Annotated in this window: 423 protein-coding genes, 27 tRNA genes, 4 pseudogenes, 6 riboswitches and 5 other annotated features (1 of these 465 running past the window's edge); of the genes and pseudogenes, 397 read left to right on the top strand and 57 right to left on the bottom strand. The window is 28.8% G+C overall.

Annotated elements, in window-relative coordinates; genetic code table 11:
- Nucleotides 1-1,363 carry the 3' portion of an elongation factor G gene (fusA, locus tag CKV72_RS11350; protein ID WP_089866492.1) on the top strand. The gene continues 722 nt to the left of window position 1, outside the view, so the window shows 1,363 of its 2,085 coding nt (coding positions 723-2,085); its start codon lies beyond the left edge, outside the window; its stop codon occupies nucleotides 1,361-1,363.
- 55 nt (nucleotides 1,364-1,418) lie between these two features.
- On the opposite strand, the gene rbr is transcribed toward fusA (CKV72_RS11350), so the two are convergent.
- A complete protein-coding gene (gene rbr, locus CKV72_RS11345) occupies nucleotides 1,419-2,006 on the bottom strand; it encodes a rubrerythrin (RefSeq protein ID WP_089866489.1) in 588 nt (195 codons plus the stop codon).
- Between the two features lie 181 nt (nucleotides 2,007-2,187).
- Here rbr and CKV72_RS11340 point away from each other — a divergent pair, with 181 nt between their 5' ends.
- The 9 genes from CKV72_RS11340 to disA all read left to right on the top strand — a co-directional run bounded on the left by CKV72_RS11340 (nucleotide 2,188) and on the right by disA (nucleotide 11,279).
- Entirely contained in the window at nucleotides 2,188-2,412 is a 225-nt protein-coding gene (locus CKV72_RS11340) for a hypothetical protein (RefSeq protein ID WP_095178303.1), read from the top strand.
- 59 nt (nucleotides 2,413-2,471) lie between these two features.
- Nucleotides 2,472-3,092 carry a histidine phosphatase family protein gene (locus CKV72_RS11335; protein ID WP_238021546.1) on the top strand — a complete coding sequence of 207 codons (621 nt, stop codon included), beginning with the start codon at nucleotides 2,472-2,474 and terminating at the stop codon, nucleotides 3,090-3,092.
- Between the two features lie 178 nt (nucleotides 3,093-3,270).
- Nucleotides 3,271-3,729 (top strand): CtsR family transcriptional regulator, encoded by a 459-nt coding sequence (locus CKV72_RS11330; protein WP_089866482.1) that lies wholly within the window; start codon nucleotides 3,271-3,273, stop codon nucleotides 3,727-3,729.
- Between the two features lie 56 nt (nucleotides 3,730-3,785).
- Nucleotides 3,786-4,304 (top strand): UvrB/UvrC motif-containing protein, encoded by a 519-nt coding sequence (locus CKV72_RS11325; RefSeq protein ID WP_089866479.1) that lies wholly within the window; start codon nucleotides 3,786-3,788, stop codon nucleotides 4,302-4,304.
- Nucleotides 4,305-4,322: 18 nt separating this feature from the next.
- Nucleotides 4,323-5,345, top strand: a complete 1,023-nt coding sequence (locus CKV72_RS11320; protein WP_089866476.1) for a protein arginine kinase — start codon at nucleotides 4,323-4,325, stop codon at nucleotides 5,343-5,345.
- Between the two features lie 28 nt (nucleotides 5,346-5,373).
- Nucleotides 5,374-7,806 carry an ATP-dependent Clp protease ATP-binding subunit gene (locus CKV72_RS11315; RefSeq protein ID WP_095178302.1) on the top strand — a complete coding sequence of 811 codons (2,433 nt, stop codon included), beginning with the start codon at nucleotides 5,374-5,376 and terminating at the stop codon, nucleotides 7,804-7,806.
- 157 nt (nucleotides 7,807-7,963) lie between these two features.
- On the top strand, nucleotides 7,964-8,689 hold the full coding sequence (nagB, locus tag CKV72_RS11310) for a glucosamine-6-phosphate deaminase (RefSeq protein WP_089866470.1): 726 nt from the start codon (nucleotides 7,964-7,966) through the stop codon (nucleotides 8,687-8,689).
- Between the two features lie 133 nt (nucleotides 8,690-8,822).
- Complete coding sequence (gene radA, locus CKV72_RS11305) at nucleotides 8,823-10,190, top strand: DNA repair protein RadA (protein ID WP_089866468.1); 1,368 nt, start codon at nucleotides 8,823-8,825, stop codon at nucleotides 10,188-10,190.
- Nucleotides 10,191-10,205: 15 nt separating this feature from the next.
- Nucleotides 10,206-11,279: a DNA integrity scanning diadenylate cyclase DisA gene (gene disA / locus CKV72_RS11300; RefSeq protein WP_089866465.1), complete on the top strand. Its 1,074-nt coding sequence runs from the start codon at nucleotides 10,206-10,208 to the stop codon at nucleotides 11,277-11,279.
- Nucleotides 11,280-11,319: 40 nt separating this feature from the next.
- Here disA and CKV72_RS11295 read toward each other — a convergent pair whose 3' ends face one another.
- Entirely contained in the window at nucleotides 11,320-11,718 is a 399-nt protein-coding gene (locus CKV72_RS11295) for a nucleoside triphosphate pyrophosphohydrolase family protein (protein ID WP_089866462.1), read from the bottom strand.
- Between the two features lie 272 nt (nucleotides 11,719-11,990).
- Here CKV72_RS11295 and CKV72_RS11290 point away from each other — a divergent pair, with 272 nt between their 5' ends.
- The 81 genes and pseudogenes from CKV72_RS11290 to CKV72_RS10890 all read left to right on the top strand — a co-directional run bounded on the left by CKV72_RS11290 (nucleotide 11,991) and on the right by CKV72_RS10890 (nucleotide 75,782).
- Nucleotides 11,991-13,094 (top strand): PIN/TRAM domain-containing protein, encoded by a 1,104-nt coding sequence (locus tag CKV72_RS11290; RefSeq protein ID WP_089866458.1) that lies wholly within the window; start codon nucleotides 11,991-11,993, stop codon nucleotides 13,092-13,094.
- Nucleotides 13,095-13,167: 73 nt separating this feature from the next.
- Nucleotides 13,168-13,826: pseudogene (ispD, locus tag CKV72_RS12625) on the top strand (2-C-methyl-D-erythritol 4-phosphate cytidylyltransferase).
- A gap of 293 nt (nucleotides 13,827-14,119) precedes the next feature.
- A complete protein-coding gene (locus CKV72_RS11280) occupies nucleotides 14,120-15,832 on the top strand; it encodes a proline--tRNA ligase (protein ID WP_089866452.1) in 1,713 nt (570 codons plus the stop codon).
- Between the two features lie 49 nt (nucleotides 15,833-15,881).
- Nucleotides 15,882-17,093, top strand: a complete 1,212-nt coding sequence (ilvA, locus tag CKV72_RS11275) for a threonine ammonia-lyase (RefSeq protein WP_095178400.1) — start codon at nucleotides 15,882-15,884, stop codon at nucleotides 17,091-17,093.
- 15 nt (nucleotides 17,094-17,108) lie between these two features.
- Nucleotides 17,109-18,506: a cysteine--tRNA ligase gene (gene cysS / locus CKV72_RS11270; RefSeq protein ID WP_089866449.1), complete on the top strand. Its 1,398-nt coding sequence runs from the start codon at nucleotides 17,109-17,111 to the stop codon at nucleotides 18,504-18,506.
- A 27-nt stretch (nucleotides 18,507-18,533) separates the two neighbouring features.
- Nucleotides 18,534-18,989, top strand: coding sequence for a Mini-ribonuclease 3 (locus tag CKV72_RS11265; protein WP_089866446.1), 456 nt, complete (start codon nucleotides 18,534-18,536; stop codon nucleotides 18,987-18,989).
- Nucleotides 18,973-19,707: an FAD-dependent thymidylate synthase gene (gene thyX / locus CKV72_RS11260; protein WP_089866443.1), complete on the top strand. Its 735-nt coding sequence runs from the start codon at nucleotides 18,973-18,975 to the stop codon at nucleotides 19,705-19,707. Before CKV72_RS11265 ends, thyX begins: the two co-directional genes overlap by 17 nt.
- Nucleotides 19,708-19,721: 14 nt before the next feature.
- Nucleotides 19,722-20,459, top strand: coding sequence for a 23S rRNA (guanosine(2251)-2'-O)-methyltransferase RlmB (gene rlmB, locus CKV72_RS11255; RefSeq protein WP_089866441.1), 738 nt, complete (start codon nucleotides 19,722-19,724; stop codon nucleotides 20,457-20,459).
- A 2-nt stretch (nucleotides 20,460-20,461) separates the two neighbouring features.
- Nucleotides 20,462-20,974: an NYN domain-containing protein gene (locus tag CKV72_RS11250; RefSeq protein ID WP_089866439.1), complete on the top strand. Its 513-nt coding sequence runs from the start codon at nucleotides 20,462-20,464 to the stop codon at nucleotides 20,972-20,974.
- 116 nt (nucleotides 20,975-21,090) lie between these two features.
- A complete protein-coding gene (gene sigH, locus CKV72_RS11245) occupies nucleotides 21,091-21,684 on the top strand; it encodes an RNA polymerase sporulation sigma factor SigH (protein ID WP_089866496.1) in 594 nt (197 codons plus the stop codon).
- A 95-nt stretch (nucleotides 21,685-21,779) separates the two neighbouring features.
- Nucleotides 21,780-21,855 (top strand) — tRNA-Thr (locus CKV72_RS11240).
- A gap of 72 nt (nucleotides 21,856-21,927) precedes the next feature.
- Complete coding sequence (tuf, locus tag CKV72_RS11235) at nucleotides 21,928-23,121, top strand: elongation factor Tu (protein WP_089866438.1); 1,194 nt, start codon at nucleotides 21,928-21,930, stop codon at nucleotides 23,119-23,121.
- 207 nt (nucleotides 23,122-23,328) lie between these two features.
- A complete protein-coding gene (gene rpmG / locus CKV72_RS11230; RefSeq protein WP_089866435.1) occupies nucleotides 23,329-23,478 on the top strand; it encodes a 50S ribosomal protein L33 in 150 nt (49 codons plus the stop codon).
- A gap of 41 nt (nucleotides 23,479-23,519) precedes the next feature.
- The gene (gene secE, locus CKV72_RS11225) at nucleotides 23,520-23,756 is read left to right on the top strand and encodes a preprotein translocase subunit SecE (RefSeq protein WP_095178301.1); all 237 of its coding nucleotides are present in this window, start codon (nucleotides 23,520-23,522) and stop codon (nucleotides 23,754-23,756) included.
- Nucleotides 23,757-23,831: 75 nt separating this feature from the next.
- Complete coding sequence (nusG, locus tag CKV72_RS11220; protein ID WP_089866430.1) at nucleotides 23,832-24,353, top strand: transcription termination/antitermination protein NusG; 522 nt, start codon at nucleotides 23,832-23,834, stop codon at nucleotides 24,351-24,353.
- Nucleotides 24,354-24,428: 75 nt separating this feature from the next.
- A complete protein-coding gene (rplK, locus tag CKV72_RS11215; protein ID WP_089866428.1) occupies nucleotides 24,429-24,854 on the top strand; it encodes a 50S ribosomal protein L11 in 426 nt (141 codons plus the stop codon).
- Nucleotides 24,855-24,906: 52 nt separating this feature from the next.
- Entirely contained in the window at nucleotides 24,907-25,596 is a 690-nt protein-coding gene (gene rplA / locus CKV72_RS11210; protein WP_095178300.1) for a 50S ribosomal protein L1, read from the top strand.
- 36 nt (nucleotides 25,597-25,632) lie between these two features.
- Nucleotides 25,633-25,770 (top strand) — a sequence feature (ribosomal protein L10 leader region).
- 33 nt (nucleotides 25,771-25,803) lie between these two features.
- Nucleotides 25,804-26,304, top strand: coding sequence for a 50S ribosomal protein L10 (gene rplJ, locus CKV72_RS11205; protein WP_089866423.1), 501 nt, complete (start codon nucleotides 25,804-25,806; stop codon nucleotides 26,302-26,304).
- 36 nt (nucleotides 26,305-26,340) lie between these two features.
- The gene (rplL, locus tag CKV72_RS11200; protein ID WP_089866420.1) at nucleotides 26,341-26,709 is read left to right on the top strand and encodes a 50S ribosomal protein L7/L12; all 369 of its coding nucleotides are present in this window, start codon (nucleotides 26,341-26,343) and stop codon (nucleotides 26,707-26,709) included.
- 264 nt (nucleotides 26,710-26,973) lie between these two features.
- On the top strand, nucleotides 26,974-30,681 hold the full coding sequence (rpoB, locus tag CKV72_RS11195; protein WP_095178299.1) for a DNA-directed RNA polymerase subunit beta: 3,708 nt from the start codon (nucleotides 26,974-26,976) through the stop codon (nucleotides 30,679-30,681).
- 22 nt (nucleotides 30,682-30,703) lie between these two features.
- Complete coding sequence (rpoC, locus tag CKV72_RS11190; RefSeq protein ID WP_095178298.1) at nucleotides 30,704-34,231, top strand: DNA-directed RNA polymerase subunit beta'; 3,528 nt, start codon at nucleotides 30,704-30,706, stop codon at nucleotides 34,229-34,231.
- Nucleotides 34,232-34,364: 133 nt separating this feature from the next.
- On the top strand, nucleotides 34,365-34,616 hold the full coding sequence (locus CKV72_RS11185; RefSeq protein ID WP_089866413.1) for a ribosomal L7Ae/L30e/S12e/Gadd45 family protein: 252 nt from the start codon (nucleotides 34,365-34,367) through the stop codon (nucleotides 34,614-34,616).
- A 49-nt stretch (nucleotides 34,617-34,665) separates the two neighbouring features.
- Complete coding sequence (gene rpsL, locus CKV72_RS11180; RefSeq protein ID WP_089866410.1) at nucleotides 34,666-35,043, top strand: 30S ribosomal protein S12; 378 nt, start codon at nucleotides 34,666-34,668, stop codon at nucleotides 35,041-35,043.
- A gap of 168 nt (nucleotides 35,044-35,211) precedes the next feature.
- Nucleotides 35,212-35,682 carry a 30S ribosomal protein S7 gene (gene rpsG, locus CKV72_RS11175; RefSeq protein WP_089866407.1) on the top strand — a complete coding sequence of 157 codons (471 nt, stop codon included), beginning with the start codon at nucleotides 35,212-35,214 and terminating at the stop codon, nucleotides 35,680-35,682.
- Nucleotides 35,683-35,779: 97 nt separating this feature from the next.
- Nucleotides 35,780-37,849 carry an elongation factor G gene (fusA, locus tag CKV72_RS11170; protein WP_095178297.1) on the top strand — a complete coding sequence of 690 codons (2,070 nt, stop codon included), beginning with the start codon at nucleotides 35,780-35,782 and terminating at the stop codon, nucleotides 37,847-37,849.
- A 48-nt stretch (nucleotides 37,850-37,897) separates the two neighbouring features.
- Nucleotides 37,898-39,091, top strand: a complete 1,194-nt coding sequence (tuf, locus tag CKV72_RS11165) for an elongation factor Tu (protein ID WP_089866438.1) — start codon at nucleotides 37,898-37,900, stop codon at nucleotides 39,089-39,091.
- A 355-nt stretch (nucleotides 39,092-39,446) separates the two neighbouring features.
- The gene (gene rpsJ / locus CKV72_RS11160; protein ID WP_023439604.1) at nucleotides 39,447-39,755 is read left to right on the top strand and encodes a 30S ribosomal protein S10; all 309 of its coding nucleotides are present in this window, start codon (nucleotides 39,447-39,449) and stop codon (nucleotides 39,753-39,755) included.
- 90 nt (nucleotides 39,756-39,845) lie between these two features.
- Nucleotides 39,846-40,475: a 50S ribosomal protein L3 gene (rplC, locus tag CKV72_RS11155; protein ID WP_095178296.1), complete on the top strand. Its 630-nt coding sequence runs from the start codon at nucleotides 39,846-39,848 to the stop codon at nucleotides 40,473-40,475.
- 25 nt (nucleotides 40,476-40,500) lie between these two features.
- Nucleotides 40,501-41,121, top strand: coding sequence for a 50S ribosomal protein L4 (gene rplD / locus CKV72_RS11150; RefSeq protein ID WP_089866397.1), 621 nt, complete (start codon nucleotides 40,501-40,503; stop codon nucleotides 41,119-41,121).
- On the top strand, nucleotides 41,121-41,414 hold the full coding sequence (gene rplW / locus CKV72_RS11145) for a 50S ribosomal protein L23 (RefSeq protein ID WP_089866394.1): 294 nt from the start codon (nucleotides 41,121-41,123) through the stop codon (nucleotides 41,412-41,414). The genes rplD and rplW overlap by 1 nt, the downstream gene beginning before the upstream one ends.
- An 81-nt stretch (nucleotides 41,415-41,495) precedes the next feature.
- On the top strand, nucleotides 41,496-42,326 hold the full coding sequence (rplB, locus tag CKV72_RS11140) for a 50S ribosomal protein L2 (RefSeq protein WP_095178295.1): 831 nt from the start codon (nucleotides 41,496-41,498) through the stop codon (nucleotides 42,324-42,326).
- 66 nt (nucleotides 42,327-42,392) lie between these two features.
- Nucleotides 42,393-42,677, top strand: a complete 285-nt coding sequence (gene rpsS, locus CKV72_RS11135; RefSeq protein ID WP_089866387.1) for a 30S ribosomal protein S19 — start codon at nucleotides 42,393-42,395, stop codon at nucleotides 42,675-42,677.
- Between the two features lie 22 nt (nucleotides 42,678-42,699).
- Entirely contained in the window at nucleotides 42,700-43,035 is a 336-nt protein-coding gene (gene rplV / locus CKV72_RS11130) for a 50S ribosomal protein L22 (RefSeq protein ID WP_089866383.1), read from the top strand.
- Nucleotides 43,036-43,051: 16 nt separating this feature from the next.
- Entirely contained in the window at nucleotides 43,052-43,720 is a 669-nt protein-coding gene (gene rpsC, locus CKV72_RS11125; protein ID WP_095178294.1) for a 30S ribosomal protein S3, read from the top strand.
- A gap of 17 nt (nucleotides 43,721-43,737) precedes the next feature.
- Complete coding sequence (gene rplP / locus CKV72_RS11120; RefSeq protein WP_089866376.1) at nucleotides 43,738-44,181, top strand: 50S ribosomal protein L16; 444 nt, start codon at nucleotides 43,738-43,740, stop codon at nucleotides 44,179-44,181.
- The gene (gene rpmC, locus CKV72_RS11115; protein WP_095178293.1) at nucleotides 44,171-44,383 is read left to right on the top strand and encodes a 50S ribosomal protein L29; all 213 of its coding nucleotides are present in this window, start codon (nucleotides 44,171-44,173) and stop codon (nucleotides 44,381-44,383) included. Before rplP ends, rpmC begins: the two co-directional genes overlap by 11 nt.
- Nucleotides 44,384-44,406: 23 nt before the next feature.
- Entirely contained in the window at nucleotides 44,407-44,661 is a 255-nt protein-coding gene (gene rpsQ / locus CKV72_RS11110) for a 30S ribosomal protein S17 (protein WP_095178292.1), read from the top strand.
- A gap of 30 nt (nucleotides 44,662-44,691) precedes the next feature.
- A complete protein-coding gene (gene rplN, locus CKV72_RS11105; RefSeq protein ID WP_095178291.1) occupies nucleotides 44,692-45,060 on the top strand; it encodes a 50S ribosomal protein L14 in 369 nt (122 codons plus the stop codon).
- 18 nt (nucleotides 45,061-45,078) lie between these two features.
- Nucleotides 45,079-45,399 (top strand): 50S ribosomal protein L24, encoded by a 321-nt coding sequence (rplX, locus tag CKV72_RS11100; protein ID WP_095178290.1) that lies wholly within the window; start codon nucleotides 45,079-45,081, stop codon nucleotides 45,397-45,399.
- Between the two features lie 21 nt (nucleotides 45,400-45,420).
- Nucleotides 45,421-45,963, top strand: coding sequence for a 50S ribosomal protein L5 (gene rplE, locus CKV72_RS11095; protein WP_095178289.1), 543 nt, complete (start codon nucleotides 45,421-45,423; stop codon nucleotides 45,961-45,963).
- A 15-nt stretch (nucleotides 45,964-45,978) separates the two neighbouring features.
- The gene (locus tag CKV72_RS11090) at nucleotides 45,979-46,164 is read left to right on the top strand and encodes a type Z 30S ribosomal protein S14 (protein ID WP_023439594.1); all 186 of its coding nucleotides are present in this window, start codon (nucleotides 45,979-45,981) and stop codon (nucleotides 46,162-46,164) included.
- 30 nt (nucleotides 46,165-46,194) lie between these two features.
- A complete protein-coding gene (rpsH, locus tag CKV72_RS11085) occupies nucleotides 46,195-46,593 on the top strand; it encodes a 30S ribosomal protein S8 (RefSeq protein WP_089866366.1) in 399 nt (132 codons plus the stop codon).
- 22 nt (nucleotides 46,594-46,615) lie between these two features.
- On the top strand, nucleotides 46,616-47,158 hold the full coding sequence (gene rplF / locus CKV72_RS11080) for a 50S ribosomal protein L6 (protein WP_095178288.1): 543 nt from the start codon (nucleotides 46,616-46,618) through the stop codon (nucleotides 47,156-47,158).
- Between the two features lie 20 nt (nucleotides 47,159-47,178).
- A complete protein-coding gene (gene rplR / locus CKV72_RS11075) occupies nucleotides 47,179-47,538 on the top strand; it encodes a 50S ribosomal protein L18 (protein ID WP_089866362.1) in 360 nt (119 codons plus the stop codon).
- Between the two features lie 18 nt (nucleotides 47,539-47,556).
- Nucleotides 47,557-48,054, top strand: a complete 498-nt coding sequence (gene rpsE / locus CKV72_RS11070) for a 30S ribosomal protein S5 (protein ID WP_095178287.1) — start codon at nucleotides 47,557-47,559, stop codon at nucleotides 48,052-48,054.
- 12 nt (nucleotides 48,055-48,066) lie between these two features.
- Entirely contained in the window at nucleotides 48,067-48,246 is a 180-nt protein-coding gene (rpmD, locus tag CKV72_RS11065) for a 50S ribosomal protein L30 (protein WP_089866356.1), read from the top strand.
- Between the two features lie 21 nt (nucleotides 48,247-48,267).
- Complete coding sequence (gene rplO / locus CKV72_RS11060; RefSeq protein WP_095178286.1) at nucleotides 48,268-48,708, top strand: 50S ribosomal protein L15; 441 nt, start codon at nucleotides 48,268-48,270, stop codon at nucleotides 48,706-48,708.
- Between the two features lies 1 nt (nucleotide 48,709).
- Nucleotides 48,710-49,987, top strand: coding sequence for a preprotein translocase subunit SecY (secY, locus tag CKV72_RS11055; RefSeq protein ID WP_089866352.1), 1,278 nt, complete (start codon nucleotides 48,710-48,712; stop codon nucleotides 49,985-49,987).
- A 14-nt stretch (nucleotides 49,988-50,001) separates the two neighbouring features.
- Nucleotides 50,002-50,652 (top strand): adenylate kinase, encoded by a 651-nt coding sequence (locus tag CKV72_RS11050; protein WP_089866349.1) that lies wholly within the window; start codon nucleotides 50,002-50,004, stop codon nucleotides 50,650-50,652.
- Nucleotides 50,652-51,401, top strand: coding sequence for a type I methionyl aminopeptidase (gene map, locus CKV72_RS11045; RefSeq protein WP_089866347.1), 750 nt, complete (start codon nucleotides 50,652-50,654; stop codon nucleotides 51,399-51,401). The genes CKV72_RS11050 and map overlap by 1 nt, the downstream gene beginning before the upstream one ends.
- 16 nt (nucleotides 51,402-51,417) lie before the next feature.
- Complete coding sequence (locus CKV72_RS11040; protein WP_169712373.1) at nucleotides 51,418-51,699, top strand: KOW domain-containing RNA-binding protein; 282 nt, start codon at nucleotides 51,418-51,420, stop codon at nucleotides 51,697-51,699.
- 6 nt (nucleotides 51,700-51,705) lie between these two features.
- Nucleotides 51,706-51,924 (top strand): translation initiation factor IF-1, encoded by a 219-nt coding sequence (gene infA / locus CKV72_RS11035; RefSeq protein ID WP_011098610.1) that lies wholly within the window; start codon nucleotides 51,706-51,708, stop codon nucleotides 51,922-51,924.
- A 15-nt stretch (nucleotides 51,925-51,939) separates the two neighbouring features.
- Nucleotides 51,940-52,053 carry a 50S ribosomal protein L36 gene (rpmJ, locus tag CKV72_RS11030; protein ID WP_003373491.1) on the top strand — a complete coding sequence of 38 codons (114 nt, stop codon included), beginning with the start codon at nucleotides 51,940-51,942 and terminating at the stop codon, nucleotides 52,051-52,053.
- A gap of 106 nt (nucleotides 52,054-52,159) precedes the next feature.
- On the top strand, nucleotides 52,160-52,531 hold the full coding sequence (gene rpsM / locus CKV72_RS11025; RefSeq protein WP_095178284.1) for a 30S ribosomal protein S13: 372 nt from the start codon (nucleotides 52,160-52,162) through the stop codon (nucleotides 52,529-52,531).
- Between the two features lie 23 nt (nucleotides 52,532-52,554).
- On the top strand, nucleotides 52,555-52,953 hold the full coding sequence (rpsK, locus tag CKV72_RS11020) for a 30S ribosomal protein S11 (RefSeq protein WP_089866338.1): 399 nt from the start codon (nucleotides 52,555-52,557) through the stop codon (nucleotides 52,951-52,953).
- A gap of 30 nt (nucleotides 52,954-52,983) precedes the next feature.
- Nucleotides 52,984-53,604, top strand: coding sequence for a 30S ribosomal protein S4 (gene rpsD, locus CKV72_RS11015; RefSeq protein WP_089866335.1), 621 nt, complete (start codon nucleotides 52,984-52,986; stop codon nucleotides 53,602-53,604).
- 74 nt (nucleotides 53,605-53,678) lie between these two features.
- Entirely contained in the window at nucleotides 53,679-54,626 is a 948-nt protein-coding gene (locus CKV72_RS11010; RefSeq protein WP_095178283.1) for a DNA-directed RNA polymerase subunit alpha, read from the top strand.
- Nucleotides 54,627-54,660: 34 nt separating this feature from the next.
- The gene (gene rplQ / locus CKV72_RS11005) at nucleotides 54,661-55,002 is read left to right on the top strand and encodes a 50S ribosomal protein L17 (RefSeq protein WP_089866330.1); all 342 of its coding nucleotides are present in this window, start codon (nucleotides 54,661-54,663) and stop codon (nucleotides 55,000-55,002) included.
- 76 nt (nucleotides 55,003-55,078) lie between these two features.
- Nucleotides 55,079-55,924, top strand: a complete 846-nt coding sequence (locus CKV72_RS11000; protein WP_089866327.1) for an energy-coupling factor transporter ATPase — start codon at nucleotides 55,079-55,081, stop codon at nucleotides 55,922-55,924.
- Nucleotides 55,909-56,775, top strand: a complete 867-nt coding sequence (locus CKV72_RS10995) for an energy-coupling factor transporter ATPase (protein WP_095178282.1) — start codon at nucleotides 55,909-55,911, stop codon at nucleotides 56,773-56,775. Before CKV72_RS11000 ends, CKV72_RS10995 begins: the two co-directional genes overlap by 16 nt.
- 12 nt (nucleotides 56,776-56,787) lie before the next feature.
- On the top strand, nucleotides 56,788-57,585 hold the full coding sequence (locus tag CKV72_RS10990) for an energy-coupling factor transporter transmembrane component T family protein (RefSeq protein ID WP_095178281.1): 798 nt from the start codon (nucleotides 56,788-56,790) through the stop codon (nucleotides 57,583-57,585).
- A 1-nt stretch (nucleotide 57,586) separates the two neighbouring features.
- Nucleotides 57,587-58,333, top strand: coding sequence for a tRNA pseudouridine(38-40) synthase TruA (gene truA / locus CKV72_RS10985; RefSeq protein ID WP_089866319.1), 747 nt, complete (start codon nucleotides 57,587-57,589; stop codon nucleotides 58,331-58,333).
- Nucleotides 58,334-58,468: 135 nt separating this feature from the next.
- On the top strand, nucleotides 58,469-58,903 hold the full coding sequence (rplM, locus tag CKV72_RS10980) for a 50S ribosomal protein L13 (protein WP_089866316.1): 435 nt from the start codon (nucleotides 58,469-58,471) through the stop codon (nucleotides 58,901-58,903).
- A gap of 30 nt (nucleotides 58,904-58,933) precedes the next feature.
- A complete protein-coding gene (rpsI, locus tag CKV72_RS10975; protein ID WP_089866313.1) occupies nucleotides 58,934-59,326 on the top strand; it encodes a 30S ribosomal protein S9 in 393 nt (130 codons plus the stop codon).
- 105 nt (nucleotides 59,327-59,431) lie between these two features.
- A complete protein-coding gene (gene cwlD / locus CKV72_RS10970) occupies nucleotides 59,432-60,124 on the top strand; it encodes an N-acetylmuramoyl-L-alanine amidase CwlD (protein ID WP_089866979.1) in 693 nt (230 codons plus the stop codon).
- A 195-nt stretch (nucleotides 60,125-60,319) separates the two neighbouring features.
- Nucleotides 60,320-61,294, top strand: coding sequence for a GntR family transcriptional regulator (locus CKV72_RS10965; RefSeq protein ID WP_089866981.1), 975 nt, complete (start codon nucleotides 60,320-60,322; stop codon nucleotides 61,292-61,294).
- A 61-nt stretch (nucleotides 61,295-61,355) separates the two neighbouring features.
- Complete coding sequence (gene mamA, locus CKV72_RS10960; RefSeq protein WP_089866983.1) at nucleotides 61,356-61,769, top strand: methylaspartate mutase subunit S; 414 nt, start codon at nucleotides 61,356-61,358, stop codon at nucleotides 61,767-61,769.
- 70 nt (nucleotides 61,770-61,839) lie between these two features.
- Complete coding sequence (gene glmL, locus CKV72_RS10955; RefSeq protein WP_095178280.1) at nucleotides 61,840-63,228, top strand: methylaspartate mutase accessory protein GlmL; 1,389 nt, start codon at nucleotides 61,840-61,842, stop codon at nucleotides 63,226-63,228.
- A 15-nt stretch (nucleotides 63,229-63,243) separates the two neighbouring features.
- Complete coding sequence (locus CKV72_RS10950; protein ID WP_095178279.1) at nucleotides 63,244-64,695, top strand: methylaspartate mutase subunit E; 1,452 nt, start codon at nucleotides 63,244-63,246, stop codon at nucleotides 64,693-64,695.
- A 139-nt stretch (nucleotides 64,696-64,834) separates the two neighbouring features.
- Nucleotides 64,835-66,082 carry a methylaspartate ammonia-lyase gene (locus CKV72_RS10945; protein ID WP_089866991.1) on the top strand — a complete coding sequence of 416 codons (1,248 nt, stop codon included), beginning with the start codon at nucleotides 64,835-64,837 and terminating at the stop codon, nucleotides 66,080-66,082.
- 116 nt (nucleotides 66,083-66,198) lie between these two features.
- Nucleotides 66,199-67,041, top strand: coding sequence for a fumarate hydratase (locus tag CKV72_RS10940; protein WP_089867082.1), 843 nt, complete (start codon nucleotides 66,199-66,201; stop codon nucleotides 67,039-67,041).
- 13 nt (nucleotides 67,042-67,054) lie between these two features.
- The gene (locus tag CKV72_RS10935) at nucleotides 67,055-67,612 is read left to right on the top strand and encodes a Fe-S-containing hydro-lyase (protein WP_089866994.1); all 558 of its coding nucleotides are present in this window, start codon (nucleotides 67,055-67,057) and stop codon (nucleotides 67,610-67,612) included.
- Nucleotides 67,613-67,688: 76 nt separating this feature from the next.
- Nucleotides 67,689-67,952: a citrate lyase acyl carrier protein gene (gene citD / locus CKV72_RS10930; protein ID WP_089866996.1), complete on the top strand. Its 264-nt coding sequence runs from the start codon at nucleotides 67,689-67,691 to the stop codon at nucleotides 67,950-67,952.
- A 37-nt stretch (nucleotides 67,953-67,989) separates the two neighbouring features.
- Nucleotides 67,990-68,865: an HpcH/HpaI aldolase/citrate lyase family protein gene (locus CKV72_RS10925; RefSeq protein ID WP_089867000.1), complete on the top strand. Its 876-nt coding sequence runs from the start codon at nucleotides 67,990-67,992 to the stop codon at nucleotides 68,863-68,865.
- Between the two features lie 49 nt (nucleotides 68,866-68,914).
- Complete coding sequence (gene citF / locus CKV72_RS10920; protein WP_095178278.1) at nucleotides 68,915-70,456, top strand: citrate lyase subunit alpha; 1,542 nt, start codon at nucleotides 68,915-68,917, stop codon at nucleotides 70,454-70,456.
- A 120-nt stretch (nucleotides 70,457-70,576) separates the two neighbouring features.
- Nucleotides 70,577-71,620 carry a [citrate (pro-3S)-lyase] ligase gene (gene citC, locus CKV72_RS10915; RefSeq protein WP_095178277.1) on the top strand — a complete coding sequence of 348 codons (1,044 nt, stop codon included), beginning with the start codon at nucleotides 70,577-70,579 and terminating at the stop codon, nucleotides 71,618-71,620.
- 1 nt (nucleotide 71,621) lies between these two features.
- Nucleotides 71,622-72,134, top strand: coding sequence for a citrate lyase holo-[acyl-carrier protein] synthase (gene citX, locus CKV72_RS10910; RefSeq protein WP_089867010.1), 513 nt, complete (start codon nucleotides 71,622-71,624; stop codon nucleotides 72,132-72,134).
- Between the two features lie 15 nt (nucleotides 72,135-72,149).
- Nucleotides 72,150-73,061, top strand: coding sequence for a triphosphoribosyl-dephospho-CoA synthase CitG (gene citG / locus CKV72_RS10905; RefSeq protein ID WP_181814553.1), 912 nt, complete (start codon nucleotides 72,150-72,152; stop codon nucleotides 73,059-73,061).
- Nucleotides 73,062-73,189: 128 nt separating this feature from the next.
- On the top strand, nucleotides 73,190-74,428 hold the full coding sequence (locus tag CKV72_RS10900) for a tetratricopeptide repeat protein (protein ID WP_095178275.1): 1,239 nt from the start codon (nucleotides 73,190-73,192) through the stop codon (nucleotides 74,426-74,428).
- A 96-nt stretch (nucleotides 74,429-74,524) separates the two neighbouring features.
- Nucleotides 74,525-74,842 carry a thioredoxin gene (trxA, locus tag CKV72_RS10895; protein ID WP_089867018.1) on the top strand — a complete coding sequence of 106 codons (318 nt, stop codon included), beginning with the start codon at nucleotides 74,525-74,527 and terminating at the stop codon, nucleotides 74,840-74,842.
- 79 nt (nucleotides 74,843-74,921) lie between these two features.
- Nucleotides 74,922-75,782, top strand: a complete 861-nt coding sequence (locus tag CKV72_RS10890; RefSeq protein WP_089867021.1) for an NAD(P)/FAD-dependent oxidoreductase — start codon at nucleotides 74,922-74,924, stop codon at nucleotides 75,780-75,782.
- A gap of 31 nt (nucleotides 75,783-75,813) precedes the next feature.
- Here CKV72_RS10890 and CKV72_RS10885 read toward each other — a convergent pair whose 3' ends face one another.
- Both CKV72_RS10885 and CKV72_RS10880 read right to left on the bottom strand, forming a co-directional pair.
- Nucleotides 75,814-76,341 (bottom strand): cell wall hydrolase, encoded by a 528-nt coding sequence (locus CKV72_RS10885; protein WP_238056662.1) that lies wholly within the window; start codon nucleotides 76,339-76,341, stop codon nucleotides 75,814-75,816.
- Nucleotide 76,342: 1 nt separating this feature from the next.
- Nucleotides 76,343-76,462: riboswitch (cyclic di-AMP (ydaO/yuaA leader) on the bottom strand.
- Nucleotides 76,463-76,500: 38 nt separating this feature from the next.
- Entirely contained in the window at nucleotides 76,501-77,490 is a 990-nt protein-coding gene (locus CKV72_RS10880) for a hypothetical protein (RefSeq protein ID WP_095178274.1), read from the bottom strand.
- Nucleotides 77,491-77,653: 163 nt separating this feature from the next.
- Between CKV72_RS10880 and cdaA the strand changes: the two genes are divergently transcribed.
- The 8 genes from cdaA to CKV72_RS10840 all read left to right on the top strand — a co-directional run bounded on the left by cdaA (nucleotide 77,654) and on the right by CKV72_RS10840 (nucleotide 88,117).
- Nucleotides 77,654-78,502, top strand: coding sequence for a diadenylate cyclase CdaA (gene cdaA, locus CKV72_RS10875; RefSeq protein ID WP_095178273.1), 849 nt, complete (start codon nucleotides 77,654-77,656; stop codon nucleotides 78,500-78,502).
- Nucleotides 78,472-79,713 carry a CdaR family protein gene (locus tag CKV72_RS10870; protein WP_095178272.1) on the top strand — a complete coding sequence of 414 codons (1,242 nt, stop codon included), beginning with the start codon at nucleotides 78,472-78,474 and terminating at the stop codon, nucleotides 79,711-79,713. Before cdaA ends, CKV72_RS10870 begins: the two co-directional genes overlap by 31 nt.
- Entirely contained in the window at nucleotides 79,703-81,304 is a 1,602-nt protein-coding gene (locus CKV72_RS10865; protein WP_095178271.1) for an NAD(P)/FAD-dependent oxidoreductase, read from the top strand. The genes CKV72_RS10870 and CKV72_RS10865 overlap by 11 nt, the downstream gene beginning before the upstream one ends.
- A 136-nt stretch (nucleotides 81,305-81,440) precedes the next feature.
- Nucleotides 81,441-82,349, top strand: a complete 909-nt coding sequence (gene ptb / locus CKV72_RS10860; protein ID WP_089867036.1) for a phosphate butyryltransferase — start codon at nucleotides 81,441-81,443, stop codon at nucleotides 82,347-82,349.
- A 25-nt stretch (nucleotides 82,350-82,374) separates the two neighbouring features.
- Nucleotides 82,375-83,445, top strand: a complete 1,071-nt coding sequence (gene buk / locus CKV72_RS10855; protein ID WP_095178270.1) for a butyrate kinase — start codon at nucleotides 82,375-82,377, stop codon at nucleotides 83,443-83,445.
- Nucleotides 83,446-83,575: 130 nt separating this feature from the next.
- Nucleotides 83,576-84,922: a phosphoglucosamine mutase gene (glmM, locus tag CKV72_RS10850; protein WP_095178269.1), complete on the top strand. Its 1,347-nt coding sequence runs from the start codon at nucleotides 83,576-83,578 to the stop codon at nucleotides 84,920-84,922.
- Nucleotides 84,923-85,285: 363 nt separating this feature from the next.
- Nucleotides 85,286-87,112: a glutamine--fructose-6-phosphate transaminase (isomerizing) gene (glmS, locus tag CKV72_RS10845; protein ID WP_095178268.1), complete on the top strand. Its 1,827-nt coding sequence runs from the start codon at nucleotides 85,286-85,288 to the stop codon at nucleotides 87,110-87,112.
- A 216-nt stretch (nucleotides 87,113-87,328) separates the two neighbouring features.
- Nucleotides 87,329-88,117: an SDR family NAD(P)-dependent oxidoreductase gene (locus tag CKV72_RS10840; protein ID WP_169712372.1), complete on the top strand. Its 789-nt coding sequence runs from the start codon at nucleotides 87,329-87,331 to the stop codon at nucleotides 88,115-88,117.
- Nucleotides 88,118-88,734: 617 nt separating this feature from the next.
- Here CKV72_RS10840 and CKV72_RS10835 read toward each other — a convergent pair.
- A complete protein-coding gene (locus CKV72_RS10835; protein WP_095178267.1) occupies nucleotides 88,735-89,520 on the bottom strand; it encodes an ABC transporter permease in 786 nt (261 codons plus the stop codon).
- Nucleotides 89,521-89,523: 3 nt separating this feature from the next.
- The gene (locus tag CKV72_RS10830) at nucleotides 89,524-90,159 is read right to left on the bottom strand and encodes an ABC transporter ATP-binding protein (RefSeq protein WP_095178266.1); all 636 of its coding nucleotides are present in this window, start codon (nucleotides 90,157-90,159) and stop codon (nucleotides 89,524-89,526) included.
- 214 nt (nucleotides 90,160-90,373) lie between these two features.
- Here CKV72_RS10830 and CKV72_RS10825 point away from each other — a divergent pair, with 214 nt between their 5' ends.
- The 10 genes from CKV72_RS10825 (at nucleotide 90,374) to arcC (ending at nucleotide 101,054) form a co-directional block, all read left to right on the top strand.
- Nucleotides 90,374-91,354: a diaminopimelate dehydrogenase gene (locus CKV72_RS10825; RefSeq protein WP_095178265.1), complete on the top strand. Its 981-nt coding sequence runs from the start codon at nucleotides 90,374-90,376 to the stop codon at nucleotides 91,352-91,354.
- A gap of 208 nt (nucleotides 91,355-91,562) precedes the next feature.
- Entirely contained in the window at nucleotides 91,563-93,113 is a 1,551-nt protein-coding gene (locus CKV72_RS10820) for a sigma 54-interacting transcriptional regulator (RefSeq protein WP_089867055.1), read from the top strand.
- Between the two features lie 204 nt (nucleotides 93,114-93,317).
- Complete coding sequence (gene megL, locus CKV72_RS10815) at nucleotides 93,318-94,514, top strand: methionine gamma-lyase (protein WP_089867058.1); 1,197 nt, start codon at nucleotides 93,318-93,320, stop codon at nucleotides 94,512-94,514.
- A gap of 72 nt (nucleotides 94,515-94,586) precedes the next feature.
- Nucleotides 94,587-95,945, top strand: coding sequence for a Na+/H+ antiporter NhaC family protein (locus CKV72_RS10810; protein ID WP_089867061.1), 1,359 nt, complete (start codon nucleotides 94,587-94,589; stop codon nucleotides 95,943-95,945).
- Nucleotides 95,946-95,969: 24 nt separating this feature from the next.
- On the top strand, nucleotides 95,970-96,554 hold the full coding sequence (locus tag CKV72_RS10805; RefSeq protein WP_095178264.1) for a 2-oxoacid:acceptor oxidoreductase family protein: 585 nt from the start codon (nucleotides 95,970-95,972) through the stop codon (nucleotides 96,552-96,554).
- Nucleotides 96,547-96,846 (top strand): 4Fe-4S binding protein, encoded by a 300-nt coding sequence (locus CKV72_RS10800; protein ID WP_089867066.1) that lies wholly within the window; start codon nucleotides 96,547-96,549, stop codon nucleotides 96,844-96,846. The genes CKV72_RS10805 and CKV72_RS10800 overlap by 8 nt, the downstream gene beginning before the upstream one ends.
- Nucleotides 96,847-96,861: 15 nt before the next feature.
- Nucleotides 96,862-98,052, top strand: coding sequence for a pyruvate ferredoxin oxidoreductase (gene porA / locus CKV72_RS10795; RefSeq protein WP_089867068.1), 1,191 nt, complete (start codon nucleotides 96,862-96,864; stop codon nucleotides 98,050-98,052).
- Between the two features lie 11 nt (nucleotides 98,053-98,063).
- Complete coding sequence (locus CKV72_RS10790) at nucleotides 98,064-99,014, top strand: thiamine pyrophosphate-dependent enzyme (RefSeq protein ID WP_095178263.1); 951 nt, start codon at nucleotides 98,064-98,066, stop codon at nucleotides 99,012-99,014.
- A 99-nt stretch (nucleotides 99,015-99,113) separates the two neighbouring features.
- On the top strand, nucleotides 99,114-99,953 hold the full coding sequence (locus tag CKV72_RS10785; protein WP_095178262.1) for an MBL fold metallo-hydrolase: 840 nt from the start codon (nucleotides 99,114-99,116) through the stop codon (nucleotides 99,951-99,953).
- 153 nt (nucleotides 99,954-100,106) lie between these two features.
- On the top strand, nucleotides 100,107-101,054 hold the full coding sequence (arcC, locus tag CKV72_RS10780; protein WP_095178261.1) for a carbamate kinase: 948 nt from the start codon (nucleotides 100,107-100,109) through the stop codon (nucleotides 101,052-101,054).
- A 40-nt stretch (nucleotides 101,055-101,094) separates the two neighbouring features.
- Here the strand turns inward: arcC and CKV72_RS10775 are convergent, their stop codons facing one another.
- The gene (locus CKV72_RS10775) at nucleotides 101,095-101,364 is read right to left on the bottom strand and encodes an ATP cone domain-containing protein (protein WP_089867080.1); all 270 of its coding nucleotides are present in this window, start codon (nucleotides 101,362-101,364) and stop codon (nucleotides 101,095-101,097) included.
- Nucleotides 101,365-102,265: 901 nt separating this feature from the next.
- On the opposite strand from CKV72_RS10775, the gene CKV72_RS12555 reads away from it, so the two are divergent.
- Together CKV72_RS12555 and CKV72_RS10770 are read left to right on the top strand one after the other, a co-directional pair.
- Entirely contained in the window at nucleotides 102,266-102,388 is a 123-nt protein-coding gene (locus CKV72_RS12555; protein WP_257451109.1) for a hypothetical protein, read from the top strand.
- Nucleotides 102,389-102,531: 143 nt separating this feature from the next.
- Nucleotides 102,532-103,323, top strand: coding sequence for a YihY/virulence factor BrkB family protein (locus CKV72_RS10770; RefSeq protein WP_238021360.1), 792 nt, complete (start codon nucleotides 102,532-102,534; stop codon nucleotides 103,321-103,323).
- An 11-nt stretch (nucleotides 103,324-103,334) separates the two neighbouring features.
- Here CKV72_RS10770 and CKV72_RS10765 read toward each other — a convergent pair whose 3' ends face one another.
- Complete coding sequence (locus CKV72_RS10765; RefSeq protein WP_095178260.1) at nucleotides 103,335-104,636, bottom strand: FAD-dependent oxidoreductase; 1,302 nt, start codon at nucleotides 104,634-104,636, stop codon at nucleotides 103,335-103,337.
- Nucleotides 104,637-104,799: 163 nt separating this feature from the next.
- Nucleotides 104,800-104,902, top strand: a riboswitch (SAM riboswitch).
- 72 nt (nucleotides 104,903-104,974) lie between these two features.
- On the opposite strand from CKV72_RS10765, the gene CKV72_RS10760 reads away from it, so the two are divergent.
- From CKV72_RS10760 to CKV72_RS10565, 40 genes are all read left to right on the top strand, one after another.
- Nucleotides 104,975-106,294: a Na+/H+ antiporter NhaC family protein gene (locus CKV72_RS10760; protein WP_089867949.1), complete on the top strand. Its 1,320-nt coding sequence runs from the start codon at nucleotides 104,975-104,977 to the stop codon at nucleotides 106,292-106,294.
- Nucleotides 106,295-106,348: 54 nt separating this feature from the next.
- Nucleotides 106,349-106,804, top strand: a complete 456-nt coding sequence (locus CKV72_RS10755) for a COG2426 family protein (protein WP_089867946.1) — start codon at nucleotides 106,349-106,351, stop codon at nucleotides 106,802-106,804.
- Between the two features lie 232 nt (nucleotides 106,805-107,036).
- A complete protein-coding gene (locus CKV72_RS10750; protein ID WP_089867943.1) occupies nucleotides 107,037-107,390 on the top strand; it encodes a DUF6514 family protein in 354 nt (117 codons plus the stop codon).
- Nucleotides 107,391-107,447: 57 nt separating this feature from the next.
- Entirely contained in the window at nucleotides 107,448-107,831 is a 384-nt protein-coding gene (gene acpS, locus CKV72_RS10745) for a holo-ACP synthase (RefSeq protein WP_089867940.1), read from the top strand.
- Nucleotides 107,828-109,321 (top strand): NAD(P)H-hydrate dehydratase, encoded by a 1,494-nt coding sequence (locus CKV72_RS10740; RefSeq protein WP_095178259.1) that lies wholly within the window; start codon nucleotides 107,828-107,830, stop codon nucleotides 109,319-109,321. Before acpS ends, CKV72_RS10740 begins: the two co-directional genes overlap by 4 nt.
- A gap of 91 nt (nucleotides 109,322-109,412) precedes the next feature.
- Entirely contained in the window at nucleotides 109,413-110,021 is a 609-nt protein-coding gene (locus CKV72_RS10735) for a germination lipoprotein GerS-related protein (protein WP_095178258.1), read from the top strand.
- 18 nt (nucleotides 110,022-110,039) lie between these two features.
- Nucleotides 110,040-111,203 (top strand): alanine racemase, encoded by a 1,164-nt coding sequence (gene alr / locus CKV72_RS10730; protein ID WP_095178257.1) that lies wholly within the window; start codon nucleotides 110,040-110,042, stop codon nucleotides 111,201-111,203.
- Between the two features lie 107 nt (nucleotides 111,204-111,310).
- Complete coding sequence (locus tag CKV72_RS10725) at nucleotides 111,311-111,631, top strand: CopG family ribbon-helix-helix protein (RefSeq protein WP_095178256.1); 321 nt, start codon at nucleotides 111,311-111,313, stop codon at nucleotides 111,629-111,631.
- Complete coding sequence (locus tag CKV72_RS10720; RefSeq protein ID WP_095178255.1) at nucleotides 111,591-111,947, top strand: type II toxin-antitoxin system PemK/MazF family toxin; 357 nt, start codon at nucleotides 111,591-111,593, stop codon at nucleotides 111,945-111,947. Before CKV72_RS10725 ends, CKV72_RS10720 begins: the two co-directional genes overlap by 41 nt.
- A gap of 51 nt (nucleotides 111,948-111,998) precedes the next feature.
- The gene (locus CKV72_RS10715) at nucleotides 111,999-112,853 is read left to right on the top strand and encodes a YitT family protein (RefSeq protein WP_095178254.1); all 855 of its coding nucleotides are present in this window, start codon (nucleotides 111,999-112,001) and stop codon (nucleotides 112,851-112,853) included.
- A 182-nt stretch (nucleotides 112,854-113,035) separates the two neighbouring features.
- Entirely contained in the window at nucleotides 113,036-113,722 is a 687-nt protein-coding gene (gene ftsE / locus CKV72_RS10710; RefSeq protein ID WP_095178253.1) for a cell division ATP-binding protein FtsE, read from the top strand.
- Nucleotides 113,712-114,602, top strand: a complete 891-nt coding sequence (gene ftsX, locus CKV72_RS10705) for a permease-like cell division protein FtsX (RefSeq protein ID WP_095178252.1) — start codon at nucleotides 113,712-113,714, stop codon at nucleotides 114,600-114,602. Before ftsE ends, ftsX begins: the two co-directional genes overlap by 11 nt.
- 152 nt (nucleotides 114,603-114,754) lie before the next feature.
- The gene (locus tag CKV72_RS10700; RefSeq protein WP_089863294.1) at nucleotides 114,755-115,954 is read left to right on the top strand and encodes a S41 family peptidase; all 1,200 of its coding nucleotides are present in this window, start codon (nucleotides 114,755-114,757) and stop codon (nucleotides 115,952-115,954) included.
- Nucleotides 115,955-115,972: 18 nt separating this feature from the next.
- Nucleotides 115,973-117,283, top strand: coding sequence for a PDZ domain-containing protein (locus CKV72_RS10695; protein WP_095178251.1), 1,311 nt, complete (start codon nucleotides 115,973-115,975; stop codon nucleotides 117,281-117,283).
- A 2-nt stretch (nucleotides 117,284-117,285) separates the two neighbouring features.
- Complete coding sequence (gene uvrB, locus CKV72_RS10690; protein WP_089863298.1) at nucleotides 117,286-119,271, top strand: excinuclease ABC subunit UvrB; 1,986 nt, start codon at nucleotides 117,286-117,288, stop codon at nucleotides 119,269-119,271.
- Nucleotides 119,272-119,447: 176 nt separating this feature from the next.
- Nucleotides 119,448-122,270, top strand: coding sequence for an excinuclease ABC subunit UvrA (gene uvrA / locus CKV72_RS10685; protein WP_095178250.1), 2,823 nt, complete (start codon nucleotides 119,448-119,450; stop codon nucleotides 122,268-122,270).
- Between the two features lie 95 nt (nucleotides 122,271-122,365).
- On the top strand, nucleotides 122,366-122,800 hold the full coding sequence (locus tag CKV72_RS10680) for an FHA domain-containing protein (RefSeq protein WP_095178249.1): 435 nt from the start codon (nucleotides 122,366-122,368) through the stop codon (nucleotides 122,798-122,800).
- A gap of 21 nt (nucleotides 122,801-122,821) precedes the next feature.
- Nucleotides 122,822-124,024 carry an FtsW/RodA/SpoVE family cell cycle protein gene (locus CKV72_RS10675; protein WP_089863304.1) on the top strand — a complete coding sequence of 401 codons (1,203 nt, stop codon included), beginning with the start codon at nucleotides 122,822-122,824 and terminating at the stop codon, nucleotides 124,022-124,024.
- A gap of 1 nt (nucleotide 124,025) precedes the next feature.
- Nucleotides 124,026-125,456, top strand: a complete 1,431-nt coding sequence (locus CKV72_RS10670) for a peptidoglycan D,D-transpeptidase FtsI family protein (protein WP_095178248.1) — start codon at nucleotides 124,026-124,028, stop codon at nucleotides 125,454-125,456.
- Between the two features lie 19 nt (nucleotides 125,457-125,475).
- Nucleotides 125,476-126,372, top strand: coding sequence for an HD domain-containing protein (locus CKV72_RS10665; RefSeq protein WP_095178247.1), 897 nt, complete (start codon nucleotides 125,476-125,478; stop codon nucleotides 126,370-126,372).
- Between the two features lie 10 nt (nucleotides 126,373-126,382).
- Entirely contained in the window at nucleotides 126,383-126,991 is a 609-nt protein-coding gene (locus tag CKV72_RS10660; protein ID WP_095178246.1) for a metal-dependent hydrolase, read from the top strand.
- A 24-nt stretch (nucleotides 126,992-127,015) separates the two neighbouring features.
- A complete protein-coding gene (uvrC, locus tag CKV72_RS10655; RefSeq protein WP_095178245.1) occupies nucleotides 127,016-128,887 on the top strand; it encodes an excinuclease ABC subunit UvrC in 1,872 nt (623 codons plus the stop codon).
- Between the two features lie 141 nt (nucleotides 128,888-129,028).
- Nucleotides 129,029-129,952 carry a UDP-N-acetylmuramate dehydrogenase gene (murB, locus tag CKV72_RS10650; protein WP_095178244.1) on the top strand — a complete coding sequence of 308 codons (924 nt, stop codon included), beginning with the start codon at nucleotides 129,029-129,031 and terminating at the stop codon, nucleotides 129,950-129,952.
- A 137-nt stretch (nucleotides 129,953-130,089) separates the two neighbouring features.
- A complete protein-coding gene (gene rapZ / locus CKV72_RS10645) occupies nucleotides 130,090-130,974 on the top strand; it encodes an RNase adapter RapZ (protein ID WP_095178243.1) in 885 nt (294 codons plus the stop codon).
- Nucleotides 130,971-132,302, top strand: a complete 1,332-nt coding sequence (locus CKV72_RS10640; protein WP_089863316.1) for a gluconeogenesis factor YvcK family protein — start codon at nucleotides 130,971-130,973, stop codon at nucleotides 132,300-132,302. Before rapZ ends, CKV72_RS10640 begins: the two co-directional genes overlap by 4 nt.
- A gap of 11 nt (nucleotides 132,303-132,313) precedes the next feature.
- On the top strand, nucleotides 132,314-133,270 hold the full coding sequence (gene whiA, locus CKV72_RS10635; RefSeq protein ID WP_095178242.1) for a DNA-binding protein WhiA: 957 nt from the start codon (nucleotides 132,314-132,316) through the stop codon (nucleotides 133,268-133,270).
- Nucleotides 133,271-133,272: 2 nt separating this feature from the next.
- The gene (locus CKV72_RS10630) at nucleotides 133,273-134,619 is read left to right on the top strand and encodes a DRTGG domain-containing protein (protein ID WP_089863319.1); all 1,347 of its coding nucleotides are present in this window, start codon (nucleotides 133,273-133,275) and stop codon (nucleotides 134,617-134,619) included.
- Between the two features lie 21 nt (nucleotides 134,620-134,640).
- Nucleotides 134,641-138,123, top strand: a complete 3,483-nt coding sequence (locus CKV72_RS10625; protein ID WP_095178241.1) for a DNA polymerase III subunit alpha — start codon at nucleotides 134,641-134,643, stop codon at nucleotides 138,121-138,123.
- Between the two features lie 201 nt (nucleotides 138,124-138,324).
- Nucleotides 138,325-139,284, top strand: a complete 960-nt coding sequence (pfkA, locus tag CKV72_RS10620) for a 6-phosphofructokinase (RefSeq protein ID WP_089863324.1) — start codon at nucleotides 138,325-138,327, stop codon at nucleotides 139,282-139,284.
- A gap of 22 nt (nucleotides 139,285-139,306) precedes the next feature.
- Nucleotides 139,307-141,061 (top strand): pyruvate kinase, encoded by a 1,755-nt coding sequence (pyk, locus tag CKV72_RS10615; RefSeq protein WP_095178240.1) that lies wholly within the window; start codon nucleotides 139,307-139,309, stop codon nucleotides 141,059-141,061.
- Nucleotides 141,042-141,743 carry a Crp/Fnr family transcriptional regulator gene (locus CKV72_RS10610; protein WP_089863328.1) on the top strand — a complete coding sequence of 234 codons (702 nt, stop codon included), beginning with the start codon at nucleotides 141,042-141,044 and terminating at the stop codon, nucleotides 141,741-141,743. Before pyk ends, CKV72_RS10610 begins: the two co-directional genes overlap by 20 nt.
- Nucleotides 141,744-141,822: 79 nt before the next feature.
- On the top strand, nucleotides 141,823-142,593 hold the full coding sequence (locus CKV72_RS10605) for a formate/nitrite transporter family protein (protein WP_089863329.1): 771 nt from the start codon (nucleotides 141,823-141,825) through the stop codon (nucleotides 142,591-142,593).
- Between the two features lie 15 nt (nucleotides 142,594-142,608).
- Nucleotides 142,609-143,610 carry an anaerobic sulfite reductase subunit AsrA gene (gene asrA, locus CKV72_RS10600; RefSeq protein ID WP_089863331.1) on the top strand — a complete coding sequence of 334 codons (1,002 nt, stop codon included), beginning with the start codon at nucleotides 142,609-142,611 and terminating at the stop codon, nucleotides 143,608-143,610.
- Entirely contained in the window at nucleotides 143,585-144,406 is an 822-nt protein-coding gene (asrB, locus tag CKV72_RS10595; RefSeq protein ID WP_089863333.1) for an anaerobic sulfite reductase subunit AsrB, read from the top strand. The genes asrA and asrB overlap by 26 nt, the downstream gene beginning before the upstream one ends.
- 13 nt (nucleotides 144,407-144,419) lie before the next feature.
- Nucleotides 144,420-145,367 carry a sulfite reductase subunit C gene (gene asrC, locus CKV72_RS10590; RefSeq protein WP_089863335.1) on the top strand — a complete coding sequence of 316 codons (948 nt, stop codon included), beginning with the start codon at nucleotides 144,420-144,422 and terminating at the stop codon, nucleotides 145,365-145,367.
- A gap of 172 nt (nucleotides 145,368-145,539) precedes the next feature.
- Nucleotides 145,540-146,907 (top strand): 23S rRNA (uracil(1939)-C(5))-methyltransferase RlmD, encoded by a 1,368-nt coding sequence (gene rlmD / locus CKV72_RS10585; RefSeq protein ID WP_095178239.1) that lies wholly within the window; start codon nucleotides 145,540-145,542, stop codon nucleotides 146,905-146,907.
- 25 nt (nucleotides 146,908-146,932) lie between these two features.
- Nucleotides 146,933-147,163, top strand: a complete 231-nt coding sequence (locus CKV72_RS10580) for a hypothetical protein (RefSeq protein WP_095178238.1) — start codon at nucleotides 146,933-146,935, stop codon at nucleotides 147,161-147,163.
- A 2-nt stretch (nucleotides 147,164-147,165) separates the two neighbouring features.
- The gene (locus CKV72_RS10575; RefSeq protein WP_157726568.1) at nucleotides 147,166-147,393 is read left to right on the top strand and encodes a diguanylate cyclase domain-containing protein; all 228 of its coding nucleotides are present in this window, start codon (nucleotides 147,166-147,168) and stop codon (nucleotides 147,391-147,393) included.
- Between the two features lie 228 nt (nucleotides 147,394-147,621).
- Nucleotides 147,622-149,109, top strand: a complete 1,488-nt coding sequence (locus CKV72_RS10570) for an MBOAT family O-acyltransferase (protein ID WP_095178236.1) — start codon at nucleotides 147,622-147,624, stop codon at nucleotides 149,107-149,109.
- 12 nt (nucleotides 149,110-149,121) lie between these two features.
- Nucleotides 149,122-150,159, top strand: coding sequence for a hypothetical protein (locus CKV72_RS10565; RefSeq protein WP_095178235.1), 1,038 nt, complete (start codon nucleotides 149,122-149,124; stop codon nucleotides 150,157-150,159).
- Between the two features lie 43 nt (nucleotides 150,160-150,202).
- Here the strand turns inward: CKV72_RS10565 and hsp18 are convergent, their stop codons facing one another.
- A complete protein-coding gene (gene hsp18, locus CKV72_RS10560) occupies nucleotides 150,203-150,643 on the bottom strand; it encodes a heat shock protein Hsp18 (protein WP_095178234.1) in 441 nt (146 codons plus the stop codon).
- A gap of 319 nt (nucleotides 150,644-150,962) precedes the next feature.
- Between hsp18 and CKV72_RS10555 the strand changes: the two genes are divergently transcribed.
- From CKV72_RS10555 to CKV72_RS10500, 12 genes are all read left to right on the top strand, one after another.
- On the top strand, nucleotides 150,963-151,628 hold the full coding sequence (locus CKV72_RS10555) for a GntR family transcriptional regulator (protein WP_095178233.1): 666 nt from the start codon (nucleotides 150,963-150,965) through the stop codon (nucleotides 151,626-151,628).
- A 221-nt stretch (nucleotides 151,629-151,849) separates the two neighbouring features.
- Complete coding sequence (gene citD / locus CKV72_RS10550) at nucleotides 151,850-152,134, top strand: citrate lyase acyl carrier protein (protein ID WP_095178232.1); 285 nt, start codon at nucleotides 151,850-151,852, stop codon at nucleotides 152,132-152,134.
- A 14-nt stretch (nucleotides 152,135-152,148) separates the two neighbouring features.
- Nucleotides 152,149-153,057: an aldolase/citrate lyase family protein gene (locus CKV72_RS10545; RefSeq protein ID WP_176760120.1), complete on the top strand. Its 909-nt coding sequence runs from the start codon at nucleotides 152,149-152,151 to the stop codon at nucleotides 153,055-153,057.
- The gene (gene citF / locus CKV72_RS10540) at nucleotides 153,047-154,600 is read left to right on the top strand and encodes a citrate lyase subunit alpha (protein WP_095178230.1); all 1,554 of its coding nucleotides are present in this window, start codon (nucleotides 153,047-153,049) and stop codon (nucleotides 154,598-154,600) included. The genes CKV72_RS10545 and citF (CKV72_RS10540) overlap by 11 nt, the downstream gene beginning before the upstream one ends.
- 78 nt (nucleotides 154,601-154,678) lie before the next feature.
- Nucleotides 154,679-156,037: a citrate/sodium symporter CitS gene (gene citS / locus CKV72_RS10535; protein ID WP_095178229.1), complete on the top strand. Its 1,359-nt coding sequence runs from the start codon at nucleotides 154,679-154,681 to the stop codon at nucleotides 156,035-156,037.
- A 45-nt stretch (nucleotides 156,038-156,082) separates the two neighbouring features.
- On the top strand, nucleotides 156,083-156,265 hold the full coding sequence (locus CKV72_RS10530; protein ID WP_089863358.1) for a hypothetical protein: 183 nt from the start codon (nucleotides 156,083-156,085) through the stop codon (nucleotides 156,263-156,265).
- Between the two features lie 55 nt (nucleotides 156,266-156,320).
- On the top strand, nucleotides 156,321-157,496 hold the full coding sequence (locus CKV72_RS10525) for an NAD(P)-dependent malic enzyme (RefSeq protein WP_095178228.1): 1,176 nt from the start codon (nucleotides 156,321-156,323) through the stop codon (nucleotides 157,494-157,496).
- Nucleotides 157,497-157,564: 68 nt separating this feature from the next.
- Nucleotides 157,565-157,647: riboswitch (ZMP/ZTP riboswitch) on the top strand.
- A 51-nt stretch (nucleotides 157,648-157,698) separates the two neighbouring features.
- On the top strand, nucleotides 157,699-159,924 hold the full coding sequence (pflB, locus tag CKV72_RS10520; protein WP_095178227.1) for a formate C-acetyltransferase: 2,226 nt from the start codon (nucleotides 157,699-157,701) through the stop codon (nucleotides 159,922-159,924).
- Nucleotides 159,925-159,942: 18 nt separating this feature from the next.
- Nucleotides 159,943-160,650: a pyruvate formate-lyase-activating protein gene (pflA, locus tag CKV72_RS10515; RefSeq protein WP_095178226.1), complete on the top strand. Its 708-nt coding sequence runs from the start codon at nucleotides 159,943-159,945 to the stop codon at nucleotides 160,648-160,650.
- A 271-nt stretch (nucleotides 160,651-160,921) separates the two neighbouring features.
- Nucleotides 160,922-162,403 (top strand): glycerol kinase GlpK, encoded by a 1,482-nt coding sequence (gene glpK / locus CKV72_RS10510; RefSeq protein ID WP_095178225.1) that lies wholly within the window; start codon nucleotides 160,922-160,924, stop codon nucleotides 162,401-162,403.
- 169 nt (nucleotides 162,404-162,572) lie between these two features.
- Nucleotides 162,573-164,447, top strand: a complete 1,875-nt coding sequence (gene ftsH, locus CKV72_RS10505) for an ATP-dependent zinc metalloprotease FtsH (RefSeq protein WP_089863368.1) — start codon at nucleotides 162,573-162,575, stop codon at nucleotides 164,445-164,447.
- A 37-nt stretch (nucleotides 164,448-164,484) separates the two neighbouring features.
- Complete coding sequence (locus CKV72_RS10500; RefSeq protein WP_095178224.1) at nucleotides 164,485-166,617, top strand: HelD family protein; 2,133 nt, start codon at nucleotides 164,485-164,487, stop codon at nucleotides 166,615-166,617.
- A 21-nt stretch (nucleotides 166,618-166,638) separates the two neighbouring features.
- On the opposite strand, the gene CKV72_RS10495 is transcribed toward CKV72_RS10500, so the two are convergent.
- Nucleotides 166,639-167,727: a PRK06851 family protein gene (locus tag CKV72_RS10495; protein ID WP_095178223.1), complete on the bottom strand. Its 1,089-nt coding sequence runs from the start codon at nucleotides 167,725-167,727 to the stop codon at nucleotides 166,639-166,641.
- Nucleotides 167,728-167,778: 51 nt separating this feature from the next.
- Nucleotides 167,779-168,963, bottom strand: a complete 1,185-nt coding sequence (locus CKV72_RS10490; protein ID WP_095178222.1) for a cation diffusion facilitator family transporter — start codon at nucleotides 168,961-168,963, stop codon at nucleotides 167,779-167,781.
- A 108-nt stretch (nucleotides 168,964-169,071) separates the two neighbouring features.
- Here CKV72_RS10490 and CKV72_RS10485 point away from each other — a divergent pair, with 108 nt between their 5' ends.
- The 3 genes from CKV72_RS10485 (at nucleotide 169,072) to CKV72_RS10475 (ending at nucleotide 180,577) form a co-directional block, all read left to right on the top strand.
- A complete protein-coding gene (locus CKV72_RS10485; protein WP_095178221.1) occupies nucleotides 169,072-170,364 on the top strand; it encodes a M18 family aminopeptidase in 1,293 nt (430 codons plus the stop codon).
- 66 nt (nucleotides 170,365-170,430) lie between these two features.
- A riboswitch (Lysine riboswitch) is annotated at nucleotides 170,431-170,598 on the top strand.
- 78 nt (nucleotides 170,599-170,676) lie between these two features.
- Complete coding sequence (gene lysA, locus CKV72_RS10480) at nucleotides 170,677-171,975, top strand: diaminopimelate decarboxylase (RefSeq protein WP_095178220.1); 1,299 nt, start codon at nucleotides 170,677-170,679, stop codon at nucleotides 171,973-171,975.
- A gap of 43 nt (nucleotides 171,976-172,018) precedes the next feature.
- Nucleotides 172,019-180,577, top strand: coding sequence for a glycoside hydrolase family 94 protein (locus tag CKV72_RS10475; protein ID WP_414437439.1), 8,559 nt, complete (start codon nucleotides 172,019-172,021; stop codon nucleotides 180,575-180,577).
- A 25-nt stretch (nucleotides 180,578-180,602) separates the two neighbouring features.
- On the opposite strand, the gene CKV72_RS10470 is transcribed toward CKV72_RS10475, so the two are convergent.
- Nucleotides 180,603-180,851, bottom strand: coding sequence for a hypothetical protein (locus CKV72_RS10470; protein WP_168943964.1), 249 nt, complete (start codon nucleotides 180,849-180,851; stop codon nucleotides 180,603-180,605).
- A 186-nt stretch (nucleotides 180,852-181,037) separates the two neighbouring features.
- On the opposite strand from CKV72_RS10470, the gene CKV72_RS10465 reads away from it, so the two are divergent.
- The 4 genes from CKV72_RS10465 (at nucleotide 181,038) to CKV72_RS12325 (ending at nucleotide 184,525) form a co-directional block, all read left to right on the top strand.
- Complete coding sequence (locus tag CKV72_RS10465; RefSeq protein WP_089863380.1) at nucleotides 181,038-181,412, top strand: desulfoferrodoxin; 375 nt, start codon at nucleotides 181,038-181,040, stop codon at nucleotides 181,410-181,412.
- A 142-nt stretch (nucleotides 181,413-181,554) separates the two neighbouring features.
- A complete protein-coding gene (gene trpS / locus CKV72_RS10460; protein ID WP_089863382.1) occupies nucleotides 181,555-182,556 on the top strand; it encodes a tryptophan--tRNA ligase in 1,002 nt (333 codons plus the stop codon).
- 124 nt (nucleotides 182,557-182,680) lie between these two features.
- Nucleotides 182,681-184,270, top strand: coding sequence for a peptide chain release factor 3 (locus CKV72_RS10455; protein WP_089863384.1), 1,590 nt, complete (start codon nucleotides 182,681-182,683; stop codon nucleotides 184,268-184,270).
- A gap of 42 nt (nucleotides 184,271-184,312) precedes the next feature.
- Nucleotides 184,313-184,525 carry a hypothetical protein gene (locus CKV72_RS12325; RefSeq protein ID WP_147269571.1) on the top strand — a complete coding sequence of 71 codons (213 nt, stop codon included), beginning with the start codon at nucleotides 184,313-184,315 and terminating at the stop codon, nucleotides 184,523-184,525.
- A 32-nt stretch (nucleotides 184,526-184,557) separates the two neighbouring features.
- On the opposite strand, the gene CKV72_RS10445 is transcribed toward CKV72_RS12325, so the two are convergent.
- Nucleotides 184,558-184,722, bottom strand: coding sequence for a zinc-ribbon domain-containing protein (locus tag CKV72_RS10445; RefSeq protein ID WP_095178218.1), 165 nt, complete (start codon nucleotides 184,720-184,722; stop codon nucleotides 184,558-184,560).
- 173 nt (nucleotides 184,723-184,895) lie between these two features.
- The gene (locus CKV72_RS10440; protein ID WP_095178217.1) at nucleotides 184,896-185,975 is read right to left on the bottom strand and encodes an endospore germination permease; all 1,080 of its coding nucleotides are present in this window, start codon (nucleotides 185,973-185,975) and stop codon (nucleotides 184,896-184,898) included.
- Between the two features lie 117 nt (nucleotides 185,976-186,092).
- Here CKV72_RS10440 and CKV72_RS10435 point away from each other — a divergent pair, with 117 nt between their 5' ends.
- The 5 genes from CKV72_RS10435 to tyrS all read left to right on the top strand — a co-directional run bounded on the left by CKV72_RS10435 (nucleotide 186,093) and on the right by tyrS (nucleotide 191,823).
- The gene (locus CKV72_RS10435) at nucleotides 186,093-187,505 is read left to right on the top strand and encodes a spore germination protein (protein ID WP_168943961.1); all 1,413 of its coding nucleotides are present in this window, start codon (nucleotides 186,093-186,095) and stop codon (nucleotides 187,503-187,505) included.
- On the top strand, nucleotides 187,486-188,595 hold the full coding sequence (locus tag CKV72_RS10430; protein ID WP_157726567.1) for a Ger(x)C family spore germination protein: 1,110 nt from the start codon (nucleotides 187,486-187,488) through the stop codon (nucleotides 188,593-188,595). Before CKV72_RS10435 ends, CKV72_RS10430 begins: the two co-directional genes overlap by 20 nt.
- 92 nt (nucleotides 188,596-188,687) lie before the next feature.
- On the top strand, nucleotides 188,688-189,836 hold the full coding sequence (locus CKV72_RS10425; protein ID WP_095178214.1) for an AlbA family DNA-binding domain-containing protein: 1,149 nt from the start codon (nucleotides 188,688-188,690) through the stop codon (nucleotides 189,834-189,836).
- Nucleotides 189,837-189,973: 137 nt separating this feature from the next.
- Nucleotides 189,974-190,396: a hypothetical protein gene (locus tag CKV72_RS10420; protein WP_089863402.1), complete on the top strand. Its 423-nt coding sequence runs from the start codon at nucleotides 189,974-189,976 to the stop codon at nucleotides 190,394-190,396.
- A 203-nt stretch (nucleotides 190,397-190,599) separates the two neighbouring features.
- Nucleotides 190,600-191,823, top strand: coding sequence for a tyrosine--tRNA ligase (gene tyrS / locus CKV72_RS10415; protein ID WP_095178213.1), 1,224 nt, complete (start codon nucleotides 190,600-190,602; stop codon nucleotides 191,821-191,823).
- Between the two features lie 33 nt (nucleotides 191,824-191,856).
- On the opposite strand, the gene rimI is transcribed toward tyrS, so the two are convergent.
- Genes rimI through CKV72_RS10395 form a run of 4 tightly spaced genes read right to left on the bottom strand, consistent with a single transcriptional unit; the run spans nucleotide 191,857 to nucleotide 194,743 of the window.
- The gene (rimI, locus tag CKV72_RS10410) at nucleotides 191,857-192,315 is read right to left on the bottom strand and encodes a ribosomal protein S18-alanine N-acetyltransferase (protein ID WP_089863405.1); all 459 of its coding nucleotides are present in this window, start codon (nucleotides 192,313-192,315) and stop codon (nucleotides 191,857-191,859) included.
- Nucleotides 192,308-193,021, bottom strand: a complete 714-nt coding sequence (tsaB, locus tag CKV72_RS10405; RefSeq protein ID WP_095178212.1) for a tRNA (adenosine(37)-N6)-threonylcarbamoyltransferase complex dimerization subunit type 1 TsaB — start codon at nucleotides 193,019-193,021, stop codon at nucleotides 192,308-192,310. The genes rimI and tsaB overlap by 8 nt, the downstream gene beginning before the upstream one ends.
- Entirely contained in the window at nucleotides 193,018-193,476 is a 459-nt protein-coding gene (gene tsaE / locus CKV72_RS10400; protein ID WP_089863693.1) for a tRNA (adenosine(37)-N6)-threonylcarbamoyltransferase complex ATPase subunit type 1 TsaE, read from the bottom strand. Before tsaE ends, tsaB begins: the two co-directional genes overlap by 4 nt.
- Before the next feature lie 19 nt (nucleotides 193,477-193,495).
- Complete coding sequence (locus tag CKV72_RS10395; protein ID WP_095178211.1) at nucleotides 193,496-194,743, bottom strand: HD-GYP domain-containing protein; 1,248 nt, start codon at nucleotides 194,741-194,743, stop codon at nucleotides 193,496-193,498.
- 152 nt (nucleotides 194,744-194,895) lie between these two features.
- On the opposite strand from CKV72_RS10395, the gene CKV72_RS10390 reads away from it, so the two are divergent.
- From CKV72_RS10390 to CKV72_RS10380, 3 genes are read left to right on the top strand one after another with little or no spacing between them, the layout of a single operon-like run.
- Nucleotides 194,896-195,792 carry a metal ABC transporter substrate-binding protein gene (locus tag CKV72_RS10390; RefSeq protein ID WP_095178210.1) on the top strand — a complete coding sequence of 299 codons (897 nt, stop codon included), beginning with the start codon at nucleotides 194,896-194,898 and terminating at the stop codon, nucleotides 195,790-195,792.
- A gap of 3 nt (nucleotides 195,793-195,795) precedes the next feature.
- Nucleotides 195,796-196,656 (top strand): hypothetical protein, encoded by an 861-nt coding sequence (locus tag CKV72_RS10385; protein ID WP_089863413.1) that lies wholly within the window; start codon nucleotides 195,796-195,798, stop codon nucleotides 196,654-196,656.
- Between the two features lie 17 nt (nucleotides 196,657-196,673).
- Nucleotides 196,674-197,054, top strand: a complete 381-nt coding sequence (locus CKV72_RS10380; protein ID WP_095178209.1) for a zinc ribbon domain-containing protein — start codon at nucleotides 196,674-196,676, stop codon at nucleotides 197,052-197,054.
- A 54-nt stretch (nucleotides 197,055-197,108) separates the two neighbouring features.
- Here the strand turns inward: CKV72_RS10380 and CKV72_RS10375 are convergent.
- A tRNA-Trp gene (locus tag CKV72_RS10375) sits at nucleotides 197,109-197,184 on the bottom strand.
- Between the two features lie 251 nt (nucleotides 197,185-197,435).
- On the opposite strand from CKV72_RS10375, the gene CKV72_RS10370 reads away from it, so the two are divergent.
- Genes CKV72_RS10370 through CKV72_RS10360 form a run of 3 tightly spaced genes read left to right on the top strand, consistent with a single transcriptional unit; the run spans nucleotide 197,436 to nucleotide 200,533 of the window.
- Complete coding sequence (locus CKV72_RS10370; RefSeq protein ID WP_095178208.1) at nucleotides 197,436-198,875, top strand: NAD(P)/FAD-dependent oxidoreductase; 1,440 nt, start codon at nucleotides 197,436-197,438, stop codon at nucleotides 198,873-198,875.
- A gap of 18 nt (nucleotides 198,876-198,893) precedes the next feature.
- Nucleotides 198,894-200,159 (top strand): NAD(P)/FAD-dependent oxidoreductase, encoded by a 1,266-nt coding sequence (locus CKV72_RS10365; RefSeq protein ID WP_089863419.1) that lies wholly within the window; start codon nucleotides 198,894-198,896, stop codon nucleotides 200,157-200,159.
- A 2-nt stretch (nucleotides 200,160-200,161) separates the two neighbouring features.
- Nucleotides 200,162-200,533, top strand: coding sequence for a DUF1667 domain-containing protein (locus CKV72_RS10360; protein ID WP_089863421.1), 372 nt, complete (start codon nucleotides 200,162-200,164; stop codon nucleotides 200,531-200,533).
- 47 nt (nucleotides 200,534-200,580) lie between these two features.
- On the opposite strand, the gene CKV72_RS10355 is transcribed toward CKV72_RS10360, so the two are convergent.
- Nucleotides 200,581-201,195: a RusA family crossover junction endodeoxyribonuclease gene (locus CKV72_RS10355; RefSeq protein ID WP_089863423.1), complete on the bottom strand. Its 615-nt coding sequence runs from the start codon at nucleotides 201,193-201,195 to the stop codon at nucleotides 200,581-200,583.
- A 152-nt stretch (nucleotides 201,196-201,347) separates the two neighbouring features.
- Here CKV72_RS10355 and tsaD point away from each other — a divergent pair, with 152 nt between their 5' ends.
- Entirely contained in the window at nucleotides 201,348-202,370 is a 1,023-nt protein-coding gene (gene tsaD, locus CKV72_RS10350) for a tRNA (adenosine(37)-N6)-threonylcarbamoyltransferase complex transferase subunit TsaD (protein ID WP_095178207.1), read from the top strand.
- Between the two features lie 16 nt (nucleotides 202,371-202,386).
- Nucleotides 202,387-203,199, top strand: coding sequence for a pyrroline-5-carboxylate reductase (proC, locus tag CKV72_RS10345; protein ID WP_095178206.1), 813 nt, complete (start codon nucleotides 202,387-202,389; stop codon nucleotides 203,197-203,199).
- A gap of 42 nt (nucleotides 203,200-203,241) precedes the next feature.
- On the opposite strand, the gene CKV72_RS10340 is transcribed toward proC, so the two are convergent.
- Nucleotides 203,242-203,421, bottom strand: coding sequence for a hypothetical protein (locus CKV72_RS10340; RefSeq protein WP_089863428.1), 180 nt, complete (start codon nucleotides 203,419-203,421; stop codon nucleotides 203,242-203,244).
- On the bottom strand, nucleotides 203,399-205,312 hold the full coding sequence (locus CKV72_RS10335; protein WP_095178205.1) for an ABC-F family ATP-binding cassette domain-containing protein: 1,914 nt from the start codon (nucleotides 205,310-205,312) through the stop codon (nucleotides 203,399-203,401). The genes CKV72_RS10340 and CKV72_RS10335 overlap by 23 nt, the downstream gene beginning before the upstream one ends.
- 166 nt (nucleotides 205,313-205,478) lie before the next feature.
- On the opposite strand from CKV72_RS10335, the gene CKV72_RS10330 reads away from it, so the two are divergent.
- The 12 genes from CKV72_RS10330 (at nucleotide 205,479) to CKV72_RS10275 (ending at nucleotide 218,399) form a co-directional block, all read left to right on the top strand.
- Nucleotides 205,479-206,114: a redox-sensing transcriptional repressor Rex gene (locus CKV72_RS10330; RefSeq protein ID WP_095178204.1), complete on the top strand. Its 636-nt coding sequence runs from the start codon at nucleotides 205,479-205,481 to the stop codon at nucleotides 206,112-206,114.
- A 239-nt stretch (nucleotides 206,115-206,353) separates the two neighbouring features.
- Nucleotides 206,354-207,136, top strand: coding sequence for a short-chain-enoyl-CoA hydratase (locus CKV72_RS10325; protein WP_089863435.1), 783 nt, complete (start codon nucleotides 206,354-206,356; stop codon nucleotides 207,134-207,136).
- 13 nt (nucleotides 207,137-207,149) lie between these two features.
- Nucleotides 207,150-208,289, top strand: a complete 1,140-nt coding sequence (locus CKV72_RS10320; protein WP_089863437.1) for an acyl-CoA dehydrogenase — start codon at nucleotides 207,150-207,152, stop codon at nucleotides 208,287-208,289.
- Between the two features lie 17 nt (nucleotides 208,290-208,306).
- Complete coding sequence (locus CKV72_RS10315) at nucleotides 208,307-209,086, top strand: electron transfer flavoprotein subunit beta/FixA family protein (protein ID WP_095178203.1); 780 nt, start codon at nucleotides 208,307-208,309, stop codon at nucleotides 209,084-209,086.
- A gap of 20 nt (nucleotides 209,087-209,106) precedes the next feature.
- The gene (locus tag CKV72_RS10310) at nucleotides 209,107-210,117 is read left to right on the top strand and encodes an electron transfer flavoprotein subunit alpha/FixB family protein (protein ID WP_089863441.1); all 1,011 of its coding nucleotides are present in this window, start codon (nucleotides 209,107-209,109) and stop codon (nucleotides 210,115-210,117) included.
- A gap of 61 nt (nucleotides 210,118-210,178) precedes the next feature.
- The gene (locus CKV72_RS10305; RefSeq protein WP_089863443.1) at nucleotides 210,179-211,027 is read left to right on the top strand and encodes a 3-hydroxybutyryl-CoA dehydrogenase; all 849 of its coding nucleotides are present in this window, start codon (nucleotides 210,179-210,181) and stop codon (nucleotides 211,025-211,027) included.
- Between the two features lie 169 nt (nucleotides 211,028-211,196).
- Nucleotides 211,197-212,366 carry an iron-containing alcohol dehydrogenase gene (locus CKV72_RS10300; protein ID WP_095178202.1) on the top strand — a complete coding sequence of 390 codons (1,170 nt, stop codon included), beginning with the start codon at nucleotides 211,197-211,199 and terminating at the stop codon, nucleotides 212,364-212,366.
- 216 nt (nucleotides 212,367-212,582) lie between these two features.
- Nucleotides 212,583-213,473, top strand: coding sequence for a sulfide/dihydroorotate dehydrogenase-like FAD/NAD-binding protein (locus CKV72_RS10295; RefSeq protein WP_095178201.1), 891 nt, complete (start codon nucleotides 212,583-212,585; stop codon nucleotides 213,471-213,473).
- On the top strand, nucleotides 213,473-214,867 hold the full coding sequence (gene gltA, locus CKV72_RS10290; RefSeq protein WP_095178200.1) for an NADPH-dependent glutamate synthase: 1,395 nt from the start codon (nucleotides 213,473-213,475) through the stop codon (nucleotides 214,865-214,867). Before CKV72_RS10295 ends, gltA begins: the two co-directional genes overlap by 1 nt.
- Before the next feature lie 65 nt (nucleotides 214,868-214,932).
- Nucleotides 214,933-215,853 carry a DNA-3-methyladenine glycosylase family protein gene (locus CKV72_RS10285; RefSeq protein WP_095178199.1) on the top strand — a complete coding sequence of 307 codons (921 nt, stop codon included), beginning with the start codon at nucleotides 214,933-214,935 and terminating at the stop codon, nucleotides 215,851-215,853.
- 204 nt (nucleotides 215,854-216,057) lie between these two features.
- Nucleotides 216,058-217,542: a 4Fe-4S dicluster domain-containing protein gene (locus tag CKV72_RS10280; protein WP_095178198.1), complete on the top strand. Its 1,485-nt coding sequence runs from the start codon at nucleotides 216,058-216,060 to the stop codon at nucleotides 217,540-217,542.
- A 131-nt stretch (nucleotides 217,543-217,673) separates the two neighbouring features.
- On the top strand, nucleotides 217,674-218,399 hold the full coding sequence (locus CKV72_RS10275; protein WP_095178197.1) for a TVP38/TMEM64 family protein: 726 nt from the start codon (nucleotides 217,674-217,676) through the stop codon (nucleotides 218,397-218,399).
- 3 nt (nucleotides 218,400-218,402) lie between these two features.
- Here the strand turns inward: CKV72_RS10275 and CKV72_RS10270 are convergent, their stop codons facing one another.
- On the bottom strand, nucleotides 218,403-219,038 hold the full coding sequence (locus CKV72_RS10270; protein ID WP_095178196.1) for a TIGR01906 family membrane protein: 636 nt from the start codon (nucleotides 219,036-219,038) through the stop codon (nucleotides 218,403-218,405).
- A 373-nt stretch (nucleotides 219,039-219,411) separates the two neighbouring features.
- On the opposite strand from CKV72_RS10270, the gene groES reads away from it, so the two are divergent.
- The 5 genes from groES to guaA all read left to right on the top strand — a co-directional run bounded on the left by groES (nucleotide 219,412) and on the right by guaA (nucleotide 225,580).
- Nucleotides 219,412-219,696 carry a co-chaperone GroES gene (groES, locus tag CKV72_RS10265; protein ID WP_089863458.1) on the top strand — a complete coding sequence of 95 codons (285 nt, stop codon included), beginning with the start codon at nucleotides 219,412-219,414 and terminating at the stop codon, nucleotides 219,694-219,696.
- 40 nt (nucleotides 219,697-219,736) lie between these two features.
- Entirely contained in the window at nucleotides 219,737-221,362 is a 1,626-nt protein-coding gene (gene groL / locus CKV72_RS10260; protein WP_095178195.1) for a chaperonin GroEL, read from the top strand.
- Between the two features lie 138 nt (nucleotides 221,363-221,500).
- The gene (locus CKV72_RS10255) at nucleotides 221,501-222,247 is read left to right on the top strand and encodes a prepilin peptidase (RefSeq protein ID WP_095178194.1); all 747 of its coding nucleotides are present in this window, start codon (nucleotides 221,501-221,503) and stop codon (nucleotides 222,245-222,247) included.
- Between the two features lie 131 nt (nucleotides 222,248-222,378).
- A riboswitch (purine riboswitch) is annotated at nucleotides 222,379-222,476 on the top strand.
- Nucleotides 222,477-222,564: 88 nt separating this feature from the next.
- Nucleotides 222,565-224,019: an IMP dehydrogenase gene (gene guaB, locus CKV72_RS10250; protein WP_095178193.1), complete on the top strand. Its 1,455-nt coding sequence runs from the start codon at nucleotides 222,565-222,567 to the stop codon at nucleotides 224,017-224,019.
- A 28-nt stretch (nucleotides 224,020-224,047) separates the two neighbouring features.
- Entirely contained in the window at nucleotides 224,048-225,580 is a 1,533-nt protein-coding gene (gene guaA, locus CKV72_RS10245; protein ID WP_095178192.1) for a glutamine-hydrolyzing GMP synthase, read from the top strand.
- Between the two features lie 125 nt (nucleotides 225,581-225,705).
- Here guaA and CKV72_RS12640 read toward each other — a convergent pair.
- The 3 genes and pseudogenes from CKV72_RS12640 to CKV72_RS10235 all read right to left on the bottom strand — a co-directional run.
- Nucleotides 225,706-225,759, bottom strand: a pseudogene (locus CKV72_RS12640) (hypothetical protein); the annotation flags it as partial.
- Nucleotides 225,760-225,866: 107 nt separating this feature from the next.
- Nucleotides 225,867-225,941, bottom strand: coding sequence for a hypothetical protein (locus CKV72_RS12175; protein WP_478280066.1), 75 nt, complete (start codon nucleotides 225,939-225,941; stop codon nucleotides 225,867-225,869).
- A gap of 209 nt (nucleotides 225,942-226,150) precedes the next feature.
- Complete coding sequence (locus CKV72_RS10235; RefSeq protein ID WP_095178191.1) at nucleotides 226,151-226,984, bottom strand: hypothetical protein; 834 nt, start codon at nucleotides 226,982-226,984, stop codon at nucleotides 226,151-226,153.
- A 169-nt stretch (nucleotides 226,985-227,153) separates the two neighbouring features.
- Between CKV72_RS10235 and CKV72_RS10230 the strand changes: the two are divergent.
- Nucleotides 227,154-228,328: pseudogene (locus tag CKV72_RS10230) on the top strand (IS3 family transposase).
- Nucleotides 228,329-228,405: 77 nt separating this feature from the next.
- On the opposite strand, the pseudogene CKV72_RS10225 reads toward CKV72_RS10230, so the two are convergent.
- Nucleotides 228,406-228,545: pseudogene (locus tag CKV72_RS10225) on the bottom strand (ATP-binding protein); the annotation flags it as partial.
- Between the two features lie 87 nt (nucleotides 228,546-228,632).
- On the opposite strand from CKV72_RS10225, the gene tnpA (CKV72_RS10220) reads away from it, so the two are divergent.
- The 3 genes from tnpA (CKV72_RS10220) to tnpC (CKV72_RS10210) all read left to right on the top strand — a co-directional run bounded on the left by tnpA (CKV72_RS10220) (nucleotide 228,633) and on the right by tnpC (CKV72_RS10210) (nucleotide 231,022).
- On the top strand, nucleotides 228,633-228,932 hold the full coding sequence (gene tnpA, locus CKV72_RS10220) for an IS66 family insertion sequence element accessory protein TnpA (RefSeq protein WP_095178190.1): 300 nt from the start codon (nucleotides 228,633-228,635) through the stop codon (nucleotides 228,930-228,932).
- Nucleotides 228,933-228,947: 15 nt separating this feature from the next.
- The gene (gene tnpB / locus CKV72_RS10215; protein ID WP_095178189.1) at nucleotides 228,948-229,298 is read left to right on the top strand and encodes an IS66 family insertion sequence element accessory protein TnpB; all 351 of its coding nucleotides are present in this window, start codon (nucleotides 228,948-228,950) and stop codon (nucleotides 229,296-229,298) included.
- An 89-nt stretch (nucleotides 229,299-229,387) separates the two neighbouring features.
- Nucleotides 229,388-231,022 carry an IS66 family transposase gene (gene tnpC / locus CKV72_RS10210; RefSeq protein ID WP_095178188.1) on the top strand — a complete coding sequence of 545 codons (1,635 nt, stop codon included), beginning with the start codon at nucleotides 229,388-229,390 and terminating at the stop codon, nucleotides 231,020-231,022.
- Nucleotides 231,023-231,337: 315 nt separating this feature from the next.
- On the opposite strand, the gene CKV72_RS12315 is transcribed toward tnpC (CKV72_RS10210), so the two are convergent.
- From CKV72_RS12315 to CKV72_RS10200, 3 genes are all read right to left on the bottom strand, one after another.
- Complete coding sequence (locus tag CKV72_RS12315) at nucleotides 231,338-231,535, bottom strand: hypothetical protein (RefSeq protein WP_197696943.1); 198 nt, start codon at nucleotides 231,533-231,535, stop codon at nucleotides 231,338-231,340.
- 233 nt (nucleotides 231,536-231,768) lie between these two features.
- Nucleotides 231,769-232,947: a hypothetical protein gene (locus CKV72_RS10205; RefSeq protein ID WP_197696942.1), complete on the bottom strand. Its 1,179-nt coding sequence runs from the start codon at nucleotides 232,945-232,947 to the stop codon at nucleotides 231,769-231,771.
- On the bottom strand, nucleotides 232,944-233,975 hold the full coding sequence (locus tag CKV72_RS10200; RefSeq protein ID WP_095178187.1) for a hypothetical protein: 1,032 nt from the start codon (nucleotides 233,973-233,975) through the stop codon (nucleotides 232,944-232,946). The genes CKV72_RS10205 and CKV72_RS10200 overlap by 4 nt, the downstream gene beginning before the upstream one ends.
- Nucleotides 233,976-234,898: 923 nt before the next feature.
- On the opposite strand from CKV72_RS10200, the gene CKV72_RS10195 reads away from it, so the two are divergent.
- The 25 genes from CKV72_RS10195 to gatB all read left to right on the top strand — a co-directional run bounded on the left by CKV72_RS10195 (nucleotide 234,899) and on the right by gatB (nucleotide 265,753).
- Nucleotides 234,899-236,950: a DUF262 domain-containing protein gene (locus tag CKV72_RS10195; protein ID WP_095178186.1), complete on the top strand. Its 2,052-nt coding sequence runs from the start codon at nucleotides 234,899-234,901 to the stop codon at nucleotides 236,948-236,950.
- Nucleotides 236,951-237,295: 345 nt separating this feature from the next.
- Complete coding sequence (locus tag CKV72_RS12620; protein WP_095178185.1) at nucleotides 237,296-237,412, top strand: IS3 family transposase; 117 nt, start codon at nucleotides 237,296-237,298, stop codon at nucleotides 237,410-237,412.
- Nucleotides 237,413-237,752: 340 nt separating this feature from the next.
- The gene (locus CKV72_RS10185) at nucleotides 237,753-241,061 is read left to right on the top strand and encodes a type I restriction endonuclease subunit R (RefSeq protein WP_095178184.1); all 3,309 of its coding nucleotides are present in this window, start codon (nucleotides 237,753-237,755) and stop codon (nucleotides 241,059-241,061) included.
- A gap of 20 nt (nucleotides 241,062-241,081) precedes the next feature.
- Complete coding sequence (locus CKV72_RS10180; protein ID WP_095178183.1) at nucleotides 241,082-242,581, top strand: type I restriction-modification system subunit M; 1,500 nt, start codon at nucleotides 241,082-241,084, stop codon at nucleotides 242,579-242,581.
- 1 nt (nucleotide 242,582) lies between these two features.
- Nucleotides 242,583-243,725: a restriction endonuclease subunit S gene (locus CKV72_RS10175; RefSeq protein WP_095178182.1), complete on the top strand. Its 1,143-nt coding sequence runs from the start codon at nucleotides 242,583-242,585 to the stop codon at nucleotides 243,723-243,725.
- Nucleotides 243,726-243,842: 117 nt separating this feature from the next.
- The gene (locus CKV72_RS10170; protein WP_095178181.1) at nucleotides 243,843-244,871 is read left to right on the top strand and encodes an AAA family ATPase; all 1,029 of its coding nucleotides are present in this window, start codon (nucleotides 243,843-243,845) and stop codon (nucleotides 244,869-244,871) included.
- Complete coding sequence (locus CKV72_RS12240) at nucleotides 244,871-245,383, top strand: hypothetical protein (RefSeq protein WP_169712328.1); 513 nt, start codon at nucleotides 244,871-244,873, stop codon at nucleotides 245,381-245,383. The genes CKV72_RS10170 and CKV72_RS12240 overlap by 1 nt, the downstream gene beginning before the upstream one ends.
- Before the next feature lie 205 nt (nucleotides 245,384-245,588).
- Entirely contained in the window at nucleotides 245,589-245,921 is a 333-nt protein-coding gene (gene tnpA / locus CKV72_RS10160; RefSeq protein ID WP_095177364.1) for an IS66 family insertion sequence element accessory protein TnpA, read from the top strand.
- Nucleotides 245,915-246,265: an IS66 family insertion sequence element accessory protein TnpB gene (gene tnpB / locus CKV72_RS10155; protein ID WP_095177365.1), complete on the top strand. Its 351-nt coding sequence runs from the start codon at nucleotides 245,915-245,917 to the stop codon at nucleotides 246,263-246,265. Before tnpA (CKV72_RS10160) ends, tnpB (CKV72_RS10155) begins: the two co-directional genes overlap by 7 nt.
- Before the next feature lie 89 nt (nucleotides 246,266-246,354).
- Entirely contained in the window at nucleotides 246,355-247,989 is a 1,635-nt protein-coding gene (gene tnpC, locus CKV72_RS10150; RefSeq protein ID WP_095178179.1) for an IS66 family transposase, read from the top strand.
- A 144-nt stretch (nucleotides 247,990-248,133) separates the two neighbouring features.
- Entirely contained in the window at nucleotides 248,134-249,120 is a 987-nt protein-coding gene (gene xerA, locus CKV72_RS10145) for a site-specific tyrosine recombinase/integron integrase (protein WP_181814557.1), read from the top strand.
- Between the two features lie 117 nt (nucleotides 249,121-249,237).
- Nucleotides 249,238-249,732 carry a restriction endonuclease subunit S gene (locus CKV72_RS10140; RefSeq protein ID WP_157726565.1) on the top strand — a complete coding sequence of 165 codons (495 nt, stop codon included), beginning with the start codon at nucleotides 249,238-249,240 and terminating at the stop codon, nucleotides 249,730-249,732.
- Between the two features lie 230 nt (nucleotides 249,733-249,962).
- On the top strand, nucleotides 249,963-251,312 hold the full coding sequence (locus CKV72_RS10135; protein ID WP_095178176.1) for a glucose-6-phosphate isomerase: 1,350 nt from the start codon (nucleotides 249,963-249,965) through the stop codon (nucleotides 251,310-251,312).
- A gap of 12 nt (nucleotides 251,313-251,324) precedes the next feature.
- Nucleotides 251,325-251,765 (top strand): YaiI/YqxD family protein, encoded by a 441-nt coding sequence (locus tag CKV72_RS10130; protein ID WP_089863490.1) that lies wholly within the window; start codon nucleotides 251,325-251,327, stop codon nucleotides 251,763-251,765.
- 220 nt (nucleotides 251,766-251,985) lie between these two features.
- Entirely contained in the window at nucleotides 251,986-253,989 is a 2,004-nt protein-coding gene (locus tag CKV72_RS10125; RefSeq protein WP_089863492.1) for a triple tyrosine motif-containing protein, read from the top strand.
- Nucleotides 253,990-254,061: 72 nt separating this feature from the next.
- Nucleotides 254,062-254,688 carry a lytic transglycosylase domain-containing protein gene (locus CKV72_RS10120; protein WP_089863493.1) on the top strand — a complete coding sequence of 209 codons (627 nt, stop codon included), beginning with the start codon at nucleotides 254,062-254,064 and terminating at the stop codon, nucleotides 254,686-254,688.
- A gap of 83 nt (nucleotides 254,689-254,771) precedes the next feature.
- Nucleotides 254,772-255,488, top strand: coding sequence for a pseudouridine synthase (locus CKV72_RS10115; protein ID WP_095178175.1), 717 nt, complete (start codon nucleotides 254,772-254,774; stop codon nucleotides 255,486-255,488).
- Nucleotides 255,489-255,768: 280 nt separating this feature from the next.
- A complete protein-coding gene (locus CKV72_RS10110) occupies nucleotides 255,769-256,071 on the top strand; it encodes a YerC/YecD family TrpR-related protein (protein ID WP_089863497.1) in 303 nt (100 codons plus the stop codon).
- 123 nt (nucleotides 256,072-256,194) lie between these two features.
- Entirely contained in the window at nucleotides 256,195-257,715 is a 1,521-nt protein-coding gene (locus CKV72_RS10105; protein ID WP_089863499.1) for an AbgT family transporter, read from the top strand.
- Between the two features lie 108 nt (nucleotides 257,716-257,823).
- Nucleotides 257,824-260,049: a DNA helicase PcrA gene (gene pcrA, locus CKV72_RS10100; protein ID WP_089863501.1), complete on the top strand. Its 2,226-nt coding sequence runs from the start codon at nucleotides 257,824-257,826 to the stop codon at nucleotides 260,047-260,049.
- Nucleotides 260,050-260,067: 18 nt separating this feature from the next.
- The gene (ligA, locus tag CKV72_RS10095; RefSeq protein ID WP_089863503.1) at nucleotides 260,068-262,074 is read left to right on the top strand and encodes an NAD-dependent DNA ligase LigA; all 2,007 of its coding nucleotides are present in this window, start codon (nucleotides 260,068-260,070) and stop codon (nucleotides 262,072-262,074) included.
- A gap of 25 nt (nucleotides 262,075-262,099) precedes the next feature.
- Nucleotides 262,100-262,369: a hypothetical protein gene (locus tag CKV72_RS10090; RefSeq protein ID WP_089863505.1), complete on the top strand. Its 270-nt coding sequence runs from the start codon at nucleotides 262,100-262,102 to the stop codon at nucleotides 262,367-262,369.
- Between the two features lie 149 nt (nucleotides 262,370-262,518).
- Entirely contained in the window at nucleotides 262,519-262,809 is a 291-nt protein-coding gene (gene gatC / locus CKV72_RS10085; protein ID WP_089863507.1) for an Asp-tRNA(Asn)/Glu-tRNA(Gln) amidotransferase subunit GatC, read from the top strand.
- A 22-nt stretch (nucleotides 262,810-262,831) separates the two neighbouring features.
- Entirely contained in the window at nucleotides 262,832-264,289 is a 1,458-nt protein-coding gene (gene gatA, locus CKV72_RS10080) for an Asp-tRNA(Asn)/Glu-tRNA(Gln) amidotransferase subunit GatA (protein WP_095178174.1), read from the top strand.
- Between the two features lie 30 nt (nucleotides 264,290-264,319).
- On the top strand, nucleotides 264,320-265,753 hold the full coding sequence (gatB, locus tag CKV72_RS10075) for an Asp-tRNA(Asn)/Glu-tRNA(Gln) amidotransferase subunit GatB (protein ID WP_089863510.1): 1,434 nt from the start codon (nucleotides 264,320-264,322) through the stop codon (nucleotides 265,751-265,753).
- Nucleotides 265,754-265,781: 28 nt separating this feature from the next.
- On the opposite strand, the gene CKV72_RS10070 is transcribed toward gatB, so the two are convergent.
- Nucleotides 265,782-265,979: a hypothetical protein gene (locus CKV72_RS10070; protein WP_089863512.1), complete on the bottom strand. Its 198-nt coding sequence runs from the start codon at nucleotides 265,977-265,979 to the stop codon at nucleotides 265,782-265,784.
- A 342-nt stretch (nucleotides 265,980-266,321) separates the two neighbouring features.
- The gene (locus CKV72_RS10060) at nucleotides 266,322-267,704 is read right to left on the bottom strand and encodes a hypothetical protein (protein ID WP_089863513.1); all 1,383 of its coding nucleotides are present in this window, start codon (nucleotides 267,702-267,704) and stop codon (nucleotides 266,322-266,324) included.
- A gap of 180 nt (nucleotides 267,705-267,884) precedes the next feature.
- On the opposite strand from CKV72_RS10060, the gene rdgB reads away from it, so the two are divergent.
- The 45 genes from rdgB to CKV72_RS09835 all read left to right on the top strand — a co-directional run bounded on the left by rdgB (nucleotide 267,885) and on the right by CKV72_RS09835 (nucleotide 292,378).
- Nucleotides 267,885-268,493: an RdgB/HAM1 family non-canonical purine NTP pyrophosphatase gene (rdgB, locus tag CKV72_RS10055; RefSeq protein WP_095178172.1), complete on the top strand. Its 609-nt coding sequence runs from the start codon at nucleotides 267,885-267,887 to the stop codon at nucleotides 268,491-268,493.
- A gap of 40 nt (nucleotides 268,494-268,533) precedes the next feature.
- Nucleotides 268,534-269,007, top strand: coding sequence for a metallophosphoesterase family protein (locus CKV72_RS10050; RefSeq protein WP_089863517.1), 474 nt, complete (start codon nucleotides 268,534-268,536; stop codon nucleotides 269,005-269,007).
- A 98-nt stretch (nucleotides 269,008-269,105) separates the two neighbouring features.
- Nucleotides 269,106-269,181 (top strand) — tRNA-Pro (locus CKV72_RS10045).
- Between the two features lie 13 nt (nucleotides 269,182-269,194).
- A tRNA-Gly gene (locus tag CKV72_RS10040) sits at nucleotides 269,195-269,268 on the top strand.
- 3 nt (nucleotides 269,269-269,271) lie between these two features.
- Nucleotides 269,272-269,348: transfer RNA gene (locus CKV72_RS10035), tRNA-Arg, on the top strand.
- Between the two features lie 4 nt (nucleotides 269,349-269,352).
- Nucleotides 269,353-269,428, top strand: a tRNA-His gene (locus CKV72_RS10030).
- A 5-nt stretch (nucleotides 269,429-269,433) separates the two neighbouring features.
- Nucleotides 269,434-269,508 (top strand) — tRNA-Gln (locus CKV72_RS10025).
- A gap of 3 nt (nucleotides 269,509-269,511) precedes the next feature.
- A tRNA-Lys gene (locus CKV72_RS10020) sits at nucleotides 269,512-269,587 on the top strand.
- 21 nt (nucleotides 269,588-269,608) lie between these two features.
- Nucleotides 269,609-269,692, top strand: a tRNA-Leu gene (locus CKV72_RS10015).
- A gap of 15 nt (nucleotides 269,693-269,707) precedes the next feature.
- Nucleotides 269,708-269,782: transfer RNA gene (locus CKV72_RS10010), tRNA-Gly, on the top strand.
- 9 nt (nucleotides 269,783-269,791) lie between these two features.
- Nucleotides 269,792-269,865, top strand: a tRNA-Gly gene (locus CKV72_RS10005).
- A gap of 4 nt (nucleotides 269,866-269,869) precedes the next feature.
- Nucleotides 269,870-269,946 (top strand) — tRNA-Arg (locus CKV72_RS10000).
- Nucleotides 269,947-269,953: 7 nt separating this feature from the next.
- Nucleotides 269,954-270,029, top strand: a tRNA-Lys gene (locus tag CKV72_RS09995).
- Nucleotides 270,030-270,093: 64 nt separating this feature from the next.
- Nucleotides 270,094-270,169 (top strand) — tRNA-Pro (locus CKV72_RS09990).
- Nucleotides 270,170-270,182: 13 nt separating this feature from the next.
- Nucleotides 270,183-270,256 (top strand) — tRNA-Gly (locus CKV72_RS09985).
- A 5-nt stretch (nucleotides 270,257-270,261) separates the two neighbouring features.
- Nucleotides 270,262-270,338: transfer RNA gene (locus tag CKV72_RS09980), tRNA-Arg, on the top strand.
- 8 nt (nucleotides 270,339-270,346) lie between these two features.
- Nucleotides 270,347-270,422, top strand: a tRNA-Lys gene (locus CKV72_RS09975).
- Nucleotides 270,423-270,433: 11 nt separating this feature from the next.
- Nucleotides 270,434-270,509 (top strand) — tRNA-His (locus CKV72_RS09970).
- A gap of 5 nt (nucleotides 270,510-270,514) precedes the next feature.
- A tRNA-Gln gene (locus CKV72_RS09965) sits at nucleotides 270,515-270,589 on the top strand.
- Nucleotides 270,590-270,592: 3 nt separating this feature from the next.
- A tRNA-Lys gene (locus CKV72_RS09960) sits at nucleotides 270,593-270,668 on the top strand.
- Between the two features lie 21 nt (nucleotides 270,669-270,689).
- A tRNA-Leu gene (locus tag CKV72_RS09955) sits at nucleotides 270,690-270,773 on the top strand.
- 15 nt (nucleotides 270,774-270,788) lie between these two features.
- Nucleotides 270,789-270,863 (top strand) — tRNA-Gly (locus CKV72_RS09950).
- A gap of 9 nt (nucleotides 270,864-270,872) precedes the next feature.
- Nucleotides 270,873-270,946 (top strand) — tRNA-Gly (locus tag CKV72_RS09945).
- 21 nt (nucleotides 270,947-270,967) lie between these two features.
- A tRNA-Arg gene (locus tag CKV72_RS09940) sits at nucleotides 270,968-271,044 on the top strand.
- A 124-nt stretch (nucleotides 271,045-271,168) separates the two neighbouring features.
- A complete protein-coding gene (locus tag CKV72_RS09935; RefSeq protein ID WP_095178171.1) occupies nucleotides 271,169-271,741 on the top strand; it encodes a xanthine phosphoribosyltransferase in 573 nt (190 codons plus the stop codon).
- Between the two features lie 206 nt (nucleotides 271,742-271,947).
- Nucleotides 271,948-272,871, top strand: coding sequence for an aspartate carbamoyltransferase (gene pyrB / locus CKV72_RS09930; protein WP_095178170.1), 924 nt, complete (start codon nucleotides 271,948-271,950; stop codon nucleotides 272,869-272,871).
- 1 nt (nucleotide 272,872) lies between these two features.
- A complete protein-coding gene (locus CKV72_RS09925) occupies nucleotides 272,873-273,307 on the top strand; it encodes an aspartate carbamoyltransferase regulatory subunit (protein ID WP_089863522.1) in 435 nt (144 codons plus the stop codon).
- A gap of 2 nt (nucleotides 273,308-273,309) precedes the next feature.
- Nucleotides 273,310-274,521, top strand: a complete 1,212-nt coding sequence (locus tag CKV72_RS09920; RefSeq protein ID WP_095178169.1) for a dihydroorotase — start codon at nucleotides 273,310-273,312, stop codon at nucleotides 274,519-274,521.
- Nucleotides 274,511-275,377, top strand: a complete 867-nt coding sequence (pyrF, locus tag CKV72_RS09915; protein WP_089863525.1) for an orotidine-5'-phosphate decarboxylase — start codon at nucleotides 274,511-274,513, stop codon at nucleotides 275,375-275,377. The genes CKV72_RS09920 and pyrF overlap by 11 nt, the downstream gene beginning before the upstream one ends.
- A 14-nt stretch (nucleotides 275,378-275,391) precedes the next feature.
- Complete coding sequence (locus CKV72_RS09910) at nucleotides 275,392-276,120, top strand: dihydroorotate dehydrogenase electron transfer subunit (protein ID WP_089863528.1); 729 nt, start codon at nucleotides 275,392-275,394, stop codon at nucleotides 276,118-276,120.
- 1 nt (nucleotide 276,121) lies between these two features.
- Entirely contained in the window at nucleotides 276,122-277,015 is an 894-nt protein-coding gene (locus CKV72_RS09905; RefSeq protein WP_095178168.1) for a dihydroorotate dehydrogenase, read from the top strand.
- Between the two features lie 24 nt (nucleotides 277,016-277,039).
- The gene (gene pyrE, locus CKV72_RS09900; RefSeq protein WP_089863532.1) at nucleotides 277,040-277,621 is read left to right on the top strand and encodes an orotate phosphoribosyltransferase; all 582 of its coding nucleotides are present in this window, start codon (nucleotides 277,040-277,042) and stop codon (nucleotides 277,619-277,621) included.
- A gap of 187 nt (nucleotides 277,622-277,808) precedes the next feature.
- Complete coding sequence (locus CKV72_RS09895; protein ID WP_089863535.1) at nucleotides 277,809-278,603, top strand: hypothetical protein; 795 nt, start codon at nucleotides 277,809-277,811, stop codon at nucleotides 278,601-278,603.
- 272 nt (nucleotides 278,604-278,875) lie between these two features.
- Complete coding sequence (gene tig, locus CKV72_RS09890; RefSeq protein ID WP_089863537.1) at nucleotides 278,876-280,168, top strand: trigger factor; 1,293 nt, start codon at nucleotides 278,876-278,878, stop codon at nucleotides 280,166-280,168.
- A 74-nt stretch (nucleotides 280,169-280,242) separates the two neighbouring features.
- Entirely contained in the window at nucleotides 280,243-280,827 is a 585-nt protein-coding gene (clpP, locus tag CKV72_RS09885; RefSeq protein ID WP_089863539.1) for an ATP-dependent Clp endopeptidase proteolytic subunit ClpP, read from the top strand.
- A 26-nt stretch (nucleotides 280,828-280,853) separates the two neighbouring features.
- The gene (gene clpX, locus CKV72_RS09880; protein WP_089863541.1) at nucleotides 280,854-282,143 is read left to right on the top strand and encodes an ATP-dependent Clp protease ATP-binding subunit ClpX; all 1,290 of its coding nucleotides are present in this window, start codon (nucleotides 280,854-280,856) and stop codon (nucleotides 282,141-282,143) included.
- Nucleotides 282,144-282,279: 136 nt separating this feature from the next.
- Nucleotides 282,280-283,968, top strand: coding sequence for an ATP-dependent protease LonB (lonB, locus tag CKV72_RS09875; protein WP_089863543.1), 1,689 nt, complete (start codon nucleotides 282,280-282,282; stop codon nucleotides 283,966-283,968).
- 181 nt (nucleotides 283,969-284,149) lie between these two features.
- The gene (lon, locus tag CKV72_RS09870; RefSeq protein WP_089863546.1) at nucleotides 284,150-286,465 is read left to right on the top strand and encodes an endopeptidase La; all 2,316 of its coding nucleotides are present in this window, start codon (nucleotides 284,150-284,152) and stop codon (nucleotides 286,463-286,465) included.
- 15 nt (nucleotides 286,466-286,480) lie between these two features.
- A complete protein-coding gene (gene yihA / locus CKV72_RS09865) occupies nucleotides 286,481-287,071 on the top strand; it encodes a ribosome biogenesis GTP-binding protein YihA/YsxC (protein ID WP_089863547.1) in 591 nt (196 codons plus the stop codon).
- A gap of 84 nt (nucleotides 287,072-287,155) precedes the next feature.
- Nucleotides 287,156-287,863 (top strand): CPBP family intramembrane glutamic endopeptidase, encoded by a 708-nt coding sequence (locus tag CKV72_RS09860; protein WP_095178167.1) that lies wholly within the window; start codon nucleotides 287,156-287,158, stop codon nucleotides 287,861-287,863.
- A 143-nt stretch (nucleotides 287,864-288,006) separates the two neighbouring features.
- Nucleotides 288,007-288,384 carry a hypothetical protein gene (locus tag CKV72_RS09855; RefSeq protein ID WP_089863551.1) on the top strand — a complete coding sequence of 126 codons (378 nt, stop codon included), beginning with the start codon at nucleotides 288,007-288,009 and terminating at the stop codon, nucleotides 288,382-288,384.
- Between the two features lie 42 nt (nucleotides 288,385-288,426).
- On the top strand, nucleotides 288,427-288,615 hold the full coding sequence (locus CKV72_RS09850; protein WP_089863553.1) for a hypothetical protein: 189 nt from the start codon (nucleotides 288,427-288,429) through the stop codon (nucleotides 288,613-288,615).
- Between the two features lie 225 nt (nucleotides 288,616-288,840).
- Entirely contained in the window at nucleotides 288,841-290,352 is a 1,512-nt protein-coding gene (locus CKV72_RS09845) for a transposase (protein WP_095177509.1), read from the top strand.
- A gap of 196 nt (nucleotides 290,353-290,548) precedes the next feature.
- Entirely contained in the window at nucleotides 290,549-290,848 is a 300-nt protein-coding gene (locus tag CKV72_RS09840) for a hypothetical protein (protein WP_089863555.1), read from the top strand.
- 318 nt (nucleotides 290,849-291,166) lie between these two features.
- Entirely contained in the window at nucleotides 291,167-292,378 is a 1,212-nt protein-coding gene (locus CKV72_RS09835; RefSeq protein WP_095178166.1) for an ABC transporter substrate-binding protein, read from the top strand.
- Nucleotides 292,379-292,419: 41 nt separating this feature from the next.
- Here the strand turns inward: CKV72_RS09835 and perR are convergent, their stop codons facing one another.
- From perR to CKV72_RS09820, 3 genes are all read right to left on the bottom strand, one after another.
- Entirely contained in the window at nucleotides 292,420-292,839 is a 420-nt protein-coding gene (gene perR, locus CKV72_RS09830) for a transcriptional regulator PerR (RefSeq protein WP_089863559.1), read from the bottom strand.
- A 97-nt stretch (nucleotides 292,840-292,936) separates the two neighbouring features.
- Nucleotides 292,937-293,725: a metal ABC transporter permease gene (locus CKV72_RS09825; RefSeq protein ID WP_089863563.1), complete on the bottom strand. Its 789-nt coding sequence runs from the start codon at nucleotides 293,723-293,725 to the stop codon at nucleotides 292,937-292,939.
- A 17-nt stretch (nucleotides 293,726-293,742) separates the two neighbouring features.
- Entirely contained in the window at nucleotides 293,743-294,402 is a 660-nt protein-coding gene (locus CKV72_RS09820; protein WP_089863565.1) for a metal ABC transporter ATP-binding protein, read from the bottom strand.
- 150 nt (nucleotides 294,403-294,552) lie between these two features.
- Between CKV72_RS09820 and CKV72_RS09815 the strand changes: the two genes are divergently transcribed.
- Both CKV72_RS09815 and CKV72_RS09810 read left to right on the top strand, forming a co-directional pair.
- On the top strand, nucleotides 294,553-295,461 hold the full coding sequence (locus tag CKV72_RS09815; RefSeq protein ID WP_095178165.1) for a metal ABC transporter solute-binding protein, Zn/Mn family: 909 nt from the start codon (nucleotides 294,553-294,555) through the stop codon (nucleotides 295,459-295,461).
- 170 nt (nucleotides 295,462-295,631) lie between these two features.
- Nucleotides 295,632-296,033, top strand: a complete 402-nt coding sequence (locus CKV72_RS09810; RefSeq protein ID WP_089863569.1) for an HNH endonuclease signature motif containing protein — start codon at nucleotides 295,632-295,634, stop codon at nucleotides 296,031-296,033.
- Between the two features lie 48 nt (nucleotides 296,034-296,081).
- Here the strand turns inward: CKV72_RS09810 and CKV72_RS09805 are convergent, their stop codons facing one another.
- On the bottom strand, nucleotides 296,082-296,495 hold the full coding sequence (locus CKV72_RS09805; protein WP_089863571.1) for a bacteriohemerythrin: 414 nt from the start codon (nucleotides 296,493-296,495) through the stop codon (nucleotides 296,082-296,084).
- Between the two features lie 154 nt (nucleotides 296,496-296,649).
- Here CKV72_RS09805 and thrC point away from each other — a divergent pair, with 154 nt between their 5' ends.
- The 5 genes from thrC to CKV72_RS09780 all read left to right on the top strand — a co-directional run bounded on the left by thrC (nucleotide 296,650) and on the right by CKV72_RS09780 (nucleotide 302,426).
- Nucleotides 296,650-298,128: a threonine synthase gene (thrC, locus tag CKV72_RS09800; RefSeq protein WP_095178397.1), complete on the top strand. Its 1,479-nt coding sequence runs from the start codon at nucleotides 296,650-296,652 to the stop codon at nucleotides 298,126-298,128.
- A gap of 9 nt (nucleotides 298,129-298,137) precedes the next feature.
- Entirely contained in the window at nucleotides 298,138-299,025 is an 888-nt protein-coding gene (gene thrB / locus CKV72_RS09795; protein WP_089863574.1) for a homoserine kinase, read from the top strand.
- 16 nt (nucleotides 299,026-299,041) lie between these two features.
- On the top strand, nucleotides 299,042-300,361 hold the full coding sequence (locus CKV72_RS09790) for an aspartate kinase (RefSeq protein ID WP_089863576.1): 1,320 nt from the start codon (nucleotides 299,042-299,044) through the stop codon (nucleotides 300,359-300,361).
- Nucleotides 300,362-300,384: 23 nt separating this feature from the next.
- A complete protein-coding gene (locus CKV72_RS09785; protein ID WP_089863578.1) occupies nucleotides 300,385-301,677 on the top strand; it encodes a homoserine dehydrogenase in 1,293 nt (430 codons plus the stop codon).
- Nucleotides 301,678-301,928: 251 nt separating this feature from the next.
- The gene (locus CKV72_RS09780) at nucleotides 301,929-302,426 is read left to right on the top strand and encodes a metallophosphoesterase family protein (RefSeq protein ID WP_089863580.1); all 498 of its coding nucleotides are present in this window, start codon (nucleotides 301,929-301,931) and stop codon (nucleotides 302,424-302,426) included.
- A 66-nt stretch (nucleotides 302,427-302,492) separates the two neighbouring features.
- Here the strand turns inward: CKV72_RS09780 and safA are convergent, their stop codons facing one another.
- A complete protein-coding gene (safA, locus tag CKV72_RS09775; RefSeq protein WP_095178164.1) occupies nucleotides 302,493-303,104 on the bottom strand; it encodes a SafA/ExsA family spore coat assembly protein in 612 nt (203 codons plus the stop codon).
- 242 nt (nucleotides 303,105-303,346) lie between these two features.
- On the opposite strand from safA, the gene rbsK reads away from it, so the two are divergent.
- The 4 genes from rbsK to rbsC are packed head-to-tail and all read left to right on the top strand — an operon-like array spanning nucleotide 303,347 to nucleotide 307,154.
- Nucleotides 303,347-304,276, top strand: a complete 930-nt coding sequence (gene rbsK, locus CKV72_RS09770; protein WP_089863584.1) for a ribokinase — start codon at nucleotides 303,347-303,349, stop codon at nucleotides 304,274-304,276.
- A gap of 2 nt (nucleotides 304,277-304,278) precedes the next feature.
- Nucleotides 304,279-304,674 carry a D-ribose pyranase gene (gene rbsD / locus CKV72_RS09765; RefSeq protein ID WP_089863586.1) on the top strand — a complete coding sequence of 132 codons (396 nt, stop codon included), beginning with the start codon at nucleotides 304,279-304,281 and terminating at the stop codon, nucleotides 304,672-304,674.
- Complete coding sequence (locus tag CKV72_RS09760; protein WP_089863588.1) at nucleotides 304,674-306,191, top strand: sugar ABC transporter ATP-binding protein; 1,518 nt, start codon at nucleotides 304,674-304,676, stop codon at nucleotides 306,189-306,191. Before rbsD ends, CKV72_RS09760 begins: the two co-directional genes overlap by 1 nt.
- Nucleotides 306,192-306,218: 27 nt before the next feature.
- Nucleotides 306,219-307,154 carry a ribose ABC transporter permease gene (rbsC, locus tag CKV72_RS09755; RefSeq protein ID WP_089863590.1) on the top strand — a complete coding sequence of 312 codons (936 nt, stop codon included), beginning with the start codon at nucleotides 306,219-306,221 and terminating at the stop codon, nucleotides 307,152-307,154.
- A gap of 190 nt (nucleotides 307,155-307,344) precedes the next feature.
- On the opposite strand, the gene CKV72_RS09750 is transcribed toward rbsC, so the two are convergent.
- Nucleotides 307,345-308,856, bottom strand: coding sequence for a transposase (locus tag CKV72_RS09750; protein ID WP_095177509.1), 1,512 nt, complete (start codon nucleotides 308,854-308,856; stop codon nucleotides 307,345-307,347).
- A gap of 217 nt (nucleotides 308,857-309,073) precedes the next feature.
- Here CKV72_RS09750 and rbsB point away from each other — a divergent pair, with 217 nt between their 5' ends.
- From rbsB to CKV72_RS09715, 7 genes are all read left to right on the top strand, one after another.
- Nucleotides 309,074-309,994, top strand: a complete 921-nt coding sequence (gene rbsB / locus CKV72_RS09745) for a ribose ABC transporter substrate-binding protein RbsB (protein WP_095178163.1) — start codon at nucleotides 309,074-309,076, stop codon at nucleotides 309,992-309,994.
- Between the two features lie 74 nt (nucleotides 309,995-310,068).
- Nucleotides 310,069-311,067, top strand: coding sequence for a LacI family DNA-binding transcriptional regulator (locus CKV72_RS09740; RefSeq protein ID WP_089863594.1), 999 nt, complete (start codon nucleotides 310,069-310,071; stop codon nucleotides 311,065-311,067).
- Nucleotides 311,068-311,185: 118 nt separating this feature from the next.
- On the top strand, nucleotides 311,186-314,653 hold the full coding sequence (locus CKV72_RS09735) for a S8 family peptidase (protein ID WP_242955725.1): 3,468 nt from the start codon (nucleotides 311,186-311,188) through the stop codon (nucleotides 314,651-314,653).
- 65 nt (nucleotides 314,654-314,718) lie between these two features.
- Nucleotides 314,719-316,083: a peptidoglycan-binding domain-containing protein gene (locus CKV72_RS09730; RefSeq protein ID WP_095178162.1), complete on the top strand. Its 1,365-nt coding sequence runs from the start codon at nucleotides 314,719-314,721 to the stop codon at nucleotides 316,081-316,083.
- A 257-nt stretch (nucleotides 316,084-316,340) separates the two neighbouring features.
- Nucleotides 316,341-317,525: a glycine betaine/L-proline ABC transporter ATP-binding protein ProV gene (gene proV / locus CKV72_RS09725; RefSeq protein WP_089863598.1), complete on the top strand. Its 1,185-nt coding sequence runs from the start codon at nucleotides 316,341-316,343 to the stop codon at nucleotides 317,523-317,525.
- 4 nt (nucleotides 317,526-317,529) lie between these two features.
- The gene (locus CKV72_RS09720; protein ID WP_089863599.1) at nucleotides 317,530-318,354 is read left to right on the top strand and encodes an ABC transporter permease; all 825 of its coding nucleotides are present in this window, start codon (nucleotides 317,530-317,532) and stop codon (nucleotides 318,352-318,354) included.
- Between the two features lie 14 nt (nucleotides 318,355-318,368).
- On the top strand, nucleotides 318,369-319,250 hold the full coding sequence (locus CKV72_RS09715; protein ID WP_089863601.1) for a glycine betaine ABC transporter substrate-binding protein: 882 nt from the start codon (nucleotides 318,369-318,371) through the stop codon (nucleotides 319,248-319,250).
- A 51-nt stretch (nucleotides 319,251-319,301) separates the two neighbouring features.
- Here the strand turns inward: CKV72_RS09715 and CKV72_RS09710 are convergent, their stop codons facing one another.
- The gene (locus CKV72_RS09710) at nucleotides 319,302-319,799 is read right to left on the bottom strand and encodes a QueT transporter family protein (RefSeq protein ID WP_089863603.1); all 498 of its coding nucleotides are present in this window, start codon (nucleotides 319,797-319,799) and stop codon (nucleotides 319,302-319,304) included.
- Nucleotides 319,800-319,939: 140 nt separating this feature from the next.
- Between CKV72_RS09710 and CKV72_RS09705 the strand changes: the two genes are divergently transcribed.
- Genes CKV72_RS09705 through CKV72_RS09695 form a run of 3 tightly spaced genes read left to right on the top strand, consistent with a single transcriptional unit; the run spans nucleotide 319,940 to nucleotide 323,036 of the window.
- Nucleotides 319,940-321,169, top strand: a complete 1,230-nt coding sequence (locus CKV72_RS09705; RefSeq protein ID WP_169712371.1) for a M16 family metallopeptidase — start codon at nucleotides 319,940-319,942, stop codon at nucleotides 321,167-321,169.
- A gap of 27 nt (nucleotides 321,170-321,196) precedes the next feature.
- Nucleotides 321,197-321,847 (top strand): recombination regulator RecX, encoded by a 651-nt coding sequence (recX, locus tag CKV72_RS09700; protein WP_089863606.1) that lies wholly within the window; start codon nucleotides 321,197-321,199, stop codon nucleotides 321,845-321,847.
- Between the two features lie 13 nt (nucleotides 321,848-321,860).
- The gene (locus tag CKV72_RS09695) at nucleotides 321,861-323,036 is read left to right on the top strand and encodes a transglutaminase-like domain-containing protein (RefSeq protein WP_089863608.1); all 1,176 of its coding nucleotides are present in this window, start codon (nucleotides 321,861-321,863) and stop codon (nucleotides 323,034-323,036) included.
- Nucleotides 323,037-323,064: 28 nt separating this feature from the next.
- On the opposite strand, the gene CKV72_RS09690 is transcribed toward CKV72_RS09695, so the two are convergent.
- Nucleotides 323,065-323,430: a tetratricopeptide repeat protein gene (locus CKV72_RS09690; RefSeq protein WP_089863610.1), complete on the bottom strand. Its 366-nt coding sequence runs from the start codon at nucleotides 323,428-323,430 to the stop codon at nucleotides 323,065-323,067.
- A 333-nt stretch (nucleotides 323,431-323,763) separates the two neighbouring features.
- Here CKV72_RS09690 and CKV72_RS09685 point away from each other — a divergent pair, with 333 nt between their 5' ends.
- The 8 genes from CKV72_RS09685 to CKV72_RS09650 all read left to right on the top strand — a co-directional run bounded on the left by CKV72_RS09685 (nucleotide 323,764) and on the right by CKV72_RS09650 (nucleotide 333,108).
- Nucleotides 323,764-324,087: a hypothetical protein gene (locus CKV72_RS09685; RefSeq protein ID WP_095178159.1), complete on the top strand. Its 324-nt coding sequence runs from the start codon at nucleotides 323,764-323,766 to the stop codon at nucleotides 324,085-324,087.
- A gap of 70 nt (nucleotides 324,088-324,157) precedes the next feature.
- Entirely contained in the window at nucleotides 324,158-324,334 is a 177-nt protein-coding gene (locus CKV72_RS12615; protein ID WP_095178395.1) for a V-type ATPase subunit, read from the top strand.
- Between the two features lie 44 nt (nucleotides 324,335-324,378).
- Nucleotides 324,379-324,561, top strand: a complete 183-nt coding sequence (locus CKV72_RS09675; RefSeq protein ID WP_089863614.1) for a V-type ATPase subunit — start codon at nucleotides 324,379-324,381, stop codon at nucleotides 324,559-324,561.
- An 11-nt stretch (nucleotides 324,562-324,572) separates the two neighbouring features.
- On the top strand, nucleotides 324,573-325,265 hold the full coding sequence (locus CKV72_RS09670) for a V-type ATP synthase subunit I (protein ID WP_095178158.1): 693 nt from the start codon (nucleotides 324,573-324,575) through the stop codon (nucleotides 325,263-325,265).
- The gene (locus CKV72_RS09665; RefSeq protein ID WP_242955766.1) at nucleotides 325,250-326,524 is read left to right on the top strand and encodes an ATP synthase beta subunit C-terminal domain-containing protein; all 1,275 of its coding nucleotides are present in this window, start codon (nucleotides 325,250-325,252) and stop codon (nucleotides 326,522-326,524) included. The genes CKV72_RS09670 and CKV72_RS09665 overlap by 16 nt, the downstream gene beginning before the upstream one ends.
- Before the next feature lie 18 nt (nucleotides 326,525-326,542).
- Nucleotides 326,543-327,925 (top strand): V-type ATP synthase subunit B, encoded by a 1,383-nt coding sequence (locus CKV72_RS09660; RefSeq protein ID WP_095178157.1) that lies wholly within the window; start codon nucleotides 326,543-326,545, stop codon nucleotides 327,923-327,925.
- On the top strand, nucleotides 327,925-328,536 hold the full coding sequence (locus CKV72_RS09655; protein WP_089863618.1) for a V-type ATP synthase subunit D: 612 nt from the start codon (nucleotides 327,925-327,927) through the stop codon (nucleotides 328,534-328,536). Before CKV72_RS09660 ends, CKV72_RS09655 begins: the two co-directional genes overlap by 1 nt.
- A gap of 276 nt (nucleotides 328,537-328,812) precedes the next feature.
- Complete coding sequence (locus CKV72_RS09650; protein WP_095178156.1) at nucleotides 328,813-333,108, top strand: 2-hydroxyacyl-CoA dehydratase; 4,296 nt, start codon at nucleotides 328,813-328,815, stop codon at nucleotides 333,106-333,108.
- Nucleotides 333,109-333,138: 30 nt separating this feature from the next.
- On the opposite strand, the gene gltS (CKV72_RS09645) is transcribed toward CKV72_RS09650, so the two are convergent.
- Together gltS (CKV72_RS09645) and gltS (CKV72_RS09640) are read right to left on the bottom strand one after the other, a co-directional pair.
- Entirely contained in the window at nucleotides 333,139-334,344 is a 1,206-nt protein-coding gene (gltS, locus tag CKV72_RS09645) for a sodium/glutamate symporter (RefSeq protein WP_095178155.1), read from the bottom strand.
- Between the two features lie 250 nt (nucleotides 334,345-334,594).
- Entirely contained in the window at nucleotides 334,595-335,788 is a 1,194-nt protein-coding gene (gene gltS / locus CKV72_RS09640; RefSeq protein WP_095178154.1) for a sodium/glutamate symporter, read from the bottom strand.
- Between the two features lie 529 nt (nucleotides 335,789-336,317).
- Here gltS (CKV72_RS09640) and CKV72_RS09635 point away from each other — a divergent pair.
- The 8 genes from CKV72_RS09635 to CKV72_RS09600 all read left to right on the top strand — a co-directional run bounded on the left by CKV72_RS09635 (nucleotide 336,318) and on the right by CKV72_RS09600 (nucleotide 351,635).
- On the top strand, nucleotides 336,318-338,318 hold the full coding sequence (locus CKV72_RS09635) for a transporter substrate-binding domain-containing protein (protein WP_095178153.1): 2,001 nt from the start codon (nucleotides 336,318-336,320) through the stop codon (nucleotides 338,316-338,318).
- On the top strand, nucleotides 338,306-339,661 hold the full coding sequence (locus CKV72_RS09630; RefSeq protein ID WP_095178152.1) for a sigma-54-dependent transcriptional regulator: 1,356 nt from the start codon (nucleotides 338,306-338,308) through the stop codon (nucleotides 339,659-339,661). Before CKV72_RS09635 ends, CKV72_RS09630 begins: the two co-directional genes overlap by 13 nt.
- A 193-nt stretch (nucleotides 339,662-339,854) precedes the next feature.
- Entirely contained in the window at nucleotides 339,855-341,879 is a 2,025-nt protein-coding gene (locus tag CKV72_RS09625; protein WP_089863629.1) for a urocanate hydratase, read from the top strand.
- 106 nt (nucleotides 341,880-341,985) lie between these two features.
- Nucleotides 341,986-343,245 carry an imidazolonepropionase gene (gene hutI, locus CKV72_RS09620; RefSeq protein WP_089863631.1) on the top strand — a complete coding sequence of 420 codons (1,260 nt, stop codon included), beginning with the start codon at nucleotides 341,986-341,988 and terminating at the stop codon, nucleotides 343,243-343,245.
- Between the two features lie 155 nt (nucleotides 343,246-343,400).
- Nucleotides 343,401-346,442, top strand: coding sequence for an ATP-binding protein (locus tag CKV72_RS09615; protein ID WP_095178151.1), 3,042 nt, complete (start codon nucleotides 343,401-343,403; stop codon nucleotides 346,440-346,442).
- A 348-nt stretch (nucleotides 346,443-346,790) separates the two neighbouring features.
- Nucleotides 346,791-348,335: a histidine ammonia-lyase gene (gene hutH / locus CKV72_RS09610; protein WP_089863635.1), complete on the top strand. Its 1,545-nt coding sequence runs from the start codon at nucleotides 346,791-346,793 to the stop codon at nucleotides 348,333-348,335.
- 107 nt (nucleotides 348,336-348,442) lie between these two features.
- Nucleotides 348,443-349,906, top strand: a complete 1,464-nt coding sequence (locus CKV72_RS09605) for an aminoacyl-histidine dipeptidase (RefSeq protein ID WP_095178150.1) — start codon at nucleotides 348,443-348,445, stop codon at nucleotides 349,904-349,906.
- Nucleotides 349,907-350,075: 169 nt separating this feature from the next.
- The gene (locus CKV72_RS09600; RefSeq protein ID WP_095178149.1) at nucleotides 350,076-351,635 is read left to right on the top strand and encodes an AbgT family transporter; all 1,560 of its coding nucleotides are present in this window, start codon (nucleotides 350,076-350,078) and stop codon (nucleotides 351,633-351,635) included.
- 61 nt (nucleotides 351,636-351,696) lie between these two features.
- On the opposite strand, the gene CKV72_RS09595 is transcribed toward CKV72_RS09600, so the two are convergent.
- Entirely contained in the window at nucleotides 351,697-352,170 is a 474-nt protein-coding gene (locus tag CKV72_RS09595) for a threonine/serine exporter family protein (RefSeq protein ID WP_095178148.1), read from the bottom strand.
- A 14-nt stretch (nucleotides 352,171-352,184) separates the two neighbouring features.
- Complete coding sequence (locus CKV72_RS09590; protein ID WP_095178147.1) at nucleotides 352,185-352,943, bottom strand: threonine/serine exporter family protein; 759 nt, start codon at nucleotides 352,941-352,943, stop codon at nucleotides 352,185-352,187.
- Between the two features lie 421 nt (nucleotides 352,944-353,364).
- Between CKV72_RS09590 and CKV72_RS09585 the strand changes: the two genes are divergently transcribed.
- The 10 genes from CKV72_RS09585 (at nucleotide 353,365) to CKV72_RS09540 (ending at nucleotide 367,906) form a co-directional block, all read left to right on the top strand.
- The gene (locus CKV72_RS09585) at nucleotides 353,365-354,156 is read left to right on the top strand and encodes a histidine racemase CntK family protein (protein WP_242955765.1); all 792 of its coding nucleotides are present in this window, start codon (nucleotides 353,365-353,367) and stop codon (nucleotides 354,154-354,156) included.
- A gap of 32 nt (nucleotides 354,157-354,188) precedes the next feature.
- Complete coding sequence (locus CKV72_RS09580) at nucleotides 354,189-355,487, top strand: Na+/H+ antiporter family protein (protein ID WP_095178145.1); 1,299 nt, start codon at nucleotides 354,189-354,191, stop codon at nucleotides 355,485-355,487.
- A 43-nt stretch (nucleotides 355,488-355,530) separates the two neighbouring features.
- The gene (hutH, locus tag CKV72_RS09575; RefSeq protein WP_095178144.1) at nucleotides 355,531-357,075 is read left to right on the top strand and encodes a histidine ammonia-lyase; all 1,545 of its coding nucleotides are present in this window, start codon (nucleotides 355,531-355,533) and stop codon (nucleotides 357,073-357,075) included.
- Nucleotides 357,076-357,372: 297 nt separating this feature from the next.
- Nucleotides 357,373-358,560 carry a dicarboxylate/amino acid:cation symporter gene (locus CKV72_RS09570; RefSeq protein ID WP_095178143.1) on the top strand — a complete coding sequence of 396 codons (1,188 nt, stop codon included), beginning with the start codon at nucleotides 357,373-357,375 and terminating at the stop codon, nucleotides 358,558-358,560.
- 228 nt (nucleotides 358,561-358,788) lie between these two features.
- Nucleotides 358,789-360,018, top strand: coding sequence for a sodium/glutamate symporter (gltS, locus tag CKV72_RS09565; RefSeq protein ID WP_095178142.1), 1,230 nt, complete (start codon nucleotides 358,789-358,791; stop codon nucleotides 360,016-360,018).
- A 162-nt stretch (nucleotides 360,019-360,180) separates the two neighbouring features.
- Nucleotides 360,181-361,074, top strand: coding sequence for a glutamate formimidoyltransferase (gene ftcD / locus CKV72_RS09560; protein WP_095178141.1), 894 nt, complete (start codon nucleotides 360,181-360,183; stop codon nucleotides 361,072-361,074).
- Nucleotides 361,075-361,133: 59 nt separating this feature from the next.
- Nucleotides 361,134-362,813, top strand: coding sequence for a formate--tetrahydrofolate ligase (locus CKV72_RS09555; protein WP_095178140.1), 1,680 nt, complete (start codon nucleotides 361,134-361,136; stop codon nucleotides 362,811-362,813).
- Between the two features lie 98 nt (nucleotides 362,814-362,911).
- Nucleotides 362,912-363,529, top strand: coding sequence for a cyclodeaminase/cyclohydrolase family protein (locus CKV72_RS09550; RefSeq protein ID WP_089863644.1), 618 nt, complete (start codon nucleotides 362,912-362,914; stop codon nucleotides 363,527-363,529).
- A 66-nt stretch (nucleotides 363,530-363,595) separates the two neighbouring features.
- Nucleotides 363,596-363,815, top strand: a binding site (T-box leader).
- A gap of 85 nt (nucleotides 363,816-363,900) precedes the next feature.
- Entirely contained in the window at nucleotides 363,901-366,543 is a 2,643-nt protein-coding gene (locus CKV72_RS09545) for a valine--tRNA ligase (RefSeq protein WP_089863646.1), read from the top strand.
- A 67-nt stretch (nucleotides 366,544-366,610) separates the two neighbouring features.
- On the top strand, nucleotides 366,611-367,906 hold the full coding sequence (locus CKV72_RS09540; RefSeq protein WP_089863649.1) for a bifunctional folylpolyglutamate synthase/dihydrofolate synthase: 1,296 nt from the start codon (nucleotides 366,611-366,613) through the stop codon (nucleotides 367,904-367,906).
- Nucleotides 367,907-367,950: 44 nt separating this feature from the next.
- Here CKV72_RS09540 and CKV72_RS09535 read toward each other — a convergent pair whose 3' ends face one another.
- A complete protein-coding gene (locus CKV72_RS09535; RefSeq protein WP_089863651.1) occupies nucleotides 367,951-368,193 on the bottom strand; it encodes a TIGR03905 family TSCPD domain-containing protein in 243 nt (80 codons plus the stop codon).
- A 275-nt stretch (nucleotides 368,194-368,468) separates the two neighbouring features.
- A complete protein-coding gene (locus CKV72_RS09530) occupies nucleotides 368,469-369,980 on the bottom strand; it encodes a transposase (RefSeq protein ID WP_095177509.1) in 1,512 nt (503 codons plus the stop codon).
- Nucleotides 369,981-370,195: 215 nt separating this feature from the next.
- On the opposite strand from CKV72_RS09530, the gene CKV72_RS09525 reads away from it, so the two are divergent.
- Nucleotides 370,196-371,077, top strand: a complete 882-nt coding sequence (locus tag CKV72_RS09525) for a YncE family protein (RefSeq protein WP_089863653.1) — start codon at nucleotides 370,196-370,198, stop codon at nucleotides 371,075-371,077.
- On the opposite strand, the gene CKV72_RS09520 is transcribed toward CKV72_RS09525, so the two are convergent.
- Nucleotides 371,069-371,593, bottom strand: a complete 525-nt coding sequence (locus CKV72_RS09520; RefSeq protein WP_089863655.1) for a DUF4364 family protein — start codon at nucleotides 371,591-371,593, stop codon at nucleotides 371,069-371,071. The genes CKV72_RS09525 and CKV72_RS09520 overlap by 9 nt on opposite strands.
- A gap of 160 nt (nucleotides 371,594-371,753) precedes the next feature.
- On the opposite strand from CKV72_RS09520, the gene pdaB reads away from it, so the two are divergent.
- From pdaB to CKV72_RS09505, 3 genes are all read left to right on the top strand, one after another.
- The gene (gene pdaB / locus CKV72_RS09515) at nucleotides 371,754-372,500 is read left to right on the top strand and encodes a polysaccharide deacetylase family sporulation protein PdaB (protein ID WP_168943327.1); all 747 of its coding nucleotides are present in this window, start codon (nucleotides 371,754-371,756) and stop codon (nucleotides 372,498-372,500) included.
- 68 nt (nucleotides 372,501-372,568) lie between these two features.
- On the top strand, nucleotides 372,569-373,057 hold the full coding sequence (locus CKV72_RS09510; protein ID WP_089863659.1) for a hypothetical protein: 489 nt from the start codon (nucleotides 372,569-372,571) through the stop codon (nucleotides 373,055-373,057).
- 84 nt (nucleotides 373,058-373,141) lie between these two features.
- Nucleotides 373,142-373,783, top strand: a complete 642-nt coding sequence (locus CKV72_RS09505) for a single-stranded DNA-binding protein (RefSeq protein WP_089863661.1) — start codon at nucleotides 373,142-373,144, stop codon at nucleotides 373,781-373,783.
- Nucleotides 373,784-373,833: 50 nt separating this feature from the next.
- Here CKV72_RS09505 and dapB read toward each other — a convergent pair whose 3' ends face one another.
- The 3 genes from dapB to CKV72_RS09490 are packed head-to-tail and all read right to left on the bottom strand — an operon-like array spanning nucleotide 373,834 to nucleotide 376,513.
- Nucleotides 373,834-374,586 (bottom strand): 4-hydroxy-tetrahydrodipicolinate reductase, encoded by a 753-nt coding sequence (dapB, locus tag CKV72_RS09500; protein WP_089863663.1) that lies wholly within the window; start codon nucleotides 374,584-374,586, stop codon nucleotides 373,834-373,836.
- A 30-nt stretch (nucleotides 374,587-374,616) separates the two neighbouring features.
- On the bottom strand, nucleotides 374,617-375,501 hold the full coding sequence (gene dapA / locus CKV72_RS09495; RefSeq protein ID WP_089863665.1) for a 4-hydroxy-tetrahydrodipicolinate synthase: 885 nt from the start codon (nucleotides 375,499-375,501) through the stop codon (nucleotides 374,617-374,619).
- 19 nt (nucleotides 375,502-375,520) lie between these two features.
- On the bottom strand, nucleotides 375,521-376,513 hold the full coding sequence (locus tag CKV72_RS09490; RefSeq protein WP_089863666.1) for an aspartate-semialdehyde dehydrogenase: 993 nt from the start codon (nucleotides 376,511-376,513) through the stop codon (nucleotides 375,521-375,523).
- A gap of 212 nt (nucleotides 376,514-376,725) precedes the next feature.
- On the opposite strand from CKV72_RS09490, the gene CKV72_RS09485 reads away from it, so the two are divergent.
- The 7 genes from CKV72_RS09485 to CKV72_RS09455 all read left to right on the top strand — a co-directional run bounded on the left by CKV72_RS09485 (nucleotide 376,726) and on the right by CKV72_RS09455 (nucleotide 380,447).
- Entirely contained in the window at nucleotides 376,726-376,980 is a 255-nt protein-coding gene (locus tag CKV72_RS09485; protein WP_089863668.1) for an alpha/beta-type small acid-soluble spore protein, read from the top strand.
- A gap of 38 nt (nucleotides 376,981-377,018) precedes the next feature.
- On the top strand, nucleotides 377,019-377,759 hold the full coding sequence (locus CKV72_RS09480; protein ID WP_089863670.1) for a class I SAM-dependent DNA methyltransferase: 741 nt from the start codon (nucleotides 377,019-377,021) through the stop codon (nucleotides 377,757-377,759).
- Between the two features lie 18 nt (nucleotides 377,760-377,777).
- Nucleotides 377,778-378,662 (top strand): Hsp33 family molecular chaperone HslO, encoded by an 885-nt coding sequence (hslO, locus tag CKV72_RS09475; RefSeq protein ID WP_089863672.1) that lies wholly within the window; start codon nucleotides 377,778-377,780, stop codon nucleotides 378,660-378,662.
- Nucleotides 378,663-378,732: 70 nt separating this feature from the next.
- Nucleotides 378,733-378,911, top strand: a riboswitch (cobalamin riboswitch).
- 116 nt (nucleotides 378,912-379,027) lie between these two features.
- A complete protein-coding gene (gene cobT / locus CKV72_RS09470; protein WP_089863674.1) occupies nucleotides 379,028-380,104 on the top strand; it encodes a nicotinate-nucleotide--dimethylbenzimidazole phosphoribosyltransferase in 1,077 nt (358 codons plus the stop codon).
- Between the two features lie 106 nt (nucleotides 380,105-380,210).
- Nucleotides 380,211-380,286, top strand: a tRNA-Phe gene (locus CKV72_RS09465).
- A 5-nt stretch (nucleotides 380,287-380,291) separates the two neighbouring features.
- A tRNA-Gly gene (locus CKV72_RS09460) sits at nucleotides 380,292-380,366 on the top strand.
- A gap of 6 nt (nucleotides 380,367-380,372) precedes the next feature.
- Nucleotides 380,373-380,447 (top strand) — tRNA-Cys (locus CKV72_RS09455).
- 217 nt (nucleotides 380,448-380,664) lie between these two features.
- Here the strand turns inward: CKV72_RS09455 and CKV72_RS09450 are convergent.
- Complete coding sequence (locus CKV72_RS09450; protein WP_095178139.1) at nucleotides 380,665-381,366, bottom strand: DUF6873 family GME fold protein; 702 nt, start codon at nucleotides 381,364-381,366, stop codon at nucleotides 380,665-380,667.
- 103 nt (nucleotides 381,367-381,469) lie between these two features.
- Between CKV72_RS09450 and ytxC the strand changes: the two genes are divergently transcribed.
- The 14 genes from ytxC (at nucleotide 381,470) to CKV72_RS09380 (ending at nucleotide 398,705) form a co-directional block, all read left to right on the top strand.
- The gene (ytxC, locus tag CKV72_RS09445) at nucleotides 381,470-382,360 is read left to right on the top strand and encodes a putative sporulation protein YtxC (RefSeq protein ID WP_095178138.1); all 891 of its coding nucleotides are present in this window, start codon (nucleotides 381,470-381,472) and stop codon (nucleotides 382,358-382,360) included.
- A 48-nt stretch (nucleotides 382,361-382,408) separates the two neighbouring features.
- Nucleotides 382,409-382,633, top strand: a binding site (T-box leader).
- 61 nt (nucleotides 382,634-382,694) lie between these two features.
- Complete coding sequence (thrS, locus tag CKV72_RS09440; RefSeq protein WP_095178137.1) at nucleotides 382,695-384,614, top strand: threonine--tRNA ligase; 1,920 nt, start codon at nucleotides 382,695-382,697, stop codon at nucleotides 384,612-384,614.
- Nucleotides 384,615-384,659: 45 nt separating this feature from the next.
- Nucleotides 384,660-384,771: a sequence feature (ribosomal protein L20 leader region), on the top strand.
- A 14-nt stretch (nucleotides 384,772-384,785) separates the two neighbouring features.
- Nucleotides 384,786-385,307, top strand: a complete 522-nt coding sequence (infC, locus tag CKV72_RS09435; protein ID WP_095178136.1) for a translation initiation factor IF-3 — start codon at nucleotides 384,786-384,788, stop codon at nucleotides 385,305-385,307.
- Nucleotides 385,308-385,345: 38 nt separating this feature from the next.
- Entirely contained in the window at nucleotides 385,346-385,543 is a 198-nt protein-coding gene (gene rpmI / locus CKV72_RS09430; protein WP_089865586.1) for a 50S ribosomal protein L35, read from the top strand.
- Between the two features lie 26 nt (nucleotides 385,544-385,569).
- On the top strand, nucleotides 385,570-385,929 hold the full coding sequence (gene rplT, locus CKV72_RS09425; protein WP_089865583.1) for a 50S ribosomal protein L20: 360 nt from the start codon (nucleotides 385,570-385,572) through the stop codon (nucleotides 385,927-385,929).
- Nucleotides 385,930-386,079: 150 nt separating this feature from the next.
- Entirely contained in the window at nucleotides 386,080-387,426 is a 1,347-nt protein-coding gene (locus tag CKV72_RS09420) for a TrkH family potassium uptake protein (protein WP_095178135.1), read from the top strand.
- A gap of 12 nt (nucleotides 387,427-387,438) precedes the next feature.
- Nucleotides 387,439-388,101, top strand: coding sequence for a potassium channel family protein (locus CKV72_RS09415; protein WP_095178134.1), 663 nt, complete (start codon nucleotides 387,439-387,441; stop codon nucleotides 388,099-388,101).
- A 14-nt stretch (nucleotides 388,102-388,115) separates the two neighbouring features.
- Nucleotides 388,116-388,898, top strand: a complete 783-nt coding sequence (locus tag CKV72_RS09410) for a TrmH family RNA methyltransferase (RefSeq protein ID WP_095178133.1) — start codon at nucleotides 388,116-388,118, stop codon at nucleotides 388,896-388,898.
- 60 nt (nucleotides 388,899-388,958) lie between these two features.
- Nucleotides 388,959-389,173, top strand: a binding site (T-box leader).
- Nucleotides 389,174-389,220: 47 nt separating this feature from the next.
- Nucleotides 389,221-390,240 (top strand): phenylalanine--tRNA ligase subunit alpha, encoded by a 1,020-nt coding sequence (gene pheS / locus CKV72_RS09405; RefSeq protein ID WP_095178132.1) that lies wholly within the window; start codon nucleotides 389,221-389,223, stop codon nucleotides 390,238-390,240.
- A 32-nt stretch (nucleotides 390,241-390,272) separates the two neighbouring features.
- Nucleotides 390,273-392,648 (top strand): phenylalanine--tRNA ligase subunit beta, encoded by a 2,376-nt coding sequence (pheT, locus tag CKV72_RS09400; protein ID WP_095178131.1) that lies wholly within the window; start codon nucleotides 390,273-390,275, stop codon nucleotides 392,646-392,648.
- A 64-nt stretch (nucleotides 392,649-392,712) separates the two neighbouring features.
- Nucleotides 392,713-393,420, top strand: a complete 708-nt coding sequence (locus CKV72_RS09395; protein ID WP_242955724.1) for a cell division protein ZapA — start codon at nucleotides 392,713-392,715, stop codon at nucleotides 393,418-393,420.
- Nucleotides 393,421-393,479: 59 nt separating this feature from the next.
- Nucleotides 393,480-395,843: a U32 family peptidase gene (locus tag CKV72_RS09390; RefSeq protein ID WP_095178130.1), complete on the top strand. Its 2,364-nt coding sequence runs from the start codon at nucleotides 393,480-393,482 to the stop codon at nucleotides 395,841-395,843.
- A 20-nt stretch (nucleotides 395,844-395,863) separates the two neighbouring features.
- Complete coding sequence (locus CKV72_RS09385) at nucleotides 395,864-398,224, top strand: endonuclease MutS2 (protein WP_095178129.1); 2,361 nt, start codon at nucleotides 395,864-395,866, stop codon at nucleotides 398,222-398,224.
- 19 nt (nucleotides 398,225-398,243) lie between these two features.
- Nucleotides 398,244-398,705 carry a 2-thiouracil desulfurase family protein gene (locus CKV72_RS09380; protein ID WP_169712394.1) on the top strand — a complete coding sequence of 154 codons (462 nt, stop codon included), beginning with the start codon at nucleotides 398,244-398,246 and terminating at the stop codon, nucleotides 398,703-398,705.
- A gap of 32 nt (nucleotides 398,706-398,737) precedes the next feature.
- On the opposite strand, the gene CKV72_RS09375 is transcribed toward CKV72_RS09380, so the two are convergent.
- Nucleotides 398,738-400,198 carry an aminotransferase class I/II-fold pyridoxal phosphate-dependent enzyme gene (locus CKV72_RS09375; protein ID WP_095178127.1) on the bottom strand — a complete coding sequence of 487 codons (1,461 nt, stop codon included), beginning with the start codon at nucleotides 400,196-400,198 and terminating at the stop codon, nucleotides 398,738-398,740.
- A gap of 102 nt (nucleotides 400,199-400,300) precedes the next feature.
- On the opposite strand from CKV72_RS09375, the gene CKV72_RS09370 reads away from it, so the two are divergent.
- From CKV72_RS09370 to CKV72_RS09290, 17 genes are all read left to right on the top strand, one after another.
- Nucleotides 400,301-401,440 (top strand): tetratricopeptide repeat protein, encoded by a 1,140-nt coding sequence (locus CKV72_RS09370; RefSeq protein WP_238056588.1) that lies wholly within the window; start codon nucleotides 400,301-400,303, stop codon nucleotides 401,438-401,440.
- Nucleotides 401,441-401,534: 94 nt separating this feature from the next.
- Nucleotides 401,535-402,413: a UTP--glucose-1-phosphate uridylyltransferase GalU gene (galU, locus tag CKV72_RS09365; RefSeq protein ID WP_089865551.1), complete on the top strand. Its 879-nt coding sequence runs from the start codon at nucleotides 401,535-401,537 to the stop codon at nucleotides 402,411-402,413.
- A 301-nt stretch (nucleotides 402,414-402,714) separates the two neighbouring features.
- Nucleotides 402,715-404,556, top strand: coding sequence for a polysaccharide biosynthesis protein (locus CKV72_RS09360; RefSeq protein WP_095178126.1), 1,842 nt, complete (start codon nucleotides 402,715-402,717; stop codon nucleotides 404,554-404,556).
- A gap of 19 nt (nucleotides 404,557-404,575) precedes the next feature.
- Complete coding sequence (locus CKV72_RS09355) at nucleotides 404,576-405,781, top strand: glycosyltransferase (RefSeq protein ID WP_095178125.1); 1,206 nt, start codon at nucleotides 404,576-404,578, stop codon at nucleotides 405,779-405,781.
- 92 nt (nucleotides 405,782-405,873) lie between these two features.
- Entirely contained in the window at nucleotides 405,874-407,190 is a 1,317-nt protein-coding gene (locus CKV72_RS09350; protein WP_095178124.1) for a nucleotide sugar dehydrogenase, read from the top strand.
- A gap of 57 nt (nucleotides 407,191-407,247) precedes the next feature.
- The gene (locus tag CKV72_RS09345) at nucleotides 407,248-408,354 is read left to right on the top strand and encodes a Gfo/Idh/MocA family protein (protein WP_095178123.1); all 1,107 of its coding nucleotides are present in this window, start codon (nucleotides 407,248-407,250) and stop codon (nucleotides 408,352-408,354) included.
- Between the two features lie 72 nt (nucleotides 408,355-408,426).
- On the top strand, nucleotides 408,427-409,167 hold the full coding sequence (locus tag CKV72_RS09340; RefSeq protein WP_095178122.1) for an acyltransferase: 741 nt from the start codon (nucleotides 408,427-408,429) through the stop codon (nucleotides 409,165-409,167).
- 28 nt (nucleotides 409,168-409,195) lie between these two features.
- A complete protein-coding gene (locus CKV72_RS09335; RefSeq protein WP_095178121.1) occupies nucleotides 409,196-410,302 on the top strand; it encodes a glycosyltransferase family 4 protein in 1,107 nt (368 codons plus the stop codon).
- A 17-nt stretch (nucleotides 410,303-410,319) separates the two neighbouring features.
- On the top strand, nucleotides 410,320-411,864 hold the full coding sequence (murJ, locus tag CKV72_RS09330; RefSeq protein ID WP_095178120.1) for a murein biosynthesis integral membrane protein MurJ: 1,545 nt from the start codon (nucleotides 410,320-410,322) through the stop codon (nucleotides 411,862-411,864).
- 15 nt (nucleotides 411,865-411,879) lie between these two features.
- Nucleotides 411,880-413,226 carry an ABC transporter substrate-binding protein gene (locus CKV72_RS09325; protein ID WP_095178119.1) on the top strand — a complete coding sequence of 449 codons (1,347 nt, stop codon included), beginning with the start codon at nucleotides 411,880-411,882 and terminating at the stop codon, nucleotides 413,224-413,226.
- A gap of 35 nt (nucleotides 413,227-413,261) precedes the next feature.
- Nucleotides 413,262-414,701 (top strand): O-antigen ligase family protein, encoded by a 1,440-nt coding sequence (locus CKV72_RS09320; RefSeq protein ID WP_238056590.1) that lies wholly within the window; start codon nucleotides 413,262-413,264, stop codon nucleotides 414,699-414,701.
- Complete coding sequence (locus tag CKV72_RS09315; protein WP_089865524.1) at nucleotides 414,698-415,729, top strand: glycosyltransferase family 2 protein; 1,032 nt, start codon at nucleotides 414,698-414,700, stop codon at nucleotides 415,727-415,729. Before CKV72_RS09320 ends, CKV72_RS09315 begins: the two co-directional genes overlap by 4 nt.
- 106 nt (nucleotides 415,730-415,835) lie before the next feature.
- Nucleotides 415,836-417,080 carry an O-antigen ligase family protein gene (locus CKV72_RS09310; RefSeq protein ID WP_095178118.1) on the top strand — a complete coding sequence of 415 codons (1,245 nt, stop codon included), beginning with the start codon at nucleotides 415,836-415,838 and terminating at the stop codon, nucleotides 417,078-417,080.
- Entirely contained in the window at nucleotides 417,067-418,179 is a 1,113-nt protein-coding gene (locus CKV72_RS09305) for a glycosyltransferase (protein WP_089865519.1), read from the top strand. The genes CKV72_RS09310 and CKV72_RS09305 overlap by 14 nt, the downstream gene beginning before the upstream one ends.
- 18 nt (nucleotides 418,180-418,197) lie before the next feature.
- Nucleotides 418,198-419,754 carry a murein biosynthesis integral membrane protein MurJ gene (gene murJ / locus CKV72_RS09300; protein ID WP_095178117.1) on the top strand — a complete coding sequence of 519 codons (1,557 nt, stop codon included), beginning with the start codon at nucleotides 418,198-418,200 and terminating at the stop codon, nucleotides 419,752-419,754.
- Between the two features lie 14 nt (nucleotides 419,755-419,768).
- On the top strand, nucleotides 419,769-420,422 hold the full coding sequence (locus CKV72_RS09295) for a sugar transferase (protein WP_095178116.1): 654 nt from the start codon (nucleotides 419,769-419,771) through the stop codon (nucleotides 420,420-420,422).
- A gap of 14 nt (nucleotides 420,423-420,436) precedes the next feature.
- Nucleotides 420,437-421,144 carry a WecB/TagA/CpsF family glycosyltransferase gene (locus CKV72_RS09290; RefSeq protein ID WP_089865510.1) on the top strand — a complete coding sequence of 236 codons (708 nt, stop codon included), beginning with the start codon at nucleotides 420,437-420,439 and terminating at the stop codon, nucleotides 421,142-421,144.
- Between the two features lie 50 nt (nucleotides 421,145-421,194).
- Here the strand turns inward: CKV72_RS09290 and pdaA are convergent, their stop codons facing one another.
- Nucleotides 421,195-422,172 (bottom strand): delta-lactam-biosynthetic de-N-acetylase, encoded by a 978-nt coding sequence (pdaA, locus tag CKV72_RS09285; protein ID WP_095178115.1) that lies wholly within the window; start codon nucleotides 422,170-422,172, stop codon nucleotides 421,195-421,197.
- 85 nt (nucleotides 422,173-422,257) lie between these two features.
- Here pdaA and CKV72_RS09280 point away from each other — a divergent pair, with 85 nt between their 5' ends.
- Entirely contained in the window at nucleotides 422,258-424,003 is a 1,746-nt protein-coding gene (locus CKV72_RS09280; RefSeq protein WP_095178392.1) for an Eco57I restriction-modification methylase domain-containing protein, read from the top strand.
- A gap of 160 nt (nucleotides 424,004-424,163) precedes the next feature.
- On the opposite strand, the gene speE is transcribed toward CKV72_RS09280, so the two are convergent.
- Complete coding sequence (gene speE, locus CKV72_RS09275; RefSeq protein WP_089865504.1) at nucleotides 424,164-425,009, bottom strand: polyamine aminopropyltransferase; 846 nt, start codon at nucleotides 425,007-425,009, stop codon at nucleotides 424,164-424,166.
- A gap of 241 nt (nucleotides 425,010-425,250) precedes the next feature.
- Here speE and spoIIAA point away from each other — a divergent pair, with 241 nt between their 5' ends.
- From spoIIAA to spoVAE, 6 genes are all read left to right on the top strand, one after another.
- On the top strand, nucleotides 425,251-425,586 hold the full coding sequence (spoIIAA, locus tag CKV72_RS09270) for an anti-sigma F factor antagonist (RefSeq protein WP_168943404.1): 336 nt from the start codon (nucleotides 425,251-425,253) through the stop codon (nucleotides 425,584-425,586).
- A gap of 15 nt (nucleotides 425,587-425,601) precedes the next feature.
- Entirely contained in the window at nucleotides 425,602-426,027 is a 426-nt protein-coding gene (spoIIAB, locus tag CKV72_RS09265; RefSeq protein ID WP_089865498.1) for an anti-sigma F factor, read from the top strand.
- A gap of 14 nt (nucleotides 426,028-426,041) precedes the next feature.
- Nucleotides 426,042-426,800, top strand: coding sequence for an RNA polymerase sporulation sigma factor SigF (sigF, locus tag CKV72_RS09260; RefSeq protein WP_095178114.1), 759 nt, complete (start codon nucleotides 426,042-426,044; stop codon nucleotides 426,798-426,800).
- A 112-nt stretch (nucleotides 426,801-426,912) separates the two neighbouring features.
- Nucleotides 426,913-427,371, top strand: a complete 459-nt coding sequence (gene spoVAC, locus CKV72_RS09255) for a stage V sporulation protein AC (protein WP_095178113.1) — start codon at nucleotides 426,913-426,915, stop codon at nucleotides 427,369-427,371.
- Between the two features lie 31 nt (nucleotides 427,372-427,402).
- Entirely contained in the window at nucleotides 427,403-428,425 is a 1,023-nt protein-coding gene (spoVAD, locus tag CKV72_RS09250; RefSeq protein ID WP_095178112.1) for a stage V sporulation protein AD, read from the top strand.
- A 3-nt stretch (nucleotides 428,426-428,428) separates the two neighbouring features.
- The gene (gene spoVAE / locus CKV72_RS09245) at nucleotides 428,429-428,791 is read left to right on the top strand and encodes a stage V sporulation protein AE (protein ID WP_089865487.1); all 363 of its coding nucleotides are present in this window, start codon (nucleotides 428,429-428,431) and stop codon (nucleotides 428,789-428,791) included.
- Nucleotides 428,792-428,822: 31 nt separating this feature from the next.
- On the opposite strand, the gene CKV72_RS09240 is transcribed toward spoVAE, so the two are convergent.
- Complete coding sequence (locus CKV72_RS09240; RefSeq protein WP_095178111.1) at nucleotides 428,823-431,192, bottom strand: transglycosylase domain-containing protein; 2,370 nt, start codon at nucleotides 431,190-431,192, stop codon at nucleotides 428,823-428,825.
- A gap of 208 nt (nucleotides 431,193-431,400) precedes the next feature.
- On the opposite strand from CKV72_RS09240, the gene yunB reads away from it, so the two are divergent.
- On the top strand, nucleotides 431,401-432,039 hold the full coding sequence (gene yunB / locus CKV72_RS09235; protein WP_238056624.1) for a sporulation protein YunB: 639 nt from the start codon (nucleotides 431,401-431,403) through the stop codon (nucleotides 432,037-432,039).
- A gap of 64 nt (nucleotides 432,040-432,103) precedes the next feature.
- Here yunB and hpt read toward each other — a convergent pair whose 3' ends face one another.
- Nucleotides 432,104-432,628 carry a hypoxanthine phosphoribosyltransferase gene (gene hpt / locus CKV72_RS09230; protein ID WP_095178391.1) on the bottom strand — a complete coding sequence of 175 codons (525 nt, stop codon included), beginning with the start codon at nucleotides 432,626-432,628 and terminating at the stop codon, nucleotides 432,104-432,106.
- A 204-nt stretch (nucleotides 432,629-432,832) separates the two neighbouring features.
- Here hpt and hflX point away from each other — a divergent pair, with 204 nt between their 5' ends.
- The 10 genes from hflX to CKV72_RS09180 all read left to right on the top strand — a co-directional run bounded on the left by hflX (nucleotide 432,833) and on the right by CKV72_RS09180 (nucleotide 445,463).
- Complete coding sequence (hflX, locus tag CKV72_RS09225; protein WP_089865476.1) at nucleotides 432,833-434,614, top strand: GTPase HflX; 1,782 nt, start codon at nucleotides 432,833-432,835, stop codon at nucleotides 434,612-434,614.
- Nucleotides 434,615-434,633: 19 nt separating this feature from the next.
- Nucleotides 434,634-435,926: an amidohydrolase gene (locus tag CKV72_RS09220; RefSeq protein WP_095178110.1), complete on the top strand. Its 1,293-nt coding sequence runs from the start codon at nucleotides 434,634-434,636 to the stop codon at nucleotides 435,924-435,926.
- Between the two features lie 100 nt (nucleotides 435,927-436,026).
- The gene (gene rd, locus CKV72_RS09215) at nucleotides 436,027-436,188 is read left to right on the top strand and encodes a rubredoxin (RefSeq protein ID WP_095178109.1); all 162 of its coding nucleotides are present in this window, start codon (nucleotides 436,027-436,029) and stop codon (nucleotides 436,186-436,188) included.
- A gap of 306 nt (nucleotides 436,189-436,494) precedes the next feature.
- Nucleotides 436,495-439,929, top strand: a complete 3,435-nt coding sequence (locus tag CKV72_RS09210; RefSeq protein WP_174209108.1) for a pyruvate carboxylase — start codon at nucleotides 436,495-436,497, stop codon at nucleotides 439,927-439,929.
- Nucleotides 439,930-440,039: 110 nt separating this feature from the next.
- Nucleotides 440,040-440,261: a hypothetical protein gene (locus tag CKV72_RS09205; protein WP_089865462.1), complete on the top strand. Its 222-nt coding sequence runs from the start codon at nucleotides 440,040-440,042 to the stop codon at nucleotides 440,259-440,261.
- Nucleotides 440,262-440,825: 564 nt separating this feature from the next.
- Nucleotides 440,826-441,722, top strand: a complete 897-nt coding sequence (locus CKV72_RS09200; protein ID WP_095178108.1) for a nucleotidyltransferase domain-containing protein — start codon at nucleotides 440,826-440,828, stop codon at nucleotides 441,720-441,722.
- Between the two features lie 142 nt (nucleotides 441,723-441,864).
- Nucleotides 441,865-443,271, top strand: coding sequence for a MocR-like pyridoxine biosynthesis transcription factor PdxR (pdxR, locus tag CKV72_RS09195; protein WP_095178107.1), 1,407 nt, complete (start codon nucleotides 441,865-441,867; stop codon nucleotides 443,269-443,271).
- An 11-nt stretch (nucleotides 443,272-443,282) separates the two neighbouring features.
- On the top strand, nucleotides 443,283-443,960 hold the full coding sequence (locus CKV72_RS09190; protein ID WP_089865453.1) for a HEAT repeat domain-containing protein: 678 nt from the start codon (nucleotides 443,283-443,285) through the stop codon (nucleotides 443,958-443,960).
- A gap of 4 nt (nucleotides 443,961-443,964) precedes the next feature.
- Nucleotides 443,965-444,612: a YigZ family protein gene (locus CKV72_RS09185; RefSeq protein ID WP_095178106.1), complete on the top strand. Its 648-nt coding sequence runs from the start codon at nucleotides 443,965-443,967 to the stop codon at nucleotides 444,610-444,612.
- Nucleotides 444,613-444,722: 110 nt separating this feature from the next.
- Nucleotides 444,723-445,463: a YebC/PmpR family DNA-binding transcriptional regulator gene (locus CKV72_RS09180; RefSeq protein WP_089865447.1), complete on the top strand. Its 741-nt coding sequence runs from the start codon at nucleotides 444,723-444,725 to the stop codon at nucleotides 445,461-445,463.
- A 77-nt stretch (nucleotides 445,464-445,540) separates the two neighbouring features.
- On the opposite strand, the gene CKV72_RS09175 is transcribed toward CKV72_RS09180, so the two are convergent.
- Nucleotides 445,541-446,161, bottom strand: coding sequence for a hypothetical protein (locus tag CKV72_RS09175; RefSeq protein ID WP_095178105.1), 621 nt, complete (start codon nucleotides 446,159-446,161; stop codon nucleotides 445,541-445,543).
- A 133-nt stretch (nucleotides 446,162-446,294) separates the two neighbouring features.
- On the opposite strand from CKV72_RS09175, the gene ruvA reads away from it, so the two are divergent.
- The 16 genes from ruvA (at nucleotide 446,295) to CKV72_RS09095 (ending at nucleotide 461,369) form a co-directional block, all read left to right on the top strand.
- Nucleotides 446,295-446,888: a Holliday junction branch migration protein RuvA gene (gene ruvA, locus CKV72_RS09170; RefSeq protein ID WP_095178104.1), complete on the top strand. Its 594-nt coding sequence runs from the start codon at nucleotides 446,295-446,297 to the stop codon at nucleotides 446,886-446,888.
- Nucleotides 446,889-446,900: 12 nt separating this feature from the next.
- A complete protein-coding gene (gene ruvB / locus CKV72_RS09165; RefSeq protein WP_420896634.1) occupies nucleotides 446,901-447,932 on the top strand; it encodes a Holliday junction branch migration DNA helicase RuvB in 1,032 nt (343 codons plus the stop codon).
- Between the two features lie 33 nt (nucleotides 447,933-447,965).
- Nucleotides 447,966-448,991 (top strand): tRNA preQ1(34) S-adenosylmethionine ribosyltransferase-isomerase QueA, encoded by a 1,026-nt coding sequence (queA, locus tag CKV72_RS09160; protein WP_095178102.1) that lies wholly within the window; start codon nucleotides 447,966-447,968, stop codon nucleotides 448,989-448,991.
- Between the two features lie 43 nt (nucleotides 448,992-449,034).
- Complete coding sequence (gene tgt, locus CKV72_RS09155; RefSeq protein ID WP_095178101.1) at nucleotides 449,035-450,165, top strand: tRNA guanosine(34) transglycosylase Tgt; 1,131 nt, start codon at nucleotides 449,035-449,037, stop codon at nucleotides 450,163-450,165.
- 124 nt (nucleotides 450,166-450,289) lie between these two features.
- Entirely contained in the window at nucleotides 450,290-450,625 is a 336-nt protein-coding gene (gene yajC / locus CKV72_RS09150) for a preprotein translocase subunit YajC (RefSeq protein WP_095178390.1), read from the top strand.
- A 60-nt stretch (nucleotides 450,626-450,685) separates the two neighbouring features.
- A complete protein-coding gene (locus CKV72_RS09145; RefSeq protein ID WP_089865426.1) occupies nucleotides 450,686-451,051 on the top strand; it encodes a TIGR04086 family membrane protein in 366 nt (121 codons plus the stop codon).
- A 94-nt stretch (nucleotides 451,052-451,145) separates the two neighbouring features.
- Nucleotides 451,146-451,283, top strand: a complete 138-nt coding sequence (gene scfA, locus CKV72_RS09140; protein ID WP_089865423.1) for a six-cysteine ranthipeptide SCIFF — start codon at nucleotides 451,146-451,148, stop codon at nucleotides 451,281-451,283.
- 93 nt (nucleotides 451,284-451,376) lie between these two features.
- A complete protein-coding gene (gene scfB, locus CKV72_RS09135) occupies nucleotides 451,377-452,738 on the top strand; it encodes a thioether cross-link-forming SCIFF peptide maturase (RefSeq protein WP_095178100.1) in 1,362 nt (453 codons plus the stop codon).
- Between the two features lie 48 nt (nucleotides 452,739-452,786).
- A complete protein-coding gene (gene secD, locus CKV72_RS09130) occupies nucleotides 452,787-454,052 on the top strand; it encodes a protein translocase subunit SecD (RefSeq protein ID WP_089865417.1) in 1,266 nt (421 codons plus the stop codon).
- Nucleotides 454,053-454,928, top strand: coding sequence for a protein translocase subunit SecF (gene secF, locus CKV72_RS09125; protein WP_095178099.1), 876 nt, complete (start codon nucleotides 454,053-454,055; stop codon nucleotides 454,926-454,928).
- Nucleotides 454,929-455,104: 176 nt separating this feature from the next.
- Nucleotides 455,105-455,929, top strand: a complete 825-nt coding sequence (locus CKV72_RS09120; RefSeq protein WP_238056630.1) for a DHH family phosphoesterase — start codon at nucleotides 455,105-455,107, stop codon at nucleotides 455,927-455,929.
- 79 nt (nucleotides 455,930-456,008) lie between these two features.
- Nucleotides 456,009-456,527 (top strand): adenine phosphoribosyltransferase, encoded by a 519-nt coding sequence (locus tag CKV72_RS09115; RefSeq protein ID WP_089865409.1) that lies wholly within the window; start codon nucleotides 456,009-456,011, stop codon nucleotides 456,525-456,527.
- Nucleotides 456,528-456,638: 111 nt separating this feature from the next.
- A complete protein-coding gene (locus CKV72_RS09110; RefSeq protein ID WP_089865406.1) occupies nucleotides 456,639-458,831 on the top strand; it encodes a RelA/SpoT family protein in 2,193 nt (730 codons plus the stop codon).
- 11 nt (nucleotides 458,832-458,842) lie between these two features.
- Nucleotides 458,843-459,292 (top strand): D-aminoacyl-tRNA deacylase, encoded by a 450-nt coding sequence (gene dtd, locus CKV72_RS09105; RefSeq protein ID WP_089865403.1) that lies wholly within the window; start codon nucleotides 458,843-458,845, stop codon nucleotides 459,290-459,292.
- Between the two features lie 10 nt (nucleotides 459,293-459,302).
- Nucleotides 459,303-459,908: an MBL fold metallo-hydrolase gene (locus CKV72_RS09100; protein ID WP_089865400.1), complete on the top strand. Its 606-nt coding sequence runs from the start codon at nucleotides 459,303-459,305 to the stop codon at nucleotides 459,906-459,908.
- A gap of 36 nt (nucleotides 459,909-459,944) precedes the next feature.
- Complete coding sequence (locus tag CKV72_RS09095) at nucleotides 459,945-461,369, top strand: coproporphyrinogen III oxidase (protein ID WP_169712391.1); 1,425 nt, start codon at nucleotides 459,945-459,947, stop codon at nucleotides 461,367-461,369.
- Nucleotides 461,370-461,373: the final 4 nt, after the last annotated feature.

The following is a 461,373-nucleotide window of genomic DNA, read 5'->3' as shown; positions in this document are numbered from 1 at the left end:
ACTAATAAATGGATGTGCTACTGCAGAAATTGCTCCCGTAATGTGTGGTTCGGCCATAACAGGTAAGGGAATAAAAACTTTAATAGATGGAATTATAGAATGCTTCCCTTCACCAAAAGATGTAAATCCTCAAATAGCTAAAGACATGAAAACAGAAGAAAATATAGAAATAAATATAGATAAAGAAAAGCCTTTTTCAGCTTTAGTATTTAAAACTATAGCAGATCCGTTTATAGGAAGATTGTCTATGTTTAAAGTTATAACTGGAAAAGCTGAAAGTGATATGAATGTTTATAATCCTAATAAAGATAAGCATGAAAAATTTGGGGCAATTTATTTCATGAAAGGAAAACAACAAATTAGTACAAAAGAAATAATAGCAGGAGATATAGGAGCGGTAAATAAACTTCAATATACAGTTACTGGAGATACATTATGTGATCCAGATTTAAATATTATGTATGAAGAAATAAATTTCCCAGAAGCATGTATCTCCATGGCTATATTACCTAAATCAAAGAATGATGAAGATAAAATTTCCTCTGGTCTTGCTAGATTATTAGAAGAAGATCCAGCATTTAAAGTATCAAGAGATATTGAAAATGCAGAAACTATAATATCTGGTATAGGAGAAACTCATCTAGAAGTTATAGCAAGCAAATTAAAAAACAAATTTGGTGTAGATGTGGAATTACAAGAACCTAAAATTCCTTATAGAGAAACAATTAGAAAGACATCTGATGCTCAAGGAAAACATAAAAAACAATCTGGTGGACATGGTCAATATGGAGATGTTGTAATAAAATTTGAACCAAGATATGATGGAGATGAATTAGAATTTATTGACAAGATAGTAGGTGGTGTTGTTCCAAGACAATATATACCAGCTGTTGAAAAAGGACTTTTAGAATGTATAAAAGAAGGAGTTTTAGCAGGATATCCTGTTATAAGATTAAAAGCTACTTTGCATGATGGATCATATCATACAGTAGATTCATCAGAAATGGCTTTTAAAATTGCAGCATCTTTAGCATATAAAAAAGGTATGATAGAAGCTGAGCCTATATTGTTAGAACCTATAGTAAAAGCATCAATAATGGTTACAGATGAATATATGGGAGATGTTATTGGAGATATTAATAAGAAAAGAGGAAGAGTTATAGGCATGGAGCAATCTGGTAAGTATCAGAGAATTATAGCAGAAGTTCCCCAATCTGAAATGATTAAATACGCTACAGATTTAAGATCATTAACACAAGGAAGAGGAAGCTTTACTATGGAATTTGATAGATATGAAGAGGTACCAGAATTTGAAGCACAAAAAATTATAGAAAAGAGAAAAGAAGAAAAAGAAATGGTATAAATATTTATAAGTAAAAAGATACTCAGAAATTTCTGAGTATCTTTTATATTTATAATTAAAAATTATCAGCTAATAATTCAAAGTAAGCCATTGGGTGAGCGCAGGCTGGACAAATTTCAGGAGCAGCTTGTCCTTCGTAAATATATCCACAATTTAAGCATTTCCATAAAGTAGAATCATCTTTTTTAAATACTTTATCATTATTTATATTTTCTAATAATTTTCTATATCTTTTTTCATGATGAAGTTCAACTTCAGCAATTTTTCTAAATACTGTTGCTATAGCTGGAAAACCTTCTTCATCAGCAACTTTTGCGAACTCAGGATATAGTTCACTCCATTCTTCTTTTTCCCCATCAGCTGCATATTTTAAATTCTCTTTAGTGTCACCTAGTCCTACAGGATAGCTTACGTTAGTAATTTCTATAGCTTCTCCTTTTAAATCTTCATTTAAAAATTTAAAAAACCTTTTAGCATGTTCCTTTTCATTGTCAGCAGTTTCTTGGAATATATTAGATATTTGAACATAACCATCTTTTTTAGCTCTAGAAGCGTAATAAGTATATCTGTTTCTAGCTTGAGATTCACCAGCAAAGGCTTTTAGTAAATTTTCAGCAGTTTTTGTCCCTTTTAAAGATTTCATTATACAATAACCTCCTCTAAATAATTGTACTTTTAAATTAATATATATAAATTATAACATTATTCTGTATATTATCAAATTATGTTATGAAAAAATTAACTAACAAGGTATATTTATATATGAATAATTTGTTCCTAAATACAAAAAATAATAAAATAAAAAGTATAAAGGGAGAGTTAATATGTCAGATTATAGATTAGATATAAATGAAAGTATAAATTTGTCGGACTATAGTTTAATAAATGATTATTTAGAAATACCAAGAAAAAATGATAAAGTTTCTATTAAATTAAATTATAGAGTAAAGGATGAAGTAAACATAATATGTAAAATTCTTAATAATAAGGGATTTAATATAATAGATAAAGATGGAAATGGATATATATATGCTAATAAGAGAAATTAGATTACATGGCATTTTATGTTATAATAAAAAATATAACTTAAACTTATTGGAGGATGGAAATGGGTACAATATTATATATAACTAGACATGGACAAACAATATGGAATACACAAAGGAAAATGCAAGGATGGAAGGATTCGCCTTTGACACAGTTAGGATTAAAACAAGCAAAAAGATTAGGAAAGCGATTAGAAGATGACAATATAGACATAATTTATTCTAGCCCCTTAGGAAGAGCTCTTAAAACAGCTAAAATAATTAGAGGACAAAGAGATATATCTATTTTATGTGATGAGAGACTAAAAGAGATAAAATTGGGAAAGTGGGAAGGTATAGAACATTATGTTATAGATAGCGATTATAAAGAAGAAATATATAATTTTTGGAATAATCCTAAATTATATAAATCTGTAGAAGGAGAAACTTTTTTACAACTTAGAAATAGAGTGAAGGATTTTTTAGATGAAATTATAAAAAAACATAAAAATAAAACTATTCTTATAGTAACTCATGCTATAACATTGAAAGCTATTATGAATTATATAGAAGATTTAACTATAGATAATTTTTGGGGAGAACCACATATAAACCCTACAAGTTTGACAAAAGTAGAAATAGAAGAATCAAATGTAAAAATACTATTAAATGCGGATATATCACATTTGGATGGAATAGAATAATGAACAATTATTGTTCATTATTCATTGTTGATTAGATAAATACAGAGCTATTACGAGATAATATTAAATAAATCAATATAATGATTAAATATGTTTTAAACTACCTATTGAATAATATACTAAAAAATATTATGATTATATTAAGGTCAAAGATAGACAAAGTCAGGAAGGTGTGCTTATGGCAAGGTTAAGTGATATAATAGAAGATTTTATAAAAGAAATGTTAATGAGCAATGAAGAAAAAGAATTACAAATTCAAAGAAATGAGTTAGCACAACAATTTAGATGTGCTCCTGCACAGATTAATTATGTTTTAAACACAAGATTTACAGCAGATAAAGGATATTATATAGAAAGTAGACGTGGCGGTGGAGGATATATAATAATTAGACATATTGGATTTGATGAGAACGAATCCTTATTTAACATGTTAAATAAGGAAATAAGCAACAGTATAACTTTCCATAATGCATGTAGCTTAGTAGAAAGTCTTTTAGAAGCAGATGTAATTGATGAGAAGGTTGCTAAGCTTATAAAAGTTGCTATAAATGATAGAACTTTAGATATTATACCTGAAGGAAAAAATGAAATAAGAGCAAACATATTAAAAAATATGTTATTTGTTTTATTATCATAAATAATTACATATATGGTATAATTATTTATATAGATGATATCTCAGGAGGGATACTTATGCTATGTGAAAGATGTAAAAAAAATAATGCAAATGTTCATATAACTAAAGTAATTAATGGTGAAAAACAAGAATTAAATGTATGTAATAAATGTGCAAGTGAAATGGGAGATATATATTCTAGTATAGGAGAAAGTGAATTTGTTTCTCCTTATACATTTCAAAATTTACTAAGTGGATTAATGGATTATATGAATGGAATATCAGAAAAGACAAGTGTAGATACAGAAACTTGTAAAAAGTGTGGTAATAGCTATTTACAGTTTAAGGAAAAAGGATTAGCTGGATGTAATGAATGCTACAAAAGCTTAATTAACACTTTTCAACCAGTAATAAAGAGAGTGCAGGGAAATGTAATTCATACTGGTAAAATTCCCAAAAGGGCTGGAAAACATATTATTAAAAGAAATAAGATTCAAGATTTGAAAGAAAAACTTAAAAAGGTTGTAGAAAAAGAAGAATATGAGAAAGCAGCAGAATTAAGAGATATGATAAAAGAATTAGAAAAAGATAATTGATAATTAGGAGGAGAATATATGAATAACTGGATTCATACATCAGTGGATAATTCTGATATTGTGTTAAGCAGTAGGATTAGACTTGCAAGGAATTTAAGTGATTTTCTTTATCCTCATAAAATATCTATTGAAGAAGGAAGAAAAATAGTAGAAACTATAGAACATGTTTTACAGAGTGAAGAATCAAATTGTAAAGTATATAGATTATGGGAAATGGACCCTTTAGATAGAATTACTTATTTAGAGAGATATTTAATTAGCAGTAAGCTTATTGTGAATAATGAAAAAGGAGCTTTTATAACCAATAAAGATGAGACAGCTAGTTTAATGATAAATGAAGAGGATCACATAAGGTTACAATGTATTACAGCTGGACTTAATTTAGAAGAAGGATATAAATATGCGGAATTTGTAGATGATTTGATAGAAAGTAAATTAGATTATGATTTTGATGAAAAATTAGGATACATGACAGCTTGCCCAACTAATATAGGTACAGGGTTAAGAGCATCAGTTATGATCCATTTACCGGTATTAACAATGAATGGAGAAATAAATAATATATTTAGCGGTCTTACTCAAATTGGTATGACTATAAGAGGCATATATGGGGAAGGATCTAAAGCAGTAGGGAACTTATTTCAAGTATCAAATCAAATCACATTAGGTTTAAGTGAAGAAGAAATAATAAATAACCTAAAGGCAGTTGTATATCAAATTATAAATCAAGAAAATTTAGCAAGAGAAAAAATGATGAAAATGTATAAATATAAAATTGAAGATAAGGTATATAGAGCATTGGGAATACTTAATTCGGCTGTTCTTCTTGATAGTGAAGAATGTTTGAAACTACTATCCTATGTAAGATTAGGAGTAGAAATGGATATAATTAAAGATGTAGATAAAAAATTACTAAATGAATTAATTGTATCTATACAACCGGCAATGCTTCAAAGTACATTTAATTCTAAACTTACCAAAGAAATGAGACAAATAAAAAGAGCTGAACTTGTTAAGAAAAAATTAAAAAATAATAATTAAAGATAATTTATAAGGTGGTGAATTAATAGTGATATTTGGAAGATTTAATGAAAGAGCTCAAAAGGTATTAGTTTTTGCACAAGAATTTGCTAGAAGTTATAGACATGGTTACGTAGGAACAGAACATATATTACTAGGTATATTAAAAGAAGATGGTATATCTAAAGATATATTGAATGATATGGGGGTAGAATTAGAAGACGTAGAAAACTTAATTGAAGAATATGAAGGAAAAGGTGAATTAGATTTATATAGTAATGAGATACCATTGACACCAAGAACAAAAAGATTGTTAGAAATAAGTTTACTAGAGGCCAGAAATTTAAATCATAATTTTATAACACCAGAGCATATTTTACTTGCTTTGATAAAGGAATCAGAAGGAATTGCCTTTACTATATTAAGTAATTTAGGAGTTGATTTTAATAGATTAAGAAAAGAGTTATTAGAGAATGTAGCAGGAGAACAAAATATTAATAGATCTAGTGATATGAATAAAAAGGATCAAGGTACTCCAACATTAAATGAGTTTGGAAGAGATTTAACGGAAATGGCAATGGAGGGCAAATTAGATCCTGTAATAGGTAGAGATAAAGAAACCCAAAGAGTATTACAAATATTGTGTAGACGAACAAAGAATAACCCTTGTTTAATTGGGGACCCGGGAGTAGGAAAAACAGCTATCGCAGAAGGATTAGCACAGAAAATAGTTGAAGGAAATATACCAGAAATTTTAAAAGATAAAAGAGTTGTAACTTTAGATTTATCTTCAATGATTGCAGGTGCGAAATATAGGGGTGAATTTGAAGATAGATTAAAAAAGGTTATGGAAGAGATTAGGAAATCTGGGAACGTTATTTTATTTATAGATGAAATTCATACAATTATAGGTGCCGGGGCTGCGGAAGGAGCCATAGATGCATCAAATATATTAAAACCTGCTTTAGCCAGAGGTGAAATACAATGTATAGGGGCTACTACTATAGATGAATATAGAAAACATATTGAGAAAGATGCGGCTCTAGAAAGAAGATTTCAACCTATTATGGTAGGAGAACCGACAAAAGAAGAAGCAATACTTATATTAAAAGGACTTAGAGATAAATATGAGGCACATCATAGAGCAAAGATAACAGATGAAGCTATTGAAGCAGCAGTAAATTTATCAGATAGATATATAACAGAAAGATATTTACCAGATAAGGCCATTGATTTGATGGATGAGGCAGCTTCTAAAGTAAGAATTGAGAATATGATAGCACCTCCAGATATGAAAGAATTAGAAGAAAATTTACAAAAGGTAACTAAAGAGAAAGAAGACGCTATAAGAGTACAGGATTTTGAAAAAGCTGCACAATTAAGAGATCATGAAAAAGATTTAAAAGATAAATTAGAAAACTTAAAATCAGATTGGAAAACTAAAAAGCAAGTATCTACATTAACTGTAGATGAGGCAGAAATAGCAGCTGTGGTTTCTAAGTGGACTAATATACCTGTTAGAAAACTTACTGAAAAGGAATCAGAAAGACTTTTAAAATTAGAAGAAATTTTACACAATAGAGTAATAGGACAAAATGAAGCAGTAAAGTCTATCTCTAGAGCTGTTAGAAGAGCAAGAGTTGGATTAAAAGATCCTAATAGGCCTATAGGTTCATTTATATTTTTAGGACCAACAGGAGTTGGAAAGACAGAACTATCTAAAGCTTTGGCAGAAGCTATGTTTGGTGATGAAAATAGCATGATAAGAATAGATATGTCAGAGTACATGGAAAAACATGCTGTTTCAAGATTAGTAGGGTCACCTCCAGGATATGTTGGATATGATGAAGGTGGTCAATTAACAGAGAAAGTGAGAAGAAATCCTTATTCAGTAGTATTATTTGATGAAATAGAAAAAGCTCATCCAGATGTATTTAATATATTATTACAGATATTAGAAGATGGAAGGCTTACAGATGGAAAGGGCAAAACTGTAAATTTTAAGAATACAATAATTATAATGACGTCAAATGTAGGGGCATCAACTATCAGAAAACAAAAGACATTAGGATTTGCTATAAATGATGATAAAAGTGAAAGTGAATATGAGCAAATGAAAGAAAATGTAATGGAAGAGCTAAAACGATCTTTTAGACCAGAGTTTTTAAACAGAATAGATGATATTATTGTATTCCATAAATTAAAAGAAGAAGATTTAGAGAAAATAGTCTCCTTAATGTTAGATTCTGTTACTGAAAGATTAAAGAGTCAAAATATAGATATATCTTTCGATAAAAAATCACAAAAGTTTTTGGCTAAAGAAGGATTTGATACAGTTTATGGAGCTAGACCTTTAAGAAGAACTATTACTAAAACTGTAGAAGACAAATTAGCAGAAGAAATATTAAAAGGAAGTATTGAAAAAGGGGATAAAGTTTTAGTGTCAGTAGATAAAGAACAATTAATATTTAATAGAATATAATTTCAATTGTAAATAAAAAGCTATCTCAATATTTACTATAGAGATAGCTTTTTATTTCTATGCTTAGTAGACATGTGTAAATTGATATATTATAATTTTCAATAAGAACCTATGAATTATTATATACTTAACTTTAAAGAGAAGAGAGGTAGTATTTATGAAAGTTTTAATAAAGGATAATTATAATGAATTAAGTAAAGCCGCTGCACTAGATATATTAGAATTGGTAAAAGAAAAACCTAATTGTGTACTGGGATTAGCAACAGGAAGCACGCCTGTTGGGACATATGAAAAACTTATAGAGTTTTATAAAGAAGGAAAAATTGATTTTTCTAAAGTAACGTCTTTTAACTTAGATGAGTATAGAGGTCTTCCTGAAGATCATCCACAAAGCTATAAGTTTTTTATGAATGATGTTTTTTTTAATCATATTAATATTAAAAAGGAAAATACATTTTTGTTAAATGGTATGGCAACTAATATAGAAAAAGAGTGTATGGAATATGATAAAAAGATAGATAATAAAGGTGGTATAGATTTACAAATATTAGGCATAGGAGGAAACGGACACATAGCATTTAATGAACCTTCAGAAGAGCTTATTTTGTTTACTCATTTAACAAAATTGAAAAGTAAGACTATAAAAGATAATTCAAGGTTTTTTAATTCACAAGAAGAAGTTCCTACAGAGGCTCTAACTATGGGAATTGGTTCAATTATGAAGGCAAAAAAAATAATACTTTTAATTAGTGGGGAATGCAAAGCAGAGATAGCAAAAAAATTAATTAAAGGACAATTAACTACTAAGTTACCAGCTTCATTATTACATTTACATCCTAATTGTACTGTTATTTTAGATAAAGAAGCAGCTAAATTTATATAAATGAAATTATTTTTTATATAGTACAAATAAGGAAGTTTTTAACATTAAAAACTTCCTTATTTGTACTAACAGAATTAAAGAAATTAATGTATAATTATACTTTATACATATATTTATTATAGGAGCGGATTGTATGGCTAAAGTAAAAAGTTGTTTTGTATGTCAAGAATGTGGATATGAATCCCCCAAGTGGTTAGGTAAGTGTCCAGATTGTAATACTTGGAATAGTATGGTTGAGGAGATAAAAAGTAGTAAACAAGCAGATAAAAAGTTTAGTTATAACTTGAATAGTAATGCTTCGGAAAGCATAGTAGATATAAAGTCAATTACATATGAAAGAATCAGTACGGGAATTAATGAGTTAAATAGAGTACTAGGAGGAGGAATAGTTAGAGGTTCCTTAACTCTTATATCAGGTGATCCGGGTATAGGAAAATCGACTTTATTATTACAAGCTGCCAATAATATAGCTAAAAATTATGGCAAGATATTATACATATCAGGAGAGGAATCTCAAGAGCAAATAAGACTAAGAGGAGAAAGATTACAGGCTTTATGTAAAGAAGTATATATATTGTCTGAAACAGATATTAATGTTATATTAGGCAATATTGATAAATTAAAACCTAAATTTATAATATTAGATTCAATTCAAACTTTATACAATCCAGAAATATCTTCAGCACCAGGAAGTGTTTCACAAGTTAGAGAATGTGCAAATACAATTATGAGGTTAGCTAAAACTAATAACATACCGTTTTTTATAGTAGCTCATGTCACGAAACAAGGGGCATTAGCAGGCCCTAAAGTTTTAGAACATATGGTAGATACAGTTCTATCTTTCGAAGGAGAAAGAACAGAAGAATTTAGAATACTTAGAACAATTAAGAATAGATTTGGGAACACTAGTGAAATTGGTGTGTTTGAAATGAGGGAAAATGGACTTAGTGAAATAACTAATCCATCAGAAGTTTTTTTGGAAGATATAAGTCTTAATAAAGAAGGTTCAACTATAATAGGAATAATGGAAGGAAGTAGACCTATATTAGTAGAGGTTCAAGCATTAGTAACAAAAACAAATGCACCTATGCCAAGAAGAACAGTAGTAGGAGTAGAAACATCTAGGATAAATTTAATTTTGGCAGTATTAGAAAAGAAATTAAAAATACCATTTTATCAATTCGATGTGTATATAAATGTTGTTGGTGGGCTCAATATAGAAGGAACTTTTGCAGATTTAGGTATAGCATTATCATTAATATCTAGTGTAAAGGGAATAGAGACTAAATTAGATAAGATGTTGGTTGTAGGCGAAATAGGATTAACTGGAGAAGTGAGACCAGTAATGTTTTGTGATAGAATAATAAATGAAGGCAAAAAGATGGGATTTAAAAATTTTATTATTCCTTCAAGAAATAAGGATAAAATCATACAGGATGATAGAAGCATAAATATTATAGGAACACAATATTTAAGGGAAACAATAAATAGAGTATTTTAGTATAGGGTGGTTAAAGTGAGGTTACAAAAAGATAATGAGTTAATGGATATATTGAGAATAATGGCTCCAGGAACACCTTTGAGAGATGGATTAGAAAATATATTAAGAGCAAAAACTGGAGGATTAATAGTAATTGGAGATAGTCAGGAAATATTAGATATAGTAGATGGTGGATTTAAAATTGATGCAGAATACAGCCCTTCTTATGTATATGAATTAGCAAAAATGGATGGAGCTATAATACTAAGTGGAGATGTAAAAAGAATAATAAGAGCTAATGCACAACTTATGCCAGATCCATCAGTACCAACTTTTGAAACAGGAACAAGACATAGAACTGCAGATAGAATAGCTAAGCAAACGGGAAATATAGTGATTGCAATATCACAAAGACGTAATATAATAACTATATATAAAAATAATATAAAATATGTTTTAAGAGATAGCAGTGTTATATTAGGAAAAGCAAATCAGGCATTACAGACTTTAGAAAAATATGTAGCTGTATTAGATGGAGTAGTCAATAATTTAAATGTATTAGAATTTAGAGATTTAGTAACATTATTTGATGTAATGACAGCTATACAAAGGACAGAAATGGTGATGAGAATTGTATGGGAAATGGAAAGATATATATGTGAGCTAGGAAATGAAGGAAGACTTATATCTATGCAGCTAAATGAACTTGTAAGGTATGTTGAAGAAGACGAGATATTATTAATAAGAGATTATTGTGAAACATATATGGATTATAATGAAGTTTATGATCAAATACAATCAATGTCATCAGAAGAGTTGATAAATCTTGATCAAATATCAAAAATATTAGGTTACACAGGAGTACCTCTAGTGGATACATTTATATCACCAAGGGGTTATAGAATGCTAAATAGAATACCGAGAATTCCTTCCAATGTAATAGACAATTTAGTTAAAAATTTTAAAGAATTAAAAGCTGTAATGGAAGCATCCTATGAACAACTAGACAAAGTTGAAGGTATAGGAGAGGCTAGAGCAAAAGCTATTAAAAATGGGTTAAGAAGATTAAAGGAACAGGTAAATATAGATAAGAATATAGTTACTAGATAGAGGAGTAAAATATTTTAATATTTTACTCCTCTATCTTTAATTATCTCAATCTATAAGTTCCCAATATATTTATTGCATTATATTCTTTTATAAAAATATCATATAAATTTAAATTTAAAGAATTGCAAAGAGAAGTTAAATAAAATAGGTTATTTCCTATTTCTCTATCTATAATTTCTTTACAATTAGGACATAATTCACCCTCTAAATGACTTTTAAACTCTGTGGTAAGATCATTTATACTATTAATTTCATAGGGAATTTCTTGCTTATGAGCATTAATTTTTATACAGCCACAAGATGTTACAGATTTTATTACTGCTCTATTTATTCTGCTTTCAGATTCTTGTAATTTGGAAATTATATCTAAAATACTTTTATGTCTTAATAAGGATTCATCAACAGCACTTTGAAAACTATCAAAAATTAAATCTTTCATTTGTTTCCACTCCTTAATTATAAAATAAATATATTCTTAATTGATAAATCTATAAATATTAAGTAAATCTAAAAAAAATGTTAAATATTTATGTTTATATGATAATAATAACTTAAAACGGGTTATAATTATAGGGGGTGAGTAATTTATTCCGTTTTAAATAATTAATAAAACATTAATTAAATGTAACACTTATTGAAAAAAATATGTGATTACTATATATTAATTATAATAATATACTAAAACGAACTAAATTAGGAGGTGAAGAAATATTGTTAAAGAAAGTATTAAGAGGATTATTTACTATAATAGGACTTATTATAGGAAATATACTAGGTAAGCTTGCTTTAAATTCAAGTATTTTTTCATATATAAACTATATCAAAGAAAGTCCAGTTAAAACAGCACTATTTCTTATTATGTCAACTTTATTTTTCGGATTCATACTATTTATAATATCCCCTTGGATGATTTTAGGAGTTACTAAGTTTATGGAGTATATTGAAAAAAGTATTCAGAAGGTCCCAACTAATGACGTATTAATAGGTGGATTTGGAGCTATTTTAGGACTTATATTATCAGCTCTATTTGTAAACTTATTATCTAAAATACCAGTAGTTGGAGTAATATTAGCTGTTGCTATGGCTTTGGTTATGGCCGCTTTAGGAGCTAATATTGCCTTAAAGAAAAAGGAAGATATTTTGTATCTTGTGAATAACATATTTAAAAAGTCAGCTAATACATCAAAAGATAAAAAAGTAAAAAATAATAAAGGAGATGCTAAGGTTTTAGACACATCTGTAATCATAGATGGAAGAATATTTGACATATGCCAAACAGGTTTCATAGAGGGAACTTTAGTAATACCAAATTTTGTACTACAAGAATTAAGGCATATAGCAGACTCATCAGATGGATTAAAAAGGAATAGAGGTAGAAGAGGTTTAGATGTATTAAATAAAATCCAAAAAGAGCTTAGTATAAAAGTTAAAATATACGAAAAGGATTTTCCAGATATACCTGAGGTTGATAGTAAATTATTGAAGTTAGCACAAAATCTTAATGGAAAAGTTATAACTAACGATTATAATTTAAATAAAGTAGCAGAATTTCAAGGTGTACCTGTATTAAATATAAATGAACTTGCTAATGCAGTAAAACCAGTAGTTTTACCAGGTGAAACTATGAAGTTATTTATAGTAAAGGATGGAAAAGAGTCTGGGCAAGGTGTGGCTTACTTAGATGATGGAACTATGATAGTAGTAGAAGGTGGTAAAAAGTTCATAGGAGAAGAAATAGAAGCTATTGTTACTTCAGTATTACAGACGGCTGCAGGCAGAATGATATTTGCAAGACAAAAGACTCAAGATGATTAGAATAAAATTTAAAGGAGCATAAAAGTTGAGTAGAAATGGAGCAATAATTGTAGCGGCGGGAAAAGGAAGAAGGATGGGATTAAAAACAAATAAGGTATTTATGGAAGTAGAAAAAAAGCCTATAATACAATATAGTATAGAGTGTTTTGAGAATCATCCAGATATACATGAAATAGTTATAGTAGCGGCTGAAAATGAAATTAAAAAAGTTGAGTATATTATAAAATCTAATAATATTAAAAAAGTAAAAAAAGTAGTAGCAGGTGGGAATACTAGAAAAAATCCGTATTAAATGGTTTAAAAGCCATAAAGAATTCAGATATAGTAGTTATTCACGATGGAGCTAGACCTTTTATAAATCACAATTTAATTTCTGAAGGAATAAAGTATGCCAATACATATGGTGCATGTACTTGTGCAGTACCTCCTAAGGATACTATAAAAGTTAAAGATGAATTAGGTTTTATAAAAGGAAGTTTAAATAGAGACTCTTTAATAAGTATTCAAACACCTCAAAGTTTTAAATATAAACTTATATGGGAAGGACATAATCAAAATATTGATAAAAATATAAATATTACAGATGATACATCTTTAATGGAATATTTAGGACATAAGGTATTTATATATGACGGTGAATACACCAATATAAAGATAACAACAAAAGAGGATCTAATATTTGCTAAAGAGATTGTAAAGAACCTCAATAATCTTAAAAACAACTTGACATAAATATATATAGTAATATAGTATATAATTGATTTTAAAAGATTATATATAAAGTGGCGATGACAAAGAATAGTAGAAACTGCCATACAGAGAGAAAATCCTTTGGCTGAGAGATTTTCATAAGTTTTGAACCTACTTTAGAGTCTGTAGTGAAAACTACCGGTGTAATAGCCGATATCAGATTAAGTAAAAATTAGGTGGTACCGCGATATTCTCGCCCTAAAATAAGGGCGAGTTTTTTATATTTAAAATTAGAATAATATATCATACATATAACACTAAGAGGAGGAAATTTTATGAGATTATCAAACATGCTTATAAGCACATTAAGAGAAGTACCAGCAGAAGCAGAAATTCCAAGTCATAAGCTTATGCTTAGAGCTGGAATGATGAGAAAAATGGCATCAGGGGTATATAATTTTATGCCATTTGGACTACGAGTTTTAAAAAAAATAGAAGATATTGTTAGAGAAGAAATGGATAAGACTGGAGCACAAGAGTTTTTAGCATCAGCTCTATTACCTTCAGAATTGTGGAAGGAATCAGGAAGATGGGATGTTTTTGGACCAGAAATGTTCCGTCTACAAGATAGAAATAATAGAGAATTTTGCCTTGGACCAACTCATGAAGAAGTTTTTACAGACATAGCTAGAAATGAAATAAATTCTTATAAGCAATTACCATTAAATTTATATCAAATACAAACTAAATACAGAGATGAAAGAAGACCTAGATTTGGAGTAATGAGGTCTAGAGAATTTATAATGAAAGATGCATATAGTTTTGATAAAGATTATGAATCATTAGATATATCTTATAAAAAGATGTATGAAGCATATCATAACATTTTCAAAAGATGTGGTCTTGAATGTAATTGTGTAGAAGCAGATTCAGGAGCTATGGGGGGATCAGGTTCTGCAGAATTTATGGTTAAATCAGAAATAGGAGAAGATGAAATAGCTTTTTGTGATTCTTGCGGGTATGGTGCAAATATAGAAAAAGCTCCAGCCATATCAGGTGAATTTGATGAAGAAGAATTATTGGAATTAACTAAAATAGAAACACCAAATGTAAAAACTATAGATCAACTTATTAATTTCTTAAATATAAGTCCAGCAAAGCTTGTAAAAACTCTTATTTACAAAGTAGATGATAAAGTAGTTGCTGTAATGATTAGAGGAGATAGAGAAGCAAATGAAGTAAAAGTAATAAATGCTTTAGGTGGAGTTGTAAATTTTGAAATGGCAGATGAAGAAACTATAAAAAAAGCTACCAGTTCTGAAGTTGGATTTGCAGGACCTATTGGGATAAATGTTGATTGCCTATTAGTAGATGAAGAAGTAACTCACATGTACAATTTTGTAATTGGTGCAAATGAAACAGGATATCATTATAAAAATGCAAATTACAAAAGAGATTTTGAAGGCACTGTAGGGGACTACAGAAAGGTAATTCAAGGAGATAAATGTCCTATTTGTGGCGGAAATATAGAAATAGCTAGAGGAATTGAAGTAGGCCATATATTTAAGTTAGGAACTAAATATTCTGAAGCTATGGGAGCTAATTTCTTAGATGAAAAAGGTGAAAATAAGCCTCTTGTTATGGGATGTTATGGTATAGGAGTAAGTAGAACTATGGCAGCAGCTATAGAACAAAACCATGATGAAAATGGAATAGTATGGCCGTTATCAATAGCCCCATATCATGTTATAGTAATACCAGTTATAACTAAAGATGAAGAACAAATGAAAGTTGCTGAAGAAATATACAATAAATTAAAAGACATGGGAGTAGAAGTATTACTTGACGATAGAAAAGAAAGACCTGGTGTTAAATTTAAGGATGCTGATTTAATAGGTATACCAATTAGAATAACTGTAGGTAAAAAGATTAAAGAAGGAAAAGTAGAATATAAACTTAGAAGAGAAGAAGATTTACAAATATTAGATATAGAAGAAGTTTATAATAAAATTAAAGAAGAATTTGAAAAGAGCAGCCTAAAATTGTAAAATATAGTTAACAGAATATTTTCAATTATTAGGAGGGGAAGCTATGACTATGAAATTAAGACTTGATGATGTAAAACAGGCACAAAATAATATTAAAGAGGTTGTAAGAAGGACACCACTAGTGTATTCATCAACTTTTACAAAATTGACTGGATATAATGTTTATATTAAGTGTGAAAATAAACAAAAGACAGGTGCTTTTAAATTAAGAGGAGCTTATAATAAAATAGTAAGTCTTAGTGAAGAAGAAAGAAAAAAAGGAGTTATAGCATCGTCAGCAGGTAATCATGCACAAGGTGTTGCCTATGCAGCATCTGCTTTTGGTATAAATTCTACTATAGTTATGCCAGCAACAGCACCATTAGCTAAAGTAAATGCTACAAAAGGATATGGTGCTAATGTAATTCAATGTGGAGAAGTATATGATGAATGCTATATAAAAGCATTGCAAACACAAAAAGAAAATGGATATACATTTATACATCCCTTTGATGATGAGCAGGTTATAGCAGGACAGGGAACTATAGGATTGGAAATACTAGAAGATATAGATAATGTAGATGCTATAGTAGTACCAGTAGGTGGAGGCGGTTTAATATCGGGAATAGCACTAGCGGCAAAGTCTATTAAACCAAGTGTTAAAATAATAGGAGTGCAACCATCTATTATAGCTTCCTCAAAAGAATCCTTAGATAAGGGGAAAATTGTAACATTACCTGGAGTTAAATCATTGGCAGATGGTATATCTGTTAGTACTCCAGGAAAAATAACATTTGAATATATGAGTAAATATGTAGATGACATAGTAACTGTTTCAGAAGATGAAATTGCATACAGTGTATTTTGTTTATTAGAAAGAGGAAAACTTTTAGCAGAAGGTGCTGGGGCAGCTGCTATGGCAGCTATACTAAGCGACAAAATAAATATAAAGGGTAAAAATATAGTCTCACTTATAAGTGGAGGAAATATTGATATAGCAACGGTTTCTAAGATAATAGATAGAGAACTTATAAGACTTAAAAGAAGATTAAGATTTTTAGTAGAAATTAAAGATAGGGTAGGGCAATTAAGCGGTATAATTAATGAGATAGTATCTATGGGAGGTAATGTAGTAAAATTAAGACAAGATACTAATTGGAATAAAAAAGGATTGGACTATGTAAATGTTATGTTTGAAATCGAACTTCAGACAGTAGAACAGTCAAAAGAACTTATAGATAATTTAACAAAAAAAGGATATAGATTAGAAATATTATCATAGTAGGAGGATTAAAAGATGAAATTATATAATACTTTAACCAGACAAAAAGAAGAATTTGTCCCTTTAAAACCTGGAGAAGTTAATATGTATGTTTGTGGTCCCACAGTATACAATTTTTTCCATATAGGAAACGGAAGAACTTTTATAGTTTTTGATACGGTAAGAAGATATTTAGAATATAGAGGATATAAAGTTAAATTTGTACAGAACTTTACAGATATAGACGATAAAATGATAAATAGAGCCAACGATGAAGGTATAACTGTTAAAGAATTAGGAGAAAGATTTATAAAAGAATATTATAAAGACGCGGATGCTTTAAATATAGAAAGAGCTACCGTAAATCCAAGAGCTACTGAATTTATGGAAGAAATAATACAGTTTGTTAAAGATTTAGTAGATAGGGGATATGCTTATGAAGTAGATGGAGATGTATATTTCCATACTAAAAAATTTAGCGAATATGGTAAACTATCAGGACAAAATTTAGAAGATTTGCAAGCAGGTGCTAGAATCAATGTAGATGAAAGAAAAAAAGACGCTATGGACTTTGCTATTTGGAAAAAGCAAAAACCGGGTGAACCTGCATGGGAAAGTCCATGGGGTATGGGAAGACCAGGATGGCATATAGAATGTTCTTGCATGGCTCACAATTTGTTAGGAGATACAATAGATATACATGCAGGAGGATACGATTTAATTTTTCCTCATCATGAAAATGAGATTGCTCAAAGTGAGTGTAGAACAGGAAAGCCATTTGCAAAATATTGGATGCATTCTGCTTTCTTAAATATAGATAATAAAAAGATGTCTAAATCATTAAATAACTTTTTTACTGCAAGAGAAATATTAGAAAAATATGATGCTGATGTAGTAAGATTATTTATGTTATCAGCCCATTATAGAGCACAACTAAATTTTAGTGAAGAATTGTTACAGTCTGCTAAATCAGCGCTAGAAAGATTATACAATGCTATTTATAATTTGGAAAACTTGTCCAATGAAGTAAAAAGAAATGAGTTAAATGAAGAGGAAAAAGAATACATCAAAAGACTAGATGAATACAGACAAAAATATATAGAAAAAATGGATGATGATTTTAATACTGCAGATGCTATTGCTGTAATATTTGACATGATAAAAGATATTAATATCAATATTAAATCTGATTCTTCTAAAGAAATAATTGATTATGCTTTATCAATTATAAGAGAATTAGGAGGACCTTTAGGTATACTTCAAAAGTCAACAGAAGAAGATGTTGAAGATGAAATTCAAGAATTAATAAATAAAAGAGAAGAAGCTAGAAAAGAAAAAAATTGGGCTTTAGCAGATGAAATAAGAGATAAATTAAAAGAAAGAGGAATTTTACTAGAGGATACACCACAAGGAGTAAGATGGAAAAGAATATAATTATGGTGGATTGGAGATAGGTTTTTAATGAGAGAATATTTTTTGGGAGAAGAATTCACAAAACAAGATGTAAAACAGATGAATCCCTTAGTTCTTGCATATATAGGAGATGCTGTATATGAAATATTTATACGAACTTATATTGTATCTAGAAATAAAGATACATGTGTAAATAAGCTCCACAAAAAAACCATACAATTTGTTAAAGCTAATGCACAGAGTTATTTTATAAAAGAGATTCAAGAATATTTAAATGAAGAAGAAATTAGAATATTTAAGAGGGGAAGAAATACAAAATCTAATACAGCAGCTAAAAATGCATGTATTCAGGATTATAGAATGGCTACAGGATTTGAAGCAGTTATAGGATATTTATATTTATTAAATGAAAATGAAAGATTAGAGGAAATAATGAAATTAGTAATAAATTTATATGAAGAAAGCTTACAAAATAAGGGGGAAAACAATGGAGTTAAAAGTTAAATTATTAGAATATACACCTAATCCAGAAAAAGTAGTAGCAGCAGCGGCTAAATTATGTTATAGTCCGGTAGGATTAGAAGAAATGTCAAAGGATTTAAATGAGGAAAAAGTAAGTAAGTTTTTAGATATGCTTATGTCTTATGGACATGAATCTCCCATAGAGCATGTTTCATTTACGTTTGCTGCAGAAGGTGTATCAAGAAGTTTAACACATCAACTAGTTAGACACAGAATAGCATCCTATTCACAACAAAGTCAGAGATATGTGAAATTGGATCAATTTCAATATATCATTCCTCCTGAAATTGATAAAGATGATAATACTAGAAGCATATTTATAGAAGCTATGGAAAACAGCCAAAAAGCATATGATAAGCTAGCTAATATTTTACAAGAAAAATACATTTTAGAAGGAATGAAGAAAAAGCAGGCGGAGAAAAAAGCCATAGAAGATGCAAGATATGTATTTCCTAATGCTTGTGAAACAAAAATAATATTTACAATGAATGCCAGAACATTAATGAACTTTTTTAGACATAGATGTTGTACACGAGCTCAATGGGAGATTAGAAATTTAGCCAATCAAATGCTATTGGAAGTTAGAAAAGTAGCTCCTAATTTATTTAAATATTCTGGTCCATCTTGTATAAATGGTAACTGTCCAGAGGGAGCTATGAGTTGTGGAAAAGTAACTGAAATGAAAAAAATATATTTATAAAAGAGGTTGAAGTTATGAGAGAAGATTTAATTATAGGAAGGAATGCAGTAATAGAAGCTTTAGAGTCAAATAAAACATTAGAAAGTATATTGATATCTAAAGGAAATAATAAAGGGATCATAAATAAAATTATTAGTTTAGCTAAAGAAAAAGGAATTCCTATAAAGAACGTAGATAAGAAAAAACTAGATGAAATATCTGAAGGTGAAAACCATCAAGGAGTAGCTGCATATACTACTCCTTATAAATATTATTCTGTTGAGGAAATATTAGAATCTTCGAAAGAAAAAGCTCCATTTATATTAATACTGGATGAAATTCAAGATCCACATAATTTTGGTGCAATAATTAGAACAGCAGAGGTTTTTGGGGTACATGGAATAATAATTCCTAAAAGAAGAAGTGTAGGAGTTACACCTATAGTTTACAAGTCCTCTGTTGGGGCAGTAGAACATGTTAAAATAGCAAAAGTAAACAATATAAATAATACTATAGACTTTTTGAAGGAAAATAATATATGGATATATGGTGCTGATATGGAGACAGATAGGTATATATATTCAGAAAATCTCAAAGGGCCTATAGCCTTGGTAATAGGTAGTGAAGGTAAAGGTATATCAAAACTTACAAAAGAAAAGTGCGATGTATTGATAAAAATACCTATGAGTGGACAAATAAATTCTCTTAATGCATCTGTGGCAGGGGGAATAGCAATGTATGAAATATCAAGACAAAGGCTTCAAGGGGATTAAATGTGAAGACGATATTTGTTGATGGATATAATGTTATAAACAGTTGGCCCGACTTAAAAGAAATAAAAGACTATAGTTTAGAATCTTCCAGAAAAAAGCTTGCAGAAATTTTACAAAATTATTCTACTTATAAAGGATATAAGATTGTATTGGTATTTGATGCTCATATGGTTGACAAAAGTATTGAAAAAAAGGAACGTCATGGTGAAAATTTAGTAATAGTTTTTACTAAAGAAGGTGAAACAGCAGATAGTTACATAGAGAAAAAGGTTAATAATATTGGTAGGAAGAGAGATGTATGTGTTGTTACTTCTGACTCTATGGAGCAACAAATAATTTTCCAAAGAGGAGCAATTCGTATGTCCTCTTTGGAATTTTATCATGAAATAAAAGCAGTAGAGAATAAAATAAAAAATAAAATAGAAATTAATACAATTATTAAGAAAGATTCCATAGAAGATAGAGTAGAAGGAGAAATTTTGGAAAAACTTCTAAAAATTCGGAAAAATAGCTAAAATCCCTTGACGTGTAAAAGAGATGTACGTTATAATTTAACTTGTAATGAGGGATTTTAGGGGGGGATACTGTGGGCAAAGGGGTTAATAAACAAAATAAAATAACCTTTAAAAATATGTTAGACGAAGAAGTAGTATTAGAAGCTAAAGAAGGAAATGTAAGAGCCCAAGAATATTTAATTAATAAATATAAAAATTTTGTAAAAGCTAAAGCAAAATCTTACTTTTTAATTGGTGCAGATAGAGAAGATATCTATCAGGAAGGAATGATAGGTTTATATAAAGCCATAAGAGATTTTAGAGCAGATAGATTAGCATCCTTTAAGGCTTTTGCTGAGTTATGTATAACAAGGCAAATTATTACTGCTATAAAAACAGCTACTAGACAAAAGCATATTCCATTAAATACATATATATCTCTTAATAAGCCAATATATGATGATGAATCAGACAGAACACTTATGGATGTATTGTCTGAAGCTAAAGTATCTGATCCAGAAGAGCTAGTTATAAGTAGAGAAGAAATAGGATGTATACAAAATGAAATGGAAGAGGTTTTATCTGCGCTAGAAATGGAAGTACTTATGTCATATATAGATGGTAAATCATACCAGGAAATAGCCTGTGATTTAGATAGGCATGCAAAGTCTATAGATAATGCACTTCAAAGAGTAAAAAGAAAACTTGAAAAATTTCTAAATTCACGATAAAATCATTGACAAATAAATATAAGTATATTAAAATTAATAATCGGTATAACAATATTTATGATTTATTTATAAATATTAGTACATTACGATTTATTGCCCATGTAGCTCAGTAGGTAGAGTGCCACCTTGGTAAGGTGGAGGTCACCGGTTCAATCCCGGTCATGGGCTCCAAATATTATTATGGGAATACAACACACCAGGGTAAGTTTACTTATTATTTTTAAATAAAGGGAGGAATAAAAAATGGCAAAAGAAAAATTTGAAAGAAGTAAACCACACGTAAATATAGGAACAATAGGTCACGTAGACCACGGAAAGACAACATTAACAGCAGCAATAACAACAATATTAGGACATAAGGGATTTGCGAAAGCATTCAAATATGACGAAATAGATAAGGCACCAGAAGAAAAAGAAAGAGGAATAACAATAAGCACATCCCACGTAGAATATGAAACAGAAAACAGACACTATGCTCACGTAGACTGTCCAGGACACGCTGACTATGTAAAGAACATGATAACAGGAGCAGCACAAATGGATGGAGCAATCCTAGTAGTAAGTGCAGCAGATGGTCCAATGCCACAAACAAGAGAACATATACTACTAGCATCCAGAGTTGGAGTTGAATATATAGTAGTATTCTTAAATAAAGCAGACCAAGTAGACGACGAAGAATTAATCGAATTAGTAGAAATGGAAGTAAGAGAATTAATGAACGAATACGGATTCCCAGGAGACGATGCACCAATCGTAGTAGGATCCGCATTAAAAGCATTAGAAAATCCAGATGATGATGAAGCAACAAAATGCATAATGGATTTAATGGCAGCAGTAGATGAATATATACCAACACCAGAAAGAGCAACAGATAAGCCATTCTTAATGCCAGTAGAAGATATCTTCACAATAACAGGAAGAGGAACAGTTGCAACAGGAAGAGTAGAAAGAGGAGTTTTAAAAGTAGGAGACGAAGTAGAAATCGTAGGATTAAGTGATGAAAACAAGAAGACAGTAATCACAGGAATAGAAATGTTTAGAAAATTATTAGATGAAGCACAAGCAGGAGATAACATTGGAGCACTATTAAGAGGTATCCAAAGAGATGATATCGAAAGAGGTCAAGTATTAGCAGCACCAGGAACAGTAAAACCACATAAGAGCTTTACAGGTCAAGTATACGTATTAAAGAAAGAAGAAGGAGGAAGACATACTCCATTCTTTAATGGATATAGACCACAATTCTACTTTAGAACAACAGATGTAACAGGTTCAATAGCACTACCAGAAGGAGTAGAAATGGTAATGCCAGGAGACCACATAGACATGAAGGTAGAATTAATAACAAGAGTAGCAATGGATGAAGGATTAAGATTTGCTATTAGAGAAGGTGGAAGAACAGTTGGTTCAGGAGTTGTTTCTGAAATAATTGATTAATAAATCCTTCAAGTTCATAAATATAACTTTTAAATAGGACTAGGTTTAAAAGACCGGTCCTATTTAATAAGTATAAAAAGCGTAATTAAAAATATTGACATATAAAATTAATTGTGTTAAATTATTTAGGTAATGCTCAAATGATATATGAATATCTCTGTGAGTTTTTATATATAAAGTTAGTGTAGGATCCAGGAGGTGTAGAGATTGAGAACAAAAATAACCTTAGCATGTACAGAATGCAAGCAAAGAAACTACAATTCAATGAAAAATAAAAAAAATGACCCAGATAGATTAGAAATGAAAAAATATTGTAAATTCTGCCAAAAACATACTATTCATAAAGAAACTAAATAGTTACATAATGAAACTGGAATATATTCAGGGATGTGAAATGTATGGATGATAGTTCAAAGAACAAGGGAAAAAACAATGTAACTCAAGAAAAAAAATCTGGTGGAATAGTTGAGTTTTTTAAGGGCTTAAGAGGAGAATTTAAGAGAATTACTTGGGCACCTAAAAATGAAGTTAAAAAATCTATTTTAATTACGTTAACCTTTTGTTTCATATATATGGTAGCTATAGGAGTTATAGATTTTGGATTTGCTAAATTAACAAAAATTATATATGGATAAAAAAGTTGTAATTTGATAAATAATAAATATATAAAGGAGGTAGGGGGTCGAGAGAAGATTCCCGTCCCTTAAAATATGTCAGATAAAGCAAGATGGTATGTAGTTCATACTTATTCAGGGTATGAAAATAAAGTTAAAGCTAATCTGGAAAAAACCATTGAAAATAGAAATTTACAAGATTGGATACATGATATAAGAGTTCCAATGGAAGAACAAGTTGAAATTAAAGATGGTAAAAAGAAGGTTGCGTTAAAAAAAGTATTCCCAGGATATGTTTTAATTAAAATGCTTATGACAGATGATTCGTGGTATGTGGTTAGAAATACAAGAGGAGTTACTGGTTTTGTTGGACCAGGCTCAAAACCAGTTCCATTAACTGAGGCAGAGGTTGAATCTATGGGAATAACAGATGAAGTAATAGAATTAGATATAGAAATTGGAGAAAGTGTTAAAGTAACCACAGGACCATTAGAAAACTTTCCAGCAGTTATACAAGAAATTTTTCCAGATAAGCATAAAGCTAAAGTACTTGTTAACATGTTTGGCAGGGAAACACCTGTTGAACTTGATTTTAATCAGATACAGAAACTAGATTGATCCACAATAAAGACCAATCTGTTATTAAGTGGGAGGATTTAATCCGATTACCACATTTATAGGAGGTGTAAATACATGGCTAAAAAAGTTACAGGAATGATCAAACTTCAACTCGCTGCAGGAAAAGCAAGTCCAGCACCACCAGTAGGTCCAGCTCTTGGTCAACATGGTGTTAATATTATGGCGTTTTGTAAGGAATTCAATGAAAAAACAGCTAAACAAGCTGGATTAATAATTCCAGTAGTAATTACAGTATATCAAGATAGATCCTTTAGTTTCATATTAAAAACACCACCAGCAGCAGTTCTTATTAAGAAAGCTGTTGGTATAGAAAGTGGTTCTGGTGTTCCAAATAAGACAAAGGTTGCTAAAATTACTAAAGATCAACTAAAAGAAATTGCTGAAATGAAGATGCCAGATTTGAATGCTGCTTCAATAGAAGCTGCTATGAGAATGGTAGCTGGTACAGCTAGAAGTATGGGTGTAACTGTCGAAGAATAGTTACTAAATAAGTGGGAGGTAATAACCGATAAAACCACAAAGGAGGTAAATTATGGGAAAAAATTATGCTGAAAGCGTAAAATTAATAGATAAAAGTACTTTATATACTCCAGCAGAAGCTATGGAACTTGTTGTTAAGACATCAAAAGCTAAATTTGATGAAACTATAGATTTGGCTGTTAGACTTGGAGTAGATCCAAGACATGCAGATCAACAAGTTAGAGGAGCAATAATTTTGCCACATGGTACTGGAAAAAAGGTTAAAGTACTAGTTTTTGCAAAAGGTGAAAAGGCAAAGGAAGCAGAAGAAGCAGGAGCAGATTACGTAGGTGCAGAAGAATTAGTAGAAAAGATTCAAAAAGAAAACTGGTTTGACTACGATGTAGTTGTGGCTACACCTGATATGATGGGAGTAGTAGGTAGACTAGGAAGAGTATTAGGACCTAAAGGATTAATGCCAAATCCAAAGTCAGGAACAGTTACTTTTGATGTATCTAAAGCTTTAAATGATATTAAAGCTGGTAAAGTTGAGTATAGAGTTGATAAAACTTCTATAGTTCACGTTGTAATAGGTAAAAAGTCTTTTGGAGCAGAAAAATTAAAGGATAACTTCCGTGTATTAATGGATGCTATCATAAAAGCAAAACCAGCTGCAGCTAAAGGACAATACTTAAAATCAGTATCTGTTTCCAGTACAATGGGACCAGGAGTAAAAATAAATCCAAGTAAAGTTTTAGATTAATATTGACATTAACATTAAAATTTGATATCCTTTTATAGAATTAAAGAAAATATACCGTAGACAGTAGGTGCATTTTGCATAACGGATTATCCAACCTACCGAGGGTTCCAATATATTACTTTTAAGAAGTATTGGTTTCTCCATGTCTACGGAGGAACCTTTAATTTTTTATCAGGGAATATATAAACTGTGAGGAGGTGGCACACAGTGAGTAAAAATAGACAATTAAAAGAAGCTAAAGTAGCAGAAATAAAAGAAAAAATGGAAAAAGCTGAATGTATTGTACTTGCTGATTATCAAGGTCTAACTGTGGAAGAAGCTACAGAATTAAGAAAGAAAATGAGAGAAGAAGGAGTAGAATACAAAGTATTTAAAAATACTTTAAGCATATTAGCAGCTAAAGAATTAGGATATGATGGTATAACTGATTTATTCCAAGGTCCTATTTCAGTAGCCTTTGGATATGAAGATCCAACTGCTCCAGCAAGAATCTTAAATGACTTTGCTAAAGAACATAAGAAACTTGAACTAAAAGGTGGAATGGTTCAAGGAGAAGTATATGATGAAAATAAAATTAAAGCATTAGCTGCAATTCCACCAAGAGACGTTCTTATTGCAAAACTTCTTGGAAGCTTCAAAGCTCCAGTATCAAATTTTGCATATTTAATAAATGCTATTAAAGAAAAGAAAGAATCTGAAGAAGCTTAAAATAATAAAGGAAAGAAATTTTGGAGGTGCTTAATAATGACAAAGGAAGATATAATCCAAGCGATAAAAGAAATGAGTGTATTAGAATTAAATGAATTAGTAGAAGCATGTGAAGAAGAATTTGGAGTAAGCGCAGCTGCACCAGTTGCTGTAGCAGGAGCTGCAGGGGCTGCAGGAGCAGGAGCTGAAGAAAAATCAGAATTTGAAGTTGTATTAGCAAGTGCAGGTTCACAAAAGATCAAAGTTATAAAAGCAGTTAGAGAAATTACTGGATTAGGATTAAAAGAAGCTAAGGAAATAGTTGATGGAGCTCCTAAGACATTAAAAGAAGGCGTTGCTAAAGAAGAAGCAGAAGAAATGAAAGCTAAACTTGAAGAAGTTGGAGCAACTGTAGAATTAAAGTAATAGAATAAATTACATAAAAGAGGTACTTAAAAATGAGTACCTCTTTTTTAATTAATAAAACAAGTCAAATTACATATTGACAAGGGTATATGATTATGATAAAATAATTAATTGCATTGATTATGATAAAATAAGTATGTATATAGCATAAATTATGAATTTATTATATATAAAAGGTTATAATAATGTAATAAAGTAGATAAAATCCCATAAACATCAAAATGTGTTTTGGGTATTTTTAGTTTATACAAGGGGTGAAGTTTAATGGTACATCCTGTCCAAGTAGGAAAAAGAACTAGAATGAGTTTTTCAAAAATCAAAGAAGTATGTGAAATGTCTAATTTAATTGAAGTACAATTAGATTCATATGAATGGTTTTTGAAAGAAGGACTTCAAGAAGTATTTGATGACATCAACCCTATTCAAGATTATACGGGTAACCTTAGTCTTGAATTTGTAGGGTATAAACTGGATATGGAAAATATAAAATATTCAGTTGAAGAGTGTAAAGAGAGAGATGCTACTTATGCGGCTCCGTTAAAAGTAAGTGTGAGGCTCATAAACAAAGAAACAGGAGAAATTAAAGAGCAAGATGTTTTTATGGGTGATTTTCCACTTATGACTGAACAAGGAACATTTATAATTAACGGTGCAGAAAGGGTAATAGTTAGCCAGTTGGTTAGATCTCCAGGAGTTTACTATGATGTATCTTTAGATAAATCAGGGAAACAGCTATTTTCAGCTACAGTTATCCCTAATAGAGGTGCATGGTTAGAGTATGAGACTGACTCAAATGATATAATTTATGTAAGAATAGATAAAACTAGAAAGTTACCTATTTCTATATTAATTAGAGCATTAGAGTATGGTTCAGACTTAGAGATTATAGACTATTTTGGAGAAGACGAAAGATTAAAAGCTTCAATAGAAAAAGATAATACAAAGACAAAAGAAGAGGCTTTGTTAGAAATATATAAAAGATTAAGGCCAGGGGAGCCTCCAACAGTAGATAGTGCTATGTCTCTTATAGAATCTTTGTTTTTCGATGCTAAAAGATATGACTTATCCAGAGTTGGAAGATATAAGTTCAATAAAAAATTAGCGCTACATTTAAGAATTGCAAATCAGATTTCAGCCCAAGATATAGTAAATCCATCCACAGGAGAAATAATAGTTCAACAGGGAGAAAAAATAGACCGAGATAAAGCAATAGAGATACAAAATTCTGGCATAAATTCTGTCGATATTCAATTGGATGACAAAGTAGTAAGAGCTATAGGAAACAATTTTGTTGATATAAAAAACTTTGTTAAATTTGATATAGATGATTTAAATATAAAGGAATATGTACACTATCCTACGTTAAAAGAAATACTTGATAATTATAGTGATGAAGAAACTATAAAAGAGCAAATAAAGAAGAACATAAATGTATTAATTCCAAAGCATATAATAAAAGATGATATTATGTCCACTATAAGTTATGAATTAGGATTACCTTATGGTATAGGATACACAGATGATATAGATCATTTAGGTAATAGAAGATTAAGATCTGTAGGAGAACTGTTACAAAACCAATTTAGAATAGGTCTTTCAAGAATGGAAAGAGTAGTTAAAGAAAGAATGACTATTCAAGATCAAGATTCTATAACACCACAAGCGTTAATAAATATAAGACCTGTAACAGCGTCTATAAAGGAATTTTTCGGAAGCTCACAACTTTCGCAATTTATGGATCAGACTAATCCACTATCAGAATTAACTCATAAGAGAAGATTATCTGCTTTAGGACCAGGTGGATTATCTAGAGAAAGAGCAGGATTTGAAGTAAGAGACGTTCACCATTCACACTATGGTAGAATGTGTCCTATAGAAACGCCAGAAGGACCTAATATAGGTCTTATTAACTCACTTGCTACCTATGCAAGAGTTAATGAGTATGGCTTTATAGAAACAGCTTACAGAAGAGTAGATAAAGCTACAGGTGTTGTAACAAATGAGATAGTTTATATGACAGCAGATGAAGAGGATCATTATTTGATAGCTAAGGCAAATGAAATGCTGAATGAAGATGGGACTTTTGTAGATGATAAAATTACAGTAAGAGACCAGGAAGATGTATTAGTCGTACCTAAAGAAGAAGTTGATTTTATGGATGTATCGCCTAGACAATTAGTTTCTGTTGCTACTGCGATGATTCCATTCCTAGAAAATGATGATGCTAGTAGAGCACTTATGGGATCTAACATGCAACGTCAAGCAGTTCCATTATTAAAACCAGAAGCACCAATTGTTGGTACAGGAATAGAATATAAAGCAGCTGTAGATTCTGCTGTTTTGCCAAAAGCAAAAAATCCAGGAGTAGTTACATACGTAAGCGCTAGTGAAATAAGAATTAGAAAAGATAATCCTGATAGTAATGGAGAGATAGATAAATATAAATTATTAAAGTTTAAAAGATCCAATCAAGGTACATGTATAAATCAAAAACCATTGGTTTCTAAAGGAGACAAAGTTGACACAAAAACTGTATTAGCAGATGGACCTTCAACAGATTTAGGAGAAATAGCATTAGGTAAGAATATAAGAATAGGGTTTATAACTTGGGAAGGTTATAACTATGAAGATGCTATGTTAATATCAGAAGAACTAGTAAGGGAAGATGTATTTACATCTATTCATATTGAAGAATATGAAGCTGAGGCTAGAGATACTAAACTAGGACCTGAAGAAATTACTAGAGATATACCAAATGTAGGTGAAGATGCTCTAAAAGACATAGATGAAAGAGGAATAATTAGAATAGGTGCAGAAGTTAGATCAGGAGATATTTTAGTAGGTAAAGTTACACCTAAAGGAGAGACAGAATTAACAGCAGAGGAAAGATTGCTTAGAGCTATATTTGGAGAAAAAGCAAGGGAAGTAAGAGATACTTCTTTAAGAGTTCCACATGGTGAAGCTGGAATAATTGTAGATGTTAAAGTGTTTACAAGAGAAAATGGAGATGAACTATCACCTGGTGTGAACAAATTAGTAAGATGTTATATAGCTCAAAAGAGAAAGATATCAGTTGGAGATAAAATGGCAGGAAGACACGGAAATAAAGGTGTTATATCAAGAGTATTGCCAGAAGAAGATATGCCATTTTTACCAGATGGAAGACCACTACAAATATGTTTAAATCCTCTTGGAGTTCCATCACGTATGAATATTGGTCAGGTATTAGAAGTACACCTAGGGTTAGCAGCTTCAAAATTAGGTTGGCATGTTGCTACACCAGTATTTGACGGTGCTACTGAACCGGAAATAGTAGAATGCTTGAAAAAAGCAGGTTATGAAGGTGACGGAAAAACTGTATTATATGATGGAAGAACAGGAGAACCTTTTGATAATAGAGTAACAGTTGGATATATGTATATATTAAAACTTGCCCATTTAGTAGATGACAAGATACATGCAAGATCCACTGGTCCATATTCATTAGTTACACAACAACCATTAGGTGGTAAGGCCCAATTTGGAGGTCAAAGATTTGGTGAGATGGAAGTTTGGGCTCTAGAAGCTTATGGAGCTGCTCATACACTTCAAGAAATACTTACAGTAAAATCAGATGATGTCGTGGGTAGAGTTAAAACTTATGAAGCTATTGTAAAAGGTGAAAATATACCAGAACCAGGAGTTCCTGAATCATTCAAAGTTTTAATTAAGGAACTACAAGCATTGTGTCTTGATGTAAAAGTACTTAATGATGATAAAGAAGAGATTGCTATAAAGGAATTATCAGATGACGATATGGTAGAATTAGAAGTTAATATAGAAGGATCTGAGGATTACATTGAGCCTAAACAACAAAATGATAACTATGTAGAAACTGAAGAGGAAGACAAAGAACCAGATTATGATGAGGATTTAAATTTTGATGACTTAACTAAGGGATTAGAGCTAGATGATTTCAATGATGAACATTAATTTTCGAAGGGAGGATATACCCTTGTTTGAATTAAATAATTTTGATGCACTTCAAATAGGATTAGCTTCACCAGAAATGATAAGGGAATGGTCAAGAGGTGAGGTGAAAAAGCCAGAAACTATAAATTATAGGACATTAAAGCCAGAAAGAGATGGATTATTCTGTGAGAGAATATTCGGACCTACAAAGGACTGGGAATGTCACTGTGGAAAATATAAAAGAGTAAGATACAAAGGTATAGTATGTGATAGATGTGGAGTAGAAGTAACAAAATCTAAAGTAAGACGTGAGAGAATGGGGCATATAGAGCTTGCTGCCCCTGTATCACATATATGGTATTTCAAAGGCATACCATCCCGTATGGGACTTATGTTAGATATGTCTCCAAGGTCACTAGAAAAAGTACTTTATTTTGCATCTTATATAGTAATTGATCCAAAAGAAACACCATTATTAAAAAAGCAATTGCTAAACGAAAAAGAATATAGAGAAGCTATTGAAAATTATGGAGAAGAAAGTTTCGAAGCTGGAATGGGAGCTGAATCTATAAAAAAACTTTTAGAAGAAATAGATCTAGATCAGCTTTCAAAAGAATTAAAGGAAGCTCTAAAAACAAGTACAGGACAAAAGAAAATAAGATTAATAAGAAGATTAGAAGCAGTAGAATCATTTAGAAAATCTAGTAATAAACCAGATTGGATGATTATAGATGTTATTCCAGTTATACCACCAGACCTAAGACCAATGGTTCAGCTAGATGGAGGAAGATTTGCTACTTCAGACTTAAATGATTTATATAGAAGAGTAATAAACAGAAATAATAGATTGAAAAAATTATTAGATTTAGGTGCCCCAGATATTATAGTGAGAAATGAAAAAAGGATGTTACAAGAGGCAGTAGATGCTCTTATAGATAATGGAAGAAGAGGTAGACCAGTCACAGGACCAGGAAATAGACCTTTAAAATCATTATCAGATATGTTAAAAGGAAAACAAGGAAGGTTTAGACAAAATTTACTTGGGAAGCGTGTAGATTATTCTGGGCGTTCAGTTATAGTTGTTGGACCAGAATTGAAAATGTATCAGTGTGGACTTCCTAAGGAAATGGCATTGGAGTTATTTAAGCCATTTGTTATGAAAAAATTGGTTCAAGGTGGATTATCACATAATATTAAAAGTGCAAAAAGAATGGTAGAAAGAGTTCAGCCGGAGGTATGGGATGTTCTAGAAGAGGTTATATCGGACCATCCGGTGTTACTAAACCGTGCTCCAACTCTACATAGATTGGGAATACAGGCATTTCAACCTGTATTGGTAGAAGGTAGAGCTATAAAATTACACCCATTAGCATGTACAGCATATAATGCAGACTTTGATGGAGACCAAATGGCTGTCCATGTACCATTATCAGTAGAAGCACAAGCAGAAGCAAGATTTTTGATGCTAGCAGCACATAATATATTAAAACCATCTGATGGTAAGCCAGTTTGTGTACCTACACAAGATATGGTACTAGGATCATATTATTTAACTTTAGATAAAGAAAATGCTAAAGGTGAAGGAAGAGTATTTTCATCACCAGAGGAAGCTATTATGGCCTATCAACTAGGAGAAGTTGATATACATGCATCTATTAAAGTAAAAATATCAAAGGAAATAGATGGGGAAGAGGTTTCTGGAATAATAGATTGTACACCAGGAAAATTAATATTTAATGAATCCATACCTCAGGATTTAGGATTTGTTGATAGATCTATACCTGAAAATAAAGTTAAATTAGAAGTAGACTTTTTAATTAACAAATCTTCTTTAGGAAAGTTAATAAATAAATGCTATATGAAACATGGACCAACTAAAACATCCATAATGTTAGATAAGATAAAAGAAAAAGGATATCATTATTCAACTATTGGTGCTATTACGGTATCTACATCAGATATGGTAGTTCCAGAATCTAAAAAAAGACTTTTGGATGAAACTGATGTAGAAGTTAGCAAAATAGATAAGATGTACAGAAGAGGATTTATATCAGAAGATGAAAGATATGAAAGAGTAATAGAAAAGTGGACTAAAACTACTGATTTAGTTGCAGATGAGTTAATGAAAGGTCTAGATAGATTTAATCCGATATTTATGATGGCTGATTCTGGAGCAAGAGGATCTAAAAGCCAAATTAAGCAGCTAGCAGGAATGAGAGGACTTATGGCCAATCCATCAGGTAAAATTATAGAATTACCTATAAGAGCCTCATTTAGAGAAGGATTGGATGTATCAGAATACTTTATTTCAACTCATGGAGCTAGAAAAGGAAATGCAGATACTGCTCTTAAAACAGCTGACTCTGGATATTTAACAAGAAGATTGGTAGATGTAAGTCAGGATGTTATTGTAAGAGAAGAAGATTGTGGAAGCAAAGAAGGATTCGAAATATCTGAAATTAGAGAAGGAAATGAAATTATAGAGCCGCTATCAGAAAGACTAACTGGTAGGTATTCAGCAGAAGACATAATCGATCCAAATACAGGAGAAATATTAGTTAAGAATGAAGAATATATAGATTGGGAAAAAGCTGATAAGGTTGAAAAAAGTGGCGTTAAAAGAGTAAAAATAAGGTCTGTATTTACATGTAAATCAAAACATGGAGTATGTGCTAAGTGTTATGGTATGAACATGGCTACAGCTGAAAAGATTAATATAGGAGAATCAGTAGGTATTATAGCAGCACAAAGTATAGGAGAACCAGGAACACAACTTACAATGAGAACTTTCCATACAGGTGGAGTTGCTGGATCAGATATAACACAAGGTCTTCCAAGAGTAGAAGAATTATTTGAAGCAAGAAAACCTAAAGGATTAGCAATAGTTTCTGAAATTAGTGGAACTATAAAAATAGATGAGACTAAGAAAAAGAGAACAGTTATAGTTGTTGGAGAAAATCAAGAATTAAGTTATGATATACCTTTTGGTTCTAGATTAAAAGTGTCAAATGGTGATGTTATAAGTGCTGGGGATGAAATAACAGAAGGGTCTGTTAACCCTCATGATGTTTTAAGAATTAAAGGGCCAAATGGTGTTAAAAATTACTTATTATCAGAAGTTCAAAAAGTTTATAGACTTCAAGGTGTTGATATAAATGATAAACATTTAGAGGTCGTAGTAAGACAAATGACAAGAAAAGTAAAAATAGAGGATTCAGGAGATACAGAATTTTTACCAGGAACAATGGTTGATATATTTGACTTTCAACAAGAAAATGCTAAGGCCCAAGAGGAAGGAAAAGAGCCAGCTAAAGGAAGAATTACATTATTGGGAATAACTAAAGCAGCATTAGCAACAGACTCATTCTTATCATCTGCATCATTCCAAGAAACTACTAGAGTTTTAACAGATGCTGCTATAAAGGGTAAGGTTGATCCATTATTAGGACTAAAAGAGAATGTAATAATTGGTAAATTAATACCAGCTGGAACTGGAATGACAAGATACAGATCAATAAAAATAAGTACAGAAAAAGATGATGCAAAAGATATTGAAATAGAAAATAATTAAGTAATATAAAAATTAATTTTATTGACAGGATTAGTATAAGGTGATAAAATACATCTGTATGTTTTGAATAGGGAGACAAAGCTGATTATAATGAGTTTTTGTCTTCCAAAAACCAATTTAAGGGGGAACCAGTATGACCGACAGACTTGAAGGTAAAAAAGTTGTGGGTTTAAAGCAATCTATAAAAGCTATAAGAAATAACATGGATAAAAAAATATATTTAGCTAAGGATTGTGACGGAAAAATCTTAAAACAGATAGAAGATGCAGCCGACGGAAGAACCCTAGAAAATATAGTTTATGTAGATACTATGAAAGAATTAGGAACACTTTGCGGAATAGATGTAGGAGCTACTATTGCTGTAGTTTTACATGAACAAGAATAGCTTACAACTAAAATTATATAAATTAAAAAAATATTGAGGAGGTGTAAATATGCCAACTATTAACCAATTAGTAAGGAAAAGCAGAAAAACAGTTAAAGCACAATCAGACTCACCAGCATTAAAGAATTGTCCACAAAGAAGAGGAGTGTGCACAGTAGTTAAAACTACTACACCTAAAAAACCTAACTCAGCACTAAGAAAAATTGCCAGAGTTAGATTAACTAATGGCTATGAAGTATCAGCATATATACCAGGTGTAGGACACAACTTACAAGAGCATAGTGTTGTTCTTATAAGAGGTGGAAGAGTTAAGGACTTACCAGGTGTTAGATATCACATAGTTAGAGGTGCACTAGATTCAGCTGGGGTTGCTAGTAGAATGCAATCAAGATCTAAATATGGTGCAAAAAAACCAAAACAAAAATAATTAGGTAATTATATTAAGTTGATTGAAAATAGTGCTGTGTCTTCGGCGTTTATATATAGATTATGTTTTTCATAGATAAATTAGCAGAAGTCAAAGCACTTTGCGGTTAACTATAGTTAATCGAGTACCGATGAACTTAAATCTTTAAATGTTAAGGAGGGAAGAAAAGTGCCAAGAAAAGGATATATAGGAAAAAGGGATGTATTACCAGATCCAATGTACAATAGCAAGGTTCTTACTAAATTAATAAATAACTTAATGTATGATGGTAAAAAAGGATTAGCTCAGAAAATTTGTTATGATGCATTTGATATAATCCAAGACAAAACAGGTAAGGAACCGATGGAAGTTTTTGAAGAAGCTATGAACAATGTAATGCCTTTACTTGAAGTAAAAGCTAGAAGAATAGGTGGAGCTACATACCAAGTTCCTTTAGAAGTTAGACCAGAAAGAAGACAGACTTTAGGAATTAGATGGATCCTTATTGCAGCTAGAAAAAGAGGAGAAAAATACATGAGTGAAAGACTAGCAGGCGAATTAATGGATGCAGCTAACAACCTAGGAGCAGCTGTTAAAAAGAGAGAAGAAACTCATAAAATGGCTGAAGCTAATAAGGCGTTTGCTCATTACAGATATTAATATTAAAACTGTTTTGGTATATACCAAAACAGTTTTCTCAAATTTTATAATTAAACTATTATATGTAATATATGTAGTTTGAGAGGAGGAATTGTCAGTGAAAAGGGAATACCCGTTAAAAATGTATCGTAATATAGGAATAATGGCTCATATAGATGCTGGAAAAACAACTACAACTGAGCGTATTTTATTTTATACAGGAAAAACTCACAAAATAGGTGAAACTCACGATGGTGCAGCTACTATGGACTGGATGGTTCAAGAACAAGAAAGAGGTATAACTATAACATCAGCGGCAACTACATGTATATGGAAAGGTCATGTTATAAACGTTATAGATACACCAGGGCACGTAGATTTTACAGTTGAAGTTGAAAGATCTTTAAGAGTACTTGATGGAGCAGTAACTGTATTAACAGCAAAAGGTGGAGTTGAACCACAAACTGAAACAGTTTGGAGACAGGCGGATAAATACAAAGTTCCAAGAATAGCTTATGTAAATAAGATGGATATAATGGGAGCAGATTTCTTCAGAGTTGTAAATATGATGAGAGAAAGATTACATACAAACGCTGTTCCAATTCAAATTCCAATAGGTGCAGAGGATACTTTTAAAGGATATGTAGATTTAATAAGAAATGAAGCTATTATATATGAAGATGACCTTGGAACAGTTATGGATACTGAAGAAATACCAGAAGATATGAAGGATATGGCAGAAGAATATAGAAATGCTATGATAGAAGCTATAGTTGAATTAGATGAAGAACTTATGATGAAATATCTTGAAGGTGAAGAAATTTCTATAGAAGAATTAGATGCAGCTTTAAGAAAAGGAGTTCTTGCTAACAAGATAGTTCCAGTTATGTGTGGATCCTCATATAAAAATAAAGGTGTTCAACCAATGATAGATGCAATAATAAAATATTTACCTTCACCATTGGATATACCACCAGTAAAGGGAACACATCCAGAAACTGGAGAAGAAATTGAAAGAAAAGCTTCTGATGATGAACCAATGTCAACATTAGCATTTAAAATAGCAACAGATCCATTTATAGGAAAACTAGCTTTTGTAAGAGTATATTCTGGAGTTATGAAAAATGGTACATATGTACTAAACCCTGTAAAAGGAAAAAGAGAAAGAATCGGAAGACTAGTAAAAATGCATGCTAATCACAGAGAAGAAGTGGAAGAACTTTATGCTGGAGATTTAGGTGCAGTTGTGGGATTAAAAGACACAATTACTGGCGATACTTTATGTGATGAAAAAGCGCCTATTATACTTGAAAAGATGGAATTCCCAGAACCAGTTATATCTATAGCTATAGAACCAAAAACTAAAGCTGGTCAAGAAAAAATGGGATTATCCTTAGCAAAACTTGCAGAAGAAGATCCAACATTTAGAACATTTACTAATCAAGAAACAGGTCAAACAATTATAGAAGGTATGGGAGAACTTCACTTAGAAGTAATAGTTGATAGACTTCAAAGAGAATTTAAAGTAGAATGTAATGTTGGTAAACCACAAGTTGCATACAAAGAAACTATTAAAAAAGCTGTTAAAGCAGAAGGTAAATTTGTCAGACAGTCTGGTGGACGTGGACAATACGGACATTGTTGGATTGAAATGACTCCTCATGAGGGTGAATATGAATTCCAAAATGCTATAGTTGGAGGAGCAATTCCAAAAGAGTACATTCCAGCTATTGATAATGGAATAAGAGAAGCATCTGATAGTGGGGTTATTGCTGGATATCCAGTTATAAACTTTAAGGTTAAATTATATGATGGTTCATACCATGATGTAGACTCATCTGAAATGGCTTTTAAAATAGCTGGATCTATGGCATTTAAAAATGCAATGACAAAAGCAGACCCAGTATTACTTGAACCAATGATGAAGGTTGAAGTAGTTGTTCCAGAAGAATACATGGGAGATGTAATGGGTGATATAAACTCAAGAAGAGGAAGAATCGAAGGTATGGAAGCTATAGCTGGAGCTCAAAATATAAGAGCCTTTGTGCCACTTTCAGAAATGTTTGGTTATGCAACTGTATTAAGATCTAGAACTCAAGGTAGAGGAACTTATTCAATGGAATTTGATCACTATGAAGAGGTACCTAAGAGTATTCAAGAACAAATAGTTGGAGAAAGAATAAAATAATTATTTTATTAATAGCTAATTATTCATAAAGTTGGGAGGAATAAAAAAATGGCAAAAGAAAAATTTGAAAGAAGTAAACCACACGTAAATATAGGAACAATAGGTCACGTAGACCACGGAAAGACAACATTAACAGCAGCAATAACAACAATATTAGGACATAAGGGATTTGCGAAAGCATTCAAATATGACGAAATAGATAAGGCACCAGAAGAAAAAGAAAGAGGAATAACAATAAGCACATCCCACGTAGAATATGAAACAGAAAACAGACACTATGCTCACGTAGACTGTCCAGGACACGCTGACTATGTAAAGAACATGATAACAGGAGCAGCACAAATGGATGGAGCAATCCTAGTAGTAAGTGCAGCAGATGGTCCAATGCCACAAACAAGAGAACATATACTACTAGCATCCAGAGTTGGAGTTGAATATATAGTAGTATTCTTAAATAAAGCAGACCAAGTAGACGACGAAGAATTAATCGAATTAGTAGAAATGGAAGTAAGAGAATTAATGAACGAATACGGATTCCCAGGAGACGATGCACCAATCGTAGTAGGATCCGCATTAAAAGCATTAGAAAATCCAGATGATGATGAAGCAACAAAATGCATAATGGATTTAATGGCAGCAGTAGATGAATATATACCAACACCAGAAAGAGCAACAGATAAGCCATTCTTAATGCCAGTAGAAGATATCTTCACAATAACAGGAAGAGGAACAGTTGCAACAGGAAGAGTAGAAAGAGGAGTTTTAAAAGTAGGAGACGAAGTAGAAATCGTAGGATTAAGTGATGAAAACAAGAAGACAGTAATCACAGGAATAGAAATGTTTAGAAAATTATTAGATGAAGCACAAGCAGGAGATAACATTGGAGCACTATTAAGAGGTATCCAAAGAGATGATATCGAAAGAGGTCAAGTATTAGCAGCACCAGGAACAGTAAAACCACATAAGAGCTTTACAGGTCAAGTATACGTATTAAAGAAAGAAGAAGGAGGAAGACATACTCCATTCTTTAATGGATATAGACCACAATTCTACTTTAGAACAACAGATGTAACAGGTTCAATAGCACTACCAGAAGGAGTAGAAATGGTAATGCCAGGAGACCACATAGACATGAAGGTAGAATTAATAACAAGAGTAGCAATGGATGAAGGATTAAGATTTGCTATTAGAGAAGGTGGAAGAACAGTTGGTTCAGGAGTTGTTTCTGAAATAATTGATTAATAAATCCTTCAAGTTCATAAATATACATGTATAATAAAGAAAAGAGTATGGTTAGACATACTCTTTCTTTTTATGATTAAATAAATTAATTAAGAATAAATAAAAAATACTTGTCAAACATATAAAAATATTGTATAATGTAGAAGTTGTAGAGTAATAACAGCGATGAGGCAAGAGGTTGCCGGACTTCCGGGTAATTCTTGACTGAGTATGTTTCGATCTTAGAATCGAGCGACGGTTATTCTGTAATTTCACGTTGTTGTGTTTTAAAATATGCAACACCTGGAGCAGTTTATAGAATACATCCGCTGTTGTACGTATGAAGTAAAGCGTGCAAGAAAAAGGAGGGAAACAAATGGCAAAGCAAAAAATAAGAATAAGATTAAAAGCGTTTGATCATACAATATTAGATCAATCCGCAGAAAAGATTGTTGAAACTGCTAAGTCATCAGGAGCAAAAGTAGCAGGTCCAGTACCACTACCAACTGAAAAAGATGTTGTAACAATCTTAAGATCACCACATAAACATAAAGATTCAAGAGAACAATTTGAAATAAGAACACACAAGAGATTAATAGACATAATGAGTCCATCACCAAAAACTGTAGATTCATTAATGAGACTAGATCTACCAGCTGGTGTTGATATTGAAATAAAATTATAATATAGTAATAGAACATTTGGCTATTACGAACTATTATGATTGCTTTAAATTTAAGGTGATCCGCTAATATGTTGAGGAGGTGTAAATCAAATGAAAAAAGCTATAATAGGTAGAAAGCTTGGTATGACACAAATATTTGATGAAAATAATAGAGTTATTCCTGTAACAGTAGTAGAAGCAGGACCATGTACAGTAGTTCAAAAGAAGACTATAGAAAAAGATGGTTATGAGGCTATACAGGTTGGATATGGGGAAATAAGAGAAAAATTAGTTAATAAGCCTCTTAAAGGACATTTTGAAAAGGCTGGAGTAGGTCTTAGAAGAATGTTAAGGGAGTTTAAACTAGAAAATGCAAGTGAATATCAAGTAGGTCAAGAAATAAAAGTTGATGCATTTGAAGCAGGAGAAAAAATTGATGTTACTGGAACTTCTAAAGGAAAGGGATATCAAGGTATAATCAAAAGATGGAATGCTCATAGAGGACCTATGTCTCATGGTTCTAAATTCCATAGAGCAGTAGGATCAATGGGAGCAGCTTCTTATCCAGCAAGAACTTTCAAAAACAAAAGAATGGCTGGACATATGGGAAATGTTAAATCTACAGTTCTAAATTTAGAAGTAGTGAAGACTATTCCTGAAAAAAACCTTATATTGATCAAAGGTGGAATACCAGGACCAAATAAAGGTTATGTAATAATAAGAAATTCAATAAAAGCGTAAATATTGTTAGAAAGGAGGATACAGAATGCCTACAGTAGGATTATTTAATAAAGAAGGTAAAAAAGTTGGAGATTTCCAATTATCAGATAAAGTATTCGGTGTTGAAGTTAATAAAGAAGTGCTACACCAAGTTATAGTTGCTCAATTAGCTAATAAAAGACAAGGAACTCAATCTGCTAAAACAAGAGCTGAAGTTACTGGTGGAGGAAAAAAACCTTGGAGACAAAAAGGAACTGGTAGAGCAAGACAAGGTTCAATAAGAGCTCCGCAATGGATTAAAGGAGGAATAGTTTTTGCTCCAAAGCCAAGAGATTATTCAATAACTATTCCAAAATCAATGAAGAGAGTTGCAATGAAATCAGCGCTTTCATCAAAAGTTGAAGAAAATGAAATAGTAGTATTAGAAAACTTAGAAATAGATGAGCCAAAAACAAAAGAAATAGTAAAAATATTAGATGCATTTAATGCTAAGAAAACTTTAATTGTTACTGCAGAATCAAATAAAAATGTATATAAGTCAGCGAGAAACATTGAAGGGGTAACTGTATTACCAGTTAACAACATAAATGTTTATGATATATTAAGATATGACAAATTTATAATAACTAAGGATGCTGTATCTAAAATTGAGGAGGTGTATGCATAATGAAGCTAACAAACTATGATATCATAAGAAGACCAATTATAACAGAAAAAACTATGGCTTCAATGGCTGATAAAAAATACACCTTTATAGTTGATAAGCATTCAAATAAAAGCCAAATAAAAAGAGCAATAGAAGAAGTATTTGGTGTTAAAGTTGCAGATGTTAAAACTGCCAATTATTTAGGAAAAAATAAGAGGGTTGGAGTTCACTTCGGAAAAAGAGCAGATTATAAGAAAGCTATAGTAAAATTAACTGAAGATAGCAAGTCAATTGAATTCTTTGAAGGAATGTAATTTATTATAGATTTAATGCTCAAATAAAAGCGTTATTGGGTGAGCTTTTCCCAGAGAAGCTTAGAATAAGGAGGTAAAGAAATGGGAATAAAATTATTTAAGCCTACCACACCAAGTAGAAGACATATGTCAGTATATACTTTTGAAGAAATTACTACAGATAAGCCAGAAAAATCACTTTTAGTTTCACTAAAAAGAACTGGCGGTAGAAATAGTCAAGGTAAAATGACTGTTCGTCATCGTGGTGGCGGTGCTAAGAGAAAATATAGAATAATTGATTTTAAGAGAAATAAAGATGGAATACCAGCAAAGGTTTCATCTATCGAATACGATCCAAATAGAACTGCATTTATAGCATTAGTAGTATATACTGATGGGGAAAAAAGATACATAATAGCTCCAGAAGGATTAAAAGTAGGAGATGTTATAGTTTCAGGTCCAGATGCAGATATAAAAACAGGAAACTGTCTTCCTATAAAAAATATACCAGTAGGTACTTTTATTCATAATATTGAATTAGCTAGTGGAAAAGGAGCACAACTTGTAAGATCTGCAGGAGCTTCTGCACAGTTAATGGCTAAGGAAGGAAATTATGCAACAATTAAATTACCAAGTGGTGAAACTAGATATGTAAGAGTTGAATGTAGAGCTACTATAGGTACAGTTTCTAATGTTAAGCATGAAATCATGTCTATAGGTAAAGCAGGTAGAAAAAGAAAAATGGGATTCAGACCTGCGGTTAGAGGTTCAGTTATGAATCCTTGTGATCACCCTCACGGTGGTGGAGAAGGAAGAACACCAATAGGAATGTCAAGTCCAGTTACTCCATGGGGTAAACCAGCACTTGGATATAAGACTAGAAAAACTAAGAAATATTCAGATAGACTTATTATCAAGAGAAAAAATGATTAGTTTTGAAGAGAATAATTATTCTCTTCAAAAATCAATTTAATAAGTAGCTGAAGGGAGGCAAAAAAGTTGAGTAGATCAGTAAAAAAAGGACCTTTTGTCCATGAGGGGCTTTTAAAGAAGATAAATGAGATGAATAAAAATGGTGAGAAAAAAGTTATTAAGACTTGGTCAAGAAGTTCAACTATTTTTCCACAAATGATAGGTCATACTATTGCTGTACATGATGGAAGAAAACATGTACCTGTATATATTTCTGAAGATATGGTAGGCCATAAATTAGGAGAATTCGTTCTAACTAGAACATTTAGAGGTCATACTGAGAAATCAGAAAAAACAACCGGTGCTAGATAATTCGGGAAGGAGGTAATAGACAATGGAAGCTAAGGCAATTGCAAAGTACGTAAGAATGTCCCCAAGAAAAGTAGGCGTTGTTCTTGATTTAGTAAGAGGAAAAGATGTAAATGAAGCTTTTGCAATATTAAACTATACACCAAGAGAGGCAGCTGTAGTTATAAATAAAGTTTTAAAATCAGCTGTAGCTAATGCTGAAAATAATTTAGAGTTAGATCCAAGCAGATTATATGTTGCTGAAGCATATGCATGCCAAGGACCGACTTTAAAGAGATATCAACCTCATGCACAAGGAAGAGCTTTTAGGATCAATAAAAGAACAAGTCATGTTACTTTAATTGTGAAGGAAAGAGAATAAAGAAGGAGGGAAATAGATGGGACAGAAAGTACATCCACACGGCTTAAGAGTAGGAGTCATTAAAGACTGGGATGCTAAGTGGTATGCGGACAAAAAGAATTTTTCAGACAATTTAGTTGAAGACAATAATATAAGAAATTTTGTGAAAAAGAAGGTTTATGCAGCTGGAATATCTAAAATTGAAATAGAAAGAGCTGCAAAAAGAGTTAAATTAAATATATATACTGCTAAACCAGGAATGGTTATTGGTAGAGGCGGTCAAGGAATCGAAGCCTTAAAAGGAGAATTAAAAAATATAGTTTCTAATGATAAAAATATATTAATAAATATAGTTGAAGTAAAATCAGCAGAAACTGATGCTCAATTAATGGCTGAAAATATTGCTCAACAATTAGAAAAAAGAATATCTTTTAGAAGAGCAATGAAGCAAACTATTCAAAGAGCAATGAAATCAGGTGTTAAAGGTGTAAAAACATCTTGTTCAGGAAGACTTGGAGGAACAGATATAGCTAGAACAGAATTTTACCATGAGGGAACAATTCCACTTCAAACACTTAGAGCTGATATAGATTATGGATTTGCGGAAGCTGACACTACATATGGAAAAATAGGTGTAAAAGTATGGGTGTATAAAGGAGAAGTTCTTCCAGCAAAGAAAGAAGTAAAAGAAGAAGTTAATGCATAAGGAAGGAGGAAAATGACATGTTAATGCCTAAAAGAGTTAAACGTCGTAAAGTACAACGTGGCAGAATGAAGGGTAAGGCTACTAGAGGTAACTTTATAGCATATGGTGATTACGGATTACAAGCTACTGAATGTGGTTGGATAACAAGCAATCAAATAGAATCTGCCAGAATAGCTATAAACAGATATATAAGAAGGGGAGGAAAACTTTGGATAAAGATTTTCCCAGATAAACCTGTTACTCAAAAGCCAGCTGAAACTCGTATGGGTTCTGGTAAAGGTACTCCAGAATATTGGGTTGCAGTTGTTAAACCAGGCAGAGTGTTATTCGAATTAACAGGTGTAAATGAAGAAACTGCAAGAGAAGCTATGAGACTTGCTGCACACAAACTACCAGTTAAAACTAAGTTTGTAAAGAAATCAGATTTTGAAGAAGTGGGTGGTGAAATCAATGAAGGCTAGAGAGTTGCAAGATTTAAAAGATAGCAGTCCACAAGAATTAGAAGTTAAGTTGAACGATCTTAAAGGAGAGCTTTTTAATTTAAGATTTCAGTTAGCTACTGGTCAATTAGAAAACCCAATGAGAATAAGAGAAGTGAAGAAATCTATAGCCCAGATTAAGACCATCCTTAGACAAAATGAACTAAGGAATTTGGAACAGTAATAGCTTGAAGGGAGGTTTGTCGTTTGGAAAGAGCAAATAGAAAAACAAGAATAGGCAGAGTTGTTTCTGATAAAATGGATAAAACAATAGTAGTAGCTGTTGAAACTAAAGTTCGTCATCCACTATATGGAAAGATAATGAATAAAACTACTAAATTTAAAGCTCATGATGAGAACAATGAAGCTAGAATTAATGATAGAGTATCAATAATGGAAACAAGACCATTGTCCAAAGATAAAAGATGGAGATTAGTAGAAATAGTAGAGAAGGCTAAATAATTGGATATAGGCTGAAAGGAGGGTTTATAAATGATTCAGCAACAATCAATATTAAAAGTTGCGGATAACTCTGGAGCTAGAGAAATTATGTGTGTAAAAGTACTTGGCGGTTCTAATAGAAGATATGCCAATATTGGAGATATAATAGTTGCTAGTGTTAAAAGTGCAACACCAGGCGGGGTTGTTAAAAAAGGTGAGGTAATAAAAGCTGTAGTTGTAAGATCTAAAAAGGGAGTTAGAAGACCAGATGGATCATATATAAAATTTGATGAAAATGCAGCAGTTGTAATAAAAGATGATAAACAACCAAAAGGAACTCGTATATTTGGACCAGTTGCAAGAGAATTAAGAGATAAAGAGTTTAATAAAATATTATCATTAGCACCTGAAGTTCTATAAGATAAGGAGGTGGACTGAATGCAAAATAAAGTACACGTAAGAAAACAAGATACAGTTATGGTTATATCCGGTAAAGATAAGGGTAAAATAGGTGAAGTTTTAAGAGTTCTACCTAAGAACGGTAAAGTAGTAGTTAAAGATGTTAATGTAGTTACTAAGCATCAAAAACCAAGCAGAGAAAATATGCAAGGTGGAATTATTCATGTTGAAGCACCTATATATAGTTCAAAAGTTATGCTATATTGTACAAAGTGCAAATCAGTTACTAGAATAAATCATAAAGTTTTAGATGATGGAACAAAAGTAAGGGTTTGTAAAAAGTGCGGAGAAACATTTTAGTTTTGAAAGGAGGTTTACTTAATGGTTCCAAGATTACAAGAAAAATATGAAAAAGAAGTAATACCAGCTTTAATTGAAAAGTTCGGATATAAAAATATAATGGAAGTTCCAAAACTTGAAAAGATAGTTATTAATATGGGTGTTGGTGAAGCTAAAGAAAATCAAAAAATGCTTGAATCAGCAGTTAATGATCTATCTATTATAACAGGACAAAAACCAATAGTTACAAAAGCCAAAAAATCAGTTGCTAACTTCAAAATAAGAGAAAATATGCCAATAGGATGCAAAACTACTTTAAGAAAAGTAAAAATGTATGAGTTTGCAGATAAATTAATGAATGTTGCGTTACCAAGAGTAAGAGATTTCAGAGGAGTTTCAAGTAAATCATTTGATGGTAGAGGAAACTATTCTTTAGGAATTAGAGAGCAACTTATATTCCCAGAAATAGAGTATGATAAGGTAGATAAAGTTAGAGGAATGGATATAGTATTTGTTACTACAGCAAAAACTGATGAGGAAGCAAGAGAATTACTTAGATTCCTAGGAATGCCATTTGCTCATTAATAAGGAGGGAAAATTGTGGCACGTAAAGCTTTAATAGAAAAATGGAAAAAAGAACCTAAATATAAAACTAGAGCTTATACAAGATGTAGAATTTGTGGAAGACCACATTCTGTTCTAAAGAAATTTGGAATATGTCGTATTTGTTTTAGAGAACTTGCATATAAAGGACAAATTCCTGGTTGCAGAAAAGCAAGTTGGTAATTTGTTTTTAAGAAAGGAGGCAGATTTAATATGGTAATGACTGATCCAATTGCTGATTTATTAACTCGTATAAGAAATGCAAATGTTGCAAGACATGAAGTAGTAGAAATACCAGCATCAAATATAAAAAAGGCTATTGCAAATATAATGCTTCAAGAAGGATACATAAAGGATCTTGAAGAATATAATGACGGCGCTGTGCCAATGTTAAAAATAACAATGAAATATGGTCAAAATAAAGAGAGAGTTATAACTGGTTTAAAGAGAATATCAAAACCAGGGTTAAGAGTATATTGTAGAAAAGATGAGGTACCAAAAGTTTTAAACGGATTAGGTACAGCAGTTATATCAACATCAAAAGGAATATTACCTGACAAGGAAGCAAGAAAGCTTTCAATTGGTGGAGAAGTACTTTGCTATATATGGTAATTAGCGAATAGGAGGTGTAATTATGTCAAGAATAGGAAGACTACCAATAGCTATACCAAATGGTGTAACAGTTACAGTTTCTCCTGAAAATGTTGTTACTGTTAAAGGACCTAAGGGAGAAATTACAAAGACTATGCACCCAAATATAGATATAGCTGTTGAAGAAAATTCAGTAATTGTTACAAGAAAAAATGATGAAAAACAAAATAGATCACTTCATGGTTTAACAAGAACTTTAGTTAATAATATGGTTGTAGGAGTAACTGAAGGATATGAAAAGAAATTAGAATTAGTTGGTGTAGGCTATAGAGCTCAATTACAAGGTAAAAAATTAGTTCTAAATCTTGGATTCTCTCATCCAGTTGAAATAGAAGCAAAAGAAGGCATTGAATTTCAATTAGATGGAGCAAATAAAATTACAGTAAAAGGAATTGACAAAGAATTAGTTGGAGCTGTGGCAGCAGACATAAGATCATGGAGAAAACCTGAACCTTATAAAGGAAAAGGAATCAAATATGAAAACGAAGCTATAAGACGTAAGGAAGGTAAAACAGGTAAGAAGTAATAGGAAAGGAGTGAATCTCTATGTTTAAAAAGCAATCAAGACAAAAGGGAAGAGAAAAGCGCCATCTTAGAATTCGTAAGAATATTTTTGGCACTCCTGAAATGCCAAGACTTTCAGTATATAGAAGCGAAAAGAATATATATGCTCAAATTATAGATGACTTAAATGGAGTTACATTAGTAGCTGCTTCAAGTTTGGATAAAGAATTTGATGCAAAGGGAAGCAATAAGGACGGAGCTAAAGCAGTTGGTGAACTTATAGCTAAAAGAGCTATTGAAAAAGGAGTAACAAAAGTTGTTTTCGATAGAGGCGGATATATTTATCACGGAAGAGTACAAAAACTTGCAGAAGGTGCAAGAGAAGCAGGACTGCAATTCTAAAAAGAAGGAGGGAAATAAATGAGAATAGATCCTAGCACTTTAGATTTAAAAGAAAAAGTAGTATTTATAAATAGAGTTGCTAAGGTTGTTAAAGGTGGTAGAAACTTTAGATTTAGTGCCCTTGTAGTTGTAGGGGATGAAAATGGCCATGTAGGTGTTGGAATGGGCAAATCAATAGAAATACCTGAAGCAATCAAAAAAGGAATAGAAGATGCTAAGAAAAACTTAGTTAGTGTACCAATGGTTGGAACAACAATTCCACATGACATAGAAGGAGAATTTGGAACAGGAAAAGTTCTTATTATGACAGCGAAAGAAGGTACTGGAGTTATCGCAGGAGGTCCAGTAAGAGCGGTTCTAGAATTAGCAGGGATAAAAGATGTTAGAGCTAAATCATTAGGTTCTAACAATCCAAGAAATATGGTTAACGCTACAATAAACGGTTTATCAAGATTAAAAACAGTAGAAGATATAGCTAAATTAAGAGGTAAAACTGTTGAAGAGATTTTAGGTTAGGAGGGAATGACCTTGGCTAAGCTTAGAATAACCTTAAAAAAGAGTTTAATAGGTAGAAAAAAGGATCAAATTGCTACCGTAGAGGCTCTTGGATTAAAAAAAGTGGGAGAATACGTTGAACAAAACGATAATCCTCAAATAAGAGGAATGATAAATAAAGTAAATTATCTTTTAGAAGTTGAAGAAATATAGTTAAGAGGAGGTGTAGCGAATATGAAACTTCATGAATTAAAACCAGCAGAAAGATCAAGAAAATCACCTAAAAGAGTAGGTAGAGGAACTGGATCTGGATTAGGTAAAACTTCAGCTAGAGGTCAAAACGGTCAAAACGCTAGATCAGGTGGAGGAGTAAGACCAGGATTTGAAGGCGGACAAATGCCTTTATACAGAAGATTACCTAAAAGAGGGTTTACTAATATATTTGCTAAAAAATATACAGCTATAAATGTAGATAGATTAAATATATTTGAAGATGATACAGTAGTGACTCCTGAATTATTAATAGAAAAAGGCGTTATCAGTAAACTTTATGATGGCGTTAAAATACTAGGTAATGGAGAACTAGATAAGAAATTAATAGTTAAAGCTACAAAGTTTTCTAAAGCAGCAGCTGAGAAAATTGAAGCAGCTGGAGGAAAAGTTGAGGTGATATAAGGTGCTATCAACCCTACGTAATGCTTGGAAGGTTCCGGACTTAAGAAAAAGGTTATTATTTACCTTTTTCATGTTGGTTCTTTTTAGAATGGGTAATTTTATTCTTGTTCCAGGTGTGAATCAAGAAAGATTAAAGGCACTTACTCAAGGTGGAAACTTGTTTGGGTTCTATGATTTAATATCCGGTGGTGCCTTCAGCAGTTTTAGCATATTTGCTATGGGTGTAGTGCCATATATTAACTCATCAATTATATTTCAGCTTTTGACAGTTGCACTTCCTTCGTTAGAACAATTATCTAAGGAAGGAGAAGAAGGTAGAAAGAAGATACAGCAATATACTAGATATGGAGCAGTAATTTTTGGTGTCTTGCAAGCATTTAGTACATATGCTATTATTTCAACAGCTGGAGCATTACAAGATCATTCTAAATTAAATATGTTCCTAGTAATATTAACGTTGACTACAGCTTCTACTTTTTTAATGTGGTTTGGAGATAAAATAACTGAAAATGGTATTGGAAATGGTATATCCTTAATTATATTTGTAAATATAATTTCAAGGTTCCCAGGAACAATATCCCAAGTGGCAGCACTTAGAAAAGCAGATCAAGTTAACTTTATACAAGTACTTATGTTTATTGTTATTGCAGCAGCATTATTTATATTTGTTGTAATAATGAGTCTTGCAGAGAGAAGAGTACCTATTCAGTATGCAGGTAAGAATGTAGGTGGAAAAGTATATAAAGGACAATCAACACATATTCCAATAAGTATAACAAGTTCATCAGTTATAGGTATTATATTTGCAATGTCTGTTATGAACTTTCCTGCAACTATAGGTCAATTTTGGCCTAACTCAAATTTTTATAAACATGTAATAGCAGGTAAATTTAGTCCATTTAAAAATGGAAGTTGGCAATATGCTGTAATGTATTTTATTTTAATAATATTTTTTACATGGTTTTATACAGAAGTTACATTTAAGCCAGATGAAATGGCAGAGAATATGCACAAATCTTCAGGATTTATACCTGGTATAAGACCAGGAGAACCTACTGCTGATTTTATAGAAAAAGTCCTAACAAGAGTAGCTATAATGGGTGGCCTATTTGCAGGTATTATTGCATTATTGCCTATAATAATAGCTTCTAACACTGCTTTTAAAGGAGTATATTTTGGAGGAACAAGTTTGTTAATAGTAGTAGGAGTTGCGCTCGAATCAGTAAGACAGATAGAGTCTCAACTAGTAATGAGGCATTACCAAGGATTTTTAAAGTAATGGAGATGGTGTAATTGAATATAATTTTGTTAGGTCCTCCAGGAGCTGGAAAAGGAACTCAAGCAAAACTTATAAGTGAAAAGTATTCTATACCTCATATATCCACTGGAGATATTTTTAGAAAAAATATTTCTAATAAAACTCCATTGGGAATGGAAGCTAAGAGCTATATGGATAAAGGTCAATTAGTTCCAGATGAATTGACTATTGAAATAGTTAAGGATAGATTAAGCGAAGAGGATTGTAAAAATGGTTTTTTATTAGATGGTTTTCCAAGAACTGTAAAGCAAGCAGAAGCACTAGATGAATTTTTGACAAACAAAAATTCAAAAACAGATGCAGCTTTATTAATAGATGTACCTCAAGGGCTTATTCTTGAAAGAATGACAGGAAGAAGAGTTTGTGGAGAATGTGGTGCTAGTTATCATATAAAGTTTGTTAAACCTAATACTGAAGGTGTATGTGATATTTGTGGCGGAGAATTAGTACAAAGAAAAGATGACACAAAAGAAACAGTCCTTGAAAGATTAGAAGTATATTCAAAACAAACTCAACCTCTTATAGAATATTATAAAAATAAGGACGTTCTTTTTGAATTAGATGGTACAAAAGAAAAGAATGAAGTATTTGAGAATATTTCCGATGTCCTGGGAGCGATTAACTAATGATAATTATAAAAAACAAACAAGAAATTGAATATATGAGATCAGCAGGTAAAGTTGTAGCAGAGACCCTTGCAAAGATAGAAGAGGCAGTAAAACCTGGAATAACTACTATGGAATTGGATAAAATAGCAGAAGACTATATAACAAAATGTGGAGCAAAACCTTCATTTAAAGGATATTATGGTTTCCCGGGGTCTGTATGTGCTTCTGTAAATAATGAAGTAGTACACGGCATTCCATCTGATAAAGTTGTTTTAGAAGAGGGAGATATAATAAGCATAGATTGCGGAGCCATTTTAAATGGATATCATGGAGATGCTGCAAGAACTTTACCGGTTGGAAAGATAAATAAAGAAACACAAAATCTAATAGATGTCACTAAAGAAAGTTTTTTTAAAGGTGTAGAGAAAGCTATTGTAGGAAATAGATTAACAGATATATCTTTTGCTGTTCAACAATATGTAGAACAATTTGGATATTCTGTGGTAAGGGATTATGTAGGTCATGGTATCGGAAGAGATATGCATGAAGATCCTGAGGTTCCTAATTTTGGGCGTCCAGGAAGAGGACCAAAATTAGTAGAAGGTATGGCATTGGCCATAGAACCTATGGTGAATATAGGCGGTTATCACGTTGATGTGGAAGAAAATCAATGGACAGTTGTAACTAGAGATAATAGTTTATCAGCACATTATGAAAACACAGTGGCTATTTTAGAAGGTGGGCCTGAAATATTAACATTAATTTAGTAGAGGTGAATTGGTATTGGAAGACAGTAGCCTAATTGGCAGGGTTGTATACTCTAAAGCAGGAAGAGATAAAGGAAGATTCTTTATAATAGTAGAACATACAGATGAAAATTATGTATATATATGTGATGGAGATACAAGAAAAATAGAAAATACTAAAAAAAAGAAAATTAAACATTTAGCCTTTACTAATTTAACGGCTGATAATATTAAAGAGTCTTTGCTTGTAAATGGTAATATAAGCAACTCTACTATTAGAAAGTTTTTGCAGTCTCATGACATGAACAAGGAGGTTTGAGACCTTATGGCAAAAGAAGATGTTATAGAAATGCAAGGTACTGTATTAGAGTCTTTACCTAATGCTGTATTTGAAGTAGAATTAGAAAGCGGACATAAAATATTGGCACATATATCTGGGAAACTTAGAATGAATTATATAAGGATTTTACCAGGTGATAAAGTTACCGTGGAATTATCTCCATATGACTTAACTCGTGGTAGAATAACTTGGAGAGCAAAGTAGTAAGGAGGGTTAGCAATGAAAGTAAGACCATCAGTAAAACCTATATGTGAAAAATGTAAGGTTATAAAAAGAAAAGGCAGAGTAATGGTTATATGTGAAAACCCTAAACATAAACAAAAACAAGGCTAATAAGAATTTTAGGAGCGGCTGACGTTAGTGGAACTAATGGCCTAAAATTTATTATATATATTTTAGTATAGTTTCATACCATTATTTAGGAGGTGTAAATTTTAATATGGCAAGAATAGCAGGTATTGACTTACCAAGGGAAAAGAGAATTGAAGTAGGTCTAACTTATATATTTGGTATTGGTGCACCAAGCGCTAAAAAAATATTAAAAGAAACTGGAGTAAATCCTGATATAAGAGTAAAAGACTTAAGCGAAGAAGAAGTTAATCTTCTTAGAGATTATATAAACCAAAACTGTAAAGTTGAAGGTGACTTAAGAAGAGACGTTGCACTTGATATAAAGAGATTAAAAGAAATAGGATCTTATAGAGGAATAAGACATAGAAGAGGATTGCCAGTTAGAGGACAAAAGACAAAAACAAATGCTAGAACAAGAAAAGGACCAAAGAAACTTGTTGTTTCTAGAAAGAAAAAATAATAGATAGTTAAGGAGGGAAAAAGATGGCAGCTGTATCAAAAGCTAGAAGATCAAGAAGAAGAAAAGAGAGAAAGAATATTGAACACGGTTGTGCACATATAAAGTCAACATTTAATAATTCTATTGTTACATTAACTGATACTGCTGGGAATGCTCTTTCATGGGCTAGTGCAGGTGGATTAGGATTTAGAGGTTCAAGAAAGAGTACTCCATTTGCAGCTCAGATGGCAGCAGAAACTGCAGCAAAAGCAGCTATGGAACATGGTTTAAAGAGTGTGGAGGTTTATGTAAAGGGACCTGGATCAGGTAGAGAAGCAGCTATAAGATCTCTACAAGCAGCAGGACTAGAAGTAACTTTAATAAAAGATGTTACTCCAATCCCTCATAATGGATGTAGACCACCAAAAAGAAGAAGAGTTTAATTAAAGTGTAATAGGAGGTGTGATTAATAAATGGCTAGATATACAGAAGCAAATTGTAGATTATGTAGAAGAGAAGGTTTAAAACTTTATCTTAAAGGAGATAGATGTTATACAGATAAATGTGCATTTTCAAGAAGAGGATATGCACCAGGACAACATGGTCAAAGTAGAAAGAAGATTTCTAACTACGGATTACAATTAAGAGAAAAACAAAAGGCTAAGAGAATATATGGAGTTCTTGAAAAACAATTTAGAACTTACTATAAGAGAGCTGATAAAGCAAGAGGTATTACAGGTGAAAACTTATTAATGCTTCTTGAAATGAGATTAGATAACGTAGTATATAGACTAGGTTATGGAGATTCAAGAAAAGAAGCTAGACAATTAGTAACTCACGGACATTTTCTAGTTAATGGTAAGAAGGTAAATATTCCATCATACAAAGTATCTATTAATGATGTTATTACTGTATCAGAAAAGAGTAGAGCAACAGAAAAGTTCAAAACTTTTGCAGAAAATCCAAGAACTTTACCAAATTGGTTAGAAGGTAATTTAGAAAATTTCGAAGGCAAAGTTGTAAGTGAACCAACTAGAGAAGATATAGATGTTCCAATAAATGAAACATTGATCGTTGAGTTATACAGTAAGTAATATATAAGAATTTAATTAGAATCAGTTGCCCTCAGTAAGAAATAATAATCTATAATGAGGAGGGTTGTAAATATATGTTAGAAATAGAAAAACCAAAAATTGAATGTGTAGAAATGACTGAAAATGGATCCTATGGGAAATTTATAGTGGAACCATTGGAAAGAGGTTATGGTATTACTCTAGGCAATGCATTAAGGAGAATACTCCTTTCTTCATTACCTGGAGTTGCTGTTAATTCTATTAAAATAGAAAATGTATTGCATGAATTTTCTACAGTTAAAGGTGTTAAAGAAGATGTAACAGAAATAATTTTAAATATAAAATTATTAGCACTAAAGATGACAGGAGAGGGACCAAAAACTATTTATATTGATGCTAAGGGACCAGGAGAGGTTACTGCAGCAGACATAAAAACAGATGGTGATGTAGAAGTAGTAAATAAAGATCTACATATAGCAACACTTGATGATGATGGAAAATTATATATAGAAATGACAGTAGACAGAGGAAGAGGTTATGTATCTCAAAATAGAAATAAAGTCGAAGGAATGCCTATAGGAACTATTCCTATAGATTCTATATATACTCCTGTTAAAAGAGTTAATTTTTCTGTAGCAAATACTAGAGTTGGTCAAATAACTGACTATGATAAGCTAACTCTTGAAATTTGGACTAATGGTACAATAATGCCAGATGATGCAATAAGCTTATCAGCTAAAATATTAATAGAGCATTTTAAATTATTTATGACTTTAACAGATCATGCTGATGATGTTGAAATAATGGTAGAAAAAGAAGAAGATAAAAAAGAAAAAGTTTTAGAAATGACAATAGAAGAATTAGATTTATCTGTTAGAAGTTATAATTGCTTAAAGAGAGCAGGTATTAATACAGTTCAAGAATTAACAGAAAGAACTGTAGAAGATATGATGAAGGTTAGAAATCTAGGGAAGAAATCTTTAGAAGAAGTTGAACAAAAACTGGAAGCTCTAGAATTAAGTTTAAAGCAAAGTGAAGAGTAGTTAATATAGAAGTATAGTGTAAGGAGGTATAGACATGGCATCACATCGTAAATTAGGTCGTCCAACTGACCAAAGAATGGCAATGCTTAGAAATCAAGTTACTAGTTTGTTAAAGAGTGGTAAAATAGAAACTACAGTAACAAGAGCTAAAGAAACTAGAAGCTTAGCTGAAAAGATGATAACTCTTGGAAAAAGAGGAGATCTTCAAGCAAGAAGACAGGCACTTTCATTTGTAACAGAAGAAGAAGTAGTAAAAAAATTATTTGATGATATAGCCCCTAAATATGCTGAAAGAAATGGTGGTTACACTAGAATGTATAAGATAGGTCCAAGAAGAGGGGACGGGGCAGAAATAGTAATACTTGAATTAGTATAGTAGCCTAGGGGATTAAGTAGTAGAAATAGCTTAGTCCCCGTTTTAATATAATTTAAAGCCATTATGAGGTGTTTAAATGAGTAATAAGATGATAGAGTGTAAAAATGTAGTTTATAAGTATGAAGATAGTAACGAAAATAAATTTATAATAGCTGTAGATGATGTTTCTTTTAATATAGGTAAAGGAGAATTTGTAGTTATACTAGGTAGAAACGGATCAGGCAAATCTACTATAGCTAAACATATGAATGCTCTGCTTGTCCCAACAGAAGGGAAAGTTTATGTTGATCAAATGGATACCTTAGATGAAGAAAATACTTGGAATATTAGAAATAAAGCAGGTATGGTTTTTCAAAATCCAGATAATCAAATTGTAGCTACTATAGTAGAAGAAGATGTAGCTTTTGGACCAGAAAATTTAGGAGTTGATCCTAAAGAAATAAGGGAAAGAGTAGAAGATTCTTTGAAAAGAGTAAGGATGTTTGAATATAAAAAACATGCACCACATTTATTATCCGGTGGACAGAAACAAAGAGTTGCAATTGCAGGGGTATTAGCTATGATGCCAGATTGCATAGTGTTTGATGAGCCTACGGCTATGCTTGATCCATCAGGAAGAAAAGAAGTAATCAATACTATAAAAGAGCTAAATAATGAATATGGAATAACTATAGTATTAATAACACACTATATGGAAGAAGCTGTTGAAGCAGATAGAATTATAGTTATGGATACAGGAAAATTAGTTATGGAAGGCAGTCCTAGAGAAATATTTAGCAATGTTAAAACTATGAAGAAAATAGGACTAGATGTTCCACAAGTAACTGAATTAGCTTATGAATTAAAAAAAGAAGGAATTAATATAAACTCAGATATATTAACAATAGATGAGATGGTGAATGAATTATGTCGATTAAAATAGAAAATTTAACTCATATATATATGCAAGGAACTCCATTTGAAAAGAAAGCTATAGATAATGTTAATTTAGAAATAAAAAATGGAGAGTTTATAGCTTTGATAGGGCATACAGGTTCAGGTAAGTCAACTCTTATTCAACATATAAATGGATTATTAAAACCTCATAGTGGTAGAATAGTAATTGATGATATTGACATTACAAAAAAAGAAGTTAAAATGAGTGAAATAAGGAAAAAGGTAGGATTGGTATTTCAGTATCCAGAATATCAGCTTTTTGAGGAAACTATAGAAAAAGATATAGCCTTTGGTCCTAAAAATCTCAACTTAAGTGAAGAAGAAATAAACAAAAGAATAAAAAGAGTAATGAATATAGTGGGATTAGACTACGAAAAAAATAAGGATAAATCTCCTTTTGAACTAAGTGGTGGACAAAAAAGAAGAGTTGCAATTGCAGGAGTAGTAGCAATGGAACCTGAAATTTTGATACTAGATGAACCTACTGCAGGGTTAGATCCAAAAGGAAGAGATGAGATATTAGGAGAAATTAAGGACTTGCATAAAGAGTATAATATGACAATAATTTTAGTATCCCATAGTATGGAAGATGTAGCTAAATTAGCCACAAGGGTATTAGTTATGCATAAAGGAAAGTGTATACTAGATGGAGCACCATCTAAAGTATTTAACGAAATAGATACCTTAGAAAGTGTAGGTTTAGCCGCACCTCAAGTAACGTATTTGATGAGAAACTTAAAAGAAAAAGGTTTTAATATATCTGAAAATATATTTACTATAGAACAAGCTAAAAAAGAATTATTAAAAATTCTTAATAATAAAGCAACTAATTGTTAGGGGAGCATACAAATGATTAAAGATATAACATTAGGGCAATATATACCTGGTGATTCCTTTATTCACAAATTAGACCCAAGAGTAAAAATAATAATATCTCTAATATATATAATTAATTTATTTATAATAAACAATTTTAAAGGATATGTATTAATTATAGCTTTTACAGCTATAGCTATATTAATATCAAGAGTTCCTTTTAAATTTATATATAGAGGACTAAAGCCAATATTTATAATGATTATAATCACAGCTTTATTGAATATATTTATGACCAGCGGCGGAGATATAGTATTTCAGTGGAGGTTTATAACTATATATGAAAAAGGCCTTCAATTAGCTATTTTTATGGTAATAAGATTGGTGTTATTAATCATAGGAACATCACTTCTTACACTAACTACTTCACCAATAGAGCTTACAGATGGTATAGAAAAGCTATTAAATCCTTTTAAAAAAGTAGGAGTACCTGCACATGAATTAGCTATGATGATGACTATTGCATTGAGATTCATACCTACTTTAATGGATGAAACAGATAAAATTATGAAAGCTCAAATGGCAAGAGGTGCAGATTTTGAGACAGGTAATATAGTAAAAAGAGCTAAAAGTTTAATTCCTATTTTAGTTCCACTATTTATTAGTTCTTTTAGAAGAGCTGAGGAATTAGCTATGGCTATGGAAGCTAGATGCTATAGAGGGGGAGAAGGTAGAACTAGAATGAAACAGCTGAAATTAGAAGGAAGGGACTTTGTAGCTTGTTTAACTATGCTAATATTAGTGGGTATATCAATATGGAGTAGAGTTTAAAATGGAAAGAAATATCAGGCTTAAAATCGAATATGATGGAACAAATTATTCAGGCTGGCAAAAACAAAAAGATAAAAGTATAAAAACTATACAAGGATCTATAGAGAAAGCAATAGAAGAAGCGACAAAAGAACAAGTAGAACTTATAGGAGCTAGTAGAACAGATGCAGGGGTTCATGCATTAGCCTATATAGCTAATTTTAAAACTTGTAGTAGTATACCAGGAGAAAGGTTTAAATATGCATTAAATAATTTTTTGCCAGAAGATATTGTAATATTAGAATCAGATGAGGTATCAATAGACTTTCATTCAAGATTTGATTGCATAGGGAAAACCTATGTTTATAAGATTTTAAATAGACCATTATTTTCACCAATACAAAGAAATTATATATACCATGTTAAATATGAATTAGATTTAAAATCCATGATAGAAGCTTCAAAATTTCTAATAGGAACCCATGATTTTAATGCCTTTAAAAAATCTGGTGGTAATTTAAAAACTACAGTTAGAACTATAACAGATATAAATATATTAAAAAATAATGATATAGTAGAAATATATGTTTCAGGAGATGGATTCTTATATAATATGGTAAGAATTATATCAGGAACATTAATAGAAGTAGGTTTATCTAAAAGAAAACCTGAAGATATATCTATTATATTACAGTCAAGAGATAGGTGTAAGGCTGGAATGTGTGCACCAGCTAAAGGATTATATTTAAAAGAGCTTTTTTATAATTAGTTGAGTTAATCTGATTGACACACTAGGCTGATTGTATTATAATATAAATGTTTTTATGTTTAGCAAATAAGATCCACTAGCCCCGGATCTTTATGATAGAACGAATTTTTTAGGAATAGTCAAGGAGGGAAAAAGATGAAATCATACATTGCAAAACCAGAAGAAGTTCAAAGAAAATGGTATGTTGTTGATGCAGAAGGAAAACCACTAGGAAGAGTGGCAAGTCAAGTTGCTCTAATTTTAAGAGGAAAGAATAAGCCTACATATACACCACATGTGGATACAGGAGATTATGTTGTTATTATAAATGCTGAAAAAGTAGTGTTAACAGGTAAAAAATTAGATCAAAAGATGTTAAGACATCACTCATTATATCCAGGTGGATTAAAAGAAGTACCTTATAAGGAAGCTTTAGCTAAAAAACCAGAATTTGTTTTTGAAGAAGCGGTTAGAAGAATGCTTCCAAAGGGACCATTAGGTAGAAAAATGCTTAAGAAATTAAAAGTTTATAGAGGTTCAGAACATAATCATGAAGCTCAAAATCCAGAAGTTTTAGAATTAAGATATTAATAAGACACCCGAGAGGAGGAGAAAAATAAAATGGCAAAAGTTCAATATTATGGAACTGGAAGAAGAAAGAAATCTATAGCGAGAGTAAGACTTGTACCAGGAGAAGGAAAAGTAATAATAAATAAGAGAGATATAGAAGAATATTTCGGATTAGAAACTTTAAGATTTATAGTTAATCAACCATTAGTATTAACTGGAACAAAAGAAAAATTTGATGTTTTAGTTAACGTATATGGTGGGGGACTTACAGGTCAAGCAGGTGCTATAAGACATGGTATCTCAAGAGCTTTATTGAAAGCTGATGAAAGCTTAAAACCAGAACTTAAGAAAGCTGGCTTCTTAACAAGAGACCCTAGAATGAAAGAAAGAAAGAAATATGGTCTTAAAAAGGCAAGAAGAGCTCCTCAATTTTCAAAGAGATAATTTGTATATATCAAAGAAGATGTGTTATCACATCTTCTTTTTTTATGCCTTTAAATAAAATTAAGATTATTGGAAATAATAAAATTGTCTATGGAGGTGTAGGAAATGAAAAAGAATAAAAAAATAATATTTTATCTTCTTATTTTAATAGGATTATCCTTAACCCTTACTACAGTATCTACTGCTTATACAAGAAAAAAGGACGACAAAAAGAAAATCGTACTAATAGATCCAGGACATGGAGGAATAGATGGAGGAGCTGTATCTCAAAATGGAACTATAGAAAAGCATATAAATTTAAGTATTGGAATAAAACTAAAAGATGAATTATCTAAATTAGGATATAAAGTAATAATGACAAGAGAAGAGGATAAAGGGTTATATAGCGATAGTGGAACTGTTAGGCAAAAAAAAGTAGAAGATTTAAATAAAAGGTGTGAAATGAGAGAAAAGAGTAAATGTGATATTTTTATAAGTATACATTTGAATACTTTTCCTCAAAGTAAATACTATGGAGCACAGGTTTGGTATTCAGATAATGAAGAAAGTCATAAATTAGCATCTATTTTACAAAATAATTTTAGAAAATATGTAGATGAAGAAAATAAAAGACAAGAAAAGCCAGCTAAAGGTCAATATAAAATATTAAGAGATGATAACAATATTCCGTCTGTAATTGTTGAGTGTGGATTCATATCAAATCCCAAAGAAGAAGAAAAGTTAAAAGATGAAGAATATCAAAAGCTAATAGCAAAAACAATAGGAAAATCAGTGGAGGATTACTTTAAAAATAAATAAAGTCACTTTTAAAATAATTCTAAATTGACATAAAAAATAATAAGTGTAAAATGATATATATAAGAATTTTTAATAAAATAAAAAAATATATATTTTTTATAAAAAAACATATTGATGTTATCCATTCGATGTGTTATCATTAATTTGGTTAATGGATTAGTCCATTAGTCAATTTGGAGTTGGTTAACTTTAGGAGTGATTGAAATACAAGTTAAAATAGATAAAGGAAATAAAATCCCTTTATATTTGCAACTTAAAAAACAAATAATGGATTTAGTAAAAGATGGATCTTTAAAAGTTGGATATAAAATGCCTACAGAACGGGAATTGTCAGAAGAATTAAAAATAAGCAGAAATACTGTGAGTATGGCATATAAAGAATTAGAAAAAGAAGATATATTAAAATCATACCAAGGAAGAGGAACCTTTGTATTAGAAGAAGTAAAACTTTGGAAAAATGAAAATATAAAAGAAAAAATAAAAAAATTTGTGGATTTAGCTTTTGAGGAGTCCATAGAGGCTGGAATAGATGCAGATGAATTTTTAGAAATCGTTACAGAAAGAATAGAAGAAAAAAGAAAACTTATGAATGACATAAAAGGTATATATATAGAGTGCAATATAGAACAATCAAAAGTATTCGCTGAACAGCTAAAAGATAGAACAGGCATAGATTTTTCTCCTATGACAGTAAACGATTTAAAATTTATGAATAGAGAAGCACAAGAATTTATAAAAAGTAGTCAGATTATAATAACTACATTTAATCATGTGTATGAGGTAAGAAGTCTTTTAAGAGAATATAATAAAAATGTTTTGGGAGTGGCTATAACACCTAATCTTGAGACTATAGTTAAAATTGCAAGATTTCCCTCAAATACAAGATTTTTATTTGTATGTATAACAAAAGAATTTAAGTTTAAGTCAATGTCTGCATTAGAAAACGCTGGTTTAGCTAATCTTGATATTACTTATACCAATTCATTTGATAAAAATATATTAAAAGAAGAGAGTAGTAAATGTGATGTAATTATTGCATCACCAGGTAGATACCATGATGTAGAGGAAGTATCTGAAGGTAAAGAAATTATAAATTTTGCCTATAATCTAGATGATGGATCTGTAAAAGCTCTTAAATCTAAGTTGTTAGAAGTAAAATATTTAAAATAGTCACAAAGAGTAGACAAAATTAAATATTTTTTTATATAAATTATTCTAGGAGGTTTTTAAAATGGAAAAAAAGACTATAGTGCTTGGAGTTATTGGCTCAGATTGTCATGCAGTTGGTAACAAAATTCTAGATCATGCATTTACAAATGCAGGATTTAATGTGGTTAATATTGGGGTATTATCTCCTCAAGAAGACTTTATAAAGGCGGCTATTGAAACAAAGGCGGATGCTATCTTAGTTTCATCTCTTTATGGACAAGGAGAAATTGACTGTAAAGGATTAAGACAAAAATGTGATGAAGCAGGATTAGAAGGAATACTTCTATATGTTGGTGGAAACATAGTTGTAGGAAAACAACATTGGCCAGATGTAGAAAAGAGATTTAAAGATATGGGATATGACAGAGTATACGCTCCTGGAACACCACCAGAAGTTGGTATAGCTGATTTGAAAAAAGATCTTAATATAGAGTAATTTTTTAAAAATCTATTGTTTTGCTACTAAGTTATTAAGTAGCACTACTCAATGAATTGGAGTGATAAGAGTGGATGCTTATTTACTATTGGATTTTGGTAGCACCTATACAAAATTAACAGCGGTAGATATTGAAAATGAAGAAATACTTGCTACAGCTAAAGATATAACTACTATAGAGGATGACATAATGACAGGTTTTAACAAAGCATATGAAAAGCTTTCTAAACAATTAGAAGGAAAAGAAGTAAATTTTGTTAAAAAGTTAGCATGTTCATCTGCTGCTGGTGGATTAAAAATGATAGCTATAGGATTAGTACCAGATCTTACAGCCGAAGCTGCTAAGAGAGCTGCTCTGGGAGCAGGAGCTAGGATACTTAATGTATATAGTTATGAATTATCATTAAAGGAAATAGAAGAAATAAAAAGTTCAAATTTAGATATAATATTATTAGCAGGTGGCACCGATGGTGGAAATAAAGAGTGCATAATACATAATGCTAAAATGCTAGCTAAGCACAATATAAATCTACCAATAGTTGTTGCTGGAAATAAGGCAGCAGCTGATACAGTTTCAGAGATATTAACAGAAGCTAATATTTTTCATAAGGTTACTGATAATGTAATGCCTAAGCTTAACATATTAAATGTTGAACCTGCAAGGGAAGAAATTAGGCAGATTTTTATGAAGAGAATAGTACAAGCTAAGGGAATGAGCAATGCTGAGAACTTTATAAATGGTATACTTATGCCAACACCAGCGGCTGTTCTTAAAGCAGCAAGAGTTTTATCACAAGGAACAGATACAGAAGATGGAATTGGAGATTTAATTGTTGTAGATATAGGAGGAGCTACCACTGATATACATTCAATTGCAGATGGTGAGCCTACTAAACCAGGTGTGACCATGAGAGGACTTCAAGAACCTTTAGCAAAAAGGACAGTTGAAGGTGACTTAGGAATGAGATATTCAGCAGTTTCTTTATTTGAAGCTGCAGGTACTAGAAAAATACAAAAATATTTATGTGATAAAAGTGTAGATATAAAACAAAATTGCCAATTTAGATCTGAAAATATAAAAATGGTCCCAGAGACAGAAGAAGAAATTAAATTTGATGAAGTTATGGCGAAAGTAGCTACAGACATTGCAATAGAAAGGCACTCAGGATATATAGAAAGTGCTTATACACCTATGGGAGTAGTGTATACTCAAATAGGAAAAGATTTATTACAGGTAAAAACTGTAATTGGAACTGGTGGAGTCTTGGTACATAGTAAAAATCCAGGAGAAATATTAAAGGCGGGAACCTTTGATACAGAAAATCCAGTATATTTAAAGCCGCAAGATCCAGACTTCTATATAGATAAAACATATATCTTATCTTCTATGGGACTTTTAGCAGAAGATCATCCAGAAAAGGCGATAAGAATAATGAAAAAGTATTTAGTTAGAGTTTGATAGGAGGGAAATACAATGGAACTTAAAAATAAAAAATGGACTGATGAAGAGTTTCATAAACAAAGAGAAGAGGTACTACAACAATGGCCAACTGGTAAAGAAGTAGATTTACAAGAGGCTGTTGATTATTTAAAGAAAATACCAGCAGAAAAGAATTTTGCTGAAAAATTAGTTTTAGCTAAGAAAAAAGGAATAACTATGGCTCAACCAAGAGCTGGAGTTGCTCTATTAGATGAACATATAGAATTATTAAGATATTTACAAGATGAAGGTGGAGCAGACTTTTTACCTTCAACAATTGATGCTTATACAAGACAAAATAGATATGACGAATGTGAAAATGGTATAAAAGAAAGTGAAAAAGCAGGAAGATCATTATTAAATGGTTTCCCAGGAGTTAATCATGGTGTTAAGGGATGTAGAAAAGTTTTAGAAGCAGTTAACTTACCACTACAAGCAAGACACGGTACACCAGACTCAAGATTATTAGCAGAAATAATTCACGCAGGTGGATGGACTTCAAATGAAGGAGGAGGTATCTCCTACAATGTTCCATATGCAAAGAATGTTACAATAGAAAAAAGCTTATTAGATTGGCAATATTGTGATAGACTTGTTGGTTTCTATGAAGAACAAGGTGTTCATATAAACAGAGAACCATTTGGTCCATTGACAGGAACACTTGTACCACCATCAATGTCAAATGCAGTTGGAATTACAGAAGCATTACTTGCAGCAGAACAAGGTGTTAAGAACATAACAGTTGGATACGGTGAATGTGGAAACATGATCCAAGATATAGCTGCATTAAGATGTCTAGAAGAACAAACAAATGAATATTTAAAAGCTTATGGATATAATGATGTATTTGTAACTACAGTATTCCACCAATGGATGGGAGGATTCCCACAAGATGAATCAAAGGCATTTGGTGTTATAGTTACAGCTACTACTATAGCAGCTTTAGCAGGAGCTACAAAAGTTATAGTTAAGACTCCTCATGAAGCAATTGGTATACCAACAAAAGAAGCAAATGCTGCAGGAATAAAAGCTACTAAGATGGCTTTAAATATGTTAGAAGGACAAAGAATGCCAATGTCCAAAGAATTAGAAACTGAAATGGCTGTAATCAAGGCTGAAACTAAATGTATCCTTGACAAAATGTTTGAATTAGGAAAGGGAGATTTAGCTATAGGTACAGTTAAAGCATTTGAAACAGGAGTTATGGATATTCCATTTGGACCAAGTAAATATAATGCAGGTAAGATGATGCCAGTAAGGGATAATCTTGGATGCGTTAGATACTTAGAATTTGGAAATGTTCCATTTACTGAAGAAATAAAGAATTACAACAGAGAAAGATTACAAGAAAGAGCCAAATTTGAAGGTAGAGATGTTAGCTTCCAAATGGTTATAGATGACATATTTGCAGTTGGAAAAGGAAGATTAATTGGAAGACCAGAATAATAAATATTAGTTCTTAGATAAATAAGTTTATATCATGTTTATTGCTGAATAGAAATATTCAGCAATAGACCTGTATAAAATAAAAACAAAATAATAAAATAAAAATTCAAAATTTTTAAAAAGGACAGGTGAATATAATATGAAAATTGTAGACGTTCTTTGTACTCCAGGATTCACTGGATTTTACTTTGATGACCAAAGAGCTATTAAGAAAGGTGCAGGACATGATGGCTTTACATATACAGGAGAGCCAGTTACAGAAGGATTTACTCAAGTAAGACAAAAGGGAGAATCAATTTCTGTATTATTAATTCTTGAAGACGGTCAAGTTGCACATGGTGATTGTGCTGCTGTTCAATATTCAGGAGCAGGTGGAAGAGATCCATTATTCCTAGCATCAGATTTCATACCTGTTATAGAAAAAGAAATAGCACCAAAGTTAATCGGAAGAGAAATTACTAACTTTAAAGATATGGCTGAAGAATTCGATAAACTACAAGTGGGCGGAAAGAGATTGCATACTGCAATTAGATATGGTATAACTCAAGCTATACTTGATGCAGTAGCAAAAACTAGAAAACTTACTATGGCAGAAGTTGTAAGAGATGAATACAATCCAGGTGGAGAAATAGCTCCAGTACCAGTATTTACTCAATCCGGTGATGACAGATATGACAATGCTGATAAGATGATAATCAAAGAAGCAGACGTATTACCACACGCATTAATAAACAACGTTGAAGAAAAATTAGGATTAAAAGGAGAAAAACTTCTTGCATACGTTGAATGGTTAAGAGATAGAATAATAAAATTAAGAGTTAGAGAAGACTATAATCCAATATTCCACATAGATGTATATGGAACAATAGGAGCGGCTTTCAATAACGATACTAAAGCAATGGCTGATTACATTGAAACATTAGAAAAGGCTGCAGCTCCATTCAAGTTAAGAATAGAAGGACCTATGGACGTTGAAGATAGACAAAAACAAATGGAAGCAATGAGAGACTTAAGAGCAGAATTAGACGGAAGAGGAATAAAAGTTGAATTAGTTGCTGATGAATGGTGTAATACTGTTGAAGATGTTAAATTCTTTACAGATAACAAAGCAGGACACATGGTTCAAATAAAGACTCCAGACTTAGGTGGAGTTAACAATGCTGCTGAAGCAATTATGTATTGTAAAGCTCATGGTATGGGAGCATACTGTGGAGGAACTTGTAACGAAACTAACAGATCCGCTGAAGTTACAACTAACATAGGTATTGCTTGTGGAGCATCTCAAGTTCTTGCAAAACCAGGAATGGGTGTTGACGAAGGATACATGATCGTTAAAAACGAAATGAACAGAGTAATAGCACTTGCAGCAAGAAGAAAAAACAAATAATAATTGACTTAAAATAAGGAAAAAGGCGGTTTAAATTTAAACTGCCTTTTCCAATATTAATGAAGTCATATTAATGAAAGGAGGCATTTACTGATTTATTCAGTAAATAAATGCTTATGAAAGAAGTAAATGTTTCAGATATAACAAAGGCAGTAAGAGAGTTATGTATAGAAGCTAACTATAGATTACCAAAAGATGTTAAAGAAAAATTAGAAGAGTATGCCAAAAAAGAAAATTGGGATATGGCTAAAGGAATACTAGAAAAAATATTAGTTAACGTAGATATAGCTGATAAAGAAGACATGCCAGCATGTCAAGATACAGGAATGGCGTGTGTATTTGTTGAAATAGGACAAGAGGTTCATATTACAGGCGGAAGCCTTGAAGATGCTATAAATGAAGGTGTAAGACAAGGATACATTGATGGATATTTAAGAAAATCCGTAGTTAATGATCCAATAGAAAGAATAAATACTAAGGATAATACTCCAGCAGTTATATACTATGACATAGTTCCAGGAGATAAATTAAAAATAACTGTAGCTCCTAAAGGATTTGGTTCAGAAAACATGAGCCAACAAAAAATGTTAAAACCAGCAGATGGATTACAAGGAGTAAAAGATTTTATAATAAAGGTTGTAAAGGATGCAGGGCCAAACCCATGTCCTCCAATAGTTGTAGGTGTTGGAATAGGTGGAACTTTTGATAGATCTGCAAACTTAGCTAAAAAAGCTTTAATGAGACCATTAGATCAAAGAAATTCTAAGCCTTTCTATGCTGATTTAGAAAAAGAACTATTAGAGACTATAAACTCATTGGGAATTGGACCTCAAGGTTTTGGTGGATTAACTACAGCACTAGCTGTTAATATAGAAACTTATCCTACTCATATAGCAGGACTTCCTGTAGCAGTAAATATTAACTGTCATGTAACAAGACATAAGAGCGTAGAATTTTAGGGGGGTACCAAATATGGAAAAGAGAATAACAACTCCACTAACAGCGGAGAAGGTTAAAGACTTAAAAGCAGGGGATTCAGTTCTTATCTCTGGTGTTATATATACTTCAAGAGATGCTGGACATAAAAGGTTAGTGGATTTATTAGATAAAGGAGAAGAACTTCCAATAGATGTTAAGGATCAAATTATATACTATGTTGGACCATCACCAGCAAAACCAGGTAATCCAATAGGTTCAGCAGGACCAACAACTAGCTATAGAATGGATCCATATGCTCCAAGACTTTTAGATATAGGTTTAAAGGGAATGATCGGAAAAGGTTTAAGATCTCCAGAAGTTATAGATGCAATAAAAAGAAATACAGGAGTGTATTTTGCAGCTATAGGTGGAGCAGCTGCCTTAATGGGTAAATCTGTTAAAAAGGCAGAAATAGTTTGTTATGAAGACCTAGGAGCAGAAGCATTAAGAAGATTAGAAGTAGAAGATTTACCAGTAGTAGTTGTTATAGATAGCGAAGGAAATAATTTATACGAAATAGGACAAAAAAATTATCTTGATAGTTTAAAGTAATACAGATTAGCAGAGAAAACTGAAGGGTAAAATCTTCAGTTTTCAATTGTTAATTTTAGAAAGGTAGGTTTATAAGATGAAAGTTAATAAAGTTGCAAAAGCTGGAACTTTGGAATCAAATGATATCCTTATAATGGTAATGCCAAATGATAAACCAGGAATTGAAATAGAACTTGAAAGTATAGTTATGAAACAATTTGGAGATCAAATTCATAAGGTTTTATCATCTAAAGCAAAAAAATTAGGATTAGATGGCGTGAAAATTCAAGCACAAGATAAGGGTGCTTTAGATTATACAATAGAAGCAAGATTGGAAACAGCTGTTAATAGAGCACAGTAAGAATTTTATTAAAAAGTAAATTGAGGTGAGAGAATCCATGAAAAAGTTAAGAAGAACAATGCTATTTATGCCTGGAAACAACCCAGGTATGTTACAAAATGCACCTATACTTGGAGCTGACTCTGTAATATTAGACTTAGAAGATGCTGTTAGCTTAACAGAAAAGGATGCTGCAAGAGCATTAGTTTGTGGTGCTATAAAAAATTTAGATTATTCTCAAGTTGAATTAGTTGTGAGAATAAATCCATTAGATACTGAATTTGGACTAACTGATTTAGAAGAAATTGCAAGAGTTAAACCAGATACTATATTAGTTCCAAAAGCTACAAAGGAACAATTACAAGATGTTGATAAAATAGTATCCAGAATAGAAGAAGAAGAAGGATTCGAAAAAGGAAGCATAAGACTATTTGGACTTATAGAAACTGCATATAGTCTTGAAACAGTATATGATGTAGCTACTGCTTCAGATAGATTAGAAGGATTGCTTTTAGGGGCAGAAGATTTAACATCAGACTTTGGAATTAAGAGAACAAAAGAAAGTAATGAAATTTACTATGCAAGATGCAGATTTTCAGCAGCTTGTAGAGCAGCAAAAATAGATGCTATAGATACACCATTTACAGATACAAATGACTATGAAGCTTTAAGATTAGATACAGAAAAAGCAAAGAATATAGCATTTACAGGAAAAGCTGCTATAAATCCAAGACAAATAGACACAATCCACTCAGTATTTAACCCAACAGAAGAAGAAATAAAACATGCAGTAAGAGTTTTAGAAGCAAGAGATGAAGCTTTTGCAAAAGGACTTGGAGTATTCTCATTAGATGGTAAGATGGTAGACGCACCAGTAATAAATAGAGCGACTACAACAGTAGAATTAGCAAAAACATTAGGAATAATAAAATAACCTTACCGTTTAAATTTTATGCAATATAAATAAAAAGTGAGGGATTAACATGAAAAATATACTTGGTAGAGAGTTACCAGATTTCATAGAAGGTTATGGAAAAGTAAAACCTTTTGAAGGTGCCTTTGAAAATTGTGGTGTTGTAGAAAAAAAATCAGTAAAAGTGAAAAGTGTAATACCAGGTGAAGAAAAGGTTTTAAAAAGCGTTGAAGAAGCAATAGAAAAAGTAGAATTAAAAGATGGAATGACTATATCCTTCCACCACCATTTAAGAAATGGTGACTATGTTTTAAATATGGTTATGGAAGCTATAGCTAAAAAAGGCATAAAGGATATAACTATAGCTGCAAGTTCAATATTCCCAATACATGAACCTCTTGTAGAATATATGAAACAAGGTATAGTTACAGGAGTATATGCAAACTATATGTCAGGACCAGTAGCAGAAGCTATATCAAAAGGATGCCTAAAGAACCCAGCTGTAATGATGACTCACGGTGGAAGACCAAGAGCTATAGAAAGTGGAGATTTACATATAGATGTAGCTTTCTTAGCAGCACCTACAGCAGATACTTATGGTAATGTAAATGGAACAGAAGGAAAATCTGCTTGTGGAGCATTAGGATATTCAATTTGTGACGCTGAATATGCAGACAAAGTTGTAGCTATAACTGATAATTTAGTGCCATATCCAGCATCTCCAATTGAAATTAGCCAAATATATGTTGACTACGTTGTAAATGTAGAATCAATTGGTGATCCAGCAGGAATAGTTTCAGGTACTACAAGAATAACAAAAGATCCAGTAGGATTAAAAATAGCTAAAATGGCTACAGAAGTTATAGAAGCTTCTGGATTAGTAAAGGATGGTATATCATTCCAAACAGGAGCAGGAGGAACTTCATTAGCAGTAGCAGCTGAATTAAAAGAAGTAATGAAGAAAAAAGGTGTTGTTGGAAGTTTCGCTGCAGGTGGTGTAACAGGATATATCGTTGAAATGTTTGAAGAAGGATTATTTAAAAGCATATTTGACGTACAATGCTTTGACTTAAAAGCAGCAGAATCTTATAAAAAGAATTCAGCACATATGCCAATGTCATCTTCAATGTACGGAAATCCACACAATAAAGGTGCAGTTGTAAATAACCTTGATGTAATGATTCTTGGTGCAACTGAAATAGATACAGACTTTAACGTTAACGTTACAACAGGATCTGATGGAGTAATAATGGGTGGTTCAGGTGGACACAGTGATACAGCTGCAGGTTCAAAATTATCTATAATAGTTACAAATCTTGTAAAAGCAAGATTACCTATTATCAAAGATAAAGTAACTACTATTACTACACCAGGAGAAAGTATAGATGTAATAGTTACTGAAAGAGGTATAGCTGTAAACCCAAGAAGAAAAGACTTAATAGAAAAGTTAAAAGAAACAAATCTTCCAGTTATGACTATAGAAGAATTAAAAGAATTAGCTGAAAAAATGACAGGAACTCCAAATCCAATAGAAACAACAGATGAAATAGTTGCTGTTATTGAATATAGAGATGGAACAGTAATCGACGTAGTTAAAAAACCATTAGAATAAAATCAATGAAAATATGGACTGTATAAGTACAGTCCATATTTTCATTAATAATCAAACTTATTTTATTAGAAAAAAATGATATAATATATACTTAGAGATAATGAAAAGTAGGTGTTAAAAATGTATGACTTATATATAAAAACTATAAATTTAAAAAGAGAAGAAGAAAGGGAAAGAGTACATAAATTTTTAGAGAAATTTGATTTAAAATTAGATAATGATGTAGATTATACTCTAATTATTGAACAAAATGAAAAAATAAAGGCTACTTGCTCAAAAGCTAAAAATGTATTTAAATGTTTTGCAGTATCTAAAGATCTTCAAGGAGAAAATGTTACATCAAAATTAATATCAGCATTAATAGATAAATCCTTTGAAGAGGGGATCTTTCATAACTTTATTTTTACAAAACCAGATAAAGAAAAAATATTTGCATCATTAAATTTTAAAACATTATATAAAACTGATCATGTAGCATTTTTAGAGTATGGAATATATGACATAGGAAAGGCATTAGATAAAATTGGTAAAGAATATAATATAAATAATTTAGAAGAAAAAACAGCATTAGTAATGAATTGTAATCCGTTTACACTTGGCCATAGATATCTTATAGAATATGCTTCTAAAAATTCCAAAGAGGTTATTGTATTTATAGTACAGGAAGATAAATCCTTATTTCCATTTAAAACTAGATACAATTTAGTAAAGGAAGGTACAAAAGATTTAGAAAATGTAAAAATAATACCTGGAGGAGAATATATAATTTCATCTGCAACTTTTCCTACATATTTTATAAGAGAGGAAGATATTTTAGTTAAAGCTCATGCAGAAATTGATGCAGGAATATTTGGAAAGTATTTTGGTGAAAAATTTAATATAAAGAAAAGATATGTAGGTGAAGAACCTTATTGTAAAGTAACTAATGCTTATAATCAAGTTTTAAAAAATACTTTACCTAAATTTGGAATAGAACTTGAAGAAATAAAAAGAAAAGAGTCTCAAGGAGAATTTATAAGTGCTTCTAAAGTAAGAACATTAATAAGAGAAGATAAATTAAATGAGGTGAAAAGTTTAGTCCCATCTGTAACTTGGGGATTTTTAAATAGTGATAGTGGAAAGGAGATAGTGGAGAAAATCAAAAAAAGTGTTTCTCCCCATTAATATGAAAGATTATACAGCAATGGATATATTATTAGCAAGAGAAGAAAGGGTAGAATTTCAAAATACCCTTTTAGAGAAATATAAATTGCCAATGTTATGTCTAAGAGTAAATTATCCAGGAGTTATAAAAGATAATGAAACATCAAGAGGCATAAGTAATATTTTAAAAGCAGAAATAGAAGATAAATTTGATACGCAAATTGTATATAAATGTTATAAAGTAACAGCAGAAGGACCTATATTAATTCTAATTATAGATAATATTGCCGAGGAAATAAAAAAATATAGCATATATGTAGAACAAAATCATTTACTCGGAAGATGTGTTGATATAGATGTATATAATGTAGATGGAACAGGTATTAGCAGAACTTACTTAGGATATAAACCAAGAAAATGTTTTATATGTGAGGATATGGCGCAAAACTGCGTAAGATCAAGAAAACACAGTATGGAACAGGTCATAAATTATATAGAGGAACAATATAAAAAATTTAATAATATAAATATTTAATATAGGAGAATTAATATGGAAAAATTTTATCAGGTATCAGATGTAGCTTTTGACATAAGCGGATTAGCTATTCAAGCTATGTTGTATGAAGTGGCTTGCAATCCATCACCAGGATTAGTATCTGTAGTTTCTACAGGATCACATACTGATATGGATCATTATACTTTTATAGATAGCACATCCTCATTTATAAAATATTTAGTTTTAAGTGTTCAAGCGGGATTTTCCGATGAAGATCCACAGGATATACTTAGAAAATCCAGGAAATTAGGAATAGAAGCAGAAAAAGGCATGTTTAAAAAAACTAAAGGAATCAATACACATAAGGGTATGTTATTTTTAATGGGCATATGTTGTATTGCCATAGGAAAAACTATATATGATAAAAAGCCATTTACCGAAATAAAAAATATAATAAAGCAAATGTGTAGAGGATTGGTTGAAAAAGAATTAGAACCTTTAAAGGAAAAGATGAACCAATACAACTCTATAGAAGAAATGGTTAAAAATGAGAAATTATCTTATGGAGAAAAACTTTTTGTGTTGTATGGAATGGAAGGAATAAGAGGAGAAGTAGAAAGAGGGATACCTATAGTATTTGATTTTGCATTGGACTTTTATAAAAGTTGTTCTGATTTAAATAAAAATGATAGATTAGTTAATACCCTAATAGGTATAATGCAATACTCAGAGGACTCTAATGTACTTCATAGACATTCTATGAAAGAACTGAAAAAAATGCAACAAGATGCAAAAAAGATAATACAAGAGGGTGGAATCAAAACCCTTAAAGGAAAAAATAAGATAATTGAAATGGAAAAGGAATTTGTAAAAAAAGGTATAAGTCCAGGAGGAAGTGCAGATCTCTTAGCTATAACAGTATTTCTGAGTTTAGTAGAAGAATATATAGATGAAATAAATAACTAAAAAGTATATGAATATTTTAATTCATATACTTTTTTTAAAAAATAATTTTCTATAAAATAGAAAAAACTAAAAATAAATTGTATAATTTATATAATTACAAATTATATTATAAAAAAGGAAGATATGTTATGCAAAGTTCAAAAAAACTATATCTAAAAGCTCTTAATGAATACAATAATGGATACATAAATAAGGCTCTAGAGTTATGTGAGGAAAGTATATCTATAAATATGAATAATTCTGCAGCTATAAATTTAAAAGGACTTTTACTTTATTTAAAAGGAAATCTTAAGGAAGCAAAAGCTTTATGGAAAATGAATATTCATATAAATAAAGATAGCGTTTCAGAAAAATATCTACAAGACAGTTTAGAAGATAGCATTAGAGATAATTTAATTAAAGATGCGTTAAAACTAATAGAAGAAGAAAAAATAGATAAAGCTATAATTTTATTGAATAAATGTGCAGAAAGTGATTTTAATTATATAAATGTAAATAATTATTTCTCACTTTGCTATATAAGTAAAGGAGAATATTCAAAAGCTAAAATATATATAGATAAAGTATTAAAATTAGATAAGAAAAACAAATTAGCTATTGAAAATAGCAAAAAATTATATTCATTAGGTAAAATAAAGAATAACAATAATAAATGGATATTATCATTGATTTCTATTATTTTTACAGTACTAATTGTTGTATCCATTAGTACTATAAAAAATAAAGAGTTTTTTAAAAGTAACAAATCAATTAGTGTTAATTTAAATAAGGAAAAGGATAAAAGTAATATTAAAGAAACAAAACAAGATAAGAAATTAAATAATTTAGATAAAAAAAATGAAAACAAAGAAATTATATTTAAATATAATGAACTAAAAGATTATATATCTAAAAAGGATTATGAAAAAATATATGGTGAATTAAATGAAGTTGATGTGAATAAAATTAGTGTAAATGAAAAATTTTTATACAATGAAGGAAAAGAATTATTGGAACAAGAAGGTGCAGAATATTTTTATAATAATGGCATAAATTATTTAGAAAAAAAAGAATACAAAAAAGCTAAAGAATATCTAACAAAATCCTATAATTTTGCAAACAAATCTTGGATATATCCTCATAATATATACATGCTTGGTTTGTGTAACCAAGAAGTTGGAAATATAGAAGAAGCTATAAAATATTATGAAATTTATGATAAGAATTTTAAAGATAACACATATAGTGATATAGTTTTGTATAATTTATCTATATTGTATAAGAATATAGATATAAATAAAAGTAAAAACTATGCTAAAAAGCTTGTAAATAATTATTCTAGTTCTATATATAATAATTCAAATATAAAAAATATACTAGATAAGTAATAATTATTATTAAAAACTATTGACTAAGTTTATAATATATATTATATTATAGATATAAGATATACCCTTGTAGGGTATAAATTTGGAGGGATATATATGATAAAAGAAATAAATGATTCAGTTTTTAATTCAGAGGTTTTAGATTCCGATAAAGTAACAGTTGTAGACTTTTGGGCACCATGGTGTGGACCTTGTAGAATGCTTGGACCAGTAATTGAAGAATTATCTGAAGAGATGTCAGATAAGGTTAAGTTTGTAAAAGTAAATGTAGATGAAAATCCAATGTCAGCAACTCAATATAGAGTAGCAAGTATACCAACAGTACTTGTATTTAAAGATGGTAAAATTCAAGAAACATTAGTAGGATTTAGACCAAAGCAAGCAATGCAATCTTCAATAGAAAAACACATATAAATAAATAATAGATGAATAAGTTAACACTAAGGTGTTAACTTATTATTTCTATAAAAGATAAAGGGGTGAAATTTCATAAATGAGATATGATATTGCAATAATAGGAAGTGGACCAGCAGGACTTTCATCAGCTATAAATGCAAAAATAAGAAATAAAAATATAATAGTATTTGGAAATAAGGACTTAAGTAATAAATTAGTTAAAGCTCCTTTAATAAATAATTATCTTGGATTACCAAATATAAAAGGAGAAAGTCTAAAAGAAGCTTTTCAAAATCATATAAATAATATGGGCATAGAAATAACTTATGAAAGAGTTAATGCTGTATATGCCATGGGAGAATATTTTTCTTTAATGGTAAATGATAAGATGTATGAATCAAGAAGTTTGATAATAGCCACAGGAATAGAATATACAAAACCATTAAAAGGTGAAGAAGAATTCTTAGGCAGAGGTGTAGGGTATTGTGCAACATGTGACGCACCTTTATATAAAAATAAAAATGTTATAATAATAGGACATAATAAAGAAGCAGAAGATGAAGCAAATTTTGTAAGTGAATTAACATCAAAAACTTATTATGTGCCAATGTATGAAGGAAATTACTTGTTAAATAATAATATTGAAATAATAAAAGATAGACCTTTAGAAATTACAGGACAAGACAAGGTGGAAAAATTAGTATTAAAAAATGGAGAGATAAATACAGACGGAATATTTGTGTTAAAAGACAGTATATCGCCAGGTCAATTAGTTCCAGGGTTAGAAATAGAAGGTGATCATATAAAAGTAGATAGAAGCATGAAAACTAATATAGAAGGCTGTTTTGCAGCAGGGGACTGTATAGGTAAACCATATCAATATATAAAAGCTGCTGGAGAAGGACAAGTGGCAGCATTAAGTGCTGTGTCTTATTTGGATAGTATGAAAAACAAGTAAAAAATGTCTCACTAATTAGTGAGACATTTTATTATTTTGCTATAAAAAAAACATGATTACCTATGGATTTTATATTAGATTTATTAATATTTGACATCCAATCACAGGTAGAAATTTTAGGATTATAAAAGAATAAAGCATTATTTGTAGGATCATAGCCTTTTAAAGCATCCCAAACCGCATTATAACAACTTTCATCTGGAGTTCCCTGTACTGTATTATTAATTACACAAGAAAAAGCAGAAGGTTGTAATATAACTTCTCTTATAGACTTTGGAAATCCTGGTGTATATACCCTATTTAATATAACAGAAGCCACTGCTACCTTACCCTCATAAGGTTCACCACGACTTTCACCAAAAACAACTTTGGCCATTAAGTCTATATCTGTACTATTTATATAAATATTGCCTTTTGAAGTATTAAAGATTTGGACAATTTCTCCTTCATCTCTAAATACGGTTGTATTAATGTAATCACTTGAAAAAGCCTTAACGTTATATGAAAACATTAAAAATATAGAATTTAAAATTATAAATAAAGTAAATTTTTTTTTCAACTTATTCACTCCTTTTACCGACGGGGTTAGCTGACGGGTTCGGCAAAGGCTAACCTACACAAAATGTGATTCACCCCAATTCATGGGTCCCCCGCGTTTAAAACTTAGGCCTATATTATTATTAACGTTATTTATAAAATTATACATTTAAAATATTTATTATTTTACTGTGTCTTTAAAGTTAGAATAATATTTTATAAATTCATTGTAAGTATCATTCATAATCTTATAACCTAGATCTGATTTAGAATAAATATTTGTTGATTTAGAATCATTAGCAATAACACTTTTGCTTATATCATCCTCAAAACTATGGATGTAAGAAGCATAATCATTTAAAGTTTTTGATAATAGAATATAACAATTTATTCCATCAGATGGTATAGATATTTTAGACATACTTAATTTAAGTTCTTGTAATTCCTTTTTATTTAAAGCTATTTCATTTAAAAGTTCATCTACGGAAACAGTTCTATTTTGTATTTTATCTTTATAATAAGAAAAATCTTTTCTAACTTCTAAAAATGAAGTTAAAATATAATCAACATTATAGAAATAGTCTTTATATTGACTCATTTTTATATCTTTATCTTTTTGTAAATTAACTAATTCTTGTATGTATTCAGTAGATATATTTAGACAGTCTAGAAAATCCTTACTTAAGTTTATTTTTAATTTTGGATTACTACTATTAAATAGTTCATAAAATTTTATACTATCATCCCTATATTTTTTGAAAGAATAAAAGGCTTTATCTACATCTTGGCTTTCTGGGCTATTCAATATAGCTAAAAGTTGTTCGTATGTATATATGTTATTAGTAATGCCTTTAATAAGATTAAGATGTATATCCTTATATTTTTCATTAGGTTTGTATTTTTCTAGATTAGTTTTTGAAGAATTTAAAAGTTTTATACTATTAGGTAAGTTATATCTATATTTTGATGCATTAAATATATTATTTGTGGTATAAGAAGAAACTTCTTTATTGACTTTATTTATGTTATTTATATTAGTACGTATAGATTTATTATATTGTAATAGGTGGCTGTTTTTGTTAAAGTAAATTAAAGTAAATATTGGTACAGAAATAGAAAATATTAAAAGTGTAAATAAGGCTATATATTTAATCCTTTTATTAATTTTCATAATATCCCTCCTTAAATTATAGATATTCCTAAAATAATAATAAAATTACTATATGAAAAATTAAGTTTTATAAAAAATTAAGATTTTAATATTTTTTAAATATTTTTATATAGTGTATAATTAAATATATATGCTGTATATAATCATAACAGGGGGTGAAACTATGGAAATGATAGATACAATGATAAATTCAATAAAAAATATGAATTTGTCATCCATTTTAGATATATTAGCTGTTTCATATATTTTTTATAAAGGTTACATGTTAATAAAAGAAACTAGAGCAGAACAGCTATTGAAAGGAATTATATTTTTAATAATACTCATTCCAATTAGTAAATTATTAAATTTAGAAGTGTTGTCTTGGATATTAAGTAATACTATAACTATAGGCGTTCTTTCATTTATTATTATATTTCAACCTGAAATAAGAAGAGCGTTAGAACATATAGGAAGAAGTGCTTTTAATGAGAGGCATTTAACGGAAGATGAACATACCATGGAAAAAATAATAAATGAAATAATTACTGCTGTAGATAATTTGTCAAAAACTAAAACAGGGGCATTAATAGTAATAGAAAGAGCAACAAGACTTGGAGAAACTATAAGTACAGGTGTTAAGATAGATGCCATAGTTTCATCTCAATTATTAGAAAATATATTTGTAGTAAATACACCTTTGCATGATGGTGCTACAATAATAAGAAGCGACAGAATAATTTCAGCAGGGTGTTTTTTACCATTGACAACTAATAAAAATGTGGATAAATCTTTGGGTACAAGGCATAGATCAGCTATAGGTATTTCAGAGAATTCTGATGCTATAGTTGTTGTGGTTTCTGAAGAAACAGGTACTATATCTTTAGCTGTAAATGGAAGCTTAACTAGAAATTATGATAAGGATAAATTAAGAGATATATTATTTAGAATTGTTAAGAAGGATAGTACTAGAAAAATTAATTTAAGAGAGCAGGTGACAACATGGATAAGAAAAACAAGAGAGAACAAATAATAATAAAGATATGTTGTGTCATTGCTGCTTTTGGAGCATGGTTATATATAACTAGTGTACTAAATCCAATAAAAACTTCTAAAAAAGATATACCAGTAATTATAGAAAATGAAGATGTTTTAAGAAGGTCTAATTTAGTATTAGTGTCAGATAAAGATTTACATGTAACACTTTTATTAAAGGGTCCTATAAATGACATATATTCAGTAAAAGAAAATCAATTTAAAATAGTATTAGATCTTCAATCTTATATTTTAAAAAAAGGAGAAAATAATGTACCTGTAAAATTAGAAAAGATTCCTAAAAATATAAAGGTAATGAATGAAGAAAATCTTTGGGTAAAAATAATGGTAGATGAGCTTACAGATAAGAAGTTACCATTAAGCATTAAAACTAAGGGAAAAGCAGGAGAAGGGTATTATAATTTACCCTATAGTTCAAACATAAAAGAAGTTGTTTTAAGAGGAGCTAGTAAACATATAAATTCAGTTGCAACAGCTGAAGCAGTAGTAGACTTAAACAATGCTGAAAAAGATATAGATGTATCAGTTCCAATAAAAGCTTTTGATTCAAATGGAAATGAAGTGAAATCTGTTTCCTTAGATCCAGGAGTAGCAAGAATAAAAATACCTGTAAAAAAGGTTAGTACAGTTAATGTTAATGTTAAATATGATTTAGATTCTAATAGAGAGTTAAAAGAAATAAAAAGTACACCAGATAAAGTAAAAATTATTGGAGATGAAGATGTAATAAATAACATAAGAAGCATAGATACAGAAACTATAAATTTAAATAATTTGAATAATGGAGATGAAATTCAGGCAAAATTAGTGTTACCTAAAAATATTTCTCTTGTAAAAGAACAAAGTATTTATGTTAAAGTAAAGGTATATTTTAATGGGGAAGAGGAAAATAATGAAATAAATAAACAAATTTCTATTGCAATTAAACCTATAAATTATGATGAAAATAAATATGATGTAAAATTAGACCAAGATAAAGTAACATTGAATTTATCAGGAAATTTAGAGAACATGAATTTACAGAATATAAGATGTTATATAGATTTAGCATCACTAAAAGAAGGAGATTATAATTTACCTATAAAGATAGAATTGCCTAATGGATTGAATTTAATTAGTAAATCTCCAGAAAATATTAAAGTTCAAATAAATTCTAAAGGAACATCGGAGGGAGAAAATGCCAGTTAGACTAAATAATATAATTTTAGATATAAATGAAGATATATCTATGGTAAAAGAAAGGGCATCTAAAAAAAGTAGAGTACCAGTAAAGGATATGAAAGAGTTTAAAATACTAAGAGAATCTGTAGATGCTAGAAAAAAAGATGCTATAAAATTTAATTATACAGTGGAATTCAGTTGTAACAATGAAGATAAAATAGTAAAAAGAGCTAGGAATAAAGATATTAGATTAGAAAAGAGTGTAGAAAAAAAAGAACTGTTATATGGAAATAAAACATTAAATCATAGACCAATAATAGTGGGAATGGGGCCAGCGGGATTATTTGCTGGTCTTATACTTGCTAAAAATGGATATGATCCAATAATAATAGAAAGAGGAGAAGATGTAGATAGTAGAACTTCATCTGTAAATAATTTTTGGAATACAGGTAAATTAAATTTAAACTCTAATGTACAGTTTGGAGAAGGTGGAGCAGGAACTTTTTCTGATGGAAAATTAACCACAAGAATAAAAGATTCTTGGTGTGATTTTATACTAGAAGAATTCGTAGAAAAAGGGGCACCAGAAGAAATAATTTATTCTGGTAAGCCGCATATAGGAACAGATGTATTAAAAACAGTAGTTAAGAATATAAGAAAACAAATAATAGAACTGGGTGGAGAAGTACATTTTAATAGCAAATTAGAAGATATAATAATTAAAGATAACAAATTAAAAGCTATAATAGTAAATGGTGATGAAATACCTTGTGAAGTACTTATTTTAAGTATAGGTCATAGTGCTAGGGACACTTATGAAATGCTTTTTAAAAGAGGTATTAGTGTTGAAAGTAAGGCTTTTGCTATGGGGGTTAGAGTAGAACACTCTCAAACATTGATAAATGAAAGACAATATGGAAAGTTTGCAGGTCATCCAAGATTAAAAGCTGCTGACTACAGGCTTGCACATAATGGAAAAGATAATAGAGGAATATATAGTTTTTGTATGTGTCCAGGGGGTTATGTTGTTGCAGCAGCATCAGAGGAAGGCAGAGTGGTTACAAATGGCATGAGTTATCATGATAGAAGTGGTAAGAATGCAAATTCAGCCATAGTTGTTTCTGTTACACCTAAGGACTTTTCAAGTAATAATCCTTTATCAGGTATGGAATTGCAAAGACATTATGAAGGATTAGCCTATAAATTAGGAGGAGAAAATTATTATGCACCTATTCAATTAGTTGAAGATTTTATAAAAGGGGAAAGAACTGTAAAGTTAGGAAATGTAGAACCTACATATAAGCCAGGATACAAGTTAGAGGATCTAAGAAAATGTTTGCCTTCTATAGTTGTAGATGGCCTTGTTGAAGGAATATATAATTTTGATAATAAAATAAAAGGTTTCATAAGCAGTAGATCAGTACTTACTGGAATAGAGACTAGGACTTCTGCACCTATAAGAATATTGAGAAATAAAGAATTACAAAGTATATCTACAAAAGGACTATATCCAACAGGGGAAGGAGCAGGTTATGCAGGTGGCATAATGTCAGCGGCTGTAGATGGATTAAAAGTAGGAAAAAAAATAATAGAAGAATTTAAGCCATTAAAAATATAAAAGGCAATCTTAATTTTCTGAAAAATAGCATTTTATTAAAATATTTGTTAGAATATAGAATAGGAATATTATTTCGTATAGATATATTAGTTAAAAAGATATCAAAGTTTTTTAAATAAATTTAAGAGGTGATAATATGATTAAAAATTTTGATGAAATATTAAAAAAAGTTCAAGAACAAGATACTAAAAAAGTAGCTGTGGCAGTTGCACAAGACAAACCAGTTTTAGAAGCAATAAGAGATGCTAAAAACAATAAAATAGCAGATGCAATATTAGTTGGAGACGAAGAGGAGATAAAATCCATAGCTAAAGAAATAGGCATGAATATAGAAGAATTTGAAATAATTCATGAACCAAATATGAAAAAGGCAGCTCTAAAGGCGGCAGAATTAGTTTCAACAGGAAAAGCTGACATGCTTATGAAAGGATTAGTAGATACAGCCAATTTCTTAAGAGCAGTTTTAAATAAGGAAGTAGGTTTAAGAACTGGAAAATTAATGTCCCACGTAGCAGTATTTGAAACAGATAAATTTGATAGACTTTTAATATTAACAGATGTAGCATTTAATATGTATCCTGACTTAAAAGAAAAGGCTCAAATGATAGAAAACGCAGCAGCAGTTGCACATTCAATGGGAAATGAATGTCCAAAAGTTGCAGCAGTATGTGCAGTAGAAGTTGTAAATCCAAATATGCCAGAAACTATAGATGCTTCACTTTTAGCAAAAATGAGTGATAGAGGACAAATAAAAGGTTGTATAGTTGATGGTCCATTTGCATTAGATAACGCATTATCAGAAGAAGCTGCAAAACATAAAAAAGTTACAGGACCAGTAGCAGGTAAAGCAGATATATTAGTACTTCCAGATATACAAGCAGGAAACATCATGTACAAAACATTAACATATACTACAGATGCTAAAAATGGATGTTTACTAGTTGGAACATCTGCTCCAGTAGTATTAACATCAAGAAATGATAGTCATGAAACAAAGATGTATTCAATTGCATTAGCTGCATTAGTTGCTGAGAATATGAAATAAAAAAATAAAAGGGAGGAAAATTAAAATGGCACATAAACTATTAATAATAAACCCAGGTTCTACATCAACTAAAATAGGGGTTTTTGAAGATGAAAAATTATTATTTGAAGAAACTTTAAGACATTCAGCAGAAGAAATAGGAAAATATTCTAATGTATATGAACAATTTCCATTTAGAAAAGAAGTTATCCTAAATGTATTAAAGGAAAAAGGATTTGACATAAATACTTTAGATGCAATAGTTGGAAGAGGAGGACTTCTAAAACCAGTAGAAGGTGGTACATACGAAGTTAATGATGCAATGCTTAAAGATTTAAAAGAAAGTGTTAGAGGAGAGCATGCATCTAATTTAGGTGGAATAATAGGAAATGAAATAGCTAAAAGCTTAAATATTCCTGCATTTATAGTAGATCCAGTAGTTGTGGACGAACTTCAAGATGTTGCAAGAATCTCTGGAATGCCAGAAATAGAAAGAACAAGTATATTCCATGCATTAAATCAAAAGGCAGTTGCTAGAAGATATGCAAAAGAAAACAATAAAAAATATGAAGATGTAAACATAGTTGTAGTACATATGGGTGGAGGAGCTTCTGTAGGTGCCCATAAGAATGGAAGAATTATAGATGTAAACAATGCATTAGATGGAGAAGGACCATTCTCACCAGAAAGATCTGGAGGAGTTCCAATAGGTGACTTAGTAAGATTATGCTACTCAGGTAAGTATACTTTAGATGAAATGATTAAAAAGATAAATGGAAAAGGTGGAACAGTAGCATATCTTGGTTCTAATGACTTTAGAGAGATAGAAGAAAAAGCATTAGCAGGAGATGAAAAATATAAATTAATATTAGATGCATTTATCTATCAAATAAGCAAAGAAATAGGAAAATGTGCTGTAGTTTTAGAAGGAAATGTAGATGCTATAGTTTTAACAGGTGGAATAGCATATAGTAAATATGTAACAAAAGAAATAGAAAACAAAGTTAAATTTATAGCTCCAGTAGTATTATATCCAGGAGAAGATGAACTTTTAGCATTGGCACAAGGTGGATTAAGAGTACTTAACGGTGAAGAAAAAGCAAAAGAATATAAATAAATTTTTAAGGTGACTGAGTATAAACTTAGTCACCTTAAAAATTTATTGTTACAAAAGCTAATTTATATTATAATTATTTTGTATGCTTTTAAATTAAACAATTAAGGATTAAAAAGAAAGAGGTATTAATATGAGTAGAATCTTTGGAACTGATGGTGTTAGAGGTATTGCTAATAAAGAATTAACAGCAGAAGTTGCCTATAAATTAGGTAAAGCAGGGGCCTATGTTCTAACAGAGGGAACCCACAAACCTAAAATAGTTGTGGGAATGGATACTAGAATATCTGGTCATATGCTTGAGAGTGCATTAGTATCAGGAATACTTTCTATGGGAGCAGAAGCCGTATGTGTGGGAGTAGTTCCAACTCCAGCAGTAGCATATCTAACTAGAAAATATGAAGCAGATGCAGGAGTTGTAATATCAGCTTCACATAATCCAGTAGAATACAATGGAATAAAGTTTTTTGATAAATATGGATATAAATTACCAGATGAATTAGAAGATAAAATACAATGCATTATAGAAAGTAATTTTAAAGAAGTTCCATGTCCTGTAGGTGAGGATATAGGACAAAAAATTCAAATAGATGATGCAATAAAAGATTATATAGAATTCGCTAAAGGAACTATAAAAGGAGATTTAAAGGGCTTAAAAGTGGCTCTAGATTGTGCAAATGGGGCAAGCTATAAGTCTTCAGTAGAAACTTTTAAGGAGTTAGGGGCAGAAGTTCATGTAATTAATAATGAACCTAATGGTAAGAATATAAACAAGGATTGTGGTTCAACCCATATGGAATGTTTAAGAAAATATGTAGTGGAACAAGGTTGCGATTTTGGATTAGCTTTTGATGGAGATGCTGATAGATGTTTAGCAGTAGATGAAAAAGGGAATATTGTTAATGGTGACTTTATGATGGCTATATGTGCTAAATATATGAAACAAAATGGTAATCTAGATAAGAATACCATGGTAGTTACTGTTATGAGTAATATGGGACTATTTATTGCTATGGAAAGAGAAGGAATAAACCTAATTAAGACAAAAGTTGGAGATAGATATGTATTAGAAGAAATGCTTAAAGAAGGATATAAAATAGGTGGAGAACAATCAGGACATATTATATTCTTAGATTATAATACTACAGGGGATGGTTTAGTTACTGCACTTCAACTTTCTTCTATTATAAAAAATAGCAATAAGAAACTATCAGAATTAGCTTCAATTATGAATGAATTACCTCAAGTACTTTTGAATGCTAAAGTACCTAATAACATGAAAAAAATATATATAGAAGATGAAGAAATAGCTGGAGAAATAAAGAAAATAGAAGAACAAATGAAAGGTACAGGTAGAGTACTTATAAGACCTTCAGGAACAGAACCTCTAGTAAGGGTTATGTTAGAAGGTGAAAATCAAGAGGAAATAGATAAAATAGCTCATGATTTAGTAAAATTAATTGAAAAGAAAACAAAATAATTATTAGCTTAATAATGGATAGAGATCCATAAAATTATGTTGATGTATTTCTATCCATTTTAAAAATATAATAAAGCGCCAGGGCTTAAGTTGTGAAACTTAGACTAAGGTCTGAGTAAGTTCGACTAACCAAATCAGAGATTTGGGGTAAAATTAAGGAAACTCAGACTAAAGTCTGAGTAAGTTCCACCAACCAAATCGGAGATTTGGGGTGTCACTTAAGTTGACGAGGATGGGGAGTATCGAATCTTCGGCGGGTGCCCCACGGTATCGCACTACCGTTAAAGATTGACAAAACCAAGGAGTGATTTTTGGTACAAATCAATCAGGTGTTAAAACCTTAAAAAAGAAAGGAAGATGAATATGTGCGGAATAGTTGGATACATTGGAAAAAAGGAAGCTGCACCAATTTTAGTTGAAGGATTATCAAAGTTAGAATACAGAGGATATGATTCAGCAGGAGTATCTATTATTGAAGACCAAGAAATTAGAACTAGAAAATGTAAAGGTAGATTAGTTAATCTTGAAGAAAAACTAAATGAGGAATCAATGAAAGGATATATTGGGATAGGACATACAAGATGGGCCACCCATGGAGAACCATCAGATAAAAATTCACATCCTCATAATAATGAAAAAGGAACTATAAGTGTTGTACACAATGGAATAATAGAAAATTACATGGAATTAAGAGAATGGTTAACTTCAGAAGGATATAAATTTGTATCAGAAACAGATACAGAAGTATTACCACATTTAATAGACTATTACTATGAAGGAGACTTATTAGAAGCTGTAATGACTGCTATATCTAAAGTAGAAGGAAGCTATGCAATAGGTGTAGTTTGCAGTGAAGAACCAGATAAAGTAGTTGCAGTAAGAAAGGATAGTCCTTTAATTGTAGGTCTTGGAAAAGAGGAATATTTTATTGCATCAGATATACCAGCTGTATTAAATCATACAAGGGATATATATTTATTAAAAGATAATGAATTTGTATTAATGACTAAAGATGGAGTTAAATTATTTGATAAAGAAAGAAAAGAAATAAAAAGAGAAATTTATCATGTAACTTGGAATGCAGATGCAGCTGAAAAAGGTGGATATGACCACTTTATGTTAAAAGAAATACATGAACAACCTAAAGTAATAAAGGATACAATGACTTCAAGAATAATGTTAGGAAAAGACATTAAACTAGATAATATAGAAATTTCTAAAGAACAAATGGGAAAAATAAATAAAATATATATAGTAGCTTGTGGAACAGCATATCATGCTGGAATAGTTGGAAAATATGCAATAGAAAAATTAGCTAGAATACCAGTTGAAGTGGATATAGCTTCAGAATTTAGATATAGAAATCCTATAATAGATGAAAATACTTTAATGATAATAGTAAGTCAATCTGGAGAAACTGCAGATACCCTAGCGGCTTTAAGAGAAGGAAAAGAAAAAGGTGCTAGAGTTATAGCAATAACAAATGTAGTTGGAAGTTCAATATCCAGAGAAGCAGATGATATATTATACACTTGGGCAGGACCAGAAATAGCTGTAGCATCAACTAAGGCTTATGAAACTCAATTAGTTGCAATGTATATATTAGCTCTTTACTTTGCTCAAGAAAAAGGAACACTTAATAAAGAAGAATTAGAAGAGTTAAAAGCAGAAATGTTATCTATACCTGATAAGGCAGAAAAATGTTTAGAAACTGATAAAGTAATGAAAGAATTGGCTTCAAAAACTCATATGAAGAAAGATATGTTCTTCTTAGGAAGAGGTCTTGATTATGCTGTAGCACTAGAAGGATCTTTAAAATTAAAAGAAATATCCTATATACATTCAGAAGCCTATGCAGCAGGAGAATTAAAACATGGACCTATTGCATTAATAGAAGAAGGTACTATAGTCATAACACTAGCAACTCAAGAAGAATTATTTGATAAAACTGTAAGTAATATAAAAGAAGTAACCACAAGGGGAGCAAAGGCAATAGGAATAGCTTTTGAAGGACAAAAGAATATGGAAAAAGCTGTAGAGGAAGCTATTTATATTCCAAAGACTAAATCAATTTTTGCACCTTTATTATCTGTTATACCACTACAATTATATTCTTACTATGTATCTTTAGAAAAGGGATGCGATGTGGATAAACCAAGGAATTTGGCTAAGTCAGTTACTGTGGAATAGATTATAAATTATTTAAGTTTTTTAGATTTACGACCTAAAGGTGTGTAATTACCTTTAGGTTGTTTTTCTTTATAATGTAATTTGTTAAAGATATCAAAGAATCCTTATTTAACTAAAAGGTAAATTAATATGTTAAAATAATAGTAAGATTGTGATTATTAATATAGTAAATATATATTTTTAAGGGGAGAAACATATAAGAATGGGGTGTAAATTTTGGAAAAAAATAAAAGAGAAACAGTTCTAATAACTGGTGCATCCTCTGGAATAGGCTATGAATTAGCTCATGTATTTGCACAAAATAATTATAATTTAATATTAGTGGCAAGAAGAATAGATAAATTAAATGAAATGAAAAAATATTTTAATGATAATTATAAAATATATGTAGAGGTAATAGAAAAGGATTTATCAAAACCAAGGGCAGCAGAAGATGTATTTTATAAAATAAAGGATTTGGGGTTTGATATAGATGTACTTGTAAATAATGCTGGAGTGGGACATTGTGGCCTATTCCATGAAATAGAGTTAGAAAAATATAGAGAGACAATACAACTTAATATAATAGCATTAACTGAACTTACTAAACTTGTAACTACAGATATGGTTACAAGAAGAAAGGGGAGCATATTAAATATAGCGTCCACTGGAGCTTACCAACCAGGACCTTTGATTTCTGTATATTATGCAACAAAAGCCTATGTTTTATCCTTTTCAGAAGCCATTTATAATGAATTTAAACCTTATAATATAAAAGTTACAGCACTATGCCCTGGAACTACAAACACAGAATTTGCTAAGAACTCAGGAAAAGGAGAGTTAAAAAACGCAATGAGTGCTAGAACTGTAGCTGAAATAGGATATAGGGCTTTAATGAAGGGAAAAAGAGTTGAAGTGCCTGGTATTTTAAATAAAGCTTTGGTATTTATATCTAAAATAACACCTAGAAGAATTTTAGCATCTATTGTAAGAAGTATACAAAGAAAAGCTATAGAAATTAAATAGTGCGACAGAGGACAATTGACATAGGACAATGAAGGAAGATTTAAAATAAATTAATCTTTATATAATAATTTATTTTAATTATTTGTTATTAATCTAGCGACTGTGTCGCAAGCCGATAGGCCGCCGTTAATTAATGAATAATGAACAACGAACAATGAATAATTATTGAGGATTTTTTCACTTTGTTACAAAAAATCTTTGATTATATGAATTTTTATAAAAACTAAAACTAAACTATTCAATAGAATTTTATAGCTTGAAAGATTTTAACACTATAGCCTGACTTAATTTTAATGTTCTTAAAAACTAAAGCGATGTTTAGCAAAGCTTAAACGAGCCATCAATAAAAATTTCAAAGGTTTAGCTTTAGCTAAACCCAAAGATCTTATAAAATTAGAAACTTTTCGTAACAACAGTGGAGAAAAGATGTCAATCATCTTCCACTTTCCATTCTCCATTTTCAATTATAACTAATAAGATTAAAGATTTTCTGACGTAAGGAAGAAAATCCTCCTAAATTGTTCATTATTCATTGTTAGTTGTTCATTAAAAATTGTCCTCTGTCCTCTGTCAATTGTCCTCTGTAAAAATTTTGCGTTACAAAATTTTTATATTGTCTATTCACTAATTATTAATTGGTTTTCTTCATTAAAGAAAGTTTTATATCCTAAATTAACAAATAAAATTACCGATAAGGAAACACTACCTAATACTCCTAGCATAATTGCTACTTGATATCCAATGGCTGTTACAGGAGAGGTTCCAGATAAAATTTGTCCAGTCATCATTCCAGGAAGAAAAACTATTCCCATTCCAACCATAGAATTTATAGTAGGTAAAATAGCAGCATCAAAAGCATTGTCAACTATTTGTTTTGATGCCATTTTAGGAGTAGCACCTAACATTAAAGCAGATTCAACAAGGTGCTTTTGTGAATTCATACCATCAATAAGTCTAGATACACCAAGAGAAATACCAGTCATAGAATTACCAATTAACATACCAGCTATAGGAATAAAATATCTAGGATTATACCAAGGTGATATACCTATTACTATAAATAAAAAATAAAAAAGACTAGTTAATGTACCAAATATCATAGAAATACATATTGCTTTTTTAAGGGATTTAGATAATTTTATTGTTGATCTATTAAAAATATTGTATATAGCGAAAGTTTCCATAATACATATAACTAAAATAGTAAATACAGGGCTTGCGTTATCAAAAATATAAATAAGTATATAGCCAGTTAGTATTAATTGAATTGTCATTCTAAAAGTTGAAATAAGAATTTCTTTTTCACGGGGAATACCTCGTTTTTTTACTATAAATAATAAAATAAGTATAAAAATATAGGCTGAAGCCATTTGCCACATTTGAAGATTTATTACACCATCCATAAACTATTCCTCCTTTATAAAAAGACTACCATTTTTTATTTCAATAATGTTATCAGAAAAATTCTTTGCAATTTTTTTAGAATGGGTAACCATAATAAGAGTTTTATTATTTTTTTTAGTGTATTCTACTAAAGAACTTATAATAAGATGTTCAGTATCTTCATCTAAGGCAGAAGAAGGCTCATCTAATAAAAAAACTTCTGGATTTAAAAGTAAAGCTCGTGCAAGACATAATTTTTGCTTTTCACCACCAGATAACTTTTCTACACTTTCAGATAGTTCTTTATCTAACTGAACAAACTCTAATATTTCATATAATATTTCATCTGGAACTAAAGGTTTTTCAGAAAATTTTATCCCTATAAGTAAATTTTCTTTAACATTACCATTGAACATAACAGGTATTTGAGGAAGCATAATTACCTCTCTCCTTAATTTAATAGAATCTATAGTTTTTAAGGATTTATCATTGTATAAAATTTCTCCCTCGTCATAACTTATAATTTTATTTAATAATCTTAAAAGAGTTGTTTTTCCACTGCCGCTTTGACCTACAATGCAAGTTACTTTATGTGATGGAATATTAAGCTCTCTAATATTAAGTATATTTTTATAACTAACATTTTTAAATAAAAACATGAAATTCAGCTCCTTTTAATAAACAGGATAAGATTTATATAGTAATTATATCAGAACATATAAAATAATTATAGCAATGCATATAACCTCTTATTATAGATATTATAATGAATACTAATTTCCATTCATGAAAAAATATATATAAAAAAGTTTAGTGAATAGGTATGATTTTGATATAATAATAATATAAACAATAAGCATAGGAGGGGCTAAAATGAATAGTAAAATCAGAATAGGAATTGTAGGATATGGAAATATAGGTAAAGGTGTAGAAAAGGCAATTAAGCAAAATGAAGATATGGAACTAGAAGCTATATTTACAAGAAGAGATGTAAACAAAGTAGATAGTAATAATTCTAAGTTAGTACATATTTCTAGATTAGAGTTATATAAAGATATAGTTGATGTAATGATTTTGTGTGGTGGTTCTGCTACAGATTTAGTAGAACAAGGACCTATGATTGCATCACAGTTTAATACTGTAGATAGTTTTGATAATCATGGCAGAATACCTCAATATTTTGAGAAGATGGATGAAGTGGCTAAAAAGTCAGGGAAACTAAGTTTAATATCTACAGGATGGGATCCAGGTTTATTTTCTCTAAATCGTCTTTTAGGTGAAGCTATTTTACCTAAGGGGAAAACACATACATTTTGGGGAAAAGGAGTAAGTCAAGGTCACTCAGACGCAATTAGAAGAGTACAGGGTGTAAAAAATGGAATACAATATACAATACCAATAAAAGAAGCTTTAAATAAAGCTAGAAGTGGAGAACAATGTGATTTTACTACAAGGGAAAAACATGAAAGAGTTTGCTATGTAGTTCCAGAAGAAAATGCAGATTTAAAAAAGATAGAACATGATATTAAAACTATGCCAGACTATTTTGCAGATTATAATACAACAATTCATTTTATTACAGAAGAAGAGCTTAAATTAAATCATGCGGGATTACCACATGGAGGGTTTGTAATAAGATCTGGAAATACTCAAGGTGGAGCTAAACAAGTAATGGAATTTAACTTAAAATTAGAAAGCAATGCAGAATTTACTTCTAGTGTTTTAGCAGCTTATTCTAGAGCTATATATAAGCTTTCTAAAGAAGGTAAAAAAGGAGCAGTTACAGTTCTTGATATTCCTTTTGCATATCTTTCACCTAAAACATCAGAACAATTAAGAAAAGAATTACTATAAGTTTAAATATGTTGTTTTAATTTATAAATAAAAAACTAAATTTAAAATGGAGATTGAATATTTTTTTATATTCAGTCTCCATTTTAAATTTACAAATAATATCATTAATATCAATATTTATAAAAAGGATAGCATATATATTGATATTAATATAAAACTTAATTATCATTTATAAAAGACATTAATTTAAAAAGGGGAATATTATTGTATGGATAAGTATATTAGATTAGAGATTACAGCTGTAGACAGAATGGGAATGACTTTGAAAATATTAGATAAAATTTATGAACTGAATATAAATCTTACATCTGTAGAAGTATTTCCTAATAAAGTATATGTAAAAATAAAAAACATACATAAAAATAAAATATCTCAATTAATAAAAAATATATATAGTATAGATGGTATATATAATATAAGAAAGATAGAACTTCTTGAACATGAAAAATATCACAGAAAATTATTAGCTATAATTGATTCTGTAGATGAGGGAATCATGTATATAAATAAGGAATTAAAGATAGAAGTATTTAATAAATATTGTGAAAGAATGTTTTGTTGCGAAAAAAATTATATTGAAGGAAAAGATATAACAGCATTAATAAAGGATGATTCAATAATTGATTTAATAGAAAGTGGAGAAAAAAAAGATAATATAAAAATAGGAAAAGGTGAAAATTATTATTTAACTACTATAACCCCAGTAAAAGATGATGAAGGTAAAAATATAGGTGTTGTTTTATCCATAAGAGATATGGAAAAGGCTTTGGAAATTGCAAATGTGGTTTCTTCTAGCAATGAAGGAGCTTTTAAAGAAATAATAGGAAATAGTGAAACTATAAAAAATGTAAAAGAAATTATAAAATCTGTAGCTAAGAATAACTCTACAATTATGTTGCGGGGAGAAAGTGGAACAGGAAAGGATTTATTTGCAAAAGCAATTCATAATTTAAGTAGGAGAAATGATAAAAAGTTAGTAACTATAAATTGTGCTGCAATACCTCATAATTTAATTGAAAGTGAATTATTTGGATATGAAAAAGGAAGTTTTACAGGAGCAGTATCTACTAGAGAGGGGCTATTTAAAGAAGCTCATGGAGGAACTTTATTCTTAGATGAAATAGGGGAATTACCTTTATTAGTACAAGCTAAACTTTTAAGAGTATTACAAGAAGGTACTATAAGAAAAATTGGTAGTAATAAAGAGGAAAAAATAGATGTGAGAATTATATGTGCTACTAATAGGAATTTAGAAGATATGGTTAAGAATAAAGAATTTAGGGAGGATTTATATTATAGATTAAATGTAATCCCCATAGTTATTCCTCCTTTAAGAGACAGAATAGAAGATATACCTATATTAACTGGATTTTTTATTGAGAAATTAAATAAAAAATTAAATAAACAAATCATGGGAGCAGAACTTGAATTTATAGAAGAACTTTTAGAATATCAATGGCCGGGGAATATAAGGCAGCTAGAAAATGTAATAGAAAGAGCCATGAATTTATGTAATTTGGAAATGCTAAAAAAAGAACATGTAATGATAAATTTAACTAAATCATCTCCTATTAGTAAAGATAAAAGTAAAAAAAATAATTTTAAATTAAAAGACATAATAGAAGCAGTGGAAAAAGAAGCCATAATGAAATCTTTAAAAGAAAACAAAAGTTTTAGAAAAACAGCTAAGGACTTAGGCGTATCACACACAACTATTATAAATAAGGTGAAGAAATATAACATAAAATGGAAAGAGTAGTTTACAAGTGTAAATTTTAATAACCAGACAATTCTGAAAAAGTGGTTTAATTATTTACAAATACAATATTAGTATACTTAATAATAAAATGTATACCCTTGTAGCTCTATGATTTGTATCTATAATTATAATTCTAAAAAAGAGTTGGAATGGTTATTGCTATATATATTAGTAAACAAATATATAATTAGGGGGATATGTTTTATGAATATGAATAATGTTGGTTTTGGTACTAAAGCAATACATGGAGGACACAAAAAAGATGAGCAATATGGATCACTTGCTACACCTATATTTCAAACTTCAACATTTATATTTGATTCAGCAGAACAAGGAGGAAAAAGATTTGCAGGACAAGAAGAGGGATATATATACTCAAGATTAGGAAATCCAACAGTTGCAGAAGCAGAAGATAAAATAGCTTTATTAGAAGGCGGAGAAGCAGCAGTAGCAGCAGCTTCAGGAATGGGAGCTATATCATCAGCTTTATGGACAGCATTAAAGGCAGGAGACCATGTAGTTGCATCAGACACACTTTATGGCTGTACATTTGCACTATTAAATCATGGACTTCCAAAGTTTGGAGTAGAAGTTACTTTTGTAGATATTGCTAATTTAGAAGAAGTTAAAAAAGCTATGAAACCTAATACAAGAGTAGTTTATTTAGAAACACCAGCAAATCCAACTTTAAAGGTTACAGATATTGAAGCTGTAGCAAAGATAGCTCATGAAGTTAAGGATTGTATGGTTTTCGTAGATAATACATTTAATACTCCATATATACAAAGACCACTAGAGCACGGAGCAGATGTAGTTGTACATTCAGCAACTAAGTACTTAAATGGACATGGTGACGTTGTAGCTGGTTTTGCAATAGGAAGTAAAGAATTTATAGGGGATATTAAAGTATCAGGATTAAAGGATATGACCGGTGCAGTTCTAAGTCCAATTAATGCTTTCCTAATTATAAGAGGAATGAAAACGCTAGAGATTAGAATGAATAAACATTGTGAAAATGCAATGAAAGTAGCAGAATTTTTAGAAAGCCATCCAGCAGTTGAGAAAGTGTACTATCCAGGATTAAAGAGCTTTGAATATCATGAATTAGCTAAAAAACAAATGGATTTACCAGGAGCTATGATATCCTTTGAAGTAAAAGGTGGAGTAGAAGAAGGAAGAACTATAATGAACAATGTTAAATTAGCAAGCTTAGCAGTAAGCTTAGGAGATACAGAAACATTAATTCAACATCCTGCATCTATGACTCACTCACCATACACTAAAGAAGAAAGAGAAGCAGCTGGAATTAGTGACGGTTTAGTTAGATTATCCGTTGGACTTGAAACAGCTGAAGATATAATTGCAGACTTAAAACAAGCTTTAGACTTAATTGTTAAATGATAGGGTTATAAAAATTGAATATATGGGGCGAATGGGGAGTAAGTATTCGCCCCCATTTTAAGGGGGATAAAAATGAATAGTAATTCAGTAAAAGCAAGTGGGAAGGCCTTAATTCCGTTTTTGGTGTTTGTTGCTATTTATCTTGGCAGTGGAGTTATATTACAAGCACAGGGTGTAGAAATGGCTTTTTATCAGTTACCCGCTCCAGTAGCTATATTTTGTGGAATAATTAGTGCATTTTTTATATTAAAAGGTAGCATAAACGAAAAGTTTGATTCTCTTATAGAAGGTTGTGGGAATAAAGACATAATAATAATGTGTACAATCTATCTATTAGCTGGTGGATTTGCTGCAGTATCTAAAGCTATGGGAGGAGTAGATTCTACTGTAAATCTAGGTTTAACTTTTATTCCACCTCAATATATAACCGTTGGATTGTTTGTAATAACAGCTTTTATTTCAATATCTACAGGAACTTCAGTAGGTTCAATAGTTGCTGTAGGACCAATAGCTGTAGGACTTGCGGAAAAATCTGGCCTTGCTATGCCCCTAGTATTAGCAGCTGTAATGGGAGGAGCTATGTTTGGTGATAACTTATCTGTAATATCTGATACAACTATTGCAGCAACTAGAACTCAAGGTTGTGAAATGAAAGATAAGTTTAGAATAAACATTTTTATAGCCGCTCCTGCTGCAATTATTACAATAATACTTTTACTGATATTAGGAAGACCTGAAGTGACACCATCTGCGCAAATCTATGATTACAATATAATAAAAGTTCTACCGTATTTATTTGTTTTAATATTAGCCATTATAGGAATAAATGTTTTTGTAGTTTTAACAGGTGGCATAATTTTATCTGGAGCTATAGGTATGATTTATAGAGAATTTACATTGATAGGTTTTACACAAGAAATATTTAATGGATTTTCAGGAATGATAGATATTTTCCTTTTATCCATGTTTACAGGTGGACTTGCTCATATGATAACTAAGGCAGGAGGAATAGAATTCTTATTACAAAAAATAAAAAAAATGGTTAAAAGTAAAAAATCTGCAGAGTTAGGTATAGGTATACTAGTTGGACTTACAGATGCTGCTGTTGCTAACAATACTGTTGCTATTATCATAAATGGACCTATAGCAAAAGAGATGTGTAATGAATATAGAGTAGATCCTAGAAGAAGTGCGGCTATGCTAGATATTTTTTCATGTATAATGCAGGGTATTATACCATATGGAGCTCAAATGTTGATATTATTAAGTTTCACTAAAGGTACAGTTACACCATTTCAAGTAATACCTTTATTATGGTATCAACAATTATTAGGTTTATCAGCTATAGTTTCTATGTTTATTCCATTTGCAGATGGATTAATAAAAAAAGAGCTATGGAATTGGGAAAATGAAGAAGGAATAGATGCTTAACTAATTACGAAGGGGAGATAATTAATGAATAAAAAACTAATGGAAATTAGATGGCATGGGAGAGGAGGACAAGGTGCCAAAACTGCATCGTTATTATTAGCTGAAGCAGCATTTAATGCTGGAATGTATATTCAAGGCTTTCCGGAATATGGTCCAGAAAGAATGGGAGCACCTATAACAGCTTATAATAGAATTGCCAATTTCCCTCTAAGGGTTCATAGCAATATTTATGAGCCAGATTATGTAGTTGTAGTAGATGAAACTCTACTTAAAACAGGAGTTTGTACAAAAGGTCTAAAAAAAGAAGGTGGTATTATTGTAAATACCAAAAAGAGTCCAGAAGATATAAGAAAAGAACTAGATGGATATGAAGGAAAAGTATATACAATAAATGCAAGAAAGATATCAGAAGAGGCTTTAGGAGCATATTTTCCTAATACTCCTATGTTGGGAGCAATAGTAAAGGTTACAAATATTATAGATGAGAATAAATTTTTTAATGATATGGAAGGATCTTTTAAACATAAATTTGAAAAAAAACCTCATTTTATACCTAAAAACATGGAAGCATTAAAAAGAGGTATGCAGGAGGTGTGCGGAATTGAGTAATAAAATGAATGTAAACCCCAATACACCATGGGATAAAGTTCCTAGGGGCGGTGCTATTTTAGCAGGAGGAAATGCTGTAGAATTTAATACTGGAGACTGGCGCGTAATGAAGCCAATTTGGCATGAGGATAAATGTAAACATTGTATGTTCTGTTGGGCAGTGTGTCCTGATATGTCAATTATAGTAGAGAACGAAAAAGTAATTGGTTTTGATTATGACCATTGCAAAGGTTGTGGAGTTTGTGTAGAACAATGTAACTTTGATGCATTAGAACTAGTAGAGGAAGAATAGGAGGTATTTGTAAACATGTTAAAGGATAATCAGATAAGAAAGAGTTTGAGTGGTAACGAAGCAGTATCTATAGCTATGAGACAAATAGAGCCTGATGTGGTAGCAGCTTTTCCAATAACTCCATCCACAGAAGTACCTCAATATTTTTCAACATTTGTAGCTGAAGGAAAGTGTAATACGGAGTTTGTACCTGTAGAGTCAGAACATAGTGCTATGAGTGCTTGTATAGGAGCATCATCTGCAGGTGCTAGGGTAATGACTGCAACATCTTCAAATGGATTAGGCTTAATGTGGGAAATGCTTCATATAGCTTCGGGAGATAGATGTCCTATAATACTTGCATTAGTTAATAGAGCTATGTCACCACCTCTTAATATACACAATGATCATTCAGATTCTATGGGTGCTAGAGATACTGGATGGATACAGGTATATTCCGAAAATACTCAGGAAGCTTATGATAATTTTATACAAATTGTTAAAGTTGCAGAAAATGAGAAAGTTATGGTACCAGCTATGGTCTGTTATGATGGATTTATAACTAGCCATGCTGTTGAAAATGTAACTTTGTTAGAGGACAATGTAGTTAAAAATTTTGTGGGAGAAAATAAAAGAGCCAATGATGGACTTTTAGGGAAAGATAGTATAGCGGTGGGCCCAATGGTTTTAACGGATTTTTATATGGAAATGAAAAGAAGTCAACTTCAAGGGTTATTAAATGCAAAAGAAGTTTTACTTGAAGTTAGTAAAGAATACGAAGAATTAACTGGAAGAAAGTATGGTTTATTTGAAGAATATAGACTTTCAGATGCTGATATAGCTATGGTTATTGCAGGATCATCAGCAGGAACGGGCAAGAAAGTTGTAGATGATCTTAGGGAAAAAGGTATTAAAGCGGGATTACTAAAAATAAGATTATTTAGACCTTTCCCAGGTAGAGAAATAGCTAAAGCATTAAAAAATGTAAAAGCCATAGCAGTAATGGATAAGTCAGAAGGTTTATCTGGAAATGGAGGGCCTATTTTTACAGATATATCAGCAGCAGTATATGGAGAGCTAAAAGATGCAATTCTAACTAGCTATATATATGGACTAGGTGGAAGAGATGTTAGAGTTGAGGATTTAGAAAAGGTATTTATGAATTTGAAGAAATCTATAGAAACAGGAAATTATGATAAATATAATTATTTATCAGTAAGAGAATAGGAGGGACACATATGGCAACATTAAAAGAATTAACACATATACCAGATAGAATAACAAGTGGACATAGAATGTGTGCAGGTTGTGGGGCGCCTATGGTAGTGAAGTGGGTTATGAAAGCTGTAAAACCAGAAGATAAAGTAGTAGTAGCTAATGCTACAGGATGTTTAGAAGTTTCAACTACTTTATATCCTTATTCTGCATGGAAAGATTCATTTATTCATACAGCCTTTGAGAGTGCAGCTGCAACAATAAGTGGAGTAGAAGCTGCTTACAAGAATTTAAAGGGTAAAGGTAAAATAAAGGATAATTATAAATTTATAGCTTTTGGTGGAGACGGAGGAACTTATGATATAGGATTTCAGTCTTTATCTGGTGCTATGGAGAGAGGACATGATATGCTTTATGTTTGTTATGATAATGGAGCATATATGAATACAGGTATACAAAGATCCTCAGCAACACCAGCAGGAGCAGATACTACTACAAGTCCAAAGGGCAAAAAAACCTCTGGTAAAGTACAGTTTAGTAAGGATTTAACTATGATAATGACATCACATAACTTACCATATGTGGCTCAGACAGTTCCTGCAATACCAGGAACTAAATATATATTAGATCTTTACAATAAAGCTAATAGAGCTATAAATGAATTTAAAGGAGCTAAATTTATAAATGTAATAGCACCATGTCCAAGAGGATGGAGATGTGATACAGCAACAGAATTAGATACAATAAAATTAGCTGTTGAAACTTGCTACTGGCCATTATATGAAGTTATCAATGGGGAATTTAAGTTGAATTATAAACCCAAAGATAAATTACCTATAGAAGAGTGGCTTAAGGTTCAAGGAAGATTTTCTCACTTACTTAAATCTGAAGAAGGAAGAAAGAAAGTAGAAGAAATTCAAAAAGAAATAGATAGAAGATGGGAAAAATTATTATTTCTTTGTGGAGAAAAGTAAATATAAGTAAAGAAGGTTGAATTTTCAGCCTTCTTTTATTTTTGCAAAGTTTTGTTATGTTATAATTATTTAAATAAAGTTTAAAAGTGGGGTGGAAAAATGAAAGTAGTTACATTGATTGAAAATACATCAAAAGATAATGACTTATTTAAAGAACATGGCTTAAGTTTATACATAGAAAAAGGCAACAAAAAGATATTAATGGATATTGGGAAATCTAACAAAGTTATAGAAAACGCTAAAAAATTAAATGTAGATATTGAGGACATAGATATGGTTATTTTATCCCATGGACATTATGATCATGGAGGAGGCCTTTTAGATTTTTTAAAAATAAATCGTAAAGCAAAAGTATATTTAAAGAAAGAAACAAAACAAGATATGTATTCTTGTTATGGAGAAAATAAAAGATATATAGGTTTAGATAAATCAATATTTGAAGATTATAACCATAGATTGATTTTTATAGATAAGTTTACAGAAATTTATAAAGATGTCTTTATTATAACGGATATAAAAAAAGAGGACACTATGCCACAGGAAAATCAGAGTTTATACATAAAAAATGGTGAAACCTATGAAAATGATAATTTTCAACATGAACTTATATTAGCTATAAGAGAAGAAGAGGGTATAGTAATTTTTACAGGTTGTGCTCATAGTGGAATATTAAATATGATAAAAACTGTAAAAAAGATTTTCCAAGAAGAAAAAATAAAAGCTATAGTAGGGGGATTTCATCTTATGATAATGTCATTAGATAGAAATGTTTCTTATGATAATCAACAAATAAAGCGCATAGCTGAAAAGATATTAGAAGAGGATATAGAAAAAGTATATACAGGTCATTGTACTGGAGAACAAGGGTATATATATTTAAAAACAATATTGGAAGATAAAATAGATTACATTTATACAGGTAAAAAAATATATTTATAGAACAAGTAGGATTCACCTAAAATTAAAAAAATTAGATGAATTTTAAAATATTAGTTGCAAAGTATCATAAGTATAATTAAAATAGAAAAAGAGAAAATTTAAGAAGCAGACTTAAAAGGTGGACCCGTTAATATTAATAAAAGGGGGAGAACTATGAATAAAAAAACCATAGTAGTAGCATTAGGAGGAAATGCTATATTACAACCAGGACAATTTGCATCTTATGAAAATCAATTAAATAATGTTAAAATTAGTTGTGAAGTATTAGCAAAACTTGTGAAACAGGGACATAGATTAATAATTACCCATGGCAATGGACCTCAAGTAGGTAATATAATAAGACAAAATGAAGAAGCTGCATCTGTAATACCGCCAATGCCTATGGATGTGTGTAGTGCTGAAAGTCAAGGATTTATTGGTTATATGATACAACAATCTATGATGAACGAACTTATAAACTTAGGAGTAGAAACACCAGTGGTTACATTTGTAACTAGAGTAGAAGTAGATGAAAAAGATAGTGCTTTTGAAAATCCAACTAAGCCAATAGGTATGTTTTATAGTGAAGACCAAGCTAAAGAATTAATGAGAGAAAAACAATGGATACTAAAATCAGATGCTAATAGAGGATGGAGAAGAGTAGTTCCTTCACCTAATCCTGTAAGTATAGTTGAAAAAAAATCTATAAAGAAGCTTATAGAAGAAGGAAATATAGTTATAGCTTGTGGTGGTGGGGGAATACCTGTTGTAAAATGTGAAGATGGTACATATAAAGGGGTAGAGGCAGTAATAGATAAAGACAGAAGTGGTTGTAAATTAGCTGAACAAGCAGAAGCAGATATGTTTATAATATTAACAGATGTAGAAAATGCATGTATAAATTATGGAAAAGAAGATCAAAAAGCTTTAGGAAAAGTCTCGGTAGAAGAATTAGAGGGATATATAGAAAATGGTGAATTCAGCAAAGGAAGTATGCTTCCAAAAGTTGAGTCTGCTGTAGAATTTGTTAAAAAAACAAATGGAATTTCAATTATATGTGCTTTAGATAAAGCAGAATTAGCTATAGAAGGAAAGGCAGGAACTATAGTAAAAAAATCCTGAAACAATAAGGTCTAAGATTTTAAAGTCTTAGACCTTATTATTATATTGCTATGGAATAATCTGTATATCTTCTTGCCACTTCTCTAAAGCCATTCTTTTTTAAACATTCTGTTGTAACACCAAATACTGTGTAGCTAGAGACAATTTCTTCATTAATAGATAAAAGTATATTTATTATGCATTTAGTTAATAAATTCAGATCAGATTCATTTAAAGGTGTATTTATTTCATTAGAAGCATTTATCATGCTATTTCTCAGTTTATTAATATCAAACTTTTCTTTACGTCCATCTTTTTTTAATATATACACTGAAAGCCCTCCTTTTTAAATATGTTTATATAGTATTCTATCATAAAATGTATGGATATTATATAGGTTTGCTTCGCAACATAAAAAAATTACGATGTAATTTTTTTAACAGAGGACAGAGGACAATTGACATAGGACAATGAAGGAAGATTTTCTTCCGCCTTGCTACAGAAAATCTTTAATTTTATAATATAATTGAAAATTGAAAGTTGAAAATTGAAAATGATAGATATTTTTTCTTCATTGTCATTACGAAAAAATTTTAATTTTATAAAACCTGATGAGATTTAAAATAAATTAATCTTTATATAATAATTTATTTTAATTATTTGCTATTAATCTAGCGACTGTGTCGTAAGCCGATAGGCTGCCGTTGATTAATGAATAATGAACAGGGAACAATGAATAATTATTGAGGATTTTTTTCACTTTGTTACAAAAAATCTTTGATTATATGAACTTTTATATGAGCTAAAGCGATGTTTAGCTTTGCTAAACGAGCCATCAATAAAAATGTCAATTTAGATATAATTGAAAATGGAAATTGGAGAATGGAGAATTACGGATATTTTAGATTTGTCTAATATAAAAAAGGTTTATCTTTAGCTAAACCTAAAGATCTTATAAAATTAAAAACTTTTCGTAATGTTAATGGAGAAAAGTTGTCAATCATTTTCCACTTTCCATTCTCCATTTTCAATTATAACTAATAAGATTAAAGATTTTCTGACGTAAGGAAGAAAATCATCCTTCATTGTCCTCTGTCAATTGTCCTCTATAAAAATTTTATGACGCAAAATTTTTATTTTAAGAATTTATTAAGATTAGATTTATATAATTGTAACTTTTATGTATTATTATATAAAATATAAACAATAATAATATGTAAAGGTGATGGGGTATGTTAAAGAAGCTTTCAAACATTGTTCTTTTGATAATATTAATAACTATGCTAGGTATGACAGTACCTAAAATAATAGAAAATAGTTTTTCTGCTATAAGTCAGCAAAGTATGATAAAATAATAATAGTTTTAGCTAGAGTCTAATCATAAGTAAAGTTTACTTATGATTTTTTATTTATTTAAATTGTTTAGGAAGTGAGGCTTTTGAAAGACAGAGTAAAAGATAGAGTAACTGTAGATAAAAAAAATATAATAAATAAGATTATGGAAGATGAGGTACCAGCTTTAGCATCACAGTTATCTTATAGTTTATTATTGTCATTTTTCCCATTTTTGATTTTTTTAATGACATTATTAGGATTTAGTTCTATAGATAATGAATATATTTTATTAGAATTAAAAAGTATATTGCCTAATAGCGCGTATGAATTAGTATATAATACGGTTATAGAAGTATTAAGTACAAGAGATAGTAACTTATTATCTTTTAGTATTATATTTACGGTTTGGACAGCATCTACTGGATTTAGAGCAGTTATAAAGGGAATAAACAAAGCTTATGATGAAAAAGAAAAGAGATCATTGCCTAAAGTATTTTTAATATCCATATTAAGCACTTTGAGTTTAGGCTTTCTAATAATAATTACTGTGCTTTTTCTAGTATTTGGTCAACTAATTGGATTATATTTATTGGAAAAATTTAAGATGGGTAGTTTATTTTATTTAACATGGAATATTATTAGATACATAATAATATTGATATCTTTAATAATAATTTTTGCTTTAATATATAAGTTTATTCCAAGTAGAAAATTAAAGTGGAAAGAAGTTATGCCTGGAGCTATATTTGCTACAGTTGGATGGCTTTTATCCTCATTTATTTTTTCATACTATGTAAATAATTTTGCAAATTATTCTAGAGTATATGGAAGTATTGGAGCAGTTATAGTTCTTATGGTATGGTTATATTTAACTTCTATTATTATAATTTTAGGTGGAGAATTAAATGCATTCATATCTATTCATGAAAGTATTAAAATAAGGGCTAGAAAGTAGCCCTTATATATTTATTTAATTATATTATCTATGGAAGTTTTATTTTTAATTTGTTCAACTAATTTACCTGATGAAGATATATCACCTAGCAAAGTAGCACCAACTAGTATGTCTTTTTCAAAAAATAATTTTTTATATGTGTTATTTTGAGGATTTTCATAGGTTATACTAACCATATTATCAGAACAATTACCACAAGCAAACATCTTAGTGTTCATAGCTCTGAAAATAACAGCAGAAACAAAGTCTTTAAATGTTAAGTTATCTCCAGCAGCATTAGCGCCAGCAACTTTACCCATTTGAACTGCAGCAGGCCAGTTCCCATAATTTCTACCATTAAATTCAGCTATATCACCGCAAGCGTAAATATCGTTGATATTTGTTTCCATTTTTTCATTTACTATTACAGCGTTATTAGTTGATAACCCGCAGTTTTCTGCTAATTCTTTATTAGCTCTTATGCCAACTGAAAATATAACCATATCAGTTTTTATTTCTTTACCGCTTTTTAATTTAATAGATTTTACAGAAGCATCTCCTAAAATTTCAACAAGAGAATCATCTAGAATCATATTCACATTAGATTTTTCAATAGATTTTTGAAAAATTTTACTGGCCTTTTCATCTAGCTGACGTGGAAGCAATCTGTTAAAGAACTCCACAACGGAAACATCTAGACCTATGTTTTTTAATTCCCAAGCAGCTTCTAGTCCTAGTAATCCCCCACCAATGACGGTAGCATGTTTAGCTTTTTTAGCATAGTTTTTAATATTTTCAGCATCTTTTAGATTTCTTAATGTAAATACTCCATCGTTATTTGTACCTTTAATAGGTGGAATAAAATTATGTCCACCGTTGGCTAATATTAATTTATCATAGTTTAATATTTTGCTATTAGATAATATTACTTTTTTATCAATAGGATTAATATCAGTAACAGCAGTATTCAAAATGAGATTTATATTTTTTTCTTTAAACCAATTTTCCTTAGATAAATAAAAGTTAGATGGCAAATTTTCTTTGCTTAAGTATTCTGATAGTAGTGGCCTGTAATAACTATTTGTATTTTCTTTAGATATTATAGTGATATTACAGTTCTCATTTCTATTTCTTATGGAATCTGCAGCATAAAATCCAGCTGCACCATTTCCTATAATTACAAAATTTAATTTTGAATCATCTGCAAAATTGTTTGAACTTACTATCACTTCTTCAAAGTCATCAGAAGATGCACCGCATACAGGACAAGGATTAGGTGGTGTATCGCCATCAAATATAACACCACAAACTAAGCATTTCCATTTTTTATACATAACAACACCTCGAATATGAAAAAAGTTATTAGTTAATGATAATTATATATTAATAATATGTGTATATCAATGTATATTGTTAATATATAAATAATTAAACAATAATTATATATTGCTTGTACAGCTATAATGTGATAAAATGAATTTTGAATTTAATAATGGATTCTTATCAAGAGAGGTGGAGGGACTGGCCCTATGAAACCCGGCAACCAAAAATAATTATTTTAAGGTGCCAATTCCAGCAGGTAAAACCTGATAGATAAGAGATGGAGAAATGTAAACTTCTTGCTTTTATCTGCAAGAAGTTTTTTTATAATTAAAGTTGGGAGGATTTATATATGAAAAATAAATTACAAGGTAACGCCATTGCTTTGTTACCGTTACTTATATTTATAGCATTATATGCAGGCATGGCAATAATTTCTAAGGACTTCTATTCTATATCCGTAATAGTACCATTTTTGATTTCAGCTATTGTAGCTATAGGAATGAATAGAAAAGAATCTTTAAATAAAAAAATAGAAATATTTTGCAAAGGTGCAGGCAATAGTGAAATAATTTTAATGTGTGTAATATTTATTTTAGCAGGAGCTTTTGCAGAGGTAGCTAAAGACATGGGAGCGGTGGAGTCAACTGTAAATCTAGGATTAAATATTTTACCTAGCAATATATTGATAGCTGGTGTATTTATAATATCTTGTTTTATAGCCTTATCTATAGGAACATCAGTGGGAACCATTGTCGCACTTTCACCAATGGCAGTAGGCATTGCAGAAAAGATAAATATACCTGTAGCTTTAGTAATTGGAGCAGTTGTAGGTGGAGCTATGTTTGGAGATAATCTTTCTATGATATCAGACACAACTATAGCAGCTACAAGAACTCAAGGATGTGAACTTAAAGATAAATTCAAAGCTAATTTTTTTATAGTTTTGCCAGCAGCTATAATAACAACAATTATTTTCGCGTTAGTTACATTAGGAACTCATGGTGTATTAAAAGAAACCTATGACTACAATATAATTAAAGTATTGCCATATTTATTAGTGTTAATTTCGGCACTATTAGGGGTAAACGTATTATTAATATTAGTAGCAGGATTATTTCTTTCTTCTATGATAGGCTTAGTTTATGGAGCATTTGATGTAGTAGGGTTATGCAAATCTATATCAAATGGAATTAGTGGAATGTCAGAATTAATTATAGTTTCGCTAATTATAGCAGGGATTGTAGAAATTATAAAATTTAATGGAGGAATAGAATTTTTATTAAATTTTATAAAAGGAAAGATTAAAAGTAGAAAAGGTGCAGAATTTAGCATAGCGTTATTAGTTACTTTAGTAGATATATGTACTGCTAATAATACTATAGCTATTGTAACAGCAGGACCGTTAGCAAAAGACATATCAAAAGAATATAATATAGAACCTCAAAAATCAGCTAGTTTACTTGATACATTTTCTTGTTTTTCTCAGGGTGTTATACCTTATGGTGCGCAACTTTTAGCAGCTTCTACTCTAGCTAATATATCACCATTTGCCATTATGAAATATTTATATTATCCTTATTTAATGGTTATATTTGCTTTATTGTCAATAATATTAGGATTACCTAGATTTAAAACTGTAGATAAAGCTAGTACTGTAAAAAGCTATTGATTATAATATAGGTTAGAGTATAATAAAAAATAAAACAAATGAAGGAGAAAATCAATGGAGTTATTAACAGTATTTTTAATGTCAGCGGTACCCATAGTAGAACAGAGAGGTGCTATACCTATGGGTATATTTGCTTATAATATGAATCCAATATTAGTGCTTATAGTAAGTTTCATAGGCAGTCTTTTACCGGTACCTTTTATATTATTGCTTTTTAATAGCATATTTAAATGGATGAAGAAATATAAAATATTTGAACCCTTAAATAATATTATTGAAAATAAAATTCAAAAAAACACCGGAAAATTAGAAAAGTATAAAGAAATTGGATTAATTATATTTGTTGGAATTCCATTACCGACAACAGGGTTATGGACAGGCAGTGCTGTAGCAGCTTTTATGGGATTGGATTTTAAAAAGTCATTTTTTTGTGCTATGATAGGGGGATTAATTTCTGCCATTGTAATTACAGCTGCATGTATAGTTTTTCCCGCATTTATTCCACATTAGGAATAATCTTTATATAACTTTTAACAAAGAAATTTTTAATTCGACAGTGAAATTGTAATTAAATACAAGTTATTTCCACAAGTAGTAAATACCATTAGCCTTTATAAAGTTTTTAAGTATTTCATGTCATAATATAAATATAAAATAAAAAGAATGATTATCATGAAGTGACAAGTTTTTTTAGAGTATAGTGTTAATATGATATTAAAGTTAGGATTTAGGGGGGTATAATATGGTAGTTGTGGAAGATTTAAAAAAGGTTTATAAAGAAGGTGAATTAGAGCACAATTACTTTTACAGAATGACAAAAGGCAATATATATTTAAGTGGCTATAAGAATCCTATAGAATTGCAATCATATGGCATAGAAATCGAAAGACAAGATATAATTAAAGGTAGTATAATAAATATAGAAAGAGATTATGTTAAAAATATAAGTTGTCAAAGATATAAGGTACATAAATTGTTAAAATTATTATACGACAATTTTGTATCACCAATCCATTTAATAGATATAATAGGAGAGTATATAGATAACTATATAGAAGACTTTGACAACGAATTAAAAGAAATTGCTATGAATTAAAAGAGGTGAGAACCTCTTTTTTATTTACATATTTAGATACTGGAAGAGGTGTAATAAGTGATAATAGGTATAGGAGTAGATATTATAGAGATAAATAGAGTTAAAAATGCCATAAAAAGAAATGAAAAATTTATAGAAAAAATATTTAGCGAAGAAGAAATTAAATATTTAAAGAAAAAAGATTTTAAATATGAATCTATAGCAGGAAAATTTGCAGCAAAAGAAGCAATAGTAAAAGCTTTAGGAACTGGATTTAGGAATATGAAAATAAAAGATATAGAAATTACAAATAACGAACTAGGAAAACCTTTAGTAGAATTAAAGGGAGGAGCATTGGAAATAATTAAAGATTATAAAAATATTAGAATTCATTTAAGTATATCTCATAGTAGAGATAATGCCATAGCTTATTCAATAATAGAGGGGGAAAGTGTAAGATGATAATAGGAGATTCACTTACAACAAAAAAAATAGATAAATATTCTATAAATAATCTTGGCATACCTGGAATTGTTTTGATGGAGAACGCTGCAGTAAAGATACTAAATCATTTAGATTTAAATAAAAATGAATCTTTCCTTATTGTAGCTGGAAAAGGAAATAATGGAGGAGATGCTTTTGCACTAGCAAGACATTTATTAACTTATGGGAAAAAAATAGAAGTGTTTTTAGTAGGCGGAGAAAAAGGATTGAGTAAAGACTGTTATATGAATTATAATATTTTGAAAAATTTAGATGTAAACATAAATTTAATTGAAACTATGGATGATATAGAAGAATTAAGAAGTAGTATAAAAAAAAGTGATATGGTTATAGAAGGTATATTTGGTACAGGACTTACAAGAAAAGTTGAAGGAATTTATGATAGTGTTATATCAATAATAAACGAAAATAGTGATTATACAGTATCTATAGATGTGCCATCAGGATTAAATTGTAATACTGGTGAAGTATTGGGAAACTGTATAATTGCTAGAAAAACTATAACTCTAATGACTTATAAAAGAGGTTTTTTAAATTATAATGCAGATAACTATATTGGAGAAATAATTGTAGAAAATATAGGGGTACCGTATAATTCAGTAAAAAATATGTCTAATAATGAATTTATTCTACAAGAAGAATATGTAAGAAAAAATTTAAAAATAAGAAATAAATATGGACATAAAGGTGATTATGGAAGAGCTTTAGTAGTTGCAGGTTCTCAAGGATTTACTGGAGCAGCTTATTTATGTACAGAAGCTACAGTAAAAAGTGGAGCTGGTCTTGTAACCTTAGCTACGCATGAGAATATTGGACATATATTAAGTTGCAAATTAAATGAAGCTATGACATCATCTGTAGAGGATAAAATTAGATTTTATGAATTACTTAAAAATAGTAATAGTGTAGCTATAGGACCAGGGTTAGGTAATAATGATGATACATTACAGTTATTAAAAGAGGTAATAGAAAGAAGTAATTGTCCAATAGTTATAGATGCAGATGGAATAAATTGTTTAAAGGGTAATTTACAGTTAATAAAAAATACTAAAAATCCTATAATATTAACACCTCATCCAGGAGAAATGTCTAGATTAACAGGAATGTCTATTAAAGATATAAATAAAAACAGAATTGATATTGCCAAAGGTTTTGCAAGGGAAAATCAAGTGATTATACTATTAAAGGGCTATAATACAGTAATAACAGATGGATATAAAACTTTTGTTAATTCAACTGGAAATAGTGCTATGGCATCAGGGGGAATGGGGGATATATTAACAGGAATAATAGCATCCTTTTTAGCCCAAGGTTATAACCCATTAGAATCAGCTTCAATAGCAGCTTTTTTGCATGGCTATTGTGGAGATAAACTTTCTCAAAATATGCACAGTGTAAGTGCTAGTGAAGTGCTAAGAATATTCCCTTATGTAATGAAAAACTTTTAAGTCAATTAATAAAAATTAATATATAAGAATATTAATAAGATAATAGTAATAATATTAATAGTGATTAACAATTATCATCTTGGAGGAATTTATGAGAAAATCATTAATAATATTTACTATTATCTTTTTTTATTCTACATCTTTTTTTTATGGCTGTAATATAAAAAAATATAATAGTGAAGATAGCTTGGATGTTATAAGAAATCTTAAAAGTTATAGTTGTGATTGTATTATAAAATTTAAAAATGAAAATGGTTTAATAGAGTATAATTTAAAACAACACTATAAAAAAGGTGTTGGAACTATTATAGAATTAGATAAAGATAGGATTTTTTTGTATAAAAATGATAAAATATATGTGAAAGATTTAAAAAATAAGTCAAAATATAAATTAGAAAAGGATTTTGATGAAGTTTTTAAATTAAGTATATTAGGTGATTTTATAGGTTTGATGTATACAAATGAAGATATTAATATAAATGAAAAAACAATAAGTGGAATAGATTATGATGTAGTATCTTTATTTATTCCTGGAGTAAATAGAAATATAAAAAAAGGACAGCTATATATAGATAAAAAAGGCAAATATCCAGAACAATTAAAAATATTTGATGAAAGGGGTAAGGAAAGAATAATAGTACAATATAGAAATTTTCAAGGAAATATAGAAATTGAAGATAAACTATTTAACATAGACTAATGAAGAAGGTGGAAATAGATGTTTAAACATTTAAGACCTGTATGGGCAGAAATAGATCTAGACAAATTAGCTTATAATATGCAACAAATTAAAAATCTGTGTAAAAGTAAAGAGATTATAGCGGTAGTGAAAGCTGATGCTTATGGTCATGGAGCATTAGATATTGCCCCAATTTTATTAGAAAGTGGAGCTACTAGATTAGCAGTTGCAGTATTAAATGAAGGAATAGAACTTAGAAGAGGTGGAATAGATGCACCTATAATGGTATTAGGATTTACTCCTGATAGTTTAATTGAAACTGCATTAAGATATAATATAGAACAAACTGTATATAGCTATGAAATAGCAAAACAGATATCTGATGTTGCTAGAAAGTCTAATATGTTAGCTAAAATTCATATAGCTTTAGATACAGGTATGGGTAGAATAGGTTTTTTGCCTAGTAAAGAAAGTATAGAAGAAATTAGTAGATTAAGTAAATTACCTAATATACAAATAGAAGGAATTTTTTCTCATTTTGCATCTGCAGATGAAAAAGATAAAACTTATACTAAACTACAATTTAATAAATTTCTTTGGGTTTGTAATAATTTACAAGAAAGGGGGATAGATATAAAAGTAAGACATATTGCAAATAGTGCTGCCATTATAGATATGCCAGAATTACATTTAGAAGGGGTAAGGCCTGGTATTATAATGTATGGATATTATCCATCTAGTGAAGTTAATAAGGAAAGACTAGATCTAAAACCAGTTATGTCTTTAAAAACTACTATAGTCCATATTAAAAATATGGAAAAGGGGAAGTATATAAGTTATGGAAGAGAATTTAAAACAGAAAAGGAAAGCATAATAGCAACTTTACCAGTAGGATATGCAGATGGATATAATAGATCCTTATATAATAAAGGGGGAAAAGTTATATTAAAAGAACAGTTAGCTCCATTAGCAGGAAGAGTATGTATGGATCAGTGCATGATAGATGTAAGTCACATAAAAGATGTGAAAATAGGAGATGAAGTAATCCTTATGGGAGAAGATAAGGGCATAAAAATGACAGCAGAAGAAATAGGAAATTTATTAGGAACAATTAATTATGAAGTAACCTGTATGATAAGTAAGAGGGTGCCTAGAGTATATATAAGGAATGGAAATATAGTTGGAATAAGAAATTATGTATAAATATTAATAATTCTACAAAATAATAAAATCCTTTTGACAAATTACTTGCATTGAGAGTATAATTGTTCTGTACATATTTTTGTATAGTTATAGGAGGTATTATTTAGATGGCAGGTTCAAAAAGGATAGGGTTAAACCTCTCAGAAACACTAAATAATGAATTTAATAAAACACTTAAAGAAGATTCTAAAAAAAGAAGTGAATTTATTCGAGAACTTATAATATTATATATAGAAGAGAAAAAAAAGCTAAGAGAAATAGAACAAATGAAAAAAGGTTACCTTGAAATGGGTAAATTAAATTTAGAAATTGCAGAGGTAGGCTTTGCAAGTGATATTAATAATTTAAAAGAATATGAAGCGAAGCTTTCGGAGAGTGATTGGTCCGATGACAACGATAGTGAAAAGAGGAGATATATATTATGCTAGTTTAAGCCCTGTTGTTGGTTCGGAACAAGGGGGCATACGTCCTGTCATTATAATACAAAATGATGTGGGAAACAGATATAGCCCTACAGTTATAGTAGCGGCCATAACATCGCAGATAAATAAAGCTAAGTTACCAACCCATGTTGAAATTTCTTCAGAGGAATATGGGTTAAATAAAGATTCAGTAGTTCTTTTAGAACAAATAAGAACTTTAGATAAACGAAGATTAAAAGAAAAAATTGGTCGTATGACCAATGGAGATATGCGGAAAGTGGATGAGGCACTTTTAATTAGTATAGGATTAAAAGAAAAGTAAGGGGTTCCCCTTACTTTTCTTTGTATAAAGAAAGAGCTGGAGGAACAATTTATGAAAAGAAAAAAAGAATATATTCTTATTACAATTGGAACTATATTTGTAGCTTTAGCCACTAAGTTTTTTTTAGCACCTAATAGAATTGCAGCGGGTGGTGTTATAGGATTAGCTATAATAATAAATAAATTTATACCATATCTTAATTTAGGGTTTTTATCTTTATTAATGAATATAATATTATTCATAGTAGCAATTATATGTATAGGTGGAAAATTTGGAGGTAAAACAATATATACTAGTTTGAGTTTATCGTTATTTATAGCCCTTTTAGATATTGTATTACCAGCTCAAAAAGCACTAACCAATGATTTATTTCTAGCTACGATTTTTGGAGTTGCAATATCTGGTGTAGGAATGGGAATAGTATTTAATCAAAATGCATCTACAGGTGGAACGGATATAATAGCAAAAATAATAAATAAATTCTTTCATTTGCCTATAGGAAAGTCTTTATTAATAGTAGATTTTTTAATTACTATCTTTTCTGCTCTTTCCTTTGGAATTGAAGTAGGTATGTATTCACTTTTTGGTGTAATATTAAATGGATTTGTAATAGATACAATAATAGATGGAATTGATGTATGCAAGCAAGTACTAATTATAAGTAATAAAAATGATTTAATTAGCCAGTACATAATAGAAAAATTAGAGAGAGGATGCACAATTATAGAAGGAAAAGGTGGATATACAAAAGAAAAAACATACATATTATATTCTGTTTTAAATAGAGGAGAGTTTATTAAACTTAAAGAGTATATAAAAACAATAGACAGCAGAGCTTTTATCACCGTAGGAGAAGTAAGAGAGGTTTTAGGAGAAGGATTTGGAGAGCTATTAAATGAAGATTAAATCATATCCAAAAAGATTGCAAATAAAGCAATCTTTTTTCATTTTCTTGTAAAAATTCATAAATTTAATAATAAGTTAATACAAATTAATTGTAAAATTGATTATTTATTATGCTATAATATCATTAGTGTTTAGAAAGTTAAAAAATTTTATCTAGTTATGTAAAAAGAAGGGAGATACAAATGATAGAATTTAAAAATGTTAGCAAAATATATAATAATAACGTATTTGCGCTATCGAATATTAATGTATCTATAGACAAAGGAGAATTTGTTTTCTTAGTTGGTCCAAGTGGAGCAGGAAAATCCACATTTATAAAAACTTTATTAAAAGAAGTTGAACCAACTAGTGGAACTGTAATAGTTAATAATATAGATGTAACTAATTTAAAAAGAAAAGATGTCCCTTATTATAGAAGAAAGATAGGAGTTGTATTTCAAGACTTTAGGCTTATACCTAGTTTAAATGTTTATGAAAATGTAGCTTTTGCTATGAGAGTCATTGAAACACCTGTCAGAGATATAAGGAAAAAGGTCCCAATGGTTTTATCTATGGTTGGTTTGTCTACAAAATATAAGGCTTTCCCTCATGAACTATCAGGAGGAGAACAACAAAGGGTATCTTTAGCAAGGGCTATAGTAAATAATCCAGCTTTATTAATAGCAGACGAGCCTACTGGAAACTTAGATCCAGATACTACATGGGAGATTATGGACATATTAAATGATATAAATCGTGCAGGTACCACAATATTAATGGCTACTCATGCTAAAGAAATTGTTAATAGTATGAGAAAAAGAGTTATAGCTTTAGAAAAGGGTGTTATTTCAAGGGACGAACAGAGAGGTGCATACGGGTATGAAGATTAGTAGTATAAAGTATTTTATATCAGATTCACTAAAAAGTATAAGAAGAAATAAAACTATAAGTCTTGCTTCAGCAGCTACAGTTGCAGCTACATTGTTTATACTTGGTGTATTTATGTTATCAGCATTAAATGTAAAGCAGGTAATAAAGAATGTGGAGTCTAAAGTAGAGATAACTGTATTTTTAAGAGATGATATAACCATTGGTCAACAAAAAGAATTAGAAACTAAAATAAATGCTATAGATAAAATCGTAGATGTTAGATATGAAAGTAAAGAAGAGGCAGTAAAAAAGTTTGAAGAGCAATTAGGTGAAGAGAATAAGGATTTAGTAAAAGGGCTAGAAAAAGAAAATCCTTTACCAAGTTCATTTATATTAAAAGTAAAAGATCCAGAAATGGTAACTGATGTGGTTGATGAAATAAAGGATTTAAATGGAATTGAAAAAATACGTGAGGGAAAGAAAACAGTTGAAAAAATTGTATCTGTTACAAAGACGATAAAATGGGTAGGTATGATATTGTTTATTATACTTATAGGTGTATCTTTATTTTTAATAGGAAATACAATAAAAATAACTGTATATTCAAGAAGAAGAGAAATAGGTATTATGAAATACATAGGAGCTACAGACTGGTTTATTAGATGGCCGTTTGTTATAGAAGGGGGATTAATTGGAATAACAGGAGCTATAATTGGATTTTTGGTTCTTTACTATTTATATAATGCTATATACCCTAAAATGGCTAAAGCATTATACTTAGTAGATTTTATAAATCCATCATATATATTAACATCAATATCATGGCAATTTATTTTAGCAGGTATTTTAATAGGGACCGTAGGAAGTATATTATCCATAAGAAAATTCTTAGCAGTTTAATTTGTTAATAACATTTAGATATTATAAAACACCTTACATGAAAGTAAGGTGTTTTATAAATATTTTATATGTACATATAAATATTTATAAAAAGTAAGAATATATTTATACTATATACAGAAGGTGTATGATATATAAGAAGGAGTGATAAAGTGAATAAGAAAAAATGGATAGGATGGACTATAGCATTATTATTAATTACAAATACTTTAACATATTTGGGAAGTAACATTATACCATTAGCTATGCCTAATGGTAATGTAGTAGTTAGTAAACAAGATTATAATAATCTAGTGCAATTTAATAAATTATTTCAAATTAAAGATATAATATATGAACGATATGATGGAGAAATAAACGAAAAAGACTTAGAAGAGGGTGCTATAAAAGGATTAGCTAATTCATTAAAAGATCCATATACTGTATTTATGACAAAAAAAGAATATGATGATTTTAATACTCAAACAGAAGGTAATTACAGTGGAGTAGGAATACAAGTTCAAGCAAAAAATGATAAAATAATTATAGTAGATATTTTTGAGGAATCACCTGCTAGAAAGGCAGGAGTACTTCCTAAGGATGAAATAGAGAAGGTAAATGATATACCAGTAAGTGGAAGTGAGTTAGATAAGGCCGTATCTCTTATGAAGGGAATAGAGGGAACAGAAGTAAAACTTACATTGTATAGGCAAGATAAAGGAAATTTTGATGTGACTTTAAAAAGAGCAAAGATAAACTTAAAAACTGTAGCTGGACAAATGATAGATGAAAATACAGCACTTATACAGGTAACAATGTTTGATGAAAACACAGCTAAAAATTTTAAAAGCGAATTAGATAAATTAAAGTCTCAAGGTATGAAGGGATTAATTTTAGATTTAAGAGGTAACCCAGGGGGAATATTAGATGAATGTGTAGATATGGTATCTAATTTTGTTCCTAGAGGAAAAACTATTGTTTCAACAATTGATAAATATAAATCAGAGCAAAAATATAAATCTAAAGGTGGAAATTATGTAGGATTACCATTGGTAGTTCTTACTAATGAAGGTAGTGCTAGTGCATCCGAAATATTTGTAGGAGCAATAAGAGATTATAAAATAGGAACCTTGGTTGGAGAAAAGACCTTTGGAAAAGGAGTGGTTCAAACTCTATATGAAACAGGTGAAGGAACAGCATTAAAAATAACAATTTCAAAATATTATACTCCGAATGGGGAAAATATACACAAAAAAGGAATAAAACCAGATGTTGAAGTAAAGTATCCTGAAGAACTACTTAAAAAACCTTATAGTAGAGAAGAAGATCCGCAATTTAAGAAAGCCTTGGAGATAGTAAAAGAAAAGATATAGAAGGGAATTTAAATTAATATGAATATTTTAATGTACACTTTAAGATCAATTGCTTATATGTTAACAGATATGTATTCATTATTACTTTTATTATTGCTAGGAGTGATACTTTATACTAAAAATATAAAAACTGTTTTAATGCAAAAGACTGTATTAGGGGATGAAGTAAACTCCCCTTTTGAACTTACTATATCTCAAATAGTAATTGGGATTTTTGGTGGAGTTTTAGCAAGTATAATTATGGCTTATTTTGGGGTTATATTTTATGAAACTTCAGGAATATATGTATTATTTTTAATATCTATACTTTTGATGAGTTGGAAGCCTAGAAAAATTTGTTTTTCATATTCTGCAGCTATATTAGGAATACTTAGTATGCTAAATTCTTATGCAGCATCATTTATGGGGATGAAAAAAATAAAATTTTTGGACATAAATATCCCCTCAATGATTGCTTTAGTTGCAATATTACATATAGTAGAAGGATTATTAGTTATGGTAGATGGAAGTAGGGGAGCTATACCTATTTTTTCAAAAAAAGGAGAAAACATAATTGGAGGATTTGCACTAAGAAGACTTTGGCCTTTACCTATAGCCTTTTTTATATTGTTAAATTCGATAGACATTTTAAGTATAGAAAATGGAAGCCCTATGCCAAATTGGTGGCCTATATTAAATACGTCTATACCAGAAAAAATACTTATGAATTCTGTTGTTGCATTGGTATCCTTTTATGGAGTTTTAGGCTATAATAGTATAACTTTCACAAAGAGTAAAGAAAAGAAAGCATTAAGTTCAGGAATATTTATTATGACATATGGATTAGCTATGCTTTTATTTGCGCAAATATCACATAAAAATATGTTAATTAAAATTATCTCCATAATATCTATGCCTATTTTTCATGAAATTATGCTAATAATACAGCAATATATGGAAGTAAAAAAAGAGCCTAAGTACATAAGTAATGGTGAAGGAATTATGGTTTTAGATGTGGCACCTAATTCTTTAGCAGAAAATATGGGAATAGAAAGTGGAGATTTATTATTAGAAATAAATAATGAATATATAAAAACTGAATTGGATATAAAAGAAATAATTAATAGAAAAATTATAGATACTATAAAAATAAAAGTTAAAAAAAATAATGGAAATGTAAAGGAACTTTTAAAAGAAAATGTATATGGAGTTAATAAATTAGGAGCAATTTTAATACCTAAGACTATAAATGAAGATAAGCAATTACTTGATTCTGTAGGACAGTCCTTTACAGAAATATTAGAAAAAATAAAAGAAAAGAAAGATGATTTTAAAGATGGTGATGAATAATTATGGATAAACTAAAAGTTCATTCAAAATTTCAACCTAAAGGTGATCAGCCTAAAGCTATTAAAAGTATTTCAAAGGGAATATTAAGAGGAGAACAATATCAAACTCTACTAGGAGTAACTGGATCTGGTAAAACTTTTACCATGGCAAAAATAATTGAAGAAGTTCAGAAACCAACGTTAGTATTAGCTCATAACAAAACATTAGCCGCTCAGCTTTGCTCTGAATTTAGAGAGTTCTTTCCAGAAAATGCTGTTGAGTATTTTGTTTCTTACTATGACTATTATCAACCAGAAGCTTATGTAGCGCAAACAGATACATATATTGAAAAAGATGCTTCTATAAATGATGAAATAGATAAATTGAGACACTCTGCTACCTCAGCATTATTAGAAAGAAGAGATGTTATTATAGTTTCTTCTGTATCCTGCATATATGGACTTGGTAATCCAGAGGAGTATAAGAATTTGACTATATCTTTAAGAGAGGGTATGGAAAAGGATAGAGATGAAGTATTAAAGAAACTTGTTGAAATACAGTATGAAAGAAATGAAATAAATTTTGTAAGGGGAACCTTTAGAGTTAGGGGAGATGTACTAGATATATTTCCAGCATCTTCATCTAATACTGCAATAAGGGTAGAATTTTTTGGTGATGAAATAGAAAAGATTAGAGAATTCGATTCTTTAACTGGGGAGATTATTGGAAAAAGAAATCATGTATCCATATTTCCAGCTTCTCACTTTGCTACCTCAAAGGAAAGGTTAGAAGTAGCAATTAAAAATATTGAAGAGGAACTAGAGGTTAGAGTAGAAGAATTCATAAAGGAAGACAAACTTTTAGAAGCACAGAGGATAAGACAAAGAACAAATTTTGACATAGAAATGATGAGAGAGTTAGGATATTGTAGTGGCATAGAAAATTATTCTAGAATATTGGATGGAAGAGCTCCTGGCACTCCACCGCAAACTCTTTTAGATTATTTTCCAGAAGATTTTTTGTTATTTGTAGATGAAAGCCATGTAACATTACCTCAAGTTAGGGGTATGTATGGTGGAGATAGATCTAGAAAAGATAATTTAGTAAACTATGGATTTAGACTTCCTTCTGCCTATGATAATAGGCCATTGAAATTTGATGAATTTCAATGTAAATTAAATCAGGTGGTTTTTGTAAGTGCCACTCCAGGGGACTTTGAATTAGAAAAGTCTTCTAATGTAGCGGAGCAAATAATAAGACCTACAGGACTTTTAGATCCAGAAATTATTGTTAAACCAATAAAAGGACAGATAGATGATTTATATACAAATATAATGGAAACAATAGAAAAAGGATTTAGAGTACTTGTAACTACATTAACTAAAAAAATGGCAGAAGATTTAACCGAGTACTTTAAAGAAATGAATATAAAAACAAGGTATTTACACTCAGATATAGATACAATTGAAAGAATGAAGATAATAAGAGAATTAAGATTAGGAGAATTTGATGTTTTAGTTGGAATAAATTTACTTAGAGAAGGATTGGATATACCCGAGGTTGCATTAGTAGCTATATTAGATGCAGATAAAGAAGGATTTTTAAGATCTGATAGATCATTAATTCAGATTATAGGAAGAGCTGCTAGAAACTCAGAAAGTAAAGTAATAATGTATGCAGATAATATAACTAAATCTATGGATAGGGCTATAAAAGAGACTAATAGAAGAAGAATTATTCAAATGGAATATAATAAAGAAAATAATGTAGTTCCCAAAACTATTATGAAAGATATAAGAGATGTTATAGAAGCTACAAAAGTAGTAGAAGAAGATGTAGAGTATAATAGTTTAGAAGAGGCAATTAATGCTGATAATGAGAATTTAGAAGAATTAATATCTAAATATGAAATTGATATGAAAAAAGCTGCATCGGATTTAGAATTTGAAAAGGCAGCTCATTATAGGGATATAATTCAAAAATTAAAAAAACAGCTATTAAAAAATTAAAATTAGGGGGTTATTTCTTCAATAATTATTTTGAGGTGATAGCTCCCTTATGATTTTTTATATAAAATTAAATTTACAAATATTTAGTTTGACAATGATTAATGCTAACTTTAAAATAGAGTTAAGCAAATGTATGTTTGCTTTTAGAGAATGTTTAACTATATAAGGAGATAATTATGAGAGATAAAATAGTTATAAAAGGAGCAAAAGTACACAATTTAAAAAATGTAGATTTAGAAATACCAAGAGATAAATTTGTAGTATTTACTGGTTTATCAGGATCTGGTAAATCGTCATTAGCTTTTGATACATTATATGCAGAAGGACAAAGAAGATATGTAGAATCTCTGTCGGCATATGCTAGACAATTTTTAGGGCAAATGGATAAGCCAAATGTAGAATATATAGAGGGACTTTCTCCAGCTATATCTATAGATCAAAAAACTACTAGTAAAAATCCACGTTCTACAGTGGGAACAGTAACAGAAATATATGACTACCTTAGATTACTTTATGCTAGAATAGGAAAACCTCATTGTCCTAAATGTGGTAAAAAAATACAACAACAAACAGTAGATCAAATGATAGATAAGATATTGCAGATGCCACAAAGAACCAAAATACAAGTTTTGGCACCTATCATAAAAGGAAGAAAAGGAGAGCATGTTAAAGTAATAGAAGACATTGTAAAAAACGGATATGTTAGAGCTAGAATAGATGGAAAAATTATAGATTTGCAAGAAGAGAATGTAAAATTAGAGAAGAATAAGAAACATACAATAGAAGCAGTTATAGATAGAATAATAATAAAGCCAGATATAAGAAGTAGGTTAGCGGATTCTATAGAAATAGCTTTAAAATTATCCGAAGGAGTAGTGATTATAAATGTTATTGATAAAGAAGATATTTTATTTAGTGAAAATTTTGCATGTATAGATTGTGGTATAAGTATAGATGAAATATCACCTAGGTTATTTTCTTTTAACTCACCTTTTGGTAAATGTGATTACTGTGATGGATTAGGTACATTATTAGAAATAGATGAAAAATTAGTAATACCAGATAAGAAAAAAAGTATATTGGAAGGTGGAATTTTACCTTGGGCTAATACTGTGCTAAATGAGGATTCATGGACCTTTAGCATATTAAAAGCTTTATCTAAGAAATATAACTTTTCATTAAGTGTTCCAATAGAAGAGCTAGATGATAAAATATACAATATGTTATTATACGGAACAAAAGAAGAACGAATTAGAGTAAGACATAAAAAGGATGGTAGAGTTGTAGATTTCAATCATACTTTTGAAGGATTAATGAATACGTTAAAAAGAAGATACATGGAGACAAATTCTAATTACATAAAAGATAATATAGAAAACTATATGAGTGATAATTTTTGCCCAAAATGTAAAGGGGCGAGATTAAAACCAGAGGCATTAGCGGTAACTGTTGGAGGAAAAAATATATTTGAGTTCTGTAAAATGTCTATAAAAGAGGAATTGAAATTCTTATCAGAATTAGCACTTTCAAATAAGGATAAAATAATTAGTGATCAGATATTAAAAGAAATAAAGAACCGATTGCAGTTTTTAATAGATGTAGGATTAGACTATTTAGATTTATCTAGAATGTCAGGGACTTTATCAGGTGGAGAGGCTCAAAGAATTAGATTAGCTACTCAGATAGGATCCAGTCTTGTAGGAGTTTTATATATTTTGGATGAACCTAGTATAGGACTGCATCAAAGGGATAATGATAGACTTATAGCGACTTTAAAGAAGTTGAGAGATTTAGGAAATACATTAATAGTTGTAGAACACGATGAAGATACAATGAGAGCTGCGGATTATATTGTAGACATAGGACCAGGAGCAGGAGAACATGGTGGAGAAATTGTAGCAGCTGGAGATTTAAAAACTATAATGGAAACCAAAAACTCTATAACTGGACAATATTTAGTAGGTAAGAAAAAAATAAATATACCAGAGAAAAGAAGAGAAGGAAACGGCAAATATATAACTGTAAAGGGAGCAAAGGAAAACAATTTAAAAGAAATAGACGTAGAATTTCCACTTGGAACTTTTACTTGTATTACAGGGGTATCAGGTTCTGGTAAGAGTACGTTAATAAATGAAATACTGTACAAAGGTGTAAATAAAAAATTGAATAATAGTAAAGAACATCCAGGAGCTCATAAAGAAATATTAGGAGTAGAGAATATAGATAAAATAATTAATATAGATCAAAGCCCTATAGGGAGAACACCAAGATCTAATCCTGCTACATATACTGGAGTTTTTGATGGAATTAGAGAAGTATTTTCAAATACAACGGAGTCAAAAATGAAAGGATATAAACCTGGAAGATTTAGCTTTAATGTAAAGGGTGGAAGATGTGAAGCATGTAAAGGTGATGGAATTATAAAGATAGAAATGCAATTTTTATCAGATGTTTATGTTCCTTGTGAAGTATGTAAAGGGAAAAGATATAATAGAGAGACTTTAGAAGTTAAGTATAAAAATAAGAATATAAGTGAAATATTAGATATGACAGTAGAAGAAGCTATAGATTTTTTTACTAATATACCTAAAATAAAAAATAAATTGCAGACATTAATGGATGTAGGATTAGGATACATAAAATTAGGTCAGCCTTCAACTCAACTATCAGGAGGAGAAGCTCAAAGAATAAAATTGGCTTCAGAGCTTTCAAAGAGAAGTACAGGAAAGACCTTGTATATATTAGATGAGCCAACTACAGGACTACATATAGATGATGTAAATAGGCTTATAGATATTCTTCAAAGACTTGTGGATGGAGGAAATACTGCTATAATAATAGAACACAATTTGGATGTTATAAAATCAGCAGATTATATAATAGATTTAGGACCAGAAGGAGGAGTAAAAGGAGGAGAAGTAATAGCAACAGGAACACCAGAAGAAATCAGCAGGAATATACATTCCTATACGGGACATTATTTAAAAAAAATGCTATAATTTATTTTAGACTAGCATAAATATTGAAGATGCTAGTCTTTTAATATAATATTTGTATATATTATTAAATATATAGTAAAAAAGAAGGTGAAACTATGCTTTTAAATAAAATTAATAGTATTATAACAATTATAATGATAGTAATTATTTACTTAATAATTTTTACGGCCCTTAGAATAATGAATAAAGATATAAAATCAGGAAATAAAGGTAAAAGAGATAGAAGGAAAGTGGTGGGACTTGAAATATTAGAACCAGGGTATAATTCAAGTTTTAAAAAAGGTGGAGTTATTCCACTTAGAAGAGAGTTAAGCATAGGAAGAAATGCACAAAACACATTTATAATAGATGATCCATATATATCCTCATTCCATGCAAGAATCTATCTTAGAAATAATAATTATATAATAGAGGATTTAGGAAGCACTAATGGTACAATTGTTAATAATACAAAGATAAATGGAAAAAAGTATTTAGAATCTGGAGATATAGTTAAATTAGGAAATACTGTACTAAAGTTTATTGATTAAGTAATTAGGTGGTGACACTATTTGAAATCCAGTAGAGATGAAAGAAAATTATTACTTTTAACTTATTTATTATGTATAGTGGGATTTTTGAATCTAGCTATGTTAAATAAGGACTTTGATAAGGGTGCTATTGCTATGGGAGCAGTTACCTGCCTATTAATAGGATATTCTTATTTCATAATAAGAAAGTTCTTTTCTGACGGAGATAAGTTTATATTTATTTTTTCTAGTATATTAGCAATAATAGGAATAATAATGTTGTATAGATTAGACAAAGCTACGTCTATAAAACAAATAATATGGTTTGCTGTAGGAGTTACAACATTTATACTAATAGTTGTAATACTACCAGATTTAAAAAGTTTTAGTAAATACAAGTATCTATATATGATATTAACTATAGTTTTTATGAGTATGGGTACACTTTTTGGAAAGGTATTATATGGAGCTAAAAATTGGGTAAACATAGGCGGCTTTGCTTTTCAACCTTCGGAGTTTGGTAAACTATTTTTAATAGCTTATTTGGCTTCATCCTTAAAAGATTATAAGAATTTCAAACATCTAATAGAACCAGCTATTATAGTTATGGTATCTTTAGGATTTATGGTGCTTCAAAGAGATCTAGGAAGTGCATTAATGTTCTTTGGAATATCAGTAACTATGCTTTATATGGCTACTTCTAAAATAAAATATGTAGCAACTTGTTTTGGACTTTTTGGTATAGGAGCTTTTATAAGTTATCATTTATTTGACCATGTAAAGTTAAGGTTTTTAATATGGAAAGATCCATGGCCTTATGCTACAGATAAAAGTTTTCAGGTTGTTCAATCGTTATTTGCAATTGCATCAGGAGGACTTTTAGGAGTAGGTTTGGGAAAGGGATTCCCAGAATATATACCTGTAATAACTACAGATTTTATTTTTTCTATAATATGTGAAGAGCTAGGCATGCTAACAGGTTTTTCTATAATTATATTGTATATTCTTTTATTTTATAGATGTATGAGAGCAGCATTATATGCAGATGATAAGTTTTCTAGACTTATGACAGTTGGATTTAGTTCTATGATAGCATGTCAAACATTAGTTATAGTAGGTGGAGTAATTAACATGATACCTCTTACAGGCATAACATTGCCTTTAGTAAGCTATGGAGGAAGTTCTATGTTAAGTACATTTATTAGTTTGGGAATAATTCAGAAAATATCAGAAGAGGGCAGATAAAATGAATGATATTTCAAATAATATAAAAAAAGTAATGATAGTATTTCTTATATGTTTTTTAGGATTATTTATGTATATAACGTATTTTGAAATATTTGTTGGACCTAAAATAGTATCTAGTCAATACAATAGAAGAATATGGGCTAAAAAGAATGAAGTTCTAAGAGGAACTATATATGATAGGAATAATAAAGAAATAACTAAAAGCATTAGAATAGATGCAAAAACTCAAAAAAGACAATACATAGGAGGAGAAGCTTTTGCTCATGTATTAGGATATATAAATCCTCAATATGGTATAACAGGTATAGAGAGAAGATATGATGAACAACTTTCCAGCACTGATTTTAAAGAAGATATAAAAAATATATTTAAAATAGAACAAGATGAAGTTAAAGAGAAATATGGAAACAACCTAAAGACAAGCTTGGATTTTAATTTACAGCAGAAGGCGTATGAATTATTAGGAGATAAAAAAGGAGCGATAGTAGCACTTAACCCTAAAACTGGAGAAGTGTTAGCATTGGTATCAAAACCTTCATATAATCCCAATAATCTTAAAGAGATATGGGAAGATGTAAATAAAAATGAAAACAGACCTCTTTTAAATAGAGCAACTTCTGGATTATATCCACCAGGATCTATATTTAAAGTAGTAACTTCTGCAAGTGCATTACAAAATATAGATGGATTGATGAGTAAAATTTTTGTGGATAATGGAAGTTTGGTTTTTAATGAAACACAATCATTAAAAAATTATGGAGGAGCTGCTTTGGGTAGCATAAATTTTAGAACAGCCTTTATAAGGTCTAGTAATGTAGTTTTTGGACAATTGGGATTAGATTTAGGAAATAAAAGTCTTAAAAAAACTGCAGAGGACTTTTACTTTAATAAGGATATACCTTCTCCAGATATAGCTATAGAAAATAGTAGATTCCCAGTTCTTAAAAGTTATGAAAAAGGAAATATAGCACAAAGTGCAATAGGGCAGGCCTCTTTATTGGCTACACCAATGGAGATGGCTCTAGTATCTAGTACTATAGCTAATGATGGAATAATGATGAAACCATATATAGTTAAAGAGGTAGTTAATAATAAAGGAATAACTATAGATAAAAAAGATCCAGAATCCTTAGGAGAAATTATAAGTAAAGATGTTGCAACTATAATTAAAGATCTTATGGAAGCAGTAGTTTCAGAAGGAACAGGAGGAAATGCAGCTGTTGAAGGTATAAGAGTTTGTGGAAAAACAGGAACAGCGGACCATAAGGAAGGAGGATATGGATATTTACCTCATTCATGGTTTATGGGATTTGCACCTTATGAGGACCCTCAAATTGCCATTGCAGTTATAGTAGAAGAAGGAGGTCAAGGAGGAGGAATAGCTTCTCAAATAGCTTCTCAAATAATAAGAACAGCACTATATAAATAAAAAGAAAGCGGGGATTGTATTGAAAATTCAAGAATTAGAAAACTTAAATAATGGAGAAAGAGTTGAATTTAATGCATTAATAAGCGACAAAAAAACTGGTTGGAAAAAAGATGGCAGTCCCTATTTAATGTTAGTTATGCAAGATAATACGGGAACCATAGCTTTTCCAGTATGGGATAATTATGAAAATTTGAATTCTCATATAAATATAAATTTAGTAGTTAATATTAAAGGAATAGTTACAAGATTTAATGGAAACATACAAATAAGGAATCCAATAATTAATATAGTTAACGAAGAAATAGACTATGGTCTTTATGTACCAGAATATGATATTCCAGAAAGTTTAATAGAATATTTTAATAATATAGTAAATAATTTAGAAGAAAAATATAAAAAAATAGCCATAGGTGCTACTGGAGCAAATGGATATAATGAAAAGAGATGGAAGGATTTCTTAAGCTGTGTAGCAGCTGAAAAATTTCATGGCAATAAACGGGGCGGACTTTTTCTTCACACTGTTGGAGTTATGAAGACTATAGAAAGTATATTAAAAGATTATGTTACTAATCCTTTTTATATGAATGCTGATAATGTTATAGATAAAGATAGACTTATGTTAAAAGCTATAGTACATGATATAATGAAAATAAAAGAATATGATTTTGATGGAATAATTAGAAGAAAAGATATAAAAATGGATCACTTAGTTTTAGGAGCAGCATATATAAGACAGATAAATGTAGAAATGGGTAATCCTTTAACAGAAGAAGATTTAGATGATATTTGTTACTCTATATTAGCTCACCATGGAGAATATGGAAATTTTGAGCCTAAAGGGATAGAGGATGTATTGTTGAATATGGCAGATATTGTAGATAGTCAAATTGTAAATGCCATCGAAAATAAAATATAGTAGGGAAGCTATGAAAGGTAAAACTCATTTAGGAGTAGGAATAGTCACATCTATAGCTCTATATGAAAAGTTATCTCTTGATTTTAATATAATATCATTAGGAGTAGTGGCTGTGGGGTCCTTATTGCCAGATATAGATCATCCTAAAAGCATGATAAACAAATATATTCTACCTTTTAAAAATAAATTTACTAAAGTTATAATGTACATTTGTATAGGTATAATTTTCTTATGGTATAGTATGACTAGTGGTGGCATACCCCATATAAAGGCTATAGGAATACTTTTTATTTTTATTGCCATATCTTCACATAGAAATGGTCTTACCCACAGTTTAACAGGTATGATTATGTTTTCTGTTATAGCAGGATACATTGGTAATATATATAATATACACAATATAATATACTATTTTATGATTGGATATGGTTCCCATCTATTATGTGATATGGCTACTCCACGAGGAGTGCCATTGTTTTATCCTTTTAAGGATGGAAATATAAAATTACCTATAACAGTTAGAACCAATTCTAAGGCAGGAAATATATTAGAAAATTTAATTGTAATATTAGGATACGGATACATAATATACAGATTACCTAATATTATAAAGTTATAAAGTTAAATAATAATGGAGGAATAGATGTTTGATTTTGAGTATCAGTTAAAGATGTTACCAGATAAACCTGGGGTTTATTTAATGAAAAACTCACTTGATGAAGTAATATATGTTGGAAAAGCAAAAATACTAAAAAATAGAGTAAGACAGTATTTTCAACAGTCTAAAAATCATTCAGAAAAAGTAAAGGCTATGGTAAGCAATATTTCTGAATTTGAATATATAATTACAGATTCAGAGATGGAAGCATTAATATTAGAGTGTAATTTAATAAAAAAATATAAACCTAAATATAATATATTATTGAAAGATGACAAAGGCTATCCATATATAAAAATAACAATAAATGAAGATTTCCCAAGAGTTTTTATTAGCAGGACTATAGCCAAAGATGGTAGCAAATATTTTGGACCTTATACAGATTATTCAGCGGTAAGGGAAACTATAGAGCTTATAAAAAAAATATTTCCCATAAGAAGTTGTAAAAGATACATAAAAGAGGGAGATAGGCCTACAAGACCATGTTTGAATTATCATATAAAATTATGTTCAGCGCCTTGTGGAGCACATATCTCAAAACAAAAGTATGCTTTAATAATAGAAGATATAATACAATTATTATCAGGAAAAGATAAAAATATAATAGATAAATTAGAAAGTGAAATGAAAGAAGCTTCTAATAGTCTTCAATTTGAAAAAGCCGCATCCCTTAGAGATAAAATTTTTGCAGTGAAAAAGATAACGGAAAAGCAAAAGATCATAATGGGAAACTTTCAAAATGATGACTATATAAACATAGTTAAAGATAAAGAAGATAGTTGCGTTCAGATATTTTTTGTTAGAGAGGGCAAAATAATGGGGAGGGAACATTTTATTTTAGAACATACTTCTGATGAAAGAGAAGACAAAATAATATGTGAATTTATAAAAAATTTCTATGGTGGGACCGCATTTGTTCCTAAGACTGTATATGTTCCACATATAGAGGATAAATTCCTATTAGAACAATGGCTTACCATAAGGAGAGGTTCAAAGGTGGAGATAAAAGTTCCCAAGAGAGGAGAAAAAAAAGAACTTCTAAATTTAGTTAAAAAAAATGCAAAACTTACCTTAGAACAATTTAAAATAAAATATCTTCAAGATAAAGCTTTGCATGAAGTAGCATTAGAAGAGTTAGCTAATGTATTAGGATTTGATGATATACCTAATAGAATAGAAGCCTATGATATATCAAATATTCAGGGAGTAGATTCTGTAGGGAGTATGGTAGTATTCGAAAATGGAAGAAGTAAAAATAGTGATTATAGGAGATTTAAAATAAAAACAGTAGAAGGTGCTAATGATTACGATAGCATGAGAGAAATACTAAGAAGAAGATTTAAAAGAGGCATAGAAGAAATTCAACAAATACAGCAGAAAAATTTAAAATTTAGTTCAGGTAAGTTTTCAGCTTTTCCAGATTTAATATTGATAGATGGTGGAAAAGGTCATGTGAATGTAGCCTTAGAGGTATTAAAAGAACTTAATATAGAAATACCAGTGGCTGGCATGGTTAAAGATGATAGTCACACCACTAGAGGTATTATATATAATAATACTGAGAAGATTATTTCATTAGATAGTAATGTGATGAAACTAATTACAAGAATACAGGATGAGGTACACAGGTTTGCAATTAGTTACCATAGAACTTTGAGAAATAAAAGGGTTTTAAAATCCATATTAGATGATATACCTAATATTGGAACTGTTAGGAAGAAGGAACTTTTGAAGAAATTTGGAAGTATAGAAAATATAAAAAAAGCTTCAGTAGAACAATTGTTAGAAACTCCATCTATGGATAAAAAATCTGCATTGAGTATTAAGGAATTTTTTACTCCAAATCAATTACAATAAATAAGGTAATAATTGAATAGTATTTCAATTATTTGATAAAAATGATAAATAAATATAAATTTTAATGTATTGCCTAAGAAGGACTTATACATTATACTTATTTATGATACAAAAAATTAAAGTTCAAGGAGATAAGGAAATATGAACCAATACAAGGATTTTATTTCGGATTTGATTAAAAACTTAAGTTGTGAAAATGTGAAAACCAATGAACTTATGAAAAACCACACTTCTTTCAAAGTAGGGGGCCCAGTAGATATATTAGTTACTCCCGAATCCTATGAACAGGTTCAATATACAATCAAGCATTCAAGAAAAAATAATGTGCCTTATTTTATAATGGGCAATGGATCAAATTTGCTTGTAAGAGATGGAGGAATTAGAGGTTTAGTAATAAAGTTTTGTAAACTAAATAAAGTTAGAGTAGAAGGAAATAGAATAATAGCTCAAAGTGGAGTGCTTCTTTCAAAAGTATCAAATATAGCAGCCAAAAATAATTTAGAGGGATTTGAATTTGCTAGTGGAATACCAGGAAGTATAGGTGGTGCACTTACCATGAATGCTGGAGCATATAATGGAGAAGTATCACAAGTTGTGGAAAGTGCATTAGTTTTAGATAAAGACGGAAATATACTAAATTTATCTAAAGATGAATTAGAGTTAGGCTATAGGGCCAGTGCTATATTAAAGAATGGGTATGTAGTTTTAGAAGCAGTTTTAAAACTTAGAGAAGGAAATTCTAAAAATATATATAATAGAATAAAGGAATTAACAGAGAAAAGAAAAACAAAACAGCCTTTAGAATATCCATCAGCGGGAAGTACTTTTAAAAGGCCTGAAGGATATTTTGCAGCTAAGCTTATAGAAGAAAGTGGATTGAAAGGGAAAAATGTAGGAGATGCAGAAGTATCTCAAAAGCACTCAGGATTTATAATAAATAAAGGTAATGCTAGTGCAAAAGACATACTAAATTTAATAAACATAGTACAAGATACGGTAAAAAGTAAATTTGATGTAGAATTACACACTGAAGTTTTGATTATAGGAGAAGACAAGTTAAATTAGTATATAAGTTAGGGATAAACAATATATCCTTAACTTTTCTTTTTATAATCTATATTAATAAATTCAATAATATTTTATAATGTATTTAAAGATTAATTTACATTGGCAGAAATAAATTAGCATAAGGAGGATAAAATATGAGATTTGTAATTGTAACAGGTCTATCAGGTGCAGGAAAGACACAAGCTATAAGGAGTTTAGAAGACTTAGGATATTTTTGTGTGGATAATTTACCACCAACATTAATACCTAAATTTGCAGAAGCTTGTTATAAAACTGATGGAAGAATAAATAAAATAGCTCTTGTTATAGATATAAGAGGTGGAGAATTTTTTGATGATTTATTTGAAAGTCTAAATTACATAAAAGATCAAAATTATAAGTATGAAATATTGTTTTTAGAGGCATCAGATGAAGTTTTAGTAAAAAGATTTAAGGAGGCTAGAAGAAATCATCCGTTATCTTTATCTGGAAGAATATTGAATGGCATAGCATTGGAGAGAGCTAGATTAAAAGAAGTTAAAGATGTAGCCAATAATATAATTGATACTTCTAAATTTACTAATATGGATCTTAGACGAGAGATTACAAGAATATATGGAGATGAAGATCAAGTAAAAGCTCAACTAACTATAACAGTGGTATCTTTTGGATTTAAATATGGTATACCATTGGATTCAGATTTATTGTTTGACGTAAGGTTTTTACCAAATCCTTATTACATTCCAGAATTAAGAGGTTTTTCAGGAAATGATAAACCTGTTTATGATTATGTATTAGAATTTGAGCAAACAAAAGAATTCATATCTAAATTAGGAGATATGTTGGAATTTTTAATTCCTCACTATACTAAAGAAGGAAAAAGACAACTAATTATATCCATAGGTTGCACAGGAGGAAGGCATAGATCAGTATCAATTGCAAACTCAATATATAAATTATTAGAAAAAAATGGCCATAAAGTTAATGTGGATCATAGAGACATATATGAGGATAATAATAAAGGCGGTAAAAAACTATGAAATTGATAGATTGGCTGAGACCTGGAATAAAGGTAAAACGATGGGTTTTACTTGCCATTATGGGAATACTTCTTATAGCTTTTGGTTTACTTGAATTTGTTAATCATCACTTATATAGTATTTATTATATAGCTTTTTATATATTTTTAATATTAATAGGAATATTTGTTATATACATTTCTGCATCTCAGGGAATGAGATCTATTATTGCACTTATAAATAAAGGATATATAAATGTTTCTCTTGATTCTAGAAAGTTAGAAAATTTAATATATGAAAAGAGATTATTAATAAAAGGACCTAAAATAGTAGTTATTGGTGGAGGTACTGGATTATCAACAATGCTAAGAGGGTTAAAATACTATACTTCCAATATAACAGCAATAGTTACTGTAGCAGATGATGGTGGAGGTTCAGGAGATTTAAGAGAAGATTTAGGCATACTTCCTCCAGGAGATATAAGAAATTGTATATTGGCATTATCAGATACAGAACCTTTAATGGAGGATCTTTTACAATATAGATTTAAAGATGGAAGACTAAAGAATCAAAGTTTTGGAAATTTATTTTTAGCTGCTATGGACGGAATATCAAATAATTTTGAAGAGGCTATAAAAAAGGTAAGTTCTGTATTGGCGGTAACTGGAAAGGTTGTTCCTGTTACTTTGGATAATATGGTACTCAAAGCAAAATTGAAAAATGGTAATATTGTAAAAGGTGAATCTAATATACCAGAGGAAGTTATAAAGCAAAAAAGCAGAATAGATAGAATGTTTATAGAACCAGAATATGCTAAAGCAGTTGATGATGCAGTAAGTGCCATAAGAGAAGCAGATGCTATAATATTAGGACCTGGTAGTTTATACACTAGTGTTATACCTAATTTACTTGTAAAAGATATTTCACGTGAATTAGAGAAAAGTCATGCTTTAAAGATATATGTATCCAATATAATGACACAGCCAGGAGAAACAGAAGGATATACTGTATCGGATCATATAAAGGCCATATTCAATCATAGTAGAAGTGGTATAATTGATTATGTAATTGTTAATGTAGGAAAGATAGAAAAAAATATAAAAAATAAGTATTGTGAAGAAACTTCTCATTTAGTAGAAATTGATGAGGAAAATATAAGAAATCTAAATGTGAATATAATTGGAGCAGATTTTGTGAATACTAAAAACGGTGTAGTCAGACACAATTCAGAGAAGTTGGCATCTATATTAATTGAAACTATAATGGATAAAAAACTATTATATGATAGAAAGAAGATAATAGAATATTTCTATTTATCTGAAAGATTAAAAGAAAAAAACAAGAAATAGGAGAAGGGAATATGTCGTTTTCATCAAAAGTAAAAAATGAAGTTTGTAGGTATGATGAATTAGAAGAAAAAGAAGCTATGGCTTTATTATCAGCAATTATGAGAGCAAGTGGAACTTTAACATTTGGAAAAAATAAAGGTATGGGATTTAAAATCACAACAGAAAATGCGGCAATAACTAGACTAGTATTTAAGATATTAAAAAACACACTAAATATACATACTAATATAATGATCAAAAAAAGTAATTCTTTTAAAAAGAATAATGTATACATAATTGTAGTAAATGAGAAACAAGGAGTTAAGAGATTACTAGAAAAAACAGAAGTTGTAAAAATAGAAGAAATAGGTTTTTTTATAAATTATAATATATCAGAAAATTTAGTTTATGATGATGCTACTAAAAAGGCCTATATAAGAGGAGCTTTTTTAGGTGGAGGCAGTGTAAGTAATCCAGAAAAAACGTATCATTTGGAGTTTGTAACCAATGATGAAATGTACGCTAATGAATTAAGTAAGCTTATAAATAGTTATGGTTTGAATTCTAAAGTAATCCAAAGAAAAAGTAATTTTATAATTTATATAAAAGAAGGAGAGCAAATATCTGATCTATTAAATATAATAGGAGCTCATTCCTCATTACTTCAACTAGAAAATATAAGAATAATGAAAGATATGAGAAATAATATAAATAGAATAGTAAATTGTGAGACAGCTAATCTAAGTAAAACTGTAAATGCAGCTGTAAGACAAATAGAAAGTATTAACCTTATAAATAAAGAGATAGGATTGAAACGCTTACCTAAAAATTTAAGAGATATGGCAGAATTAAGGTTAAAATATCCTGATGTGTCTTTAAAAGAATTAGGGGAAATGCTTAACCCTCCTGTAGGAAAGTCTGGAGTTAATCATAGGCTGAGAAGAATAGAAAAAATAGCAGAGGAACTTAGCAAGGAGGGAGATTTTTAGTTATGACAAAGCATGGGAAAGTTATTAGATATGTTTCACAATTGCCTATAGGCACAAAAATTTCTGTAAGAACTATAGCTAATTTACTAGATATAAGTGAAGGAACAGCTTATAAAGGCATAAAAGAGTGCAGTAAAATGGGAATTGTAACTACTATACCTAGAATTGGAACTATTAGAATAAGAAAACCAGATTATAATGGAGAAGAAAATATAACTTATGGAGAAATTGTAAATATAGTAGATGGAAATATAGCAGCAGGGAAAAAAAGCATACATAAAACTATAAATAAAATGATAATAGGTGCAATGACTTTGGAAAGAATAAAAGAATATATAACTCCAAATTCATTAATTATAGTAGGAAATAGAGAAAGAGTGCAAGAATTAGCTTTATTAAATGGTTGTGGGATAATAATTACAGGTGGATTTGAATGTAGCAATTATATAAAAGAGTTAGCAGATACAAGAGGTATGCCTGTTATATGTTCTTTGTATGATACTTTCACAGTGGCAAAGATGATAAACAGAGCTATATTTCATAATAAAGTAAAAAAGAAAATATTATTAGTAAAAGACATAATGAACAAAGAATTTTTTTACTTTAGAAATGATATTCAAATCGGTGAATGTGCCGATATGATAAGGGAAAATAGCAATAAATTTAAAGGTGTTAGTGTTATTCCAGTAGTTAATGAAAATATGAGATTTTTGGGATTAGTAAAGTTGCAAAATATTTTAGAGGAAAATCCATTAGAAAGTATAGAAACCATAATGAAAAAAAATGTAACTACATTAGAGGGAAAAACTTCTGTAGCTTATGCTAATTATATTATAGAAACAGAAGCAAATGACTTTTATCCAGTTATAAGAGGAAAGGAATTAATAGGCACTGTAAAGAGACAGGATATAATACAAGCATTAAAGTATATATCAAAAGAGAATAAGGATTATAGAAATTTAGATAGTGAAATTCTTAAAAATTTTAAAAGTGACATGAAACAAAAATCTATGCATTTTTATGGTACAATAACTCCTGAAATGCTAGATCCTTTAGGTATAGCATCATGGAATTCATTAAATATGCTGATATCATCTATGGCTACTTTTTATTTAAAACAAATGGATGTAACAAATTTATTTGTAGATAACATATCAACTTATTTTATGAAACCAGTACAAATTGATACAGAGATAGAAGCTAATGCTACTATTATGTCATCTAGTACAGCATTTTGTGAGTTTTTAGGTAAAGCCTTTTATAAAGTAGAAGTGAACTTATTTGATGATAAGAAAGATCTTATAGCAAAGTCTTTAATAACTATAAAAGCTATTGAAAACAAATTATAATTTTCAAGAAAGGAGGGCTTTATGGTACATAAAGAATACAATTGGGTTAGTTTACATCAGCATACTGAATACTCTCTTTTAGATAGTTCTGCTAAAATACCAGAATTAATAAAAAAAGCTAAAAAATTAGGTATGAAAAGCATTGCTATAACAGATCATGGAGTTATGTATGGATGTGTAGAATTTTATAAAGAAGCTGTAAAAGAAGGTATAAAACCTATAATAGGCTGTGAAATATATGTAGTTCCAAAGTCCATGTATATTAAAAGAGTAGATAATGATAATGATATATATCATCTAGTTCTTTTAGTTAAAAATGATATAGGGTATAGAAATTTAATGAGGATTGTCAGTAAAGCATCTATAGATGGATTTTATTATAAACCAAGAGTGGATCACGAATTTTTACGAGAACATAGTGAAGGACTAATTGCTTTAAGTGCTTGTTTAGGAGGAGAGATTCAATCCTATATATTAAGAGGAAATATAGAAAAAGCTGAAAAAGTTGCTTTAACCTATAAAGAAATATTTAAAGAAGGTTTTTATTTAGAACTGCAGGATCATGGACTTAAAGAACAAGTTAAGGTAAATAATGAACTTATAGCTATGTCTAAAAGATTATCAATTCCATTAGTGGTCACTAATGATGTGCATTATATAGAAAAAGAAGATTCTAGAGCACATGATATACTGCTTTGTGTACAGACTGGAAAAACTGTAGATGAAGAGGATAGAATGAAGTATCCTACAGGAGAATTTTATTTAAAATCTCCAAAAGAAATGTATGACTTATTTTCACATGTGCCTGATGCAATAGAAAATACAGTGAAAATAGCCGAACAATGTAATTTTAAATATAATTTTCATGAATCTAAGTTGCCTACCTTTCCTCTTCCGGAAAAAGTAAATAATTATGAATATTTAAGAGATCTGTGTTATAAAGGATTAAGAGCAAAATATGAGACTATAGATGAAAAATTAAAAAATAGACTTGAATATGAGCTAAATGTAATAAGAGAAATGGGATATGTGGATTATTTTCTTATAGTGTGGGATTTTATAAGATTTGCTACAGAAAAAGGTATAATGACAGGTCCAGGAAGAGGAAGTGGCGCAGGATCTATTGTAGCCTATACTTTGGGAATAACTAAAATAGATCCAATTAAATACGGGTTAATATTTGAAAGGTTTTTAAATCCTGAAAGAGTGTCCATGCCAGATATTGATAGTGATTTTTGTTATGAAAGAAGACAAGAAGTTATAGATTATGTAGTAGAAAAGTATGGAGAAGATAATGTATCTCAAATAATTACATTTGGAACTATGGCTGCTAGAGCTTGTATAAGGGATGTGGGAAGGGCAATGAATTATTCTTATGCAGAGGTAGACAAGGTAGCTAAAATGATTCCAACTATGTTAAATATAACTATTGATAAAGCATTAGAATTAAATCCAGAACTAAAGGATATATATGAAAATGATTATAGGATAAAGGATTTAATAAATGTGGCTATGAAATTAGAAGGATTACCAAGACATACTTCTACTCATGCAGCAGGAGTAGTAATAGCATCTCATCCATTAGTAAATTATGTACCTTTACAAAAAAATGAAGAAAATATAGTTACACAGTTTACTATGGGAACTCTAGAAGAACTTGGATTATTGAAGATGGATTTTTTAGGATTAAGAACTTTGACAGTAATGAGAGATGCTGTAGCTATGATAAAAGAAAACAGGGGAATAGACATAGATTTAGATAAATTAGATTTTGATGATAGAGAAGTATATAAAATGATAGGAGAGGGGAAAACTGTAGGTGTATTCCAATTGGAATCAGATGGAATGACAAGCTTTATGAAGGAATTAAAACCTGATTCCTTAGAAGATATAATAGCAGGAATAAGTCTTTATAGACCGGGGCCTATGGCAGAGATTCCTAAATACATTGCTAATAAAAAGAGTCCAGAGAAAATAGAATATGTAACACCAGAATTAAAAGATATTCTCTCTGTTACCTATGGATGTATGGTTTATCAAGAACAGGTAATGGAAATTGTTAGGAAATTAGCTGGATACTCTATGGGAAGAAGTGACTTAGTAAGACGTGCAATGTCTAAAAAGAAACACGATGTAATGGAAGAGGAAAGAAAAAATTTTGTATATGGAATTATAGATGAAAATGGAAATATAGAAGTACCTGGATGCATACGCAATGGTATAGATGAAAAAATAGGGAACAAAATATTTGATTCTATGCTGGATTTTGCATCTTATGCATTTAATAAATCCCATGCAGCAGCCTATGCGGTAATAGCTTTTCAAACAGGATATTTAATGAGATATTATCCTACGGAATGTATTGCAGCAATGTTAAATAGCATCATGGGTAATAGTGAAAAAGTAGCATACTATACAAGGTATGCTAAAGAAGAAGGCATGGAGGTACTACCGCCAGATATAAATGAAAGTTATGCTAAGTTTACTGTAAAAGGAAATAAGATAAGATTCGGATTAGCTGCTATTAAAAATGTAGGATTAAATGCTATAGAGAATATTGTAAAAACCAGAAATGAAAAAGGAAAATTTATTAATTTAGAGGATTTTTGCTCTAAATTAGATTTAGGGTGCATAAATAAAAGAGCTATGGAAAGTTTAATAAAAGCAGGAGCTTTTGATAGTTTTAAAATTTTTAGATCTCAAATGTTGGCAGTACATGAAAAAGTTTTAGATTCAATAAATAATGACAAAAAGAAAAATATTCAAGGGCAAGTAAATTTATTTGAAGAGCTTGAAGAAAGTAGTTTAGAGATACAGTACCCAAATATAAATGAATTTGATAAGAAAAGTATACTTTCTATGGAAAAAGAAATGACAGGACTATATCTATCGGGACATCCTTTAGATGAGTATAAGGATGATTTGAAAAATAAAATATCTATAAATATATCAGATATAGTTTCTGATAGTGGGTTAGAAGAAAACTTAATAGAAAGTGAAAGAAAAGTAAAGGATGGAGAGAAAGTTATAATTGGTGGAATAATAACTAATGTAACTAAGAAAATAACAAGAAATAATCAGATGATGGCTTTTATAGAAGTAGAAGATTTATATGGATCTATAGAAGTAATAGTTTTCCCTAAAATACTTTCTAAATATAAAGATATTATATCTGAAGATGAAATTGTTATATTAAAAGGCAGAATTAATTTAAGAGAAGGAGAAGCACCAAAACTTATTAGTGAAGATATAAGTTTATTTTCTCAATATGAGAAGGAGAAAAAAATCTATATAAGAATTGAAAGAAAAAATGATTTAAAAACTTCTCTAAGTCAATTAAGAATAATATCAAATCAGCATTTAGGAAATACGCCTATTTATTTATATATAGAAGAAATTAATCAAACTTATATTGTAAAAGAGGATTTATGGTTAAGTAATAATATAGAAGTTATAGAGTGGATGAAAAGAAGTTTTGGCAATGAAAATGTAAAGGTAGTATAAAAAATATAGTTTTTATTAAATGATAAATGACAAGTTGAACTATAATTTTATTAAAATACTTGTCATTTATCACAAAATTTTTATATTTTGTTGAATATTGAAGTGAACTTTATTACAATAAATATATAGAATAGTAAACACTAAACTATATATGGAGTGGGACTAAAAATGTCCCACCGGTACAAAGGAGGTATATATCCAATGAAAAAAATAGCTGTTTTAACTAGCGGAGGAGATGCACCTGGAATGAATGCAGCCATAAGAGCTGTAGTAAGAACAGGTTTGGATAAAGGATTAACAGTATTAGGAATAGAGAGAGGATTTGATGGCCTTTTAAATGGGGAAATATTTGAAATGACAAGAAGAAGTGTGGCAGACATAATTCAAAGAGGTGGAACTAGATTAAGGACGGCACGATGTGAAGAATTTAAAACTGAAGAAGGACAAAAGAAAGCAGCTGATATTCTAAGAATATTTGGAGTAGATGGTTTGGTTGTAATTGGAGGAGATGGATCATTTCAAGGAGCAAAGGCGCTATCTAAGCTTGGAGTTAAAGCCGTAGGTATACCAGGAACCATAGACAATGATTTACCATACACAGATTATACAATAGGTTTTGATACAGCTGTTAATACTGTATTAGATGCAATAAATAAATTAAGAGATACTTCTACATCTCATGGAAGAGTTAGTGTAGTGGAAGTAATGGGAAGAAATTGTGGAGATATAGCCCTATATTCAGGTTTAGCAGGTGGTGCTGAAAGTATAATTGTTCCAGAATTAGATTTTGATATAGATAAATTATGTAAAACTATATTAGAAGGTAAGAAAAATGGAAAAATGCACAATCTAATAATAGTAGCAGAAGGAGCAGGAAGTGCCAACGAAATAGCTAAAACAATCGAAAGAGTAACTAGTATAGGAACAAGAGCTACTGTTTTAGGTCATATACAAAGAGGAGGAAGTCCTACTGCTAATGATAGAATATTAGCATCAAGAATGGGCAATAAGGCTGTAGAATTATTATTAGAAGGTAAATCGTCTAGAGTAGTGGGAATAAATGATAATAAGATTGTGGATATGGATATACATGAAGCTCTGTCAATTGAACATAAATTTGACGAAAAGTTGTACGAAATAGCTAAGGCTTTATCATATTAAAAATTTTTAGGAGGTAACATTTATGCAAAAAACTAAAATGGTATTTACAATAGGACCAGCTAGTGATAGTGAAGAAATATTAAGTGAATTAATAAAAGCTGGAATGAGCGCGTCAAGGCATAATTTTTCACATGGCACATATGAAGAACATAAAGTAAGAATTGATTTAATAAGAAGATTAAGTGATAAGTTTAATAAAAATATTGCTACAATATTAGATACAAAAGGACCTGAAATAAGAACAGGGGATTTTAAAGATAAAACTGTTGAGTTAAAAGAAGGAAATAAGTTTACTATATATTGTGGGGAAGAAATTTTAGGGGATGAAACAAAATGTTCTATAACTTATGATAATTTACACAACGATGTAAAGAAAGGAGATACCATACTAATAGATGATGGACTTGTAGCTTTAGAAGTTGAAAGTGTAGAAGGAAACAAAGTACATTGTATGGTTAAAAATAGTGGTATTGTAAGTAACCATAAGGGCGTAAATGTACCAGGAGTAGATGTTTCATTACCTTCATTAACAGAAAAAGACAGAGCTGATCTTAAATTTGGATGTGAAGTAGGAGTAGATTTTATTGCAGCATCTTTTATTAGAAAAGGTTCAGACGTTTTAGAAATAAGAAAGGTTTTAGAAGAAAATGGTGGTACAGATATACAAATATTTTCAAAAATAGAAAATCAACAAGGTGTAGAAAATATAGATGAAATAATAAAGTTTTCTGATGGAATAATGGTAGCTAGAGGAGATATGGGTGTAGAATTGCAAATGGAACAAGTGCCTATAATTCAAAAGATGATTATAGAAAAATGTAATAAAGCCGGTAAACCTGTTATTACAGCTACTCAAATGTTAGATTCTATGATAAGAAATCCAAGACCAACAAGAGCAGAAGTTTCGGACGTAGCTAATGCTATATTTGATGGAACTGATGCGGTAATGTTAAGTGGTGAAACAGCTGGAGGAAAATATCCAATAGAGTCAGCTAAAGCTATGGCTAATATTGCTAGAGCTGCAGAAGAAACAATGAACTATGATGAAATATTTAATAAAAAAAGAGAAACAAGGGTACTAAGTGTAGCTAATGCAATAAGTATAGCAACCTGCACAACAGCTTCAGAATTAAATGCATCTGCTATATTAACAGCTACACAAACAGGATATACAGCTAGAGCAGTTTCAAAATATAGACCAGCGTGTCCTATTATAGCAATTACACCAAATAAAAGTGTAGCAAGAAAATTAGCATTAAGTTGGGGAGTATTCCCGATTCTTACAACTGAATTTACATCTACAGATGCCTTAATAGAAAACTCTGTAGAAATAGCGTTAAAAGCAGAGTATATAACAAAAGGAGATCTAGTTGTAATAGCTGCAGGAATACCTGTAAGTTATTCAGGTACAACTAATATGTTAAAGGTTCATGTGGTTGGAGATATACTTGTTCAAGGAAGAGGAAGTGGAAATAATACAGGTTATGGTATAGCTAAGGTTGTAAATAGTCCAGAAGAAGCTGAAAGAGTTGTAGAAAGTGGAGATATATTAGTTGTAAAAGATGCAGATATAGATTATGTCTCTGTATTAAATAGAGTATCAGGAGTTATATCAGAAAGAGGAGGATTAACTTCTCACTTAGCAATAGAATGTATCAGTAATGAAATACCATTTATATGTGGCGCAGGCGGAGCAACGGATGTGTTAAAAAGTGGATATTTTATAACTATGGATGTAAAAAGAGGAATAGTATATAATGGTAGGGTTACCATATGATTTTATGATAAGTATAATAAAAAATATATCAATTTTTAATTCTCTTACTGAAGAAGAAGTGTCTACATTATCTAAATCATCTAAAATAATTAAATTAAAAAAAGGAGAAATTTTATTTAGCGAAAAAGATTTAGTTAATAATATATATATAGTTTATAGCGGAAAGGTAACTGTTTTTAGATTATCTGAAATGGGAGCTAAAAGGGTAATTTATATTTTAGACAAGGGTGAAATAGTAAACGAAGTAATATTTGATAAATTGCCTGCATCGGTAAGTTGTGAAATGTTTGAAGATAGCCAAATATTGTCTTTAAGTAGTAATGATATGTTGAAGGTTATGGAAAGCAATTTTACATTTAACAAGGGTGTAATAGATTCTATGGGTAGAAAAATAAGAAGGTTGTATAGACAGTTAAAAAATACTGTACCTATAAAAATGGATAAAAAACTAGCAGCTAAACTGTGGAAGTTAAGTAAGGATTATGGTGTAAAAGTAAATAGAGGAGTACTAATAAATTTGGATATTACTGTAACTTATCTTGCAGATATGCTTGGTAGTAGCAGAGAGACCATTTCAAGATGCATAAGTGATTTTCAAAAAAGTAATTTAATAGAGTTTAAAGACAAAAAGATAATAGTTAAGAATAGAGAAAGCCTTTCTAGGTATTTTAAAGGGATGTGATATTAATCACATCTTTTTTTTATTTACTGTGATAATGTTAAATTAAATGATAAATATTAATATATAGGAGGGCTGAGGGGTGTTTAGTGAAGAAATTAACAAATTAGCAATTGTTTCAGAAAAAAAACATTCTCTTTTAAAGGAAAGCAAAATAAGGTATTTATTAGCTTCAATGTTAGCAGGAATATATGTGGGATTTGGTATATTGCTAATTTTTAGCATAGGAGGAATGTTATCATCAACTAATTCTCCTTTTACTAAAATAATTATGGGTGTATCTTTTGGTATTGCATTAAGCTTGGTATTGGTTGCAGGTTCAGAATTGTTTACAGGTAATAATCTTATAATGACTGTTGGAGCATTAGAGAAAAAAATAACATGGAAATCTGCACTAAATGTTTGGATTTTTAGTTATATAGGAAACTTTATAGGTTCTTTTTTACTTGGAATAATGTTTGTTTATTCAGGTCTAGCAAAAGGTAACATAGGTAAATTTATATTAAATGGAGCAAAGGGTAAAATAACAGCACCATCTTTGGAACTATTCATACGAGGAATATTGTGTAATATGCTAGTTTGTCTTGCAGTTTGGTGTTTCTTTAAATTAAAAGAAGAAGGAGCAAAACTTATAATGGTATTTTGGTGCCTATTTGCTTTTATAACAACAGGTTTTGAACATAGTATAGCTAATATGACATTGTTTTCTGTAGCTTATATTATACCTCATGGAGTAGAAATTACACTTTTAGGATTGATGAATAATTTATTATGGGTAACTTTAGGAAATTTTATAGGAGGAGCTTTATTTATAGGATGGACGTACTGGTATATATCTAAAAAACAAAGGTAAAGAGGAGGAAAAAAATTGGGATTTAAAATGGAATTAAAGGATTTTAATTATATCTTAGACAAGATATCAGAAAATTATAAAATATATGCACCAAAACTTTTAAAAGGTAAAGGCACATTTTCAGATACAGATATGGTTAGATATGGAGAAGTAAAAACTATAGATGAGATAGAATTTAATAAAAAATCATTATTCTCTCCTAAAGAGACCATATTACCTATAACACAAACACTATTTTATTTTACTGAAGATGAGGTGTTGGAACCTAAAATAGATAAAAAAAATATTCTTATATTCTTAAGAAGTTGCGATATACATGCTGTAAAAAGATTAGATGAAATTTATTTAAAAAATGGATATGAAGATATATATTATAAAAGACTTAGAGAAAAAGTTAAATTTGTATTGATAGAATGTGAAAAAAGTTTTGAAAATTGTTTTTGTACAAGCATGGGAACAAATAAAACAGAGGATTATTCACTATTTGTAAAAAGACAACAAGATAAAGTTTTAGTAAAGTGTAAAGATGAAGATTTTTTAAATATGTTTAAAGATTTTAAAGATGAAAAAGTAGAACCTAAATTTATAGAAGAAAATCAATTAGAAGTAAAAATTCCTAAGATATTGGATAATAGTATATTCCAATCGGACTTTTGGAAAGAATATTCATCAAGATGTATAGCCTGTGGAAGATGTAATACAGTTTGCGGAACTTGTGCCTGTTTTACTATGCAGGATATATTTTATAAGGATAATAAAAATGTTGGCGAAAGAAGAAGAGTATGGTCATCTTGTCAGATAGATGGATTTACAACTATGGCTGGAGGACATGAATTTAGAAAAAATAAAGGGGATAGAATGAGATTTAAGGTAATGCATAAGATACATGATTTCAATAAAAGATTTGGATATCATATGTGTGTTGGATGTGGAAGATGTGATGATGCATGTCCAGAATATATTTCATTTTCAAATTGTGTTAATAAGTTAAATGCTGAAATTGGAGAGGAGAATTAAATTGGAAAACAATATATATTTACCTTTTAAATCAACAATATTAGAAATAATTCCTCATACAGATATAGATTATACTTTTAGAATGGAGTACAAAGGAGAAGTAAAACCAGGCCAATTCTTTGAAGTATCAATTCCTAAATATGGAGAAGCACCTATATCTGTCTGTGGTATAGGAAAAAATTATATAGATTTAACCATAAGAAAAGTGGGAAAAGTAACAGATGTAGTACACACATTTTTTCCTGGAGAACACTTTTTTATGAGAGGACCTTATGGTAATGGATTTGATGTAGACGTATATAAGGGAAAAGAACTTATTATAGCAGCAGGTGGAACAGGACTTGCTCCAGTAAAGGGTGTAATAGAATATTTTACAAATAATATTAATAATGTGAAAAGTTTAAATGTACTTTGCGGATTTAAGTCACCTGAAGATATATTATTTAAAGAAGATATAGAAAGTTGGAGGAAAAATATAGAAGTTATATTAACAGTTGATAATGCTAAGGAAGATTATAAAGGAAATGTTGGGCTTATAACAAAATATGTAGACAAGGTAGATATAAAAAACATAGAAGAAGCGAATGTAATAATAGTGGGACCTCCTATTATGATGAAATTTACGGTACAAGAATTTTTGAAAAAAGGAATACGAGAAGAAAATATATGGGTATCCTATGAGAGAAAAATGTGTTGTGGAGTAGGAAAATGTGGTCATTGTAAAATAGATGATACTTATATATGCTTAGATGGACCAGTGTTTAATTATACTCAAGCCAAGAGACTTATAGATTAGGGGTGATAAGGGAATGGATATAAATACTAAGGCTTTGAAGAAAAATGCATTTAGGGTTACAAAAGAGAGAGGTAAAACGGCAGTTAGGGTAAGGGTACCAGGAGGATATTTAGATGCTAAGTATTTAAATATACTTCAAAATATTGCACAAACTTATGGCAATGGAACATTGCATATAACTATAAGACAGGGTTTTGAAATACCTGGTATACCAATGAAATACATTCCAGAAGTTAATAAAGCACTTCAACCTATTATAGAAGGACTAGAAATCAATCAAGAAAGTACAAATAATGGATACTCAGCATCAGGTACTAGAAATGTATCTGCATGTATAGGAAATAATGTTTGTCCTTTTGCAAATTACAATACTACAAAATTTGCAAAGAAAATAGAAAAGGCTATATTTCCAAATGATTACCATGTAAAAATAGCCTTAACAGGGTGTGCTAATGACTGTATAAAGGCGAGAATGCAAGATTTTGGGATTATAGGTATGACAGAACCACAATATGATTCTTATAGATGTATAGGCTGTAAGGCCTGTGTGGATACTTGCAAGAAAAAATCTACAGGAGCATTAAGCTTTGAAAATTATAAAGTAGTAAGAGATCATAGCAAGTGTATAGGATGTGGAGAATGCATAAATAAATGTCCGACCTCTGCTTGGTCCAGAAGTGAAGACAAATATTTTAAATTGGTTATTATGGGAAGGACAGGCAAAAAAAATCCTAGATTAGCTGCTGATTTTATAACTTGGATAGATGAAGAGAGTATAATAAAAATAATACTTAATACCTATGATTATATTAATGAATATATAGATAGAAATGCTCCAGGAGGAAAAGAACATATAGGTTATATAGTAGATAGAACAGGATATCAAGAATTTAAAAAGTGGGCATTAAAAGATGTTAACTTGAATCCTAAAGCAAAAGTAGAGGATATAATAAAATTTTAATGAATAATATTTTAAAATTAGAGTTATAATAATATAATAGTCTAGTATATTTTAAATTGGACAACTGATTCTTATTATGCACCTGTAAAGGGTGCAATTTTTTTATTTATGAAATATCTATAAATATGATAAAATTAATAAGGATTTAAAAATAAATTATAAAGGTGATTAAATGAAAAAAGATATACCAGTAAAGAAGAATAATATATACAGAGTATCCATAACAGGTATGGGAACAAAAGGTGAAGGCATAGGAAAGATAGATAATTTTACTATCTTTATACCCGGTGCTATTTTAGGTGAGGAAGTAGAAGTAAATATAATAAAAGTAAATAAAAATTATGCAGTAGGAAAATTATTAAATATAATTATAGCTTCTGAAGAAAGAGTGAAGCCAATTTGTGATATTTATACAAGATGTGGTGGGTGCCAATTACAACATATGAGTTATAAAGAACAATTGAATTTTAAAAGACAAAAGGTAAAAGATGCTCTTTTAAGATTGGGCGGTATAGACGTAGAGGTAGAAGCAGTATTAGGTATGAAAAATCCATATAGATATAGAAATAAAGTTCAACTTCCCATTGGGAAAGAAAATGAAAAAGTTAGTATAGGATTTTATGCTCCAAGAAGTCATAATATAATAGATTTAAAAACCTGTCTTATACAAGATGAAAAAGCAGATGATATTATAAAAATATTAAGAGAGTGGATAGAAAAATTTAATGTACCTATATATAATGAAAAAGAACATAAAGGAAATCTAAGACATATAATGGTGCGAACAGCTTTTAAAACCGGTGAAGTTATGGTGGTATTGGTAACTAAAGATAAAAATTTACCTCATAAGGAAGAGCTAATAAATAAACTTATTGAGAATTTACAAGGAGTTGTAAGTATTATTCAAAACATAAACTCCCAAAAGACAAATGTAGTATTAGGGAAAGAATCTATTGTGCTTTGGGGAAAGGATAAAATAATAGATTACATAGCAAATTTTAAATTTGCAATAACACCATTATCTTTTTTTCAAGTAAATCCAATACAAACAGAAGTACTTTATAATAAAGCATTAGAATATGCAGACTTAAAAGGTAATGAAGTTGTATTTGATGCTTACTGTGGAACAGGTACTATATCTTTATTTTTATCTCAAAAGGCTAAAAAAGTATATGGAGTGGAAATAGTAGCTGAAGCCATAGAAAGTGCAAAATTAAATGCTAAGGAAAATAATGTGGATAATGTGGATTTTATAGTAGGCGAATCTGAACAAGTAATACCTGAATTAATAGAAAAGGGAATAAAAGCAGATGTAGTTGTAGTAGATCCTCCAAGAAAAGGTTGTGAAAAATCTCTTCTAGAAGCTATGGCAAATATGTCACCAGAAAAAATAGTTTATGTATCCTGTGATCCTGCAACTTTGGCCAGAGATTTAGGCGTTTTAGAAAAGTTAGGTTATAAAACCATAAGAGTACAACCCGTAGACATGTTTTCCAACACATACCATGTGGAAAATGTGGTTTTATTGGAGAAATTTTAATATTTGAATACATAAATGAGAATTAATGCTAAGAAATATACACAAATTGAAATTATGCGGAAATTTTGTATGTAATAATGTAGAAAAAGGATTTTATAAAACTCTTAAAGGAACACTAATGATATCATCTATTACCTTTGAAGAAAAGATAACAGGACAAGCAAATTTAATATTTCCTGCTGAGAAGATGAGAAAATTTATAAACCTTTGTATAAGCCAGAACAATGAATGCATTGAGAATTATATGAGTTTTTAATATTGTTACCTGATATAAAGGATTATAATAATTATGAGATAATATCTTTAAGAATTGCAAATGCAATTAATAAAGTTAATATTGAGGATATAGATATAAATATATCTTTGAGTATAGGAACTAGCTTTTATCCAAGAGATGGTGAGAATATTGATGAACTTATATCAAAAGCAGATAAAGCTATGTACAATGTTAAAAATGTAGGTGGAAATAGATGTGCTCATTATTAAATTATACATACAAGACAGATGTAAATTTATATTTGAAAATGTTATCATAAAAAATAATAAGCCGTACTTCGGTATGGTTTTTTTTATATAAACACAAATGAATGTAATTTATTTATGTTTGAAAGGTGAATTTACAATTTACTATTTATTAACAATTTATATTTAATTTAGGTATATAATAATATAATTGGATAGATATAAAGTAGTTTTAGAAAGGAGAATGAAGTTTTGCTATTTAATTCAATTCATTTTCTGTTTTTTTTTCCTATTGTTATAATATTATATTATATAATACCACATAAATTTAGGTGGATTTGGTTACTTATAAGTAGTTATTATTTTTATATGAGTTGGAATCCCAAATATGCAATATTAATTGGTACATCTACAATAGTTACATACATAACTGGTATATTAATATATAAGGCAGACAAAATAAATAATAATAAAAAAGCAATTAAACTTAAAAAGTTTTGGGTTTTTACTAGTTTTTTTATTAATTTAGGTATTTTATTTCTATTTAAATATTATAATTTTTTTACTGCAACACTTACAAGGGTACTTTCTGCAGTTAACATATCATTTAATGTATCTAAATTTGATTTCTTACTACCAGTTGGTATATCTTTTTATACTTTTCAAGCTCTTAGTTATACTGTAGATGTATATAGAAAAGATGTTAAAGCTGAGAGGAATTTAGGAAAATACGCTTTGTTTGTATCATTTTTCCCCCAATTGGTTGCAGGTCCAATAGAAAGATCAAAGGATTTACTGCATCAATTTAATGAAAAGCATTACTTTGATTATTATAGAGTAAAAGACGGGCTACTTCTAATGTTGTGGGGCTTTTTTCAAAAAATATTAATTGCTGATAGATTAGCCATATTGGTTAACAATGTATATAATGCTCCACAGAATTATAGAGGATTAGAAATAGTTATAGCAACTATATTTTTTGCACTTCAGATATATTGTGATTTTGCATCTTATTCTAATATAGCAAGAGGAGCTGCTGAGGTTATGGGATTTGAGCTATCTATAAATTTTAAACAGCCCTATTTTTCAAAATCTATAAAAGAATTTTGGAGAAGATGGCATATTACTCTTGGAGCCTGGTTTAAAGATTATTTATATATACCTTTAGGTGGAAATAGACGTAGTAAATTAAGAAATTACTTTAATACCATGATTGTATTTTTAATAAGTGGATTATGGCATGGAGCAGCTATAAATTTTATTATTTGGGGCGGATTACATGGAATATACATAGTAGTAGGAGACATTTTAAAGCCTTTAAAAGAAAAAATAATAAGTACTTTTAAAATTAAACCCAATTCAAAAGGTTTAAAACTAATAAAAATTATAATAACTTTTATACTGGTGGATTTTGCATGGATTTTCTTTAGAGCAGGGTCCTTTACTTTATCTAAAACAATAATTAGGAATATGTTGTATTTCAATCCAGGTATATTTGCATCCGGTAGAATTTATGAATTAGGCTTAGATGAAAAAGACTTTAAAATAGCAATTTTAGGAATATTAATAGTTTTAATAGTAGATATTTTACAAGTCAATAATAATGTACGTAATACATTAGCTAATAGGAATATAGTATTTAGATGGTCCATGTATTTTATTGCTATTATAGCAATTTTAATATTTGGCATATATGGTCCAGGATACAATGCTCAGCAATTTATATATTTTCAGTTCTAGGAGAGGATATTTATGAAAGAAAAAGGTATTTTAAAAGGAACCATAAAAGCTATAATTTTTGTTATAATATGTATGTTTATAGTATCTATTATCAATTCTATATTTATAATAAAAACGGGACATAGGGCTAAATTGACTGAAGGTTTATATAAACATATTGGTGATGAATATGATGTGGTTTTATTAGGATCAAGTCATATGAATAGTTCTATTAATCCAAATGTGTTATGGAATGAATATGGTATAACTAGCTTTAATTATGGAACAGGGGGTCAACCTATAGATGTAACTTATTATTTATTAAAAGAGATTTTAAAAAATCATAATAATCCAATTGTTGTGATAGACTTATATTACTTAGGCAATATATGGGAGTTTGGACAGGAAGGATACATTAGATATGTACTTGATAATATGAAATTTTCCCAAAATAAAATAGAGGCAATTATTAATAGTACACCTAAAACTCAATGGGCAGAGTATATTTTTCCAATTATTAAATATCACTATAGGTGGAAGGAACTAACAAAAGAAGATTTTAAATTTGATACATCAGAAAGCTACTATGCAAAAGGATTTGCTGCTGGTACTGAAAGATATGGTAAGGATAATTTATCGGATTTATCAACTAAAGAAAAAGCAAAACTTCCTCCTAAGTCAGAAAAATATTTATATAAAATTATTGAGCTATCTAAAAAAGAAGGATTCAAATTGGTATTTATTAATGCTCCGCATGATTATACTAGTACAGCTAATGCTAAAAACTGGCATAAAGATCCTGCAAAAATGTTTAATACAGTAGAAAAAATTGCAGCAGATAATAATATTCCATTTATAAATTATTGCAATATATTAGATGAAATAGGGTTTAATTTTAAAGCTGATATGTTTAATAATGGTCATATGAATATTTGGGGCTCAAATAAAGTAACGATGCACTTTGGTAGGTTTTTGAAGAAAAATTTTAATTTGACGGATCATAGAAAAGATAAAAAATATGATCAGTGGAATAAAGATTACAATTTATATTTAGAAAAGCAGGAGCAATAATAAAAATAATGGAGTCATCTATGTTTTGATGACTCCATTATTTTTATTCAATTTCAATTTGTTTTCCAATTTTTTTATCTTTTTCTAGTTTAGGTAGATTTATTTTTAATACCCCATCATTAAAAGAAGCTCTTATATTATTTTCATCTACATTATCTACGTAAAAAGCTCTTTTGAATTCTCCATAGCTTCTTTCGCGTCTTATATAATTTTCATGTTTATCTTCTACTATATCTTCTCTTTTAGCTGAAATTATAATATTATTATTAGAATAATTTACTTTAACAGCATCCTTTGAGATTCCAGGTAAATCTGCTTCAATTATATATTCATCATCAGTTTCTTTTAAATCTGCTCGAAAATCATTTTTAGGAAATTTAATAGGTACTAAGAAATCATTATTAAAGAAATTATCAAAGAAGTCGTCGAAGTAAGCACCTCTTTTCATAGGATTATTTCTTCTAAATGGAATCATATCAAACATTATACCAACCTCCTATATATTTTATATAAAATATAATGTTAAATTAATGGTTTTCTTTTACCTTGTGAATATATTATAACATCAAGGTAAAAGAAAGTCAAAGTCTAAATATATAAATGTTCAGAAATTATTTATATATTATTACACAATATTATTATTTAATAATAAAGTAAATTATATTCAACAATATAAAATTAATTTAATTGTTGTTAAAGATTTTAATTATTAAAATTGAATAAAAGTAGTTAAAACTATATAATTATTTATGAATACATATATAGTAAATTAATCAAAATATAATAATTAAGGATGTTGAATTATGGAAGAAATTTTTAAGAAGATTGATACTAATGATCCAAGACCTGCAAGAGAAATTATTCTAGAAGAACTTAGAGCGGCTATTTTTGATAAAAAACTTAAAGAAGGAGATAGGCTAGTTGAAAACAATATAGCTAAAAGTATGGGAGTTAGTAGAACACCAGTAAGAGAAGCTTTACGCCAATTAGAAATTGAAGGTTTAGCTATAAATATTGCTAGAAAAGGAACTTTAGTAAAAGGTATTAGTAAAGAAGATATTATGGAGATTTATGACATAAGAGAAGTACTTGAAGGCTTAGCAGTTAGAGGAGCTTGTCTAAATATTTCTAGAAAAGAAATATTCAGATTAAAAGAGATAATTAAAATAATGCGGAAATCTATTAATGAAAATGATACTGACAAATATATAAAATCTCATAATGAATATAATAGGATAATACTAGATGCTTCTAAAAATAAACGGCTTGTATCTAATTTAGAATATATATATGAATATTTAAAAAGTATGAGAAAAGTAACATTGTCCAACGAAGTTAGAAGAGAAAAAGCACTCTTAGAGCATAATAGTATAGTTGAGGCAATAGAAAAAGGAGATGAAGTTTTAGCAGAAAAGTTGGCAAGAGATCATGTTATAAATGCTAAAAATGCTTTTATGAGAAAAGAATAAATTATTATTATCTTAATATAAAAACACCTAAATTTTAACAGTATACTGTTAAAATTTAGGTGTTTTTATATTTTGGAAATTTAGTAAAAGAAAATTTTCTTAATTGAATAAACTTTGTATAAAATATATTGATATTTTAGCAGTAATGGTATACAATAGTTAGTGATGGTATACAATTACTATAAATTGTATACAATAGAATATAAAAAGGAGGATTTTATATGGAACTTAAGGTAGTGGCTAAAGCAGGAACTTTGGAATCCAATGATATACAGATAGTAATAGATCCAGATAATGATGGATTAGATATTAAATTGAATAGTGTTGTTATGGCTCAATTTGGAGAGCAAATAGAAAAAGTTATTAAAGAAACTTTAGAATCATTAGGAGTTAAAAATGCGAAAGTATTTGCTAATGATAAAGGAGCAATAGATCCAGTAATTGTAAGCAGGGTTCAAACCGCAGTATATAGATCAGCTCAATCAACAGAGTTTAAATGGATATAAAGGAGGAAGAGTTAATGAAACTTAGACGATCAATGCTATTTGTTCCTGGAAATAATCCAGGTTTAATTAGAGATGTACAAATATATAAACCAGATTCAGTTATGTTTGACTTAGAAGATTCAATTTCAATTACTGAAAAAGATTCAGCACGTTTTTTAGTATATAATATGTTAAAGAAATTTGGAGACTACTACAAAGAAATAAATTTAGAAACTGTAGTTAGAATAAATGGATTAGATACTGAATATGGACTTAAAGATTTAGAGGCTATAGTTTTAGCTCAACCAGATATAATTAGAATTCCTAAAACAGAAACACCAGAGGATGTATTTGAAGTTGAAAGACACATTGAAAGAATAGAAAAAGAAAATGGTATAGAAGTTGGTACTACAAAGATAATGGTAGCTATTGAATCACCTTTAGGTGTATTAAATGCATATCAAATTGCTACTTCTTCTGAAAGACTTATTGGGATGGCTATAGGAGGAGAAGATTTTGTAACTAGTATGAAAACCAACAGATCTCCTGAAGGAATTGAAATGTTAACAGCAAGAGGTATTATAGCAATGGCAGCTAGGGCAGCTGGCATTTCAGCATTAGATTCAGTATATTCAGATATACACAATGATGAAGGATTTTTAAAGGAAGCAAAACTTATAAAACAATTAGGTTTTGATGGTAAATCATTAATACATCCAAGACAAATTGAACTTGTTCATTCAGTTTATACACCATCAAAAAAAGAAATTGATAAAGCATATAAAGTAGTAATGGCAACTGAAGAGGCTATTAGAGAAAATAAAGGTGTATTTACTGTAGATGGAAAAATGATAGACAAGCCTATAATAGACAGAGCAAATCATGTTTTAGCATTAGCTAAAGCTGCTGGTGTTAAAGTAGGAGGTAATTGTGATGAAGCATAAGAGAGTGGATGAAAATTTATTAAAAAATATAAGTGGATATGAAAATAGGAAACCTTATGTTGAGGCATTTGCGTACCATCCAAAAGAAACTTTAAATAATAATGAAGGGTTAAATTTAAAGAATAAGGTAAAAAGAACTAAAGTAGTTGATACTTTAGAAGAGGCAATAAAAAATGCAGGTATAAAAGATGGAATGACAATTTCCTTCCACCATCATTTTAGAGCGGGAGATAAATTAATTATGAAGGTGGTAGAAATTTTGGCTCAAATGGGTATTAAAGACCTAAGAATAGCATCAAGTTCTTTAACAAGTGCCCATGAAAATCTTGTTAAATATATTAAAAGTGGAGTAGTTACTAGAATAGAAACCAGTGGATTGAGAGGTAGATTAGCTACTGAAATATCTGAAGGAATATTAAAGGATAAGCCAGCAGTAATACGTTCACATGGTGGAAGAGCTAGAGCTATATGTGAAGGAGAGCTAAAGATAGATATAGCATTTATAGCAGCATCTTCTTCAGATTGTATGGGAAATGCTAATGGAGTTAAAGGAAAATCTATATGTGGTTCCTTAGGGTATGCAAAAGTGGATGCTGAATATGCTGATAAAGTTATAGTTGTTACAGATACATTAGTAGATTATCCTAATTTTCCTCAAAGTATTTCACAAACATTAGTAGATTATGTAGTAGTAGTAGATGAAATTGGAGATCCAAAAGGAATAATGTCTGGTGCTACTAGATTTACGTCTAATCCTAAAGAATTATTAATGGCTAAAAAGGTTTCAGAAGTTATGTTAGCCACAGGATTATTTGTAGATGGTTTTTCTATGCAAACAGGTTCAGGAGGAGCATCTCTTGCAGTTACTAGATTTGTAAAAGAAGAAGTTAAGAAAAGGGATATAAAACTTAGTTATGCACTGGGTGGAATAACTAAACCAATGGTGGATTTATTAGAAGAAGGGTTAGTAGATACTATATTTGATGTACAATGTTTTGATTTATCTGCAGCAGAATCTATAGGTAAAAATGAAAAACATATTGAAATAAGTTCAGATTTTTATGCTAATCCATTTAACAAATCAGCAGCAGTAAATAAATTAGATTTTGTTATATTAAGTGCCTTAGAAATAGATACAGATTTTAATGTAAATGTTATCTCAGGGTCTGATGGAGTTATTAGAGCAGCATCAGGAGGACATAGTGATACAGCTGCCATGGCTAAGGTGTCCATAGTAGTTGCCCCTCTTACTCGTGGAAGATTATCAACGATAGTAGATAAGGTTACAACTGTTGTAACACCAGGAAGTACTGTTGATGTAGTAGTAACTGATTATGGAGTAGCTGTAAATCCAGCACGTGAAGATTTAATAGAAAAGTTTAAAAATGCAGGAATTGAATTAGTTACAATGGGAGAACTTAGAAGAACGGCGACAAGATTACTAGGAACGCCAAAGGAAATAGAATTTACTGATGAAGTTGTGGCCGTAGTTGAGTATAGAGATGGAAGTATTATAGACGTAATTAGAAAAAGAAAGAGATAAAGCCATTGATTAGGCTATAGAGGGGATTAAAAAAGAGAGTAATTAATAAAAAATGGTAGTTATGGGAGGAAAATTAAGATGAATACAACAAAGGTTACAAAGTTACCTAAAGAAGTTAAACCAGTCTTTAATATATTTGGAATGCCATGGTACATTTTTGTTGGGGCTGCAGTAGTAGTTCTATTTGCAATGACAAATAATTTTTTACCTAATAATATAGTGGGGGCTTTTGCATTACTTTATATAATAGGAATACTGTTTGGATTTATAGGTGATAGAATTCCTATTTGGAATGAATATGTTGGAGGAGGCCCTATACTAGCATTTTTAGGATCAGCAGCGTTAGTTTATTTAGGAATAATACCAGAAAAAAGTGTCAAGACGGTACAATTGTTCATGAAAACAACTAATTTTTTAGATTTATTTATTGCAGTACTTATAACAGGATCCATACTATCGGTTAATCAGAAATTATTAATGAAAGCTTTTTTAGGATATATACCTGCAATATTAGGAGGAGTTTTAAGCGCTTTTTTACTAGGAATTTTAGGAGGCGTAATTTTTAGAATACCTGCTGGTGAAATTGCTACAAAATATGTTTTACCAATAATGGGAGGTGGAACTGGTGCAGGGGCTATACCTATGAGTGAAATATATTCTAGTGTAACAGGAGGAGATTCAGCAGCTTGGTTATCATTTGCTTTATCAATATTAACTATAGCAAATATAATAGCTATAGTAGCTGCTTCTTTGTTAAATAAACTTGGGAAAACAAATGTTGGGAGCAAGTTTAATGGAAATGGTCAATTAATTAGAACTGCAGAGGATATTTCTAAACTAGAAGAAAAGAAAGAAATTAAAATTGAGTCTAAAGAAGTAGCAGCAGGATTAATACTAGCTTGTTCTTTCTATGTATTGGGCAATATATGTTCAAAACTAATAAAAATACCTGAATTTACGTTATTCGGAACAAATTTAAAAATAGATATACACAGATTTGCATGGATGGTAATATTAGTTGCTATAGCTAACGTAACTAACTTAATACCTCTTAGACTAAAAGAAGGTACCAAAAAGTTACAAGGATTTTTTTCGAAACAGTTTACACTAGTGGTTATGGTAGGAGTTGGTATAGCATTAACAGATATTGGTGAACTAATAGCAGCATTTACATTTGGAAACGTTATTATAGCAGGACTTATAGTATTAGGAGCTATATTGGGTTCAGGTGTTGTTGGATGGTTTGTAGGATTTTATCCAATTGAAACATCTATAACTGCAGGGCTTTGCATGGCTAATAGAGGTGGATCAGGAGATATAGCTGTATTAACAGCAGCAGATCGTATGGATTTAATGCCATTTGCTCAAATATCCTCTCGTCTTGGTGGTGGATTAATGTTAATAATTGCTAGTATTATATTTGGTGTTTTATTTTAAATCTAGATAAATAAAAAGATATTTATTCTTAGGGGGCTTATAAAAATGCTAAAGAATAAAATAAATGAATTAGCTAGGGAAGTAAGAAAAGAAGGACTATTTAGTGATGCTTTTGAAATGGTGTCAAAGAAAAGAGTATATAAATTTAAGGATATAAAAGAGAGAATTAAAATAATGATTTATTTTATTATAGCTTTTATAATTATAGCTTTTATTAACAGTTTCTAGATAAGATTGGAGGTGTATTTGAATTAGATATTTAGCTATCTAATTCAATAAAAATATGAGTTTAGACGTAAAAGAGGAGGCTTTAAAGCTTCATGAAGAAAAAAAAGGAAAATTAGAGATAATTGGAACTATGCCAGTAGAAACTCCAAGGGATTTATCTTTAGCATATACTCCAGGAATAGCGGCTCCTTGTTTAGAAATATCTAATGATAAGGAAAAAGCATATAAATATACTATCAAAGGAAAAACAGTAGCTGTAATAACTAATGGTACAGCAGTTCTAGGTCTTGGTGATATAGGACCTGAGGCTGGATTGCCAGTGGTTGAAGGTAAAGCATTATTACTTAAAAGATTTGGAGGAGTAAATGCAGTACCTATTAGTATAGATAGCAAGGACCCTGATGATATAGTAAATACAATTAAAAATATATCACCAGGATTTGGAGGAATTCATCTTGAGGATATAAAAGCTCCAGAATGTTTTTATATTGAAGACAAGCTAAAAGAAAAATTAAATATTCCAGTATATCATGATGATCAACATGGAACTTCTATTGCTGTATTAGCAGGTTTATATAATTCATTGAAAATATTAAAAAAAGATATGAAGGATATAAAAGTAGTTATTAATGGGGCAGGGGCATCAGGAATTGCAATAGCCAAGCTGCTGATAAAAGTAGGAGTTAAAGAAATAATCTTATGCGATTTACAGGGAGCACTGGTTGAAGGAGATACTTCATTAAACAAGGCACAACAAGAAATTGCTAAATTAACTAATAGAAATTTTGAAAAAGGGAAATTAGAAGATGTAATTAAGAATAAAGATGTATTTATTGGGGTTTCTGATGGTAATCTATTAACTAAGGAAATGGTTAAGAGTATGAATAAAGATAGTATAGTTTTTGCATTAGCCAATCCAGTACCAGAAATAATGCCACAGGAAGCTAAAAAAGGTGGAGCAAGAATAATAGCTACAGGAAGATCTGATTTTCCAAATCAAATTAATAATGTACTAGTATTTCCTGGAATATTTAAGGGTGCTTTAAATATTGGAGCTACAGATATATGTGATGATATGAAAATTGCAGCGGCCAAAGGTCTTGCAAATTTAATAAAAGATAATGATTTAAATGAAGAATATATAATACCTAGTGTTTTTGAAGATGGAGTTTCTGATGCAGTTGCCAATGAAGTTATGGAAACAGCAAAAAATCTTAAGTTAATTAGGTAAAGTAGAAAAAATTATAAATTTGACATTGTAAAATTTATATGATAATCTTATATCACAAAATTAAATGTAAGTTGTCGTATTACCGGCGGAAGTGGAGTTTACCACAAGGGAGTACGATAAGGAAGAATTGCCGACCGCCTGGGCTGAAATGTCCAGGTGGTCTTTTGTTTTGCAAAAAATTAATAAATAAGGAGGATTTTTTATGAAAAATGAATGGATAGGATTTGAAAAGGGAATATGGACAGAGGAAGTAAATGTAAGAGACTTTATTCAAAAAAATTATACTCCCTATTACGGAGATGAGAAGTTTTTATGCAAAGCTACTGAAAGAACTAATAGACTGTGGAAAAAAATTGAGAAACTTTTAATAGAAGAAATAGAAAAAGGTATTTTAGATGTAGATATCAAGACAATTTCAGGTATAGATAAATTTAAACCAGGTTATATAGATAAAAAAGATGAAATAATTGTAGGATTGCAAACTGATGCACCACTTAAGAGAATGATAAATCCTTTTGGCGGCATAAGAATGGTGGAACAAGCCCTAAGAGAATATGGTTACGAAATGGATGCAGAAGTACATAAGATTTTTACGGAATATAGAAAAACTCACAACCAAGGTGTATTTGATGCTTATACAGAAGAAATTAGAGTTGCAAGATCGGCGGGGCTTTTGACTGGATTGCCAGATGCATATGGAAGAGGAAGAATAATAGGAGATTTTAGAAGAATAGCTCTTTATGGTATAGACTTTTTAATTGGAGAAAAGGAAAAAGATTTATCCAAGATAAAAGGATTAATGTTAGAAGAAAATATACGATTAAGAGAAGAAGTAAGAGAACAAATTAGAGCTCTTAATGAAATGAAGAATATGGCATTAAGTTATGGAATAGATATAGCTAATCCTGCTAAAAATGCTAAAGAAGCTATACAATTTATATACTTTGGATATCTTGCAGGTATAAAAGAAAATAATGGTGCGGCTATGTCTCTTGGTAGAAATAGCACTTTTATAGATATATATATAGAAAGGGACTTAAAAAATGGAGTTATTACAGAAGAGGAAGCACAGGAATTAATAGATCAATTTGTAATAAAATTAAGGATAGAAAGACATTTAAGAACTCCAGAATATAACGAACTATTTGCTGGGGATCCTAATTGGGTTACAGAAGCAATAGGTGGAATGAGTAGAAATGGCGAAACACTAGTGACTAAAACTTCCTATAGATTTATACATACACTAACAAATTTAAATCCAGCCCCAGAACCTAATATAACAATTTTATGGTCAGAAAAATTACCAGAAGCTTTTAAAAAATATTGCAGTAAAATGTCAATAAAGACAGATTCACTACAATATGAAAATGACGATATAATGCGTCCTATATATGGAGATGATTATGGAATAGCTTGTTGTGTATCAGCTATGAAAATAGGAAAACAAATGCAATTTTTTGGAGCAAGATGTAATTTAGCAAAGGCTTTATTATATGCTATAAATGGTGGAATAGATGAGAAAAAGAAAACACTAGTGGTCCCTAATATAAAAAAGTTAAATGATGAAGTATTAGATTATAATAAGGTCAAAGAAAATTACTTTAAAGTTTTAGAATATGTGGCAAATTTATATATAAATTCATTAAATATAATACATTACATGCATGATAAATATGCTTATGAAGCTGGATTAATGGCCCTTCATGATACTGATGTTCATAGATTTTTAGCTTGTGGTGTAGCAGGATTGTCTGTAGTAGCAGATTCTTTAAGTGCAATTAAATATGCAAAGGTTAAACCTATAATAAAAGATGGTATAGCAGTGGATTTTGAAGTGGAAGGTGAATTCCCTAAGTATGGAAATGATGATGATAGAGTTGATGATATTGCAATAGAAGTAGTTGAAAGATTTATAAAAGAACTTAGAAAAACCCCTGCCTATAGAAATGCAGAACATACACTATCTGTTCTTACTATAACTTCAAATGTTATGTATGGTAAAAAAACTGGTTCTACTCCAGATGGAAGAAAAGCAGGAGAAGCATTGGCGCCGGGAGCTAATCCAATGCATGGAAGGGATGAAAATGGGGCTTTAGCTTCGTTAAACTCTGTGGCGAAAATACCTTATGTAGGAATTTGTCAAGATGGCGTTTCTAATACTTTTTCTATAGTACCAGAGGCTTTAGGGAAAGAAGATTATGAAAGGAGAAACAATTTAATAAATATATTAGACGGATATTTTGGCCAAGGAGCTCATCACTTAAATGTAAATGTACTAAATAGAGAAACTCTTATAGATGCAATGGAAAATCCGCATAATTATCCGACTTTAACTATAAGAGTATCTGGATACGCTGTTAATTTTGTAAAACTTACAAGAGAACAACAATTAGAGGTTATAAAGAGAACATTCCATGAAAAAATGTAGATTTAGGGGATGAATATTATGATAAAAGGAAGAATTCACTCCATAGAAAGCATGGGACTAGTAGATGGACCTGGAATAAGAACGGTAGTGTTTTTTCAAGGATGTAATTTAAGGTGTGTATACTGTCATAATCCTGATACTTGGAATTTAAATGGGGGAGAACAAGTTACAGTAGAAGAATTATTTAAAAAAGTAATAAGGTATAAACCATATTTTCAAAGATCAGGTGGGGGAATTACTTGCTCAGGTGGAGAACCCCTTATACAAGGAGAGTTTTTATTAGAATTTTTAAAGCGTTGTAAGGAAAATGGTATACACACAGTTTTAGATACTTCTGGTGTAGCTAAAGGAAATCATGAAGAAATATTAAAATATGTGGACTTAGTAATATTAGATATAAAACATCACAAAGAAGAAGAGTATAAAAACATTACAGGTAAAGATATTAAATGTTTTTATGATTTCCTTGAAAAGCTAAATAAATCTAATACAGAAGTATGGTGTAGACAAGTTATAGTTCCAGGAATAAATGACACTAAAGAAAATATGGAGGGACTAAATAGATTTTTAACTAAGATAAAAAATGTAAAGAAGGTAGAGCTATTGCCTTATCATAGTTTAGGTGTAAATAAATATAAAGAGCTAGGATTAGAATATAATTTGAAACATCTGGATTCTATGGATAAAGATATTTGTGAAAAATTACGACATTCAGTAGAAATTTAGAGGTTAAGTAGTATATAAGAGGAAAACTGTATAAATAAATAGAACTATCATTCTATTTCAATAAGAGCATAATCGTTTACATATTTGAATATATTTAAAGTTTGAAATAATCAAAGAAAAATTATAACATATATATATGTAGCTATATAAAAATATACAAATTCATAATTTGGTAGAGATTAAGAGAACCATATAAAAATACTTTAAATAGTGTTTTTATGTGGTTTTTTTGTCTATTATGCCCAATACATAAAAACATAGGGGGATGAATATGGAACGATATATTATGGTATTAGATCAAGGAAGTACAAGATGTAAATGTATATTATTTAATAAAAAGGGTGAAACCATAGGAGAAAGTTCAAGAGATGTAGAACCTATATATCCTAAATTAGGATGGGTAGAATATAATCCTGTTAATATATGGGCAAGTCAATTTTCTGCAATTACAGAATTATTAGCAAAACACAATATTTCAATAGAAAAGATAGCATCTGTTGGAATTACAAACCAAAGGGAAACTATAGTAGTATGGGATAAAAGGACAGGAATTCCGGTGTATAATGCCATTGCATGGCAATGTAGAAGAACGGTACAAATCAGCGAAGAACTTAATAAAAGAGGATATGGTGAAGTCATAAAAGAAAAAACAGGATTAGTACTAGATCCTTATTTTTCAGCTACTAAAATAAAATGGATATTAGACAATGTAGAGGGAGCTAGAGAGGAAGCAGAAAAAGGCAATTTAGCTTTTGGAACTATGGATTCTTGGCTTATATGGAATCTAACAAAAGGAGAGAAACATATAACTGACTATAGCAATGCTTCAAGAACTATGCTGTTTAATATTCATACACTACAATGGGATAAGGAACTTTTAGAGATTTTTCAAATACCTAAATCTATTTTACCTGAGGTATTACCATCAAGTCATGTTTATGGTTATACAGATAGTATTTTATTTGGAAAGGAGATTGCTATAGGAGGAATAGCAGGAGACCAAAACGCATCTCTTTTTGGACAAACTGCTTTCGAAGAAGGGTCAGCTAAAAATACCTATGGTACTGGATGTTTTATGCTTATGAATACAGGAAATAAACCTATAAATTCACAAAAAGGTCTTATAACAACTATAGCTTGGGGATTAGATGGAGAAATTACTTACGCTTTAGAAGGTTCAGTTTTTATGGCTGGAGAAGGTATAAATTGGATTAAAGATAATTTAAGAATGATAGACTCATTGGACAGTGCTGAAAAATATGCATTGGCAGTAGAGAATACTAATAATGTGTATATGGTACCAGCCTTTGGAGGGTTAGGAGCACCTTATTGGGACCCAGAAGCCAGAGGCATAGTGATAGGAATTACAAGGGGAACTAAGAAGGAACATTTTATAAGAGCAGTTATTGAATCATTGGCATATCAAAGCTATGATGTTTTAAAAGCTATGGAAGAAGATTCTGGTATAGTTTTAAAGAAATTGAGAGTAGATGGTCAATATTCTACCAATAATTTTTTAATGCAATTTCAATCGGATATATTAGATTGTAAAGTTGAAAAGCCTAAAAATATTTTAAATACAGCAGGATTAGGTGCAGCATACTTTGCAGGATTAGCTGTGGGATTTTGGGAAAATAAAGAAGAAATTCTAAAGAACAATGGCATAGAGAAAGAATTTGAAAGTAGTATTGATGATAAAAAAAGAAAAGTTCTTATAGATGGATGGAAAGAAGCTATAAAGAGAACAATATAAAAAGTGTTAAAAACCTATGTATTAATAAGCATAGGTTTTTATATTTGATTGAAATAATGAGATTTTACAAAAAGTACATATAAACAATTATAAATAGTATTTTAAAAGTGGTATAATCTATTATAATGAATATCATTAAAGCAATAAAATTTAAAGATGGAGGAAAAATATGTTTAATAAAAATAAAAAGGACCCTAACTATGACGATAAAAAATTTAAATATATTATTTATTATGTAATTGCTGTAACTATAGTAGTATATTTAATTAATGCTTATGTTGTTAGAACTCAAACTAAAAATATAAAATATACAAATTTTATAAATATGGTAACGGAACAACAAGTAAAAGAAGTAAAATTTGCTAAAGACAAAATTATAATATATCCAAAAGAAAATACAAAATTTAATGAGAAAATATTATATACAGGTAGATTGGGCAATGAAGAACAATTATTAGAAAAATTGGATAAAGCAAAAATTCCATATGACTCTATAATTCCTGATCAAGATAGTCCATTAAAAAATTTCATAGTAAATTGGTTATTACTATTTGTTATATTTATGGCTTTAGGACGCATTTTCTTCTCAAAACTTAGTAAAAAAATGGGAAGTGGAGTAATGTCCTTTGGCAAAAATAATGCTAAAATATACGGTGAAAGTGAAACAGGAGTTACTTTTAAAGATGTAGCAGGTCAAGAAGAAGCAAAAGAATCTTTAATGGAAATAGTAGATTTCTTACATAATTCAGATAAATATACAGGTATAGGTGCAAAACTCCCTAAAGGAGCTTTATTAGTAGGCCCTCCAGGAACAGGTAAGACTTTACTTGCAAAGGCAGTGGCAGGAGAAGCCAAGGTACCATTTTTTTCGATATCCGGCTCAAGCTTTGTTGAAATGTTTGTAGGTATGGGAGCTGCAAGAGTTAGAGATTTATTTGAACAGGCTCAAGAAAAAGCGCCATGTATAATTTTTATAGATGAGATAGATGCTATAGGAAAAAGCAGAGAGGGAAATGTTTCAGGAAATGATGAAAGAGAACAAACTTTAAATCAACTCTTAGCAGAAATGGATGGCTTTGATTCTTCTAAAGGTGTTGTAATTTTGGCAGCTACTAATAGACCAGAAGTGTTGGATAAAGCATTATTAAGACCAGGAAGATTTGATAGGAGAGTTATTGTAGATAGACCAGATTTAAAAGGAAGGGAAGAAATATTAAAGGTTCATGCTAAAGAAGTAAAAATGGATGAAAATGTGAATTTAACAGCTATAGCTAAATCTACACCTGGAGCTGTAGGTGCTGACTTAGCAAATATTATAAATGAGGCAGCATTAAGAGCTGTAAAAATGAATAGAGATAAAGTTTTCCAAGAAGATTTAGAAGAAGCTGTTGAAGTAATAATAGCAGGAAAAGAGAAGAAAGATAGGATAATGTCACCAGAGGAAAAGAAAATAGTAGCTTTCCATGAGGTTGGGCATGCTTTAGTTGCAGCTCTTTTACCTAATACAGATCCAGTCCATAAAATAACTATAGTTCCAAGAACTATGGGAGCATTAGGATATACTATGCAATTACCTGATTCAGAAAAGTATTTGATTTCTAAAGAAGAAATGCTTGACAAGATATGTGTAATGTTAGGAGGAAGAGCAGCAGAAGAAGTTAAATTTAATAGAATATCTACAGGAGCATCTAATGATATAGAAAAAGCTACAGAAACTGCAAGAAATATGGTTACTATATATGGAATGTCTGAAAGATTTGATATGATGGGATTAGAATCTATAAGTAACAGGTATTTAGATGGAAGACCTATTAGAAATTGCAGTAATGAAACATCAGCTATTATAGATGAAGAAGTTTTAAAAATAATAAAAAATTCACATGATAAGTCTATAAAATTGTTAGAAGAAAATAAAGATCTTCTAGAAAAAATAGCACAAACACTTTTAGAAAAAGAGACTATAACTGGTGAAGAATTTATGAAAATGGTAGAAGAAGAAGCTATAGAAACTGAAAATTTGGAAACTGTTGTCCAGGAGCCATAGACATAAAACAAAATATAATCATTAGGTTGGTGATAAGATGGATGATTTAGATTTGAATAAAGAAATTCAAAAGGAGTTAGAATTTAATTTTGAAAAAGAAAAATTAAAAGAAACCATAAAAATAATCAATCAAGAAATTTTGAACTATTTGAATCAAAGGAAACAAACTATTAATTATATAACAGAATATAGAAAAAATTTTCTTGATGAATATAAAGATGATGAAGATGAGATAGTGGAATATTTTGATCATGAAAAATTTCTTATAGAGGAAGAGTTTAAATTTATTGATAAAAGACTTAAAGAACTTACAGTATTATCGTCTAGTCCTTACTTTGGGAAAGTTATATTTAAGGATGATGAAGTAGAAGAAACAATATATATAGGGAGATTTGGACTTACTTTAAAAAATTCTTATACGCCTTTAATAGTAGATTGGAGAGCACCAATATCTGCATTGTTTTACTCTGGAAATATTGGCAAAGTGTCTTATAATGCTCCCATAGGGAAAATAGAAACTGAGGTATCTTTAAAAAGGCAATTAATAATAAAAAAAGCAAGACTATTAGGGATATTTGATACAGAACTAAATGTAAAAGATGATATATTGCAAATGGTATTAAGTAGCAATACGGCAGATAAACTCAAAGATATAATTATGACAATACAAGAAGAACAAGATAATTTAATAAGACAACCTAGAAACAAAACTATAATAGTAGATGGTGTAGCAGGTAGCGGTAAAACAACTATAGCTTTACATAGAGTAGCTTATTTACTATACAATTATAGAGAAGTTTTACAGGATAAAGTATTAATATTAGGACCTAATGATATATTTATAGATTATATATCTATGGTATTACCAAGCCTTGGAGAAGTAGGGGTAAAACAAACTACTTTCAGAGAGTTTGCATTAAGTTTATTAGGTATAGAAAATATAATGAGCTTTAGAGATTATATGGAAAATATGACTAATGGCGATGAATCCTTCATACAAGATATAATATATAAAAACTCTATTAAATATATAGATAAATTAGATGAATTTATAGAAAACATAGAAAAATATTATTTTAAAATACAAGACATTAAGTTTTACGATGAAGTTATCATGAGTAAAAATGAAATAGAAGAAATGTTGTTTAAAGATTTTAAATTTATGCCTTTATTTAAAAGAAGCAATAGAATAAAAAGAGTTATTTATTCTAGAATTAAGGATTGCAGAGATGCTAAAGTTAGGGAAATACAAAAAAAATATGAAAAAGAGCTTAATAACATGACTCTAGAAGAAAAAAATTTACATGGAACAAGATTAGAGTTTGAAAGAAGAATCAATATAAGAGAAGTAATATCTGAGGTAATTAGAAGAAAAAAAGAACTTTTCTGGTTAAACAATCCTAATGTTTTAGAGCTATATAATAAATTTAATGAAAACAAAGAACTTACACAGGACGATTTAGCTCCAATTTTATATTTAAGAATAAAACTAGAAGGTATTAAATATCCTAAGGATGTTAAACATGTAGTTATAGATGAAGCACAAGATTACAGTGCATTACAATTTAAGGTTATAAAAGAGTTAACAGGATGTTCATCTATGACTGTTTTAGGCGATAAGAATCAAAGGCTTATACCATATAGTGAAGACATAGCTATGGAAAATCTACATAAATATTTAGATCTTAAAGATATGGAATATTTCAAGTTAGATAAAAGTTACAGATCAACTCAAGAAATAATGAAATATGCTAATAAATATTTAAAAGATGATTTTATAGTTCCATTAGTAAGAAGTGGAGAAAAGGTTATAGAAAAGGAAGTAAAAACTTATAAAGAATTAAAAGAAGAAATACTGAAAAGTATAAATGTATTTAGAGAAAAAGGATATGAAAGTATAGCTATAATATGCAAAAATTCTATGGAAGTTAATAAAATAAATGATATGCTAAAGGATAGTATATATATAAAAACTATTAACAGGGAGGATATTCTATACACCTCTGGTGAAAGTGTAGTTCCTTCATATTTTGCAAAGGGGTTAGAATTTGATGCAGTAATATTAATAGACAGTAATATTAAGGATGAAAACTATGAAAAAATTATGTATGTTATGTCAACTAGAGCATTGCATGAACTAAAAGTTTACAAAATAAAGGAATCTGTGTAAAAAGCAGATTCCTTTATTTTACTAGGAATTTTTATAATTGAGTATTCTCTGTATAACGGCATTAGAGATATCATCCACTATGTTAAAATCTATATTATTTATATAAAATTCTTCTAAATCATCATGTAATTTTTTACAGCTAGAAAGAATATTTAATGCCTCATTTAACATAAAGTGAAAGTTTTCTTTATCTTGTTTTATGGAATCTCTATAAAAATCTATATTATTATCTAATAAATCATTTGTATTAATTTGTAACCCACTAAAGTCTTTATTGTTTATTTCATTAGAAGTTAATATAGCTGTATTTATTTCTGGTAGAATCAAATGTTCTATTTTATTTGGGATTAAAGGGTGATGTAAAATTTCTATTGTCATACCTCTGATTAAAGCTTCTGTTTGTATATAAGTTAATATTTCACTTTTACCTGTACCAGGACCACCTTTTAATATATATATATTTTCACAATCTGAATAAAGTGTATCTATATAAGATATAACTCCGTTAGGAGTAAATGCTGTAGAAAATAGATGTCTATTAAAGGGAACAAATTTGCTATAATCTGTATAGTTTTTAAAAATCATATTTTTTAATTCTAATTTTAAGGCATTTAGTGGCATATTATTTACATGTTCTTTATTTCTATAACTCCAGTTATCATGTATGGATTTACTAGCATTTAAATAAGAAAAAGCCCTTTTAAAAGTACTTGAAATATCTTTGTTAACTTTTATTATTTCATCTTTATGAGAATGCAGTTTATCTTTATCTAAAGAAACACCAAAATCAATTATTTCATCCAGAGCTCCTGGATATAAAGGATCTTGCATATGAGGGCTAGTTCCGTCAATTAAAGCTATATTCAAATATTTTATATTTAAGGCATCTAAAGATTCATTATCGGAAGAGCAATGAAAGTACTCTAAAGTATAATCTTCTGAATTAAATAAATCTGCTATTTTTTTCATTAAATAAGATTTACCTGTACCAGGACCACCTTTTATATAAAAAATTCTATTTGCTCTGTCTACTGGAAGTATATATTTAAATAGAGAGTAAAAACCATTAGCGGAATTACTTCCAGGAAAGAAATGCCTTTCATTAGTCATTGAATCACACTCCTTAAGTTTTAAATGTATTATGTGTAATATAATAAGAAATTATATATGAGTAAAATCTCTGTCTACTGTTATTATAGTATTATATGAGGCATGAATTTTTTTGATATCTTCAGATATATCTTTTTTTAAGTTTTCTTGTAGTTCATTAGTAAAAGGTACTGAATAATCTATAACTATATCAAATATTAAATTTTTAACCTCACCAGATCCAACTACTCTGAAATCATGAAAGGATTTTATAGTTGGATATTTTAATAAAATTTTCTCCACTTCCTTTTGTAAACTATTAACTTCTTTATTATCTGTATTTATAGGATCCATGTGTATAACCAATTCTAAGTTTAATTTTTCGGATATTTCTTTTTCAGCTCTATCTATTACCTCATGTATATCAACAACAGGTAAATTATCAGGAACTTCTGCATGGAGAGATGCAAGACATCTTCCAGGACCATAATTGTGAACTATTAAATCATGAACTCCAGTTATATAAGGATATTTTAATATTTCATCTATTATATTTTTTACCAACTTAGGGTCTGGTGCTTCACCTAAAAGAGGATTTAATGTTTCTTTTATTAGAGTATATCCGGAATACATTATAAATAAAGAAACAATTATTCCAATGTAACCATCTATGGGTAATGAAATCCACTTTGATAAAACTAAAGATAAAGCAACACAGCTTGAAGTAATTACGTCACTTAATGCATCAAAAGATGAAGCTTGTAGAGCCGAAGAATTAATAGAATCTCCTATGTATTTATTAAATCTACTAAGCCATATTTTTATAAGTATAGATAATATTATAAGGATAAAGGGTATTAATTGAAAATTGATTGCTACAGGATTAACTATTCTATTATAAGATGTTTTTACAAATTCAAATCCTACTAACATGACCATAAAAGAAACTATTAATGCTGATATATATTCTATTCTTCCATGTCCAAAAGGGTGTTCTTTATCAGCAGGTTTTGAAGATAATTTAAAGCCTATTAAGGTTATTACAGAAGAGGCCACATCAGATAAATTATTAAAAGCATCTGCAGTAACAGAAATACTATTAGAAATTATACCAACTAATATTTTTATAATAAATAAAAGGGTATTGGAAATTATACCAACTATACTTCCAAGAAATCCATAGGAATTTCTAACTTTTTTATCTTCTATGTTTTTAAAATCTTTAATAAAAGTTTTAACAAGAAATTTAGATATCATTATAAAAACCTCACTTAAAATTTATTTTACAGGTTAATTATGATATATTTGATGAAAGAAATCAATTATGATAGTCTTTAAATATAAAATTATTAGGAGGAATAAGTAATGGAAGTTCATAATGCAAAAGATCTTTTAGATTTTATATATAAAAGTCCTACAGCATTTCACGTTGTAAATAATGTAGAAAAAATCTTGTTATCTCAAGGTTTTACAGAATTAAAGGAATATGAAAAATGGCATTTACAAAGGGAAGGTAAATATTTTATTAAAAAAAATAATTCTGCATTTATAGCTTTTGTTATAGGAAAAGAAAAAATTAGTGACAATGGATTTAAAATTATAGGTGCTCATACAGATTTCCCTTGTTTTAAAGTAAAGCCTTATGGTGAAGTTTTAGATAAAGATAAATATTTAAGATTAAATACAGAAGTTTATGGGGGACCTATATTAAATACCTGGATGGATAGACCTCTATCTATAGCTGGAAGAATAACTTTAAAAGGAGATAATCTTTTAGAACCGAAAGAAAAGTTTATAAATATAAATAAACCTTTATTTATAATTCCCAATTTAGCTATACATATGAATAAAAGTGTAAATAAAGGAATAGAACTAAATCCCCAAAAAGATATTCTTCCTTTAATGACAGTAGAAGGAGAAGATTTGAGGGAGGGAATATTAGAAGAAATTATAAAAAAAGAATTAAATTTAGATAATGAAAAAATTATAAGTTATGAATTGTCCTTATATGAATTTGATAAAGGCACTTTAATGGGACTAAATAATGAATTTATTTCTAGCTCTAGATTAGATAATTTAGCTATGGTTCATGCGGGACTCAAAGCCATATTAAATTCTAAAGTGTCTAAAGCTACCAATGCACTAGTTTGTTTTGATAATGAGGAAGTTGGAAGTTCTACTAAGCAAGGAGCAGATTCACCATTATTATCAAATATATTAGAAAGAATCGTAGAAAAAGAAGAAAAGGGTAGGGAAGCATACTTTAGAGCATTATCAAGATCCTTTTTAATATCAGCGGATTTAGCTCATGCAGTACATCCTTCATCTCCGGAAAAAGCAGATCCTATTAATAAACCAATGATAAATAAAGGACCAGTAATAAAAGTAAGCGAAAGACAAAGTTATACATCTGATGCTATATCTTCTGCAATATATAAACAAATATGTGAAAAAGCTAATGTTCCTTATCAAATATTTACTAATAGATCTGATGAAAGGGGAGGATCTACTATAGGACCTATATCATCTACACATTTAAATATAAATTCTGTAGATATAGGAAGTCCTATATTAGCTATGCATTCTATAAGAGAATTTGGTGGAGTTAAAGATCATTATTATATAACTAAATCTTTTGAAGAATTTTACAACTTATAGTTTAATTATGTTGAAATAACATGTTTTATATGATACACTAGTTTAAACAAATTTAATAATTATTTTACTCAGGGTAGAGGAGCTATAATTAAGAGTACTTATCTTAAACTGCCAAGTAATGATAGATAGGAAAAGGAATTATAGCCGAAGAAAATAGAGGGGCAATCTATTTTCTGGCTTTGCATAAAATATGTGTAAAGCTGTCACTTTAAAAAGTGTTGAGCTACAGAGGTCAGTAAGTTGAAAATATTGCAGCTATGATTGAACTCTTAGCTGCAATTTATTTTTTATAAATTAAGGAGTGGATAAAAGGTGAGGCTATTTGGAACAATGGAAGTAAGAGATAATAATTTATATATTGGGGGAGTAAGTTGTAAAAATTTAAAAGATGAATATGGCACTCCATTATATGTAATAGATGAGGAATTTTTAAGGGGCAGATGCAAAGAATATTATAATAATTTTGGAGTTGAAAAGTATGGAAATAAAGTAGCTTATGCAGGGAAAGCATTTTTGACTATTGCAATGTGCCAAATAATAAAAGAAGAAGGATTATTCTTAGATGTTGTTTCCTCTGGAGAATTATATACTGCACTAAAAGCTAATTTTCCAATGGAGAAGATTTATTTTCATGGAAATAATAAAACTTTAGATGAAATAGAAATGGGTATAGAACTTGGGGTCGGAAGGTTTGTTGTAGATAATTTTTATGAAATGAATAACATTAATGAAATGGCAGGAAAAAAGGGAATAAAACAAAGTATATTATTAAGAATTACTCCAGGAATAGAGGCACATACTCATGATTATATAAAAACAGGCCAAGTGGATTCAAAATTTGGATTTTCAATGGTGAACCAAGAGGTTTATAAGGCAGTGGAAAAGGCTATAAACTTACCCAATATAAATTTATCAGGAATTCATTGTCATATAGGATCACAAATTTTTGAAACAACTCCCTATGAAGAAGCTGTAGATGTTATGTTTGAAATATTAAGAGAAATTAAGGATAAATACGATTATGAAATAAATGAAGTTGATTTAGGAGGAGGCTTTGGAATATATTATACAAAGGAAGATAAGCCAAAAGAAACTAAAGAATATTGTGAAGCAATATTAAAAAGAGCTATAAATAAATCAAAGGAATTAGGAATTAAACTTCCTATGCTAGGTATAGAGCCAGGAAGATCTATAATAGGTAATGCAGCTACATTAATTTATACTATAGGTGCTATAAAGGATATACCAGGAGTTAGGAAATATGTATCTATAGATGGAGGAATGAATGACAATATAAGGCCAGCTCTTTATGAAGCAAAGTATGAATGTGAAATCGCTAATAACATGAATAGTGAAGAAAGAGAATTAGTTACTATAGCAGGAAAGTGTTGTGAAACAGGGGATATAGTAATAAAGGATGCATATATAAGTAAATGTAAGAGTGGAGATATATTAGCAATACCTTCTGTAGGAGCCTATGGATATTCTATGGCTAGCAATTATAATAAAATTACTAAACCAGCTGTTGTATTAGTTAAGAACGGAAGAACTAAACTAATGTGTAAAAGAGAAAGCTTTGATGATATGCTTAAAAATGAATTAAATCTGTAAATAATTTTAGTAAAGTAAAAAATATAAGGTAATTTCATAATTTATGAGATTGCCTTATATTTTTTTTGTTATTGGAAATAATAACTTGAGTAACATTAACTATTTTATCAGGAAGGTGAATAAAATGGACTATTTAAAATTTGAAGAAGAATGTCCTAATAATACCACTGTGTTTAGATGTAAATATAAACTTAAAAATACATTAGATAAAAGTTATAAAGATATATTAAAAGGGTATATTTATTTAAATGATGAATTTAAAAATAGGGGAGAAATTATACCAGCAGGAGATTGGTTATTAGATAATTTATATTTAATAGAAAAAGAATATAAAAATATAAAAAATGATGTCAGAGAAATGTATTATCGAAATATTCCTAATATCAAAAGTGGATATATGAAATGTTACCCTAGAATTTATTATGTAGCAAAAAAAATAGTAAAACAAAATAATGGAAAACTTACTAAAGAAAATATAGAAAAATACATAGAAGATTTTCAGAAACATACTGTTTTAACGAGTAGCGAACTTTGGGCACTTCCTACTATGCTAAAAATAGCATGTATAAATAGTATCTCAAAAATCGTAAAAGAAATGGTTTATGCACAAAAAGAAAAAAACAGAGCAAAAAAATTAGTAGAAACTTTATTGCAAAATGAAAACAATGAAAATGCTATAAATGGTGCAATAAGGAGAGATGAAGATTTCTCCTTATATTTTGTAGAAGCTTTAATTAAAGGAATAAGAAATAATTCTATTGAAAATCAAACAATTTATAATTGGATAAATGAAAAATTAGATATGGAAGATAAAAATATAAAAGATATTATACTAGTAGAGCATAAAAATCAGGCTTTTTTTAAAATGATATTAGGTAATAATATTACATCTATAAGGGAAGTAGGAATAATTAATTGGAATACATCCTTTGAAAAGCTAAGTAAATTAGATTATATACTTAATACTGATCCAGCTAATGTATATAAAAGTATGGATTTTAAATCAAAAGATTATTATAGAAATAAAATAGAAAGAATAGCTAAAAAAACCAATTTGGGAGAAGGTTTTATAGCTAGAAAAGCTATTGAATGTGCAAAAGAAAATGTAGAACAAAGGGATAAAACTTATTTAAATCACGTTGGATATTACATAATAGATAACGGAATAGGTTGTTTAAAGGAAAAATTGAAACATAAAGATATAGGAATTAGTAAAATTGATAGTTTGAATTTAGATAAGAAAACTAACTATTATACATGGTTTATAAGAATAACAACAATTATCTTATCTATATTAATTGCATATTATAACCTATATAAAAATTATACTCCACTATGGAAATTTATTGTGGGAGTTTTAATATTAATAATACCTATGAGTGAAATAGTAATATCAATACTTAACTGGATACTTAATAACTATTTAGAACCAGATTTTATTCCTAAAATAGAATTTAAAAAAGATATACCAAAAGAATACAGTACTATGGTAGTTATACCAACCTTAGTAAATAGTAAAAAAAGAGTAAGTGAATTAATGGAGGATTTAGAAGTATATTATTTAGCTAATAGGAGTGAAAATATTTATTATGGAATATTAGCTGATTTTAAGGATAGCGATAAAAAGGAAGAAGAAGGGGAAGCTGAAATAAACAAATTTGCTTTAGAAGAAACAAAAAGATTAAATAAAAAATATAGTAAAAACGGAAAAAATATATTTTATTTTTTCAATAGATATAGACAATTTAATGAAAAACAAGGAGTTTGGTTAGGATGGGAAAGAAAAAGAGGAAAATTAGAGGAATTTAATAGACTAATTAGAGGGGATAAAGAAACTAGTTATAATGTTATAAGTGGAGATATAAAAAATTTATATGAAGTTAAATATATAATTACTTTAGATGCAGATACTCAATTGCCTATGGGAATGGCAAAAAAATTAATAGGTGCCATGGCTCATGTATTAAATACACCTTATATAGATTACAAAAATAAAAAAGTATTAAGAGGATATGGACTTATGCAACCACGAATCGGTGTGGGAGTTTTAAGTGGTAATAAGACCTTATTTTCTAAAATTTTTTCTGGAGAAACAGGTATAGATATATATACTTGTGCAGTCTCTGATATATATCAAGATTTATTTGGAGAAGGTATTTTTACAGGAAAAGGTATATATGATGTAGATATTTTTAATTATATGCTAAAAGATGAAATACCAGAAAACTCCGTATTGAGTCATGATTTATTGGAAGGGTCCTATGTGAGAACGGCGTTGGTAACTGATTTAGAATTAATAGATGGATATCCAGCATATTACAATGCTAGTTGTAAAAGATTGCATAGGTGGGTAAGAGGTGATTGGCAATTACTACCTTGGATTTTTAAAAAAAATTCTTTAAATAAATTATCTATTTGGAAGATGAAAGATAATTTAAGAAGAAGTTTATTAACGCCATCTATAGTAGTTCTTATAATTTTATCTTTAATTTTGTTTCCTAAGCCAGAAATGTGGTTGTCAATAGCTATTATATCTTTTTTGACTCCGGTTTTATTTAATATATCAGAAATTACCAATACGTCATTAAAAGACATATCTATAATTGCAAAACTAGAAAATTGGAAAATGAGTTTAATACAGTTTTTTCTAATGTTTTCTTTTATTCCATATAAAAGTTATGTAATGATTGATGCTATTAGCAGAAGTTTATATAGAATGTTCATAAGTAAGAAAAATTTATTGGAATGGCAAACTGCAGCAGATGTAGAAGCTAAATCTGGAAAAAGTATTAAAGATTATATAAAAACTATGTGGATTGGTAGTTTTATAGCGGTTTTAGTATCATTAATTGCTTTTTACAAATCTACTAATTTGGGGTTACTATTATTTCCATCCTGTATAATATGGTTTTTTAGTCCATGTATAGCTTATTACATTAGCAAAGATATTATAGAAGATACATATGAACTAAATAAAGATGAAAAAATGCTATTAAGAAGATTTTCAAGGAAAATATGGGCATATTTTGAGGATTTTGCGGAAGAGGAGAGCAATTGGTTGGCACCAGACAATTATCAAGAAGAACCTCAAAAAGGTGTAGCTTATAGAACATCACCAACTAATATTGGTATGGGGCTTATAGCTTGTATATCAGCTTTAGATCTAGGATATATAAATTTAAAACAATGTATATATAAAGTAGAGAATATTATTAAAAATATGAATGACTTAGAAAGATATGAAGGACATTTTTATAATTGGTATGATACAAAGTCTAAAAAGCCACTAAATCCTAAGTATATTTCTACTGTGGATAGTGGAAATTTAATAGGTTATTTATGGCTATTAGAAAATACATTTTATGAATTTTTAGAAGAACCTTTTATAAATATAAAAGATATATCAAAGGGAATTATAGATCTTTTATATTTATCTATGGAAGAAATAGGTGAAGAAAAACAAAATTATATAAAGAGTAAAGAAATATTAGACACATTTGAAGGAGATGTATTTTCCTTTATAAAAATTTTAAAAGAGTTAAAATTAGAATCTTATGATTGCATAAAAGGAAAAGAAAATTTATATTGGAATACAAAACTATATAAAACATTAAAAATATTTGAAGAGGATTTCAACACTATTTTTCCTTGGAGCCAACTTATAGAAGAAAGTAAACTATACGAAACTCTCGATAATAATATAATAAAAGAATTATCAAATTTAATTACAAAATGCAGTTTGCAAAATTTTGAAGATGCTATTTTAAAAATAGGTGATTATTTAAAAAATAGTAAAGAAGAATATCTAGATAAATTAAATATTAATATTCAAAATAGTAAAAATGAGATAAAGAATTTAAAAGATAAAATAGTCAATATTATTAAAAACTTAAATTCCATATCAGATAAAATGAATTTTAAAATGCTATTTGATGAGGGAAGAGGATTATTTGCTATAGGCTATGATGTTGAAAAACATTGCCTAGACAATTGCTATTATGATTTATTAGCTTCAGAAGCAAGGCAAGCGAGTTTTATAACTATAGCAAAAGGGGATATACCTTATACTCATTGGTTTAATTTAGGAAGATCTATAAGTGCTATAGGTAGGAAAAAAGGACTAGTTTCATGGAGTGGAACTATGTTTGAATACCTAATGCCTTTATTAATAATGAAAAGTTATCCTAATACACTTTTAAAAGAAACCTATGACTTTGTAGTGGAAAGTCAAAAGAAATATGGTGAGAAGAAGAATGTGCCTTGGGGTATATCTGAATCGGGTTTTTATGCTTTTGATGTAAACTTAAATTATCAATATAAAGCTTTTGGAGTACCAGGTATAGGTCTTAAACGAGGATTAGAAACGGAACTAGTTATATCTCCGTATTCTACTTTTATGGCACTAAATGTGGACTATAAATCAGCTATAGATAATTTAAAAAGAATTATTGATATAGGAGCAGAAGGAAGATATGGATTATATGAAGCCATAGATTTTACTAAAAATAGAAATCCTAAAGACAGTAATTTTAAAATTGTTAAATCATTTATGGTTCATCACCAGGGTATGAGCTTTATGGCTCTGAACAACATACTAAATAACTTTATTCTTCAAAGAAGATTTCATAGAGATAATAGAGTTAAATCTGTGGAACTATTACTTCAAGAAAAAATTCCGAAGACTGTAGTATATAAAAGAGAAGAACATTACAATGATAATATATCTATAAAAGAAAGAAATGTAAGCATGGTAAGAAAATTTGGCATAGAAAAACATCGATTACCTCAATGTCATTTTTTATCTAATGGCAACTATGATTTAATGATTACTAATAGAGGTAGTGGTTACAGCAAAAGAGACAATATATTTATAAATAGGTGGAGAGAAGATATAACTGATGACAATCTAGGGATGTTTGTTTATGTAAAGGATATAAAATCTGGAGTATATTGGAGCAATTTCTATCAACCATGTAAAAAGGAAACAAAAAATTATGAAGTTAGTTTTTCTGTGGATAAAGCGAAATTTGAGAGAGCGGATGGAGAAATTAAAACCACTACAGAAATATGTGTATCCAACGAAGAAAATGGTGAAATAAGAAAAGTCACTATAGACAATAATAGTGGAGAGGATAAAATATTAGAAATCACTAGCTATTTTGAAGTGGTGTTAAATAAATATGATGCAGATTTAGTTCATCCAAGTTTTAGTAATTTATTTATTAATACTGAATTTATAGAGGAACCTCTATGTATATTAGCAAATAGAAGGAAAAGAAGTGTTGAAGACAAAGAACTTTGGATTATGCAAAGTTTAATAACAGATGAAAATATATGTGGAAATGTGCAATACGAGACTAGTAGAGCTAATTTCATAGGGAGATGTAGGGATTTAAATAGACCTGAAGCCATAGAAAATGATAGGATAATGAGTAATACTGTTGGAGCGGTATTAGATCCTATAATTAGTATGAGGGTTAGAGTAAAAATACCAGCAAAACAAAGTTGTCAATTATCTTATGTAATAGCTATTTGCGAAAATAGACAGCAGTGTATAGAAATAGCGGACAAATATCAGCAAAGAGATAATGTAGAGAGAGTATTTCAGCTAGCTTGGACATATAGCCAAATAGAGAGTAGATATTTAGGAATTAAATCGTATATGGTAAACAAATTTCAGGAATTGGCATCTAATATTATTTTCCCAAATGAATCTATAAAACAAAGGGAGCAGTATGTAAAGAATATAAGGAAGAATCAAGTAGACCTTTGGAAATATGGTATATCAGGTGATATACCTATAGCTTGTATAGTAATAGATAAATTAGAGGACATTGGATGCATTAAAGATATTATAAAGGCCCATGAATATTGGAATGTTAAAGGGCTAGAAGTTGACTTAATAATAATTAATTTAGAAGAGTATTCTTATGAACAAGAATTACAAATATCAATAAAGAATATTATATTTGCCAGTCATTTAAGGTATAAAGAATATACATCTGGAGGAGTATTTTTATATAATAAATCAACTATGTTAAAAGAAGATATAGATTTTATAATTTCTATATCTAGATTAGTGATTTATTGTGAAGATGAAAGGGTTTTAAATGAACCTAAAAAGAATAAAAAATTAATAGATAAAAATAAAAAAATAAATGAAATTAAAAATTTAAAATATAATGAAGGGGATTTTCAATTTGAAACACCTGAATTAGAATATTTTAATGGCTTTGGAGGATTTAAAAAAGCTAGCTATGAATATATTATCATATTAGATAATTATAAAAACACACCTGCACCTTGGATTAATGTTATTAGCAATGGTAAATTTGGATTTCATATTTCAGAAAATGGTGTTTCTTATACTTGGTATAAAAATAGCAGGGAAAATAAATTAACACCTTGGTCTAATGATTGGGTAAAAGATAATCAAGGAGAATTTATATATTTAAAGGATGAAGAAACTTATGATATATGGAGTATATCGCCTAAACCTAAAAGAAATTCTGGTAAATATATTATAGAGCATGGCTTTGGATATTCTACCTACAGAAACAAAAGCTTTGGAATAGTTGGAGAAATGACTTCATTTGTGCCTTTGGAAGATAATGTAAAAGTAATTCTAGTTAATTTAAAAAATAACACTGATATAAAAAGAGAAATATCCGTAACTTATTATGCACAGTTAACTTTAGGGGTGGTTTCTCAACACACTAGCAGATATATATCCACATATAAAAATGATGATTATGACTATATTTATGCTAAAAATCCCTATAATACTTATTTTGGAGATTTAATAGCCTATTGTAAAGTAATTGGAGGAGAACAAATATCTTATACAGGAGATAGAATGGAATTTATAGGAGTTGACGGTAGCTTAGAAAATCCTAATGGACTAAAAAATGATATGTTGTCTAATACTTTGGGATCAGGTATGGATCCTTGCATAGCTATAAACGAGAAAGTAATTTTAAATCCAGGTGAAGAAAAAACTGTATTTATATTGTTAGGTCAAGAAGACAACATAGAAAAAATAGATTCAGTAATAGAAAAATATGAAAATGAAGAAAGTGTTTTAAATGAACTTAAAAGGGTAAAAAGTTATTGGGAAGATACATTAACACAAATACAAATAGAAACACCAGATAAATCCATGGATATTATGGTTAATAAGTGGCTATTATATCAAGTAATAAGTTGTAGATTTTGGGCAAGAACAGGATTTTATCAATCTGGAGGAGCTTATGGGTTTAGAGATCAGCTTCAAGATTCTATATCCATATCATATGTAAGACCAGAACTTACAAGAGAGCATATATTATATAGTGCATCAAGACAATTTCTAGAAGGGGATGTACAACATTGGTGGCACCCAGTAGTTGACAGTGGCATAAGAACTAGATTTTCCGATGATCTATTATGGCTTCCTTATGTAACTATTCAATATATAAAAAATACGGGAGACTATGAGATATTAAATGAAAGTATTAATTATTTAGAAGATGAACCGTTAAAAGAAGGAGAGGATGAAAGATACACTATATCTAAAGTATCCCAAAATAAAGGAAGTTTGTATGAACATTGTATAAAAGCTATAGACAAATCTTTAAAATTTGGAGAAAATAATATACCTTTAATGGGATCAGGAGACTGGAACGATGGTATGAGCACGGTTGGCAATAAGGGAAAAGGAGAAAGTGTATGGTTAGGATGGTTTATATATAATATACTTAAAGAATTTACTTCTATATGTAATAAAAAACAAGACTATGAAAAAGAAGAATATTACAATAAAATGAAGAGGTTTATTGTAGATAATATTGAAAAAAATGCTTGGGATGGAAAGTGGTATAGAAGAGCTTATTTTGACGATGGAAAAGTTTTAGGATCTGCCGAAAATGAAGAATGTCAAATAGACTCTTTGGCTCAATCTTGGGCTGTAATTTCTGAAGGAGGAAATAAATCTAGGGCTGAAAAAGCTATGTTGTCAGCAGAAGAACGTTTAGTAAAATATGATAAGGCAATAGTAAAATTATTAACACCAGCATTTAATAAATCTGATCTTGAACCAGGATATATAAAAGGATATGTACCAGGAGTAAGAGAAAATGGAGGACAATATACTCATGCTGCTATATGGTATATATTGGCTTTAGCAAAACTAGGTTATGGTGAAAAGGCATGGAAAATATTCAATATGATAAATCCTATTAATCACACCCTATCTAATTTGAATTGTAATATATATAAAGTTGAACCCTATGTTATGACAGCAGATGTTTATACTGTAGAACCTAATGTAGGAAGAGGTGGCTGGAGCTGGTATACTGGAGCTGCAGGATGGATGTATACTACAGCTTTAAATGGTATTTTAGGATTTAATATTCATTCAGATAAAGGCTTTTCAATAACTCCTAATATACCAAGCCATTGGAATGAATTCAAAATTGTTTATAAAAAAAATAATTGCAAATATAATATAAAAGTAGAAAGGCAGGGAAAAGAAGAGGTATATTTAAATAATGAATTAATTAAAGATAAAATAATTCCATTATTTAATCAAGGTGAGTATGAGGTGAAAATATTTATAAAGTAATAAAAGAGCCATAAAGGCTCTTTTATTACTCAAATAAGTCATTGTTTTTATACATATCTTTAGATGTACTATCAAATTCCCAAGTAGCTATATGGTTTGAAACTATTGGGTCTACTACATTATCTGGAAGGCGTGAATAAGTTTTTTTGTTTTTAGAATAGGTTCTAATCTTTTTAGGATGGTCTTCTAAATAACCCCTTTCATCAGGAAGATAACCATCATAAATTTTAGGATCATCTTTTTTATTATCTAAATAAGTTTTTCCTTTATCCATTTTTAGTCCCTCCTTTATATGAAGTTTATAAATTTAGTATTACAATAAAAGTACTTATATATTCTATACAAATAAATGTAAACTAAAGTTTAAGCTCACAGGAAAGAGGAAAAAATAAATTTGTATAGAAGTAGTATAGTATGTTAATATTTATAATAAAGATAAGTTTATAGGAGGGATTTAATCATGACTGATCTATTACAAGTTTATAAATGTGAAGTGTGTGGGAACATTGTTGAAGTGGTTCATAAAGGAGCAGGACAATTAGTTTGTTGTAATCAACCAATGAAGCTAATGAATGAAAATACAGTTGATGCAGCTGTAGAAAAACACGTTCCTGTTATAGAAAAAATAGATGGAGGAGTACGTGTTAAAATAGGTGAAGTAGAACATCCAATGTTGGAAGAACATTATATTGAATGGATAGAAGTTTTAACAGAAAATAAAGTATATAGAAAACACTTAAAACCAGGTGAAAAGCCAGTGGCAGAATTTAAATTAGATGAAGAAGTAGTGGCAGCAAGAGAATATTGTAATTTACATGGATTATGGAAAAAATAATTTAAATGATACCAGGTTAATTACACCCTATAGCTTTTCTTTTGCTATAGGGATTTTTACTTTTTATTTTTAGAAAGTAATAAAAATATTTTCTAAAGATAAAAATAAACTAGAAAACATACTAGTATTGGGAGGAATAAACATGGAAGACAGCAAAAAAACTATATTTAGCGGTATTCAACCTTCTGGAGAATTAACTATAGGAAATTATTTTGGAGCTTTAAAAAATTGGGTTAAACTACAAGATGAGTATAATTGTTTTTATTGTGTAGTAGATTTGCATGCTATAACAGTAAGACAAATTCCAAAAGAATTAAGAAGAAGAACCTTAGAAGTACTTGCTGTATACATAGCAACAGGATTAGATCCAAAGAAAAACACTATGTTTATACAATCACATGTACCTGCACACGCAGAAGCTGCATGGCTTTTAAATTGCTTTACATATTTAGGGGAATTAAATAGAATGACCCAATTTAAAGATAAGTCTCAAAATGCAGGTGAATCCATAAATGCAGGATTATTAAATTATCCAGTTTTGATGGCAGCAGATATACTATTATACAATGCAGATTTAGTTCCAGTGGGAAATGATCAAAAACAACATTTAGAGATTACAAGAGATATTGCAACAAGATTTAATAATTTATATAGTCCTACTTTTAAAATTCCAGAACCATACATAGGAAAGACTGGAGCTAGGATAATGGATTTACAAGATCCTAAAAAGAAAATGTCAAAATCAGCGGAAAACCCTAATGGATATATTTTAATTATGGATGAACCTAATGTAATTAAAAATAAAGTAAATAGAGCAGTAACAGACAATGAAGGAATAGTAAGATATAGTGATGAACAACCAGGAGTAAAAAATCTAATTAATATTTTAAGTACAGCTACAGGAAAAAGTATAGAAGATATTGAAAAAGAATATGATGGTTTAGGATATGCTAAATTCAAAAAGGATGTAGCTGAAGCTATAATAGCTGAAGTAGAACCAGTTCAAAAAGAAGTTAAAAGGTATTTAGAAGATAAATCTTATTTAGAAGAGATATATAAAAAAGGTGCTCAAAAGGCGACATACGCAGCTAATAAAACACTTTCAAAAATGAAAAGAAAAATAGGCTTTGTGTTAAATAAATAATATTAAAGAGTAAATCCTTTAAATAACTAAGGGTTTACTCTTTAAAACTTATAAAATGATTGACAGTTAAAAATTTAAAAGATAAAATCATTGTTGTATACAAAAATGAAGAGGAGCGGTTTTAGTGAAAGGTCTTGAAAAAGAAATAGAAAAAAGAAGAACATTTGCAATAATATCTCACCCCGATGCGGGTAAAACCACACTCACTGAAAAACTTTTATTATATGGAGGCGCCATAAGATTAGCAGGCTCTGTTAAAGCAAGAAAAGCATCTAAGCATGCAGTATCAGACTGGATGGAAATAGAAAAACAAAGAGGTATTTCTGTTACATCATCAGTTATGGAGTTTAATTATAATGGATACAGTATAAATATATTAGATACTCCTGGTCACCAAGATTTTAGTGAGGATACCTATAGAACTTTAATGGCAGCAGACAGTGCAGTAATGGTTATAGATGGAGCTAGAGGAGTGGAAGAACAAACTAAAAAATTATTCCACGTATGTAGTTTAAGAGGAATACCTGTGTTTACATTTATAAACAAAATGGATAGAGAAACTAGAGATCCGTTTAGTTTAATAGATGAAATAGAATCAGTTCTTGGAATAAAATCATATCCTATGAATTGGCCTATAGGATCTGGAAATAATTTTAAAGGTGTATATAGCAGAAAAAATAAATTAATAGGACTTTTTAATGGAGGAAACCATGGTCAGACAACAGTTGAATCTGTAGAAGGAACTGTAGATGATGAAGTTTTTAGTGATTTATTGGGAGAAGAACTTCACAATAAATTAATAGAGGACATAGAACTTTTAGATATTGCTGGAGATGACTTTGATATAAAAGAAGTTAGAAAAGGTCAATTAACTCCAGTGTTTTTTGGAAGTGCATTAACTAATTTTGGAGTAGAACCTTTTTTAAAAGAATTTTTAAATTTAACTACATCACCTTTACCAAGAATGTCTGATAAGGGTGAAATTGATCCATTTAGTAAAGATTTTTCAGCTTTTGTATTTAAAATACAAGCGAATATGAATCCAGCTCATAGGGATAGAATTGCCTTTATGAGAATTTGTTCTGGTAAATTTAAGAAAGGTATGGAAGTATACCATACTCAAGGTGGAAATAAAGTAAAGCTATCTCAACCACAACAATTTTTAGCACAAGATAGAGAAATAGTAGAAGAGGCTTATGCAGGGGATATTATTGGAGTATTTGATCCAGGTATATTTAGAATAGGAGATACTCTTTGTAGCGGAGATGATAAATTTAAGTTCGAAAGCATACCTATATTTGCTCCAGAACATTTTGCAAGAGTTAGAACTGTAGATACCATGAAAAGAAAACAGTTTGTAAAAGGAATAACTCAAATAGCTCAAGAAGGAGCTATACAGGTATTTAAAGAAATAAACATTGGAATAGAAGAAATTATAGTAGGAGTAGTAGGAGTATTACAATTCGAAGTGTTAGAATACAGAATGAAAAATGAATACAATGTAGATTTAAAAATGGAAAGATTACCATTTAGATATATAAGGTGGATTGAAAAATATGATGGAAACCCAGATGATCTAATTATTACTAGTGATACTAAAATAGTTAAAGACCATAAAGATAGAAGTCTTTTACTATTTCAAAGTGATTGGTCAATTAGTTGGGCATTACAACATAATAATGGGTTAGTTTTATCTGATATAGGAAAAGAATAAAAAAAGCAGTAATTTAATTACTGCTTTTTAAAAATGTTATTTTTGAAGGTTGAAATATGGAGTAGGAATACAAAAGCTGATACTAGCAATATAATATTTATTAAGTTGTTTCCTAAAAGCAATATTATTGTAATTAAAAATAATACTATTATAAAATTACAAGCTAATTTTAAAAATGACATTGTATTTCCTCCAATAATTTTGTATAAAGAAACAATAATAGTATTTGCAATTTTATATAAAATTATTAAATAAAATAAAAAAGAGAGGATTTACCTCTCTTCTTACTATCTATCTCTGAAATTATTTCTAGCAGCTTTTCTAGCTTTTCTACATTCAGGACATCTTACAGGATCATTTTCAAATCCTTTTTCTTTGTAGAATTCTTGTTCTCCTTCACTGAATATGAATTCTTTACCACAGTCTTTACATACAATTGTTTTATCTGCCATTATTAAAAAACCTCCTTATGATCATAGGATTAATTTACATATAGATAAGTCTCCATGATCAAGAGGAGCTCAATTATCTAATACTAAATAAAATTAACCTATTTATAAAAATATATTATATCATATATTTTAACACAAAAAATAAAAATTACAACAATAAAAAATAGTAAATTTTATATTGAAATAGATTTATTATTTTTAAAATGTAAAATTATAAAAGCTATAAAAGGTATTAAGAAAAAATTTATAAAAGATATTATTGAATAAAAGTTAAGAAAAGCAAAGAATCTTAAAAGTTTATTTGTTAAAAATGATGTTAAAGTATATGCTAATATGCTTATTATATAAATTAAATACTTATTTTTAGAGAATATTTTTTCAAAACTTTTATTTAATATATTTAATACTAAAATATATTTCACATACCAACCGCCTACAGTTTGAAGCATTACAAAAAACTCACCACTTTCTAAAAATCGCCAGTAACTTATTAATTGAGTTTGTAATAATTTGGGATATACTAAATTTTTAGCATGCTTTACTTCGAAGGTAGATAATACACCAATTATAGAGATTATCTCCATTTGAATAATAAAAATCATAGACCAAATACTTACTTTAAATATTTTATCTTTATTATGTACAAATTTTAAGTAAGGGAAGAAAATAACTACATGGGCATATAATCCTAAAACTTTTAAGAGAGCTAAAAAAATATTTTTATTTAATCCATTTTCTAATATAGGGAATAAATATTTATAATTTTTATAAGTTGAAGTCAGTACAGCTAAATTAATTCCAGCTATAATCATTAAAACTATGCCAATGATGGTAACAGCTAGTACTGAAGTATGACCTTTTTTTACTGGATAAATAGCTGTAAATACTATAAATAGTGCAATATACCAAGTTGGCGTGTCCATTAGTATGTTAGTATGCATAGAACTACTTTCTATTCCAGCACATTCTATTAAAGTCAAAAATAAAGAAAAAATAAAGAAAAAATAAAGAATAGTACCTAGAATTTTACCAAAAGAATTTCTATATATATCATAAAAATCAAAGGTATTAGTTTTTAAACTTGATTTTAACATAAAAATTAAAGAAAAAATAATTATTAATGAGGCCGCAATTACAACCCACCAGCTATCTCTTCCAGCATCCCTTATAAATATTGTAGGATAGGTTTTTAAAGAAACTATTGTAATAGCAGATATTATAAAAAACAAATGTTTAGCATTAATGTTATCCATGATATCACCCTTTATTAAATGGTATATGTTATTAATATTTCCAGTTAATAATATATTATTGACTTAAATATTGAATAATATTCTTATTTTAAACAGATAATAAAAACGGTGATATTTATGTTGAGTTATATAAAATTTATAAAAGAAAAGTTAGATAAAAATTTTGATGTTAAATATAGAGAAATAGAGACTATACAAGGGAAGGTTTATGTAGTATTTATAGATAATTTAAGTGACAGTACTATTATAAGCAAATATATAATAGCACCTATAATTAAAAATAAGGATTCAATTTTATCAGTTGAATATATAAAAAATAATATAGTAGAAGCTCACGATATTGAATATGTTAAGAATATAGAAGATGCTTTAATTCACATATTATCTGGAGATGTAATTATTTTATTTGAGCATTATAAAGATATATTATTTGTAGATGCTAAGAGCTATGCTAAAAGATCAATTGATGTACCAGCCTCTGAAAAAGTTATAAAAGGTCCAAGAGAAGGTTTTAATGAGGTGTTAGTAGATAATATATCCTTAATAAGAAGAAAGGTTAAAAATACAAATTTAAAAGTAGAAAATCTAACTATGGGGGAAAAATCAAATACTAGTGTTGCTATGATTTATATTGAAGGAGTGGCTCCAAATACTTTAGTAAGAAGAGTAAAGGAAAAATTAAATTCCATTAAAATAGATTTTGTTTTAGATACTTCTTATATAGAAGAAAGTTTTAGCAATAAAAAAACATTATTTAATACTATAGGATATACAGAAAAACCAGATGTAGTAGCTGCTAATATAATGGAAGGTCGTGTAGGAGTATTGGTAGATGGAACTCCTTTTGTTTTAACTATGCCGTATTTTTTTATAGAAAGTTTTCAAATGCCAGATGATTACTATGTAAATAAAATATATTCTAATGTTACTAGAATGCTAAGGTATATAGCATTTATGGTAGCATTGTTATTGCCTGGTTTATATATAGCTATAACTACTTATCATTTTTCTTTAATACCATCAGTTTTTGTATTTAGGTTATCTGTGTCAAGAGCAGGAGTACCTTTTCCAGCTATAATTGAATTATATTTACTAATATTCTTTTTTCAAATATTAAAAGAAGCAGGGATAAGGTTGCCAGAGCCTATAGGTCAGGCTATTAGCATAGTAGGAGCTTTAATATTAGGAGATGCAGCTGTAGGGGCAGGTTTAGCTTCACAAATAGGAATGATAGTGGTTGGCATATCAGCTATATCGTCTTTTTTAATTCCTAAGTTAAATAATGTAATATCTGTTTGGAGTATAGTTATAGTTTTTTTATCTTCAGTAGTTGGTTTACCTGGATTTTATATAGGATTATTATCCTTTGTAGCTCATTTAGGAAGTTTAGATTCCGTAGGATATCCATATTTATATCCACTGGGAACAATAAAGGATTTTAAATTTAGAGACATATTTTTTAGAAGTAATTTGAAAAATATATCTAAAAATACTATTGAGGATGATATATATGAAGAAAAGAATAATTAGTCTTATACTTTGTATAAGTACTTTATTTAGTGGGTGCTATAGCTATAAGGATATAAATAAAGTTCTTTTTGTAACAAGTTTTATAGTAGATATAGATGATAATAATGAGCCTATATTGTATTTGGAAACATTTAAACCTTACAGAAGCAATATAAGTGGTTCTGAAAAAGGAGAAAGAATTGTATATAGAGGTACCGGCAAAACAATACATGAAGTAATAAGAAATATAGGATTATCTTCAAGTTTTAAATTAGATGGAACTCAATCTAAAGCAATAATTTTTACAACTAAAGCTGCAGAATATGGCATAGACAATTTTATAGATTTTTTTGATAGACATCAAGAAAGTTTAATTCGTCAGTACATAGCTATATACGAAGGAGATGTTGAGAAATTATTAGAAACAAAAATAAAATCAGAAGAATATATAGGATTATTTTTAGTGGATCTAATGGATAATATAAAAGTATCATCAAGAGCTGTAGAGTTAAGTATGAATGATTATTTAAATGAAAGAACAATGGAAAGTACAGCTTGTGTTATGACATTAATTAGATTAGATGAAACTCAAATGGAGAGTTTAATAACTATAGATGGAGGAGCAATTATAAAAAATGACAAGATGGTTGGCAAATTACCTAAATCTGAAAGCCAATCATATAATTTTTTATTAGATAAAGTAAAGGGGGGAACATTAGAAGTTCCAGATCCTAAAGGAAAAGATAACTTTATAACACTAGAGATATTAAAAAGTAAAACTAGAAACAAAATAGAAAAAAAGGATAATGTAGTGGAACTAACAAAAAAAATAAAAGTTAAAGCCACATTAACGGGGGTTCAAGGTAAAATAAACTTTACTGAGGAGGAATTAAATAAAATAAAGACTAAAGCTGAATACAATATAAAAAAATTTTCGCAGGAGGTCTTCAATAAATATAAGAATCAAAATATAGACATTTTTGATGTGGCAGATATTTACAAGAGAAAGTATCCTAAAGAAGATAGTAAAAATATATTAAAAAATACAATTTTAAAAGTAGAAGTAGATGTGAAAATTGAAGGGTCTAGTAATAAATTTGATTACCAATAATAATCTAAGAAAATATAAACTATGAGAATTTCTGTTATAATATTATTAATACATCATATAATCTTATTAATTAATTACTGGTGGGGTTTAAAATGGATAAAAGAAAGCTTTTAACGTTAATAAAAAAAGGAGAAGGTACAAAAATAGATTTTAAGGAAAAAATAAATCTAGATATTGAAAGCAATAAAAAAGAATTAGCTAAAGATGTTTGTGCTATTGCTAATTCAAAGGGAGGAAGAGGATATCTTATAATTGGAGTAGAAGATAAAACAAAGAATATAGTTGGAATCAATGACACTGAAGATTACTTAGAAGAGCAAATACAGCAAATAGTTAGTTCTAGATGTGAACCACCTATTCCAATAGCGTTAGATTTTGTAAAATTTAAAAATACTAAGGTGGCTGTTATAAGCATATATGATAGTCAACAAAGGCCATATCAATTGAGGGAAAATGGAGCTTTTTATATACGAAGAGGTTCTACTACAGATACTATGAGAAAAGAAGAGTTAGTATCTTTATTTCAAGAAAATCTATCTTTAAATTTAGAGCTATGTCCTGTAATTAACAGTGATATAGAAGCAATAGATAGGGATATGGTAAGAAAATACTTTCTAATGAAGGGAATAAAAGCAGAAGAAAAAAATATTATGAATTTAATGGAAAACACCTCTATTATATTTTTTGATAAAGAAAGAAATAAGTATGTTTGTACTTTGGGCGGATTATTAGTATTTTCCAAATTTAATTATATGTATTTGCCTCATAATATGATAAAAATAACAAATGAAATAAATAAAAAACTCAATACTAATATAATTTTACAAGGAGATTTGTTAAATATTTTAAATAAGTGTGAAAACTTATTAAAGGATATTCTACCTAAATATTATCCAGTATCAGCAATATATGAAGGTATAAGAAATGCTATATTATATAGAGATTATACATTGTATTATAGAGAGATAGAAATCATCTTATCGGAAAAAAATATTACATTAATAAGTCCAGGAGTAGTAATGAATGGTAAATCAATAAATTCTAAGGGCTTTTATAGAAGGAATATGTGGATTTATGAAAAACTTATAACTTTAGACAATGGAGAAAGATTTTTAAATACAGGAAAAGGATTTTATAGAATAAAAAGTGCCTTCAAAGGAAAAGGCAAGGTTGCTTTTATAAATTCTGTGAGAGAAAATAATTTTAAAATAATTTATCCAGGTATAAAAACTATTAGATAATGGTATCTAATAGTTTTTTGTAGAATATTGAGGGAATATATAGAAAGATAAATGGAAAAGATTTAATTTTATTATTGAAAAAAAATTCAGAATATTATATAATTTATATAATAAAAAAATATTAGGAGTGGTGTAACATGATTCAAGTATTTTGTGACCAAAGAGGGGCTGGAAAAAGTAAAAAGCTAATTCAAATGGCTAATGAAAAAGCTGTTGATAACAAGGGACACATTGTATTTATAGACGATGATAGAAGAGCTATGTTTGAGTTACACAGAAATATTAGATTTATATCTACTTCAGATTTCAATTTAAAAAGTGATTACAAGAGCTTTTATGGATTTTTGTGCGGCATGCTATCTAGTAATTATGATATTGATACTATTTATATCGATGGGTTATTCAATATTGTAAATCTAGATAATGAAGATGCAGCACTTTTGTTTTTTGAGTTAGAAAAATTAGAAGAAGAATATAGTTTAGATATTTATATTAATGTTAATGAAGAAAATGATATACCTGATTGTATGAAAAAGTATACTAATTTATTATGTGTATAGTTATTTTGAATGAGATCATTTAAATTTGAAAATAATACAAAGTTTATTATATATAAGAGCTGGAATTCAATCCAGCTCTTTAGTTTTTTAATTGAGAAAGTTGATAAAAGCGTATTTTGGTTATATACTATAAACTATATATAGAAGTACTTTATAAATTATGGTATGATAATTTGTAACATAAATGTTTGGAGGTAATGGAAATGGGTAATAATGTCTTTGATGTATTAAAAGAACGTGGATACATAAAACAAACAACACATGAAGAAGAAATAAGAGATTTAATAAATAATGATAAGATTACTTTTTATATAGGATTTGATCCAACTGCAGATAGCTTACATATAGGTCATTTCCTACCTTTAATGATGATGGCTCATATGCAAAAAGCAGGTCACAGACCTATAGCTCTTGTAGGAGGGGGAACAGTAAGGATTGGTGACCCTTCTGGTAAATCTGAAATGAGAAAGATGCTATCAAAAGAAGCTATTGAGAAAAATGTTAGTAGTATAAAAAGCCAAATATCTAGATTTATAGACTTTAGTGATGATAAAGCTATATTGGTGGATAATGCAGACTGGCTTTTAAATCTTAATTATTTAGAATTCATAAGGGAAATAGGAGTACATTTTTCAGTAAATAAGATGTTAACAGCAGAGTGTTTTAAACAAAGATTAGAAAGAGGATTATCATTCCTTGAGTTTAATTATATGTTAATGCAAGCATATGATTTCTTAGAATTAAATAGGAAATATGACTGTATAATGGAACTAGGTGGAGATGACCAGTGGTCTAATATGTTAGCTGGAACAGATTTAATAAGAAGGAAAGAAAGTAAATCAGCCTATGCTATGACTTGTACACTATTGACTAATAGTGAAGGAAATAAGATGGGTAAGACAGTAAATGGAGCTTTATGGTTAGATAAAGATAAAACAAGTCCATATGAATTTTATCAATACTGGAGAAATGTAGATGATGCGGATGTAGAAAAATGTTTAGCATTACTTACATTTTTACCAATGGATGAGGTTAAAAGATTAGCATCATTAGAAGGAAGCAAAATAAATGAAGCTAAAAAAGTACTTGCCTATGAAGTGACAAAACTAATTCACGGAGAGGAAGAAGCTAAAAAGGCTCAAGAAGCATCAGAAGCATTATTTGGAGCAGGGAAAGATATGAGTAATGTTCCAACAGTAAATATATCTAAGGATGATTTAGGAAAAGGAATATTAGATATATTAGTAGAAACAAAAATATTACCATCTAAAGGGGAAGCTAGAAGGTTAATACAACAAGGTGGGCTAAGCATAAATGAAGAAAAAGTAACAGATACAAATATGACAGTGACAGAAGAACTCTTTCAAGAAAATAGTATGATTATAAGAAGAGGTAAGAAAAACTACAATAGAATAATAATAGAATAATAAATAAAAATAGTGCGATCGCACTATTTTTATTTAAATATTATGTTTCCACATTATTATAGCATCTTCTAAGTTATCAGAATAATAATTTTTACGACAACCTTCTTCTATAAATCCAAATTTTTTATATAGATTTTGAGCTGCTAAATTGGATTTTCTAACTTCTAAAGTTATACTATTAATTCCTCTATCTTTAGATTCTTCTATAAGAGTAGAAAGTACCAGTGAGGCAATTCCTAGTCTTCTGTAATTTGGATGTATAGCTATATTAGTTATATGACCTTCATCTAGTATAATCCATAAACCACCATAGCCTAATACCATATTTTCTTTTACAGCTATTATATAGAGGGCATGAGGATTATCTATAATTTCTTTTTCTATAGAATTAATACTCCAGGGAGTAGCAAAAGCTAATTTATTTATGTTAAAGATTTCTTCAATATGATCTCTAGTGGCCTTACATAATAATATATTATCTGAATTATTCATTTTCTTTTAAACACTTCTTTTTATCATATTCTCTTTCAGCTTGGGATTTTCTAATATATATAGGAGAAAAATTATATATATTATCGCTATAACCTGATTTTAATAATTGTAATCCCAATTCTCCTAAAGAAGAAGCTTTCGCTACATTTAAAGAAGTTGGTGCAAAGTGAGCATTAGGTAAAGCATCTTTAATGGTATCTTGTAACTTAGGTAAAGCGTCTCCTATAAAAGTAATATTACAATCAAATTCAGATAAAGCTTCAATTAAATCATCTATGGATTTAATTGAAATATCAGTAATTCTTTTTAGATTATCATTTTTATATTCATATAAAGCAGTATAAACATTATTTCTAAGAGCATCTAAAATGGGACAAATTATGCCCTCTGTATATGCCATATTGTTAGCTAGTGCATCTAATGAAGAAATAGCAACAAAAGGCTTTTTAGAGCCTTGACTTAATCCTTTTATTGTAGCTGCACCTATTCTAAGACCTGTAAAAGATCCCGGCCCTTTAGATATTACAAAGCCATCAATATCTTTTATAGTTAAACTTAAATTATTTAATAAAAAATCTATTATACTCATTAAAATTACTGAATGTTGTTTTTTATAATTGAAAGTAATTTCACCTAATAATTTATTATCATCTAAAACAGCACAAGTAGCTGATTCTGTAGCAGAATCTACACTTAATATTTTCATAGACTTATCTCCTTTATGTAATTATATCTTTCACCAAAAGGTGTTATTGTTATCTTTCTAGAATTAAAATTATCTTTAGAATCTTTTTCTATTAATATTTTCATATGTTCTTCTGGAATAAGTTCTTCGATGTAATTAGACCATTCAATTACGGTAACGGCATCACTAAATATATATTCATCAAATCCTATAGCATATATTTCATCAGGGTCATTTACTCTATATACATCAAAATGATAAAATTTTAATCTTCCCTCATACTCATTTACAATATTGAAAGTAGGGCTTGTTATATTATCATCTATATTTAAACCTTTAGCAATTCCCTTAGTTAAATGAGTTTTACCAGTACCTAAATCACCTTCCAAACATATTATATCACCAGCATTTGCTAATTTGCCTATTTGTTCACCAAGACTAATAGTTTCATCTATACTGTTAATCGTAAAAATCATATAAATTCCCGCCTTTATTTTATATATTATCATTTAATCCTATACTGTGTTTAAAAGAGTTAATTGCATTTTTGCATATAAGATTATTATTTCCCATTTCATTTATTATAGAAAAAGCTTTTTCATTAGAGAAAGCTTTTTTATAAGGTCTTTCCTCAGTTAAAGCTTGATATATATCGCATACGGCTAGTATTCGAGATTCCTCATCTAAGTCTTTAGCAGTATATCCCATAACATATCCTTTACCATTTAGTTTTTCATGATGATTAGAAGCCCAAGCGGCAATATCCTCTATATTATTTATTCTATTTAATATTACCTTAGTATAATATACATGAGATTTCATTAAATAAAATTCTTCTTCAGTAAGGGAAGCTCTTTTATCCAATATTTTAGTTGGAATAGCTAATTTACCTATATCATGAAGTAATCCTGCAATTTTCATTTTCAAACATTTTTCTTCTGAATAGTTTAAGTATTTTGCTGTATTATAAGCCAATTCACTAATATTTTTAGAATGTTTAGCTGTAAATACACTCTTACTATCTATTATGTTAGAAAAAATATAGGCAATGGATTCAAATTTTTTTAAGTCCATATTTACATTTAAGTTAGGAGATATTGAATCTAGCACAAAATTAAAAGAAAAGGAATTCTTAAGATTTAACCAAAAGTAATCCTTTTTAGCACATTTTAAAAAGCTTTTTGCAACTTTAGGAGCTATAATCTTTGGAGTAATATTATTTACATAATTAATTAAATAATCTTTTTGAGAAGATATAGGCTTATTAGGTGAAAATATTAACTCCAATAGATCAGAAAGCCTAATTATTTGACTTTCTAATGGAATATTTTCTCCCTTTAGTTTCAAACAGCCACTTCCATCATAATTTTCGTGATGAAATAAAACTATTTTAGATACTTCGGGAAAAAAAGGAAAATCTTTTAAGACTTTTGAACCATCTACACAATGTTTATACATAAATTTATTACTAGAATGACTAGAACTTAAGAAGGAAGCGGCACCTATATCATGAAGCAAAGAAGAAACATATAATATTTTCTTCCTATGTTCTGATAGTTGAAGATCTTTTGCAATTTCTAATGCAATATAAGCTGTTTTTTGAGAATGATATATAAATTCATGTTTTGAATAATTTACATTTGTATGGTTTTCCACTATTCCCATATCACATACAGAGCTTGATTCGGCTAAGTCTAAAGCTATAGAAAGGGAAAGTAGTACATTATTTAGATCTATATCCATATTTTCACCTCAATTTTACTTTTAACAAGTATATTCTATCATAACTAAATAACCAATTAAATATTAAATAATTATTAGTTTGCAATAGAATAATATATTATGTAGAATATATTTAAATTGGATTGGCTTTATTGTTTTAAGAGGTGAAAGCATTGAAAAAAATTTATAGATTTATAACTTTAATAATTATTATGTTTATATTTTCAGGTTGCTTTTCAAAGGAAGAGTACAATCCCGCAGGAGTATTAACTGTGGATAAACTTGAAAATCAAAACTTGGGTATAGTTGTTACGGATAAATTATTATATTATATGACAAGAAAAATAACTGGAGAAAGACATTTTGTAGAGTACATTTTTAAGGATAGAAATATGGAAAGAAATTTTAAAGCTACAAAAGACAACTTAAATAGTGTAAGTAAAGAAGATCTATTTATTTATAATGGACTCGATGTAGAACCATGGTTTAATGAATTTACTTCTAAATTAGATAAAAATAAAGTAGGAGTAATAAACATATCTAGAGGTATTAATTTAATAAACTATACAAAGGAGAAAAAGCATAATGGAAATAATATATTACGAAATCCATATTATTGGATGAATATAGATAATTATAAAATAGCTTTGCTAAATATAAAAAATTCAATACAAGATAAAGATCCTAAAAATAGAGATTACTATGAAGAAAACTTTCAACAAGAAATTAAAGAATTATCATTATTAGAAAAAATGGCAAGTGATGTTAAAATAAAGTTAAAAGAATATACTGTATATTATGGAGAGGAAGATTTAGAGTATTTTACCAGATATTTAGGGATTAATTCTATAAAATTGAATACGAATAAAGATGAAAATCATTTACTATTAGAAAAATCAAAGGATGAGAGTAATGTTATATTTTTATACAATGATGTGGAAAAATATAAAGAATATGAGGAGTTTATAAACACTTATAAAATAAAACCTATAAGGGTCTTATTTTTAAATGAAAATGCTAATTATATAGATACACTAAAGTATGATTTAAAAATTCTAAGAGAGGTATAAATTATGAATAAAATTAAGAAAAATAAGTTGGGTTTAATAATAACTTTAATATTTATAATTGCCATTCTAGCAATTACATCAATGGGAGATAAATCTATTTTATCAAAAGAAAATTTCAAAATAGGACAGCATATTTATGTACAGTTAGACGAAACTAAAAAATCAAATTTAGTGTGCATTGGTGGAGATATATATATAAATGGAGAGGTAAAGGGTAGTGCTCTAGCAATTGGTGGAAATATATATGTAAATGGCAAGGTAAGTAAAAATACAACAACTCTTTTTGGAGAGATAATAAAAGGACAAAATAGTCAAATAATTGGTAAGGAACGTCAAATATTTAAATCACCTAAAATAACAGAAAAGCTTAAAAATGCAAATATGAATGGTGGATATAATATGAATTACAAATTTATTTGGTCATTTGTATTTTTAAGCATTTGTTGCTGTATTGTATATTATTTTATGTCTATAAATATAAATTTTATGATGAACTACTTAGTAAAAGAAAATATAGTAAGAGGAGTAATGTATGGATACTTGGCTATATTAAGCCTTATTGTAATAATTTTAACTTTGATATTATCTATTTTAGGTGTCGTATTAGTTCCTTTTATAACATTAGTATTTTTCTTGTTTTTTATAGTGGGATTTACTACTATAGCAAGTTTTTTTGGACAGGAATTTTATAGAAGATTCAAAATTGGGCATAGTCCATATGCAAGAATAGCTATAGGAGTAGCAATTTTACAGTTAATAAGAAGTATAGTTATTTTTAATATAGGAAGTATACTTTGGAATTTAATAATCTTACCACTTTCTATAGGAATAATATTTGTAAAAAAATTTAGCTTGTTTAGATAGTTAGAAGGGAGAATACCATGTTTTTTATCGGCATATTTGGCATAGATGAAAGAAAAAAAGATATAAAGTTAGTGCAGAATTTAGTATGTAAAGCTTGTGGAAATATGACCACTTATAAATTAATCAAGGTAAATAAGGTGTTTCATATTTTCTTTATTCCCATATTCAAATGGGATAAACGATACTTTTTAATATCTAGATGTTGTAATTCGGTTTTTGCTATACCTAATAATTTAGGTGAGGATTTAGAGAATAATGAAGATATAGATATTAAAGATAAGGATTTACAACAAATAAATTCATATGGAAATGCCAATGAAAAGATTTGCGGTAATTGCAATAATGTAGTGCAATCAAATTTTAGATATTGTCCACATTGTGGTAATAAAATGGATTAGTGATTAATTGATAAATTAAAATAAAAAAAGGTCGGTGTAAATACCGACCTTTTTTGGCAGGGGCAGTAGGAATCGAACCCACAACCAACGGTTTTGGAGACCGCTACTCTACCAATTGAGCTATACCCCTATGAACAATAATGATTATAGCATATACTTAACGTATGGTCAACTATTATTTCTAAAAAAGTAAAATAGAAAGGGGATAATTTTACACAAAGAGTTTTTTAATAATTCTTGAAATAATTCTAAATTAATGCTACAATAAAGGTAATTAAAAGAGATATATATGGCGGAGTATAAGAGAGCCAAATTTTAAGGTTTTAAAAAGGAACCTTAGGTTTGAGCTCTTTTTTTATTTTAAAATAGGGAGGTTTATTTATGTACGATGTTGTAATTATTGGAGCTGGTATAACAGGAAGTGCAATAGCTAGAGAATTATCTAAGTATAAGTTAAATACTTGTGTTTTAGAAAGATGTAATGATATAGGAATGGGAACTTCTAAAGCTAATAGTGCTATAGTTCACCCAGGAGAGGATCCAAAACCTGGAACTTTAAAAGCTAAATTAAACGTAAAGGGAAATGCTATGTATGAAAAACTTTCAAAGGAATTAGATTTCCCTTTTAAGAGAACTGGCTCTCTAGTTTTATGCTTTGATGAAAAGGATTTAGATAAGTTAAAGTTGTTGAAAGAACAAGGAGAAAAAAATGGCGTACCTGGCATGGAAATATTAAATAGAGAAGAAACATTAAAATTAGAGCCTAATTTATCTGACTATGTAGTTGCATCTTTACATTTACCATCTGGTGGCATTATGTGTCCATTTAGAGCCAACATAGCTTTTGCAGAAAATGCTTATACAAATGGTGTAGAATTTAAACTAAATACTGAAGTTAAAAATATAGTAAAAAAAGAAAATAAGTATATTATAGAAACCAATAATGGAAATTTAGAAAGCAAAATAGTTATAAATGCAGCTGGAGTTTATGCGGACAAAATTAATAATATGGTAAGCGAAAATAAAATAAAAATAACTCCAAGAAAGGGAGAATACTGCCTATTTGATAAAATGGTTGGGGATACAGTTTCAAGAACTATATTCCAATTGCCAACTAAACTTGGAAAAGGAGTGCTTGTTACACCTACAGTGGACGGTAATTTACTTGTAGGACCAAACGCATTAGATATTGAAGATAAAGAAGATTTGACAACAGATAAGGAATCCTTAGACTATATTTTGGACAAGGCTAAAATGAGTATAAAAGAAGTACCTACATCTTTTATAATAACATCATTTAGTGGATTAAGAGCAAAAGGACATACTGGAGATTTTATTATAGGGGAAGCAGAAGACGCTAAAAACTTTATAAATGTTGCGGCTATAGAATCCCCAGGACTATCTAGTGCTCCAGCTATAGCTGAAATGGTAGAAGATATAGTAGTAGAAAAACTTTCACCAGAAAAGAATGATAAATTTAATCCAAGAAGAGAAATTCTTAAGAGATTCGAAGACATGACTAATGAAGAGAGAGAAGAGGCAGTGAAGGAAAATCCTTTATATGGAAATATTGTCTGCAGATGTGAAATGGTTACTGAAGCGGAAATCGTAGATGCAATAAGAAGGCCACTAGGTGCTAGGGATCTAGATGGAGTTAAGAGAAGAAGTAGAGCAGGAGCTGGAAGATGTCAAGCAGGCTTTTGTACTCCTAAATTAGTTGATATACTATCAAGAGAATTAGAAAAACTACCAAAGGATGTAACAAAGTTTGGTGGAAAATCACAACTTATTATTGGTGGCAGAAACAAGGATAATATATAAAAGCGTGGAGGGATCTTAATGCAAGAATATGATATAGTAATTATTGGTGGGGGCCCTGCTGGTCTTGCTGCTGCAATATCAGCAAAAGAAGAAGGAATGGACAACATTGTAATATTAGAAAGAGATAGTGTGTTAGGAGGTATATTAAACCAATGTATACACAATGGTTTTGGATTGCACACTTTTAAAGAAGAACTTACAGGACCAGAATATGCTCAAAGATATATAGACAAAGTAGAAGAATTAAATATTCCTTATAAATTAAATACTATGGTTATAGATTTAACAGAAGATAAAATAATAACTGCAGTAAATAAAGATGAAGGTATTATACAAATAAAAGCAAAATCAGTAATACTTGCTATGGGCTGTAGAGAAAGACCAAGAGGAGCCTTAAACATTCCTGGAAGTAGATGTGCAGGTATATTTACAGCTGGAACAGCTCAAAAATTTGTTAATATAGATGGATATATGCCAGGAAAAGAAGTTGTTATTTTAGGTTCAGGAGATATTGGACTTATAATGGCTAGAAGAATGACACTTGAAGGAGCAAATGTTAAAGCAGTAGTTGAACTTATGCCTTACTCTGGAGGACTAAAGAGAAATATAGTTCAATGCTTGGATGATTTTGGAATACCTCTTAAACTAAGTCATACAGTTATAGATATTAAAGGAAAAGAAAGATTAGAAGGAGTTACTATTGCTAAGGTAGATGAAAATAGAAGACCTATAGAGGGAACAGAGGAATATATACCTTGTGATACCTTACTTCTTTCAGTAGGATTAATACCTGAAAATGAACTATCTAAAAAATCAAATGTGGAATTATCAAGAATTACTAATGGACCTGTAGTTAATGAAAGCTTTGAAACTAATCAAGAAGGAATTTTTGCTTGCGGTAATGTATTACATGTTCATGATTTAGTTGATAATGTTAGTATGGAAAGTCATGTAGCTGGAAAAAATGCAGTTAACTATATAATGGGAAATAAAGTTAGGAATAGTAACAATGCTATAGAGGTAGTAGCTGAAGGTGGAGTAAGATACACAGTACCTAAGTATATAAATCCTGAAAATGTAGAAGATTTTATACATGTAAGATTTAGAGTGGGAAATGTATATACTAATAATTATATATCAGTTTATTTTGATGATAATAGAGAATTTAAAATAAAGAAAAGAATACTTACTCCAGGTGAAATGGAAGAAGTAAGAATAACAAAAGCTATGTTAGAAAAATATCCTAGCTGCAAGAAAATTACTGTGAAAGTAGAGGAGGAATAGTTATGGAAGAAAGAATTCTAACTTGCATAGGCTGTCCTATGGGATGTAATTTAACTGTTAAGCTAGAAAATGGAGAAGTTATAGATGTTAAAGGAAATAACTGTGGAATAGGATTAAATTATGCTAAGAAAGAATGTACTAATCCTACAAGAATAGTTACATCATCAGTTTATATAGAAGATGGAGAAATAGAGATACTACCTGTAAAAACTAAAGAGGATATACCTAAAAGTAAAATAAGTGAATGCATGAAGTCACTAAAGGGATTAGTAGTAAAAGCTCCAGTTAAAATAGGAGATGTAATTGTAGAAAACGTATGTGATACAGGTGTAGATATAATAGCTACAAGAACTATAAAAAAGAAAGCTGTTTAATTTAGATATCCACATACAACAATATATTTAAATATACAAAGAGTGCTTTAAAAAGATTTTTTAAAGCACTCTTTACATATTTTCATAGTACCCTTATTAGCAGAAAAACAATCATTATTAGTAATTTTCTTACCACAGATAGAACAAGAATTTTTATCGAGAATTTCTTTATTCACTTTTAAAGAAGTTTTAGATTTAGAATTGGGAGGAGGACCATATTCAACAGTCTTTAAATTAGATTCTCTTTTTTTTATATTGTAATCTATGCAATAAGAACTTTCACCAAAAAGTTCTAGTTCAAATCTTGGGTTTTCTCTATCATAAAATTCTTCTACTATTATCTTTCGAACTTGGGCATCATTAATTATAAGTCCGCTTTTTTCTATACCATCAAATATGCTTTTAGTGATATTAATAGTATCAGGATGTCTTTTTTTGCTTTTATAATACACCCTTAATACGGCGATTAAAGATTCAGATAGTATTATATTTGGATTTTGCATTCTAGCTTCATAAGCAATTTCTTGTTCATATACAGCATATCTATCATGGTATTTACCAGAATTATAAGGGAGTATGGCTCTGCCCTGAAGATTAAAAAGTTTAAAATTAGATTTTGTAATAGGAGATCCTTTTACTATTATTTTTGCGTAATTATTCATATAAAACCACCCATATTTTTAACAGTCATTGATTAGAATATACTATTAAAGTATAATTATTATTGATAATTATATATAATTATATAGCATATTATTTTAGAGTACAATTTTTTAAGTAAATTAAACAACAGTTTAAGTGAGGTATAAATTTTATGGGAAAAGATATAAAAATATTAGCTATTGAGAGTAGTTGTGATGAAACATCAGCAGCGGTAGTGGTCAATGGTAGAGAAGTTTTATCTAATGTGATTTCATCTCAAATAGATATACATAAAAAATTTGGAGGAGTAGTGCCAGAGGTAGCATCTAGAAAACATATAGAGGCAATTTCTTTAGTGGTTCAACAGGCTATAGAAGAAGCTAATGTAGACTATGAAGAATTGGATGCTATAGCTGTGACTTATGGACCAGGATTAGTAGGAGCATTATTGGTTGGATTACAATATGCTAAAGGGCTATCTTATGCATTAAATAAACCATTAATAGGGGTTAACCATATAGAAGGTCATATAAGTGCAAATTATATTCAACATAAAGATTTAGAACCACCTTTCTTATGTCTTGTGGTTTCTGGAGGTAATACTTTTATAGTGTATGTTAAAAACTATGGAGAGTATGAAATAATGGGAGAAACTAGAGATGATGCAGCAGGAGAAGCTTATGATAAAGTAGCAAGAGCTATAGGATTAGGATATCCTGGAGGACCTAAAATAGATAAATTATCTAAAGAAGGTAACAAAGATGCTATAAAGTTTCCAAGGGCTAAGTTTCATGAAGAAAATACATTAGATTTTTCCTTTAGTGGACTTAAATCATCGGTTTTAAATTATTTAAACACTATGGAAATGAAAAAAGAAGAAGTAAATAGAGCAGATGTAGCAGCATCTTTTCAAAAAGCAGTAGTTGACTTCCTAGTAGATAACACTATGGAAGCTGCTAATATAAAAAAAGTAGATAGAATAGCAGTGGCAGGTGGAGTAGCTGCAAACTCTTGCCTTAGGGATACAATAGTTGAAGAAGGAAAAAAGAGAAATATAAAGATACTGTTTCCAAGCATTAAATTATGCACAGATAATGCAGCAATGATAGGAAGTGCAGCTTATTTTCAATTTTTAAAAGGTGAATTTTCAGATTTAAAATTAAATGCTATACCAAATTTAAAATTAAATAAATAAAATGGAGGGGATACATATGAAAAAAAATATAGGACTTATAGGTTGTGGAAATATGGCACAGGCTATGATTACAGGAATTGTTAGTTCTAAAATAGTTTTTGGAGAAAATGTATTTGTAAGTGATAAAGATGAGGAAAAACTAAAATACATAAAAGAAAAGTTTAATGTAAATATTTCAAAAGATAATAAAGAGGTAGCAGAGAACTCAGATATAATTATTTTAGCGGTTAAACCTAATAAGTATGGAGAAGTTATACAAGGAATAAAAGATTACGTAAAAAAAGATGTGATAATAGTTGTTATAGGAGCAGGCATAACTATAGATTATGTAGAAGAATCATTTGAAAAGAAGTTAAAAATAATCAGAACTATGCCAAATACTCCTGCTTTAGTAGGGGAAGGTATGAGTGCTATATGCTATAACGAATTAATTACAGAAAATGATTTAGAAGATGTAGTGAATATTTTCAAAAGCTTTGGTAAAGTAGAAATAATAGAAGAAGATCTTATGGATGCAATACCAGCTATAAGTGGCTCTTCACCAGCTTACGTGTATATGTTTATAGAAGCTTTAGCAGATGGAGCCGTATTAGATGGTGTTCCTAGAGATAAGGCATATAAAATGGCAGCACAATCTGTACTAGGAGCAGCAAAAATGGTATTGGAAACAGGAGAACATCCAGGAGAATTAAAAGACAGGGTATGTTCACCAGCAGGAACTACAATAGAGGCAGTATACTCTTTAGAAAAAAATAATTTTAGAGGAACCATAATGGAAGCAATGAGAAAATGTACTGATAAAACTCGTGAAATGTCTAAAAGAAAGTAAATTTTAAGCATGAGAAAAAGAGTTATACCAAAATGAATTAAATCATTTTGGTATAATTCTTTTTTCTTTTGATACATCTAAGTTAGTATTTTTTTTACAACATAAATTTTTATCACTATTTGAACTTAAATAATTTGTAAAATAAACCCCTATTAAAATGGTTATGGAACCAACTAAATGAATAATTGTTAGCTGTTCATTATAGGTAGTTTTCCCATTCATTGTAAAGTTCTTCTAGGGATTTTTCTATTTCCAGTATTTTTAAGTTTACTTCTTGAGATTTTTCAGGATTAGAATAGACTTCTTCTAAGCATAATTTTTCTTGAAGTTTTAATAGTTCATTTTCTTTAGAGGCAATTAATTCTTCTATATTTTTAGCTTTTAATTTAATTTGTTTTTGTTCTTTTTCTGCTTCACGTTTCTTCTTTTTCTCTATTTTAATCTGAGTTTTAGTCATACCTTCATTTTCTTCTAAGGATTCAAATCTAGATGGATTTTTCTTTTTTTCTATATAGTAGCTATAGTTACCTAAATATTCCTTGATTTCGTCTTCTTTTAGTTCATATATTTTATCTATAACTTTGTTTAAGAAATATCTATCATGGGAAATTACAAGAACAGTTCCATCATAATTTAAAATAGCATCTTCCAAGGCTTCCCTTGATACTATATCTAAATGATTTGTAGGTTCATCTAGAAGTAAAAAGTTAGCCTTAGATAGCATTAATTTTAAAAGATTTATTCTACATTTTTCCCCACCACTAAGTTTAGATATTTCTTTAAATACATCATCACCAGTAAATAGAAATGCAGCTAAGGCATTCCTAACTTCTGTAGTAGTCATATTAGGAAAAGCGTCCCAAACTTCATCTATTATTGTCTTATTAGGATCTAAATCAGATTGTTCTTGATCATAGTATCCTATAAATACATTTCTGCCTAATACTTTTTTACCTTTATCTGCAGATATTTTGTCCATTATTATCTTAAAAAGAGTGGTTTTACCTCGACCATTTTCTCCTATTAAAGCAGATTTATCGCCTCTTTTTATATCTAAGTTAATATTATTAAAGAGTTTTACGTCATCAAAGCTTTTAGCTAAATCTTCTATATGAAGAACATCATTACCACTTTTAATTGAAGCTTTAAATTTTATTTTTGCACTATTAGAATACATTATAGGTTTATCAATTTTATCTATCTTATCTAGAGCCTTTTGTCTACTTTCTGCAGCTCGTATACTCTTTTCTCTATTAAAAGATCTATATCTTTCTATAATTTCTTCTTGTCTTTTGATTTCAGCTTGTTGAGCTGAGTAAGCTTTCAACTGAGCTTCATAATCTTTCTTTTTAAATTCCATAAACTTTGTATAATTTCCATCAAAAGATTTAAATTGGTTGTTACAAATTTCCATAGTCTTATTAGTAACAGAGTCTAAAAAGTATCTATCGTGGGAAATTATTAGCAAAGTTCCTTTATGATTTTTTAAATATTCTTCCAACCATTCTATAGCATCTAAATCTAGATGGTTTGTAGGTTCATCTAATAGTAATATATCTGGATTTACAAGTAATAATTTACAGAGAGCTAAACGAGTTTTTTGCCCTCCACTTAATATATTTACAGGAGTATGAAAATCACTTTCTTCAAATCCCAATCCAGTTAGAACTCTATTAATTTCACCTCTATAAGTATATCCACCTCTTAAAGTGTATGTTTCTACAGCAGTTGTATAATTTTTGATAATTTTATCATGATATTCTGCATTAGAAGCATCATAAGGCTCATTCATTTTTTCTTCTAACTCTGATATTTTTTTCTCTAAGTCTATAAGATTTTTAAATACACATAACATTTCGTTATATATAGTTTTGGAAGATTCTATAGAATAATGTTGAGGAAGATATCCAATTTTTTTATTCTTTTCTACAAAAATTTCACCAGCATCATAATCTAATTCATTAGCTAATATTTTTAATAATGTAGATTTTCCAGAGCCATTAGGTCCTATTAAACCTACCTTTTCGCCATCTTTTATGTTAAAAGATATATTATGTAAAATATTATCTATACCATAACTTTTGCTAAGGTTTTTACAACTTAAAATAATCATTTACTTATTCACCTCTCACCTATAATATTCTACTATGTAAAAATAAAATTTTGTAGAGGTATTTTAAATTTGTTATAATTAGATAGTATGAAATCATATATTGTGATAAAATATATAATCAGTTAGTAACTATAAAAAATATGGTATTAAACTTAAGAGGTGAACTATGGATAAAAAAAGAAATATTTCTATGGCTGTTATAAAGAGGTTACCTAAATATCATAGGTATCTAGAAGAGCTGTTGAAAAATGAAGTAGATAGGATTTCCTCTAAGGAACTTAGCAAAAAGATAGGATTTACAGCATCACAGATAAGACAAGATTTTAATTGTTTTGGCGACTTTGGGCAACAAGGATATGGATACAATGTAAAGGAGCTTCATGCTCAAATAAGCAATATATTAGGATTAACTAAAGAATACAAATGTATTATCCTAGGTGGTGGAAATATAGGTCAGGCAGTAGCCAACTATAATAAATTTGAAAAACTTGGATTTAAATTAGAAAGTATTTTTGATATAAATCCTAAACTAGTAGGACTAAAAATAAGAGATATAGAAATAAAAGATATAGATACTTTAGAAGATTATCTAAAAGAGAATAATATCGATATTGGAATTATATGTGTCCCTAGTAGAAGCGCTCAAAAAGTATGTGATATTTTAACTAGAAATAATGTAAAAGGAATATGGAATTTTGCTCCTGTAGATCTAAAGGTTCCAGAGGAAGTCTTTGTTGAAAATGTACATTTAAGTGAAAGCTTACTAACATTAAGTTATTTGATGAATGAACAAGAAGGATAGTCATCAAATAAAAATAAGGTGCTTGTTGTAAACATAACAAGCACCTTATTTTTATTTGAAAGTTTTAATTTATTATAAATTTAGTAAAAGTTTGTATTGAAAATAAAACGAATAGAGTATATAATTATATTTAAGAAAAAGGAGTTATTTTTTTTGTGTGTATTTGTTATAATATTAACAAATAATTAATAAAATAGTTATTTGTTAATAAGCATGTAAAGTAGGAGGGAATTTATACTATGGATTTTAAAAATCTTATCCTAGAAAAGGATGGTAAAATAGCGGTTTTAACAATTAATAGACCTAATGCTCTAAACGCTTTAAATAGTGAACTGCTAAAAGAACTAGATTCTGCTATTGATTGTTTATCAGAAGATGATGAAGTATTAGCAGTGGTGCTTACAGGGGCAGGAAAAGCTTTTGTAGCCGGTGCAGATATAGGAGAAATGAAGGATCTTACTGTAAGTGAAGGTAGAAAATTTGGTACACTTGGAAATAAAGTATTCAGAAAGTTGGAAACCTTAGAAAAACCAGTTATTGCAGCAGTTAATGGATTCGCTTTAGGCGGAGGTTGCGAAATATCCATGGCTTGTGATATAAGAATTGCTTCTGAAAAGGCTAAATTTGGACAACCAGAAGTTGGTTTGGGAATAACACCTGGCTTTGGAGGAACTCAAAGACTAGCTAGATTAGTTGGACCAGCAGTAGCTAAGGAATTAATATATACAGCAGATATAATCGATGCAGAAGAGGCATTAAGAATAGGATTAGTTAATAAGGTAGTAGAAAAGGATGAACTTCTAGATACAGCTAAAAAAATGGCTAATAAGATAGCAAGTAATGCCCCTATAGCTGTGAAATTATGTAAATCAGCTATAAATAGAGGATTACAATGTGACATAGATACAGGGATAGCTTTTGAGGCAGAAGTATTTGGTGAATGCTTCTCTACAGAAGATCAAAAAGAAGGTATGACAGCATTTCTTGAAAAAAGAAAAGATAAATGCTTCAAAAATAGATAGGAGGTAGGAATAAATGAATTTTGCATTAACTAGAGAACAAGAATTTGTAAGACAAATGGTAAGAGATTTTACTGAAAATGAAGTAAAACCAATTGCCGCAGAGATTGATGAAACAGAAAGATTCCCTATGGAAAACGTTGAAAAAATGGCTAAACTTGGTATGATGGGTATTCCAATTCCAAAAGAATATGGTGGAGCAGGTGGAGATGTATTATCATACATCATAGCTGTTGAGGAATTATCAAAAGCATGTGCAACAACAGGAGTTATAGTATCAGCTCATACATCTCTTTGTGCAAGTTTAATATATGAACATGGAACAGAAGAACAAAAACAAAAATACTTAGTTCCATTAGCAAAGGGAGAAAAAATAGGAGCTTTTGGATTAACAGAACCTAATGCAGGAACAGATGCAGCAGGACAACAAAGTATAGCAATAGATATGGGAGACCATTATTTATTAAATGGATCAAAAATATTTATAACAAATGGTGGAGTAGCAGATGTATTTGTAGTGTTTGCTATGACTGATAGAAGTAAAGGAACTAGAGGAATATCAGCATTTATACTTGAAAAGGGAATGCCTGGATTCTCAATAGGAAAAGTTGAAGATAAAATGGGTATAAGAGCATCTTCAACAACAGAACTTATTTTTGAAGATGTTAAGGTACCAAAGGAAAACTTGGTAGGTAAAGAAGGAAGAGGCTTTGGAATTGCTATGAAGACTCTAGATGGAGGAAGAATAGGAATAGCATCTCAAGCTTTGGGAATAGCACAAGGTGCCTTAGAAGAAGCTATAACATACATGAAAGAAAGAAAACAATTCGGAAGACAACTTTATAAATTCCAAGGATTATCTTGGATGATGGCAGATATGAAAGTTGCAATAGAAAGTGCAAGATTTTTAGTTTATCAAGCAGCATGGAGAAAACAAAATGGATTACCATATTCAGTAGAAGCTGCAATGGCAAAATTACATGCAGCTAATGTTGCTATGGATGTAACTACTAAAGTTGTTCAATTATTTGGTGGATATGGATATACAAAAGATTATCCAGTAGAAAGAATGATGAGAGATGCTAAGATAACTGAAATATATGAAGGAACTTCACAAGTTCAACAAATGGTTATTTCAGGAAGCTTATTTAGATAATAAGGAGGTCAAAGTACATGAATATAGTTGTTTGCATAAAGCAAGTTCCAGATACTACAGAAGTTAAAATAGATCCAGTAACAGGAACACTTATAAGAGAAGGGGTTCCATCAATAATGAACCCAGACGATAAAAATGCATTAGAAGAAGCTTTAAAATTAAAAGAAAGTAATGGTGCAAAGGTAACAGTAATAACAATGGGACCAGCACAAGCAGAAGACGTTTTAAGAGAAGCGTTATCAATGGGAGCAGATGAAGCTATATTAATATCTGACAGAGCTTTTGCAGGAGCAGATACATTAGCTACATCAACAGCCCTAAGCGCAGCTATCAAAAAATTAGACTATGATATAGTATTCGCTGGAAGACAGGCTATTGATGGAGATACAGCACAAGTTGGACCTGAAATAGCAGAAAACTTAGATCTACCTCAAATTACTTATGTAGAAAAAGTTGAAGTAGATGGAGAAGAATTAAAAGTTAGAAGAGCTTGGGAAGATGGATACGAAAATATAAGAGTAAAAACACCTGTTCTTTTAACAGCAATAAAAGAACTTAATGAACCAAGATATATGCACGTAGCTCATATATTTGGAGCATTTGATAAAGAAATAAAAGTTTGGAATGCAGACTTTTTAGATGTAGATAAGTCCCTTCTTGGATTAAAAGGATCTCCAACAAAAGTTAAGAGATCAACAACAAAAGAAGCAAAGGGAAAAGGTGAAGTTGTAAACCTAACTCCAAAAGAAGCAGCACAATGTGCAGTAGCAAAACTAAAGGAAAAGCACTATATCTAATAAAATAGGAGGGATAAAAGATGAATATAGCAGATTACAAAGGTGTTTGGGTATTCGCTGAACAAAGAGATGGTGAATTACAAAAAGTTTCACTTGAACTTTTAGGAAAAGGAAGAGAAATTGCAGATAAACTAGGAGTAGAGTTAACAGCTCTTCTTTTAGGAAATAAAATAGACAGTATAGCAGAAGAATTAGTAGCATATGGAGCTGATAAGGTAATATATGCACAAAATCCTCTATTAAATCACTATACAACAGATGGATATGCAAAAGTTATATGTGATCTTGTAGCTGAAGAAAAACCTGAAATAATTCTTGTAGGAGCAACATATATAGGAAGAGATTTAGGACCAAGAGTTGCAGCAAGATTAAGAACAGGACTTACAGCAGACTGTACAGGACTTGACATAGAAGAAGGAACTAACAATCTATTAATGACAAGACCTGCATTTGGTGGAAATCTTATGGCCACAATAGTTTGTGGAGAACATAGACCACAAATGTCCACAGTTAGACCTGGAGTTTTTGAAAGACTTAAAAAAGATGCTGGCAGAAAAGGCGAAGTTAAAAAGATAGAAGCTAAATTAGAAATGTCAGATATAAGAACAAAAGTAGAAGATGTTGTTAAAATAACTAAAGATGTTATGGACATAGGAGAAGCTGAATTCTTAGTATCTGGTGGTAGAGGAATAGGATCAAAAGAAAACTTTGAACTATTAAAAGAACTGGCAGAAGTTCTTGGTGGAAGTGTAGCAGGATCAAGAGCTGCTATAGACAATGGATGGTTAGACAAGGATTACCAAGTAGGTCAAACAGGAAAAACTGTAAGACCAAAGGTTTATATAGCAGTAGGTATATCTGGAGCAATCCAACACTTAGCTGGAATGCAAGATTCAGATTATATAATTGCTATAAATAAAGATGAATCTGCTCCAATAATGCAAATTGCAGATTTAGGATTAGTTGGGGATTATAATAAGATAGTACCTGAATTAATAGCTAAATTAAAAGAAGAGAAAGAAGAAAACTAATATATTAAATAAAATTTATTAGTATATGAAGTTTTTTAAATATCTTTAGGAGGGGAACAAAATGAAAAAAATATGTGTACTTGGCGCTGGAACAATGGGAGCTGGTATAGCTCAAGCATTTGCAGCAAAGGGATATGAAGTAGTTTTAAGAGATATAAAAGATGAGTTTGTTGAAAGAGGAATAAAAGGAATAGAAAAAGGATTATCCAAACGTGTATCCAAAGGAAAAATGGCTCAAGAAGATATGGATGCAATTATGGGTAGAATAGAAGGAACAGTTGATTTAAATAAAGCTGCTGACTGTGATTTAGTTGTAGAAGCTGCTGTAGAAAATATGAAGATAAAAAGAGAAATATTTGCTGAATTAGATAAAATATGTAAACCAGAAGCTATATTATCCTCAAATACTTCATCATTATCTATAACTGAAATAGCAACAGCTACTAATAGACCAGATAAAGTTATAGGAATGCACTTTTTCAATCCTGCTCCAGTAATGAAACTTGTTGAAATAATAAGAGGAATGGCTACATCACAAGAAACATTTGATGCAGTTAAAGAAGTTTCAATAGCTATTGGAAAGGATCCTGTAGAAGTTGCAGAAGCTCCAGGTTTCGTTGTAAATAGAATATTAATTCCAATGATAAATGAAGCAGTAGGAATTTATGCTGAGGGTATAGCAACAGCAGAAGATATTGATAAAGCTATGATGCTTGGTGCAAATCATCCAATGGGACCATTAGCACTAGGAGATCTTATAGGCTTAGATGTATGCCTTGCTATAATGGATGTTTTATACACAGAAACTGGAGATACTAAATATAGAGCACACTCATTATTAAGAAAATATGTAAGAGCTGGATGGTTAGGAAGAAAGACTAAAAAAGGATTCCACGATTACTCCAAATAATATAATAAAAGCCATTGGGTAACTCCTATGGCTTTTTATATCCAATATATGGGCACGTTAAGAGAATATAGGGAACAAAAATGAACCTATGGATAGTAAAGACTATATATGTAAATAATAAACTTTAAGTATAAATAATATGAAAAACATGTATGGGGAGGATAATATTATGAAGAGATTTACAATTCCAAGAGATATTTATTATGGTAAAGGATCATTAGAAGTATTAAAATCTATTAAGGGGAACAAAGCTGTTATAGTAATCGGTGGTGGATCAATGAAAAGATTTGGCTTCTTAGCTAAAGTAGAGGATTATTTAAAAGAAGCAGGCATAGAAACCAAATTAATAGAAGGTGTAGAACCAGATCCTTCAGTAGAAACAGTTATGAAGGGTGCAGAAATTATGAGGGAATATGAACCAGATTGGATAGTATCCATAGGTGGGGGATCACCAATTGATGCAGCTAAAGCTATGTGGCTTTTTTATGAACATCCTGATTTAACTTTTGAAGAAGCTGCTGAGAAGGTGCTTAGTCTTCCAGAATTAAGAAGTAGAGCTAAATTTATAGCCATACCATCTACAAGTGGAACAGCTTCTGAAGTAACTGCTTTTTCAGTAATAACAGATTATAAAAAACAAATAAAATATCCATTAGCAGATTTTAATTTAACACCAGATATAGCTATAGTAGATCCAGAATTAGCAGAAACAATGCCAGCTAAACTTACTGCTCATACAGGTATGGATGCTTTAACTCACGCAATAGAAGCTTATGTGGCTACAGAAAGCACTAGCTTTACAGATCCATTAGCATTACAAGCAATATTAATGGTTAAAGATTATCTAATTAAATCCTTTAAAGAAGATAAAGAAGCAAGAGAAAGAATGCATGAAGCTCAATGCCTTGCAGGAATGGCTTTCTCAAATGCATTACTTGGAATAACTCATAGTATGGCTCATAAAATAGGTGCTGTATTTGACATAACTCATGGTTGTGCCAATGCAATATTCTTACCTTATGTTATACAATTTAATAGTAAAGTTTGTGAAGAAAGATATGCAAACATTGCAAGATATTTAGGGTTAGAGGGAAAATCAGACAAAGACTTAGTAAATTCATTAATAAACTTTATTAGAAATTTAAATAAAGAATTAGGTATAGATAGTTCATTAAAAGAATATGGAATAGCTGAAGATGAATTTAAAGGAAAAGTTGAATATATGGCACATAATGCTGTATTAGATGCTTGTACGGGAGCAAATCCAAGAAAGATAAATGAAGAAGAAATGAAGAATATGTATACTTATGCATTCTATGGAAAAGATATAGACTTTTAAAACAAGGCTCTCCTTTAGGAGAGCTTTGTTTAATGAATAAGTAATAATGAACAATTAAGGTGGATTTTCTTCCTTAATCATTCATTGTTCACTGTTAGTTATTCATTAAATAAAAATTTTGTAAGCAAAATTTTTATTTGTTGATTATTTGTATTAAATTTATATATAATAAACATATGTGTTATGAGAAATAATAATTAATATGGAGGAAGACAGATGTATAAAATATTAGAGAAAAAATTATTAGCTCCAAATATTTATCTTATGGATGTGCATGTTCCGAGAATTGCTAAGTCAGCTAAACCAGGACAATTTGTAATAGTGAGAGTAGATGAAAAAAGTGAGAGAATTCCACTTACTATATGTGATTATGATGCAGATAAAGAAACAGTTACCATAGTATTTCAAGTAGTAGGTAATTCTACTAAAAAGATGGAATCACTAGAAATAGGAGATTATTTTGAAGGATTTGCAGGACCATTAGGTCAGCCTTCAGAATTGGTATACGAAAAAGAAGAAGATTTAAGGAAAAAGAATATATTGTATATAGCTGGAGGAGTAGGAGCAGCACCGGTATATCCTCAAGTTAAATGGCTAAACTCTATAGGTGTAAAAACAGATGTGATAATTGGTGCAAAAACTAAGGATTTAATAATTTTAGAAGAAGAAATGAAAAAAGAAGCAGGTAATCTATATATAGCTACCGATGATGGTTCCTATGGATATAAGGGATTAGTAACAGATTTATTTAAAGATTTAGTGGAAAATAAAAATAAAGAATATGATTTAGTGGTAACTATAGGACCTATGATAATGATGAAATTTGTAACTAAAGCTACAAAAGAATATGGAGTAAAAACTATAGCTAGTTTGAATACTTTAATGGTAGATGGAACAGGTATGTGTGGGGCTTGTAGAGTAACTGTTGGTGGTGAAACTAAATTTACTTGTGTAGATGGACCGGAATTTGATGGTCACTTAGTAGATTTTGATGAAGCTTTAAGAAGACAGGGTATGTATAAAACAGAAGAAGGTAAAGCATTATTAGAAAAACAAGAAAGAGAAGAAGGACACGTATGTCACGTGGGATTAGGAGGAGATCACTAATGGATAAATTTAAGAGAACTCCTATAAAAGTTCAAGATGCTAAAAAAAGAATAAAAAATTTTAAAGAAGTTTGTCTTGGATACACAGAAGAAGAAGCAGTTAAAGAAGCTTCACGATGTATTAATTGTAAAAATCCAATGTGTGTTCCAAATTGCCCAGTATCTATAAATATACCTAAGTTTATACAACATGTTAAAAATAGAGAATTTGAGGAAGCTGCAAAAGTTATTAATGAAGCTAGTTCTCTACCAGCTATATGTGGAAGAGTATGTCCTCAAGAAACTCAATGTGAAGGTAGATGTATTTTAGGTATAAAGGGAGAGCCTATAGCTATTGGTAAGCTAGAAAGGTTTGTAGGAGATTGGTCAAGAGAAAATGATGTGGATTTATCCTTTAAAGGAGAAAAGAAGGATAAAAAAATTGCAGTGGTAGGAGCAGGTCCTGCAGGTTTGACCTGTGCAGGAGATTTAGCTAAACTTGGGTATGATGTTACCATATTTGAGGCTTTACATGAACCAGGAGGAGTTTTAGTATATGGTATACCAGAATTTAGATTACCAAAGGATACTGTAGTAAAACATGAAATAGAAAATGTGAAAAAACTAGGAGTACAAATCGAAACAGATGTGATAATTGGAAGAACAGTTACAATAGATGAACTTATGAATGAAGAAGGTTTTGATGCAGTATTTATAGGTTCAGGAGCAGGTCTTCCTAAATTTATGGGAATACCAGGAGAAAATTTAAATGGAGTATTTTCAGCCAATGAATTTTTAACTAGAAATAATCTTATGAAAGCCTATAGAGAGGACTATGATACTCCTATAAAAGTAGGGCAAAAGTTAGCAGTAGTAGGTGGAGGAAATGTTGCTATGGATGCAGCTAGAACTGCTAGAAGACTTGGAGCAGAAGTTCATATAGTATACAGAAGATCAGATGAAGAGATACCAGCAAGAAGGGAAGAAGTAGAACATGCAAAAGAAGAGGGCATAATATTTAATTTACTTACTAACCCAGTAGAGATTATAGGTGGAGAAGATGGATGGGTAAAAGCTATGAAGTGTATAAAGATGGAATTAGGAGAACCTGATGCATCTGGAAGAAGAAGGCCAGTAGAAATTGAGGGATCTGAATTTATTTTAGAAGTAGACACTGTAATAATGGCTTTAGGAACATCTCCAAATCCGCTAATATCCACTACTACAAAAGGATTAGAAACTAATAAATGGGGTTGTTTAGTAGCTAAGGATGAAAATGGAGAAACTACTAAAAAGGCAGTATTTGCTGGAGGCGATGTAGTAACCGGTGCTGCAACTGTAATACTAGCTATGGAAGCAGGAAAAAAAGCTGCAAAAGGTATAGATGAATTTTTAAGCAATAGTGAAGAAAAATAAAAAAGTGATATAATAAGTGTGGAATAAATATTTATTCCACACTTATTATATATAGGAGGTTTACTATGGATTTTAAATATGTAGATAATTTTAATAAAGATGGGATTCAAGGTATAATTTTAAAAAAAGTAAAAAATTTTGAATTAAATCATATATTTGATTGTGGTCAATGTTTTAGATGGAATAGACAAGAAAATGGAAATTACATAGGAGTGGCTTATGGAAAAGTAATAGAAGTAGAAAAGAAACAAGATGATGTAATTTTATATAATACAAATGAAGAAGAGTTCGAAAATATTTGGAAAGAGTATTTTGACTTAAATAGAGAATATTCTAAAGTTAAAACTATACTAAGTGAGGATAAATTGTTGAAAAAAGCTATAGATTATGGCTATGGTATAAGAATACTAAAACAAGAACCTTTTGAAATAATAATTTCATTTATTATTTCTGCTAATAATAGAATACCTATGATAAAGAGAGCTATTGAAAAAATAAGTGAAAAATGGGGTATGAAATTAGAGTATAAAGGTAATATATATTATAGTTTCCCATCTGTAGAGGAATTATGTAATGCTTCTTTAGAAGAAGTAGAACAATGTGGAACCGGATTTAGAAGTAAATATATTGTAGATACTGTGTCTAAAATATATAAAAATGTCATAACAGATAGTTCTGAATATAATGAACAGTTTGATATAAATTATATAAAAGCATTGGAAGACGATGAATGTCATAAAATGTTACAAAACTTTAAAGGCATAGGTCCAAAGGTGGCGGATTGCATAATGCTTTTTTCAATGGGAAAAGATTCTGCCTTCCCTGTAGATGTTTGGGTTAAAAGAGCCATGCAACATTTTTATTTAGCTCCAGATGTATCTTTAAAGAAAATAAGAGATTTTGCCAGAGAAAAGTTTGGAGAGTTTTCAGGATTTGCTCAACAATATTTATTTTATTATGCTAGAGAAAATAATATAATATCATAAATAGGAATAAAAAAGCGATACAGCTATGTATAGTGAGATAATTAGATTTAAACACCTAATTTGTACTCTGATATAGAAAAATGTGTATTAATTTTTTTAAGATATCTGTTATAATATAGTTGTTAATAAATTAACAAATATTTTTTATATGTTTATCATAAATATATTTTAGTTTGTTAATTATATTTAGGAGGATTAAATAGAATGATTGTTTTTGAAAATCAATTAAAAAAATTAAAATACTTAGTGTTAAAAGAAGTAGCTAAAATGACTTTAGAGGATAGATTAGGTGAAGAAGATATAGAGAGAATACCTTTTGATATAATAAAAGGTGATAAAGCTGAGTATAGATGTTGTGTATACAAAGAAAGAGCTATAGTTTATGAAAGAGCAAAACTTGCAACAGGATGCCTACCTAATGGACAAGTAGCCGAGGAATTTGTGCATGTTGAAGATGATGATCAAATAATATATGTAATAGATGCAGCCTGTGACAAGTGTCCTATAAATAAATATGTTGTTACAGAAGCATGTAGAGGATGTTTACAACATAAATGTATGGAAGTATGTCCTGCAGGATCCATAAACAGAGCTGCAGGAAAAGCATATATAAATCATGAAACTTGTAAAGAATGTGGGCTATGTAAAGAAGTATGCCCTTATAATGCTATAGCTGAGGTTATGAGACCTTGTAGGAAAGCTTGTCCGACAGGAGCACTTCAAATGAATTTACAAGATAATAAAGCTACAATAAATAAAGAAGAGTGCATAAATTGTGGTGCATGTATGTCAGCGTGTCCTTTTGGTGCTATATCTGATAAAAGTTATATAGTAAATGTAACAAAGGCATTAAAAAATAAAAAGAAAGTATATGCTATGGTAGCTCCAGCTATTACTGGGCAATTTGGGAAGGATACATCTGTAGGTCAAATGAAAAAAGCATTCAAAGCAATGGGATTTGAAGATATGTTAGAAGTAGCTTGTGGAGCAGATGCAGTAGCTGCTCATGAAAGTGAAGAATTCATAGAAAGAATGGAAAATGGTGAAAAATACATGACAACTTCTTGTTGTCCAGGATTTTTAGCATATATAGAGAAAAAGTTCCCAGAACAATTAGCAAATGTGTCTAATACAGTGTCACCAATGGTGGCTATGGGAAGAATGATAAAAAAAGAGCATGAAGATGCAGTAGTTGTTTTTGTAGGACCTTGTACAGCAAAGAAAAGTGAAATAAAAAGAGAAGGCATTCGTGATGCAGTTGATTATGTAATGACCTTTGAAGAGATAGCAGCTCTTATGGGAGCTTTTGAAATAGATCCAGCAGAATATGAAGAAGAAGAAATAAATGATGGATCTAATTATGGAAGAGGTTTTGCAAAAGGTGGTGGGGTAGTTTCTGCCATACAAAACTATATAAAAGATAAAAAGGATATTAAGTTTAATCCTATAAGGACTAGTGGACCAGATGAGATAAAAAGAGCTATGATAATGGCAAAGGTAGGTAAATTATCTGAAAATTTTATTGAAGGAATGATGTGTGAAGGTGGTTGTATAGGTGGACCAGCTACTATGGTATCATCCGTAAAGACTAAAGCACCTCTTATGAAGTTTAGTAAATCATCTACAATAAAAGATGTAAAAGATAATAAAACTTTAGAAAAGTATAAAAATATTAATATGGAAAGATAGGGTTTAAATATCCTCAAAGAGTATTTTATTCTTTGAGGATATTTTTTTTTATTGACATATTTATATTAAAAATGCAAAATATAAATATGTCAGAATAAATAGATAAAAGAACATGTTCTGAGGGTGATTATGTGAAAGAATTTGGCAAAAATATAAGAACATGGCTGAAAAATAATAAAAATAATATTATTTTGTCTATAATTGTTATTATATTTTTATACGGAGCATACGAATATTATTCACAGTATTTTAAAGTGTTAAAAAATCCAGAAGAAGTAAAAAAAATAATTATGTCCTATGGAAAAAACAGTATTATTGCTTTTATAGCTTTGCAGGTAATACAGGTTGTATTGTTTTTTATACCAGGAGAAATAATACAAATAGCAGGAGGATATATTTTTGATTCTTTGTATGGGAGTCTATTCTCATTAATAGGTATAACTATAGGAGGAAGTATAGTTTTCTCCATATCTAGATTTTTTGGAAAGCCATTTGTAGAAAAAATAATATCTAAAAGGCATATAAAATACTTTACTAAAATATTAAATTCTCCAAAAATCAATTACATTGTATTTATACTATATTTAATTCCAGGTATACCTAAGGATGCATTAGCTTATATATGTGGAATATCTAATATAAAGTTTATGGATTTTTTAATTTATTCTTCTCTGGGGAGGTTACCAGGTATAGTTATTTCAACATATTTTGGTCAAAATATAAGTTCTAAGAATATTCCTGTACTGGTAGGTGTGGCAATATTAACAGTTATACTGGTTTTAATAGGCATAGTAAAAGGAAAGGGTATAGTCAACAATTTAAACAAAGAAAGCAATAAAAATAAAAAAAAGTTCTAGACTTTATATAGGCCTAGAACTTTTTTTATATATTTTTTTACAAATTACAGCAAAAACTATAATTAATATATTTAGAAATATAGCCATATGAAGAAAAAATCTTTCTGGCAATATATTTATAATTGGATCTTTATTAATGTCAAATAACCAAAAATCATTATTAAAAAATATTTTATGAAAATAAGTAAAAGCTTTATTAAAGTCTAATAAAAATGTAATCATAAGAACTATTGGCACAGAAAATAGTATATAGAAACTATAATGAAATACAATAAAATTATTATGTTTAAAAGAATAATAAATGATAAATATGGATATAATTCCAGTTATATAAAGCAATAACTTTATATTATAAAAAATATTTTTTACTTCATAAAAGTGCACTGTACCTTCAGAAGATGAAGTAAAAGATGGGATATTAAAATCCATATTTTTGGTAGATGTAATAAATTTTATAATATAGTCGTAATTAGATTTTATTTCACTATAGGATAGATTTGAAGAACTCTCTAGATTTAAAAATTTTATGTCAAAATAATACAGATATTTAAAATTAACTAATATTTCTATAGATAACAATATAAAAAATAAAGATAGAATCAAAGAAAATAAAATTTTATTAGGTTTTATATTATTCATAGGATACCTCTAAATTTAAATAAATATTTATTAATAAAAAGCTATAGATAACATTATTATTAGTAAAAGTTTTTGATTATATTATATATTAATTATATGAAGTTATCATATTTATTTTTAACTAAATCAATTTTTATTATAAAGAATAAATTAAATATTATATAGTAAAAGTTAGAGATATAGTAAAAAACATAGAAAAAGCTATATAATTATGAATAATGGCAGATAAAATCAAAATATCTTATAAGTTTAGACTTGATATTATAAATACTATTAATTATCATAATAATTGTATTAGCACTCAATATGAGTGAGTGCTAATAATAAAAGATAATAATTTTAATATTTTAAAATATATTAAGGAGGGGTTTAAATGAAAATTAGACCACTTGGAGACAGAGTTGTTATTAAGAGAATCGAAGTTGAAGAAACTACAAAAAGCGGAATAGTTCTACCAGGAACTGCAAAGGAAAAACCACAAGAAGCTGAAGTAATAGCGGTAGGACCTGGAGGAGTTATTGACGGAAAAGAAGTAAAAATGGAAGTAAAAGTAGGAGATAGAGTACTATTCTCAAAATATGCAGGTAACGAAGTAAAAGTAGATGATGTAGAATATACAATTTTAAGACAAGATGATATCTTAGCAGTGTTAGAATAAAACTTAAAAATTTACAAGATCAGATTTAGGAGGTATGGAAATGGCAAAGAGTATAATGTTTGGTGAAGATGCAAGAAGAGCTATGCAAAAAGGTGTAGATATGCTTGCTAATACAGTAAAAGTTACTATGGGACCAAAAGGAAGAAATGTTATTTTAGATAAAAAATTTGGAGCACCACTTATAACTAATGATGGTGTTACAATAGCAAGAGAAATAGAACTTGAAGATGCTTATGAAAATATGGGAGCACAATTAGTAAAAGAAGTTGCAACTAAAACTAATGATGTAGCAGGAGATGGAACAACTACAGCAACTTTATTAGCACAAGCAATAATAAGAGAAGGACTTAAAAACGTTACAGGTGGAGCAAATCCAATGCTTGTAAGACGTGGAATAAAAATGGCTGTTGAAGAAGCAGTTAAGGGTATAAAAGAAATTTCAAAACCAGTTGAAGGAAAAGAAGATATAGCAAGAGTAGCTTCTATATCAGCTGATGATAAAGAAATCGGTAAGCTTATAGCAGATGCTATGGATAAGGTTGGTAACGAAGGGGTTATCACTGTAGAGGAATCCAATACTATGGGAACAGAATTAGATGTTGTTGAAGGAATGCAATTTGACAGAGGATATGTTAGCCCATATATGGTAACTGATACAGAAAAAATGGAAGCCTCATTAGATGATCCATATATCTTAATAACTGATAAAAAAATAACTAACATACAAGAAATTCTTCCAGTACTTGAACAAATAGTTCAACAAGGAAAGAAATTATTAATTATATCTGAAGACATCGAAGGAGAAGCATTAGCAACATTAGTTGTAAATAAATTAAGAGGAACCTTTACATGTGTAGCAGTTAAAGCTCCAGGATTTGGTGACAGAAGAAAAGAAATGTTACAAGATATAGCTATATTAACTGGTGGTCAAGTAATCTCTGAAGAAATAGGAAGAGATTTAAAAGACGTAACAATAGATATGCTAGGAAGAGCAGAATCAGTAAAAATAACTAAAGAAAATACTACTATAGTTAATGGAAAAGGAAATAAGAAAGAAATTGAAGATAGAGTAAATCAAATAAAAGCTCAAATCGAAGAAACAACTTCAGAATTTGATGCAGAAAAATTACAAGAAAGACTTGCAAAACTTGCAGGTGGAGTAGCAGTAATAAAAGTTGGAGCAGCTACAGAAACTGAATTAAAAGAAAGAAAATTAAGAATAGAAGATGCTCTAGCAGCAACAAAAGCAGCTGTTGAAGAAGGAATAATTCCAGGTGGTGGAACAGCTTATGCTATGGTTATAAAAGAGGTAGAAAAATTAGACTCAGAAAATCATGACATAAAATTAGGTATTGACATAATTAAAAAAGCATTAGAAGAACCAGTAAGACAAATTGCATGCAATGCAGGAGTAGAAGGTTCAATAATTATAGAAAAAGTTAAAAATAGTGAAGATGGAATTGGATATGATGCTTTAAATAATGAATATGTAAATATGATAAAAGCAGGAATAGTAGATCCTACAAAAGTTTCAAGATCAGCATTACAAAATGCAGCATCCGTAGCATCAACATTCTTAACAACAGAAGCTGCTATAAGTGATATTCCAGAAAAAAATGATAAACCAATGCCAGGAGCTCCTGGAATGATGGATGGAATGTATTAATAGGTAATATATAGTTTTATAAAACTGTTAACAGATAAATATCTGTTAACAGTTTTATTTTTGTCTTAATTATTGTTAATTAAATCTAGAAAGTGGATATAATTATAGAAAATTAAGAAGTTGGGAGATAGAATAGCTATGAGTATATTTATGTTTATATATGGAACAATAATAGGCAGTTTTTTAAATGTCTGTATAAATAGAATACCTAAAGGTAAAAGTATATTATATCCAGCATCTCATTGTGAAAATTGCAAAAATAAAATAAAAATTAAAGATAATATTCCAATTGTAGGTTATATAAAGTTAGGAGGAAAATGTAGGCATTGTAACGTAAAGATACCTATACAGTATTTACTTATAGAATTTTTTACAGGAAGTATGTTTTTACTTTTATATTTTAAGTATGAATTATCTTTTGAATTTATTAAGTACTGTATATTTATATGTTTTTTAATAATTGTTGCAATTATAGATTTTAAAACAAAGTATGTTTATTTTAATACTATACTTACAATAATATTTTTAAGAATAGGTTTGTTTTTTATGGAAGGAGATAAAATAAACTTTATATTTTATAATTATTTTTTAGCAGGTTTTATGCCAGCGTTAATAATATGTATTATAATATTATTAACCAATGGAATGGGATGGGGTGATGTAGAAGTTATTTTTATATCAGGTGTTTTTCTAGGATTAAAACATTGCTTTTTATTGCTTTTTCTCAGTTTCTTTATAGGAGCTATTATATCTATTATTTTAATGATTACAAAAGTAAAAAGTAGGAAAGATGCTATAGCTTTTGTCCCATATATAGCTATTTCGTCTATTATATGCGTATTCTATGGAGAAAATATAATTTTTAATATATTTAGAATTATTTAAATTTGATGAAATTAGGTTTTATAATTGACAAAACTCAATTTAATAAATAAAATAGTGTAAATAAGCAAAAGTTTAAAAATAAATATATAGAATTACAAAGTACTAAAGATTTAAAAATACTATTAAATAAAGTACATAATAAATTATTGACTCATATATCCCCTTAATAAGGTAGGGAGTATCTACCAGAAGCCTTAAACTTCTGACTATGAGTGAATAAAGCATTGCTGTAGTCAAACATGCTTATTCACTTATAATCAAGAAGGAAGCATGTTTTTTTGTACTTTAAATTTATAAATAAAAAGGAGTTGGGTTAAATGGCTATAATATTAAAGAAAGGATATACTTTTGATGATGTTCTACTAATACCTAACAAATCAGAAGTATTACCTAAAGATGTTCTTTTAAATACTAATTTAACAAAAAAAATAAAATTAAATATACCATTAATAAGTGCAGGTATGGATACTGTTACAGAATCTAGAATGGCTATTGCAATGGCAAGAGAAGGCGGTATAGGTATAATACATAAAAATATGTCAATTGAAAAGCAAGCGGAAGAAGTAGATAAAGTAAAAAGACAAGAAAATGGAGTAATTACAGATCCATTCCACTTATCTCCAGATAAAAAATTACAAGATGCCCTTGATTTAATGAGCAAATACAGAATATCTGGTGTGCCTATAACAGTTGAAGGAAAACTAGTTGGAATAATAACTAATAGAGACATAGTTTTCGAAGATGATTATAGTAAAAAAATATCAGAACTAATGACTGATGAAGATTTAATAACAGCTCCAGAAAATACTACAATAGAAGAAGCGAAAGAAATTCTTAAAAAACATAAAATAGAAAAACTACCTCTTGTAGATGAAAATTTCTATTTAAAAGGATTAATAACAATAAAGGATATAGACAAAATAAAAATGTATCCTAATAGTGCTAAAGATGATAAAGGAAGATTACTATGCGGTGCAGCTGTTGGTGTAACTGCAGATATGCTTGAAAGAGTAAAAGCTTTAGTTGAAGCTCAAGTAGATGTTATAACTATTGATACAGCTCATGGTCATTCTAAAGGCGTATTAGAAGGAGTAAGAAAAATAAAAGAAGCATATCCAGAACTTCAAATAATAGCAGGAAATGTTGCAACACCAGAAGCTACAAGAGACTTAATACTAGCTGGTGCAGATTGTGTAAAAGTAGGTATAGGACCAGGTTCTATATGTACAACTAGAGTAGTTGCAGGAGTTGGAGTGCCACAATTAACAGCGGTAATGGATTGTGTTGAAGAAGCACAAAAACATGGAATACCTGTTATTGCAGATGGTGGAATAAAATATTCAGGAGATATAGTAAAAGCATTAGCAGCTGGAGCAAGTGTTTGTATGATGGGATCATTACTTGCAGGTTGTGCTGAATCCCCAGGAGAAACTGAAATATATCAAGGAAGAAGCTATAAAGTTTATAGAGGAATGGGATCTCTTGCAGCTATGGCTTGTGGAAGCAGAGATAGATATTTCCAAGAAGACAATAAAAAACTAGTTCCTGAAGGTGTAGAAGGCAGAGTTCCATATAAGGGATATTTATCAGATACAGTATACCAATTAGTTGGTGGAATACGTTCAGGTATGGGATATTTAGGAGCCAAAACATTGAAAGATTTATATGAAAATGCAAGATTTGTAGTTCAAAGTTCTGCAGGACTTAGAGAAAGTCACCCACATGATATTTCAATAACAAAAGAAGCACCAAATTACAGTACTAACGCATAATTAAAAAGTTTGGAGGTAACTAATTATTATGAAAAAAGAATTAGTTCTTATAGTAGATTTCGGTGGACAATACAGTCAACTTATAGCAAGACGTGTAAGAGAAAATAATGTATATTGTGAAATAATTCCATATAGTACTTCAATGGAAAAAATAAAAGAAAAAAATCCAAAGGGAATAATATTTAGCGGTGGTCCTAACAGTGTTTATGGAGAAAATACTCCTAAAATTGACAAAGAAATTTTTGAAATAGGAGTACCTGTTTTAGGAATATGCTATGGACAACAACTAACAGCATTTACTTTAGGTGGTAAAGTTGAAAGTGCTAAAGTAAGAGAATATGGAAAGACTGTTGTAAATTTAGATAATAAATGTAGTTTATTTGAAGGTATAGACAAAGAACAAGAATGTTGGATGAGTCATACAGACTATGTATCAGAGATACCTTCAGACTTTAACATAGTAGCTTATACAGATGGATGTAAAGTGGCAGCTATGGCAAATGAAGATAAAAAAATATACGGGGTTCAATTCCATCCAGAAGTAGAACACACTCCTTTTGGAAAGAAAATGTTAAAAAACTTCCTTTTTAATATATGTGAATTAAAGGGAGATTGGTCTGTAACCTCCTTTGCAGAAGAAAAAATAAATGAAATTAGAGAACTTGTTGGAGATAAAAAAGTAATTTGTGCATTATCTGGTGGGGTGGATTCTTCTGTAGCGGCTGTAATAGTGCATAAGGCAATAGGAGATCAACTTACATGTATATTTGTAGACCATGGTTTACTTAGAAAAGATGAAGGAGATCAAGTTGAAAGTGTATTTAAAGAAAAATTCCAAATGAATTTAATAAGAGTAAATGCACAAGATAGATTCTTAGGAAAATTAAAAGGTGTAACAGAACCAGAAAGAAAGAGAAAAATAATTGGAGAAGAATTTATAAGAGTTTTTGAAGAAGAAGCTAATAAACTAGGCAAAATAGATTATTTAGTACAAGGAACTATATACCCGGATGTAGTAGAAAGTGGTACAGGAACTTCTGCAACTATAAAAAGTCATCACAATGTAGGTGGATTACCAGAGGACATAGAATTTGAACTTATAGAACCACTAAGAGATTTATTTAAAGATGAGGTTAGAAAAGTTGGGGAAGAATTAGGAATACCTCATAAATTAGTTTGGAGACAGCCTTTCCCAGGACCAGGTTTAGGAATAAGAGTTTTAGGTGAAGTAACAGAAGAAAAATTAGAAATTGTCAGAGAAGCAGATGCTATTTTTAGAGAAGAAATTGCAAATGCTGGATTAGACGAAAAGATATGGCAATACTTTGCATGTTTACCTAATATAAGATCTGTTGGAGTAATGGGAGATGAAAGAACTTATTCCCATACAATTGGATTAAGAGCAGTAAACTCATCCGATGGAATGACTTCAGATTGGGCTAAGATTCCTTATGAAGTTTTAGACAAAGTAAGCATAAGAATAGTAAATGAAGTTAAAGGAGTAAACAGAATTGTTTATGACGTAACTTCAAAACCACCTTCAACTATTGAGTGGGAATAGTTACAGGAGAGCCAGAAACCCTTTAATGATAAGGGGTTTCAGCTCTTTTTTATTTTTCGTTACATTTTTATTGCACTTTTTTAATTTCTTCATTCCTTAAATAACCTAAGTATTAACTTAGAGTATTATTCCCTTGCTTCTTTTTTAGTAGTGAAACCGCTACGATATTTCGGGATCTTCTTTCCCGTGAAATCATATCCTAAATTTGCACGAAAATAGTAAGTTCAATTCTTTGCTTTTTTAATTGGGTCTTTAGCCATAGTTTTTACTCTTTACCGTGAAAAAACTAATCAGACCTGTTTTCATCTGAAAACTTAATTCTAAGAATTTCTTCTACAGCTTCACGCGGGACTCTATCCAATTTTCTTGATTCATAGTAGGTATGTATAAATGATACTATAGAAATGTAAGAAAATGATCATTTAAGCTGTTCCTGTTTGTCTGTAAAGGTGTTCAATCGGATAGCCAAAATCATCTTTTTCCAGTCTGCGGATTTTGAAACGACGCTAGTCTGTGACTGTGACTTTCGCTTCGTACGTCACAGTCACAGACTGCGTTTTAGTTTCCAAACTAAAAGTAGATATCTTTAAATACACTATCATTGAATGATTCAAACTTAGTACCGTTTTTAATTAATTTTCCTCGATAATAGACAACTACTTTTTTGTTTGTGTCTAAGAATTTTTTTAATTGAGATGTAGATTTATTCTTAGATACCGACTTTATATTTGAATAGATTTTTGGTAGTTTACTATTAATGAATTCAATTTCTAGCATATTATCACCAAACTCAGCAGTTCTGATTACTGCTTCCCCGTAAATTATTCGAGTTCGGTTGTATGGAACAAAGTTATTTTTGCTTTCTAAAAACAATTCGTTCAATGAAATTTTTTCATTTTCGATGACAATGATTTGTGAATCTTTGTCTAGTTCAGTATCTTCAAATAAATTGACAAAACTCGCAATAGGGTAGACGTGTCTTGCTTCGTTTTTCACTTTACTTTTTGAGCTAGTTGTTCGGTTAGTTTGCTCATTAGTTAATTCTGTTGTTAAATTAATTTTATCATTGCTTTTCGCTTTACCAACTGATTTCGTCATCCTAATTAATCCATTTTTTTTAATAGATTTTTTGGCAAGATCGCTTTCAAGTTTTTCTTGTTCTTTAACTTCTTCTTCAGACAATTCACTACATCCAATGACATGGAGTTCTTCTTGAGATGATGGTGTAAAAAAGTATCGTATACCTTTTTTATTCCAGTTTGTGCAAGTCATATTAATTCGACAGTTTGGGTCACTACATTGAAATGCACGTTTGTCGTGTAATCGTCCATTTATTGAAAAATCACTTGCTTGTTTTGCACTTATACTTCTATTTAATTCCAAGCTGTAAGCACGCTCTGACATATTATACCTCCTCAAATGTGGCTTTTTATTATTATAACACTACTCTTAAGGTCTATTGGAGTATAATGAGGATATTTTACTGATGAAGTCGTAACCTTTTGGTACAAGTGGTGACCCTTACCCATTTTGGTAGACACGAGGAACTCGTGGTATACTAAAAGTGAAGGGAATGATACGAATGAATAAACAGTATAGTGCAGAATTTAAGTTAGAAGCAGTAAAGAGGATCGAGAGAACAGGTGAATCAGTATCAAAGGTGGCTGAAGAATTAGGAGTAAAGCCAACAACAATGCAAGGCTGGGTAAAGAAGTATAGACAGTCGCCAAATGCCCCTTTTCCTGGTAGCGGAAACCTGAGTCCAGAGGACGAAAAACTGAGAAAGCTAGAAAGAGAGAACCGAGAGCTCAAAGAGGAAGTTGAAATATTAAAAAAAGCGGCGGCCTTCTTCGTCAAGAATCTCAAGTAAAGAGATTTGAGTTTATCAAGGCTAACCGTAACAAACATCGAGTAGCGAAGCTGTGTGAGGTTCTCTGTGTATCAAGAAGCAGTTACTATGCATGGGATAAAAGACCTGAGAGCAACAGATCTAAAGAAAATAAAATACTCTTAGGCAAAATTAAAGATATCCACAATAAGAGTGGTAAAGTTTATGGCTCAATAAAAATAGCTAAAAAACTGAATAATGGCAAAAACCCTCCAATAAATCACAAACGTATAGAGCGTATAATGCATGAAAATGGCATAAAATCAAAGGTTACAAAGAAGTTTAAAGCTACAACAAACTCTAATCATAAGCTTCCAGTAGCAGAAAACATACTCGACAGAGATTTTTCTGTGGACAAACCTAATCAAAAGATGGTAAGTGACATAACATATGTTTATACAGATGAGGGTTGGCTATATGTAGCTGCAATTATGGATCTATGCGGACAAAAGATTGTAGGTTTATCTATGAGCGAAAGAATGACAAAAGAATTAGTAATTAACGCGTTAAATGACGCTTATTAACGAGTAGGAAAACCATCAGAGGTAATTCTGCACTCAGATAGAGGTTCCCAGTACTGTTCAAATGATTACCAAAATTTAATAAATAAGTATCAATTTGTTTATAGCATGTGTCGTAAGGGTAACTGTTGGGATAATGCTCCTATGGAAGCCTTCTGGGGTAAGCTTAAATGCGAATGGCTCTATGGAAAACACTTTAAAACACGCTAGGAAGCCCGTGCAGCTGTATTTGAGTATATTGAGATATTTTACAACCGCCAAAGGATACATGCTTCTAATGGCTACCTAACTCCAGAAGAATACTACAACAACGCACTTAAAAAAGATAAAGCCGCTTAAAAAATGAAATATAATGAAAAACTACGAAAAAGCAAGAAATAACGAGTTTATAGTGTCTAGTTTATTGGGGAAGGGGCAAGCATATCCTCTTTTTTGTAGTAGACATTTTTCATTACGGATTCTAAGTCTGCTAAGTCAGCATTCTTTGGTCTAAGATATAGAGGTTGGCATTGGTTTTAAGCAGAACTTCAATCAGCGTCAGTATAAAGTATGTTTTAACGTAAGCGTAAAAAATTAAGCACCTAGAAAACACAACCTCTCATTGATAAACTTAAGTAAAAGATTATCAATGGGAGGTTTACTTATGTATAGAAAATTAGATAATGATTCTTGGGAGGAATATTTAAATAAATTTAACTCTGTTAAAGATACAATAACAGTGAAAGATTTCTGTGCTGAAAATAACCTTAATAAAAGTCAATTTTATTACCATAAAAAAAGAGTAGAAAAAATAGCTAAAAGTAAAGAAACTATTTTTCAGGCTATTTCTCTGAATAGTAAAATTGATAATATTAAAGAAGATAACTCTACATTAAAAGAAGTAAAAATTAATGTAGGCAATGCTAATTGTCAGCGAAGCTACTTTAATAACAGCAATAATTAAGGAGTTAATTCTAAAATGTTAAATATAGATAAGGTAGAAAAAGTCTATCTTGCCTGCGGCTATACGGATTTAAGAAAAAGTATTGATGGGTTAGTTATGATAGTACAAAACCAATTTAAGTTAGACCCTTTTGATAAAGCGCTATTTGTTTTTTGTAACAAGAAAATGGATAAATTAAAAATTCTTCACTTTGATGAAGGGTTCTGGCTATATTATCACCGTTTAGAAGCTAATCGCTTCAAATGGCCAGCGACAGCTGACGATGCATTAAAGATTAATATTGATGAATTACGTTGGCTTTTAAAAGGCTATGAAGTAAGAACAAAATCTAAATTTAAACCTGTAAAAGCAAGTAACTATTATTAAAAAAATATCAACTTTGAACCCTTGAAGTATAGTAGTTTCAAGGGTTTTGTGGTATAATAAAAGTATCAAATAAAACTAACGAGGTAACTATGAGTCACGAAATTTTAACTAATGAGCTTGATGAAAATACAAAAGCATTAATTGAGAAAATGGAAAATCAAATTAATAAAAAAGATAAAGAATTAAGCTCAAAAGATGAAGAAATAAAAAAACTTAAAAATGAATTAGAATTATTAAAAGGTGTTATATCTAATAGAAATAGAAAGATATTTGGAGCATCCAGTGAACAAGTAGATGCTAACCAATTATCTCTTTTTAACGAAGCTGAAAAGTTTAGTGATACAAAGGTGGAAGAACCTACTTTAGAAGAAATTATATATAAAAGAGCTAAGAAAAGTAATTATACTGGAAAAAAAGACAATTTAGCTAATTTAGAAAGAGTTGTTGTTGAACATAAATTAGAAGGTGATGATCTTAACTGCAAGGAATGTGGTGAAGAGCTTACTCCTATCGGAGTTAAATCTAGAAAAGAGATTGTTAAATATATTCCTGCTAAATTAATAATTGATGAGCATGTTATTTATAGCTACGCTTGTAAAACATGCGAAAGAGCCACTGGTGAAAGTAAAATAGTTTCACCAGAAGCACCTAAAACTATTTTTTATAATAGTATGGCCTCAAATGAGTTAATTGCACATACTCTAATACTTAAATATCAACATGCAATGCCACTTTATAGGCAAGAAACTTACTTCGATATGATGGGCGCTAGCCTTTCAAGGCAAACTCTATGCAATTGGACTATGTCTGCAGCAGATGCTTTAGAGCCAATATATAACCATATGAAAAAAGAATTGCTTAGCCGTAATTACATTAATGCTGATGAAACAACCTTAAAGGTAATTAATGATAACGGTAAGGATTCAAAAACCAAGAAATATATGTGGTTATATATGAGTAATACCAAATCTAAGCCTGTGATCTTATATGATTACCAACGCACTAGATCAAGCTCTTGCCCTAAAAATTTTTTAGGAGATTTTAAAGGTTTTCTCCAAACGGATGGATATAATGGATACAATTCCGTTAACGGAGCTACAAGAGTATATTGCTTGGCTCACATAAGAAGATATTTTCATAATATAATAGTAGATTTAGATGAAGAAGCCCTAAAAAATTCTAGAGCAATAATAGGGTTTAATTATTGTGAGCAAATTTATAAACTTGAAAAAGAACTTAGAGAAACCCATTCAAATGATGAAAATTACTGTGATATTAGATTTAAAATAAGAGCTGAGAAACTAGCTCCAATTATAGATAATTTTATTAATTATGTTGAAAGAGAAATAAAAGATGCTCTTCCAAGAAGTCCGTTAGGTAAAGCACTTGATTATGCTAAAAAGCATTTACCAGGATTAAAAAATGTACTATTAGATGGTTCTTTAGAAGTTGATAATAATGCAGCTGAAAGAGCTATTAAGCCTTTTGTAATAGGCAGAAAAAACTTCCTTTTTGCAAATACTGCTAAAGGTGCAACTGCAAGTAGCAATATTTATAGTATTGTTGAAACTGCCAAGGCTAATAATTTGGTTGTAGAAAGGTACTTAGTATATCTGTTTGATAATCTATCAAGGATAGATATATCCGATAGCGAAAACTTAGAGAATCTTATGCCTTGGAGTAATAAGATTCCTGAAAATATGAAAATTAAAGATAAGAAATAAAATTAATCCTAGTAAAGCATATTTTTGCCTTACTAGGATATTTTAATACATGTAATACTATAAAAGTAGGCACTAAAACTTTGACGCTTACATTTATTTCTATGATTTTGATTATTTTATTAACTTGATAAAGATACTTAGCGGGAGGGGGGGAGAGCGTTCTTGTAGTCTGTATACGATAATAACAACTACTTTCATTTATTTTGCCTAATTTAGGGTAAGAAAAAAGACGCTCATTTCTGAACATCCTAAAATTTATTTCAAATACACCATATTGATAGTACTAAAAAAACTATTACAAAATTTCTGGTATGATTAATCTAGTTTTATAGATAAATCTGCTAGCAATTTCTTAAATTTAATATTAAAATCCTTGCTTAACATTTTACTTGGTTTATGGCTAGTATAATCAATGTTATTTATATATGAAATATTTTCGTACTTGTTTAATTCTTCACTTTTTAGAGTTGTAGTAAAAATCTTTTGATTTTCTAATTCATTGAATAAATCCAATACAATTTTTTCTTTTGTACTAGATAAATCTTCCGCTCTAAAAGAGTCGACAATTATTGGGAAAGTGTGGTTTGTACATTTTTGAATTGCATATAGTTTTGCCAGATGGAAAACTGTTGCTTCACTACCTGATAGAACTTCATCTCGTTTTGTAAATAAACCTTCAATAATTGCATTACTGCTTGGATCAATAGTGGTATAAGTATTTCTAATTAGAGAAGAAATTGAATCTATTAACTGTGTTTGTTGCTCTTTTGATTTTCTAATTTACCGTCATGTGAAGTGATTTGATCTTTTAGTTCATCTATTTGAAAATCAATTTTCCTTATTTTTTCTTCAGCATCTGATGCGTCGACTACTTCGTTTTTATATGCCACAATTGTTTCTAGAGAAATATCATTGTCAGACAGTATGTGCTGTAGTTTCTCTTGTTCAACATTTATTAATAAAGTCAGTTTTTGAATCTCTTCATTATATGAATCTAATTTTTCTGCTATCGAATTTAGAATTTCTCTTCTCATACCAACTGAAGAAACATCAAAACTAAAACTTTCTTTTTGTGCTGTGCTGAAAGAAATATTTATGGATCCGCAATCCATACATCTTAATTCTCCTATATCTAGAGTCCTGTTGAGTGAGCGAAGCTCTTTAACTGTAGTTTCCCAACGAGCTTTTCTAGTTGCAGATATATTTCGTTCTTTTCGTAGTTCAGTTATTCTTTTCGAGATATTGTCAATGGTTTTAATCTTTTCACTAAAAGACTTTTTATCACTTATTAAACTTAAATAAGAAGCAGCGGTTTTATTAGAGTTTAATATTTTATTTTGTTTCAAAAGAGTTTTTCGCTCTTCGCTTAAATCGGAAATTTGTTTTTTAGTAAATTTGATTTCTTCTGGACTTTGTTGTTGTGAACCTAGACTGCAAAAATCAAAGAGCATATTAAGAAAATCTTTTTTGTTATAATATCCTGAATTAGAAATATTAAAGGTAGCTTTCTTATCTTGCCCAACGAAGAAAAGTTGCAAATAAAGTAATGGATCTGTTATTCGTAATACTTCATTTTTATATATGTGTGGCAATCTAAAGATATGTTTATTCCAATATCTTTTAAATTCAGATACATTATCAAATAACATTAAATCTGATGATGTCTTCAATACAAACCCATCTAATTTCCTACAAATCTTATAATTTTTTTCTTGTAATTCAAATTCAACAAAATAAAAATAATCTTTATATAGAAATGAGGAAGGGAATGTTGGTTCATTTCCTAATGCGTACATAAGGGATTGTATGACTATGGTTTTCCCTTTATTATTATCATCACTGGATATAATATTAAAATCATTAGATAAAGAATCTTCTATAAATGATTCGTCTGAGTTACCTACAGCTATTTTTTTAATAATCATTGTTGAATTCCCTCCTTAATAACTGAAATAAAATATTTAACTGATAGTGTATCAAAATCTGGACACTTATTTATTAAATCTCGATCTAGATTGACAAATAATTTTTGCACATCAAATGTAGGATTATTTAATATGAGTAAGTATATCTGTTCAAATATTTCCCAAAAGCTCTGTGCGGCATTTTTATTAAACAAAGCTCCACACAGTGAACTTTTACATTCATCAATCATGTCAATTTGCTTTTCGGGAGGGCATTGATTTAGAATTGATATAAAAGGTTGAGGAACACCTTTAGCAATTGGGTTTCGGTTGATAATTCTTTGTAACGTCATTAATCTAATTTCACTATTTGTCAAATGACGGTAAAAGTTAAGTGATTCATCGCATGTAGAAATAATTATACCTTCTATTGCATGACCATTTTTCTTACTAGATTGTTCATCTCTAATTTCGTTAAAAATAGCATTGAGGATATTTTCATCAGGAATAATATGAGGATGATCTTTTATTATAGCTTTTACATAATCACTTGGACTTTTGTCGTCAACTACGAAAACAACTTCTCTTAAAAAATCTTTTATGCTTTGTTCTGATACCATGTTATTATCAATATAGGTTTTATTGTTGCATTCCTCTTTTAAACCATCCATTAATTTAGATTGTGCAGATAATTTAATATTGTCTATATTAAAGATATTTTTTGTGTCATCAATTCTTAAACTAGAAGTTACGCCTCCTAAAAACAGTATGTAATTGTGAAAAGTTAGGGTACTTAAATAGTTTTTATAAAGTGTTACCAGTTCTTTACCAATCTCTTTGGGAGATGAGTTTGAAGCTCCTTTGGATTGGATATCCCATAGTTTAGAGGATGCTCTATCCATACCCGTCAAATCATTAAAAAAGTCAACTGTAAAATAATGAATTTCATCGCTATCAATACAGAAATTCATTAAGTAGAGAAGTGCCTTTGTCTCCATATCTGCACCAGGTTTTCTTAATTTTTCAGTTGATCTAACTGTGTATGACATCCTATCACCACTCTCTAATAAGAATCTTGTTCACTAATTAATTGTTTATTCATACTTAAAACACAAATATATTTATAATATATTAATGCCATTTTCATAATTATACCATATATTAAAAGCAAGGGTGTTAAAAAATAGACGCTAATTTTGAGCGTCTATAGTTAATGAATATTGAATTTTAGAAATTATATTTTAGTATATAACAAGTTTGACTAGTTGAAAAATTGCACTTTTGTTTTTATTTAATACGTTTTGTCTTCCTTAATACTGCTCCAAGCTCCGTGATTTTAATACATTTTCTCTTATATGCTGTACGTTTAAAATAGAGTGGGAATAATACTAGTGAATAACTAATAGCTAAGGATAATTTTTTTTATTGGCATTACAAAAAATTTAACATAATAGAAATTAAAAATGAATAATTTAGGAGAGTATTGTAAGAAATTGCAATGCTTTTGTTTTATCAGAAAATAATCCTATTATAAGCAGATTAATTGAACCTGTTTATAGTAGAATCATCTACTTCGATTTATTATTTATAATAAATTCATGATATAATGACTTTAGGAATATAAAGAAAAACTTTATAAAATAAAGTTTGCTATGGGTTTTAGTTATGTATTGGTACTAATTTTAATAAAAATTCACATATAGAATATGCATTACCATTAGTAGCTGAAAATTCTCCAGAAGAAAAGAAAGTGAAAAAAATAGATTATACAGATAAAGTTTTTGTAGGAGATAAAGTAAATCATAAAAAATTTTGAGTTGGTGAAGTTATGGATTTAGATAAAGAAGGTGGTAGAATTATAGTTAAGTTTGAAAGTGGAGAAAAATTATTTCAATTTCCACAAGCATTTGAGAAGGGTTTTTGTGATATGAGATTATAACTATTGAGATTTGTTAGAAAAGGGAGGATACAAATGGAAGCGGGTAAAATTAGATTAGTTGAATTAATAAATGCCAATAAACGTACTTTTAATATACCTGTATATCAAAGAAACTATGATTGGAAAAATTCACAATGTGAGAGGTTATTTAAAGATATTGAAAATATTGCTTCAGCTAACAATGAGATAGAACATTTTTTAGGCACTATTGTTTTTGTTGTTGAAAGAACACTTCCAACTTTCACAGAATATATATTAATAGATGGTCAACAAAGAATTACCAGTATAATGTTATTAATAAAAGCATTGTATGATTCAATAGAGGAAGACTATATAAAACAAGATATTTTAGAAAGTTTCTTAACTAATAGAAATGCTCCAGAAAAATATAGAATAAAACTAAAATCAATTGAAAGTGATAGGGCAGCTTATGAACAGATAATAAGTGGACAAGTAACTAGTTCGGATTCAAATATAATTAATAATTATAAATTATTCAAAAAACTAATAGAAGATTCAGAGTTTAAACCTGTTCAGATATATGAGGCATTAAATTATATTGATATCGTATTCATTTCTTTGGATAAAGGGAAAAAATCTGAAAATCCTCAAATGATATTCGAAAGTTTGAATTCTACTGGACTTTCACTTACTCAAGCAGATTTAATAAGAAATTATTTACTTATGAATCATAGTTATGAAAAACAAAATTTTTTGTATAATGAATATTGGTTAAAGATAGAAAACAAGATAACAAATGCTAGAATTTCAGATTTTGTTAGAGATTACTTAACTATGAAAACTGGAAGAATTCCTGTAAAAAACAATGTATACAATGAATTTAAAGATTATCTAAAGGATAATAATGATGTAGATGAAGAAGGGGTGCTAGAAGACTTACTAGTATATTCGAAATATTATTCGTGGTTTTTACTTTGCAAAAGTCCGTATGCATCGATAAATGACTTATTACAGCAAATTCAGCAATTGAAGTCTACTGTTATCTATCCTACATTACTTTTTGTATTTGAAGATTGCTTTGAATATAAAACAATTAATATTGATGAATTGGTTGATATTTTAAAAGTATTTATTTCATATCTATATAGAAGAATGGTATGTGGATATGCAACTAATGCATTAAATAAAGTGTTTGGAGCATTTCCAAATGATTTCAAAAAAAATACAAAAGATACATATAAAGAGAAGGTTTTAGAAATTTTAACAAAGAAATCAGGTACTGCAATATTCCCTAGAAATGAAGAGTTTAAATCTGCTTTTACTAATAAAAATTTTTATGCTACGAAGTTAGATATGTATACATTATATCAGTTAGAAAAACACAAAAATAAAGAGGTAATTTCTTTAAACAAGGATATTACAATAGAACATATAATGCCTCAGAAGTTAACTCCAATTTGGAGAAGGGACCTAGGGAAAAAATATGATGAGATACATATGGAATATTTGCATACCATTGGTAACCTAACATTAACTGCTTATAATGGAAATCTTTCAAATAAGAATTTTAAAGATAAAAAAGAAGTTCTTTCAAGTTCAAATATCGCTATAAGTAGAAATATTAGCAATTACACAGAATGGAATGAAGTTAGTATAAAAGATAGAGCGAATAAGATGTTTGATATTGCAAATGAGATTTGGCATCTTCCAATTGAATACAACAAACCTATGGGTGATTCTAAAGAATTTGACTATGATATAGAATATAATCTGATAGATGGAACAAATTTCACAGGTGAGGTACCAAGGAAGGTAATAATTGGAGGCATGGAATACTCGATAGATTCATGGAGAGATCTACTTCGAAAAACAAGTGACGAGTTGTATTATTTGGATAAGGAAATCTTCAAATCTTTAGTTTTACATAAAGATTTTGAAGGAATATCTAAGAGAAGAGTTAGCAATACCAAAGAGAATATGAACTCTCCGTATCAAGTAGGAGAAGACCTTTATATAGACCTTCATGGGAGTGCGGTGGAAATAGTTAATTATTGTGTTTTATTAGCAGAAAAGTTTGACATGGAGAATGAGATATCTATTATGCTTAAAGCAAAATATAATTAATACTAGTGAATGTATACTTTTGCTTTTATAATATAAGATTCATAAAAATTAAATAAAAATGATAAATAATATAATAGATTAAGATGATATTTTAATCTATTAATATAAAGTTTCATTAGTATTCAATAGTACTAAAAACTCCAAAGCCCTAAATAAACAGCAATAAATCAAATAAAACCAAAACTATAAACCTTGAGAAATACACATCTCAAAATACAATAAATCAGTAAAAATCGAGTGGGAGCAATTATTAGTGAATAACTAATAACCTATAGGCCTCCTAATTGAAATGGACAGTTTTAACTTAGATATTTACAAGATGAATGTCTTACGGGAAAAATATACATGACAATAGAAGATGTAAAAAATGATGTTGAAGATTATATTTATATATATAACCATGAGAGGATATGTTCCTCAATAGGATGTTATTTCCTCATGAATATTATATTAAAAATATAAGTTCAATTTGGAATAAAGTAATGTTGTCCAAGTTGAAGGTGGCAATCAGAGGAGAGCATTGCAAGAAATTGCAATGCTTTTGTTTTTATTAATAGAAAGGGTGATTTAAAAGTGAAACATGATAGAGTGAATTGTAAAACAAAAATTTAGTATATAATTATAGTAATTGTAAGAAATGATTATAATTACTATGCTGTATATTGAATTTTGTTGAAATGATATGTAATATAATATTAAAGTAAGTTATTTGAAGTAGATATGAATTATACTAATAGGTGGGATTATAAATGGGGATTAAAGATTTTTGAGAAGTAAAAAAGATAGAATGAGGGGGATTAGGATGTCTAATTTTACTTTTTTAAATAAAAAATGGCCAATATTAGCCAAACTAGGTACGCAAGCAGAAAGGTATCTTCATACAGATAATAATGCATCTATGTTAAAAATGCGTATGTTTGGAGAACAAATAATAGATTATATTTTAGCAGTTTTAAAAATTGAAGCTCCTCAATTTGCTAATCAAGATGATAAAATTAAACTCTTAAGAAAATCAGGAATAAATGGAGCTATTCCAGATTTATTTGATATAGTAAGACGTTATGGTAATAAGGCTAACCATGAAGGATATGAAAATAAAAAGCATGCTTTAGAATGTTTACTTTCTATGTATAAGATATCTGCTTGGTTCTATATTAAGGTAACAAAGGATACCTCAATAAAACCATTAACCTATAAAATACCAAAGCTAGTTACAGTTAAAGAACCTATATATAATATTGAAGAGTATACTAAGGAAAAGGAAAAAATTAAAGAAGAGCATACTAATAAATTAAAGGTCATTAGAGAAGAAGTAAAAACAGCTGTTACAACTGAAGAAGATAAAAAGTTAGAAAAGGAAATAGAAGAAACCCTAGAACTTAATGAAGCAGAAACTAGAAAGAAACTTATAGACATAATGCTAAAAGATGCAGGTTGGGATGTTAATAACAAGGAATTAGTTCAGTTAGAATTTCCACTAGAAAACCATAAAGAAATTGGTAAAAAAGGTTTTGTTGATTATGTGTTATTTAATAAAAAAGGAAATCCAATTGCTTTAGTAGAGGCTAAAAAATCTTCTGTAGATCCTATTATAGGTAGGCAACAGGCAGTAGAATATGCAAACACTATTGAAAGAGATTATAAAGTTCGACCAATAGTTTTTTATACCAATGGATATGAAATATATATGTGGGATGATAAATATAGTGAGCCAAGACAGATTTGGGGATTTTATACATTAGAAGATTTAGAAGAACTATTTTTTAAGCATAAATATAAGAAAGATTTAAATAAAGTTGAAATAGATAAAAATATTGCTGGTAGACCATATCAAATAGAAGGTATTAAAAGAGTATATGAAAGATACTCTAATGGATATAGAAAAGCTCTTTTAGTAATGGCTACTGGAACAGGTAAAACAAGAACTGTTATTGCATTAACTAAAGGTATGATGGAAGCAAATTGGGCTAAGAGGGTATTATTTTTAGCTGATAGAGATGAACTTGTTAGACAAGCCAAAGAAGATAAGAATAGCTTTAAAACTTTTATGCCTGAACAAATATCCTGTAGATTTACTGGTAAAAACTCAGATAATAGAGAAGCTACTCTATATTTTTCCACATATCAAACTATGATTAATTATTATAGTAAGTTTAGTGTGGGTTTTTTTGATCTTATTATTTGTGACGAGTCCCATAGAAGTATATATAAGGTTTATAGAGATATCTTAGAATATTTTGATGCACATATTATAGGATTAACTGCAACGCCAGTAGATTTTATTGAAAGAAATACTTTTGATTTATTTAATTGTGAGGACGAAGATCCAACATTTAACTTTTCAATAGATGAAGCCTGGAACCATATACCACCATATCTTATTGAGCCAAGGGTAATTGATGCTACTACAGATTTTTTAAGAAAAGGAATAAAATATAGTCAAATGACAGAAGAACAAAGAAGACAGGTAGATGATGAAGGTTATGATGGAGACGAAATTGAATTTGATAAAAATGCTCTGGAAAAGAAAATAACTAATAAGGACACTAATAGATACATATTAAAGACATTAATGGATAATGGAATTAAAGTAGGAGACTACTTAGGTAAAACAATTATATTTGCTAAAAATAAAAAACATGCTAATTTATTAGATTCATTATTCAATGAAATGTATCCTCAATACAAAGGCAAAATGGCAGCGGTTATTTATTCAGGAATTAAAGATAAGGAAAGACTTATAGAAGATTTTAAAGAAGAAGAGTTTCCTAGAATAGCTATATCTGTAGATTTATTAGATACAGGTATAGATGTACCTGAAATAGTTAATTTAGTGTTTGCAAAACCCATTTATTCAAAGGTTAAATTCTGGCAAATGATAGGAAGAGGAACAAGAAGATGTGATAACTTATTTGGTGATGGAGTGGATAAAACAGAATTTGTTATATTTGACTGCTATAAGAACTTTGAGTTTTTTGAAATGAATCCTAAAGGATTTGTTCCAAAACTACAAAAAACATCTATGCAAGTTAGATTTGAACTTATGTGCAATCTTTTAGAAATATATAAATCAAAGAATAAAGAAAGTATATGTAATGACTTTGTAGAAAAGTTAAAGTCAGATATTGAAGAGTTACCATGGGAGAGTATAGAAATAAAAAAGAATAGAAAGAAAATAGAGCAAGTTAAAAAGGAAGAGTATTGGACTCATTTAAGTGAAGATTTCATTAAAAAGTTAAAGTTACAAATAGCACCATTAATACAATGGATTGAATCAAAGGAAAATTTAGATGCTATTTTATTTGATAACTCAATTTATAGAATACTTCAAAGTCTTGAGACTAATGATAAGGATTCATTAATTAGGGAAATCAATGATACTATGAAAAAATTAGCAAAACTAAAATTAAATATAAATCAATTTGATGGTAAAAGAGAGCTTGTAAAATCATTGTTACAGCCATCAGGTTGGGAAAATCTTAGTTATGAAAAGTTAAAGCAAATAAGGGTAGATTTAAGAGATTTAATGAGACATAAAGGAAATACACCAGGAACTTTTGTAGTAATGGATATAAAAGATAGTGGATCAGTAGTAAAAGAAATTAGTGCTGGAACAGTACTTTATGGATCTAATATGGAGCCCTATGAAAAAAGAGTAAAAACAGCTATTGAAGATAAATTAAATGACCAATTAGTAATTCATAAAATTAGAAGGGGCGAAAGGCTTTCTCAAACAGAAATTGAAGGCATATATTCCATATTTGGAGAAGAATTTGTTTATAGCATAGACGAGCTTTCCAGTAAAACAGATATAGACAAAGATGACATAGTTGGTATTATTAGAAGGTTTGTTGGTGTTGATGAAATTGAATTAAATAAAAGATTTGAGGAATTTATTCAAAAGCATCATAAAAGAATGAATGCTACGCAGATTAAAACTTTAGAAATAATTAAAAATCATATTGCTAAAAATAAAGGAATATCATTTGCAGCCTTGTTTGCAGCACCATATACCTCCTTTAACCCAAATGGAGTGGATGGTATATTTGGGAAAATGGCTGATGATGTTTTTGAATTAATATCACCTTTTAGAGCAACTTATATATCTTAAAATTAGGAGGAATCACAGTAATGTTAAATGCAGATATTAAGAGTAAAATTGATAAACTATGGAATAATTTTTGGTCAGGGGGAATATCTAACCCTTTGACTGTAATAGAGCAGATATCATATTTATTATTTATAAAAAGATTAGATGATATAGATAATGCTAATGAAAAAAAAGCTAATAGAATGGGTAGAGCTTATACTTCAATTTTCCCAGAAGAATTAATGAAGTGGAGTGAATTTAAACATTTAGATGTAAATGAAATGTTCGAATTGGTATCACAAAAGGTCTTTCCATTTATAAAATCTATGGGAGGAGAGGAATCAAGTTTTACAGCAGAGATGAAGGATGCTGTGTTTATGATACCTAAACCATCTCTATTACAAGAATCTGTTAGACTTATAGATGGTATAAATATGGATGATGCAGATACTAAGGGAGATTTATATGAATATCTTTTATCAAAGCTTGCAACATCAGGAGTAAATGGGCAGTTTAGAACTCCAAGACACATAATAAGAATGATGGTTGAACTTATGGATCCATCATCAGAAGATAAAATATGTGATCCTGCATGTGGTACTGCTGGGTTTTTGATTAGTTCATTAGAATATATATTAGAAAAATATACAAGACCTGAAAGTGTATTTACAGATGAAGAAGGAAATCTTTACAACAAAATTGGAGATATGATGACCAGTGAAGAATGGAAATATTTTAAAACTGAAATGTTCTATGGATTTGACTTTGATCCATCCATGGTTAGAATAGCTTCAATGAATCTAATGCTTCACAGCATAGATAATCCAAATGTAAGGCAAATGGATTCATTATCTAAAAGATATGAAGAAGAAAATAAATATACATTAGTGCTAGCAAATCCTCCTTTTAAAGGAAGTGTAGATAAGGGAGATATAAATCCTACATTAGTAAAGGGAGCTAAAACTACTAAAACAGAACTTTTATATATGAAACTTATAAATAGAATATTAGATTTAGGTGGAAGATGTGCTGTAATAGTACCAGATGGAGTACTATTTGGTTCCACAAAAGCCCATAAAGAAATAAGAAGAACATTAGTAGAAGAAAATGCCCTAGAAGGTGTAATATCCATGCCTTCAGGAGTATTTAAACCCTATGCCGGAGTATCAACAGCAATACTTTTATTCACAAAGGGTGGAGAAACAAACAAAGTATGGTTCTATGACATGGAAAGTGATGGATACTCACTAGACGATAAGAGAAATAAACTTGATGATGATGGAGATATTCCAGATATAATAGAAAAGTGGAGAGCAGTAAAAAAAGATAATATCCTAGAGCCAACTAAAGAAGATAAGTGGTTCTGGGTAGAAAAAGAAGAAATAGCAGACAATGAGTATGATCTTTCTATAAATAAATATAAAGAAATAGAGTATGAAGAAGTAGTATACGAAAAGCCAGAAGTTATATTGGACAAGCTTGAAGCTTTAGAAAAGTTAATTTTAGAGGATATAGCTGAGTTAAAGGGAATGGTGAAGTAGTATGAAGGATAATAAATCTTTAGAAGGTTGGAAAGAAGTAATTTTAGATGATATATATGAAATAAAACAAGGAAAACATTTAAGTTTAAATAATTTATTAAATGAGGGATATGCAGTATACGGTGCAAATGGTAGAGTTGGATATTATAATGATTATATGTATAAAGATCCTACTTTGTTAATTACATGTAGAGGTGCAACTTGTGGAAGCATAAATCTTACTGAGCCAAAATCTTGGGTTACTGGAAATTCTATAGCATTGATACCTAAGGAAAAAATAGATGTTAATTTTATGAGGTGTTTATTAACTTATACTTCATTTAATGATGTTATTTCAGGTAGTGCTCAACCTCAAATTATAGCAACAACATTAAGAAAGAAGAAGATTGCAATTCCCTCATTAGAAACTCAAAAGAAAATAGCTGAGGTTTTAGAAAAAGCTGAAAAGGTTATAGAAAAGAGAAAAGAAACTATTAAGCTTTTGGATGAATTAGTTAAATCGAGATTTATAGAGATGTTTGGGGATCCAGTTACTAATTCAAAAGGATGGAATGTAGAAGTATTAGAAAAGTATATTGATGTAATAGGTGGATATGCCTTTAAAAGTACTGAATTTATAAATGAAGGTATACCGGTGTTAAAGATAGGAAATATTAATGCGGGTTATTTTAAATCAACTAATTTAATGTTTTGGAAAAGAGATGAGAAACTTAATAAATATTTGATAAAACCAAAAGATTTAGTTATATCACTAACAGGTACTGTCGGTAAAGATGATTATGGTAATGTATGCATAATGAGTGACGAGTATGAAGAATATTATCTAAATCAACGTAATGCAAAGTTAGAAATTAAATCCAAAAGTTTATTGAATAAATATTATTTAACATACTTATTAAAAGTTCCAGAAGTTAAAAAAAGATTAACAGGTATTAATAGAGGTGTGAGACAAGCAAATATTGCTAACAAAGATATTCTAAATCTAGAAGTACCATTACCACCAATAGAACTACAAAATCAATTCGCAGACTTTGTTAATGAGGTCGATAAATTGAAATTTGAAATGGAGAAGAGTTTAAAAGAATTAGAAAATAACTTTAATTCATTGATGCAAAAGGCTTTTAGGGGAGAATTATTTAATTAATATAAATGGTGAGTTGGAATAATCATTATTAACTTTATTTTAAATGGGTAAGCTACAGTATATAATATAAGAAAAAATGAATAATATAACTTATGGGTAATAAGGAGTGATGCAATTGTGAGTATTGAAAGTGTTGAATTAAGAAATTTTACTGTTTTTAAAAAACTTAAAGTCAATTTTTCAAAAGGTATAAATGTAATAATGGGGGAAAATGGGACAGGGAAAACACAATTACTTAAAGCAATTTATGCAGCTATTCAAATTTCTAAAAGCAAAAACATAGATGATATTTCAAAATATTTTAAATCTGTTAATATTAATAATAGTTTTTTTGTTAAGCAACTTAAACCATTATTTTTAGAGGTGAAAGCTTCAAATATTGATAATAAATCAGATAAACGATATTTAATGGGGAAATTAGAGTCTAATATTAATGAAATAAGTTCAACATTTGGGAGTAATGATGAATGTTCATATGAAATATCATATCCATCACAAGAAATCAATTGTACATTCATTCCAGCAAAAGATATGCTTACACATTCAAAAGGTTTTGTGTCAATGGCTGATAAATTTAATGAATTTCCATTTGACAAAACATTGATTGATATTATAAAAATAGCTGGTCAGTGGCAATTAAAAGAGCCTCCGAAGATTGCATTAAAGGTATTACCAATTCTTGAAAAGATGATGGATGGTAAAGTGGTTATTGAGAATGAAGAATTTTATGTGAAAAAAAATGATGGCAATATGGTTAATTTTTCAGTTGAAGCAGAGGGATTAAAGAAAATAGGTTTGCTATGGCAGCTTTTAATGAATGAAAATATAACGGAAAATAGTATTCTTCTATGGGATGAGCCAGAAGCTAATATTAATCCTAAATTTATTCCGGATTTAGTAGAAATATTAATTGAACTACAGAAAAATGGAGTTCAAATTTTTCTAACTACGCATGATTACATTTTTGCAAAATATTTTGAAGTTAAACGTTCTGAAAATGATGAAATTATGTATTACTCATTATATAAAACTACTGATGGTGTAAAATGTGAAAATAATATTAATTTTGGAGATTTAAAAAACAATACAATTATGGATACATTTATTCAATTGTACAAAGATGAAGTTGAGAGGGCTATGGGATAATGGTACAAATAAATGAATCTAATATGATTTTTGGTGATTTTCAAGAAGATAAAATATTTAAAATTGAAGAATCCAAACTGCACAATAAAATAGGGTCTGGGATAAAAGTTGTAGAGTTCGTTTTTTTAAGAAATAAAAATGAGCTAAATTTTATTGAAGCAAAATCAAGTTCACCAAGACCTACAAAACATAATATTATACGGTTTAATGAATTCATAGAAGAAATTTCAGATAAATTTATACATTCTTTTAACTTGTATTATTCCACTATATTAAAAAGAAATAGGGATTATGGAGAAATAAGTAATAACTTTTTTGAATTAGATAATAGTAAAATAAAGATAAAGTTTATTCTTGTCATTAAAGGTCACCAAATAGAATGGTTATTACCTATATCAGATGCATTAAAAAAGAAATTGTCATATCAGAATACTATTTGGAGAAGTGAAGTTATTGTAATGAATGATAAGATTGCTAATAAATATAATTTAGTTAAAGATGTTGTAAAATAATATCTTTAACTTAGGGAGATGTCACACTAAGGAATTTACATACAATATATTATATTGTAATATTTATTCTTAATGGGATAGCTCCTTTTTTAATGTAAAATGATAATATTAACCAATAAATGTAAGCGTCAAAAATTAAGTATCTAGAAAACATACCCTCTCATTGATAAACTTAAGTAAAAGATTATCAATGGGAGGTTTACTTATGTATAAAAAATTAGATAATGATGCTTGGGAGGAATATTTAAATAAATTTAACTCTGTTAAAGATACAATAACAGTGAAAGATTTCTGTGCTGAGAATAACCTTAATAAGAGTCAATTTTATTACCATAAAAAAAGAGTAGAAAAGGCAATTGAAAGTAAAGAACCTGTTTTTCAGCCTATTTCTTTGAATAGTAAAGTTGATAATACTAAAGAAAATAAATCTACATTAAAAGAAGTAAAAATTAATGTAGGCAATGCTAATATCCTTATTCCTGTTAGCGAAGCTACTTTAATAACAGCAATAATTAAGGAGTTAATTCTAAAATGTTAAATATAGATAAGGTAGAAAAAGTCTATCTTGCCTGCGGTTATACGGATTTAAGAAAAAGTATTGATGGTTTAGTTATGATAGTGCAAAACCAATTTAAGTTAGATCCTTTTGATAAAGCACTATTTGTTTTTTGCAACAAGAAAATGGATAAATTAAAAATTCTTCACTTTGACGAAGGTTTTTGGCTATATTATCACCGTTTAGAAGCTAATCGCTTCAAATGGCCAGCGACAGCTGCCGATGCATTAAAGATTAATATTGATGAATTACGTTGGCTTTTAAAAGGCTATGAAGTAAGAACAAAATCTAAATTTAAACCTGTAAAAGCAAGTAACTATTATTAAAAAAATATCAACTTTGAACCCTTGAAGTATAGTAATTTCAAGGGTTTTGTGGTATAATAGAAATATCAAATAAAGCTAAAGGGGTAACTATGAGTCACGAATTTTTAACTAATGAGCTTGATGAAAATACAAAAGCATTAATTGAAAAAATGGAAAATGAAATTAATGAAAAAGATAAAGAATTAAGCTCAAAAGATGAAGAAATAAGAAAACTTAAAAATGAATTAGAATTCTTAAAAGGTGTTATATCTAATAGAAATAGAAAGATATTTGGAGCATCCAGTGAACAAGTAGATGTTAATCAATTATCTTTTTTTAACGAGGCTGAAAAACATAGTGATTCAAAGGTAGAAGAACCTACTTTAGAGGAAATTACATATAAAAGAGCTAAGAAAAGCAATTATACTGGAAAGAAAGATAATTTAGCTAATTTGGAAAGAGTTGTTGTTGAACATAAATTAGAAGGTGAGGATCTTAACTGCAGAGAATGTGGTAAAAAGCTTACTCCTATCGGAGTTAAATCTAGAAAAGAGATTGTTAAATACATTCCTGCTAAATTAATAATTGAGGATCATGTTATTTATAGCTACGCTTGTAAAACATGCGAAAGAGCCACTGGTGAAAGTAAAATAATTTCACCAGAAGCCCCTAAAACAATTTTTTATAATAGCATGGCCTCAAATGAGTTAATTGCACATACTCTAATACTTAAATATCAACATGCAATGCCACTATATAGGCAAGAAACTTACTTTGATATGATGGGAGCTACTCTTTCAAGGCAAACTCTATGCAATTGGACTATGTCTGCAGCAGATGCTTTAGAGCCGATATATAACCATATGAAAAAAGAATTGCTTAGCCGTAATTACATTCATGCTGATGAAACTACTCTTAAAGTAATTAATGATAATGGCAAAGATTCTAAATCTAAAAAGTACATGTGGTTATATATGAGTAATACTAACTCTAAGCCTGTGATCTTATATGATTACCAAAGCACTAGATCAAGCTCTTGCCCTAAAAATTTCTTAGGAGATTTTAAAGGTTTTCTCCAAACGGATGGATATACTGGATACAATTCCGTTAGCGGAGCTACAAGAGTATATTGCTTGGCTCACATAAGAAGATATTTTCATAATATAATAGTAGATTTAGATGAAGAAGCCCTAAAAAATTCTAGAGCAATAATAGGGTTTAATTATTGTGAGCAAATTTATAAACTTGAAAAAGAACTTAGAGAATCTTATTCAAATGATGAAAATTATTATGATATTAGATTTAAAATAAGAACTGAGAAACTAGCTCCAATTATAGATAACTTTATTGATTATGTTGAAAGAGAAATAAAAGATGCTCTTCCAAGAAGTCCGTTAGGTAAGGCACTTGAGTATGCTAAAAAGCATTTACCAGGATTAAAAAATGTATTATTAGATGGTTCTCTAGAAGTTGATAATAATGCTGCGGAAAGAGCAATTAAGCCTTTCGTTATAGGAAGAAAAAATTTCTTATTTGCTAACACTGCTAAGGGTGCAACTGCAAGTAGCAATATTTATAGTATTGTTGAAACTGCCAAGGCTAATAATTTAGTTGTAGAAAGGTACTTAGTCTATCTATTTGATAATCTATCAAAGATAGATATATACGATAGCGAAAGCTTAGAGAATCTTATGCCTTGGAATGATAAGATTCCTGAAAATATGAAAATTAAAGATAAAAAATAAATTAATCCTAGTAAAGCATATTCTTGCCTTACTAGGATATTTTAATACTATTCTTGGAATTATTAAAGGTGCTAAAACTTTGACGCTTACCAATAAATGTCAATAATATTACAGTCTAAAACTTTTAAAGAAAGGAAGATTGTAATGGAAAAACTTATTATTGAAATTGAACAGGAAATGATACATTTACTTAATAATATGCAAATGGAGGAACTTCATAACGTTTTATTGAGAAAGTTACATGGTGTAGCTTTTATAGCTAAAGCTAATAATAAAAATTTAGAGAATGAAGAAGTAAATTATTGCAACTTATTTATTTGTGCAAAACGAGTAGAGGGTTGTTCAGGTAAATCTCTTAAATATTATAAATCAACTATAGAAAATATGTTAAAAACATTAGATAAACCAGTTAAACATATTACAACAGAAGATTTAAGAGGATATTTAGCAGGGTATTATAAAAAAAGCAACTGTAGTAAGGTAACTATTGATAATATAAGACGTATTCTTTCAACATTTTTCTCATGGCTTGAAGATGAAAATTATATCTTAAAAAGCCCAGTAAGACGTATTCATAAAATAAAAACAGGAAAGGTTGTAAAGGAAATATATACAGATGAAAATTTAGAAATAATGAGGGATAACTGTAAAGAAATACGTGACCTTGCAATTATAGATTTGTTGAATTCTACCGGGATACGTGTTGGTGAATTAGTAAAACTAAATATCGATGATATAGATTTTAATGAAAGAGAATGTACTGTTGTAGGAAAGGGTGATAAGCAAAGAAAGGTATATTTTGACGCAAAAACTAAAATACATTTACAAAATTACATTAATAGTAGAGTTGATGATAATGAAGCGTTATTTGTATCGCTAATAAAACCATATAATAGATTAAATATTAGTGGAGTTGAAATTAGATTAAGAAAACTTGGAAAAAAACTTAATATTAATAAAGTACATCCACATAAGTTTAGAAGAACTCTTGCTACAAGAGCTATTGATAAGGGAATGCCCATAGAACAGGTGCAACATCTTTTAGGACATCAAAAAATAGATACAACCCTTCAATATGCGATGGTAAATCAAAATAATGTTAAGATTTCACATAGAAAGTATATTGGATAGTGTATTATAGGAATATTTGTTACTTTTTATATTATATTTAACATAAAAAGTAAATCGAGATTTATAGAGCTGTTTGGTGATTTAGAGAACAATATTAATAACTTTAATAAATTGAAGATGAAAGAGATTTGTAATAAGATAACTGACGGTACTCATAAAACACCAAACTATATAAATGATGGTATAAAATTTATTTCAGCAAAGGACATTAAAACTGGAAAAATAGATTTATCTAATACAAAGTATATTTCGCTGGAGGAATATGATGAAATACAAAAAAGATGTCAATTAGAAAAGGGAGATATATTGTTATCTAAGAGTGGGTCCATAGGCACACCAGTGGTTTTAGACACAGAAGAATCATTGGGAATATTCGAAAGCTTAGCAGTATTAAAGCTTAAAAACAACATAGTAAATAATGTGTATGTATGTGAATTTTTAAAAAGTTATTCTGCTCAAAGAAAAATATTATTTGCAACTAAAGGAATTTCAATTAAGCATCTACATTTAAATGTGATAAAAGACTTAGATGTGCTAATTCCACCAATAGAACTCCAAAACCAATTCGCAGACTTTGTTAAACAAATCGACAAATTGAAATTTATTACATAGAACATTTAATAATGCGGGTAATAATTCCAATTTAATCCTGATTAAAGGTGTTAATATAGTGTAAAATAATAATATATTAGTATTTAATTAAATTTTAGTACATAATTTTTAGATAAGACGAATCTATAGAATCATTATATGAACACAATCTACAACATTGATTTAAAAACATCATTATACTAAAATTGAATATATAAATAAATTTGTGTAAATTTTCAAGGAGGAACAAAATGGATAAAATTACTGTGGATTTAAATAATACAAAACCATATATAAAAGATGAAGAAATAAAAGCATTAGAACCTTTTATTAAAGAAGCACATAAGATGCTACATGAAGGAACAGGATTGGGCAATGATTTTATAGGCTGGCTAGACCTACCTGTAAATTATGATAAAGATGAGTTTCAAAGAATAAAAAAAGCTTCTGATAAAATAAAAGCTAATTCTGATATATTATTGGTTATAGGTATAGGAGGATCTTATCTAGGAGCTAGAGCTGCTATAGAAATGCTAAATCATAATTTTAAAAGTTTACTAAAAAAAGAAGATAAAGAAGGGGCAGATATAATATTTGTAGGAAATAGTATAAGTTCTACTTATATAGCTGAACTGTTAGAAGTTATAAAAGACAAAGATTTCTCTATTAATGTAATATCTAAATCTGGAACTACAACAGAACCAGCTATTGCCTTTAGAATTTTTAAAGAAATATTAGAAAACAAATATGGTGTTAAAGAGGCTAAAAATAGAATTTTTGTAACTACTGATAAAAGCAAGGGAGTTTTAAAAACATTATCAGATAAGCAAGGATACGAAACTTTTGTAATACCAGATGATGTTGGTGGAAGATATTCTGTATTAACAGCAGTAGGATTATTGCCAATTTCAGTAGCAGGTATAAATATAGATGAAATGTTAAAAGGTGCTTGTGATGCAAGAGAAGATTTTATGTGTGATAATGTAGAAGAAAATCAATGTTACAAATATGTAGCAGCTAGAAATGCATTATATAATAAAGGTAAAAATGTAGAAATACTTGCTAATTTTGAACCATCCCTACATTATTTTGGAGAATGGTGGAAACAATTATATGGAGAAAGTGAAGGAAAGGATGGAAAGGGTATATTCCCAACTTCCGTAAGTTTCTCTACAGATCTTCATTCCATGGGACAGTACATACAAGAAGGACTTAGAATTATATTTGAAACCTTTATAAATATAGAAAAACCAAGAAAAAATTTAGAAATAAAAAGTGAAGAAGGAAATTTAGATGGATTAAATTTCTTAGCTGGTAAAACAGTGGATTTTGTAAATAAGCAGGCTTTTAAGGGTACTGTTTTAGCTCATAATGATGGAGGAGTACCTTGTATAGTTGTAAATGTTCCAGAAGTAAATCCTTATTATTTTGGATATTTAATTTATTTATTTGAAAAAGCTTGTGGAATAAGTGGATACATTTTAGGAGTAAATCCATTTAATCAACCAGGAGTAGAGGCTTATAAGAAAAATATGTTTGCACTTTTAGGTAAAGAAGGATTTGAAGATAAAAAAAAAGAATTAGAAAAAAGAATGAATTAAGAGGAGTAAAATATGCGAATATTAGTGGATGCAGATGCTTGTCCTGGAAAACATATGATTGAAAAAGCTGCATCAGAAAATAATATAGATGTTATTATGTATTGTGATATAAATCATAGATTAAAAAGTTCTTATAGTGATATAAAATATGTGGAAAGTGGCTTTCAAAATGTGGATATGATAATTGTAAATGAAGTAAAAAAAGGTGATATAGTAATAAGTCAAGATTATGGATTAGCAGCTTTAGTTTTAGGTAAAAAAGCTTATGCTATAAGTCCTAAGGGATATATATATGATAATGATAATATTGACAGACTTTTATTTGAAAGACATGTAAGCGGTAAAATAAGAAGAAGTGGTGGAAAAACCTTTAATCCTAAAAAGAGAATGGAAGAGGATGATAAAAGACTTTATAAAAATCTCATGTTTTTAATAGATAAGGCAAAAAAATAAACTCTAGGAGGATGTGTTGCTATACATCCCCCTAGAGTTTTTTGTGTGCAAAGAATAATTGTTTTTGTATAATGATATATTAATTTGTAAAACAGCAGGATACTATATATGGAATGTAGTATATCTATAAGTATAGTTATATCTTACATTCTTAATAAACTATATTTGTTTCAAATATTAAATGTGATTTAAAAAGTAAATCCTGTGGGGGTAATTAATTATGAATGAAATTTTAATAAATTTTAGTTTAGAAAGTCCTCAAGAAAAGAATAAAAATATAAATATTAAAGTTGAGAATAAATTAAATGAGAAATTAATGTATAAATTTTTTATAGGATGTAATGGAATATGGAAACTTTTAAGAGAATTTGAATATAACAATAGTTTTTTGTGGATACCAAAAGAAGATGGTAAATACACTATTATGGTTCAGGGAAAATATGAAGATAAAAAAACTGGATTTGATTATATATCTAGAAGGGATTTTATTATAGGAAAATCTGAGAAAAAATTAATTGATTCCATACAATTAAATAAACATTATTTTAAGGTAGGGGAAAAACTTAATATAAAGGTAAAAGGAAAAAAGGAAGATCTTTTATATAGATATTGGATTAGGGAAAACTTTAAATGGTCTATTATAAAGGACTATGGAGCAGAAGAAAGTTTAAGTATAACCTTAGTAAATGGAGGAAACAATGAGATACTAGTAGAGTGTAAGGCAATAGATTCGGATAAGGATTATGATGACTTTGCTAGAGCACAATTTAAAGTAGATAAACTTGAAGATGTTGAAATTAAAGATTTTAGATTTTTATCAAAAGAATTAGTTATAGGAGAAGAACTGGTATTTCAAGTAGAGGTTAAAAAAGAAGAGGATAGAATAGTATTATATAAATTTGTAAAAATACATGAAGATGGTTATAAAGAATGTATACAGGATTATTCTAATAAAAGAATGATAAGCTATGTTGAAAATAAAGCAGGTAATTATAAATTGTTATGTTATGTAAAAGATATGTATTCTTTAGAAGAATTTGATGATAGAGCAATTTTAAATTTTACTGTTAGAAAATATAAAGAAGTTAACATTAGAGAAATAACTACAGATAAGTTATCTCCTCAAAAGGTAAATGAAAATATACTTATAAAAGCCATAGTAGATGGGGGACAGGACTTATTATATAAATATGTTATACAAGGTCCACAAGAGAAAAATACTGGATTTATTAAGGATAATAATTTTTTATGGAACCCTATATTACCAGGGGAATATAAAATAGAATTGTATGTAAAGGATAAATCCTTTAGCGGAGATTATGAAGATAAAAAATATGTAGACTTTATAGTAAATCAAATTAAGACTAATATTATAAATATAGATAAAATTGAAATGGACAAAGATGAGAAGATGTTAATAGGTGAGGAAGTTACTATAAAAGTAAAAGTATCTGGTGGTATGAACTTTAGGTATTCATTTTTAATAAAAAGAGATGGTGAAAAGGAAAAGGAAATTAAGTATTCTAAAGATAATATTATTATATTTACTCCAGAGAAAGCAGGAGAATACGAGGTAGAAATAAAGGTTAAAGAAAAAAGTTCTAATAAAGAATATGATGCAGCAAAAAATATAAACTTTAAAGTTTATGAATTTTTCCCTGCAAACATTGAATATATATTATATCCACCAAAAGATTTCTTTATGTGTAAGGATAATATTCCAATAGAGGTTATAACTACAAAGGAAAAGGATATCTTAGTAAAATATATAATAAGAATAAATGATCAAAAAGTAGAGGAAACAGATTATATAAAGAGTTTTAAATATGAGATAGTACCAAAATGTGCTGGATTATACAAAATTGAAGTGTATGCTAAGAATAAAAAAAGTAAAGAAAAATTTGATGATAAAAAAGAGATAAAATTAATGGTTAGAGATAGTTTGCCTATAACTAATACTAAATTAAAGAGCAGTGAAAACTATGCTAAAGTAAATGAAGCTGTTACATTTATTGCAGAAAGCAGCGGTGGCAAAGACAAAGTATATGAGTTTTATATTAAATATAGGGATGAATGGAGGAAGGTACAAGGTTATAGTAGCAAAAATTATTATAGTTTCATTCCATTTTCTAAAGGAAATTATAATATTTTAGTATTATGTAGAAGTTACCATAAAAAAATTTCCTATGAAGATTATGATATGTACAAATTTGTAGTTGAATAGTATAAAGTTAATGTTTATATATACGATAATTGACTAGAAGAATTATATGGTAATTGGTGGTGTATTGTTAGTATGAATGTAGATGAAAATAAAAAAATAGAACAATTACTTCAAATGCAATTAATGACACAGATATTTAAATCTGCTAGTAAAGATTCAGGAGCATTTGCTCTTGTGTTGGAGAGTATATCAAAACAACTTGATGAGAATAACAAAGAAATATTACAAGGATTAGAAATAGAAAATAAAGAAGAATTTATTAAAGAAGTTGCAAATTTAAAATCAAATATTAAAAGTCCAAACAAAAAAATAGATGAAGCTGTTGAAAAAGCTGCAAAGAGATTTAATGTAGACAAAGATTTAATAATGTCGGTAATAAAACAGGAATCAGCATTTCAAACAGATTGTGTTTCATCTGCTGGTGCAATGGGACTTATGCAACTTATGCCAGGAACAGCTAGTTATTTAGGTGTTTCAAATCCATATGATATAGAGCAAAATGTAAATGGTGGAACTAAATATTTAAGAGAAATGTTAAATATGTATGGAAACTCTAAAGAACTTGCACTAGCTGCTTATAACTCTGGACCTGGAACTATGCAAAGAAGGGGAGTAAAAACAGTAGGAGATATTGAAAAACTTCCATATGAAACTAGAGATTATGTTAAAAAAGTAATGAATTATTATGGTAAAAAATAAACAGTCTATATTAGGCTGTTTATTTTTTCTCTAATTAAGTCTATTATAATAAATATAAAACTATAAAAAGGGAGGAATATAAATTGGAAAGAATAGATAAGATTTTAGCTAATATGGGATATGGTAGTAGAAAAGAAGTAAAGAAGTTGATAAAAAATAATTTAGTAGAAGTCAATGGAGAAAAAATAAAAGACCCTTCCATAAATATAGATCCTGAAAAAGATAAAATAATGGTAGGAGATGAAATTGTAAACTACAGAAAGTTTATTTATATAATGATGAATAAACCAGAAGGGGTTGTAAGTGCTACCTTTGATAATTATGATGAAACAGTTATAGATTTATTAGAAGAGGAATATCAAGTGTTTAATCCATTTCCTGTAGGGAGATTAGATAAAGACACAGTAGGTTTGCTTTTAATCACCAATGACGGGGAATTAAACCATAAACTTATATCACCAAAATGGAAAGTAGATAAGGTTTATTATGCAGAAATAAATAAAGAAGTGAATGATGAGGATGTGGAAGCTTTTAAAAATGGTATAATTTTATCAGATGGATATAAATGTATGCCAGGTAAATTAGAGATTATAAAAAGTGATGAAAATGGAGCGGAGGTATATGTAACAATTCAAGAAGGTAAATTCCATCAAGTAAAAAGAATGTTCGAAGCATTAGATAAAAAGGTTGTATATCTTAAAAGAGTTAAATTTGGAAACATTAGTTTAGATGAAAACTTAGAAGAAGGAGAGTACAGAGAGTTAACAGAAGAGGAGTTAGAAAATATATTAGAAAAATGAAGGAAAAATTTCTTTAATATTCAGAAGTAAAATATATTAAGCAATTTAATAAAAATTTCACAATTTATTATGCAAAATAACTTGAAGTTTTTAGACGTATCTTATATAATAGGCTTATAATAAATAAAAGAATAAATAGCCCCCTTTTATTTATTAAAAACAACCCAAGCCCCAATGGGTTGTTTTATTTTTTTGGAGAAAATTAAAGATTTACTGTAGAATAAATATATCTTTAATGGTAAAATTTAATATATAGTATTAAAGTTAGGAGCTGAAAGGGATGGATAATTATAAATCCAAATTACAAAATGAAGAAATGGATTTTTTATGTGATGCAATTTTAACTTTAAAAGATAAAGAGGAATGTTATAGATTTTTTGAAGACATTTGCACAATTAATGAAATACAGTCTCTTAGCCAAAGACTAGTAGTAGCAAAAATGCTTAAAGATAAAAAAACATATCAAGATATTTCAAAGCTTACAGGTGCAAGTACTGCAACTATAAGCAGAGTTAATAGATGTTTGAATTATGGAAGTGAAGGATACAATATAGTATTAGAAAGACTAGACAATAAAGAGTAACTATTTTATCAAATGAAAACCTTTAACACCCGTTACTTTCATGAAAGAGTGTTAAGTATAGCAATAGAAGTGTATACTTATATTACAGTATATTTAAATGGAACAGGGGGAATGGCAATATAAATGTTAGAAGGAGAAATAAGAAAGCAGAAAGAAATAGAAGGATTTTTAGATCGGATAGAAAGGATGGGAAATAAGATTCCACATCCTTTTATATTATTTATTTGGTTAATTGTAATAGTGTGGATAGCATCTTTTATATGTGCATCTATGGGAGTTAGTGTAATAAATCCAGTAGATAATAAAGTAGTTACAGTAAAAAGCCTATTATCAGCAGAAGGCATTATTTATATGCTTAAGAATATGATAAAGAACTTTACAGGTTTTGCACCATTAGGAGTAGTTCTTACAATGACGTTAGGCATAGGACTAGCTGAACATGTTGGCTTTTTATCTGCATTAATGAGGGAGACTATATTAGGAGCATCCCCTAAAGTTGTTACATTTATTGTAATGTTAATAGGGGTTTGTGGTAGTATAGCTTCAGATGTAGCTATAGTTATAATACCAGCTATAGCAGCTACTATATTTACAACTATAGGAAGACATCCATTAGCAGGCATAGCATTAGGATATGCATCAACTTCAGCTGGATTTAGTGCAAATTTAATGATTGTAGCAACAGATGCACTACTTTCAGGTATAAGTACAGAAGCTATACAAATTGTAAATAAAAATATATCAGTAACACCTGTAGATAATTGGTATTTTATGTTTGTATCCACATTTGTATTAGCGATAGTGGGTACTTTAATATGTGAAAAAATAATTGAACCAAGGTTAGGAACATATAAAGGAAATAAAATAATAGAGAGTGAAAAGGTTACTCCAGAAGAAAAGAAAGCACTTAAAAAAGCTGGGATAGGTGCATTGATTTATGTTGGAATAATATTGACTATAATTTTACCTAAAAATAGCTTTTTAAGAAATCCAGAAACGGGATCATTAATACCGTCTCCATTTTTATCATCAATAATTCCTATTCTTTTGATATTATTTATTATAGTTTCTTATATATATGGTAAAGAAATAGGTAAAATTAAAAAGGGATCAGATATACCAAAGTATATGGCAACATCTATTTCAGATATGTCATCTTATATAGTTTTAGTATTTGTGATGAGTCAATTTATAGCATATTTTAATTGGACAAATCTTGGATATGTCATAGCTGTAAATGGAGTAAATAAATTAAAATCAGCACAATTTGTAGGGATACCATTATTTATAATGTTTATACTATTGACTTCTCTTATAAATATACTTATAGGAAGTGCATCAGCAAAATGGGCATTATTAGCTCCTATATTTATTCCAACATTTTATATGTTAGGATATAATCCAGCATTAACTCAAATGCTATACAGAATAGGAGATTCAACAAGCAATGTAATTTCACCTATATCACCATATTTTCCTATAATTTTAGGACTAGCTAATAAATATGATAAAAAAGCTGGAGTTGGAACTATCTTGTCTATTATGCTTCCTTATAGTTTAATTATGTTAGGTACATGGATTCTTTTAGCTATACTTTGGTTTATACTTGGATTGCCATTAGGTCCTAGTGTACCTATAAGATAAAATATATTTATTAAGTGAATAATTATGATTAAAGATTAATTTAAATGATATAATATTATAATATAGGATCATTTAATAGATAAGGTTACAAAACAAGGAGTGAAAAATTTGGATTTAAAAAATTTATTGAATAAAGAGCAGTATGAAGCGGCAACTACAGTAGAGGGACCACTATTAATACTTGCAGGTGCAGGGTCAGGAAAGACTAGGGTGCTTACATATAGGATAGCTAACCTTATTAATAATCTTAATGTATATCCATCTAGGATATTAGCTATTACTTTTACTAATAAAGCGGCTGAAGAAATGAGAGAAAGAGTTAAAGGAATAGTAGGAAATGAAGCGGATGGTATGTGGATAACTACATTCCATTCTATGTGTGTAAGAATTCTTAGAAGAGAAATTGATAAATTAGGATATAATAAAAATTTTGCTATATATGATAGTTATGACCAAAAGGTTTTAATGAAAGAATGCATAAAAGAATTAAATTTAAACCCAAAGGATTTTGATGATAGAAGTTTAATAAATAAAATAGGACAGCAAAAGGATAATTTAATATCTCCAGAAAAATTTAGAATGGAAGTTGGAGAAAATTATAGATTAAAAAAAATAGCTAATGTATATGAACTGTACCAAAAAAAATTAAAAAATAATAATGCTCTAGATTTCGATGATTTAATATATAAAACTGTAGAACTGTTTAAGAAAAACCAAGAGGTATTAGAATTTTATCAAGAAAAGTTCAAATATATAATGGTTGATGAATATCAAGATACTAATAAATCTCAATATGAATTGGTAAAATTATTGGCACAAAAACATAAAAATATTTGCGTTGTAGGTGATGATGACCAATGTATATATGCTTGGAGAGGTGCAGATATAAGGAATATATTAGACTTTGAAAAAGATTATCCACAAGCAAAAACAATAAAATTAGAAGAAAACTATAGATCTATGAGTAACATTTTAAGTGCGGCAAATGATGTAATAAAAAATAACTGTAATAGAAAAGCTAAAAAATTAAGAACTAGTAACAGTGAAGGAGAAAAAATAAAAATATATAGAGCCAATTCAGATATAGAAGAAGCTCAATTTGTAATAAATGAAATTAAAAAACTAATTAAAGAAGAAAACAGAAATCCTAAAGATTTTTCTATATTGTATAGAACTAATGCTCAATCACGTATTTTTGAGGAGGTATTTATGAGAAATAAAATACCTTATAAAATAGTTGGTGGGCTTAAATTCTATGACAGAAAAGAAATTAAGGATATAATGGCATATTTAAAACTTATAAATAATCCTTTAGATGATGTTAGTTTGAAAAGAATTATTAATGTACCTAAGCGTGGAATAGGAAAAACTAGTATAGAAAAAATAGAAAACTTTTCAAGGGAAATGGAAGAATGTATGTACAGTACTTTACTGGATATAGATAGCATAGGAATAACGGGTAGAGCTACATCTTCTATAAATAAATTTGTGAGTTTAATAAATAGTTTTATAAGGAAAAAAGATGAAGTTAAAGTATCTGTATTGATTCAGGAAATAATAGAATATACAGGATATATGAAAGAATTGCAAGATTCTAAAGATATAGAGGATTTAAGCAGAATAGAAAATTTAAAAGAACTTGTGTCTGCAGCAGTAGATTTTGAGATATCTTCAGAAGATAAGACACTATCTGCATTTTTAGAACAGATAGCTCTTGTATCAGATATAGATAATTACGATGAACAATCAGATGCAGTAGTTCTTATGACAGTACATAGTGCAAAAGGTTTAGAATTTCCAGTAGTGTTTATGGTTGGGATGGAAAATGGAATATTTCCAGGTACGCAATCTTTAGATGATATAGATGAAATGGAAGAGTCTAGACGTTTATGTTATGTTGGAATTACCAGAGCTAAAGAGAAATTATATATGACATCAGCGGAGAGAAGGATGGTCTTTGGACGAACTGTTTTTTATTCTCAATCAGATTTTATAGATGAAATATCTAAAGAACTAAAAGAGGATTTAAACCAAAAAATTAATATGAAAAATAATTTTATATCTGGCAAGTCTAAGTACTTTCATGATAGTCTAAATGATTTTAATAAAAATAATACTAATTTAACAGGCATAAGAAAAAACAAAATAGAAGGGAAAAGTATATTAAGAGAAGAAGAAATAAAATTAGGGAAAAAAGTTAAACACAGTAAATTTGGTTTAGGAACTATAGTTAGCGTAAACAAGGTTGCAAATGATGTAAAATTAACCATTGCTTTTGATAAAATGGGTGTTAAAATATTAATGTTAAGTGTTGCTCCTTTAGAAGCAGTATAAAAGGAGGCCTAAATTGAAATGGACATTCTTGAAGAAAAGAAAAAAAGAATATATGAATTAGTTGAAGAATTAAATAAATATGCTTATGAATATTATGTTTTAGATAATCCAACTGTTGCAGATAAAGAATATGATAAAATATATGATGAATTAGTTAAATTAGAAAAAGAAACGGGTTTTGTATTATCCTATTCGCCTACACAAAGAGTTGGGGATACTATATTAACTCAGTTTGATAAATACACTCATAAAAGCAGATTATGGAGCTTGGATAAAGCTCAAAGTATAGAGCAATTAAAAGAGTGGATTAATAGAAATAAGAGAATTATAACGGAATATAATAATTCAAATGAAGAAAAACTACCTATGCCCACATATATCTTAACTAAAAAATTTGATGGATTAACTATAAATTGCACTTATGACGAAAATGGAATTTTAGTAAAAGGTGCTACAAGGGGTACAGGTATTATAGGAGAAGACATAACATCTCAAGTAAAAACTATAAAATCTATACCATTAAGAATAGATAGTAATAATGTTATGGAAATCCGTGGAGAAGCTATAATGACAAAGGAAGCCTTTGAAAAATATAATAAAGAAGCAATTATACCCCTTAAAAATTTAAGGAATGGTGCAGCAGGTGCACTTAGAAATTTAAACGTAAGGGAAACAGCTAAAAGAAATTTATCAGCTTTTTTCTATGATATTGGATATAGTAAAGATTATAGGTTTAAAACTTATATGGAAATGATGAATTTTTTGATTGATATGGGATTTCCAGTGGATTCATACATAAAAGAGTGTAGAGACATTGCAGAAATTAAAGAGGAAATTAAATATATTGAACATATAAGAAATGAATTAAATTATGATATAGATGGAATAGTAATAGCAATAAATCATATTAGAACAAGAGAAGTTTTAGGATATACTGTAAAATTTCCGAGATGGGCCATAGCTTATAAATTTGAAGCAGAAGAAGCTACTACAAAATTATTAGATGTGGAATGGAATGTAGGTAGAAGTGGTAGAGTAACTCCTACAGCTATTTTAGAACCTGTAGAATTAGGAGGAGCTACCATTAAAAGGGCTACCTTAAATAATATGGATGACATAGCTAGAAAAGGAGTTAGATTAGGTGCAGAGGTTTTTGTAAGACGATCTAATGATGTGATTCCTGAAATTATGGGAGTAGTGGAAAGTTCTTTAGAAGGAACCCAGGAAATAAAAGCACCGTTAAAATGTCCTTATTGTGAAAGTGATCTTATAAATGAAGGAGTTCATTTATTTTGTGAAAATACACTTTCTTGTAAACCGCAGTTAGTAAAAAGCTTAGTACATTTTGCTAGTAGGGAAGCTATGAATATAGAAGGATTTAGTGAAAAAACTGCAGAACAATTTTATGAGGAGTTAAATATAAAGTCTATAGGAGATTTATATAGATTAACCAAAGAAGAACTATTAAAATTAGATAAGTTTAAAGAAAAAAAATCTAATAATATAATAAATGCTATTGAGAGTAGTAAAAAGCCTAAATTGTCATCTTTTATATATGCATTAGGAATACCTAATGTAGGAATTAAAACCGCTAGAGATTTAGTACAACATTTTAAAACTTTAGATAAGATAAAAAATGCTAATATTGAAGAGCTAACTTCTATAAAGGATGTAGGAGAAATAGTTGCAAAAAGTATTGTGGAATTTTTTAAACAGGAAAATATAAATAATAGTATAAGGGAACTTTTAGAATTAGGAGTTGAACCTATATCAGATGTTAGAGAAGTAAAAGAAAATAATGAATTAAATGGCAAAACCGTAGTTGTAACAGGAACACTAGAAGGTTATACAAGAAATGAAATAAAAGAAAAGTTACTATCTTTAGGTGCTAAAGTGAGTGGTAGTGTAAGTAAAAAAACTGATTTTCTTTTAGCAGGAGAAAAAGCAGGCTCTAAATATAATAAAGCAATAGAATTAGGTATTAAAATAATAGGAGAGAAAGAATTTAACCAGATGATAAATTAATATAATCTCTTGGAGGTAGAAAACAATGAAAAAAACTATAGGTTTTTTAGGATGGATTTCGGTTTTTATAACAACAATAGCTTTAATATTAACTATATTAACAACTTATCAATTTTTATACGTTAAATATTTTAATAGTTACTATACACTACAATGGTGTATATCTTTAACTATGTTTATTTGGGCAATAAAACTAATAGACTTTAAAACCAAAGCCTTTAATAAAATATATCCTATAATGTGTATATTTTTTGCAGTGGGAACTATGTTTTTTATATTTATGAAAGTATATTAAATTCATAAAATATCAGTATTACATATGATAATACTGATATTTTTTATTCTTGTTTATATGTAAAATAACAATTATATGATACAATATAATTGTTATTTTACAGAAATAATAACAATTATTAAAAACATCATAGAAAGTGAGGGAATAATATGTCAGTTACAAAAAAAGATGTGGAGCATGTAGCGGAATTAGCAAGAATAGAATTAAGTGAATCAGAAAAAGAAAATATGATAGAAGATTTAAATAAAGTTTTGGATTATATGAAAAAACTAGAAGAATTAGATACAGAAAATGAAGATATAATAGTTAATCCTTATTACATTGAAAACAAATTTAGGAATGATGAAGTAGAGGAATCTATGAGCATAGATGAAGTTATGGTAAATGCTCCTGAAAGATTAGAGGAATACATACTTGTTCCTAGAATAATAGAAGATTAATTAAAAAAGGAGGAAAAGGAATATGGAGCTATATAACCTTACAGCCCACGAATTAAAGAGTAAAATAGATGAAAAAGAAGTTAAAGTAGAAGAAGTTGTAGAAAGCTATTTAAATAGAATAGAAGAAGTAGACTCCAAAGTAGGAGCTTTTTTGTATACAGGTTCGGAAGAAGCTATTAAAAAGGCCAAGGAATTGGATAAAAAAATTGCTAAAGGAGAAAATCTAAAAGCATTAGGAGGAATTCCTGTTTCTATAAAAGATAATATAAGTGTAAAGGATATGCAAAACACATGTGCATCAAAAATGTTACAAGGATATAAATCTCCTTATGATGCCCATGTAATAGAGAAAATTAAAAATGAAGACGGAATAATATTAGGAAAAGTAAACATGGATGAATTTGCTATGGGTTCATCTACGGAAAATAGTGCATATAAATTAACAAGAAATCCTTGGGATTTAGAAAGAGTACCTGGTGGTTCTTCAGGTGGATCCGCAGCAGCAGTAGCAGCTATGGAAACGCCATTAGCTTTAGGGACAGATACAGGTGGATCAGTAAGACAACCAGCTGCATTTTGTGGATTAGTTGGATTAAAACCAACCTATGGAAGAATTTCAAGATATGGTGCAATAGCTTTTGGTTCTACTTTAGACCAAGTAGGTATATTATCAAAAGATGTTGAAGACTGTGCACTATTAACAAAAAATATAGCTGGTTTAGATCATAAAGATTTCACTACTGCAGATATAAAGGTACCAGACTATACACAGTTTTTAAATAAAGATTTAAAAGGTAAAAAAATAGGAATACCTAGGGAATGTTTTGGCCAAGGTTTAGATGAAAATGTGCGTAAAGCCATTAAAGAAGCGTTGCAAGTGTTAAAAGAAAATGGTGCGGAAATAGAAGAGTTTTCACTACCATCTCTAGATTATGCATTAGCAGCATATTACATAATATCAAGTGCTGAGGCATCTTCAAACTTAGCAAGGTTTGATGGAATAAGATATGGTTATAGAACTAAGGACTATACAGATGCTGTAGATATTTATTTTAAATCTAGAAATGAAGGATTTGGAAAAGAAGCAAAAAGAAGAATAATGTTAGGAACTTATGTATTATCTGAAGGGTATTATGATGCATATTATAAAAAGGCGCTAAAAGTAAGAAATGTAATAAAAAGAGAATATGAAAATGTATTTAAAAAGTATCATGCAATAATATCACCAACTTCTCCTACACCAGCATTTAAAATAGGAGAAAAAATTAATGATATTATGGCTATGTATCTTATTGATATATATACAGTTCCTGTTAGTGTTGCAGGTTTACCAGCTATGTCAATACCTTGTGGAATGGTGGATGGTCTTCCAATAGGATTACAAATTATTGGTAACTACTATAAAGAAGATGATATATTTAATATTGCATACAGTTATGAACAATCTACTCAATGGCATAAAATGAAACCACAACTTTAAAATTATAGTAGTTTAAGGAGTTGAATGAAAATGGATTTTGAATCAGTTATAGGTCTTGAGGTTCATGCAGAACTTTCTACAAAAACTAAAATATATTGTGGATGTACTACAGAATTTGGTGGAAAACCTAATACGCATGTATGTCCTATATGTTTAGGGTTACCAGGTTCTTTACCTCAATTAAATAAAAAAGTAGTAGACTATGCTATAAAGGCAGGTCTTGCATTAAATTGTGAAATAAATAAATCAAGTAGATTAGATAGAAAGAATTATTTTTATCCAGATTGTCCTAAGAATTATCAAATTACTCAAGATGAATTACCTATATGCAAAAATGGATACATAGAAATAGAACTTGAAAATGGAGAGAAAAAAAGGGTAGGAATTGAAAGAATACACATAGAAGAAGATGCGGGGAAATTACTACATACTAAGGCTGGAACACTAGTGGATTTTAATAGAGCAGGTGTTCCTCTTATAGAAATAGTATCTAATCCTGACATGAGTTCACCAGAAGAAGCCTCACAATATTTACAAAAACTTAGAAGTATTTTATCTTCTATAGGAGTTTCAGATTGTAAAATGGAAGAGGGCTCATTAAGATGTGATGCCAACGTATCCGTTAAACCTAGAGGAGATAAAAAATTAGGAGTAAGAACTGAAATTAAAAATATGAACTCTTTTAAATCTCTTGAAAAGGCTGTAGCTTATGAGATTGAAAGGCATATAGAACTTATACAAAAAGGTGAAAAATTACAACAAGAAACAAGAAGATGGGATGAAACAAATAATGTAACTATAGCTATGAGAAGTAAGGAAGAGGCAAATGATTATAGATATTTTCCAGAGGGGGATTCTGTTGCCATTAAAATAGATGATGAATATATAGAAGAAATAAGAGCAACAATTCCAGAACTTCCACATGAGAAGGCAGAAAGATTTGTTGAAGAATTTAAAATCCCTAAATATGATGCTTCAGTTTTAACTTTAACTATGGAAATGGCTAATTTCTTTGAAGAAACAGCAAAATTAAGTGGAGATGCTAAAGCAGCATCAAATTGGCTTATGGGAGATATCTCTAGATTGTTAAATGAACAAGGTATGGTAGTAGAAGATCTTAAATTTACTCCAGTTCAATTATCTGAATTAATAAAATTAATTTCTTCTGGAACTATATCAAATAATATAGGAAAAAAAGTTATAGAGGAAATGTTTAATACAGGAAAAAGTCCTAAGGTTATAGTTGAAGAAAAGGGACTTGTACAAAATAATGACGAGGGCGCAATATTAGAAGTTGTTAAGAAAATTATAGATGAAAATCCACAAAGCATTGAAGATTATAGAAATGGTAAAAAGAGAGTTTTAGGATTTTTAGTAGGACTTGTAATGAAAGAAACTAGAGGAAAAGCAAATCCTAAAATAGTAAATAAATTAATAAATGAAGAAGTAAATAAACTAGTGTAAAATTAAAAGAGGGTGCCTATATATAGTTTTAGGCATCCTCTTTTGATTGCATATCCTTAGAAAAAGCTTGAGAAAGGTTAAAAATATGTAAATTAAGTTTTTCTAATAAATAATTTTTATATTTTAGCTGATTGGATATTTGCTTAAGTACAATAAACCCCCAAATAGCAATAATTCCAAAAATCAGCATGGTTATTATACTAAGTATTTCTATAGTTAGTATCATTTTTTAACCTCCATAAAATTAATAGTATAATTTTAGTATATAATATATGTATAAATAAGTAAATTAATTATTGTATAATAAAAAGACTTCCCAGCTAAATGCTATGGGAAGTCTTTTTTATGTTTTTTTTAGGGGTGAAATAAGCACAATTACTATCATTTCCTAAATTGTAAGAAGTATTGCTAATTTTGTCTAAAGTACAGATACCATTATTATTATAAATACATTTTTCGGAGCAATTTATATACATCATAAGGTTGCCTCCTACAAAATCTTTGGTTATGATAAGTATCATGTTTATTATATGCAAAAAAATAATAAATATTTTATAACATATTTCAATTATAGGTAATTATTATATAAGTAAATATTCATAAAAAATACAGGCATATTTCTATCACTATAAAAGGAGTCTTTACCCTGTTTAAAAGTTTTCTTTTTTTCTTTATATTTAATACTTCTTATAAACACAGGAGCTAATTCAGAAATATCTGGTGAAATAATAGAAGATGATTTAAAGTTTTTTTCATCTAAAAGATCTTCTGATTTTAAAGAAAAATCAAGATATCTTTCTCTATCATCTAAATTAGGTGCTTCAGGCCAGCTCAATATAATTCCAGATTCTATAAGTTGATTTTTATATATATTTGTTAGCATGGCTATATTTTTAGTATCTTCTTTTTTATTTTCAAAAGAGTTTATTAAAAGACAATTAATGTATAAACATATATCCAAGGGAGTGTAATTAAAAGGTTTTTTATCATTAGATTTTACGAACATTCCTAAATCACTATTGTAAAAATTTAAAATTTCTATAAATAATTTATCTTGAATATCCTTATATCTTAGGAATAATGTATTTTTATATAATAGATAAGAATTTATATAATAAATACATAGATATTCTAATTTTATGTTACTAGATATATTAAAGTGGCTAAAATATTTTTCATATAATAATTCAAATAAATCTATTAAAAGTAGTTTTGCATGTTCTTCTTTAGAATAGGAGTAAAATATATTTAAGGCTAATGTAGTTTTAACCAAATCTTCTAAGGAGGTAGAATACAATTCATCTTTGAACTGTATTAACATATTTAATATATCTAATGAAAAGTTTTTAAATACATCATTATCAGCTTTTGGCTCACTTAAATAATATTTATAAAAAGAACACATTAATAAAGCTTGATCAGAGAAACTAAAGTTAGGATTCTTAATTTCAAGCTTTATATCTTTTAATGGTGTTTCAGAAATATCTTTTTTGTCTACAAAAACACCTTCCTCATTTCTCATATAAGTAGCATAAAACTCCAGTTGTTTTTTTGCTAGTGCTCTATACATATTTGAAAAATTATATTTTTCTTCATCTATATTTTTAAAGTTGAAATAATAATCGCTTAACTCTAATAGTGACAGTGTCATAAATGCGTTACTAGATATTATAATATCTTTTTTAAGTTTTTCTCCACACCAATAATAGTTATTATTAATATTCTTAAGCTTAGGAGATGCTTTTCTATATATTGATAATATTGGGTAAGGATGTTTTAGTGAGTTTACTCCATAATCTTTAACTTTTAACTCTTGAGGGGTTAGAAGAATTCCGCATTTAGAATAAAAACATACATGTTTTATGGATTCTTTAGCTAGATGAAATAATTGATTTTTTATATTTGTTTTATCCAAGTTATTTAATCTTAAAAATGGACCTATATATTTCAATACTATACACCTACTTAAAATTATTTCTTGTTCATTATATGTTTGATAAACTCTAAATAATACAAAACTCACTTAATTAAATAGTAAAAACAATATAAAATGTATGTAGTTTTGTTATATAATAATATTTATAAGGGAGCTAACTTATTAATCGAAAATTTTCAAGGATGGTGTATTTGAATGAAAACAGTTCTATTAGCAACGAATAATGAAAATAAGGTAAATGAAATTAAAGATATACTTTGTGAATTGAATTTAAAAGTTATATCATTAAAGGAAGCAGGAATTAATATTGAAGTAGAAGAAGATGAACTTACCTTTATGGGAAATGCATTAAAGAAAGCATTAACAATACATAATGTATTAAAAAATAAAGAATACATGGTATTAGCAGATGATTCAGGTTTAAGTGTAGATGTTTTAGGAGGAGCTCCAGGGGTTTTTTCTGCTAGATATGCAGGGGAACATGGGAATTCTAAAGCAAATAATGAAAAGCTGTTAAAAGAGATGGAAGGTTTAAAAAATAGAAGAGCTAAATTTATATGTGCTATGGCTTTAGTTGTGGATAAGGATAATATTATAAAAGTTCAAGGAGAAATTGAAGGCAGTATTGGTTACCAAGAAAAGGGCAACAATGGCTTTGGATATGATCCATTATTTTTTATACCTAAATACAATATGACTTTTGCAGAAATGGATAAGGAACTTAAAAATTCCATAAGTCATAGAAGAGATGCATTAAATAAATTAAAAGAAAAATTAAAAGATTATACGATATATAGTGAGTAATTATAATTATTTACTATGGGAGGTAGGTGAATAATTAATAGTGTTAATTGGAGTTGTTAGCGATATCCATAGACAAACATGGATAGTGGAAAGAGTAATGGAGGTTTTGGGAAATATAGATGTTTTGATACATTTGGGGGATAACATACAAGATGTAAAAGAAATTAAAAAGTTTTTTAAAGGTAAAATATTAAATGTAAAAGGAAATTGTGATTATTCTAATTCAATTCCATCGGATATAATAGAGGGCATAGATGGGCATAGATTTCTAATAACACATGGACACAATTATGATGTAAAATATAGTTTGACTAGATTAAAAGAAAAAGCTCTTAAAGAAAAAGCTGATATTGTATTATATGGACATACACATATATCAAAAATAATATACGAGGAAGGTATATGGTTTATAAATCCAGGAAGCCCTGTATTAGCAAGGGATGGTAAAAATAGTGTAGCTTTAATAGAAATAAAAAATGATAGTATAAATCCTAGTATAAAGTCCATTAGATAAAAAAATATAAAAAACTTTAAAAATACTATTGACGAAATTAAATATATCGTGTAGAATAGTTAATGTCGTTGGGAGTTGCAAGACAAATCCGAAGACATCGGGGTGTGGCGCAGATGGGAGCGCGCGTGGTTTGGGACCATGAGGTCGCAGGTTCAAGCCCTGTCACCCCGACCACATAAATTATTATGCGGGTGTAGCTCAATGGTAGAGTTCCAGCCTTCCAAGCTGGCTGTGAGAGTTCGATTCTCTTCACCCGCTCCAAATGCGTCTTTAGCTCAGCTGGATAGAGCAACGGCCTTCTAAGCCGTGTGCCAGGGGTTCGACTCCCTTAAGACGCACCATATGGTGGGTATAGCTCAGGTGGTAGAGCGCCAGATTGTGGTTCTGGATGTCAAGGGTTCGAGTCCCTTTATCCACCCCATGTGATGGGATGTCGCCAAGTGGTAAGGCACGGGACTTTGACTTCCGCATTCGTAGGTTCGAATCCTGCCATCCCAGCCATTTGATCCACTAGCTCAGTTGGTAGAGCACATGACTTTTAATCATGTTGTCCGGGGTTCGATTCCCCGGTGGGTCACCATTTTAAAAAAGAAATTAACATGCAGGTGTGGCGGAATTGGCAGACGCACTAGACTTAGGATCTAGCGCCTTTGGCATGGGGGTTCGACTCCCTTCACCTGCACCATTTATAAAATCATATGCGGGAGTGGCTCAGTGGTAGAGCGTCACCTTGCCAAGGTGAACGTCGTGGGTTCGAATCCCATCTTCCGCTCCAATATATTGTGCGGGTGTAGCTCAATGGTAGAGTTCCAGCCTTCCAAGCTGGCTGTGAGGGTTCGATTCCCTTCACCCGCTCCAGATTGCGTCTTTAGCTCAGCTGGATAGAGCAACGGCCTTCTAAGCCGTGTGCCAGGGGTTCGACTCCCTTAAGACGCGCCAAGAATATGTGCCATTAGCTCAGTTGGTAGAGCACCTGACTCTTAATCAGGTTGCCCAGGGTTCGACTCCCTGATGGCGCACCACGCATATATTTTATATATGAATAGACAAGGTGTTATAGTTTATATGTTTAAAAATAGTTAATATCGGGGTGTGGCGCAGATGGGAGCGCGCGTGGTTTGGGACCATGAGGTCGCAGGTTCAAGCCCTGTCACCCCGACCACATAAATTATTATGCGGGTGTAGCTCAATGGTAGAGTTCCAGCCTTCCAAGCTGGCTGTGAGGGTTCGATTCCCTTCACCCGCTCCAAGATTGCGTCTTTAGCTCAGCTGGATAGAGCAACGGCCTTCTAAGCCGTGTGCCAGGGGTTCGACTCCCTTAAGACGCGCCATAAAATATGTGCCATTAGCTCAGTTGGTAGAGCACCTGACTCTTAATCAGGTTGTCCAGGGTTCGACTCCCTGATGGCGCACCAAGAAAATTTTGGTGGGTATAGCTCAGGTGGTAGAGCGCCAGATTGTGGTTCTGGATGTCAAGGGTTCGAGTCCCTTTATCCACCCCATGTGATGGGATGTCGCCAAGTGGTAAGGCACGGGACTTTGACTTCCGCATTCGTAGGTTCGAATCCTGCCATCCCAGCCATTTGATCCACTAGCTCAGTTGGTAGAGCACATGACTTTTAATCATGTTGTCCGGGGTTCGATTCCCCGGTGGGTCACCATTTTAAAAAAGAAATTAACATGCAGGTGTGGCGGAATTGGCAGACGCACTAGACTTAGGATCTAGCGCCTTTGGCATGGGGGTTCGACTCCCTTCACCTGCACCATTTATAAAATCATATGCGGGAGTGGCTCAGTGGTAGAGCGTCACCTTGCCAAGGTGAACGTCGTGGGTTCGAATCCCATCTTCCGCTCCAATATATTGTGCGGGTGTAGCTCAATGGTAGAGTTCCAGCCTTCCAAGCTGGCTGTGAGAGTTCGATTCTCTTCACCCGCTCCATTTTAATTTAAGGGCATTTTAGCGCCCATAGCTCAGCTGGATAGAGTTACGGACTTCGAATCCGGAGGTCACAGGTTCGACTCCTGTTGGGCGCACCAAAAGTAAATTTGAAGCATTACATAGGGTTGATATACCGAGGCTTTGTGAGAACTTAATAGTTTCTTACAAGGCCTTGATTTTTATATTTAATATATTATATCAATTTAAGAAAGGATGGGAAAAATGGATATATTGAAAGATAAAATAAATAGAGAAGGTATAGTTATTGATAATAGAATATTGAGAGTAGATATGTTTCTAAATCATCAGTTAGACATAGATCTATTAAATGAAATAGGAAAAGAATTTAAAAATAGATTTAGAAATAAAGAAATAAATAAAATATTAACTGTGGAAACTTCGGGTATAGGAATAGCTTGCATAGTTGCTCAATATTTTAATAATGTACCTGTTGTATTTGCTAAAAAACATGATGGAAGTAATATGGGTGAAAATGTATATGAATCAAAGGTTTACTCCTTTACTAAAGATATAGAATATACCATAAAGGTTTCTAAAGATTACATAAATAGTGAAGATAATATATTGATAATAGATGATTTTTTAGCTAGTGGAAGTGCTATGTCAGGACTTATAAATATAGTAGAGAAATCAGGAGCTACAATAGAAGGTATTGGAATAGTTATAGAAAAGGAATTTCAAAAGGGGAGAGAAATAATATTAAACAAGGGCATACACTTAGAATCTTTAGCAATTATAAAAGGTTTTGAAAATAATAAAGTTGTTTTTAGATAAATATAATAATAAAGCTATTGACTTATAATATATATAGTGATAGTATTTTATAAGAGAAAAATAAAGCCTTTAAAAAAGTCCAGAGAGACTTTGAAGGAAGCATTTAGGAATACTATATTTTAGGATATCTATGCCTTCCTTTAGGAAGGCATTTTTTAATACCTTTAAAATTAGTACAGAGATACTAAAAAGGAGGAATAATAAGTATGTTAAAAGGAAGAAGTTTAATTGATCCAATGGATTTCACTAAGGAGGAAATAAGTGAAATTCTAGATTTAGGAGAAAGCATTTCAAAAGATCCTATAAAATATTCAAATCTATGCAATAATAAAATTTTGGCAACATTGTTTTATGAGCCAAGTACAAGAACTAGATTTAGTTTTGAAGCAGCTATGCTTAGATTAGGTGGCGAAGTAATAGGTTTTTCAGAGCCTAACTCAAGTTCTGTTGCCAAAGGAGAAAGCATTGCTGATACAATTCGAACAGTTGGATGCTATGCAGATATAGCAGTTATGAGACATCCAAAAGAAGGAGCACCAAAAGTTGCTTCAATTTATTCAAACATACCCGTTGTAAATGCAGGAGATGGTGGACATCAACACCCTACTCAAACACTTACAGATTTAATGACTATAAGAGCTAAAAAAGGAACCTTATCTGGATTAACCGTTGGTTTTTGTGGTGATTTAAAATTTGGAAGAACTGTACATTCTCTTATCAAAGCTTTATCAAGATATGAGAATAATAAATTTATATTAATCTCACCTACAGAATTAAAAATTCCACAATATATAAAAAGAGAAATATTAGAAAAAAATAATATAGAATTTAGGGAAGTAGAAAATATAGAAGAAGCAATTGAAGAATTGGACATCTTATACATGACGAGGGTTCAAAGAGAAAGATTTTTTAATGAAGAAGACTATATTAGATTAAAGGATAGTTATATATTGACAAAAGATAAGCTTGAAAATGCATTGGAAGATATGATAATTTTACATCCACTTCCAAGAGTTAATGAAATAGCCTATGAGGTTGATGAAGATCCAAGAGCTTGTTATTTTCAACAGGCTAAATATGGAATGTATGTAAGAATGGCTTTAATATCAAAACTTTTGGGGGTGAAATAGGATGTTAGAAATAACTAGTATAAAAGATGGTATAGTTATAGATCATATAAAAGCAGGTTATGGAATAAAAATATTTAACTATTTGAACTTAAAAGATGTAGATTATTCAGTAGCGCTTATAATGAATGTATTTAGCAATAAACTAGGGAAAAAGGACATAATAAAAATAGCAAATAAAGAAATAAATGTAGATTTTACAGTATTAGGATTGATAGATCCAACAATAACTATAAATATAATAGAAAATGAAAAAATAAAAGAAAAGTTGAATTTAGAATTACCTGAAAGAGTAGAAGATGTGATAAAGTGTAAAAATCCTAGATGTATAACCTCTATAGAAAAATATATACCTCATGTATTCTATCTAATAGATAGAAAAAAAGTGGAATATAAATGCAAGTATTGTGATGAAATATGTAAAGTTGTGGAGGAATAAACGTGGATTTATTAATAAAAAATTCCAGGGTAGTGGATTTTTCACAAGACTTTATAGGAGATGTTTATATAAAGAATGGAATAATACATGAAATAGGAAGAGATTTAGAAAAAGACTGTAAAATAATAGATGGCATAGGTAAAGTTCTTATGCCTTCTTTTATAGACTTACATGCACACTTTAGAGAACCAGGTTACACTTATAAAGAAGATATAGAATCTGGATGCAAAGCTGCAGCTAAAGGTGGATATACTTATGTTAATTTAATGGCTAATACAAATCCAGTTTGTAGTAATATGAATACTGTAAACTATGTAATAGATAAAGCAGATAAAATAGGACTTATAGATGTACATCAAGCAGTATCTATAACTAAAGAATTTGATGGAGAAACAGTTAATCATATAGATGAGCTAGATGAAAAAGTAAAGGTAATATCTGAAGACGGAAAAGATGTAATGAATAGTAAAACCATGCTAAAAGCTATGGCGAAAGCTAAGGAAAAAAATATTTTAGTCATGTGTCATTGTGAAAATCATGATCTTTCATCTACAGATATGAGATTAGCAGAAGATACTATGACTTGGAGAAATATAACATTAGCCCAATACACAGGATGTTCAGTGCATATATCCCATGTGAGCACAAGAAAATCAATGGAATATATAATAGAAGCTAAGAAAAAAGGAAGAAATGTAACCTGTGAAGTTACACCACATCATATAGCATTACAAGATGATGTAAAGTATAGAGTTAATCCTCCATTAAGAAAAAAAGAAGATAGAGATTTTTTAATAAAGGCAATTAGAGAAGGATGGGTAGATGCTATAGGAACAGATCATGCACCACATAGCTATGAGGATAAAGTAAAAGGGGCACCAGGTATATCAGGAATTGAGACAGCATTTTCAGTATGCTATTCCTATTTAGTAAGAGAAAAGGAGATAAGCCTGAGCAAACTTTCGGAAATAATGTCTAAAAATCCAGCAAAAATAATGAATTTAAATAGAGGACAAATAAAAATAGGGTTTAGTGGAGATTTAGTGTTAATAGATTTAGATAAAGATTATACAGTAGATAGTGATTTATTTATATCAAAGGGTAAAAACACTCCTTTTCAAGGTAAGAAATTATATGGAAAAGTAGAAAAAACAATAAAAAGTGGAGAAATTATTTATGATTTAGAAAAAGGAGGATTCAACTATGGTAATTGATAAATTGTATGAAAGAGTAGAAAAAAATGGTCATGTATGTGTAGGTTTAGATACATCTTTAGATTATGTACCAGAGTATTTTAAAAACAAGTATAACAATGAAGAAGATATAATATTCAATTTTAATAAAGAAATAATAGATGCAACTTATGATGAAATAGCATGTTTTAAAGTGCAAATAGCTTATTATGAAGCTTTAGGATTAAAAGGACTTAGAGCTTATAAAAGAACTCTTGATTATATAAAAGGATTAAATGCAATTGTTATATCGGACATAAAAAGAGGAGACATATCAAGTACAGCCAAAATGTACGCTAAGGCACATTTTGAAGGGGACTTTGAAACGGATTTTATAACACTTAGTCCTTATATGGGATTAGATAGTATAGAACCTTATTTTGAATATATGAAACAAAAGGGAAAAGGAGTTTTTGTATTAGTAAGAACTTCTAACGAAGGGGCAAAAGATATAGAATTTATAGAATCAAAAGAGGGTAAAAAAGTATATGAAGTGGTTGGACAAAAATTAAGAGATATGGGCAAGAATTTCCTAGGAAATTGTGGATATAGTTCTATAGGAGGAGTAGTTGGTTGTACTCACGTAGATGAAGCTACAAAACTAAGAAAAGATTTAGAAAGTATGTTTTTCCTAATACCAGGTTATGGGGCACAAGGTGGTAAGGCAGAGGATGTAGCGCTATATTTAAAAAATGGAAATGGAGGAGTTGTAAACTCTTCAAGAGGAATATTATTAGCATATAGAAAGCAAAATGATGAGAGAAATTTTGCTAAGTGTTCGAGAAAAGAAGTTATTAGAATGAAAAATGATATATTACAAGCATTAAATTCTAAGTAGATAGGAGAGAAAAAATGGAGTATAAAAAGGTTTATATTATAGATAATAAAAAAATATATGAAAATATATATAAACTATCCATAAGTGGAGATTTTAAAGGAAAACCAGGACAGTTTTATATGGTAAGATCTTGGAGAAAAGAACCACTTTTAAGCAGACCAATTAGTATATACTCTATAGATAATAATACCTTAGAGTTTTTATATGCAGTAGTTGGAGAAGGAACAAAGTTATTAAGTGAATTAAAAAAAGGGGATAGTATAAACTTATTAGGACCATTAGGAAATGGATTTCCAATAGAAAATATAAAAGGTAAAATAGCAGTGGTTTCTGGTGGTATTGGAATTGCACCTTTGTATGAAGTAGTTAAAAATTTACAAGAATGTGAAATAGATTTGTATGCTGGATTTAGAGAAAAATCTTATTCTACGGAAGCATTTAAAGAATATGTTGAAAATATTTATATAGCTACGGAATCAGGGGAAGAAGGAGAAAAAGGGTATATAACGGATATTTTAGAGGTAAATAAATATGATATGGTTTTATGTTGCGGACCTGAAGTTATGATGAAAAAGGTAGTAAAAATGTGTAAAGAAAAAAAAGTGCCAATATACATATCTATGGAAAAACATATGGCTTGTGGAGTGGGAGCATGTTTAGGTTGTACTTGTAAAACAAAAGATGGCAATAAAAGAACTTGCAAAGAAGGACCAGTATTTTTAGGAGATGAATTGGAGGAATAAAATGAAGGTAAATATTTGTGGGGTAGAGTTTAAAAATCCAGTTATTACAGCTTCGGGAACCTTTGGATTTGGTGAAGAATATGGGGAATTTTATGATGTATCAAAACTAGGTGGAATATGCACAAAGGGTTTAATAATAAATCCAAAGGAAGGTAATGATGGTATAAGAATTCATGAAACAAGAGGGGGCATAATAAATAGTATAGGATTACAAAATCCTGGCATAGATTATTTTATAAATTATGAACTTAAAAATATGAGAAAAATGAACACTAATATAATAGCTAATGTAGGTGGGGGAAGTATAGAAGATTACTTAAGGGCTATAGAAAGACTAAATAGTGTAGGTGTAGATCTTATAGAACTTAATATATCATGTCCTAATGTAAAAGAAGGTGGCATGGCATTTGGTATAAAATCTAAAGTAGCTTATGATGTAGTATCTAAGGTTAAGAAAATATGTAAAAAACCTTTAATTGTAAAACTATCTCCTAATGCAGAAGATATAGTAGATATGGCGGTAAAATGTTGTGAAGGGGGAGCAGATGCTATATCTTTAGTTAATACATTTAAGTCCATGGCTGTGGATATAAAAAATAGAAAAGCAGTTTTTAATAATATAACAGCAGGATTATCAGGACCAGCTATAAAGCCTATAGCTTTAAGTATGGTATATGAAGTATGTAAGAATGTAAATGTGCCTGTAATAGGTTTAGGTGGAATATCTAATTGGAAAGATGCTATAGAATTTATAATGGTTGGAGCTACAGCTATTCAAGTAGGTACGGCAAACTTTATAAATCCATATACAGCTGTGGAAATAGTAGATGGAATAGAAAATTATATGAAAAAAGAAGGAATTAAGGATTTGTCAGAGATAAAAGGAATAATATAAAAATATAGAAGGGATTGTTTTAATATGAAAAATAAACAAGAAGTTATTATAGATATATTAAAGGAGTGTTCTGCTCTTTTAGAAGGACATTTTTTACTATCATCAGGAAGACATAGTGATAAATATTGTCAATGTGCAAAATTATTACAATATCCTGATAAGGCAGAAAAAGTTTTAAGTGTAGTAGCAGATAAAATAAAAGATTTAGATTTTGATATGATTGTTGGACCAGCTATGGGTGGTATAATAGTATCATATGAATTAGGAAGACAACTAAAAAAACCTAGTATATTTACAGAAAGACAAGATGGTGTTATGACTTTGAGAAGAGGATTTGAAATAAAAAAAGGACAAAAGGTTATAATATCTGAAGATGTTGTAACAACAGGCAAATCTTCCTTAGAAGTAGCAAAACTTATAGAAGAATTAGGAGCAGAGGTAGTAGCTATATGTTGTATAGTTGATAGAAGGGATGATAATGTAGAACTGCCATACGATTTATATAGCTCAGTAAATATAGATGTAAAATCCTATAATAAGGATAATTGTCCTTTGTGTAAAAAAGGGTTGAAATATATAAAACCAGGAAGCAGGAATATTAAGTAATTTGAAAAGATATAAATAATGATTTAAAATATAAGTAAACCTTAGTATTATGAAAATAATATACTAGGGTTTATTTATATTTTAAGATAAAGTTTAAGAGATAATTAACAAAAAAATTATTATTAGTGAATATTTATTTGAGTTATAATATACTATAGATATAATCAATTAAATGGGAGGAATTTAAGTGAGAAAGCCAAGTATTTTTAGCAGTGACTACGAGAAACAAATGAAAAAAAGGCGTATAAGAATAATAGCGTTAATTTTAGCTGGCATAGTCGTATGTTCTGGCGCTTGGTTATTAGGTAAAAAAAAGTTGGAATCTATGAAAAAAGGAAATAATAAAGTAATAGATAATATAGATGATAATAAAGATTACAATAAATTAAAAGATGAAAAAATTATTAAGGAAGATATAGAAAATAAAGACACAGGAAATAAAGATAAAAAAAGTGAAAAAGGCTATGAGGTAACCTTATCCAATGGTGAAAAATTAAAATTAATGTATGAGGAAGATGGAGAAAAGAAGTTTAAGTACATATTGCCTTTAGAAAGTAAGGTTAATTATGATATAAGTCCAAATGGCAAGAATATATTAATATATGATGATAAAGTTCAAAAGATTATTTGTTATGATATCAATGGGAAAGAAAAAAATGTAACCAATGAAAAATATATTTCAACTAATGGTTCTGTGGTTATTGAAAGAGAAAGTCATATAAAATCAAATCCGGATTATATATGGTGTAGAGAACCTAAATTCATAGATGATAATAATATTGCCTATATAAGTCAACTTCCTTGGTTAGGAAAGACTAATAAATATATATGGATTACTAATATAGAACAAAACACACATTTTTATGTAGCTTCAATAGAAGCTGGAGATATAAAGATGGATAAGATAACAGATAAAGGACTTTTAGTAATAATAGATGGGAAAAATATGTATTTAAGTGCCAATGGAGTATTAACTGAATAAATAGGTTAAAAATTTATGGTTATTGTATGGAAAAACATAGAGAGATTATGTTAAACTATATAAAGGACTAAATAAAAGTAAACAGTAATTAAATAAAAATACTAAATTCTTATAAAAATAGTTTGTAAAAATTAAATCATTTTTATATAATTATTAGGAAATGCTATATAAAAATTTGAAAATAAGGATTTAGAATGTATAAATAATAATTAAACTATGTTATAATGTTATGGTTAATATTAAGCATTTCGGTGATTAGGAGGAATATTGTAATGAAGGTTAGTATGGAGAAAATAGAAAATAATGTTGTTAAATTAGAAGTAACTGTTGAATCTAAGAAATTTAATGAGGCTATGAAAAAGTCTTATGCTAAAAATGTGAAAAAATTTAATGTGCCTGGATTTAGAAAAGGAAAGGCACCAATGAGTATAATTAAAAGATATTATGGAGAAACAGTATTTTATGAAGATGCCATAAATATTTGTTGTGATGATACATATCCAAAAGCATTAGAAGAAAAAGAAATAAAACCTGTAGATTATCCACAAATAGACATAGTTCAAATTGGAGAAGGTCAAGATTTTATATATTCAGCACAAGTAACTGTTATGCCAGAAGTAGAACTTGGAGAATATAAAGGACTAGAAGCTAAAAAGGTTTCATATGATGTGAAAGATGAAGATGTAGAAAATACATTAAAAGAAATGCAACAAAGAAATGCAAGAATTAAGACAAAAGAAGATGAAGAAGAAGTAGAAAATGGAAATATTGCAGTAATAGACTTTAAAGGATATGTTGATGAAGTTCCATTTGAAGGTGGAGAAGGATATGACTATTCATTAGAAATAGGATCAGGAACTTTTATAGATAATTTTGAAGAACAATTAATAGGAGCTAAAAAGGGAGAAAAAAGAGAAGTTAAAGTAAAATTCCCAGAAGAATATGGTTCAGAAGAATTAAATGGAAAAGAAGCTAAATTTGAAGTAACTATAAAAGAAATAAAAGTTAAAGAATTACCAGCAATAGATGATGAATTTGTAAAAGAAGTATCAGAATTTGATACTTTAGATGAATTAAAAGAAGATATAAAGGCAAAGATAAAAGAAGGAAATGATAAAAGAGCTAAAGCTGAATATGAAGAAGCAGTAATAAATTTAGCATGCGAAAATGCGAAAGTTGATATACCAGAAGTTATGATACAAAATGAAATAAATAATATGTTAAAAGATTTAGAAATGAGATTAAGATATCAAGGAATAGACTTAGAAACTTACTATAAGTATACTAATAGCACAGAAGAAAAAGTTAGAGAATACATGAAAGAAGCTGCTACTAAAAGAGTAAAAACTGACTTAGTATTAGCTGAAATAGCTAAAGCAGAAAAAGTAGAAGCAACAGATGAAGAAATAATGGAAAGAGCAAAGGAAATGGCTAAACAATATGGAACTGGGGAATTAGAAAAGACAGCTAAACTATTAGTAGAGTCTCAAGAAGCTTTATTAAAAGCAGATGTTGTAAATGAAAAAGTTGTTAAATTAATAGTAGATAATAGTAAAGAAATATAATAAAATATTAAAATTAATTGCCATAATTTTTATGGCAATTAATTTTAATAATGAATTATAAGGAGGAGAAATTTATGAGTTTGGTACCTGTTGTAGTTGAACAAACAAATAGAGGAGAAAGATCTTATGACATTTATTCTAGATTATTAAAAGATAGAATAATAATGTTAAGTGATCAAGTAAATGACGTAACAGCAAGTTTAATTGTTGCTCAATTATTATTTCTTGAAGCTGAAGATCCAGATAAGGATATATTTTTATATATAAATAGCCCAGGAGGATCCATAACATCAGGTATGGCTATATATGATACTATGCAATATATTAAGCCAGATGTTTCTACTATTTGTATAGGTATGGCTGCTTCTATGGGGGCTTTTTTATTAGCAGCTGGTGCAAAAGGAAAAAGATTTGCACTACCTAATAGCGAAATAATGATTCACCAACCTTTAGGAGGATTCCAAGGTCAGGCTACAGATATTGGTATTCATGCAGATAGGATATTAAAAATAAAGAAAAACTTAAATAAGATATTAAGTGAAAAGACAGGTCAGCCCCTAGAAATAATCGAAAGAGATACTGAAAGAGATAACTTTATGGATGCAGACCAAGCTAAAGAGTATGGATTAATTGATGAAGTAATGGTTAAAAAGAAATAAACCTTTATTTAATGTGAGGTGTGGATATGGCCAAAAATGATGATAAAAAGCAACTAAAATGTTCTTTCTGTGGCAAAAGACAAGATCAAGTTAAAAGACTTGTAGCAGGCCCAGGAGTTTATATTTGTGATGAATGTATAGAATTATGTTCTGAAATCATTACAGATGAATTAGAAGAAGATATAAACACAGATATGGGTTCTTTACCCAAACCTTCAGAAATAAAAAGCTATTTAGATGATTATGTAATAGGGCAAGATGATGCAAAAAAAGCTTTATCTGTGGCAGTTTATAATCATTATAAAAGGATAAATTTAAATAATGTAATTGATGATGTAGAACTTCAAAAGAGTAATATACTATTGTTAGGTCCTACTGGATCAGGAAAAACTTTATTAGCTCAAACTTTAGCAAAAATTTTAAATGTACCTTTTGCTATTGCTGATGCAACCACTTTAACTGAAGCTGGATATGTAGGCGAAGATGTAGAAAATATACTATTAAAGTTAATTCAAAATGCTGATTATGATATAGAAAGAGCAGAAAGAGGCATAATTTATATAGATGAAATAGATAAGATAGCTAGGAAATCAGAAAATCCATCTATAACTAGAGATGTATCAGGAGAGGGAGTTCAGCAATCACTTTTAAAAATATTAGAGGGTACTATAGCATCAGTTCCACCACAAGGTGGAAGAAAACATCCTCATCAAGAGTTTATTCAATTAAATACCACTAATATACTATTTATATGTGGGGGAGCTTTTGATGGAATAGATAAGATAATAGAAAGAAGAACTAGAAATAGTTCTTTAGGATTTGGAGCAGACATAAAATCTAAAAAGGATGAAGATATTGGAGAATTATTAAAAAATATAATGCCAGAGGATTTACTAAAATTCGGATTAATTCCTGAGTTTATTGGAAGATTACCAATAACAGTTACATTGTCTGCCTTAGATGAAGATGCTTTAGTTAAAATACTAACTGAGCCTAAAAATGCTCTTGTAAAACAATATAAGAAGTTATTTGAAATGGATAATGTTCATCTTGAATTTAAGGAAGAGGCGTTAAAAGCTATAGCAGAAGAAGCTATAAGACGTAGCACTGGAGCTAGAGGATTAAGATCCATAATAGAAGAAATTATGAAGGATATAATGTTTGAAATACCATCTAATGAAAGTATTTCTCAGGTTATAATAAATGAGGATACAATTAGTAATAAAAAGCCAGAATTGATAGAAGCAGAGGGTGGAAAAAGATTACCTATTAAAATAAAAAAAGCAAGAGCTAAAAAAGAAAATGAAACAGCATAAAAAAGTAGATAACTTTGAGTTATCTACTTTTTTTATGTTTAATGATATTTTGTAAAAAAGTTCTATATATAGAATATAGGAAGAATGATTTGACCATAATAATAATATGCAAATATGTGAATAGGAGGTAATGAACATGACTGAAGCATTTGTAGCCTTACAATTTATTATCACAATAATAATGGGATTATATTTTTTTAATGCATTAAAAGGTCAAAAAAGTAATAAAGTTACTATAGATAGGGAAAGCAAAAAAGAAATAGATAAATTAAAAAAGTTAAGAAGTATAAAACTAACTCAACCTTTAACAGAAAAAAGTAGACCTACTTCTTTTTCTGAAATAATAGGTCAAGACAAAGGTATAATAGCTTTAAAAGCAGCACTGTGTGGTCCTAATCCTCAACATGTAATAATATATGGACCACCTGGTGTGGGAAAAACGGCTGCAGCTAGATTAGTACTTGAATATGCTAAAAAGAATAATATGTCACCTTTCGAAAAGAATGCTAAATTTATCGAAATGGATGCAACAACGATTAGATTTGATGATAGGGGAATTGCTGATCCTCTTATAGGCTCAGTTCATGATCCAATATATCAAGGAGCAGGTCCTCTTGGAGTGGCAGGTGTTCCTCAACCTAAGGCAGGAGCTGTAACTAAGGCACATGGAGGTATCTTATTTATAGATGAAATAGGAGAACTTCATCCCACTATAATGAATAAATTATTAAAGGTATTAGAAGACAGAAAGGTATTTTTAGATAGTGCATATTATAATTCTTCAGATCCTAATGTGCCATTGTATATAAAGGATATATTTGATAATGGATTTCCAGCAGACTTTAGATTAGTTGGTGCTACTACTAGAAATCCTGAAGAAATTACACCAGCTCTTAGATCTAGATGTGTGGAAATTTTTTTTAGAGGATTGGTATCTGAGGAAATCGAAGAAATATGTAAAAGATCTGTAAAAAAAATAGGTTTTACATTAGAAGAGGACGCTTGTAAAATGGTAGGGTTATATGCGTCAAATGGAAGAGAGGCTATAAATTTATTACAATTAGCTTCTGGAATAGCTTTAAATGAAGGAAGAAAAAGAATAGTGAAAGATGATATAGAATGGGTAGTGGAAAATGGAAATTATAATCCTAAAATAGAGATAAAAGTTCCTACGAGACCTAAGATAGGATTTGTCAATGGATTAGGAGTTTACGGAAGTAACATAGGAGCTGTTATGCCAATAGAAATAACTGCAATAAAAAATAATTTTGGTAAAGGAAAAGTAAATGTTGCAGGTATTATAGAACAAGAACAAATAGGAGGAAATCAAAGAAGAATTCAGAGAAAAAGTAGTGCAAAATGTTCAGTTGAAAATGTATGTGCAGTATTAAAAGGTGTTTTTAATATTTCATTAGAAAATTACGATATAAATATAAATTTTTTAGGTGGGATACCTGTAGATGGACCCTCTGCGGGAATCAGTATAGCAATTGGAATATACAGTGCTATAAATCTAATGCCTATAGACAATAATATAGCTATGACAGGAGAAATTTCACTTTATGGAGATATAAAACCTGTAGGAGGAGTAAATAGCAAAATAGAAGCAGCTAAAAAAGCAGGAGCTAAAAAGGTTTTAATACCTAAAGAAAATTGGAAAGATTCTTATAAAAATATAGAAGGTATACATGTAGTTCCAGTAAATAATATAATAGAAGCTGTAGACATAATTTTTACAGAAAAATGCTTAAAAAATTCAGAAGAAAAATTACACAATATATTTGAATCCAATGAAGCCTTATCTGCTAACTCTATAAATGGTTAGACTAATAAATAAAGAAAATCCACTCTAATTGTTAATTGTTAATTGTTAGCTGTTTATTAAAAAACTGTGTTATTTTTGAATTGAAAAATAATCCTTTTATATGTATAATATATTAGTCTAAATGTACTTATTTTAAGTTTGTTATTTACGATTAAATTTATCATAAAGTGAGGAGAGAATTATGGGAAAAAAGATAGAAGTTCTTCCAATAATTCCTTTAAGAGGCATAACTATATTTCCGTATATGGTAATTCATTTTGATGTTGGTAGGGAAAAATCTATTGGATCATTAGAAGAAGCAATGCTTAAAGACCAGAAAATATTTTTGGCCACTCAAAAGGAAGCTAAAGTTGAAGATCCTAAAGAAGAGGATATATTTACAATAGGAACTGTTTGCAGTATTAAACAAATATTAAAATTACCAGGTAATACAGTTAGAGTCTTAGTAGAAGGAGAATGTAGAGGAAAAATAATTGAATTTATTGAAGAAGAAGATTTATTAAGAGTAGAGATAGAAGAAATAAGAGATAAAGAATGTACAGAAGATAATAAGTGTGAAGCACTATTTAGATTAGTAAAAAATTCTTTTAAAGAGTATTCAAAGCTTGTAGGTACAATATCTATGGAAACTTTAATATCTATAGAAGATATAGATAGTCCAGGTAGATATGTAGATGTTATAGCATCTTATCTTTTATTAAGTCAAGATAAAAAGCAAAGATTACTAGAAGCTTATGATGTAAATGAAAGATTGCAAGAGATTTTAAGTATTTTAAGCAATGAAATTGATATATTAAAAATAGAAAAGAAAATAGGAATTAAAGTAAAAAATAAAATAGATAAAGTACAAAAAGAATATTATTTAAAAGAGCAATTAAAAGCAATTCAAGAAGAATTGGGCGAAGATGATGAAGATAAAAAAGAAATAAATAAATATAAAAATAAAATAAATAAGGCTAAACTTCCTAAAGTAGTAAAAGACAAGGCTTTATATGAATTAGATAGACTAAAAAATAGTGGTACATATTCTACAGAAGGAGGTATAATAAGAACCTATTTAGATTGGATATTAGATTTACCTTGGAATACAGAGACTAAGGACAATTTAGATATAAAAAGAGCTAGAGAGATACTTGAAAATGAACACTATGGGTTAGAAGATGTAAAAGATAGAATAATAGAATATTTAGCTGTTAAAAAAATGAGTAAAACGTTAAAGGGGCCAATACTTTGTTTAGTTGGACCACCAGGTGTAGGTAAGACTTCTATAGCTAAGTCAATTGCCCATGCACTAAACAGAAACTTTGTTAGAATGTCCTTAGGTGGAGTAAGAGATGAGGCAGAAATAAGAGGGCATAGAAAAACTTATATAGGTGCAATACCAGGTAGAATTATATATGGAATGAAACAGGCTAAATCAAAAAATCCTTTATTTTTATTAGATGAAATAGATAAAATGAGTAGTGATTTTAGGGGAAATCCAGGAGATGCTCTTTTAGAGGTATTAGATAGCGAGCAAAATAATACTTTTAGGGATCATTATTTGGAATTAGAATATGATTTATCAAAGGTTTTATTTATAACTACAGCAAATACGTTAGAAACTATACCAAGACCTCTTATGGATAGAATGGAAATAATAGAGGTATCAGGATATACAGAAGAAGAGAAATTTAATATAGCTAAGAGACATTTAATTCCTAAAAAATTAGAAGAACATAATATGAATAAACAAGCAATAAGTTTTTCTGATAATAGTATATTATATATAATAGAAAATTACACAAGAGAATCTGGAGTTAGAAATCTAGAAAGAAAAATAGCTACAGTTATAAGAAAAGCTATTGCAGAGATGGTTGAAAAAGAGAAAAAAAGAATAAACATAACAATTAATCATGTTAAGAAGTATTTAGGACCAGAACAATATACATATGATAAAGCAAGTAATGAAGATAAAATTGGAGTAGTTATGGGAATGGCATGGACTAGTTATGGAGGAGATACCTTACCAGTAGAAGTTATGGTTATGCCAGGAACAGGAAAATTAGAGTTAACAGGTAAATTAGGAGATGTAATGAAAGAATCTGCAAAAGCGGGATATACTTATATAAGAGCTAATGCAGAAAAATATAAAATAGATCCTAACTTTTATAAGGAAAAAGATATCCATATTCATGTGCCAGAAGGAGCAGTACCAAAGGATGGGCCGTCAGCTGGTGTAACTATGATTACAGCTATGGTTTCTGCATTGGGTTCTAAGAAAGTTAAACACAATGTAGCCATGACAGGGGAGATTACATTAACAGGAGATGTACTGCCTATTGGAGGATTAAAAGAAAAAACATTAGCAGCCTATAGAGCTGGCATAGATACTGTTATAATACCTAAAGACAATGAGAAAGATCTAATACAAATACCTAATTCAGTAAAGAAAAAAATTAATTTTATTGTAGCGGACAATATAGATATAGTATTAGAAAATGCTATTATATTATAATTTGGGAGGCTTTATATGGAAATAAAACAATCAGAATTTATAACTTCTGCTAAAATTCCCTCTCAATATCCAGAGGATGACAGAATAGAAATAGCTTTTGTAGGTAGGTCAAATGTAGGAAAATCTTCTTTAATTAATAGCTTGACTAATAGAAGAAAACTTGTAAAAGTAAGTAGTAAACCAGGAAAAACTAGATTAATAAACTTTTTTTTAATAAACAATGATTTTTATTTTGTAGACTTACCTGGTTATGGATATGCTAGAGTATCAAAAGAAGAAAAGAAAAATTGGGGAAAGACTATAGAGACATATCTTACAGATAGAGAACAGCTAAAAAAAATTATACTACTTGTGGACTCTAGACATAAGCCTACAAATGATGATATATTAATGTGCAACTGGATAAAATACTATGGATATGATTTATCTGTAGTAGCAACTAAAAGTGATAAATTAAAAAGAAGTGAATTTAAAAAGAATGAAAAAATTATAAGAGATACTTTAGATTTATCAAAAGACAATAAAATAATTTTTTATTCTACACTAAATAAAAGTGGAAGAGAAGAACTTTTACAGGATATATTCAACACTTGTAGTATTGACTAGTAATAAAAATGGCATGTATTAGAATAAGTATAATACATGCCATAATATTTTATGATAAAATATTATTATCATGGAGGTGATTATTTGGAAGAGTTTTTAAAAAGTATAGTAGTATATATTTTTATATACTTACCACCACTGATAATATTTTGGAAGGTTTGGACAAGAAGGAGAAAAAATAAATTTATATTATTACTGATAAGTATTATATATGTAGTAGGAAGTTTATTTACACAGAACTTACTACCATTTATATTTGTAATTATAAATATAATATATATGAAAAGAGAAGATAACTTTAGTTATATAGAATATAAATTTAATTTTAGAGATTTTAATTTTTTTAAAGCTTTAATTATTTCTTTATTTTCCTATGCTGTTACTATAATTGTAGCAATTATAGCTTTGAATTTATTTTCTTCATATGAAGTGCCAATAAAAGATCAAGAAATAGTAGAAATAATGTCTAAATTATCATTAAAAAAATTTATTTTTATGATGCCAATAACTATGGTTTTTGCTCCAATAATAGAAGAGTATATATTTAGATGGCTTATATTTGAAAAAATATTAAAAAGATATATGGGAATTTTCATATCTACTTTATTAAGTAGTATAATATTTGCCCTAATACATTTTAATATTAAGTCTTTTCCTGCTATATTATGGATGGGCATTTTTAATTGTTTTTTAATACACAAAAAAGGATATTGGTATGCGGTTTTTAATCATTCATTTTTTAATTCAGTATCAACTATTGCAATTTTAATTCAAAAATTAACTTATATGTAATAAGGTCTTCTTTTATACTTAAGTATAAAAGAAGACCTTATTATTTTTAATTTTAAAATTGTAATGTGTCAAAAATCGCTTTAAAGAATAGTATATATTATAAACACAAAAGAAAATAATAAATATTGAAAGGAGGAAATAAAGTGGATTTCAATAGTTTAGTAAATGGATTAATGTCTAATGAAAAAGGAGCCACTTTTAAAAACCCAGTTGGAGGTCTAGGTTTTGGAAGTTCATGTATATGGATAATACTATTCTTGATATTCTGTGGTTTTGGATATGATTATGGTGGAGGAAGTAGCTGCAGTTGTAGATGTAGATGTCATTCTTCAAAAAGAAGACGTAAAAGAAGATATGATAGATATGAATGTGGATGCTGTGATAACAACTTTATCTTTATAATAGTAGTACTTGCAATGCTATTATGTTGTGGAAAGGATGATAAACATCATCATCACAGAGGATGCAATAGTTTAGTTGATTCAAATTGCGAACAACTAAGAACAGTAGAAGAAAATTAAATTCCTAATAAGACCATTACCCATAAGGAAGGGGGAACTAACATGGGAAAGAAAAGAAGAAAAAAGTGTTCAAATAACAATGGTCTATTAATATTAATATTAATAGTTCTGCAATTTGGTTGCGGAAATAATCAGCATGGTTGTATAGATAATAGTATATTATTTATATTAGCCTTGTACTATTTAAGTTGCTGTAAAGATTTTGATTTATGCAGTTGCTTATGTTGTTAAATATAGGGGAGGGAAAACCCTCCTCATTATATATAAATATATTCGGAAACCCTTAGGCCTCCATTTATCTTAATCCCGAAGGGTGTCAATTTTAACTTCCCCCCAGAATTTTAAACAAAATATCAAAAAAACTTATATTTTTTCCAAAATCACTTGACAAAGTTTGTAAAATTTGTAGCCTCGCACTATAGAAACTATTTACAAAATATTGCGAGGTGATTTTTTATGTTAGGTTATTGGCGTAGCCATTGTGATTACCAAAGTCTTCTTTTGTCAAGCATTAGTGAACTTTATAAAACTGATCCCACTATCGTGGAATACTACTCATCAAGTATTGAAAAACTATATAATTTAAATCTTGATGATATAAAACCATTAATTAGAGAAACATATTCTCTAACTGGTAAACCTTCAAACCAGCAACCGGAACTCTTCAGATCATTTATATTAATGTCTGACTTAGGTTTTCATAGTCTACAAAAATGGATTAAGCACTTACGTGCACATGATATACTTTGCACCATCATTGGTGTTGAAAAATCTAATGTACCAGGATTAGGTACTCATTATGATTTCATATCGAGATTTTGGGGTATGAGCCCTAAGGCTGAAAAATCAGCCAAGGACTCACTTCATTCTTTTACTTCCAAGCCCCACAAAAAACTTGGCAAGAATGAAAAACTACCACCAAAACATCCTGGTGTTATTAAAAATTTAGTTGAACAGGCTCTTAAAGGACGAACTGTCGAAACTCGCCCTGAAAAGCTATTTCAACAAATTTTTGCTAAGTTAGCTATTGAGCCTTCCGCTAAACTCGGTCTCCTTGGTAATACTCAAAAACTTGATATATCAGGAGATGGTACCTGTCTTGAAACTGGCGGTAGCTCATTAGGCATTAAGACCTGTGATTGCATTAAAAAAGGTATTTTTAACTGCAAATGTAATAGAAGATTCTCTGACCCTGACGCTAGACGCGGTTGGGACAGTTACCACGAAAAATGGTATTATGGTCATTGCCTATATTTTCTTAGTGTCTATAATCCTAAACTTAAAAAGGATCTTCCTATATATTTTAGGATGGTACAAGCGCAGCGTTATGATGGTGTTACTGCAATTTTTGCACTTTCAGAAGTTAGAAAGATGTATCCTCAATTTAACTTTGATAAGTTCATCGCAGATGCTGCTCATGATAACTATCCTACGTATAAGCTTCTTAATGAATGGAATATAAAAGCTGTTATATCCCTTAATCCAAAGGGTGAAGGTAAAAATAAATATGAACCACCAATTGGATATACTAAGGACGGTATTCCCATCTGCAAATGCAACCAACCAATGGTATATGATTGGTACGATAAAGGCAGAAGTAGAATTAAATATAGATGTCCTTTAGTAAAAGGTAAAATTAAAGAATGTCCTCATAAGGAAGAATGTTCTCCTAGTGCCTACGGCCGTGTAATATACGTAAAGCCAAGTGATGACTTACGTTTATTTACTGCTATACCTAGAAACTCTGACCTTTGGAAACAAATAATGAAAAAGAGAACTTCTTCAGAGCGAGTAAATAAAAGAATACTTGAAGACTACAACATGGAACAAACCCACTGCCGTGGTAAAAAACGTTGGTCTTGGTGGACATTAATCCATAGCATCAATATTCATTTGGATGCTCAACTATCTGTTTCTAAAACTAACCTATTAGACATTATAAAATTAACTGCAAACAAAGCATGCTAGTCTAGATAATTGTTAAATTTTAAGAAAATTCACCTATCGGTGAGTTAGCTTTGCTATACTCTTTTTTAAAATAAAGTTAAATAAAAACAGTAATATAACAAATGCTCCGCACTAAAATAATATTAAAGCCATTTTGGAGCCAATTGGAAATTAGTTTCCGAATTCACTCTATATATATTAGAGAGGGGGATAATTAATGTCTAAAAAGAAAAAACATAAAAAAAATAGAAATGATATGAATAATAATATGAATGATAATTTGATGGATTTAATAAATAATTTAGATTTAGAACAGGTTATGTCATTATTATCTGGAGGTAATAATGTAAATACTAATTATGATGAAGAAAATACACAAATACCAAATAAAAATCTATTTAATGATCCCACTATTCAATTAATAAATATGTTAAGACCTATTGTAGAAAACAATAGAGAATCTATAGAAAAATTATTACAGGTATATTTTTTGTCAAGACTGATAAACAAAAAATAAAAAGGAGACTATGGTCTTTCTATTTTTGCACATAAAATATTTAATAAAAAAGATGAATAAAAGATTATAAAATGGGTATCATAATAAATGTAAAAGGAGATATAATCTCCTTAGTACTAAATAAGGTAATTAACTTAATTTAGTGCTAGAACCCCCCATCCCCCTTGGGACCGATGTTCGGTCCCTTTTTTGTTTTATAAAAAATTGAAAAATTTGAGTAGTTTTTTTAAATTTGGTAAAAATATAAAGGATAGATAGAGTTTAATTGTCTTAAAATACGTGGAATTATAATAAAAATTAATTTTGGAGGTAATATGTATGAGGAAGATCTTAAAAATGAAAAAAATAATAATATTTATATGCATTAGTTTTTTATTTTTTTCTATAGGTTGTAAAATATTGGGGAAAAAGGATTCGGGAGAAAAAGAAAATAAATTAAATATATATTTAGATATTAAAGATAAACATTCATTAGAAGTAATAAAATTAGCTATAGATGAATATTCAAAGGAAAATTCAAAAATAAAAATCGATATAACTAATTCTATAGGAAACAGTATAAAGAAAGATATATCAGAAAAAAAAATGGATCTAATAATAACAAATCCTAATAACATGGCAGTTTTACAAAATTCAGGATTATTAAGTGATGTAGATATATATTTGAAAAAAAATAAAATAGATGAAAATTTCCATAAAATTATATATTCTGTTGGAAGATATAATGATAAATATTATGGTATAGGGTTAGTTCCGTATACAGTAGAATTTTTTTATAATAAAGATAAATTAAAAGATTTGAAAATAGAGGAACCTAAAGATATTGATAAACTAAAAAAGCTTTTAAAAGAATTAAATAATAAAAATATTTCTATACCAACTATATTAACAGAAAATATAGATATGAATGATTTGATTTTATCAGTGTTTATGGAAAAAAATTTAAATTTATCTAATGTAAAATCAATGGAAAAACATTTAAAGGAAGCGTTTCAAAAAATTAATACATTACAAAAACAAGGGGTTATAAATAATAATACTTTTAAATTGGGAAATGAAAGTTCAATAAAAAAGCTTGCTAATTCTAATATACCAGCAGTAATTTCTATATCTTATTATAGCAATGAATTTAAAGATAAAGATAATATAGAAATAATTAATAATTTACAGCTAGATGAAAATCTAAAATCTAATCTACCAATTATAATTGATAATGTAATATGTGTACCTACAAACAGTGAAAATAATGAAAATATACATAAATTTATTGGATATGTATATGGGGATAAATTCCAAAAAAAATTATATAATAAAACTGGAATAACAGCAAATAAGAAAATTTCAAAAAAAGAAGGACATATCCAAGAAAAAATTAATAAGCATATAGAGGAAAGTTCAGGAAAGGATATTATAATATCACAAACCATGCAAGAAAACTTAAGAATGGATATAATATCAAAAATAGAAAAAATATTATCAGGTAACTATACGGGAAAAGAATATGAAGAGATATTACAAGAAATTAAATAATTAATACTAAAGCAGTAGAAATATTTCTACTGCTTTTAGTATTAATTATTATTTTTTTTACAACAACTACATATACCATAAAAGTATACTTGATTATTTAAAACTTCATAATCAGTATAAGGTTTAACTTTTTCATTTAAATTTTCAAAGTTTATATCTTTTATGTCATCTACTTTTCCACAATTGAGACATTGGATATGGGGATGAGGATTAGTTTTTCCATCATATCTAAAATTACCTTCTCCTACATTTATTTCTTGAATTAAATCCACTTCTACTAAAGTTTTTAATGTTTTATATACCGTAGCTAAGCTCATAGTAGGATATTCCGGCTGTAAAGATTTATATATAGTTTCTGCTGAAGGATGTTCATCAGTAGATTTTAAGTATTTATACACTGCAATACGCTGAGGCGTAAGTTTCAACTTTTTTTCTTTAAAAATAGAGGTAATATTATTCATTATACATCATCCTTTTAAATATACAATTTATATTATTATATAATAGAAGTTATCATTTGTCAATTGGTTTTAAATGCTAATTATTATTATAAAATAGTCATTTTAGCTTTTTAAAAAGAATAGTAAATAATAAAATTACTACGGAACATATGGCTATAGTTCCTCCTGGAGCACAATCTATGTAGAAGGATAAAAATAAACCTATAACTATATCTAAAAATCCAAAAATAATAGAATAAATAAAAGTTTTTTTAAATCCACAATTAAGTTGTAATGCTGTTGCAGTAGGTAGTGCTATCATAGATGATATAACTAATATACCCATTATGCGTATAGATAGTGAAATAGTGGAACCAACAAGTAACGAAAAAATATAATTTACTAATTTTGTGTTGATACCAGCAATTTGAGCACCTTCTTCATCAAAACTTATATATAATAATTTATTAAAGAGAGTATATAGAATTAATAAAGAAATTACTCCTAAAATACACATAATATATAAATCTTTAGTAGATACTGTAAGAATGCTACCAAATAAGTAGGTATTTATGTTTGCATTAGTTTTTCCCATACTGACTAATGTAATTCCTATTCCAACACTTAAAGTCATTACAATAACTAAAATTATTTCCGAATATTTTTTATAGTAATTTCTCAAATATTCTATGAATAATGCACATAAAGATGTAAAAATAAAAGAAGTTACTATTGGGTTAAATCCTAGTAACAGTCCAATAGCAATACCTGCAAAGGAAGAATGAGAAAGTGCATCTCCCATCATAGAATGTCTTTTTAATACCAAAAAAGTTCCCACAGCGGGACACAAGATGGATATAAGCAAAGAAGCTAAAAATGCATTTTGTATAAATTTATATGAAAACATTACATCCTCCTATCATATTATATATTATTTAAATTCTTTAAAGAACCAATATCTTTGATAGAATATATTCTAGCAGAGGAATTTTCAACTTTAATAATATGAGATGAATTTTCAAAAGCTGCTTTTAAATTATGTTCTATAGAAATAATGGTCATTTGTTTCTTAATATTTAAGTTTTTTAAAAAAGTATATATGTTTTTTTGACTAATCATATCTACACCTGTTGAAGGTTCGTCTAATATCAATAAATCAGGGTCACCAATAAGTGCTTTTGCGATAAAAACTTTTTGTTGTTGTCCACCAGACAAATTTCCAATTAGACTTTCTTTAAGATTGCTTATATCTAATTCTTTTAGTAAAGATTCTAATGAATTATAATTTTTTAAACCTAAAGTTTTACAGTGACATTTGAATATTTCATTTACGGTTATAGGAAATTTAGAATTGAAATGGTCTGATTTCTGAGGTACATATCCTATTTTATTTGTATTTATGGAAATACTCCCTTTAGAGGGATTAAGTAATTTTAACATAAGTTTTACTAGGGTGCTTTTCCCACTACCATTTTCACCTATAATGGAATAATACCCTCCATTAACAATATTTAAATTTATATCTTTTAATATGTAATTATTATCATTAATATAGGAAAAATACATATTCTTTATATTTATCATAACAACCTCCTAAAATATAAAAACTGCACAATTAATATTATATACATATTTGCAAATGATTTGCAATACAAATAAATATATTTGACAAAGAATGGATTTAATTGTATTATATAAATGCAAATGATTTGCAAAAGGAGTGAAAGTATAATAATGAAAAAGTTTTTAAAATTATTTCTTATAATATCATTGTCTATAATTATAATTTCTGGTTGTGGTAAAAAAGATGAAGTTGGAATTTCTAATAATAAAGATAAGATAAAAGTTGTAGTAACTTTTAATCCATTAAGAGAATTTGTAGATTACATAGGTAAAGACAAAGTTGATGTAAATGTAATAATACCAGAGGGTACCGAACCGCATGATTTTGAACCTAAAGCTAAAGATATTATGAAATTAAATGAAGGAGACCTTTTTATATACAATGGATTTGGAATGGAAGGCTGGGTTGATAAAACTTTAAAATCTATAGAAAATAATAAGATGTTGATAGTGGATTCATCTAAAGGTTGTGAACCTATAAATATTGAAGAAGACAATCATGATCATGGTAATTCTAATGATCCTCATATATGGTTAGGATTAACTACAGCTAAAAGACAAGCATTTAATATAAAAGAATCATTAATTAAATTAGATGAAAGCAATAAAGAATTTTATGAAGAAAATTATAAAGAGTTTGAGAAAGAAATAGATAATTTACTTAATAGCTATAAAAATAAATTTGAACAATTAGATAATAAGAGCTTTGTAACAGGTCATTCAGCTTTTTCATATTTTTGTAGAGATTTCGGATTAGAACAAAGAAGTGTAGAAGGGGTATTTGCAGAAGGAGAACCAAGCAGTAAAAAGTTAAAGGAATTAGTAGATTACTGTAAATCTAAGAATATAAAAACTATATTTTTAGAGGAAAATGTAAGTCCCAAAGTATCTGAAACTTTAGCCAAGGAAGTTGGAGCTGAAGTAAAAGTAATAGATACAATAGAATATAAAAAAGAAGATAAAAAGTATTTGGAAATTATGAAAGAAAATATTGATAAAGTTTATAATAGTTTAAAGTAAAGATATGTGGATAAAATTATAAAAAAGTAACTTTATAATTTTATCCACATATTATATATTAAAGAATAGTTATCCATTGTTAGTTATTCACTAAATAAGGTGTTTAAGTAATGAAAAAAATAGTATAATAGAAGTAGAAAGATTATAAAAGTTAAAAAGGAGTGAACTTATTGGCTAAATGTGAAGTATGCGGTGCAAGAGCCGAAGTACATCATATAGTTAATAAATGCGAAGGTGGAATAGATTATCCTCTAAATTATAAATATTTATGTTCAGAGCATCATAGAGGAAAAGAAGGACCACATAAAAATTACCAAGTTGATATAAAGTATAAGCTGGAATTGCAGAATAAACTGAAAGAAATTTTAGTAAAGGATTATTATAATATATGTGAATTAGAAATTTTACTTCATATAAATAAAAATAAATTAAAGAAAATGTTTAAGTGGTACAAGATTTACAAAGAAGGATATAGAAAAGAAGATATAATTTTAAAATTAATGGGAGGAAAAATATATAGTTCTTATATGTTGGAGGAATATGATGATTTTATTCCATTGATAGTAGGATAATAATGAAGCATGTACATTTAGTGTACATGCTTCATTATTATGATTGTGTTATTTTATGCCTTTTTCATTAAATAGATTTTTATATTGCATATCAACTTTTAATATATGTCCTTCTATCCAATCTACAATAAAGAGCAATAAATCCTTTAACACTTCTTTTTGATTTTCATCTATATAATCTTTATCTATGCTAGTTACTTTTTTTACAAAATTATCATGTTGTTTTTTGTGAGCTTCAAAGTTAGTATAATTTACACTTTTCATTAAATCTTCTTCATAACTAAAATGATATACGGTATATCTTTGAAGTTCAGATAAAGTATTTAATATATCATCATATCTATCATAATCATCTTTTAAAGAAAGTAAGTCATAAAGTTCATTAGCTAATTCAAATAATCTTTTGTGCTGAGTATCTATACTTTTTACATTACAAGAAAACTCTTCTTTCCAATTAAACATATTATTCCCTCCTATAATTTATATATTAATATTATAACACATAAAAAATAATTTTTATAAAAGTTAAATTTGTTTTCTTATAAAATACACTTGACTTTATCAAGCAAACATTGTAGCATATTATAAAAGATTATAAGAGGTGATATAGTTGAAATTGTCCTATAAAAGCACTAGATCAAAAAGAAATATAAATTCAAGTAAAGCAATAGTACAAGGTATAGCGGATAAGGGTGGATTATTTGTACCAACATTTTTTCCAAAAATAGATATACCTTTTTCTAAGTTAAAAGATTTTGATTATAAAAGATTAGCTACTTATATATTAAATAAATTTCTTGTTGATTTTTCAGAACAAGAATTATTTCAATATGTAGAAAGAGCATATGATAAAAAGTTTGAAAGTGATTCTATAGTACCTATAGTAAAAAAAGAAAATATATATTTTTTGGAATTATATCATGGTCCAACTTTAGCATTTAAAGACATGGCACTATCAATATTACCATATTTATTAACAGCTGCTTTAAAAAAGAATAATGTAGAAGAAGAAGTTGTTATATTAACAGCTACTTCTGGAGATACGGGTAAAGCGGCTTTAGAGGGATTTGCTAATATAGATGGTACAAAAATCATAGTATTTTATCCAGAGAATGGTGTAAGTCAAATACAAAAAAAACAGATGGTTACTCAAAAAGGGGAAAATACTTATGTTGTAGGTATGAATGGAAATTTTGATGAGGCACAAAGTAGTATAAAAGAAATATTTAATGATGAAGTATTTAAAAAAACCATAGGGAAAAAAGGATACATATTCTCTTCTGCTAATTCTATAAATATAGGAAGGTTAATTCCTCAAATAGTTTATTATGTTTATTCATATATGTGGCTTTTGAAAAAAGGAGAAATAGAGGAAGGAGAAGAAATTAATATAGTAGTACCTACAGGTAATTTTGGTAATATATTAGCAGCATATTATAGTAAAAAAATGGGCATACCAGTAAATAAATTTATATGTGCATCTAATGAAAATAATGTACTTTGTGAATTTTTTAATAAAGGAATTTATAATAAAAATAGAGAATTTAAAGTAACCTCATCTCCTTCAATGGATATATTATTATCTAGTAATTTAGAAAGATTGATTTATGAAATATGTGATGGTAATGAGGAAAAAGTAAAAATATATATGGATAAATTAAAATATGGTGGAACATATAAACTAGATAGAGATGAATTAGAAAGATTAAACAGTTTTTATTCAAGTTTTGCAACAGATGAAGAAACTTATGGAACTCTTAAACAAGTATATGATAAATACTCCTATCTTATGGATACTCATACTGCAGTAGCCTATAAAGTTTATGAGGACTATAAAAAGGACACAGGAGATAAAAGAAAAACTATAATAGCTTCTACAGCAAGTCCTTTTAAATTTACTAGAGATGTAGCTAAGGCATTAAATATAAATGATGAAAAATTGAATGATTTTGAGTTAATCAATAAAATATCTGAATATACAGGGGTTGCAGTACCTAAAGCCATACAAAAACTTTATAAAGAAAAAGTAAGGCACAATAAAAAGTGTGAAAAAGAAGAAATAAAAAATGTTATAAAAGAAATTTTAGAAGTATAGGTGATAATAATGTTAGAGATTAAAGTACCTGGAACTAGTGCTAATTTTGGTCCTGGATTTGATTCTTTAGGAGTAGCTTTAAATATATATAATAAATTTTATGTGGAAGAAACAGAAAAAGGACTTTATATTGAAGGATGTGAAGAAAAATATAGAAATGATAAGAATTTATTTTATGTTTCTATGAAAAAAGTATTTGATAAATTTGGATATAATATTAAAGGATTAAAGATTAAAATAGAGTCAGATATTCCCGAATCTAGAGGATTAGGTAGTAGTGCTTCTTGTATAGTTGGTGGAGTTATGGCAGCTAATGGATTCATAGGTAATAAACTATCTAAAGAAGAAATATTAGAAATTTCAACGGAAATAGAAGGTCATCCTGATAATGTGGCACCATCAATATTTGGAGGTATGACCGTTGTAGTAAAGGATGAAAATAAAATATATCATGACAAAATAAACATAGATGAAAATATAAACTTTTATGCATTAATTCCAGACTTTGTACTATCTACAAAAGAATCTAGAGAGGTTCTTCCTAAAACTATAGATTATAAGGACGGAGTATTTAATGTAGGAAGAGTTGCTTTAATGATTGCTAGTTTAGTAAGTGGAAATCATGAAAATTTAAAAATAGCATTTGAAGATAGACTTCATCAGCCTTATAGAAAAACATTAATAGAAAACTACGATAATGTAATAAAAAAGTGTAAAAAAAATGGGGCATTAGGAACTTTTTTAAGTGGGGCAGGTCCCACAATTATGGCTCTAACAGATAAAAATAATGAAGATTTTATGATGAAAATTAATAGTGAACTGAGTAATTTAAATCATAAATGGAATATAAGGAAATTATCGGTAGATCATAAAGGAGCAATAGTAATAGATAAATAGAATGGGGGAATTAATTATGAATAATATTATAGTATCAAAATTTGGAGGAAGTTCTTTAGCAGATGTAAATCAATTTAAAAAAGTTAAAAATATAGTATTAGGAGATGAAAAAAGGAGATATGTAGTTCCTTCTGCTCCAGGAAAGAGATATAAAGAAGATCAAAAGATAACTGATTTACTTTATTTATGCCATGCAAATGTGGAGCAAAATGTTGAAATAGACTATATATTTAATATTATAGAAAAAAGATATAAAGAACTTGCAAAGGAATTAGAAGTAAGTATAGATATAGACATTGAACTAAAAAATATAAAGAAAAATATAAAGAATGGAGCTACAGCAGACTATACAGCTAGTAGAGGGGAATACTTAAATGGATTAATTCTTTCAGATTATTTAGGCTATGAGTTTGTAGATCCAGCAGAAATTATATTTTTTAGAAGAAATGGAGTCTTTGATGGGGAGAAAACTCAAGAGGCAGTGTCTAAAAAGTTAAAAAATATAGAAAAAGCTGTTATTCCTGGATTTTATGGGTCTTTGCCTAATGGAGATATAAAGACTTTTTCAAGAGGTGGATCTGATGTAACAGGTGCTATTATTGCTAGGGGTGTAAATGCACAGTTGTATGAGAATTGGACAGATGTATCTGGATTTTTAATGGTAGACCCTAATATTGTAGAAAATCCTAGAAATATAGAAAGAATTACTTACAGAGAACTTAGAGAGTTAGCCTATATGGGGGCAACTGTACTACATGAAGAAGCTGTTTTCCCTGTAAGAAGTGCAGGAATTCCAATAAATATTAAAAATACTAATAGACCAGAAGATAAAGGAACACTTATAATTGATGACTTAAAGCCAGCTAGCTATGCTGGAAATATAACAGGTGTAGCGGGAAAAAAAGATTTTGTTGTTATTGCTATAGAAAAAAATATGATGAATGTAGAACAAGGATATTGTAGAAAAGTACTTTCAATTTTAGAAGAAAATGATGTGTCTTTTGAGCACATGCCTTCGGGTGTTGATGCAGTATCATTGGTAATATCTAAAAGTCAATTAAACGGTAAGTTAGATAGTATACTTCAAGAAATAGAAATAAAATGTAAACCTGATTCTGTAGAGGTTTATCCTGATATGGCTTTAGTTGCTGTAGTTGGAAAAGGAATGCTCAGAACTGTAGGTATGTCAGCAAAGATATTTGATGCATTGGCCAGAGAAAAAGTTAATATTAGAATGATAATTCAGGGATCAAGTGAGATAAATATAATTGTAGGAGTAGAAAATGAGGATTTTGAAAAGGCTATAAGAGCTATATATGCTGAATTTACAAAATAATCTAGGAAAGAGGGCACTTAATTATGAAGGTTATAAAAATAGGATTATTGGGATTAGGTAATGTAGGTAAGGGAGTATGGAATATACTTCAAATGAATAAAGACATAATAAAGACAAGAGCTGGATACAATATAGAAATAGGGAAAATATTAGTAAAGGATGCTAATAAAAAAAGAGATGTAGATGTACCTGAAAGCATAATAACTACAAATGTAGATTATATATTAGAAGATCCTAGCATAGATATAATAGTTGAGGTAATGGGAGGGGTAGAGCCATCCTTTGAGTATATGGTAAAGGCTATGAAAAAAGGAAAACATGTAATTACTGCAAATAAAATGGTATTAGCCATGAAAGGTAGAGAATTATCTCAAATAGCTAAAGACAACGGAGTATTATTCTACTATGAAGCTAGTGTAGGTGGGGGAATTCCTGTTATTCATGGTTTAACAGAAAGTTTAACTGCTAATAAAATAAATGAAGTAATAGGAATAATTAATGGTACAACAAACTATATATTAACAAAAATGACTTTAGAGGGATTAAGTTTTGATGAAGCTTTAAAAGAAGCACAACAAAAGGGCTATGCAGAAGCAGATCCTACTTCTGATATAGAGGCCTTTGATGCAGTATATAAATTATGTATTTTAACTTCTTTAGGATTTGACTCATTTGTAGATATAAAATCGGTGTACAGAGAAGGAATAACAAAGATAGAGCCTATAGACATTAAATATGCAGAAGAATTTGGATATGTTATAAAATTATTAGCTATAATAAAAGAAGAGTTTGGAGAGCTGGAATTAAGAGTACATCCAACTATGGTTCCAGCAGTTCATCCCCTTGCAAATGTAAATGATTCTTTTAATGCTATTTTTATAAAAGGAAATGCGGTAGGAGATCTTATGCTCTATGGAAGAGGTGCTGGAGAATTGCCAACAGGTAGTGCAGTAGTTGGAGACATAATTTCAGTAATAAGAAATAAAGAAAGAGAAGAAAATCATTTTATTCAATGTGATAAGGTCTCAAAAAATGTAAAAGATATGAGTAAAGTAAGAAGTGAATATTATATAAGGATTACAGTAGGGGACAAACCAGGAGTTTTAGGAGAAATTACAACTATATTAGGAGAAAATAATGTAAGTTTACTTTCCGTAATACAAAAAGGTAAAAGACAAGAACATGTTTCTTTAGTATTTGTAACTCATAGAACAAATGAGGGAGATGTACAAAAAGCTATTAAAAAAATAAGTGAACTTAATGATGTTTTAAAAGTAGATAATATAATAAGAATAGAAAATTTAGGAATGATATAAAAAAGAGCTGTCGTATTAAGAATAAATACTACAATATATTGTATGTAAATTTCTTAGTGCGACAGCCCCTTTTTTAATGAACAATGAATAATTGAGGATATTTTCCTTAGTTGCACTCAGAAAAACTTTTATTTATATAAAAATTGTTTGATCTACAAATTAACTGATTTAGGAAGTTAAAATATAATAATATAAACATAATTTATAAGTATTAAATTGTTAACTATTACTAAAATAAAGAAGGTGAGCTAATGAAAATAGGGATTATATCAGATACTCATATAACAAAAAAAGTTGAAAATATAGATAAAATATTAAATGATTATTTTTATGATGTAGATACAATCATTCATGTGGGAGATTTTAATTCTTTAGAAGTCATAAAGAGGATAAGAAGTAAGAAGAAATTTATAGGAGTTTATGGAAACAATGATAGCAAAGATGTGAAAAATACCTTACCTATAAAAGATATAATAAGGATAAATGGATATAAAATTGGAATATTTCATGGGCATGGCAGCGGTAAAAATGCTTTAGATAGAGCTTATGATGAATTTAAAGATGATAAAGTGGATATTATTATTTTTGGACATAGTCATCAACCTATTATAAAGACAAGAAATAAGATTTTAATGATAAATCCAGGTTCTCCTATGAGAAAATTAAAAGAACGATGGTATTCTTATGTTTTACTAGAATTACACAAAAGAAGAATTGAAGCTAAAATGGTATTGTTTAAGAAAAAATAAATTTGAAACATAAAACAAAGAAGAGGGCCAAAATTTTAGGTTTTAGCCCTCTTTTTATAATTTATATTAAGGTCTTATAAACATTTGTGTCCAATATGGATTACCATTAGCATCTTTAGCCAAACCTACTCCAATTTCTGTAAAGTTTTTATTTAAAATATTACTTCTATGTCCTGGGGAATTCATCCAAGCTTGTACAACTTCCTGTGGGGTTCTTTGACCCATAGCAATATTTTCTCCTGCAGATGAGAACTTTAATCCAAAGGAGTTTATCATTTTAAAAGGAGATCCATAAGTAGGGGATGTATGAGAAAAATAATTTTTAGTTATCATGTCACTAGATTTATATCTTGCTACCCTAGAAAGTTCCCAATTTTCCTTTAATGGAGCCAAACCATTATTAGCTCTTTCAATATTGACTAGTTTTATAACTTCTTTTTCCATAGATTTCATTTCATCTAAATTTGGAATAGATATTTTTTCACCGGGGTAAATTAGACTAGGATTTTTTAGCTGAGGATTAGCACTTATTAGCTCGTCCAATCCAATTTCATTTTTTACTGCTATTTTCCAAAGGCTATCACCCTTTTGAATAGTATATGTACCTTGAGCTTTTGCTGATAATGGAAATGTTAAAGCTAATGTTAATCCCAATGGTATAATTATTTTTTTTAGCATAAAATCACCTCGATATTAAGTATTACATAAATTTTTTTCGTGAACAATGATCAAATATTGAGATAATGTGTTTAATATGTATTTAGTTACTATAAATTCATTTATAGCAAGTAAATACTAATTTAAAATTCTGAATATACATATAAATAGTATAGTCAACTGTTGACAGCTATAATAAAACTCTATATAATATTGTTAAACCGGGTTAGTAAACCGGTTTAACGAAGAAAGGGGGATTTATGTTGTCAAAAATTGCTGTTTTAGGAAGTATAAATATGGATATAGTGTTAAAAGTAGATAGAATGGCTAAAGTTGGAGAAACTTTATTGGCGAGGTCTTTAGATAAAGTTGCTGGTGGAAAAGGAGCTAATCAAGCAGTGGCAGCATCTAGATTAGGATCCAAAGTTTATATGATTGGAAAAGTAGGAAAAGATGATAATGGCGACATTTTATATAGGAATATTGAAAACGATGACATAAATGTTGAGTACATATTAAAAGATAAAGAAGAGCCAACGGGTATGGCAATAATTACTGTGGATAAAAAAGGAGATAATTCTATAATAGTTGTATCAGGTGCAAATATGTCTTTAGAAAAAGAAGATATATATAAGTATGAAAAAGCGATAAAAGATTCAGATATTCTAATAACACAATTTGAAACCCCTATGGATGTATCAGAGGAAAGTTTTAAATTAGCTAAAAGTTTAGGAGTAACTACCATATTAAATCCAGCTCCTGCAAAAAAAATAACTAAGGCTCTTTTGGAAAATACAGATATTATTGTTCCAAATGAAACAGAGGCTTTTGAAATTACAAAAGTAGAAATAAAAGATGAAAAAGATATGAGAGAATCTGCAAAGTTTTTCTTGGAGAATGGAGTGAAATTCGTAGTTATTACTCTTGGAGAAAAAGGAGCAGCAATTGTATCCAAAGATAAATTTGAAATAGTGCCAGCTTATAAAGTAAATGCTGTAGATACTACAGCAGCAGGAGATAGCTTTATAGGTGCTTTAGCGCATAAATTAGGAGATAGTGAATTAAATTTTGATAATATAAAAGAAGGTGTACTTTATGGGAATAAAGTATCATCTATAGTAGTACAAAAAGAAGGAGCTCAGTCCTCCATACCATATTTAAAAGAAGTTGAAGAAGTTTTTAAGGAGGGTTAAATATGAAAAAAGTAGGAATTTTAAATAGTGAAATATCCCATGTAATATCTAAAATGGGACATACAGATTCTTTAGCTATAGGAGATTGTGGATTGCCTATACCTGAAGGAACTAAAAGAATAGATTTAGCATTAATAAAAAATATTCCAACTTTTATGGATACTTTAAAAAGTGTAATGATGGAGCTTGAAGTAGAAGAAGTACAAATAGCTAATGAAACTAAAGAGGTAAGTCCAGAAATTTTTAAAGAAATAAAAAAACAATTAGGAGATAAAAAAATAATATTCATATCTCATGAAGAATTAAAAAATAATTTGAAGGATTGTAAAGCTGTTATAAGGACAGGAGAACAAACACCCTATGCAAATATAATATTAAAATCAGGAGTGATTTTCTAATGGAAAAAGATAAATTAGAAAAGAAACCTTTTTTAGAGATGAAAGGAATTTCCAAGGCTTTTTCTGGTGTACAAGCATTAGATAATGTGGAACTTAAAGTATATGAGGGAGAAGTATTAGCTCTTTTGGGGGAAAATGGAGCAGGTAAATCTACATTGATGAAAATATTAAGTGGTGTATATACAAAAGATAAAGGAAGTATTTTTATAAATGAAGAAGAAGTTGATATAAATGGTATAAAGCAAGCAGAAAAATTAGGGATATCTATAATACATCAGGAATTAAGTTTACTTCCAAATTTAAAGATATATGAGAATATATTTTTAGGCAATGAAAAATATAATGGGATTTTTAATAAACTTGATAAGGATTATATGAGATCGGAAAGTAAAAAATTATTATCTACTATAGGATTTACAACAGATGAGGATACTTTAGTTAAGGATATAAGCATAGGTGAAATGCAAATGATAGAAATCATTAAAGCTATTTCTAAAAAATCCAAACTAATAATAATGGATGAACCTACCACTGCTTTAACTGAAGTAGAAACAGAAAGGCTTTTTAAAGTTATAAATAAATTAAAATCTGAAGGAATTTCTATAATATATATATCACATAGGTTAGATGAAATATTCCAAATATGCGATAGAGTAAATGTATTAAGAGATGGTAAATATGTAGGAGAAGTTAAGGTAGAAGATACAACAAAAGATGATTTAATAACTATGATGGTTGGAAGAAAATTAGAAGAACAATTTCCATATAAAAAAGTTGATAAAGGAGATACATTACTAGAAGTAAATAATCTATCATATAAAGATAAAGTAAAAAATGTCTCCTTTCAAGTAAGGGCAGGAGAAATATTAGGATTAGCAGGACTTATGGGATCTGGAAGAACAGAATTAGCTAAGACTATATTTGGAGAGTATAAGAAAACCAGTGGAGAAATATATGTAAATGATAAAAAAGTTAATATAAATTCTCCTAAACAAGCTATAGAAAATGGTATAGCTTATTTATCGGAAGACAGAAAAAAGGAAGGACTTATTTTAAATATGTCTGTAGGTAATAATATAAGTCTTTGTAATTTAAAAAAATATGAAAATAGTATGAAGAAAATAGATAAAGAAAAGGAATTAAAAGAAGTAGATGAGTATATAAAAAAATTATCTGTAAAAACACCTTCAGCAGATCAGATAATAAAGAACCTAAGTGGAGGTAATCAACAAAAAGCTATTATAGCAAAATGGATTATGATTTCCCCAAGTATTTTAATAATAGATGAACCTACAAGAGGAATAGATGTAGGTGCTAAAAAAGAAATATATGAGGTTTTAAATGAAATTAAAAGTTTAGGTAAAGCTGTAATTATGATATCTTCTGACATGCCAGAGGTATTAGGCATAAGTGATAGAATATTAGTTATGAGTGAAGGAAATCTGGCAGGAGAATTATCAAGAGAAGAAGCAACTCAAGAAAAGATTATGAAATATGCAGTAGCTTCTTTAAATTAGAAATGTAAGGGGATGAAGAAAAACAAAATGAATAACGATATGAAAGAATTTCTTTTAAAGTTTAAATCTTTATTTGGCTTGATACTATTATGCGTAATAATTTCTATATTAACTCCGAGATTTTTAAATGTATCTAATATAATGAATGTATTTACTCAAGTATCTGTTAATGCCATATTAGCTATAGGAATGTCTTTTGTAATTCTAACTGGAGGTATTGATTTATCTGTAGGATCAACATTAGCTATATCTGGTGCTATTTCTGCTAGCATAATTAGAGCAACTAATAGTATATTTTTATCTATAATTGTAGCTTTAATAATTGGAGCTATAATTGGTCTAATGAACGGAGTTGTAGTAGCTAAAGGAAAGATACAAGCTTTTATAGTAACTTTAGCAACTATGACTATATTTAGAGGAGTTACCATGGTATACACAAATGGTACGCCAATATCAGGATTATCTGATAAGTTTATGTTAATAGGAAATAAAAAAATACTGGGGTATATACCAGTTCCTGCTATAATAACTATAGTAGTACTTATTATAGCATGGTATATTTTAAGTCAAACTAGATATGGAAGATATGTTTATGCTCTTGGAGGAAATGAAGATTCAGCTAGATTATCAGGAATAAATACAGATAAAATTAAAACGCTTGTGTATGTAATATGTGGCATAACAGCTGCTTTAAGTGGCGTAATTACAACTAGTAGGGTAGGATCAGCTTCTCCTAATGCGGGTCTTGGTTTTGAATTAGATGCCATAGCAGCGGTAGTACTTGGAGGAACTAGTTTAGCCGGTGGAGAAGGAACAGTTGTTGGAACTATAATAGGTGCTATGATAATAGGAGTTTTAAATAATGGATTAAACTTAGCAGGTGTATCTGCTTATTATCAATCCATTGTAAAGGGTTTAGTAATACTTTTAGCTGTTTTAATAGATAAAAAAAGCAAGAAATAAATTTAAATATAAATATTTAATGAGTGAATTCGGAAACTAATTTCCAATTGGCTCCAAAATGGCTTTAATATTATTTTAGTGCGGAGCATTTGTTATATTACTGTTTTTATTTAACTTTATTTTAAAAAAGAGTATAGCAAAGCTAACTCACCGATAGGTGAATTTTCTTAAAATTTAACAATTATCTAGACTAGCATGCTTTGTTTGCAGTTAATTTTATAATGTCTAATAGGTTAGTTTTAGAAACAGATAGTTGAGCATCCAAATGAATATTGATGCTATGGATTAATGTCCACCAAGACCAACGTTTTTTACCACGGCAGTGGGTTTGTTCCATGTTGTAGTCTTCAAGTATTCTTTTATTTACTCGCTCTGAAGAAGTTCTCTTTTTCATTATTTGTTTCCAAAGGTCAGAGTTTCTAGGTATAGCAGTAAATAAACGTAAGTCATCACTTGGCTTTACGTATATTACACGGCCGTAGGCACTAGGAGAACATTCTTCCTTATGAGGACATTCTTTAATTTTACCTTTTACTAAAGGACATCTATATTTAATTCTACTTCTGCCTTTATCGTACCAATCATATACCATTGGTTGGTTGCATTTGCAGATGGGAATACCGTCCTTAGTATATCCAATTGGTGGTTCATATTTATTTTTACCTTCACCCTTTGGATTAAGGGATATAACAGCTTTTATATTCCATTCATTAAGAAGCTTATACGTAGGATAGTTATCATGAGCAGCATCTGCGATGAACTTATCAAAGTTAAATTGAGGATACATCTTTCTAACTTCTGAAAGTGCAAAAATTGCAGTAACACCATCATAACGCTGCGCTTGTACCATCCTAAAATATATAGGAAGATCCTTTTTAAGTTTAGGATTATAGACACTAAGAAAATATAGGCAATGACCATAATACCATTTTTCGTGGTAACTGTCCCAACCGCGTCTAGCGTCAGGGTCAGAGAATCTTCTATTACATTTGCAGTTAAAAATACCTTTTTTAATGCAATCACAGGTCTTAATGCCTAATGAGCTACCGCCAGTTTCAAGACAGGTACCATCTCCTGATATATCAAGTTTTTGAGTATTACCAAGGAGACCGAGTTTAGCGGAAGGCTCAATAGCTAACTTAGCAAAAATTTGTTGAAATAGCTTTTCAGGGCGAGTTTCGACAGTTCGTCCTTTAAGAGCCTGTTCAACTAAATTTTTAATAACACCAGGATGTTTTGGTGGTAGTTTTTCATTCTTGCCAAGTTTTTTGTGGGGCTTGGAAGTAAAAGAATGAAGTGAGTCCTTGGCTGATTTTTCAGCCTTAGGGCTCATACCCCAAAATCTCGATATGAAATCATAATGAGTACCTAATCCTGGTACATTAGATTTTTCAACACCAATGATGGTGCAAAGTATATCATGTGCACGTAAGTGCTTAATCCATTTTTGTAGACTATGAAAACCTAAGTCAGACATTAATATAAATGATCTGAAGAGTTCCGGTTGCTGGTTTGAAGGTTTACCAGTTAGAGAATATGTTTCTCTAATTAATGGTTTTATATCATCAAGATTTAAATTATATAGTTTTTCAATACTTGATGAGTAGTATTCCACGATAGTGGGATCAGTTTTATAAAGTTCACTAATGCTTGACAAAAGAAGACTTTGGTAATCACAATGGCTACGCCAATAACCTAACATAAAAAATCACCTCGCAATATTTTGTAAATAGTTTCTATAGTGCGAGGCTACAAATTTTACAAACTTTGTCAAGTGATTTTGGAAAAAATATAAGTTTTTTTGATATTTTGTTTAAAATTCTGGGGGGAAGTTAAAATTGACACCCTTCGGGATTAAGATAAATGGAGGCCTAAGGGTTTCCGAATATATTTTTAATAAAAGAGGAGGAAAATAAAAAATGAAAAAAAGAAAATTAAAATTATTGTCATTAGTTTTAACAGGGGTTATGATGGCAGCTGGTTTTGCAGGATGTGGAAATAGTGATGAAAAAGATAATGCTAAAACTGGAGAAAGTAAAAAAATAGGGATGGTAATATCTACATTAAATAATCCATTCTTTGTATCTATGAAAGAAGGAGCAGAAAAGAAAGCAAAAGAATTAGGATATGAACTTTTAGTATTAGATTCTAGAGATGATGGAGCTACTGAAAGATCAAATGTAGAAGATTTAGTACAAAAGGGTGCAGAAGTTATAATTATAAATCCTACTGATAGTGATGCAGTTGGTAATGCTATACAAGTAGCTAATGATAGTAAAATTCCTGTAGTTACAGTGGATAGAAATTCAAATAAAGGAGAAGTAGTTTCTCATATTGCTTCAGACAATGTAGCTGGAGGTAAGATGGCAGCAGAATTCATATTAGAAAAGTTAGGTGAAAAAGGAAATATAGTTGAAATACAAGGACAACCAGGTACATCTGCAGCAAGAGATAGAGGAAAGGGCTTCCACCATGGAATATCAGGAAAAGATGGTATAAAGGTAGTTGCTAGTCAACCAGCAGATTTTGATAGACAAAAAGGTCTAAGTGTAATGGAAAATATAATGCAAGCTACTCCAGATTTTGATGCTGTATTCTGTCATAATGATGAAATGGCTTTAGGGGCAGCTAAGGCATTAGCTGGGAAAAAAGTTACTATTGTTGGATTTGATGGAAATGATGAGGCAGTAAAAGCTGTTGAAAGTGGAGAATTAACTGCTACAGTTGCACAACAACCAGATTTAATGGGTAGCATTGCAATAGAAAATGCAGTTAAAATCGCCAAAGGTGAATCAGTAGAGAAAGAAATACCTGTAGAATTGAAACTTATAAAAAAATAAATTTAATGATATAATAAAATCCAGGGTTACTTGATCCTGGATTTTATAAAATTATATTTGTTAGAGGGATAACAATGAGAAAAGTTACAATGATGGATATAGCAAAAATAGCTAATGTTTCAAAAACTACTGTTTCAATGGTTATAAATAACAGAGATAGTGGAATAAGTAAAGAAACAAGAAAAAAAATATTAGATATAGCAGAAGAATTAAATTACATACCTAATTCTTTAGCTAGAAGTTTAAGTACTAAAAAATCAGGAACTATAGGAATAATTCTTCCAGATATCACAAATCCATATTTTTCAGAAATGGCACGAGCAATAGAAGACGTAGCAAATTCTTTAGGACATAATGTTATATTTTGCAATACAGATAATGAAGAAATAAAGGAAGAGAAATACACAAGGCTTTTGTTAAGTAAAGCAGTAGATGGAATTATATTTATTTCTGGTGGAGAAAGTACTAAGAGCATAGAGATGTTAAAGAAAAATAATGTGAAATTTGTAATGGTAGATAGGCCTATAAAAACAGACAAAAATAGTTATGGAATATATTCACTAAATAAAAAAGGTGTAATTAATGGCATGAATTATTTATTAAACAAAAATATAAAGAAAATTGCCTTTGTAAAAGGTCCTAAAAGATTAGAAAATACAAAAGAGAGATTTAATGGATATAAAGAGGTAATGGAATTACATAATTTATATAAGGAATCTTATGTTTATGAAGGAGACTTTACCATAGAAAGCGGTATAGAAGTTACAGAAGAAATAATTAAAGAAAATCCAAATATTGAAGCTATATTTTATAGCAATGATATGATGGCTTTTGGAGGTATTAAAGTACTTTTAAAAAATGGATATAAAATACCAAAAGATATAGCCATTATGGGATTTGATAATATAAATATCTCTAAGTACATAGAACCAGAACTTACTACTATAGCACAACCTATATATTCTATGGGGAAAGAGGCATGTAAAATGCTCATAGCTGTAATAAACGGAGATGAAAAAATAAAAAGACAAATATTCTTTGATACAGAACTTATAGTTAGAAAAACTGTATAGCTAAAAACCTTCATGTTTTATATGAAGGTTTTTTATTTTTAGTCAATGTATTTATATTTAAACATATTATAATTATGAAAGTATGTATTAAGGAGCGATTGAAATAGAGTCAAATGGATTGTTAAACCTGTTAAGTAATGTTCCTTCTACAATTTTAAATAAATTAGCCCAACTATCTCAGAATGAAGAAATTTTAAGGGGAAAGGTTGAATTAACAGTTATATATAATTTACCACCTGAAAATATAAGAGTTTCTATAGAAAATTTAGGAGGAATTTTTGAAGATTTAGGATATAATTTTGGAATAGTAACTCTAAATATAGAGGATATAGAAAAGATATCAATAATACCTGGAATACAATATGTTGAGTTACCTAAAGCTGTTTACACAAGTGACTTAGGAAGTAATAGAGCATCCTGTGTAATTCCATTAAATGAAATATACGGATTAAATGGAGAAGGGGTTTTAATAGGATTTATAGATTCAGGTATTGATTACACTCATCCAGCTTTTATAGATGAAGAAGGTAATACTAGAATAGAATATATAAAGGATTATTCTGAAGGGGGAAGGGTTTGGAGCAAAGAGGACATTAATAGGGCTTTAAAATCTAATAACCCTTTAAGTATTGTAAATGAAGTAGATACAGTAGGACATGGAACCCATGTAGCAGGTATAGCTTGTGCTGGAGGAAACATAAATAAAAATCTATATGGACCTGCATATAAAAGCAGTATAGCTATGGTAAAGATAACCGCTAGAGGAAATATAAATTATTCAAAAGATACGTTAATAATGAGAGGTATAAAATTTTTAATAGAAAAAAGTAAAGAATTGAAAAAACCTTTAGTTATAAATTTAAGCTTTAGTACAAATGATGGTTCACATAAGGGCAGCAGCCTATTTGAACAATATATAAATACTGTATGCAGACTTGAGCCTATATCTTTTGTAGTGGCTGCTGGTAATGAAGGAGATAGGGCACATCATGTAGGGGGAATTGTAAAAGAAGAACAAAGTATTCCTATCAATATTTCTCAAGGAGAAAGAGGAATAATACTACAAATTTATAAAGAAATAATAAATAATTTTATTATAGAAGTAATAAATCCTGCGTCAAATACATCAGGTAGGATAATTTTAAATGAAGGATATAAGGAAGGTAGTATTGGTGGTGATAAATTTTATATTTATAATACAGGGCCTAAACCATATAACATGAATGGAGAAATAATAATAACAATACTTTCAGAGGAAGATTTTATTTTATCAGGAATATGGAAGCTAAATATAAGTTGTAAAGATAAATATAAGGGTAATTATGATATATGGATGCCAATAAGTGAATCTTTAAATCCAAATACTAAATTTTTAGAACCCAATATATACAATACTTTAGGCATTCCAGCCACTGTTGAAAATGTAATATCTGTAGGTAGTTATAATTACTTAACTAATACTATATCAAGTTTTTCTGGAAGAGGCAGTTTATATGAAAAAGAGTATATAAAACCAGATATAGTAGCGCCAGGAGAAGAAATATTATCCTCAGTTCCTAGAGGAGGATTTGATACAAAATCTGGTACATCTATGGCAGCACCTGAAGTTGCAGGTATATGTGCTCTTTTTGTGCAATGGGGAATTGTACAAGGAAAGGATCCTTTTTTATATGGTGATAGATTAAAATATTATCTTCTTAAAGGGGCAAGAAGAAATAGACCAGCTTTAAACTATCCCAACGAAACTTGGGGATATGGGGAAATTTGTGCCCAAGATGCTTTTAATATATTAAGAATAGGGAGAGAAAGCGGGAGTGTTATGAGAAAAATAAGACAAAATGAAAACATTAAATACAATAGATATTTAATTGAATATGATGGTGATATTGTAAATAAAATGAAGGACATAGATTATGCAGATGTATTTATATTAGATGAAGATTATGCCGTGCTAATAGTACAAGATGGTAAAGAGGAACAAATAGAAAAAACTTTAAAAGAAATAGTTTATATAGAGATGAACTATATATTTAGTTTAACAGATATAGATCCAAAAGAGACTTCACATATAAATGAATTCCATGAATATCCGTATTTAAATTTAACCGGCAGGGGAGTATTGGTAGGAATATTGGATACTGGAATAGACTATTTAAATACTGAATTTATAAATGAAGACAACACCACAAGAATTGAAAGAATGTGGGATCAAACAGATAATAAGGGACCTAATCCTAAAGGCATTCCTTATGGTACAGAATATTATAAAGCAGATATAAATAATGCAATAAAATCAAAGTTAGAGAATAAAAATCCCTATGACATAGTACCATTAAAAGATACTATTGGTCATGGTACTAAAATGGCTGGAGTAATAGGTGCAAAAGGTAAAAAACCAGAAGTTAAAGGGGCAGCACCAGATTGTGAATTTGTAGTGGTAAAGTTAAGACCTATGAATGAAGAGGAGAAGATTGAACAAATAGGTCATAATTTTATAAAAGACCCACTATATGATACGGTATCTATTACAACAGCAATAAAATATCTATACAATGTTGGAAAAGAGCTTAATAAGCCAATGGTTATATATGTTCCTTTGGGAAGTAATGGAGGACCGCATGACGGAAATACAATATTGGAAAGATATATAGATAGCATTTCTAACATAAGAGGTCTTGCAGTAGTAACAGGAACTGGCAATCAAGGAGAAAGCTCTACTCATACTTCAGGAACCTTAGAAAAAAGTGGTGATATAAAGACCATAGAGTTAAAAGTAGGACCTTTTGAAAAGGATCTCACCTTTGAAATTTGGTGTAAGAAACCTGATAAGGTATCTATTGGAATAACATCTCCTGCAGGAGAAATTATAGAAAAAATACCTGCTAAAATAAAAGAAAAAGAAGAAATAGATTTAGTTTTTGAAGGTAGTAAGGTATTTGTAGAATATTATCTTCCAGAAGAATTAACAGGAGATGAATTAATACTTGTAAAAATAGAAAATATAAGAGAAGGTATATGGAGATTTAATCTTATAGGGGATTTAATTGTAAATGGAAGATATGATGCTTGGTTGCCACAAGAACCTATAATAGACAAAGAAACAAAATTTTTAAATTCAACTCCTTATACTACAATACAAATGCCATCACCAAGTAGAAATATTTTATCTACTTCATTTTATGATCAAAATAATAATTCAATATTAGGAGAATCCTCTAGAGGATATACTAGAGATGGAAGAGTTGTACCAGATGTAACAACGGGTGGATTAAATATAAAGACTATAGATACTAGTGGAAATGTTGTAACTGTAAGCGGAAGTAGTGCTGCTTCTGCAATATATGCAGGAGCCTGCGCATTGATGTTTCAATGGGGAATAGTAGATGGAAATGATCCTACTTTATATGCTGTAAAATTAAAAACATACTTTATAAGAGGAGCTACTAGAAGAAAGAGTGATATATATCCTAATCCAGAGTGGGGATATGGAATATTAAATTTAAGAGGAGTATTTGAAAATGTAAGAAGTAAATTTAATAATAAAAGAAATGTGTTTGTTAGAATACCTAAATTTATTATGAAATAATAGTTACGAAACTTGCATATAATTCATATTATAAAATGATAATAATGTTTAGGAGTTAAAATTAAATGGCAAAAGGAGCTTTAAAAGTACAGGTTTGGAAGGAAGATAGTTATATTCCTATAGAAAACACGAAAGTAACTATAGTACAGTCAGGAGATATGGATCAAAACAAAATAGAAAGAAGTGAATTAACAGATTCATCAGGATTAACTAAGGAATTAGAATTAAATGCACCACCTATGGAATATTCACAATCTCCAAATCCCAATTTACCTTATAGCTTAGTGGATTTAAAAGTTGAAGCAAGTGGATTTACACCAATGATAATAAAAGGATGTCAAATATATCCAGATAGAGTAGCCTATCAAGAGTGTAGAATGGAAACTAGTACACCCACAAGACAAGCCGAAGAAATAATAAATGTAGAACCAAATACTATAGTGGGAAACTATCCACCTAAAATTCCAGAGAGCCCAGAGAAGGTGTTACCATCTCCAAGCAGTGGATTCGTGGTATTACAAGAACCAGTAATTCCAGAATATATAGTAGTACATCAAGGAGTACCAGAGGACAATGCTGCACCTAATTATACTGTTAGATACAAAGATTATGTTAAAAATGTAGCTTGTTGTGAAATATTTTCTACTTGGTCTGAAAATACAATTAGATCAAATGTATATGCAATAATTTCTTTTACTTTAAATAGAATATATACAGAATGGTATAGAGCAAAGGGAAAACCTTTTGATATAACTAGTTCTACTGCATATGATCATGCTTTTAATTATGGTAGAAATATATATGATAATATAAGTAGGGTAGTAGATGATATCTTTTCAACATATATGAAAAGACCAGGAGCCAAACAACCATTGCTTTCTCAATATTGTGATGGAGTAAAAGTTAAATGTCCTGGATGGATGACTCAATGGGGTAGTAAGTATTTAGGAGATGAGGGAAAAACTCCTTATGAAATATTAACATCTTTTTATGGCAGTAATTTAGATTTGGTTACAGCTAAAGAAGTTAATGGAATACCAAAATCTTGGCCTGGATATACATTAACTGTAGGAAATAGAGGCAGAGACGTTAGAACTATACAAATCTATTTGAATAGAATAGCTGATAACTATCCAGCCATTCCAAAGATGGCTGTGGATAGCATATATGGTACTAATACACAAAATTCAGTGAAAGTTTTTCAAAGTGTATTTTCACTACCACAAACAGGGAATGTAGATTATGCAACATGGTATAAAATTTCCGATGTATATGTAGGAGTTACAGGTATAGCAGAATTGAGAATGGCAAGAAGCTATGAAAAATTTAATAAAGAAGTTTTAAATGATAAAAAAGGAATATTTGTTCCACCAAGCAATAATACAAAAGATTATAGAAAATTATATATAATTTACCCCAAAGATGTGTAAAATAACTACAAGGGAATTTCCCTTGTAGTTATTTTAATTTTTACGAGGAATATTTATTAAGTTTCTATTAATAAAGGTTTAATAAATTATGAATAAGTTAATTAAACTACTAAAACATAGGCGTTATGAGTAATTTGACATAGTAACAACTTCTATGTTACAATGAGATTGTTGCGAAACAAACAACTCATAGTAAAAATTAAAGTTGTTTGTTTTTTTATATCAATAGATTTAATATCCAAATTTAGGAGGTCAATATGACAAAAATTAAAGTTGAAAATGTATATAAGGTATTTGGAAATAATACTCAAAAAGCATTTGAATTAATAGAAAAAGGACAAAGTAAAGAAGAAATACTTAAAAACACAGGTTGTAGTGTAGGGGTAAATAATGTAAATTTCGAAGTGGAAGATGGAGAGTTTTTTGTTATTATGGGGCTTTCTGGAAGTGGAAAGTCTACATTAATAAGATGTTTAAATAGATTGATAGAACCTACATCAGGTGCAATTTATATTGATGGAAAGGATATTGCCAAATGTAATGATAAAGATCTTATGGAGATAAGAAGAAAAAAAATAGCTATGGTATTTCAAAATTTTGCTTTATTTCCACATAGGACCATATTAGATAATGTGGAATATGGGTTAGAAGTACAGGGGATAGATGAAAAAATCAGAAAAGAAAAAGCAATTGAATCTTTAAAATTAGTGGGATTGGAAAATTATGCGAATAGTAAACCAGATGAATTAAGTGGAGGAATGCAGCAAAGAGTAGGCCTTGCAAGAGCATTGGCAACAGATCCAGATATATTATTAATGGATGAGGCATTTAGTGCATTAGATCCACTAATACGTAAAGAGATGCAAGATGAGTTACTTCAACTTCAGTCAAAAATGCAAAAAACTATAATTTTTATAACTCATGATTTAGATGAAGCTTTAAAATTAGGAGATAGGATAGCTATTATGAAAGATGGAGTAATTGAACAAATTGGAACATCTGAGGATATTTTAACTAACCCAGCTAGTGATTATGTTAGAAATTTCGTAGAAGGTGTGGATAGAACTAAAGTTCTTACAGCATCTTCAATAATGAAAAATCCAAATCCAATATTAACACATAAGGATGGACCTAAAGTTGCAGTTAGATTTATGCAAGAAGAAGAAATATCTAGCTTATATGTAGTTGATAAAAATAGAAAACTTAGGGGAATAATAAAAATAGAAGATGCCTTGGATTTAGCACAAAAGAATATACGACAAGTAGATGAAATAATAGATAGAGATATACCCATTGTTTCTCCAGAAACTCCTATATCAGATTTATTATCTATGGCTAAAGATTCTAGGTATCCTTTAGCTGTGGTAGGTCAAGATGATAAACTTTTAGGAATAATAAAAAGATCTACTATAATCGGAGGAATATTAGGAAAGGAGAATTAATTATATGTTTTTTAAATTTCATGTAGGACCTTTTTTTGAATTTATCGTTGAATGGCTAAAAGCTAATATAGAACCGTTCTTTAATTTAATAAAAATTATTCATGAAACACTTATAAAAGGATTGGAAAATATACTTATGTTTCCACCTAGCATAGTGGTTATTATATTATTTGCTTTATTAGCATACAAATTAGCAGATAAAAAGGTAGCTGTTTTCACCTTTGTAGGATTATTTTTTATAGATTCTATGCAATTATGGAGTCAGACTATGCAAACACTATCATTGGTTTTAGTTTCAGCCTTAATAGCATTATTGATAGGGGTGCCATTTGGTATTATGTCTGCAAGAAGTGAAAAAGCTAATAAAATATTAAGACCCATTTTAGATTTTATGCAGACAATGCCAGCTTTTGTATACTTAATACCAGCAGTATTGTTTTTTGGTATGGGAAAAGTACCAGGAGCAATAGCTACTGTTATATTCTCAATGCCTCCTGCTGTGAGATTAACTAATTTAGGAATAAGACAAGTTCCGGAGGAAGTGGTAGAAGCTGCAAAATCCTTTGGTTCTACACCTAAACAAATGCTATATAAAGTACAACTACCTATAGCTTTACCTACTATATTAGCAGGTGTTAATCAAACTATAATGCTTGCATTATCAATGGTTGTTGTTTCAGCAATGATAGGAGCAGGAGGATTAGGTAGAGAGGTTTACCAAGGTATAACCCAATTAAAAATAGGTCAAGGTTTTGAAAGTGGTCTTGCAGTAGTTATATTGGCTATGATATTAGATAGGATGACTCAAGCACTTTCAAGCAATAGATAATAAGGAGGATTTTAATGAAGTTCAAATTTAAAAAATTAGCTGTAATACTTTGTTCAGTATTGTTAACTACTTTAGTGCTAACAGGATGTGGAAAAGATTCAGCTAATAAAGGAAAAGGAAGCATAAAGCTAGGATATGTAAACTGGGCAGAAGGAGTTGCTATGACTAATCTTGCTAAAGTTGCATTAGAAGAAAAAATGGGATATGATGTAGATTTAACTATGGGAGAACCAGGTATGATATTTACATCTATATCAGATGGAAATTTAGATGCATTTTTAGATACATGGCTTCCAGTAACACATCATGATTATGTAACAAAGTACAAAGATAAAATAGAAGATTTAGGATATAATTATGAAAATGCTAGAATAGGATTAGTTGTACCAAAATATTCTTCAATAAATAGTATAGAGGATTTAAATAAAGTTAAAGATAAATTAAATGGAAAAATTGTAGGAATAGATGCTGGTGCAGGTATAATGGGAGCTACTGAAAAGGCAATAAAGGATTATAATTTAGACTATGAATTACTAGAAGGTAGTGGTCCAACAATGACTACAATGCTTAAAGAAGCAATTGACAAAAAAGAAGAGATAGTAGTAACAGGTTGGAAACCTCATTGGAAATTTGCTCGTTGGGATCTAAAATTTTTAGAAGATCCTAAAAAATCCTATGGAGAATCAGAAAATATTCATACTTATGCAAGAAAAGGATTTAAAGAAGATATGCCACAGGTAGCTGAATTTTTCAAAAATTTTAAGTTAGATGACGATCAATTAGGAACTCTTATGGGAGATATAGCAGATAGTGATAAGGATCCAGAGGAAGTAGCTAAAGAGTGGATGAATAAAAATGAAGAACTAGTTAACAGTTGGATACCTAAGGAAAAATAATATTAAAAGGATAGAACTTATATATTAAGTTCTATCCTTTTCTTCTATAAATTATAGACTTAAAATTTGTTTTAAGTAATCATTTTTTTCAATTACTGTTATTAAAGGTAGTCCTAAACCATAACAACATAAAAATTCTCCAAAACCAACTTGGAACATAGTTAAAAATAAAGGCCATTTTAGAGTATAATTAAGTAGTAATCCAATTATAATTGCATTTAATATAACTGGTGGCAAAGGAGCTAAAAGTTTTTTATATTTTAAATTACTTTTTCCTATTTGCCAAGTAGCTATAGCCGCAATTAAAGTTGTTAATGAACCAAATATTACATCTAATGGTCCTACTGGACTTAAAAGGTTAGATATAAGACAACCTACGAAAAGTCCTGGTATTGCTACTGGGGTAAAGAGTGGTAAAATAGTTAAAGCCTCTGCTACTCTAAATTGAGAAGCTTGGAAGCTCATTGGATAAGTTAGAAATATAGTAACTACTGCATAAATAGTTGCAATAATAGCACTAGTTACTAATTGTTTAGTGTTTTTAATCATAATATACCTCCATAGTTTTATTTAAGGACAGGATGGTTTCGAACTGTCCATATTATTTTTTTATATTCTAAAATATGATATTATAATATATTATGTTTGTCAAGAAAGAGAGAAATTTTAAAAGTAAAAGGAGTTTAATAATGTTTCAATCAAAGGAATTAAATTTACCTAATGGTTTTAAAGCTATAATAGTTAAAAAGGATACGCCTATTTTTTCAATTAATTTAGGCGTAGGGATAGGATCTATTTTTGAAAGTGAAAAAGAAAAAGGTATTTCACATTTTATAGAACATATGCTTTTTAAAGGCACTGAAAATAGAACTAATAAAAAATTAAATGAGGATTTAGAAGAACTAGCTGGAGAATATAATGCATATACAGATTATAATTGTACTGTTTATTCTATTACTGCGTTAAATGATGAATTTGAAAATGCCATGGAAATTATAAGTGACATGGTTATAAAATCGAATTTCCCAAAGGATGAAGTAGAAAAAGAGAGAAAAGTAATACTTTCAGAACTTAATGGAAGTAAAGATGATATAGAAGATTTTAGTTTTGTAAAAATAAAACAATTAGCCTATAGGAATAGTCCACTAAAATATGATACAATAGGAACAAGAGAAAATATAGAAAATTTTACCAAAAATCAATTGAAAAATTTCTATAGTAAATATTATGTCCCAAATAATTCGTATATATCCGTAGTTTCATCTTATGATTATGATTATGTGGAAAGAGTAATATATAAATACTTTAATATGTGGTCTAAAAAAGAATTTGTAAAGAAGAATGTAAGCTTTGAAGAAAATATACCAGGTAAATATATTTATAATAAAAGGGATATAGAACAAAGTTGTATATTATATCTTTATACTTGCAATAATTTAAATAAGAAAGAAGAAATGGTGTTAAAAGTACTAAATCATAGATTAGGAGAAAGTAATAATTCTTTATTGTTTAGAAAACTCAGAGAAGAAAAGGGGTTGGCTTATGATGTATATACTTTACTAGATAGTATAGATTCATTTAACTCTGTATATATTTATACAGCAGTTTCAAAGAACAATATAGATGAGGCTATTAATACTATAGACGAATGTATTGAGAATATAAAACAGGGAAAAATTAAATTTAATGCAAATACTATTAGACTTATGAAAAAAACTTTAAAAACTGCTATAGCATTTATTTTAGATGATAGCACTGACTTAAGTAATTATATAGTTCATCAAATTATAGATAATAGAAATATATATGAATTTATAGACGATACTAAGAAATTGGATGAAATAAAAGAGGAAGATATAGTAAATTTATCAAAAAAAATATTTAATAATCCTACTATACATATTTTAAAGGATAATTAAGATATGTTTAATAAGGAGGAAACAAACTTGAATAAATCGGAGAAAAATAAAGTTACTAAAATAGAAATTCAAAAGAGAAATAAAAAAAGAGTAAACTTATATATAAATGATGAATATGCTATGGCTTTTAGTACAGAGATAGCATTTAAACATAATTTAAAAGTGGGACAAGAAATAGATTATGAAGAATTAAAAATTATTGCAGAGGAAGATAATTATATAAAATGTAAATCAGATGCTTTAAGATTTATTGAGAAAAGTTATAAAACAGAAAAACAAGTATATAATAAATTAATTGCTAAGGGATATGATAATGCAACTATAGAAAAAGTTATTGATTTTTTAATTGAATACAAATTTATAGATGATTGTAGATTTGTAGAACTCTATATAGAGGAAAGATTAGAAAGGGAGGGGAGAAATAAAATAAAATATTCACTTATGAAAAAGGGTATAAGTGAAAGTAATATAGATGAGAAATTAAATTATATAGATAGAGATACAGAAAGAGATGCTTTAAATAAAATAGCAGAAAAAAAATACAAATCTATATTAAAAAGTGAGGAGGATAAAAAAAAGATATATAATAAATTAGGAAGATTTTTAATGAGTAAAGGATATTTGTGGGAAGATGTGAAATGTGTATTAAATAAACTTTTATATAATCATGGTCAATAAGGGGGAATTATGAATGAATAATATAAATCCCATAACATTAATAATGATTGTGGTATTTTTATATCCAATATTAAAAGGGTTTTTATTCAAATTTTCATCCCAGGATTTGAAACTAGATATAGAAGAAACTAATAGGAGCATATCATTTATAGTGGGACTTTTAATAGGAACCATAGGTGGGAAGAAAATATTTTTACAACATGATGAAGGAATATATAAGTCTATATATTATTCTATATCACAAAATATAATTAACTATATAGAGAATAAACCGATTATAATATATTTAGTTTTAATACCCTTATTTATTTTTATAATATATAAAATTACGTTTATATTGTTACATTTGATTAATAGTATAACTTTTTATCCAGTATTAGATAGGATAGAAAGATATTTAAGGGGAAAAAGTAATATTTTTAAAAGAATTGTAGGAGCAATATCTCAAATTCCTAAATCTATAGCTTTTATATTAATAGTAGCTTTTAGTTTAAATATAGGGTCTATGTTTTATACGAACAGCTCTTTAAATACATATTTAAATGAATCATTACCATATAAATATGTATGTCAAGAATTTGTGATACCAATAACCAATTCCAAATTAGCACAAAAACTGCCTAAAATAATAGATAATTCTTTTAAAATAGTATCTAAAGATATAGAATCCAATAATGATACAAAGAATAATATAGATAGATCTAGGACTATAGTATATTACAATGGAATAACTCTAAGTGAAGGGGTAAAATCAAATAAGGAAATAGATGATTTTGCTAGATTTTTAGTAAAAGATGAAGTAGAAACTAGGAAAAAAGCTAAGATATTATATAATTGGGTGGGAAGTAATATAATTTATGATTATGAAAAAGCTAATAAAGTATTAAATGATGATTTTAATGTATCTTCAGGTGCAATTCCTACTTTTAACACTAAAAAAGGAATTTGTTTTGATTATTCATGTTTATACGTGGCTATGTGTAGAGCTAATGGAATACATGTGAGACTAGTGACAGGTATGGGGTTTAATGGCATGAACTGGGTAAGTCATGCTTGGAATGAAGTATATTTACCTGAAGAAGATACATGGATCAGTGTAGATACTACTTTTTATAAAGGTGGTAATTATTTTGATAGTAAAAGATTTAATTTAGATCATAAGGATGATAATATTGCAGGAGAATGGTAATATAAAAAGATAATCTGTGAGGTGTATATCACAGATTATCTTTTGAAGTTTTATACTTATTTTCTATTAAAGAAATAGCTTTTTTACAATCACTATCATTTGGATTTAATGCCCAAGCAGCTTTAAAATTAATTAAAGCTTTTTTGTTGTTATCTAACATTATGTAACAATAACCTAAATTAAAGAAGTATTTACTATCTTTTTTTAATAAAAGAGATTTTTTCAATAAAGGTATTGCATCTTTAAAATTCTTTAATTTTATAAAACATACAGCAGTATTGTATAAAGAAGCAGCTTCATTTGTTTTTAATTTTATGGATTTTTTATATAAAGCAATGGCTTTATGATAGTCTTTTAAATTATAATAATCATTTGCTTTTTGAAAATAATTCATTTGTTAACCTCCATTTATAATATTGTCTTTGTTATATATATTTATTCAATCAAATATATATGTTATTTAAATTATGTACTAAAAAAGCTAATAATATTCATTAATGGTGTTTAATGTATGGATGTTTATTTGATATAGTTAAGGCTATATGATACAATTAAAATAATGGAAATTATGTTCCTGTATACCATTTATGTAAATAGTTATTTAAAGTTCAAATATATAATCAAAAATTTTAATATAATTTAGTAATGTTTACTAAACAATAAATCTTATACTTTTGGGTATAAGATTTATTGTTTTTACAAATATAAAAATAAAGAGGTGGTTTATTTGGAAAATTCCATAGAAAAGGTTATAAAATTGGATAAGAATGTGGAAGAATATAAAAAAATAAAAAAAATAGAAATAAATAAAAAAGAGGAGGAGCTAAATAAAAAAATAGAAAAAATGTGGAGGGATACGGAGGAGGAGTTAAAATTTTTAAAAGATGATATAGAAAAAAAATATGAAAAAAAATTAAAAGAAAGTCAAGAAAAAATACAAGATGAAAAGGATGAAAAAATTATAAATATAAAAAATAAATATAATCGCAAAAAAGAAACAATTTTAGAAAATGCATTTAAAGCAATTTTAAATCCCTTTGGGGAGGAATGATTATGGGAGATATAACAAGGTATGCTGCAATTAATTCAAAAGTAAAAGCTATGCAAAAAAACTTTTAACTATAGAACAGTATAAAAAAATTATACAATGTGAAAATTATAAAGAAGTATTAAGTTTCATAAGCAATGAAACATATTATGGAGAAATATTAAAAAAATATAATTTACGCGAAATTCATAGAGGACAATTAGAATATATACTAATGAAAGAGTATATTTTGAACATGGAAAGTTCGTAAAATACTATGAACGCGATGATTATTTAATGGAAAGAGATATTTTAATGTATATAAGTAAGATACATTTAAAAAATAAAAAAGAACATGAAAATAATATAAGTACAGTAGTTGCTTATTTAGAACTGGCTTTAATTGAAATAAGAAATATAATTTCTTTAATTGAAATAAAAAGATATGGAATTAATAATGAAGATTTATATAAATATTTAAGCTTAACTATTGATTGAGAGGTGATTTTATGTCAATAGAAAAAATGGTTATGATTAATATAGCATCTCCTATAGAATTTATGGATTCTGTGATTAAAGAAGTAATACTATCTGAGGCACTTCATCCTGTAGATGCATTTGAAAAGATAAGTGAAGGTAACTTTAATATATCTACTATAGAGGAAAATTTAGATCCCTTAATAGACGTAAACTATGTTAAACCTTATTTTGAAAAAAGAGATTATTTTAATGTAAATGAAAAAATAGGTAATTTAAGAAAATTGATTAATGAAAGAAAGATTTTAGACATTAAAGATGAAGATTTAATAATGGACTATGATGAATTACAGAAAAACATATCTAATATATCAGATAGAATAAAAGATTTAAATGAAGAACTTAATCAATACAAAACCAAGAAGGAAAAACTAGAAGAATACAAGGAAAATTTAAAGTACTTTTTATCCATTGATATTAATATTAAGAAACTAACTGATTTAAAAAATTTTGAGTTAGAGGTATATAAAATAGAAGATAAAAAATTTAAGATAATGAAAGAAAACTATGAAAATATACCTGCAATAGTGGATAAAGTGTATAAAGGAAATGGTTACACCATAATAACTGTTATATCTACAAAAGCTTTAAAAATAGATACAAATAGAATATTAAATTCTTTAAATTGCAGAAAATTAGATTTACTGGAATGCCATTATCATTAAAATTAGGACCAGGAATAATAGGAAATATGTTTGATGGTATACAAAGGCCTTTAAAAAAAATAAATGAAATATCTTATGGATTTATAGATGAAGGGATTGGATTGATATCTATAGATAAAGAAAAACAATGGGATATAGATATTTTAGTTAAAGTTGGAGATAAACTAAAATCAGGAGATGTATATGCTGAAGTTCAAGAAACTAATATTATAAAACATAAAATAATGGTTCCTCAAAGGGTAAAGGGAGAGGTTATAAAAGTAAAAGAAAATGGAAAATACAACATAGAAGAAAATATTGTAACTTTAAAGGATGGAGAAAATATATACAAATTAAATTTATATCAAAGATGGCCAGTTAGAAAACCTAGACCCATAAAAAATAGACTACCTTTAAGTAAGCCACTAATAACAGGTCAAAGAATATTAGATATGTTTTTTCCTATTGCAAAAGGAGGTACTGTAGCAATTCCAGGTAGTTTTGGGACTGGAAAAACAATGACCCAACATCAGTTAGCTAAATGGTCTGATGCAGACATAATAGTTTATATCGGATGTGGTGAAAGAGGAAATGAAATGACAGAAGTTTTAGAGGATTTTCCTAAACTTGTAGATCCTAAAACAAATACTTCTCTTATGAATAGGACAGTTTTAATTGCAAATACATCTAATATGCCTGTTGCAGCTAGAGAAGCGTCTATATATACAGGTATAACTATAGCTGAATATTATAGAGACATGGGGTATGATGTAGCTATTATGGCAGATTCAACATCAAGAATTACAAGTTATAGCCAATATATGTCTATGCTAACTGATTGGTATATTGAAAATATATCGGAGGATGTAATAGATTTAAAGAATAAAATGCTTAAAATATTGTTTGAAGAAAACAAACTTCAGGAAATAGTTAAATTGGTAGGAGAAGATGTTCTTCCTGATGATCAAAGACTTATTTTAGAAGTAGCAAGAATTTTAAAAGTAGGTTTTTTACAACAAAATGCATATCATAATGAGGACACTTATGTACCAAAAGAAAAACAATATAAAATGCTAAAGGCTATAGAATTACTTTATGATAATGCATATAAATGTGTCAAAATGGGAATTCCTATTTCACAAATTAGAAATGAAGAAATATTTGGAGAGTTAGTTAAGATGAAATACAATATACCTAATGAAGATCTATCAGGTATTGCAGAAATAGAAGGGAAAATATATTCATATTATAAAGAGCTTATAGAACAATATAGTAAATAACAAGGGGGTAAGTATAAAATGAAAAAAGAATATTTAGTATTAGATAAAGTACAAGGTCCCTTGGTTGTTTTATCAGAGGTAGAAGGAGTTGCCTACGATGAAATAGTTGAAATAAAAGTTTCTAATGGAGAAATAAAAAAGGGAAGAGTAGTTCAGTTACAAGGAGATAAAGCTGTAATTCAGGTTTTTGAATCCACCATAGGAATGTCCCTAAATAATACTGCGGTGTCATTTACAGGAAAGCCTTTAGAAATAAGTCTTTCTAAAGAAGTAATAGGTAGAGAATTTAATGGCACTGGTGAAACTATAGATGGGAGAGGGCCAATATATAGTAATAAGAAGTATAATGTTAATGGTAGACCTATTAATCCCGTTGCTCGTAAATATCCAAGAAATTTTATTCAAACAGGCATTTCATCTATAGATTGTTTAACTACATTAATAAGAGGTCAAAAACTTCCTATATTTTCGGGAAATGGTATGCCACATAATGAGTTAGCAGCTCAAATAGTAAGGCAAGCTAAAATTGGAAATGACGATAAAAAAGATAAATTTGTAGTAGTTTTTGCAGCTATGGGAATAAAACATGATGATAAAGAATTTTTCAGGAAAAGATTTGAAGAGGCAGGTATTATAGATAGACTAGTAATGTTTACTAACTTAGCAGATGATCCAATAGTGGAAAGGATAACTACACCAAGAGTTGCCTTAACAACAGCAGAATATTTAGCATTTGAAGAGGGTATGCATGTATTAGTGATAATGACAGATATAACAAATTATTGTGAAGCGTTGAGAGAATTATCATCATCAAGAGAAGAGGTACCTAGTAGAAAGGGGTATCCCGGATATCTTTATTCTGATTTGGCTTCATTGTATGAAAGGGCAGGTATGATGAAAGAAAAAGAGGGATCTATAACTCAACTTCCAATATTGACAATGCCTAATGATGACATAACACATCCAATACCAGATTTAACTGGATATATAACTGAAGGACAAATTGTTTTAAGTAGAGATATATGGGGAAAAAATATATATCCTCCAGTAAATATATTACCGTCATTATCAAGATTAATGAAAGATGGTATAGGAGAAGGATATACAAGAAAGGATCATGAAGAGGTATCAACTCAATTATTTGCAAGTTATTCTTATGTTCAAGATGTAAAATCACTTTCACAAGTAATTGGGGAAGATGAGTTATCTTCTATAGATAAAATATACATGGAATTTGGAAGGAAATTTGAGAATAGATTTTTAAATCAAGATTTTGATGAAAATAGAAGCATAGAAGAGACGTTAGATTTATCGTGGGAACTATTATCAATTTTACCTAAATCTGAATTAGATAGAATAAGTCCAGATACATTAGAAAAGTACTATAGAGGTGATGAGTAATGGAAAATATTACTCCAACTAAGGCAAATCTTATGAGTGCACAAAATTCATTAGAATTCTCTGAAAAGGGTTTTGAGTTATTAGATAAAAAAAGAAATGTACTAATTAGAGAGCTTATGTCTTATGTGGATTTATCTAAAGAAATTCAAGAAAAAATTAATACTACTTTTAAAGAAGCCTATGATGCACTAAAAAATGCAAATATAACTATGGGTATTAGGGATGTAGAAGATATTGCATCTACTATATCAGAGGCTACAGATTATACGGTAATTTTTAAATCTGTTATGGGAGTAGAGGTTCCTGTAATAAAATTTCAAGAGAAAGATATAGTTCCAAGATATAGTTTTTACAAAACTAATTCAGCCATGGATATTGCTTATACTAAATTTAATAAAATAAGATATTTGATTTACACTTTAGCTCAAGTAGAGAATGCAGTATATAGGCTAGCAATTGAAGTAAAAAAAACTCAAAAGAGGGCAAATGCCTTAGAAAATATTCAAATACCTAAATTTAAAGCTATAATTAAAGAAATTAGCAGTGTTTTAGAGGAAAAAGAAAGGGAAGATTTCTTTAGACTAAAAGTAGTGAAAAAAAAGAAATATTAACCTATAATTAACCTTTGAAATACTTGATTTAGGGTATTTTAAGGTATATAATAACCATATATAAATGTATGGTTATTTTTTATATTTATAAAAAAATTAGTAAAATAAAAACAATAAATAGAAATATTTTTAGAATAAAACAATTAGAGAAGTAGGTATGAATGTGTCCGCATTTATGCCTACTTATCAAATATAAATATAAAATAAGAAAATACTTCATATATTTATAAAGAGGAAATTTCAGTCTAAATTATTAAAGGTAAAAGGTGATAATATATGGGAAAAATATTTCATTTAGGGCTGGATATTGGTTCTACTACAGCAAAAGTTGTTGTATTAGATCAGGAAGAAAATATAATCTACCATATGTATAAAAGACATTTTTCTGATATAAAAAATACTGTTACAAAAATATTGAAAAGTGTAAATTCTAAGTTTTTAATAGAAGATGCTACTGTAATGGTTACAGGTTCTGGAGGACTTGCCGTATCGGAATGGCTTGATATACCATTTATTCAAGAAGTTATTGCATCTACAAAAGCTATAAAGAAATTTTCAAAGAAAACTGATGTGGCTATAGAACTTGGAGGAGAAGATGCTAAAATTACTTTTTTTAGAGATGGTATAGATCAGAGAATGAATGGGACATGTGCAGGTGGAACAGGTGCTTTTATCGATCAAATGGCATCACTTTTAGAAACAGATGCTATGGGATTGAATGAGTTAGCAAAAAAACATAAAATAATATATCCAATTGCAGCTAGATGTGGAGTCTTTGCGAAAACGGATGTGCAGCCATTATTAAATCAAGGAGCTGCTAAAGAAGATATAGCGGCATCTATATTTCAAGCTGTTGTAAATCAAACAATTAGTGGACTTGCTTGTGGAAAGATAATAAGGGGAAATGTAGCTTTTTTAGGTGGCCCTTTACATTTCTTGTCAGAACTTAAAAATAGATTTATAAGTACATTAAATTTAAAAGATGATGAAGTTATTTCACCTGAAAACTCAGAACTATTTGTAGCTTTAGGAGCAGCTATATCATCACTAGATGAAAAAGTAGTAAATTTTAAAGAGATTATTAAAAAAACAGAGGATGTACAAAATTTAAATAATAAAGAAGTTCAAAATCTAAAACCTTTATTTAACAATGAAAAAGAGTTAGAGGAATTTAGAAAAAGACATAACAAAAATAAAGTAAAAAGAAAATGTTTATCAGATTTTAGTGGTAAGTGTTTTTTGGGTATAGATTCAGGTTCTACTACTACTAAAATAGTATTAATAGATGAAGAAGGAAATTTGTTATATCATAAATATGGACATAATAAAGGGAATCCTTTAAAATCTACTATTAAATTTTTAAAAGAATTATATAAAATTATGCCGTTAAATGTGAAAATAGCTAGTTCAGCCGTAACAGGATATGGAGAAGCATTAATAAAATCAGCTCTTGGTGTAGATGTAGGAGAAGTAGAAACAGTATCACACTATAAAGGAGCTCAATTTTTTTTACCAGAAGTAGATTTTATTTTAGACATAGGTGGACAAGATATGAAGTGTTTGGTAATAAAGGACGAAGTTATAGATAGCATAATGCTAAATGAAGCTTGTTCATCAGGATGCGGTTCTTTTATAGAAACTTTTGCTAACTCATTAAATATAGATGTTCAAGAATTTGCAAAAGAAGCTTTACTGGCAAAAAATCCAGTAGATTTAGGATCTAGATGTACTGTATTTATGAATTCTAAAGTTAAACAAGCTCAAAAAGAAGGAGCTACTATTGGAGATATTTCAGCAGGATTATCTTATTCAGTAATAAAAAATGCATTATTTAAGGTAATTAAAATAAGAAATAAAGATGAAATAGGTAAAAATATAATAGTTCAAGGGGGAACTTTTTATAATGATTCTGTATTAAGAGCCTTTGAGGCAGTTTCTGAAAGGAAAGTGGTAAGACCTGATATAGCTGGGCTTATGGGAGCTTTTGGAGCAGCATTAATAGCAAGAGAAAAATATACTAAAGGATATGAATCTACTTTAATTAAAATGAATAAACTAAAGGATTTTACTGCCAATATATCATTGAAAAGATGTAATAAATGTGCCAATAATTGTTTGCTTACTATAAATGAATTTTCGGATGGACAGAAGTTTATATCTGGTAATAGATGTGAAAGAGGGGCAGGAAAAGAAGTAAATAAAAATAAGATTCCAAATTTATATGAATATAAATATAATAGAATATTTAATTATAAACCTTTAAGAAAAGAAGAAGCTTATAGAGGTACTGTTGGTATACCAAGAGTCTTAAATATATATGAAAATTATCCTTTTTGGTATAGATTTTTTACTGAATTAAAATTTAGAGTTGAATTATCACCTAGAACTTCTAAAGAAATATATAAATTAGGTATGGAAACTATTCCGTCAGAATCTGTGTGTTATCCAGCTAAATTAGTACATGGTCATGTTGCTAGTTTAATAAATAAAGGAGTAAACTTTATATTTTATCCATGTATAGCTCATGAAAAGAAACAAATAAAAGAAGCAACTAATCATTTTAATTGTCCTATCGTAACTTCATATCCAGAAGTTATAAAAAATAATATGGACAAATTAAGAGAAAAAAATATTAATTTTATGAATCCGTTTCTGCCTTTAGATAATAAGAACAGATTAATAAAAAGATTATATGAAGAGTTTAGGAATTTTAATATAGGTAGAAATGAAATAATAAATGCAGTAAATAAGGCTTATGAAGAAGATAAAAAAGTAAAAGAAGATATCAGAAATAAAGGCGAAGAAGTTTTAAAATATTTAAAAGAAAACAATAAAAAAGGTATAGTTTTAGCTGGAAGACCCTATCACATAGATCCAGAAATAAACCACGGTATTCCAGAAGTTATAACTTCTTATGGTATGGCAGTTTTAACAGAGGATTCTGTATTCCATTTAGGAAGAGTAGAAAGACCACTAAGAGTTGTTGATCAATGGGTTTACCATTCAAGGTTATATGAAGCAGCTAATTTTGTAGCAAAAGAAAAAAATATAGAGCTGATCCAATTAAATTCTTTTGGATGTGGTTTGGATGCAGTTACTACAGATCAAGTTGAAGAGATTCTTAATTCCTATGGGAAAATGTATACTCTTTTGAAAATAGATGAAGGTAGTAACCTTGGAGCTATTAAAATAAGAATTAGATCTTTAATAGCTGCTTTAAATGAAAGACAAAAAAGAGGTTTTATACCTAAAAAATTAGATAACAATGAACCTAGAAAGTTATTTACAAAAGATATGAAAACAACTCACACAATATTATGTCCACAAATGGCCCCTATACATTTTGAATTAGTAAAAGAAGCATTTAAATCTGAAGGATATAATCTAGAAGTATTGCCATCTGTAGATAAGAAAGCTATAGATGAGGGACTGAAGTACGTAAATAATGATGCTTGTTATCCTTCTATTATAGTTGTAGGCCAGATAATGGAGGCGCTAAAATCAGGAAAATATAATATCGATAAAACTGCAGTTATAATTTCTCAAACTGGAGGAGGATGTAGAGCTACTAATTATATAGGATTTATAAGGAAAGCTTTAAAAGATGGAGGTTTTGGCAATGTGCCTGTTATTTCAGCCAATGTTGCAGGATTGGAAAGTAATCCAGGATTTAAAATAAATTTGTCTCTTATTAATAAAGGATTGATGGCTTTAGTTTATGGGGATCTTTTAATGAGAGTTACTTATAAAGTAAGGCCCTATGAAAAAATTAAGGGATCAACTAATAAGCTTTATAATGAATGTATGCAAAAATGCAAAGAAAATATAATAAATGGAAGTAGAAAAAATTTTAAAGAAAATATTTATAAAATAGTAAAGGCATTTGATGAGTTAGAAATAAATAATATTTTAAAACCCAAGGTAGGCTTAGTTGGAGAGATACTTGTAAAATTTCATCCTACAGCAAATAATAACATAGTAGATATAATAGAGAAAGAAGGAGGAGAAGTTGTAGTACCAGATTTAATAGATTTTTTTATGTATTGTTCATACAATATGAAGTATAAATATGAAAAATTATCAGGTACAAAGTTAAATGAAATTTTAGGAAAAATAGCTATAAATATAATGGAATTTTATCGTAAGGAATTAAAAAAAGCCTTAGATGAAAGTACTAGATTTTCAGCACCTAAAGAAATTGACAAAATAGCTAGGGGAGCTTCTAATATTTTAGAATTGGGTCATCAAACTGGTGAAGGGTGGTTTTTAACTGGAGAAATGGTAGAATTAATAGAATCTGGAGTAAAGAATATAGTATGTATGCAACCATTTGCTTGTCTACCTAATCATGTAACTGGGAAAGGTATGATAAAAGAATTAAAAAGAAATTATCCAGGATCAAATATTGTAGCAATTGATTATGATCCGGGAGCTAGTGAAGTAAATCAATTAAATAGAATAAAGCTAATGCTTTCTGTTGCTTTTCAGAATTTGGAGTTTGAATCGGAATATATATATAAAGAAGAGAGGATAATAAAAGATTACAAGAGGACTATTGGAACAAATATATAAAAAATGCTAGCATTTGCTAGCATTTTTATTTTATAATAAATTTTTAGTTACAAAGTTTAAGAATCCAGTTATTATAATGGAATTGGAAAAGTCTATTAGGAATGCACCAACTATAGGCAATACGAAGAAAGCTCTAGGAGCAGGTCCATATCTTTCAACAACTGCTGTCATATTTGCAATTCCGTTAGGAGTAGCTCCCATACCAAATCCACAGTTACCTGCAGCAAGTACAGCTGCATCAAAGTCTCTACCAAGAAGGTTAAATGTTACGAAGTAAGCAAATATAGCCATAAATATAGTTTGAGCTACAAGTATAATTAACATTGGTCCTGCAACAGCTGCAAGTTCCCATAATTTTAATCCAACTAAAGCCATGGATAAAAATACATTAAGCCCTATATTACCAAGTATATCCATACATTTGCTATTAACGTGCCATTTACCAGTTGATTCACCAATATTAAGTATGATTGCTGCTATAATCATAGAGTTAACATAGGATGGAAGAGTAACACCAATACTTACAAAGAATTTCTCTAAAATAGCACCAATACCTATGGATATAAGTATTAAAGCTAATCCTTTAAATAATTCATCGTAGTTTACATGTTCTTCTTTTTCCTCAATTACGGAATCTACTGATTCATATGCATCTGCATTAGGTTTTAAATTTTTAGATTCGATAAGTCTTTTACCAATAGGACCACCAATTAATGAACCCATAACTAGTCCAAAAGTAGCTGCTGCCATAGCTGTAGCAGTTGCTCCTACTACTCCATAGTCTTTTTCAAACATAGGTCCAAAAGCACCACCGGTACCATGTCCACCTGTCATGGTTACAGAACCACAAAGTAATCCAAGTAATGGACTTTGGTTCAGAATTTTAGCAAGAGCTACACCAATTCCGTTTTGAAAAACACATAGTAAAGATGCAACAAGCCAGAAAATAACAACTTGTAGTCCACCTTTTTTGATAAGTTCAATACTAGCACCCATACCTATAGAAGTGAAGAATACCATCATAAATGGTTTTTGTAGTGTAGTGTCAAGTTCTAGGGATAATGTCCCAGATTGATGTAAGATAAGGTTTACAAAAGCAAAAATAAGTCCGCCAACAACAGGAGCAGGTATACAGAATTTCTCCAAAATTTGAATTTTGGTTTTAACCCAGGCACCGAAGTAGTATACAACTACTGCTAACGCTGCTGTTTGCATCATGTCTAATTTAATTTCCATAATACAAAAAACCGCCTTTCTATGTAATTTTAAATATATTTATGGACTAGTCAATTGGTTTAATTTAGAATTGGACTAATTGACTAATCGACATAAATAAGAATAACATATGAATAATATAAATACAAGAGTATTTTTAAAATTTAAAAATGTCAATATATATCTAAAATATTGTTTTTTTTAAATTAACAACGCGAAAAAATAAGAGAAAGACTAAGTCTTTCTCTTATTTTTCAATTTAATATAAATTCTATTTAAAGAAGTTTACAAAGGCAGTTATTATAATGGAATTGGAGAAGTCTATTAAGAATGCACCAACTATAGGCAATACGAAGAAAGCTCTAGGGGCTGGTCCATATCTTTCAACAACTGCTGTCATATTTGCAATTCCATTAGGAGTAGCTCCCATACCAAATCCACAGTGACCTGCACCAAGTACAGCTGCATCAAAGTCTCTACCAAGAAGGTTAAATGTTACGAAGTAAGCAAATATAGCCATAAATATAGTTTGAGCTATTAGTATAATTAACATTGGTCCTGCAACAGCTGCAAGTTCCCATAATTTTAATCCAACTAAAGCCATGGATAAAAATACATTAAGTCCTATATTACCAAGAATGTCTGTACACTTACTGTTAATGTGCCATTTACCAGTTGATTCACCAATATTAAGTATGATTGCTGCTATAATCATAGAGTTAACATAGGATGGAAGAGTAACTCCAATACTTACAAAGAATTTCTCTAAAATAGCACCAATACCTATGGAAACAAGTATTAAAGTTAAAGTTCTAAATAATTCATCATAGTTTACAGCTTCTTCCTTTTCTCCAATTACAGAATCTGCTGATTCATATACTTCTGTATTAGGCTTTAAGTTTTTAGCTTCAATAAGTCTTTTACCAATAGGACCACCAATTAATGAACCCATAACTAGTCCAAAAGTGGCTGCTGCCATAGCTGTAGCAGTTGCTCCTACTACTCCATAATTTTTTTCAAAATATGGACCAAAGGCACCGCCGGTACCATGTCCACCTGTCATGGTTACAGAACCACAAAGCATTCCAAGGAATGGACTTTGGTTAAGCACTTTAGCAAGAGCTACACCAATAGCATTTTGGAAAACACATAGTAAAGATGCAACAAGCCAGAAAATAACAACTTGTAATCCACCTTTTTTGATAAGTTCAATGCTAGCACCCATACCTATGGAGGTGAAGAATACCATCATAAATGGTTTTTGTAAAGTAGTATCTAACTCTAAAGTCAATGCTCCACTTTGTCTTAAGAAAAGATGTAAAAAAGCAAAAATAAGTCCGCCAACAACAGGAGCAGGTATACAGAATTTCTCCAAAATTTGAATTTTGGTTTTAACCCAGGCACCGAAGTAGTATACAACTACTGCTAACGCTGCTGTCTGCATCATGTCTAATTTAATTTCCATAAATAATACCACCCTTCTATAAATAGTGAATGAAAAGATTTTCATTACAAATTAATTATAAATAAAAGAAGGAAAAAAAGCAATAAGAAAGTTTAAAAAATGAATTATATATAAAAAAACTTTCACTTATCATACAATATTAAATTTAATTCAAAAATAATGTAAAAAAATAATTAATTTTAATTATAATAATATTTGATTATAATCTTTTGTAAAATTTATATATTGTATTATTTAATTATATTAGGGCATACAATATTTAATTCATAATATTGCGAAAATAAATTAAATAAAAATATAAATAAATTATATTAGGTATTAAAAGTTAATTTGTAAATAAATTATGAATGGATTTTTGCAATGATTTTAAAATGATATTGCAAAAACTGTGTAATTTTATAACAAAAAAATACAAAATACAACAAATATATAGTGTGCACTATGCATGTTATTTAATAAATAGAATAGTTGAGTAATATGACAAAAACTGATAAACTTTTATTTAAATGAGGTAGAAGAAGGTGAAAAATTGTATAAAAATAAAAAAAAGATTATTATAATTTTACTTTTAATTGTTTCAGTAGTTGGTGTTTATGTAATATTCCAGAAAAAACAAAACTATAAAAAAGAATATGATTATTCTTTGATAAAGGTAGCGGGTGATTATAATTTTCCACCTTTTGAGTATATAAGTGATAATAAAAACTATACAGGTTTTAATGTAGACATAATAAGGGCAGTGTCTTTAACCTGTGGATTAGAAGTTCAGTTCTATCCAATGGATTGGGATGAAGCCTGTAAAAAACTAAAGAATGGAGAAATAGATTTAATACAGGGTATGAAAAAAACCCAAGAAAGAGAAAAGGAATATGATTTTTCTAAACCTTATTTTCAAAACAATCAATCTATTTTTATATTAAACGAAAACTTAGATATAAATAAATATGAAGATTTAAAAGGGAAAAAAGTAGCATTACAAAAAGGTGATGTAGCTATAAATAATTTAAAAGCTTTAGGTAATGTAGAGGTGGTATTTACAAAGGATCAAGAAGATGCTTTGAAAATATTATTAAACAACTCTGTAGATGCTTATATTGGAAATACTGTAACTGGTATTAATTATGTGGATAAATTAAAAATAAGAGATGATATAAAAATTGTAGATGTACCTATAAATTCCACAGAATATTCTGTGGCAGTAAAAAAAGGTAATACTAAATTATTAAATTTAATAAATAAAGGATTAGAAGAAATAAAAGAAAATGGAACCTATGAAAAAGTATATAGAAAATGGTTTGGTCATGATATAACTTATCCAAGGTGGTATGTGAAGAAGGTTTTCACATTTACTTTAATTGCTACTGTAGTATCAATTATATTATTATTAATATTTTTTACTTGGAATGACATTTTGCATAAAGAGGTAGAAAAGAAAACAAAGGAGTTAGAATTATTTAATAAAAGTTTAATATCTAAGAATAACCAAATTCAGGAGGAAAAAGATTTTAGAGAGCAAATACTAAATAATATATTTAATGGCATTATAACTCTTAGCGAGGATGATAAAATCATATTTATAAATAAGGCTGCTAAAGAAATTTTAAGATTAAATAAAGATTTATGTGGTGAATATTTTCAAAGTACATATTTAAAGGACTTTTTTGATATAGATAATGATTTTACAGAAATTATAGAAAAAAAGTTAGAATTAAAAGAGAATAATACAAATGATTTTTATATAAGATACAGAGTTAATTTTATAAATGAGAGGGAAAATAATAGAAAGAAAAAAATAATAAGTTTTAGGGATATAACGGAAGAAAAAATTATGGAGGAAAATATTAGAACCAAAGATAAGATGCATTCCTTAGGAACTCTAGTATCGGGTATAGCACATGAAATAAGGAATCCACTGACTTCCATAAAAATGTATACTGAACTTATTCCTATAAAATATGATAATGAAAGATTTAGAGAAAGAATATCTAAGGATATACCTCTAGAAATAGATAGATTAAATAATATCATAAAGGATCTTTTAGAATACTCTAAACCAAGAAAACCATTTAAACAAGAAATTAATTTATTAGATGAATTAAATAAAATAACTATGTTTTTGCTAGATAAGCTAAAAAAGAATAAAGTTAATATGTATATAAATGTAGAAAACAATATATATGTATATATGGATAAAAATCATTTTAGACAGGTTATGATAAATTTACTTATAAATGCAATAGAGAGTACAGAAGAAATGGGAAAAATAAATATATATTCTAAACAAAAAGATGAAAAAATATTCTTGTATATTCAAGACAATGGTTGTGGAATAGAAGAAAAAGAATTAAATAAATTATTTAATCCATTTTATACTACTAAATCAGAAGGTACTGGATTAGGTCTATTTGTAAGTTATCAACTTTTAACAGAGAATAATGTTAAAATAAACATAAGAAGTAAAAAAAATTTAGGCAGCACTTTTATATTAGAATTTAAAGGAATTGAGAGTGATGATAATTGTATAAATTGATGATAGTAGATGATGAAGCTACAATAAGAAGATCTTTAGAATTTGCTTTAGAAGATGATTATCATATGTTTTCATGTGATAATAAAAAGGATGTATTATATATTTTAAAAAAGGAAAATATAGATATAATCTTATTAGATTTAAGATTAGGTAAAGAAAATGGGTTAGAAATATTAAAAGAGATTAAAAAAATAAGAAAAGAAACTATAGTAATTATTATGACAGCCTATGGTAGTATAGAGTCTTCTGTACAAGCTATGAAATTAGGTGCTTTTTATTATATAACTAAACCTATTAATATAGAAGAACTTAGTTTGCTTTTGAGTAAAGCAAATGAATATATATATTTAAATTCTCAAATAGAATATTTAAATAGTCAAATAAAAATTCCTGAATCAAAATATGAAATGATTGGAACTTCAAAGGAAATGAGTAAGGTATTTGACTTAATAGATAGAGTAAAAGATATAGATGTAAATGTACTTATAACTGGAGAAAGTGGTACAGGAAAAGACTTAGTTGCAAAAGCTATACATTTTAGCGGTAAAAGGAAAAAGGGACCATTTAATGCTATAAATTGTTCTGCTATACCAAGTAATCTTTTAGAAAGTGAACTATTTGGTCATAGAAAGGGAGCTTTTACAGGAGCAGTAGAAGACAAAAAAGGAATAATTGAATTATCTCAAAATGGAACTTTGTTTTTAGATGAAATAGGAGATATGGACATAAATTTACAGACTAAACTTTTGAGAGTTCTACAAGATAAAGAAATAAGACCTTTAGGATGTAGTACATCCATAAGTGTAGATTTTAGATTTATAGCTGCTACTAATAAAAATTTAATAGAGGAAATAGAAAAAAAGAATTTTAGGCAAGATTTATTTTATAGAATAAATGTTATAAATATAGAACTCCCTCCTTTAAGAGAGAGAAAGGAAGATATTTCTAAATTAGTAGAATACTTTATAAAAAAGTACAAATTAAAATTAGGAAAAAATATAAATGGTATAACAGCTGAGGCTTTAGAAGGTCTTGAAAGATACAAATATTATGGAAATGTTAGAGAGCTACAAAACATTATTGAAAGGGCCATAGTGTTAACAGAAGACAATTATATAAAAAAAGAGGATTTACCTGAAGAAATATTTAAAAATAAAAATATTAGTAGAGAAAAAGAGGAGTTAATTCCTATATATGTAGGAGAAGATTTTAAAATTATAGAAAAAAAGGTTATAGAATATAATTTGAAATATTTTAATGAAAATAGAAGAAAAACGGCAGAGGTGTTAAAGATAGGGGAGAGAACTTTAAGGTATAAAATAAAGGAGTATAATATAAAATAAAGCTTAGATAATCATGCGTCTATAAAAATAAAAATGAAAAAATATAAAAATTTCAGAATATATTTAAAACATAGACGTTTTAAAGACGAAGTAAGTATATAATTTAAAGTAATCAATGACAGCACAGTTGTTGTGATGTAAACAAGACTATTAAAAATATAATTAATTGTATATAAATTAAGGAGGGCTTTAAATGATTACAAATTTCGATATTTCAAAAGGAATGACAATAAAATTAGATGATTATTTGCCACCAATGCCTAAATTTGAGAAGGGTATAAGAAGGGCACCTAATAGAGGATTTCATTTAACTAAATCTCAAACAGAGGTAGCTTTAAAAAATGCATTAAGATATATACCAGAAAAATATCATGAACAATTAATACCAGAGTTTTTAGAAGAGTTAACAACTAGGGGAAGAATATACGGCTATAGATTTAGACCAGAAGGAAAAATATATGGAAAGCCAATAGATGAATATAAAGGAAAATGTATAGAAGGAAAAGCATTCCAAGTTATGATAGATAACAATTTAGACTTTGATGTAGCATTATATCCATATGAATTAGTTACTTATGGTGAAACAGGAAGTGTATGCCAAAACTGGATGCAATACAGATTAATAAAAAAATATTTAGAAGAAATGACTCAAGATCAAACTTTAGTACTTGAATCAGGACATCCATTAGGATTGTTCAAATCTAAACCAGAAGCTCCAAGAGTAATTATAACTAATGCTTTAATGATAGGTATGTTTGATAACTTAAAAGATTGGGAAATTGCAGAAGAAATGGGAGTTGCAAACTATGGTCAAATGACAGCTGGTGGATGGATGTATATAGGACCTCAAGGAATTGTACATGGAACATATAATACAATATTAAATGCTGGAAGATCAAAACTAGGAATACCTAATGATGGAGATTTAAGAGGAAGATTATTTGTAACATCTGGATTAGGTGGAATGAGTGGAGCACAAGGTAAAGCTACTGAAATAGCAAATGGAGTAGCTATTGTTGCGGAAGTGGATAAATCAAGAATTGATACAAGATTAGAACAAGGATGGATAAAAAAATGGTCTTCTGATTTAAAAGAAGTATTTGAATTAGCACAAGAATCTTTAGAAAAGAAAGAAGCTATGTCTATTGCTTATCATGGAAATATAGTAGATTTACTTCAATATGTGGTAGATAACAATATTCATATAGATCTTTTATCAGACCAAACTTCATGCCATAACGTATATGAAGGTGGATATTGTCCAGAAGGAATTACTTTTGAAGAAAGAACAAGACTTCTAGCAGAAGATCCTGATAAATTTAGAGAATTAGTGGATAAAACTTTAAGACATCATTTTGAAGTTATTAAAACATTAACTGAAAGAGGAGTTTATTTCTTTGACTATGGAAACTCATTTATGAAGGCTATATATGATGCTGGAGTAAAAGAAATATCCAAAAATGGAATAGATGAAAAAGATGGATTTATTTGGCCATCCTATGTTGAAGATATAATGGGACCACTATTATTTGACTATGGATATGGACCATTTAGATGGGTTTGTTTAAGTGGAAAGAGAGAAGACTTAATAAAAACAGACCATGCAGCTATGTCTTGTATAGATCCAAACAGAAGATATCAAGATAGAGATAACTATAACTGGATAAGAGATGCAGAAAAAAATGGATTAGTCGTTGGTACAGAAGCTAGAATACTATATCAAGATGCTATGGGAAGAATTAATATAGCACTTAAATTTAATGACATGGTTAGAAAGGGAGAAGTAGGACCTATAATGTTAGGAAGAGACCACCACGACGTTTCAGGAACAGATTCACCTTTTAGAGAAACATCTAATATAAAAGATGGAAGTAATGTTATGGCAGATATGGCAGTTCAATGTTATGCAGGAAATGCAGCTAGAGGAATGAGTTTAATAGCTCTTCACAATGGTGGAGGAGTTGGAATAGGTAAATCTGTAAATGGTGGATTTGGTTTAGTATTAGATGGAAGTAAGAGAGTAGACGAAATAATTAAATCAGCTATGGCTTGGGATGTTATGGGTGGAGTTGCTAGACGTTCTTGGGCTAGAAATGAACATTCTATAGAAACAGTACTAGAATACAATAAAAATAATGTAGGAACTGATCACATAACTATACCATATTTAGCAGATGAAGATCTTGTAAAAAAAGCTGTAGAAAAAGTATTTAAATAGAATTGTTTAGATAATTGATATATAATTAAATAAAACTTTGCAGTGAGGGAATTCTTGCTGCAAAGTTTAAAATTATCTATTAAAATAAATTAAAGAAGGTGATGTTGTGAAAAAAGGAAACGTTATAATAAAAAATGCTTCACAAGTTGTGACATGTAGTGGCTTTGAGGGTAAATTTGGTAAAGATATGAGTAATATTAATGTAATAGAAAATACCAGTATAGTAGTTAAAGATGGTATTATAAAAGAAATAGATAACTGGGATAATATTGCTAAAAATTATAATGAAAATGATTTTAAAGTAATAGATGCCTCAAATAAAGCAGTACTTCCTGGATTTGTAGATTCTCATACACATTTTGTATTTGGAGGATATAGAGCAGAAGAATTTTCATGGAGGCTAAATGGCGAAAGCTATATGGATATTATGAATAAAGGTGGAGGTATAGTAAACTCAGTAAAGGGAACTAGAGAAGCTACAGAAGATGAATTGTATGAAAGTGCTAAAAAAAGATTAGATTCTATGATTCACTTTGGAGTTACTACAGTGGAAGGCAAAAGTGGATATGGATTAGATTGTGAAACTGAATTAAAACAATTAAGAGTAATGGATAGATTGCAAAAAGATCATCCCATAGATATTTGTAAAACCTTTATGGGGGCTCATGCTACTCCTGAAGAATATAAAGATAGAAATGAAGAATATATTAATTTTTTACTAGAAGAAGTATTGCCAAAAGTAGCGGAAGAAAAATTAGCGGAATTTTGTGATGTTTTTTGTGAAGAAGGAGTATTTTCTGTAGAGGAGTCAAGAAAGATATTATTAAAAGCTAAAGAATTAGGAATGAAAATAAAGATTCATGCAGATGAAATAGTACAATTAGGTGGAGCAGAATTGGCTGCAGAATTAGAAGCTACATCAGCAGATCATTTACTACATGCATCAGATGAGGGAATAAAAGCCATGGCAGGCAAAAAAGTTATAGCAACTTTATTACCTACCACTGCTTTTTGCCTAAAAGAACCTTTTGCAAGGGCAAGAATTATGATAGATAATGGAGCAGCTGTTGCGTTAGGTACAGATTTTAATCCAGGAAGCGGGTTCACAAATTCTATACCTCTTATGTTTGCTTTAGCTACAATTTACATGAATATGAGCATAGAAGAAGCTATTAATGCTATGACTATAAATGGAGCTGCAGCTATAGGAAGAGCAGAAACCATTGGTAGTATAGACAAGGGTAAAAAAGGTGATTTGGTAATATTGGAATATCCATCTTATAAATTTTTACCATACAATACTGGGGTTAATATAGTAGAAACTGTTGTAAAAGATGGAAATGTAGTATATAAAAAGTCATATTAACTTTAAGAAAAAAGAGGTTGTTCCTAGGACTAGGGATAACCTCTTTTATATATACATAATTAACAAAGTGTCACATTTATTAAAATATTTTAATTTAAGTGAATATGTATTATAATTTAATATAGAGGTATTTATAACAGAATAGGAGGGGGAGAATGTCAGAAGTTTATATTAAATTATTTGGAACTCCTGTAGTTACAGAAGATGAAAAGGAAGTAACCTTTCCCTATGCTAAAGTAAGGGCGCTTTTTTATTATATTGCTGTTAATAAAAAAGCTACAAGGGATGAGCTGGCAACATTATTATGGACAGAGGAAAATGATAGTGTTGCAAAAAAGAATTTAAGAAATGCTATATATCAAATAAAAAAATCATTTAAAAAAGAAGTTATTCTTTCACCAGATAATTCTATTGTTATGTTAAATAATAAACTGGATATTTATACAGATGTAGATTTATTTTTACAAGATAAAGATAATGAAAAGTGTATAGATATTTACAAAGGAGATTTTTTAAAAGGATTCTATGTAAAAAATGCTGAAGGATTCGAGGAATGGGTTTTTAAAACTAGAGAGAATTATAAAACTACATATAAAGAAAAAATACAGAATGAAATAAATAATTTGGATGGCAAAGATAATAAAACGGAGAAATATGCAAAATTATTGATTCTTACAGATGAATTTAATGAAGAACCCTATAGAATACTTATGAAATATTATAAAGAAATGGGAAGTTTAAATAAAGTTATAGAAACATATAATGAACTTTGTCAACTTTTAAAAAAAGAATTAGGAATACTTCCAAGTGAAAAGTCTAAAGAAATATTTGACCAGGCTATGAGATCTATTAGCAGTAGTGAAAACGATTCAGAAAGTTTAAATGGATTTTTTTATGGTAGATGCGAGGAATTAGGTATTCTTCAAAATAACCATAATAAATTTATAAATGAAAGCAATGGGAAATCAATACTTATAATGGGAGAAGCGGGAATAGGTAAAAGTAGATTAAAAGAGGAATTTTTGGACAACATAAATGAGGATGAAGTTTATATTTTTGATACTAATTGTTACCAAGTAGAAAAACAATATATACTAAAACCTTGGAGTGCAATTATATCAAAGATATATGATACTATACTAGATAATAAAGTTAGTATCCCACCTATTTGGCAAAACATATTAGAAAACTTATTTCCGGAGTTAATAAGAGGAGAAAATATTTTAAATGTAAAATTGTTAGAAAATATAGACTCATTTAAATATGATATTTTAGAGGAAATATTATTAGATATTTTGAAAAAAATATGTGTTAACAAAAAGGTTATATTTGTATTTGAAGATATACAATGGATGGATGAGATGAGTTTATCATTATTAAGTAGTTTAATTCTTCACGAAGAAAAAAATGATATAATGTTCTTAGCTACTTATAGAAATGAACATAATAGAGATGTTGAAAAGGTTTTATCTATTTTAGGAAAGTATAATAAACTAAAATATATTAATTTGGAAAGGTTTAATGATAAAGAGGTAAAAAACTTTATTGAAAAGGCATTACCTAAAAAAGATTTTTCTAATGAAGTTATTGAAAAAATTTATGAGGAAACAGAAGGCAATACATTTTTCTTAGTAGAATACTTGAATTCAATAAAAGATAATAAAAACATTAATATAATGTCTGCTAAAATGAAAGATGTATTAAGAAGTAGATTTATATATATTTCAGAAGATGCCATAGAGTTATTAAATGTCATATCTCTATTCTTTGATGAAGCACCTATGTATATATTAAAAGAATTATTAGAAAAAGATGAATTAGAAATTATAGATACAATAGAAACACTTCAAAATAAATTTATAATATCCGAGGTAAAGGGAACAGATAAAATTGGATTTAAATTTACACATCAAAAATTAAGAGAATATATATATATGAAACAGTCTGAAATAAGGAGAAAAATTTTACATAATAAAGTTGGAGATATAATAGAAAAAGAAATAAGAAATGAAAAAGCAGATATAGATTTATATCATAAACTTATATATCACTATTCTAATGGAGAAAATAAAATAAAAGTATTATTTTATAAAATAAAAAGTTTAAACTATTATTTAAGTTTTAGTCATGAATTATTTCCTATATTGACTAATACAGATAAAGAGGCTTATAAATATGCTTATTTTAGTACGCAACAAACTACTAAAAGTTTAAAAGAAATAGAAAAACTATTAAAGGATATAAAAAAGGAATCTAAGGAAGAACAAGAAGTAGAAAAATTAGAAATGTCATATTTGCATATTAAAGGTAGATATTTAATTAGAGGTGGAGAATATGATATTGGGACAAATTGTATAACAGAAATGATAAAAAAGGCTCTAGCAGTAAAGGACAAAGACTATGCATTAGAAGGATATAAGCAAATGATTTATTTTTGTATACAAACTAATAATACAGATTTAATGTTAAAATATATTGATCTTGCTTTGGAGTTAGCTGTAGAGTGTAATTATCATAAAGAAATAGGCATTCTTTTAAGATTAAAGGGATTATATAAAACTATGTGTGGAGAATATGAAGAAGCAGAAAAATTTTTAAATGAATCTATAGCTATTTTTAATGTTACTGAACAAGTGGCAAATAAATATTCTCTTAATATTGCTGCAGCCTATAATTATATTGGAGAGATTAGAAGGTTTAATAAGAAATTTTCTGAAGCTATGGAATATTATGATAAGGCAATAAAAATTTGTGAAGACAAGAATGCTTTAAGTAGCTTAGTTGTATTTAATATAAATGCAGGTCAGGCAGCTTTTGATATGTTAGAGTATACTAAAGCTAAAGAATATTTTAAAAAAGCCTATGATTTATATGAAAAGTTTGATTCCGTTTGGAAAAAGTCTATATTGGAGTCTTTTATGACATTAATATATATAAAAGAAGAAAATTATAATAAAGCTTTGGAATCTTTGAAAAATGCAGAGATTAATTCTAAAAAAATGAAAAATCCTCATGAGATTGGAATAACTTATAAAGTTAAAGCTACAGTAAAAAGGTATATGCAAAAAAATCCTGAAATAAAAAAGGTTTTTAATAGTTACCTTCAGGAAGATTTTGATTATTACTATAATGAAGCTATTATGTTTTTAAAGGAATCAAAAATTGATTATGAAATAGAAAGTATAAAAAATCTATAAAAGTATAAAAAACAAAGAATTTAATTATAACCAGTTAAATTCTTTGTTTTTTATTAGGGAAAGATTTATAGACACTTTATAGACGATAATATAAACTACAGATTAAATTAAAAATTAAGCTTAAAATGCTGTTTAAAACTTAATAAATAGTGTTTTGAGATGTATTAGGAAGTATTATTTATGTAAAAATGTGAAATTATTAAAGATAATAATTAGTAAGATAATTTAAAAAATATTTTGAAAATATTAAATTAAATAATTTTTACAAAATTCGAAATAGACTATTAGTTGACGAAGTAGTGATAAGATTATTATAGATATTAAAATATTTGTATTGGAGGCAGTAATATGAAAAATATAAAAGAGGTTGTGCTAACAGGAAACGATTTAACTCTTGAGGAACTTGTATTAGTGGCAAGAGAAGGTTATAAAGTATCTTTAAGTGAAGAAGCTAAAAAAAATGTATTAGAATCAAGAAAAATTATTGATGATATAGTAGAAAATGAAAAGGTTGTATATGGTGTAACTACAGGATTTGGTGAATTTTGTAATGTAAGTATATCAAAAGAAGATTGTAAAACATTACAAGAAAATCTTATTCGTTCACATGCTTGTGGATATGGACCAAAATTTTCTACAGATATAGTAAGAGCTATAATGCTAACAAGAGCAAATGCATTATCTAAAGGATATTCAGGAATAAGAATAGAAACATTAAATACATTAATATCAATGTTAAATGCAGGAGTACATCCACAAATACCTGAAAAGGGTTCACTAGGAGCATCAGGAGACTTAGCACCACTTGCTCACATGGTTTTACCAATGCTTGGACTTGGTGAAGCAGAATATAAAGGTGAAATAATGAGTGGTAAGGAAGCTATGGATAAAGCAGGAGTTCCTGTAATTCAGTTAGATGCAAAAGAAGGATTGGCATTAATAAATGGAACACAAGTATTAACATCAACAGGTGCATTAGCTGTATATGATGCCATAGAATTATTAAAGGTTGGAGATATTGCAGCAGCGCTAACTATGGAAGCATTAAGAGGAATAACAGATGCTTTTGACGCTAGAACTCATGTAATAAGAGCCCATGAAGGACAAATGGCTACAGCAAGAAACATATTAAAATTAGTTGAAGGAAGTACTTATGTAACTAGACAAGCAGAATTAAGAGTACAAGATGCTTATTCATTAAGATGTGTACCTCAAATTCATGGTGCTAGTAAAGACACTATTGACTATGTAAAGAGAAAAGTTGAAATAGAAATAAACTCAGTTACAGATAACCCAATAATAACAAGAGAAGGGGATGTAATATCCGGAGGTAATTTCCACGGAGAGCCAATGGCACAACCATTTGATTTCTTGGGAATAGGAGCAGCAGAAATTGCTAATATATCAGAAAGAAGATTGGAAAGATTAATAAATCATCAATTAAATGATTTACCAGCTTTCTTAGCAAAACATGGTGGATTAAACTCGGGATTTATGATTACCCAATATGCAGCGGCAGCTTTAGTATCAGAAAATAAAATTTTAGCTCACCCAGCATCAGTAGATTCCATTCCATCCTCAGCAAACCAAGAAGACTTAGTAAGTATGGGAACAATAGCAGCAAGAAAAGCAAGAGACATAGTTGACAATGCAAAAAGAGTATTAGCTACAGAAATGATGGCAGCATGCCAAGCAATAGATTTTAGAGCAGATAAAGGATTTGAACTTGGAAAAGGAACTAAAGAAGCTTATAAAGTAATAAGAGAAGCTTTAGATTTTATAGAATATGATACTGATATACAAATGTACAAAGAATTAGATAAAGCTACAGAATTGATAACTAGCGGAAAGTTATTAAAAGCTGTTGAACAAGTAGTAGAATTAGAACATTAATCTCATTATAAAATATAGAAATTCCCTTTGAATATTAGTTACACGCTGCTTTTTAATTTTAAAGTGATGTGTAACTAATATTTATAAAGAAATAAAGGAGGTAGAAAATGTATAGTACTGTTGAAGACTTAGGTAAACATCCAGTGTTAAGTTATTTTAAAGATATATCAAACATTCCTAGGGGATCAGGAAATGAAAAAGAAATTAGTGATTATTTTGTAAAATTTGCTCAAGAAAGAAATCTTGAAGTAATACAGGATGAAATGCTTAATGTAATCATAAAAAAACCAGCTACAAAAGGTTTTGAAAATGCTCCTACGGTAATTTTGCAAGGACATCTAGATATGGTATGTGAAAAAAATAAAGGGGTTGATCATAATTTTGAAAAAGACCCATTAAAACTTAGAATTATAGATGATATGATTTATGCTACAGATACCACTTTAGGTGCAGATAATGGAATTGCTTTAGCATATGCATTAGCTTTAATAGACTCACATGAAATATCTCATCCCAATTTAGAAATTTTATTAACTACAGAAGAGGAAAGTACAATGAAAGGTGCGATTTCTGTAGATGGGAGTTTGTTTGAAGGTAAAATATTAATTAATCTTGATTCAGAAGAAGAAGGAAAGTTGTTAGTTAGTAGTGCCGGAGGAATAGATATTGAACAAGTGCTTCCAATAGAATGGGAGGAAGTATTTGGAGAGTATACATGTTTAAATATATACGTTAAAGGGCTAAAAGGCGGACACTCAGGTATGGCAATAGATAAAGGTAGAGGAAATTCTAATAAAATTATGGGAAGACTTTTAGAATTACTGAAAGGTAAATTTAGTTATCATATAGCTGAGATAAATGGGGGATCAAAGGTAAATGCAATTCCGAGGGAAGCAGAAGTAAAACTTCTAATAAATTCTGATCTTAAAAATGATTTTATAGCTGAAATAAATACATGTGAAAAAGTGTTTAAAAATGAATTTAGAACAGCAGATCCAGATTTATGTATATACATAAAAAAATTAGACTACATCCCAAGTAAAGTATTTTCTAAAGAAACCACGAATAAATTAATAGATACTCTTATATTAATTCCTAATGGTGTAAATACTATGAGTCAGGATATAGAAGGATTGGTTGAAAGTTCTAATAATTTAGGTTTGGTTTATAATGATGATAAAGATATATTTTTTGAAAGTGAAATAAGAAGTTCTGTAAAGAGTTTAAAATCAGATATATTGATTCAAACAAAAACCATTGCGAAATTGTTGGAATGCAAGTTTAATACTTACATGGAATACCCTGAATGGATATATAATCTTGATTCTAGAATTAGAGAATTATGTATAAGAGTATATAAAGAAAAGTATGGTAAAGAACCAGAGATAATAGCTTGTCATGCTGGTATAGAAAGCAGTATTTTAATTGATAAGATAGAAGGTCTTGACGCTATTTCTATAGGACCTAATATCTATGAAGTTCATAATCCAAGTGAACACATTAGCATTTCTTCTATATTAAGAACGTGGGAATTTTTGCTAGAAATATTAGGAAATATTAAAAAATATTAATTAATATGGTAGGAGCTAGATCTTACCATACATTTAAAATTCAGTATATTTGCAAATAATAAAATAAAATTTAAATTTGGAAAATTCAAATGATATACTTATAAAGTATATTTATAAACAATTAAAAATTTAAATAAATATATATGATTTATAAGGGGGCGAATTAATATTGAAAAGTGTATTAGAGACAGATGAAAAAATAAAAGTTCCGAAAAAAAGTAGATTTGATAAGTTCTTGGATAGGGTTGAGGTCATTGGAAATAAGATGCCAGATCCAGTAACTTTATTTTTAGGATTATCTCTTTTAGTTATGATAATATCATGGCTAGCAGCAGATATAACTGTTATAAATCCATCAACAAAAGAAACAGCTAAAGTAGTTAATCTTATGACAAAAGATGGCATTAGAAAACTACTTATGGAATCAGTAAATGAGTTTCAAAAGTTTCCACCATTAGGTATGGTACTTGTGGTTATGTTAGGAGCAGGAGTAGCAGAGAAATCTGGTTTAATGTCAGCTGCTATGGAAAATACCATAAGAAAAGTACCTAAGCAATTGGTAACAGCAACAGTTATTTTAATATCGGTATTATCAGATGGAGCTGGAGATGCAGGTTTTGTATTATTACCACCTCTAGCAGCAACTATGTTTTGGACCATAGGTAGAAATCCATTAGTAGGTATGTTTGTAGCTTATGCAGGAGTAACTGGTGGTTTTGGAGCTAATTTAATAGTAAATATGACGGATGTGTTAGTAGCAGGTTTTACTATTCCAGCGGCAAAGTTAATAGACCCGAACTTTAATTCTACACCAGCTATGAACATAATTTTTATGATATGTTCAACAGTTATATTGGTAGTAGCAGGTGTATATGTAACTGAAAAAATTATATCACCTAGATTTGAGGGTAAAGAAATAGATGAAGAGCATGGTAATCAACATATACAAATAGGGGAAAAAGAAAAGAAAGCTTTAAAATGGGCTGGAATTTCAATTATAATAATAGTTTTAATAGTAATAGCATTATGCTTAGGGAAAAATGCATTACTTGCAGATCCAGAAACAGGTTCGCTTTTAGCATGGGAATCTCCACTTATGCAAGGGCTTATTCCTATAATGACAATTGCATTTTTAATTCCAGGAATAATATATGGGAAAATGACAGGAAGTATAAAAAATGATAAAGATGTTGTTAACATGATGGCAGAATCTATGAAGGATATGGGAGGATTTATAGTATTATCTTGTGTAGCAGCCATATTTATAGCATTGTTTTCTTGGAGTAATTTAGGAATAGTTCTAGCAGTGAAAGGTACAGAATTTCTTCAAAATTCAGGTATTAACGGAGTTGGAATTATAGTAGGTTTTATAATATTAGAATCTTTTATAAACATATTTATAGGAAGTGCTTCAGCAAAATGGGCTATAATGGCTCCAATATTTGTACCTATGCTAATGTTAATGGGATATAATCCTGCTGTAACTCAAATGGCGTTTCGTATTGGAGACTCTATAACTAATCCTATATCTCCTTTATTTGAGTTTTTTCCATTAATGATAGTATTAATGCGTAAATATGATAAGAAAGCTGGTATGGGAACTTTAATCTCTAATATGTTACCTTATTCAATAGTTTTTGGGGTGTTATGGACAATATTGCTTATAATATTTATTGTATTTAATATTCCACTAGGACCAGGTGGAGCTATAAAATATATAATACCATAGCAACTTATTGCATGGAGTTAATAGTGTGTATAAATAAGAGAGTGTAAAAAGATAGTTTTTTCTATCTCTTTACACTCTCTTTTATTAGTGTAAGTTCTTTTGGATAATAAACTTTCTTCTTAGATGTAATAAGTCTAGTAAAAGATGATACCAATATCATCCCAGTAGCTAAAGCTCCTGCAATTGATAATGTAGTAAGACCTATAGATAGAGCTGCATTAATATTGCCAGTAATGCACTCAAACATAGTATAATACATGCCGCTTCCAGGAACTAAAGGTATTAAAGAAGAAGCTAAGAAAACAGTAACAGGAGCTTTGAATTTTCTTGCTACAATTTCAGAATAGGTGGATATAAATATTGTAGCGTTAAAATAACTAAATATTTCTGAGCAATTGTATTTATTAGATATAAGGTATATTGCCCAGCCTAAACCTCCACCTAAAGCTGTGAGAAATAAGTTTTTTCCTTTAACATTAAAAATAATGCCAAAACCAAGAGACGTTAAAAAAGCGTATAAACAATAAATAACCATATACAAAATCACCTCTATAAAAAGTTAATTCCAAATGATAATGTAATTCCAGCACCTATAGCTATAGCAGCAGCGATTAAAAAAGCTTCAGTAAGTTTAGAAAGACCTGATACCAATTCACCAGCTATGATGTCCCGTATAGCATTTGTTATGGAGAGACCAGGAACTAAAGGCATTAAAGAACCTATTATTATTTTGTTCATGCTATTGCCAAATCCAATAGTAGTACTGAAATGTGCAATAAAGGTGGTTAATGATCCACATAATATATTAACAAAAAAAGTATTAGCTTCAATTTGAGATAATCTTAAGGATATAATTTGTAATAGAGCTCCAATAAAAAGGGATACAAAGAAATCTTTAAAATTTCCACCAAAAAACAATGTAAAAAAACCTGCTACTATTGAAAAAGCAAAAATTTGCATAAAATCATTATATTTATTATTAGAATTTATAGTATTTAATGATTCTTCTACTATATTCAAAGGAATATGATCTGTACATATTTTTCGTGAGAGATCATTAACTTTAGAAACTTTATCTAGATCCACTGTTCTACTTTGTATTCTTTTTACTTTAGTTAAAGTTTGTCCATTATCGAATGATACAGAGATGATTATACTAGTAGGTATAACAAAGATATCCGTATTAAATATTTCATAAGAATTGCAGATTAGTTTCATAGTTTCTTCTACACGATATGTTTCAGCTCCGTTTTCAAGCATTATTTGACCTGCATAAGTTACTAAATGAAGAATTTTATCAATGTTCATAAGTTTACCTTCTATTCTAACAAAATATATATTTATGAAATATTATAACATAAATATATAGAAAAATGTAGATTAAAGTAGATAATATTTTGAAATATGCCTAATTTTCATAAGAGACTATAATCATATAGCTTATTTTTGAATATTCGAAAGAGAGAGAAGAAAGTTATTGACGTTTTATTGACGTTAAAAAAGAGATTATTCAAAGTAAAGTAGTAATAAAAACCAAGTTTTGTACAAATATCAATAGTAAAACTAATTTTTAGTAAAGAAAATGTTTTCAATAGAGGAAATAATAAAATTTTTTAAAAATTCAAAATAGACTATTAGTTGACGAATTTGTGATATAATTGAATTAATAAAAGGATGGGAGTGGATAGTTATAAGACTACGATTTGTAAAAATAAACCCAGTGGGAAATATGACCATATTTGTAACAGACCCTGTTCCTAAGGAACTATATAAAGACATTTCAAAACAATTAATGCAATATACCAATATACATGGAGAACAAGTAGGGTTTCTAACTAGTTCTAAGGAAGATGAAAAAATCATAAAATTAGATATGATGGGAGGTGAGTTTTGCGGCAATGCTTCAAGATCATTAGGAGCACTTTTGGTTTATAATAATTATCCATATATAAAACAAAAAGAAAACTTTTATGAAGTTAAACTACAGTGTTCTGGTTATGATAAAGTATTGAATTGCGAAGTCAATCCTACAGATGTATTAAACATTTATTATTCAAAGATAGACATGCCTCTTCCAAACAATATAAAATCAGAAAAATTAGAAAATTATCAAATTTATAAAGTAGAGTTTTCAGGAATATATCACTTTGTAGTTAATAGCAATGAAATTAAAAATGAAGATGAATTTTTTGAACTAATAAAAAATACTATAGAAAAAAATCATCCTGATTATGATGCTTTTGGTATTATGTTCTATAATTTTAGTGAAAATTATTTAAAACCGTTAGTATATGTTAAAGCAACGGACAGTCTATTTTGGGAGGAAAGCTGTGCTTCAGGAACTTCTGCTGTAGTAGCAGCATTAGCTTATAAGAAGAAAGAAGATGTTTCTATAAACATAAGACAACCAGGGGGAGAATTAGAAGCTACTGCTAAATATAGTGGAGAAAAAATAAATAATATAACAATAAAAGGTACAGTGGAAATTGTGGCTGAAGGCATAGTTAATGTAAACTTGTAAATTATCTTATTAAGTTTTAGGGGGAGATAAATATGATATTGTTAAATCCGGTTGTAATATCTGTAATTGTAATGTCAGCTTTATGTTTGATGAAATTAAATGTTCTTTTGGCAATTTTATTAGCGGCTATGACGGCAGGGATAGCTGCAGGCATGCCAATTGGAGAAACTATGTCAACTCTTATAGATGGTATGGGAGGAAACTCAGAAACCGCATTAAGTTATGTATTACTTGGAACTTTTGCTATAGCTATAAGCAAAACAGGATTAGCTACTATATTAGCTAAAAAGATTTCACAGGTGGTAAAGGGAAATAAAATCGCATTTACATTAATAATAGCTTTTGTAGCTTGTTTCTCTCAAAACCTTGTACCTATTCATATAGCATTTATTCCTATATTAATACCACCATTAATTTCTTTAATGAATAAGATGAAACTAGATAGAAGAGCTGTAGCTTGTGCTCTTACTTTTGGACTTAAAGCACCTTATGTAACATTACCAGTAGGTTTTGGACTTATATTCCACAATATTATAAGAGACCAAATGATTCAAAATGGCATTGAAGTTACTACAGGTATGATTTGGAGATCTATGTGGATTGCAGGAGCATCTATGTTAGTTGGATTACTATTAGCTGTACTAATAGCTTATAGAAAACCAAGAGAATATGAAGATATAAAAGTAGAAGGATTTAGTTTAGATGAAGAAGTTGAAATGACAGGTAAACAATGGTTAGCACTTGTAGGTGCAGCAGTGGCTTTTGTTGTGCAACTTAAAACAGGATCATTACCATTGGGAGCTTTATCAGGTTTAATAGCATTAATAGTTACTGGTTCAGTAAAATGGAATGAAATAGATGAAATGATTGATGGCGGACTTAAAATGATGGCATTAGTAGCAATTGTAATGTTAGTAGCAGCAGGATACGGAAATGTTTTAAGAGAAACAGGAGCAGTTGAAGCATTGGTAAGTTCAGCGGCTTCAGTAATAAGCACTAAAGCTACAGGAGCAGTTATTATGTTATTAGTTGGATTGTTAGTAACAATGGGAATAGGAACATCTTTTGGTACAATTCCTATTTTAGCAGCTATATATTGTCCATTAGGATTAGAATTAGGATTTAGCGTTCCAGCTATTATATTACTAATAGGTATAGCTTCAGCATTAGGAGATGCAGGATCACCAGCTTCAGATAGTACATTAGGGCCAACATCAGGACTTAATATAGACGGACAACATGATCATATTTGGGATACTTGCGTACCAACATTTATATTCTATGATATACCTTTATTAATATTTGGTGCAATAGGATCATTAATGTTATAAAATAAAGTAAATGTAGAACAATTTAAGTTAGGAGGCTATAAATATGACTGAAAATAGAGAAATATTACTAACAGGAAACGATTTAACTCTTGAGGAACTTGTATTAGTGGCAAGAGAAGGTTATAAAGTATCTTTAAGTGAAGAAGCTAAAAAAAATGTATTAGAATCAAGAAAAATTATTGATGATATAGTAGAAAATGAAAAGGTTGTATATGGTGTAACTACAGGATTTGGTGAATTCTGTAATGTAAGTATATCAAAAGAAGATTGTAAAACATTACAAGAAAATCTTATTCGTTCACATGCTTGTGGATATGGACCAAAATTTTCTACAGATATAGTAAGAGCTATAATGCTAACAAGAGCAAATGCATTATCTAAAGGATATTCAGGAATAAGAATAGAAACATTAAATACATTAATATCAATGTTAAATGCAGGAGTACATCCACAAATACCTGAAAAGGGTTCACTAGGAGCATCAGGAGACTTAGCACCACTTGCTCACATGGTTTTACCAATGCTTGGACTTGGTGAAGCAGAATATAAAGGTGAAATAATGAGTGGTAAGGAAGCTATGGATAAAGCAGGAGTTCCTGTAATTCAGTTAGATGCAAAAGAAGGATTGGCATTAATAAATGGAACACAAGTATTAACATCAACAGGTGCATTAGCTGTATATGATGCCATAGAATTATTAAAGGTTGGAGATATTGCAGCAGCGCTAACTATGGAAGCATTAAGAGGAATAACAGATGCTTTTGACGCTAGAACTCATGTAATAAGAGCCCATGAAGGACAAATGGCTACAGCAAGAAACATATTAAAATTAGTTGAAGGAAGTACTTATGTAACTAGACAAGCAGAATTAAGAGTACAAGATGCTTATTCATTAAGATGTGTACCTCAAATTCATGGTGCTAGTAAAGACACTATTGACTATGTAAAGAGAAAAGTTGAAATAGAAATAAACTCAGTTACAGATAACCCAATAATAACAAGAGAAGGGGATGTAATATCCGGAGGTAATTTCCACGGAGAGCCAATGGCACAACCATTTGATTTCTTGGGAATAGGAGCAGCAGAAATTGCTAATATATCAGAAAGAAGATTGGAAAGATTAATAAATCATCAATTAAATGATTTACCAGCTTTCTTAGCAAAACATGGTGGATTAAACTCAGGATTTATGATTACTCAATATGCGGCAGCAGCTTTAGTATCAGAAAATAAAATTTTAGCTCACCCAGCATCAGTAGATTCCATCCCATCCTCAGCAAACCAAGAAGACTTAGTAAGTATGGGAACAATAGCAGCAAGAAAAGCAAGAGATATAGTTGACAATGCAAAAAGAGTATTAGCTACAGAAATGATGGCAGCATGTCAAGCAATAGACTTTAGAGCAGATAAAGGATTTGAACTTGGAAAAGGAACTAAAGAAGCTTATAAAGTAATAAGAGAAGCTTTAGATTTTATAGAATATGATACTGATATACAAATGTACAAAGAATTAGATAAAGCTACAGAATTGATAACTAGCGGAAAGTTATTAAAAGCTGTTGAACAAGTAGTAGAATTAGAACATTAAAATAAAAAATAGCTTGTAATTAATAAAAAAATTACAAGCTATTTTTTATTTTTAAAATTAGAATTAATTATCATAAAGCATTCGAATTAATAAAAAATAATATAATAAATTAAGATGAAAGAAGGAGTAGAGGTATTATATATAGAAATTATAGTATCAAGAACTAAAGATAAATCTAAAATAGTACTATAAGATATAAAAAATTGTGGATAATATGTATATAATGTACATATATTCTATTAATAAATGAATAAATAATAAATTTATTTTTTATAAAAATTAATAGGGGGAAAAGTTATGAGTAAATTAAAAGAGAACCTGGTTGTAAAACTTTTAGCTGGCGTTGTAATTGGAATTATAGTAGGATTATTTGCATCAGAAAGTCTTATTGGAATCATAGCTACAATAAAATATATCTTAGGGCAAGTTATATTTTATTGCATACCTTTAGTTATAATAGGATTTATAGCGCCAGCTATAGTTAAAATGAGGTCAAATGCTAGTAAAATGTTAGGGATAACAGTTGTAATTGCTTATTTATCTTCAGTTGGAGCAGCAACATTTTCAGCCATATCAGGATATGCAATAATTCCTAAATTATCAATATCCACAGAAGCAGGAAACTTAAAAGAAATTCCAGAAATAATTTTTAAATTAGATATACCACCAATTATGACTGTTATGACTGCACTAGTTACAGCAATATTAATAGGATTAGCTACAGCTTGGACTAAATCAGACTTAGTTGAAAAGTTGTTAGATCAATTCCAAAATATAATGCTATCTATTGTTTCTAAAGTAGTAATACCAATATTACCTTTCTTTATTGCCACTACTTTTGCAGGACTTGCATATGAAGGTAGTATAACAAAACAGTTACCAGTATTCTTAATAGTTATAGTATTGGTTTTAGTAGGACATTTTATATGGTTAACTCTTCTTTATGGAATTGGGGGAGCCATATCAAAGAAAAATCCTATGGAAGTTGCTAAACATTATGGACCTGCATATTTAACTGCTGTGGGAACTATGTCTAGTGCAGCTACATTGCCAATAGCATTAAAGAGTGCTCATAAATCAAGTGTATTAAAAAAGGAAATAGTAGACTTTGCAATTCCATTATGCTCAACTATACACCTTTGTGGTTCTGTTTTAACTGAAACATTTTTTGTAATGACAGTTTCACAATTAGTATATGGACAATTACCACCTGTAGGAAGTATGATTCAATTTATAGTTTTATTAGGCATATTTGCCATAGGAGCACCTGGAGTACCAGGGGGAACAGTTATGGCATCCTTAGGATTGATTACTGGAGTTCTAGGATTTAGTGATTCAGCAGTGGCATTAGTATTAACTATATTTGCCCTACAAGATAGTTTTGGTACGGCTTGTAATATAACAGGAGATGGAGCTATTGCATTAATGCTTAATGGAATAGTTGAAAAACATCATATAAATATAGAAGAAGATTTAACGGAATAAAATTATATAAAGTAAAGAAATAGAGCTGTGATATCACAGCTCTATTTTTGTTTGCGATATATTCAGAATTTAAAAAACATACTGCAAATTATGCATAGCGGCAAAATTTGCAGGGTAATAATAAAAAAAATAGCGATTAATAGGGGATTTGGTGTTGGCACAAAAAATGCTATGTATATAAGTAAGAAATTATAATCAAATATTGTAAAAATATAAAGGAGGGTTTTTATGAAAACAGAAATTATAGAAGGTATATTAACTTTAAAAATCGATATGGTAACTACTTTAACATTAGCTGTTCTTATGTTCTTTCTAGGAGATTTATTAAAAAAGAAAGTAAGTTTCTTTGAAAGATTTTGTATTCCTGCTCCTGTTATAGGAGGACTCTTATTTTCTATATTTACTTTAATATTAAAACAAACTAATGTAATTGCTATAACTATGGATACTACATTTCAGTCACCTTTTATGTTGGTGTTTTTTACTACTATAGGATTGGGTGGAAGTTTTTCTTTACTTAAAAAAGGTGGAAAACCTTTAATTATTTATTGGGCATTATGTGGTATATTGGCAGTGTCACAAAACTTACTAGGTGTATATATGGCAAAGGTTGTTAATTTACATCCACTATTAGGAATACTTATGGGAGCAGTATCTATGGAAGGTGGACATGGTGCAGCAGCAGCCTTTGGTCCTGAAGTAGAAGGACTAGGAGTAGCAGGAGCTACTACTGTAGCATTAGCAGCAGCAACCTTTGGGTTAATAGCAGGAGGTTTAATTGGAGGACCAATAACTAAGACACTCATAGATAAATATAATTTAAAACCTTCAGAAGAAGAGCAAAAAGAAGATATTTCTTATAGAGAAGTTGCAGGAATAAAAGATAAGGGAAACATAACAGCATATGGATTTCTAATGCATTTAGGAATAATAACTGTATGTATGACATTAGGTTCTATTGTTGGAGGATGGGTAAGAGCAGGTGGATCAGTTTTACCTGGATATGTAGGAGCTATGTTTATAGCAGTTATATTTAGAAATTTAAATGATAAGTTTAATTTTATAAAACTGGATTTTTATACAATAGATTTAATTGGAGATATTTCCTTAAGTATTTTCTTATCTATGGCACTTATGACATTGAAATTATGGGAGTTAGCTAATTTAGCAGGACCTATGTTCGTGGTTTTAATTTCACAAGTTGTATTTATAGCTTTATATACAGTATTTGTAACCTTTAGACTATTGGGAAAAGATTTTGATGCAGCTATAATGTGCGCAGGAATGCTTGGTCATGGTCTTGGAGCTACACCAAATGCTATAGCAAATATGAGCACTGTTTCTGAAAAGTATGGACCATCTACAAAGGCATTTTTAATAGTACCTTTAGTTGGTGCCTTCTTAATAGATTTAATAGGAATACCAAATATTATTTATTTTATCAATGCTTTCAAATAATGAATTTAAAAAATATATTAATGTTTTGGAATTGTTATAAAAATTAGACGATTTGTTGATGGAGTACAAAGTATAATGTTATTAAACAGAAAAAAACTCTAGTTAATATAATACTTGAGTAAAATATAAAATTAATATAAACTTATAAGGAGGAAACATATTATGGCAAGATTAGTTGAATGTGTACCAAATTTTAGTGAGGGAAAAGATAAAAAGATAATTGAAACAATAGTAGATGAAGTTAGAAAAATAGAAAGTGTAAAGCTTTTAGACTATTCATCAGATGAGGATCATAACAGATCAGTAGTTACTATGATAGGAGAACCTGAGGATGTAAAAAAAGCTGTATTAGGATTAGCTAAAAAAGCAATAGAATTAATAGATATGACTAAGCATCATGGAGGACATCCAAGAATGGGAGCGGTAGATGTTATACCTTTTACTCCAGTTTCAGATGTTACTATGGATGAATGTGTAGAACTTGCTAATGAAGTTGGAAAAGAAATAGGAAGTTTAGGAGTACCAGTTTACTTATATGAAGATGCTGCTACAAAACCTGAAAGACAAAACTTAGCAAAAGTTAGAAAGGGACAATATGAAGGATTCTTTGAAAAAATAAAAGAGGCTGAATGGAAACCAGATTATGGTCCACAAGAAATGAATGCAAAGAGTGGATGCACAGCTGTAGGAGCAAGAGTTTCATTAGTAGCATTTAATGTGAACTTAGGAACAGATAATTTAGAAGTAGCCGATGCTATAGCTAAAAAAATAAGATTTATAGGTGGCGGATTAAGATTTGTAAAAGCTATAGGATTAAAATTAGAAGAAAGAAATATAGTACAAGTTTCAATGAACCTTGTAAACTATGAAAAGACAGCAGTATATAGAGCTTTTGAAATGGTAAAAATGGAAGCTAAAAGATATGGAGTACCTGTACTAGGAAGTGAAGTAATAGGAACAGTTCCAATGAAAGCATTATTAGATTGTGCAGAATATTATTTACAAATTGAAAAGTTTGATATAAGTCAAATCTTAGAAAAGAGACTTCTTGATTAATTATAAATTATTTATTAATTATAAACTAAATGTCAATTAAAATATGAGGAGGAACATATATGGAAAAAGTATTATCAGATATAGAAATAGCACAAAAGGCACAAATGAAACCAATAACAGAAGTAGCTGAAGAATACGGAATATCAGAAGAAGAGTTAGAGCTTTATGGTAAATACAAAGCAAAGATATCTTTTGACACTTTTGATAGAGTAGAAAATAATCCAGATGGTAAATTAGTTTTAATTACAGCAATATCTCCAACACCAGCAGGTGAAGGTAAATCAACTACTTCAATTGGGTTAGGACAGGCGTTAAATAAATTAGGAAAGAAGACTTTTATTGCGTTGAGAGAACCTTCATTAGGACCAGTTTTTGGAGTCAAAGGAGGAGCAGCAGGTGGTGGATATGCACAAGTTGTTCCAATGGAAGATATAAATTTACATTTTACTGGAGATATGCATGCTATAGGTGTAGCTAATAATCTATTATCAGCTGCTATAGATAATCATATTCACCAAGGAAATGCTCTTAAAATAGACTCTAGAGAAATTGTTTGGAAAAGAGTCGTAGATATGAATGATAGAGCATTGAGAAATGTAGTTGTAGGAATTGGTGGAAAAGCTTGTGGATTTACAAGACAAGATGGATTTATGATAACAGTTGCATCAGAAGTTATGGCTATACTTTGCTTAGCTAAAGACCTTATGGATTTAAAAGAAAGATTAGGAAATATAATAGTTGCTTATAGTTTAGAAGGAAAGCCAGTAACAGCTAGAGATTTAAAAGTAAATGGTGCTATGGCTATGCTTTTAAAAGATGCTATAAAACCAAATCTTGTTCAAACTCTTGAAAATACACCAGCTCTTATTCATGGTGGACCATTTGCTAATATAGCTCATGGATGTAACTCATTAATAGCTACTAGACTTGGATTAAAATTAGGGGACATTGTTGTAACAGAAGCAGGATTTGGAGCTGACCTTGGAGCAGAAAAATTCTTTGATATAAAATGTAGATATGGAAACTTAAAACCAGATGCAGTTGTTATAGTAGCAACAATAAGAGCTTTAAAGATGCATGGTGGAGTTAAGAAAACTGAACTTGGAGCTGAAAATGTAGAAGCTTTAGATAAAGGATTTGCTAACTTAGAAAGACATATTAATAATATGAGAAAATTTGGATTACCAGTAATGGTTGCGGTTAATAGATTTGTTAACGATACTGAAGCTGAAATAGATTTATTAATTAAGAAATGTAAAGAGTTAGGTGTAGAAGTATCCTTAAATGAAGTTTGGGCTAAAGGTGGAGAAGGTGGACTTGATACAGCTAAAAAATTAGTGGAAATTCTTGAAAATGAAAAAGCTGACTTTAAACCACTTTATGATGTAGAATCTTCGATTATTGAAAAATTAAATACTATAGTTAAAGAAATGTATGGTGCAGATGGAATTGTAGTAGAAAAATCAGCTATGAAACAAATTAAAAAGCTTGAAGAAATTGGTCTTGATAAATTACCAATATGTATGGCTAAAACCCAATTCTCATTTTCAGATGATCCAACATTAATGGGAGCTCCTAAAGGATTTAATATTACTATTAAAAATGTTAGAGTTTCAGCAGGTGCAGGATTTATAGTATGCGAAACAGGAAATATAATGGTAATGCCAGGACTTCCAAAAGTTCCAGCAGCAGAAAAAATGGATGTTGATGAAAACGGAAATATATCAGGATTATTCTAATATAAATTAACTAAATATATCACAGTTTCTTATTAAAATTAGAAACTGTGATATAAAATTGTTATTGTGTTTTTAGTAAGAAGAGGGGGATTTAAATTATGTTAAAAGATATGACTATAAAAGAATTTATATATGAAACTGCATCAGATTCACCAGCACCAGGTGGTGGAAGTATAGCAGCATTAAGTGCAGCATCAGCAGCAGCTCTAATCGAAATGGTTGCTAATTTAACTATAGGAAAAAAAGGATATGAAGAAGTAGAAGAAGAAATGAAGGAACTTAAAGGTGTAGCAGCAGAATACAAAGAAAAATTTATAAACTACATTGATGAAGATTCAGATTCATTTAATAAAATAATGGATGCATTTAAAATGCCTAAAAATACTGAAGAAGAAAAGAAAGCTAGAACAAAGGTTATCCAAGAAGGATTTAAAGGAGCTGCTACAGTACCTTTAAATGTAGCTAAAGATGCTTTCGAATTACTTGCTTTAGCAGAAAAAGTTATAGAAAAAGGAAATCAAAATGCTGTTACAGATGGTGCAGTTGCAGCAATGTCAGCAAGAACAGCAGTTCATTCAGCTTTATACAATGTAAAAATCAATTTAGGATCAATAAAAGATGAGGAATTTGTAAATACTACTAAAAAGAAAATTGAAGAATTAGAATCAAATGTTAACAAAATAGAAGAAGAAATTTTAAATAAAGTAGAACTTTAATTATATATCTTTTGTTACTATTGACAGTTTTAAAAATTAAGTTATAATAAATGTTATCATTAAATAATAAAAGCTGTGAAAAAGAGGATTAGAGAATAACTATCACTAAGAGAGGAAAGTTCATAGGCTGAAAGACTTTCTGTGAAAAGGTTCTTGAAGGTAGCTTTGGAGCTTCCTTACTGAATTTTTAGTAAGTAGGGACGGTGAAAAACATCGTTAAATTTATTAAGAGTCTGTACTTAAAAGTACAGGAAAAAAGGTGGTAACGCGCACTGTCGTCCTTTAAATTTAAAGGACAACAGTGCTTTTTTTATATAAAGAATCATTTTAAACTGTTAGTAGTATAAAAGAATATATAGGAGGAGATACAAATGAATGACAATATAAATATTGCTAAAACGTATGATCCAAAAGAGTTTGAAGAAAGAATATACAAAATGTGGGAAGAAGGGAAATACTTTACTCCAGAGGTGGATAAAGATAAAAAGCCATACACTATAGTTATGCCACCTCCAAATATAACAGGAAAATTACACTTAGGTCACGCATTAGATAATAGTATGCAAGACTTTTTAATAAGGGTTAAAAGGATGCAAGGCTATAGTACTCTTTGGCTTCCAGGTCAAGACCATGCAAGTATTGCAACAGAAGTAAAGGTTGAAAATGAATTATTAAAAACTGGTCTTAAGAAAAAAGAAATGGGAAGAGAAGCTTTTCTTGAAAAAGTATGGGAATGGTCAGATGAATATAGAGAAAGAATAAGAACCCAATTAAAGAAAATGGGTGTTTCAGCAGATTTTACTCGTGAAAGTTTTACTATGGATGAAAATTTAGATAAGGCTGTAAGAGCGGTTTTTGTAAAATTATATGAAGAAGGATTAATATATAGAGGAAATAGAATAGTTAATTGGTGTCCAAAATGCATGACTGCATTATCAGATGCAGAAATAGAATATGAAGAGCAAAATGGACATTTTTGGCATATAAAATATCCAGTAGTAGGTTCTGATGAATTCTTAGAAATAGCTACTACAAGACCTGAAACTATGCTTGGAGATACTGCAGTAGCTGTTAACCCTGAAGATGAAAGATATGCTCATTTAGTAGGTAAAAAACTTATATTACCATTAGTTAATAGGGAAATTCCTATAGTTGCAGATGATTATGTAGATGTTGAATTTGGTACAGGAGCAGTTAAAATAACACCGGCACATGATCCTAATGATTATCAAGTAGGAAAGAGACATAACCTTCCAGAAATAATAATTATGAATGAAAATGGAACTATTAATGACTTAGGTGGAAAATATGCTGGTATGGATAGATACGAAGCTAGAAAAGCTATAGTTGAAGACTTAAAAGCCGAAGGATATTTAGTAAAAATAAAAGAACACGTTCATAATGTAAGTTGCCACGATAGATGTGGAACAATAATTGAACCTATGATATCAAAACAGTGGTATGTAAAGATGGAAAGTCTTGCAAAACCAGCTATAGATGCTGTAAGAAATAAGGATATAGAATTTGTTCCTGAAAGATTTGATAAAATATATTTTAACTGGATGGAAAACATACAGGATTGGTGCATATCAAGACAATTATGGTGGGGACATAGAATACCTGTATGGTATTGTAAAGATTGTGGAGAAATGATAGTTTCTACAGAAGATCTAACTAAATGTAGCAAGTGTGGAAGTTCTAATTTAAAACAAGATGATGATGTATTAGATACTTGGTTTAGTTCAGCACTATGGCCTTTTTCAACCCTTGGATGGCCTGATAAAACAGATGATTTAGAGTATTTTTACCCAACAGATGTTTTAGTAACAGGATATGATATAATTTTCTTCTGGGTTGCTAGAATGATATTTTCAGGTCTTCATAGCATGAAGGATATTCCATTTAAAACAGTACTTATACATGGAATAGTAAGGGATTCAGAAGGTAAAAAAATGTCAAAATCCTTAGGAAATGGGGTAGACCCTCTTGATATTATAGATAAGTATGGAGCAGATGCTTTAAGGTTTATGCTAATTACAGGAAATGCTCCAGGAAATGATATTAGATTTTACGAAGAGAGAGTAGAATCAGCTAGAAACTTTGCAAATAAGATTTGGAATGCTTCTAGATATGTTATGATGAATTTAGATAAGGATCTGATGGAAAAATATAAAGATTGTAAAGATTATAATATTGCAGATAAATGGATATTATCAAGAATAAATGAAGTAACTAAAGAAGTAACAGATAACATAGATAAATTTGAATTAGGAATGGCGTCTCAAAAGATTTATGAATTCATGTGGAATGAATTTTGTGATTGGTATATAGAGTTATCAAAACCTGTATTATATGGAGAAGATGAAAAGGCAAAGGGAGTTACATTTAATGTTTTATTTAATGTTTTAACTACAGGACTTAAGTTATTACATCCTATAATGCCATTTATAACTGAAGAAATATACACTCATATTCAAGATAAAGAAGAGACTATAACTACTTCAAAATGGCCTAAATATAAGGAAGAACTAAGAGATAAATCTGCAGAAGAAAACATGAATTATATAATAGAAGCTATAAAATCCTTAAGAAATGTAAGAACAGAAATGAATGTACCTCCTTCAAGAAAAGCAAAAGTTATGATTTATGCTGTTGAAGGTAAAAAAGCTTTTGAAGAAGGAACTGTTTATTTTGAAAAATTAGCTTCAGCTAGTGAAGTGATATTTTTAAATTCTAAAAATGATGCACCAGAAAATGCAGTATCAGCAGTAACAAAAGGTGGCGAAATGTTTATGCCATTACTTGATTTAGTTGATTTAGAAAAAGAATTAGAAAGATTAAATAAAGAAAAACAAAAACTAGAAAAAGAGATAGAAAGAGTTGAAAAGAAACTTTCAAATGCTAATTTTGTAAATAAAGCTCCAGAAGCTGTTGTCAATGAAGAAAAAGCCAAAGGTGAAAAATACAAAGAAATGTTAGATGCTGTATTGGAAAGAATTCAATCTTTAAAATAAAATTTAGAATATGCTACAGTAATAAGCTGTAGCATATTTTAAAAGTTTAAAAAAAGTAGGTGGTATTTTGAATTATACTGAAGCCATAGAATATATACAGAATACAAGTAAATATGGTAACAATACTGGAACTAAACGAGTTGAAAAAATATTAGATATATTAGGTAATCCACATAAAGATTTAAAATGTATACATATAGCTGGAACTAATGGAAAAGGTTCTATAACATCTATGATTACGTCTATACTAATAGAATCAGGATATAGAGTAGGTATGTATACATCACCTTATATAGAGGATTTTGAAGAAAGAATTCAAATAAATAGAGAGAATATTTCAAAAGATGATTTAGCATATTATACTACTATAGTATCTGAAGCTATAGAAAAAGTAGTTTCAATGGGGTGGGGATATCCAACAGAATTTGAAACAATAACTTGTATTATGTTTTTATATTATAGCAAAAAACAAATAGACTATGCTGTAATTGAAGTTGGATTAGGTGGTAAATCCGATTCTACAAATGTTATAAAACCTTTAGTCAGTATTATAACATCAATAAGTTATGACCATGTAAGTATTTTAGGAAATACAATAGAGGAAATAGCTAGTGAAAAAGCTGGAATAATAAAGGAGAATGTGCCAGTTATATTGTATCCTCAACAACAAGGAGCCTACAAAGTTATAGAAAAAACTTGTAAGGAAAAAGGTAGTAAATTAATACAAATAGATGAAAATTTAATATATCATATTCCCAATGAAGATTTTAATAAGTCTTATCAGCTGTTACAGATAAAAACCAATAAAGATGAATATAAAGTACAGTTATCTTTACTTGGAAGTCACCAAAGGATGAATTGTGCAGTGGCTATTTATACCATAGAAGAACTGATGGATAGAGGAATAAAAATAACAAAAGAAGATATTTTACGAGGACTAAGCAATGTAAAATGGCCAGGAAGACTTGAAATGTTAAAGAGTAACCCGCTAGTGGTATTAGATGGTGCACATAATTTAGATGGTATAACAAAGCTTAAAGAAAGTGTAGAGCATTATTTTAGATATAAAAAATTAGTTTTAATAATTGGTATATTATCAGATAAAGATGTGGAAAAAATGATAGAAATTATTACCCCTATGGCAGATAAAATTATTGCAGTTACACCTAACAGTTATAGAGGGAAAACAGCTCAAGAATTAATAAAAATAATAGAAAAGCATAATAAGAACTGCGAAGCTTTAGATGAGTATAAGGAAGCTTATATTAAAGCTTTAGATTACTGTGACAATGAAGATATGATTTTAATATGTGGTTCCTTATATATGATTGGAGATATGAGAAAGATAATAAGAAATATTTAAAAATAAAAGGTTACTCAATTTATAAAAAGAGTAACCTTTTATTTTTAAGATAGAGCTTGTCTTATAGCTTTAGCCAATTGATCTGGACAAGAAGTTTCTTTACGTCCACATTTAATTCCGCTAAGTCTTTTTATAGCGTCATCAGGTTCCATACCTTCTATTAATTTAGAAAGTCCTTTTAAATTTCCATCGCATCCACCTAAAAATTCTACATTTCTAATGGTATTATCTTTTATATCAAAGGTGATTTTCCTTGAACAAACTCCTTTAGTTTCATAAGTAAACATTTGTGTCCCTCCTTAGAATTCATATAAATGATTATATATCATAAAGAAATTTTACACAATAAATTATTTATATAATCTCATTTTCAAAATCATTTACATATTATATGAGTGAATTCGGAAACTAATTTCCAATTGGCTCCAAAATGGCTTTAATATTATTTTAGTGCGGAGCATTTGTTATATTACTGTTTTTATTTAACTTTATTTTAAAAAAGAGTATAGCAAAGCTAACTCACCGATAGGTGAATTTTCTTAAAATTTAACAATTATCTAGACTAGCATGCTTTGTTTGCAGTTAATTTTATAATGTCTAATAGGTTAGTTTTAGAAACAGATAGTTGAGCATCCAAATGAATATTGATGCTATGGATTAATGTCCACCAAGACCAACGTTTTTTACCACGGCAGTGGGTTTGTTCCATGTTGTAGTCTTCAAGTATTCTTTTATTTACTCGCTCTGAAGAAGTTCTCTTTTTCATTATTTGTTTCCAAAGGTCAGAGTTTCTAGGTATAGCAGTAAATAAACGTAAGTCATCACTTGGCTTTACGTATATTACACGGCCGTAGGCACTAGGAGAACATTCTTCCTTATGAGGACATTCTTTAATTTTACCTTTTACTAAAGGACATCTATATTTAATTCTACTTCTGCCTTTATCGTACCAATCATATACCATTGGTTGGTTGCATTTGCAGATGGGAATACCGTCCTTAGTATATCCAATTGGTGGTTCATATTTATTTTTACCTTCACCCTTTGGATTAAGGGATATAACAGCTTTTATATTCCATTCATTAAGAAGCTTATACGTAGGATAGTTATCATGAGCAGCATCTGCGATGAACTTATCAAAGTTAAATTGAGGATACATCTTTCTAACTTCTGAAAGTGCAAAAATTGCAGTAACACCATCATAACGCTGCGCTTGTACCATCCTAAAATATATAGGAAGATCCTTTTTAAGTTTAGGATTATAGACACTAAGAAAATATAGGCAATGACCATAATACCATTTTTCGTGGTAACTGTCCCAACCGCGTCTAGCGTCAGGGTCAGAGAATCTTCTATTACATTTGCAGTTAAAAATACCTTTTTTAATGCAATCACAGGTCTTAATGCCTAATGAGCTACCGCCAGTTTCAAGACAGGTACCATCTCCTGATATATCAAGTTTTTGAGTATTACCAAGGAGACCGAGTTTAGCGGAAGGCTCAATAGCTAACTTAGCAAAAATTTGTTGAAATAGCTTTTCAGGGCGAGTTTCGACAGTTCGTCCTTTAAGAGCCTGTTCAACTAAATTTTTAATAACACCAGGATGTTTTGGTGGTAGTTTTTCATTCTTGCCAAGTTTTTTGTGGGGCTTGGAAGTAAAAGAATGAAGTGAGTCCTTGGCTGATTTTTCAGCCTTAGGGCTCATACCCCAAAATCTCGATATGAAATCATAATGAGTACCTAATCCTGGTACATTAGATTTTTCAACACCAATGATGGTGCAAAGTATATCATGTGCACGTAAGTGCTTAATCCATTTTTGTAGACTATGAAAACCTAAGTCAGACATTAATATAAATGATCTGAAGAGTTCCGGTTGCTGGTTTGAAGGTTTACCAGTTAGAGAATATGTTTCTCTAATTAATGGTTTTATATCATCAAGATTTAAATTATATAGTTTTTCAATACTTGATGAGTAGTATTCCACGATAGTGGGATCAGTTTTATAAAGTTCACTAATGCTTGACAAAAGAAGACTTTGGTAATCACAATGGCTACGCCAATAACCTAACATAAAAAATCACCTCGCAATATTTTGTAAATAGTTTCTATAGTGCGAGGCTACAAATTTTACAAACTTTGTCAAGTGATTTTGGAAAAAATATAAGTTTTTTTGATATTTTGTTTAAAATTCTGGGGGGAAGTTAAAATTGACACCCTTCGGGATTAAGATAAATGGAGGCCTAAGGGTTTCCGAATATATTTTATATTTTTGAGGAGGGAATTACTATGAAATATCTATTTATATGCAATACTTCATCAGATTGTATTTCAAAAGTGAATTTGGAGAACTTTAAGGAAGAAAGAAAAATAGATCTAAATAGTTCAAATTATAGAAGAATAGGTCCTCATGGCATATGTAAATATAAAGACAAACTAATAACGGCCAATAGCTATGGAAATGGTATTTCAATTGTAGACATAAAGGAAAATAATGAAGTTAATGATCATTTTATAGGCATGCATTGTAATGATGTAATAGTGCATAAAGATAATGCTTATATAATTTGTGGAGAATCCAATAATGTAGTCATATTTGATTTAATAAAAGGCAGATTATTAGAGGAGATACCTTGTGGAAATCTACCTCATAGTATAGCTATAAATAAGGAAAAAGAAATAATTTTAATAAGTAACATGAAAAATGATAGTCTAACTTTAATAGATTTAAATAATAGTAGTAGTAAGACAATAAGAGTTGGAGCTTATCCAACAAAATCTATATTTAGCTTTGATGGCAATTATATTTTTGTATGTGAAAGCAATTTAGGTTGTGATGCAAAGGGGAGTATAGCTATTATATCATTAAAAAATTTAAGTGTTTTAAATAGAATAAAAGTTGGAAATTCACCTGTAGATATGTATTATGATGGGAGATATTCATATGTATCAAATTTTGGAGATGGAACTATAAGTATAGTTGATACAAGTCGTTATAAGGAAGTAAAAAGACTAATTGTAGGTGGAATGCCCAGAGGAATAGTAAAATTAGATAAAAAAATATATGTGGGAGATAATTATAATAATTTGCTAATAGAATATAATTTAGGGGAAAATATAAAAAAAACCATACCAATAGGTGGAGAACCTACGGGCATGGTTTTAATCTAATAGAGTATTTAAAATTTCTGTATACATTTTAGAAGAAGTTTTTTTCCACTTTTCACAAAGTTCTTTAGCTTTATCCTTTGAATCTACAGTAAGTTTTATGTCTATTAAATTAATTTCATCTTTACTTAGTTTTAATGTTACAACAAATTTATTTTTATAGGCTATAGTATAATCAGAAATTACACTTATGTCTTTTTTTATATTGTTCATTTGTTTTTCTAAATAATCATCTATTGTTTCTATTTTTTCTTGAGAAACTCTATTTATAAATAGAGAAAGAACCTTTTTACCTTTAGAGGTTATTTTTAATTTATGTTTATTACCATCTTCTATAGTTTTTAAAAAATTAGAAGATATGAGTTCAAATAGATATTGCTGTAACGTAAAATAATTAATAAAATTATTTTCCAATATTATATCTGTTACTTGACTATTTGATATGGGAAGATTTATTTTATCAATTATATAAAGTAGAAGTAGTTTATTTTCTGCTAGTTCTAAAGTATCTTCAAACATTTTATATCCTCTCCAAATTAAAAATTATTCTGATAATACTATATATTATTATAGCATAAATATTTTAAATGAAGAAAATTACTTTTAATATTTATGAGGAATAAATTGTGTATAGTGTAGCATATAGAAATTAGTGAATAATAATTTTGGAGGTAAAACTTTGAAACGTAAAGTGTGGAAAAAAGTAATTACATCTATATTGCTATTGATATTTAGTGCTGTATTTTCTGTTTATTTTGCAAATAAAAGTGTGTTTTTTATTTCTGAGAGAAAAGTTCCAATATATTCTGTGGATACTCAGGAAAAAAAGGTGGCTATAACCTTTGATGTAAATTGGGGAGATGATAATACTAAATCTATATTGGATACTTTAGATAAGTATGATATAAAAGCTACATTTTTTTTAATAGGAAATTGGATAGATGATTATCCAGAGCAAGCTAAAGAAATATATAAAAGAGGACATGAAATAGGTAATCATTCAAATTCACATCCTGATATGGCAAAGATATCAATGGAAAAAATAAAAAAGGATATAAATATTGCGGAAGGGAAAATATTTAATTTGATTAGAAGTAATTCTAAACTATTTAGATTCCCAAGTGGCAGTTATAATGATAGTGCTGTAACGGCTGCAGAGGAAATGGGATACTATTGTATACAATGGGATGTGGATAGTGTAGATTGGAAAGAAGAAGGAGAAGAAAAAGAATATAATAGGGTGATGAAAAAAACAAAACCAGGATCTATAATTTTATTTCACAGTGATAGTAAATATACACCTAAAACCTTACCAAGAATAATTAAAGACCTTAAGGAAAAAGGATATGAATTTGTTAAGGTTGGAGAATTAATATATAAAGAAAATTATAATATAGATGCAAATGGAAGACAAATTAGGAAATGATCATATAAGTATAAAAAATCAACTCCTGCTAAAAATATTAAATAATAGCTGAATGGGAGTTGATTTTTATGGAAAAAATATTAATTTTAAGCAAAAATGATAGCCTAGAAAATTATTTATTTCAAATGCTTTCTAAATTAAATATAAATGTAGAAAATATAGATTTTAAAAATTATTCTAATGAAAAAATAAAATATTTGATTATTGATAATGTTGGAAAAATAAAATTTAATAAATTCTATTGTAATTATTGTTTAGTGAATATGGATGAGTTTAAAAATAATTCTTTAGAAATATATGGAGACCTAATAACTGTAGGGTTTGGCAATAAAAATACAGTGACTTTATCTAGTGTAGAAGAAAACAATGAAGGATTTGTTTACTGTATTCAAAGAAAAATTATAAATAATAAAAATAAGGAAATACAACCTCAAGAGATACCTATAAATAAACAATTTAAAAATAGAACAGAATTATATATATTTATGTATTTATTTACTATAGGCTTATTAGAAAACATAAATATCGAAAAATTAAAAGATATATTAGAAAAATAAATTTTTAGTATAATTTGAGCATGCTTTGAATATTTATATGGTGAGCTAAATAATTTAATAAACTTAAGGGAAAGAGGGGTTATAATGGAAAACTTATCACAAAATAATAGAATTTATCTTGAGGGAGTTATATCTTCTAAATTAGAATTTAGTCATGAGATGTACGGAGAGGGTTTTTATACTTTTTTTTTAGAAGTGTCAAGATTAAGTGAAGCAAAAGATGTTTTATATGTAACTGTATCGGAAAGACTCATTATGGATATGGATTTAAAAATAGGATCAGAAGTTGTAATAGAAGGGCAACTAAGATCTTATAATAAATTTATAAACGGATCTAATAGGCTAATACTTACTGTTTTTGCAAGGAATATATATTTTTGTACAGAAAAAAGCAAAAATCCAAATCAAATATTTCTAAATGGATTCATATGTAAGGAACCAGTATATAGGACAACTCCCTTTGGAAGAGAAATATCAGATGTACTTTTAGCAGTAAATAGGGCATATAATAAATCAGATTATATACCAACTATTGCATGGGGAAGAAATTCTAGATTTTGTAAAGGCTTAAAAGTTGGAGATAACATAAGAGTTTGGGGAAGACTTCAGAGTAGGGAATACCAAAAAAGAATATCAGAAGATGAATTTGTAAAAAAGGTAGCATATGAAGTGTCTATATCAAAGATGGAAAGAGTAGACAAAGAAGTTAAGGAAAATGAAGAATAAAAATAAATGAACATAATAAAAGCCCTCAAAATGAGGGCTTTTATATAAATTTAATATTTTAACATACAATCCATATTATACATGCCTGCAGACTTACCTTTCATAAAGGCAGAAGCTTTTAAAGCTCCTATGGCAAAAACTTCTCTAGATATAGCTGTATGTTTAATTTCTATACATTCTCCAATACCTGCAAAAATTACATCATGATCACCTACTATAGATCCACCTCTTATAGCATGGATTCCTATTTCATTGTCACTTCTTTTGGAATGACCTAATCTGCCATAAGTGTATTCTAATTTTTCCGGTACATTATCTCTTATTGTATCTGCTAGAAGTAGAGCGGTACCACTAGGAGCATCAACTTTTTGATTATGATGTTTTTCTATGATTTCGATATCGAAGTCCTTATAAAGTTTTTTACTAATGTTTTGTAAAATGGAATTTATTATATTTATTCCTATAGACATATTAGCCGATTTAAATATAGGTATATTTTTAGATGACTCTTCTATTAAAGCCAACTCTTCTTCTGAATACCCAGTAGTGCATAAAACTAAAGGTAAATTCTTCTCTGAGCAGTAGTCAATTAAACCTTTTAAAGAAGACGGTCTTGAAAAGTCTAAAACTACATCACATTCTATATTAGAAGAATGGATATCTTCAAATATAGGAAAATCAGGATTAGAAGTTGAGTTTTTATCTACACCAGCTACTATTTCAATATTATTAAAATCCTCAGCACAATGAGTTACCATTTTACCCATTTTACCATTGCAACCAATAAGCATTACTTTAACCATTGAATTTAACCTCCACATAAACATAAATTTTTACTTAATAAGATTATGATTTAATAGTTCTTTTTTTAATAATTTTAAATTATTTTCATCCATATTGCAAAGTGGAAGTCTTAGCTCACCTACATCTATTCCCATAAGATTCATTGCAGTTTTTATAGGAATAGGATTAGTTTCTATAAATAATGAATTTGTAAGAGAAAGAGTATCTAATTGGATTTCTAAAGCTTTTTTAATTTGTCCATTTAAATAAAACTTACACATATTATGAACTTCTTTTGGCATAATATTTGCTAAAACAGAGATTACACCAATACCCCCTACAGATAGTATAGGAATAATTTGATCATCATTTCCTGAATAAATATCTATTCTATCTTTTAATAATGCTTTTATTTTTATAATTTGACTTAAATCACCACTAGCTTCTTTTATGGCAACTATATTTGAACATAATTCACATATTTTAACTAATGTTTCTGGTAGTAAATTAAGCCCGGTTCTACCTGGAACATTATAGAGAATCATAGGTATATTAACATTATCATTGATGGCTTTAAAATGCTCTATGATACCTTTTTGAGTTGTTTTATTATAATAAGGAGTTATAAGCAATAAACCATCTACTCCTATAGATTTAGCCCATTTACTTAATTCAATAGTAGCGCTGGTATTGTTACTTCCAGTGCCAGCTATTACTGGAATTCTGCCATGAACTTTTTCTACAGTAAATTTAATAGTTTCTTTTCGTTCAGTTTCAGTCATAGTGGAAGATTCTCCGGTAGTTCCACATATTATTATAGCATCTGTATTGTTTTCTATATGCCATTCAATAAGCTCTTCAAGCTTTTCAAAATTAACACCATTTTCGCAAAATGGTGTTACTATAGCTACCCCAGAACCTTTAAATATATTCATATAAAAACCTCACTTTAAATTATTTGTTTTTAATCATACATTCAGCAATTTGAATTGTATTAAGAGCAGCGCCTTTCCTTATGTTATCAGCTACTACCCATAAGTTTAGTCCATTGTCTATACTAAAGTCTCTTCTAATTCTTCCAACAAATACATCATCTTTTCCAGATGCATTTATAGGCATTGGATAAACTAAATTATCTATATCATCTTCAAGAGTTACACCTTCTGCATTTTTATATAGTTCAAAAATATCCTCAACATTGAATTCTTTTTCTAATTCAATATTTATACTTTCAGCATGACTATTAAAAACAGGAACTCTAACAGTTGTAGCAGTTATTTTTAAATCTTCGTTGTGGAATATTTTTCTGGTTTCGTTTACCATTTTCATTTCTTCTTTTGTATATCCATTATCTAAAAAAGAATCTATATGAGGTAATGCATTACCAGCTATGGCATAAGGGAATTTTTTAGGAGCTACACCATTATAACCATCTTTTAAATCATTATATCCAGCCATGCCAGCACCAGAAACAGCTTGATAAGTTGAATATATTATTCTCTTTATACCATAGTTATCATATAAAGGTTTTAAAGCAACTACGGCTTGTATAGTTGAACAATTTGGATTTGCAATTATACCTTTACTTAATTTAATATCATCTGGATTAACTTCTGGTACAATTAGAGGAACACTAGGATCCATTCTCCAAGCACTACTATTATCGATAACTGTAGCACCATATCTTACAAAAATTGGTGCATATTCTGTACTTATAGTACCCCCTGCTGAAAATAAGGCGATATCTATTTTTTTATTTTTTATGTTATCTTCCTTTAATTCTTCAACAGTAAACTCTTTTTCATAAAACTGAATTTTTTTGCCTGCAGATCTTGCAGAGGCAAAAAGATAAAGATTGTCAATAGGAAAATTCCTTTCTTCTAATATTTCTAAAAATTTTCGACCTACCATTCCTGTACATCCAACTACAGCAACATTATACTTCATAAACAAATCCCTCCTAAAGTATCTATTATTATATATTATATAACTGATATATGAAAAATTATATACTAAATATGCAAAAATAATTATTCATAATATTCTAAATTAAAGCAAAATAGAGTTTTAATAAAAAACAAAGTTACCTTAGTATAAATAATTTTTTAGTGTAAATAATATTCAGTGAGGTTATTTAATTTTGTTTAGGAGGGATTTTTATGTCAAAAACACCCCTTAAAAAAGTTATAAAGGCTAAACTGAAAGCTAACAAGGAATTAACACCTATGGAGAAACTTAGAGAGAAAATGAAATATGAAATAGCGGAGGAATTGGGGTTAATAGATAAAGTTAAAGAACAAGGATGGAGTTCATTAACTTCCGAGGAAACTGGAAGAATAGGTGGTATAATGACAAAGAGGAAAAGACAGCTGAATATACCTAAAAATGTTGACTTACAGAAGAAAAATATATAATATATGTAAGTATAAAAGTATTAAAGGGGTATATAAAGATGGAGTGCTATAAAGACTTTGCACAAATATATGATGATTTAATTAAAGAGGATATAGACTATTATAGCTGGAGTAATTTTATTATGGATATAGTGAATACCCATAATGTAAAAAAAGATGCATATTTGGATCTAGCTTGTGGTACTGGTAATATTACAAAATTAATATCCAAGCATTTTAAAATTACTTGGGCTGTGGATTTATCTAGTGATATGCTTGCAGAAGCAGAAAGTAAATTAAGATATAGTGGAGTTAAAGGAAATTTTATAAGACAAAATATAAGTAAATTAGAATTAGGTAAAAAATTTAATTTTATAACCTGTTGCCTTGATTCAATAAATTATTTAACAAGTATGGAAGATGTAAAAAGTTGTTTTAATAGAGTATATGACCATTTAGAAGAGGAAGGAATATTTATATTTGATATAAATTCTTATTATAAAATAACGGAAATACTTGGAAATAATATTTATAATTACGATAGTGAAGAAGTATTTTATACTTGGGAAAATTATTTAGAAAAAGATATAGTAGAAATGTATTTAACCTTTTTTATAAAAAAGAGCAATGGATATTATGAAAGATTTGATGAATTACATAGAGAAAGAGCTTATAAAATGGAATGGTTAGAGAATTTGATAAAGGAAATTAACTTTAAGATAATAGGGAGATTTAATGGATATGAATTTAAATCTGTAAATGAAAAAAGTGAAAGAATAGTTTATGTTTTAAAGAAATGATATATGGAGGGAAATAAAATGGCAGATAAATTAGTAAAAGCTACTGCGAAAGATGGCCAAATAAGAATAATAGGAGCTATAACAACAGAATTAGTTAACAAAGGAGTTAGCATACATAAATGTAGTCCTACAGGGGCTGCAGCTTTAGGTAGATTATTGACAGCAGGAAGTCTTATGGGAAGTATGTTAAAATCAGAAAAAGATACTATAACTATAAAAATTGATGGTGGAGGAGAAGCAAAAGGGGTATTGGCAACTGCATATCCTGAAGGAAAGGTAAAAGGATATATAGGAAATCCATTAGTGCATTTACCTTTAAATGAGCAAGGTAAATTAAATGTAGGTGGTGCTATTGGGAAAAATGGTAATATAACTGTTATAAAAGACTTAGGACTTAAAGAACCCTACGTAGGACAAGTTCCTATATATTCTGGAGAAATAGGAGACGATTTAGCATATTATTTTACTGCTTCGGAACAAACACCTTCAGCTGTGGGACTGGGAGTTTTAGTTGATAAAGATTTATCTATTAAGGCCTCTGGAGGATTTATTATACAGATGATGCCAGATGCAGATGAATTGATTGCTGATTTTGTTACTTATAGATTAGAAGAGATTCCATCAATAACTGAGTTTATAGCTAAGGGAATGAGTGTAGAAGATATATTAGAATTTATTTTTGAGGGAATGGATTTAAAAATTTTAGAGAGTGTAGTACCAGAATATACATGTGATTGTTCTAGAGAGAAAATTGATAGAGCACTTATTAGTATAGGATATAAAGATTTAAAGGAAATTTATGATGATGGAAAAACTGAAGAGTTAGTATGTCAATTTTGTAATAAAAAATATTATTATGATCATGAAAAAATAGGGGAACTACTAGAAAAAACAAAGAGATAAATTAGGTATGTTTCCATTAAAACACATTGAAAAAAGCCACATAAAGCCTTATAATGTTAATAAATTGTAAATTAAATACTAGATTTTAGGTGTAATTTTTTAATTACTTAAAAGAGAAAGTGGTGAAAATCCACTACAGCCCCCGCTACTGTAATAGTGGACAATTCCTATTATCCACCAGCTATAACTGGGAAGGAAGGATGAGAAAGAAGCTAAAGTCAGGAGAACTGCCTAGAATATATCACTTCGGAGGGAAGAATTGCTAAGATTAATTCTCCTTGCTTAAAAGCAAGGAGTTTTGATTATAAAAAGCTTCCACTTTAAAGTGGAAGCTTTTAAATTTAAGAAAGGTTGGTAAAACAAGTATGAATCTATTAGAAGAAACTCTAAAAAGTATCAAGCCAGCAGATAAAGAAGCTGTAAAAAAAGCATGGGAGAGAATGGACAGTTTAAGTAAGCCTATAGGAAGCTTAGGTAAATTAGAAGAAATTGCAGTGCAAATATCCGGTATTACAGGAAAAGTAAAAAATGAAATAAATAAAAAAATGACTATAATAATGTGTTCTGATAATGGCATTTGTGAAGAAGGAGTAAGTGCTTGCCCTCAAGAATTAACTGCTCTATTAGCAGAAAATTACGTTAAAGAAATAACAGGTATTGGAGTTCTTTCTAAGCATGTTAATGCAGATATGTGTGTAGTGGATATAGGCGTAAAATCAGATTTAAAAGATACTAGAGTAGTTAACAAAAAAGTAGCTTATGGAACTAAGAATATGGCAAAAGAACCTGCTATGACAAGAGAAGAAGCTATTCAAGCTATAGAGACAGGAATAGAATTAGTAGATAAATTTGTAAAGGAAGGATACGATTTATTTGGTACTGGTGAAGCAGGTATAGGAAATACAGCCACTAGTGCAGCAGTAATAAGTGTATTATCTGGAATAGATTCTGATAAAATAGTTGGAAAAGGATCTGGACTTACAGAAGAAGGTTTTTTAAATAAGAAAAAAGCTATAAAACAAGCCATAGAAATAAATAAACCTGTTAAAGAAGATGTTGTAGATGTAATAGCTAAAGTAGGTGGATTTGATATTGCAGGAATATGTGGATGCTTTTTAGGAGCAGCTAAAAATAGGGTTCCTATAGTTATAGATGGTATAATATCATCAGCAGCAGCATTATGTGCGTATAAAATGAATGAAAATGTAAAGGACTTTTTAATACCATCTCATCTTTCAGCGGAACCAGGCATTGAATATGTTACAAAAGAAATAGGGCTTAGTCCATGTCTTCATATGGAAATGAGATTAGGAGAAGGTACAGGATGTCCCCTACAATTTTTTATGATTGAAGCAGCTCTTTGTGCTATGAATAACATGGCTACTTTAGCAGAGGCTAGTATAGTGGATAGTGAATTTTTAGTAGATATTAGAGAAAAATAATAAATGATTGAAAATTATAAATACATATTGACAAAATAAAAAATAGTGGATATAATTGTGTTGTATTGCTTATATGTTTTTTAAATTTAAAATATATAAGCAATTTGGCTCGATAGCTCAGTCGGTAGAGCAGAGGACTGAAAATCCTCGTGTCCCTGGTTCGATTCCTGGTCGAGCCACCAGTATTGCGGGAGTGGCTCAGTGGTAGAGCGTCACCTTGCCAAGGTGAACGTCGTGGGTTCGAATCCCATCTTCCGCTCCAATATATGGCACTATAGCCAAGTGGTAAGGCAGAGGTCTGCAAAACCTTTATTCCCCAGTTCAAATCTGGGTGGTGCCTCCAAATAAAAAAAGCATCTTAAAACAGAACTGTTTTAAGATGTTTTTTATTTAGTGAATAACTAATAGTGAATAATGAACAATTGAGGATGATTTTCTTCCGTTGCACTACAGAAAATCTTTATTTAGGGAAGCTAAATATCAAGGTTTAATAAAATTAAACGCTTTTCGAAATGACAATGGAGAAAAGCTATCCATAATTATTCATTGTTCATTATTAATTATTCATTACACAAAATGCTTCCCCTATCTATAAGGTTTCCTTTTCTTAAATAAACAGGTTTTACATTATGTTTAAATAAAAAATCTTTTATTTCATTTCCATATTTAAAATAATCTAAATGGCCGAAAAAAGCCATTATATTTTTTCCTATAAGTCCACAACATCCGCCTATAAATCCATAGTCTAATCCAGGTAAAATTATATCTCCAGGAGGAATTAAAAGTACATCTAAATCTACTTTTTTAGCTTCATGAGCAATAACTTTATCAGAAGTAATTATTGCTTTATTGCTAACTACGGCCACAGAACATTTAGTATAACCTTGATTTACATTTATTAATTTTTTGTGTTTTACACTGTTAAGTAAAACAGGATCTGTATATTTTAAATTATGTATAAAAACATTATCTAAGTTTACTGCATTTAAGCCTATATCCATTGGATAATTAGAAGATAATGAGTTTTGAGATAGTTTTATATTAAAACCTAGAGTTTTTAATTTTTCTATAAATTTTTTATTTGCATCTTTATGTAAAACTAAATTTTTTTCATCTAATATGTGTATAAGTATGTCAGGATGACCAGAAATAGCATAGTATAATAAAGAGAATAAAGGGCATTTTATAATATTGTAACCTAAAGAAGTTAAATTAGATTCTTCTTCTATGGATAACCTACTATCTACAAATAAATATTTCATAAATACATCACCTAATAGTAAATTTTATATTAGATTTTTACTAATTTCAATATGAATATACATAAAAATAAAACACATACTATGACAGAGGGGAGTGAAATATATGGCAGTATTTAAAATAATATATGAAGATGATTTTAAAGAAGTTATTGAAGGAATAAATATTTTAAAAGCTTATTTTGAGTTCGAAATAGGTGTATGTGAAAGCATTGATAATAAAATTCATTTTATGAAAATATATATTCCGGATGAAAAATTGACCACAAAGACTAAGAATATATTTTATTTGCATATAGCTGATATAATATACAAAATATATATAGATAAATTTTTAAAAGAGAGATTGGTTGAGTTTTTAGAAGACAGTTATTTTTTCTTAAACTCAAAAGATATAGAGGAAATAGAAGGAAAAATCAGGGATATACTTACAAATAACGAAAAAATCATAGACAGTTCAAATATATATTATATGAACAAAAAAAATGAAATTATGGATGAAATATTAGAATGTATACGTGAAACAGATGAGATTAATATAGAAGGATTTTTAACTTTCAGAACAAAAAGTTTAGAAAAAAAATTAAAAGTTATAATAGAAAAAGTAGTAGAGGAATATATTGTAGAAAAAGAATATAATGAATTTATAAAACTATTAAAGTATTTTGTTAATATACAAGAAAGTAGAATTGATGAGGTTAATATAATAATATATAAAGATGGTAATTATATAATAAAAGATAAAAATGGAATAGATATAACTAAAGAGTTATTTAAGGAATTTGTTTCTAATAATATGTCATTAGAAATAAATTTAGATGATATATTAATAAGTGGTTTGATAACCTATTGTCCAGAAAAAATAGTTATACATTGCGTTGAAAATTGTTTGAACAAAGAACTTATAAATACTATAAATAATGTGTTTTTAAAAAAAGTGGTTTATTGTAATAATTGTGAAACCTGCAGAAAAATAAATAAACAATATAGGGAATAAAGTTATTGACAATAGTTGGTTAGATGAATATAATTATATAATAAGATGTTAAAAGCTAAGAAAAGGAAGAGTAAATAAAATTACTATTATAAAAGAGAGGGAAATTCTTAGGCTGAAAGATTTTCTTAATAGTATTTATTGAAAACCACCTTAGAGCTGAATACTGAAATTAAGTAAGTATTTCCGTTACCTGCGTTAAAGGATCTCAAAGGATAATAAAATTAAGGTTTTATTATCGAATTTGGGTGGAACCACGAGATAATCGTCCCATTAGAGGGGCGTTTTTTTATTTTTTGAATATAAATAAGCACTATATTTAAGGAGGGAGTATATAATGATAAATATAACACTAAAAGATGGAAAAGTAATAGAAGTAGAAAAAGGAGTAAGGGTAAGCGACATAGCTATGAAAATAAGTCCAGCTTTATATAAAAAAGCTGTAGGGGCTAAGGTAAATGGCGAAGTAGCTGAACTTATGACAGAAATAAAAGAAGATAGTCAGTTAGAAATATTAACTTTCGATGATGAAGACGGAAGAAGAACAGTAAGACATACAGCTTCACATATATTAGCTCAAGCAGTAAAAAGACTTTATCCTGAAGCTAAATTAGCAATAGGACCAGCAATAGATAATGGATTTTATTATGATTTTGACGTAGATTTTACTTTTACACCAGAAATGTTAGAAAAGATAGAAAAAGAAATGTCAAAAATAATAAAAGAAAATTTAGAAATTGAAAGATTTGAACTTCCAAGAGAAGAAGCTATTAAGCTTGCCAAAGATGCAGATGAACCTTATAAAGTTGAATTAATAGAGGAACTACCAGAAGGAGAAGTTATTTCTTTTTATAAACAAGGTGATTTTGTAGATTTATGTGCGGGACCACATATGCCTTCTACAGGAAAAATAAAGGCAATTAAACTTCTTTCAGTAGCAGGAGCTTATTGGAGAGGCGATGAAAAAAATAAAATGCTTCAAAGAATATATGGAACAGCATTTTTAAAGAAAAGTGAATTAGAAGCATATTTAAAATTATTAGAAGAAGCTAAGAGAAGGGATCATAGGAAATTAGGAAAAGAATTAGACTTATTTAGTATAAATGAAGAAGGACCAGGATTCCCATTTTTCCATCCTAAGGGAATGGTAGTAAGGAATATTTTAGAAAACTTCTGGAGAGAAAAACATACTAAAGCAGGATACGATGAAATAAGAACTCCAGTTATATTAAATGAAGAACTATGGCACAGATCAGGACACTGGGATCATTATAAAGAAAATATGTACTTTACTAAAATAGATAATGAAAACTTTGCTATAAAACCAATGAATTGTCCAGGTTCAATTTTAGTTTATAAAAGCCATTTACATTCCTATAAGGAGTTTCCAATGAGATTAGGGGAACTTGGATTAGTTCATAGACATGAATTATCTGGAGCATTACATGGACTTATGAGAGTTAGATGTTTTACTCAAGATGATGCGCATATATTTATGACAAAGGAACAAATAAGAGATGAAATATTAAATGTAATAAAATTAATTGATGATTTCTATAAAGTTTTTGGATTTGAATACTTTGTTGAATTATCTACTAGGCCAGAAGATTCAATGGGTAGTGATGAAGATTGGGAAGTTGCAACTAATGGATTAAAAAATGCTTTAGAAGCAGCAGGATTAGAGTATAAAATAAATGAAGGGGACGGAGCTTTTTATGGTCCTAAGATAGACTTCCATCTAAAAGATTGTATAGGCAGAACATGGCAATGTGGAACTATTCAGTTAGACTTCCAAATGCCAGAAAGATTTGATTTAACATATATAGGCCAAGATGGAGAAAGACATAGACCAGTAATGGTTCATAGAGTTGTATTTGGAAGTATAGAGAGATTTATAGGAATACTTATAGAGCATTTTGCAGGGGCATTCCCAACATGGTTAGCTCCAGTGCAAGTAAAAGTTATGACTATTACAGATGCACAAAAAGATTATGCAAATAAAGTAGTTGATAAGTTAAAGGAAAATGGAATAAGAGTAGAGTTTGATGATAGAAATGAAAAGATAGGATATAAAATAAGGGAAGCTCAACTTCAAAAGGTGCCTTATATGATTATTTTAGGAGATAAAGAAGTAAATGAGAATAAAGTTGCAGTAAGAAGTAGAAAAGAAGGAGATTTAGGAGCTATTGCTTTAGAAGAGTTCATACAAAAATTAAACTATGAAATAGAAAATAGAGTAATAGAAAATTCTAAATAAGCATAAAAAAGCTTGACAATAAAAGTTAAAGATAGTATAATATAAAACGTTAAGAAGAAACCAGCCGTTTCTCACCTTACAGCACAGCTAGTAAGGTTATGAAATTAGTATTTTAATTTTGATTAGAGGACGGCATTTGCCGTCTTTTTTTATTTTAAATCCACCTAGGAGGTGAATATTATTAAAAAAGGTTTCCTTGTTAATGAAGAAATTAGAGAAAAGGAAGTTAGAACTATTGACGAAAATGGAGAACAACTAGGAATAATACCTACATCTGAAGCTTTAAAAAAAGCTGAAGAAAAAGAATTGGACTTAGTAATGATAGCTCCAACAGGAAAGCCGCCTGTTTGTAAGATAATGAATTATGGAAAGTTTATATATGAACAGACCAAGAAAGACAAAGAGGCAAAAAAGAAACAAAAGGTTACTAATATAAAAGAAATAAGATTAAGTGCAACAATAGAAGAACATGATATAGGAATTAAAGCAAATAATGCAAGAAAGTTCTTAAAGGCAGAAGATAAAGTTAAAGTAACTGTTAGATTCAGAGGAAGAGAAATGGAACATTCTAATGTAGTAGGTAAAAAGATATTAAATGCTTTTTTATCTAAACTAGAGGATGTTTGTGTTGTGGAGAAACCAGCTAAGTTAGAAGGTAAAAATATGACTATGGTTTTAGCTCCAAGAAAATAAAATACTTTAATCTGTAGTGTTGAGAGGAGGAACATAATATGCCAAAAATGAAGACTCATAGAGGAGCAGCTAAGAGATTTAAAAAGACAGGAACAGGAAAGTTTAAAAGAGCAAAGGCATATAAAAGCCATATATTAACAAAGAAAAGCACAAAAACAAAAAGAAATTTAAGAAAAACAGGATACGTTTCAGAAACACAAGAAAAAGCAATGAAGAAGCTATTACCATACTTATAGTTTTCGGTTAAAGGAGGTTTGTTAAAATGGCAAGAGTAAAAAGAGCAATGAATGCACGTAAAAAACATAAAAAAATATTAAAGCTATCAAAAGGATACTTTGGTGGAAAAAGTAGATTATTTAAAACAGCTAATGAAAGTGTTATAAGAGCTTTAAGAAATGCTTATGTTGGAAGAAAGTTAAAAAAGAGAGATTATAGAAAATTATGGATAGCAAGAATTAATGCGGCTACAAGAACAAATGGTCTTTCCTATTCAAGATTTATGAATGGACTTAAACTTGCAGGAATAAATATGAATAGAAAAATGTTATCAGAAATAGCTATAAATGATCCAAAAGCTTTTTCTGAATTAGTTGAAGTAGCTAAAAAACAACTTAACGCATAAAAAATGCAGCAATTTGCTGCATTTTTTTAACTTAAAATGTCAATTGTATGAATATATCATATAATTGACATTTATCTTTAGAATGATATAATTTCATTAAAATATAAAAACAACAATTAAGTATCATTTTAGTAAGAGGGAGACATATATATGAACTTACAAAGATTTAAAATGAAAAGAGCTACTCCATTTCGAATCTTAGCATTAGGATTTGCAATAGTTATTTTTACAGGTGCTATATTATTACATTTACCTATAGCTACTCAGAGTGGAGAGCAAACTCCTTTAATAGATTGTTTTTTTATATCTACGTCTGCTACTTGTGTTACTGGATTAGTTACTGTAGATACAGGGACTTATTGGAATTATTTTGGCAAAACCGTTATAATGTTATTGATTGAAATAGGCGGATTAGGATTTATGTCTTTTGGTACTCTAGTTGCTTTAATATTAGGCAAAAAGATTACTTTAAAGGAAAGAATACTTATGCAAGAAGCATATAATTCTTTTTCTACACAAGGTATTGTCAAAATGGTTAAATATATTTTAATATTTACATTTTCGGTACAAATGGGAGGAGCTTTGATTTTATCAACACAATTTATACCGGAATTTGGTATAGGAAAAGGTATATATTATAGTATATTCCATTCAATATCTGCATTTTGCAATGCAGGATTTGATCTTATAGGAAATTATAGTAGTGTTACAGGATATTATGATAATTCAGTAATTATATTGACTATATCGTTACTCATAATTATAGGTGGTTTAGGATTTTATGTATGGCAAGAAATATATAATTTTAAAGGATTTAGGGAATTATCTCTTCATTCAAAAATATGTTTGTCTACAACTGCTATATTAATAGTTGTTGGTACTATTTTAATGTTCTTATTTGAATTTAATAATCCAGGCACTATGAAGAATATGAGTTTTAAAGGAAAAGCATTATCTTCTTTTTTTGCATCAGTATCTCCAAGAACAGCTGGATTTAATTCTATATCGACTTCAGATATGACTACAGCTGGAAAATTTTTAACCATTATCCTAATGTTCATTGGAGGTTCCTCAGGCTCTACAGCAGGAGGAATAAAAACTACTACATTTGGATTAATGTTTATGACTATATTATGTGTAATAAAAGGGAGAGAAGATACTGAAATCTTTAAGAGAAGAATTTCTAAGGATAATATATATAAGGCGTTGGCAATTGTAGTAATTGGATTTTCTATAGTTACTGTTGTAACAATGCTATTATCTATTACGGATAGTTCTAATTCTTTTGAAAATTTACTTTATGAAGCTACTTCAGCCTTTGGAACCGTTGGATTAACTTTAGGTATAACCACAAAATTAAGTTCTGCGGGAAAAATTATAGTAGCACTAACTATGTATGCTGGAAGAGTAGGTCCTTTAACATTGGCATTAGCTTTATCAAATAAAAAATCCTCTAGGAATATAAAATATCCAGAGGGAAAAGTTTTAGTAGGATAAGGAGTGTTTAGATTGACACAGAGACAATTTGTAGTTATAGGTTTAGGGAGATTTGGAACTTCTGTTGCTCAAACATTGTATTCCCTAGGAAATGATGTTTTAGCAATTGATTCTGATGAAGATAGGGTACAAAATATTTCTGACAGTGTAACCCAAGCAATTCAAGCAGATGCTACTGATGAGAATAGTTTAAGATCTATTGGAGTTAGAAATTTTGATGTAGCAGTAGTTACTATAGGATCTGATTTACAGGCAAGCGTAATGGCAACTCTTTTAGTAAAAGAATTAGGGGTAGGATACACCATTGCAAAGGCTAACAGCGAATTACATGCAAAAGTTTTATATAAAATAGGTGCTGATAAAGTTGTATTGCCAGAAAGAGATATGGGAGTAAGAGTTGCACATAATTTAGTTTCAACAAATATATTAGATTATATAGAATTATCTTCAGATTTTAGTATAGCAGAGGTAATAGCACCACAAGAATGGTATGGTAAAAATTTAGAAAATTTAAGTATAAGAGCAAACTATGGTATAAATATAGTAGCTATAAAAAAGAAGGAAGAAATAAATGTTTCTCCTACAGCAGGTGATGTAATTGAAGAAGGAGATATTATAGTTGCAATAGGTGGAACAGAGGAATTAAATAAATTAGAAACTTTGGTATCTAAATAAAGGGTGAATTAAAATTGAATACTATAACTAGCAAAGACAATAATTTAATTAAGTTTGTTAGAAAACTAAGAGATAAAAAGCATAGAAAAAAAGAAAAAAAGTTTATAGTAGAAGGCTTTAGGTTTGTAGAAGAGGCATTGAAATCAGATTATTGTATAGAATATATATTAATACAGGAAAATTCTTTAAATAAGTTACAAGAATTTAATATAAGTATAGAAAGTATAAAAGATAAAGCATACATATTAAGTGGCAATGCATTTAATAGTATAAGCGGCACTGAAAATTCACAAGGGATATTGGCAATTGTAAATATGAAAGAAGTATATCAACCAAAAGAATCTGGTATATATATATTGGCAGATAAAGTTCAAGATCCTGGTAATATGGGAACAATAATAAGAACTGCTCATGCAGCTAATGCCTCTGGTATATTGATAACTGAAGGTACTGTAGATATATACAATGAAAAAACTTTGAGAGCTTCTATGGGATCCATATTTTATATGCCAATTATTGAGGACTTTAAATTAGAAAAGTCTATATATTTAAAATCAAAAGGATTTAAAATTATAGCTAGTAGTTTAAATACAGACAAAAGTTTATATGACTTAGATTTACATAAAAAAAATTTAATACTAGCTGTTGGAAATGAGGGAAATGGATTAAGTGATGAAGTTTACAATATAAGTGATGAAACTTTTATAATTCCTATGCCAGGGAAAGCTGAATCACTTAATGCGGCAGTAGCTACATCTATAATAATTTTTGAAATAGTAAGACAGAATTTAAAATAATGTTGACAATTACACATTTAATATGTAAAATTGTAAATTAAAGACCATTTTAAATTAATATAGTAAACTATGACGAAGAGAGTAAATGTAAAGATTATTTTAGGGAGAAAAGGTCACAGACTGAAAGCCTTTTTATTAATTATTACGTTGAAGTTCGCTTCTGAGTTCTAATTGTGAAATTTAGTAGCAATTGGCGGATATGAACCGATATTCATAGAGCTGGATACTTTTTGTATCAACAAGGGTGGTACCGCGGAATAAAGTTCGTCCCTATTTTGGGAGGGGCTTTTTTTAATTTAAATAAAAGGAAAGGAGTTTACATATGAAAGAGGTAATAGAAAAAATTAAGAAAAATGCTATTGAAGAGTTAAATAATGTAGTAGATAAGGAAACTATAGAAAGTATAAGAGTTAAATATTTAGGTAAAAAAGGTGAGTTAACTAAAATACTTAGGGGAATGGGAGGATTAAGTCCAGAAGAAAGACCTATAGTAGGAAAATTAGCTAACGAAGTAAGAAAAAATATTGAGGAAATAATAGAAGTAAGTTTAAAAGAAATTAAAGAAAAAGAAAAAAATATTAAGCTTTCAGAAGAAACTATAGATATAACTTTACCAGGGAAAAGACAGTATTTAGGTAAAAGACATCCGTTAGAACAAACATTAGATGCAATGAAAGAAATTTTTACTGATATGGGATTTACAATAGAGGAAGGGCCAGAAATAGAATTAGATTATTATAATTTCGAGGCTTTAAATATACCTAAAAATCATCCAGCTAGAGGAGAACAAGATACTTTTTATATAAATGATAGTGTAGTTTTAAGAACTCAAACATCACCTATTCAAATTAGAACTATGGAAAACCAAAAGCCACCAATAAAAATGATAGCACCAGGTAAAGTATATCGTTCTGATTCAGTAGATGCAACACACTCACCTATATTCTACCAAATGGAAGGATTAGTAGTAGATAAAGGAATAACCTTTGCTGATTTAAAAGGTACATTAGAGATGTTTGGTAAAAAGATGTTTGGAGAGGATTTAAAAACAAAATTTAGACCTCATCATTTCCCTTTTACAGAACCATCAGCGGAAATGGATGCTACTTGTTTTGTATGCCATGGAGAAGGATGCAAAATATGTAAAGGTGAAGGATGGATAGAAATCTTAGGAGGAGGAATGGTTCACCCTCAAGTATTAAAAAATTGTGGAATAGATCCAGAAGTATATAGTGGATTTGCCTTTGGATTTGGTGTGGATAGAATGGTAATGCAAAAATACGGTATAGATGATATAAGGCTTTTATATGAAAGCGATATGAGATTTTTAAATCAATTTTAATAAAAGAATATAATAAAGGAGGAGAATAAAGAATGAATATTCCATTTAAGTGGTTAAAAGATTATGTTGATATAAATATTTCTGCTAATGAATTAGGTGATAAACTTACTTTATCAGGTTCCAAAGTAGAAGAAATAATATCTTCTGGAGATGATATACAAAATGTAGTAACAGGAAAAATAGAGAGAATAGAGAAACATCCAGATGCAGATAAATTAGTAGTATGTAGTGTAAATATTGGAAAAGAAGAGCCTATCCAAATAGTTACAGGGGCAACTAATATGAAAGAAGAAGATATAGTACCAGTAGCTGTTCATGGAGCGATATTACCAAATGACGTAAAAATAAAAAAAGGTAAATTAAGAGGTATAATGTCCTATGGTATGATGTGTTCTGAAAAGGAATTAGGTATACCAGAAAGTGGTGTAGATGGATTAATGATATTGCCACCTGATACTCCAATTGGAAAGGATATAAAGGAAGTTTTAAATTTAGATAACGCAGTAATAGAATTTGAAATAACTTCTAATAGACCTGATTGTTTAAGTGTAGTAGGTATAGCAAGAGAAGCAGCTGCTACATTGGGAATAAATTATACTATGCCTAAATTGGATTATACACCTAAAAATAAAGATAATATAAAAGATTATTTAGAAGTAGAAATAAAAGATGATTTATGTAGAAGGTATATGTCAAGAGGAGTAAAAAATGTTAAAATACAACCATCTCCTACATGGATGCAAGAAAGACTAGAAGAAGCAGGTGTAAGAGCAATAAATAATATAGTTGATATAACAAATTTTGTTATGATAGAGCTTGGTCAGCCACTGCACGCTTTTGATGGAAGACAGATAACTTCCAATAAAATAGTAGTAGAAAGAGCAAAAGCTGGAGAAAAGTTTACTACTCTAGACGATGTAGAGAGAACTATAGATGAAAGTGTTTTATGTATAAAAGATGGTGATAGGACAGTAGCTTTAGCAGGTATAATGGGAGGATTAAATTCAGAAGTAAAAGAAGATACAAAAGAAATAATATTAGAATGTGCTAATTTTGATGGAACAAATATAAGGGTATCTTCTCAAAAATTAGGATTAAGAACAGAGGCATCTTCAAAGTTTGAAAAAGATTTAGATCCTAATTTAGTAGAAATAGCTATGAATAGAGTTTGTCATCTAATAGAAGAGTTAGGTGCAGGAGAAGTAATGGAGGGAACTATAGATATATATAAAGATATAGTAAAAGAAAGAAATCTTAAAGTAGACTATAACTGGATTAATAGTTTCTTAGGTACCAATATTTCTAAAGAAGATATGAAAGAATACCTTGATAGATTGGAATTAAAAACAAATATAGAAGGAGATATTTTAAATATAACAGTTCCTACCTTTAGAAGTGATATAGTATTAAAACAAGATGTAGCAGAAGAAATAGCTAGAATTTATGGATATAATAATATACCAACTACTATGTTCAACAGTGTAAGTGTAAGATCTGGTAAGACACTAAAACAACATTTACAAGATAAAGTTGTAGAAATATTAATAGGAAGTGGCTTAAATCAATCTATAAGCTATTCATTTGTAAGTCCTAAGATTTTTGATAAGATACTTATACCTGAAGATAGTAATTTAAGAAATGCTGTGAAGATTAAAAATCCTCTAGGAGAAGATTATAGCTTAATGAGAACTACTACACTTGCATCAATGATGGAAGCTTTAGCTAGAAATTATTCTAGAAATAATTCTTATGCTAGATTATTTGAAATGGGAAAAGTGTATATTCCAAGTGAAGATGAAAAAATATTGCCTGAGGAAAGAAATACTCTTGTGATAGGAATGTATGGAGATGTAGATTATTTAAGTTTAAAAGGAGTAATTGAAAATTTAGTTGAAGAATTAAATATAGAAAAAAGCTCCTATAAGAGAGAATCAGAACACCCAACATTTCATCCTGGAAAAACAGCAAAATTATATGTTAATAAAGAATTTGCTGGTTTATTAGGAGAAGTTCATCCAGATGTATTAGATAATTACGATATAGATGAAAAATGTTATATAGCGGAATTAAATTTAGATATGTTATTAAAAAATGCTAATATTGAGAAAAAATATAGTCCACTACCTAAATTTCCAGCAGTAGAAAGAGATATGGCACTACTTGTAGATGATGAAGTACTTGTTCAAGATATAGAAAATATAATAAGAAATAAGGGTGGAAAAATACTAGAAAATGTTAAGCTATTTGATGTATATAAAGGCTCACAAATACCTAAAGGAAAGAAAAGTGTTGCATATTCAATAGTATATAGAATGCCAAACAGAACATTAACAGATTCTGAAGTAAGTAAAGTTCACAATAAAATAGTAAGAACTTTAGAAAATAATTTAGGGGCAGAATTAAGATAATTAATTACAAATAAGTAAGTAATTCTATATAAGGGGTAAATTCTATTTTAACTATATGAAATTTATGTTAGAATATAGATATATGAATTTATCTGAGAGGGTGTGTACAGTGAATATAGTCGTTGTAAGAATAAACGGAGTAGAATATAACTTAAAAGGAAATGAAAAAGAAGAATACTTACATAGAGTTGCTAGTCATGTTGATAAAAAAATAAAAACTATTTTACAAAACAATACTAAATTAAGTACATCCTCTGCTGCAATATTAACTGCTTTGAATACTGTTGATGAAGTATTTAAAAGTAATGAGAAAGTTGAAGAACTTTTGGAAGAAGTTAACCTTTTAAAAGAAGAAAACAAAAAATTGCAAACAGAAATTGAGGAACTTACAGATAAATTAGAAGCCTTATATAGAGAAAATCAGCAAATAAGAGAAGAAAAAGAAAAAATCAGAGATGAAAAGGAAGAATTATTAAAAAACTCTAATAGCAATAAAAATGATGAAAGCTTAAAGGAAAAGGATTTACAAATAAAATCTCTGAAGGTAGAAAAAGATGATTTATATAATAAATATAATGAAATCAAAGATGAAAATGAATCTTTAAAAGTTGAACGCAAAGAGCATAAATTTCAAATTCAATCTGCAAAGTATAAAATAATAGACTTGCAAAATAAATTGATAGAAACTCAAATAGAACTTGCTAAAGAAAAGAAGCAAAATAATCCTTTAATAAGTGATAAGGCTAAAAAAAGTAAAAAGTTAGGCTGTTGATTTTTCAACAGCCTTTTTTGTAGTATAATAATCATTAGATTTAATTAGAGAGGTGGATTATGAAAAAGGTAGAATTATTAGCACCAGCAGGAAGTATTGATAGCTTATATGCTGCTGTGCAAAGTGGTGCAGATGCTGTTTATTTAGGTGGAAGTAAATTTTCAGCTAGAGCTTATGCATCAAACTTTAATGAAGAAATAATGAGAAAGGCAGTAGATTATTGCCATATATATGGTGTTAAAGTATATGTAACAGTAAATATTTTATTAAAAGAAAAAGAGTTAAAAGAGGCTTTAGAATATATAAGATATCTTTACAACATAGGAGTAGACGCTCTTATAATTCAAGATACAGGTCTTTTCTATTTAATTAAAAAATATTTTCCAGATTTTGAAATTCATGCATCTACGCAGATGACAATACATAATATTCAAGGAGCAAAATTATTACAAGAAGTTGGATTTGAGAGAATAGTTTTAGCAAGAGAATTATCAATAGAAGAAATAAGGAATATATCCAATAATTTAAAGGTTGAAACTGAGGTGTTTGTACATGGAGCATTATGTATATGTTATTCAGGACAATGTCTAATGAGTAGCTTAATAGGTGGGAGGAGTGGTAATAGGGGAAGATGCGCTCAACCTTGTAGATTGCCTTATACCATAGTAAATAATAAAAATAATGAGAAAAAAAGTGGATATTTATTAAGTCCTAAAGACGTTTGTACTATAGAAAATGTGGAAGATTTTATTTTGTCAGGAGCTCATTCTTTTAAAATCGAAGGTAGAATGAAGCGTCCAGAATATGTAGCTGGGGTAGTTAAAAGCTATAGAGAAGTGATTGATAGTTTTTACAATGGAAATATTAAAGAAATAGATTATAAATTGAAAACTAAAAATTTATTAAAGTTATTTAATAGAGAAGGTTTTTCTAAGGCGTATCTTTATGGCAATGAAGGAATAGACATGATATCAAAAAATTTCCCTAAAAATACAGGTATATATATAGGAGATGTAGAAAATAAATCTAATATTAAATTAAAAGAAGAATTAACTTTAGGTGATGGTATTAGAATTAATGAAAAGGGATTTACTGTATCTAAAATAATAAAAAATAATAAAGAAGTAGATACTGCATATGCAGGAGATTTGGTAAAAATATATCCTGATATTTATAAAAAAGGAGATAAATTATACAAAACATCAGATGTAAAATTACTAAAAGAAAATAGTATATATTTTGAAGAACCTTATGGTAAAAAAATAAAAATAAAAATAAATATAGTATTTAAAAAAGAAATGCCTATAACTATATACACTAATATAGGTGATGAACTTATTTCAGTTGAAGGTGAAATTGTAGAGAAGGCAATAAAAAGACCTTTAAGTATTGAAAAAATAAAAGAAAACGTAGATAAGACAGGAGATACTCCGTTTATATTTGAAAACATAAATTTTGAGGTTTACGAAGAAGGATTTTTACCAGTTTCAAAAATAAACGAAGCTAGAAGAGAGTTTTTAAGTAAACTAGAAGAGTTTTTACTTAAAAAATATAGGAGAAATGTATCAAAAGAAGAAATAAATTTAGATAAAGGTAATAAAAAATATGAATGTAATGAAGAACTACCTAAATGTATTGCAACAGTAAAAACTAAAGAACAATTGAAAGCAGTTATACAAAATGGTATAAAAAATATATGTATAAATCCTTTTATCAGAGACAATCAATTAGATATTTCATGTTTAAATAAAGAAGAAATTAATATATACTTGAAAATACCTAATATAATAAAAAAGGAATATAATTATATTTATGAATATATAAATAATAATTTAGATAATATAAAAGGCATAATAACTGCCAATTTAGGAATTATAAATGATTTTAAAGATAAAATATCAATTATAGGAGATTATAAACTTAATATGTTTAATAGTTACTCCCTAGAATTTTTTAAAGATATTATATATATGGGTTGCTTAAGTACAGAGTTAAATAAAATGGAAATAAAAGATGTTTTGAAAAAAAGTAGTATACCTGTTCAGCTATTACTTTATGGAAGAATTGAACTTATGGTAAGTGAGTATTGTCCTATAGGAAGTTCTTTTTCTCATAAAAATAAATTAAAAGAGTGTAATAATGTTTGTCAAAAGGATAATTTTAGTTTAATTGATAGAAAGGGAGAAAAGTTTCCAATTGTAACAGATAAATTTTGCAGAAGTCATATTTTAAATACAGTTCCTTTAAATTTAATTCAATATATAAAAGAATTAGAAGAAATGGGTATACACTCTTTTAGAATGGAGTTTACAGATGAAGATTACAATGAAGCTGATAAAATATTAAAAGCATTTAAAAATAAAAAATGGAAAAAAGATTTTAAAAATTATACAAGGGGACACTATAAAAGAGGTGTAGAATAAAATAACGAGGTGTTTAATAATTGAACAAAAGAGCTTTAAAAGTACTAGAATTTTATAAGATAAAGGAAAAATTAAAAAGCTTTGTAAAAACTAATGCAGCAAAGGATATAATAGATAATTTAAAACCATATGAAAGTCTTTATGAAGTAGAAATGCATTTAAAAGAAACAGTGGAGGCTTTAGATTTACTTCAAACAAAAGGGGAACCGCCTTTTGAAGGAATATATGATATAAGAGATATTTTAATTAGAGTAGAAAAAGCTATGGTTTTATTACCAGGTCAACTACTAAAAGTAGCATCTATTTTAAGATCAGCAAGAAGATTCAAAGATTATGTGGCAAGAAAATATGAAGAAAGTCCTCATGAAAACATAGAAGATATATGTGAAAGTATAGAGCCGCTTAAAGGGCTAGAAGAGTCTGTATTTAATGTGGTTATAAGTGATGATGAAATAGCGGATAGAGCAAGCTTAAAGCTTTATGGTATAAGAAGAGCTTTAAGAGATAAAAATGATTCATTAAGAGACAGGGTAAATTCTTTAGTTAGAAAGTACTCTCCTTATTTACAGGAAAATATTTATACCATAAGAGGAGATAGATATGTACTACCAGTAAGAGCAGAACATAAGGGTGCTGTACCAGGACTTGTTCATGACCAAAGCTCTTCTGGATCCACTTTATTTATTGAGCCAATGAGCTTGGTAAATCTAAATAATGAAATAAAAGAATTATTGCTAAAAGAAAGAGAAGAAGTAGAGAGAATATTAGAAGAGCTTTCATTAAAGGTTTATAATAATTTAGATGTAATAAATATTAATGCTAAGATAATATGGGAGTTGGATTTTATATTTGCAAAAGCTAAATTTGCAAGTCATAATAATTGTACTTTACCTAAGGTTAATGAAGATGGAGTAGTAGATATAATAGAAGGAAAACATCTTCTAATAGATGCTGAAAAAGTAGTTCCAACAGATATATATTTAGGTAAAGATTTTACATCTTTAATTATAACAGGACCTAATACGGGTGGAAAAACTGTAACACTAAAGACTCTAGGTTTGATACATATAATGGGATTAAGCGGATTGTTAATACCTGCTAAGGAGAATTCAACTATAGCGTTTTTTGAAGAAATTTTTGCTGATATAGGAGATGAACAAAGTATAGAACAAAGTCTTTCAACTTTTTCATCTCATATGGTGAATATAGTAGATATAATATCTAAGGCAGACAATAAATCTTTGGTATTATTTGATGAGTTAGGGGCAGGAACAGATCCTACAGAAGGAGCCGCCTTAGCTATATCAATTTTAGAAGAATTAAGAAAAAGAAAATGTAAAATAGTAGCTACTACTCATTATAGTGAATTAAAAGGATATGCCTTAAAAACTGAAGGAGTAGAAAATGCTTCTGTAGAGTTTGATGTAGAAACTTTAAAGCCTACTTATAGATTGTTGATAGGTGTGCCAGGAAAATCTAATGCCTTTGAAATATCTAAAAGATTAGGATTAAGTGAATACATTATAGAAGAGGCTAAGAAGAATATAGAAAGTGATAGTTTAAGATTTGAGGATCTTATTGAAAAATTACAATCTAAAAGTATAAAAGCTTCTGATGATGCAAGAAGAGCAGAAATGTACAAATTAGAAGCAGATAAATTAAAAGATAAATATGAAGATAAATTAAGAGTAGTAGAAGAAAATAGAGAAAAATTATTAAGAAATGCTCAAGATGAGGCTAGAAAAATCATAAAGGAAGCAAAAGAAGAAGCGGATGAGATATTAAAAAATATAAGAGAACTAGAAAGAATGGGTTATTCATCTACAGCTAGACAAAAGCTTGAAGAAGAAAGAAAAAAATTAAATAATAAGATGCATAAACTTGAAAAAGAAGAAGAAAACTTAAATAAAGAAAAAGGAAAAAAGATAGAGAAAGTAAATTTAGGTGAAGAGGTTTATCTTCCTAAATTGGATCAAAAGGTAATAATACTTTCTAAACCAGACAATAAGGGAGAAGTTCAAGTACAGGCAGGTATTATAAAAATAAATGTAAAATTAGAAGATTTAAGAGTTATAGATAAACCTAAAGAAGAGACTAAAAAGGCAAGAAAAAGAGAAGCTAAATTGAGATTAAAAATGGTAGAGCCAGAAATAGACTTAAGAGGAATGGATTCTATGGAGGCTATCTATAATACTGATAAATATTTGGATGAGGCATATGTAGCAGGACTTAAAGAAGTTATCCTAATACATGGAAAAGGTACAGGAGTTTTGAGAAAATCTATAAATGATATGTTGAAAAGGCATCCGCAAGTAAAAAGGTATAGATTAGGTGAATATGGAGAAGGCGGAACGGGTGTTACTGTTGTAGAGTTAAAATAGTATTATGGAGGTTATAATGGTGAAAATTATAAGTGCATGTCTATGTGGTGTGAATTGTAAATATAATGGTAAAAATAATTTAAAACAAGGAGTAGAAAAACTTTTAAAGGAAGGAAGATTAATACCAGTATGTCCAGAGCAATTAGGCGGAATGGAAACGCCAAGGGAACCACATGAAATAGTAAATAGTACTGCATCAGAAGTATTAGATGGAAAAGGAAAAGTTTTAAGCAAAACTTACAAAGATTCAACAGATAAATTTGTAAAAGGGGCCTATGAAACTTTAAAAATAGCTAAGGCTTTAGGTGTAAAAGAAGCCATATTAAAATCCAATAGTCCTTCTTGTGGATTTGGTACTATTTATAATGGTAATTTTTCAGGTAAAAAAATAAGAGGAAATGGTGTTACAGCAGAATTGCTTAAAAGGGAAAACATAAAAATTTACAATGAAGAATATATTGAAAAGTTGTTAAATGAGTAGATATAAAAAGTAAAGTCCTTAATATAAGGACTTTACTTTACAACTTTTATAAAATTAACTTCTGAATCTTCTGTGCCTTGTACATAAAGACCAGTATCCTTTAATTTTTGTATATAATTAATTATTTCTTCTGTGATTATTTCACCAGGGCAAAGCACAGGTATTCCAGGGGGATAAGCTAATAAAAATTCTCCACTTATTCTTCCTCTACTATCTTTTAAAGGAAGAACTACTTTTTCACTATTAAAAGCTTCCCTAGGGATTTGAACTTGTTCTGGTATAGCTGGTATATCTATAAAGTCAGATTTTTTATTTTCGTTATTTTTATATTCTTGGCTTATTTCTTTTAGTGCATTAATTAGTGCATCTATATTTTCTTTTGTATCGCCAAAAGAGCCTACAGCTAAGCCATTATATAAATCCGATAATTCTAATTGAATGTGATATTTATTAGATAAAATCATATCCAATTGAAAACCAGTAATGCCTAAATCTCTACAAGTTATAGTTATCTTAGTAGGGTCTATGGCAAAAACACCAGGGTTTCCTATAATCTCTTTACCAAAGCAATAAAAACCAGGAATTTTATTGATTTCTTCACGAGCATAATTGGCTAAATTTATAGCTTTATCTAATAATTCTTTACCATTTATAGCTATTTGTCTTCTGGCACAATCAAGTGAAGCCATTAGTATATATGAAGGAGATGTAGTTTGAAGTAAACTTAATATTTGTTGAACTCTATTTACATCTATTCGCTCAGAACCAACGTGAAGTAGGGAACATTGGGTTAAAGCACCTATTATTTTATGTGTGCTTTGGCAACAAATATCTGCACCAGCTTCAATAGAGGACATTGGCAATTTATCATTAAAGCCTAAATGAGGTCCGTGAGCTTCATCTACAATTAAAGGAATATCATAACTGTGAACTATATCAGCTATTTTTTTAATATCTGTAGCCACACCATAATAGGTCGGATTAATTATTAATACGGCTTTAGCATCAGGATTTTCTTTTAGGGTTTTTTCTACAGTTTCAGGAGTAACACCATGAGCGATGCCAACTCTTTTATCTAATTCTGGTTGCATATAAACAGGAGTTGCTCCACTTAATATAATGCCAGAAGTTACTGACTTATGAACATTTCTTGGTATAATTATTTTATCACCAGATTTAACTACTGACATTATCATTGCCTGTATGGCGCCAGAAGTACCATGAATGCAAAAAAATGAAGCTTTAGAACCATATGCATCAGCAGCTAATTCTTGAGCTTTCTTTATAGGACCTGTAGGATGATGCAAGCTATCAACTAGTTTAAAAACAGTAACATCGATTTTAAAAGGATTTTCACCTATAAACTTTTTAAATTCTTCGTCTATTCCTACTCCTTTTTTATGACCAGGAACGTGAAAAGGTATAGTTTCTCTATCTACATATTCCATTAATGCATCAAATAATGGAGTTTTGTATTGATCTAATCTATACAACTAATAACACCTTCTTTCAATATCAGTTAAAAGTCTTTAAATAACAATGTCTCATGACTATAGTGTATGTATTTAAAGCAATATTAATTATAGTTTAAATAATTGGCAATTGCAATAAGCATATTCAATGAACAACAAATTAAAAGTAAGGGAGATGGATGTAATTTGAATAATGGAAAATCTTTTTCAGAAAAACTAGAAAAGGTTTTGTTTTTGGAAGTAGACGAAAACAAATTAGAAAATATTTTTAAGGTAACAATTAAAGAAAAAGTATATTTACCAATCAATGCTGATGAGATAATTAAAGAAGTTAAAAATGGAAATAATATGGAAAAGATATCTATAAGTAATTTTATAGAAGGTATGTTTTTTGTAATGGGAGCAGATAAGGAGTTTAAATATAATAAATACTATATAAAAATGATAAAAAATATACCTGAAAGTATAAAGTTTATAAAGGGTAAAATATTTAAATTAATAGATGAAAAAAAATATGAAGATGCCTATATAACTTTAAAGGGACTTATTCAAGTAGATAGCAGTAAAGAAAATTTTGAAAAGCTACTATTATTGGTGAACGGATTAAGAAGCTTAGATAAAAGCTATATAGATGAGGAGTTATGGGCAATAGATAAAACTAAAGAATTATTCGAGGATTATCCATTACCATATTTATATGAATGTATCATAAATAAAGAAAATGGAGATTATAGTAAAGCATTATTTTTACTAAATAACTATTTAGTTAGAGGAGGAGAAGAAACTAAAGAGATAACGGATTTAAGAGTAGCTCTTAAATCTATAGTGGATTATGAGAAAGCAAAAGAGATATTATATGATTCCCCCAGAGAAGCACTAGAAATTTTAATTCCATTATTAGAAGAATTTGAGGATGATCCATTAATATATTATTATGTTTCAATAGCATATAGAATATTGGAGAACTATGAAAAAGCTATATATTATTTAAATAAATCTATAAATATAGATAGCGCTATACCAGAAGTAATTAATGAATTAGGTATAAATTATGCAGCTTTAGGAGAATATGAAAAAGCTATAGGATATCTTAGAAAAGTATTTGAAGTTACAAAGGCTGTGGAAGTATGTACTAATTTAGTTATGTGTTATTTAAATATAGGAAAAATAAAAGAGGCTAAGGAACATTTAGAAATAGCAAAAAAAATAAAACCGGAAGATGAAATAGTAATGGAATTAGAGGGTATTCTAAAAAATATATAAATTAAAAATAGTATAATAATTAATTTTATGTAAATTATATATTATTGATTGGGGAATTATTAAATTTTATTATATCATGAAAGGGGATATTATTATGAAGGTGAAAAAGGCAGTTATACCAGCTGCAGGCTTAGGAACAAGATTTTTACCTGCTACAAAGGCACAACCTAAAGAAATGCTTCCTATAGTAGATAAACCCACTATTCAACATATAATAGAAGAGGCTGTAGCTTCTGGAATAGAAGAAATATTAATTATAACTGGTAGAAATAAAAGGGCTATAGAAGATCATTTTGATAAATCTGTAGAATTAGAACAGCAATTAAGAGATACAGGGAAAAAAGATATGTTAAAAATGGTAGAAGATATATCTAACATGGCAGAGATATATTACATTAGACAAAAAGAGCCTAAAGGATTAGGTCATGCCATTAGTTGTGCTAGAACTTTTGTAGGAGATGAACCCTTTGCAGTTATGCTAGGAGATGATGTGGTTTATAGCCAAAAACCTTGTTTAAAGCAACTTATAGAATGCTACAATGAATATAAAACAACTATATTAGGGGTACAACAAGTAGCAAGGGAAGATGTATATAAATATGGTATAGTAGATGGTAAATATATAGAAGATAATGTGTATAAGGTAAAGGGCTTAGTAGAAAAACCAAAAGTTGAAGAAGCACCATCTAATATAGCTATATTAGGTAGATACATAATAACTCCTAAAATATTTGAAATGTTATCCACTATAAAGCCAGGAAAAGGTGGAGAAATTCAGCTAACAGATGCTTTAAGAGAACTAGCTTCAAAAGAAGCCATATATGCATATAATTTTGAAGGCAGAAGATATGATGTGGGAGATAAATTAGGATTTTTACAAGCAACTATAGAATTTGCCCTAAGGAAAGAAGAAATAAAAGATGAATTTGAAAAGTATCTTTTAGGTATTTCAGATAAGATAAAAACAGAATGAATAGTGAATAATTAATAGTGAACAATGAACAATTATGGATATTTTTTCTCCATTGACATTAGGAAAAAATTTTAATTATATAAAACTTTGATGTTCAGCAAAGCTGAATGAACTTTTTTATACAATAACTATCTACTTTTTTAATAAGATTATAGATTTTCTGACGGTGGGAAGAAAATCTTCATTAATTGTTCATTATTCATTGTTAGTTGTTCATTAATTAAAGGTTTTGGTTGAATAATTTTAAAAATGAGGTAAAATTATTAAGGTGGTTAAAATATTTTATTCGGGAAGTGATATATTGAATAAAAGTAAGAAACTCATAGTTTATGATATTATATTACTGGTTTTAGCTTTATACTTATCATTACTACTAAGATTAGATTTTATGATATCCAATGAGTATATGGAATTTTTTAAATATGCTATTATACCAGTAATTTTAATAACTTTATTTTTTAATGAAATGTTTAAACTATATGATAGCATTTGGAAATATGCATCTATTGAAGAGCTAATGTCTATAATCTATTCCATATCCTTATCTAATGTGGTAATTATACTATATAATTATTTTGTTACTTATAAATTGTTGGAAACCAGATATATGAGATTTCCTTATGCTGCACATATAATATTTTGGATACTATCTGTAGCATTCTTGGGAGGGACAAGGTTTTTATATAGAATAGTGGATGAAAGACATTCAGGTAAAATTTGTGATAAAAAGAAAAATAGGTTACTTATAATAGGCGCAGGTGATGCTGCGGCACTGTTAATTAAAGAAATAAAGAAAAGTGCCAATTTAAACTATGACATAATAGGACTTATAGATGACAATGAAGAAAAAACGGGAAGAACCATAAATGGAATAAAAGTAATAGGTACTAGAAAAGATATTATAAATATTTGCGAAGAAAAAGATATAGAAGAAATAATACTAGCTATTCCATCTGTAGATGTAAAAACTAAAAGAGAAATAATAAACATTTGCAAAAATACTAAGGCAAAGTTAAAAACTCTTCCAGGAATATATGAAATAATAGATGGAAGAGTAAGTATTAGTAAAATAAGAGATGTAAGTATCGAAGATTTATTGGGAAGAGAAGAAGTCAAATTAAATAATAAGGATATAAACAAGTACATAAAAGACAAAGTAGTATTGGTAACTGGTGGAGGAGGCTCTATTGGTTCAGAACTATGTAGGCAAATTGCAAGATTTAATCCTAAAAAGCTTTTAATATTAGATATTTATGAAAATAATGCCTATGACCTTCAAATGGAATTAAACTATAGTCAACCTAATTTAGATAAAGAGGTAATAATAGCATCAATTAGGGAAGAAGATAGACTAAGAGAGATATTTGAAAAATACAAACCAGAAGTAGTTTTCCATGCAGCTGCTCATAAGCACGTTCCATTAATGGAAAATAATCCTGCAGAAGCAGTAAAAAATAATATAATAGGTACTTATAATTTAGTTAAATGTAGTCATGAATATAAAGTAAAAAGATTTGTGCAAATAAGTACAGATAAGGCTGTAAATCCTACCAATATAATGGGGGCAACTAAAAGATTTTGTGAAATAATGATACAAGCCTTTGATAAAATAAGTGAAACAGAATACGTAGCAGTTAGATTTGGAAATGTTTTAGGAAGTAATGGCTCTGTTATTCCATTATTTAAAAAGCAAATAGCCCATGGTGGACCTGTTACAGTTACTCATCCAGAAATAAATAGATTTTTTATGACTATACCTGAAGCTGCTCAATTAGTTATACAAGCAGGGGGTATGGCAAAGGGTGGAGAAATATTTGTATTGGATATGGGAGAACCAGTTAAAATTAAGGATTTGGCAAGGGATTTAATAAGACTTTCAGGATATGAACCAGACATAGATATAAAAATAAAATACACTGGATTAAGACCTGGAGAAAAATTATATGAAGAAATTTTAATGGATGAAGTAGCGTTAACTAATACACAACATGATAAAATATATGTGGAAAAACCTACAGAGTACAATATTGATTTTATAAAGGAATCTATAAATGAATTTAGAAACATAGTTTATAAAGATAAAGAAAGTATTTTTAAACTAATGGAAATAAAAGTACCAACATATAAAAGAAAAACAAATTAAAATATTAAAGGTGAATTATATGAAAGTTTTAATTATATCGCATATGTATCCTTCAACATTTAATAGTATGGCAGGAATATTTGTTCACCAACAAGTAAAAACTCTAAAAGAAAAGGGAATAGAGGTGAAGGTAATAAGTCCAGTACCTTTAGCGCCTTTTCCATTGAACCTAATTAGTAAAAAATGGGCAAGATATAGAGAAATACCTTACAAAACAAATATTGAAGGTATAGATGTATATTATCCAAGATATTTAGAGTTTCCTAAAGGCATAATGTTTCATAGATCAGGTTTTTTTATGGCTAAGGGAATTAAAAGAATAATAAACAAAGTTTATAAAGAATTTAAATTTGACTTAATTCATTCCCATGTTGCAGTTCCAGATGGATATGCAGGAATGATTTTAAATAAAGAATTTAAAGTTCCCCATGTAGTTACTATACATGGTCAAGATTTTCAAAATACAATAAGTAGAAATATTAATTGTAAAAAAGCTTTGTTTAATGTTTTAAACCATATAGATAAAATAATAACTGTAAGTAATAAACTTAAAAATGTAGTAAAAGATGAAAATTTCTACAATAAAATAGAGGTAGTCAACAATGGTATTGATAAAGACTATATAAGTGTGGATAAAATACAAGAGAATTATATTGAAAAAAATAGAATTAATAAAAATTTAATAAAGATTTTAAGTGTATCCAATTTAAAAGAAACTAAGGGAATACACATAAACTTAAAGGCTATAGCTAAATTAAAAGAAATATATTCTAACATTTCCTATGATATAATAGGGGATGGAGAATATAGAGGGAAACTTGAAGAATTAATAAAAGAACTAGGTTTAGAAGATAATGTGTCTTTTTTAGGAAAATTAGAGCATAAAGAAGTTATTGATATTATGAAACAGTATGATATATTTTCTCTTCCAAGCTATAAAGAAGGTTTTGGAATGGTTTATATAGAGGCTATGGCACAGGGAATACCTGTTATTGGGGTGAAAGGTGAAGGCATAGAAGATGCTATAGAAAATGGTGTTAATGGATTTTTAGTGGAAAGAAAGAATATAGAAGAATTAGTAAAAATAATGAAATTTTTAATAGAAAATCCCTATAAAAGAATAGATATAGGGAAATGTGCAATTGAAACTGTTTTAAATAAGTTTACTTGGAATGTAAATGCAGATAAAATGATTTCTATTTATAATGAAATGATTTTAAAATAACTAAAAACTATATAATATAAAAAGTTTGACCATAATATTAACAAAGTATATAATTTAGTTGTAAATCTTATGAAACCTGGGAGGGTAAAATGATGTCACAGATAAGAGATGAATTAATAAAAAAATTAGAAAACAAAACAGCAAAACTTGGAGTAGTAGGATTAGGATATGTAGGATTGCCATTAGCAGTTGAAAAGGCAAAGGCTGGTTACGAAGTAATAGGCTTTGATGTTCAAGAACAAAAAGTAGAAATGGTTAATAAAGGACATAATTACATAGGTGATGTAGTTAATTCAGATTTAGAAGACATAGTTAACAATGGTAAATTAAAAGCTACTACAGACTTTAGCTTTGTAGGTGAAGTAGATGTAGTTGCTATATGTGTACCAACACCACTTGATTTATATAAACAACCAGATTTATCTTATGTAGAAAACTCAACTAAAAGTGTTGCTAAGTATCTTAAAAAAGGTATGTTAGTAGTATTAGAAAGTACAACATATCCAGGAACTACAGAAGAAGTGTTAAAACCAATTTTAGAATCCACAGGACTAAAATGTGGAGAAGATTTCTTTTTAGCATTCTCACCAGAAAGAGTGGATCCAGGAAATAAACAGTTTAAAACTAAAAATACTCCAAAAGTAGTAGGAGGATGTACAGAAGAATGTACAGAAGTTGCTGCAACATTATATAAAAATGTACTTGAAGGTGAAGTATTTACAGTATCATCACCAGCAATTGCAGAAATGGAAAAAATATTTGAAAATACCTTTAGAAATATAAATATAGCACTAGCAAATGAAATTGCTATACTATGTAACAAAATGAATATAGATGTTTGGGAAGTAATAGATGCGGCTAAAACAAAACCATATGGTTTTATGGCTTTCTATCCTGGACCAGGATTAGGGGGACATTGTATACCATTAGATCCATTTTATTTGGAATGGAAAGCAAAAGAATATGATTTCCATACAAGTTTAATACAAACTTCTGGAAGAATAAATGATTATATGCCTGAATTTGTATTAGAAAATGTAATGAAACTTTTAAACGGAAAGAAAAAATCCTTAAATGGTTCAAAAGTACTTTTAATGGGTGTAGCTTATAAAAATGATATTGATGATATGAGAGAGTCTCCAGCATTAAAGGTAATAGAACAATTAGAATCCCATGGAGCAGAAATTGTTTATCATGATGCATATATACCAGAATTTCAACATAAAGGAAAAACTTATCATTCAGTAGATTGGAAAGAAGTAGTTTCAGATTCTGATATTGTTGTAATAACTACAGCTCACAGTGATGTAGACTATCAAGCTTTAGCAGATAAAGCAGATTTAATTTATGATACAAGAAATGCAACTAAAGATGTTAAGGGAAATACAGAAAAGATATATAAACTTTAAAATAAATAAGGATAAGTCTAAAGACTTATCCTTATAATAAAATTATGAGGTGATTTTATGGAAAAGTTAAAGGTAGCTATTATTGGTTGTGGTAGAATATCATACAAACATGTTGAAGCGTTAATAAATAATAAAGAAGAGATAAAATTAGTAGCACTTTGTGATATAGATATAAAAAAAGCAGAACTTGAAAAAGATAAGTACATAGAAGGAATGAAGGAATTAGTAGAGATTCATTTATATGAAGATTATAAAGAAATGTTAGAAAAAGAAGAAATAGATATAGTAGCTATTTCAACTGAAAGTGGATATCATCCAGAAATATCAATGTATTGTATGAATAAAGGAAAACATGTAATCGTAGAAAAACCTATGGCTCTTTCTATAAAAGATGCAGATGATATGATAGAATGTTCAAGAAAAAATAATGTTAAATTAGCAGTTTGCCATCAAAATAGATTTAATGAACCCATACAAAAATTGAGAAAAGCCATAGAACAAGATAGATTTGGAAAACTTGTAAATGGAACTGCAAGAATACTATGGAATAGAAATATGGGATACTATGAACAAGCACCTTGGAGAGGAACTTGGAAATTAGATGGTGGTACATTAATGAACCAATGTATACATAATATAGATTTGCTTCAATGGATGATGGGAGGAGAAATAGACACAGTTTATGCACAATGTGGAACATTTCTAAGAGACATAGAAGCAGAAGATTTTGGTGCAATAATAATAAGATTCAAAAATGGTGCTATAGGTATAATAGAAGGAACAGCTTGTGTATATCCTAAAAATTTAGAAGAAACTTTAAGTGTTTTTGGAGAAAAAGGAACAGCTGTAATAGGAGGACTTGCAGTAAACAAAATAGAAACTTGGAAATTTGCAGATGAACTAGATAGTGAAGAAGATATTTTAAAGAAACAAGAAGGAGATCCAGATACAGTTTATGGATTTGGTCATAGCACATTATATAAAGATGTAATAGATGCTATAAAGAATAATAAAGAACCATTAATAAATGGTGAAGAAGGTAAAAAAGGTATGGCTATAATTTTAGCAGCATATAAATCAAGACTTACAGGAGAAGCAGTTAAATTCCCATTAGAAAACTTCTCAACAATGGATATGGTAAAACTAAGTGGTAAAGAAAGATAAGATAATAAAAATACTACTGTTTAAATGTGTTTAAGCAGTAGTATTAAAAGTTTAAAATAGGGAGAGTTTATTATGAATTATATATCTGAAAAAGCTAGCATAGGAAAAAATGTTTCTTTTGGAAAGTTTACTGTAGTAGAAGATGATGTCGTTATAGGAGAAAATTGTATTATAGGTCATAATGTTATAATTCATAAAGGAAGTAAAATAGGAAATAATGTAAGAATAGATGATAATACAGTAATAGGAAAAGAACCTATGAGATCTGTAAATAGTATTTTTAAAGATGAAAAAAGCTATTTGCCTACTAAAATTGAAGATGAATGTTTAATAGGAGCTGGAGCTATTATATATGTAGGATGTAAAATAGGTAAGAAAACTCTTGTAGCAGATTTAGCAGTTATTAGAGAAGATGTATCTATTGGAGAAAAAACTATAATAGGTAAAGGTGCTACTATAGAGAATTTTTGTAAAGTAGGATCAAGTTGTAAAATACAAACTAATGTATATTTAACTGCTTACTCAGAGGTAGAAGATTCTGTATTTATAGGACCTTGTGCAGTAACCTCTAATGACAATTATGCAGCAAGATCTAAAGAAAGGTTTGGAAAGTTTAAAGGAGTAACTGTTAAAAAAGGTGGAAGAATAGGTGCAGGAGCTACAATATTACCAGGTAAAGTAATTAATGAAGATGGATTTGTAGCAGCAGGAAGTGTAGCTACAAAAGACGTATCAAAGGAGACTATAGTAGTTGGAAATCCAGCAAGGGAACTTAGAAAGGTTCCAGAAGATCAATTGTTAAAGAACCAATAATAATTAGCTAATTTCAGGAGGGAAATAAGTGAAAATATGTATGCTTACATCAGGACATGATGTATTTGATAATAGAATTTACTATAAAGAAATATTGTCTTTAAGAAAGAAATATAAAGAGATATATATGATAGCTCCAGGATATAAGGATTTTATTACAGATGATGGAATTGTTGTAAAATGTTTTCCTCCTAGAAAAAACTGGAGAGATAGAATAAGGCCTATGAAAGATATGTTTAATATAGCAAAAGAATTAGGAGCAGATATATACCATGCTCATGAACCAGATTCTTTTCAAGTGGCTACAAAGATTAAAAAGGCCTTAGGATGTAAAATAATATATGATTCTCATGAATATCATCCAGAAGCTTTTGCAGAACATTTTGGTGCTATAAAAGCGCCAATGGAAAAATTAATATATTTGTATGAGAAAAGTTTAGGTAAAAGAGCAGATTGTATTGTTACAGTCAATGAATTATTAGTAAATAAATTTAAAAAATACAATTCAAATGTAGAATTAATTCCTAATTATCCTGTTTTAAAAGATGAAGAATTTGTAAAAGAGCAAGTAGATAAGCCAACTTTTATATATGTAGGTGGATTAAGAGAAGATAGAGGTATATTTAAAATATTAGAAGCTATTAAATTAGTAAAAAAAGAAGATTGTAAATATATGTTTATAGGACCTTTTGAAACCAAAGACTTTGAATCAAAATGCTATGAATTTATAGAAAAAAATTTAAAGAATAAAGATATAGTTTTTACAGGGAAAATTCCACATGTAGAGGTTTTTGATTATTTGAAAAAATCTCATGCAGGTTTTGTTATATTGCAACCAGATAATTGGAGATATGTAAATGCAGAACCTATAAAATTATTTGAGTATATGAGCAGTAAAACAGCTATTATAGGTAGTGATTTTCCTATGGTAAGAAATATAGTGGAGGATGCAGAAAGTGGACTTTTAGTAGAAGCTACATCACCTGAGAGTATAGCTAAAGCCATTGAAGTATTGTCTAATGATTTGGAAAAGACAAAAATTATGGGACAAAAAGGTTATTTAAAGGTAAAAAAACTTTACAATTGGTCTGTATGTGAAAAAAGATTATTAGACGCATATGAAAAATTAAGTTAAGCGATTTTGGAGGAGTTATGTCTGAATTAAAAAAAGATGTTAAGAATGCAGCAAAATATAGCATGCTTATAACAATAATGCTTGTAATAAGCAAGTTTACAGGCTTTTTAAGAGAATTCATAGTTGGTATTCAATTAGGAGCTACTAGAGAATCTGACATATTTAAAACAGCCAGTGCAATGCCACAGGTGTTTTTTAGTGCTGTAGCAGCAGCATTAGTAACTACTTTTATACCTATATTTGCTAATATAAAAAATGATGAGGAAAAAGCCAATAGATTTTTCAATAATGTATTAAATATAATAACCATATTATGTATACTATTATCAATAATTGCGGTTATATTATCTCCACAATTAGTAAACTTATTTGCCAGTGGATTTGAAGGAGAAAGTTTTAATATTACTGTAGAGTTAACTAGAATTTTAATGCCATCTATAATATTTTTAGCTGTAAGTGGATTATACACAGGATATCTTCAATCCTATGGAAAGTTTGTGCAACCAGCTTTAACGGGAATTGCTGCAAATATTGTTATTATAATAGGTCTTATAATATTTTATAAGAGGTACGGATTAACAGCAGCAATAGTATCAGTTTTTTTAGGAGCAGTAGCTCAAGCACTTACTCAAAGGCCCTTCTTAAAAAATAATTATAAGTATAAATTTATTATAGATTTTAAAGATGAAAATGTGAAGAGAATGTTAATTTTAGCTATTCCAATACTTATAAGTAGTGCGGTATCTCAAATAAATCTTATGGTGGCAAGAGATTTTGCTTCAAATTTGGTAGAGGGAAGCATTTCTGTAATAGATTATGCTAGTAAATTTAGTACTATAATAAATCAAGTATTTATAGTGTCTATAACTACAGTATTTTATCCTAAATTAACAGAAAAATTTGCAGTGGATGATATGGAAGGGTTTAAACAGTTATTTATAAAGTCTGTAAATTTAGTTATGATAGTTGCTATTCCATTAATTTTTGGATTAGCTACATTAAGTGAACCTGTTATAAAATTGGTTTTAGAGCATGGTAAATTTGATAGCGAAGCCACAAGAGCTACCTCTATGTGTTTAAAATATTTGTCTTTTTCTGCTTTTGGATATTCTTTAATGGACATACTAGGGAAAGTTTTTTTTGCTATGAAAAATACAGTAACACCGATGATAAATGGATTTATATTGGTAGTGGTTAATGTAGGTTTAGTTCTATTATTAGGACCATTGCTAGGGGTAAATGGTATTGCATTGGCTACAACTTTATCAGTAACTATTTTATCTTTAATTTTATTTATTGAAATAAAGATCCGCTTAAAAGGAGTAAATTATAGAAAAATATTTATTGCATTTCTTAAAATGTCCTTATCAGGGGTTATAATGGCATTGGCAGTATCACTTTGTAATAAACAATTATATAATATTATGCCTAAGAATAATTTATATTTACTTATAAATATAATTATATCTACAGCAGTAGGTGCATTAGTATATGTAGGAATGTTAATAATATTAAAAACTGAAGAATTACAGGACTTAATCAAATTAAAGTTTAAAAAGTGATTAGGAGAGAGTTAAATGAATAATAGAAAAATTAGGACTATAATATATTGCACTTTAATAATACTTATATTATTTGCATCAGGGGTATATAAACTAAAATATTATAAAAGTTATGCAAATGAAAAAGAAAATTTACCTCCAGAATTAAAAGATAAAACTATAGTTAGGTTATGGATGAAAAAAAGTGTAATATCTCCTACTAGATCCTATCAAATTGAAAAGTTTAATAAAGAAAATAAAGATAATATACATATAATTTTTACCGAATATAAGGAAGATTATTATAATGCAATAAGAACTACATTAGCTTCAGGTCATGGACCAGATATATTTGAATATGGATTTTCTACCCTTATGAAAAATGAACAGGTAGCTAGCTTAGATAAAATAAATATAGATATGAAGAATATAGATAAATCAAATATAGTGAGATTTAAAGAGATGCCTTTAGGTATAAAATTAATGGAAACCAATGTAAAGTTTATATGGAATAAAGATTTATTTAAAAAAGTTGGATTAGATCCTAATAAACCTCCTAAAAACTGGGAAGAAGTTATAGCTTATAGTAAAATAATAAAAGATAAATTCCCAGAGGTTACCCCTTTTGCATTTCCATTAAAAGAGTATGAAGATGTAAAAGTATCCATAGGAGAGCCTAGTGTAAACTCAGGTAATATATATACTAGCTTTTGGGACTATAAAGAAGGAAAATACAATTTTAATTATGCTAAGGAAATTTTGAATATTTATAATAAAATGTATAAATTAAATTATATTGATGAAAATTTTGATAAAAAAAGTAGAAATCAGCTTAGATCAGAATTTTATCAAAATAATATAGCTATGATGATAAGTACCTTTGAAGATAAGGGCTATTTTTCCAATATACTTCCTCTAAATTTTGATATGGGAGTTGAGGATTTACTTCAAGTAAATAATAATAAAAATAATATTTATTATTATGTGCAAAATATGAATTTTTTAGTTGTTAATAATGAATCTGTTAAAGATGAAAATAAAAAATTTGCAATAAAAAAAGTATATGAATATCTTTTAAGTGAAGATGTAAATAGAGAGGTTTTAAGAACTCGAAGTGCTTTACCAGTAAATGTAAAAGATACAAAAGTTAATAAAGATATATATGATGAATATAACAAAATAGATAAATATAAAAATGAAGATTATGATCCAACTATATTTTTAAGTAGAAATTCTTCTTTAGAAATAAATTTAATATTAGATGCAATAAAAGGAGATAAGACTATAGATGAATCTATAAAAGGATTAAATGAACAGTATGATAATTATTTTAAATTTGCAGAGGAAAAAGAGAATTTTGACTTTAAATACTATAAGAAATAGACTTAGGATAATATATGAATGGAGAAGTGTCAATAATGTATAAAGATATACATAAATATTTAAAACAACATTATAAAGTGATAGGAATATCAGCTATAATATCACTAATATTTACTTTAATTTCCTTTAAAAGAATTGGAATTAAAAATGCAGCAATGCTTTTAGTGGCTTTGTTCTTTCTAATATTAGATATATATTTAATATGTGAAGATAAAAGAAAGTCTATTTTAATGTTTTTACTTTTGTTACCTATATTTACTACAGTAAGAAGGTTATTTTATTTTGATTTATTATTTATGAAAATTACATTTGAAACGGTATATATTACAATATTATTTTTATCAAGTATCAAGGATATATTAAATACTTTAAAAGAGTTATATAGATCAAAGAATATTTTATCATATAAATTTATATTTTTAATATTAGCATTTCTCTTATTTTGTATAAATAGTAGTTTTTATGCAGCTAATATATTTAGCAGTTTAAGAGAAGTTTATATAGGACTTGTTACTCCAATTATGTTAATGCTTTGTTTTATTACTTATTTTAATAAAGAAGATAAATACAAGGTATATTATTGTTTAATTGTAGCATTGAATTTTAGCTGTTTGTATGGATATTTTCAATTGTTAAGTAAGGGAGTAACTTTAAGTTCCATAAAGAAAAATAGGATTTTTTTAACTTTTGGATTCCACAATGTAAATATATTTGCAGGAATATTAATTTCCATAATTCCATTGCTTTTAGAAATGATACTTTATAAGAAAAATAACAAAAGAGAAAAATTATTTTTATATTTATCTTTTTTAAATTATTCTTTGGCTATACTTATATCTTTTAGTAGAGGCGCATGGTTATGTTACCTTATGGTTTTATTTATATCTTTAATAAGTAGCAAATATAAAAAAATTATATTTGCTATGTTAATACCAGCATTAATTTTAGCTAAACCAGCTTTTCACTATATAATAAATAGAGGAACTACAACATCCTTTTTAAATAACGAATCTGCAGTAGCTAGAATGCAGTCAATTTTCACAGATTTAATTATTATGAAAAATTATCCTTTTGGTATAGGAGGAGGCAATTTTTCACAGGTGTATAAAAAGTTTTCTTTTCAAGGATATTTGTTAATGCCAGAACATATTAGATTTAATTCAACAGCAGCGCACTATCCTTTAGAACATGCTCATAATTTATTGCTGCAAATAGGAGTGGAATTTGGTGTAATAGCAGCTATAGTGTTTGTTTTTATTATAATAAACAGATTAAAGTTTGCAAAAACTAATTTTAAATATAATAGAGGAGCATTAAATTCTGTTATAATATATAGTATATTTTCATTAATTACTGGAAATGAATTTAATCATAAAGGAGTAATAACAGGTACTTTAGTGATATTTATAATATTTGGAATTATAGAATTATCTCATAAAAAAGAACACACAAAGCTTAAGGAGAGTAAAATATGAATTCAAAAAAAGACTTAACAGTTTCTATAGTTATTCCCTGTAGGAATGAGAAAAATTATATTAGAAAATGTATAGATTCTTTTTTAAATCAAAGTTACCCTAAAGATTTATATGAAATTTTAATATGTGATGGTATGTCTAATGATGGGACTAGGGATATAATAAAGGAATATGAAAATAAATATGATAATGTTAAATTAATAGATAATAAAGGATTGTCAGCGCCTAAGGGTATGAATGAAGGAATAAGATATAGTAAAAAAGATGCTATAATTATTTTCGGAGCTCATGCTTATGCAGATAAAGATTTTGTTAGGGAGAATATAAAAGCTCTAACTTCTAATGAAGTTGGTTGTGTAGGGGGACCTATTGAAACTATAAACGAAAATGATAAAGGAGCTTCTATATCTATGGCTATGAGTTCTCCTTTTGGAGTTGGAAATGCTTTATTTAGATATGCACAAGAAGAAACCTTTGTAGATACTGTGGCCTTTGGATGCTATAGAAAAGAGGTTTTAAATAAAATAGGGTATTTTGATGAAGAGTTAGTTAGAAATCAAGATGATGAACTTAATTTTAGGGTTATTAAAAATGGATATAAAATATTATTATCACCTAAAATAAAATCCTATTATTATAGTAGATCCTCATTAAAAAAATTATGGAAACAATATTATCAATATGGATTTTGGAAAGTAAGGGTTATGCAGAAGCATGGTAAACCTGCATCTTTAAGGCATTTAGTGCCTGCAACTTTTGTAATTACAAATATATTAGGGGCAATATTAAGTTTATTTAATAAATACATATTTTATCTTTGGATGTTAGAAGTAGCACTTTATATATTTTGTGATTTAATTTTTTCATTTAAACTTATTAAAAAGAATAAAAATATAAAAAAATATATATTTTTTATATTTCCTATACTACATATAAGTTATGGAATTGGATTTATAAATGGATTATTTAATTTCTATATATTTAAATCTAAAAAGGCTATAGAAAAAAATACAAAAATGTCTAGATAAGCTATTTAAAACACACAATATTGAAATATCAATAGCTGTGTGTTAATTTTCTTTAGAATGTAAAAATCTAAAACTTAAATATTTAAATAGTAGAAAGGATTTAAAAATGAATAATAGTAGAAAAATACTAAGTGTGTTAATTTTACTTTATATTATGGTATTGCCCATATTTCCCGGAAAATATAACTTTAAAAATGTTCCATTTAATGGAGATGTAATACTGGCATTAATTATGTTGATTTATTTATTAAGCATAATAATCCATAAGGATTCTAGGGAAAGATTTATAAAAGGTTTTAAAGACTTTTTTACAAATCCTTTGAGTTTATTTATATTTGCAATAATATGTGTTATGAGTATATCTGTAATTTATGCAACAGATAAAAAGATAGCTATAAGTGAAACCATAAGATTTGCAACTTATGCAGTATTATTTTTTATCATAAAATATGAACTAAATGAGAAAAAAATAATAGATAATATTTTAAAAATCTATTTTTTAACCACAGGAATAATAGGAGTAATAGGTATAGCTGAATATTTTTTAGGTATAGGATTTATTCAAAAAAGTGAAAGTGGAGTTCGAAATAGAATTTTTTCTACGATGGAAAATTCAAATAACTTAGGAATGTTTATGATATTAATAATTTTTCCTTTGATTATGTTATTTTTAAATGAAAAGGAAAGAAAACACAAATACATATATGGAGCATTATCTCTTATTGCTTTTATAAATATAATATTAAGCTATTCAAGAAATGCATGGTTAGGTTTTGGAATAGGGCTTATAGTACTTACTTTAATATATAGTTGGAAAATTATATTAGGCATTTTAGGTATAGGGATAATATCTATATTCATACCTTCTATTTTTAATAGACTTAAAGAATTTACAGATATATCTCAAAATATGTCTAGAATAAAACTTTGGGATATAGCATTACTTATGATAAAAGATCATCCAGTAAAAGGTGTAGGAAATGGAAACTATAGAGTTTTATATGATACTTATAAGCTTAAATTAAATAAAAAAATAGAATATTATCCTTCAGAAAATTTTCATCCCCATAATATATTTTTAAAAATACAATCAGAAATAGGCGTTTTTGGATTAATATTTTTTCTAGGAATGATGATTTCTGTATTTAAAAATATAATTAATTTTATAAAAAAGTATAATGGATATTATGGTAATTTTTATAAAGGATTTTTAGCTTCTTTTGTAGCTTTTTTATCTATGAATTTTATTGATAACTTTTTCTCAGCACCTAAGGTTATAGCATTTTTTTGGATATTAATTGCTATTTTAGAAGGAATAAAATATAGAGAAAAAGTAGGTGGTCTATATTAATATATTGCAAGTTATATCGGGAAATGATAATGGCGGTGGTGGAAATCATGTTATAAATATATGCATCAATAATATAAAAGATATGAACTGTAAGCTAGCTTGCATAGGTAAAGGAGAACTTTATTATAAGAGTAAAACTTTGGGTATAAATACCATATCTTTTTCCTCAAAGGAAATAATAAATGGAAAACTTTCAGAGTATATAAAGAAAAATAATATAGATCTAGTAAATTTTCATGGAGCTAAGGGAAATTTTTTATATTGCATAATTAAAAAAACTATAAATGTACCAGCAGTAGTAACTATTCATAGCGATTATAGATATGATTTTTTAAATAATAAATTTAAAAAAATATTTTATACACCACTTTCAATAATGGGATTAAAAAGTTTTAATAATTATATATGTGTATCTAAGCATTTAAAAGATTTAACGGACAAAGATGGATTTAAAGGAAATAAGTTTGTAGTAAATAATGGAGTAGATTTTAATAGTTTTTGTAATAAAAATCAGAGTTTAATTGATAAACATAGTTTAAATATAGAAGAAGGAGATTTTATATTTACTATGGTAGCAAGAATGCACCCTATTAAAAATCATAGAAATACTATAAAAGCTTTTTATAAACTATCCCAAGAATTTAATAATATTAAATTAATACTACTAGGAGATGGAGAAGAAAGACAATATATTGAAAACAAAATAGAAGAATTAAATATAAAAGATAAAGTTAAAATATTGGGATTTAAAAGCAATGTTAAAGATTATATAAAAATAAGTGACATAACAATACTAACATCTTTTAGTGAAGGGGGAGCACCTCCCATTGCTATATTGGAAAGTGGAGCATTAAAAGTTCCTATAATAGCATCAAGGGTTTGTGATATACCAGATATTATAAATGATAATAATGGATATTTAGTAGATCCCAATTCTGTAGAAGATATTTATAATAAAATGAAAGAAAGTTATTTAAATAAAGACAATCTTAAAGACTTAGGTAGTAGACTTTATGAAGATATATTAAATAGCTACTCTATGGATAAATTTCATGAAAGCTATTATAAACATTATAAAAGTATATTAAAGAATAGCTAATGCGGAGTGGAGAATTTTATGGCCAATAAAAAAGTAATAAAAAGTTCTTTATTTGTGATGGTATTAATTATATTAGGAAAGGTATTTGCACTTTTTAGGGATTCTTTAATAGCTGCTAAATTTGGTGCTACCTATATAACTGATATTTATAATTTTGCACTAGGTGTAGTTTATTTATTAACAACTATAAGTTATGGGTTAACAACTACTTTTATACCATTACATACAGAAAATATAGAACAAAATAAACAAGATAGAGACAAATTTGTAAATAATGTTTTAAATGTTTCATCTATAGTAACTATAATATTAACTATAATTATGATTATTCTATCTAAAGACATAATACATATTTTTGCTCATGGATTCCAAAAGGATCTACAAGTATTTAATATGGCTGTTAAGGTTATGAGAATAATGTTATTATCTTTAGTATTTGTAAGTCTTCAAAGTGTTGTTACAGGAGTATTACAATCTCACAATGAATTTTTAGAACCTGCAGCTATGGCTATGGTATCTAATATAGTTTATATTATTTATTTGGTATTTTTAACAAATAAATATGGAATAACAGGATTTGCAGTTGCAACAGTGGTAGCTTTTTTTGCTCAGTTTATAATAAATGTACCTAAATATAAAAAACTTGGGTATAATTATAATGCTTATGTAGATTTTAAGGATAATAGACTTATAAATTTATTTAAGCTTATGATACCAGTTATAATAAGCACTTCAGTTATTCAGCTAAATGCTTTTGTAAATAGATCTTTTGCTACTAATATATATTTTGGGGCAGTTACAGTTTTAGATTGTGCAAATAAAATAAATACTTTAGCCTATGAAGTGTTCGCTATTGGAATTGCAATGATAGTATATCCTACCTTATCTAAGTTAGGAAATAAAGAAGATAAAAAAGAATATAAAAATGCTTTAAATAAAGCTATAAATATGATACTGTTAATTATGATTCCGGCAGCTTTTGGCATAGCTATTTTAAGGGAACCACTTATAAATATAATTTTTAAAAGGGGAGCTTTTACAGATGAGGCGGCCAAGCTAACTTCACAGGCATTGCTTTTATATACTCCAGCTATGATAGCTTACGGAGTAAGGGATATATTAAATAAAGCTTTTTATGCTATAAAGGATACAAAAACTCCTATGGTTAATAGCTTTATAGGAATTATAATTAATGTAGTTATAAATATATTTTTAATAAAGACTATGCAGGTAAGTGGATTAACTTTAGCTACAACTATTTCATCTGTTATAATAACTTTACTTATGTTATCAAATTTAAATAAAAAATTAAAAGGAATAAATTTAAAGAACACATTTGTATCCTTTTTAAAGATAAGTTTAGCCTCAATTATTATGGGACTAGTAGTTATACCTGTAAATAAAATATGTTTATATAAGTTTGGAAATTTTACTAAGGGAAGTTTAATATCATTATTAGTTTCAGCTATTTTAGGAGGAATAGTTTATTTAATTAGTGTATATTTATTAAAAATACCAGAGGTGGAGTATATAATTAATAGTATTTTACAAAAACTAAAAGTGAAAAGAAATTAATACAGGAGGATTTTATGGAAAATAATATGCCTATTATAGATATAGAAAAAGATATAAAGAAAAAGAAATTTCAATTTGCAATAAAAAGGCTTATGGATATAATACTTTCTTTTATAGGAATAGTAATATTATCACCTATATATTTAATTTTAATAATATCTATAAAAATAGATTCTAAAGGACCTGCTATATTCAAACAAGTTAGAGTTGGAAAAGATGAAAAAGAATTTGTTATATATAAATTTAGAACTATGGTTGTAAATGCTGAAAAGAAAAAAAGTTTAGATATAAATCCAGAGGATATAGGTAATTTTGTGTTTCAAAGTAAAGAAGATAATAGAATAACTAAAGTTGGAAAATTTTTAAGAAAAAGCAGTTTAGATGAAATCCCTCAGCTTTTCAATGTGTTTATAGGAAATATGAGTTTAGTAGGTCCAAGACCAGAAATACCAGATGTAACAAAGTATTATCCTAAAGAATATGCTCAAAGACTTTTGGTTACACCAGGAATAACAGGCTTAGCTCAAGTAAGCGGTAGGGGAGAGATTGAACTTAAAAAAACTATATATTATGATTTAACTTATATAAAGAATTTTTCATTGTGGTTAGATATAAAAATACTTTTTAAAACTGTATTTTCAGTATTTAAAAGTGAAGGAGCTTTTTAACATTGGAGGAAATTATGTTTAGTAAAATATTAAGCTATGATGTATTTAAAGGTAGTAAAGAAAGTCTCTTAAGATATATAGATAATTTTGATAAAGTTCATATTATATCTGGTAATCCTGAAGTTTTATATAATGGGTTAAATAATAATATTTTATATGAAAACTTTATAAAAGAAAATTCTATAATTATTCCTGATGGAGTAGGAACGGTAATAGCTTCTAAAATAGTAAAAAATCCTGTTAAAGAAAAAATAGCAGGGGTAGAGTTTGTAGAAAGTTTATTTCAAAAATTTCAAAAAGAAAATAAAAGTGTTTATTTATTAGGAGCTAAAAAGTCTACTTTAGAAAAGTGTATACAAATATTAAATAAAAAATATCCTAAATTGAATATAGTGGGAAAAAGAGATGGATATTTTAATATAGATAATTGTGAAGAATTAATAGATGAAATAAATGAATTAAACCCTCATGCATTATTTGTAGCTATGGGTTCTCCTAAACAAGAAACCTTTATAATTAAATATATGGATAGATTAAATGTGAAGGTATTTATGGGAGTAGGGGGAAGCTTTGATGTTATTTCAGGAGAAGTAAATAGGGCACCTAAATGGATGATTAATTTAGGATTAGAATGGCTTTACAGAGTAGCAAAAGAGCCATTTAGAATAAAAAGATTATCTTCCATACCCAAATTTTTATTTAAAGTAATAAAAGAAAAGTAGAGAATAATAAATGGGACTTCTCTACTTTTCTTTTATTTTTAATAATATTATTATTTTAACTCTTCTAATGAAGCAAATCTAAAGCCTTTTGCTTTTAGCTCTTTTATAACAGAATCCAATATTTCTGTATTAGTTTTAGATACAGCATGTAGTAAATAAATTGCACCATTATGAGCTTTATCTACTATACGCTTTTTTGCGCTTTCAGGATCTGGTTGTTTATCAACGTTCCAATCATTATAAGCAAAACTCCAAAATATAGTCTTGTATCCTAATTCCTTGGTATAAGCTAGGGAAAGTTCACTATACTTACCCATAGGAGGTCTGAAGAATTTAGGCATTTCTTTGCCAGTTACCTCTTTAAAAATTTCTTCAACTCCTGTGAATTCTTCTTTGAATTTTTCTTTACCTTTTAAGGCAACCTGTGCCATTGAAGGATGATGAACGGAGTGATTACAAACTAAATGACCTTCATCCACCATACGTTTAATTAAATCTTTATTAGTTTTTATATAGGGTGTAACTACAAAGAAGGCAGCTTTTACATTGTTTGCTTTAAGTACATCTAAAATTTTACCTGTGTACCCATTTTCGTATCCCTCATCAAAGGTTAAGTAAATTACTTTTTCACTGGTATCTCCTAAAAAGTAAGTAGAATGATTTTTAATTACATTTTCTACATCACTAGGTACTGTAGAAGGAGAACCATCTTTTTTAGGTTCAAAAAACCAATCTCTTTCCTTAGTTTCTAAAGATGATTTACTAGAAGTATTTTTACTGCTATCTATGTTGTCTTTTTCAGTATTTTTTTTATCTTCATCAGAAATTTTATTATTATCTATTTCTTTTTCTATGTTCTGTTCTTTATTTTCATCATCTTTTATATCTTGTTTTTTATCTTCATTATCCATAGCAGTTTCCACTTTGGTTTTATTTTCTTCATCATTATATGAATGATCAGCGGAACAAGAGGTTGTAGTTAAAGATATAAAAGAAAATATAATTAAAATACTTATAACTTTTTTCACTTAAATCACCTACCATAATTATGTTATACTTTATTTTGTGCTATACTAAAAATAATATACTTAAAGAGAGGTATATACGATTATGATAAATATTTTAAAAGATATAGAAAATTTATATAATGTAATTGTACAACCAATAGATAATGTTTACAAGAATATAGCTATAGAAAATTATAGAAAAAAGTACAATTTAAAAGAAAATGAACTAATGAGAGATTTGTACATATCTAATGTGGAGAAAAAGAGCGGCGTTGTATATACGACAGAAAAAATATCTAATTATTTGGTAAGAAATACAATAAAAGAACAGGATATAATAAATAATCCTTATATAAAAATAGTAGATCCTTCCTGCGGATGTGGAAATATTATATTTTCTATATTTGATTACTTGAATAATATCTATATAAATAATATAGAAGAAATAAACAAAAAAAATAATTTAAGATTATCTTTAAAAGGAGTAAAAAGACATATAGTTAACAATAATCTATATGCTATAGATATTGATAATTTAGCACTAAAAATACTAGTTATAGATTTTTTTTATAAAAATTATGTAATATTTCCTAATATACAAAATAAAGATTTTTTAACAGATAATATAGAAGAAAAATTTAATGTTTTTATTGGAAATCCACCTTATATAGGACATAAGGACGTAGGAAAAGAATACTTTAAAAATATAAAAGAAAATTATGGAGAAATATATATAAATAAAAGTGATTTATCTTATTGCTTTTTTAAAGGAAGTTTTAATAAGGGAGAAAATGATTGTAAGATAACTTTTATTACTTCTAGATATTTTTTAGAATCAGAAAGTGGAAAAAATTTAAGAAGATACATTGCAAATAATTTTTATATAAATAAAATTGTAGATTTTTATGGCATCAGACCTTTTAAAAATATAGGAATTGACCCCTGTATTATTTTTCTTACTAAAATAGATGAGAATAATATATATAATAATAGAAAAACTGAAATCATAAAACCTAGTAGGGGAGATAGTAAAAAAAATGAATTTATTGAAAATATAATTAATAACAAAGAAATTAAATATAGGGGATTTTTAAAGGAAGTAAAAGAATTTAAAAAAGATAGATGGCTATTAATTAATGAACAAGAATTAAATATATTAAAAAAAATAGAGAGTAAATGTAAAATTTCATTAAAAGAAATATGCAATAGTTATCAGGGAATAATTTCTGGATGTGATAAAGCATTTATAGTAAATAGAAAAATTATAGAAACTAAAAGACTAGAAAAAACTATAATTAAACCTTGGATAAAAAGTAGCCACATAAAAAAAACGGAAGTAGAAAATAAAGATATGTTTTTAATATACTCTAATGAAATAAAAGATGAAAACAAATATCCTAATATAATAAATCATTTATATGAATATGTAGATAAATTAAAAAATAGAAGAGAATGTAGAAATGGAATAAGAAAATGGTATGAACTTCAATGGGGGAGAAAAAAAGAAATTTTTGAAGGGGAGAAAATAATATTTCCCTATAAAAGTAAAAATAATATATTTGTTTTAGATAAGGGAAATTATTTTAGTGCAGATGTATATTGTATGTTTATAAAAGAAGATATGAAATATGACTATGAATTTTTAACATCAATATTAAATAGTAAAATATATGAATTTTACTTTCAATGTTTTGGTAAGAAGTTAGGAGAAAATTTATATGAATACTATCCTAACACTGTTATGGAAATGAAAATACCTGATTATTTTAAAAAAGGATTTATAAAAGAACAAGAATTATATGATTATTTTAATTTAACGGAAGAAGAAAAAGAAATAGTTGTTAATGAATAATGAATAATTATGGATATTTTTTCTCCATTATCATTGAGAAAAAATTTTAACTAGCTTCATATAATACAATTATACTTAATAAACCAAATAAAATTAAAGCTCTTCTGACGTAAGGAAGAAGAGCTTCATTAATTGTTCATTATTAATTGTTACTTATTCATTATTCTCTAATATCAGCGAATAAAAGGTTTTCCACAAATTTAGGCAAAACAAAAGATGCGGAATGTAACCTTGGAGTGTAATATTTAGTTTCAAAAGGTAAATTTTCAGGAACTACTGCTTTTTCAGGATCATACTTTTTTGAACCAATAGTAAAACTCCAATAGCCTGATGGATAGGTAGGAATAGCAGCCATGAACAATTTTGTAATTGGGAATACTGCTTTAGAATCATCATAAACTTTTTTTACTATTTCAGGTAAATAGAAAGGAGTTTCTGTTTGAGCTACAAATATACCATCCTCTGTTAGACATTCTGATATTTTACCATAAAAACTTCCACCAAAAAGCCCTTCAGCTGCTCCAAAAGGATCAGTAGAATCTATTATTATTACATCGAATTCATTTTTATGTTCGTTTACATATTTTATGCCATCACCTATGAAAACTTCACAACGGCTATTTTCTAAAGCATTATTGCTTATTTCAGGTAGGTGTTTTTTACATTCTTTAATTACTTCTTCATCTATTTCACAAAGCACAGCTTTTTCTACAGAAGGGTGCTTTAGTATTTCTCTTATGGTACCGCCATCTCCACCACCAACTACTAAAACCTTTTTAGGGTTTGGATGAGTGTAAAGAGGGATATGGGTTATCATTTCATGGTATACATATTCATCTTTAATAGAAGTTTGAACTATGCCATCTAAAACAAGCATTCTTCCAAGAGCATAAGTATCCACTATAGCTAGGTCTTGGTATTTAGTTTTTTTACTAACAAGGGTTTCCTTTACTTTATAGGTCATAACAGCATCTGAAACTTGACCTTCTCTTAGCCATAAATCCAATAAAATCAGCCTCCTAACAAGTTAATATATTTTTAATACGATTATTATAACAGGCTTTACTATGGTATGCAATATTGAAAAAACCACAAAACAATTTTTTAGTTAATAGTGTATAAAAGTAGATATATATGGTAATAATAAAAAATAGGACAAAATAAAAGAAGGAAAAAATTGTAATATATAGAATAATAATAAAGAGAAGAATGTAGTGAAAATATAATGCAAAATGGGGGGATTAATTTTGAATATAAACTTTAATAAAATTGATGACAAGCTAATAGCTGAAATAAATGGTGAATTAGATCATCATAGTGCGGAAGAAGTAAGAAGCAAAATCGATGATAGACTCTCTAGAGACAATATAAATAAATTAATAATGGATTTTTCAGGAGTGACTTTTATGGACAGCTCAGGTATAGGAGTTGTAATTGGAAGATTTAAGAAATTATCCTATGAAGATGGAGTAGTATGCCTTATCAATGTTAGAGAAAATATTAAAAGGGTGTTTGAGTTGTCTGGTATGTTTAAAATAATAAATATATTTAATACCTTAGAAGAAGCTTTGGAGAATATTTAATGGGGGGAAATAAATATGTTTGATAATATGATGAAATTAGAGATTTTAAGTAAATCAGAAAATGAAAGCTTTGCTAGGGCCACAGTAGCAGCCTTTGCATCTCAACTAGACCCTACTTTAGATGAATTAACAGACATAAAAACAGCTGTTTCAGAAGCAGTTACTAATTCTATCATTCATGGATACGAAAATAAAGGAGATAAAACTATAAAAATTGAAGCTTACATAAAGGGAAAGGAATTGACAGTCATAATATGGGACGAGGGTATAGGAATAGAAAATGTAAATTTAGCAATGCAGCCACTATATACCTCAAGACCAGATTTGGAGAGATCAGGTATGGGCTTTACTGTTATGCAATCATTTATGGATGAATTAGAAGTTAAATCAGAAAAAAATAAGGGTACGAAAATTATTATGAAAAAAATTTTTAATAATTAAGTTAGGTGAAATTTATGAGTGAGGGAGTAGTAAAAAAGGATAGTTATGACTATGATGATAATATTTTATTACTAGAAAAAATTAAAAATGGGGATAATAAAGCTATAGATAAATTAGTGGAACTAAATTTACCATTGGTAGCCACTATAAGTAAAAAGTTTTTAAATAGAGGATATGACTATGAAGATATATATCAGGTAGGTTGTGTTGGACTGGTAAAAGCTATTAATAATTTCGATTCAAGCTATAATGTTAAGTTTTCTACTTATGCTGTACCTATGATAATGGGAGAGATTAAAAGATTTATAAGAGATGATGGCATAATAAAAGTAAGTAGAAGTTTGAAGATAATGTCTAGAAAACTGTATTACCATAGAGAAACTCTATGTAAAAAATTAGGTAGAGAACCAACTATAGAAGAATTATCTGAATACACAGGGGTAGAAGTAGAAGAAATTGTTTATGCAATGGAATCTTCTAGTAATATGCAATATTTACATGATGTAATTCACCAAGATGATGGAGCACCTATAACTCTTATGGATAAAATAAGTGATAATTATTCAGAAGATACCGATTTAATAAATAAATTAGCTTTAAAAGAGGCAATAGGTAAATTAGATGCTAAGTCAAGGCAAATTATAATGCTTAGGTACTTTAAAGATAAAACTCAAGTAGATGTAGCAAAAATGTTAGGTATAAGCCAGGTACAAGTATCTAGGATAGAAAAAAGAGTATTAAAGGCTATGAGAGAAAAATTGGATAACTGGTAAAAAGTAGGGTAACAAATTATCCTACTTTTTTTGATTAAAAAAAAGATTTATACATAAAATAAACATAATATCTATAAAGTTAAAAATATTTTATTGGGTTAGAGGTGAGAAAATGAGTGTAAAAGAAAATAATATGAAACAAAAATTTGATACCTTAGTAAAACAAGTGCAACCTAAAAAAAGTTTATTAAAGGATTGTATAAATGCGTTTATAGTAGGTGGATTAATATGTGTTATAGGACAATTTTTTAATAATTATTTTTTAAGTAAAGGAATTTCAACAGATGATGTAGGAACATATGTATCTATAGTTATGATTTTTATAGGAGCATTGCTTACAGGCATTGGAGTTTATGATAAAATAGCAAATTTCGCTGGAGCTGGAACTGTTGTACCAATAACAGGTTTTTCTAATTCTATAGTATCACCAGCCATGGAATTTAAAAAAGAAGGATATGTATTTGGAGTAGCAGCAAAAATGTTTACTATAGCAGGACCCGTTTTAGTATATGGAATAGGTTCTTCGTGGATAGTCGGATTAATTTATTATTTTATTAAGTTATTATCGTAAAAATAGTGTTTTAGTAAGGAGGATATAATAATTGAGCAAAAAAATAGGAAAACAAACATTAAAATTAGATACAAAGCCTAGATTAATATCTACGTATAGTATAGTGGGACCTAAAGAAGGAGAAGGACCATTAAACATGTATTTTGATAAAATAATCCAAGATGATTTAGCTGGCAAAGATAGTTTTGAAAAGGCAGAAAGTAATTTATTATATACTGCAGTAATAGAAAGCATAAAAAGTGCAAATTTAAAGGAAGATGATATAGATATTTTGTTTGCAGGAGATTTACTTAACCAATTGTCCTCTTCTAGTTTTGCAGCAAGAGATATGAATATACCATTTATAGGACTTTATGGGGCGTGTTCAACTATGTCAGAATCTTTAGCTATGGCTGCTATGACTATAGATGGAAATTTTGCCAATAATGTTGTAGCGGCAACATCGTCCCACTTCTCATCAGCGGAAAGACAATTTAGATATCCTCTAGAATTTGGAGCACAAAGACATCCATCGGCTCAATGGACAGTAACGGGCTCTGGAGCAACAGTGTTGAGTAGAGAAGGAAATTTTCCTTATATAACATATGTTACTATAGGAAAAGTAAAAGACTATGGAATAACAGATGTAAATAATATGGGAGCAGCTATGGCACCAGCAGCTGTTTCTACTATATGCAATCATTTTAAAGATACAGGTAGAACACCAAAAGATTATGATGTAATAGCTACAGGAGATTTAGGTAAAGTAGGTAAAAAAATAACTTTAGAGTTACTAAAAGATAATGGTTATGACATAACATCAAATTATATAGATTGTGGTGAAGAAATTTTTAATAATGAAGAACAAGGAACTTCATCTGGAGGAAGTGGTTGTGGATGTTCAGCAGTAGTATTTTGTGGATATCTTTATAAAAAGCTTATGGAAGGAAAATTTAAAAGAATACTACTTGTATCTACAGGAGCGCTTTTGAGTACAACTTCTTCTTTACAGGGAGAGAGTATTCCAGGAATAGCTCATGCCATTTCCATAGAATATGGTACTGGAGGTAAATGATACATGATTAACGATTATATTATGGCGTTCTTAGTAGGTGGAGCAATATGTGTAATAGCTCAAATTCTTATAAATAAAACTAATTTTACTCCAGCTAGAATACTAGTTACATTTGTAACTATAGGAGTAATTTTAGGAGCTCTTAATATATATGATGTAGTTGTGGACATTGGTAAAGCAGGTGCAACAGTTCCACTACCTGGATTTGGTTTTAATTTAGCAAAGTCAACCATAAAAGAGGTAAATGAAAAAGGTTTTATAGGAATTTTTACAGGAGGAATGAAGGGATCTGCTGGAGGTATAACAGCTGCAATAGTTTTTGGGTACTTAATGGCTGTAATATTTAATCCGAAAACAAAAGAGTAAATTCCATTAGGAATTTACTCTTTTAAATTTATTAGAGCACATCTGTATTTTTGTCATTACTTTGTTCTTTATCATTATCTATTTTATCTAAATCTTTATTTTTATCCTTGTTTTTATCCTTGTTTTTACCTTTAATTTTATCTTTGATTTTATCTTTTAATTTATCTTTATCATCTTTCTTTTCATCCTTATCATCATCTTCATTTTTGTTTTTGTCATCATCATTTTCTTCTTTATCGTCATCAGGTATACCAGTATGATAATCACATATTTCTCCAGGGACAGTTCCATCTATGAAGAATTCTAATTTAACACTACTTTTAGGACAAGAAGATGATGGAATTTTACCAGATTTACTACATACATATGCTTCTGTTATACCAGCAGGTTTTGGTATAGTTTTATATTCTAGATTTTTATGAGCTTCTGCCATTATAATCTTCCATACCAAAGCAGCATCGCTACTTCCTATATATCTACCAAATTCATTAGTAAAACTGGAGTAATCATCTTTTCCTATCCATACGGAAGCTGAATAATAAGGAGAAAGGCCACAGAACCACAAGTCAGCAGACATATTACTTGTACCTGTTTTACCTCTAGTCATTGGTCCAAAGTTTGCTTTAGATCCAGTAGCACCTGGCTCATAACTTACAGGTCCTTTTAATAAATCATAAAGTATATAAGCGGCTTCTGGAGACATAACCTTAGAAGATGAATACTTATTTTCTAACAATACTTTTCCGGTTCTATCAACTACCTTTTTATAAACAACAGGTTTAGATAAAGCACCTTTATTACCAAAAACACCATAAGCTGATGCCATACCTAATGTATTAGTACCACTTACTCCTGTTTTAGCACTTAGCTGACCTAAAGAAAGAGCAGAAATGCTAGTACTATCTGTTGAATCATCTATAGCTAATCCAAATTTTTTACCATATTCAGCACCAGTTTTTAATCCTAATTCATGTTCAATTCTAACAGAAACTACATTTTTGGATTTCATTAAAGCTTCTCTCAATGTCATTTTACCTTCATATATGTTTGGACTGTTTTTAGGATTATAAGGCTTTCCACCATTAGGATAGAGCCTACCTATATCCTCAGGAACTGGAGCATCATCATAACTAGTTGCTGCAGTAGAAGATTTAGTGTCGATAGCAGGTCCATAAACAGTTAATGGTTTTATAGTAGAACCTGGAGCTCTATAAAATTCTGTAGCTCTATTAAAGGATAAAGGAGGCTGTTTACCCCTTCCACCAATAAGAACTTTCACGTTACCAGTTTTATAATCCACTATAGATACAGAAGCTTCAGGTTGAATTATTCCATTATAATCTTTTGAATTAATTCCTAAAATTCCATCTAAATTATCTAAAGTATTTTGGGAAAAATCCTGCAGAGATTTATCCATAGTACCATATATTTTTAACCCACCATACATTATTGTCTTATCTGCTTCTGTAGAGCTTATCTTATATTTATCCATTAAATCTTTTTTTACTTGTTTAATAATCTCTCTAGAAAACCACTCATAATTTAATCTACTTATACTTATATTAGATGTTTTAAGAGGAATTTTGTTTTCATTTATATAGGATATTGACTTATCGTAGTCTTCTTTTGATATATAGTTATGTTCATACATTTTACCTAGTACTAGTTTAGTCCTGTTAATATATCTTTCTGTATTGTTTTGGCTCATTGCTGCATTGTAAAAAGTAGATGGACTCTGAGGTAAACCTGCAATAAATGCGCTTTCAATTAAATTTAAATCCTTAACACTTTTACTAAAATATTGTTTAGATGCTGCTTCAACACCGTAAGCACTTCCTCCTAAAGGTATAGTATTCATATAAGCTTCTAGAATTTGCTCCTTGCTTACTTTCTTTTCTAGTTGAAGAGATAAATACATTTCTTGTACTTTTCTTTTAATTTTAACCTCTTGGGAAAGTAATGTATTTCTTATAAGTTGCTGAGTTATAGTAGAGGCACCTTGTAGTGCAGAATTACCCTTTAATTTATTGGAAACATTTCTAAAGAAAGCTCCAAATATTCTTTTATAATCTATTCCTTTATGATTAAAAAAACGTTCATCTTCTATACTAATAAAGGCGTTTTTTAAATTATTAGGAACTTCTTCATAAGAAACTATTGTTCTGTAAGTGTCAGATATAACTGTGTCAACCAATTGATCCTTATCATCATATATAACAGAAGGTTCGCTTGGATTTAGAACCTTATCTACGTTTAAAGGGGGAGCTGCTTTTATCATAGCCAGACCTACTCCAGCTCCTGCAACACAAGAAAATAAAAAGATCATAAGCAAAGTAATAAGGGTTAACCTTAGGGCTTTATGTCCATTTTTTTTCTTTTTTCGCTTTCTAACATTAGCCATAATTTTCCTCCTGAAAATACTATTATTTAATTTTTAACTAATTATATCATACAATGTAGTTTTTATAAAATATTTAAATATTGGCGAATTAGTTAAAAGAATTCAGAATAATTCTTTGATAATACAAATATATCTTAAATAATAAGGTTATTTAGGATGTGATATTATAAATATAAAAAGAAAAATAATACTAATTGGAATATTATTAGTGTTTTCATCAATAATATTTTTATATAAATTAGATAAAATAATATCTCCTATAATATTAAATGCTGCAGATATAGAAATGAAAAATAAGACTACTGAAATAATAAATAAAACTGTACTAGAAAATTGTGAGAAAAATTTTGTTTATAATGAAATAATAAATATATACAAAGATGAATCAGGAAATATAAATATGATAAAAGCGGATACAATAAAATTAAATAAATTAGCTTGTGATGTGGCACTAGATTCTCAAAATAAATTAAAAGATTTTGGAACTAGAGGAGTTAAGCTTCCTGCAAGTTATATATTTAAAAACAATATAATATCTTTCTTTGGACCTAGTATAAAAGTTAAGATGCAGCCTATAGGATATACAGAAACAAAATACATTTCTGATTTCACTAGTGCAGGAATAAATCAAACAAACCATAAAATTTCAATGGAGGTAATTACCAATGTTAGAATAATAATACCCTTAAATAGTAAAGATATAGAAGTGAAAAAGCAGGTGCCTATTTCTGAAACTATAATAGTAGGAAGAGTGCCAGAAAGCTCTATAAATATGGAGATAGGAGAAACTACTTTTAAAACTAGATATTATCCATTAGAAGATTTTCATATTAAAAAACATAATTAGGGCTATTTCTTATAATGATTTAAATCATTATAAGAAATAGCCCTTTTCCTTAAATTTAGTTAAATTACTCTTCCCAATTAAAAATATAAGGTACATTTCTATAATAGTCCCCATAGTTTAATCCGTATCCAACTACAAAAACATCTGGGATTGAAAAACAACAATACTCAGGAACTAAATCAAGTTTTCTTCTTTCAGGTTTATCTAAAAGCACACAGGATTTAACTGAATTAGCGCCTAGGCTTTTAACATGATTTATAACAAAATCCATTGTTATTCCAGTATCTACTATATCATCTACAATTAGTACATCCATTCCTTTTATATCATCAGGTATGTCATTAACTATTTTAACCTTTCCAGTAGAAACTTCTTCATGTCCATAACTAGAAGTTGTCATAAACCCTATTTTTGTAGGTATTGTAATACATCTTACTAAATCTGATGCAAATATGAAACTTCCCCTTAATAAAGATAGAACGTATAAATTTTTTCCTTCATAATCTTCAGATATTTTTTTGCCCATGACTTCTACTTTTTTTTGTATTTCTTCTGATGTAATTAATATATTTCTTGTTTTTTCTTCCATAGCTACCTCCATATATAACCTTCATTAAATATTTACAATGTTGTTCTTATAGTATAGAATTATATAAAAGTTGTCAAGAAATACTTAGATTAAATGAACAATGAATGAAAATTTTCTTTCTTAAGTCAGAAAACCTTGTATTAAAGGACAATTGTTAATTGATTTTTAGTGAAAAAAGTTATTAAATAAAGGGGAGGAATAATTTTGATATATGGAAATACAGAGGGAATAAGGAATACTATTTTAGAAAAGCTAGAAGAAATATATAATATGGAGATTGCAAAAGACGAAATATGCAGTAAAGAATTAATAAGTATTTTGGCGTATTTTACGGACCTCATTGGAAGAGAAATAAGTATTGCAATAAATAGAAGAGGAAATATAGAAAGTATTACATTAGGAGATAGTAGTACAGTAGAACTGCCTATTTTAGAAATTAAAGAAAGAAAACTTTCAGGTATAAGAATAGTCCATACACATCCTAATGGTAATTCCACTCTATCTTCATTAGATTTGTCAGCATTACTTAAGTTAAAATTAGATTGTATAGCAGCTATTGGGGTTATGGATGGAAAAGTAAAGGATACGACTGTAGGATTTTGTGATGTTCAAAATGATAGTTTAAAGTATAATAATAGTAAAAAACTTAGTGTAGATGAATTTTTAAATATAAATATTTTAGAACGATTGGAATATATAGAAGATATTATAAAGAGTAGTAAGGTAGAAGAAGATTATGGAGAAAAGGCTATAATAGTTGGAATAGAAAATGAAGAAAGCTTGGATGAATTAGCAGAGCTTGTAAGAGCTTGTGAAGTATCTGTGGTAGGTAGAATTTTCCAAAAGAAAAGCAAAATGGATCCAGCCCTTTATATAGGTAGTGGTAAAGTTTCAGAGGTAGGACTTTTAGCGCAAAAAACTGGAGCAAATGTAGTGATATTTGACGATGAACTCTCTGGTTCACAACTTAGAAATTTAGAAAAGTATTTAGGAATAAAAGCTATAGATAGAACTACTCTTATATTAGAGATATTTTCTAAAAGGGCTAAAAGTAGAGAAGGAAAAATACAAGTAGAATTAGCTCAGTTAAAATACAGATTGCCAAGACTAATAGGGATGGGTGCAGTATTATCTAGAACAGGTGGAGGAATTGGAACAAGGGGACCAGGAGAACAAAAATTAGAAACAGATAGACGTCATATTAAAAATAGAATATATGATCTAACAAAGGAATTAGAAAAAATAAAGAAAATAAGAAATACTCAAAGGAGTTCTAGAAATGAAATTCCCAAAGTTTCACTAGTAGGATATACTAATTCAGGTAAATCCACTCTTAGAAACTATATGTATAATTTATTTCAGTCAAAAGAATTAAATAAAAAAGATAGTGTTTTAGAAGCAGATATGCTATTTGCAACTTTGGATACAACTACAAGAGCAATAAATCTGCCAGATAATAGAGTCATAACTCTAACAGATACTGTTGGGTTTATAAGAAAATTACCTCATGATTTAGTGGAATCTTTTAAATCTACATTAGAAGAGGTTATAGAATCAGATTTACTACTTCATGTGGTAGATATATCATCTGATCATTATTTAGAGCAAATAGAGGCTGTTAACAATGTATTAGAAGAATTAAATGCATTACATAAGCCAATTATACTTTTAATAAATAAAATAGATAAAATAGATAAAAATGAATTAGAAATTAAATTAGAAAATTTGAAAGAACATGAATATGTATGTATATCTGCAAAACAGGGAATAAATATAGATATATTATTAAAAGAAATAGTTAATAAATTACCCAATAAGCTTAAAAAGGTGGAATACTTAATTCCATACAATAAGCAAGATGTAGTTGCATATCTTCATAGAAATGCTAAAGTTAATGAACAAAAATATAAAGATAATGGAACGTATATATGTGCTGAAGTAGATGAGTTAGTATACAATGTATGTAATGAATATATGATTAAATAAATATTTGCGGGGGTTTTTTATGAGCATCTTAATTGAAAATATTATGATAGTTACTATGGATCAAGAACAGGATGTAATAGGGAAAGGATATATACTAATTAAAGATAATAAAATAAAAGAAGTGAATGTAGGAGAATATTTAGGCAAAGAAGAAAATTTATATAAAATAGATGGCAAGGATCATTGTGCTATGCCAGGATTAATAAATGCGCATACTCATGCTGGAATGACTATATTTAGAGGTTATGGAGAAGGGCTGCCTTTAATGAGATGGTTAAATGAAAAAATATGGCCTATAGAAAGTAAATTAAAAAATAATCATGTTAAAATAGCTACAGAATTAGCAGCATTAGAGATGTTAAGAAGTGGAACAACTTGTTTTAATGATATGTATTTTTATGAAGAAGAAGTTATAAAAGTTGCAAAAGAGTTTAACATAAGAGGTGTAATAGGCGTTTCTATAATGGGAGATAATTGGGAACATCAATTGAAAGAAGCAATAGATTTAGATAAAAAAATAAAAGAGGACAAAAGTGGATTAATAGATTCCATGATAGCACCTCATTCACCATACACTCTATCTATTGATGCATTAAAAACTATTGCAAAAGAGGCTAAATTAAAAAATAAAAATATTCATATACATATATCTGAAACTCAAGATGAAGTTAACATTATAAAAGAAAGATACAATAAAACCTCTTGTGAACTATTACAAGATATAGGTATATTTAATTCAAAAGTGGCAGGAGCTCACTGTGTGTATTTAACAGATAATGATATGAATATATTAAAAGAAAATGGAGCAAGCGTTATATACAATCCTCAAAGTAATATGAAATTAGCTAGTGGTATAGCAAGAATTGCTGAAATGAATGATATAGATATAAATGTATGCTTAGGTACAGATGGTACTTCTAGCAATAATAATCTAAATATGATAGAAGAAATGGAAACAGGGACAATACTTCAAAAGCTTTACTATAAAGATGCTACAAAACTAAATGCTAAGCAAGTATTAAAAATGGCTACATACAATGGGGCTATGGCTTTAATGAATGATAAAAAGTTAGGAAAGATAAAAGAAGATTATTTAGCAGATATTGTTTTGTTGGATTTAAATAAACCTAATATGATTCCTATAAATGATATTCATTCAAATATAGTGTTTTCGGCTAATGGTAGTGAAGTAGATTATGTAATAGTAAATGGTAATATTGTAATGGAAAAGGGTGAATTTAAACATATAGATGAAGAAAAAGTATTGCATAATTTTAAAGAAATGTGCAATGATATATTTAATAGACAGTAAAGATAATTATTTTTAAATAATAACTTCTATTGAAAAAACCAGGTATTTATACTATAATTACATTAAATTAATAATTTGTATAAAATAAGGAGGAATTAAAATGGATAAATATGTTTGTACTGTATGTGGATATATATATGATCCAGCAGTGGGAGATCCTGATAGTGGAGTAGCAGCAGGTACCCCATTTGCAGATATTCCAGATACTTGGGTATGTCCTCTATGTGGAGTAGGGAAAAGTGAATTTGAAAAAACAGAATAATAAATAAGGAATTTAAGTTATAAAAAGTGATTGGGTTTTTCCTGATCACTTTTTATATTTGATAAAATTTTTTATGATGGTTATAATTTAATTTTGCATTGACAATATGAAGGGGAAAGAGTATTATAATTGCATATACAATTTAGAAAAGAGTTTTTTAATTAATAAAATGTAGTTTTTAAAAGGGTTTAATATTAGTGAACTTTAAAATCTAACAAAAATTTGAATTATAAAAAAAAATAACTTTCAATATATAGAATTAAAATAGTCATAATTAAATTGTCAGAAAGGAATGAATTAGTGGTGATTAAAAAATTTAAAAGAGTTTTGGTGGCAAATAGAGGAGAAATAGCCATAAGGATTTTTAGGGCTTGTGAAGAGTTAGGTATAAGAACAGTTGCCATATATTCTAATGAAGATAAATTTTCTTTATTTAGAACAAAAGCAGATGAATCTTACCTTATAGGAAAAAACAAGGGCCCTGTTGAAGCATACTTAAATATTGATGAAATAATAAGTTTAGCCATTAAAAAGGGAGTAGATGCAATACATCCAGGATATGGTTTTCTTTCTGAAAACAGTGAATTTGCTAATAAATGTAGAGAGGCTGGAATTGAATTTATAGGTCCTACAGGGGATATAATAGAAAAATTAGGCGATAAAATTCAATCTAAGATAGTAGCTAGAAAAGCTGGTGTAAAAACTATTCCAGGAGTAGAAAAAGCTATAACATCTGAAGAAGAAGCTTTTAAAATAGCAAGAGAATGTGGCTATCCTGTTATGGTAAAAGCAGCTGCCGGTGGTGGCGGAAGAGGTATGAGAATTGTAAAAGAAGAAAAAGATTTAATTTCAACCTTTAATAATGCTAAAGATGAAGCTAGAAAAGCTTTTGGAATAGATAGTTTATTTATAGAAAAATATTTAGAGGGTCCAAAACATATAGAGGTTCAAATTTTAGGAGATAAATATGGAAATATAGTTCATTTATATGAAAGGGATTGTTCAATACAAAGGAGACATCAAAAAGTTGTGGAGTTTGCTCCGGCATTATCCATATCTGAGGAAAAGAGAGAACAAATTTGTGAGGATGCTTTAAAAATAGCTAGAGCTGTAGGATATGTAAATGCAGGTACTGTGGAATTCTTAGTAGATAAATATGGAAACCACTATTTCATAGAAGTTAATCCAAGAGTTCAAGTAGAACACACAATAACTGAAATGATAACAGGAATTGATATAGTTCAAAGTCAAATATTAATAGCTCAAGGATATAGTTTAGATTCACCAGAAATAAATATAAAATCTCAAGAAGATATAAGGAAAAGAGGATATGCAATACAATGTAGGGTAACCACAGAAGATCCTATGAACAATTTTGCACCAGATACGGGAAAAATAGATGTTTATAGAAGTGGATCTGGATTCGGTATAAGATTAGATGGAGGAAATGGATTTACAGGAGCTATAATAAGCCCATATTATGATAGTTTGCTAGTTAAAACCACAGCTTGGTCTAGAAGTTTTAAAGATGCAGCAAGTAAAGCAAAAAGATCTATAAGAGAGTTAAAAGTATCTGGAGTAAAAACTAATGTAGGTTTTTTAATAAATGTATTAAATCATCCAACATTTTTAAAAGGTGATTGTACTACTAATTTTATAAATGACAATCCAGAGTTATTTGATATAAATGCAAAAGCTGATAAAGAATTAAGACTTTTAAAATATATAGGAGAGAAAGTAGTTAACGAAACCCATGGAAACAAACCTAATTTTGATGTACCAGTAGTACCTAAAGTTTATAGTAATAAAGAAAAATATGGAACTAAGCAGATATTAGACAAAGAAGGGGCAAAAGGACTTGTAAACTGGATAAAAAATCAGGAAAAGCTTTTAATAACAGATACTACAATGAGAGATGCTCATCAATCTTTAATGGCTACTAGACTCAGAAGTAAAGATATGATAAAAATTGCAGAGGCTCAATCCAATTTAGCATCAGATCTTTTTTCTATGGAAATGTGGGGGGGAGCTACCTTTGATGTATCCTATAGATTTTTAAAGGAAGATCCTTGGAAAAGACTACAAGAACTTAGAAAGAGAATTCCAAATATTTTATTTCAAATGCTTATAAGAGGGGCAAATGGTGTAGGATATAAAAGTTATCCAGATAATGTTATAAGAGAGTTTATAAAAAAATCTGCAGAAAATGGAATAGATGTATTTAGAATATTCGATTCTTTAAACTGGTTAAAAGGTATTGAAGTAGCCATGGATGAAGTTTTAAACAATGGAAAAGTTGCAGAAGCATGTATTTGTTATACTGGGGATATTTTAGATGAAACTAGAGATAAATATACATTGAAATATTATGTAGATACAGCTAAGGAAATGGAAAAAATGGGGGCTCATATACTTGGTATAAAGGATATGTCTGCTCTTTTAAAACCATATGCAGCTTCAAAATTAATAAAGGCATTAAAAAATGAAATAAGTATTCCTATACATCTTCATACTCATGATACTACAGGAAATGGTGTAGCTACAATACTTATGGCAGCAGAAGCAGGAGTGGATATAGTTGATACAGCTTTTAGCAGTATGTCTGGATTAACTAGTCAGCCAGCTATGAACTCAGTTGTTGCTGCATTAAAAAATACAAATAGAGATAGTAAATTGGATTTAGATAATTTGCAACAAATATCAGATTACTGGACAGCAGTAAGACCAGTATATGCTCAATTTGAATCTGACTTAAAATCTGGAACTACAGAAATATATAAATATGAAATACCAGGAGGACAATATTCTAATTTAAAACCTCAAGTAGAAAGTTTTGGATTAGGACATAAATTTAATGAAATAAAAGAGATGTACAAAAAAGTAAATGATATGCTAGGAGATATAGTAAAAGTTACTCCATCTTCTAAAATGGTAGGGGATTTAGCTATATTTATGGTTAAAAATAATTTGACACCAGAAAATATATTAGAAAAGGGTGAAAGTATGGCTTTCCCTGATTCAGTGGTTTCATATTTTAAAGGGATGATGGGACAGCCTAATGGCGGGTTCCCAAAAAAACTTCAAAATATAGTTTTAAAGGAAGATAAACCTATAAATGCAAGACCAGGAGAACTTTTAGAACCAGTAGATTTTAATGAAATAAAAAAATATTTACAAGATAAATATAAAAAAGAATTTACAGACGAGGAAATAATGAGTTATGCACTATATCCAGATGTATTTGAAGATTATTTAAAATATATACAAGAATATGGAAATTTAACTAATATGGGTAGTGATGTGTTTTTCCATGGTTTGAGAGAAGGAGAAACTAGTGAAATTGAAATCGAAGAAGGAAAGACACTTATAGTTAGACTTCTTGAAATAGGAAAATTGCATAATGGTAAAAGAAATTTAGTATTTGAAGTTAATGGAAATAGGCGAGAAATACAAATATTAGATAAGGCTAACAATTTAAAGAATCTACAACAAGAAGATCATATAGCTATGGCAGATAAAGAAGACAAATCTCAAATAGGAGCAAGTATACCTGGAAGCATAAGTAAGATACTTGTTAAAGAAGGAGACACTGTAAAAAAAGGAGATGGCATAGCAGTAATAGAAGCTATGAAAATGGAAACTAATATAGTATCTAATGTAAGTGGTAAGGTTAAAAAAATATTTGTAAAAGAGAATGAACAGGTAAAAGTAGGACAATTAATAGTAAAAATAGGAGAATAAATATATATAATAAAATTATATGGAATGATGTGTAATTTAGCATCATTCCATTTTTTTGAATATAAAAAACATATAGTGCAAAAATTAACACTATGAGAGGAGTGATATCTATGGAAAAAGTATGTCCAGTATGTAATAGCCTTTATACAGTAAAGGATAAATGTGATAATTGTAATGGTATTATGGAGAATAAAGGTAGAGCAGATGAATATATGGACCCCTATAGTAATCAAATGCCAATAAGTGATAGTAGAGATTATTGCATACATATATTTGAATGTACAAATTGCAAGAAGTTTTATAGAAAACGTATAAGTAAAGTAGGCGTATAATAAAATTTTGCGCCACAAAATTTTTATAGAGGACAATTGACAGAGGACAGAGGACAGAGGACAATGAAGGATGATTGACAACTATCCTTAATTCTCCATTCTCCACTTTCCATTTTCAATTATATCTACATTGACATTTTTATTGATGGCTCGTTAAAGCTTTGCTAAACATCGCTTTAGCTCTTACAAAAGCTCATATAATCAAGGATTTTTGCAACAAAGTAAAAAAATCCTCAATAATTATTCATTGTTCGCTGTTCATTATTCATTAATCAACGGCAGCCTATCGGCTTGCGACACAGTCGCTAGATTAATAGCAAGTAATTAAAATAAATTATTATATAAAGATTAATTTATTTTAAATCTGGTCAGATTTTATAAAATTAAAGATTTTCTGTAGCAAAGCGGAGGAAAATATTCCTTCATTGTCCTATGTCAATTGTCCTCTGTCATCTGTTAAAAAAATTACATCGTAATTTTTTTATATTGTACTTTTACAACGTATTATTATATAATATAAGATAATTTAAAATTCATATTGCACTTTAAGGGGGGCGCGTTATTGTGTATAGGACTATAATGCAATATCAAGACGTATTTAATAGGTTAGTTAATAAGTTGAAAAGCAAAGACGAAATCTTAGCAGTGATGGTATTTGGGAGTATTGTAACTGGAGATTTGTGGGATGAGTCTGATATAGATTTATTTGTAATTACAAATAAAAATATGAATGGTATAAGAAATATATATATAGAGGAAGATAATATATCCGTTCATGTTAAATTAATGAATAAAAATACCTTTGTAGCATTGGTTAACAAGAATATTAAAGGTGGATATGTTCATAGAATATTTACTTCTTGTAAATTAGTTTTTTCAAAAGACAGGGATATAACTAATTTATATGATAGAGGAAGATATTATCCAGATATAGATAGAGAAAGATGGAATATGGTTTATTTAAGTAATTCTTTAAAAAGTATAGGAGTTTGTAAGAAATATTTAGTAAATGATGGAGTTTACACTGCATATATATCTGTAGTTAAGGCAATAGAGGAGTTTTCAAAACTATATGTAAATTTATCAGGTTATATGATAAGCAAAGATGCTATAACTATGGCAGTAAGTTTAAATAAGGACTTTAAACAATACGTAGATGATTTATTTTTTAATAGAGAAGAAGTTCATGATAGCATAAAAAGAATAATAGATTTTATGGAAGAAAACATAAATAAAAATATTAGGAAAACTACGGCTATATTATTAGAATATATGAGAAAAAAGGATGAATTCTTAAGTGCAGAAGATATTATGCATGATCCTTTGTTTAAAAACTTTGATATTTCATTAGAAGATATATTAGAGAGACTTTATGAAAATGAAATAATAAAAAGAGAAACTAGAGACTATAAAACTGAAGATGGTGAAACACTATTTAAAGAAAATGTTTATTATTTATAGTTTAAAATTGGAGTTGTTGCACTAAGGAATTTACATACAATATGTTGATTTATAAATTTTAAATTGGCACAATATATTGTAGCGTTTATTATTAATGCAACAACTCTTTTTTTTCTAAATTAAAATAAGGGGATTATATGTTATGGATAAATATAGTATATCGTTTGAAAATATAAAAATATCAAAATATGAAAAAATAGCTCAACATATAAAAAAACTAATAGATAAAAATATAATAAAAGATGGAGAAAAATTACCATCAATAAGAAAATTAGCTGTTTTTCTTAAAGTAAATAATACTACCATAGTAAATGCCTATAAAAAACTAGAAGAAGAGGGATATGCTACTCAAAAGGTTGGTAGTGGTACTTATGCTAAAAGAAAAGAAATAAGTATAAATATAAACAAAAAATATGGCAAAGTAGTAAGAAAGATAAATCTTAAAGGGGTAGAAAACTATATAGATTTTTCTGGAGAAGCTGCTTGTAGTGATACTTTTCCTATAGAACCGTTTAAAAAGGTTATAAATGAAGTATTAGATAGAGATGGTACAAAAGCTTTAGTATATCAAGAGGCTCTAGGATATGAAGGATTAAGAAATTCAATAAACAAATATTTTTGGAATGATAAAATAGATATTAACAATATTTTAGTAGTTTCAGGAGCACAACAGGGTATAGACATAGTATCTAAATCCATTGTTAATGTTAGTGATAATATAATTATAGAGAGACCTACTTATGGCGGAGCTATAGCTGTATTTAAATGGAGAAGAGCAAATATATTAGAAGTTCCTATGGAAGAAGATGGAATGGATTTAGATTATTTAGAGGATTTAGTTAAAAAAAATAAAGTTAAAATTGTTTATGTAATGAGTTATTTTCAAAATCCCACAGGTATTGTTTATAGCTTGCAAAAGAAACAAAGACTTTTAAATATGGCTGAAATTTATGATTTTTACATCATAGAAGATGATTATCTTTCAGAATTAATATATAATGATGATAAATACATAAGTTTTAAAAGCATGGATAGAAATGATAGAGTTATATATATTAAAAGTTTTTCTAAGATATTTTTACCAGGAATAAGACTAGGATATATGATTACTCCAAATAAATTTAGAGATGTAATTCAGAATTCAAAAATAAATACGGATATAGCCACTTCTAGTTTAATGCAAAGAGTTCTAGATATATATATAAGAAAAGATGTTTGGAAAGGTTATATAGAAAAATTAAATAGTATGTATAAAAGTAGATATTTGTTTATAAAAGATAATATAAAAGATTTAGAAAAATATCTAGATATATATGTGCCAACAGGTGGATTACATATATATGCTACAATTAAAAATCCTAGTATAAATTGTTTAGAACTTTTTAAAATATTAAAAGAAGAAGGTGTACTTATAACACCAGGAGTTATATTTTATAAAAAACCTGAAGAAGGTATGAGGTATTTTAGAATAAGTTTTTCACAAACTAGCATAGAAGATATAAAAAAAGGTTTTAAAATTATAGAAAAAGTATTAAAAGAATGGAATTAGGTGAAATAAAAATGAGAAAAGGCTTATTAAAAGTGGATTGGAATAATGTACAACAATATTCCAATGAAGAAATAACTTATTTTTTATTTCTAGAAGGTAAAAATATAGATACAATATGTAAAATAAGAAATATGAGTAAACAAGAAGTACAGAATCATATAATTCATGGTAAAATAAAATATAGTTTTTTTGTGAAAAGCCAGGATGAAAAGGAATTACTAAAAAATATAGGTAAAGCAGGTAAGTTAGATAAACTAAGTTTATTACAATCTTTAGAAGAAAAAATAAAGAAAAATTTATTGAATTATATAAAAAATAATTATGCTGATATGCCACCGAAAGATAAGGAAACAGCTGTATGGATTGTGGGAGAATTAAAAGCAACAAATTGTAATAATGTACTTTTAAAGGGATCTGTTCACAAGTTTATAAACATAAGGAGAATGGCCATATCTGCCATGGGAAAAATAGCTCATGAAGATTTTGAAATACCTTTAATAAGAGCATTAGATGATGATAATCCACAGGTGGTTTTGTATGCTATAAAAGCTTTAGGGAAAATAAAAAGTAAAAAGGCAATAGACAAAATAAAAACCTTAGAAGAAAAATGGGACAAAAATTATATAAAAAATGCTTGTGAAAATTATACAGAAGTTTTGAAAGAAGAGGATTCTAATTTAAAGAGGTGAGTTAATGGCTTATTATACTATAAAAAATACAGTTAGTACAGAATTTGAAGAAAGAAAATCTACATTTATAGGTCATGCAAAAAGGGTCTATACAGAAGATGAAGCAAAAGAATTTATAGATAAAATAAAAAAAGAACATAGTAGCGCTACTCATAATGTATATGCATATATTATTGGAGAAAATATGGGAATACAAAGATATACTGACGATGGTGAACCACAGGGAACAGCAGGGGTACCTGTATTAGATGTTATTAAAAAAAATGGGATAACGAATGTTGTAATTGTGGTAACTAGATATTTTGGAGGTATATTACTAGGAAAAGGTGGATTAGTAAGAGCCTATAGTAAGGGAGCAGCTCAAGCTATTCATGAAGCAGAAATAGTACAAAGAGTTGAAGGTTTTTCTTATCATATATTCATAGAATATGATATTTTAGGGAAAGTACAATATATTTGTGAACAAAATAACTGGCATATAGAAGAGAGCATTTATACAGATAAAGTTGAAATAATAATATATTGTACAAATGAAATGAAAAATAATATAAATAAAGAAGTTGTACAAGCAACTTCAGGAAAATGTGATTTTAAAATTGATAATGAGGGATACTATTTTAAAATTGAAAATAGATTATATAAGGGAGAATAGCAGATTATATTTGAGAAAAATATATTATATATGATATAATTATTTAGTGTTTTTTCTTAGGATATAGATGAATTAACCTTTATTCTAGCATATAAAAAGGAGGAGATAGAATGTCAGGACATTCTAAGTGGCATAATATACAAGCTAAAAAGGGAAAAATGGATGCTAAAAGAGGAAAAATCTTTACTAAAATAGGAAGAGAATTGATAATAGCATCAAAAGAGGGTGGATCTAATCCAGATACTAATAGTAAATTGAGAGATATTATAGCTAAAGCTAGAGCGAATAATATGCCTCAAGATACCATAACAAGAGCCATAAAAAAAGGAGCAGGAGAACTAGAGGGGGTTGACTATGAAGAAATGACTTACGAAGGATATGGACCTAATGGTGTAGCCTTTGTAGTATCAACTTTAACAGATAACAAAAATAGAACAGCAGGAAATGTAAGAGCAGCTTTTTCAAAACATGGAGGTAACTTAGGGGAAACAGGATGTGTAGGTTGGATGTTCCAATCTAAAGGACAGTTGATTATAGAAAGAAATGAAGATATGGATGAAGATGAAGTCATGATGATAGCATTAGATGCTGGAGCTGAAGATTTTGAAGCGTCAGAAGAAGTTTTTGAAATAATAACTTCACCAGAAGATTTTGGAGAAGTTAGAGAAAAGTTAGAAGCTGAAGGTTTTGAATTCTTATCTGCAGAAGTTACAATGATTCCAGATACAACTATTGAAATACCTATGGAACGAGCAGAAGGTCTTCAAAAACTTATAGATAAACTTGAAGATGATGATGATGTTCAAAATGTTTACCACAATGCTGAATTCCCAGAGGAATGGGAAGGCTAAAAGTAAAAAAACAAACCACTTTCAATAGGGATACAAGTTGTCTCTATTGAAAGTGGTTTTAATTTATAAAAGATATTTTATTCATAATCTTCTAAACGTGCTAAAGCTTCTTCTCTTGTATTGCATTGAAAGTATTTATCACCTTTAGTTAAAAGTTCAATATCCTGTTCTTTTAAATGTTCTATTTTTTTCTTAGTTACATCTTTTTCTTCATTTTCTATAAACATGTTTCCGAATTTATCTGTTTTATAAATAGCTAAATGTTCTCCTTTTATCCCAAGTACATATTTGTTTGGGGAATATTTATCTATCTCTCTTACTAAAATTGCTTTATCTGGAGTAAAGCTTTCTATAACATACCCATCTTTACTAAATTTTAATTCTATTTCTTTTCTTGTTTTTTCTTTAAGATCAGAAATATCTTTTAGCTTTTGGGTTTTATCAATTAATAAATCTCCACTTTTCATATACTTGGTTTTTAATATGATGGAGCCATCGTCTTTTAATGTATTTTCTTTTTCTACTTGTAGATTTATATCATTGTTTTTTTGATTGATACTATTTACTTGCAATTTACCATCATCATTAACATTCTTTTTTATTTTAACTGTGGAAATATAATAGGTTAAACTAAATATAGAAATACATAGCATAATTCCTATTATAAAATACAATCTTCTCTTCTTAAATATATCCATTTTATCACTCTCCTATAGGATATTATTGACAGTTAAACAATGTTATATACATCTTTTTTCTTGAATTAGCTATATTATAGTGGTAAAGTTATAATGGATAAATTTTAGTATAATGTATAAGGAGTTGGAGAACGTGTATGACTACATAAAAGGAATATATAAAGGAATGCATAAAGATTATATAATAGTAGAAAATAATGGCATAGGATATAAGATATTTACTTCAGGCAATACTTTATATGAAACTCCTAAAAAAGATGAAGAAATAAAATTATATATTCAACAAATACTAAGAGATGATTCTATAAATTTATATGGTTTTTTTACAAAAGAAGAAAGGGACATGTTTAATTTATTAATGACTATAAGTGGAGTAGGAGCTAAATCATCTTTATCTTTACTTTCTGTAACTAGTATTAATAAATTAAAATACTCAATTGTAACAGAAGATACAAAACTTTTAACAAAGGCACCAGGTATAGGGAAAAAAACAGCAGAGAGAATAATATTAGAATTAAAAGATAAATTTAAAAATGATGATATAATTTCAGATATTGATGATATAGATGGTGTGAATAATTTACAGATGAATTGTGTTGAAGCTCTAGCAGCTCTAATGTCTCTTGGATATTCTCAAAAAGAAGCAGAGAAAGCTTTGAAAAATGTAGATAAAGAAAATAGTTTAGAAGATATAATAAAGGAATGTTTAAAATATTTAATGGGATGAAAGGGATGATTTATGTTGGATAATAGATTTGTAACCCCCTTAAGTATTGAAGAAGATGCAGACATTGAATATAATTTAAGACCCACTCAGTTAGAAGAATATATAGGTCAGAGTAAGGTAAGAGAAAAACTTAGAATATTTATAAAAGCTGCTAAAAATAGAGGTGAATCTTTAGACCATGTATTATTATACGGTCCTCCCGGATTAGGAAAGACTACTTTGGCAAATATAATAGCTAAAGAGATGAAGGGAAATTTAAAGATAACTTCTGGTCCGGCTATAGAAAGGGCAGGGGATTTAGCAGCTATTTTAACAACTCTAAATGAACATGATGTGCTTTTTATAGATGAAATTCACAGATTAAATAGAGCAGTAGAAGAAATATTGTATCCTGCCATGGAAGATTATGCTTTAGATATAGTTATTGGAAAAGGGGCTGCTGCCAAATCCATAAGATTAGACTTACCACAGTTTACTCTTATAGGGGCTACTACAAGGGTAGGGCTTTTAACAGCACCTCTAAGAGATAGATTTGGGGTTTTATGTCCTATGGAATTTTATAATGAAGGGGAATTAAAGGATATTATAATAAGATCTTCTAAAATATTAAATATAAAAATACAGGAAGAGGCGGCTTATGAGTTAGCAAGGCGCTCTCGTGGAACTCCAAGAATTGCAAATAGGATATTAAAGAGGGTAAGAGACTATTCGGAAGTTATGGGAGATGGAATAATAGATTTAAATATGACTAATAAAGCATTAGAACTTTTAGAAATAGATAAAGAGGGATTTGATAGTATAGACACCAAGATATTAAAGGCTATACTAGATAATTTCAATGGAGGACCAGTAGGATTAGAAACTCTTGCTTATTTTATTGGTGAAGAATTAGATACGATAGAAGATGTTTATGAACCGTATTTACTTCAGAAGGGATTTATTATGAGAACTCCTAGGGGAAGGGTAGCAACTGAAAAGACCTATAAGCATTTTAAAAGAGATATAAAAAAAGAAAATATAAACCAATATAAATTTAAAATATAGGATAGTAGATTTTAAAGCTAAGGAGAGGAAATAATGAAAGCAAAAGATTTTGATTACTATTTACCAGAAGAATTAATAGCGCAACATCCTTTAGAAAAAAGAGATGAATGTAGATTAATGATATTAGATAAGGAAACAGGACAGGTGGAGCATAAGGTTTTTAAAGATATATTAGATTATTTAAATAAGGGGGACTGTCTTGTACTAAATGATACAAGAGTAATGCCTGCAAGATTAATTGGAGAAAAAGAAGAAACTAGAGGTAAAATGGAATTTCTACTTTTAAAAAGAAAAGATAAAGATACCTGGGAGACTTTAGTTAAACCAGGGAAAAGAGCCAAAATAGGCAGTAGATTTGTCTTTGGACAAGGAGAGTTAAAAGCTGAAGTTATAGGCATGGGAGAAGAAGGAAGCAGAATAGTTAAATTTCAATATGAGGGTGTTTTTGAAGAAGTTCTAGATAGACTTGGACAAATGCCTTTACCTCCATATATAACAGAGAAGTTAGAGGATAAAGAGAAGTATCAAACTGTTTACTCAAAAGAAACTGGTTCGGCAGCGGCACCTACTGCAGGATTACATTTTACTGAAGAATTATTAAATAAAATAAAAGAAAAAGGAATTAAAATAGCATTTTTAACATTACATGTAGGCCTTGGAACTTTTAGACCAGTGAAAGAGGAAGAAATAGAAAATCATATAATGCATTCTGAATATTATAGCATAAATAAAGAAACAGCAGATATAATTAATTCTACGAAGGAAAATGGAGGAAGAGTTATAGCAGTAGGAACTACTTCTTGTAGAACATTAGAAACATTAGGTACTAAATATGGTAAAGTTATTGAAGATTCAGGATGGACTGATATTTTTATGTATCCAGGTTATGAATTTAAGGTTACAGACGCATTAATAACAAATTTTCATCTTCCACAATCTACTTTAATAATGTTAGTAAGTGCTTTATGTGGAAGAGAAAAAGTTTTAAATGCCTACGAAATAGCAGTTAAAGAAAGATATAGATTCTTTAGTTTTGGAGATGCTATGTTTGTAAAATAGAAATTATTTATATAATGAAAAACTTACAATAGGGAGTGAACTTATGTATACTTTAATAAAAAAATGTGGAAATGCAAAAAGGGGAAGATTTGAAACTCCTCATGGAACTATAGAAACACCTGTATTTATGAATGTAGGTACTTTAGCAGCAATAAAGGGTGCGGTTTCTACTATGGACTTAAAAGAAATAGGATGTCAGGTAGAATTATCTAATACATATCATCTTCATTTAAGACCAGGGGATGAAGTTATAAAAAAAATGGGTGGACTTCATAAGTTTATGAATTGGGATAGACCTATATTAACAGATTCTGGTGGATTTCAAGTGTTTTCATTAGCTAAAATAAGAAAAATACAAGAAGAGGGAGTTTATTTTAATTCTCACATAGATGGAAGAAGAATTTTTATGGGACCAGAGGAAAGTATGAGAATACAGAGCAATATAGCCTCAACAATAGCTATGGCCTTTGATGAATGTATTCCTAACCCGTCTACTAGAGAATATGTAGAACAATCTGTAGCAAGAACTACTAGATGGTTAGAAAGATGTAAAAAAGAAATGGATAGATTAAATTCTCTACCAGATACCATAAATAAAAAGCAAATGTTATTTGGAATTAATCAAGGTGGAACCTATGAAGATATAAGAAAAGCTCATGCTAAAACAATTGTGGATATGGATTTAGATGGATATGCTATTGGAGGATTAGCAGTAGGGGAAACTCACGAAGAAATGTATAGAATCATAGAGGAGGTAGCTCCAATTTTTCCAGACAATAAACCATTATATCTTATGGGAGTTGGACTTCCAAGTAATATATTAGAAGCTGTTGATAGGGGAGTAGACTTTTTTGATTGTGTATTACCTGCAAGAAATGGTAGGCATGGACATGTATTTACAAAGTATGGTAAAATAAATTTAATGAATGCTAAATTTGAATTAGATGAAAATCCTATAGATGAAGGATGTGAATGTCCAGCGTGTAAACATTATTCAAGAGCGTATATAAGGCATTTATTTAAAGCAAAAGAAATGTTAGCTATGAGATTATGTGTTTTACACAATTTGTATTTTTATAATAAATTAATGGAAGATATAAGAAAGGCTATTGAAGGAGATTATTTTAAAGAATTTAAGAAAGAAAAATTACAGAATTGGAATGGAAAAGCTTAAAAAAATTAAAATATATGCTTTACATGATAACAAACAATTTATAAACTATATAATATAGTTTAATATTATAGGAGGTAAAATTATGGGAAATTTATTTTTAGCTGCAGCTGCTCCAAAAGGAGGCATGCTAGGGGCTTTTATGCCACTTATACTAATGCTGGTTTTATTTTACATTATGATGTATATACCAGAAAAAAAGAGAAAGAAAAAGTATGGTGATATGCTAAGTTCTCTTAGTTTAAATGATGAAATAATAACTAAAGGGGGTATATTAGGAAGAATTGTAAATATACAAGATACATTTATAATTCTTGAAACTGGACCTAATAGAGCAAGAATAAAATTAGATAAGAATGGAATATTATCAGTATTACAATCTGCTTCAATAGAAGAAGAAAGCAAAGAAAAAGAAGATAAAAAAGATGAAGAAAATAAGGAAATAGGATATAAAGAAAACTAAAAAAATTAGAATAAAACACCTCTTTTTTACATAAATAATAGTAGATGGGGGTGTTTTAAATTGGAAAAAAGTAGCTTTATACCTATAGGGGAAGGGATATTAAGAAGCAGTGTACTAACAGTGGCACTAATGGTTATTTATGCAATAATTATGAGTTTTACAGATTTAAGTGATAAATGTAATTCTATTTTTTATACTATAGTTTCTATACTTAGTATAATGTATGGAACTATTTATGCTGTTAAAAAGATAAATAAAAAAGGATGGCTAATAGGTTTAATAATAGCCACTATATACATGATAATTTTATATGTACTTTCAATAATTGCAGGAAATACTCCAGGTATATATTATGTGAGAATTGTAAGGGTTGTAATGGCAATGTTGGTAGGTATACTTTCAGGGATGATAGGAGTTAATGTTTGAAGTTTTTTATTTTACAGATTATTAATCTACTTTATTTTATAATATTTTCGTGTTATAATTTTATTGATATATCAACAAAATAGGAGGAATTTTAATGAAACATATAAGAACTATTAATAAATCAAATATAAAAAATAGCTTAAGTAAGCCAGGATGTAAGGAATGTGCTAATTCATGTCAATCAGCATGTAAAACTTCATGTACAGTTGCAAATTTAGCTTGTGAAAACTAATGAGTTAAGAGGCAGTAACTTAAAAGTTACTGCTTTAAATTTTAGTATTTTAAAAAAAATTAGTACTTTAGTTAATTTAGGAGGAAGAAAATTTTGAGCACTATACATAAATTTAAACAAGAAAATGATTATTATATTTTGGATGTTAATTCAGGTGCTATTCATGTAGTAGATGAATTAGTTTATGATATTGTAGGACAAGATTCTTTAGCGGATAAAGAGTATATATTGGATAAATATGGTCAAAAATATACAGAAGAAGAAATAAACGAAGTATATAAAGAAGTAGAAGAATTAATAAAAGAAGAACTTTTATATTCAAAGGATCTTTATGAAGATATAGGCTTAAAAGCTGGAGAAAGCGAATCTTATATAAAAGCTCTATGTTTAAATATAGCTCATGACTGTAATTTAAGATGTAAATATTGCTTTGCCGATGAAGGAGAATATAAGGGAAAAAGAGAACTTATGACAGCGGAAATAGGAAAAAAGGCAATAGATTTTGTTATAAAAAGTTCAGGACCAAGAAAGCATATAGAAGTGGATTTATTTGGTGGAGAACCGTTAATTGCTTTTGATACTGTAAAAGAAATAGTAGAATATGCTAAGGAAGAAGAAAAAAAGTATAACAAAGAAATAAGATTCACCATGACTACTAATGCCACATTATTAAATGATGAAATTATGAAATATATAGATGAAAATATGGGCAATATTGTACTAAGTATAGATGGTAGAAAAGAAGTTAATGATAAGGTAAGAATTACAAGGGATAATAGAGGAAGTTACGATAAAATACTTCCTAATATAAAGTCCATGGTAAAAATGAGAGATAAGAATAAACAATACTATGTAAGAGGAACATTTACAAGAGAAAATTTAGACTTTTTTAATGATATTATGCATTTAGTAAATGAAGGATTTGATGAAGTATCAATAGAACCAGTAGTTCTTCCAGAAGATCACCCTCTTTCATTAAGAGAAGAAGACTTACCTAAGATATTTGAACAATATGATAAATTATGTAGAGAAATGATTAAATCTAAAAAAGAAGGAAAGAATTTTAAATTTTATCATTTCAATATAGATTTACAAGGTGGACCTTGTGTATATAAAAGAATATCAGGATGTGGAGCAGGACATGAATATGTTGCTATAACTCCTTCTGGAGATATATATCCATGTCATCAATTTGTAGGCATTGAAGAATTTAAAATGGGAAATTTAGAAGATGGCATCATAGATAAAAATTTACAAAAGTATTTTAAAGAGGGTAATATATATTTTAAACCAGAATGTAAAGAGTGTTGGGCGAGATTTTATTGTAGTGGAGGATGTCAATCCAATAACTATAACTTTAACAAAGATATTAAAAAACCATATAAATTAGGATGTGAAATGCAAAAGAAGAGAATAGAATGTGCAATAGCATTAAAATATAATACTATGGAATAGTAGTTAATTAATTGACTTTTTATATTACTTTAAGTGAGGAGGAAAAACATGAGAAACAAGAAAACCAGTAAAGGCAAAAGCGCTTTTTTATTGGCACTAAGTGTTATAGTAATATTATCCTTAGCTTATGTGGGTGCTTTTGGAATAAATAATATATTTGGTTATAAGGTAAAATCTTTTGGAGAAACCATTAAGAAAGGATTAGACCTCCAAGGGGGAGTATCCTTAGTAGAGGAAATACAAAGCGACAAAGTAGATACAGCTACAATAGATAGAACTATAGAGCTTTTATCTATGAGAGTTAACAAATTAGGTGTAAGTGAAACTTCTGTAACTAAAGAAGGACAGAAAAAAATAAGAATAGAGATACCTGGAATATATGATACTAAAGAAGTTATAGAAACAGTAGGGAAAACTGGAGAATTAAAGTTTATAGGACCAGATAAAAAAGTTATATTAACAGGTAAAGATGTAAAAGATGCATCCCCTCAGCAGCACCCAGATACCAAATTACCTGTTATAAGCTTTGAATTAACAGATGAAGGAACAAAAAAATTTGCAGAAGCTACAAATAAATTTAAAGGGCAACAAATTGCTATATATATGGACGAAGAACTATTAACAAACCCTGTAGTTAATAGTGTTATACCTGATGGTAAAGGAATAATTGAAGGAAGTAAAAGTTTAGAAGAAGCTAAAAGACAAGCCGATATAATTAAATCGGGGGCACTTCCAGTAGTAGTAAAACCTGTAGAAGTAAAGTCAGTAGGAGCAACACTAGGAACTAATGCATTACCTTTAAGTTTAAAGGCAGGAGCAATAGGTATAGGATTAGTATTTTTATTTATGTTAATTTTTTATAGAGTACCAGGCCTTATTGCAAATATAGCATTGGTATTATACATAGTAATGGTACTTGGAACTTTTGTTTCTATAGATGCTATTATTACTTTATCAGGAATAGCTGGATTTTTATTAACAATAGGTATGGCAGTAGATGCTAATATACTTATATTTGAAAGAATAAAAGAGGAATTAAGTACGGGAAAATCCATAAGATCTTCTGTAGATGCAGGATTTAATAGAGCATTAACATCTATAATGGACTCAAATATAACTACAATAATTGCTGCTGTTGTTCTATATAATTTGGGAACAGGAGCAGTAAAAGGATTTGCTCTTACTCTTATGATAGGTATTGTACTAAGTATGCTAACAGCAGTAATAGTTACAAGATGCTTACTTAAATTAGCCGTAAATGCTGGATTATTAAATAGTTTAGCAGCTTTTGGTGCAAAGAGGAGGGCAGAATAAATGAAGACATTGAAGATTATAGAAAAAACAAAAATATGGTTTATTATATCTTTAAGTATTATGATATTGGGATTAGTTTTTGTTATAAAAGATGGATTAAATTATGGTATAGAATTTAAAGGTGGTACTTTAGTTCAAATAAACATGAATAAAGAGTTTGATAAGGGTGACGTAGAAAAGATATTGAAAAAATATACAAATGATTATACAACCAATGAAGCTAGAGATAACAATAACAATATACAATTAGAAATAAGAAGTAATTCTTTAAAAGATGATCAAATAAAACCTATGTTTAATGAAATAAAGGCTAAATATAAATTACAAGATAAAGATTTATTAGCACAACAAAGAATTGGACCTTCAGTAGGTAAAGAATTGAGGAGCAAGGCAATATTATCTTTGATTATTGCTAACATAGCTATGCTAGTATATGTAGGATTTAGATTTGAGTTTAAATTTGGTTTGGCAGCCATATTGGCACTTGTACATGATATATTAATAACTATATCTGTATATGCTATATTGCAAATACCTGTAAATTCAAGTTTTATAGCTGCAATACTTACTATAGTAGGGTATTCTATAAATGATACTATAGTTGTATTTGATAGAATAAGGGAAAATAGAAAGAGAAATAGAAAAGCAAATGAAGCGGAAGTTGCCAATGTAAGTATAACTCAAACTATGAAAAGATCAATAAATACTAGTTTAACAACATTATTTACTATAGTTTGTGTTTATATATTTGTACCTTCAGTAAGGGAATTTGCACTACCCCTATTAATAGGAATTGTTTGTGGGGCATATTCTTCTATATTTATAGCAAGTCCTTTATGGGTTGTGTTCACAAAAAAAGATAAAATTTTGAATTAAATCCCAAAAAAACAGAGTTTCTTAAGCTCTGTTTTTTTATTTTAAGAAAATAATAAAATAATTTGTCAAAACTAATATTTTAAATTATAATATAATATGCTTTTTAATATACAAATATAATAAAAAGGAAGGTAGTACAATTGGCTAATGAGTATACTCTGCATGATCCTTTTTTAATGAAAGGAATGGATAAAGCCTTAAAAAGAATAGTAAGGGCAGTAAATAAAAGAGAAAAAATTGTTGTATATGGTTGTTATGATTTAGATGGTATAGCGGCTGTATCCGTATTATTTCTTGTTTTAAAATATTTAAATGCAGATGTAGAGTATTTTATATCTGATGGAAAAAAAGATAATTTTGAAATAAATTCGGATATAGTTAAGAATCATGTGAAATTTTTGGGTACAAATTTAATGATAACTGCAGGATGCGGAAGTAATTCTTATGATCAAGTAGAATTATGTAAAAGATTAGGTATAGATGTAATAATTACTGATTATCATAAATGTAAATGCAAAGTACCAAATTCCATAATTATAAATCCCAATCAAGACGATTGTACATATCCTTTCAAAGACTTGACAAGTTCTGGAGTAGTTTATAAATTAGTTCAAGCTATTTCATGTTATTATCAGATGAAATGTGTAAATAAATATTTAGATTTAATAATGCTTGGTGTATTGTCTACTAAACCTCCTTATGTTGGAGAAAATAAATTTATAGTAGAACAAGGTCTTTATCATATGAATTTTACCAACAATTATGGATTAAAAGCTTTAGCTAAAGTTAATAAAGAAAAAAGGATAACTTTTAAAAATATAAATAAGATTTTAGAAAATTTAATGCCAAGCTCCAATAGTTCTAGAATGTTAGCTAATTCAAGAATAACTGTAGAGTTATTTACTACATCAAATATAGATAGGGCAGAGCAAATAGTTAAATATTTAAAAAAGGAGAAGAAACTAGTAAGTAATAAGCAGTTAATTGCAAATAGTGAATAAAACTTTATTTAAAATTTGGTGTATTATATAATTATATAGTATTTATATATTTAAATTAAAACATGGGGAGGAACAATAAATGAATTTAAAGGACAAAATTCGAGTGATAGAAGGATTTCCAAAAGAAGGTATTAGCTTTAAAGATGTAACTACTATATTACAAGACAAAGAAGCTTTTAAATATACAATAGATACTTTAGTTGAAGAACTTAAAGATAAAAAAGTTGATGTTATTGTAGGACCAGAAGCTAGAGGGTTTTTGTTTGGTGCACCTTTAGCCTATGCATTAGGAGCAGGTTTTGTACCTGTTAGAAAAAAAGGAAAATTACCTAGTAATACTATTAGTTCTAAATATGAATTAGAATATGGTAGCGATGAATTAGAGATGCATAAGGACGCAATAAAGCCTGGACAAAGAGTAGTTATAGTAGATGATCTACTGGCTACAGGAGGAACCATATGTTCTGTGATTGAAATGATTGAGTCCTTAGGTGGAGAAATAGTATCTATTAATTTTTTAATTGAATTAACAGATCTAAAGGGAAGGGAAAAACTAAAAAAATATGAAATGTCTTCTCTTGTAAAATATAATATTTAAAAAGGGTAATTGAATTTTAAAATTGCAAGTTTCTACAGAATATTATATAATATTAGTAAAAAATAATGGCTGGTTTTATTAACCAGCCATTGATTTTAGGGGAGTAACAATATGCTTGAGAATTTAATAAAAAAAATAGAAAAAAATTGTTCCAAGGAAGAAATAGAACTAGTTAAAAAAGCATATGAAATCGCTAATGGAGCTCATAAGCAACAAAAAAGAGAATCAGGAGAACCATATATAGTTCATCCTGTGGAAGTAGCTTGTATTTTAGCAGATATGGGTATGGACGCAGATACAATAGTAGCTGGTCTTCTTCATGATGTAATAGAAGATACTGAGTATACCTATGAAGATATAGAAAGAGAATTTAATAAACAAATAGCTGATTTAGTGGAAGGAGTAACTAAATTAGGAAAAATAAAATATAAGAGTAAAGAAGAGCAGCAAGCAGACAATGTAAGAAAAATGCTTTTAGCCATGGCACAGGATGTAAGAGTAATACTTATAAAGTTAGCCGATAGATTACATAATATGAGGACATTAAAGTATATGCCTGTAGAAAAGCAAAAAGAAAAGGCAAAAGAAACCTTTGATATATATGCACCTTTAGCTCATAGGTTAGGAATATCTAAAATAAAATGGGAATTAGAAGATTTAGCTTTTAGATATATAAATCCTAATGAATATTATAGTTTTGTTAAAGAAATAGCTGAGAGAAGAGTTGAAAGAATAGCATATATAGAATTGATAGTAAATGAATTAAAAGAAAGCCTTGAGGGGGCAGGAATAAAATCTGACATAGAAGGAAGACCTAAGCATTTCTATAGTATATATAGAAAGATGATTAAAAAAAATAAGACTTTAGATCAAATTTTTGATTTAACTGCAATAAGAATATTAGTAGATACAGTTAAAGATTGCTATGCTGCACTAGGTATAGTTCACACTATGTATAAACCCATTCCAGGACGTTTTAAAGATTATATTGCAATGCCTAAACCTAATATGTATCAATCCTTACACTCAACTGTTATAGGTCCACAAGGCAAACCTTTTGAAATACAAATAAGAACCTTTGAAATGCACAAAACAGCAGAATATGGAATAGCTGCACATTGGAAATATAAAGAGGGAAAAACTGAACAAAATAATATAGATATAAAACTTACTTGGCTAAGAGAAATATTAGAATGGCAAAGAGAAACATCAGATGCTACTGAATTTATGGAAGGGTTTAAAATAGATTTGTTTTCTGATGAAGTTTTTGTATTTACTCCAAAGGGTTCCGTTATTAATTTACCAAGTAAATCTACACCTATAGATTTTGCATATAAAATACATACAGATATAGGGAATAAATGTGTAGGAGCAAAAGTAAACAATAAAATGGTACCTTTAGATTATAATTTAAAAACTGGCGAAATTGTAGAAATAATTACATCATCAAATTCTAAAGGACCAAGTATAGATTGGCTAAATATTGTAAAAAGCAATCAAGCTAAAAGCAAAATAAAATCTTGGTTTAAAAAAGCTAAAAGAGAAGAAAATACAAGTAAGGGCAAGGAATATTTAGAAAAGGAAGCTAAAAAACAAGGATATAATTTTGGAGAAATTTCAAAAGGTGAGTTTTTAAATATAATATTAAAAAAATACAATTTAAACTCCGTAGAAGATTTATATGCAGCAGTTGGAATAGGTGATTTAATAGCGTCTAATATTGTTTTAAAATTTAAGGAACAGCATGAACATAGTCAAAAGGTTAGTATTTCAAATGAAGAAGTAATAGAAGATTTTAATAAAAATACTAAAGTTAATAAATATAATAAAAAATCCAAAAGAAAAAAAGGTAATGGACTAGGAGTAGAAGTAAAAGGGCAGAATAATATATTAGTTAGATTTTCAAAATGTTGTAATCCAGTACCTGGTGATGAAATAATAGGTTATATAACAAAGGGTAGAGGAGTATCTATTCATAGAAGAGATTGTAAAAATCTACAAAATTTAATAGAGGAGGATATAAGTAAAATAATTGAAGTAAATTGGGTAGGATATAGCTCAGGAGAATATATAGCAGAAATAGAGGTAGAAGCTGAAGATAAAGAGGGATTATTATCCCAAATTATGGATATAATTAATAATGAAAAAGCTAATTTATATGCTATAAATGCTAAAACTACTAGAGAGAAGAAAGTATTGATAAATATAAAATTAAAAATATCAAATATTGAACAACTAGAAAGTGTTATGAAAAAAATAAGAATATTAAATGGTATAAATGATGTTTATAGGACAAAAAATTAGAGGTGATTTAAATGAGGGCAGTGGTACAAAGAGTTAAATCTTCAAAAGTAGAAGTAGATGGAAAAGTTATAGGTAGCATAAATGGTGGATTAAATGTTTTATTAGGAATATGTAAGGATGATACTCAAAAGGATTTAGAATATTTAGTGGATAAAGTATTAGGACTCAGAATATTTGAAGACGAAAATGGAAAAATGAATAAATCTTTATTAGATGTAGGAGGAGAACTACTTGTAATATCACAATTTACTCTTTATGGAGATTGTAGAAAAGGTAAACGACCTAGCTTTATAGAAGCCCTTTCAGGAGATGAGGCAGAAAAACTTTATGAAGAATTTGTAGAAAAGTGTAGAGAAGTTTTAGGAGAAGTGCAGACAGGTGAATTTGGAGCAGATATGTTAGTTTCAATAGAAAATGATGGACCGGTTACTTTAATAATAGATAGTAAAAAAATAATTTAGGAGTGATAAAGTGGAATTAAAGAGAATCCCTGTGGGTATGTATCAAGCTAACTGTTATATATTAATGGATAAAAAAAGTAAGGAAGGTATAGTTGTAGATCCAGGAGAATATGCTGATTTAATCTTACAAGAATTAAATAAAATGAATTGTAAGGTAAAATATATATTGTTAACTCATGGCCATGTAGATCATGTAAGCGCAGTTAAAAAGGTAAGAGATGCATTAAAGGCTCCAGTATGTATAAATGAAAAGGATGAAGAGGCAATTTTAAAAAGCTTACAATTATTTGGCACACCAGAAACCTGTGGAGCAGCAGATATTAAAATAAAAGAAGGGGATAGCTTTAAAATTGGTGAAAAAGATATAAAATGTATAGAAACACCTGGTCACTCCTTGGGAGGAATGTGTTTTATAGTAGATGATATAATATTTACAGGTGACACCCTTTTTGAAGGCTCTATAGGAAGAACAGATTTTTATGGAGGAAATTTTGAAATACTAATAAATAGCATAAAAGAAAAAATATTAACTCTTCCAGAGGATACATTAGTATTGCCAGGACATGGAATGGAAACTACTGTAGGTAAAGAAAAGATATCTAATCCTTTCTTATAAATTTTATAGAAATAAGGAGATATAATGATTATAAATATAAAATTAGATATGAAATTAAATCATGCAAAATATAAGTATGGAATTTATCAGCTATTTAATATATTTTTTCCTAATGCAGAAATTAATTTTGTAGAAGAACAAGAAGCTAATTACAATGTATTTTTAGAAGATAACTATATTATCATAAATGGAAAAAATAATAAGAAGAAGTATTTAATAGATGAAAGTATATCTCAAAAAGATAATGTAAAAAAATCAATTTATTTATATTTAAAAGATGAAACAAAAAAGAGCTTTCCATGGGGAACCTTAATTGGTATAAGACCTAGTAAAATAGCTCTTTCTTTGTTGACTAAAAATAAAACTTCTCAAGATATAATAGATTATTATTATAAAAACTATCTTACATCTAGAGAAAAAGCGCAATTGTGTATAGATGTAGCAAAAAGAGAAGAGAACTTTGTAAACAAAGATAATAAATCTATAAGCATTTATATTGGCATGCCTTTTTGCCCTACAAGATGCTTATATTGCTCTTTTACATCAAATCCTATTGGGAAAAATAAAAAATTGGTGGAAGAGTATATAAAGTGCCTAAGTTTTGAAATAGAAAAAATAAGAAAATATATAGATAAAAAAGAATTACTTGTAGAAACTGTTTATTTTGGTGGTGGTACTCCTACTTCTGTAGACAATAATCAATTTGAATATATAATGGAAAAAATATATAATAACTTTATATGCAATAGAAATACAAAAGAATTTACAGTAGAATGTGGTAGACCTGATAGTATAAATAAAGAAAAATTTAAAACTATGAAGAAATACAATGTTTCTAGAATAAGTATAAATCCTCAAACTATGAATGATGATACTTTGAAAGTAATTGGGAGAAGTCATACAGTGGAGGATGTGATTAGAAGTTTTAATGAAGCAAGGGAACTTGGCTTTGACAATATAAATATGGATATAATTGTAGGACTTCCAGGAGAAGGTATATCATATATTGAAAATACATATAAAAAAATATTGCAACTAAAACCTGATAGTCTAACAGTTCATGGTATGTCTATAAAAAGGGGCTCTAAGCTTTATAATAAATTAGAGAGTATATTAAATTATAATCAAGATGAATTAAATGAAATGTTTCAAACAACTTCTAAATTAGCAGAAAAATTAAATATGAAACCCTATTATATGTATAGACAAAAGAACATGTTAGGAAATATGGAAAATGTGGGTTATTCCACAGAAGGAAAAGAATGTATATATAATATACAAATGATTGAAGAAAGACAAACAATAATTGCACTTGGAGCTGATGGAGTATCAAAAATAGTATTTAGAGATGAAAATAGGATTGAAAGAGTACCTAATGTAAAGGATGTAATAGAGTATAATAAAAGAGTAGAAGAAATGGTTAGAAGAAAAGTTCATGCATTAGAAGAACTTTATAAATAAAATT

Origin of the sequence: Clostridium cochlearium (assembly GCF_900187165.1) — a bacterium.
Taxonomy (GTDB): Bacteria; Bacillota; Clostridia; order Clostridiales; family Clostridiaceae; genus Clostridium_G; species Clostridium_G cochlearium.
Note: the sequence above shows the minus strand (reverse complement) of the source record. Positions and strands in the feature narration are given on the sequence as shown.

Excerpts from the sequence above, each read along its gene's own strand:
- rplA (WP_095178300.1), top strand. The coding sequence starts at position 24,907 with ATGGGAAAAAATTATGCTGAAAGCGTAAAATTAATAGATAAAAGTACT.
- arcC (WP_095178261.1), top strand. The coding sequence starts at position 100,107 with ATGAATAAAAAAACCATAGTAGTAGCATTAGGAGGAAATGCTATATTA.
- CKV72_RS09240 (WP_095178111.1), bottom strand. The coding sequence starts at position 431,192 with ATGGCTAATGTTAGAAAGCGAAAAAAGAAAAAAAATGGACATAAAGCC.
- rplM (WP_089866316.1), top strand. The coding sequence starts at position 58,469 with ATGAAATCATACATTGCAAAACCAGAAGAAGTTCAAAGAAAATGGTAT.
- rpsD (WP_089866335.1), top strand. The coding sequence starts at position 52,984 with ATGGCTAGATATACAGAAGCAAATTGTAGATTATGTAGAAGAGAAGGT.
- CKV72_RS09395 (WP_242955724.1), top strand. The coding sequence starts at position 392,713 with ATGTTAGAATATAGATATATGAATTTATCTGAGAGGGTGTGTACAGTG.
- tuf (WP_089866438.1), top strand. The coding sequence starts at position 21,928 with ATGGCAAAAGAAAAATTTGAAAGAAGTAAACCACACGTAAATATAGGA.
- CKV72_RS09485 (WP_089863668.1), top strand. The coding sequence starts at position 376,726 with ATGTCAAAAACACCCCTTAAAAAAGTTATAAAGGCTAAACTGAAAGCT.
- uvrB (WP_089863298.1), top strand. The coding sequence starts at position 117,286 with ATGGATAAACTAAAAGTTCATTCAAAATTTCAACCTAAAGGTGATCAG.
- trxA (WP_089867018.1), top strand. The coding sequence starts at position 74,525 with ATGATAAAAGAAATAAATGATTCAGTTTTTAATTCAGAGGTTTTAGAT.
- CKV72_RS09650 (WP_095178156.1), top strand. The coding sequence starts at position 328,813 with ATGGGAAAAATATTTCATTTAGGGCTGGATATTGGTTCTACTACAGCA.
- CKV72_RS09590 (WP_095178147.1), bottom strand. The coding sequence starts at position 352,943 with ATGAACATTGATAAAATTCTTCATTTAGTAACTTATGCAGGTCAAATA.
- CKV72_RS09535 (WP_089863651.1), bottom strand. The coding sequence starts at position 368,193 with ATGTTTACTTATGAAACTAAAGGAGTTTGTTCAAGGAAAATCACCTTT.
- map (WP_089866347.1), top strand. The coding sequence starts at position 50,652 with ATGATAATTATAAAAAACAAACAAGAAATTGAATATATGAGATCAGCA.
- ruvB (WP_420896634.1), top strand. The coding sequence starts at position 446,901 with ATGTTGGATAATAGATTTGTAACCCCCTTAAGTATTGAAGAAGATGCA.
- galU (WP_089865551.1), top strand. The coding sequence starts at position 401,535 with ATGAAGGTGAAAAAGGCAGTTATACCAGCTGCAGGCTTAGGAACAAGA.
- CKV72_RS09705 (WP_169712371.1), top strand. The coding sequence starts at position 319,940 with ATGTTTCAATCAAAGGAATTAAATTTACCTAATGGTTTTAAAGCTATA.
- pflB (WP_095178227.1), top strand. The coding sequence starts at position 157,699 with ATGAAAAATGAATGGATAGGATTTGAAAAGGGAATATGGACAGAGGAA.
- CKV72_RS09450 (WP_095178139.1), bottom strand. The coding sequence starts at position 381,366 with ATGAAATATTTATTTGTAGATAGTAGGTTATCCATAGAAGAAGAATCT.
- CKV72_RS11185 (WP_089866413.1), top strand. The coding sequence starts at position 34,365 with ATGACCGACAGACTTGAAGGTAAAAAAGTTGTGGGTTTAAAGCAATCT.
- CKV72_RS09420 (WP_095178135.1), top strand. The coding sequence starts at position 386,080 with ATGAACTTACAAAGATTTAAAATGAAAAGAGCTACTCCATTTCGAATC.
- dapB (WP_089863663.1), bottom strand. The coding sequence starts at position 374,586 with ATGGTTAAAGTAATGCTTATTGGTTGCAATGGTAAAATGGGTAAAATG.
- CKV72_RS09675 (WP_089863614.1), top strand. The coding sequence starts at position 324,379 with ATGTATATAAGTAAGATACATTTAAAAAATAAAAAAGAACATGAAAAT.
- glmS (WP_095178268.1), top strand. The coding sequence starts at position 85,286 with ATGTGCGGAATAGTTGGATACATTGGAAAAAAGGAAGCTGCACCAATT.
- CKV72_RS10770 (WP_238021360.1), top strand. The coding sequence starts at position 102,532 with ATGGAAGATGAGGTACCAGCTTTAGCATCACAGTTATCTTATAGTTTA.
- CKV72_RS10130 (WP_089863490.1), top strand. The coding sequence starts at position 251,325 with ATGCGAATATTAGTGGATGCAGATGCTTGTCCTGGAAAACATATGATT.
- pyrF (WP_089863525.1), top strand. The coding sequence starts at position 274,511 with ATGGTAATTGATAAATTGTATGAAAGAGTAGAAAAAAATGGTCATGTA.
- CKV72_RS11265 (WP_089866446.1), top strand. The coding sequence starts at position 18,534 with ATGAGAGAATATTTTTTGGGAGAAGAATTCACAAAACAAGATGTAAAA.
- CKV72_RS10715 (WP_095178254.1), top strand. The coding sequence starts at position 111,999 with ATGAAAAGAAAAAAAGAATATATTCTTATTACAATTGGAACTATATTT.
- CKV72_RS10950 (WP_095178279.1), top strand. The coding sequence starts at position 63,244 with ATGGAACTTAAAAATAAAAAATGGACTGATGAAGAGTTTCATAAACAA.
- CKV72_RS09295 (WP_095178116.1), top strand. The coding sequence starts at position 419,769 with ATGGAAAATAATATGCCTATTATAGATATAGAAAAAGATATAAAGAAA.
- tnpA (WP_095177364.1), top strand. The coding sequence starts at position 245,589 with ATGTATAAAAAATTAGATAATGATGCTTGGGAGGAATATTTAAATAAA.
- clpP (WP_089863539.1), top strand. The coding sequence starts at position 280,243 with ATGAGTTTGGTACCTGTTGTAGTTGAACAAACAAATAGAGGAGAAAGA.
- CKV72_RS09805 (WP_089863571.1), bottom strand. The coding sequence starts at position 296,495 with ATGTTTAATTGGAAAGAAGAGTTTTCTTGTAATGTAAAAAGTATAGAT.
- CKV72_RS10870 (WP_095178272.1), top strand. The coding sequence starts at position 78,472 with ATGGATAAGAAAAACAAGAGAGAACAAATAATAATAAAGATATGTTGT.
- CKV72_RS10765 (WP_095178260.1), bottom strand. The coding sequence starts at position 104,636 with ATGTATAAAAAATGGAAATGCTTAGTTTGTGGTGTTATATTTGATGGC.
- CKV72_RS10305 (WP_089863443.1), top strand. The coding sequence starts at position 210,179 with ATGAAAAAAATATGTGTACTTGGCGCTGGAACAATGGGAGCTGGTATA.
- CKV72_RS09715 (WP_089863601.1), top strand. The coding sequence starts at position 318,369 with ATGAAGTTCAAATTTAAAAAATTAGCTGTAATACTTTGTTCAGTATTG.
- CKV72_RS09530 (WP_095177509.1), bottom strand. The coding sequence starts at position 369,980 with ATGTTAGGTTATTGGCGTAGCCATTGTGATTACCAAAGTCTTCTTTTG.
- CKV72_RS10140 (WP_157726565.1), top strand. The coding sequence starts at position 249,238 with ATGAAAGAGATTTGTAATAAGATAACTGACGGTACTCATAAAACACCA.
- nagB (WP_089866470.1), top strand. The coding sequence starts at position 7,964 with ATGAAAGTTTTAATAAAGGATAATTATAATGAATTAAGTAAAGCCGCT.
- CKV72_RS09185 (WP_095178106.1), top strand. The coding sequence starts at position 443,965 with ATGGCTTATTATACTATAAAAAATACAGTTAGTACAGAATTTGAAGAA.
- CKV72_RS10810 (WP_089867061.1), top strand. The coding sequence starts at position 94,587 with ATGAATAGTAATTCAGTAAAAGCAAGTGGGAAGGCCTTAATTCCGTTT.
- CKV72_RS10555 (WP_095178233.1), top strand. The coding sequence starts at position 150,963 with ATGGAAGAAATTTTTAAGAAGATTGATACTAATGATCCAAGACCTGCA.
- cysS (WP_089866449.1), top strand. The coding sequence starts at position 17,109 with ATGAAATTATATAATACTTTAACCAGACAAAAAGAAGAATTTGTCCCT.
- rplO (WP_095178286.1), top strand. The coding sequence starts at position 48,268 with ATGAAACTTCATGAATTAAAACCAGCAGAAAGATCAAGAAAATCACCT.
- CKV72_RS09520 (WP_089863655.1), bottom strand. The coding sequence starts at position 371,593 with ATGTTTGAAGATACTTTAGAACTAGCAGAAAATAAACTACTTCTACTT.
- CKV72_RS10945 (WP_089866991.1), top strand. The coding sequence starts at position 64,835 with ATGAAAATTGTAGACGTTCTTTGTACTCCAGGATTCACTGGATTTTAC.
- ytxC (WP_095178138.1), top strand. The coding sequence starts at position 381,470 with ATGGCAGTATTTAAAATAATATATGAAGATGATTTTAAAGAAGTTATT.
- citG (WP_181814553.1), top strand. The coding sequence starts at position 72,150 with ATGGAAAAATTTTATCAGGTATCAGATGTAGCTTTTGACATAAGCGGA.
- CKV72_RS09835 (WP_095178166.1), top strand. The coding sequence starts at position 291,167 with ATGAGGAAGATCTTAAAAATGAAAAAAATAATAATATTTATATGCATT.
- CKV72_RS10805 (WP_095178264.1), top strand. The coding sequence starts at position 95,970 with ATGAATAAAAAACTAATGGAAATTAGATGGCATGGGAGAGGAGGACAA.
- asrC (WP_089863335.1), top strand. The coding sequence starts at position 144,420 with ATGGATATAAATACTAAGGCTTTGAAGAAAAATGCATTTAGGGTTACA.
- rbsD (WP_089863586.1), top strand. The coding sequence starts at position 304,279 with ATGAAAAAAGTAGGAATTTTAAATAGTGAAATATCCCATGTAATATCT.
- scfA (WP_089865423.1), top strand. The coding sequence starts at position 451,146 with ATGAAACATATAAGAACTATTAATAAATCAAATATAAAAAATAGCTTA.
- CKV72_RS09740 (WP_089863594.1), top strand. The coding sequence starts at position 310,069 with ATGAGAAAAGTTACAATGATGGATATAGCAAAAATAGCTAATGTTTCA.
- rpsC (WP_095178294.1), top strand. The coding sequence starts at position 43,052 with ATGGGACAGAAAGTACATCCACACGGCTTAAGAGTAGGAGTCATTAAA.
- gltA (WP_095178200.1), top strand. The coding sequence starts at position 213,473 with ATGGATAAATTTAAGAGAACTCCTATAAAAGTTCAAGATGCTAAAAAA.
- xerA (WP_181814557.1), top strand. The coding sequence starts at position 248,134 with ATGGAAAAACTTATTATTGAAATTGAACAGGAAATGATACATTTACTT.
- CKV72_RS09850 (WP_089863553.1), top strand. The coding sequence starts at position 288,427 with ATGGGAAAGAAAAGAAGAAAAAAGTGTTCAAATAACAATGGTCTATTA.
- clpX (WP_089863541.1), top strand. The coding sequence starts at position 280,854 with ATGGCCAAAAATGATGATAAAAAGCAACTAAAATGTTCTTTCTGTGGC.
- CKV72_RS10295 (WP_095178201.1), top strand. The coding sequence starts at position 212,583 with ATGTATAAAATATTAGAGAAAAAATTATTAGCTCCAAATATTTATCTT.
- CKV72_RS09785 (WP_089863578.1), top strand. The coding sequence starts at position 300,385 with ATGAAGGTTATAAAAATAGGATTATTGGGATTAGGTAATGTAGGTAAG.
- pyk (WP_095178240.1), top strand. The coding sequence starts at position 139,307 with ATGCAAAAAACTAAAATGGTATTTACAATAGGACCAGCTAGTGATAGT.
- tsaE (WP_089863693.1), bottom strand. The coding sequence starts at position 193,476 with ATGATTTTTACGATTAACAGTATAGATGAAACTATTAGTCTTGGTGAA.
- CKV72_RS10070 (WP_089863512.1), bottom strand. The coding sequence starts at position 265,979 with ATGATACTAACTATAGAAATACTTAGTATAATAACCATGCTGATTTTT.
- CKV72_RS10865 (WP_095178271.1), top strand. The coding sequence starts at position 79,703 with ATGCCAGTTAGACTAAATAATATAATTTTAGATATAAATGAAGATATA.
- CKV72_RS09570 (WP_095178143.1), top strand. The coding sequence starts at position 357,373 with ATGAGTAAATTAAAAGAGAACCTGGTTGTAAAACTTTTAGCTGGCGTT.
- CKV72_RS09490 (WP_089863666.1), bottom strand. The coding sequence starts at position 376,513 with ATGAAGTATAATGTTGCTGTAGTTGGATGTACAGGAATGGTAGGTCGA.
- CKV72_RS11335 (WP_238021546.1), top strand. The coding sequence starts at position 2,472 with ATGGGTACAATATTATATATAACTAGACATGGACAAACAATATGGAAT.
- ftsX (WP_095178252.1), top strand. The coding sequence starts at position 113,712 with ATGAAGATTAGTAGTATAAAGTATTTTATATCAGATTCACTAAAAAGT.
- CKV72_RS09190 (WP_089865453.1), top strand. The coding sequence starts at position 443,283 with ATGAGAAAAGGCTTATTAAAAGTGGATTGGAATAATGTACAACAATAT.
- rlmD (WP_095178239.1), top strand. The coding sequence starts at position 145,540 with ATGAAAAAAGATATACCAGTAAAGAAGAATAATATATACAGAGTATCC.
- CKV72_RS09525 (WP_089863653.1), top strand. The coding sequence starts at position 370,196 with ATGAAATATCTATTTATATGCAATACTTCATCAGATTGTATTTCAAAA.
- CKV72_RS09480 (WP_089863670.1), top strand. The coding sequence starts at position 377,019 with ATGGAGTGCTATAAAGACTTTGCACAAATATATGATGATTTAATTAAA.
- CKV72_RS09315 (WP_089865524.1), top strand. The coding sequence starts at position 414,698 with ATGAATTCAAAAAAAGACTTAACAGTTTCTATAGTTATTCCCTGTAGG.
- thyX (WP_089866443.1), top strand. The coding sequence starts at position 18,973 with ATGGAGTTAAAAGTTAAATTATTAGAATATACACCTAATCCAGAAAAA.
- rpmJ (WP_003373491.1), top strand. The coding sequence starts at position 51,940 with ATGAAAGTAAGACCATCAGTAAAACCTATATGTGAAAAATGTAAGGTT.
- rpsE (WP_095178287.1), top strand. The coding sequence starts at position 47,557 with ATGAGAATAGATCCTAGCACTTTAGATTTAAAAGAAAAAGTAGTATTT.
- spoVAE (WP_089865487.1), top strand. The coding sequence starts at position 428,429 with ATGATTAACGATTATATTATGGCGTTCTTAGTAGGTGGAGCAATATGT.
- CKV72_RS11010 (WP_095178283.1), top strand. The coding sequence starts at position 53,679 with ATGTTAGAAATAGAAAAACCAAAAATTGAATGTGTAGAAATGACTGAA.
- CKV72_RS09220 (WP_095178110.1), top strand. The coding sequence starts at position 434,634 with ATGAGCATCTTAATTGAAAATATTATGATAGTTACTATGGATCAAGAA.
- rplP (WP_089866376.1), top strand. The coding sequence starts at position 43,738 with ATGTTAATGCCTAAAAGAGTTAAACGTCGTAAAGTACAACGTGGCAGA.
- CKV72_RS09820 (WP_089863565.1), bottom strand. The coding sequence starts at position 294,402 with ATGATAAATATAAAGAATATGTATTTTTCCTATATTAATGATAATAAT.
- rplE (WP_095178289.1), top strand. The coding sequence starts at position 45,421 with ATGGTTCCAAGATTACAAGAAAAATATGAAAAAGAAGTAATACCAGCT.
- dtd (WP_089865403.1), top strand. The coding sequence starts at position 458,843 with ATGAGGGCAGTGGTACAAAGAGTTAAATCTTCAAAAGTAGAAGTAGAT.
- CKV72_RS09720 (WP_089863599.1), top strand. The coding sequence starts at position 317,530 with ATGTTTTTTAAATTTCATGTAGGACCTTTTTTTGAATTTATCGTTGAA.
- CKV72_RS10175 (WP_095178182.1), top strand. The coding sequence starts at position 242,583 with ATGAAGGATAATAAATCTTTAGAAGGTTGGAAAGAAGTAATTTTAGAT.
- citC (WP_095178277.1), top strand. The coding sequence starts at position 70,577 with ATGTATGACTTATATATAAAAACTATAAATTTAAAAAGAGAAGAAGAA.
- CKV72_RS10740 (WP_095178259.1), top strand. The coding sequence starts at position 107,828 with ATGATAATAGGAGATTCACTTACAACAAAAAAAATAGATAAATATTCT.
- CKV72_RS09695 (WP_089863608.1), top strand. The coding sequence starts at position 321,861 with ATGAATAATATAAATCCCATAACATTAATAATGATTGTGGTATTTTTA.
- CKV72_RS10310 (WP_089863441.1), top strand. The coding sequence starts at position 209,107 with ATGAATATAGCAGATTACAAAGGTGTTTGGGTATTCGCTGAACAAAGA.
- pdxR (WP_095178107.1), top strand. The coding sequence starts at position 441,865 with ATGGATAAATATAGTATATCGTTTGAAAATATAAAAATATCAAAATAT.
- CKV72_RS10485 (WP_095178221.1), top strand. The coding sequence starts at position 169,072 with ATGGAAGTTCATAATGCAAAAGATCTTTTAGATTTTATATATAAAAGT.
- safA (WP_095178164.1), bottom strand. The coding sequence starts at position 303,104 with ATGCTAAAAAAAATAATTATACCATTGGGATTAACATTAGCTTTAACA.
- ligA (WP_089863503.1), top strand. The coding sequence starts at position 260,068 with ATGGACATTCTTGAAGAAAAGAAAAAAAGAATATATGAATTAGTTGAA.
- alr (WP_095178257.1), top strand. The coding sequence starts at position 110,040 with ATGTTTAAACATTTAAGACCTGTATGGGCAGAAATAGATCTAGACAAA.
- murJ (WP_095178120.1), top strand. The coding sequence starts at position 410,320 with ATGTCTGAATTAAAAAAAGATGTTAAGAATGCAGCAAAATATAGCATG.
- CKV72_RS11330 (WP_089866482.1), top strand. The coding sequence starts at position 3,271 with ATGGCAAGGTTAAGTGATATAATAGAAGATTTTATAAAAGAAATGTTA.
- CKV72_RS09935 (WP_095178171.1), top strand. The coding sequence starts at position 271,169 with ATGGATATATTGAAAGATAAAATAAATAGAGAAGGTATAGTTATTGAT.
- CKV72_RS09925 (WP_089863522.1), top strand. The coding sequence starts at position 272,873 with ATGTTAGAAATAACTAGTATAAAAGATGGTATAGTTATAGATCATATA.
- CKV72_RS09660 (WP_095178157.1), top strand. The coding sequence starts at position 326,543 with ATGAAAAAAGAATATTTAGTATTAGATAAAGTACAAGGTCCCTTGGTT.
- CKV72_RS10525 (WP_095178228.1), top strand. The coding sequence starts at position 156,321 with ATGAGTTTAGACGTAAAAGAGGAGGCTTTAAAGCTTCATGAAGAAAAA.
- CKV72_RS10625 (WP_095178241.1), top strand. The coding sequence starts at position 134,641 with ATGGTACATAAAGAATACAATTGGGTTAGTTTACATCAGCATACTGAA.
- CKV72_RS10900 (WP_095178275.1), top strand. The coding sequence starts at position 73,190 with ATGCAAAGTTCAAAAAAACTATATCTAAAAGCTCTTAATGAATACAAT.
- spoIIAB (WP_089865498.1), top strand. The coding sequence starts at position 425,602 with ATGTTTGATAATATGATGAAATTAGAGATTTTAAGTAAATCAGAAAAT.
- tig (WP_089863537.1), top strand. The coding sequence starts at position 278,876 with ATGAAGGTTAGTATGGAGAAAATAGAAAATAATGTTGTTAAATTAGAA.
- CKV72_RS09310 (WP_095178118.1), top strand. The coding sequence starts at position 415,836 with ATGAATAATAGTAGAAAAATACTAAGTGTGTTAATTTTACTTTATATT.
- CKV72_RS10370 (WP_095178208.1), top strand. The coding sequence starts at position 197,436 with ATGTACGATGTTGTAATTATTGGAGCTGGTATAACAGGAAGTGCAATA.
- CKV72_RS09910 (WP_089863528.1), top strand. The coding sequence starts at position 275,392 with ATGGAGTATAAAAAGGTTTATATTATAGATAATAAAAAAATATATGAA.
- rplT (WP_089865583.1), top strand. The coding sequence starts at position 385,570 with ATGGCAAGAGTAAAAAGAGCAATGAATGCACGTAAAAAACATAAAAAA.
- rpmI (WP_089865586.1), top strand. The coding sequence starts at position 385,346 with ATGCCAAAAATGAAGACTCATAGAGGAGCAGCTAAGAGATTTAAAAAG.
- CKV72_RS09655 (WP_089863618.1), top strand. The coding sequence starts at position 327,925 with ATGGAAAATATTACTCCAACTAAGGCAAATCTTATGAGTGCACAAAAT.
- groL (WP_095178195.1), top strand. The coding sequence starts at position 219,737 with ATGGCAAAGAGTATAATGTTTGGTGAAGATGCAAGAAGAGCTATGCAA.
- CKV72_RS09845 (WP_095177509.1), top strand. The coding sequence starts at position 288,841 with ATGTTAGGTTATTGGCGTAGCCATTGTGATTACCAAAGTCTTCTTTTG.
- pheS (WP_095178132.1), top strand. The coding sequence starts at position 389,221 with ATGAAAGAGGTAATAGAAAAAATTAAGAAAAATGCTATTGAAGAGTTA.
- whiA (WP_095178242.1), top strand. The coding sequence starts at position 132,314 with ATGTCGTTTTCATCAAAAGTAAAAAATGAAGTTTGTAGGTATGATGAA.
- CKV72_RS10830 (WP_095178266.1), bottom strand. The coding sequence starts at position 90,159 with ATGTTTTTATTTAAAAATGTTAGTTATAAAAATATACTTAATATTAGA.
- rpsJ (WP_023439604.1), top strand. The coding sequence starts at position 39,447 with ATGGCAAAGCAAAAAATAAGAATAAGATTAAAAGCGTTTGATCATACA.
- CKV72_RS10195 (WP_095178186.1), top strand. The coding sequence starts at position 234,899 with ATGGAAGCGGGTAAAATTAGATTAGTTGAATTAATAAATGCCAATAAA.
- CKV72_RS10720 (WP_095178255.1), top strand. The coding sequence starts at position 111,591 with ATGACAACGATAGTGAAAAGAGGAGATATATATTATGCTAGTTTAAGC.
- ptb (WP_089867036.1), top strand. The coding sequence starts at position 81,441 with ATGATTAAAAATTTTGATGAAATATTAAAAAAAGTTCAAGAACAAGAT.
- CKV72_RS10640 (WP_089863316.1), top strand. The coding sequence starts at position 130,971 with ATGAAATTGATAGATTGGCTGAGACCTGGAATAAAGGTAAAACGATGG.
- CKV72_RS10465 (WP_089863380.1), top strand. The coding sequence starts at position 181,038 with ATGACTGATCTATTACAAGTTTATAAATGTGAAGTGTGTGGGAACATT.
- proV (WP_089863598.1), top strand. The coding sequence starts at position 316,341 with ATGACAAAAATTAAAGTTGAAAATGTATATAAGGTATTTGGAAATAAT.
- rplX (WP_095178290.1), top strand. The coding sequence starts at position 45,079 with ATGCAAAATAAAGTACACGTAAGAAAACAAGATACAGTTATGGTTATA.
- CKV72_RS10110 (WP_089863497.1), top strand. The coding sequence starts at position 255,769 with ATGGATAATTATAAATCCAAATTACAAAATGAAGAAATGGATTTTTTA.
- uvrA (WP_095178250.1), top strand. The coding sequence starts at position 119,448 with ATGAGAGATAAAATAGTTATAAAAGGAGCAAAAGTACACAATTTAAAA.
- CKV72_RS10300 (WP_095178202.1), top strand. The coding sequence starts at position 211,197 with ATGAAGAGATTTACAATTCCAAGAGATATTTATTATGGTAAAGGATCA.
- CKV72_RS10280 (WP_095178198.1), top strand. The coding sequence starts at position 216,058 with ATGATTGTTTTTGAAAATCAATTAAAAAAATTAAAATACTTAGTGTTA.
- pflA (WP_095178226.1), top strand. The coding sequence starts at position 159,943 with ATGATAAAAGGAAGAATTCACTCCATAGAAAGCATGGGACTAGTAGAT.
- CKV72_RS10360 (WP_089863421.1), top strand. The coding sequence starts at position 200,162 with ATGGAAGAAAGAATTCTAACTTGCATAGGCTGTCCTATGGGATGTAAT.
- pheT (WP_095178131.1), top strand. The coding sequence starts at position 390,273 with ATGAATATTCCATTTAAGTGGTTAAAAGATTATGTTGATATAAATATT.
- CKV72_RS10445 (WP_095178218.1), bottom strand. The coding sequence starts at position 184,722 with ATGGCAGATAAAACAATTGTATGTAAAGACTGTGGTAAAGAATTCATA.
- CKV72_RS12555 (WP_257451109.1), top strand. The coding sequence starts at position 102,266 with ATGTTAAAGAAGCTTTCAAACATTGTTCTTTTGATAATATTAATAACT.
- CKV72_RS10335 (WP_095178205.1), bottom strand. The coding sequence starts at position 205,312 with ATGATTATTTTAAGTTGTAAAAACCTTAGCAAAAGTTATGGTATAGAT.
- rbr (WP_089866489.1), bottom strand. The coding sequence starts at position 2,006 with ATGAAATCTTTAAAAGGGACAAAAACTGCTGAAAATTTACTAAAAGCC.
- CKV72_RS11325 (WP_089866479.1), top strand. The coding sequence starts at position 3,786 with ATGCTATGTGAAAGATGTAAAAAAAATAATGCAAATGTTCATATAACT.
- rpsI (WP_089866313.1), top strand. The coding sequence starts at position 58,934 with ATGGCAAAAGTTCAATATTATGGAACTGGAAGAAGAAAGAAATCTATA.
- CKV72_RS10200 (WP_095178187.1), bottom strand. The coding sequence starts at position 233,975 with ATGTCATACACAGTTAGATCAACTGAAAAATTAAGAAAACCTGGTGCA.
- rbsB (WP_095178163.1), top strand. The coding sequence starts at position 309,074 with ATGAAAAAAAGAAAATTAAAATTATTGTCATTAGTTTTAACAGGGGTT.
- CKV72_RS09350 (WP_095178124.1), top strand. The coding sequence starts at position 405,874 with ATGTCACAGATAAGAGATGAATTAATAAAAAAATTAGAAAACAAAACA.
- citS (WP_095178229.1), top strand. The coding sequence starts at position 154,679 with ATGAATACAACAAAGGTTACAAAGTTACCTAAAGAAGTTAAACCAGTC.
- truA (WP_089866319.1), top strand. The coding sequence starts at position 57,587 with ATGGAAAGAAATATCAGGCTTAAAATCGAATATGATGGAACAAATTAT.
- infA (WP_011098610.1), top strand. The coding sequence starts at position 51,706 with ATGGCAAAAGAAGATGTTATAGAAATGCAAGGTACTGTATTAGAGTCT.
- CKV72_RS10470 (WP_168943964.1), bottom strand. The coding sequence starts at position 180,851 with ATGGATAAAGGAAAAACTTATTTAGATAATAAAAAAGATGATCCTAAA.
- yajC (WP_095178390.1), top strand. The coding sequence starts at position 450,290 with ATGCTAGGGGCTTTTATGCCACTTATACTAATGCTGGTTTTATTTTAC.
- rpsL (WP_089866410.1), top strand. The coding sequence starts at position 34,666 with ATGCCAACTATTAACCAATTAGTAAGGAAAAGCAGAAAAACAGTTAAA.
- tnpB (WP_095177365.1), top strand. The coding sequence starts at position 245,915 with ATGTTAAATATAGATAAGGTAGAAAAAGTCTATCTTGCCTGCGGTTAT.
- CKV72_RS10835 (WP_095178267.1), bottom strand. The coding sequence starts at position 89,520 with ATGGATGGTGTAATAAATCTTCAAATGTGGCAAATGGCTTCAGCCTAT.
- CKV72_RS09760 (WP_089863588.1), top strand. The coding sequence starts at position 304,674 with ATGGAAAAAGATAAATTAGAAAAGAAACCTTTTTTAGAGATGAAAGGA.
- CKV72_RS10380 (WP_095178209.1), top strand. The coding sequence starts at position 196,674 with ATGTTTTTTATCGGCATATTTGGCATAGATGAAAGAAAAAAAGATATA.
- CKV72_RS09585 (WP_242955765.1), top strand. The coding sequence starts at position 353,365 with ATGACCATATTTGTAACAGACCCTGTTCCTAAGGAACTATATAAAGAC.
- cobT (WP_089863674.1), top strand. The coding sequence starts at position 379,028 with ATGAATCTATTAGAAGAAACTCTAAAAAGTATCAAGCCAGCAGATAAA.
- CKV72_RS10125 (WP_089863492.1), top strand. The coding sequence starts at position 251,986 with ATGAATGAAATTTTAATAAATTTTAGTTTAGAAAGTCCTCAAGAAAAG.
- gatB (WP_089863510.1), top strand. The coding sequence starts at position 264,320 with ATGGATTTTGAATCAGTTATAGGTCTTGAGGTTCATGCAGAACTTTCT.
- ilvA (WP_095178400.1), top strand. The coding sequence starts at position 15,882 with ATGAAATTAAGACTTGATGATGTAAAACAGGCACAAAATAATATTAAA.
- CKV72_RS09325 (WP_095178119.1), top strand. The coding sequence starts at position 411,880 with ATGAATAATAGAAAAATTAGGACTATAATATATTGCACTTTAATAATA.
- rplF (WP_095178288.1), top strand. The coding sequence starts at position 46,616 with ATGTCAAGAATAGGAAGACTACCAATAGCTATACCAAATGGTGTAACA.
- CKV72_RS10735 (WP_095178258.1), top strand. The coding sequence starts at position 109,413 with ATGAGAAAATCATTAATAATATTTACTATTATCTTTTTTTATTCTACA.
- guaA (WP_095178192.1), top strand. The coding sequence starts at position 224,048 with ATGAAAAAAGAATTAGTTCTTATAGTAGATTTCGGTGGACAATACAGT.
- tuf (WP_089866438.1), top strand. The coding sequence starts at position 37,898 with ATGGCAAAAGAAAAATTTGAAAGAAGTAAACCACACGTAAATATAGGA.
- CKV72_RS10935 (WP_089866994.1), top strand. The coding sequence starts at position 67,055 with ATGGAAAAGAGAATAACAACTCCACTAACAGCGGAGAAGGTTAAAGAC.
- CKV72_RS10285 (WP_095178199.1), top strand. The coding sequence starts at position 214,933 with ATGGATTTTAAATATGTAGATAATTTTAATAAAGATGGGATTCAAGGT.
- rplR (WP_089866362.1), top strand. The coding sequence starts at position 47,179 with ATGTTTAAAAAGCAATCAAGACAAAAGGGAAGAGAAAAGCGCCATCTT.
- gltS (WP_095178154.1), bottom strand. The coding sequence starts at position 335,788 with ATGGAAATTAAATTAGACATGATGCAGACAGCAGCGTTAGCAGTAGTT.
- CKV72_RS09355 (WP_095178125.1), top strand. The coding sequence starts at position 404,576 with ATGAAAGTTTTAATTATATCGCATATGTATCCTTCAACATTTAATAGT.
- hsp18 (WP_095178234.1), bottom strand. The coding sequence starts at position 150,643 with ATGTTTGATATGATTCCATTTAGAAGAAATAATCCTATGAAAAGAGGT.
- rplN (WP_095178291.1), top strand. The coding sequence starts at position 44,692 with ATGATTCAGCAACAATCAATATTAAAAGTTGCGGATAACTCTGGAGCT.
- secE (WP_095178301.1), top strand. The coding sequence starts at position 23,520 with ATGGATGATAGTTCAAAGAACAAGGGAAAAAACAATGTAACTCAAGAA.
- CKV72_RS10880 (WP_095178274.1), bottom strand. The coding sequence starts at position 77,490 with ATGAAAATTAATAAAAGGATTAAATATATAGCCTTATTTACACTTTTA.
- CKV72_RS09815 (WP_095178165.1), top strand. The coding sequence starts at position 294,553 with ATGAAAAAGTTTTTAAAATTATTTCTTATAATATCATTGTCTATAATT.
- CKV72_RS09510 (WP_089863659.1), top strand. The coding sequence starts at position 372,569 with ATGGAAAAAATATTAATTTTAAGCAAAAATGATAGCCTAGAAAATTAT.
- CKV72_RS10530 (WP_089863358.1), top strand. The coding sequence starts at position 156,083 with ATGCTAAAGAATAAAATAAATGAATTAGCTAGGGAAGTAAGAAAAGAA.
- CKV72_RS10425 (WP_095178214.1), top strand. The coding sequence starts at position 188,688 with ATGGATAAAAGAAAGCTTTTAACGTTAATAAAAAAAGGAGAAGGTACA.
- CKV72_RS10630 (WP_089863319.1), top strand. The coding sequence starts at position 133,273 with ATGACAAAGCATGGGAAAGTTATTAGATATGTTTCACAATTGCCTATA.
- CKV72_RS09550 (WP_089863644.1), top strand. The coding sequence starts at position 362,912 with ATGTTAAAAGATATGACTATAAAAGAATTTATATATGAAACTGCATCA.
- rapZ (WP_095178243.1), top strand. The coding sequence starts at position 130,090 with ATGAGATTTGTAATTGTAACAGGTCTATCAGGTGCAGGAAAGACACAA.
- CKV72_RS10430 (WP_157726567.1), top strand. The coding sequence starts at position 187,486 with ATGAAGAAAAGAATAATTAGTCTTATACTTTGTATAAGTACTTTATTT.
- CKV72_RS10270 (WP_095178196.1), bottom strand. The coding sequence starts at position 219,038 with ATGAATAATATAAAACCTAATAAAATTTTATTTTCTTTGATTCTATCT.
- CKV72_RS11320 (WP_089866476.1), top strand. The coding sequence starts at position 4,323 with ATGAATAACTGGATTCATACATCAGTGGATAATTCTGATATTGTGTTA.
- hpt (WP_095178391.1), bottom strand. The coding sequence starts at position 432,628 with ATGGAAGAAAAAACAAGAAATATATTAATTACATCAGAAGAAATACAA.
- CKV72_RS09120 (WP_238056630.1), top strand. The coding sequence starts at position 455,105 with ATGAAAGGAATGGATAAAGCCTTAAAAAGAATAGTAAGGGCAGTAAAT.
- CKV72_RS10340 (WP_089863428.1), bottom strand. The coding sequence starts at position 203,421 with ATGAATGGGAAAACTACCTATAATGAACAGCTAACAATTATTCATTTA.
- tnpC (WP_095178179.1), top strand. The coding sequence starts at position 246,355 with ATGAGTCACGAATTTTTAACTAATGAGCTTGATGAAAATACAAAAGCA.
- CKV72_RS09750 (WP_095177509.1), bottom strand. The coding sequence starts at position 308,856 with ATGTTAGGTTATTGGCGTAGCCATTGTGATTACCAAAGTCTTCTTTTG.
- CKV72_RS10365 (WP_089863419.1), top strand. The coding sequence starts at position 198,894 with ATGCAAGAATATGATATAGTAATTATTGGTGGGGGCCCTGCTGGTCTT.
- guaB (WP_095178193.1), top strand. The coding sequence starts at position 222,565 with ATGGCTATAATATTAAAGAAAGGATATACTTTTGATGATGTTCTACTA.
- rplB (WP_095178295.1), top strand. The coding sequence starts at position 41,496 with ATGGGAATAAAATTATTTAAGCCTACCACACCAAGTAGAAGACATATG.
- porA (WP_089867068.1), top strand. The coding sequence starts at position 96,862 with ATGTTAAAGGATAATCAGATAAGAAAGAGTTTGAGTGGTAACGAAGCA.
- rplQ (WP_089866330.1), top strand. The coding sequence starts at position 54,661 with ATGGCATCACATCGTAAATTAGGTCGTCCAACTGACCAAAGAATGGCA.
- CKV72_RS10385 (WP_089863413.1), top strand. The coding sequence starts at position 195,796 with ATGAATAAAATTAAGAAAAATAAGTTGGGTTTAATAATAACTTTAATA.
- CKV72_RS09840 (WP_089863555.1), top strand. The coding sequence starts at position 290,549 with ATGTCTAAAAAGAAAAAACATAAAAAAAATAGAAATGATATGAATAAT.
- glmM (WP_095178269.1), top strand. The coding sequence starts at position 83,576 with ATGAGTAGAATCTTTGGAACTGATGGTGTTAGAGGTATTGCTAATAAA.
- secD (WP_089865417.1), top strand. The coding sequence starts at position 452,787 with ATGAGAAACAAGAAAACCAGTAAAGGCAAAAGCGCTTTTTTATTGGCA.
- CKV72_RS12620 (WP_095178185.1), top strand. The coding sequence starts at position 237,296 with ATGACAATAGAAGATGTAAAAAATGATGTTGAAGATTATATTTATATA.
- ftcD (WP_095178141.1), top strand. The coding sequence starts at position 360,181 with ATGGCAAGATTAGTTGAATGTGTACCAAATTTTAGTGAGGGAAAAGAT.
- gltS (WP_095178155.1), bottom strand. The coding sequence starts at position 334,344 with ATGGAAATTAAATTAGACATGATGCAAACAGCAGCGTTAGCAGTAGTT.
- CKV72_RS10755 (WP_089867946.1), top strand. The coding sequence starts at position 106,349 with ATGGAGTTATTAACAGTATTTTTAATGTCAGCGGTACCCATAGTAGAA.
- murJ (WP_095178117.1), top strand. The coding sequence starts at position 418,198 with ATGGCCAATAAAAAAGTAATAAAAAGTTCTTTATTTGTGATGGTATTA.
- CKV72_RS10105 (WP_089863499.1), top strand. The coding sequence starts at position 256,195 with ATGTTAGAAGGAGAAATAAGAAAGCAGAAAGAAATAGAAGGATTTTTA.
- CKV72_RS09595 (WP_095178148.1), bottom strand. The coding sequence starts at position 352,170 with ATGGTTATTTATTGTTTATACGCTTTTTTAACGTCTCTTGGTTTTGGC.
- CKV72_RS10565 (WP_095178235.1), top strand. The coding sequence starts at position 149,122 with ATGAAAGAAAAAGGTATTTTAAAAGGAACCATAAAAGCTATAATTTTT.
- CKV72_RS10990 (WP_095178281.1), top strand. The coding sequence starts at position 56,788 with ATGATTAAAGATATAACATTAGGGCAATATATACCTGGTGATTCCTTT.
- lonB (WP_089863543.1), top strand. The coding sequence starts at position 282,280 with ATGACTGAAGCATTTGTAGCCTTACAATTTATTATCACAATAATAATG.
- hutH (WP_095178144.1), top strand. The coding sequence starts at position 355,531 with ATGACTGAAAATAGAGAAATATTACTAACAGGAAACGATTTAACTCTT.
- CKV72_RS10355 (WP_089863423.1), bottom strand. The coding sequence starts at position 201,195 with ATGAATAATTACGCAAAAATAATAGTAAAAGGATCTCCTATTACAAAA.
- cdaA (WP_095178273.1), top strand. The coding sequence starts at position 77,654 with ATGGAAATGATAGATACAATGATAAATTCAATAAAAAATATGAATTTG.
- CKV72_RS10180 (WP_095178183.1), top strand. The coding sequence starts at position 241,082 with ATGTTAAATGCAGATATTAAGAGTAAAATTGATAAACTATGGAATAAT.
- rplK (WP_089866428.1), top strand. The coding sequence starts at position 24,429 with ATGGCTAAAAAAGTTACAGGAATGATCAAACTTCAACTCGCTGCAGGA.
- CKV72_RS10760 (WP_089867949.1), top strand. The coding sequence starts at position 104,975 with ATGAAAAATAAATTACAAGGTAACGCCATTGCTTTGTTACCGTTACTT.
- CKV72_RS09605 (WP_095178150.1), top strand. The coding sequence starts at position 348,443 with ATGTATAGTACTGTTGAAGACTTAGGTAAACATCCAGTGTTAAGTTAT.
- nusG (WP_089866430.1), top strand. The coding sequence starts at position 23,832 with ATGTCAGATAAAGCAAGATGGTATGTAGTTCATACTTATTCAGGGTAT.
- rpsH (WP_089866366.1), top strand. The coding sequence starts at position 46,195 with ATGGTAATGACTGATCCAATTGCTGATTTATTAACTCGTATAAGAAAT.
- rbsC (WP_089863590.1), top strand. The coding sequence starts at position 306,219 with ATGAATAACGATATGAAAGAATTTCTTTTAAAGTTTAAATCTTTATTT.
- dapA (WP_089863665.1), bottom strand. The coding sequence starts at position 375,501 with ATGAATATATTTAAAGGTTCTGGGGTAGCTATAGTAACACCATTTTGC.
- rplW (WP_089866394.1), top strand. The coding sequence starts at position 41,121 with ATGAAGCTAACAAACTATGATATCATAAGAAGACCAATTATAACAGAA.
- sigH (WP_089866496.1), top strand. The coding sequence starts at position 21,091 with ATGTTAGACGAAGAAGTAGTATTAGAAGCTAAAGAAGGAAATGTAAGA.
- pfkA (WP_089863324.1), top strand. The coding sequence starts at position 138,325 with ATGAAAAAAATAGCTGTTTTAACTAGCGGAGGAGATGCACCTGGAATG.
- CKV72_RS10185 (WP_095178184.1), top strand. The coding sequence starts at position 237,753 with ATGTCTAATTTTACTTTTTTAAATAAAAAATGGCCAATATTAGCCAAA.
- rpsM (WP_095178284.1), top strand. The coding sequence starts at position 52,160 with ATGGCAAGAATAGCAGGTATTGACTTACCAAGGGAAAAGAGAATTGAA.
- citD (WP_095178232.1), top strand. The coding sequence starts at position 151,850 with ATGGAACTTAAGGTAGTGGCTAAAGCAGGAACTTTGGAATCCAATGAT.
- CKV72_RS10940 (WP_089867082.1), top strand. The coding sequence starts at position 66,199 with ATGAAAGAAGTAAATGTTTCAGATATAACAAAGGCAGTAAGAGAGTTA.
- rplD (WP_089866397.1), top strand. The coding sequence starts at position 40,501 with ATGCCTACAGTAGGATTATTTAATAAAGAAGGTAAAAAAGTTGGAGAT.
- rimI (WP_089863405.1), bottom strand. The coding sequence starts at position 192,315 with ATGAATAATTCAGATAATATATTATTATGTAAGGCCACTAGAGATCAT.
- CKV72_RS09390 (WP_095178130.1), top strand. The coding sequence starts at position 393,480 with ATGAAAAAGGTAGAATTATTAGCACCAGCAGGAAGTATTGATAGCTTA.
- CKV72_RS10925 (WP_089867000.1), top strand. The coding sequence starts at position 67,990 with ATGAAAAAGTTAAGAAGAACAATGCTATTTATGCCTGGAAACAACCCA.
- thrS (WP_095178137.1), top strand. The coding sequence starts at position 382,695 with ATGATAAATATAACACTAAAAGATGGAAAAGTAATAGAAGTAGAAAAA.
- rplV (WP_089866383.1), top strand. The coding sequence starts at position 42,700 with ATGGAAGCTAAGGCAATTGCAAAGTACGTAAGAATGTCCCCAAGAAAA.
- CKV72_RS09615 (WP_095178151.1), top strand. The coding sequence starts at position 343,401 with ATGTCAGAAGTTTATATTAAATTATTTGGAACTCCTGTAGTTACAGAA.
- CKV72_RS09825 (WP_089863563.1), bottom strand. The coding sequence starts at position 293,725 with ATGTTTTCATATAAATTTATACAAAATGCATTTTTAGCTTCTTTGCTT.
- CKV72_RS10090 (WP_089863505.1), top strand. The coding sequence starts at position 262,100 with ATGAAAAAAACTATAGGTTTTTTAGGATGGATTTCGGTTTTTATAACA.
- rpmC (WP_095178293.1), top strand. The coding sequence starts at position 44,171 with ATGAAGGCTAGAGAGTTGCAAGATTTAAAAGATAGCAGTCCACAAGAA.
- CKV72_RS10320 (WP_089863437.1), top strand. The coding sequence starts at position 207,150 with ATGAATTTTGCATTAACTAGAGAACAAGAATTTGTAAGACAAATGGTA.
- CKV72_RS09505 (WP_089863661.1), top strand. The coding sequence starts at position 373,142 with ATGGAAAACTTATCACAAAATAATAGAATTTATCTTGAGGGAGTTATA.
- CKV72_RS09790 (WP_089863576.1), top strand. The coding sequence starts at position 299,042 with ATGAATAATATTATAGTATCAAAATTTGGAGGAAGTTCTTTAGCAGAT.
- CKV72_RS09180 (WP_089865447.1), top strand. The coding sequence starts at position 444,723 with ATGTCAGGACATTCTAAGTGGCATAATATACAAGCTAAAAAGGGAAAA.
- CKV72_RS12240 (WP_169712328.1), top strand. The coding sequence starts at position 244,871 with ATGGTACAAATAAATGAATCTAATATGATTTTTGGTGATTTTCAAGAA.
- tyrS (WP_095178213.1), top strand. The coding sequence starts at position 190,600 with ATGGGTAATAATGTCTTTGATGTATTAAAAGAACGTGGATACATAAAA.
- proC (WP_095178206.1), top strand. The coding sequence starts at position 202,387 with ATGAAAAAAAATATAGGACTTATAGGTTGTGGAAATATGGCACAGGCT.
- citF (WP_095178230.1), top strand. The coding sequence starts at position 153,047 with ATGAAGCATAAGAGAGTGGATGAAAATTTATTAAAAAATATAAGTGGA.
- CKV72_RS11295 (WP_089866462.1), bottom strand. The coding sequence starts at position 11,718 with ATGAAAGATTTAATTTTTGATAGTTTTCAAAGTGCTGTTGATGAATCC.
- CKV72_RS10820 (WP_089867055.1), top strand. The coding sequence starts at position 91,563 with ATGGATAAGTATATTAGATTAGAGATTACAGCTGTAGACAGAATGGGA.
- ftsH (WP_089863368.1), top strand. The coding sequence starts at position 162,573 with ATGTTTAATAAAAATAAAAAGGACCCTAACTATGACGATAAAAAATTT.
- CKV72_RS09320 (WP_238056590.1), top strand. The coding sequence starts at position 413,262 with ATGTATAAAGATATACATAAATATTTAAAACAACATTATAAAGTGATA.
- CKV72_RS09665 (WP_242955766.1), top strand. The coding sequence starts at position 325,250 with ATGCCATTATCATTAAAATTAGGACCAGGAATAATAGGAAATATGTTT.
- CKV72_RS10825 (WP_095178265.1), top strand. The coding sequence starts at position 90,374 with ATGAATAGTAAAATCAGAATAGGAATTGTAGGATATGGAAATATAGGT.
- CKV72_RS10610 (WP_089863328.1), top strand. The coding sequence starts at position 141,042 with ATGGTAGGGTTACCATATGATTTTATGATAAGTATAATAAAAAATATA.
- hutH (WP_089863635.1), top strand. The coding sequence starts at position 346,791 with ATGAAAAATATAAAAGAGGTTGTGCTAACAGGAAACGATTTAACTCTT.
- CKV72_RS10660 (WP_095178246.1), top strand. The coding sequence starts at position 126,383 with ATGAAAGGTAAAACTCATTTAGGAGTAGGAATAGTCACATCTATAGCT.
- queA (WP_095178102.1), top strand. The coding sequence starts at position 447,966 with ATGAAAGCAAAAGATTTTGATTACTATTTACCAGAAGAATTAATAGCG.
- glpK (WP_095178225.1), top strand. The coding sequence starts at position 160,922 with ATGGAACGATATATTATGGTATTAGATCAAGGAAGTACAAGATGTAAA.
- rdgB (WP_095178172.1), top strand. The coding sequence starts at position 267,885 with ATGAAAACAGTTCTATTAGCAACGAATAATGAAAATAAGGTAAATGAA.
- rplL (WP_089866420.1), top strand. The coding sequence starts at position 26,341 with ATGACAAAGGAAGATATAATCCAAGCGATAAAAGAAATGAGTGTATTA.
- CKV72_RS10495 (WP_095178223.1), bottom strand. The coding sequence starts at position 167,727 with ATGACTAATGAAAGGCATTTCTTTCCTGGAAGTAATTCCGCTAATGGT.
- CKV72_RS09110 (WP_089865406.1), top strand. The coding sequence starts at position 456,639 with ATGCTTGAGAATTTAATAAAAAAAATAGAAAAAAATTGTTCCAAGGAA.
- pyrB (WP_095178170.1), top strand. The coding sequence starts at position 271,948 with ATGTTAAAAGGAAGAAGTTTAATTGATCCAATGGATTTCACTAAGGAG.
- buk (WP_095178270.1), top strand. The coding sequence starts at position 82,375 with ATGGCACATAAACTATTAATAATAAACCCAGGTTCTACATCAACTAAA.
- pyrE (WP_089863532.1), top strand. The coding sequence starts at position 277,040 with ATGAAAAATAAACAAGAAGTTATTATAGATATATTAAAGGAGTGTTCT.
- CKV72_RS11280 (WP_089866452.1), top strand. The coding sequence starts at position 14,120 with ATGAGATTATCAAACATGCTTATAAGCACATTAAGAGAAGTACCAGCA.
- rpsK (WP_089866338.1), top strand. The coding sequence starts at position 52,555 with ATGGCAGCTGTATCAAAAGCTAGAAGATCAAGAAGAAGAAAAGAGAGA.
- CKV72_RS09690 (WP_089863610.1), bottom strand. The coding sequence starts at position 323,430 with ATGAATTATTTTCAAAAAGCAAATGATTATTATAATTTAAAAGACTAT.
- CKV72_RS10330 (WP_095178204.1), top strand. The coding sequence starts at position 205,479 with ATGGATAAAAAAAGAAATATTTCTATGGCTGTTATAAAGAGGTTACCT.
- CKV72_RS09710 (WP_089863603.1), bottom strand. The coding sequence starts at position 319,799 with ATGATTAAAAACACTAAACAATTAGTAACTAGTGCTATTATTGCAACT.
- CKV72_RS09670 (WP_095178158.1), top strand. The coding sequence starts at position 324,573 with ATGTCAATAGAAAAAATGGTTATGATTAATATAGCATCTCCTATAGAA.
- CKV72_RS10395 (WP_095178211.1), bottom strand. The coding sequence starts at position 194,743 with ATGGATATAGATCTAAATAATGTACTACTTTCCCTTTCTATAGCTTTA.
- CKV72_RS09625 (WP_089863629.1), top strand. The coding sequence starts at position 339,855 with ATGATTACAAATTTCGATATTTCAAAAGGAATGACAATAAAATTAGAT.
- CKV72_RS11340 (WP_095178303.1), top strand. The coding sequence starts at position 2,188 with ATGTCAGATTATAGATTAGATATAAATGAAAGTATAAATTTGTCGGAC.
- mamA (WP_089866983.1), top strand. The coding sequence starts at position 61,356 with ATGGAAAAAAAGACTATAGTGCTTGGAGTTATTGGCTCAGATTGTCAT.
- CKV72_RS10725 (WP_095178256.1), top strand. The coding sequence starts at position 111,311 with ATGGCAGGTTCAAAAAGGATAGGGTTAAACCTCTCAGAAACACTAAAT.
- groES (WP_089863458.1), top strand. The coding sequence starts at position 219,412 with ATGAAAATTAGACCACTTGGAGACAGAGTTGTTATTAAGAGAATCGAA.
- CKV72_RS09545 (WP_089863646.1), top strand. The coding sequence starts at position 363,901 with ATGAATGACAATATAAATATTGCTAAAACGTATGATCCAAAAGAGTTT.
- CKV72_RS10500 (WP_095178224.1), top strand. The coding sequence starts at position 164,485 with ATGGATGATTTAGATTTGAATAAAGAAATTCAAAAGGAGTTAGAATTT.
- rlmB (WP_089866441.1), top strand. The coding sequence starts at position 19,722 with ATGAGAGAAGATTTAATTATAGGAAGGAATGCAGTAATAGAAGCTTTA.
- CKV72_RS10440 (WP_095178217.1), bottom strand. The coding sequence starts at position 185,975 with ATGGATAACATTAATGCTAAACATTTGTTTTTTATAATATCTGCTATT.
- asrB (WP_089863333.1), top strand. The coding sequence starts at position 143,585 with ATGCTGAAATTGGAGAGGAGAATTAAATTGGAAAACAATATATATTTA.
- CKV72_RS09780 (WP_089863580.1), top strand. The coding sequence starts at position 301,929 with ATGAAAATAGGGATTATATCAGATACTCATATAACAAAAAAAGTTGAA.
- gltS (WP_095178142.1), top strand. The coding sequence starts at position 358,789 with ATGAAAACAGAAATTATAGAAGGTATATTAACTTTAAAAATCGATATG.
- citX (WP_089867010.1), top strand. The coding sequence starts at position 71,622 with ATGAAAGATTATACAGCAATGGATATATTATTAGCAAGAGAAGAAAGG.
- rpoB (WP_095178299.1), top strand. The coding sequence starts at position 26,974 with ATGGTACATCCTGTCCAAGTAGGAAAAAGAACTAGAATGAGTTTTTCA.
- CKV72_RS10695 (WP_095178251.1), top strand. The coding sequence starts at position 115,973 with ATGAATATTTTAATGTACACTTTAAGATCAATTGCTTATATGTTAACA.
- CKV72_RS10580 (WP_095178238.1), top strand. The coding sequence starts at position 146,933 with ATGCTAAGAAATATACACAAATTGAAATTATGCGGAAATTTTGTATGT.
- tsaD (WP_095178207.1), top strand. The coding sequence starts at position 201,348 with ATGGGAAAAGATATAAAAATATTAGCTATTGAGAGTAGTTGTGATGAA.
- tnpC (WP_095178188.1), top strand. The coding sequence starts at position 229,388 with ATGAGTCACGAAATTTTAACTAATGAGCTTGATGAAAATACAAAAGCA.
- lon (WP_089863546.1), top strand. The coding sequence starts at position 284,150 with ATGGGAAAAAAGATAGAAGTTCTTCCAATAATTCCTTTAAGAGGCATA.
- CKV72_RS10235 (WP_095178191.1), bottom strand. The coding sequence starts at position 226,984 with ATGTCAGAGCGTGCTTACAGCTTGGAATTAAATAGAAGTATAAGTGCA.
- CKV72_RS09205 (WP_089865462.1), top strand. The coding sequence starts at position 440,040 with ATGGAAAAAGTATGTCCAGTATGTAATAGCCTTTATACAGTAAAGGAT.
- megL (WP_089867058.1), top strand. The coding sequence starts at position 93,318 with ATGAATATGAATAATGTTGGTTTTGGTACTAAAGCAATACATGGAGGA.
- perR (WP_089863559.1), bottom strand. The coding sequence starts at position 292,839 with ATGAATAATATTACCTCTATTTTTAAAGAAAAAAAGTTGAAACTTACG.
- CKV72_RS10475 (WP_414437439.1), top strand. The coding sequence starts at position 172,019 with ATGAGATTGCCTTATATTTTTTTTGTTATTGGAAATAATAACTTGAGT.
- CKV72_RS09290 (WP_089865510.1), top strand. The coding sequence starts at position 420,437 with ATGTTTAGTAAAATATTAAGCTATGATGTATTTAAAGGTAGTAAAGAA.
- CKV72_RS10490 (WP_095178222.1), bottom strand. The coding sequence starts at position 168,963 with ATGATATCTAAATTTCTTGTTAAAACTTTTATTAAAGATTTTAAAAAC.
- CKV72_RS09345 (WP_095178123.1), top strand. The coding sequence starts at position 407,248 with ATGGAAAAGTTAAAGGTAGCTATTATTGGTTGTGGTAGAATATCATAC.
- CKV72_RS10750 (WP_089867943.1), top strand. The coding sequence starts at position 107,037 with ATGGTAGTTGTGGAAGATTTAAAAAAGGTTTATAAAGAAGGTGAATTA.
- CKV72_RS10120 (WP_089863493.1), top strand. The coding sequence starts at position 254,062 with ATGAATGTAGATGAAAATAAAAAAATAGAACAATTACTTCAAATGCAA.
- sigF (WP_095178114.1), top strand. The coding sequence starts at position 426,042 with ATGAGTGAGGGAGTAGTAAAAAAGGATAGTTATGACTATGATGATAAT.
- CKV72_RS10995 (WP_095178282.1), top strand. The coding sequence starts at position 55,909 with ATGTCGATTAAAATAGAAAATTTAACTCATATATATATGCAAGGAACT.
- hslO (WP_089863672.1), top strand. The coding sequence starts at position 377,778 with ATGGCAGATAAATTAGTAAAAGCTACTGCGAAAGATGGCCAAATAAGA.
- CKV72_RS10255 (WP_095178194.1), top strand. The coding sequence starts at position 221,501 with ATGAGTATATTTATGTTTATATATGGAACAATAATAGGCAGTTTTTTA.
- CKV72_RS10785 (WP_095178262.1), top strand. The coding sequence starts at position 99,114 with ATGAAAGTAGTTACATTGATTGAAAATACATCAAAAGATAATGACTTA.
- rd (WP_095178109.1), top strand. The coding sequence starts at position 436,027 with ATGGATAAATATGTTTGTACTGTATGTGGATATATATATGATCCAGCA.
- CKV72_RS09340 (WP_095178122.1), top strand. The coding sequence starts at position 408,427 with ATGAATTATATATCTGAAAAAGCTAGCATAGGAAAAAATGTTTCTTTT.
- tsaB (WP_095178212.1), bottom strand. The coding sequence starts at position 193,021 with ATGAAAATATTAAGTGTAGATTCTGCTACAGAATCAGCTACTTGTGCT.
- gatA (WP_095178174.1), top strand. The coding sequence starts at position 262,832 with ATGGAGCTATATAACCTTACAGCCCACGAATTAAAGAGTAAAATAGAT.
- CKV72_RS10315 (WP_095178203.1), top strand. The coding sequence starts at position 208,307 with ATGAATATAGTTGTTTGCATAAAGCAAGTTCCAGATACTACAGAAGTT.
- CKV72_RS09175 (WP_095178105.1), bottom strand. The coding sequence starts at position 446,161 with ATGGATATATTTAAGAAGAGAAGATTGTATTTTATAATAGGAATTATG.
- CKV72_RS10420 (WP_089863402.1), top strand. The coding sequence starts at position 189,974 with ATGATTCAAGTATTTTGTGACCAAAGAGGGGCTGGAAAAAGTAAAAAG.
- CKV72_RS10670 (WP_095178248.1), top strand. The coding sequence starts at position 124,026 with ATGAATGATATTTCAAATAATATAAAAAAAGTAATGATAGTATTTCTT.
- CKV72_RS09555 (WP_095178140.1), top strand. The coding sequence starts at position 361,134 with ATGGAAAAAGTATTATCAGATATAGAAATAGCACAAAAGGCACAAATG.
- citD (WP_089866996.1), top strand. The coding sequence starts at position 67,689 with ATGAAAGTTAATAAAGTTGCAAAAGCTGGAACTTTGGAATCAAATGAT.
- thrB (WP_089863574.1), top strand. The coding sequence starts at position 298,138 with ATGTTAGAGATTAAAGTACCTGGAACTAGTGCTAATTTTGGTCCTGGA.
- tnpA (WP_095178190.1), top strand. The coding sequence starts at position 228,633 with ATGTATAGAAAATTAGATAATGATTCTTGGGAGGAATATTTAAATAAA.
- CKV72_RS10135 (WP_095178176.1), top strand. The coding sequence starts at position 249,963 with ATGGATAAAATTACTGTGGATTTAAATAATACAAAACCATATATAAAA.
- uvrC (WP_095178245.1), top strand. The coding sequence starts at position 127,016 with ATGTTTGATTTTGAGTATCAGTTAAAGATGTTACCAGATAAACCTGGG.
- CKV72_RS10545 (WP_176760120.1), top strand. The coding sequence starts at position 152,149 with ATGAAACTTAGACGATCAATGCTATTTGTTCCTGGAAATAATCCAGGT.
- murB (WP_095178244.1), top strand. The coding sequence starts at position 129,029 with ATGAACCAATACAAGGATTTTATTTCGGATTTGATTAAAAACTTAAGT.
- CKV72_RS09115 (WP_089865409.1), top strand. The coding sequence starts at position 456,009 with ATGAATTTAAAGGACAAAATTCGAGTGATAGAAGGATTTCCAAAAGAA.
- CKV72_RS09580 (WP_095178145.1), top strand. The coding sequence starts at position 354,189 with ATGATATTGTTAAATCCGGTTGTAATATCTGTAATTGTAATGTCAGCT.
- trpS (WP_089863382.1), top strand. The coding sequence starts at position 181,555 with ATGGAAGACAGCAAAAAAACTATATTTAGCGGTATTCAACCTTCTGGA.
- gatC (WP_089863507.1), top strand. The coding sequence starts at position 262,519 with ATGTCAGTTACAAAAAAAGATGTGGAGCATGTAGCGGAATTAGCAAGA.
- ftsE (WP_095178253.1), top strand. The coding sequence starts at position 113,036 with ATGATAGAATTTAAAAATGTTAGCAAAATATATAATAATAACGTATTT.
- tgt (WP_095178101.1), top strand. The coding sequence starts at position 449,035 with ATGTATACTTTAATAAAAAAATGTGGAAATGCAAAAAGGGGAAGATTT.
- CKV72_RS09905 (WP_095178168.1), top strand. The coding sequence starts at position 276,122 with ATGAAGGTAAATATTTGTGGGGTAGAGTTTAAAAATCCAGTTATTACA.
- CKV72_RS10790 (WP_095178263.1), top strand. The coding sequence starts at position 98,064 with ATGGCAACATTAAAAGAATTAACACATATACCAGATAGAATAACAAGT.
- CKV72_RS09730 (WP_095178162.1), top strand. The coding sequence starts at position 314,719 with ATGGCAAAAGGAGCTTTAAAAGTACAGGTTTGGAAGGAAGATAGTTAT.
- radA (WP_089866468.1), top strand. The coding sequence starts at position 8,823 with ATGGCTAAAGTAAAAAGTTGTTTTGTATGTCAAGAATGTGGATATGAA.
- citF (WP_095178278.1), top strand. The coding sequence starts at position 68,915 with ATGAAAAATATACTTGGTAGAGAGTTACCAGATTTCATAGAAGGTTAT.
- CKV72_RS10435 (WP_168943961.1), top strand. The coding sequence starts at position 186,093 with ATGTTGAGTTATATAAAATTTATAAAAGAAAAGTTAGATAAAAATTTT.
- secF (WP_095178099.1), top strand. The coding sequence starts at position 454,053 with ATGAAGACATTGAAGATTATAGAAAAAACAAAAATATGGTTTATTATA.
- CKV72_RS10890 (WP_089867021.1), top strand. The coding sequence starts at position 74,922 with ATGAGATATGATATTGCAATAATAGGAAGTGGACCAGCAGGACTTTCA.
- cwlD (WP_089866979.1), top strand. The coding sequence starts at position 59,432 with ATGAAAAAGAATAAAAAAATAATATTTTATCTTCTTATTTTAATAGGA.
- CKV72_RS10680 (WP_095178249.1), top strand. The coding sequence starts at position 122,366 with ATGCTTTTAAATAAAATTAATAGTATTATAACAATTATAATGATAGTA.
- CKV72_RS10205 (WP_197696942.1), bottom strand. The coding sequence starts at position 232,947 with ATGATTATTAAAAAAATAGCTGTAGGTAACTCAGACGAATCATTTATA.
- yihA (WP_089863547.1), top strand. The coding sequence starts at position 286,481 with ATGGAAATAAAACAATCAGAATTTATAACTTCTGCTAAAATTCCCTCT.
- spoVAC (WP_095178113.1), top strand. The coding sequence starts at position 426,913 with ATGAGTGTAAAAGAAAATAATATGAAACAAAAATTTGATACCTTAGTA.
- tnpB (WP_095178189.1), top strand. The coding sequence starts at position 228,948 with ATGTTAAATATAGATAAGGTAGAAAAAGTCTATCTTGCCTGCGGCTAT.
- CKV72_RS11000 (WP_089866327.1), top strand. The coding sequence starts at position 55,079 with ATGAGTAATAAGATGATAGAGTGTAAAAATGTAGTTTATAAGTATGAA.
- CKV72_RS10325 (WP_089863435.1), top strand. The coding sequence starts at position 206,354 with ATGGATTTTAAAAATCTTATCCTAGAAAAGGATGGTAAAATAGCGGTT.
- rplC (WP_095178296.1), top strand. The coding sequence starts at position 39,846 with ATGAAAAAAGCTATAATAGGTAGAAAGCTTGGTATGACACAAATATTT.